Source organism: Streptomyces sp. NPDC093111 (assembly GCF_040683955.1).
In the GTDB taxonomy this organism is placed as follows: domain Bacteria; phylum Actinomycetota; class Actinomycetes; order Streptomycetales; family Streptomycetaceae; genus Streptomyces.
Map to the genome: position 1 here is coordinate 114,658 of NZ_JBFBNW010000002.1, position 419,039 is coordinate 533,696.

Sequence of the window (419,039 nt, forward strand, 5' to 3'; positions counted from 1 at the left end):
GAGCGCCCTGGAGTTCGAGCTGACCGTCCGCGAGCTGGTCGCCCTCGGCCGCTCCCCGCACAAGCGGTTCTGGGAGGGCGACACCGCGCGGGACCGGGAGCGGGCGGACGCGGCCCTGGACCGGGTCGGCATCCTGGACCTCGCCGACCGCCCGTACCCCGGGCTCTCCGGCGGCGAACGCCAGCGGGCCCTCGTCGCCCGGGCGCTCGTCCAGGACCCGGCGCTGCTCGTCCTCGACGAGCCCACCAACCACCTGGACATCCGCTACCAGCTGGAAGTCCTCTCCCTCGTGCGCCACTTGGGCACCACCAACCTCCTGGCCCTGCACGACCTGACCCTCGCCGCCGCCTACTGCGACCGGCTCTACGTCCTGGATCGGGGCAGGGTCGTCGCCGAGGGCCCTCCCGCCGAGGTCCTGACACCGGCCCTCCTCGCGGCGGTCTACGGGGTGGAAGCCGAGGTCATCCCGCATCCGGCCACCGGTACACCGCTCGTGGTCTACCTGCCCCGTCCGCCGGTTGGTCAGAATCTGTCCGTCATGTGAGATCACATTCCGGAACCCGGACCGGGAATCGATACGATGAGCGCATGGTTTCCCACGACGTGAGCGAAGAGACGCCGGGCACACCCCTGCTCGTCGCGCGCCTGCACGTCGACCTGTGCCGCCTCGCCAGCGCGATCTGTACGCCGCGCGCCGCGCTCTGAACGACCGGGCCGCGCGCACCTCACCCCTGCAAGACCCCCCGCGCGGGGGCCAGAGCCGCGCGCCAGTACGCCACCCCGCCCCTTCCGAGCTTGTTCCGACAGGAGCCCACCCCATGGCCATCGAGGTCCGCGTCCCGACCATCCTCCGCACCTACACCGACGGCGCCAAGGCCGTCGAGGGCAGCGGTGAGACCCTCGCCGAGCTCTTCACCGACCTGGAGTCCCGCCACACCGGGATCGAGGCCCGCATCGTGGACGGCGGCAAGCTGCGCCGCTTCGTCAACGTCTACCTGAACGACGAGGACGTCCGCTTCCTCGACGGCATCGACACCAAGCTCACCGACGGCGACAGCGTCACGATCCTGCCCGCGGTCGCGGGTGGCATGGTCTGATCCACATGCGCTACGACTCCCCGCTGGCGGCGGTCGGCAACACGCCCCTGGTCCGGCTGCCGCGCCTGTCCCCCTCGGACGACGTCCGCATCTGGGCCAAGCTGGAGGACCGCAACCCCACCGGCTCGGTCAAGGACCGCCCCGCGCTCCACATGGTCGAGCAGGCGGAGAAGGACGGCCGGCTCACCCCGGGCTGCACCATCCTGGAGCCCACCAGCGGCAACACCGGCATCTCGCTCGCCATGGCGGCCAAGCTCAAGGGCTACCGCATCGTCTGCGTCATGCCGGAGAACACCAGCGAGGAGCGCCGCCAACTGCTCGCCATGTGGGGAGCCGAGATCATCTCGTCCCCCGCGGCGGGCGGCTCCAACACGGCGGTCCGCGTCGCCAAGGAGCTCGCCGCCGAGAACCCGTCCTGGGTGATGCTCTACCAGTACGGCAACCCGGACAACGCGGGCGCGCACTACGCCGGCACCGGCCCCGAGATCCTGGCCGACCTGCCGTCGATCACCCACTTCGTGGCGGGCCTCGGCACCACCGGCACCCTCATGGGCGTCGGCCGCTACCTGCGCGAACACAAGCCCGACGTCAAGATCGTCGCCGCCGAGCCGCGCTACGACGACCTGGTCTACGGCCTGCGCAACCTCGACGAGGGCTTCGTCCCCGAGCTGTACGACGCCTCCGTCCTCACCACCCGTTTCTCGGTCGGCTCGGCCGACGCGGTCACCCGCACCCGCGACCTGCTCCAGCAGGAGGGCATCTTCGCGGGCGTCTCCACGGGCGCGGCCCTGCACGCGGCCATCGGCGTCGGCAACAAGGCGGTCAAGGCGGGCGAGAGCGCCGACATCGTCTTCGTCGTCGCGGACGGCGGCTGGAAGTACCTGTCGACCGGCCTCTACACCGCGGCGACCACGGAAGAGGCGATCGCGGCGGTGCAGGACCAGCTCTGGGCGTAGCCGCGTAGCCGCGTAGCCGCGCGGCCGTCCCGGCCGCTCAGTGCGCCAGATGGCGGACCTGGTCCCAGACCACCGGGTCCGCCGTTCCCACTCGGCGGCGGAAGTCCGCCACCGGCACGTCCCGCAGCTCGTCCGTCTCCAGGAAGCTGGGCCGGCCCTGCGCGTCGCCCACCGAGCCCGGCGGCAGCGCGATCACCCCGGGCCGCTCGTCGTGGTACTTGCTGGTGATCTTGGCGACCCGCGCGCAGTCCCCGCGCAGCCCCAGGACCAGGCACGGCCGGTCCTTCGCACCGGGGCCGTCCTCGAAGGGGACCTCCGCCCACCAGATCTCACCCGGCCGAGGCGCCGTGGCCGGGCCCGTCGCAGGCCCGCCCGCGGGGGCCGTGCCGCGCGGTGCCTTCCCGCGCGGTGTCCTCCCGCGCGGGGCCGGACGGGTCGGCCGGGCGGGCGGGCGGCTCCGGCCCGGGGGACGGCGGAGGCCGGAACGGCGCCGCCCGGCGAGCGCCACCACCAGCGCGATCACCACGACCGCGACCAGCGCGGGCCACCACGACGTGTCCATACCTCAAGACCGTACCGTCGAGGTCCCCGCCCCGCCCGGGCGCCCCGCCATCCATCCGAACCGGTGACAGAGCCCGTGAGTTCGCCCACAACGGGCCGCCACGGAGGAGCGACGGGCCGTAGCGAGCCGTACGCTCGACAGATCGCACGACCTCCCCTCTTCGCGCGCTTCCCCGCACCCGTCCACGGAGGTTCACGCTCCATGAAGCTCACCGTCGTCGGCTGCTCAGGGTCGTTCCCGTCCGCGGATTCGGCCTGTTCGAGCTACCTCGTAGAGGCCGACGGCTTCCGGCTGCTCCTCGACATGGGCAACGGTGCCCTGGGCGAGCTGCAGCGCCACATCGGTCTGTACGACCTGGACGCGATCTTCCTCAGTCATCTGCACGCCGACCACTGCATCGACATGTGCGGCTACTTCGTCGCGCGCTACTACCGCCACGAGGGCGGTCGCTGCGAGGCCCTGCCGGTGTACGCCCCGGAGGGCGCGGAGCAGCGGCTGACCACGGCGTACGCGGACACGCCGTCGCCGACCGCGATGAGCGAGGTCTTCGACTTCCACACGCTGAAGTCGGCCGCCTTCGAGATCGGCCCGTTCTCCGTGCGTACGGAGAAGGTGTGCCACCCGGTCGAGGCGTACGCCATCCGCGTCGAGCACGGCGGCCGTGCGCTCACCTACTCCGGCGACACCGGGGTGTGCGAGGCGCTGGACGAGCTGGCGCGCGGGGCGGACCTCTTCCTGTGCGAAGCCTCCTTCACCCACGGCAAGGAGGACATCCCGGCCCTCCACCTCAACGGCCGCGAGGCCGGCGCCCAGGCCGCCCGCGCCGACGTGGGACGTCTGGTGCTGACCCACATCCCCCCGTGGACGGACGGCGAGCGGAACCTGGCGGACGCCCGAGAGGTCTACGAGGGCCCGGCGGAGCTGGCGTACGCGGGCGCGGTGTACGAGGTCTGAGCCCGGCGCCGTACGCGGACGGGGAAGGCCCCGGAACCCTGAGGGTTCCGGGGCCTTCCGTCGCACGGGGTGCGGGAGGGGCTCACGCCTTGGTGAGGTCCTCGATCTCCTCCTCGGGCTCGCGGCCCGGGGTGGGGAGGTTGAACTTGGTGATGGCGAAGCGGAAGACCACGTAGTAGATGGCCGCGAAGACCAGGCCGATCGGGATGATCAGCCACGGCTTGGTCGCCAGGTTCCAGTTCAGCAGGTAGTCGATGCCGCCGGCGGAGAAGGTGAAGCCGGCGTGGACACCGAAGGCCCAGGTGACGGCCATCGAGATGGCGGTCAGCACGGCGTGGATCGCGTACAGGACCGGCGCGATGAACATGAACGTGAACTCGATCGGCTCGGTGATACCGGTGACGAAGGAGGTCAGCGCGAGGGAGACCATCATGCCCATCACGGCCTTGCGGCGCTCGGGGCGAGCGGCGTGGGCGATGGCGATGGCGGCGGCCGGGAGGCCGAACATCATGATCGGGAAGAAGCCCGACATGAAGATTCCGGCGCTCGGGTCACCGGCGAAGAAGCGGTTCAGGTCGCCGTGGACGACCTCGCCGGCGGCGTTGGTGAAGTCGCCGATCTGGAACCAGGAGACCGTGTTCACGAACTGGTGCATGCCGACCGGGATCAGCGCGCGGTTGATGAGACCGAAGAGGCCGGCGCCGCCGGCGCCGAGGCCGGTCATCCACTCGCCGAAGTTGGAGATGCCCTCACCGATCGGCTCCCAGACCAGGCCGAAGATCACGCCGACGGCGGTGCCGACGAAGGCCATGATGATCGGGACCAGGCGGCGGCCGTTGAAGAAGCCGAGCCAGTCGACCAGCTTGGTGCGGTGGAAGCGCTGCCACAGGACCGCGGAGAGCAGACCCATGAGGATGCCGCCGAGCACGCCCGGGTTGTTGTACGTCGCGGCGACGTCGACACCCTTGTTGGCGGTCGTGTTGATCACGGCCTCGGTGACCGGGAAGGCCTTGAGGACGTTGCTGTAGACCAGGAAGCCGACGAGGGCGGCGAGGGCGGTCGAGCCGTCGGCCTTCTTGGCGAAGCCGATGGCGACGCCGATGCAGAAGAGCAGCGGCAGGTTGTCGAAGACAGCACCGCCGGCCGTGGCGAACACGGAGGCGACCTTGTCCCATCCGAGCCCGTCCTTGCCGAACACGTCGGGCTGGCCGAGGCGGAGCAGAATACCCGCGGCCGGCAGTACGGCGATCGGCAGCTGCAGGCTGCGACCGACCTTCTGCAGGCCCTGGAACAGGCCGGATCCGCGCTTCTTCGCGGGAGCGGCGGCCTGGGCGGTGGCCGTACTCATCAACTTCCTCCAGTAGGCAAGGCGCCGCCAGAGGACAGTGAAAGGGGGGACGGCGACGTCTCGTGGAACGCGGTGGTCTGGACCGCGTGGTCTACACCAATTAATGGTGTAGACCAGTTTTAGCACGTGTGACTTAGATAAGGAACCTTCGAATTTTGTGTGCCCAGCCATAGCCGGACAACCGACGACATAAGGCCCCCGGACCGTGAGGTCCGAGGGCCTTATGGCCGGGCCGAAAGCCCCTGGGGAGCCTGGAGGGGCGGGCGTTACGCCTTCGTGTTGTCCCGCTCCAGCTCCTCCTCCAGCTCGTCCGGTTCGCGGCCCGGGGTCGGCAGGTTGAACTTGGTGATCGCGAAGCGGAAGATCGCGTAGTAGACGACGGCGAAGCACAGGCCGATCGGGATGATCAGCCACGGCTTGGTCGCGAGCCCCCAGTTGATGACGTAGTCGATCAGGCCGGCCGAGAAGCTGAAGCCGTCGTGGACGCCGAACGCCCACGTCACCGCCATCGACACACCGGTCAGCACCGCGTGGATCGCGTAGAGCACCGGGGCGATGAAGAGGAACGAGTACTCGAGCGGCTCCGTGATGCCCGTGACGAACGAGGTCAGACCGACCGAGAGCATCAGGCCGCCGACCTCCTTGCGCCGGTGCGGCTTGGCGCAGTGGGTCATGGCCAGCGCGGCGGCCGGCAGGGCGAACATCATGATGGGGAAGAAGCCGGAGGTGAACTGACCGGCCGCGGGGTCGCCCGCCAGGAACATGCTGATGTCACCGTGGACCACCGTGCCGTCCGGCTTGGTGTACGAGCCGAACTGGAACCAGACCGGCACGTTGAGGAACTGGTGCAGGCCGATGACCAGCAGCGCGCGGTTGGCCACGCCGAAGATGCCCGAGCCCCAGGAACCGAGCCCGACCAGCCAGTCGCTGAAGCTCTCCAGGGCGTCGCCGATCGGCGGCCAGATCCAGAGGCAGAGCGCGGCGAAGGCGATGCCGACGAAGGCCATGATGATCGGGACCAGCCGGCGGCCGTTGAAGAAGCCGAGCCAGTCGACCAGCTTCACGCGGTGGTAGCGCTGCCAGAGGTAGGCGGCCAGCAGGCCCATGATGATGCCGCCGAAGACGCCGGGGTTCTGGTACGTGTACCCGGCGAAGGTGTCGCCGGCGCCGAGGCAGCCGCCGTTGATGTCCTTGGTGCCGACCGGGCAGGCCTTGGGGAAGGCGTGCAGCACGCCCCGGTAGACGAGGAAACCGGCCACGGCGGCGAGGGCGGTGGAGCCGTCCGCCTTCTTCGCCATGCCGATCGCGACGCCGATGCAGAAGAGGAGGGGGAGACCGAGGTCGGCGTCGAGCAGCGCGCCACCGGCTCCCGCCATCACCTTGGCCACATCGGTCCAGCCCAGGCCCTCGTCGCCGAAGACGTCCGGCTGTCCGAGCCGGCCGATGATGCCGGCCGCGGGGAGGACGGCGATGGGCAGCTGAAGGCTGCGGCCCATCTTCTGCAGCCCTTGGAAGAAGCCGCCCCAATGCGACTTCTTCGGTGCGGCTGCGGCACTCGTACTGCTCATCGGCGTCCTCCCTGACCCGACGCGGTCCCGGAACAATCCGGATCCGGCTCTCGTTCACACTGGTGTAGACCAGTTGCGATAGGCTCCCCGGGGCCGATCGAGGGCAGGCCGCCGGTGATCGTCATCTTTCGGCAGAACGGCGGACTTCGCTCGCGAGACTGGTCCAACCGTGGGTTACCGTGACAAAGCGGACCACCGGTGCGCCGAGACTCACGTTCTTTGAACGGAACGGACAGGGAGAAACACATGGCCAGCAAGGCTGAGAAGATCGTCGCCGGGCTCGGCGGGATCGAGAACATCGAAGAGGTCGAGGGCTGCATCACCCGCCTCCGCACCGAGGTCATCGACCCGTCCAAGGTCGACGAGGTCGCCCTCAAGGCCGCCGGCGCCCACGGAGTCGTGAAGATGGGCACCGCCATCCAGGTCGTCATCGGCACCGACGCCGACCCGATCGCCGCGGACATCGAAGACATGATGTGAGCGGTCGCTCCCGCGACTGACACATCGACGAGGGCCCGTTCCGGCAGGGGAACGGGCCCTTCGTCGGCTACGGCTACGCTCGTCCCATGTCTCGTATCGACGGCCGTACCCCCGAACAGCTCCGCCCCGTCACCATCGAACGCGGATGGAGCAAGCACGCCGAGGGCTCCGTCCTCGTCTCCTTCGGCGACACCAAGGTCTTCTGCACCGCCTCCGTCACCGAGGGCGTTCCGCGCTGGCGCAAGGGCAGCGGCGAGGGCTGGGTGACCGGCGAGTACTCGATGCTGCCCCGCGCCACCAACACCCGAGGCGACCGCGAGTCCGTACGCGGCAAGATCGGCGGCCGCACCCACGAGATCTCCCGCCTCATCGGCCGCTCGCTGCGCGCCGTCATCGACTACAAGGCGCTCGGCGAGAACACCATCGTCCTCGACTGCGACGTCCTCCAGGCCGACGGCGGCACCCGCACCGCCGCCATCACCGGCGCCTACGTCGCCCTCGCCGACGCCGTCGCCTGGGCCCAGGGCAAGAAGCTCGTGAAGGCCGGCCGCAAGCCCCTCACCGGCACCGTCTCCGCCGTCTCCGTCGGCATCGTCGGCGGCGTCCCGCTCCTCGACCTCTGCTACGAGGAGGACGTCCGCGCCGACACCGACATGAACGTCGTCTGCACCGGCGACGGCCGCTTCGTCGAGGTCCAGGGCACCGCCGAGGCCGAGCCCTTCGACCGCAAGGAGCTCAACGCCCTCCTCGACCTCGCCTCCGACGGCTGCGCCGAACTCGCCGAGATCCAGCGCAAGGCGCTCGAAGGAACTCTCTGAGGGTCCCCGACGTCTGTCTGGATACGGGCGCACGGGTCGAACCGTGCGCCCCGTCCAGACATGCAGGTACGAGGGGGAGGACCCAACTCTTGAAGCGCCGCCGCTCCATAGCGCTCGCCGTCGCCACCGCCGCCGCACTCACCGGCCTGGTCGGCTGCGGTGCGCTCGACAAGGCCATGGACTGCGTCAAGACCGCCGACGCCATCGCCACCTCGGTCGACAAGCTGTCGCAGGCCGTCTCCAGCGCCTCCAACGACCCGACCCAGATCGAGGAGGCCCTGAACAGCATCGACACGGAGCTGGGCAACCTCAAGAACACGACGGACAACGCGGACCTGTCCAAGGCGGTCGACGACCTCACCAAGGGCGTCGACACCGTCCGCACGGCCGTCAAGAACGGCGACGCGACCCCCGACATCAAGCCGATCACCGACGCGGCCACCGAGGTCGGCAAGGTCTGCACACCGGGCTAGCCGGACCGGGGCCGCCGCGGACCACCACCGCGGCGGCCCCGATAATCGGAGCATGACCCGTCTGATCCTCGCCACCCGCAACGCGGGCAAGATCACCGAACTGCGCGCGATCCTCGCCGACGCCGGACTCGACCACGAACTCGTCGGCGCCGACGCGTACCCCGAGATCCCCGACGTCAAGGAAACCGGCGTCACCTTCGCCGAGAACGCGCTCCTCAAGGCCCACGCCCTGGCCCGGGCCACCGGCCTGCCCGCCGTCGCCGACGACTCCGGACTCTGCGTCGACGTCCTGAACGGCGCCCCCGGCATCTTCTCCGCCCGCTGGGCCGGCCGGCACGGCGACGACAAGGCCAACCTGGACCTGCTGCTCGCCCAGCTCGCCGACATCGACGCCCCCCACCGCGCCGCCCACTTCGCCTGCGCCGCCGCCCTCGCCCTGCCCGACGGCACCGAACGCGTCGTCGAGGGCCGCATGCCCGGCACCCTGCGCCACACCCCCGCCGGCACCAACGGCTTCGGCTACGACCCGATCCTCCAGCCGACCGGCCACGAGCTCACCTGCGCCGAACTGACCCCGGCCGAGAAGAACGCGATCAGCCACCGCGGCAAGGCCTTCCGGGCGTTGGCGCCGGTGGTGCGGGAACTGCTCGGGTGAGCACACATGCGAACGGCCCAGCGGCAACCTGCGCGCTGGGCCGTCGTACGGTACGCCCGGTCGGATTCGAACCGACAGACACGACCACCTAAAGATCGCCGCTCAGCCCTTGGCGTACGGGCGCGTACACGAACCCTTACTTTACCCGTCCTCCTCCCCGACACCAGGTGTCGGTCATCGCATGGCAGTTGGGGCACAACAGCCGAAGGTTCTCGCGCCGGTCGTCGCTCCAGTCCCCGTTGATGTGGTCGATCTCCAGCGTCATCGGCTTGCCGAGCCATTCGGGGCCGACGCCGCATTCGGCGCACTCCTCGTCGACGCCGACATCGAGGAGCGCGCGCCGGAGCAGGTGGGTTCTGGTCCGGCGTCTGCCGTCGTGGTGGACGAGAACCTCCGCAGCGGCCTTCACCGCGCCCGGCTTCCCGCGCTGGTGGGCCTGCCCCAGGAAATGCGAGGTGGCGATACCGTCCTCCGCCGTCCACTGGCGGAACAGTGCGCGCGTCTGGCCACTGTCAGCCCTGCCCAGGGCGCGCAGGGCTCCGGCGATGGAGATCGCCCCTTCGACTGCGCCCCGAAGCTCCTCCGGCTCCGGGCGTGAGGCAGGCCCGCCGCGCCGCCGGTGGAGAAAGTGAGCGATGTCGGTGCCGTAGTGGGCGAAGCGTTTCAGAAGGTAACGGCGGAGCTTGTCGTACGGCGGGGTGCCGAAGAAGGCCATGACCTCGTCCACGTCCGCGCATCGCGCCGCTGCCTCGGCCAGCCGCTCGCGGGTGTACCGGGTGCTGGTCGTCATCGGGCGCGCCCTTTCCCCCGGCCCCGATAGGTGTCCGTCGTCGAGTGGCAGTTCGGGCAGAGGAATCGCAAGTTCTCGATCCGATTGTTGCGCCAGTCTCCGTCGATATGGTCGACCTCCAGCGGAAGAGGCCGGCCTCGCCAGACAGCCTCGTTGCCGCACAGCGCGCACTGCCTCCGCACTCCGGACTCCGTCATCGCCCGGGTGAGGCGGTCACTTGGGATGCGCCGGGTCTGCGGGCCGGTCTGCTCGACGAGCAGGGCCTCGGGTGTCCGGGGGCGCCAGGGCTTGCCCCGCCGGGACGGCGCGCGGAAGTGCGAGGTGTCGATGCCGTACGCCTTGATCCGCCGACTGATGTGCGTGTGCTGCCCGCCGACGACCTCCACCCCGAGCCGCCGCAGTACGTCGCACATGCTCGTCGAGGTGGCCACGGCCTGTGCCAGGGTCTCACGGGTCCAGCGCGTTCCCTCCTGCTCGAAATGAGAGATGTCCACCCCCAGCTTCCGCATCCGGTCGCGGACGTACCGCCGGGACCCGCTCCTCGGATCCACCCCCAGCCGCTCCAGCGCCTCCGTCAGCGTCCGTGCCTCTCGCGCCGCAGACTCCAGCCGGTCCCTCGTATACACGCTCGTCCCCATCGAGCTCCCTCCCCAGTACGGATCTCGTACGGACCAACGACCCGAATTTCGGATGGTCGCGCCAAAACGCGTGCGTGTCGCGTACGAGAAACGGAACGGCCCGCACCGGATGGGTGCGGGCTGCTCGGGAAGGAGCGGGGTCAGATCCCCAGATCCTTGATGATCTTGGCGACATGGCCGGTCGCCTTCACGTTGTAGAAGGCGTGCTCGACCTTGCCCTCCTCGTCGACGACGATCGTGGAGCGGATGACGCCCGTCACGACCTTGCCGTACAGCTTCTTCTCGCCGAAGGCGCCGTACGCCTCCAGGATCTCCTTGGAGGGGTCGCCGACCAGGGTGACCTTCAGGTTCTCCTTCTCGCGGAACTTCGCCAGCTTCTCCGGCTTGTCCGGGGACACGCCGATGACGTCGTAGCCCGCACCGGCCAGCAGGTCCAGGTTGTCCGTGAAGTCGCAGGCCTGCTTGGTGCAGCCGGGGGTCAGGGCGGCCGGGTAGAAGTAGACGATGACCTTGCGGCCCTTGTGGTCCGCGAGGGAGACCTCGTTGCCGTCCGCGTCGGGAAGGGTGAAGGCGGGGGCGGTGTCGCCGGGCTGCAGTCGCTCGCTCATGGCTCTCCTCGGGAATGTTCGCGTACGCGTTCAGAGCCTAACGGGGGTCGGGGACGACCCGAGGGCAAGGAAGCTGACAGACTGTCCATCGACGACCGGAACACGCCGGTACTCGCCGGTACACGACTACGGAGGCAGCGCGGTGTCGGACGCCAGGACCCCTGCGCAGATCGAGGCGGACATCGTCCGCCGACGCGAGCAGCTCGCCGTCACTCTCGACGAGATCGGCATTCGGGTGCACCCGAAGACCATCATCGGCGACGCGAAGGCGAAGGTCGCCGCCACGGTCGACCACACGGCCGGGCGCGCCTTCGTCGCGGTCAACCGCGTCGTGTCCGACGTGAAGGCCCGCTTCACCCACGAGGACGGCGCGCCCCGCCTGGAGCGCGTGGTGCCGGTGGCGCTGGTGGCCGTCGCGGTCGTCGGGCTGATCGCCGCGTCCGCCCGCAAGGGCCGGGACTGAGGACGGGACCGCCCCGGCGGACCCGTCCCGGGTACGGGCGACACGCCGGGGCAGGTAGGTTCGAGTCGTGAGCGACAACACCCACGACAAGCTGCCCATCCGGATGCTCCACGACCGGGTCCTGGTCCGTACCGACAGCCCGGAAGGGGAACGGCGCTCGGGCGGCGGCATCCTGATCCCGGCGACCGCGGCCGTCGGCCGCCGGCTGGCCTGGGCCGAGGTCGTCGCGGTCGGGCAGAACGTCCGGACCGTCGAGATCGGCGACCGCGTCCTGTACGACCCCGAGGACCGGGCCGAGGTCGAGGTGCGGGGCGTCGCGTACGTCCTGATGCGCGAGCGCGACCTGCACGCCGTCGCCGCCGACCGCTTCCAGGGGCAGTCCGACTCGACGGGTCTCTACCTGTAGCCGCTCAGCGCCCGAGGGCCTGGTGACCGGTGTCACCAGGCCTTTTGCCTGCCCTTTGCTACGCTGGGGGTACCCGACGAGACGCGCCGTACCGGGCTTGACGACAAGACGACGCACCCCTGTTGTTCCGTTTCGCGGAGGTGTTCGTCATGGCCTGGGTCCTTCTCATCGTCGCCGGTCTGCTCGAGGTCGGCTGGTCGATCGGCATGAAGTACACCGAGGGCTTCACCCGTCTCTGGCCCAGCGTCTTCACGGGCGCCGGGATCGTCGCCTCGATGCTGCTGCTCTCGCAGGCCGCCAAGACCCTGCCGATCGGTACGGCGTACGGCGTCTGGGTCGGTATCGGCGCGGCCGGTGCGGCGGTGCTCGGCATGGTGGTGCTCGGTGAGCCGGCGACCGCCGCCCGTATCTTCTTCGTCTGTCTCCTGCTGGTGGCCGTGGTCGGCCTCAAGGCGACCTCGGGTCACTGACCCGCGGCATACCCGGTTCCGGCGCGGCCCCCGGGCCCGCCGGCGCCGGGGGAGCCTCCCGTACGGGCAGCGGCAGCGTCCCTGGCGCGGGCTCCCTCTCCCGTACGGGCAGCGGCAGCGTCCCCGGCGCGGGCTCCCTCTCCCGTACGGGCAGCGGCGCGGGCTCCGGTACCGGCGCCCGCGCGGGCTCCCGTGCCGCCTCGCGTCCCGGCTGTTCGCCCAGGGATTCCCGTACGGGCTCCCGGGCCGGCTCCCGTCCCTGCGCGGCCCCGCCCTTCGGCGCCGCCGGTCCGCGCGGCGGCCTGCGGTCGGCCGCGCCCGGTCCCTCCAGGCCCTGCGTCCCGTCCAGGAAGTCAGGCGTCGGCGGCACCACGGGCAGCTCCTCCGCGCCCTCCATGAGGCGCAGGTCGAACTCCTTCGGCGCGACGCCCGCGAGCGCCTCCCGGGTGAACTGGCCCCAGATCTCGGCCGGTGCCCCGCCCCCGTTGATCCGGGGTTGGCCCAGCGCCCCGTACAGCGGTTCCTGCCGGCCCGACTCCGGGTCCTGGCCCATCATCGCCACCACCGTCGCGAGCTCCGGGGTGTAGCCGGCGAACCAGGCCGCCTTGTCGTCCTCCGCCGTCCCCGTCTTGCCCGCCGAGGGGCGGCCGGCCGCGAGGGCCGCCGTGCCGGTGCCGCTCTGGACGACGCTCCGCAGCACGGACGTCGTCGTGTCGGCCGCCTCCCGGCCGAGCGCCACCCGCGCCCCGGCCGGACCCGCCGCGCCCGGAAGCTCCACCTCCTCGCCGTCCCTGGCGACCCGCTCGACCAGGGTGTACGTGCCGTGGGAGCCGTGGTTGGCGAGGGTCGCGTACGCCTGTGCCAGGTCCAGGACGCTCGCCGTGGCCGGGCCGAGGGCGATGGAGGGGGAGGAGGTGAGGTCCGGGGTGTTCCCGGGCAGGCCGAGCGCGACCGCGGCCTCGCGGACCCGCCCGGGGCCGACGTCCACGGCCATCTGGGTGTACACCGTGTTCACCGAACGGTCGGTGGCGAACCGCACGGTGATGTCGCCGTAGCTGGTGTCGTCCTCGTTGGCCGGGTCGTAGAAGGGTCCGTTCCACCCCTGCACGGGCCGCCGGTTGTCGCCGTCGTAGTAGGTGTTCGGTGTGATCCGTTCACCCTCCTGGGTCAACGCGCCGTGCTGGAGTGCCGCGGCGAGGACGAAGGGCTTGAAGGTGGAGCCGACCTGATAGTCGCGGCGGGTGGCGTTGTTGACGAACTGCCGGGTGTAGTCGATGCCCCCGTAGAGGGCGACCACCCGGCCGCTCGCCGGTTCGACGGCCGCGCCGCCGACCCGTACGAACCGGTCGGCGGGGTTGCGCGCCGGGTCCAGCCTGTCGTTCACGTGCGTGTCGACGGCCCGCACGAAGGCGTCCTGTTTGGCCCGGTCCAGGGTGGTGGTGATCCGGAAGCCGCCGGCGGCGAGGGTCTTCTCGTCGACGGTCCCGCTCTCGGTCAGGTACTGCTCCACCGCCTGCACCAGATAGCCGCGCTGTCCGGAGAGACCGGCCGAGGGCCGGGCCGGCTGCGGGGTGGGGAAGACGGCGGTGGCGCGGGCGGCGCGGGTCAGCCAGCCCTCCTTGACCATGCCGTCCAGGACGTACCGCCAGCGGGCGAGCGCCCGCGGCCGGTTCTCGGGGTGGGCGGCGACGTCGTACGCGTTGGGCGCGTTGAGCAGCGAGGCGAGGTACGCGCCCTCGGCGGTGTCCAGGTCCTTGGCGTCCTTGCCGTAGTAGGCGCGGGCGGCGGCCTGGATCCCGTACGCGTTGCGCCCGAAGTAACTGGTGTTCAGGTACCCCTCCAGGATCTCCCCCTTGCTCTTCTCGCGCCCCAGCTTGAGCGCGATGAAGAACTCCTTCGCCTTGCGGGTGAGGGTCTGCTCCTGGCCCAGGTAGTAGTTCTTGACGTACTGCTGGGTGATGGTCGAACCGGACTGGCGGCCCTTGCCGGTGAGGGTGTTCCAGGTGGCCCGGAGCATGGCCCGGGGGTCGACGGCGGGCGAGGTGTGGAAGTCGCGGTCCTCGGCGGCCAGCACGGCGTGCTGGACCCCGGCCGGGACCCGCGCCAGGCTCACGTTCTCCCGGTCGACCTCGCCGTCGCGGGCGATCGGGCTGCCGTCGCGGTACAGGAACAGGTTGGACTGGGCGACCGCCGTGGCGTTGGCGGGCGGGATGTCCACGAGGAGGTAGCCGGCGGCGAAGCAGCCGAGCAGCAGCAGGCCGCCGAGGACGACGAGCCCGAGCAGCCGCCGCAGGAGGCGGCGGGGGCGACCCCCGCGGGACGGGGGCGGGGCGGGGACGGTCGGGTCCCTGGGCTCCCAGGAGGACTCGGCGGACCTGCCGGATGAAGGGGACATAACAGCACATCCTGCCCGCATGTGCCGGAAAACCGGTCGCGACGGCACGGGAAGTCCCCCTAAGGTCGGGCCCTTTGCGCGGAGTGACCGACCGGAGGGAGCAGGAGACATGCTGCGGCTCTACGCGACCGTGGCCGCGGGTGGGTTCAGGCGCCATGCCACCTACCGGGTGGCCACGGCGGCGGGGGTGTTCACCAACACCGTCTTCGGCTTCATCCTGTCGTACACGTACATCGCCCTCTGGGACGTGCGTCCCACGCTCGGCGGGTACGACATGGCGGACGCCCTCGCCTATGTGTGGATCGGCCAGGGCCTCATCACCGTCTGCGGCCTGATGGGCGGCGGCTTCGAGGAGGAGCTGATCGAGCGGATCAGGACCGGCGACATCGCGGTCGACCTCTACCGCCCCGCCGACCTCCAGGCCTGGTGGTTCGCCGCGAACCTGGGCCGCGCGGCCTACCAGCTGCTCGGCCGCGGCATCGCCCCCATGCTCTTCGGCGCCCTCGTCTTCGACGTCACCGTGCCGAGCAGCCCCTGGACCTGGCTCGCCTTCCTCGGCTCGGTGGCCCTCGGCGCGATCGTCAGCTTCGCGATCTGGTACCTGGTGGCGATGAGCGCCTTCTGGCTGCTCGACGGCCAGGGCGTGGTCCAGATGGCCTGGTTGGGCGGCCTGTTCTTCTCCGGGATGCTGCTTCCGCTCAGCGTCTTCCCCGGCGCCCTGGGCGAGCTCGCGCGGGTCCTCCCCTGGGCGTCGATGCTCCAGGTGCCGGCCGACGTGTACCTGGGGCGGTACGAGGGCTGGGGAGTGCTGGGGGCGTACGCGTTCCAGGGCTGCTGGGCGGTCGTCCTCCTCGCGACGGGGCGCGCGGTGCAGGCGGCGGCGACGCGGAAGGTGGTGGTGCAGGGTGGATGAGCGGACGGTGCGGGTCGGGAGGGATGAGCGGGTCGAGGGGGTCGGGAGGGTCGATCGCGACGATCGCGACGATCGCGACGATCGCGACGATCGAGTCGAGCGGGCGGGCGCGCCGGAAGAGGCCGTACGGGTCGATCGGGCGGGCGCGCCGGAGTGGGACGGTGCGGCCGGATGGCCGGAGGAGGCCGAGCCCTGGTCCCGGGCCGGCCGGGCGGCCGACGCGTGGCGGACGTACCGCATGGTGGCGGGCATGTGGATCCGGTCCACCCTCACGTACCGCTCCTCCTTCGCCCTGACCCTCCTCTCCTCCCTCCTCGTCACGTTCTTCGACTTCGTCGTCATCCTCCTGATGTTCGGCCAGGTCAGGGGACTCGGCGGCTTCTCCTTCGCGGAGGTCGCGTTCCTGTACGGGACGGCGGGCACCTCGTTCGGCCTCGCCGACCTGGTGATGGGCTCGCTGCCGCGGATGGGCAAGCGGGTGCGCGACGGCTCCTTCGACACCTTCCTGCTGCGCCCCGCATCGGTCCTCGCGCAGGTCGCGGCCGACCGTTTCGCGCTGCGGCGGCTCGGGCGGATCCTCCAGGGGCTGATTGTCCTGGTCTGGGGCCTGGTGCTCCTGGACGGCGTGGAGTGGACGCCGCTGAAGGTGCTCCTGGTGCCGGTGATGCTGCTGAGCGGTGCGCTGATCTTCGCCGCGCTGATGGTGCTGGGCGCCTCCACCCTGTTCTGGCTCCAGGACGCGGCCGAGGTGACGAGCTCCTTCACGTACGGCGGCAACACGATGCTCCAGTACCCGCCGACGATCTTCGCCCAGGACCTGGTGCGGGGCGTCGTCTTCGTCGTACCGCTCGCGTTCGTCAACTGGCTGCCCGCCCTCTACGTCCTGGGGAGGACACCGCCGGCGGGGGTGCCGGGGTGGACGGCGTTCCTGTCGCCCCTGGTCGCGGTCGTGTGCTGCCTGGTGGCGGGAGTGGTGTGGCGGACGGGCCTGCGGAGCTACCGATCGACAGGAAGCTGAGCTATCCATATGGAGCAGGAACAGGAAATGGAGCAGGAAACGACGGAGGCGACGCCTCGGACGCCCGGCGGGACGCCCCACCGGGCGACCGCCCCGCCGCCGCCCCCGGCCACGGCCCCGGCGCCGCCGCCCTTCATCGAACTCGACTCCCTGGAGAAGGTCTTCACGGTCCGCCGCAGGGCAGGACTCCTCCGCCGCGAGAAGCGCGAGGTCAGGGCGGTCGACGGCATCTCCTTCACCGTCGGGAAGGGGGAGATGGTCGGCTACATCGGCCCCAACGGCGCCGGGAAGTCCACCACGATCAAGATGCTGACCGGCATCCTCACCCCGAGCGGCGGCCGGCTGCGGGTGGCCGGCATCGACCCGTCGCGGGAGCGCACCCGGCTCGCCCGCCGCATCGGCGTGGTCTTCGGGCAGCGCACCACCCTCTGGTGGGACCTCCCGCTGCGCGACTCGTACACCCTGGTCCACCGCATGTACCGGATCCCCGACGCCCGCTACGCCGAGAACCTCGCCCGCTGCGTCGAACTCCTCGACCTCGGCGACCTGCTCGACGTACCGGTGCGTCAGCTCTCCCTCGGCCAGCGGATGCGCGGGGACATCGCGGCGGCGCTGCTGCACGACCCGGACGTGCTGTACCTGGACGAGCCGACGATCGGCCTGGACGTGGTGTCGAAGGCCAAGGTCCGCGGCTTCCTGCGCGAGCTGAACACCACCCGCGGCACGACGGTCCTCCTCACCACCCACGACCTGACCGACATCGAACAGCTCTGCAGCCGGGTGATGGTCATCGACCACGGGCGCCTGATGTACGACGGGGAGCTCGCCGGCCTGCACGCCGCGGGCGACAGCGAGCGCCTGCTGGTGGTCGACCTGGCGCGGGAGTCGGCGCCGATCGAGGTGCCGGGCGCCCGCTTCGTACGGGCGGAGGGCCCCCGCCAGTGGCTGGCGATCCCGGCCACCTCGTCGGCGGCTCCGGTGGTGGCGGCGGTGGCCGCCGCGTACCCGCTGGTGGACCTCTCCGTGCGGGAGCCGGACATCGAGGCGGTGATCGCGAAGATGTACGGGGGAACTCCGGGTGCGCCCCAGGAGTCACTGAGGTAGGGAGAAAGGGAGGTGAGGTGATGGTGAGCTTCACGTACACGGCGGCGGACGAGGAGAAGAGCAAGGGCGTCCGGCGGATGAAGCTGCTGGCGACGGGCCTGCTCGCGTTCGTGGCGCTGGTGTTCGCGCTGGCCACGTGGGCGAAGAACGCGGGCGCCGGGGCCTGGGCGGGCTATGTGGCCGCGGCGGCGGAGGCGGGCATGGTCGGCGCGCTGGCCGACTGGTTCGCGGTGACGGCCCTGTTCCGCCGCCCGCTGGGCCTGCCCATCCCCCACACGGCGATCATCCCGACCAAGAAGGACCAGCTGGGCGCGTCGCTGGGCACCTTCGTCGGCGAGAACTTCCTCTCCGCCGACGTCGTACGGGGCAGGCTGCGCGGCTTCGGCATCGCCCGCCGCCTCGGCACCTGGCTGGCGGACCCGGCCCACGCGGAGCGCGTCACCTCCGAACTCGCGGCGGCGACGCGCGGCGCGCTCACGGTCCTGCGCGACGCGGACGTGCAGGCGGTCGTCGGAGAGGCGATCACCCGCCGGGCGGAGTCCGCCGAGATCGCCCCGGGCCTGGGCAAGACCCTGGAACGCATGGTCGCCGACGGCTCCCACCACCGGGCGGTGGACCTGGTGTGCACCCGGGCCCACGACTGGCTGGTGACGCACGGCGACTCGGTGATGGACGCGGTCCAGGGCGGCGCGCCGGGCTGGACCCCGCGCTTCGTGGACCGGCGCATCGGCGAGCGCGTCTACAAGGAGCTGCTCCGCTTCGTGACGGAGATGCGGGACATGCCGGGCCACCCGGCGCGCGGCGCGATCGACCGCTTCCTGACGGACTTCGCCGCCGACCTCCAGTCCGACACGGACACCCGGGCCCGCGTCGAACGCCTGAAGTCGGACCTGGTCTCCCGCCCCGAGGTCCAGGACCTCATCGCCTCGGCCTGGTCCTCGGTCCGCGCCCTGATCCTGGCCGCCGCCGAGGACGACCAGAGCCAGCTCCGCCGCCGCGCCCGCGCCTCCCTGATCTCCCTTGGCCAGCGCCTGGCCACCGACGACCGCCTCCAGGCCAAGATCGAGGGCTGGGCGGAGGACGCGGCGGCCTACGTCGTCACCACCTACCGCGCCGAGATCACCTCCCTGATCACCGACACGGTCGCCGGCTGGGACGCCACCCAGACCTCGAAGAAGATCGAGGCCAACATCGGCCGCGACCTCCAGTTCATCCGCATCAACGGCACGGTGGTGGGCGCGCTGGCCGGCCTCGTCATCTACACGCTCAGCCGTGCGGCGGGCGGCTGACACGACCCCAGCCCGCCCCCGACGAGCGTCACGCGACGAAGCGCGCCCGACCCCTCCCCGACGAGCGGCACTCGACGCATCTGGCCCTACCCCGACGTGCGGCACGCCCTCACACGGCCCCGCAGTCCTAGCCGGCCTTCCGCGTCACGACATACGAGACACCGGCCATCCCCGCGGCCACGGAGAACACCGCGGGCCAGGCCCCGACCTTCTTGGCCAGCGGATGCGACCCGGCGAACGCGGCCACATAAGCCGCCGAAAGCCCCCCGGCCACCTTCGCCCCACCCACCTGCCGCCACTCCCGAGCCGCCACCCCGCCGGCCACCGCCAGCACAACCCCACCGAGCGGCCGCTTCTTCGTCCACCGAGCGACGGCGTACCCACCGACGAGACCTGCGGCGGCTATGGCGGGGGAGGGGATGCGGGGCATGGTGGGGCCTTTCCGGTCGAGGTTTCGTTCTTCGAGCCTATGGCACGGCGTTCCGTCCCCGCGGCGTGCCTCCGTTGACTCAGGGCCGGTCAGAATGGCCGCTATGAGAGACCTGGAGACGACGCCGACGACGAGCTCCCGGATGAGCAGGCAGCGCAGCCGGGACACGGATGTGGAGATGGCGTTGCGGCGTTCCTTGCACGCCGTCGGGCTCCGGTACCGAGTTCACCGGCGTCCTCTGAAGGGCGTGCGTCGTGAGGCCGACATCGTCTTCGGTCCGGCGAAGGTGGCGGTGTTCGTCGACGGTTGCTTCTGGCACGGCTGTCCGGTGCATGCGACATGGCCGAAGCGGAATTCGCAGTTCTGGAGGGAGAAGATCGAGAAGAATCGAGCTCGGGATGCGAACACCGATGCCCGCTTGGCCGAGGCCGGATGGGTTTCCCTGCGTGTCTGGGAGCACGAGAGCGCCGGCGAAGCCGCTGCTCGAGTGGCGGCGGTCGTCTCGGAGAGGCGCATGGCGCTGGGGCGAGCAGCCGTGCGTGCCACTTCCGTCAAGCGTTCCGGGTAGGCATGCTTAGGGATTTTTGACATGCCTCTTTCTGTCAAATATCCGGTGCTAGCCTGGTCTCCGGTGCCAGTGGGACGGGTGTTCCTTGCGTGCCGAATCGCGTAGTGAGTGGCGACTCCCGGGGGTGGGACAAGCGTGACGGAAGCGCAGGGCGAGGAGTTCGGGGCCTGGCTGGAGCGTCAGCTTGCGAGGGCTGACATGAAACAGGTCGATCTCGCTCATCGGCTCGGGCTGACCCGAGCCGCCGTTTCGGCCTGGATCACCGGGCGGGCCGAGCCGCGTGAGGAGACCAAGCGGGCCATCGCGGCCGTCTTCCACGTCGATCCGGCGTCGGTGTACAACCGCACCGAGGATCTCGTGCCCACCCTTCCGAGGCAATGGCACCACCGGCGGGCCCATCGTGACGGCGGTCGGGAGTACGGAAACGCGGCGGCCTTCGCCTTCGACGCCGACCTCTCCGTCCTCGCGCGCGAGGCGACCCAGAACTCGCTCGACGAGCGTCTGGACCCCACGATGCCGGTTCGTGTCCGGTACGTCCTGCACGAGCTCACCGGCGAGCATCTCGATGCCTTTCTGGCTGCCCTGCGGTGGGACGAGCTGCGCCCGCACTACGCGGCGGCGGCGGCCGGCGGGCAGAAGGTCTCCCGCAGTCTTCAGGCCGCACTCGACGATCTGGAGGAGCAGCGATCCCTCCTGCTGCTCCGGGTCGACGACTACAACGCCGCAGGCCTCACCGGGCCGGAGTACGACGACGGTAGATACGCCGCAGTGGTGCGTCGCCAGCTCGACAGTCACAAGCAGGCAGGAGGCCGGGCAGGCGGCTCGTACGGTCTGGGCAAGGCCACGCTCTGGGCCACGAGCCGGTTGGGACTCGTCCTGGTCAACTCCACGCTCTCCGAGCCTCACGAGGGGCGCTCCCAGCGGCGTGTGGTCGGACGGCTCGATCTGCCCTGGCACGAGATCGGCAGTGAGGCGTACGCGGGTCCGGCCTGGTTCGGCGAGGCGGAATCCGCACCCGACCACAAGGGTGTCTCCCGGTCCTGGTGGGCGGACGAGGAGGAGACGCGCGCACTGCACCTGGACCGCCGGAACAGCGCTGCCGGAACGTCCTTCCTGATCGTCGGCGCCCATGACGCCTCCGGCGACGCGGAGACGCTGCAGGAGATGCACGACAAGATCGTCCGGTCGCTCGCCGAGGGGTTCTGGGCCTCGATGATCGGAGGCAAGTCGGCAGGCGCGCTCATGGAGGCGGGTGTCACCACCCTCCGGAACGGCGATGTGCTCATCCCGGAGGAGCGAGTCGACCCGCACGCCCACCAGCCCGCCCTCGGACGGGCCTTCCAGGCGTACCTGGACGGCGAGACCGTTCCGGAACTGACCGCCGGCGACCAGGTGGCCATGGTCGAGGTACCGCTCCGCGTCTCGCCGCTCAAGGGACGAGGCCGCGCCAGGGACAAGGGGCGTGAACACCTGGCCGTCCTGCTCCTCACCGCGGCCGGGGACAGCGACGAGCGTCACAGCCGGGTCGTCTGCATGCGGGGGAACCGGATGACCATCACGGAGCAGCGGCCTCGCGAGCTACCGCTGGGGACGGCTCCCTTCCAGGCCGTGCTGCTCGCCGGGTTCGCCACGGGGCGGGAAGGTGTCGACATCGAAGCCGCCGAGTCCTTCCTGCGCGCCTCCGAGCCGCCCGAACACGACCGTTGGGACCGTACGGAGGAGCTCACGACCCTTTACGAGCGCGGCGCGCTCACTCGGCTCAAGGAATTCCGGGCCGAGATCGACAAGGCCGTACGCGGTTTGGTCGCGCGTCGAGAGGTCGCCCGGAAGGGAGGCCCCGCCGCACTGCGGGAGTTGCTCAGACTGGACGGTGCCCCGGGCTCGGCCAAGGGCAAGCGGGTGCAGGCATTCCCCGTCGTCCGGAGTCTCCAGGCACGGGTCGGCGAGCGGGGCGCCTGGCACGTCACCGTGGGCCTCAAGCTCCCCGACGCAGAGGACCCTTGGGTGCTCACCCCGGTGGCAAAGTTCGATGTCCGGTCGGGTGGGCGCCCCGCCGTCGAGTGGGCACTGCTCGCCGCCTCGGACGACTGCCGTGTGGAGGGTGACAACCTCGTCGTCGATCCGGGAGTGCGGAGCGCCGTGTTCACCGGCGTGACCGACCCCACCACCCATCCGGTCGAAGGCGGCTTCGCTCGACTGGCCGTCGACATCCAGAAGGCTCGTGGAGGAGCGGCATGAAGTCCGTCTATCCGTACGCGACGCTGTTCGGCGACGTCGATCTCGACGTGACCTCGATCAGCGTCGACGGGGCATCGCCCCTTCCGTTCTCCCACGTCTCCAAGCCCGAACGAACGGTGGCACTGCACCAGTCCGGGCGCGGGAGCTGGGAGTACTGCACCGTACGACTCCAGGCCACGCTTCCCGACGCGGAGCTCGCCGATGGGGAATGGTCGGATCCGGTCTGCCTGGCGGCGCTCACGGAGAAGGCGACCAATGCCCGGACCACGACGCTCCTCCGGCGGACGGCGGACGGCGCCTGGAGCGGGAGCATCGACCTGCACCGAGATCGTCACCTCCACCGTGCCTCCCTGAGCCTGACCGTGGTCGCCACCGTCGACGGCGTCGCGGGCCGGGTGATCGGAACCACCGAGCAGGACTGGTACCTCGATCTCCAGGGCACCGCCCCGGTGCGCCAGCGAGAGATCGAAGTGGTCGAGGAGGACTTCCGCGAGGGAGCGCTCACATGGCTCCGGCCGTACAAGGATGCTCCGTGGGTCGTGGAGACGACCGGTGACATTCCCACGGTCTACCTCAACACCGCCTCCGCAGAAGGGTTCATCGAACTGCTCAACGGCAGCGGCGGCAGTGCTGCGGAGAAGGTGCTGCGGGACGTCACCACCGGCCAGATTGCCCAGGACGCGTGGACCGCGATGTTTCATACGGCGGTCGCAGACCTGGACGTGGACGAGGACGGCACCCCTGTCATGCCGACCGGCTGGCGCGAGGCCGTGCTCAGAATGATGCTTCCCGACGTGCTCCCGGGGCGCCCTCTCACCGATGCCCTGTACGACATCCAGGAACGCCGTTCGAAGGGCTTCGGCTGGTCCGAGCTGCAGACGAACATCCAGTACGCAGCGGGCAAGCGGAGCCGGACAGCCAAGAAGCTGACCGACTCGGTGCGCGCCGTCGACCGTGCCGTCAGGAGCGAAGTCCGATGAACCTTCCCGCCCCCGCCGACCTGCCCCCCGTGCTCGCGCTTCTACCCGATGCGGCCGTCACCAAGTACCTCGGTCGAGGAATCCAGTCGGGTCGGGAGCGTCCGCCGCAGGTGGCGCTCAGCCGGGCCGGAGTCGCGTACGACGGCCGGACCGCCGACCGGCGCAGGACTGCCCCTGTTCGTGAGCTCCTGGACGAGACGATGCGGCGCTTCGCCGATGACCGTTACGCGGCCGACGGCTGGCTTGCGCCCCGGCTCCACGCCACACTCCGGATGACCCGGGCCGAGGCCGCGGACAGCCGTCTCTGGAACCATCTCGCCATGATCGTGGCCCCCGACTACGTGGTCTGGCGGCACAAGGGAGCCGACAGTACGGAAGGGCCGGGCATCGCGCCGGCCGCCCGCTTCTGCGGCCCGCACTACACGCAGACGTTCTCGCGCCTCTGGTGGGCTGCCGAACTCTTTCGCGACGGCGACGACTACGGCCCCGTCGCCACCGCATGCCGGATCCAGGACGTTCTCAACACCACGATGCGCCTCGACGTCATCGATCACCGGCCCACGGCCCAGGCGATGATCCGAGTCATCGGCGGTCTTCTCGATGCGGGGGTGGCTCGCCCCGGTGACCGGGTCAACGCCTTCTCGTCCGCTGTGAACGCCGCCGGCAGCACGTTGATGTACGACGTGCTCGCGCCGGACGTGCCGCCTGACGTGGACGAACTCCACGACTGGATCGAGGCCGGTGCCAGCGAGGCAGTGGACTGGGACCGCCCGGAGGGCCCCCGCGACGGCCGCGCGGATGTCAGGGCCGTGGACGCGCTGCTTCCGCTCTTCGAGAGACTGTCTGCCGAGGCTCCGCTGCGGCGGAGGCACCAGGGCAAGGCCGGAGGCCAAACGGAAGTGTCCGTTCCGGCCCCCCGGCCTTCCGGGGTCACCCTTTCGAAACCGTCGGATTACGCCTGAACGGAGACCCGTCCCGCGTACTCGTCGGCCGAGCCGATGGCGGCCCCCAGGACCGCCCTGCCCAGCAGAGGGGGGATCGCGTTGCCGATCTGCTGGGCGATCGCTCGCCCGGACCAGGGGTACTCGGGAGGGAAGGTCTGCAGCCGGCCGGCCTCGTCATCCGAGAAACGACTCAGCTCGGTTCCGTCCATGGCGACGACACGGTTGCGGGAGACCTTTCCGGTGACCGTGAAGGCGGGTTCGGCGGACGAACGCCGACCGCGGGCCTTGGGGTCTCCGCCCGTGCCGTAGTTGGAGATCACTTCGAAGGGGGTCGCACGGTCGAGAACCTCGGACATGGGAACCCACGGCTTCAGCGTCGAGTCGCCGTCGCCCCGAGGTACCCCCTTGCGGTACAGGCGGTGGGTCGGCGCAGGCAGTTCGGCCATGGCACTGAGACGGGCCACGAGGATGGCACGGCGTCGGGTCTGGGGGACACCGAACTGTTCCGTGTGGAGAACCTTGGGCTCGGCCACCCAGTAGCCGTTCGTCGACAGAACCTTCGCGTACTCCCGCCAGACGGGGAGAACCGCGGGCACCTGCTCCAGCACGATCGCCTCGTAAGGCCGCCCGTCCCGCAGAGCCTCGAGGGCCCAACGCAACGGCTCCAGGACGAGCCCGGTGCGTTCGTCGTCGAGGACGGCCAGCTTGGATCGGACGTCCTCGCCGCCGGCCATCCGCCTGGTGAAGTCGATCACTTCGTCCAGCGCGCGGCGGCCGGCACCCCCACCTGCGACGGTGAACGTCTGGCACGGAGGGCCGCCTGCCAGAACGGTCGCGTTGGGAAACTTGTGCGGGCCGAAATCCCGGACGTCCCCTTGCAGTGTCTGCAGCCCGGCTTCGCTCCGGGTGTCGCAGGCGTCCTGGTCGAACTCGATCCCCGTCACTTCGTAGCCGAGATCCCGTGCCGCCACGTCGAGCCCACCCGGCCCTGCGAAAAGATCCACAATCTCGGGGCGTGGCACGTGGTCTCCAGAAGATCGTGAGGTCGTAGAGGGGGAACCGGGAGACCCCGGCAGCGGTCCAGGTTACCCGGATCGCTCTCCCCGGTAGGGCGGCTGTCGGTCGCCGCTCGTGATCGGTCGTTCATGGCGAGGTTCGTCTCGACCGGGTCAGGCCGTCAAGGCCGCTCTGATCGCTTCGCCCAGAGCGCGACCGACAGGGGGAGGAGTGGCATGGCCCACCTGCCTGTACTGTGCGGTCTTCCGGCCGACGAACGCCCAGTCGGGAGGGAAACCCTGCAGATCCGCGGCTTGGCGCACGGTGAGGGGCATCATGCCCGCGCGCCCGAGCGCTGGATCCCAGACGAAGTCGGGGCCAGGGACGTCGTCGGCCACCGTGCCGCCGTCCACGCCCATCCGCGCCCACGCCCGCTTGGTCCCGGTCGGCCCCAGGTCCGCGCCGCCGCGATTCCACGAACCCCCGACCAGTGTCGGGGCCGGCCGGTCGGCCTGAGCCGCCCATGAGGTGGCCCCGAGCCAACCGCGGGCGGCCATGGACGGGCCGAGCGCCTCCCCGACCGTCGCGTGACGCGTCACCGACGCCTCGGGAGGTGAGAAGGCATCGAGGCATCCGTCCCTGAAAGCGACGACGAGTCCTTCCTTCCGGTCCTGTGCCACGCCCAGGTCCGCCGCGTTGAGCACGAACCAGCGGATGTCGTAGCCGAGGTGGGTGAGCTCCTCGGTGATGAACTCCCGGATCGGACCGTATGCCGACTTGGTGACGAGATCGGGGACGTTCTCGATCAACAGCGCTCGGGGCCGCACGCCGTGCATGAGCATGATCGTGGCCCTGAGCGCTTCCAGCTCGCCGCCCGTTTCCGGGCGATGCACCGTGGCGGTGGCCTTGACGCGGGGGAGTCCGGCGGCGAGCAGGTCCACGTCGTAGGTCTGCTGGTGGTCCACGGGGTCGAAATCGACGAGGTCGATGTCCAGGACGTGCCAGGCCGGCCTGTTCATGCGCAGCGTGTCGCAGGCGACGGCTCTGTTGTCGAGAAGGAGTACGGGGTCGAAGCCCGCCTGCTCCAGTCCGAGGGCGAGGCCCCCGGCACCGGCGCAGACGCCGAGACTCCGCAATCGGGGCGCTTCGGCGCTCATCGCCCCCCCCGTCACCGGGTGGCCGCTGAAGAGGCGGCGTCGATGATGGCGACTCCCTCCTGGGACGAGTCGATGGTCGCGAACCGCAGCACGCTGCCGTCGTCGCTTCGCGCCGATGCGGGGGCGACGAAGCCGAAGGCCATCACGACCCGGCTCGGGTCGAGCGGCCCGCCCTCCACGAGGGTGGCTCGGTGTTCGGGCTCGACCACCGGATACAGGACGAGAGCACCTCGGCAGGGTGCGGTCAGGCTTTCCACCGCGGTGTCGCCGGGATCCGCGAGCGCACCCGCGATGCGCAGTGCCGCGGCGCGGTGCTTGAGGTCGCTGATCGCTCCGAAGAGCGGATCCCGTCGGCGATCACGGGCGAAGTAGGAGTATGTGCGGCCTGAGGTGCCGAGCCCGATCCGCTGTCCTGCCTGGGCGTGCTGGGGGGCGAGCACGATCCAGTCGTCCACCTGGGCCGGTGCGCGCGTGGTGATTTCCCGCAGATAGTCCAGGTGGGGCGCGAACTGCGAAGGAGCGCCCCACCGTACGGACGCCATCAGGTCGAGGAGTCGAGTCGCCTCGATCCGACCCGCGAGGGCTTCGTAACGGTGAGTGACGCCCTTCTCGGTCAGGTGGTACGAGAGTTGCACGGGTTCGGCGGACAAGGAGTCCAGGACGGGGGTCCACAGGTTCGTGTTGTGGCGCAGATCGGAGACCTTTGAGGGGTATGCCGTCGGCTCCTGCCACTGGCCGGGAGATCGGAGGGTGACCAGTCGGGAGTTGTACATCTTGTTCGGGCTGGTCGGCTTGAGCCACGGAACATGCTGCGAGACGAGTGGCGGCACCTTGTCCGGGGTGATCGGAGAGTGTCCGTCGACCGGCACCGAGTACTGGGCCAGTTCGGCGCGGAACGCCTCCTCGTCCCTGCAGATCGCCTCGAAGCCCTCGTAGAGGTCGATGTCCTTCTTCCCCATCGCCTCCTGGCGTCCCAGGTAGAGACGGACCAGGTCCCGGTAGCCCTTGCGGAAGCCGAACCATCGGCCCATCTGCATGAGCGTGGATGCATTGCCCGCTCGCCGCCGGAAGTAGGAGACGGTCAATCCCTCGACGGTGAAGCCTCGGGCCAGCTTCTGTCCGCCGATGAGGATCTTCCAGATGGACCTCTTGTCGAAGTCCGCCTCGCCTGTCTCGAGATCCTTGTCGCCGTTGACCACGATGATGGGCTTGTCGTCGCCACCGATGCGGATCGAAGCGGGGCCGACGTAGGGCGCGAGCTCGTCGAAGGAGGCAGGGACGGCCTGGCCATCGGCGCGGACGGCGGAGACCGGCGCGACGTCGGCCTCGAACAGCTCGCGCAGCCGGTCGCGACCGGAAGGTCCGAGGTAGCCGGCGTTCCACCACAGGCCGGTGACCCGCCCGAGTAGTTCCTTGTGGTCGTCCTGCCGGACGGATTCGTGGATCAGCATGGTGTGATGCTGGAAGTACCGATCGCCCAGGCCACCCTTGTCCTCGCGGTAGAGCTTCATGGCAGCGGTCAGCACGAACATGTCCATGGCGTGCTGGAGGCAGGTGTCGTCGTCGTCCTCCACCACGATGGAGCGGACGTGTGCCATCTCGTTCGAGTTCGCGTATGTCCTTTCACCGTCGGACGGATCCGAGTCGAGGTCGTGGAAGTCCCGGGCGCCCATGTACTCCGCGGGGCGGGGAAGCGAGAGGATGAAGTCCTTCGGGAAGATGTCCTCGGTGTCGCTCGGGTCGATGAAGACGTTCGCGAAGGGGGTCGCCGTGTAGCCCACGTACTGGGCGCGCGGCAGCATGCGCAGCAGGTCCGAGATCTTCTGGTTGATCGCGGTACGTTCGGCGTTCGGCTTGGCCAGGTCGGTGGTGTTCACCGAAGCCTCGTCGGATTCGTCGTCCACGATCAGGACCGGGATCTGGGAGAGCGGCGTCTTGATCTTCCGTAGGTCCTTGACCAGCTTGGTCAGCACCTGCTTGTTCTTCTTCACCACCATCAGGCGGGCCGCGGCCCGGTGCAGGTTGTGGGGGTCGTAGAGCGGCAGTCCCGGTTCCTGCTTCTCGTATTCGAGGGCGACGATTCCCTGGAGCAGGCTCTGGTAGTCGTCATCACGGGTGGTCATCCGATGGATGTCGAAGGCGCCGAGAGTGGAGGGCATCGCCCCGAAGGTGGCGAACTTCCCCTGGCTCCAGGCAGGGTCGTCGGCGTAGTCGGACTCGTACTCGCTCGCGCCCCGCATGATGTTCTCGCGGCCGACCAGTTCCATGTCCAGGCGTCGCTGGGTCTGGGCGCGCAGCATGTTGAGCGTTCCGCCGAGGACGATCACGAGACGGTAGCCGGCGTCGATCGCTTTGGCGATGACACCGGTGAAGTTGGCCGTCTTGCCGGATTGGACGTAGCCGACCACAAGGCCCTTCGACTGGTATGCCTCGAGTGCCGTCGGGTCGGCAAGCCGCTCCACCACGCGATCCGTTGCCTCGTCGAGCCCGGCGACGACGTCCTCGGGCCAGCCCTTGTCCACCAGCAGCCTGCGGTACTGCGGCCAGTACCAAGGGCGCCCTTGCAGGGACTGAGGGGTGTACCAGCGGGTGTGCTCCGTGCTGATGACGACCGTGCCCGCGGCCTTGGAGACGGGCACGAGGACGTCGAGTCGCTTGCCGGTCTCGTCGCCGATGCCGAGCAACGCGTGGATGTCGGCCCGCCGCTCGTCGGTACGGGGCGGGTGGACCGACCAGGGGACGTTCTCGCTGTAGTCCCACCGCGTGAGCTGCTTGCGCCACAGCTCGACCAACTGGTCGGTGGACCGCGCGTCGCGGAGCACGGACAGGAAGTCCGCTTCGGAGGCGTACTCCATGGCCTCGGGCGCGAGATCCTCGGCCTGGTACTCCAGGGCGCGGACCAGCCGCTTCGGCCTGCCGGAGCTCATGTCGCCGAGAGCCCGGGCATGCAGGTCGAGCCGGATGCCGGCGGCTGTGTCGAGACTGGTCATCGGCGGTTCCTCGGCGGTCGAGAGGTCATGTTCGGGAGAGCGGCGCGAATCACGGAAGGCGGAGTCCGGTCAGGTCCAAGGGGGCGCCCACGGTGGGCGGAAGCCCTGTGAGGTCCGTTTCGTACCGTATGGCCGAGATCCGGTCGAGTGCCGCGGCGGCCAGCAGCGCGGGGGTGAGTCGAGGTACGGCGTCGGCGGCCAGGAGCAGAGCCTCGTCCCGGGGCGTCCAACGCTCGTCGTCCTCCTGCTCCGAAGACCATCCCGATCGCTCCAACGCGGAGTCGAGACGAACCAAGGCCGCGGGAGCGCTCTCCGCGACGGCTCGGCGGACGGCCCGCGCCGACTCGGTGAGGGTGCGCCCCCCGATGCCGCCGCGGGTCAAGCGAAGGGAAGCGAGCCAGAGAGGGCGGCCCGGGGCGGCGTCGAGTTGTTCGATGCCGTGGACGACATGGCGCCGCCGTTCCGACGCAGTGGTCTTCACTTCGAGATCGAAGTCCCGAAGGGCGAAATCGTGCTCCTCGCCATACGGCCCCGTCCACGCCTCGACCGCGGATTCCCAGCCGTGTGTCTCGGCGAGCCGCGTGAGCATCGCAAGCTCACCCATCAGCCCGATCCGCCGCTCGACGCTCATCATCCGGGGGCGGTCGAGCAGCGAGCTCCAGCCGTCCACGGTCTCGGCGAAGGCCCTGTCCAAGGAACGGTTCTTCGTGACGATTCGGTCGGCCACGGCAAGGAGCAGGTCGTGGAAATCGCGCATCAGCGCCACCTGGGTGGTCCGGATCCGGGCCATGCGTAGCCCGTTCGCCACCGACACCTGGTCGATCCGGATGGCGGGCAGCGGGGACCGGGGCGGTTGCTGGTTCCGCCCGAGTTCCACGAACAGGGCGATGTCCCTGCCGCTGTCGCCGACCTCGTAGGAGACGACGGGGTGTGCGGCGTCGGCGGAAAGGGGGTAGCTCGTGGCGAGCCCTTCCCCGAGGTACTGCTCGACCGTCGACCAGCGGAGCGACGAAGCCGCGGTGGAATCAGTCATGGTCGGCCACGCGATTCAGCTCGGCTCGGGCGGCCGCGACGAGTACGGACTGCCACAACTGGAGGTTGTCCTTCTCGCGGCTGCCGCTGTACTCCTTCTCGAAGACCTGGTGAAGGAGCAGGTACATGAGCGATTTGACGACCGGGGCATCGTTGATCCCCCCTCGGCGACCACCGAGGAGCGCGCCACGGTAGTGCTGGTTGAGGACGATCGTCCGGGCCTCACGGTCGAGTTCGAAGAAGCTGCCGTTGTCGATCTTCTGCCAGCGGACGGCGATCGGCTCCTCTCCGGGGAGGAGCGGCAATTCGTCCTCGATCGTCTCCCGCACGCTTGCCTCGAAACCCTTGCCGGCCGGGATCACGGACTTGCGAGTGGTGGCGGTCCGCTTCCTCGCGGCGCGGTAGGTCGTATCGGCGTCCGCCACGTACTGCGCGAACGTGCGCCCGTCGCAGTCCGCCGCGGACTCCAAAGCCGTCACGAACGCCGGCGACGAGTCGACGCCGTCCTTCTTCACCGTGAGACGGAATACCTCGGACGCGACGGCATCGTCCGGGAGATCGATGGCGACCCGGGCGAGCGCGAGATGCTGCTCGGGCTGCCGGAAGTTGTTCCAGCCACCGGCCTGGACCAGGCGGTTGCGTCGGTAGAAGTAGAAGCCCTGCCGATCGATGCCCGTCCCGACCGCCTTGAACTCGTCCGTGGTCGACCTCGGCGGCCAGATGTGCGCGGTCAAGGAGACGGGGCCGACGGAGGGCACCGTGGCGATGAACTCGCGGGCGTAGTCGGGGTGCCCCGTGACCGGGTAGGCGAAGGGGTCGAGAGGCTGGACCCCGAAGTTCATGTACTCGACCCCGGTGGAGACGTCCTCGACCGCGATGGTGATGTTGAAGTCATCGAGCGCCAGGAAACGGTGCAGGTGGAGTCCGAGGTGGAGACCCAGCTTGTTGATCGTCCGGTGCAGGTACCGGTCGGTCTGGCCGCCATCGGTCGTCTGCGGAAAGTTCTTGACAGCGTCCCAGCGGACGATCGTCCCCTGCCAGACGATGGGGCAGTCGTAGTAGCGATCGATGAGTTGCTGGGCGTAGTCCGGCGCGACGATGTCGCAATGGTAGCCGGTCACGGCTCGCTCCATCGTCCAGCGCCGCCCGGCAGGGGCGGCGGCCCGCGTGCCGCGCACCTTGCTGACGACGGTGACGGAGCCGGCGTGACTGAGCGAAGCGGACTTGAGGCCCGTGCCGAACATGCCGAGAGCCTGCGCGTCGTAGTCGCGACGACCTCCGACGGTCATCGCCACGTCCAGCCCCTCCTCGTCCATGCCCTTGCCGTCGTCGACTATGAGCAGGCTGACGAGTCTGTCCCCGTCACGCAGGAAGTGGATCAGCACGTCTTTGGCGCCGGCGTCGATGGAGTTGTCCACCAGATCCGCGATCGCCGCTTCGAAGCCGTATCCCTGACTGCTGAGCGCCTCCATGTAGCGGGCATCCGGAGGCAGGCGCTTGCTGCCGGCTGTGGGTACCTCGAACTGCCAGTCGCTCGTCATGTCTCGCCTCGGGATACGCGCGCCACACCTGATCCGTAGACCCTAATGGACGGCACCGACACGGGGCGGTCGGTGTCGGGCCGACGGCTTCCGGTCGCCGCCCCCGGCTACGCCGTCGCACCCCCATGGCACTCCCCGTAATCCCGCCCCGACCCGCACCAGCACGGGGCCGTGCGCAGTGGCGGCCAGGCCGTCGCGCGGCCTCGGGCTGCCAGGGTTGTGGCGTATTGGGGGAGGAGGTCGGGGTTGGCGGGGGAGGAGGTTTCCGAGGCGGCGAAGGCTTCGTAGGAGGGGACCGTGGCGGGGACGATGCCCAGGTTCGGGGTGCCCGCGGCGGCGAGTTCGCGGAGGGATGCCTCGATGTCGGTGAGGTGTGCGCGGTAGGTCGGGTACTCCGCCTCCAGCTCCGGGTAGGCGGCCAGGAGCTCGTCCAGTTCCGCTTCCGGCCAGTGCAGGACCGCCACCGGGAAGGGGCGGGACAGGGCGGTGCGGTAGGAGCCCAGCTCTGAGCGGAGGCGGGTGATCTCGGCCTGGAGTTCGGCCGGGTCCGACGAGCCCAGGGACCACAGGCGCTTCGGGTCGTGCAGCTCGTCCAAGGGGACGTCGCCGGTGTGCAGGCGGTCCGCCAGGGCGTCGTGGGTGTCGTGCGGCAGCGCCAGGAGGCGGCGGACGCGGTGCCGGGCCGCCAGGAGGGACTGCAGGGGGTACGAGATGTCCGCGGCGGACGAGGCCGGCTGCGGCAGGAGCAGTCCGGCCGCCTCCGTGAACGTGGCCTCCGCCTCCTCCAGCTCGTCGTGGGACTCCAGCGTCTCCGCCGCGATCTCCCACGGCTCCGGGTCCGCCGGGCGGGCCCGGCGGACGCCCTCGATGATCGCGCGGGCCTCCGCCTCGTGGCCGTACTCCCACAGGTTCGCCGCCTTCAGCGACCTGATGAGGAGGGGCGAGGCGGGGGCGGGGGCCTCGGACAGCAGCGCGTCGTACAGGGACGTCGCCCGTTCGCGCTCGCCGGCCAGTTCCAGGTGGGCCGCCGCGCGCAGCAGCAGCGGCTCGCGGTCCTCCGGGTACTGCCCCGCGGTGCGGAGCAGGCGCTCGGCTTCGGTGGTGTGGTCGGCAGACATGTCGGGGCGCATGTCGACCACCGTACTGCTGTACGGCCCTGGAGAGTTGGTGCCTCAGCGCTTATCGTGCCCGCCGTGCAGGGTCGAATTCCGGTGGTCGTCCAAGGGCGCGCGCGGCGCGGCGGGGTCGGCCGTGCCCTCTGGGTGGGTGCCGAGGTCTTCGTCACCTGCGGCGTTGTTCTCGTACTTTTCGTCCTCCACCAGATGTGGTGGACGAACGAGCAGGCCCGCGCCCAGGCCGTCGACCAGGTGCGGGACCTGGAGCGGGAGTGGGCCAGGTCACCTGGGGAGCTCGGTGGGGGCACTCGGTCCGCCCAGCCCGCCCAACCCGGTGAGGCCGGTGAGTCTGGTGAGGCCGGTGGGTCCGATGCGGTTGCTGAGGGGTCTGGTGGTTCCTCGGGGGATGACGGGGGCGGTTCCGGGAACTCCCGTGGGGGGTCCTCCTCCGCCTATGCCGTTCTCCGCATTCCGCGGCTCGGGCTCACCGTCCCCATCGCCGACGGGGTCGGCAAGCGCAGCGTGCTGGACCGTGGCTTCGTCGGGCACTATCCCGGCACCGCCGGGCCCGGCCGGGCCGGGAACTTCGCGCTCGCCGGGCACCGGAACACCCACGGCGAGCCCTTCCGGTACGTCAACCGGCTGCGCGACGGCGACGTCATCGAGGTGCGGACGCGCTCGGGCTCGTACCGCTACCGCGTCGACCTCGTCCTCCCGCAGACCTCGCCCCGCGACGTCGGCGTCATCGCCCCCGTACCCCGGTCCCTCTACAAGCCGTCCTACGGGTACGACGCCCCCGGGTCCTATCTCACCCTCACCACCTGCACCCCCGAGTACACCTCCACCTACCGGCTGATCATCTGGGCGAAGCTGGTGACCCCCTAGGCTCGGAGGGTGATCAAGCGCCGTCCCCATCTGCTGTGGCTGCTCGTGCCGTACCTGCTCTTCGTCGTCGCCCTGCCCTTCGTCAACCGCGTCCCCATGCTGCTCTTCTGGCTGCTCGGGGCCACCGTCCTCACGCCCTTCTCCGTCGCCCTCGCCCGGCGCGGGGACCGGCGGGCCGCGGGACCGAAGTGAGCGCCGCGCTCTGGATCGTCGGCGGGTTCCTCGTGCTCACCGTCCTCCTCGGACTGCTCGCCGTGCGGCGTCAGGAGAGCGGCGGGCTCGCCGAGTGGTCCGTCGGCGGGCGCTCGCTCGGGCCCGTGTTCATCTGGGTGCTGATGGCGGGGGAGGGGTACACCAGCTTCAGCTATCTCGGCGCCGCGGGGTGGGGGTACAACTACGGGGCCCCGGTGCTGTACGTCGTGGCCTACATGTCCTGCGGCTACGCCCTCGGCTACGTCGTCGGGCCCATGCTCTGGGGGTACGCCCGCAAGCACGGGCTCGTCTCCCTCAGCGACATGGCCGCCCACCGCTACCGCCGGCCCTGGCTCGGCGCGGCCGTCGCCGTCCTCGCGACCGTCTTCCTCCTGCCGTACATCCAGCTGCAGATCACCGGCATGGGGGTCGTCCTCTCCACCGTCTCGTACGGGCGGATCGGGCTCGACCTCGCCTACTTCCTCGCCTTCGCCGTCACCACCGGCTTCGTCGTCGTCAGCGGGCTGCGCGGCAGCGCCTGGGTCTCCGTCCTCAAGGACGCCCTCGTCATCCTCACCCTCGGCTTCCTCGCCGTGTACGTGCCGCTGCACTACTTCGACGGGTACGGGGAGTTCCTCGGCCGGCTCGCCGACGAGAAGGCGGAGTGGCTCGCGCTGCCCGGGCACGGCGGCGAGCGGAGCGGGTACGGCGTCGGCTGGTTCGCCTCCACCACCCTGCTCAACTCCCTCACCGTCGTCATCTTCCCGACCACCGTCGCCGGCTACCTCGGCGCCCGCGACGCCGACACCCTGCGCCGCAACGCCGTCTGGCTGCCCGCCTACAACGTGCTGCTCTTCGTCCCCATGCTGCTCGGCATGGCCGCCCTGTTCGTCGTCCCCGGCCTCACCGGCGCCGGCTCCAACCTCGCCCTCTTCGAGCTCGTCACCGACTCCCTCCCGCCCTGGGCCGTCGGCCTCGTCGGCGTCGCCGCCGCGCTCTCCTCCATCGTGCCGATGGGCGTCTTCATGCTGGTCATCGGCACCATGTGGGGGCGCAGCGTGCTCTCCCTGCTGCCCCGGTTCCGGAACCGCGAGAAGGGCCTCTCCCAACTCGTCGTGGTCGTCGCCGGCGGGCTCGCCCTCCTCATGACGTACACCGCGCCCAACACCCTCGTCCGCCTCTCCCTCATCTCGTACGAGGGGATGGCGCAGCTCCTGCCGCTGCTCCTGCTGGGGCTCGTGTGGCGACGGATGTCCCTGTACGGCGGGGTCTGCGGGCTCGCCGTCGGCGTCGCCCTCGTCTGCTGCCTGGTCTTCACCGGCAACGACCCGGTGTGGGGCGTGAACGCCGGGCTCCTCGCCCTGCTCGTCAACCTCGCCGTCGCCGTCCTCGTCAGCCTGTACGGGCCCACCGGGCCCGCCGACCCGCGCGACGACGCGGACGTCCTCGCCCGCGAGGAGTTCACCGACGCCCGGCTGCCGGGGATCGATGACCGAGACCGAGACCGAGACGGGGACGGGGGCGGGGGTGGGGGTGGCGAGCGGGCCGGTTCCGTGCGGCGTCGGTAGTCGCGCGGTTCGCCCGGTTCGCCCGGGTGCCGGTCCTCGTCCTCGGCCTCGCCGTCCTCAGCCTCGCACCCGGCCCGCCCCCAGCGTCACCGCCGCCCCGGCCAGTCCCAGGACCGCCGACGTCAGCAGGGCCGTGTCCGGGCCCGTCGTCGACAGGGCGAGGGCCAGGGCCACGCCCGCCGAGGAGCCGATGTAGCGGGCCGTGTTGTTGGCGCCCGAGCCCATCGCCACCCGCTCGCGGGGCACCGAGTCCACCGCGAGCCTCGGCAGCGCGGCGTTCAGCAGGCCGCTGCCCGCGCCCGCCACGATCAGGCCGGGCAGGAGGCGGGGCCAGCTCGCGCCCTCCAGGGCGCCGTACAGGGCGAGCACGCCCGCCGTCGACAGCGCGAAGCCCAGGGCGAGCTGGTACGTGGCGGAGAGCCGGCCGGCGAGGCGGCGGGACTGGAGGGCGACGACGAACGCCGTGCCCGACCAGAGGAGGAAGAGCCACGCCGTCGTCAGCGCCGCCATCCCCGCGCCCCGCTGCAACAGCGCCGGCAGCACGCTGAAGAAGCCGATCACCGCCAGGCCCGTGAACAGCGCCCCCGCCGTCGCCGCCCGGAACGCGGGCGTGCGGAACAGGGCCAGGTCGATCATCGGGGCGGCGGCGCGCCGCTCGACCCGGACGAACAGCGCCCCCAGGGCGACGGCCGCGAGCGCGAGCAGGCCCACCGACGGGCGCAGCCAGCCGTCCCGGCCCAGGGTCAGCGCGGTGAGCAGCGCCGCCAGGGCCAGGCCGAGCGCGAGGGCCCCGGCGAGGTCCGTCCGGCCCTCGCGCGGGGCGCGGGACTCGGTGAGGGTACGGGTGCCCAGCGCGGCCACGAGGAGGGTCGCCGCGCCCAGCGCCAGGTACGTCCAGCGCCAGTCGGCCAGCGTGCTGAGGGTGCCCGCGAGCAGGGGGCCCAGGGCGATGCCCGCGCTGACGAACGCGCCCCACACGCCGGTCGCCCTGATCCGTTCCGCGCCCGTCGGGAACGCGTGGGCCAGCAGGCCGAGGCTGGCCGCGAGCACGGCCGCGCTCGCCGCGCCCTGGGCGACGCGGGCGAGGGTGAAGGTGAGCGTGGAGTTCGCGAAGCCGCCGAGCGCGGTGGTGAGGCCGAGGCCGAGGGTGCCGAGCAGGAAGACCCGGCGCCGCCCGTGGGCGTCGGCCAGGCTGCCGGCCACCAGGAGGAGGACGGCGAGGCCGAGCGGGGTGCCGTTGAGCAGCCAGGCCTGGGCGGCGGCGGGGGTGCCGAACGCTCGGGCCGTGCTGGGCAGGGTGAGCATCGGGGCCGTGTAGTTCATCAGCGTCAGCGCGGTGGCGGCGCTGGTGACGGCCAGGGTGGCGCGGCGGCCGGCGAGGCGCTGGGCCTGACCTCGGTCTCGACCCCGGTTCCGGTTCCGACGCTGACCTCGGTCTCGCTCTCGCCCCCGGCCCGTACGGCGTACGGATGCCGACGCGTCCGGGGTGACCGACGTGTCCGACGTATCCGATGTATCCGACGCGTCCGGGGTGACCGGAGCGGCTGGCTGGGGCATGGCAGGACCTCGGCTTCCGTCGGTTCGTTCACTGAACCTTGAGCGTCCTCGTACCGTACCAGTCAAGGTTCATTCACTGAACCCTTTCCCCTACACTCGTTCCCATGGCCCTCGGCAAGGACTACGCGACCCAGCAGTGCTCCATCGCCCGCGCCCTCGAAGTCGTCGGCGAGCGGTGGACCCTCCTCGTCGTGCGCGACGCCTTCTACGGCGTCCGCCGCTACAACGACTTCCTCGTCCACCTCGGCGCCCCCCGCGCCGTCCTCGCCGCCCGCCTCCAGGCCCTCGTCGAGGCCGGGGTCCTCGACCGGCACCGCTACCAGGAGGCGCCGCCGCGCGACGAGTACGTGCTCACCGAGCGCGGTGTCGCCCTCTGGCCCGTGCTGCGCTCCCTCGGACTGTGGGGCCGCGAGGCCCAGCCCGGCGCCGTACCCATGCGTCACTTCCATCACGTCGACTGCGGCACCGAGGTCGGGCCGTACGGCGAGTGCCCGGCCTGCCGGATCCCGGTCCACCCCGCCGACATCGAGATGCGGCCCGGCGCCGGACTCGACCCCGACCCCGCCGATCCGGTCGCCCGCGCCCTCCTCGTGCCCCGCCGGCTCCTCGTACCGCTGGAGACCGGTCGTGTATAACGGGAGGGCGAGCGACAGCGGGTCGTAGCGGGTGACAGGGCGGGAGGCCGGTATGCGCAACGGGTTGTTGCTGCGCGTCCTCGCGCCGCTCCTCTTCCTCCTCGCCCTCGCCGACCTGCTCCTCTCCGAGGGCTCCACCGGCGCCGGACTCTCCGCCGCCTTCGCCATGGCCGCGACCGCCTTCGTCTGTGCCCTGATCGGCGCCGGCGCGGTCCTGCCCGTGCCGCCCACCCGCGTCCGCACCGCCCTGCGCGAACGGGCCCTGCGCACCGCCTTCCTGCCCCAGCGCGACCCCGACGCCCCCGGGCGCCGCAGGCCCCGCGCACCCGGTCGTCCCGTCCCGACGGCCGCGTAGCGGGACCGGACCACCCCCCACCCCAGTTCTTCGGGTCCCCTTCGCGCGTTCCGTCCTGCCGAAAACGTCTCTCTCTTCCGGCACGACGAGACCCCTCGGAGGGCTCCCCATGTCCGTTTTCGCTTCCCTGGTCGACCACCTCGCCGACCTGCTCCAGCCGCTCTTCGGCCTGAGCGCCACCGCCGCCGCCATCGTCCTGTTCACGATGTGCGTACGCCTCGCCGTGCACCCGCTCTCGCGGGCCGCCGCCCGGGGGCAGAAGGCCCGCACCCGGCTCGCCCCGCGCCTCGCCGAGCTGCGCAAGAAGCACGCCAAGAACCCCGAGCGCCTACAGAAGGCGATCATGGAGCTGCACGCCGAGGAGAAGGTCTCGCCGTTCGCCGGCTGCCTGCCGAGCCTCCTCCAGGCGCCCGCCTTCTTCCTGATGTTCCACCTGTTCTCCAGCGGGAAGATGGCGGGCCACAGCCTCTTCGCCGCCCCGCTCGGCGACCACTACGCCGACGCCCTCGCGAACGGCGGCGTGTTCGGCCCGGCCGGCCTGGTCTACCTGGTGCTCTTCGCCATCGTCGCCACCGTCGCCACGTACAACTACCTGCGGGCCCGTCGCCAGCCGGCGCCCGTCCCGGCCGACCCCGGCCAGCCCGGCGCGGGCATGACGGCGGCCATGGGCCGCTACCTGCCGCTGCTCTCCTTCGCGACCCTGCTCTCGGTCGCCGCCGTGCCGCTGGCCGCCGCGCTCTACATCGTCACCAGCACCACCTGGGCCGCCGTCGAGCGGGCCTTCCTCTACCGGGACATGCCCGCCGCGGGCGCCCTGGTTACTCCCGCGTAAGGGTCCAGGGTGTGAACGGGGTCTTGCGGGGTGACCCGTTCCATTGGAGGATCGACCAATCCTCCGATGGCCGCACTCCATCGGCCGGGGTTCACGACGGCCCACCCCCCGGGCCACCTCGACCACAGGGAGAAGACCATGAAGCTGCTGCGTGTCGGCCCGGCAGGGGCCGAGCGGCCCGCCCTCCTCGACCAGAACGGGACGCTCCGCGACCTGTCCGCCCTGGTCGACGACGTCGACAGCGGTCTCCTCGGTGACGCCTCGGCGCTCGACCGGGTGCGGGCCGCGGCCGGCGCGGGCGTGCTGCCCGCGCTCGACGCGACGGGGCTGCGGATCGGCCCGCCGGTCGGCCGGATCGGCAAGGTCGTGTGCATCGGGCTGAACTACCACGGGCACGCGGCGGAGGTCGGCGCGGCGACTCCGGCGGAGCCGGTCGTCTTCCTCAAGGCCCCCGACACCGTCGTCGGCCCCGACGACACCGTCCTCGTGCCGCGCGGCTCGGTGAAGACCGACTGGGAGGTCGAGCTGGCCATCGTCATCGGCCGCACCGCCCGCTACCTGGAGACCGACGCGGAGGCCCTCTCCCACGTCGCCGGGTACGCGATCGCCCACGACGTCTCCGAGCGCGAGTTCCAGATCGAGCGCGGCGGCACCTGGGACAAGGGCAAGAACTGCGAGACCTTCAACCCGCTGGGCCCCTGGCTGGTCACCGCCGACGAGGTGCCGGACCCGCAGGCGCTCGGCCTGAGGCTGTGGGTCAACGGCGAGCTGAAGCAGGACGGCCACACCTCGGACCAGATCTTCCCGGTCGCCGAGGTGGTCCGGTACGTCAGCCGCTTCATGACCCTCTACCCCGGCGACATCATCAACACCGGCACCCCGGCGGGCGTCGCCATGGGCCGGCCCGAACCCAAGCCGTACCTGCGCGCCGGCGACGTCGTCGAGCTGGAGATCGACGGGCTGGGCCGCCAGCGCCAGGAGCTCAAGGGCGCCTGAGCGCGGGGCGGGGGTCCCGTCCCGACCCGCGGGTCGGTCCTGAGTCGTTCGGGCGACGACTCGGGTGCTCCTGCGCGTGGGGCGTCGCCTTCGGCCGCCGCATTCTGCATATTGGCCCATATGAGTGCACATGTGTCGAATCGTCGGATCCTGATGAGAGCGGCGGTGGCGGTGGCCGGCGCCGTCGCCCTCGTCGGCGGCCTCGCCACCGCGAGCCTCGCCGACCCGCTCCCGGGCGGGCTCGGCCCGTGCCTGCCGGGCAAGTGCCCCTCCCCGTACCCGGACATCAACAACGGGGCGATCGCCGGGCGCGACAACAACATCAACATCTTCGTCGGCGGCGACTTCCTCGTCCGCCAGGCGGCGGCCGAGGCCGAGGGCAAGGTGGTCGTCCTCGGCCGCTTCGACATGAACAAGCGCGCGGGCGTCTCGCAGATCTACAACGTCGGCGTCGCGGGCGTCGGTTCGCGCGTCCCCCCGGACGACGGCACCGACTTCCTCTCCACCGGGGGGAACATCACCATCGCCTCGGGCCAGCGCCTGCTCGCCGAGGAGGGGGCGGTGCGCGGCGTCGTCCGGTACGCGGGCACCCTCAGCGGTACGGTCTCCCCGACGTCGGTCCATGACACGGCCGCGGTCACCAAGTACACCCCCCTGCGCGAGAAGCTCACCGACGCGAGCCGCTGCTACGCGTACGTGGAGGGCAAGCACCGCAAGGCGACCGGGACCGCCGTCAACAGCGGCGGCGAGACCCTCTTCACCGGCGACGGGAAGTCGGCGCTCCAGATCTTCGACGTCGACTTCGACCTGGAGTCGACGAGCGGCGGATCCCAGGGCTTCCGCTTCACCGGCATCCCGGCCGGGGCGACGGTCCTCGTCAACCTCTACGGCGCGGACCGGACCATCGACACGTACAGCGGTGACGTCCCGGACTCCCTGCGGGACAAGCTGCTGTGGAACTTCCCCGACGCGACCAAGGCGACCTTCGAGGGCGGCGGACAGCTGGAGGGGAGCGTGCTCATCGCCCAGCCGTCGAGCATGGCGACGGTGACCCTGCCCGGCATGAACGGGCGGTTCTACACGAGCGGTTCGTTCACCCACACCTCGCTGACGAGCGGGGGCGGCGGGCAGGAGATGCACGCCTACCCGTTCGACGGCGACCTGCCGGACTGCGACGAGTACGGGCCGACCCCGACCCCGACCCCCACGCCGACCCCGACGCCGACCCCGACCCCTACGGAGTCGAACGGGACGGACGGCGGGTCCACTGACGGAGGTTCCACGAACGGCGGCTCGACCGACGGCGGATCGACGGACGGTGGGTCGACCGACGGAGGTTCCACGGACGGCGGCGCGACCGACGGCGGTGCGGACACCGGCGGAGCCACGGGCGGCGACACGGGCGGTCACACGGGCGGTCACGCCACCGGTGGGCACGGCACCAGCGGCACCAGCGGCACCACCGGCGGCGGTGAACTCCCCGACACCGGTGCCGGTTCCACCACCGGCAAGGTCGTCATGGGCGTGACCGCCGCCGGGCTCGCGCTCAGCGGCGGCGTGCTCGTCGCGGTCAGCCGGCGGCGGCGCCGTTCGACCGGTACGAGCTGAGCAAGCGCTCCAGGCCGAGGACGACCAGCGCGTGGTCCTCGGCCTGCGGCAGCCCCGAGACGGTGACCGCGCCGACGACGCCCGCGCCCTCGACCGCGAGCGGGAACGAGCCGCCGTGCGCGGCGAAGCGGTCCGGGTCGAGGCGCGAGGACTGTTCGAAGGTGGTCCCCTTCGCGCGGAACCTGGCGCCGACGAGCAAGGAGCTCACGCCGTACCGCTCCACCACCCGCCGCTTGCGCTCGATCCAGGCGTCGTTGTCGGCGCTCGATCCGGGCAGCGCGCAGTGGAACAGGCGCTGCGCGCCGCGCCGGATGTCGATCGCGACGGGCGCGCGCCGCTCCCGGGCCAGGCCGACCAGGATCGTGCCGAGCGTCCAGGCGTCCTCGTACGTGAAGTGGGGGAGGACCAGGGCGGTTTCCTGGGCCTCCAGCCCGGCGACGTCGTCGGGACGGGCCGTTCCAAGGGCTCCGGACGCCCCGGCCGTTCCGACGGCTCCGGCCGTTCCTGCCGCCCCTACCGTTCCCGCCGTTCCCGTCGTTCCCGTCGTCCAGGTACTCCCGGGCGTGGTCACAGCGTCACCGCCACGCCCTCGCGGGCGGAGCGCTTCGCCGCCTCCAGGACGGCGAGGGCGTCGGCCGCCTCGTACGCCGTGACCGGGTTCGGGCCGGTGCCGCGCAGGGCGGCGGCGACGGCCGCGTAGTAGGCGGGGTAGGCGCCCGGCAGGGTTTCGACGGGGGTGCCGCCGCCGGTCAGCGGCGACTCGCCCGAGCCGATCCGGCCCCACAGCCGCTCCGGTTCGACGCCCCAGGGGGCGCCGGGCTCCGGGCGCAGGCCCTCGCGCAGGGCGGCCTCCTGGGGGTCGAGCCCGTACTTCACGTAGCCGGCGCGCTGGCCGAGCACCCGGAAACGGGGCCCGAGCTGTGCGGTGGTGGCGCTCACCCAGAGGTGCGAGCGGACGCCGTCGGCGTGGGTGATCGCGAGGAAGGTGTCGTCGTCGGCCTCGGCGCCCGGGCGCCGCACGTCGGACTCGGCGTACACGCGGACGGCCGGCCCGAAGAGCACCAGGGCCTGGTCGACGACGTGGCTGCCGAGGTCGTAGAGCAGGCCGCCGATCTCCTCCGGGGCGCCGGACTCGCGCCAGCCGCCCTTGGGGCGCGGACGCCAGCGCTCGAACCGGGACTCGAAGCGCTGGACCTCGCCGAGTTCGCCCTCGGCGAGGAGGGTGCGGAGGGTCAGGAAGTCGTTGTCCCAGCGGCGGTTCTGGAACACGGAGAGCAGCAGTCCGCGCGCGTCGGCGAGGGCGGCGAGCTCGCGGGCCTCGGCGGCGGTACCGGCGAGCGGCTTGTCCACGACGACGGGCAGCCCGGCCTCCAGGGCGGCGGTGGCGACCGGGACGTGGGTCTTGTTGGGGGAGGCGACCACGACCAGGTCGAGCTCGTCCGCCCGCGCCCACAGCTCCTCGGGCGAGGCGGCGACCGTGACACCCGGGTGCTCGGCGCGGGCCTGCTCGGCGCGCTCCGGGTTGCCCGTGGTGACCGTGTCGAGGACGAGGTCGGGGGAGGCGGCGATCAGCGGGGCGTGGAAGACGGAGCCCGCGAGGCCGTAGCCGACGAGTCCGACGCGGAGGGGGGCGGAGGCGGTGCCAGTCATGCCCACCACTTTGGCAACGCTGTTGCCAAAGTGCAAGCAGGAGGGACAATGGGCAGGTGGCGAGGACGGAGAGGGGTACGGACGTGGGGACGGGGACGGGGACGGATGCCCGCAGGGGGCCGCGTGCGGGAGCCCGAACGGATCCCGCGGAGCCCGGTGCGGGTCCGCGTACGGGAGCCCGTACGGACTCCGGTGCGGGGGCGCGTACGGGGGCGGGCGGCGCGAACCTCCCCGCGCTGCGCAGCCACAACGCGGCGCTGGTCCTCGACCTGCTGCGGACGGCCGGGCGCGAGGGGATCAGCCGCCTGGAGCTGGCGGAACGGACGGGCCTGACCCCGCAGGCGGTCAGCAAGATCACCGCCCGGCTGCGGTCCGAGGGCCTGGCCGCCGACGCCGGACGCCGGGCGTCCACCGGCGGCAAACCGGCCACCGTCCTGCGGCTCGTGCCCGAGGCGGCCCACGCGATCGGCGTCCATCTCGACCGCGACGAGCTCACCACGGTCCTGCTCGACCTCGCCGGCGAACGCGTCGCCGAGCGCCGCGCCCCCCTGGACCTGGGCGCGGGCGCGGAACCGGTCCTGGCGGCGGTACGGGCGGAGGTGGCCGCGCTGCTGCCGGCCGGCGCGGGCGTGACCGCCGCCCGGCCGGGCGCCGGCGGCGAGGGCGGCTCGGTGGGCCGGGCCGGGGCTGGGGGCGAGCGTGGCTCGGCGGGCCGGGCTGGGACCGGGGTCGAGCGTGGCTCGGTGGGCCGGGCCGGCACCGGGGTCGAGCGTGGCTCCGGGGACCGGGCCGGGATCGGTGGCAAGGGCGGCTCCGGGGACCGAGCCGGCGCCGGGACCGAGGCCGGCTCGGCGGGCCGGGCCGGCGCCCCCGAGGGCACCGCATCGGCCCCCCGCGCCGGTGTCCTCGGCGTCGGAGTCGCCATGCCCGGGCCGCTGGACCACCGGGCCGGAACGCCCGGGCGGGTCACCGGCTTTCCGCAGTGGGACGGCTTCCCGCTGCGCGACGAGCTGGCGCGACGGCTCGGGCTGCCCGTCGTGCTCGACAAGGACACCAACGCGGCCGCCCTGGGCCTCGCCCTGCGCCCCGGCGCCCCCGGCTCCTTCGCGTACGTGCACCTCGGTACGGGTCTGGGCGCGGGCCTGGTCCTCGGCGGGGCGGTGCTGCGCGGGGGCAGGACCGGCGCGGGGGAGCTCGGGCACCAGACCGTCCAGCTCGACGGGCCGCCCTGCGACTGCGGCGGGCGCGGCTGTCTGGAGGTGCTGTGCCTGGCGGCCCTCGCGCGCGGCGACCTCGACGGCGCGGCCCGGGTGCTCGGTACCGGCGCGGCGAACCTGGTCCGGCTGCTGGACGTCGACCGCGTGCTGCTCGGCGGCCGAGCGGTCCTCGCGGCCCCGGAGATCTTCGCGCGCGGCACCCGCGAGGCCCTGACCGGCCTCGCCCTCCCGGCGGACGTGGCGGTGACGACCGCCCCGCACGCGGTGGCGGAGGGCGCGGCACAACTCGTCCTGGCGCCGGTCTTCGGCACCCAGCCCTCCGGCTTCGGGGTCGAGCCGCCGACGGTGGGGGCGTAGGGCGCGGGGCGATCGGCTAGGACGTCCGCCGGACGGAGGGGCAGCGCTCGACGAGGCCCCGCCCCACCGATCGACGGCCGGCCTTCGGCCGGGCCCCGGACGGCTCGGACCCATGCGCGGCGCACCGCTCACGCACACGCCGCGCAGGTTGCGACGCGACGGCCTGGTCACCCGGACCGCCTACGTGACACGGCAGGCACCAAGACGAGCATCTGATCCGACCGTCGGACAATGGGCTGATCGGGCGGGATCGGCGGGGCGTTCGAGGGGGCCGGTCGCGTCGGTCACGGCTTCGGCGGGGTGCGCGTGGCAGCGTCGCGGGCGACCCGTACGCCGCGAGCAGCAAAGGCACCCGCCCATGCGACTGCGCAACGCCCTGGCCCTCGCGACCCTCACCACGGCCGCCGCCGTCCCGGTCACCCACGCCCTGGCGCCCGTGCCCGTGGTGGCGGCGCCGCCCGAGTGCGGCGCGGAGGCCGCCCGGGACTTTCCCCTCGCGACCCGGATCCAGGACGCGCCCCCCACGTACACGGCCGGCGGGGACTTCCTCACCTGGAACCTCGACCTCACCAACACCACCACCGGCCCCTGCCGAGGCATCCACCCGGTGCTCGTCCTCACCGATCGCGAGCGGACCCTGCGGCCCGCCCAGATCCGGGCCGAGTTCTACGACGCCGGGGCGCGGCTGTGGCGCCCGGTGACGTTCGAGGGGACGGACCGCTCGGAGAGCGTGGGCGTCTTCGGCGGAACCGGGAACGCGCCGGACGCGCCGGACGCGACGGACACTCCGGATGCGGCGGGGACACCGGATACGACCGGCCCCGCCGCCCCGCCCCCCGCGTTCACCGGCTTCGTCGTCCCCGCGCGCCGTACCCTCACCGTCCCCGTACGGCTCGCCTTCCGGGCCGACACCGCTCCGGACGAGGTGGTCGTCAACGCCGCCGTCGTGCAGCGGCGGGGCGACGACGGCGACTGGGTCGGTGAGTCGGGCGACTATCCGCTGACCGTGCTTCCCGCGGATCCCGCAGATCCCGCGGATCCGGCGGACCCGGCGCGCCCGGCCGATCCGCCCGGCCGGTCCGCCACGGGGCGTCCCCCCGCCCCCGCCGACCCGGCGCGGCCCACCCCGCCCGGCACGCCCCCCGTCCCGGCCCGCCCCGAACTCGCCCGCACCGGGATCGAGTCCGGGATCGAGTCCGGGAACCGTGCGGCCCCCGGCTCGCCCCGGAGGTCCGGCGGCCACGCGGCCCCCGGCTCGCCCCATGAGTCCCGGCCGCACGCGATGTCCGTCTCGCGGCGCGAGTCCGCGCTCCGTACGGCGCCCGTCGCGGCGGCGCTGCTCGCGGCGGGCGTGGGACTGGTGCTGTTCGGGCGCCGTCGACGGCACGCCTAGGCCACCCCGCGTACACCGTCCCGTTCACTCGCATCTGCAACGATCACCAGGTGGAGAACCCGAACAGCCCCGATGACCCCGGCGCGCCCATCCGCTCCGGCATCCCCGAGCACGGCCGCATCCCCAAGTACTACGCCGTCAAGGCCAAAGTCGCCCTGCTCATCGCCGAGTTGGGCGAGGGTGGGCAGCTGCCCACCGAGCGGGACCTCGCCGTCCGGTACGAGGTGTCGCGCGAGACCGTCCGGCAGGCCCTGCGCGAGCTGCTCCTGGAGGGGCGGCTGCGCCGGCAGGGGCGCGGCACCGTGGTCGCCGGGCCCAAGCTGGAGCAGCCGCTCTCGCTGGCCAGCTACACCGAGGGCGTGCGCAGGCAGGGGCGGCGCCCGGGGCGTGCGCTGATCTCCCTGGAGCGCTTCCCGTGTCCGGAGGCGCTCGCCCCCGAGGTCGGGGTGGTGCGCGGCGAGCCCGTCTGGCACATGGAGCGGGTGCTGCTCGCCGACGACGAGCGGGTCGGCCTGGAGAGCACGTACGTCTCCGAGGCGCGCGCCCCCGACCTGGGTACGGAGTTCGATCCCGACTCCTCCTTCTACGCCTACCTCCACGACCGCCTCGGCATCTCCTTCGGGGACGCCGACGAGCGGATCGAGACCGTCCTGGCGACCCCGCGCGAGGCGCTGCTCGTCGGCACCCCGCCCGCGCTGCCGATGCTGTTGATCCACCGGGTCTCGCGGGACACGGCGGGTCTGCCCCTGGAGCGCGTGCGCACCCTCTACCGGGGCGACCGCTTCAGCTTCACGGCCCACCTGGGCCGCCAGGACTGAGCCCGCCCGGCCACCCGGACTGAGCCGGCCCGCCCGACCACCCCTCCCACTCAATGTCACGAACTAATAACGGGTCTAGTCCAAGTTTGGCGGCCCGTTCACCCTCCCGTCGCCCACCCGATCGGTCCGGGTCACCCGCCGCCGGGACCGTGAGCGGCATGAAGGTGATCGTCGTAGGAGCCGGCGTGGTGGGAACCATGCACGCCTGGCAGGCAGTCGAACGCGGCCATGAGGTCGTCCACATCGAGCGCGAGGCGGAGGCGCGTGGCGCCTCGCTCCGCAATTTCGGGCAGATATGGGTCAGTGGCCGGGCGGGCGGCGAGGAGCTCGACACCGCCCTGCGCGCCCGCGAACTCTGGGAGGGCGTCGGCGAACGGGTCCCCGGGCTCGGGTTCCGGGCGATCGGGTCCCTCACGCCCGTACGCAACGAGCTCGAACTCGGTGTCGCCGAGGCCGCCGTGGCCCGGCCCGACGCCGCCGCCCGCGGCTACAAGCTGCTAACCGCCGACGAGGCGCGGGCCGTGAACCCCGCCCTGCGCGGCGCGTTCCAGGCCGCCCTGTGGTGCGAGCGGGACGCCGCCGTCGAGCCCCGCACCGCCCAACTCGCCCTGCGCGAGGCCCTGCTGGCCACCGGGCGCTACACCTTCCTGCCGCACCGCGAGGTGCGGGAGGTCGTCGGCGAGAACGCGGTCCGCGACGACCACGGCGACACGCACACCGGCGACGTCGTCGTCCTGTGCACCGGCGCCTGGCTCTCCGGCCTGGTCCGCGAGGTCGCGGGCGAGGTCCCGGTCCGCCGGGTCCGGCTCCAGATGATGCAGACCGACCCGCTCGGCGAACCCCTCACCACCTCCGTCGCCGACGCCGACTCGTTCCGCTACTACCCGGCGTACGCCTCCCCGGAGCTCGACGCCCTCAACGCCGGCCAGGCGCAGGACCCGACCGCCGCCGCCCACAAGATGCAGCTGCTCATGGTGCAGCGCCTCGACGGCGGGCTGACCATCGGCGACACCCACGAGTACGAGCACCCCTTCGCCTTCGACACCCTCGAAGACCCCTACGAGCACCTGACCCGCGTCGTCGAGTCCTTCCTCGGCCGCCCGCTGCCGCGCGTCCGGCGCCGCTGGGCCGGCGTGTACGCGCAGTGCACCGACACCAGCCGCGTCGTCCACCGCCAGCGGGTGCGCGACGGCGTGTGGCTGGTGACCGGACCCGGCGGACGCGGCATGACCTGCTCGCCCGCCATCGCCGAGACCACCGCGAACGAACTGGGCTGGTAGCCACGATGACCGACACGACCGCACCTCAGCACCGCCTCGTCGTCCTCGACATGGCCGGCACCACCGTCGCCGACGGCGGCCTCGTCGAGCGGGCCTTCACGGCCGCCGCCGAACGCCTCGGCGAGGACCCCGCCACGATGATCGACTACGTCCGGGCCACCATGGGCGAGTCCAAGATCTCCGTCTTCCGCCACCTCTTCGGCGGCGACGAGCAGCGCGCCCGGCAGGCCAACCTCGCCTTCGAGGAGGCGTACGGAGAGCTCGTCGCCGACGGCCGGATCGCCCCCCTGCCCGGCGCCGCCGAGGCCGTCGCCGCCCTCCGCGAGCAGGGCAGGACCGTCGTCCTGACCACCGGTTTCGCCCGTGTCACGCAGGACGCCATCCTCGACGCCCTCGGCTGGCGCGAGCTCGTCTCCCTCACCCTCTGCCCCGCCGACGCGGGCGGCCGCGGCCGCCCCTACCCGGACATGGTGCTCGCCGCCTTCCTGCGCACCGGCGCCGTCGACGACGTCCGCCGGATCGTGGTCGCCGGCGACACCTCGTACGACATGCTCAGCGGCGTGCGCTCCGGCGCGGGGATCGTCGCGGGAGTGCTCACCGGGGCGCACGGCGAGGCCGCGCTCACGGAGCACGGCGCCACCCACGTCCTCGCCTCCGTCGCCGAACTCCCCGAGCTGCTGCGGGAGTACGAGGCATGACCAGCGGCATACGCTTCGACGGGGTCTCCGTGCGGTACGGCGACCACACCGTCCTCGACGAGCTCGACCTCACCGTCGAACCCGGCGAGGTGATGGCCCTGCTCGGGCCCTCCGGCTCCGGCAAGACCACCGCCCTGCGGGCCGTCGCGGGCTTCGTCCGGCCCGCCTCCGGGCGGGTGTTCATCGGCGACCGGGACGTCACCGCGCTGCCCCCGCACAAGCGCGGCATCGGCATGGTCGTCCAGCAGTACGCCCTCTTCCCACACCTGCGCGTCGAGGACAACGTGGCCTTCGGCCTGAAGGCGCGGAAGGCGCCCAAGGGCGAGATCCCCGGCCGGGTCGCCGAGGCCCTGGAGATGACCGGCATGGGGGCGTACGCCAAGCGCTACCCGCGCGAGCTCTCCGGCGGGCAGCAGCAGCGCGTCGCCATCGCCCGCGCCCTCGCCATCCGCCCCAACGTCCTCCTCCTCGACGAGCCGCTGTCCGCGCTCGACGCCCAGCTGCGCTCCGGCATGCTCGCCGAACTGGCCCGGCTGCACCGCGAGTTGCCGGACGTCTCCATCCTGTACGTCACCCACGACCAGGTCGAGGCGCTGACCCTCGCCGACCGGATCGCCGTCATGGACCGGGCCCGGCTGCGGGACTGCGGCACGCCGCAGGAGCTGTACCGGCGCCCTCGGACGGAGTTCACGGCCTCGTTCGTGGGGAACGCGAACCTGTTGCCGGTACGGGTCGGCACCGACGGGGTCGCCTTCGCCGGCGTCGACCTGCGGGTCCCGGTCTCCGACGCGGCCCCCGGCTCGGCCGCGACGCTCTGCGTCCGCCCCCACCTCGTCGGTCTCGGCGACGGTCCGAACGCGCTCCGGGGGCGGATCACCGAGGTCCAGTGGCGCGGTTCCACCCACCGGCTGTACGTCGACGTGGGCGGCGAACGGGTCAAGGCGGACGTGCGCGAGCTGCGCGAGACGCCGGCGCTCGGCACCGAGGTGACGCTGCACTTCGCCGCGGAGGACGCGGTGCTGCTGGCGGCGGGGGTGAACGATGGCTAGCCGGGGCGGGGGCGTCGTGGAGGAGCGGCGCGCGGCCGGCGTCGTGCCCACCGGTTCCGCCCCCGCGGAACGCATCCCCGCATCGGGTTCCGGACCGCGCGCCCCCCGCCGTACCCCACCCTCCTGGCTCTGGGCCGCACCCCCCGTCCTGGCCCTGGCCGTCGTCTTCCTCTACCCCCTCGCCCTCGTCGTCCGGGAGTCCCTGGCCCCCGGGGCGTACGCCCAGGTCTTCGCGTCCACGTCGTTCCAGGACGCGCTGGTCACCACCGTGTGGCTGGCCGTCGCCGCCACCGTGGGGTGTCTGGTCCTCGGGTTCGTGCTGGCGCTGGTCGTCGCGTTCGTGCCGTTCCCGGGCGGGCGGGCGGTGGCGCGGTTCATCGACGTGTTCCTGTCCTTCCCGTCCTTCCTGATCACCCTGGCCCTGCTGTTCCTCTACGGGACCGTCGGCATGGCGAACGGGGTGTGGACGGACGTCACCGGGGCCGCCACCGGGCCCTTCCACTTCCTGTTCACCCCGTGGGGCGTGCTGCTCGCCGAGATCACGTACTTCACGCCCTTCGTGATGCGCCCCCTGCTCGCCGCCTTCTCCCAACTGGACACCGCGCAGCTGGAGGTGGCCTCCTCGCTCGGGGCCCGGCCCCTGCGGATCGTGCGGCGGGTGATCCTGCCCGAGGCGCTTCCCGCGCTCGCCGCCGGCGGCAGCCTCGTCCTGGTGATGTGCCTCAACGAGTTCGGGATCGTGCTGTTCACCGGGGCCAAGGGCGTCACGACCCTCCCCATGCTGGTCTACGGCAAGGCCATCCTCGAATCCGACTACGCGGCGGCCTGCGTCGTCGCCGTCGTCAACGTGGCGATCTCCGTGGGTCTCTACGCCGTCTACCGGGTGGTGAGCCGTCGTGCTGGTGCATAGCCGAAGCGGGAGATGGGCGGTCTGGATCCTCTTCGCGGTCCTCTTCGTCCCGCTCTTCGCCCTGCCCCTCCTCGTCATCCTCGCGGCCTCCTTCTCCACCCACTGGTCCGGCGCCTTCCCCTCCGGGCCGACCACCGCGCACTACGACGCCGCCGTGCGCGGCGAGTCGCTGACGGCGCTCACCACCAGCCTGGTGACGGCCCTCGCGGCCAGTGCGTTCGCGCTGACCGCCGGCACCTGGGCCGCGCTCGCCGCCGCCGCGCTCCGCAAGCGCGGGCGCCGGATCGTCGACGCCCTGTTCGTGCTGCCGGTGGCCGTGCCGTCGGTGGTGGTCGGGCTCGCGGTCCTGGTCGCGTTCTCGCGGCCGCCGCTGCTCCTGAACGGCACGCGCTGGATCGTGATCCTCGCGCACACCGTTCTTGTCACGGCGTTCGCCTACCAGTCGGTTTCGGCTGCCATCCTGCGGCTCGACCCGATGTACGAGCAGGCGGCGGCCAGCCTCGGCGCCCGCCCCTCGTACGTGCTGCTCCGGGTCCGGCTGCCGCTCCTGCTGCCGTCGCTGACCGCGGCGGCGGGGCTCTGTTTCGCCCTCTCCATGGGCGAGCTGAGCGCCACGATGATGCTCTACCCGCCGGACTGGATGCCGCTCCCGGTGCTCATCTTCACGGCCACCGACCGCGGTTCGCTCTTCACGGGCTCCGCGCTCGCGGTGGTCCTCATGGCGGCGACCCTGCTGGTCCTGCTCGCCGTCTCCCGTATCCGCACCAAAGCCTCGTACCGCTAGGAGAGAACGACGTCATGCTTACCCCCTTCCCGTACGTCAAGCCGATCGCCGCCGTCACCGGCTGCCTGGCCCTCGCCGCCACCCTCACCGCCTGCGGCGGCTCGTCCGCCGCCGCCGACGAGAAGGTCGTCACCGTCTACAGCGCCGACGGCCTCAAGGGCGAGGCGGGCGACGGCTGGTACGACAAGGTCTTCAAGGACTTCGAGAAGCAGACCGGCATCAAGGTGAAGTACGTCGAGGGCGGCTCCGGCGAGATGGTGCAGCGCGCCGCCCGCGAGAAGAGCAACACCCAGGCCGACGTCCTCGTCACCCTCCCGCCCTTCATCCAGCAGGCCGACTCCAAGGGGCTGCTCGCGGCGTACGCGCCGAAGGGCTCCGACCAGGTCAGCGGCGCCGACAAGGCAGACGACGGCAAGTGGACCTCCGTCGTCAACAACTACTTCGGCTTCATCCGCAACAAGAAGCAGGCGAACCCCGCCCCGAAGACCTGGGAGGAGCTGCTGGACCCGAAGTTCAAGGACAAGGTCCAGTACTCGACCCCGGGCGTCGCGGGCGACGGCACCGCCGTGCTCATCAAGGCCCTGCACGACTTCGGCGGCCAGGAGCCCGCCATGGCGTACCTGAAGAAGCTGCAGGCCAACAACGTCGGCCCGTCCTCCTCCACCTCCAAGCTGGCGCCGAAGGTCGACAAGGGCGAGATCCTGGTCGCCAACGGCGACGTCCAGATGAACTTCGCCCAGGCCAGGACCATGCCGAACCTCGACATCTGGTTCCCCGCCAAGGCCGGCGGCAAGCCGACCACCTTCGCCCTGCCGTACGCCGCCGGCCTGGTCGCCAAGGGCCCGCACAGCGAGAACGGCAAGAAGCTGCTCGACTTCATGCTCGGCGAGCAGGCCCAGCGCGAGGTCAGCGCCATCGGCGGCGGCTTCCCGGCCCGCACCGACGTCAAGCCCACCGACGCCAACGCCATCGAACTGGCCAAGCTGATGAACGGCGTCGAGGTCTTCGAGCCGGACTGGGCCGACATCGACAAGAACCTCACCGCGTACGTGGACGCGTGGAAGACCGCCACGGGCAGCTGAGAGTTCACCGCACGTCTCTTCCGTCCCGTAGAAGTATCGCGGAAAGATAACGGGTACGGACCAAAGCCAGATCGCGCAACGCCCCTGAGGAATCAGGGGCGTTGGTGTGCCGCCAGTCACCCCCGACCATGGAGGACTCCCGACATGCCGATCACCGGCATCTCCCGCCCGTCCCGCCGCGCCGTGCTCGCCGCCGCCGGTGCCACCGCCGCCGTCGCCGCCACGGGCCTCGCCCTCGCCCCCGCCGCCCAGGCCGCGACCTCGGCCGCCCCCACGCTCCCGAACGGCACCAGCAAGGACAAGGTGCTGTTCGTCGGCATGGACGGCCTGCGGCACGACCGCATCGACGCCGCCAAGGCCCCGAACCTCAAGTCCCTGATGGCGAACGGCACCTACGGCCGTTCCCTGCTCTACGCCAACCCGATGGCCGCGACCTCCTCCGGCCCCGGCTGGTCGACCATCTCCACCGGCGTGTGGCCCGACAAGCACGGCGTGAAGGACAACACCTTCACCGGCCGCGACTACGGCGCCTACCCCGGCTTCCTCGCCCGGCTGCACCAGGTCCGCCCCGAGCTCTCGCTCTTCGCCGCCGTCGACTGGCCCGAGCTCGACACCTACGGCACGGTCACCCCCGGCGCCGACGCCAAGGTCGTGTACGACAACGACTACGCCGTCAACGACCTCGTGATCACCGACATCACCGAGGACGTGCTGCGCAACCAGAACCCCGACGTGCTCTTCGTCTACTTCGGCGAGACCGACGAGATCGGGCACAACCACGGCGCCGCCAGCCCCAGGTACACCGACGCCATCGACGTCCAGGACGCCTACCTCGGGCGCCTCCTCACCGCGATCCGGGCCCGCCCGTCGTACGCCACCGAACGCTGGACCGTCATCGTCGCCACCGACCACGGCCACACCGACGCCGGCGGCCACGGCGGCTCCAGCATCGAGGAGCGGCGCACCTTCGTCCTCGCCCAGGGCCCCGGCATCGCGGCCGGCGCCCGCCCCGTCGACACCCGGCTCGTCGACGTCGCCGCCACCGTCTTCCGTCAGCTCGGCATCGTCCCCGACCCCTCCTGGGGCCTCGACGGCAAGCCGGTCCAGGACCGCTCCGCCGACCCCTTCGACACCCTCTACCCGTCCCTCACCGGCCGCGTCGACGAGACCGGCATCCCCGCCGGCGTCCTCGGCTTCACCCGCACCGCGCCCAGCGGCTGGTCCGTCGTCAACAACGCCATGGGCACCGGCGGCGTCACCGAGTGGCGCGGCTGGTCCTTCGCCACCGACGAGTTCTGGTCCCGCTCCCAGCGTGACCAGTCCCGCGAGCTCAACGTGCGGGCCCGGGGCGTCTTCGCGGTCGCCGACTCCGACGAGTGGGCCGACAAGTCCTTCTCGGGGACGTACGACTCGACCCTGGTCACCCCGGCGTACCCGGTCTCCGGCGCGAGCCGGGCGACCCTGGACTTCACGACCCTCTACCGGCAGGAGGGCGCGCAGACCGCCCAGATCCTGGCCTCGTTCAACGGCGGCACGCCGACCGTCGTGAAGAGCTACACGGCGGACGTGATCTCGCAGCCCCAGTCGGTCACGGTCGCCGTGCCCGCCGGCGCGAGCAGCGTGAGCTTCCGCTTCCGCTACACCGGGTCCAACAACTGGTACTGGGTGATCGACGGGGTCAGGGTGACCACTTCCTGACCTAGGCTGGGGGCGTCGCCACAGCGCTGTCGCGTCGCCCCCAGTACACCGGAAAGTCTTGTACGGCAGGAGTACCGCACCCATGGCAGAACGCAAGCCGATCGAGTCCTGGCTCACCGACATGGACGGCGTCCTCATCCACGAGGGCGTGCCCATCCCCGGCGCCGACGCGTTCATCACGAAGCTGCGGGACACCGGCAAGCCCTTCCTGGTGCTCACCAACAACTCGATCTACACCGCCCGCGACCTGCACGCCCGCCTGGCCCGGATGGGCCTGGAGGTCCCGGTCGAGAACATCTGGACCTCGGCGCTCGCCACCGCGAAGTTCCTCGACGACCAGCGCCCCGGCGGCACCGCGTACGTCATCGGCGAGGCCGGCCTGACCACGGCGCTGCACGACATCGGCTACGTGCTCACCGACCACGACCCGGACTACGTGGTCCTCGGCGAGACCCGTACGTACTCCTTCGAGGCGATGACGAAGGCGGTCCGGCTGATCAACGCCGGCGCCCGCTTCATCTGCACCAACCCGGACGAGACCGGACCGTCCCTGGAGGGCCCGCTGCCCGCCACCGGCTCGGTCGCCGCGCTGATCACCAAGGCGACGGGCAAGGAGCCGTACTTCGCGGGCAAGCCGAACCCGCTGATGATGCGCACCGGCCTGAACGCCATCGGCGCCCACTCCGAGTCCAGCGCGATGATCGGCGACCGGATGGACACCGACATCCTGGCCGGTCTGGAGGCGGGCATGCAGACCTTCCTGGTGCTGACCGGTCTGACCACGCAGGCGGAGATCGACCGCTTCCCGTTCCGCCCGTCCAAGGTCGTCAAGTCGATCGCGGACCTCGTCGAGCGCATCTGACCGCCCGGTCCCGCGTCCCCCTGTCCGCCCCCTGCGGATGCGGAACGGCCCGAACCGGGTGACCCTGCCAGTATCAGGAGGTCACCATGCGTTCAGGTCCCATCGCTCTCCGTGCCGCAGGGGCGGCTCTGGTTCTGGTGCTCGCGCCCACGGCGGGCACCGCTCTGGCCCACGACGGGGTCAAGGCCACCGTCACCCCCTCCAGCGCGCGCCCCGGAGCCGACGTCGACATCCGCGTCACCGGCTGCAAGGGCACCACCGGCGCCGCCAGGTCCCAGGCGTTCGTCGCGGAGGCGGAGCTCACCGGCCGGGACGGCGGGAAGAACCCGCTGTTCGGCGACACCACCCTCAAGACGCGTCTCGACGAGGGCACGTACCAGGTCAGCGTGACCTGCGACGGCCACGAGCACCGCGACGTCGGCACCGTGCGGGTCAAGCCGCACGAGCAGCCGACCCACGAGCCGACCCGCGAGCCCACCCACCACCCGTCCCCGATCGCCCCGGTCCGGGCCGGCGGCGGTGGCGCGGCCGTCTTCGCCGCCCCCGCGGCACCCGGCGTGGCGCAGACCGTCACCGAGGAGGGCCTGGGGACCCCGTACACCCTCCTGGGCCTCGGCCTGGCCGCCGTCGCCGCCGTGTCCGTCGCCTTCCGCAGCGCCCGCCGCCGCGGCGCGGGCGCGGGCCCGGGCGCGGACTGACCGCGTGTCGTCCGGGCGGGCGCTGACCGGGGCGGCCTGGGCGCTGCTGCTGTGCGGCCTGTGGCTCTGGGGCCGGGACGCCGCCGACGGGCCCGCCGTCCCGGCGCCCGCCACCGGCGACATCGCCGCCGTCGGGCGCCCCCTCGGGCTGCCGCTGCCCCCGGCGCACACCCCGATGGAGCCCGCCGAGCCGCGCCGGGTCGAGATCCCCTCGGTCGGGATCACCGCCCCCGTCGTGGCCCGCGGGCTCGACGCCGCGGGGGCGATCGACCCGCCGCCGTTCGAGATGCCGCACACGGTCGGCTGGTACGGGGCGGGCACCCGGCCCGGCGCCTCGGGCGCCGCGCTCCTCGTCGGCCACGTCGACACCGAGACCCGCCCCGCCGTCTTCTACGGCCTGAGCGCCGCCCGCCCCGGCGCCGTCGTCGACGTGACCCGTTCGGACGGCAGCGTCGCGGAATTCACCGTCGAGGACGTCCAGGTCCTCGACCGGGAGGGCTTCGACCCCCGAAAGGCGTACGGGCAGCGCCGGGCGGACCGGGCCGAGCTGCGCCTGATCACCTGCGGCGGGACCTTCGACCGGGAGGCGGGCGCGTACACCGCGAACGTCGTCGTCTCGGCGTACCTGACGGCGGTACGGGACGCCCGTGGGTGACGCCGACCGGGCACCGGCCGGCGGACCAGGTCCCGCCGGCCGCCGGCCGGACCGGTCCTCGACCGCGGGCTCACGGGCCGCGGGAGGAGCCCGGCGCCACCGCGGGAGGTCGGAGGTCCGCTCACTGTAGGGGCCCGTCCGCCCGGAGCCCAGAGTCCGCACGGCCCGCACATACGACTGAGGCCCTTCACCATGCGGTGAAGGGCCTCAGTCTTCGCGTGCGCCGCCAGGGACTCGAACCCCGGACCCGCTGATTAAGAGTCAGCTGCTCTAACCAACTGAGCTAGCGGCGCCTGCTGACATCGAGAACTCTACAGGACCGCTGACCCTGCTCCTGACCACGAACGACCCCCGACCGGCCTGTCGGATGGTCGTATTCAGCCGTCGATCCGTCAAAATGCGATTTGTCCAGACAGTTGAGAAACTGGCGCCCGTGCAAGAGCGCCAAAAGATCTTGACGAGTGTGGAGGGGAACGCATGAGTGTGCCGGTCTTCGAAGAAATCGAACCCGCGTCGGACTGCGGCTGCGCGGGCTGCGCCCGGCAGCGGCGGGATCTCGCCCTGGGGCTCCCGGTACGGGCGGGCGGCCACCCGGCCGCGCACGGCGCCCGCCGCGCGCTGGTCCTGGTGACGGCGGCGGGGGTGGTCCTGGGCGGAGCGGGCACGGGCGTGGCGGACGCGATGACGGAGTCCTCCGACGCGTCCGGCGCCGGGACCGTGGCGGCGGACCCGGCCGTCCTCGACCGCGCGGCGGGCCCCGGCCCCGAGACCCCGCAGGGCGGCGCCGGGCCGCTGCACGGCGCCCCCGGCCCCGGCTCGGCGCCGTCCCCGGACGCGACCCCGACGACCAGTCAGATCTCCACCACCACCCTGCGGAAGACCACCAGGGCCGACATCATCAACCGCGCCAAGACCTGGGTGACGGCCCAGGTCCCGTACTCGATGGAGCGGTACTGGAGCGACGGCTACCGCCAGGACTGCTCCGGCTACATCTCCATGGCCTGGAACCTGCGCAGCAACGAGTGGACCGGCAGCCTCGACCGCTTCGCCGACCGCATCGACCGCACGGAACTCCAGCCCGGCGACATCCTCCTCTTCCACAATCCCGCCGACCCGACGCGCGGCTCGCACGTGACGATCTTCGGCGGGTGGACGGACTACACCCACACCTCCTACATCGCGTACGAGCAGACCAAGCCGCGCACCCGCAAGCAGGCCACCCCCCTCGCGTACTGGGAGAACTCCGACCGCTACCTCGCCTATCGCTACAAGGGTGTGGTCAGCGGCGGCAGCGGGAACGCCGGCTCCGGCGCCACGGCCACGCCCTACCCCGGCTCCGCCAGCTTCGGCCCGGGCGCGAACAACGCGTACGTCACGCAGCTCGGCAAGCTGCTCGTCGAGCGCGGCGGCAAGAAGTACTACGCCCAGGGCCCCGGCCCCCGCTGGGGCGAGGCCGACCGCCGGGCGACCCAGGCCTTCCAGCAGGCCCAGGGCTGGAAGGGCGGCGCGGCGGACGGCCTGCCGGGCCCGCAGACCTGGACGCTGCTCGTGTCCGGACTCGGCAAGGACATCGGCGGTTCGAGTGGTTCGGGCGGGTCGAGCGCAACTGCGAGCGGGTTCCCCGGGCGTGGCTACTTCCGTCCAGGCCAATCCAACGCATATGTGGAGAAGCTGGGCAAACAACTGATGAAGCGGGGCTACGGCAAGCACTACGCGTCGGGCCCCGGTCCGCGGTGGACGGAAGCCGACCGTCGCAATGTCGAGGCCTTCCAGAAGGCCCAGGGCTGGCGCGGCGGCGCGGCCGACGGCTACCCGGGCCCGGAGACCTGGCGGCGCTTGTTCCGATGACCCCGAGAGCATGAGGTGGACCGAATGACGGCATCGACCCCGACCCCCCCGGACTCCGGCCCGGCCGCCACCCGAGACGCGGCCCGCACGGCCCGCCGCCTCACCGACGGCCGCCTACGCCCCACGGGCCCGCCAGAAGCAGACGCCCCGCCGCCCGGCGAAGCCCCGACCGACCGAGCCACGGCCGGGCGGCCCGATGCCGGGCGGGTCAGCCTCGCCGCGGGCGCCGGACCGGTGCCGGGGGAGGGGGCCCGGCCGGGGCGCCCGGCGACGACGGAGACGGCGAGTACGGGGCCGGTCCGGGAGGGGCAGGTGGCGGGCGCGGCGACCGAGGCGGCGGGTGTCGCCCCGGTCCGGGAGGGTCAGTCGACGGGCGCGGGCACGGGCCCGGTGGCCGGGGACGGGGCTCGGTCTGCGGGCTCGGTGGGCGAGGTGGCGAGCCCTTCCTCCGGGCGGGACGGCCGGCCTGCGGGTGCGGGATCGGTGTTGGACGACCGGGTCGGGACGGCGGCCTCGTTTGTCGAGGGGGCTGGTGCCGCCCAGGTTCGGGACGGGGCCCGGTCTGCGGGCTCGGTTGTCGAGGCGGCGGGCCTTTCCTCCGGGCGGGACGGTCGGCCTGCGGGTGCGGGACCGGTGGTGGAGGACGGTTCCAGGCCGGCGGCCTCGTTTGTCGAGGGGGCCGGTGCCGCCCGGGTTCGGGACGGTTGGCCTGCGGGCCCGGTGCTGGAGGACCGGGCCGGGACGGCGGGCCCGGTGGTCGAGGCGGCGGGCGTCGCTCAGGTTCGGGACGCTCAGCCCGTGGGTGTGAGGCCGGTGGCACGCGATGAGGTGTCGAGGACGGGTGAGGAGCGGCAGGCCAGTCCCCTCGCCGAGCCGAAGCCCGTCCGGCTGGAGCGGGAGGCCGGCGGGCCCGGCCTCCCGCGCTCGGTGACCCCGGCTGTGGGTACCCCCGGGGGTGCCGCCTCCACGGCCGGTGCGGGCACGCCCGCCACGGCGGCCGGGGTCGCCGCTCCCGCGCCCGCGCAGTCGGCCGCCGGACCGGCGGCCCCGGGCCTCACCCGCCCGACGTCTCCGTCGGAGCCCCGGCCCGCCGCATCGAGCGCACCGGGTGCTCCGGGTGGCCCGGGCGGACCGGGCGTACCGGCCGCACCGGCCGCACCGGCCGCACCGGCCGCACCGGGCGTACCGGCCGCACCGGGCGTACCGGCCGCACCGGGCGTACCGGCCACCCCGGCCGCACCGGGTCTCACGCGCTCCACCGCTCCGGCGGCGTCCGCGCCCTACGGCTCCGGTTCGACGCAGTCGGTCAGGCAGGACCAGAGCGCCGGGACCGCCCGGGGGGCAGGGGTGCCCGCAACCCCGTCGACCCCGTCCGGCGCGGCGGGCACCCGCGGAAGCCTGCCCAGCATCGGACTCTCGGCGGCCCAGCCCGCCGCTCCGGCAAGCGCGGGTGCGCCACAGTCGGCACCGGCGGTGCCTGTCGCGGCAGCAGCGCCCCCGGCGGTCCGGCACGTTGAGGCGCCCTCGGCGGCGGAGCCCGCCGCTCTCGCGTCTGCCCGCTCGCCGCAGGCGCCGTCCGGGCCCGGCGCCGGGGCTTCGGCGGCGCAGTCCACGGCTCCCGCACTCGCCGACTCGCCGCAGGCGTCCCCGGCGCCCGCGCCTGGCGCCGGGCAGTCGGCAGCGCCGCAGCCCGCCGCTCCCGCCCGCTCGCCGCAGGCGTCCCCGGCGCCCGCGCCTGGCGCCGGGGACGCGACGGCGCCCACGTCAGCCGGGCCCAGGGCAGGTACTTCGGCGCCGCAGCCCGCCGCTCCGGCACCCGCCCGCTCGCCGCAGGCGGCCCCCGCTCCCGCACCCGCCCCCTCGCCGCAGGCGGCTCCCCCTCCCGCGCCCGGTGCCGGGTTCGCGACGGCGTCTCCGTCATCCGCGCCCGGCGCCGGGTCTTCGACGCCGCAGCCAGAGGCCCCCGAGCCCGCCCCCCGCGTCGGGCCGACGGAGGCGCCCCTCGCCCCCAGCCCCGCCGCTCCCGCAGGCTCCGCTTCGTCGCAGGCGGCCGCGTCCGCCCGGTCGACGCAGTCGGCCCCGGCACCCTCGTCCGCCCGGTCCGTCGCTCCCGCACCCGCTGCCCCGCCCGGTGACCGGAACGGCGCGCCGTCCTCCGTCGCGCCGCAGGCGCAGCCCGCGTCGGTGGCGGCCGTGGTGGCTGCCGACGCCGAGTCCGGTGGTGCGGCGGTGTCGGAGCGGCGGTCCGATGTGGGCAGTTCGGTGCTCGGGGTGTCTGCCGGGCCGGTGGTGGATCCGGTCGGCGCTCCTGACCCGTCCGTCAAGGACGGCGGCTCTCCCGTCAACAGCTCCGTGGACTTCGGCTGGATCGCCGGGGCGCGGGTGAAGTCCGTCGCCGTGCCGGTCGCCGCGTCCGTGGCGGCGGCTCCGGTGCAGGCCCCCGTCGTGGCGGACGCCGTTCCGGCCCGTGCGCCGGGTGCTCGGCGTCGCAACGTCATCGGGGCCGAGACGACCGGGTCCATCCCGGTGCATCTGCTGTTCCGGGAGGAGCCGGACGGGGCCGACGACGGCGGGCCCGCCACCGTGCCCGTACCGAAGACCGACGTGCCGGTGCGGAAGAAGCGGAGGGGCGCGGTCCCGGTTCCCGCCCGGACGTCCGCGCGGCCCGCGCCGACCGCCGATCCGAAGCTGGTGGAGCGGCCGGGTCCGGTGCTGCCGGGGTGGGTCGGTGTGGCCGGCGGGGTGCTGGCGCTGCTGGGGTGCGCGGCGGGCGTGTGGTGGGCCGGGGCCGTGCCCGAGGAGGCCGCGCGGATGCTGCGGCTGCCGCCGCGCCCGTACCACGGGATCCCGCTCGGCCAGTGGGCCCTGCTCGCGCTCGGGGTCCTCGCGGCCCTGTTCTTCCTGGGCGGTCTCGGCCGCGGCCGGGTCGGCTACGCCCTGGTCCTGACGCTGTTCGGCGACTACCGGGGGACCGTCCGCCGGACCGGCCTGCTCTGGGTGAGCCCGCTGCTCAAGCGCCGCCGCGTCGACGTGCGGCTGCGGCACTGGCGCAGCGAGCCGCTGCCCGCGGTCGACGCGAAGGGCACGGCGCTGGACGTCGTCGTCCTGGTCGTGTGGCGGATCCGGGACACGGTCCGCGCCGCGCTGGGCGTGGCCCGGCACGAGGAGTACCTGCGGGAGCAGGTGGAGGCGGCGATGGCCCGGGTGCTCAGCCAGCTCCCGGCGGACGCGTTCCACGAGGACGCGCCGACCCTGCGGGACGCGGAGGCGGTCGGCGAGGCGCTGACCCGGCTGCTGTCGGCGGAGTGCGCGCCGGTGGGCGTCGACGTGTTCTCGGCGCAGCCGACGCGGATCGAGTACGCCCCCGAGGTGGCCGCCGCGATGCGCCGCCGCCGGATCGCCGCGATCGACGCGAAGCACCGTGAGAGCGTGCTGAACTCGGTCGTGGACGCGGTGGACGACGTGGTCCACCGGCTGACCTCCCGTGGTCTCGTGGAGCTGGACGACTACGAGCGCAAGGCGCTGGTGAAGGACCTGACGGTGGCGTTCTACACGGGCCGGACGAGCTCCGGGGAGGGCGCGTGACCTTCTCCCATTGGTATGGACATGCTCAACTTCCGGCCATACCTTGGTGCTTGGTCTAGACCGGAATCAGTGTCACCACACGCGTGCAGCAGGACCCACAGAACTCCCCCACGTTCTCCTGGAGCGACAGCATGCGCAAAAAGACAGGAGTGGCGGCCGTGGCGCTCGGCGTCGCAGCCGCCTCCCTCCTCGCCACCACCAGTGCGAGCAGCCACGGCTACACCGACTCGCCGATCAGCCGCCAGAAGCTCTGTGCCAACGGCACCGTGAAGAACTGCGGCGACATCCAGTGGGAGCCGCAGTCGGTCGAGGGGCTCAAGGGCTTCCCGGCCGCGGGCCCCGCCGACGGGAAGATCTGCGCCGGCGGGAACTCCCGCTTCTCGCAGCTCGACGACCCCCGCGGCGGCGCCTGGCCCACCACCAAGGTCACCGCGGGCCAGAGCTACACCTTCCGCTGGCAGTTCACGGCCCGCCACGCGACCACGGACTTCCGCTACTACATCACCAAGAACGGCTGGACCGGGACCAAGGCCCTCACCAGGGCCGACCTCGACAGCCAGCCCTTCCTGGTCGTCCCCTACAACAACCAGCAGCCGCCGTCCACGCTCTCGCACTCCGGGACCTTCCCGGCGGGCAAGAGCGGCAAGGCCGTCGTCCTGGCCGTGTGGACGGTCGCCGACACCGGGAACGCCTTCTACGCGTGCTCGGACGTTCAGTTCTGACGTAACGTCAGTTAGCATCCGCGCCCATGGGGACCGTCGCGGAGCTCGTACGACGCCAATGGGGCGACCACCGGACCGGACTGAGGGACGAGCACACCACCCTCACCCACCACCAGGTCGCCGCGGGCGCCGCCGCGCGCGCCGCACTGCTCACGGAGCTGATGCCCGACCGGCCGGGGAGCGAGCCGCACCTCGGCCTCCTGCTCGACAACACACCGGAGTACCCGCTCTGGCTCGGCGCGGCGGCCCTCGCGGGGGCCGCCGTCGCCGGGATCAACCCCACCCGGCGCGGCGCCGAACTCGCCCGCGACATCCGGCACACCGACTGCCGGGTCCTGATCACCCAGCGCGCCCACCTCCCCCTCCTCGACGGCCTCCCGCTCCCCGGCCTGCGCATCCTGGTCACCGACACCGATGCCTACCGGGCCCTCCTCGCCCCGTACGCGGACACCGCCCCGGACGAACTCGTCCCCGTCCGACCCGTGGGCCCCGACAGCCGCCTCCTGCTCTCCTTCACCTCCGGCTCCACCGGGGCGCCCAAGGCCGCCGTCTGCTCCCAGGGCCGGCTCGCCGCCGCCGGCGCCTCGCTCGTCTCCCACTTCGGGATACGCGCCGAGGACACCCACTACATCTGCATGCCGATGTTCCACGGCAACGCCGTGATCGCCGACTGGGCCCCCGCCCTCGTCGCCGGCGCCGGGATCGCCCTGCGCGACCGCTTCTCGGCCTCCCGCTTCCTCCCCGACGTACGCGGCTTCGGCGCCACCTACTTCACCTACGTCGGCCGGGCCGTCCAGTACCTCCTCGCCACCCCCGAGACCCCGCACGACCGCGACCACAGCCTCCGGCTCGGCTTCGGCACCGAGGCCGGCACGGTGGACGCGGCCCGCTTCCAGGAACGGTTCGGGGCCCGGCTCGTCGAGGGGTACGGATCCTCCGAGGGCGGCGCCGCCATCCAGCGGAGCCCCGGCACCCCGCCCGGCGCGATCGGCCGCGCCGCCCCCGCCGACGACCTGGCCGTGGTCGACCGGACGACCCGCCGCGAATGCCCGCCGGCCCGGTTCTCCCCGACCGGGGTCCTGCTCAACGCCGACGAGGCCGTCGGCGAGCTCGTCAACCGGGGCCGCAGCCCCTTCGAGGGCTACTGGCGCAACCCCGAGGCGCAGGCCGCCCGGCTGCGTGACGGCTGGTACTGGACCGGCGACCTCTTCTACCGCGACGCGGACGGCTTCCTCTACTTCGCCGGCCGCACCGACGACCGGCTCCGCGTCGACAGCGAGAACCTCGCCGCGGCGATGATCGAGAACATCCTGGCCCGCTGGGAGCGCGCCGCCGGCGTCGCCGTGTACGCGGTCCCCGACCCCGCCGCCGGCGACCAGGTGATGGCCGCGCTGGCCCTGCGCCCCGGCGCCACCTTCGACCCGGCCGCCTTCGCCGCCTTCCTCGCCGCCCAGTCGGACCTGGGCACCAAGATGCCGCCCCGCTTCGTCCGCGTCATGCCCGAGCTCCCCCTCACCGCCACCAACAAGATCCACCGCGTGGCCCTCCGCCGCACCGCCCTCGCCTCCACCGACCCCACCTGGTGGCGCCCGACCCCCACCGCCCCCTACGAGCCCCTGACCCCGACCGCCCGCGCGACCTTGCGCGCGGCGTACGCGGAACGGGGGCGGGAGTTTCCCGGGTAGCCGGGGAGGGAGGGGGAGGCGGGGAGGGGAGGCGGTAGGGCTCGCCCCACCCCCCGCACACCCCCTGCACCCATGGCCCCGCCCCCGTACCCCCGCATAGCGTGATCGCCCATGGAGCCCCGTACCCCTTGGCAGGCGCTGGCCCGGCCCCGCCGCTTTCCGCGCACCGCCTGGCCCTGGCGGGCCGTCGTCTACCTGGTGTCCGGGGCGGCGGTCGGGGCGTTCGCCCTGCTCGTCCTCCTCGTGCTCGTCGGGTTCTCCGTCTTCCTGGTCGGCCTGCCGCTGTTGCCGCTCGCCGGTGTCGCCCTCGGCGGGCTGGAACGCCGGCGGCTCCGCCTCGTCGACCGGGACCCGGCCGCCGACCCGCACCGCGTTCCCGGAGCACCGGGCCTCGCCGCCTGGCTGCGGGTCCGCGTGCGGGAACAGGCCACCTGGCGGGAGCTCGGGTACGCCGTGCTGCTCGCCACGGTGCTGTGGCCGCTCGACCTGATCGTGCTCGCCGTCGGGCTCGGTCTGCCCGCCGCGCTGCTGAGCGCGCCCGTCCAGCTCGCGGCGTCCGGCGGCGAGGAGGCGAAGGTGGTGAAGGCGTACCTGGTCACCTCCTATCCGCAGGCCCTCGCCGCCGCCCTCCTCGGCCTGGCCCTGCTGCCGCTGCTGCTCTACCCCCTCACCGCGCTCGCCGGTGCCCGAGCCGCCCTCGCCCGGGCGCTGCTCGCCCCGCGCGAGGCCGAACTGCGGGACCGGATCGGCGAGGTCACCGCCTCCCGCGCCCGGCTCGCCGCCGCCTTCGAGGCCGAGCGGCGCCGGATCGAGCGGGACCTCCACGACGGGGCGCAGCAGCGCCTCGTGGCGCTCACGATGACCCTCGGCCTCGCCCGGTACGACGTCCCTCCGGGCCCGCTCGCCGACCAGCTGGCGAAGGCGCACGAGGAGGCCGGCCGGGTGCTGACCGAGCTGCGCGAACTGATCCACGGCATCCACCCGCAGGTCCTCGCCGACTACGGACTCACCGCGGCCCTGACCGACGCGGCGGACCGCTCGACGGTCCCGGTCGACGTGGACGTGGACGAGAGAGCGGGGGTGGACGCGGGTGAGGGTGGGCGTGGTGGCGGTGGCCTGCCCCGGCTGCCCGCCGCCGTGGAGAGCGCCGCCTACTTCGCCGCCCGCGAGGCGCTCGCCAACCTCGCCCGGCACAGTGGTGCCACCCGGGCCCGGGTGACCGCCCGCCATGCCGACGGGCTGCTCAGGCTCACGGTCGAGGACGACGGGCGGGGCGGGGCCGATCCGGCCCGGGGGAGCGGGCTGACCGGGCTCGCCGACCGGCTCGCCGTCCTCGATGGCACACTTTCGATCACCAGCCCGCCCGGCGGGCCGACCGCGCTACGAGTGGAGATCCCGTGCGGCGTTCGCTCCGTGTCGTCCTCGCCGAGGACAGCGTCCTCCTCCGCGAGGGACTGATCGGGCTCCTGGCGCGTTTCGGCCACGAGGTGGTCGCCGCGGTCGGCGACGCCGGGGCGCTGCCGGCGGCGGTCGCCGCGCACGCGCCGGACATCGTGGTCACGGACGTCCGGATGCCGCCGGACTTCCGGGACGAGGGGCTGCGCGCGGCCGTCGCGCTGCGGGCGGAGCACCCGGGGCTGCCGGTGCTGGTGCTCAGCCAGTACGTGCAGCGCAGCTACGCCGCCGATCTGCTGGACTCGGGCGACGGGTCGGGCGTCGGGTACCTGCTGAAGGACCGGGTGGGCCAGGTCGAGGAGTTCCTGGACGCGCTCGTCCGGGTCGCGGACGGCGGCACGGTCGTCGATCCGGAGGTCGTACGGCAGCTGCTCCGCCGGCACCGCGATCCGCTGGCGGCGCTGACGCCGAGGGAGCGGGAGGTCCTGGGGCTGGTCGCGGAGGGGCATTCCAACGGGGCCGTCGCGCGCCGGCTGGTCGTCACGGAGGCGGCGGTCGGGAAGCACATCGGCAACATCCTGGCCAAGCTGGACCTGCCGCCGGCGGAGGACACCCACCGCCGGGTCCTGGCGGTGCTGGCCTATCTGCGGGCGTAGGGCCCGCGACCGGGCGGGGGCCGGGGGGCCGGTCACGTAAAACAAGGAAGCCCCTCGCTTCCGCGAGGGGCTTCCTCTGTCTGTGCGCCGCCAGGGACTCGAACCCCGGACCCGCTGATTAAGAGTCAGCTGCTCTAACCAACTGAGCTAGCGGCGCTTGCTGACGAAGAAAATACTACCTGGTCCCGAGGGGTGCTTCCGACCACCCTCGGGACCCGCCCCGTCCGGCACCGGCCGGACCGCCTCAGATCGCCAGCGACAGCACCACCGGCGCGGCCCGCCGGTTCAGCGTGTCGGCCGCCGAGCGCAGCCGGTGCGCGTGTTCGATCGGCAGCGAGAGCGCGAGGCAGCCCACGGCGGAGCCCGCCGTCAGCGGTACGGCGGCGCAGACCGTGCCCACCGCGTACTCCTGGAGGTCGAGCACCGGGACGGTCGGCGGCTGGCTGTCCAGCTTGGAGAACAGCACCTTCTCGTTGGTGATCGTCCGGGAGGTCAGCCGGGCGATCTTGTGGCGGGAGAGGTGGTCGCGGCGCCCGTTCTGGTCGAGCTGGGTGAGCAGGCACTTGCCGACCGCGCTGGCGTGCGCGGCGGAGCGGAAGTCCACCCACTCGTTGACCTTGGGGGTGCGCGGGCCGTCGGCGAACTGGGTGATCTTCACCTCGCCGTCGATGTACCGGCTGATGTAGACCGCCGCGCCGACCGAGTCGCGCAGTTCGGTCAGGGTCTCCTGCAGCTTGAGCTCCAGGGCCTCGCGGCGGGTCATGCCGGAGCCGAGGAGGACGAGGGAGTCGCCGATCACATAGGCGCCGTCGGAGACCTGCTCCACGTATCCCTCGCGCCTGAGCATCAGGAGCATGGACGACAGATGGGCGACGGGCAGGCCGGTCTCCCGTGCGATCTGCACGTCCGTCACGCCGCCGCCGTGCCGTGAGACGGTCTCCAGCACGCGCAGCGCGTATTGCACCGAGTGGAACGGCGCGGTGGGCTCGGGCTTCAGCGCCACGGTTTCCCCCTACCAGGTTGTGACCGCTAGCTTCCGTACCACGATAGCCGCCAAGGGCCCGATACGGGGCGGCTGTTGGCGAGATTGATGCGGTCCTCAGGGGCCGTACGCTGGGGCGCGCCACTCTGGCATATGCCAGAGGCACAGCCCTGTGACAGAGGCTGAGGTCAGGGCCGTGCGGGAACCTTCCCGCACGGGCGTTCGGTGCCCTCCGGACGTGAAGATTTTTTCGGTCCGCGACCTCCGGCGGGCGCCGGCCGGCCGCCGGGCGCGGACGGAATAACCGGAGCCTGCCTCCTGTTGTCGCCCTTCGTACCCATGTCACTGCGCAGGAAGGCCGCCCACGGTGAGCGACGCGATTCGAGGAGAGGCGCGGGGGACCGCGCCCGTACCGCTGTCCGTACTGGATCTCGTGACCGTCGGCAGCGGGCGCACCGCGAGCCAGGCCCTGGCGACCAGCGTCGAGATCAGCCGGCTGGCCGAGCGGCGCGGCTACCACCGGCACTGGGTGGCCGAACACCACTCCATGCCCGGGGTCGCCTCCTCCTCGCCGGCCGTGATCCTGGCCCACCTGGCCGCCCACACCCGCCGCATCCGGCTCGGCTCCGGCGGCGTGATGCTGCCCAACCACGCGCCGCTGGTGATCGCCGAGCAGTTCGGCACCCTGGAGGCGCTGGCCCCGGGCCGGGTCGACCTCGGTCTGGGCCGCGCGCCCGGCACGGACGGCGCCACCGCCGCCGCCCTGCGCCGCAGCGACCGGCTGAACGAGGCGGCCGACGACTTCCCGCAGCAGCTGAGCGAGCTGACCCGGTTCCTGGACGACGACTTCCCCGACGGGCACCCGTACGCCCGCATCCACGCCGTGCCCGGGCCGGTGCAGGGGCCGAAGGGCCGGCCGCCGGTCTGGCTGCTGGGCTCCTCCGGCTTCAGCGCGCGACTGGCCGGAATGCTCGGTCTGCCCTTCGCCTTCGCCCACCACTTCTCCGCGCAGAACACGATCCCCGCGCTCGACCTCTACCGGGACTCCTTCCGGCCCTCGGCGGTGCTCGACGCGCCGTACGCGCTGATCGGCGTCGCCGCGCTGGCCGCCGACGACCCGAAGGAGGCCCGCCGGCAGGTGCTGACCGGCGCGCTGTCGATGCTGCGGCTGCGCACCGGCCGGGCCGGGCTCGTCCCGACGCCGGAGGAGGCCGAGGCGTACCCGTACAGCGCGGCCGAGCGGGAGTTCGTCGAGTCCTGGCTGGCGAACGTCGTGTACGGCTCGGCGGACGAGGTGCGGGAGGGGCTCGACGGGCTCCGGAAGCGGACCGGCGCGGACGAACTGATGATCACGGGCAACGCCCACGGCGGCGACGCGCGGCTCCGCAGCTACGAGCTGATCGCCGACGCGTACGGCCTCCCCGAGCTGCCCGGGGAGTAAAACCTGGATCTCGCCGGGCCGTTGGTTCACTCCCGAACGAACCGGCGGGCGTTCCCTAAGTGAACCTTAAACCGCTCGTCACTTGTGGTGGCGAGCGGTTCCGTTTTGTGCTGCGGCCGCTCCGGACGCTCCTGACGAGGGCTTTCTCGCGCCAATTGGTCTAGTCCTCAATCTGGTTCAGACCATTGACGCGCTGTTCGTGCGCCGGATATCACTGCTCCAACTTCCGTACCGCCACCCCTTCCGGAGGCCGCACGTGCACCCCCGCAAACCACTGATCGCCGCTCTTCTCAGCTCCGCCCTCGCCGCCGGCGCGCTCGCCGCCACCGTCGGCATCGGCTCCGCCCAGGCAGCCGACACCGCCGCCGCCCCGTCCACGGGCGGCGTCAAGATCGCCTACTACGACCAGTGGAGCGTGTACGGGAACGCCTTCTACCCCAAGCACCTCGACACCCGTGGTATCGCGGACAAACTGGACATCATCAACTACTCGTTCGGGAACATCCACCCGACCGAGCTCACCTGTTTCGAGGCCAACAAGGCCGCGGGCGACGACAACAACCCCAACGCCGGTGACGGCGCGGGCGACTCGTACGCCGACTACCAGAAGTCCTTCTCGGCCGCGGACAGCGTCGACGGCGTGGCCGACAAGTGGGACCAGCCGATCGTGGGCGTCTTCAACCAGTTCAAGGAACTGAAGGCGAAGCACCCCAAGCTGAAGATCAACATCTCGCTGGGCGGCTGGACCTACTCCAAGTACTTCTCGGACGCGGCCAAGACCGACGCCAGCCGCAAGAAGCTGGTCGCCTCCTGCATCAAGCAGTACATCCAGGGCGACCTCCCGGTGGAGGGCGGCTTCGGCGGCCCCGGCACCGCGGCCGGCATCTTCGACGGCATCGACATCGACTGGGAGTACCCGGGCTCGGCCGACGGGCACCTCGGCAACCACTACGCGCCCGAGGACAAGCAGAACTTCACCCTCCTGCTCGCCGAGTTCCGCAAGCAGCTCGACGAGTACGGCGCCGCCCACGGCGGCAAGAAGTACCTGCTGACCGCCGCCATGCCGGCCGGCCAGGACAAGATCAAGAACATCGAGACGGACAAGATCGGCGCGTACCTCGACTACGCGAACATCATGACGTACGACATGCACGGCGCCTGGGACGGCGACGGGCCGACGTACCACCAGTCCCCGCTCTACTCCGGCACCAACGACCCGACCGACGCGATCAAGCCGGGCACCGAGAAGTACTCGATCGACAACGCCATCGACTCCTGGATCGACGGCAAGCCCGCCTACGGCATCGCCGGCGGCTTCCCGGCCGGCAAGCTGACCCTCGGCTACGAGTTCTACTACCGCGGCTGGAAGGGCGTCCCCGCCGGCACCGCCAACGGCCTCGCCCAGCCCGCCACCGGCGCCTCCGGTGCCCGCCCGCTGAGCCAGCAGCCCGGCATCGCGCACTACAAGGAGCTCGGCGGCATCGTCGACAACCCGGCCACGACCTTCTGGGACGACCAGGCCAAGTCCGCCTACTTCTACAAGGACGGCGAGTTCTTCACCGGCCTCGACCAGCGCACCATCCAGGCCCGCGCCGACTACGCCCACCAGCGCGGTCTCGGCGGCGCGATGATGTACTCGCTGCTCGGCCTCGACGCCAACGCCACGCTCTTCAACCAGATCGTGACGGCTGTCGGCTCCTCGCCGACCGGCCCGACGACGCCGCCCACGACGCCGCCGACCACCCCGCCCACCACGCCTCCGACCACCCCGCCGACCACGCCGCCCACCACCACCCCGCCGACCGGCTGCACCGCCACGGCGTACGTGGCCGGCTCGGTCTACACCGGTGGCTCGGTCGTCTCCCACAAGGGCCGCAGCTGGAAGGCCCAGTGGTGGACGCAGAACGAGGAGCCGGGCACGACCGGCGACTGGGGCGTCTGGAAGGACCAGGGCGCCTGCTGACCGGGCCCCGCTGATCCAGCGGGACCCCTCACCGACCCCTCGCTCCACCGCATGAACCACTGCCCCCGCCCGGAATGTCCCTCCGGCCGGGGGCAGTTCCATGCCCGGACCCGGTAGGGGGGGGCGCCCGCGCCCCGGCGCGCGCCCGCTCAGACGGGCAGCGGCGCGACCCCGATCAGTTCGCCGATGCGGTCCGGGGCCACCGGCCGCGAGTACAGCCAGCCCTGCCCGGTGTCGCAGCCGATCCGGCGCAGCCGGGTGGCCTGCCCCGAGGTCTCCACGCACTCGGCGGTGACCGTGAGCCCCAGCCGGTGGGCGAGCTGGACCAGCGCCTCCACGATCAGCTCGTCCGCCGGGTTGGCGTGCTCCTCGTCCTGGAAGCCGCGGACGAACGAGCCGTCCAGCTTCAGCACCGAGACGGGCAGCCGGCTCAGATAGGCCAGGTTCGAGTAGCCGGTGCCGAAGTCGTCGATGGCGATCCGCACCCCCATGTCGCTCAGCGCCTGGAGCGCCTGGAGCGGCCGGCCCGCCGAGCCCATCACCGCGGACTCGGTGAGCTCCAGCTGGAGCAGATGGGGCGCGAGCCCGGTCTCGGCGAGGATGCCGGCGACGTCGGCGACCAGGTCCGAGTCCCACACCTGGCGCACCGCCACGTTGACGCTGACGAAGAGCGGCCGGTCGCCGGGGTGGTCCTTCTGCCACTGCCGGGCCTGGCGGCAGGCGGTGTGCAGCACCCAGCGCCCCAGCTCGACGATGGAGCCGTCCTCCTCGGCGATGCCGACGAACCGATTCGGCGCCAGCGTGCCGAACTGCGGGTGGTTCCAGCGCACCAGGGCCTCGACCCCGCGCACCGCCCCGTCGGAGAGGTCCACGAGCGGCTGGTACTCCAGCGCGAACTCCCCGCGTTCCACGGCCGGGCGCAGGGTGGAGCTGAGCGCCTGCCGGGTCATCCGGTGCGCGTTGCGCTCGGGGTCGAAGAGCGTCCAGCGGCTCTTGCCGTCGGCCTTGGCCCAGTACAGCGTGGTGTCGGCGGCCTGCATCAGGCAGGTCGCGGTCGAGCCGTGGGCGGCCCGCTCCACGACGCCGATGGACGCGGAGACCGAGAGGCGCTGCCCGGACAGGTCGAAGGGGCGCTGGAGCGAGGCCAGTACGGACTGCGCCAGGTCGGCCAGTTGCTCGGTGCCGGTGGACTCCTCCACCAGGATGGCGAACTCGTCGCCGCCGAGCCGGGCGACGAGATGGCCGCCGTTGCGGGTGTAGCCGTAGTGGTCGGCGCACTCGGTGAGCCGGGCGGCGACGGCGGCGAGCAGCCGGTCGCCGACCCGGTGCCCGAGGGTGTCGTTGACCGCCTTGAAGCCGTCCAGGTCCAGGTAGCAGATGCCGATCCGCCCTGTTCCGCCATGCCCGTACGACTGATGTGACCGGTACGCGGGGGGCGTCGCGTACGGGCGGTCCCGCGGGCCCTCCTCGTGGGCGTCCAGGGCGGCGGTCTCCAGCGCGGCGGTGAGGCGTTCGAAGAACAGGGCGCGGTTGGGCAGCCGGGTGACCGGGTCGTGCATCTGGAGGTGGCGCAGCCGTGCCTGGAGCTCGCGGCGGTCGCTGATGTCGGCGACCGAGAGGAGGACCCGCGGGCTGTCCGGGACCGGGGCGACGGTCACCTCGGCCCACAGGGAGCGCCCGTCGGGGTGCTTGAGCCTGCGGGTGCAGCGGAAGCGGGACCGGCCGCCGCGCAGCACCTCGCGGTACGCCTGCCAGGTGCGCCCGTCGGAGGAGAGGTCGACGAGGTCGGCGGCGGCCTGCTCGCGGAGCGCGGCGGGTTCGGTGCCGAGGAGGGTGCCGAGCGAGTCGTTGGCGGCGACGACGGTGCCGTCCTGGTCGACCAGGGCCATCGCGAGCCGGGCGGCGCGGAAGGCGGCGGAGCAGTCCCGGAGTTCGGACGCGTGACGCTCCGTGAGCGCGGCCTCGGCCGACGGGGGCACCGGTTCTTCGGGGGATCCGCTCACCGCTCGCTCCCGTAGTGCGTTCGGGCCGTTCAGATCTGGTCGCCATGGTCGGCCGAGGAAAGTGTGCCGATCATAGAGGCTGGCCGGGGCGCCGTTCCAGCTCCTGGGCCCGGCGCGGGGCCCGCGCGGCCGGTGAGTTCGCCCACCCGCTGTCCCCGCTCGATCGATTCTGCGCGGGTCTGACATGGCTCGACAGGACTCTGAACGAATGTGACTTTCCGTGAGTCGATGCGCGTCCGTGTCGCGTCGACCCGGCGGGCCCCGCTCACCCGACCGGGGCAGCGGAAAGGTGCGAAACCTTGCAAACCATCACAAGGTGGGTGAGGTGTCCCGCATTCCGGAGCCGGAGGTCCACGTGAGGGGTCAGCAGCCACCCGGGCGAGTACCCGACGGAGTGCCCGGAGGGCCGCCCCGCTCCCGCCTGCGGGCCGGTGCGGCGGCCTTCACCTCGCTGGCGGCGCTCGCCGCGACCGGCCTGGTGGCGGGTCCGGCCGTCGCCGCGCCCTCGGCCGGGCCGTGCGCCCTGCCCCGTACCGCCGCGCATCACTCGCTCGGCCTCGACTCCTGGAACGGGGCCTATCCGCGGCCCACCCGGACCCTCGACGCGGTCATGATCTTCCTGTCCTTCCCGGACTCCGAGCCGCTGACCCGGCCCGCCGAGCTGACCGCCGACCATTTCCCGGGCACGGCCGCGTTCTTCGAGCGGGCCTCGTACGGGCGCTTCAGGCTGCGCACCGACGCGCAGACGGCCTGGACCCGGATGCCGCGGGACTCGGCCGCGTACCGGATACGGCGGGACTGGGACGCCGAGCACCGCGCGGCCTATCTGCGCGACGCGATCAAGGCGGCGGACGCCTCCGTCGACTTCTCCCGCTACGACGTCGTCTACCTGGTCGCCGACCCCGACGCGCCGGGGGTGGACTCGGACGCCACCAAGGTGGTCAATCTGGAGCATCCGCTGGAGGCGGACGGCACGGAGATCAAGCGGGTCGTCACGGTCTTCGAGCGGCACCCGCCGGACCGGAACGTGCTCGCGCACGAGACGGGTCACGTCTTCGACCTGCCCGACCTGTACCACCGGCCGGTGGACGGCAAGGGCGACTGGGACACCTATGTGGGCGACTGGGACGTCATGGGCAGCCAGTTCGGCCTGGCCCCGGACCTCTTCGCCTGGCACAAGTGGAAGCTGGGCTGGCTGGACCGCTCCCAGGTGGTCTGCGTCACCGGTCCCGGCACCCGCACGGTGAGCCTGGAGCCGGTGGCCGCGGCGCCGGTGGCCGGCGGCACGGTCGGGACCCGGCTCGCGGTCGTCCGCACGGGCGAGGACAGCGTCCTGGCGATCGAGGCCCGCGCGGCGACCGGCAACGACCGGGACACCTGCACCGAGGGCGTGCTCGTCTACCGGGTCCGCAACGAGGCGGCCTCCGGCGACGGGCCGGTCGAGGTCGTCGACGCCCATCCGGGCACCGAGGCCTGCTGGGACCGCTCGGTCTACCCGCCGCTCGCGGACGCGCCGCTGGAGGAGGGGGAGTCGTACACGGTGCCGGGGACGGGGGTACGGGTGGAGGTCGCCGACCGGACGAAGGCGGGCGTGTGGACGGTCCGCGTCACGGGCCGCCAGGCCGGCCGCTAGCCGCCCACCGCACCCGCCGCGCCCGCCCACCGTGCACGACGAAGAAGCCCCCCGCTTGCGCGAGGGGCTTCTTCTGTCGGTGCGCCGCCAGGGACTCGAACCCCGGACCCGCTGATTAAGAGTCAGCTGCTCTAACCAACTGAGCTAGCGGCGCCTGCTGACGTCGTAGACATTAGCACCCGGATCCGTGGAAGGAAAAATCGATACGCGCACGTCGGCGGCGGAGGCCGCCCTGGCCGCCCGCACGCAGGCCCAGAGCAGCACCTCGGGCCCCGGCAGCCACGGGGAGCGGGTGTCGGGGGCGACCAGCCAGCGGGGGCCGGCGGTGTCGTGCGGGGTGAGCGGCGGGATGGTCACGGCGTCCCCGGTTCCGTGACAGAGCGGCCGGGGCACGGCCTGCCCCCACTCCTCCCAGTCGAGCAGCGACGGCAGCCGCTGGGCGGTGCCGGGCGCGGCGAAGAGCAGCATGCGGCCCCGGTGGATGGCGACCGGCCCGGAACCGGGCCCCTCGGCCCAGAGCCGGTCCAGCATCCGGCGCCCGAAGGTCGGCTCCACGTTCACCACGTCGAAGGCGGTGCCGCAGGGCAGGACGGCCGGGGTGGCGGGGCGCTCCTCCCAGAGCGCGAGCAGCGAGCGGGGCTCGGCGATGGCCGAGGCGAGCCAGTCGGCCCCCTCCTCGGTGACCCGCGCGGGCTGGTGCCGTCCCTCGTCCAGGCCCCGCAGGGCGTGGAGGATCTCGTAGGGGGTCGTCTCTTCGCGCAGCCAAGTGGTCATACGGAAGATGTACCGGGCGTGACGGACCGGTTTCAGCGGGTTGCCGAAAACCCGGACACGGTGGGGCCGAGGGGAGTATCTTGCGCTCCGGCATATGCCAGACGGCCAGGCCCGGGGCCGCGTTCACCCGTCCGGGCGACACCCCGCGGGCGGCTCACTCCTCCGGGTCGCGCCCGCTCGTCCGGAGCAGGCCCTCGCCGAACTCGATCATCTTCCGGGCGTAGTCCTCGGTCCACTCCGCGCGCTCCGCGACGGCCGCCGCCGTGAGCCGGTCGAACCGGCGCGGATCGGCCAGCTGCGCCGCCGCGATCGCCTGGAACTCGATCGCCCGGTCCGTCGCCGCCCGGAACGCCAGGGTCAGCTCCGTCGCCCGGGCGAGCAGCTCCCGAGGGTCCTCGATCGACTCCAGGTCGAAGAAGTGCTCCGGATCGGCGGTCGCCTCGGCAGGCTCGAAGATCAGCGCGGCCGGCCTGACCCTTCGCTGTCCGCTCCGTTCCGCGGGTTCCGCCATCGTCCGTCTCCTCCTCGCACACAGGCGGCCCGGACACCCGGGCCACCATCCATTCTCCCGCGCCTGGCAAGACCACCCCAGGGCGCACCCACCGGCGCGCGACGCGCGAACGCGCCCACCGCGCGAGCCGCGCACCACGCCACGGGACGCCGTCCCGGCTCAGGGCGCCCAGCTCACCCGGTGCTCCGCCAGATGGGACAGCACCGCGTGATTCGCCTCCCACCCGTCCGGGAACTTCACCGTCACGCCCAGCTGGACCGGCTCCGTCGACGGATGCTCGTCCAGGAGGTCGGTGACGCCCGCGCGGCAGACGACGATGCAGGCGTGGCGGTGCCGGGAGGCCAGGACGCACAGGCGGCCGGTCTCCAGGTGGAAGGCGGTCGCGTCGGGGCGGCCGGAGAGCGGGTGGAGGACGACCGTCACGTCGTACTCCCGGCCCTGGAGGCGGTTGGCCGTGTCCACCGTCACGCCCGTCACGCCGAGGCGCGCGAGCTCCGCCCGTACCGCCGCGGCCTGGTCGCGGTGGGCGGTGCCCACGGCGACGCGGTCGGGGGTGACGGGCGAGGGGGCCGGGGAGCGCTCCGAGACCGCGGTGCCGCCGCGCTCCAGGAGGCGGCGGACCACCGCGCCGATCGCGTGGACCGCCTCCGGGTCGGTGCGCGGGGTGTGCCGGGCCGGGAGTTCGAGCAGGCCCCAGCCGGACTCCGCCGCCTCGTCGAGGACCCGGTCCGGGCCGGAGCCGTCCGAGGGCACCCCGAAGGAGAGCCGCCGGTCCCCGTGGTCCGTGCCGCTGCGGAACCGCGTGTACGGGTAGAACGCGTCCGACACGAGGGGCGCCGCCGAGGCGGGCAGGCGCCAGGAGACCGGCAGGCGGTGCTGGGGGAGCTCGGGGTTGTGCGCGAGCAGGGTGGAGACCGCGCTCGCCGACGGGTCGTACGAGAGTCCCGCCCACTGCTCCGCGCCCACCACCGAGAACGGGTCCAGCTGCCCCGGGTCGCCCACGAACAGCGCCCGCTCGAACAGCCCCGCCACCGCGAGCAGCGCGTCCGAACGCATCTGGTACGCCTCGTCCACGATCGCGTGCGCCCACGGCTCGACGTTCTTCACGTGCGCCCACTTCGCGGCCGTCGACACGACCACCGGAAGCCCGACCAGGTCCCCGGCCTTCGCCGACTTCCGCACCTGTTCGAGCTCGTCGAGGGCCTTGTCGTACGGGTCGGTGTCGTTGGAGTGCAGCCGGCCCACGGCCAGCTCGGGCTGCTTCTCCGCGATCCGCAGGACCAGGTCGTCCACCTGCGCGTTGGTCTGCGCGACGACCATCAAGGGGCGCCCCGCCTCGGCCAGTTCGAGGGCGGCGCGCACCACGAGCGTCGACTTCCCCGCGCCCGGCGGGGAGTCCACGACGACGCCGCGGGACTGCCCGCTCAGCGTGTCGGCCAGGATCTCGCGGGTCGCTCGCGCGGCCTCCGCGGAGGGGTCGAAGCGCTCCGGGGCCACGGTCACAGCACATCCTCCGGCGTCACGGCATCGGGCAGTTCCACGGCGTCCGCGCGCGGGGGTCCGCCGTGCGTCCACGGGGTCTCCTCCGGGTCCGGCAGCGTGGCGCCCACCCGCGCCTCGTGCTCGAACAGCGTCCAGGCGATCCGCTCGCCCTTCTCCGGCACCGAACCCTCCGCGGGCTCCTTCGCCCGGCCCATCCGGTCCGTCACCCGCAGCACCACGGCGCCGTCGGGCTCCCGCCGGACGCACTCCGCCGTCTGCGGCCTGCCGTCGAGCGAGCGGTACACCTTCACGCCCTCGTCCAGCTGGGGCAGGTCCTCGGTGCGGACGGTGAGCAGCGGACGCGGCCGGCCCTTCTCCGTGCGCGTCATCGTCACCTCCACCACCTCCCCGACGAACGCCTCGCCCGCCAGCCGCCGCCCCGCCAGGACCAGCGGGTCGTCCAGCGCCTCCTGCGCCTCCAGCTGTCCCTGCGCCTGCTCGCGCGCCGCCAGCTTCCGCGCCGCGGTCACGGCGTCGTCCCGGCGCGGCTGCGGCGGCTCGCCCGCCGCGATCCGGTCCCGCTGGCCCGTGAACGACCAGCGGTCGCGGGTCCAGCGGTCGGCGACCCGCGCCCCCGCCGGAAGCTCCCGCAGCAGGCCGAGGGCCTGCCACACCGCGTCCCAGGTCGGCTTCAGGTGGCCGGCGAGCAGCCGGCGGATCTCCCGCTCGGCGCCGTGCAGTTCGCCCAGCCCCGCCTCGGCCGCCTCGCCGTCCTCGGCGGCGCCCAGCGCCTGCCGGGCCCGGTCGTAGCGCTCGATCGCGGGGGCGAGCAGCCGGTTGTCGAAGGCCGGGTCGGTCGCCGGACCGGCCGGCGGGCACAGCAACTGCCCCCGCGCGTCCCGCCCGAGCTCCGCCCGCAGCGCCGCCTCGGCCCCCGACGAGCCCTCCGGCGGATCGATCCACGCCAGCAGCGCGCCCAGATGCTGGTCCTCCAGGGAGGACTGGCCCGTCGCCCAGTGCCGGTTCAGCAGGTCCGTCGCCGCGACCAGCAGCGAGGAGCCCGGCACTCGGGCCCGCTCCCCGTAGTGCGTCAGCCAGCGGCCGAGCAGCGGCACCCGCGGCGGCGCCGGGAACGGCGTCTCCGGGTCCTGCTCGGCCGTCCGCCGGAACCGCGTCGAGCGCCCGAGCAGCCGTACGTACTCGACGGCCGCCCGGCCCGGCACCACCAGCTGCGGGGCGTCCGCGCACAGGTCGACCTCGACCTTGACCTTCCGGCCGGTCTCCGGATCGGTCTCGTTGCGCTCGACCGCCTCCACGAGGTCCGTGAACGAGTCGACGTACGGCAGGACGGCGTCGGCCAGCTCGGCCAGGAACGCGAAGCGCAGATCCCGGTCGCGCGGCTGCGGCACGACCAGCAGCCGCGGCTCCGCCGGGTCGGTGCCGACCAGGGCGCCGAGCGGCGCCCCCGCCTCACCGGCGGTCGTCAGCGGCACGAGGACGAGGGGCCGTCCGGACAGGTGCCGGTGGCGGACCGTGGCCAACGGGCGGGCCCGGCCCGACTCGACGGCCTCCATCCGGGCCAGCGTGGAGATCAGCGGCATGCCAGCGCCTCCGTCCGCAGCGCCTGCGCCCGCCGCAGCGCCGCCACCGCCGGATCGTCCGGGTCGCCCTGCTCGCCGCGCGCCGCCGCCAGGACCTCGCCGATCGTCGTCAGACCGCCCAGCTCGCCGCGCACGGAACGGCCCAGGGCCTCCACCACGTCCGCGGCCCGCGCCCGCTCCCGGCAGTGGAAGGCCAGCTCGCAGGCGGCCAGGCACTCCGGCGCGTACGCGTGCGGCACCGCCTCCACCGCGCCGGCCAGCTGCTCGGCCGAGCACTCCGCCACGTCGAAGGAGAGGCCCTCGGGCAGGGCCGCCACGATCTCCTCGATCCGGGTCAGCCGCTCCAACTGGCGCCGGGTCACCGACAGCTGCTTGCGCACGTCGACGGCGGAGGCCGTCGGCAGGTTGGAGAAGTCCTTCGGGCAGACCAGCAGCACCGAGTGCGCCACCCGCGCGCCCTCGGTGACGGCGGCGATCCGGCCCAGGGCCAGCACGTAGACCGCGGCCTGGCGGGCCGCGGCGCCCACCTTCGCGGCGTCGGCCGAACCGTCGATCATCGGGAAGGACTTGATCTCGACGACCGTCCACCGCCCGTCGGGGTGCACCACCACCACGTCCGGCTCCAGGTAGACGGGGGCGCCCGCCACCTCCACGGCCAGCATCGGGTGGTCGAGCAGGGCCCAGCGGCCCGCCCCGGTCGCCTCCCGCAGCGCGAGCGCGGTCCGCGCCGCCCGGCCCTGCGGCCCGGCCGCCGCCAGGTCCGGCAGGTCCACGGCCGCCGGGTCCTCGATGCCGAGCAGCCGCAGCAGCTCCCGCCCGCCGTCCGCCTTGACCTTCGCCTCGAACGCGTTGCCCCGCGCTATCGCGAACTGCGACTGGCCGAAGCCCGAGGGGGAGCCCAGCTTCTCGGCCAGCGCCGTCTTGTCGACCCCGGCGCCGTCGAGCAGCGCGCGCCGCCGGCAGCCCGGGTTGGCGGCCAGCGCCGCCAGCGCCCGCGCGTCGAGCGGGCGCGGCACGGTGGCCGGCCCGCGCAGCTCAGCGAGCTGATGTCGAACGGTCGTCTGCCCCGGTCGCTCCGGACCGTTGCCGAGGGAGGTGCTCACCCGCGGAAGTCTCCCATCCGCCACTGACACGCGGGGGGTTTCGGGAGGATTCGACCCCGATCACCCCACCCGGCGCCCGGCCCGCGGCCCGGCCCGGGACCCGCCGGCCGACCCGGTCCGCGACCCGGTCCGCGAGCCGCGTCGCGTACGGCGCGAGCAGCAGCCCCGCCCCCATCACCGCAGCCCCGGCGACCGCGTCCAGGAGGTAGTGGTTGGCCGTGCCCATGACGACCAGCGTCGTCAGCAGCGGGTAGGCCACGCCGAGCGCCTTGAACAGCGGCGTCCGCCCGTACCGCCACAGCATCACGCCGCACCACAGGGCCCACCCCACGTGCAGGCTGGGCATCGCCGCGTACTGGTTGGTGAGCGCGCCCATCCCGCGCGGCGCGCTCGCCTCCCCGCCCCACCAGCCGTACGCGCTGAACCGGGCCATGGTGTCGACGAAGCCGTGGCCCGCGTCCAGCAGCCGGGGCGGGCAGGTCGGCAGCAGGGTGAAGCCGACCAGACCGAGCAGGGTGGAGACCATCAGCCAGGTCCGGGCCGCCCGGTAGTGCGCGGGCCGGCGCCGGAACAGCCAGACCAGCACGGCCGGCGTGACCAGGTAGTGCAGCGAGGCGTAGGCGAAGTCGGCGGGGATGCCGAGCGCGGGCGTCGCCGTGAACAGCCGGTTGAGCGGATGCTCGGCGTCGATGCCCAGGCTCCGCTCGATCCGCAGGAGGGCGAGCCCGTGGGCGACGGCGGTGTCCACGTCGCCCCGGGCCAGCAGCCGCCCGCAGGAGTACGCGGCGTACACCGCGCCGATCAGCGCGAGCTCCGCCCACCACCGTGGTCTGCGCATCCGAGTCCCCGTTCCCCCGCGTTCCCCCGCTTGTGCTCCGATCGTGGGAGGACGCCCGGGGGCCGTGCGGGGTTGCCCGGAGGCCATCCGGAATTCACGTGGAGGATGATGGAGGGCGTCCCGTTCCGTGACACCACCGGAGAGAAACCCATGGCACCGCGCATCCTGCTCGCCCGGCACGGCCAGACCGAATGGTCGCTGCTGGGACGGCACACCGGCAGGACCGACATCCCCCTGCTCGACGAGGGCCGGCGCGGGGCGAAGCTGCTCGGCGAGCGGCTGGGCCGCGGCCCGTGGGCCGGGCTCGGCGGGGTCGAGGTGCGCACCAGCCCGCTGGTGCGGGCGCGGGAGACCTGCGAGCTCGCCGGGTTCGGCGAGCGCGCGGAGAACTGGGACGCGCTCATGGAGTGGGACTACGGCGCGTACGAGGGGATGACCCCGGCCGAGATCCAGGCGGTCCGGCCGGGCTGGTTCATCTGGCGCGACGGGGTCCCGGACGGCGAGACGCTGGCGCAGCTGTCCGCGCGGGCCGACCAGGTCGTGGAGTGGGCCCGTTCGGCCGACCGTGACGTGCTGGTCTTCGCGCACGGGCACATCCTGCGGTCGATCGGCGCGCGCTGGCTGGGCGAGGACGTCTCCTTCGCCTCGCGCATCCGCCTCGACCCGACCAGCCTGTCCGTCCTCGGCTGGGCGTACGGGGCACCCGCGGTCGAGCGCTGGAACGACACCGGGCACCTGGAGATGACGCCGGTGCCCACCGCGCCCGGCGGGGGTCAGTAGGCGGCGAGGACCCGGCGGGTCTCCGCGAGCAGCGTGCGGATCCGGGCGGAGTCGACGCCGTCCAGGGAGTCCATCACCCGCTGCACCTGGGCCGCGGCCTCCTCGGGGCGGCCCGCGCGGGCGAGGTTGCCGGCGAGCTGGGCCCGGTAGAGGGCGAGGTTGCGGGCGAAGTGCGGGTTCTGCAGCACGGTCGCCCGGTGGGCGTGCCGGGCCGCGCGCGCCCAGTCGCCCAGCATCGACCAGCACTGGGCCTCCAGGGCCTCCAGCTCGGGCTCGCCGAAGAAGGACATCCACTCGGGGTCGCTGTCGCCCGGGCCCCGCGCGAACAGGTCGTGGGCGCGGCCGAGGGCCTGGACGCAGGCGGCGCGCTCGCCGAGCCCGGCCCACGCCCCGGCCTCCCGCAGGGTCAGCAGGGTGAGCAGCCGGGCGGAGGCCAGCGGCTGCGCGGCCCGCATCCCGGCCTGGGCGGCCCGCACCGCCTCCCGGTACCGTCCGGCGTCCCTGGCCAGGAACGAGGTGTTGCAGAAGGCGTGCGCCTCCAGGGCGGAGTCCCCGGCGACCCGGGCGGTGGCGAGGGCCTCGGCGTAGTGGGAGCGGGCGTCGTCGAGCCGGCCGGAGTCGTGGGCGAGCCAGCCGACGGAGATGGCCAGCTCACCGGCGCCGTTGTGCAGCCGGTCGGCGGTGGAGCGGCGGGCGCTGACGCCCGCGTCGAGCAGGGCGTAGGCGGTACGGAGCGGCTGGGTGGCCCGCTGGTAGAGGCCGTCGGCGCCGTGCCGGTCGTCGAGCAGGCGGATCTGGCGTACGGCGTCCTCGACGGCGCGTACCTCGGCGTCGCCGACACGGTGGACGCCACGGGGGGCGGGGATGGCGACGGCGGAGCCGCCGAGTCCCAGCGAGGCGGCCGCCACGGTGGCGGTGCCGCCGGTCATGAATGCGCGACGCAGCACGTCGCTCTCCTCATCGTTCCGGGTGGTGATGGCGAGGGGCGGCGGTGCCCCGGCCGGGACGGCCGGCCGCCGGCCGCGAACGGCCTCCCTCGCCGAGAACCCCAGGTCCGCCAGGCTCAGACCGGGGAACATGTGCAGGAACACCCGCTCGTACGCGTAGTTGGGGCAGCGGATCTCGCCCGCCTCCACGCGCCCGATGTAGCGGGCGTCGCATGCGACCTGCTCGCCGATCTCCCGCGCGGCCCGGCGGACCGTCGCGGCGAACTCCCCCGGCGAGTGCCGGCCGCGGAGTCTGCGGAAGGCGAGATTGGGAACTGCCCGTGACAACGCCATGGCCGAGCCCTCTCCTGGAGCTGCCGGTGTTCCGGCGCGGCTAGAACGTACCGGCTGTCACCGGTCGCGCACGCAGGGTTTGCAAACAAATCGGATATCTCGCCTGCGATCTGCCATGAACTGCCACCCTTTGCGGCGGCGCGCCGCCGTAGCCGTTGACGCCCACGGGCGTTGAACCATGTGGAGAGACGGAACGTGTCTCCACATGGAGTGAGGAGGGGTCCCATGGCGGAGACCGCATCACAGTCCACGGCGATGCACGCGCCCACGCCCGACGCGAGCGCGTCCCCGGCCGAGCCCTGCGACCTGGTGACGGTGCCGGCCCGGCAGGGATTGGAGGCCGTGGACATCCTGCGCCGCGGCGGCGCCCCCGCCGTCGGGCCGGTGTTGCACGACGGCGCCTGCGACACGCTCGGCTTCCTGGTGCCGCCGGGGACGGCGGCGGGCTGGGACATGCCGGGCAGCGCCTGCACCGAGACCCTGGGCCGGGGGCTGCGCCTGCCGGAGCTGCCGGAGCTGCCCGGCCCGGACGGCGTCACCCCCCGCCCCGCGGACTGGCTGCTGCCGCCCGGCGACAGCGGGGTGGTCACCGACCCGGCGATGCTCCGCGAGGCGCTCGGCCAGGCGGCGCGGATGATCGAGGCGGCGGACGGCTGCCACTGAGGCACCGCGGGGCCTCGGGGCTCGTCGGGCGGTGCCCGGCCGGCTGCGTCGATAATGGGGCACGTGGCCAGGAACAAACAGCGGGAACGGGCGGCAGCGGCCGTCGCCGTCGTCGAGACCGTCGACGGCGGGCTCGCCGAACTCATACCCGACCGGGAGCGACCGCGCGGCTGGACGCTGCTGATAGACGGCGCCCCGCAGTCGCACGTCGACCTCGACGATCCCGCGCACCTCACCTTCGAGTACCAGCGGCGCCTCGGGCACATCGCCGACCTCGTCGCCCCGCCGGGCCGGCCGGTCCAGGTCGTGCACCTCGGCGGCGGCGCCTTCACCCTCGCCCGGTACGTCGCGGCCACCCGGCCCCGCTCCACCCAGCAGATAGTGGAGCTCGACGGGCCCCTCGTGCAGCTCGTCCGCCGTGAACTGCCGCTCGACACCACCGCCCGGATACGGGTCCGCTCCACCGACGCCCGGGCCGGGCTCGGCAAGGTGCAGGACGGCTGGGCGGACCTGATCATCGCCGACGTGTTCAGCGGGGCCCGTACGCCCGCGCATCTGACCAGTACGGAGTTCCTGGCCGAGGTACGGCGGGTGCTGCGGCCCGGCGGCTTCTACGCGGCCAACCTCGCCGACGGCCCGCCGCTGGCCCATCTGCGCGGCCAGGTCGCCACCGCCGCCACCGTCTTCCCGGAGCTGGCGCTCACCGCGGACCCGACCGTGCTGCGCGGCCGCCGCTTCGGCAACGCCGTGCTGCTGGCCTCCGACCGGGAGCTGCCGGTGGCCGAGCTGACCCGGCGGGTCGCGACCGACCCGCACGCCGGGCGGGTCGAACACGGGCGGGCGCTCGTCGACTTCGCGGGCGGCGCGGCACCGGTCACCGACGCGAGCGCCAAGCCCTCGCCCGTACCGCCCGCGTCCGTCTTCCGCTGATCCACCGGGCAGGCCCTAGACGGCGCGCTCGTCGATCTCCACGCGGGGCGCGGTGTCGTGCCACATGCAGAAGACCGAGATCTCCCGGCCGTCCTTGGTGAAGGTGACCCGGATCCACGTCGACTGCTTCCACACCTGCATCTGCCAGCCCGACTCGGGGGTCGCGTTGACCAGTTCGGCCGAGGACGCGCCGATGGTGAAGACGGCCCGGCCGCCGTCGGTGCCGTAGCTCTTCACGTTCCCCGTGCTTCCGGAGCCGCCGCCCGAGCCGGACGCGGTGCCCGTCCCGCCCGTGCCGCCGGGGGCGCTCGTCGCGGTCCTCGGGCTGCTGGGGCGGTGCGACGGGGGCGTGGCCGGGGCGGTCGGCGGCCGGGAGGTGGCCGGAGGTGTCGTCGGCGGCGGGGTGGGGGAGCCGGTGGCCTGGGGCGAGGAGGCGAGCGGGTCGGAGCCGCCGGCGCTGGTGACGCCGGTCGGGATCGGCAGCGCGCGCGGCGGGTCGTAGACCGTGCCGGCGAGCACCGTGTGCACACCCCACCAGGAAAGCGTGACCGCTCCGCCCGTGGCGAGCGACCACGCCAGCGCGTGAACCAGACCTCTTCGCATCCGGCTCATACTGCCATCCCCCGAATGGCGTACGGTGCGGGCCATGGCAAGTGTGCTCGTGGTCGAGGACGACCAGTTCGTGCGCTCCGCCCTCATCCGGCATCTGACCGAGGCGTCGCACCTGGTGCGCAGCGTCGGCACTGCCCTGGAGGCGCTGCGCGAGGTCGCCCATTTCCGTTTCGACGTGGTCATCCTCGACCTCGGACTGCCCGATCTGGACGGGTCCGAGGCGCTGAAGATGCTGCGCGGCATCACCGACGTACCGGTGATCATCGCGACCGCGCGCGACGACGAGGCGGAGATCGTCCGGCTGCTCAACGACGGCGCGGACGACTACCTGACCAAGCCCTTCTCCGTGGAGCACCTGTCCGCCCGGATGGCGGCGGTGCTGCGGCGGGCCCGGTCCTCGGCGGGCGAGGTGCCGCCGCCGCGGGAGATCCGGGTCGGCGGGCTCGCCATCGACCCGCTGCGCCGCCAGGCGGCCCTCGACGGCACCCCGCTCGACCTGACCCGGCGGGAGTTCGACCTGCTCGCCTTCCTGGCCGGCCGGCCGGGGGTGGTCGTGCCGCGCAAGGAACTACTCGCCGAGGTGTGGCAGCAGTCCTACGGGGACGATCAGACCATTGACGTACATTTGTCATGGCTGCGACGCAAACTGGGCGAAACGGCCGCCCGGCCCCGCTATCTGCACACCCTGCGCGGGGTGGGCGTGAAGCTGGAACCGCCACTGGAGCCGCTGCCGTGAGATGGGCACTGGTCAAGGTGTCGCTCGCCGTCACCGCCATGGTCGTCGTCGCGTTCGCCGTACCGCTCGGACTGGTCGTCAAGGAGATGGCCAGGGACCGGGCGTTCTCCAACGCCGAGCGCCGCGCCGCCGGACTCGCGCCGGTCCTCGCGATCACCGCCGACCGTGAACAGCTCGACCGGGCCGTCGCCACCACCGACGACGGGGCCGAGGGCCGGCTCGCCGTCCACCTCCCCCCGCTCGGCGCGCCCGGCACCGAGGGCGTCGAGATCGGCACCCGGCGCGCCACCGACGAGAGCCTGGCCACCACCCGGGCGCTGGGCCGGGCCACCATCGCCGAGGTGCCGGGCGGCTCCGTGCTGCTCCAGCCCACCGCGGTCAGCTCCGGACAGGTCGCCATCGTCGAACTCTTCGTCCCCGAGGGCGAGGTCACCAACGGCGTCGCCACCGCCTGGCTGGTCCTGGCCGTCGTCGGGGTCGCCCTCATCGTCGGCTCCGTCGCGGTCGCCGACCGGCTCGGCGTGCGCATGGTCGAGCCCGCCCAGCGTCTCGCGCGCGCCGCCCACCAGCTGGGCGAGGGCAGGCTGGGCGCCCGGGTCCCCGAGGAGGGGCCGCCGGAGCTCAAGTCCGCCGCCACCGCCTTCAACTCGATGGCCGACCAGGTCGTGCAACTCCTCGCCAACGAGCGCGAACTCGCCGCCGACCTGTCCCACCGACTGCGCACCCCGCTGACCGTGCTCCGGCTCAACGCGGCCTCGCTGGGCTCGGGCCCCGCCGCCGAGCAGACCCGGGCCGCCGTCGAACAGCTGGAGCGCGAGGTCGACACGATCATCCGCACCGCCCGCGAGGCCAAGCCGCAGACCCAGCCGAGCGCGCCCCTGGCCGGCTGCGACGCCTCCGAAGTGGTGCGCGAGCGCATGGACTTCTGGTCGGCGCTGGCCGAGGACGAGGACCGCAAGGTGCGGGTCGCGGGCATCGAGCGGCCCGTCCGCATCCCGGTCGCCCGGCCCGAACTCGTCGCCGCGCTCGACGCGCTGCTCGGCAACGTCTTCCGGCACACCGGGGTGGGCACCGCCTTCTCGGTCGATGTCCACAACGGCGACGACGCCGTCATCATCCTGGTCTCCGACGCCGGTTCCGGCATCGCCGACCCGGCCGCCGCGCTCGCCCGCGGCAACAGCGGTGGCCGGGACGGCTCCACCGGGCTCGGTCTCGACATCGTGCGCCGCATGGCGGAGTCCACCGGCGGCGACGTGCGCATCGGGCACTCGGTGCTCGGCGGCACCGAGGTGCGCATCTGGATCGCCCTCGACGGACGCCGCCCCGCCGGCGCCCGGGGCCGCCGCGGCCGCCGCGCCGAGTCGGGCGCGGGGCGCCGCGGACGGCGCCAGAAGGTCTGACGGAGGGCGTGCGGGACCCCAACCTTTCGGCGTCCCGATGCCTCCCTTAAGCGGAGCCTAAGAATCCCCAACCCTGGCCTCCTTGTGGCCCTTTGTCCGTTTCCCTGTCGCTAGCGTGCTGCCGCACCCCCCGCCACACCCCCACCCCCCGGCACACAGAGGCAGGCACGCGATGGGCACCAGTTCGCACCGGCGCAGGACGAGCGGCAGGACCCGGGCCGTCGGCGTGGTCGTCGCCGCCGCGGTGATCGGCGGTGCCGCCTTCGCGCTCACGGGAACCGCCCAGGCCGCCGCCGTCGGCGCCGCCTACACCAGGACCAGCGCCTGGACCGGCGGCTACACCGGCCAGTACGTCATCACCAACGAGACCGCCGCCCCGCAGTCCGACTGGACCCTGGAGTTCGACCTGCCCGCCGGGACCGTCATCGGCTCCCTCTGGAACGGCGAGCACACCGTCTCCGGCCGCCACGTCACCGTGAAGCCCGCGAGCTGGAACCGGCAGCTCGCCCCCGGCGGGTCCGTCACCGTCGGCTTCGTCACCTCCGCCGCCGGCACGGCCGGCGACCCGGTCGGCTGCCTCATCAACAAGGCCGCCTGCTCCGCCGGAGGAGCCACCCCCACCCCGAGCGGCCGCCCCACCGAGCAGCCCACCGCCACCGCCGCCCCCACGGCCACGGCGACCCCCACCAGGACCGCCACGCCCACTCAGAGCGCCACCCCCACGGCGCCGGCGACCGTCACCCCGACGCCCACCGCGACGGCCACCACCCCCGGCGGCCCGGGCGCCGCCCGGTTCGCCCCCTACGTCGACACCTCCCTCTACCCCTCGTACGACCTGCTCTCCACCGTCGCCCAGACCGGCGTCAAGGAGTTCAATCTCGCCTTCGTCACCTCGGGCGGCGCCTGCGCGCCGCTGTGGGGCGGGGTCACCGACCTGGCCTCCGACAAGGTCGCCGCCCAGATCGGCGCCCTGCGGGCCAAGGGCGGCGACGTCCGGGTCTCCTTCGGCGGCGCGGCCGGCCACGAACTCGCCCTGAACTGCTCCTCGTCCACCGCGCTGGCCGCCGCCTACGGCAAGGTCGTCGACCAGTACAAGCTCACCAAGGTCGACTTCGACATCGAGGGCGCGGCCCTCCCCGACACCGCCGCCAACACCCGCCGCTCGCAGGCGATCGCCCAGCTCCAGAAGTCCCACCCGGGCCTGAACGTCTCCTTCACGCTGCCCGTCATGCCCGAGGGCCTCACCCAGCCCGGCGTGGACCTGCTGGCCGACGCCAAGCGCAACGGGGTCCGCGTCGACGCCGTCAACATCATGGCGATGGACTACGGCCCGGCCTACAGCGGCGACATGGGCCAGTACGCGGTCTCGGCGGCCACCGCCACCCAGGCCCAGATCAAGGGCGTCCTCGGCCTGTCGGACGCGGCCGCCTGGAAGGCCGTCGCCGTCACCCCGATGATCGGCGTCAACGACGTCGCTTCCGAGGTGTTCCGGGTCGACGACGCCACCCAGCTGGTGGACTTCGCGAAGTCCAAGGGCATCGGCCGGCTGTCGATGTGGTCCGCGACCCGCGACAAGCAGTGCGCGTCCGGCGCCGTCGGCTACGCCGACCCCACCTGTTCCTCGATCCTCCAGCAGCCCTTCGCCTTCACGAAGGCCCTCGGCGCGTACAAGTAGCCCCGACCTCCCCGGCTCCCGAACCTCCGAGTCCCCCGAGCTCCAGAGTCCCCCCACACCCCCCACACCGCGCGCTCCGGCCGGTTCCCACCCCCACCACCGGCCGGGGCGCGCCCCCCTTCCCGGGGGACGTCGAAAAATCAGCCCTCCAGCGCCTCCAGGAACTCCACCGTCAGCTTCCCCCACGCCGCCGGGTTCTCCGCGAACGGTGCGTGGCCCGTGGCCAGTTCGACCAGGCGGGCGCCGGGGACGCCGGCGGCGACCGCGCGGTGCAGGGCGGGGGAGACGAGGCGGTCCTGGGTGGTGGATATGACGAGGGTCGGCACGCCCACCCGGGGCAGGTCCCCGCGCACGTCCGCCCGGGTCACCAGGTCGGCGTGGTCCGGTGTGCCCGCCGGGATGGAGTCGGCGGTGAGCCGCACGATGCCCTCGACCACCTCGGGGCTCATCGGGTCGAGCATGGCCGGGCTGAACACGAGCGGCACCAGCAGACGGGCCACCAGCTCGTGCTGACCGCTCTCGGCGAGGTCCCGCCACAGGTAGGAGGCCTGGCGCAGCGTGTGGTCGGCCCGGGCGAAGGGGGCGGTGAGCACCAGTCCGGTCACCCGCTCCGGGTGGCGCGTGGCGGCGCGCACGGCGAGGGTCGTGCCCAGCGAATACCCGGCGACGGCGAAGCGCTCGACGCCCGCCGCGTCCGCCTCCGCCACCAGGCCGTCGGCGAGCGCGTCCAGGTCGAGCGGGGCGGTGGCGCGCGGCGCGTCGCCGGTGCCGGGCAGGTCGAAGCCGACGACCCGGCGTCCGCCGGAGGCCAGGGCGGCGCGGATCGGGCCGAAGTGGGAGTCGATGCCGCTGCCGGATCCGTGGGCCAGGAGCAGCGCGTGCGTGGTCATGGAAGTCCCCCGTGGGTGAGCCGCGCGGGCCGGGTCGGGGCCCGCATATTTGTAGCGAACGCTATGGAATCAGCGACGACCTCACCGTATCAGATTCCCTAACGCCCGCTACAGAACCATCTTCACCCTGTGGACAACCGCCCTGTGGACAACCGGCCCCCGGGCAGCCGCCCCGCGGACAACCGCCCTCCGAACGACCGCCCCGCTTCCCGCCCCCTACCCCGCCCGCGAGGTCTTCCACTCCTCCGCGTAGTCGTTGAAGATGCCCCGCAGGTGGTGGCCGATCTTCAGGTAGTCGAGGTCGTCCAGGTTCGCCAGCGACACCCGCACCGACCACTCCGGCCCGTCGAAGCCGCCGCCGTTGAGGAGGACGACGCTGGTCTGCTCGGCGAGCCGGAACAGCGGGTCGACGGGCTCGTAGTTCTTCTCCAGGAAGTCGGCGAAGTCCTTGCCGTGGACCCGCTCGGCCTCGGCGAGGAGGTCGAGCTCGATGTAGTACGCCGCGCGCTTCGGATCGTCGGCGATCTTCATCTGGGCGCCTTCGAGGAGCAGGTCGAGCCGCTGGTTGACGATCGACCGCAGCCGCTCCTTGTACGCCTGGCCCTCCTCCAGCATGTCGAAGAGCGAGAAGAGGGTCATCATGACCTGCTGCGGCAGCGAGAGCCCGGCGGTGTGGTTGAGGGCGACCTGGCGGGAGTCGGCGACCAGGCGGTCGATGAAGCGGATCTTCTCCGGCTCCAGGGTCAGCGTCCCGTACCGCTTGTTCAGGCGGTCCTTCTCCGCGGCCGGCAGCTTCGCGATCATCTTGTCGATGACGTTGTCGTCGTTGAGGCCGATCACCCCGAGCCGCCAGCCCGTCGCCCCGTAGTGCTTGGAGTACGAGTAGACGAGCAGCGTGTTCTGCGGGAGGTCGGCGGCGATCGAGCGGAAGCCCGGCACGAAGGTGCCGTAGACGTCGTCGGTGACGATCACCAGGTTCGGGTTCTTCGTCGCGACGATGTCCTTGATCTGGTTCGCGACCCGCTGACTGAGCGCCAGCGACGGCGGGTTGGAGGGGTTGACCAGGCAGAGCATCTTGATCGAGGGGTCCGCCAGCTTGGCGACCTCCTCCTCCGGGTAGCGCCATTCGCGCACGCCCGTCTCCGCGAAGTTCGACGCCTCGACGTTGACGACGTCGAACTCGTACGTGTCGAGCTCGGGGATCTCGATGTACGGGGTGAAGACCGGCACCATGAGGGCGATCCGGTCGCCTTTCTTCAGGATCCCGTTCTTCATCAGGGAGTCGAAGACGTAGCACATGGCGGCCGTGCCGCCCTCGGTCGCGAAGTACGAGACGTTCCCCTTCGGCGGCTTCCCGCCGAACAGCTCGTCCTCGACGTAGCCGCGGACCACCTGCTCCGTGTGGGCGAGGATCCGGTCCGGCACGGGGTAGTTGTCGCCGATCGAGCTGTCGGTGAGCTCGTGGACGAACGCGTCCTTGTCGAAGCCGAAGCGCTCGACCGCGTACTCCACGCTCTTCTGGAGCAGCTCGATCCCCGGCAGGTCCGGGTGCTGGCGCACGAAGGTGTCGAAGCGGGTGCCGGACCCGGTGAGTTCGGGCATGCCGCCCAGGTCGTCGGCGGTCCACACCCGGCGCGACTCGGCGAGCGAGAAGTAGCCGAGCGCGTAGAACGCCTCGCGCGGGCTGGTCGCCGTCCAGTTCGGGTTGCCGCGGCCCGCGTTGAGCATCTGGACCTGGGACTTGCCCTTCTGGCCCGGCTTGTCCGCCTGGGCGGCCTTCGCGATGGTGATGAACTTGTCCTTCAGCTCGAACGGCGAGAGCTGCCCGAAGGACTTGATCTCCTCGCGGGTGAACGTGGTCTTGGGCACGGCGCTTCCTTCCGGGACGGGGTCAGTGGGGTCGGTGGGGTCAGTGGTTGAGGATGACGATCACGGCGCCCCAGATGGTGAGCAGCACGTTGCCCACCGCGTAGGGGATCGTGTAACCGAGCGTGGGGATCTGCGACTTGGACTGTTCGTTGATCGCGCCGATCGCGGCCGTGGTGGTCTGGCCGCCGGCCAGGACGCCCATGAGGATCGGGAAGCGGATCTTCTGGACGTAGTGGCCGACCAGGAAGCCCACGATCAGCGGGATCAGGGTGGCCACCGCGCCCCAGATGAGCAGCCCCCAGCCGGCCGTCGAGAGGCCGCTGGTGAAGCTGGGGCCGGCGTTGATGCCGACGACGGCGACGAACAGGCACAGGCCGAGGGTGTCCATGAACCACTGGGCGCCGGGCGGCACGTTGCCGTACGTCGGGTACTTGCCGCGGATCCAGCCGAAGACCAGACCCATGATCAGCGCGCCGCCGGACGTCGACAGCGAGATCGGGACGCCCGACACGGTCAGGGCCGGGATGCCGATGCAGCCGCCGAGGAAGATGCCGAGGCCGACCCAGAGCATGTCGGTCGCGAAGGAGGTCGGGACGGGCTTGCCGATCGCCTTGCCCGCCGGGTCGACCAGCCGCTTCGGACCGGTCAGGACCACGGTGTCGCCGCGCTCCAGCTGTGTGCCCAGCCGGTACGGGAACTCCGCCCCGGAGCGGTAGATCTTGTCGATGTAGACGCCGACCATGAACGGCTCGCGCCGCAGCTCCGCGACCGTCTTGCCCAGCTGCGCCTTGTCCGAGGCCACCACGTGCAGGCTCTCGGTCTGGTAGCCGAGCAGCTCCACGTCGTCCGTCTCGGGGCCGATGTGGGTGCGGGCGTCGAAGTCGATGAGGGAGCCGCGCAGGGCGCTGACGGCGACCACGTCGCCCGAGCGCAGCACGGTCTGCTGGTCGTGTTCGAGGATCTGTCCCTCGCGGCGGACCCGGGTGATGTAGATCCGGTGCCCGAGCTCCTTCTGCTGCTGTTCGAAGTCGTCGATGGTCCGCCCGACCAGCGGGGAGTGGTCCATCTCGTACGCGCGCAGGACGACCTCGTAGTAGCCCTCGGCCAGGTCGGGGTTGTCGCCGGGGGCGTCCAGCTCCTTGGCGAGCTGGGCCGACTCGGCGGCCAGGTCCCGCTTGTAGAGCTTGGGCAGGAAGTTGGCGAGGAGCATGGCGCAGAGGATCGTGCCGAGCGGGTAGGTGACCGCGTAGCCGATCGCGACCAGGTTCTCCTCGTTCTTCATCTGGGCGGCGGACAGGCCCGGCAGGTTGCCGATGGCGTCCTGGGCGACACCGATCACGGCGGACTGCGTCAGCGCGCCGCCGAGCAGACCGGCCGAGAGGCCGGGGCCGTAGCCGAGCATGACGGCGAAGCCCCAGGAGACCAGCAGGCCGGTGACGCAGACGACGACCGCGTTGAGCACCTGCGGCATGCCGTCCTTCTTCAGACCCCGGAAGAACTGGGGGCCGACCTTGTAGCCGAGGGCGAAGAGGAACATCGTGAAGAAGAGGTTCTTCACCGTGCCGTCGATGGTGATCTTGAACTGGGCGCCGAGCAGCAGTCCCGCCACCAGACAGCCCGTCACCGCGCCGAGCGCGATGGCCTTGTAGCGCAGTTTGCCGAAGAGGAAGCCGAGCGCCACGGTGATGAAGACGAGCAGCTCGGGGTGGGGCTGGAAGATGTTCCGGTTGAGGAAGTCGATCATCGGGAGGTGCGTCCTCCCGCCGGGCGAGGTGTCACCGTGTGTCCTCTCACGCGCCGAGAACGCCGACGAGCAGCGGGCCGGTCAGGGGGAGCAGGAAGTTCGAGAGCGTGTACGTGATCGTGTAGCCGAGCATCGGCACCGAGCTCTGGGCCACCTGGGTGATCGAGGTGATCGCCGGGGTCGAGCACTGCTGGCCCGCGATGGCGCCGATGAGCAGCGGCTTCTCGATGTTCAGCAGCTTGCGTCCGACGATCAGCGAGAGCGTCGCCGGAATCAGCACCATGGCGATGCCCGCGAACGGCAGCAGCGCCCCGTACTCCTTGAGCAGCGGCCCGGCCTGCGGGCCCGAGACCAGGCCGGTGCAGGCGATGAAGACCGCCAGGCCGAGGTCCTTGATGGTGGTGGCGGCCTGCGGGGGGAAGGCGCCGAAGGTCTGCTTGCGGGAGCGGAACCAGCCGAAGAGCAGCCCGGAGATCAGGCAGCCGCCGCCGGTGCCCAGCGACATGGGGACGTCGCCGAAGCGGACCACGATCTGGCCGATGAGCGAGCCGACGACGATGCCGAAGCCCAGGTAGATGAAGTCGGTGGCGTCGTTCTTGACGACCGCGCCGACCTTCGAGGCCAGCTTCCCCAGGCCCGAGCGGGAGCCCACCAGGGTGAGGACGTCACCGCGGTGCACGATGGTCTCCGGAGTGGCGGGCAGGTGCTGCTCGTTGCGCAGGACGTCGGTCACGTAGACCCCGCCGCCGGCGATCTCCGGGTGCTCCTTGGTGAGCGTGTCGAGGGACTTGCCGACCGCCGCCTTGTCGGTGAGGGAGACCTGGGTGGTGGCGAGCGGGGTGTCCAGGCCCGGGATGGCCGGGGTCTCGGGGCCGACGTGCCGCCCGGCGTCGATGATGTTGGACCGGCGGCCGACCATGAGCACCAGGTCGGACAGGGTCAGCTCGAAGTCGGGCGGGGGAGGGGTCAGGACCGTGCTGCCCCGCTTCACCGCCTCCACCGTGACCCGGCTGCCGTTCGACCGCTCCAGCTGCGAGATGAGGGTGCCGTCGGCGTGGGTGACCAGGAAGGTGCGCCCGACCATGCCGGGCAGCGCCTCGCGCTCGTCGGCCTCCAGGCCGCCCGAGCCGCCGCGCATCTTCTGCCACAGTTCGCGGGAGGCGTCGCGCAGGTTGATCCGCAGCAGCATCGGCATGATCTGGCTGGTGTAGATCACGATGGTGATGAGGCCGAAGAGGTAGCAGACCGTGTACGCGGTGGCCACGTGCCCCTGGTACTCGGTGATCTGTGCCTGCGTCAGGTTGCTCAGCTTGGCGATGGACTCGGTGGCCGTGCCGACGACGGCCGATTCGGTGGCGGCGCCGGCCAGGATGCCGGCGGCGGTGCCGACGTCCAGGTCGAAGGCCTTGGCCAGGCCGAGGGCGATGCCGACGACGCTCACGACCTCGATGGCGCAGAGGGCGAAGTAGCGCAGGCTCCTCTTGTTGAGGTTGGCGAAGAACTGCGGTCCGGCCATGTACCCGAGCGAGAAGATGAAGAGCGCGAAGAAGATCGTCTTCACGTCGTCGGAGATGGTGACCTTCGCCCAGGCGCCGATCAGCAGCGAGACGATCAGCGTGCCGCAGATGCCGCCGAGGGTGATGGGTCCGACGCGTAGCTTGCCGACGAGGTAGCCGAGGGCGAGGCAGAGGAAGAGGGCCAGTTCGGGATGGTCACGGAGGACTCCCATCCGGCCTCACCTCGCCCGCGGGTGAAGAAATGCGAAGATATCGGACATAAGGGGAAGCTAACAGTGGGGGTGGCGCGGGAGCTCGTCGCCTCGCCCGAAAGAGTGATCGACTTCCGGCCGGGCGTCGTACGCCGAGAAGGGCGCCCGCGCGGCCGCGAGGGGAGTGAGGGGGCGGGAACGCCGGGAGCGCCAGGAAGGCCGGGAACGCCGAAGGCCCCGGTTCTTTCGAACCGGGGCCTTCGCCATCAGGGTGAGTAACGGGACTCGAACCCGCGACATCCTGGACCACAACCAGGTGCTCTACCAGCTGAGCTATACCCACCATGACCGGCGGTTTTCCCGAAGGTTTCCCCGACCGGCCGAGAAGAAGTCTACAGGGTGTTTGAGGGTGCTCGCGCCCGCATTGTTCGAGGGGCGCGAGCGGGGCTCATTCCGCGGGGACGACGTGCTTGGCCGCGATCTGCTTCGCGGTCTCCGAGTCCGGGCCGGGCTGCGGGACGAAGACCGCCTCGCGGTAGTAGCGCAGCTCGGCGATGGACTCGCGGATGTCCGCGAGCGCCCGGTGGTTGCCGTTCTTCTCCGGGCTGTTGAAGTACGCCCTCGGGTACCAGCGGCGCGCCAGCTCCTTCACCGAGGAGACGTCGACGATCCGGTAGTGGAGGTGCTTCTCCAGGGCCGGCATGTCGCGGGCGAGGAAGCCGCGGTCGGTGGAGACCGAGTTCCCGCACAGCGGAGCCTTGCCGGGCTCCTTCACGTGCTCGCGGATGTAGGCGAGCACCTGGGCCTCGGCGTCGGCGAGGGTGGTGCCCCCGGCGAGCGCGTCGAGGAGGCCGGAGGACGTGTGCATCTCGCGCACGATGTCCGGCATCGTCTCCAGGGCGGCGTCCGGCGGGCGGATCACGATGTCCACACCTTCGCCGAGCACGTTCAGTTCCGAGTCGGTGACCAGTGCGGCCACCTCGATGAGTGCGTCGTCCGTCAGCGAGAGCCCGGTCATCTCGCAGTCGATCCACACCATGCGATCGTTCATGCGTCCTACCTTAGGGGGTGTCCTGGGGATCAGGGGGATGCCCGGGGGGCGGCCGGGGCATGCCCGACGGGCCCCCGGGGAGGTGTCCCGGGGGCCCGTCGGTTTCTCGGTGCGCGGCTTGTGGCGGCGCGGTACGGGGTGGCCTACGGCGCGGTGCGCTGACCCGGCAGGGCCGGGCGGCCGTGGGCGAAGGCGTCCGTCGGCAGCTTGCCCGGCTCCAGCGGGCTCACCGGGCGCCGCTGTCCGGCGGCGACCTGCGCCGGCACGACCGGGTCGAGGACCGAGGTCCCGCCGTCGCCCTGCGGACGCCTGGCCCGGTACGCGGCCCGGTAGGCGGCCGGCGAGGAGCCGAGCTGGCGCCGGAAGTGGCCGCGCAGCGCCACCGGGGAGCGGAAGCCGCAGCGGCCCGCGACCTCGTCGACGGAGTAGTCGGAGGTCTCCAGGAGCCGCTGTGCCTGGAGCACCCGCTGGGTGATCAGCCACTGCAGCGGGGCGGAGCCCGTCAGCGAGCGGAACCGGCGGTCGAAGGTCCGCCGTGACATGTACGCGCGGGCCGCCAGGGTCTCCACGTCGAACTGCTCGTGGAGGTGCTCCAGCGCCCAGGCGACGACCTCGGCCAGCGGGTCGGCGCCGATCTCCTCGGGTAAAGACCTGTCGAGGTAGCGCTCCTGACCGCCGCTGCGCCGCGGCGGGACGACCAGCCGGCGCGCCAGGGCGCCCGCGGCCTCCGTGCCGTGGTCGGTCCGCACGATGTGCAGGCAGAGGTCGATGCCGGCCGCCGTGCCCGCGGAGGTCAGCACGTCCCCGTCGTCGACGAAGAGCTCCCGCGGGTCCACGTGGACCGACGGGTAGCGCTTGGCGAGCGTCGGCGCGTACATCCAGTGCGTGGTCGCCGGGCGGCCGTCGAGCAGGCCGGCCGCGGCGAGGACGAACGCCCCCGTGCACAGGCCGACGATGCGCGCGCCCTCCTCGTGCGCCCGGCGGAGCGCTTCGAGCGCTTCCGGGGGCGGCGGCGAGGTGATCGAGCGCCAGGCCGGCACGACGACGGTGCCGGCGCGGCTGATGGCCTCCAGGCCGTACGGCGCGGTGAGTTCGAGTCCCCCTGTGGTCCGCAGGGGGCCGTCCTCGCCGGCGCACACGAGGAGCCGGTAGCGTGGCACCCCCGCGTCCTGGCGGTCGATGCCGAACACGGAGAGCGGGATGGAGCTCTCGAAGATGGGCCCACCGCTGAACAGCAGTACCGCGACGACTTCGCGACGGCGGCGCCCGGACAGCTTCCGTACCGCCTCCGGTGCGACGGAGTGGTCCTGGCTCATGACGCTAAGCCCCCCTCGGTGTTGGCGTCTCCCTGGTCGTGTCGCTGTGCCACGTTTCCCCTCGGTTTTGCACGAGACCCCAGTCTTCGGTACCCATGATCGAATCTACTGCGTCCCGTGGCGCCGGGGTGACAAGTTCTCCGCCCGGTGGATTGTCGACATGGGCACTTGGCGTGAAGCATTCGATCGGTCGACCCAGTCCAGAGCGGTGCAGCCAAGCACTACGCGGGTTGAGCGGTCTTCGGCCAGAGATTCACCGGTACTCGGAACTTGGCCGAAAACATATGGGAATCGCCGTACGACCCTGTCAACTCCGAGGGTGTCCAGGGTCAGTACGCGGGCTCACGCGCTCGGCGCGCAACCCATTTTCCGAGCGTCGGAGCAGCACCCGGCAGGCCGCCGTCACGGCGGCGAGCCCCAGGGCCGCGCCGGCGGCGCCGCCGAGCGAGCTCCCGTAGACCACCAGCACGACCGGGACGAGGGCGCAGCAGAAGACCGCCCAGCGCATCACGTCGCTCGCCGCGTCCGGCCCCGAGGTGCCCAGCTCCTCCGGCGCCCGCCGGGGCCCGCGCGGGGCGGGGGTCCGGGCGGCCCGGGAGGGGGGCTCGGCGGGGGTGTCGGCAGGGGTGTCGGCGGGGGTGTCGGTGAGGGCGGCTGAGGGTGCGGGCACGGGCGGACTCCCTGCGACGGTGGCGTGACCTGTGGGAACGAGGAACGGAACGTTCCGGTCACTGCGGGGGGCGTCCGTTTGGCCCCCGTGCCGACGCCTGTAGGGCACAAGCGGCATTGCGCTACGGCGCGGGGCTCGTGCATGCTCCCTGGAACGCCTGCGGGCGCCCGGTGGCACCCCTGTGCACAGGAGGAGTGCCGCCGTACCCTTGGGGGTATGGGCTTGGGAAGATGATTCCCGGACACAGCTCCGCCGCCAACCGTTGTTCCGCTCTCCCCTTCCGTCCCTCCCAAGAGGACTCTCTTCGCCGAGACACCGATGGCCGGTCACGAATTCCCCGAACCCGCGGACCGCAAGCGCGTCGCCGACTCCACGGTCGACCCCCTCGCGGTGGAACAGCCACGTCACGCCTGCGATCCGGCCTTCCGGCACGGCGTCGTCGTCGGCTTCGACGGCTCCACGTCCAGTGAGCGCGCCCTCGCCTACGCGATCGGCATGGCGCGCCGCTCGGCGTCGGGCCTGATCATCGTGCACGTGGCCAACCGGCTGCCCACCACCGTGTGGGCCGGCTGCGAACCGCCGGTCTTCGTCGACGTGCCGGACCATCGCACCGAGGTCCTCGGCCTGGAGCTGGCCTGCGCCGAGCACCTCTCCGAGGTGCCCTGGATCCTGGTCGAGCGCGGCGGGGACATCTGCCACGAGCTGGAGGAGGTCGGCCGGGAGTATTCGGCCGACGCGATCGTGGTCGGCTCGACGCACGGCATCGTCGGGCGGATCTTCGGCTCGGTCGCGGGGCGGCTCGCGCGCCGGGCCCAGCGCCCGGTCATCGTGATTCCGTAGGCGTCCCGTACCACCTGTCGCTCCCTCAACTCCCTTGATCCGGCCAATATTTCGGCCTTCCTCAGGTGAATTGTGCGCTTGTGAAGGGTAGATAAAGGTCACCGGAACAAAGTGGCCCAAGCAGTACAACTGCGCACTCGAAGGGAGCCCGCCGTGTCCAATGAAGCCGCCGCGGGAAACACCACCTCCACGCTCGGAAACCTCGCCCTCGGACTGACCCTGCTCGCCTTCGGCATCGGCTCCACCGGCGTGATCGACCACGTCGGCCCCGCCGACGCCGCCGGTCTCGCCACCTTCGTCGGCGGCGTCGCCCTGTTCCTCGTCGGCCTGCTCGCCCTGCGCGCCGGCGACAGCGGTACGGGCACGGCGTACGCGGCGCTCGGCGCCTTCTGGTTCACCTGGGGCACCGGTGTCGGCGGCGACGGCTCGTCCGAGGCCGCCGGGCTCTTCCTCCTGCTGTGGGCGCTGCTCGCGCTCACCCTGACCCTCGCCGCCGGCGGCAGCGGACTCTTCGGGCAGGGCGTGTACGGGCTCCTGTTCGTCGCCCTGCTGCTCCTCGGCATCGGCGCCCTCGCCGACAACGCGGGCCTCGGCAAGGCGGGCGGCTGGGTGGCCGCGGTCGCCGGACTCGCCGCCTGGTACGGCGCCACGGCCGCGGTCGCGGGCTGGCCGACCTCGGTGGCCCGCGCGGGCCGCGGGGCGGCCGCCGCGAGCTGAGCACCCGGCACGACGTACGCGAACAGGACGTACGAAAGCAGCGGTCCCCGTGCACCTGGGATGCACGGGGACCGCTGTGGTGTCCGGCCGAGCCTCGCGGGGGACAGGCCCACGAGGTGCGGGGCTCCGGGTGACAGGCCCGGGGCGCCGCTACTCGACCGTGACGGACTTGGCCAGGTTGCGCGGCTTGTCGATGTCGCGGCCCATGGCGAGCGCCGTGTGGTAGGCGAGGAGCTGGAGCGGGATGCCCATCAGGATGGGGTCGAGCTCGTCCTCGTTCTTCGGCACGACGATGGTGTGGTCGGCCTTCTCCTGGACCTGGTGCGCGACCGCGAGGATGCGGCCGCTGCGGGCCTTGATCTCCTCCAGGGCGGCGCGGTTCTTCTCCAGGAGGTCGTCGTCGGGGACGATGGCGACCGTCGGCAGGGCCGGCTCGATGAGGGCGAGCGGGCCGTGCTTCAGCTCGGAGGCGGGGTACGCCTCGGCGTGGATGTAGGAGATCTCCTTCAGCTTGAGGGAGGCCTCCAGGGCGACCGGGTAGCCCCGGACGCGGCCGATGAACATCATCGACTGGGCGCCGGCGTACACCTTGGCCAGCTTCTTGATCTCGTCCTCGGTCTTGAGGATCTCCTCGATCTGGCCGGGCAGCCTGCGCAGGCCCTCGATGATCCGCTTGCCGTCGGTGACGGACAGGTCGCGGATCCGGCCGAGGTGCAGGGCGAGCAGCGCGAAGGCGACCACCGTGTTGGTGAAGCACTTGGTGGAGACGACGCAGACCTCGGGGCCGGCGTGCACGTACACGCCGCCGTCGGCCTCGCGGGCGATGGCGGAGCCGACCACGTTGACGACGCCGAGGACGCGGGCGCCCTTGCGCTTGAGCTCCTGGACGGCGGCCAGCACGTCATAGGTCTCACCGGACTGGGAGACGGCGATGTACAGGGTGTCGGGGTCCACGACCGGGTTGCGGTAGCGGAACTCGGAGGCCGGCTCGGCGTCGGCGGGGATGCGGGCCATCGACTCGATGAGGCCCGCGCCGATCAGGCCGGCGTGGTACGAGGTGCCGCAGCCGAGGATCTTGATCCGGCGGATGGAGCGGGCCTCGCGGGCGTCCAGGTTGAGGCCGCCGAGGTGCACGGTGGAGAAGCGGTCGTCGATCCGGCCGCGCAGCACGCGGTCGACCGCGTCGGGCTGCTCGGAGATCTCCTTGTGCATGTACGTGTCGTGGCCGCCCATGTCGTACGAGGCGGCCTCCCACTCCACGGTCTCCGGGGTGGCGGTGGTGGACGCGCCCGTCGTCGTGTACGTGCGGAAGTCGTCGGCCTTGAGGGTGGCCATCTCGCCGTCGTCGAGGGTGACGACCTGGCGGGTGTGGGCGATCAGGGCGGCGACGTCGGAGGCGACGAACATCTCCTTCTCGCCGATGCCGAGGACGACCGGGGAGCCGTTGCGGGCCACCACGATGCGGTCGTTGAACTCGGCGTGCATCACGGCGATGCCGTAGGTGCCCTCGATGTGCTTGAGCGCCTCGCGGACCTTCTCCTCAAGCGTGTCGGCCTGGGAGCGGGCGATGAGGTGGGTGATGACCTCGGTGTCCGTCTCCGAGGCGAAGACGACGCCGTCGGCCTCCAGCTTGGCGCGGAGCTCCTGGGCGTTGTCGACGATGCCGTTGTGGACGACGGCGACCTTGTTCTCGGGGTCCAGGTGCGGGTGCGAGTTGATGTCGCTCGGCGCGCCGTGGGTGGCCCAGCGGGTGTGGGCGATGCCGGTGGTGCCGGTGAAGCGCTTGGGGACGCGGGCCTCCAGGTCACGGACCCGGCCCTTGGCCTTCACCATCTTCAGGCCGGCGGCCTTCGGGCTGGTGATGACGATGCCGGCGGAGTCGTAACCGCGGTACTCCAGGCGCTGGAGTCCTTCGAGCAGCAGCGGGGCGACGTCACGCTTGCCGATGTAACCGACGATTCCACACACGGGCGTTGATCCTCCAAGGTCAGTGGGGGTGCTCGGCCGACTCAGCCGTAGACGATGCGGCGCAGCTGCCGGAGGGAGAGCTCCGGGGGCGCCACCGCGCGGTGCGGGAGTTCGCCCGCGATCCGCTCGAAGATCTCGGCGTTGACGGAACCGCCGGACTGCAGCTCGCGGTGGCGGCGCCGGACGAAGTCCTCGGTCGACTCGTCGAAGTACGCGAGCACGTCGAGCACCACCCGGGCGGCCTCACCGCGCTGGAGCGCGGTGCTGCGGACCAGATGGTCGATGAGGTCGTCGTGCGACGGGCGGCGTTCGAGCACCCGTGAATACTGAGGGGTACCCGAGGGGCAATGCAAGAATCCTGCCCGATATCGGGCAGCGGGCGTCATGATCACGCCTCCAGATGGGCTAATTGGTCTACACCTTGACCGCTCCTGAGGTGTCGGGGTACGCATGGTGACTGTTCGGACACGCATCGCTCACCGCACGCCCTCATCGAACCCCCCGTCGAAAGGGACCCGCCCGTGAGACAGCGCCGCACGTTTCCGCGACTCCTCGGATCACTCCTCCTCGCCGCCGGCCTCGCCGGGCTCGGCCTGACCGGAGCCACCGGCGCGACCGGAGCCCCGCGCGCCGAGGCGTTACGCCCGCTCGGCGCGATCGTGCCCGCGCCCGCCTCCGTCACCCCCGGCGGAGCCCCGTACACCCTCACCCGCGCCACCGCCGTCCGCGTGGACGCCGACGGCACAGGCGACACCGACGGCCGCGCGACCCGCGACATCGGCCGCTACCTCGCCGACCTGCTCCGCCCCTCCACCGGCTACCCGCTGCCCGTCGTCGACGCCGACGAGGCCCGCGGCGGCATCCTGCTCCGCCTCTCCCCGGGCGCCACCGCGCTCGGCGAGGAGGGCTACGAGCTGCGCTCCGGCCGCACCGGCGTCACCCTCACCGCGTACCGCCCCGCCGGGCTCTTCCGCGCCGTCCAGACCCTCCGCCAGCAGCTCCCCGCCGCCGTCGAGAAGCGGACCGTCCAGCCCGGCCCCTGGCGGATCGCCGGCGGCACCGTCACCGACACCCCGCGCTACGCCTACCGGGGCGCCATGCTCGACGTCTCCCGCCACTTCTTCACCGTCGACCAGGTCAAGCGCTACATCGACCAGCTCGCCCTCTACAAGATCAACAAACTCCACCTGCACCTCAGCGACGACCAGGGCTGGCGCATCGCGATCGACTCCTGGCCCCGCCTCGCCACCTACGGCGGCTCCACCCAGGTCGGCGGCGGCCCCGGCGGCTTCTACACCAAGGACGACTACCGCGAGATCGTCCGCTACGCCGCCTCCCGCTACCAGGAGGTCGTCCCCGAGATCGACCTCCCCGGCCACACCAACGCGGCCCTCGCCTCCTACGCCGAACTCAACTGCGACGGCGTCGCCCCGCCCCTCTACACCGGCACCGCCGTCGGCTTCAGCTCCCTGTGCGTGCCGAAGGAGATCACGTACGACTTCGTCGACGACGTCATCCGCGAGCTCGCCGCGCTCACCCCGGGCCGCTACCTCCACATCGGCGGCGACGAGGCGCACTCCACCAGCCACGCCGACTACGTCGCCTTCATGGACCGGGTCCAGCCGATCGTCGCCAAGTACGGCAAGACCGTCATCGGCTGGCACCAGCTGACCGGCGCCCGGCCCGCCGAGGGCGCCCTCGCCCAGTACTGGGGCCTGGACCGCAGCTCGGCGGCGGAGAAGGAACAGGTCGCGGCTGCTGCGCGGGCCGGCACCGGCATCATCCTGTCGCCCGCCGACCGCGCCTACCTCGACATGAAGTACACCAAGGACACCGAACTCGGCCTGTCCTGGGCCGGCTACGTGGAGGCCCAGCGGTCCTACGACTGGGACCCGGCCACCCTCCTGCCCGGCCTGCCCGCGACCGCCGTAGCGGGCGTCGAGGCCCCGCTGTGGACCGAGACGATCTCCCAGAGCGTCCACATCGACCGCATGGCCTTCCCCCGCCTGCCCGGCATCGCCGAACTCGGCTGGTCCCCGGCCACCACCCACGACTGGGCCACGTACAGACTCCGGCTCGCCCAGCAGGGCCCCCGCCTGACCGCCCTCGGCATCGACTACTACCGCTCGCCGCAGGTGCCGTGGGCGGCTGAGTGACCCGCCGAAGATGACCACCGGGAACGCGCCCCGCAGGGGCGACGCGTGACGTGACGGATGTGGCCCCGCCGGAGGACCGTACTCCGGCGGGGCCACATCGGTTCAGGGGAAGGTCAGGCGAACCGCGCGATCGGGTTCACCAGGTCCCCGACCAGCTGGAGGGCCGCCGACGGGTCCGCCAGGTCGACCATCTGGCGGTTGTTGCGCAGCTGGAGGCGATTGAGGGCGGAGAGGGCGAAGGTCTCCGCGAACGCGTCGTACTGGGCGAAGCGGTCCGCGAGCGCCGGGTTGGCGGCCTGGTAGCGCTTCACGCAGTCGGCGACCGCGCGCCAGAACTCGTCCTCCGGCACCGTGCCCTCGGCGGCCAGCGTGGCGCCGAGGAAGCGGAAGAAGCAGTCGAAGACGTCGGTGAAGACCGAGAGGAGCTTCATGTCCTCGGGGACCTCCGCGCGCACGCGCTCCACGGCCGGCGGCAGGACCGCGTCCGGGTCCATGACGCAGATCTCCTCGGCGATGTCCTTGAAGATCGCGCGGGAGACCGCGCCCCGCTCGTCGAGGACGAGGATCACGTTCTCGCCGTGCGGCATGTAGACCAGGTCGTACGCGTAGAAGCAGTGCAGGACCGGGAGGAGGTACGCGTCGAGGTAGCCGCGCAGCCAGTCGGCCGGGGTGAGGCCCGACTCCTTGACCAGGGCGCCCGCGAAGGACGCGCCCGCGTGGTCGACGTGGAGGAGCGAGGCCATGGTCGCCAGGCGCTCGCCCTCGGCCAGGGTCGGCACCGGGGACTCGCGCCACAGCGCGGCGAGCATCTTGCGGTAGGGCGAGTAGCGGTCGGTGGCCGCCTCGTACTCCAGGTGCCGGTAGCCGACCGCCGCGCGCTCGCGGATGATCGAGAAGCGGGCGGCCTTCAGGACCGAGTCGGACTCGATGAGGCCGGCCAGCCAGTCGTTGATGGCCGGGGTGGCCTCCATGTAGGCGGCGGAGAGGCCGCGCATGAAGCCCATGTTGAGGACCGACAGGGCCGTCTTCACGTAGTGCTTGGCCGGGTCGGAGCTGTTGAAGAAGGTGCGGATGGACTGCTGGGCCAGGTAGGCGTCGTCGCCCTCGCCGAGGTACACGAGGCGCTGCTGGGCGACTTCGGCGGCGAAGGTGACGGACAGCTTGTTCCACCACTGCCAGGGGTGCACCGGCATCAGGAGGTAGTCGGCGAGGTCCAGGCCGCGGGCCGCGAGGGTGGCGGCGAAGGCGTCGACGGCCCGGTCGCCGAGCTCGGCCCGGACGAAGGAGTCGTAGTCGATGCCCGCGCCCGCGGTGAACGTGGTGCGGTCGCGGTGGGCGGCCAGCCACACCAGGTGGATCGGGGCCGCCGCCTCGGGGGCGTACGCGCGGTACTCGTCCACGCCGAAGCCGAGCCGCCCGTTGTTGGCGACGAAGCAGGGGTGACCCTCGGTCATCCCGGTCTCGATCGCCTGGAAGCCGGAGCGGGCCAGCTCCGAGGCCGTCACGCGCGGCTTGGTCGACTTGTACGCCGTGCCGGCCAGGGTGGAGGAGATCTCCTCCAGGTAGACCGGCAGGATCTCGTCGCTCAGGCCGAGGGAGCCGCGCAGCTCGGTGATGAACCGCAGCGCGTCGAGCGGGAGCTGCTCGCTGGCCCGGTGGCAGCTGAGCGAGTCCGGGTAGATCTGCCAGTGGTCGAGCGCGAAGCGGTCGGCGGTGAAGCGGTACTCGGTGCGCCCGTCGTCGCTGAGCACCCGGTAGCGGCCCTCGCCCAGCTCCTGCGGGTCGAGCAGCCGCTCGTGGGCGAACTCGGCGAGGCCCTTGCGGATCAGGGCCCGGTTGGCGTCGGCCCAGCGCTCGGGGGTGAGGTGGGCGACGGGGTCGGTGAAGGTGCTCATGCGGTGGCTCCCGTGGCGGCCGTGGCGGCCTCGAACTGGGCGCGGGTGCAGAAGCTGAGCAGCGCCGCCTTCTCGGGCTTCTGAATCTCCCGCTCCGGAACGAACCCGACGGCGGCGTTGAGCGCGTGCACGGCCGTGTTGCGCACGTCCGGCTCGACGACCACGCGGGCGGTCGCCGGGTCGGCGAACAGCTCGCGCATGACGGCGGTGATCACCAGGCGGGTGAAGCCGTGCACGGGGGTGTCGGTGGGCGCGACGAGGAAGTGCATGCCGACGTCACCGGGCTGCGCCTCGTAGAGCCCGACCAGCTCGGCCTCCGCCGGGTCGTAGCGCTCCATGAGGAAGGCGGGCGCGCCGTCCACGAGGCCGATGAAGGCGTCGTGGTGCGAGTGGGCGGCGATCTCCATGTAGGCGCGCTCGACGTCCTGGAGCTTCGCGTCCTGCATCATCCAGAAGGCGGCCTTGGGATGGGTGACCCAGGGATGGATCAGCTCCGCGTCCTTGAGCGGGTCGAGCGGGCGTATGCGGACGTCATCCGGGGACGTGTTCGTGCGGGACATGCGATCTTCCTTCGAGGGCAGGCGGGGTTCGGGCCTGGGTGAGGGCAGGGAGCCAAGGGGCGGACATGCGCCACGGGGATCGTGTCGCACATGCGTCCCATGGTGTCCGAGGCTTGAAGTCGGGCGGGCTGGGGAGTCAGCCTGGGACACATGGCACAGGGGGTGGTGAAGCGGGCGTTCAAGTACCGCTTCCGGCCGACCGACGAGCAGGCTGCGCAGCTCTCGCGCACCTTCGGTTGCGTCCGGAAGGTCTACAACCTCGGCCTGGCGGAACGCGCCCGCGTGTGGGGTGATGAGCAGCGGCGACTGACGTATGGAGACACCTCCGCCCTGCTGACGCGGTGGAAGCGCACCGAGGAGTACGCGTACCTCCGAGAGGTGTCCTGCGTTCCGTTGCAACAGGCGTTGCGCCACTTGCAGGCCGCGTTCACCGGCTTCTTCGCCAAGCGGTCGAAGCACCCGCGGTTCAAGTCGAGGAAGAGGTCGCGGGCCTCCGCCGAGTACACCCGCTCGGCGTTCGTGTACCGCGACGGCCGGCTGTCGTTGGCGAAGATGGCCGAGCCGCTGGACATCGTCTGGTCGCGTCCCCTGCCTGCCGGGGCGGAGCCCTCCACGGTGACCGTTTCCCAGGACGGAGCCGGTCGCTGGTTCGTGTCGTTGCTCTGTGAGGATGCCTCGGTGAGGGCGCTGCCCGCCGTGGGAACGGCGGTCGGCATCGATCTGGGAATCTCCTCGCTTCTCACCCTGACGCACCCCGTCCCGGGGCTGACCGACGCCCAGGGCAAGGTGCCCAACCCGAGGCATGGGGAGAGGGACCGGGACCGGCTGGCCAAGGTTCAGCGCCGGCTCGCCAAGAAGGCCGAGGGGTCGAAGAACCGTGCCAAGGCACGTCGTCGTGTCGCACGGGTGCATGCCCGGATCGCCGATCGGAGGCGTGACTTCCTGCACCGACTCACCACCCGACTCGTTCGTGACAACCAAACGATCGTGATCGAGGATCTGGCCGTACGGAACATGTCGCGGAATCACTCGCTCGCGCGGGCCGTCTTCGATGCGTCCTGGGCCGAGCTCCGCGCTCTGCTGGAGTACAAGTGCCAGTGGTACGGGCGCGTGCTCGTCGTTGTCGACCGATGGCATCCGAGCAGCAAGACCTGCTCGGCCTGCGGTTCGGTGAAAGCGCACCTCGCCCTGAACGAACGCACCTTTCGGTGTGACGACCCCGTGTGCGGCCTGGTCCTGGACCGGGACGTGAACGCGGCACGCAATATCCTGGCCGCCGGACTGGCGGTGACAGTCTGTGGAGACGGTGGAAGACCTCAACGGAACTCTCCGGGCGGGCTGCGGTCGACGAAACAGAAATCCCAGCCGGTGATGGCGGGAATCCCGGGCCCCGCGGGGCCCGGGGCAGGTCAAACCGCGAACTCCTGGAAAGCGATGGTCTTCTCGACGGGGTAGTACTCGGCACCCAGCATCTCGCCGATGATGAACGCGTTGCGGTACGCGCCCATGCCCAGGTCGGGCGAGGTGACGGAGTGGGCGTGCACGGCGGCGTTCTGGAGGAAGACGCCGTGGCCCGTCGTGTCGATCGAGTAGTTGCGGGCCACGTCGAAGCGGCCCTGGGAGTCCCAGCGGAGGCGGTCGTGGACCGGCTCCAGGAAGGCGGGGACGGCGTACTTGTAGCCGGTCGCGAGGATCAGGCCCTCGGTCTCGACGGTGAAGTCCTTCTCCTGCTCCTCCTGGCGGAAGCCGAGCGTGTAGCTGCCGGCGGTCTCGTCGTACGCGGCGGAGAGCAGCGCGGAGTTGGTGAGCAGGCGGGTGGGGACCGGGCCGGCCAGGTTCTTCTGGTAGAGCAGGTCGAAGATCGCGTCGACCAGTTCGCCGTCGATGCCCTTGAACAGGCCCTTCTGCGCGGTCTCCAGGCGGGAGCGGGTCGCCTCGGGGAGCGCGTGGAAGTAGTCCACGTACTCGGGGGAGGTCATCTCCAGGGTGAGCTTGGTGTACTCCAGCGGGAAGAAGCGCGGGGAGCGGGTCACCCAGTTCAGGCGGTAACCGTGGACGTCGATCTCCGAGAGCAGGTCGTAGTAGATCTCGGCGGCGCTCTGGCCGCTGCCGACCAGGGTGATCGACTTCTTCTTCTGGAGCGCCTCCTTGTGGGGGAGGTAGCGCGAGTTGTGGAGGAAGTCGCCGCCGAGGTCCGCGCAGGACTCGGGGATGTGCGGCGGGGTGCCGGTGCCGAGCACGAGCCGCCGCGAGCGGAACGTTTCTCCGGCCTCGGTGGTCACCACGTACTCCTCGGCCGCCTCGTCGAAGGCGACGGCCGTGACGGTGGTGGAGAAGCGGACGCTGGAGAGCTTCCCGGCGGCCCAGCGGCAGTAGTCGTTGTACTCCGTCCGCAGCGGATAGAAGTTCTCGCGGATGTAGAAGGAGTAGAGCCGGCCCTTCTCCTTCAGGTAGTTCAGGAAGGAGTACGGGGAGGTCGGGTCGGCCATCGTGACCAGGTCCGACATGAACGGGGTCTGGAGGTGGGCGCCTTCGAGGAACATCCCCGAGTGCCACTCGAAGTCCGGCTTGGACTCCAGGAAGACGCCGTTCAGTTCGGCGATCGGCTCGGTCAGGCAGGCGAGGCCCAGGTTGAACGGACCGAGCCCGATGCCGATGAAGTCGTGGGTCTCAGGCGTGGACAAGGTTCTCTCCCAGGTACTGCTCGGCGTGGCCGGCTATCAGGTCGAGGACGGCGGCGATGTCGGCCACGGTCGTCTCGGGGTTGAGCAGGGTGAACTTCAGGTACTGGCGCCCGTCGACCTTGGTGCCCGCGACCACGGCCTCGCCGGAGGCGAACAGGGCCTTGCGGGCGTAGAGGTTGGCGCGGTCGATCTCGGTCGGCGAGGTGACGGCCTCGGGGATGTAGCGGTAGACGAGGGTCGACAGCTGCGGCTCGACGACCACGTCGTAGCGGGGGTCGGCGGCGAGCAGCTCGAAGCCGGCCCGGGCCAGGTCGCAGACCTCGTCGAAGAGCTCGCCGACACCGTCGGCGCCCATGACGCGCAGGGTCATCCACAGCTTGAGCGCGTCGAAGCGGCGGGTGGTCTGGAGGGACTTGTCGACCTGGTTGGGGATCAGCTCGGTGACGGCGCGGCGCGGGTTCAGGTAGTCGGCGTGGTAGGTCGCGTGGCGCAGGGTGGCGCCGTCGCGGACCAGCAGGGCCGAGGAACTGACCGGCTGGAAGAAGGACTTGTGGAAGTCGACGGTGACCGAGTCGGCCAGCTCGATGCCGTCCAGGAGGTCCCGGCGGGTGCGCGAGGCGAGCAGTCCGCAGCCGTAGGCGGCGTCGACGTGCATCCAGGCGCCGTACTCGGCGGCCAGGGCGGCGACCTCGGGCAGCGGGTCGATGGAGCCGAAGTCGGTGGTGCCGGCGGTGGCGACGATCGCCATCGGGACCAGGCCCTCGGCGCGGCACGCCTCCAGCTCGGCGGCGAGGACGACGGACTGCATGCGCTTGTCGCGGTCGACCGGGATGGAGATGACGGCGTCGGCGCCGAGGCCGAGGAGGGTGGCCGACTTCTGGACGCTGAAGTGGCTGCACTCGGAGGAGAAGATGCGCAGTTTCGCCAGGTCGGCGGGGGCGGACGAGCCGCCAGGCGTCTTCGCCTCCTCGCGGGCGAGCAGCAGCGCCTGGAGGTTGGACTGGGTGCCGCCGCTGGTGAACACGCCGTCGGCGGAGGGGCCGAGGCCGATCCGGCCGGTGGTCCAGTCGATCAGCCTGCGTTCGATCAGGGTGCCGCCGGCGCTCTGGTCCCAGGTGTCGAGGGAGGAGTTGACGGCGGAGAGGACGGCCTCGCCGAGGACGGCGGGGATGACCACCGGGCAGTTGAGGTGCCCCAGGTAGCGCGGGTGGTGGAAGTAGACCGCGTCGCGCAGGTAGACGTCCTCCAGCTCGTCGAGGGCGGCGGAGGCGTCACCGAGCGGCCGGTCGAGGTCCACGGCGTCGACGACGGGGGCGAGTTCGGCGGGCGTGACCCCGGTGAACGGGCCGCGCGTCGTGGCGAGTTTCCTCGCCACCCGCTCCACTCCTTCGGTGACGGAGCGTCGGTACGACTCCGCCGTCGTGTCGTTGAGCAGGTGGGAACGCATGTGGGGGCCCTTCCGGGTGTGGGGGACGCGGTCGGTCAAGGCTCAGTAAGGTTAGCCTAACCTAATCTCCATGCACAACAACGGCCCCCCAACCCGGAAGGGTTGAGGGGCCGTCGGCCCTGTGGGGGGTCTGAGGGTCCGCGGGTCCGAGGGTGCGTGGGTCCGCGGGTCCGCAGGTCCGCGCTAGGCGACCGCCTGCGCGTCCTGGGAAGCGTCCTGGGAAGCGTCCTGGGTCGTCTCGTCCGGCACCTCGCGCAGGGCGTCCTCCGAGAGGCCCTTGCGCCAGTAGCCGACGAAGGTGACCCGGCGCCGGTCGAGACCGCGCTCGCGCACGAAGTGCCGGCGCAGCGCCTTCACCGCGCCGGACTCGCCCGCGATCCAGACGTACGGTGCCTCGCCCGGGAGTTCGGCGCCCGCGACGGCCTCGACGGCGGACGGCGCGCCCTCCTCCCGCACCAGCCAGGTGATGGTGGCGTCGGCCTGGGTCGGCAGCTCCATCCGGTCGCCGGAGTACGGGACTTCGAGGTAGACGTGGGCGCGGGTCTCGGCCGGCAGCCACTCCAGGATCGCGGAGGCGGCCGGCAGGGCCGTCTCGTCGCCCCAGATCAGCACGGAGTCGGCGTCCTCCGGGAGCCGGAAGCGCACCCCGGTGTTCTCCGCGACCGCCGGGCCGAGCACGACCACCCGGTCGCCGGGCCGGGCGTGCTGGGCCCAGCGGCAGGCGGGGCCGCCGTCCTCGTGCACCGCGAAGTCGATGTCCACCTCGGGCACGGGGGAGTGCCGCTGCTCGCGGACGGTGTACGAGCGCATCACGGCCCGCTCGTCGTCGGGCATGGCCCGCCAGGCGCCCAGGATCGCGTACATGTCCGGCTGGTCCAGCGGCGGCAGGACGGGGGCGGGCTGTCCCGGGTGCGGCAGGAAGAGGGAGAGCGACTGGTCGCGGCCCCCGGCGGCGAAGCCCTTCAGGTCCTCACCGGTGAAGGTGACGCGGACCAGGGTCGGGCCGAGCCGCCGCGTCCGGTCGACCTGGAGGCTGAAGAACTGGAACGGGGCGGTCTCGGCGTTCGTCATGGGTCAGGACACCTTCTTGGCGTTCTCGAGGGCCTTGGCCAGGTCCTCCAGGAGCGGGGCGCACTTGGCGTACGAGTAGATCGGCTCGGTCACGCGGGGGATGACCTGGCCGGCCTTGACGGCGGGCAGCGCCGCCCAGGTGGGCTTCGCCTTCAGGGCCTCGGGCTGGAGCGCCGAGGTGCGGTTGTCGAGCATGATGATGTCCGCCTTGTACTTGTCGGCGTTCTCCCAGCTCAGACCCTCGAACCAGCCGGCCTGGTCCAGCTTGGTGGGCGTCACGATGTTGACGCCGAGCTCCTTGAAGAAGAGCGTGTCGGTCGGGCGGGCCGGGGTGGAGGCGTAGAAGAGGTCCGGGGCGCCGGAGCCGATGAGGACCTTGATGTCCTTCTTGCTCTGGGCGGCCTTGCGGACGCGCTCGGCGGCGGCCTCGAAGCGGGCCTTGTCGGCCTTGATCTGCGGGGTGTTCACGTCGGCGCCGAGCGAGGCGGCGAGGTCGGCGTGGCGCTGGATGACGGCCGGCATGGACTGGTCGGCGGCCCACAGGGCGACGCTCGGCGCGATCTTGGTGATCTTGTCCTTCTGCTCCGCCGGCACGTACCAGAGGTCGTTCTTCTCCCACATGTCCGTGACGAGGAGCTCGGGCTGGAGCTTGAGGTACTCCTCGATCTTGAACTCGCCCCAGACGTTGCCGATGACCTCGACCTTGTTGATGTCCAGGTCGCCGGCCTGGACGTCGGCCGTCACGGCGCCGGTCTTCGGGTCCTTGACGGTGGTCGGGCCGAAGACGCCCTTGACCTCGACGCCGAAGTCCTTGAGGGCGGCGGCCGTTCCGGTGAAGGCCACGATGTTCTTCGGGGTGGTCTTCGCCTCGACGACGGTGCCGCGGTCGTCGGTGAACTTCCACGGGCCGGCCTTCTCGGCGGCCTTGGCGGGCGCGTCGCCGGCCTTGCCGTCGCCGCCGCCGCAGGCGGTGAGGGTGGCGACGAGCCCGAGGGCGCCGCCGGCGGCGAGGAGGCCCCGGCGGGTGAGGAAGGTGGCTCGGGCGGTGCTGGGCATGGCGAAGTCGCTTTCGGTACGAGCCGGGGTCGGCCTGGGCTAGTCGAAGGTAGGTTAGCCTAACCTCATCAGGATCAACAGGGGTGGGGTCAGGGGCGTACGCGGGTCCGGAGGGGGCCCGCAGGGGGCCCGCAGGAGCCCCGGGCGCACGAAGAAGCCCGCCGCCCCGCATGGGGACGACGGGCTTCGGGAATGCGGGCCCGGGTCAGCCGGACAGGCCCAACTCCCGCGCGATCAGCATGCGCTGGACCTCGCTGGTGCCCTCGCCGATCTCCAGGATCTTCGAGTCGCGCCACATCCGCGCCACCGGGTACTCGTTCATGAAGCCGTAGCCGCCGTGGATCTGGGTCGCCTCGCGCGCGTTGTCCACCGCGACCGTCGAGGAGTACAGCTTCGCCAGCGCCGCCTCCTTCTTGAACGGCTCGCCCAGGACCAGCCGGGAGGCCGCGTCCCGCCAGCCGACCCGGGCCATGTGCGCCCGCATCTCCATGTCGGCGATCTTGAACTGGATGGCCTGGTTGTCGCCGATCGGGCGGCCGAAGGCGTGACGTTCCTTCGCGTACTTCACCGACTCGTCGACACAGCCCTGCGCCAGACCCGTCGCCAGCGCCGAGATCGCCACCCGGCCCTCGTCCAGGATGCGCAGGAACTGCGCGTAGCCGCGGCCCTCCTCGCCCAGCAGGTTCGCCGCCGGCACCCGCACGTCCTGGAAGGACAGCTCACGGGTGTCCGAGGAGTTCCAGCCGACCTTCGAGTACGGCGCCGCGACCGTGAAGCCGGGCGTGCCCGAGGGCACGATGATCGAGGAGATCAGCGGGCGGCCGTCCGCCTTCCGGCCGGTCACCGCGGTGACCGTGACCAGACCCGTGATGTCCGTACCGGAGTTGGTGATGAAGCACTTCGAGCCGTTGATGACCCAGTCGTCGCCGTCCCGGACGGCCGTCGTGCGCGTGCCGCCCGCGTCCGAGCCGGCGCCCGGCTCGGTCAGGCCGAACGCGCCGAGCACCTCGCCGGAGCACAGCTTCGGCAGCCACTCCCGCTTCTGCTCCTCGGTGCCGAAACGGAAGACCGGCATCGCGCCCAGCGAGACGCCCGCCTCCAGGGTGATCGCCACCGAGGAGTCCACCCGGGCGAGCTCCTCCAGGGCGATGCCCAGCGCCAGGTAGTCGCCGCCCATCCCGCCGTACTCCTCGGGGAAGGGCAGCCCGAACAGGCCCATGCGGCCCATCTCGCGGACGATCTCGTAGGGGAACTCGTGACGCTCGTAGAGGTCGCCGATCTTCGGGGCGACGACGTCGTGGGCGAACTCCTCGACAGTGCGGCGGAGTTGCTCGTGCTCTTCGGAGAGCCGGTGGTCGAGGGACATGCTCAGGACTCCTTGTGGGAGAGCGCGCGGACGGTACGGGACGGGCTCGGCCGGCCCAGTTGTTCGGCCATCCACCCGCTGGTGGCGGTGAGGGCGGCCAGGTCGACCCCGGTCTCGATGCCGAGGCCGTCGAGCATCCACACGAGGTCCTCGGTGGCCAGGTTGCCGGTCGCGCTCTTCGCGTACGGGCAGCCGCCGAGGCCGCCCGCGGAGGCGTCGACCGTGGTCACGCCGTGCCGGAGCGCGGCGAGCGTGTTGGACAGGGCCTGCCCGTAGGTGTCGTGGAAGTGCACGGCGATACGGGAGGTGGGCACCCCGGCCTCGTTCAGCGCCGACAGCAGCGCCTGGACGTGCCCCGGGGTGGCCACGCCGATCGTGTCGCCGAGGCTCAGCTCGTCGCAGCCCATGTCGGCGAGCGCCTTGGTGACCCGGACGACCTGCTCGATCGGCACGGCGCCCTCCCACGGGTCGCCGAAGCACATCGACAGATAGCCGCGGATCGTCAGGCCCTGCTCTATCGCCCGGGTCACCACCGGCTCGAACATGGCGAGGGCCTCGTCCACGGTCCGGTTCAGGTTGGCCTTGGCGAAGGACTCGGTGGCCGAGGCGAACACGGCGACGTGCCGGGCGCCCAGCGCGAGCGCCCGGTCCAGGCCGCGCTCGTTCGGCACCAGCACCGGCAGCCGCGCCGGGAGACCGGCGACCAGGGGGAACAGCTCCTCGGCGTCCGCCAGTTGGGGGACCCACTTGGGGTGCACGAAACTGGTCGCCTCGACGGTCGACAGACCCGCCGCCGCCAGCCGCCGCACGAACTCGGCCTTCACGGCGGTCGGCACGACCGTCTTCTCGTTCTGCAGCCCGTCCCGGGGCCCCACCTCGTGGATCCTGACCCGCGCCGGGAGCGCCGGATCGGACACGGTCATCGGCAGACCGCTCATGCCTCCTCCTTCTCCTCGCGCGGGGCGACGACGGCCAGGACCTGGTCCATGGCGACGGTCGTGCCGGGGGTGACGTCCAGCTCGGTGACGGTGCCGGCGTGCGGGGCGGAGATGACGTGCTCCATCTTCATCGCCTCGACGACCAGCAGGCTCTGCCCGGCCTCCACCTCGTCCCCGACGGCCACCTTCACGACCGTCACGGTGCCGGGCATCGGCGCGGCCAGCGTGTCGGCCCCGGCGTGCCGGGCGCCGGCGAGCGCGGCGGCGACGGGGTCGTGGTCCAGGACGTGCCAGGAGTCGCCGTCGCGGCCGAGCCAGCGGCCGTCCGGCGAGTCGGCCAGGGTGAACCGGTGGGTGACGCCGTCGAGGTACACGACGAGCTCCCCCACCCCGTCCCGTCCCGAGACCCTGCCGGGGGCGGGGGAGTCGCCGCCGAGCAGCAGCTCGGCGCTCGCGGCCGTGCCGCGGACGCCCACGCTCACCGGCTCGTGGCCGGGGACGCGGAAGTGGTGCGGGGTCCAGGCCGGGCTGCCGCCCAGACGCCAGCCGTCGACGACGCCGAACGGATCGACCCAGCCCCCGGCGGGCCCGGCGTCCGGGAAGTGCCGCAGCAGCGCCGCCGCCGCGTACACCTCGGCCGGGACCGTCGCGTCGACCAGCGACTCCGCGTCCCGCTCCACCAGACCCGTGTCCAGGTCGCCCGCGACCACGTCCGGGTGGGCGAGGAGGCGGCGCAGGAAGCCCGCGTTGGTGGGGACGCCGAGGGTAACCGTCTGCGCGAGGGCCGCGCGGAGCCGGCGCAGGGCCGTCGGACGGTCCGGCGCGTGCACGATGACCTTCGACAGCATCGGGTCGTACAGGGACGAGACCTCCGAGCCCTCGCTCAGCCCCGAGTCCGTACGCGCCCCTCCGCCCTGCGGCTCGTGCAGCGCCAGGACCGTGCCGCCCGAGGGCAGGAAGCCGCGGGCCGGGTCCTCGGCGCAGATCCGCGCCTCGATCGCCCAGCCGTCCAGGCGCACGTCCTCCTGCGCGAAGCCCAGCGGCTCGCCCGCCGCGACCCGCAGCTGCCACTCCACCAGGTCCAGGCCGGTGATCAGCTCGGTCACCGGGTGCTCGACCTGGAGGCGGGTGTTCATCTCCATGAAGCAGTACGCGGACGGGTCGCCGCCCGGCACGATGAACTCGACCGTGCCCGCGCCCACGTACCCGCAGGAGCGCGCCGCCTCGACCGCCGCCGCGCCCATCGACGCCCGCAGCTCCGGGGTGAGGAGGACCGAAGGTGCCTCCTCGATGATCTTCTGGTGGCGCCGCTGGAGCGAGCACTCGCGCTCGCCCAGGTGCACGACGTTTCCGTGCGCGTCCGCGAGGACCTGGATCTCGATGTGCCGCGGCCGGTCGATCCAGCGCTCCACGAGGAGCGTGTCGTCGCCGAACGAGGACCGGGCCTCGCGCCGCGCCGCCGCGATCTCCTCCTCCAGGACCGTCAGGTCCCGCACCAGCCGCATGCCCTTGCCGCCGCCGCCCGCGCTCGGCTTCAGCAGCACGGGCGCGCCCAGCTCGCGGGCGGCCTCGACGATGTCGGGGTCGGCGGCGCCCGGCACCACCGGGACGCCCGCCGCCTTCACGGTCTCCTTCGCCCGGATCTTGTCGCCCATCAGGGAGATCGCCGAGGCGGACGGGCCGATGAAGACCAGGCCCGCGTCCGCGCACGCCTGCGCGAACCCGGCGTTCTCCGCGAGGAATCCGTAGCCGGGGTGCACGGCCTGCGCGCCGGTGCGCCGGGCGGCGTCGAGCAGCGCCGGCACGGACAGGTACGACTCGGCGGCCGGCGGCGGACCGATCCGTACCGCCGTGTCCGCCTCCCGTACGTGCCGGGCGTCGGCGTCCGCGTCGCTGTACACGGCCACCGAGCGGACGCCCATCTCCCGCAGGGTGCGGATGACGCGGACGGCGATCTCGCCCCGGTTGGCCACGAGGACGGTGTCGAACATGTGCTGCATCTCCTGGGGGCCCCTCACATCCGGAAGACGCCGAACTGGGGGTCACCCAGGGGCGCGTTGGCACAGGCGGTCAGGGCGAGGCCGAGGACCTGCCGGGTCTCCATGGGGTCGATGACCCCGTCGTCCCAGAGCCGGGCGCTCGCGTAGTAGGCGCTGCCCTGCGTCTCGTACTGCTCGCGGATGGGGGCCTTGAACGCCTCTTCCTCGTCCGCGCTCCACGCGTCGCCGAGCTGGTCGCGCTTGACCGTCGCCAGGACGGACGCGGCCTGCTCGCCGCCCATCACGGAGATCTTGGCGTTCGGCCACATCCACAGGAAGCGCGGCGAGTACGCCCGGCCGCACATCGAGTAGTTGCCCGCGCCGAAGGATCCGCCGACGACCACCGTCAGCTTCGGCACCCGGGTGGTCGCCACCGCCGTCACCATCTTGGCGCCGTGCTTGGCGATGCCGCCGTGCTCGTACGCCTTGCCGACCATGAAGCCGGTGATGTTCTGCAGGAAGACCAGCGGGATCCCGCGCTGGTCGCACAGCTCGATGAAGTGCGCGCCCTTCTGGGCGGACTCGGCGAACAGGATGCCGTTGTTGGCGACGATGCCGACCGGGTGCCCGTGGATCCGGGCGAAGCCGGTGATCAGCGTCTGCCCGTACTCCGCCTTGAACTCCTGGAAGCGGGAGGCGTCCACGACCCGGGCGATCACCTCGCGCACGTCGTACGGCGTCCGCGAGTCGACCGGCACCGCCCCGTACAGCCCCGCCGGGTCGACCTTCGGCTCCTCGGCCGGCTCCACCGACCAGGGCAGCGGGCCGCGCTCGGGGAGGGTCGCGACGATGTTCCGGACGATCCGCAGCGCGTGCGCGTCGTCCTCCGCCAGGTGGTCGGTGACGCCGGAGATCCGCGAGTGCGTCTCGCCGCCGCCCAGCTCCTCCGCCGTCACGACCTCGCCGGTCGCCGCCTTCACCAGCGGGGGGCCGCCGAGGAAGATCGTGCCCTGGTTCCGGACGATCACGGCCTCGTCGCTCATCGCCGGGACGTACGCCCCGCCGGCCGTGCACGAGCCCATGACCGCCGCGATCTGCGGGATGCCCGCGCCCGACATCCGGGCCTGGTTGTAGAAGATCCGCCCGAAGTGCTCGCGGTCCGGGAAGACCTCGTCCTGCATCGGCAGGAAGGCGCCGCCCGAGTCGACCAGGTAGAGGCAGGGGAGACGATTCTCCAGCGCCACCTCCTGCGCCCGCAGGTGCTTCTTCACCGTCATCGGGTAGTACGTGCCGCCCTTGACGGTCGCGTCGTTGGCGACGATCACGCACTCCCGGCCGCTCACCCGGCCGATGCCCGCGATCACGCCGGCCGCGGGGGCCTGGTCGCCGTACATCCCGTTCGCCGCGAGCGGGGCCAGCTCCAGGAACGGCGAGCCCGGGTCGAGCAGCGTGTCCACGCGGTCCCGTGGCAGCAGCTTGCCGCGCGCGACGTGCCGGGCGCGGGACTTCTCCCCGCCGCCGAGCGCGGCGGCGGCCAGCTTGGCGCGGAGGGTCGCGGCCAGCTCGTGGTGGGCCGCCTCGTTGGCCTGCCAGGCCGGCGAGGCGGGGTCCGCCGCGCTCGTCAGCACAGGTGCCTGCTGCATCCGTCGAGCTCCCTTGCTCGGTTCACTCGTCCACTCGGTTAATGAGCGTTAACGTATGGGCTTCAGGTTAACGACCGCTAACGGGGTTGTCTAGAATCGAATCCATGACCACGACGCCGACTCCGACCGGACGGACCGACGCCCCGACGCGACGCCAGCAGATCCTCAAGGAAGCCGCCCGCCTCTTCGCCGAGCGCGGCTTCCACGGGGTGGGGGTGGACGAGATAGGGGCCGCCGTCGGCATCAGCGGGCCCGGGCTCTACCGCCACTTCCCCGGCAAGGACGCGATGCTCGCCGAACTGCTCGTCGGCATCAGCGAACGGCTCCTCGACGGCGGCCGGCTACGGGTCGCCGAGGCCGACGGCGACCCGCGCGTCCTGCTCGGCTCCCTCATCGACGGGCACATCGACTTCGCCCTCGACGACCGGCCGCTCATCACCCTCCACGACCGCGAGCTCGACCGGCTCAAGGACGAGGACCGCAAGCGGGTCCGGCAGCTCCAGCGCCAATACGTCGAACTGTGGGTCACCGTCGTCCGCGACCTGTACCCCGCCGCCGCCGAACCCGAGGCCCGCGCCTCCGTCCACGCCGTCTTCGGCCTCCTCAACTCGACCCCGCACCTGGGGGCGCCGCTGGGGCGGACCGGCATGGAGAACCTGCTGCGCAGCCTGGCCCACGGGGCCTTCGGGGCACTGGGGTCGACCGGGGGCTGAGCCCCGGGGCGACACCGCCGGGGTCCGCCTCCGGGGTCCGGACCCAACGGGCAGAATGGCCCCCATGCCGATACTCAGCCGCCCCGCCCTCGTCGAGCACCTCGTCCGGACCCGTATCGCGGGTGACGTCGCCACCCCGCGCGACAACAACCTCGCGCACTACCGCCGGCTGGCCAACGGCGACCGGCACTACTGGTTCGGCCTGGAGTTCGGCGACCGGTGGACCGACGAGCAGGACGTGCTCGCGGTCATGGCCGAGCGGTGCGGGGTCGTCGACGACCCCGCGCACCGGGCCGGGCAGGACACCATCGACCCCGAGCTGACCGTCGGCGCCCTGGACCGCATGGCGGCCCGGCTCGCCAAGGCCGCCGCCGGCAAGGAGCGGGTGCTGTTCGCCACCGGGCACCCCGGCGCGCTGATCGACGCGCACAGCCGGGTCGCCGCCGCGCTGCGGGCCCGGGGCTGCGACATCGTGCGGATCCCCGGCGGGCTGACCGCCGACGAGGGGTACGTCGTGCAGTTCGCCGACGTCGCCGTCTTCGAGCGGGGCGCCAGCCTGTGGCACACGCACTCCCCGGAGCCCATGAACGCCATCCTGGACGGGCTGGCGGCGGCCGGCGAGGCCGCGCCCGATCTCGTCGTCGCCGACCACGGGTGGGCGGGGCGGGCGGCCCAGCGGGGCGTCGACTCGGTGGGGTACGCGGACTGCAACGACCCGGCGCTGTTCCTCGCGGAGGCGGAGGGGACCATGCAGGTCACCGTGCCGCTGGACGACCACGTGGTGGATCCCCGGTTCTACGAGCCGTTGACGGCGTATCTGCTGGACGCGGCCGGGTTGGGCGGCTGACCCGTCGTTCCACGGGGGCCGGAACCTCCGCGGGGGTAGGGGTGTCCGGACTGCGACCTTCACTTCGCTTCGCTCGTTACGGGCGCCGCCACGTCCGGACACCCCTACCCCCGCTCCGGCTCCGGCCCCCTCGCGTCCGCCTGCCGGGCGCGGCCCGGGGTCGGGTCCAGGTAGACGCGGCGGATGGCCGGGAAGCGGGTGCGGAGGCGGGCTTCTGCCGTTTCGCAGGCCTGTTCGACCTGTGCCGCCGTCGACATGTCCCTGAAGTCGACCTTCGCCGCCACCATCACCTCGTCCGGGCCCTGGATCAGCGTCGTCAGGTCCAGGACGCCGACCACGTGGTCCAGGGCGAGGAGTTCCTCGCGGACGGCCTGCCGCATGCTGTGGGGGAGCGGGCGGCCGATGAGGAGCTCCGCGTTGGAGCGGCCCAGGACCCAGGCCACGTAGACGAGGAGGAGGCCGATGAGGATCGACGCCACCCCGTCCCAGACGCTGTCCCCGGTGATCTCGACGCCCAGCAGGCCGCCGGCCGCCAGCATCAGGCCCGCCAGGGCCGCCGAGTCCTCCATCACCACCGCTTTGACCGTGGTGTCGGGGGTCAGGCGGAGGTAGCGGCTGAAGGGGGCCTTCATGCGGTCCGCCTCGGCGCGGACCTGCTTGACGGCCGTGCGGAGGCTGAAGCCCTCCAGGAGGAAGGCGACGCCCAGGACGATGTACGAGATCAGCGGGTCGCCCAGTTCCTCGCCCTCCACGAGGGTGTGGATGCCGTCGTAGAGGGAGAAGACCGCGCCGCCCACGAAGGTGGCCACCGCGGCCAGCATCGCCCAGACGTAGCGCTCGTTCGCGTAGCCCAGGGGGTGGTCCTCGTCGGCCGGCTTCTCGCTGCGCTTGAGGGCCGTGAGCAGCATGAACTCGGTGACCGTGTCGGCGAAGGAGTGGGCGGCCTCCGAGAGCATCGCGCTGGATCCGCTGATCACGCCCGCCACGGCCTTGGCGGCGGCGATGCCCAGGTTGGCCATCGCCGCCACGATCACTGTGAAGGTGCTCTCGCCGTTCTCCGCCATGATCGGACGGTATGTCCGGTCATCGGCGCGGGACGCGTACGACACCCTCCTGGATGACCGAGATCGCCAGCCGGCCGTCCTGGGTGAAGATCCGTGCCTGGCCGAGGCCGCGTCCGCCCGAGGCGGTCGGCGACTCCTGGTCGTACAGGAGCCACTCGTCGGCCCGGAAGGGGCGGTGGAACCACATGGCGTGGTCCAGCGACGCCCCGACCACGTCGCCCACCGCCCAGCCGCCCCGGCCGTGGGCCAGGAGGATCGAGTCCAGGAGCGTCATGTCCGAGACGTAGGTCGCCAGGGCGATGTGGAGGAGGGGGTCGTCCGCGAGTTTGCCGTTGGTGCGGAACCAGACCTGGGACCGGGGCTCGCGCGGCTGTCCCACGGTGCCCCACGGGGGGACCTCGGCGTAGCGGAGGTCCACGGCGGCGCGGGCCTCGACGAGGCGGTCCGCGACCTCACGGGGGAGGTGGCGGGGGAGCATCTCGGCCGGGGTCGGCAGGGACTCCGGGTCCGGGGCGGGCGGCATGTCCGCCTGGTGGTCCAGGCCCTCCTCGTACGTCTGGAACGACGCGGAGAGGTGGAAGATCGGCTGCCCGTGCTGGACGGCCACCACCCGGCGGGTGGTGAAGGAGCGCCCGTCGCGGATGCGGTCGACCGTGTAGACGATCGGGGCGCCCGGGTCACCGGCGCGCAGGAAGTACGCGTGGAGCGAGTGGGCGAGACGGTCCTCGGGGACCGTGCGCCCGGCCGCCACCAGCGCCTGGGCGGCCACCTGGCCGCCGAAGACGCGGGGGACGATGGAGGGGCGGGACTCGCCCCGGAAGATGTCCCGCTCGATCCGCTCCAGGTCGAGCAGATCGAGCAGGTCATCCAGTGCCGTGTGCGCTTCGGGCACTTACAGGCCCATCGACTTGGCGATGATCGACTTCATGATCTCGCTGGTGCCGCCGTAGATGCGGTTGACGCGGTTGTCGGCGTACAGGCGGGCGATCGGGTACTCGTTCATGTAGCCGTAGCCGCCGTGCAGCTGGAGGCAGCGGTCGATGACGCGGTGCGCGACCTCGGTGCAGAACAGCTTGGCGCTGGCGGCCTCGGCGGGGGACAGCTCGCCCGCGTCCAGGGCCTCCAGGGCGCGGTCGGCGACGGCCTCGGCGGCGTCGACCTCGGCCTGGCAGGCGGCCAGCTCGAACTTGGTGTTCTGGAAGGAGGCCACCGTCTTGCCGAAGACCGTGCGGTCCGTGACGTACTGCTGCGCGAAGCGGACCGCGGCCTTGGCCTGGGCGTAGGCGCCGAAGGCGATGCCCCAGCGCTCGGAGGCCAGGTTGTGGCCGAGGTAGTAGAAGCCCTTGCCCTCCTCGCCGAGCAGGTCCTCGACCGGGACCTTCACGTCGACGAAGGCCAGCTCGGCGGTGTCGGAGGTGCGCAGGCCCAGCTTGTCCAGCTTGCGGCCGATGGAGTAGCCCTCGGACTTGGTGTCGACGGCGAAGAGGGAGATACCGAAGCGGCGGTCCTCGGCCGACGGGGCGGAGGTGCGGGCGCAGACGATCACGCGGTCGGCGTGGACGCCGCCGGTGATGAAGGTCTTGGCGCCGTTGAGGACGTAGTGGGTGCCGTCCTCGGAGAGCTTGGCGGTGGTCTTCATGCCCGCGACGTCGGAGCCGGTGCCCGGCTCGGTCATGGCGAGCGCCCACATCTCCTCGCCGGTGACGAACTTCGGCAGGTAGCGCTTCTTCTGCTCGTCGGTGGAGAGCATCTTGATGTACGGGAGGGCGAGCAGCACGTGCACGCCGGAGCCGCCGAACTGCACGCCGGCGCGGGAGGTCTCCTCGTAGAGGACGGCCTCGAACTTGTGGGTGTCCAGGCCGGCGCCGCCGAACTCCTCGGGCACGTTGATGCCGAAGATGCCGAGCTCGCCCAGCTTGTCGTAGAAGTCGCGGGGTGCCTGGCCGGCCTGGAACCACTCGTCGTAGACCGGGACGACCTCGGCCTCGATGAAGGCGCGGATGGTCTCCCGGAACGCCTCGTGGTCCTCGTTGAATACGGTACGGCGCACGGTGCGTCTCCTCCGGTGTGCGGGCGGCCAGCTGTCTAAGCGCTTGCTCAGTCTGTCTCCCTCGAAGTTACCCAGCGGTCACCCGGCCTGTCCAGACTCTGGGTCTGTGATCCAGGCCCGGGCCGTGGAGTCGTACACGTGGAGCCGTCCCTTCGTTCCGCTGGTCCGGAAGGGGCGCCCGTTCTCGTCCCCGATCCGGACCGTGCCCCGGCGGCCCTCCGAGCTCCACTCCAGCTCCAGGTACCAGCGGCAGTCGCAGGCCGCCGCCCCCGCCGAGACCAGCAGCTCCTCCGGCTCCGTGGCGCTGACCGCGTACGGGAAGGAGACCGCCGGGATCGTCCTGCCCTCCTGCCCGGACGCGTCGTAGCCGGCCACCGGCCGCGCCACCGGTCGCGGCCGGTCCAGGTCGATCGTGAGGAGGCGTGGCGTGACCGCCCCGCCGCAGCCCCCGTCCATCCGGTACGCCGCCCACGGCAGCGCCGCGCCCCGCTCCACCACCCGCACGTGCAGCGCCTGGAGCACCACCGCCGCCGCGCCCTTGCCCTGCACCGACACCCGCACCAGCGTCTCCCCGCCGTCCACCGCCCGCCGCGCCGCCGCCCAGCCCCGCGCGTCGGCCGCCTCCGGCGGGGGAGGAGGCGTCCGCTCCACGAGATAGGTGTGCCCGCACCCGTTCTTCCAGAGGTGCGAGGCGGCCGTCCACGTCAGCGGCGCCGGGGGTTCGGCGGGCCGCTCCCTGGTCCTTCCGGGCAGGAGTACGGCTCCGAGGGTCACCGTCACGGCGACCGCCAGCGTCCCGGCGATCACGCCCGCCCGGCCCCATCGGCGCCTCCGCCGCTCGGACGGGAGGGTGGGGGCGGGGGTGGGCTCGGGGGTCGGCTCGGGCTCGGGGGTCGGCTCAGGCTCGGGGGTCGGTGGGCGGCGGGTGGTGTCCGCGTGGGTCCATGCCCGTTCCAGGGTCCGCCGTTCCTGCTCGTCCGCTCCGCACAGCACGGCGAGGCGGTCGACCACGGCGAACTCCTCCGGGACCGTCGCGCCCGAGCAGTAGCGGTGGAGGGTGGAAGCGCTGACGCTCAGGCGGCGGCCCAGCGCCTCGTAGCTCCTGCCGTCCCGCGCCTTCAGCGCGCGCACGAGCCGCGCGAACTCCTCGACGGCGGCGTCCTTCGGCATCCCATCCCCCTCGGCTCCTCGTCCCACCCCTCACGTTCTTGCACGTCAGCGGGGGTGGAATGGTTCCGGGACGGGGGACTGGGCCGGCGCCGTTGTGGGGTGGGGAGTGGCTGGTCGACGCTGGTGGAGCATCGAACGAAACGCCGAACGAACGACCCGACGGGGGACCCACCAGCATGAACAAGTTCCGTACCGCACTCGCTGCCGCCCTGGGCCTCGCGGCCCTCGCCTCGGCCCCGGCGCAGGCCGCCGCCCAGCCCGCTTTCCTCGCCGCCGCCCAGATGCCGGCCTCGTCGACGCCGTGGACCGCCACCCAGGTCTTCACCGGCGTCCCGGAGAACGGCGGCGCCCTCTGCGCCCCGTACAAGATCCCGGCGCAGAACAGCCGCTACCGCGAGTTCCGCACCGAGCTCGACACCAACGGCGTCCAGATCACCACCGTCGCCCGCACCGAGGCCGACGCCGTGAAGCTCGTCGACACCCTCCGTTCCTCGCTCGCGGGTTGCGGGCCGCTGCTTGAGCGGCAGAACCCCGGCCTGAAGGCCGTCAGCGCCTTCCACGGCAAGCTCGGCGTCGAGGAGGGCGCCTGGGTGTACAGCCTCGACACCGCCGACCCGCAGGTCGGCAACACCGACATCCACCTGTTCGCGGTGGGGCGTGACGGCAGGACGGTCACCTTCGTCCGGTGGGGGCAGATGGGCGACCTGAAGGATGCCCCGCTGGCCGCCTTCCGGAAGACGACCACGACGGCCGTCAACAAGCTCTGGTGAACCCCGGGCTCACCTGAGCGCGAACCACAGCTCCATCCGTACGTCTGGATCGTCCAGGTCCCTGCCGAGCAGGGTCGCGCAGCGGGCGATCCGCTGGCGGACCGTGTTGCGGTGGATGTCCGTCGCCGCCGCCGTCCGGTCCCAGCTGCCGTGCAGCGACAGCCAGGTGCGCAGGGTCTCGGCGAGGGGCTCGGTGAGCGGGGCGAGCAGTTCGCGGGCGTACGCGGCGGCCTCGTCCTCGTCGACCAGTCCGGCCAGGCCGGACGCCCGGTGGCGGACCAGGGGGGTCCTGGTGGCTTCCGCCCGGCGCAGGGCGCGGGCCGCCTGGGCGTCGGCGGCGGCGAGGGCGTCGGGCTCGGCGGGGGCGCTGGCGCCCAGGGTCCAGCCGGGCTGGGCGGTGAGGGGGGTGGAGGTGGGGAGGACCAGGCGGACGGGGGTCGCGTGGTCCGGCGGGGTCCGGGGGCTCCGCGGGGGTAGGGGTGTCCGGACTGCGACCTTCACTTCGCTGCGCTCGTTACGGGCGCCGCCACGTCCGGACACCCCTACCCCCGCTCCGCCCCCGGACCCCTCCCCGCCGTCGTCGGGTGCGGTGCCCGGGTCCAGCAGGGCCGTGCCCAGGGCGGCGGCCAGGCTCGCCGCCGCGAACGGGGTGCCGTCGCCGCCCCGCGCGTGGACCACAGTCCAGGGGCCCGGGCCGAGCGCGTCCGCCGGGGAGGCGCCCAGGAGCAGGCGGACCAGGGCCGTGTCGCGGGGCGTCACGTCGGCCGCCCGGTGCGGGGCCGTGAGGAGGGAGAGGAGGACGACCGCGACGCCCGCGATGGTGTGGTCGCCCGGTTCGCGGGTCTCCGTCGCCACGCCCAGGGTCAGGCCCTCGCCGCCGCCCAGCGCGTACGCCGCGAGGCGCAGCCCGCCCCCGTCGCCGCTCGCCGTGGCCGGGCCGCCGGGGCGGGGACCCAGCACACCGGCCAGCTCCGTGAGCGCCCGGGCCGCCTCGGCCGGGATCGCGCGGCCGGCCGCCGTCGGTTCCGTACCGTCCGGCCCGAAGAGCACCGCCCGCCCGCCGAGCCGCGCGGCGAGCGCGCCCAGCACCGCCGGGACCGGGGCCGGCCGGGCGGCGGCCGCGGCTAGCGACTGCTGGGCCTCGCTCACCCGGCGCAGCTCGTGCAGCCGGGCCTCCGCCATCAGACGCCACAGGGCCCGCGCGACCGCGGTGAACGGGGTCCGCGGCGGCACTTCGAGCAGCGGCAGGCCGTGCCGCTCGCATGCCTCGACGAGCGCCGCCGGCACCGTGTCGTACACCGGTGTCACGCCGAAGCCGAGCGCCGCCGCCCCCGCCGCCACGACCCGCGCCACGTAGTGGGCGGGGTCCGTCAGCTGCACGCCCGCCGTCATGAGCAGCTCGCCGCCCAGCAGGTACGGGTACGGGTCGGCCATCTCGGAGGTGTGCACCCAGTGCAGCGAGACGTCCCGGGGGCCCGCGAGCAGCCGCAGGCCGAGTTCGGTGCGGGCGAGCAGCGCGGCCAGCGGGACGGGCGGCGCGGGCGGGGTGGAGGCGGGCTCCGGTGCGGGCATGGGAGTGGACCCTTCGTACATCCGCCGGGTGAGCAGTGGAGGAAACGTACACTTCAGCGTCGCATTCCGGCCACCTACTGTCGTGCCATCCGGAGGCCGCGGGTACGGGCGGATGTCCCCGCGACCAGCCTCCGGTCACTTCCCCTGCACGACACGCCACCGAGGTGAACGAAGGAGGGCCCGCATGGCCGTCGACTACACAGTGATCGTCCTGTATCTGGCCGGCATGCTCGCGATGGGCTGGTGGGGCATGCGCCGCGCCAAGTCCAAGAGCGAGTTCCTGGTCGCGGGCCGTCGCCTCGGGCCCTGGATGTACTCCGGCACCATGGCCGCGATCGTCCTCGGCGGCGCCTCCACCATCGGTGGCGTCGGCCTCGGCTACAAGTACGGGCTCTCCGGCGCCTGGATGGTCTTCACCATCGGGCTCGGGCTGCTCGCCCTGTCCGTGTTCTTCTCCGCGCGGATCGCGCGCCTGAAGGTCTACACCGTCTCCGAGATGCTCGACCTGCGTTACGGCGGCAGGGCGGGTGTGATCTCGGGTGTGGTGATGTGGGCTTACACGTTGATGCTCGCCGTTACCTCGACCATCGCCTACGCGACCATCTTCGACGTTCTCTTCGATCTGCCCCGCACGCTCGCGATCGTCCTCGGCGGCACCATCGTCGTCGCCTACTCGACGCTCGGCGGCATGTGGTCCATCACCATCACCGACATGGTGCAGTTCGTCGTGAAGACCATCGGCGTGCTGCTCCTGCTGCTGCCGATCGCCGTCGTCAAGGCGGGCGGCTTCGCCGAGATGAAGGCCGCGCTGCCCACCTCGTACTTCGAGCCCCTCGGTATCGGCGGCGAGACGATCTTCACCTACGTGCTGATCTACACCTTCGGCATGCTGATCGGCCAGGACATCTGGCAGCGGGTCTTCACCGCCCGCACCGACAAGGTCGCCAAGTGGGGCGGCACCGTCGCCGGCACCTACTGTCTGGTGTACGCGCTGGCCGGCGCCGTCATCGGCACCGCCGCCAAGGTCATGTACCCCACGCTGCCCAGCGCCGACGACGCCTTCGCCACCATCGTCAAGGACGAGCTGCCGATGGGCGTGCGGGGCCTGGTCCTCGCCGCCGCGCTCGCCGCCGTGATGTCCACCTCCTCCGGCGCCCTCATCGCCTGCGCCACCGTCGCCAACAACGACATCTGGTCACGTCTGCGCGGCGCCGTGGCGAGGAAGGACGAGGGTGAGCACGACGAGGTGAAGGGGAACCGGTTCTTCATCCTGATCATGGGCGTCGCCGTCATCGGCATCGCCATCGCCCTCAACGACGTCGTCCAGGCCCTCACCGTCGCCTACAACCTGCTGGTCGCCGGGCTGCTCGTGCCGATCCTCGGCGGGCTCCTCTGGCGCCGCGGCACCGCCCAGGGCGCGCTCGCCGCGGTCGGCGTCGGCGGCCTGGCCGTGATCGGCCTGATGTGGACTTACGGAATCTTGGCAAATGAGCCTGTTTACTATGGTTTGTTGGCCTCGTTCGCTGTCTATGTGATCGTTTCCCTGGCGACCCGCCCGACGGACGCCGCCGTGCTCGCGAACTGGCGCGCCCGGCTGGCGGGCCAGGACACCCCCGCCGAGCCCGACCCCTCGGTCCCGGCACCCGCGACCGCCTGACGGCGGCCGCACCGCAGACGTCCGGGCGGCCCCGAGACCCGGGGCCGCCCGGAACCACCGATACACCCCAGGAGGACCCGACCATGAGCAGCAGCGACCAGAACGCCTTCCGCGGCCCGACCGACTCGTCCCGCATCCCGCGGTACGCCGGTCCCGCGACGTTCGCCCGGCTGCCGCGGCTCGACGAGGTCGGCACCACCGACGTCGCCGTGGTCGGCATCCCCTTCGACAGCGGCGTCTCCTACCGCCCCGGCGCCCGCTTCGGCGGCAACGCCATCCGCGAGGCCTCCCGCCTGCTGCGCCCCTACAACCCGGCGCAGGACGCCTCCCCGTTCGCGCTGGCCCAGGTCGCCGACGCCGGTGACATCGCGGCCAACCCGTTCAACATCAACGAGGCCGTCGAGACCATCGAGGCCGCCGCCGACGACCTGCTCGCCACCGGCGCCCGCATGATGACCCTGGGCGGCGACCACACCGTCGCGCTGCCGCTGCTGCGCTCGGTCGCCAAGAAGCACGGCCCCGTCGCCCTGCTCCACTTCGACGCCCACCTCGACACCTGGGACACCTACTTCGGCGCCGAGTACACCCACGGCACCCCGTTCCGCCGGGCCGTCGAGGAGGGCATCCTCGACACCTCCGCCCTCTCCCACGTCGGCACCCGCGGCCCGCTGTACGGCAAGCAGGACCTCACCGACGACGAGAAGATGGGCTTCGGCATCGTCACCTCGGCGGACATCTACCGCCGCGGCGCCGACGAGGTCGCCGACCAGCTCCGCCAGCGCATCGGCGACCGCCCGCTGTACATCTCCATCGACATCGACTGCCTCGACCCGGCCCACGCCCCCGGCACCGGCACCCCCGAGGCCGGCGGCATGACCTCCCGCGAGCTCCTGGAGATCCTGCGCGGCCTGTCCTCCTGCAACCTGGTCTCCGCCGACGTCGTCGAGGTCGCCCCCGCGTACGACCACGCCGAGATCACCGCCGTCGCCGCCTCCCACACGGCGTACGAGCTGACCACGATCATGTCCCGCCAGATCGCCGCGAGCCGGACCGCCCAGTAACCTCCGGAGCCGCCCCCGTCGGCGGGGGCGGGCCGCCGCCCCCGCCGGGCCGCCGACCGCCGCCGTCGCCGGGTTGTGCCCACCGGGCCGCACCCGACCACCGAGCCACGCCAAGGGACCTCCATGACCCACGACCACGACCTGGTCCTGCGCCCCACCGCCGCCCAGACCGAGGCCGCCCTCAACCCGCCCAAGGGCCGCAACGGCGGCGACCTCGTCGTCGAGACCCTGGCCGGCCTCGGCGCCACCACCGTCTTCGGCCTCCCCGGCCAGCACGCCCTCGGCATGTTCGACGCCCTGCGCCGCTCCTCGCTGCGCTACGTCGGCCTGCGCGTCGAGAACAACGCGGGCTTCGCCGCCGACGCGTACGGGCGGGTCACCGGCGAGGCGGCCCCGCTGCTGCTCTCCACCGGGCCCGGCGCCCTGATGTCGCTCGCCGCCCTCCAGGAGGCGGCGGCCGCCTCCGCGCCGGTGCTCGCCATCGGCAGCCAGGTCCCGGTGGCCGGGCTCGGCGGCGGCCGGCACGGCTACCTCCACGAGCTGCGCGACCAGCAGGCGTCCTTCCGGGACGTCGTGAAGTCCGTGCACACGGTCCGCACGCAGTCCCAGATCCCGTCCGCCCTCGCCGCCGCGTGGGAGTCGGCGCTCACCGCCCCGCACGGGCCGGTGTGGGTGGAGATCCCGCAGGACGTCCTCCTCGCGGAGACCACCCTGCCGGTCGTCACCGCGATGGACGCCACGCCCGAGGAGGTCGTCCCGCGCCCCGAGCTGACGGCGGTCGCGGCCGACCTGCTGGCCCGGGCCGAGCGGCCCGCCGTCATCGCGGGCGGCGGGGTCGTCCGCGCCGACGCCTCCGGCAAACTGCTCGCCCTCGCGGAGCGCCTGAACGCCCCCGTGGTCACCACCTTCGGCGGCAAGGGCGCCTTCCCCTGGGAACACCCGCTGTCGCTCCAGTCCTGGCTGGAGGACCGGCACACCACCGACTTCCTGGAGGACGCCGACGTCCTCCTCGTGGTCGGCTCCGGCCTCGGCGAGCTGTCCTCGAACTACCACACCTTCGCCCCGCGCGGCCGGGTGATCCAGATCGAGGCCGACCCCGGGAAGCTGGAGTCCAACCACCCGGCCCTCGGCATCCACGCCGACGCCCGGCTCGCCCTCCAGGCCCTCCTGGAGACGGTGCCCGAGCGGCCCGACCCGACGGCGCCCGAGCGGGTGCGCACGGTCCTCGCGAAGGTCCGCGACCGGCTCGACGCCCAGGACCTGGGCCTGGAGCGGCGCATCGTGGACGCCGTCCGGGCGGCGCTGCCGGACGCGGCGCCCAGCTTCTGGGACATGACGATCCTGGCCTACTGGGCCTGGTCCGCCTTCGACGCCCGCCGCCCCAACACCATGCACTCCGCCCAGGGCGCCGGCGGCCTCGGCTACGGCTTCCCGGCGGCGCTCGGCGCCGCCGCCGCCGACCCGACCCGGCCGGTGCTCGCGGTCTCGGGCGACGGCGGCGCGATGTACTCGATCGCGGAGCTGGCCACCGCGAAGCAGTACGGCTTCGACGTCACCTGGCTGATCGTCGACGACGGCGGCTACGGCATCCTGCGCGAGTACATGACGGACGCGTTCGGCGAGGCCACCGCGACCGAGCTGGCCCGCCCGGACTTCGTCGCCCTCGCCGGATCCTTCGGCGTCCCGGCCACGCTGACCTCCCCGGACACCCTCACCGAGGACCTCGCGGCGGCCCTGAGGACGCCGGGGCCCTCCGTGGTGGTCCTGCCGGCCCTGCTGCGCATGTTCGAGCCGACGCACCTGTAGGCGGCCCCGTCGCGGGCGGCGGCCCGGCCCGCCCGCTTTGTTGCGGCGGGATGAAATCGCACGTCGCCCGCGTTGGCCCTTCCGGTAGACCAGCACGGACGGGAGGCGCCACGTGGCGGCGGTGGGGCAGGAACAGGCGGGGAAACGGGGCTGGGCGCGCCGGCTCGCCGGGTACGCGTGGCGGTACAAGGCGAACGTCGTGCTCGCGCTGGGGTCCTCCCTGGCCGGCATGGCCGTGCTCGCGCTCGTCCCCCTGATCACCAAGGTGGTCATCGACGACGTCATCGGCGCGAAGACCGGATCCCTGGGCCTGTGGACCGGTCTGCTCGTCGCCTCGGCCGTGGTCGTCTACGGCCTCACCTACGTGCGCCGCTACTACGGCGGCCGGCTCGCGCTCGACGTCCAGCACGATCTGCGCACCGAGATGTTCGGGACCATCACCCGGCTCGACGGGCGCCGCCAGGACGAGCTGTCCACCGGGCAGGTCGTCGGCCGCGCCACCAGCGACCTCCAGCTCATCCAGGGCCTGCTCTTCATGCTCCCGATGACCATCGGGAACGTCCTGCTGTTCCTCATATCGCTCGCCGTGATGGCGGTGCTCTCGCTGCCCCTGACCCTGGTCGCCCTCGCCGTCGCCCCCGCCCTGTGGTGGATAGCCCGCCGCAGCCGCAGCCGCCTCCACCCCGCCACCTGGTACGCGCAGGCGCAGGCCGCGACGGTCGCCGGCGTCGTCGACGGGGCCGTCACCGGCGTCCGGGTCGTGAAGGGCTTCGGGCAGGAGGACCAGGAGACCGGCAAGATCCGCGAGGCCGGACGCAGGCTGTTCGCCGGCCGGCTCCGCACCGTCCGGCTCAACGCGAAGTACACCCCCGCCCTCCAGGCCGTCCCCGCCCTCGGCCAGGTCGCCGTGCTCGCCCTCGGCGGCTGGCTGGCCTACAAGGGCCAGATCACCCTCGGCACCTTCGTCGCCTTCTCCTCGTACCTCGCCTCGCTCGTCGGCCCGGTCCGCATGCTCGCCATGGTGCTCACCGTCGGCCAGCAGGCCCGCGCCGGCGTCGAGCGGGTCCTGGAGCTCATCGACACCGAGCCGAGCCTGCGGGACGGCACCAAGGAGCTCCCGGCCGACGCGCCCGCCAGCGTCGAGTTCGACGACGTCTCCTTCGCGTACGAAGGCGCCAACGGCAAGGTCAGCCCCGTCCTGGAGGGCTTCTCGCTGGAGATCCGGCCCGGCGAGACCGTCGCCGTCGTCGGCGCCTCCGGCTCCGGCAAGTCCACCGTCTCGCTGCTGCTGCCCCGCTTCTACGACGTGACGCACGGCGCCGTCCTCGTCGGCGGCCTCGACGTCCGCGAACTCACCCTCGACTCGCTGCGCGCCGCCGTCGGCCTGGTCCCCGAGGACAGCTTCCTGTTCTCCGACACGGTCCGCGCCAACATCGCGTACGGCGCGCCCGACGCCACCCAGGAGCAGATCGAGACGGCCGCCCGCGCCGCCCAGGCGGACCGTTTCATCGCCGAGCTGCCCAAGGGCTACGACACCAAGGTCGGCGAGCACGGCCTCACCCTCTCCGGCGGCCAGCGCCAGCGCCTCGCCCTGGCCCGCGCGATCCTCACCGACCCCCGGCTGCTCCTCCTCGACGACGCCACCTCCGCCGTCGACGCCAAGGTCGAGCACGAGATCCACGAGGCCCTGCGGTCCGTCATGGCGGGCCGCACCACCCTGCTCATCGCCCACCGCCGCTCCACCCTCGGCCTCGCCGACCGGATCGCCGTCCTCGACGAGGGCCGGCTCGCCGACATCGGCACCCACGAGGAGCTGGAGGAGCGCTCCGCGCTCTACCGGCGCCTGCTCACCGACCCCGACGAACTGGGCGCCGTCTCACCCGGGCACACCCTGCCCGCCGCCGTCCCGGAGGACCGCACGCTGCGGGCCGAGCTGGACGCCGAGTTCGACGCCGAGCGGGGCATCACGCCCACCCTGTGGGTGCGCGAGGAGACCGACGACCGGGAGAGCGCCGCCCCCGGCGCGACCCCCGAGCTGCTGGCCGCCGTCGAGGCCCTGCCGCCCGCCTCCGACACCCCCGACATCGACGAGGCCCGCGCCGTCTCCCCCGAGGAGTCGTACGGCCTGCGGCGCCTGCTGCGCGGTTTCGGCGCGCCCCTGATGATCAGCCTCGGCCTGGTCGCCCTCGACGCGGGCGCCGGCCTGCTGCTGCCGGTGCTCATCCGGCACGGCATCGACAAGGGCGTCAACGAGCTCGCCATCGGCGCCGTCTGGGCGGCCTCCGCGCTCGCCCTGCTGACCGTCCTCGTCCAGTGGGTCGCGCAGACCGCCGAGACCCGCATGACCGGCCGCACCGGCGAGCGGATCCTGTACGCGCTGCGGCTGAAGATCTTCGCCCAGCTCCAGCGGCTCGGCCTCGACTACTACGAGCGCGAGCTCACCGGCCGGATCATGACCCGGATGACCACGGACGTCGACGCCCTGTCGACCTTCCTCCAGACCGGCCTGGTCACCGCCTTCGTCTCCGTCGTCACCTTCTTCGGCATCATGGGCGCCCTGCTCGTCCTCGACGTCGAACTCGCGCTGGTCGTCTTCGCGACCCTGCCGGTGCTCGCCGTCGCCACCTACTACTTCCGCCGCGCCAGCGTGAAGGCGTACGAGCTGGCCCGCGAGCGGATCAGCGGGGTCAACGCCGACCTCCAGGAGTCGGTCGCCGGGCTGCGGATCGTGCAGGCCTTCCGGCGCGAGCGGGCCGGCGCCGAGCGCTTCGCGGCCCGCAGCGAGGAGTACCGCGAGGCCCGGGTGCACGGCCAGTGGCTGATCTCGGTCTACTTCCCGTTCGTCACCCTGCTCTCCTCGGTGGCCGCCGCCGCCGTCCTGATCGTCGGGGCGAACCGGATCGAGGCCGGGTCCCTGACCACCGGCGCCCTGGTCGCCTACCTGCTCTACATCGACCTGTTCTTCGCGCCCGTGCAGCAGCTCTCCCAGGTCTTCGACGGCTACCAGCAGGCCGCCGTCTCGCTGAAGCGGATGCAGGAACTGCTCCAGGAGCCGACCTCCACCGCCGCCGCGCCCGCCCCGCTCGACGTGCTGTCGCTGCGCGGGGAGATCGCCTTCGAGGACGTGTCCTTCGCCTACGGGGCGGAGGAGGAGGCCCTCACCGGCATCGACCTGCGGATACCGGCCGGCCAGACGGTCGCCTTCGTCGGCGAGACCGGCGCGGGCAAGTCCACGCTGGTCAAACTGGTCGCCCGCTTCTACGACCCGACGGGCGGCCGGGTCACCGCCGACGGCACCGACCTGCGCGAGCTCGACCTCACCGCGTACCGGCACCGGCTCGGTGTCGTGCCGCAGGAGGCGTACCTGTTCGCCGGAACGGTCCGCGACGCCATCGCGTACGGCCGCCCGGACGCCACCGACGCCCAGGTGGAGGCGGCGGCCCGCGCGGTCGGCGCCCACGACATGATCGCCACGCTCGACGGCGGCTACCTCCACGAGGTCGCCGAGCGTGGCCGCAACCTGTCGGCGGGCCAGCGCCAGCTGATCGCCCTGGCCCGCGCCGAGCTGGTCGACCCCGACGTGCTGCTCCTCGACGAGGCCACCGCCGCCCTGGACCTCGCCACCGAGGCGCAGGTCAACGCGGCCACCGACCGCCTGGCCGGCCGCCGGACCACCCTCGTGGTCGCCCACCGGCTCACCACGGCGGCCCGCGCCGACCGGGTGATCGTGATGGACCACGGCCGGGTCGCCGAGGACGGCACCCACGAGGAGCTGCTGGCCCTCGACGGGGTGTACGCCGCACTGTGGCGCACCTTCATCGGCGAGGACACCGAGCCCGCCGAGGGCACGGACGAGGCCGAGCCGGAGCGGGTGTAGGCGCGGGGGCGGGGGCGGCGGGGGCCGGGTCGCCGGTCGACCGCCGGCCCCGCCGTCCCCCGCGCCACCCGCGCCTCGCGCCCCGGGCTGGGTCCCCCCTCCGGGGGCCCAAGATGAGTACCCGCGCCCATGCGCCCGCACCCGGGACGCGGTGTGATGCGGGGTATGAGCAACTCCGTCCCCGCCGCTCCCGTCCCCGCCCCCGGCCGTCGCGTCCGCGTCTGGGCCCTGGTCTCGGCCGGCCTGCTGGTGCCCGCCACCGTGCTCGCCGGGATCCTCGCGCTCAGCTCGGACCAGGCCGGCCGTTGCGTCGGCTACGCCGAGGAGTGCGGCTCCCACCCCGGCTGGATGTACGCCGGAAGCCTCGGTCTCGCCGTCGTCGCCCTGGTCGTGGCGCTCGCCGCGTCCCGGGAGCGGGTCCGCCGGGCCGCCCTCGGCACCCAGGTCGTCGCCGAGCTGGTCTTCCTCCTGATGGTCGTCACCACCTTCGCGTAGGCAACCGAACGGGCGCCCGCCACGTCGTATGCACGTACGGCCGGAGCAGGGGAAGGGATGCGCATGCGCGGTGGGGTCCGGAAGACCGGGACGAGGGGGCGACCGTCCCCGCCTCCCAGGTACGTCGGGTACGTCCTCGCCCTGCTGCTCGCCACCGGCGGCCTGGTGTTCGCCGGGCCCGCCGCCAGTCCGGCGGACGCCGCCTCCGTCTGCCACGGGCGCGCCACCCGTACGGTCGCGTTCGCGACCGGCGAGCTCCGCCTCTACCGGACCCGGCAGTACGTCTGCGCCGTCGCGGTGGCGAAGCGGCCCGGCGGCCCGCGGACCATGACGGTGTCGCTCCGGCCGCGCGGCGGCCGGGCCGCGGTGAACTCGGGCCGCTTCACCCGGCAGGCCGGGCCGGTCACGGTGTACGCCCTCAACCGCTGCGTGCAGGCCGCCGCCACCATCGACGGCCGGTCCACCGCGACCGGCTGGATCCTGTGCTGAACCGCATGTAATGCCCAACCAGGTCTGGCGGTCCGCACGTTGACCCGGCTAGGTTCACGACACCGTTGTGAACCAAGGGGAGGGTGAATGCGTAAGTCGCTCAGATGGCTGGTGTCGCTTTCGGTGCTCATAGGCACCGTCGGATCCACGGGCGTGGCCACCGCCGCGGACACGGAGACCGGCCGCACCGCCGTCGCCGACGCGCAGAGCACGGACATCAAGGACCGCCTCCTGGCGATACCCGGGATGAGCCTGATCGAGGAGAAGCCGTACGCCGGCTACCGCTTCTTCGTCCTGAACTACGAGCAGCCGGTCGACCACCGGCGCCCCTGGGCGGGCACGTTCCAGCAGCGGATCTCGGTCCTGCACAAGGACACGGACCGCCCCACCGTCTTCCGCACCAGCGGTTACGGGCTGAGCACCACCCCGAGCCGGGCCGAGCCGACCCGGATCATCGACGGCAACCAGGTCTCCATGGAGTACCGGTTCTTCACGCCGTCCCGGCCGCAGCCCGCCGACTGGTCGAAGCTGGACATCTGGCAGGCCGCCAGCGACCAGCACCGCATCTTCAGTGCGCTGAAGTCGGTCTACGGCAAGAAGTGGCTCTCCACCGGCGCCTCCAAGGGCGGCATGACGGCCACCTACTACGAGCGCTTCTACCCGCGTGACATGGACGGCGTCGTGGCCTACGTGGCCCCGAACGACGTCGTCGACAGGGAGGACTCGGCGTACGACCGGTTCTTCGAGCGGGTCGGCACCAAGGACTGCCGCGACCGCCTCAACAACCTGCAGCGCGAGGCGCTGGTGCGCCGCGAGCCGCTGGAGAAGAAGTACGAGGCCTGGGCGAAGTCCGAGGGCGCCACCTTCAACACGATCGGCTCGCTCGACAAGGCCTACGAGGCCGTCGTCCTCGACTTCGTGTGGGGCTTCTGGCAGTACTACGGCCAGGACGTCTGCGACCAGATCCCGGACGCGGCGACCGCGAGCGACGACACCGTCTACGAGACGATCGACGCCTACTCCGGCTGGTCCGCCTACACCGACCAGGGCCTGGAGACGTACACCCCGTACTACTACCAGGCGGCGACCGAGCTCGGCTCGCCCAGCATCAAGCAGCCGCACCTGGCCGGTCTGAGCCGCTACGGCTACCAGCCCGCCCGCAACTTCGTGCCGCGCGAGATCCCGATGAAGTTCAAGCCGTGGGTCATGCGGGACGTGGACCAGTGGGTCCGCAAGAACGCGAACAAGATGCTGTTCGTCTACGGCGGCAACGACCCGTGGGGCTCCGAGCCCTTCCACCTCGGCAAGGGTGCGCGCGACAGCTACGTGTACGTCGCGCCGGGCGCCAACCACGGTGCCAACGTGGCCGGTCTGGTCGAGGCCGAGCGGACCAACGCGACCGCCCGCATCCTCGCCTGGGCCGGTGTCGACGCCCCGGCCGTGAAGGCGGCCAAGCCGCTGGCCCGCTTCGACGCCCGCATCGACCGGACGGTCGACGAGGACGCCACCCGCGAGCACGGTCTGCGCCCGTAGTCCCGTGCCGTACGGCCCGAGCCGGCACCCCGCCGTATGGAGGGGGTGCCGGCTCGGGGCCGTTCCGGGCCCGCGGGCGGGCGGTGTCCGCCGCCGCTAGTAGGTGAGCCCGTGGCCGATCGGGTAGAGCACCCGGGCCGGATCCTGGGCGCTCTGCACGGCGACGGGCAGCCGCCCGCGCGGCTTCGCCCGGCCCGTGATCACCCGTACCGCGGCGCGCAGTTCGACGTCCGTCCAGGAGTACGTGGCGAGGCTCGCCCGCTGCCCGGTGATCCGGGCGACGTCGTACGGGTTGCGGAGCGCGATCGTCACCACCGGCACCCCGGTCGCCGTGAGCCGCGCCAGCAGGGTGAGCTGGCTGGTGGTCGGGGTGAGGTTGTACGTGCCGACGACGATGACGTCCTGTCCGGCCGCCGCCGCCACCGCCTGCTCGATCAGCGCCGGGGTCGGCACGCTGCCGGTGGACAACGCCCGTGCCGTGAAGCCGAGTTCGGTGAAGGCGGCGGCGAGGACGGTGGTCGGCGGACCGGTGGTGGCGGACGGCGAGGCCGGGTCGGCCCCGACGACCAGCACCTTCGGATGGGTGCGCCGGCTCAGCGGGAGGAAGCCCTCCTCGTTGACCACCAGGGTCGTGGTGCGCTCCGCGATCCGGTCCGCGCGGGCCAGGTGGGCCCGGATGCCGACGGTGCGGTCCACCCCGGCGGAGGTGACGTACGGGTCGTCGAGCAGCCCCACCCGGGCCTTCAGCCGCAGGATCCGCAGGATCGATTCGTCGAGCCGCGCCTCGGTCAGCTCACCGTCCCGTACGGCCTTCAGGACCGCGTTCCAGGCCACGTCCAGCTTCGGCGGGTTGAGCAGCTGGTCGGCGCCCGCCTTGAGGGCGAGGACGGGGACGCGGTCGTCGCCGTACTTGGTGCGCACGCCCTCCATGCTGAGCGAGTCGGTGACCACCACGCCGTCGAAGCCGAGCCGCTCGCGCAGGATGCCGGTGAGGATCGGCCGGGACAGGGTCGCCGGGTCGCCGCTCGGGTCGAGCGCGGGGACCACGATGTGCGCGGTCATGATCGACTCGATGCCGGCGCGGATCGCGGCCCGGAACGGCGGTGCGTCTATGGCCGCCCACTGCTCGGCGGTGTGGGTGATGACGGGCAGCCCGTTGTGACTGTCGACGGCCGTGTCGCCGTGGCCCGGGAAGTGCTTGGAGGTCGCCGCGATCCCGGCCCGCTGGTAGCCCTTGACCTGGGCGGCGACCAGGCCCGCGACGGCCTCGGGGTCGGCGCCGAAGGAGCGGACGCCGATCACCGGGTTGGCCGGGTTGACGTTGACGTCGGCGACCGGCGCGTAGTCCTGCCGGATGCCGAGGGCGGCGAGTTCGGCGCCCGCGATCCGGCCGGCCGCGCCCGCGTCCTCGTGCGAGCCGCCCGCGCCGATCGCCATGGCGCCGGGCAGCAGGGTGGCGGGCTTGCCGATCCGGGCGACGACCCCGTGCTCCTGGTCGGTCGACAGGAGCAGCGGGACCGGGGTGGCCTGGGCGAGGGCGGCCCGCTGGATGCCGTTGGAGAGCTCGGCGATCTGGTGCGGGTCGCGGGTGTTGTGCGCCCAGGCGAAGTAGATGATGCCGCCGACGTGGTAGCGCTCGACGAGCTCGGCGGCGGTGCGGACGCCGATCTCCTTGAGGTTGGCGTCGACGTCGGCCTGGTCGGGTGCGGTGGCGGAGTGCCCGTACACCCGCATGACGAAGAGCTGGCCGACCTTCTCCTCCAGGGACATCCGGGAGATCAGGGCCTGGAGGGCGCGGTCGCCGTGGCGCCGTGGGCCGGCGTGGGCGACCGGGACCGTCACTCCCGTGACGGCGGCGGCCGCGGCCGCGGCGGTCACCGTGAGGAGGGTCCGGCGGGACGGGGTGGGGGAGGGCTCGGGCGAGGGGGCGCGGTGGTGCAACTGATGCTCCTTCCGGCCGTGCGGGGTGGTGGGAGGAAGAGTGAAGGAAACTTCCAAGGAGCCACGGATAGCCGGAAAGTAACTGCCAGGTCAAGGACCCGCACAAGAAACGCGTGGGGTTGTAGTGCTTATGCCACCCTTCGTGCCCCGGACCCGCCCCTCCCGACGTGCTCAGGCCACCGAGGCCACCTCGGGCCAGAGCTCCTGGAGCGTGCGGACGGTCTCGGTGATCGCGGGCCGCCGCGCCGCCCCGGTCCGCCACAGCGCCCGCAGCCGCCGCGTCGGCACCGGGTCGAGGCGCACCGGCGTCACCTCCGGCGGCAGCGCCCCGCGGCCCAGGCGCGGCACGAGGGCGACCCCGAGCCCGGCCGCGACCAGGGCGACCTGGGTGTGGTTCTCCTCCGCTTGATGCGCGATCAGGGGCTCGCAGCCGGTCGCCCGCAGCGTCCGCATCAGCCAGTCGTGGCACACCGTTCCCGGCGGCTGGGTGATCCACCGCTCCCGGGTCAGGTCCTCCCGCCGCACCGACTCCCGCGCCGCCAGCGGATGCTCCCGCGGTACGAGGACGTCGCACCGGTCGTCGCCGATCACCGCCTGCTCCACGCCGGGCGGTACGGGCAGCGGGGCGATGTCCCAGTCGTGCGCGACGGCCAGGTCGATCACGCCGCGCGCGACCAGGTCGACGGAGAGGTGCGGGTCCACCTCCGACAGGCGCGCGTCGAGCTCCGGGTGGCGGCGGGCCAGACCGGCCAGCGCCCGGGGCATCAGACCGCGCGCCGCGCTCGGGAAGCAGCCGATGGTGAGGCGCCCGGCGGGCAGCCCCCGGCGCTCCTCCAGGCGGACCTCGGCCTCCTCCACCAGGGACATCAACTGCTGTGCGGTGTCCGAGAGCTGCCGTGCCTCGTCGGTGAGCCGGACGCCCCGGCCGCTGCGTTCGAGCAGGGTCGTGCGGGTCTCCCGCTCCAGCTTGGCGATCTGCTGCGAGACGGCCGAGGGCGTGTAGCCGAGGGCCGTGGCGGCGGCGCCGACGCTGCCGTGGACCGCGACGGCGTGCAGGGCGCGCAGACGTCCGAGATCGAGCACGGGAGCCTCCCGGGGTGTGGGCGTGGGGCGGAACCCCGCATCCGGATGTAGCGATGCTTCATCCAACCATGAAGGAATCCGTGCTGGTGCTACACGGTCCGGCCGGGTGATCCTCGTCCGTATGCGCCCTGCCCACCTCGCCCTCGCCGCCCTGGTCGCCGCCGTCTGGGGAGTCAACTTCGTCGTCATCGAGATCGGCCTCGACCACTTCCCGCCGCTGCTCTTCTCCGCCCTCCGCTTCCTCGTCGCCGCCCTCCCCGCGGTCTTCTTCGTCGGGCGCCCCAAGGTGGCGTGGAAGTGGATCGTGGGCGTGGGACTGGTCCTCGGCGTGGCCAAGTTCGGACTGCTCTTCACCGGCATGGACCTCGGCGCGCCGGCCGGCCTGTCCTCCCTGGTCCTCCAGGTGCAGGCCGTCTTCACCGCCCTGTTCGCCTTCCTCGCGCTCGGCGAACGCCCGGGCCGGGTCAAGCTGCTGGGCATGGGCGTCGCCCTGGCCGGCATCGGCGTCGCCGCCGTCGACGAGGGCGCCTCGGGCGCCTCCCTCACCGGCTTCGCCCTGATCATCGTCGCCGCCGCGTGCTGGGGCGTCTCCAACGTCCTCACCCGCAGGGCCGCCCCGCCCGACGCCCTCAACTTCATGGTCTGGGTCAGCACCGTGCCCGTCCTGCCGCTGCTCGCCCTCTCCCTCCTCCTCGAAGGCCCGGACCGGGACCTGGCGGCCCTCCGCGCGCTGGACCCGGCCGGCGCGGGTGTGATCGTCTACGTCGCCTGGATCACGACCGTCTTCGGCTTCGGCGCCTGGGGCTGGCTCCTGCGCCGCTACCCGGCGTCCTCGGTGGCGCCCTTCTCGCTCCTGGTCCCGGTCTTCGGGATGAGCTCCGCCGCCCTCTTCCTGGGCGAGTCGGTGAGCCCGCTGCGGTGGTGCGCGGCGGCGCTCCTGGTCGGCGGGGTGGCCGTTGCCTCGCTGACCCCCGGGAAGCGCCCGGGCACGGAAACCGCTGGTGCGGCGGGGACTTCGGAACGTAACGTGCCCGTGGCCCCGGGCGAGTCCGTGGCCCCGGGAGTGCCCGTGCCCGTGGCCGTGCCCTCGGCCGAGTCCGTGGCCCCGGCCGAGAGCCTCGCCGTCTCCGTACCGAAAGAGCGTGCATGACCTTCGAGAACGTCACCGTCGACAGCCCCGTCCCCGCCCCCGGCGCCCTCCTCCTCGTCGGCATCCCGGGCAGCGGCAAGAGCACCGTCGCGGCGGCCCTCGCGGCCCGGTTCGAGCGGTCCGCGCACATCGAGGTCGACCACCTCCAGGAGCTGATCGTCCAGGGCTGCCACTGGCCCACCCCGGACGGCGACCCGGAGGCGGACCGGCAGATCCTGCTGCGCGCCCGCAACGGCTGCCTCCTGGCGGACAGTTTCGTCGCCGCGGGCTTCCTGCCCGTCCTGGACGACGTGGTCGTGCGCCGCTCCCACCTGGACTTCTACCGCGCCCACGTGACGGCCGGCCCGCTCCACGTGGTGGTCCTGGCCCCCGGCCCGGACAAGGCGTGGGAGCGCAACAACGCGCGCCACAAGAAGCTCACGACCAACTGGGCCTTCCTCGACGAGGCCATGCGCGAGGAGCTGACGGGCGAGGGCGTCTGGATCGACAACGCGGACCAGACGGTCGAGGAGACCGTGGACGCGGTCCTGGCGGCGACGGGGCTTCGGCGGTCGCCCCGGAGTTGACGAGGTCCGCGAGCGTGCGCCGGACGGGCGCCCCCGGCCGCCCCCGGCCTCACCCCCGCGGCGCCCCCGTCGACCCCCGCACCACCAGCTCCGCCGGGATCGTCGCGAGGCCGCCCGGCGGGGGTTCCTCCGCGCCGAGGGCCAGGCGGCCCGCGCGGAGGCCCGCCTCGTGCAGGGGGAGCCGGACGGTGGTGAGCGCGGGGACCGCGTCGATGGAGAAGGGCAGGTCGTCGAAGCCGGCGACGGAGACGTCGCCCGGGATGCTCAGGCCGCGGTCCCGCAGGGCCGCGCAGACGCCGAGGGCGACCGTGTCGTTGGCGGCGACCACGGCGGTCAGCCCCGGGTCCAGGCGCAGGAGTTCGCCGGTCGCCTCGTAGCCGGACGGGCGGTCGTAGCGGCCGTGCACGGCGGGGCCCTCGGGGACTCCCGCGGCGGCGAGCGCCGCGCGGTGGCCCTCCAGGCGGTGCCGGGTCGTCGTGCGGTCGGCCGGGCCCGCCACGTAGCCGATCCGCCGGTGGCCGAGGGCCAGCAGGTGTTCGGTGAGGCGGCGCGCACCCGTCCGGTTGTCGAAGGCGAGCGTGGCCGCCGTCGCGTCCCCGGGGACCGGGGGCCGCCCGCACAGCACCACCCGGGTGCCGCCGTCGGCGAGCCGGGTCAGTTTGGCCGCGGTCGCCGCGAGGTGCTCCGGGTCCTCCAGGGAGCCGCCGGTGAGGATCACGGCGGCGGCGCGCTGCCGCTGGAGCAGGGTGAGGTAGGTGAGTTCGCGCGCGGGCGAGCCGCCCGTGTTGCAGACGACGGCCAGTTTCTCGCCGCCCCCGGCGCGGCCCGGTCCGCCCTCGCCGATCGCGCTCTGCGCGGCCCCCGCCATGATCCCGAAGAAGGGGTCGGCGATGTCGTTGACGAGGATCCCGACCAGGTCGGACGTGGCGGCGGCGAGCGAGCTCGCGGGGCCGTTGGGGACGTAGTCGAGCTCGCCGACCGCGCGCAGCACCCGTTCCCGGGTGGCCGCGGCGACCGGGTAGTTGCCGTTGAGGACGCGCGAGACGGTCGCCGGGGAGACCCCCGCGCGCGTGGCCACGTCCGCCAGGGTGACGGTCATCGCGTACGTACCTCCAGGGCCTTGTCGGCGGTGATGTCGGCAGGCTAGCGTCACCGCCTGTAGAAAGCGCTTTCTATCGAGCGCTTTCCATCCCGCGCCGCCCCTCCCGTACCGAGGGCGCGGCACCGGCCGGTGAGAGGAAGAGCTTCGTGACACGCAGAACGGTCCGCATCGCCATGAACGGCGTCACCGGGCGCATGGGCTACCGCCAGCACCTCGTCCGCTCGATCCTCGCCCTGCGCGAGCAGGGCGGCCTCGACCTCGGCGACGGCGAGACCCTGTGGCCCGAGCCCGTCCTCGTCGGCCGCCGCGAGCCCGCCCTGCGCGCCCTCGCCGAGCGGCACGGCCTCACCGAGTGGTCCACCGACCTCGACGCGGTCCTCGCCGACCCCACCGTCGACGTCTACTTCGACGCCCAGGTCACCTCCGCCCGCGTCGAGGCGATCAAGAAGGCCATCGCCGCCGGCAAGCACGTCTACACCGAGAAGCCCACCGCCACCGGCCTCGACGGAGCCCTGGAACTCGCCCGCCTCGCCCGCGACGCCGGCATCCGCCACGGCGTCGTCCAGGACAAGCTGTTCCTCCCCGGACTGCGCAAGCTGAAGCGCCTGATCGACGGCGGCTTCTTCGGCGAGATCCTCTCCGTGCGCGGCGAGTTCGGCTACTGGGTCTTCGAGGGCGACTGGCAGGAGGCCCAGCGCCCCAGCTGGAACTACCGCGCCGAGGACGGCGGCGGCATCGTCGTCGACATGTTCCCGCACTGGGAGTACGTGCTCCACGAGCTCTTCGGCCGGGTCACCACCGTCACCGCCCACGTCGCCACCCACGTCCCGCGCCGCTGGGACGAGCGGGGCAAGCCGTACGAGGCCACCGCCGACGACGCCGCGTACGGCATCTTCCAGCTGGAGGGCGGCGCCGTCGCCCAGATCAACTCCTCCTGGGCGGTCCGCGTCCACCGCGACGAACTCGTCGAGTTCCAGGTCGACGGGACCCACGGCTCCGCCGTCGCCGGACTGCGCGGCTGCCGCGTCCAGCACCGCTCGGGCACCCCCAAGCCGGTCTGGAACCCCGACCTCCCGCTCGGCGCCGGGGACTCCTTCCGCTCGCAGTGGAGCGAGGTCCCCGACAACGCCGAGTTCGACAACGGCTTCAAGGCCCAGTGGGAGCTGTTCCTGCGCCATGTCGTCCTCGGCGAGCCCTACCGGTGGGACCTGCTCGCGGGCGCCCGAGGCGTCCAGCTCGCCGAACTCGGCCTGCGCTCGGCCGCCGAGGGCCGCCGCCTCGACGTCCCGGAGGTGACCCTGTGAGCCCGGCCCCGATCCGGCTGCCCCGGGCGGGCGGCGGCGTGGAGGAGTACCGGCCGCGCGCCGAGCCCGCGCGCCCGGGCACCACCGGCGGCGCCCTCGTCTCCCGTACCGTCCTGGCCGCCGCGCACGTCGTCGCCGACCCGTACGCCGACACCACCCCCGATTCCCCCGCCGCCGTCGACTGGGACGCCACCCTCGCCTTCCGCCGCCACCTGTGGGCGCACGGTCTCGGCGTCGCCGAGGCGATGGACACCGCCCAGCGCGGCATGGGCCTCGACTGGGCCGGCGCGGCCGAGCTGATCCGCCGCTCCGCCGCCGAGGCCAGGGCCGTCGGCGGTCGCATCGCCTGCGGCGTCGGCACCGACCAGCTCACCGGCCCCGCCGCCCTCCCCGCGGTCCGCGCGGCGTACGAGGAGCAGCTCGCCCTGGTCGAGGACGCCGGCGCGCGGGCCGTCCTCATGGCCTCCCGCGCGCTCGCCGGCGCCGCCCGGTCCGCCGAGGACTACCTCGACGTGTACGGGCAGCTGCTGCGGCAGGCGCGCGAGCCGGTGATCCTGCACTGGCTCGGCCCGATGTTCGACCCCGCCCTCGACGGGTACTGGGGCTCCGCCGACCTCGACACCGCCACCGAGACCTTCCTCGCGGTCATCGCGGCCCACCCCGACAAGGTCGACGGCATCAAGGTCTCCCTCCTCGACGCCCGCCGCGAGGTCGAGCTGCGCCGCCGCCTGCCGCGGGGCGTGCGCTGCTACACCGGGGACGACTTCCACTACCCGGAGCTCATCGAGGGCGACGCGCACGGCTTCAGCCACGCCCTGCTCGGCGTCTTCGACCCGCTGGGCCCGCTGGCCGCCGAGGCGGTCCGGATCCTCGACACCGGGGACCCCGAGGGCTTCCGCGCCCTCCTGGACCCCACCGTCGCGCTCTCCCGCCACCTCTTCGAGGCGCCGACCCGCTTCTACAAGACGGGCGTCGTCCTCCTCGCCTGGCTGGCCGGCCACCAGGACCACTTCGCGATGGTCGGCGGCCTCCAGTCGGCCCGCTCCCTGCCGCACCTCGCCCGCGCCTACGAACTCGCCGACGGCCTCGGCCTGTTCCCCGACCCGGAGCTCGCCGCCGACCGGATGCGCTCCCTGCTCACGGTGTACGGAGTCCCCCGATGAACCTCGACCGCCTCTCCGTCAACCAGATGACGGTCAAGCAGCTCCCACTGCCCGAACTCGTCGCCCACTGCGTCCGGCTGGGCATCCCGGGCGTCGGCCTGTGGCGCGAGCCGGTCCGGGAGTACGGCGTCGAGGACGCCGCCGCACTCGTACGGGACGCGGGGCTCGCCGTCACCACCCTGTGCCGGGGCGGCTTCTTCACCACCGACGGCTGGGAGGCGGACAACCGCGCGGCGATCGACGAGGCGGCGGCGCTCGGCACCGACACCCTCGTCCTCGTCTCGGGCGGCCTCCCCGAGGGCAGCCGCGACCTGCCCGGGGCCCGCGCGCGCATCGCCGACGCGATCGGCGCCCTCGTCCCGTACGCGGGGGAGCGGGGCGTACGCCTGGCCATCGAGCCGCTGCACCCGATGTTCGCCTCCGACCGCTGCGCCGTCTCCACCCTGGACCAGGCCCTGGAGATCGCCGAGCGTTTCCCCGCCGCACAGGTCGGCGTCACCGTCGACACCTACCACCTGTGGTGGGACGACCGTGCCCCGGCGGCGGTGGCCCGCGCGGGAGCGGCGGGCCGCGTCCACTCCTTCCAGCTCGCCGACTGGACCACCCCGCTGCCGGCCGGAGTGCTCCACGGACGGGGCCAGTTGGGCACCGGCGCGATCGACCTGCCCGGGTGGACCGCCCTCGTCGAGGAGGCCGGCTACACCGGACCGGTCGAGGTCGAACTCTTCAACGACGCACTGTGGGCGAGGGACGGGGCCGAGGTCCTGGAGGAGACCCTGGAGGCGTTCCTGGCGGTGTGAGGGGGCGGGGCCGGGGCTCTGCGGGCGGGCTCCCCGGCGTCCGCCCGCGCCCGCTACCTCTTCTGGGTGCCGCCCAGGATGTCCCCGAGCCCGCCGCCCTTCTTGGTGGCCGCCCGCTTGGTGATCACGGCCAGGACCACCGGCACCAGGAGCTCGACCGCGCGGTGCACGGTCGGGGCCGGGATGCCGGTCTTCCTGGCGACCGCGTCGGCCGCCGGCCTGGCCAGTTTGCCGAGGACGCCGGCCATCAGGCCGCCGCCCACCAGGCCGCCGAAGGCGGCGACGCCCTGGAGCGGCGGCTCGGCGGTGGACACCTCGGTGACGGCGGCCCGGACCTCGTCGGCGCTGGCCGGTTCCGCCGCGGCCGAGCGCAGCTCGCCGGAGAGCTCCGTCACCGAGCTGCCCACGAGCTGCCGCGCCTCGGCGGGGTCCGTGCCGAGCAGGCCGGCGATCTCCTGGAGCCGGTCGTCGCCGAGCTCGTTCAGGACATCGTCCTGGAATGATTCGTCGCTCATGCCGGAAACGCTACGGTTCCTCCCCCGGCCCGGCATCCCCGGAACCCCCTGCCGGGCGGGAGCCGTCCCCGCCGGCTCCCCCTCGGCCCCCGTCCTCCCTCGGCCCCCGTTGTCCACAGGCCCGGCGGGATGTCCGAGGTCTTCGCTACCTTCGGGTCATGTCCCATCTGGCAGTCCTCGAAGGGGTCCTGGAGCGGATCACCTACGCGAACGAGGAGAGCGGCTACACGGTCGCCCGGGTCGACACCGGCCGAGGCTCCGGCGACCTGCTCACCGTCGTCGGCGCGCTGCTCGGCGCCCAGCCGGGGGAGTCGCTGCGGATGGAGGGCCGCTGGGGCTCCCACCCGCAGTACGGACGCCAGTTCACCGTGGAGAACTACTCGACCGTCCTGCCGGCCACAGTCCAGGGCATCCGGCGCTATCTCGGCTCCGGCCTCGTCAAGGGCATCGGACCGGTCTTCGCCGACCGCATCACGACCCACTTCGGCCTGGACACCCTCCAGATCCTGGAAGAGGCGCCCAAGCGCCTGATCGAGGTCCCCGGCCTCGGCCCGAAGCGCACGAAGAACATCGCGGCGGCCTGGGAGGAGCAGAAGGCGATCAAGGAGGTGATGGTCTTCCTCCAGGGCGTCGGCGTCTCGACCTCCATCGCCGTGCGGATCTACAAGAAGTACGGCGACTCCTCGATCTCCGTCGTGCGGAACCTGCCCTACCGGCTCGCCGCCGACGTCTGGGGCATCGGCTTCCTCACCGCCGACCGCATCGCCCAGGCCGTCGGCATCCCGCACGACAGCCCCGACCGGGTCCGCGCCGGGCTCCAGTACGCGCTGTCGCAGTCCACCGACCAGGGCCACTGCTATCTGCCCGAGGAGCGGCTCATCGCCGACGCGGTGAAGCTGCTCCAGGTCGACACGGGCCTGGTCATCGAGTGCCTGGCCGAGCTCGCCGAGGACCCGGAGGGCGTCGTCCGCGAGACGGTGCCGGGGCCCGAGGGGCTGCCGGTGACCGCCGTGTTCCTGGTCCCGTTCCACCGCGCCGAGCTCTCCCTGGCCGGGCAGCTCCGGCGGCTGCTCGGGGCGGGCGAGGACCGGCTGCCGGCCTTCCGGGACGTGGCCTGGGACAAGGCGCTGGCCTGGCTCGCGGACCGTACGGGGGCGTCGCTGGCGCCCGAGCAGGAGGAGGCCGTGCGGCTCGCCCTGACCCGCAAGGTCGCCGTGCTCACCGGCGGCCCCGGCTGCGGCAAGTCCTTCACGGTCCGCTCGATCGTGGAGCTGGCCCGCGCCAAGCGGGCCAAGGTGGTGCTCGCCGCGCCCACCGGGCGGGCCGCCAAGCGGCTCGCCGAGCTGACCGGCGCCGAGGCGTCCACGGTCCACCGGCTCCTGGAGCTGAAGCCGGGCGGCGACGCGGCCTACGACCGGGACCGGCCGATCGACGCCGACCTGGTGGTGGTCGACGAGGCCTCCATGCTCGACCTCCTCCTGGCGAACAAGCTGGTCAAGGCGGTGGCACCGGGTGCCCATCTGCTCCTGGTCGGCGACGTGGACCAGCTGCCCTCGGTCGGCGCGGGCGAGGTCCTCGGCGATCTGCTCGCCCCGGGCAGCCCGGTCCCCTCCGTCCGGCTGACCCGGATCTTCCGCCAGGCCCAGCAGTCCGGCGTGGTCACCAACGCGCACCGGATCAACGAGGGCCTGCCGCCCGTGACGACCGGCCTGCCGGACTTCTTCCTGTTCGCCGAGGAGGATACCGAGGACGCCGCCCGGGTGGCCGTGGAGGTCGCGGCCCGCCGGATTCCCGCCAAGTTCGGCCTCGACCCGCGCCGGGACGTGCAGGTCCTCGCCCCCATGCACCGGGGCCCCGCCGGGGCCGGCTCGCTCAACGGGCTGCTCCAGCAGGCCCTCACCCCGGCCCGCCCCGATCTGGCCGAGAAGCGCTTCGGCGGCCGGGTGTTCCGGGTCGGCGACAAGGTCACCCAGATCCGCAACAACTACGAGAAGGGGGCCAACGGCGTCTTCAACGGCACGGTCGGCGTGGTGACCTCCCTCGACGCCGTGGAGCAGCGGCTCGTGGTGCGCACGGACGAGGACGAGGAGGTGCCGTACGACTTCGACGAGCTGGACGAGCTGGCCCATGCCTACGCTGTGACCATCCACCGTTCCCAGGGCAGCGAGTACCCGGCGGTGGTGATCCCGGTCACCATGAGCGCCTGGACCATGCTCCAGCGGAACCTGCTCTACACGGCCGTCACCCGCGCCCGGAAGCTGGTGGTGCTGGTCGGCTCGCGCCGGGCGATCGCCCAGGCGGTGCGTACGGTTTCGGCCGGACGGCGCTTTACCGCACTCGCACATCGGCTCACAGGGGGCAGTCTGGTGTGAAAGATCACGGAGGACTTCCGGAACCGGGGCGAAGGGGGCAGGATAAGCAGGTTGGCGGCACTGAGTGCCGCCGATTGGCCCAATGGTCGACCCCGAGTGCACTCTCCTGAGCCAAATGGGGGATGGTAGAGACAGTCAGGGCACCTCGAAGAAGAGGCACTACGTCGGTGAGGGATGACGTGAGCGACAACTCTGTAGTACTGCGGTACGCGGACGGTGAATACACCTACCCGGTGGTCGAGAGCACCGTCGGCGACAAGGGCTTCGACATCGGGAAGCTCCGAGCCCAGACCGGTCTGGTCACCCTCGACAGCGGATACGGCAACACCGCCGCCTATAAATCCGCCATCACCTATCTCGATGGTGAGCAGGGCATTCTGCGGTACCGCGGCTACCCCATCGAGCAGCTGGCCGAGCAGTCCACCTTCCTTGAGGTGGCCTCCCTGCTGATCAACGGCGAGCTTCCGAAGGCCGACGAGCTCGCGGCCTTCCAGAACGAGATCACCCAGCACACGCTGCTGCACGAGGACGTCAAGCGCTTCTTCCAGGGCTTCCCGCGTGACGCCCACCCGATGGCCATGCTGTCCTCCGTGGTCTCGGCGCTGTCCACCTTCTACCAGGACAGCCACAACCCGTTCGACGAGAAGCAGCGTCACCTCTCCACGATCCGGCTCCTCGCCAAGCTGCCGACGATCGCCGCGTACGCGTACAAGAAGTCGATCGGTCACCCGTTCGTCTACCCGCGTAACGACCTCGGGTACGTCGAGAACTTCCTGCGCATGACCTTCTCGGTCCCGGCGCAGGAGTACGAGCTCGACCCGGTCGTGGTCGCGGCGCTCGACAAGCTGCTGATCCTCCACGCGGACCACGAGCAGAACTGTTCGACCTCCACCGTCCGCCTGGTCGGCTCCTCGCAGGCGAACATGTTCGCCTCGATCTCCGCCGGCATCTCGGCCCTGTGGGGCCCGCTGCACGGTGGCGCCAACCAGTCGGTCCTGGAGATGCTGGAAGGCATCCAGGCCAACGGCGGCGATGTCGACGCCTTCATCCGCAAGGTGAAGAACAAGGAGGACGGCGTCCGCCTGATGGGCTTCGGCCACCGGGTGTACAAGTCCTTCGACCCCCGCGCGAAGATCATCAAGGCGGCGGCGCACGACGTCCTCTCCGCGCTCGGCAAGGACGACGCGCTCCTGGACATCGCGCTCAAGCTGGAGGAGCACGCGCTCTCCGACGAGTACTTCGTCTCGCGCAACCTCTACCCGAACGTGGACTTCTACACGGGCCTCATCTACCGCGCGATGGGCTTCCCGACCGAGATGTTCACCGTGCTCTTCGCGCTCGGCCGGCTCCCCGGCTGGATCGCCCAGTGGCACGAGATGATCAAGGAGCCGGGCTCCCGCATCGGCCGCCCGCGCCAGATCTACACGGGCGTCGTCGAGCGCGACTTCGTCCCGGTCGAGTCCCGCTGAGCGCGTCGACTCCGGCCCGCTGACGCGCGTCCTCGCGACGGCGCGTCCGGCGGAGCGAAAAGCGCCCCGCCGCCGATCCCCCCACGGGTCGGCGGTCGGGGCGCTTTCCATATCCCGGTGCGGATTCCCCCCACGGGATCCGGGCCGGGCGTCTGCTCGCGCGGTCTGCCGGGGTACGTACGGGAGGGCCGCTCAAAGCTCCCCGTGCACGTGCCCCGGCCGCGCTTGCCTGGGACGTCCCCCAAGACATCCCATGAACGTCCCCCAAGACGTTCTCGGCATCGCCCACTTAGACTCGCGAACAGCCCAGATGGTTACCCCCAAATATCTGTGATCTAGATCTCTTTGTGAAGGTCCTGTGCGTCACGTGTAGGTGAATTCACGTGAAGCGACGGAGCCGCAGACTGTTGCTCACGACGAAAACGGACGAAAATGCCATGGCCAGTCCGGCGATCATCGGGTTGAGCAGTCCGGCCGCGGCGAGCGGCAGCGCGGCCACGTTGTAGCCGAAGGCCCAGCCCAGGTTTCCCTTGATCGTCGCCAGCGTGCGCCGGGAGAGCCGGATGGCGTCCGCCGCGACCCGCAGGTCCCCTCGGACCAGCGTGAGGTCGCTCGCCTCGATCGCCGCGTCCGTGCCGGTGCCCATGGCCAGGCCCAGATCGGCCGTCGCCAGGGCGGCGGCGTCGTTCACCCCGTCGCCGACCATCGCCACCGTGCGGCCCCGCTCCTGGAGTGCGCGCACCACGTCGACCTTGTCCCGCGGCAGCACCTCGGCGATCACCTCGTCGATGCCGACCTCCGCCGCCACCCGCCGGGCCGCCTCCTCGCCGTCCCCGGTCAGCAGCACCGGCCGCAGCCCGAGCCCGCGCAGCAGCGCGACGGCCTCCGCGCTGGTCTCCTTGACCGTGTCGGCGACCGTCAGTGTCCCGCGGGCCCGCCCGTCCCAGGCGACGTGCGCGACCCCCGGCCCGCCCACCCCGTCCGGCACCTCGATCTCCTCGGCCGCCAGCAGGGCGGCGCGCCCGACGAGCACCAGGTGCCCGTCGACCGAGCCGCGCACGCCGAGGCCGGGCACGTTCTCGAAGGACTTCGGTACGGGGAGCTCACCCACCTTCTCGGCGGCGCCGGCCGCCACGGCGCGGGCCACCGGGTGCTCGGAGGAGTGCTCCAGGGCGCCCGCGAGCCGCAGCAACTCGGCCTCGTCGACGCCCTCGTACGCGTACACCCCGGTCAGGCGCATCACGCCGGTGGTGACGGTGCCGGTCTTGTCGAGGACGACGGTGTCGACCCGGCGGGTGGACTCCAGGACCTCGGGGCCCTTGATGAGGATGCCGAGCTGGGCGCCGCGGCCGGTGCCGACCATGAGGGCGGTCGGGGTCGCGAGGCCGAGGGCGCAGGGGCAGGCGATGATCAGGACGGCGACGGCGGCGGTGAAGGCGGCGGTCGTGTCGCTGGTGACGAGCAGCCAGCCGACCAGGGTGCCCAGGGCGATCAGGAGCACCACGGGGACGAAGACGGCGGAGATCCGGTCGGCGAGCCGCTGCACCTCCGCCTTGCCGTTCTGCGCGTCCTCGACCATCTTGGCCATCCGGGCGAGCCGGGTGTCGGCGCCGACCCGGGTGGCCTCGACGACCAGGCGGCCCGAGACGTTGACGCAGCCGCCGGTGACGGGGTCGCCGGCGGAGACGTCGACGGGCAGGGACTCGCCGGTGAGCATCGAGGCGTCGACGGCCGAGGCGCCCTCGGTGACGGTGCCGTCGGTGGCGATCTTCTCCCCGGGGCGCACGACGAAGCGGTCGCCGGTCCGCAGCGCGCCGACCGGGACCCGTACCTCCGTCCCGCCGCGCAGGACGCCGACGTCCTTGGCGCCGAGGCGCATCAGGGCGTGCAGCGCGGCGCCGGCCTTCCGCTTGGCGCGGGCCTCCAGGTAGCGGCCGAGCAGGATGAAGGTGACGACCCCGGCGGCGACCTCCAGGTAGATCGTGGAGGAGGCGTGGTCCCGGGTGACGGTGAGGTCGAAGCCGTGCCGCATGCCGGGCGTGCCGGCGTCGCCAAGGAAGAGCGCCCACAGCGACCAGCCGAAGGCGGCGAGGGTGCCGACCGAGACGAGGGTGTCCATGGTGGCGGCGCCGTGCCGGAGGTTGGTCCAGGCGGCGCGGTGGAAGGGCAGCCCGCCCCAGACGACGACGGGGGCGGCGAGGGTGAGCGAGAGCCACTGCCAGTTGTCGAACTGGAGGGCCGGGACCATCGCGAGCAGGACGACCGGCAGGGACAGCACCGCGGAGACGGTCAGCCGCTCGCGCAGCGCGTCGAGCGCGGGGCCCCAGGCCGCGGCGGGGGTCCCCGGCCCGGCGTCGGGTTCGGGCTCCGGCTCGGGCGGCGGGGGTTCCTCGGCGGTGTAGCCGGTCCTGACGACGGTGGCGATCAGCTCGTCGACCGTGACCTCGGCGGGATGCTCGACGCGCGCCTTCTCCGTGGCGTAGTTGACCGTGGCGGTCACGCCGTCCATCCGGTTGAGCTTCTTCTCGACGCGGGCCGCGCAGGAGGCGCAGGTCATCCCGCCGATCGTCAGCTCGGTGGTCGTGGAGGTCATGTGGGGTCCCGGGGCTTTTGTGGAACGAGTGCAGGGCCGTACCGCAACGGTACGGCCCTGCACGGTGGCGCGGGGGTCAGGCGGCGGGGCCCACCAGCTCGTAGCCGGCCTCGTCCACGGCGGCGCGGACGGCCTCCGGGTCGAGCGGGCCGGCGGAGGTCACGGTGACCTCGCCGGTGGCGGCGACGGCCTTGACGGAGGAGACCCCGGAGATCTCGGAGATCTCGCTGGAGACCGCGCCCTCGCAGTGCCCGCAGGTCATGCCCTTGACCTGGTAGACGGTGGTGAGTTCGGCCATGACGTTCTCCTCGTTCAGGGGTGGTGCGCTTCGGGGCGCCTGTGCCGTACTAGCACATATTATACCCCTAGGGGGTATGAATTGGCGAAGTGCCCCGCCCGGGTCTCGCGAGCGACCTCAGCCACACCAGTCCCACCGCCGTCACCAGCACCAGGCCGCCGACCGAGAAGAGGGTGAACAGGTGCTCCTGCTGGGTGCTCGGCTGGGGGATGTATCCCTGCGCGAAGAGCGAGCGGTCCAGGGACGTCGTCGTCAGCTGGAGCACCAGCCACAGCGCGATGCCGTGCATCGAGTCCCACAGGGCGTGCAGCACGGCCACCCCGAGGTACGCGCCGAGGACCGGCCCGGCGAACCGGAACCGCCCGTCCGGCCGCCGGTACGCGAGCAGCACCCCGCCCGCGATCGCCGTCCACAGGCCGTGCCCGAAGGGGGCGAGCACCCCGCGCAGGATCTCGGTCTCCAGGAGCGAGCGCAGGTCGATGCCGTCCATCGTCACGGCCGCGTTGAACGCGTACCCCGCGCTCTCGAACGCGGCGAAGCCGAAGCCGACCGTGCCGCCCAGCACCAGTCCGGCCCGCACCCCGCGCAGCCACGGCCGGTGGCGCACCACGAACATCAGCGCCGCCAGCTTCACCGCCTCCTCGATGAGCCCGACGCCGACGAACATCCACAGGGAGGGGTTCAGCAGGTAGTACTCCATGACGGAGGCGCCCAGCACCCCGAGTACCCCGCCGGTGACGAAGCAGCCGAGGATCACCGGCACCCCGAAGTCCTGCCCGTGCCGCTCGTAGGCCCACAGCGCGAAGACCGAGGGCGCCAGGAAGCTGCCCAGCAGGATCAGCGTCGGCAGCAGGGTCGTGTTCTCCGTCGTGTACGTGACGACCGCGGTCAGCGCCCACAGCGCGAGCCCGCCCCACAGGCAGCGCCGCCACAGCCCCGGGCGGGGTGTCTCGACGGGCGGGCGCGCGGGCGGGGGCGGTGTCCGCGTCCGGGGGTGCTGGTCGTGCACAGCGAGACCTCCAAGTCCCTCCGCCGACAGGCCGTCTGACCGGAGCTTATGGTAGATACCCGATATGTCGCATTCGGGGACCACGCTGATCCTGATCATGACGATCGCCGTCCTGGCGCCGTTGCTCGCCTACGGAGCCGGGCGCTGGCTCCCCGTGCCGCTCGTCATCTTCGAGATCCTGCTGGGCATCCTCATCGGCCCCGACGCCCTGGACTGGGCCCGGCCGGACGCGCTGATCAACGGCCTCTCCCAGCTCGGCCTCGCCATGCTGATCTTCCTGGCCGGGTACGAGATCGAGTTCGGCAAGGTCCGCGGTGACACCCTGAGGCGCTCGGTGTGGGCCTGGGCGGCCGCCCTCGCGCTCGGCCTCGGCGCCGGCGTCCTGCTCGGCGACGGCTACGACAAGGGCGTCTTCATCGGCGTCGCCCTGACCAGCACCGCACTCGGCACGGTGCTGCCGGTGCTGCGCGACGCGGGCGACCTGCACGGCCGGTTCGGGTCGGTGGTCATGGCCTTCGGCGCGGTCGGCGAGTTCGGGCCGATCATCGCCATGGCGCTGCTGCTGAGCGGCCGCAGCGCCGCCCAGTCGACCGCGCTGCTCGCCGCCTTCGCCGCGCTCACCGCGGGCGCCGTCTACTGGGCGCTGAAGCCGCGCCCGCCGTGGTTCTCCCGGATCATCGCCAAGACCCTGCACAGCAGCGGACAGTTCGCGGTCCGCTTCGTCTTCCTGCTGCTCGCGCTGATGCTGGGCGCCTCCACGGCGCTCGGACTCGACGTCCTGCTCGGCGCGTTCGCGGCCGGACTGATCACCCGTCTGGTCCTGACCGGGGCCGCCCCCGAATCCGGGCCGCAGATCCTGGAGAAGGTCGAGGCGGTCGGCTTCGGCTTCCTCGTCCCCGTCTTCTTCGTCGTCACCGGCATCGAGTTCGACCTGGACTCGCTGCTCGCCGGCGGCCGTACGCTGCTGCTCCTGCCGCTCTTCCTCGTGCTGTTCCTGGTGGTGCGGGGCGGTCCGGTGGCCCTCCTGGCCCCGCGCGACCTCGCCCGGCGCGACCGGGGCGCGCTGGTCCTCTACAGCTCCACGGCGCTGCCGCTCGTCGTCGCCATCACCACCATCGGCGTGGACGACGAGGCGCTGACGGCGGGCGAGGCGGCGGCCCTGGTCGGGGCCGGGATGCTCTCGGTCCTCGTCTTCCCGCTGCTCGCCCTGCGGCTGCGCGCCCGGGCGGGCGGGAAGGTGCTGCCCGCCGAACAGGTCACGGGCTCGGAATCGTGGTGAGCGCCTCCCCGACGACCGGGTCCAGGTAGCGCAGCACGGCCTTCTTCATCTCGACGATCACCGCGTCCCGCTCGGGGCCCTCGGGTGCCGCGAGCACCAGGGCGAGGCCCGCCTTGACGACGGCGAAGGTCATGTCGGCTATCCGGGCGCGCTCGGCGGGCCCGCTGTCCGGCAGGTAGTGGCCGAGCAGGTCGCCGACCCGCGCGAGCAGCGAGGCGTGCAGGGCGTCGTGCTCCTCGGCGATCCGGCCGGGGACGTCCGAGCCGTGCATGAGGGCGAGGAAGGCCGGGTTCTGGCAGTTGAACTCGATCATCGGGTCGAGCACGGCGTCGAGCATCAGCGGCAGCGGCAGCGCCAGGTTCTCCGGGGTGAAGGCCTGTCCGTGGGCCTCCCGCATCTCGGTGAGGAGCCGCTCGCCGAGCTCGATGGCGATGGCTTCCTTGTTGGGGAAGTACTGGTAGAGCGTGCCGGGGGAGACGCTGGCCTCGCGGGCGATCGCGTTGGTGCTGGCGGCCGTGTAGCCGTTGGCGCAGAAGACGTCGGCGGCGGCCTGGAGCAGCTGCGCGATGCGGCGCTCGCCGCGTGCCTGGCGGCGGCGCGGCTTCGGTGCGGACCCTTCTTCGGACATGACTGTCCCCAGCTCTCTCGACCCGTTTGACAAATACGAGAGGTCACTCGCATTCTTGTGAAACACGAGTGATCACTCGTGTTTGCCAGTCTATGGCAAGGGGCGACCCATGCGACCTGCCGGGAAGCGAGCGCCTGGGTCACGGTGAAGGGGACACCGCGTCATGGCCGAAGTCAAGAAACCGTCCACCGGCGGGGGGTGGACCCGGTTCGTGACGGCCCGGCCACGCCTCTCGCTCCTCGTAGCCCTCGTGATCACCGCGCTCGCCGTCCTCGCGGGCAGCGGCGTCGGCGACCGGATGGGCAGCGGCGGCTGGGAGGACCCGGACGCCGAGTCCACCTACGCGCTGGAGGTCCTGGAGCGCGAGTTCCCCGCCTCCCAGCCCAATCTGCTGCTGCTCGTCGACGCCGGCGCCGCCGGGGTCGACTCGCCGGCCGTCGCCGCCGAGGCCCGCCGCCTCGCCGAGCGGCTCGACGCCGAGCCCGGCGTCGGCGGGGTCGGCTCCTACTGGCAGACCGGCTCCCCGGCCCTGCGCTCCGAGGACGGGCGCCAGGCCGTGATCGCCGCCCGGATCGACGGCGAGGAGAAGGCCGCCGGCGAGATCCTGGAGCGTCTCGCCCCCGAGTTCCGGGGCACCCACGGACCCGTGAAGGTCTCCGTCGGCGGCCCGCTCGCCGTGCGCCACGAGATGCAGACGACCATCCAGGAGGACCTGCTCAGGGCCGAGATGATCGCCCTGCCGATCACCCTCGTCCTGCTCGTCATGGTCTTCGGCAGCGCCGTCGCCGCCCTGCTCCCGCTCGGCATCGGCATCGTCGCCATCCTCGGCACCAACGCCGTGCTGCGCGGCATCACCGAGCTCACCGACGTTTCCGTCTTCGCCCAGAACCTCACCACCGCCCTCGGGCTCGGCCTCGCCATCGACTACGCCCTGTTCGTGGTCCGCCGCTTCCGCGAGGAGCTGGCCGGCGGCGCCGACACCAGGACCGCCGTCGCCACCACCCTGCGCACCGCCGGGCGGACCGTGCTCTTCTCCGCTCTGACCGTCGCCGTCTCGCTCGCCGCGATGCTGGTCTTCCCGCAGTACTTCCTGCGCTCCTTCGCCTACGCGGGCATCGCGGTCGTCCTGCTCGCCGCCGCTGCCGCCCTGATCCTGCTGCCGGCCGCGCTCGTCCTCCTCGGCGACCGGGTCAACGCCCTGGACCTGCGGCGCCTCTTCCGCCGCCGGTCCGCGGCCGGGCCCGGGGACGGGGCCGGGGACGGGGCCGGGGCCGTCGAGCGGGAGACCGGGGCCGGCTGGGCGCGCACGGCGGCCCTGGTGATGCGGCGGGCGCCGCTCTTCGCCGTGGCCACCGCCACCGGGCTCGTGCTCCTCGGACTGCCCTTCCTCGGGGTGAGCTTCGGCACCGCCGACGACCGCCAGCTCCCGGCGAGCGCCGAGTCCCGTGTGGTCCAGGACCAGCTGCGGGACGCCTTCCCCGGCAACCCCGGCGGCGGGATCACCGTCCTCGCCGAGGGCGCCGCCACCCCCGGGCAGTACGCGGGGTACCGCGAGCGGATCGAGGTCCTCGACGGGGTCGCGCGGGTCGAGGGACCGGTGACCTCCCCGGCCGCCGGGCGCGGCCACGCCTACTACACCGTCGTCCCCGAGGGCGAGACCGTCGGCACCGACGCCCAGCGGGTCGTCGGCGAACTGCGCGCGCAGAAGGCCCCGTTCGACACCTCCGTGACCGGCGCCGCCGCCGTCCTCGTCGACTCCAAGGACGCCATAGGAGACCGCCTGCCCTGGGCCGCGGCCGTCATCGTCGTCGTCACCCTCCTCCTGGTCTTCCTGCTCACCGGCAGCCTGCTCATCCCGATCCAGGCCGTCGTGCTCAACGCGCTCAGCCTCACCGCCATGTTCGGCGCGGTCGTCTGGGTCTTCCAGGACGGGCACCTCTCCGGACTCCTCGGCTTCACCTCCACCGGGGACATCGAGACCACCCTGCCGGTGCTGATGTTCTGCGTGGCCTTCGGACTCTCCATGGACTACGGGGTGTTCCTGCTCTCCCGGATCAAGGAGGAGTACGACGCCACCGGCGACCACGAGCACGCGGTCCGGTTCGGGCTGCGGCGCACCGGCGGGCTGATCACCGCGGCCGCCGTCATCCTCGCGGTGGTGATGGTCGCCATCGGCACCTCCCGGGTCACCAACACCAAGATGCTGGGCCTCGGCGTCGCCCTGGCCGTCCTCATGGACGCCATGGTGGTGCGCAGCCTGCTCGTCCCCTCGGTGATGAAGCTGACCGGCCGCCTCACCTGGTGGGCGCCGGGACCGCTGCGCCGCTTCCACGACCGCTTCGGGATCAGCGAGGGCGGTGCCCCCGGGACGCCGGAGGCGGCGCCGGACGCCGCCCGGGAGAAGGAGCGCGTCGGATGAGCCAGGGCCCCGCACCACGGTTCGGGGGGTGCGGGGCCCGGGAGCACGGGGGAGAAGGGGCCCGAGGGGCCCCGGAGATCGGGGAGCGGGAGGTCAGTCCCGGCGGCTCCGGTTGCCGGGACGGTTCGCGACCCAGGCACGGATGGTGTCCGCGTACCAGTACGGCTTCCCCGACTCGACGTGGTCGGGGGCCGGGAGCAGTCCGTGCTTCCGGTAGGAGCGGACCGTGTCCGGCTGCACCTTGATGTGGGCGGCGATGTCCTTGTACGACCAGAGTCGTTTGTCCGTCATGCGTGGCACCTCCCTGCGTGCCCGGCAGCGGCGGCGGGGGTGCCGTCGGGTGAGCTGCCGGGTGTGTGCACTGGCGATCACTGAGCCTGTGCCCGGTGAACGACGCCTTCTGACGGGAGGGGATCGCCTGTCGACTGGCTGTGACGGAAAACCCGCGTAACGGTGACATGTGTGACGAAGGTGCGACGGATGTGACGTAAGTGACGCACAGGGGTCAGGCGCCGCAGGAGCGCAGAAAACGGCGCGTGCGCAGCGCGACGGGGTAGGGCCGGTCCGGCTCGCACGGGTACATGTCCTGCTCCACGATGGCGAACAGGTCCACGTCCAGCGCCTGCGCCGCCGCCAGGACCGGTTCGAGGGCCGGCACCCCGGTGGGCGGCTCGCACATCACGCCCCGGGCCACCGCCGGACCGAACGGCAGCTCCTCGGCGACCACCCGGGCCAGGACCGCGGGGTCGACCTGCTTCAGGTGCAGATAGCCGATCCGCTCGCCGTAGGTCTCGATCAGCTTGACGCTGTCACCGCCGCAGTAGGCGTAGTGGCCGGTGTCCAGACAGAGCGCGACCAGGTCCGGATCGGTGCCGTCGAGGAAGCGGGCGACGTTCTCCTCGGTGTCGACATGGGTGTCCGCGTGCGGATGGACCACCACCCGCAGCCCGTACCGCTCCCGGACCTCGTGGCCGAGCCGCTCGGTCAGCGAGGTCAGGTGCCGCCACTGGGCCGGGGTGAGCGTGCGGTCCTCCAGGACCTCGCCCGTCTTGTCGTCGCGCCAGAAGGAGGGGATGACCACCAGATGCCGGGCGCCCATCGCCTGGGCGAGGGCCGCGTTCTCGGCCACGTGCGCCCAGGTGCGCTCCCAGACCTCCGGGCCGTGGTGGAGCCCGGTGAAGACGGTCGCCGCGGACACCCTCAGCCCCCGGCGGGAGGTCTCCTCGGCGAGGACGGCCGGATCGGTCGGCAGATAGCCGTACGGGCCGAGCTCGATCCACTCGTAGCCGGCGCCCGCCACCTCGTCGAGGAAGCGCTGCCAGGGCACCTGCCGCGGATCGTCGGGGAACCAGACGCCCCAGGAGTCCGGGGCCGAGCCGACCCGGATGCGGGACAGCGGTGCCGGGCTCGGCGGACCGGACGGAGACGGACTCGACGGCTGCGACGGCTTCGTCATGACCGCCACGATGACACACGTCCGAATGTAAGGACATGCCGTTGACAGCCCTCCGGAGCGGCGACTAGACCTGGGTGCGGGCGGGGGCGCCGAGGCGAGAGGTGACGTGGCATGACGTCGGAGCCGTACGACCTGATCGCGATGGGCCGGATCGGAGTGGACCTCTATCCGCTGCAGAGCGGGGTGGAACTGGCCCGCGTCGAGAGCTTCGGCAAGTTCCTCGGCGGCTCCCCGGCGAACGTGGCCGTCGCCGCCGCCCGCCTGGGCAGCCGGACCGCGCTGGTCAGCCGTACCGGAGCGGACCCCTTCGGCACGTACCTCCACCGCGAGCTGCGGGCCTTCGGCGTGGACGACCGGTGGGTCACGGACGTCGCCGCGTACCCGACCCCGGTCACCTTCTGCGAGATCTTCCCGCCCGACCACTTCCCGATCCACTTCTACCGCCGCCCCCGGGCCCCCGACCTGGAGATCCACCCCCACGAGCTGGACCTGCCCGCGCTCCGCGCCGCCCGCGCGCTGTGGGTGACGGGGACCGGACTGAGCGCCGAGCCCAGCCGGACCGCCACCCTCGCCGCCCTGCGGGAGCGGTCCGGCCACCTCGACCCCGCCGACGCGCTCACCGTCCTCGACCTGGACTGGCGGCCCGCCCTGTGGGAGGCGCCCGACGAGGCGCCGCCGTACTACCGGGAGGCCCTGCGGCACGCCACGGTCGCCGTCGGGAACCTCGACGAGTGCGAGGTCGCCACCGGGGAGCGCGAACCGCACGCCGCCGCCCGCGCGCTGCTGGCCGCGGGCGTGCGGCTCGCCGTCGTCAAGCAGGGCCCCAAGGGCGTGCTGGCGCTGGCCGCCGACGGCACCGCCGCCGAGGTGCCGCCGCTGCCGGTGGAGGTGGTCAACGGCCTCGGCGCGGGCGACGCGTTCGGCGGGGCGCTCGCCCACGGGCTGCTCGCCGGCCGGGACCTGGAGGACGTCCTGCGCCGGGCCAACGCGGCGGGCGCCATCGTCGCCGGGCGGCTCGCCTGCTCGCCCGCGATGCCGTACGAGGACGAGATCGCCCTCGCCCTGGCCACCGGCACCGGCTCGGTCCCGGAGCGGACACCGTGACGCGCGGCGGCCCTTTCGGACAGTCCGCCGCCGGGCCGGGCGGGCCCGGTACCCGCCGTTCCGGCGCCCACCGTCCCGTACGGCGGCCCGGCCCGCCGCCCGTACGGCGCACCGACCGGGATCCCGGACCCGCGCGACGGGTAGGGAGCTGACCATGGAAACCACGCCCGGCCCGCGCTCCCTCCACCTGCCCGCGGGCACCGCCGCCCGCGGCCCGTACGCCGTCGACATCGACCCCGCGCGGGCCGGCTGGACCCACAGCGCGCTCCGCGTCCTCGACCTCCCGCCCGGCGGGACCCACCGGTTCGAGACAGGGAAAAGCGAATGGGTGGTGCTTCCGCTGTCCGGTGGCGGTACGGTGCGCGTCGACGGGGAAATCCTCGAACTCGTAGGCCGCGCCAGTGTGTTCGACGGGGTCTCGGACTTCGCCTATGTGCCCAGGGACGCCCACGTCCAGATCGCCTCCGGTGCGGGAGGCCGCTTCGCTTTGGCAGGAGCGAGGTGCGAGCGACGACTCCCCGCCCGCTACGGCCCCGCGCCGGAGGTTCCCGTCGAGACCCGCGGCAGCGGCAACCGCAGCCGCGAGGTGCGCAACTTCGCCGCCGCGGACGCCTTCGACTGCGACCGGCTGATCGCCGTCGAGGTGATCACCCCCGGCGGCAACTGGTCCTCCTACCCGCCCCACAAGCACGACGAGCACCGCCCGGGGGAGGAGTCCGTCCTGGAGGAGATCTACTACTACGAGGTCGACGAGGCGGACGAGGCCGACGGGGCGGACGATGTGGGCGAGGTCCACACGGCGGCGGAGCCCTCAGGCCGGACTCCCGGCCGGACTCCCGGCACTCCCGGCCGAGCCTCCGGCGCCCCCGGCCGGGCCTACGGCTACCAGCGGATCAGCCCCTCCCGGCCCGGCGGCGCCGCTCTCCTCGCCGAGGTCCGCGGCGGTGACGCCGTCCTCGTACCCGACGGATGGCACGGCCCGTCCATCGCCCAGCCCGGCCATCCGCTCTACTACCTGAACGTCATGGCGGGACCCGGCCCCGAACGGGAATGGAAGATCTGCTTCCACCCCGACCACACGGAGGGATACGCATGAGCGTCCGGCTCACCGTCGCCCAGGCCCTGGTGCGCTTCCTCGCCGCCCAGCACACCGCGCGCGACGGCGTGCGCCGGCGCCTGATCACCGCCACCTGGGGCATCTTCGGCCACGGCAACGTCGCCGGCGTCGGGCAGGCGCTCGTCGAGTACCCCGGGCTCATGCCGTTCCACCAGGGCCGCAACGAGCAGGCCATGGTGCACGCCGCCGTCGGCTACGCCCGTCAGTCCCGCCGGCTCCAGGCGCACGCGGTCACCACCTCCATCGGCCCCGGCGCCACCAACCTCGTCACCGGCGCCGCCCTCGCCACGGTCAACCGGCTGCCCGTGCTCCTGCTCCCGGGCGACACCTTCGCCACCCGCCCCGCCGACCCCGTCCTCCAGCAGCTCGAAGTCCCCTACGCGGGCGAGGTGTCCGTCAACGACTGCCTGCGCCCGGTGTCGAGGTACTTCGACCGGATCACCCGCCCCGAGGCGCTGATCCCGGCCGCCCTCGCCGCCGTACGGGTCCTCACCGACCCCGCCGAGACCGGCGCCGTCACCCTCGCCCTGCCCCAGGACGTACAGGCCGAGGCGTACGACTGGCCGGAGGAGTTCCTCGCCGAACGGACCTGGACCGTGCGCCGCCCACGCCCCGACCGGGACGAGCTCGACGCCGCCGTCCGGGCGGTCGCCGACGCCGAGCGGCCGCTGATCGTCGCGGGCGGCGGGGTGAAGTACAGCGGCGCCGAGGACGCCCTGCGCACCCTCGCCGAACGGGCCGGGCTGCCCGTCGCCACCACCCAGGCGGGCAAGGGCGTCCTGCCGTACAGCCACCCCTGCGAGGTCGGCGGCATCGGCCACACCGGCACCGCCACCGCCAACGAGCTGGCCCGGGCCAGCGACCTGATCATCGGCGTCGGCACCCGCCACACCGACTTCACCACCGCCTCCGGCACCCTCTTCCACCCCGAGGCCCGCTTCCTCAACCTCAACATCACCGGCTTCGACGCCCACAAGCAGGCCGCCCTGCCGCTCGTCGCCGACGCCCGCGAGGGCCTCACCGCCCTCACCGAGGCCCTCGCCGTCCGCCCCCGCCGCGACCCCGCCCCCTGGGCGGAGTCCAAGCGCGCCTGGCAGGCCCGCACCGACGCCGCGTACACCCCGGACAGCGAGGACGCCCGCCCCACCCAGGCGCAGGTCCTCGGCGCACTCGACACCTTGGTCACCGGGGACGACATCCTGATCAACGCCGCCGGCTCGCTCCCCGGCGACCTCCACAAGCTGTGGCGGGCCCGCTCGGCCGACCAGTACCACGTCGAATACGGCTACTCGTGCATGGGCTACGAGATCCCCGCCGCCCTCGGCGTCGCCCTCGCCGCGCCCGGCCGGCCCGTCTGGGCGCTCGTCGGAGACGGTACGTACCTGATGAATCCCACCGAGATCGTCACCGCCGTCCAGGAAGGACTGCCCATCAAGGTGGTCGTCCTGCAGAACCACGGCTACGCCTCGATCGGCGGCCTGTCGGAGGCCGTCGGAGCCGAGCGCTTCGGCACCGACTACCGGCTGCGGGCCCCCGACGGGCGCTTCACCGGGCCGCCCCTCCCGATCGACCTGGCGGCCAACGCCGCCTCCCTCGGCATGCGGGTCCTGCGCCCCCACACCATGCGTGACCTGCGAGAAGCCCTCGCGGACGCACGGGAGGCGACGGTTCCCACATGTGTCTACGTCGAGACCGAAACGGCAGACAGTGTGTCGGGCCCGCCCCCCGCCCAGGCGTGGTGGGATGTGCCCGTGGCCGAGACGTCGACCCGCCCGTCGGCGGCCTGGGCCCGCGAGGAGTACGACCGGCACGTCACCGCCCGACGCCGCCACCTGTAGCAGCCAGAAGGAGCATTCCGTCATGACGAAGACCGTCAACCACTGGATCGGTGGCAAGAGCGTCGAGGGCACGTCGGGCAACTGGGGCCCGGTCACCGACCCGGCCACCGGCGCCGTGACCACCCAGGTCGCCCTCGCCTCGGTGGAGGAGGTCGACGCGGCCGTCGCCGCCGCGAAGGACGCCTTCGCGACCTGGGGCACCTCCTCGCTCGCGCAGCGCACCACGATCCTCTTCCGCTTCCGCGCCCTGCTCGACGCCAACCGCGACGCGATCGCCGAGCGGATCGTCGCCGAGCACGGCAAGGTGCACTCCGACGCGCTCGGCGAGGTCGCCCGCGGCCTGGAGATCGTCGACCTGGCCTGCGGCATCACCACCCAGCTCAAGGGCGAGCTGTCCACCCAGGTCTCCAGCCGCGTGGACGTCGCCTCGATCCGCCAGGCCGTCGGCGTCGTGGCCGGCATCACCCCGTTCAACTTCCCGGCCATGGTGCCGATGTGGATGTTCCCGCTCGCCATCGCCTGCGGCAACACCTTCGTGCTCAAGCCGAGCGAGAAGGACCCGTCGGCGGCCATGAAGATCGCCGAGCTGCTCGCCGAGGCCGGCCTGCCGGACGGCGTCTTCAACGTCCTGCACGGTGACAAGGTCGCCGTGGACCGTCTCCTGGAGCACCCGGACGTCGCCGCGATCTCCTTCGTCGGCTCGACCCCGATCGCCCGCCACATCCACACCACCGCCGCCGCCAACGGCAAGCGCGTCCAGGCGCTCGGCGGCGCCAAGAACCACATGCTGGTGCTGCCCGACGCCGACCTCGACGCGGCGGCCGACGCGGCGGTCTCGGCGGCGTACGGCTCCGCCGGCGAGCGCTGCATGGCGATCTCCGCGGTCGTCGCGGTCGGCGCGGTCGGCGACGAGCTCGTGGAGAAGATCCGCGAGCGCGCCGAGAAGATCAAGATCGGCCCCGGCAACGACCCGGCCTCCGAGATGGGCCCGCTCATCACGGCCGTCCACCGCGACAAGGTCGCCTCCTACGTGCACGGCGCGGCGGCCGAGGGCTGCGAGGTCGTCCTCGACGGCACCGGCTACACCGTCGAGGGCTTCGAGGACGGCCACTGGATCGGCCTGTCCCTCCTGGACCACGTGCCGACCACGGCCAAGGCGTACCAGGACGAGATCTTCGGCCCGGTCCTGTGCGTGCTGCGCGCCGACACGTACGAGGAGGGCCTGGCCCTCATCAACGCCTCGCCGTTCGGCAACGGCACCGCGATCTTCACCCGCGACGGCGGCGCCGCCCGCCGCTTCCAGCTGGAGGTCGAGGCCGGCATGGTCGGCGTGAACGTGCCGATCCCGGTGCCGGTGGGCTACCACTCCTTCGGTGGCTGGAAGGACTCGCTCTTCGGCGACCACCACATCTACGGCAACGACGGCATCCACTTCTACACCCGCGGCAAGGTCGTCACGACCCGCTGGCCGGACCCGTCCGAGGGCCCGTCCGGCGTCGACCTGGGCTTCCCGCGCAACCACTGACGTACGCGGAAACCATTGGCCCCAGGGTGCGTTCCCACGCATCCTGGGGCCATGTCCGTTCCTCCCCCGCTTCCGCCGAAGCACCAGATCCGCGCCCTCCACACCGCCACCACGGTGACCGTCTACCAGGCCTACCGCCCGTCCCTCGGCCTGCCGGCCGCCCGTGACGGGCGCTTCCCCGCCGCCTGGAAGCGCGAGCGGATGACCTGGATCAAGCCCTCGTTCCTGTGGATGATGTACCGCTGCGGCTGGGGCCTGAAGGACAGCCAGGAGACCGTCCTCGCCGTCGAGATCACCCGCGAGGGCTTCGACTGGGCCCTGCGCCACGCCTGCCTCTCGCACTACGAGCGCGAGCTCCACCCCGACCACGACACCTGGCGGCGCGAGCTGAAGAGCTCTCCGGCCCGCGTCCAGTGGGACCCCGAACGCGACCTGCGGCTGGCGCCCCTCCCGTACCGCTCCCTCCAGCTCGGCCTCGCCGGGGAGGCATCCCGCCGGTACGCCGACGAGTGGACGGTCGGCATCCGCGACGTCACCCCGCTCGCCCACGAGATCCACGCGCTGGTCCGGGAAGGCCACCTGGAACAGGCGGAACGCCTGCTGCCCGAGGCCACGCCGTACCCGACGGAGGACGGGCTGCTCGCGCGCGTCGTCGTGTAGGGGGCGCCCGCGCCGGCGCGGGCGCCCCCGCATACCGCGGTTGGTGTACGAGGACGGCACCGTGTACGACCTGAGGAGGCGGCCGAGTTCCGCCCCGGGGCAGCCGAGCCGGAGTCGTCCGGCCGCCTAGGCTCGACACCATGCAGCTGCGACTTCCCCGGAGGGGCCTCCCTCGACCCGGTCTGCCGAGGTGGGCGGCGGTCGCCACCGTCCTCGCCGTGCTCGTGGGCGGCGCCGGCACCTGGACCGCCGTCGCCTCCGACGACCCGCCGCCCGTGCACCGCGCGGACCGGATGCTCGACCTCGACGGGGTACGGATCGACACCTCGTACTTCACCGGCGGCGGTTCCGGCCGGCGCCCCGCCGTCCTGCTCGGGCACGGCTTCGGCGGCTCCAAGGACGACGTCCGCGAGCAGGCCGAAGGGCTCGCCCGCGACGGGTACGCGGTGCTGACCTGGTCCGCGCGCGGCTTCGGCAGGTCCACCGGGCAGATCGGCCTGAACGACCCGGAGCGCGAGGTCAAGGACGTGCGGGGGCTGGTCGACTGGCTGGCCGGCCGCCCCGAGGTGCTGCTCGACAAGGCGGGCGACCCGCGCGTCGGCGTCACCGGCGCCTCCTACGGCGGGGCGATCTCGCTGCTGGCCGCCGGGTACGACCCGCGCGTGGACGCGATCGCACCGCAGATCACGTACTGGAACCTGGCGGACGCCCTCTTCCCGAACGGCGTGTTCAAGAAGCTGTGGGCCGGCATCTTCTTCGCCGGCGGAGCGGGGGAGAGTCCGGCAGGCGCTCCTGCGAACGGGAGCGCGAACGGGAGCCCGAACGCGACCGGGAACGGGAGCGCGAACGGGGACGGGAGCCCGAATGCGGCCGAGAGCGGGAAGGCGGGCGCGGCCGGGAACGGGAAGGCGGGCGCGCACGCGAAGGGGGACGCGAGCGGGCCAGGGGCTCCGGACGTGGCCTGCGGGCGGTTCAGCCCCGAGGTGTGCGCCCTGTACCAGCGCGTCGCCGTCGCCGGGAAGCCCGACGCGGCGGCCCGCGCCCTCCTGGAGGCGCGCAGCCCGTCCGCCGTCGGCGCCCGCATCAAGGTGCCCGCGCTGATCGTCCAGGGCCAGTCCGACTCCCTGTTCACCCTCGCCCAGTCCGACGCCATGGCCCGGACCATCGCCGCGAACGGCGCGCCGGTCGCGGTGGACTGGACGGCGGGCGGCCACGACGGCGGCGACCGGGAGACGGACCGCGTCGAGGCGCGGATCTCGGCCTGGTTCGACCGCCACCTCAAGCGGGACACGTCGGCCGCGACCGGCCCCGCGTTCCGGGTGAGCCGCACCGGGGGCGTCGACTCCACCGACGGGCGCGCGACCCTGCGCGGCGCGACGGCCGACACGTATCCGGGGCTCGCGGCGGGGCAGGTCCCGGTCGCGCTCTCGGGGCCGGCGCGGTCCTTCGCCAACCCGGCGGGCGCGAATCCGCCCGCGATCTCGGCGGTCCCGGGCCTCGGCGGGGGGCTCTCGCAGCTCTCCTCGCTCGGCGTGGGCCTGTCCCTGGACTTCCCGGGCCAGTTCGCGGCCTTCGACGCCCGGCCGCAGACCGCCCCGGTGCGGATCACGGGCTCGCCGACGGTCAGGGTACGGGTGACGTCGACCGCACCCGACGGCTCGGCGGTCCTCTTCGTCAAGGTGTACGACGTGGGGCCGGACGGGCGGCAGCAGGTGCTGCCCGCCCAGCTCGTGACCCCGGTACGGGTGGCGGACGCGGGGCGCGGGCGCACCGTCGACCTGACGCTGCCCGCCGTCGACCACGAGGTGGCGGCCGGCCACCGGCTGCGCCTGGTGCTCGCCGCGACGGACCTCGGCTACGCCTCGCCCGCCACCCCCGCCACGTACACGGTCGGGGTGGAGAGCGCCCTGACGGTGCCGACGGCGCCGGGCGTGACGACGCAGGCGGCGGGTCTGCCGTGGTGGGTGTGGGGCCTGCCGCCGGTGGGCGTCCTGGTCGCGGCGGCGCTGCTCCTGACGGCCCGCCGCAAGGTCGTGCCGCCCGCCCCGGACCCGGCGCTCGCCGAGGTCCCGCTCCAGATCACCGGCCTCTCCAAGAAGTACAAGGGCGGCGACCGGTACAGCGTCCGCGACCTGTCCTTCAGGGTGGAACAGGGCCAGGTCCTGGGCCTGCTGGGCCCCAACGGCGCGGGCAAGACGACGACCCTGCGCATGCTGATGGGCCTGATCACGCCCGACGAGGGCGAGATCCGGGTCTTCGGCCAGGCGATCCGGCCGGGCGCGCCGGTGCTCTCGCGGGTCGGCGCGTTCGTGGAGGGCGCGGGCTTCCTGCCGCACCTGTCGGGACGCGAGAACCTGGAGCTGTACTGGCAGGCCACCGGCCGTCCCGCCGAGGACGCGCACCTGGACGAGGCGCTGCGCATCGCCAACCTGGGCGGCGCCCTCGAACGCGCCGTCCGCACCTACTCGCAGGGCATGCGGCAGCGCCTCGCGATCGCGCAGGCCATGCTGGGCCTGCCCGACCTGCTGATCCTGGACGAGCCGACGAACGGCCTCGACCCGCCGCAGATCCGGGAGATGCGGGAGGTGATGATCCGGTACGCGGCCGGCGGCCGGACCGTGATCGTCTCCAGCCACCTCCTCGCCGAGGTCGAACAGTCCTGCACCCACCTCGTGGTGATGGACCGGGGCGGTCTGGTGCAGGCGGGCCCGGTGCGGGAGATCACCGGCTCCGACGACACGCTCCTGGTGACGCTGGGCGGCCCGGTGCCGGACGCGGTGGTGGAGAAGCTGGGCGCGGTACGCACCGACGCCGGCCTCCTGGTCCGCCTCGACGCCGCCACGACCGCCACCGCGCTGATCGCCGAACTCGTGCGCCTGGAGGTGCCGGTGACGGGCGTGGGGCCGCACCGGCGCCTGGAGGACGCGTTCCTGACCCTGATCGGAGAGACCGCATGACCGCCGCCGCTCTCGGCTACGCGCCCGGCCGCACCCTGCCCCTGCGCGTGGAGGCCCTGCGGCAGCTGAAGCGCCGCCGCACGCTGGTGATGGGGCTGATCCTGGCGGCCCTCCCGTTCATCCTGATCGCGGCGTTCGCGATCGGCGGCGGGCCGGACGGCTCGGAGAACAACCGGATCACCCTGATGGACACGGCGACGGCCTCGGGCGCCAACTTCGCCGCGACCTGCCTGTTCGTCTCGGCCGGCTTCCTCCTCGTCATCCCGGTCGCCCTGTTCTGCGGCGACACGGTCGCGTCGGAGGCGGGCTGGTCGTCCCTCCGCTACCTCCTGGCGGCCCCCGTTCCCCGGGCCCGTCTCCTCTGGTCGAAACTCACCGTCGCCCTGGCCTTCAGCGCGGCGGCCATGGTCCTGCTGCCGTTGGTGGCCCTGGTCGCCGGCACGGTCGCCTACGGCTGGGGCCCCCTGAAGCTCCCCACCGGCGGCGCCCTCCCCGCCGGCGACGCCCTCGTCCGCCTGGCCCTGGCGACGGCCTTCGTGTACGTCTCCCAACTGGTCACGGCCGCCCTCGCCTTCTGGCTCTCCACCCGCACCGACGCCCCCCTGGGCGCGGTCGGCGGCGCCGTCGGCCTCACCATCATCGGCAACGTCCTCGACGCCGTCACCGCCCTCGGCGACTGGCGCGCCTTCCTCCCGGCCCACTGGCAGTTCGCCTGGGCGGACGCCCTCCAGCCCCAACTGGAATGGTCGGGCATGCTGAAGGGCACCGCGATCTCGGTGACATACGCGGTGATCCTCTTCGCCCTGGCCTTCCGGGGGTTCGCGCGGAAGGACATCGTGTCCTAGGCGACTTGACATATTCGAGCGGCCCGAATTTCTTTTCGAAGTCCGTCAGGTAATGAGGCGGCCCTCGGAATTTGACATGACCGCGCAAAATATCGCCACGCGATGAGGTGGCGCTTCGGGGTGCCGTGCGGATGGCCGCGAAAGAAGCAAAGTTCCACGCCGGAGAGGATCGTGAGATGAATCACGTGACGGAATGTCCGGAACGGATGATTCCGGTGTATGTGGAAACTAAATCCCCTGTGTCGAATGTGTGTCCCGGAGGTAGCGTTCTCGGTCTGATTACGCAATCTTTGCGTTCATTTGAATGGCTGGGGGGCCAATGGGGTGGGCTAGACGTCGTTCCAAAACGACGCACGGAGCCGTCGTCGCGACACTGACGGCCATGCTGGCAGGGGGTGCGGCCGTCGTACCGGCCGCCGCCCAGAGCGCGAACACCGCGCTTCCCGGCAGTGCGGTAGCCACTGCCGCGGAATCGGGCGAAGCGCCCAACGAGGAACTGGCGAAGGCCGCCGCCAAGGAGAGCGGCCAGCCCGTCGAGGCGACCAACCTCCGGGCCGAGCGCCGTGACGTGTTCGCCAACGAGGACGGGTCCTTCACGGCCCGCGAGTACACCGAGCCGGTGCGGACCCGACAGGGTTCCGACTGGGTGCCGGTCGACGACACGCTCGTCAAGCGGAGCGACGGTACGTGGGCTCCCAAGGCGGCCACCGTGGAACTGGAGTTCTCCGACGGCGGGCAGGGCCCGTTCGCCCGGATGAGCCGGGTCGGCCGTGAGTATGCCCTGTCCTGGCCCGGCGGCGCGCTGTCGAAGCCCACGGTCGAGGGCAGCACCGCCCGCTACGCGGAGGTCCTTCCCGGCGTCGACCTGACGGTCCGCGCGGGCGTCGAGGGCTTCTCGCACTACTTCGTCGTCAAGACGGCCGAAGCCGCGGCCGACCCGCGGCTGGACTCGCTCGAGCTCGGCCTCTCGACCAAGGGCCTGACCGTCACGGAGACGCCCGGCGGCGCACTCAAGATCGTCGACTCCGCTGTCGGCGGCACCGTCTTCGAGTCGGGCGGCGCCTCCATGTGGGACTCGTCCGTCGCCGCTGGTACGGCCGGTACGGCCGCCGCGCGCACCGCGAAGGCCGTGACGTCGAACGCGGAGCTCCCGAAGCCGGCACTCGACGCGGCCGACGGCGGCCGCAAGGCTCCCGTCGACATCGACGTGGCGAAGGGCAAGCTCACCCTCAAGCCCGACCTGAAGCTGCTGCGGGGCCAGGGCACCACCTACCCGGTGGTCATCGACCCGACGCCGCGCACCCAGAACGTGAGTGCCTGGACCTCGGTCATGTCGGGCATGCCGGGCGAGCAGGACTGGAAGTTCGCGGACGACGCGGGCGTGGGTCGCTGCCCCTCCGACCAGACCCCGGCCTCGTGCTCGGGCATCGGTGTCCGGCGCACGCTGTTCAGCTTCCCGATGAGCTTCTACAAGGGCAAGCAGATCCTGAGCAGCACGTTCTCCGCGCGCCTCGTGAAGAACTACTGGAACGACAACAAGGCCGAGCCGATCGACCTGTACCGGGTCGGCGGCAAGGACTACGCGGTCACCTCGGCCGGCAACTGGTCCAACACCTCGGGCAGCTGGACCAACTACCTCCTGACGGTGGACAAGGCGATCACGCCGACCAGCTGCAAGAGCCAGGCCAACCTGCACTTCAGCAACGGCGACCTCCTGACGGACACGAGGGCCGCCGCGGCGGGTAGCTGGAACACCATGTCCTTCGGTCTGAAGGCCAAGGACGAGTCGGCCTACGCCGGCTGGAAGCGCATCTGCGGCAACGCCTACCTGTCCATCACGTACAACACGCCGCCGCTGCAGGTCGCGAACGCGTCCATGACCTCGGACCCCGGCGGCCAGTGCGTCACCGACCCGGCCAAGGCGCCTCTCGTGGACGGCCTGCCGATGCTGCGCGGCGAGGCCAGGGACCCCGATCACACGGCCGCCTCCAGCGACCCGGTGAAGATGCAGTACCAGGTGTTCTACCGGGACACCAAGGACATCGAGCAGAGCTACTTCGCCGAGACCGGCTACAAGTCGCCCAATCAAGGCACGCTCTTCAGCCACCAGGTGACGTCGCCGACGGCGAAGTCCGGCATCGGGATGTACTACCCGACGGCGACGCCGAGGGTCTACCAGCGCACCACGCCGGACGCGGGCCCGAACACGGCCGACATCCCGTTCGACGCCAAGGGGCGGAAGATCCTCGTCGGTGACTGGGACGCCGATGGCATCGACACGCTGGGGACCTACGACCCGACGTCGCGCGAGTTCGAGCTGTGGAACGACAACTCGTTCACCAAGCGGGTACCCCCGATCGCCTACGGAAGCGCCGGTGACGTCCCGGTCGTGGGGGACTGGAACGGCGACGGCCGTGACACGATCGGTGTCTGGCGCCCGAGCAACCACTACTTCTACTTGAACAACGAGACGAGCAACAACATCACGGACATCTCGTTCGTGTACGGCGCCAACGGCATGACCCCGCTCGTGGGCGACTGGAACGGCGACGGTGTCGACACCATCGGCATGTATTACCCGACCAACACCACGTTCTACATCCGCAACTTCAACAGCGCGGGTGGCAACAGCTACGAGATGCGCTACGGCAGCTCCGGCGACCAGCCCGTGATCGGTGACTGGAACGCCGACAAGACGGACAGCATCGGTGTGTGGCGGGAGAGTGACCACTCCTTCTACCTGAACAACGAGCACACGAACAACGTCGCGGACCTCTCCTTCGTGTACGGCGACGATGGAATGATCCCGCTCGCCGGCACCTGGACGCCGGGCATCCCCACGAACACGACGATCACGTGGCAGGCCCGCGCCTACGACGGCGAGGCCTGGGGACCGTGGAGCTCGGCCAACGGAGCGGGGCGCTGCGTCGTGCGGCGAGACTCCTCCGTTCCCTCGAAGCCGACGGTGAAGGCCGACCATTACACGGAGTCGGTCGACGAGATCTGGCACGACGGCATCGGCATCGAGGACACGTTCAGCTTCACGGCAGCGGACAGCACGGGGGCGAACAACGATGTGATCGGCTACCGGTACGCCATCGAAGGTGTTACCTACCCGACGGTCCCCACGAGCGGAGGCAAGACGGCGACGACCAAGTGGACCCCCACCCGGTCGGGACGCCATTACCTCTCGGTCGAGGCGTTCGACGGTGCCGGACACACCAGTGCTCAGGCGAACTACACCTTCCTGGTCGCGACCGGACGGGTCGCCCAGTGGGACCTCTCCGACCCGGCCGACACCAAGGAGGTCAGCGGGATCGGCTCGGCCATGGTGGCCCGCGCCGGCGTCACCTTCGGCAAGGAGGGGCGCGGTGGCATCGTAGACCCGGTCGCACGATTCGACGGGACGGATCAGGCATACATCTCCACCCCCGACGAGACGGTCGGCACTGCCGGCAAGGCGACCGTCGATACGCGGTCCAGCCTGTCCGTCAGCGCATGGGTGAAGCCATCGGACCTGACCAAGGACATGACCGTCGTCAGCCAGGACGGAACGGACGAGGCCGGCTTCGAACTCGGCTATGACGCCGCCATGAAGTCCTGGAGCTTCGCCACCCCCGACGCGGACGGCGAGAAGACCACCAGCTTCGCCGCTCAAGTGCCCGCGGGTGCCGACGCGGTCGGCAAGTGGGTCCACCTGACCGGCGTGTTCGACGCGAAGGCCACCGGCGGTCCGCAGCTGCGCCTCTACGTCGACGACGGCGACCCGGCCACGCCCACCGGCACGGCCACGGCCGCACGTACCACCTCCTGGGCGGCGACGGGCGCGTTCCAGATCGGGCGGGCGCTCCGCAAGGGTGAGTACAAGGCGATGTTCAACGGCGACATGTCCGAGGTCCGTGTCTACAACCGCCCCGTGACCACGGCCGAGATCGCCGAGTTCCAGACGGTCAGCCCGGTCCGCAAGGCCTACTGGCAGTTCGAGGCCGCACCGGTCGGCGGTGCCGTGAGCACGGTGGACGGAAAGGGCGGCCCGCTCGCGCTGAGCGGGGACGCGAAGGTCTTCGTGGGAACCACGAGCGTGGACCCCGTTCTGGCTGATCGCGGATTCCTGATGCTCGACGGCACCGGCGACTGGGCGGCCACCGCGACCCCGGTCGTGGGCGGTGACAAGAGCTTCACCGTGGCCGCACGTGTCCAGCTGTCGAACGTCGACTCGACCACGTCCCAGACCGTTCTGTCCCTCCCCGGACAGAACACCGACCGGCTCGCGGTCCGCTATGACGGTGCGGCCAAGCGCTGGAAGGTCGTCCTGGCGGACAGCGACAGCGCGACCGCCAAGACGACCGAGGTCGTCGACGTCAACACGCTGCCCGTGGCGGACGGTGGCGGCAACCACCTCGCGGTCGTCTACGACGCCGTGGTCCGTGAGATCCGGCTTTACGGGGACGCAGGGGACGCAGTGGTCGTGGCGCTCCAGAGCCCGGGCACCTGGGCTTCCACCGGCGGCCTCCAGGTGGGCCGCTCGATCAAGGCGGGCCAGTATCTCTCCGGAGCCGTGGACGAGGTCCGGGTGTACGACGGTGCGCTCAGCCCCGACGCCATCCGGCGGGCGAGCCTCCTGATCGGCGACTCGGGCATCTAGTCCCCATGAGACCGACTGGGCGGCCCGTACGTAGGTACGGGGCCGCCCAGTCGGTAGGGCCGCCGCATGGTGAGCCCGCACGACATTCCCTTTCTCCTTTCGACCCTGCATCGGAGTTCGTCATGCCCAAACGCGGCAGATTGCTGCACGCGCGCATGCCTAAAAGCCTGTTGGCCGGCGCGGCCATCGTCCTGACCCTGGCCGTATCCGGAGGCAACGCCCAGGCGGTGACCCCGCTCGAACCGGCGCCTCCCGGCCTTCCCGGGTTCTCGAAGAACCCCGACCCCGTCGACGGCAAGGACGCGGGCAAGGCCAAGCCGCGCCCCGCGGACGGCGCCAAGAAGGCCGCCGTCCGCAGCCTGGGCAAGGTGACCTGGCCGGCGGCCGGCAGCGCAGAGGTCGCCCTGCCCGCGGCTGCGGCTCCCGCCGCGCGCACGGCCAGGGCGGCCGGCACACCGGCCACCGCGGCGAAGACGCGAGTGGGCGGGCTTCCCGTCACCGTCGCACCGGCCCACGCGAAGAGCCGCACCGCCGGAGCCACCCCGGCCAAGGTGAAGATCAGCTCGCTCGGACACGAGAAGGCGGCCCGCTGGGGCGGCGCCGCGCTGTTCACCGTCGAGCGCGCGGACGCCGGGACCACAGCGTCCCCGGTGCACGTCTCGCTGGACTACTCGGCGTTCGCCGACGGTGCCGGCGGTGCCTACGGCGAGCGCCTCACCCTGGTCCAGCTGCCCGGCTGTGTCGTGACGAAGGCGCCCGGCAGCAAGGACTGCGCGGTCGTTCCCAAGACCCTCGCGTCCGTCAACGACCCGTCGGCCCGCACCGTCAGCTCCGACGTCACGGCGACCGCGGCGAACGCCCCCGCGGTCGTCTACGCGCTGACGTCCTCGCCGTCCTCGGCGAAGGGCAACTACACCGCCACCTCGCTCGCGCCCTCCGCGAGCTGGTCGGTGTCCAACTCCGCGGGCGGGTTCTCCTGGAACTACCCCCTGCGGACGGTGCCGACGCCGGGTGACATCGCGCCCAAGGTCGAGCTGGGCTACTCGTCCCAGTCCGCCGACGGCCGCACCGGCGCCACCAACAACCAGGGCTCCTGGATCGGCGAGGGCTTCAGCTACGAGCCGGACTACATCGAGCGCTCCTACAAGCCCTGTTCGGAGGACGGCCACGCCGGATCGACCGAGCAGTGCTGGGCGTTCGACAACGCCACGGTGATGCTCAACGGCCAGTCCTCCACGCTCCTCAAGGGCGACGCGGACGGCAAGTGGCGCTTCGCGTCGGACAACGGCGCCAAGATCGAGCAGCTCACCAACGCCGCGTACGTCACCGGCAACGGCGACAACGACGGTGAGCACTGGAAGATCACCACCACGGACGGCACGGAGTACTTCTTCGGCCTCAACCGGCTCCCCGGCTGGACCACGGGCAAGGAGGAGACCGCCTCCACCTGGACCGCTCCCGTCTTCGGCGACGACTCCGGCGAGCCCTGCTACAACGCGACCTTCGCCAGCGCGTACTGCAAGCAGGCATGGCGCTGGAACCTGGACTACGTCAAGGACCGGCACGGCAACGTGCGGGCGTACTACTACACGCCCGAGACGAACTACTACGCGCTGAACGCCAAGACGGACGTCAACGGCACCGCGTACCACCGCGCCGGCTACGTCAAGCGCATCGACTACGGTCAGCGCGACAACGCCGTCTACACGACCAAGGCCCCGGCGCGCGTCGTCTTCACCACCGCCGAGCGCTGCATCGCCGATGCCTCCTTCGACTGTGCTCCGGCGAAGTTCACCATGGCCAACTCGGCCAAGTGGCCGGACACCCCGGTCGACCGCAACTGCGCGGCCAACACCAAGTGCACGCTGAGCCAGAGCTCCCAGACGTTCTGGACGACGAAGCGGCTCGTCGGCATCACCACCCAGGTGAGCAAGAGCGGGACCGCGGGCGAGTACGACGACGTGGACGCGTGGACGCTCACGCACCTGTTCACCGACAACGGTGACGCCACGAAGTCCCTGTGGCTCTCCAAGATCGACCACGAGGGCCGCTACGGGGGCACCACCCCCAAGCAGACCGTCGAATTCGGCGGTGAGGCCCTCATGAACCGGGTCGACAGCGACACCGACAACACCGATCCGTTCTACCGCTACCGGCTGACCACGGTCATGAGTGAGACCGGCGCGCAGCTCGACATCACGTACGCTCCCCGCGAGTGCACGGCCGCTAGCCTGCCCCAGCCCGGTTCCTCGACCAAGCGGTGCTACCCGGTCGTCTGGACGCCGCCGGGCGAGGCGAACCCGAAGACGGACTGGTTCCACAAGTACGTCGTCCAGCAGGTCACGGACACCGACCGTACGGGCAAGAGCGAAGACCTCGTCACCCGCTACGACTACCAGGGCGACGCGGGCTGGCGGTACGGCGAGCCCAACGGCATCGCCGACCCGAAGTACCTGACCTGGAGCCAGTGGCAGGGTTACGGAAAGGTCAGCGTCACCGGCGGCAACGGCCAGACCCGTTCCTCCCGCATCGACTACACGTACCTGCAGGGTCTCGACGGCGACAAGCTGCCCGGCACCGGCACGGCCACCCGCACGGAGAAGGTGAAGGACTCGACGGGCGTCGAGTACACCGGCTCCAAGGAGTTCACCGGCTTCGAGATCGAGCAGCAGGCGTACGACACGGTCACCGGCGGCAAGGTGGTCTCCAAGACCATCACCGAGCCGTCGTTCGTGGAGACGGCGACGCAGAAGCGGACCTGGGGCATCACCAAGGCCACAGTCGTCCGGCCGCAGGCGAAGCGCGAGTACAACCTCCAGCACGACAATACCTGGAGCGCCACCAAGTCGGTCTCGAACTACGACGACACGGTTCCGGGCACCCGGCTGAAGAGCACGGAGGACCACGGCGACGTCTCCACGCCCGGCGACGACAAGTGCACCAGCATCGAGTACGCCGATGTCGCGGCGAAGAACGTCTACGACCAGGTCTCCCGCAAGGAGACCGTCAGCGTCCTCTGCGGCGCCACGCCGGACCGCAAGACGCAGGTGCTCAGCGACACCAAGGCGACGTACAACGCCGCTGGTGACATCACGCTGAACGAGCGTCTGGTGGCCCACGACGGGACCACCCCCGACTACGACCCCACCAGCACCACCACGTACGACGCGTACGGCCGTCCGACGTCGGTGAAGGACGGCCTCCAGAACGAGACGACGACCGAGTACACGGACGTCAACGGTCTGCTGTCCAAGACCAAGGTCACCAACGCGCTGACCCACGTCACCACCACCGACTACTCCCCGGCCTGGGGCGTGGCGACCGGCAGCCTCGACGCCAACAACAAGCGCACGGACCTGGCGTACGATCCGCTCGGCAGGCTGACCTCGGTGTGGCTCCCCAACCGGGCGAAGACCTCCACGCCGAACACCAAGTACTCCTACGACGTCCGCCGCGACAAGCCGTCCGTGGTCAAGACCGAGACGATCAAGAAGGACGGATCGTACGCGGCCTCCTACCAGCTCTACGACAGCCTGCTGCGCCTGCGGCAGACCCAGGCACCGGGAGGCGGCGGCACGCGGCTCGTCAGTGACGTCTTCTACGACGGCACCGGCAAGCAGAAGAAGACCAACGCCACCTACAACGCGGCGGGCGTGCCCACCGACGAGCTCATGACCGTGCTCAATGGACAGGTCGGCGCGCAGACCGCCTACGAGTACGACGGCCTCGGCCGGACCACCGAGGAGATCTCGCTCATCGCGGGCGTCGAGCAGTGGCGCACGAGCACCGTGTACGACGGCAGCCGGGTCCACGTCGACCCGCCGGCCGGCGGTGTCCCCACCACGACGATCTCCGATCCCGAGGGGCGGGTGACGGAGGTCCGTCACTACCGCACCGAGAGCCCGCAGCCGGCCGGTCCCGGCACGCAGTACGACAGCATCAAGTACACGTACAACAAGCGCGGCCAGTTGGAGACGGTCACCAACTCCAAGAACAACGTGTGGCGCTACGGGTATGACCAGCTGGGCCGCAAGACCTCGGTATCGGACCCCGACGCGGGCGACACGACGACCGCGTACGACGAGCTCGACCGGCCCAAGTGGACGATCAACGCCCGGAAGCAGAAGATCTCCATCACCTACGACGCCCTCGGCCGCGAGACCGGCACGTGGGACGGCGAGGCCCTCACCGACCCGAAGCTGACCGAGACCCGGTACGACCGGTCCGGATACCGCGGCTACCCGTGGTCCTCCATCCGGTACGTCGGAGGCGTCGAGACGTACTCCAGCAACATCGTGAGCCGTGACGCGCTCTACCGCCCGCAGCGCACCGACTACTACGTCTCCGCGGGCGTGGACGCCAAGCTCCAGGGTGCGTACTCGTTCACCACGGGTTACGCGCTCGACGGCACCGTCAACAGCTCCGGTATGCCGGCGGCGGGCAAGCTGCCCGTCGAGACGTTCTCCTACACCTACGACGAACTGCAGCGCCCCGAGACCATGAAGGGCACGGCGTCGACCTACGTCAACGACACCCTTTACAGCGGCACCGGCCAGCTCCGGGGCCTGATCATGGCCTCGGGCAGCGGACGCCAGGTGCAGCAGTCCTTCAACTACGAGAAGGGCACCGACCGGCTGCTCACCTCGACCGTGGACGTCGAGGGTGTCACCGGTCCGGCGAAGAAGTCGTCCTACTCCTACGACCAGTCCGGCAACGTCCTGTCCATCGCCGACGCGGCGGACGCGACCCCGGACGTGCAGTGCTTCGCCTACGACACCGGCAAGCGCCTCTCGGAGGCGTGGACCCCGGCGGCCACCCCCGAGGCGGCGACCGGATCCGGCACCATCGGCAGCACGCAGGACGCCACGTCCCCGACCGCCTGCGCCGCGGCTCCTGGCACCAGCCCGCTCGGCGGCCCGGCCGCCTACTGGAAGTCCTACACCACGGATTCCATCGGCAACCGGACGCAGGACGTCACCCACGACACGGGTCTCGACGCCACGAAGGACGTCACCCGCACCTTCACCTACGGTGAGAACGGCGCCGGCCCGCACGCCGTCACCAAGGTCGACGAGACCTCGGCGGCCGGCGACCGCACGTCCACGTACCACTACGACGCGAGCGGCAACACCGACAGCCGGACCTTCGGTACGGACACCCAGAAGCTGGAGTGGAACTCCGAGGGCAAGCTGGCGACGACCACGGAGGCCGACAACAAGGTCACGTCGAACGTGTACGACGCCGACGGCAACCGGATCGTACGCACCGACGCCTCGGGCACCACGGTCTACCTCCCCGGCATGGAGCTGAAGCTGGCGACCGGCGGCACCGCCGTCGAGGCCACCCGCTACTACAGCTTCTCGGGCCAGTCGATCGCCGTGCGCCAGGACACCAACGAGCTGTACTTCCTGGGCGCTGACCAGCAGGGCACCGGGCTCGTGGCCATCGCGGCCATGACCGGCGCCTTCACCCGCCGCCGCCAGGACCCCTACGGCAACAGCCGGGGCACGGCGACCGGCACCTGGCCGGGCGAGAAGGGCTTCGTCGGCGGCACGATCAACCCCCAGACGGGCCTGACCACGATCGGCGCCCGCGAGTACGACGCCTCACTGGGCAAGTTCATCTCGGTCGACCCGATCATGGACACCCAGGACCCGGGCCAGATGAACGCCTACAGCTACGCCCACAACTCCCCGGTCACCAAGTCCGACCCGACGGGCCTCCGCCCCGACGGCCCGGCCGGCGGCGCGTCGTACAACGACGAGCGCTGGGCGGACGACCGTGGCATGTCGATCCACTACGACTACGGCAAGGGCGACTTCGACATCAAGCCGAAGTCGGACCCGGAGTCGAAGAAGCGCTACAAGGCGTACCGCTCGAACCCGCGGCACTACAAGGTCTACCACTACGACCAGAAGAAGGTGGAGGCTCAGCGACGAGCTGCGGATGAGCGGGCCGCGAAGCGGCGGGCCGCGAGCGAAGCTCAGACACGTGAGGCGGAAAGGGGCTTCTGGGATAAGGCCGCCAGCTTTGCAGCTGATCAGATCGACAACACCCTCGGTAATATGGAGTCCGCAGCGGAGTGGGTCTGGGACAACCGTGGGCTCGTGGCCAGTGTGGTCGCGACCGTAACATGCTTTGTTCCTGCCGTAGGCTGGGCCGCCTGCGCCGGACTCCAGGCTGCGGCGTACGGGATTCGGGCCCAGCAGCGCGCGGCCGAGGGGGGTGGGTGGAAGGCCACATGGCGCGAAAACACCTACGATGGTGTCCTTACTGCGGCGACCTTCGGCGCCAGTAGCGCCCTGAGGTTCGCGAAGTTTGGCAAGCTCTCTGGCCTCCGGGAACCCGCACGTGCTCCCAGCTTCTATCAGAGGGGCGGGGGTAAGTGGCCCGCCTGGCGGGGCGGCGAGGCATATCATCCTCTCTATACAGTGGCGACTTCGGCTCCGAACATCGTCAATGCGACCGCTAACTTCTTTAATCGGTAATGGGGTAGTGTAATTCCTCATCTGCTCTGGGGCTCGGCTGAAGGTTTGCCGAGCCCCAGGAAGGGATTGTAAATGCTGCTTGGTACGTGGAATTGGGCGGCCTTTGCTGCAGGGTTGGCGTCTCTCTCAATCGGGGCTTCGGGACTGTTGCTTGGAGAGTTCCGTGGAAACGAGCTCACGGTAATCGGCACCTTGGTTGTAGGTATATGGGTGGCAGTCGCGGCTCCCTTCGCGGGGGTCCGGGTCGATGGTGTAGGAATTCGATATCGCGGCATCCTGAAATGGAAGCGTTTGCCCTGGAGCTCGGTTGCATCCGTAACGGTAGAATACGTGGGCGGAAATGGGGTTCTTGAGGCGGAAATGCCCGTGGTGAAGACTAAGGGTGGGCGAGACTTCCCCCTGCTTATTCTGGCTGGTTACACTAGCGGTCAGCCGCGGATCAATCGGCGAGTCCGTCATCAAGTCGACCTGATCCAGCAAGAATTGGCGAGGCCCAGGATGGGATGACGCAACACGCGAGGTGCCGCTCGGCTGGTCCGTGAGTCGGCACCGTCACACCCACCCCCTCCGAGCCGCTTCCGCCCCCGCGCGGAAGCGGCTCGTCGTGCCTAGTGCCGCCATCAGTTCGCCGACGCGGCGGCTGTACGTGCGGGGGGACATGCCGAGGCGGGTGGCGGCGGCTTCGTCGGTGAGGCCGGAGAGGAGGGCTTCGAGGACGGGGCGGAGTTGGGGGAGGAGGTCGTGGGTGGGGACGGTGAGGCCGTGGAGGTCCTGGCCGGTGTCCCAGGAGGTGTGGTGGGCGCGGACCAGGGCCTGGACGACGACGGGGTCGCGGATCAGGAGGAGGCCGTTGTAGTGGAGCTCCAGGTCCAGGGGGATGGCGGCGACGGTGCGGTCGACGACGATCATCTTGAAGGGGATCGCGTCGGTGACCCTGGCCCGGCCGGGCATCCGTAAGGTGCCCGCGAGTTGGGGGAGGGCGTGCCGGGGGACGATCCGCCGGACCTCGCCGGCCCGTTCGGCCGCCGCGCGCATGCACGCTCCCGCTAGTTCCAGGAACGGCTCGGGGATCGCACGCGAGGCGGAGGCGGCCGGGTCGTCGAAGGTCAGCAGCTCGTGCCGCGCCGAGGCGGCCAGACCCGCGAGGGCCGCGCTGACCCGTCGGGTGCCGCGGACGGGGCGCCCGGGAGGGCGTTGGAGCTCGGGGCCGGCCCGGCCCATCGCCGAGCGGGCGAGCATCACGGAGCCCGCAGTCTCTGTCACCGCTGACCACCCCCGCCCGTTCGGTGTGCCACTCCATGTACGCACGTGACTGCGTACGGTGACAACCCCTGTTGACAAAGGTGGCGAGTCCCTGCCACTGCGGTGTGCCTCAGGCGCCGTTGCCGCATTGAGGGTCATCCGCAACTCCCTCGTCTGCTCCCTTCCGACTGCTCGGGCGTCACATTCGGCAGGGTGTAAGGGAGTTGATCCGTCATCATGAGTGCATGGCCGCCCTGTTGCTCGCGCTCGCCGTCGTCTCCACCGGGCTCTACGCCGGATTCATGCTGATCTTCCAGACCGGCGTCATGCCCGCCCTCGCCCGGCTCCCCGACGAGGAGTTCGTCACGGCGATGCGGCGGATCAACGAGTACGTGCCGCGGCCGGTGTTCCTCCTCGTCTTCCTGGGCGTGGTGGTCTTTCCCGCGGCCGCCCTGTTCGTGCCCGTCGACGGGCGGACCGACGCCCAGAAGTGGCTGGTCCTGGCCGGGGTCGTGTGCGCGGTGGCCAATCACCTGGTCACCGTCGGCGGCAACGTCCCGCTCAACTCCGCCCTGGCGGCCTCCGAGTCGGGCGGCGCGCCGGCGGGTGAGGTGCGGGCGGCCTTCGAACAGCGCTGGAACGGGTTCCATCGGGTGCGCACGCTGCTCGTGCTCGGGGCCTTCGGGGCGCTCACCTGGTCCGCCGTCATCGGCTGAGGCCGGCGTAGGGGAGCCCTTCACGGACCGAAAGGTCTGTTTTTTCGTTGCCCTGAGTGACGGTGAGGGGGAGTCAGGGGCGGCGAACGGTGAGGAGGTTGGGGGGACCTGACGTTCTGTGTCCTGCGCTGGGCGGCGTTCCCGCAGGTCGGAGCGGTTTCCGTCCGATACGTGAGATGGTTGGGTTCACTGCGAACAAGGCTTCGGGTATCTTCCTGCTGCCGGAAAATTGGTACCCCCAGGTTTGTTTTCTCGGGCCACCGGGATGCCGGTTCGGGCGATGAGAGGGACGTGACTGCCATGGCGAAGCAGGATCGGGCGATCCGCACCCGTCAGGCGATCCTGGAAGCGGCCGCCGCCGTCTTCGACGAGCGGGGCTACGAGGCAGCCAAGCTCTCCGACATCCTTCAGCTCGCCCAGGTGACCAAGGGTGCGCTCTACTTCCACTTCGACTCCAAGGAAGACCTCGCGCACGCGGTGATCGACGCCCAGGTGTCGGTCGTGCCCACGGCGCCGCCGCAGATCTCCAAGGTGCAGGAGTTCGTCGACGTCGGCATGGTGTTCGCACACCGGCTGACCTGCGACCGCGTGCTGAGCGGCAGTGTGCGGCTCACCCTCGACCAGGGCGGCCACGAGCTCAACCGGAGCGGTCCCTACCGGGAGTGGACCGAGATCAACCTGCGGCTGCTCAACGCGGCGAAGGAGGGCGGCGAGCTGCTTCCGCACGCCGATCCCGAGGAGGTCGCCCCGCTGGTCGTCGGCTCCTACGCGGGGCTGAATCTGATGTCGCACGCGCTCGAAGGACACCGCTCGTCGATGGAGCGCTGGGCCTCGGCGCTCTACCACCACCTGCTTCCCAGCATCGTCGTCCCCTCCGTGCTGACCATGCTCGATCTGGAGCCCGGCAGGGGCGCGCGGGCACTCGGAGTGCCGGACGAGCGCTCCTAGGGGAGCCTTCAGCAGGTTAAATCAAACCGCCGTGGCGGTTTCTTTGGGATGCTGGCCGGATGACACCTGCACGACTGCCTGAAAACGATCCCCAAATCATACCCGTGGGTCCAGTATCTGGATTCGCGGGTACGTTTCGTTGCCCGTTCGCGCAGAGTCGATGAGGGTAGATGCGGACGAAAGGGATGAAAACACCTCATCGAGGAGTCGGCGATTCCGTACCGTCCGGTTTCTTATTGACATGCATCGCGGTCTCTTTTCTAATCATCGAGGGTCATCCCGTGCACAGACGCTGAGGGGGCAAAGTGGACGTCCGGATCCTGGGAGGGCTGTCGGTACGCGAGAACGGGGTGTCGATCACCCCGACCGCCGCCGCGCCACGACAACTGCTCGCCCTGCTCGCCGCCAGTGCCGATCAGGTCGTTCCCGTCACCGTCCTCATGGAGGAGGTGTGGCCGTCCGGCGCGCCGCGAGGCGCCCGGGTCGAGCTCCACTCGCACGTCCTCGGGCTGCGGGGGCTCATCGCCGCAGCGCTCACCGAGGGCCCGACCGCCGTCGGCGGCCGGGCGGTCGAGGAGGACGTCGACGGGCGCACCGCCGAGACCGTCCTCGCCGCCCAGTCCGGCGGCTACCGCCTCGACACCGGCGGCGGCTCCCACGACGTCTGGCAGTTCGAGCGCGCGGCGGGCGCCGGATACCGCGCCATGGAGGCCGGCGACCTCCCGCGCGCCGCGCTCCGCCTCGGCGAGGCCCTCGCCCTGTGGCGCGGCGAGCCGTACGCGGGCGTCGACGCGGGCCCCCGGCTCCGCGCGGAGACCGAACGGCTCGAAGCCTCCCGGCTCAGCGTGCTCGACCAGTGGGTCGAGGCGCAGCTCGGGCTCGGCCGGCACGTCGAGATGGTCCCCGAGCTCGCCGTCCTCGCCGCCCGGCACCCCGTCAACGAGTCGCTGCACGGCCAGTTCATGGTCGCCCTGCTGCGCTCCGGGCGCGCCGACGACGCCCTGGAAGCCTTCCGCAGGCTCTGCGTCGGCCTCCAGCGCGACGGCGGCCGGGAGCCCTCGGCACGCCTCCGCCGCCTGCACCGCTCGGTGCTGACCGTGCGGGACGCCGGGCTGCCCCGCATCCCGACCCAGGCGAGCGGTCTGTGGCTGCGGCCCGAACCGGCCGTGGCCGGCATGGCGGGTCTGGCGGCGAGTCTGGTCTGACGGTCCTCCGGAAGGGGCCGACGGGTGTCCGGCGCCTCTCCGAAGGAGTCGGGCAGATGTCCGACAGGTGTCCGGCGGGCCTGTGACGTGCGGTCGGACCCAAAGGGGAATGAAGTGGTCGATCTCACCGTTGACCGACGTCGACGACCGAATTATTTTCGGCCAGCGGAGGGAGTTGAGGCATGTCCTACGACAGCACGGACGGGGGCGGGGGCGCCGACGCGCTCACCGTGCTGGAGCTGCTGGCCCGACAGGCCCCACCGGGCCGGTTCGCCGAACTCCTCGACCAGGCAAGGGTGGCGGGCCTCCCGGAGAGCGAACTGGGTGCCCTGGAAAGGGCCGTTCATCTCGCCACCGGCGTCAGCTGCTCCCTCGCCCGCCGCGAGCAGCGCGAGGAAGGGCTCGCCGCCCTCCTCGACACCACGCGGGACCTGACCCTTCCGTACGACCTGGACGGCCTGCTGCGGGTCGTCACCCGCCGCGCCAAGCGCGTCCTCGGCCTCGACCTGGCCTGCGTCACTCTGCGTGGCCCGCACGGCGGGCGCCTCCTGCACAGCGCCGAAGGCGCCCTCACCGCACTCGACCCGGCCGGCTGCCCCACCCTCTTCGAGGGCGACGGCCTCGGCGGCCTGGTGCAGGCGCTCGGCGAGCCCGCCTGGACCGAGGACTACCTCGCCGACGCGCGGTTCGCGCACTCCGCCGCCATAGACGAACTCGTACGGGCCGAGGGCCTGCGGGGCGTCCTCGCCGTGCCGCTGCGCACCGGCGACAGCACCCTCGGCGTGCTCTACGGCGCCGACCGCAGCACCCGCAGGTACACCGCCGACGAGATCGCCCTGGTCGCCGCGCTCGCCGACCTGGCCGCCGTCGCCACCGAGAAGTCCGGGCTCCTCGACCAGACCAGGGCCGAGGTCACCGAGCTCGAACGGGACAGCTCCCGCGCCCGCACCCGGCTCACCCGCATGCGCTACATCGGCGAGGCGCACAGCCGGATCATGAACCTGATCCTGGCCGGCGGCGACCTGCGCAACGTCGCCACCGCCGCCGGCGACGCCCTCGACGGGGCCGTCCTCGTCCGCGACCCGGGTGGCCGCACCCTCGCCCAGGCCGGGGAGCTGCCCGGCCTCGACGAGGACGCCGTCGCCAAGGCCTCGCTCGACGCCCACGCGGGCCGCCGCCCCGTCCTCACCGCGGGCGAACCGGGGCGGCCGGGTGCGCCGGGGGACCGCGGCCACCTCGACGGCGCCGGCGACCAGACCTGGGTCGCGCCGGTCCTCGCTGGCTCCGAGGACCTGGGCGTCCTCGTCGTCCGCGCCGCGACCCCGCTCACCGGCGAGGACGAGCGCCTGCTCGAACTCGCGGCCCAGTCGGTCGCGTTCCTGCTCCTGATGCAGCGCTCCACCGCCGTCGCCGAGGGCCCCGTCCGTGACGAGCTCCTCGACGACCTGCTGTCCGAGCCGCAGCACGCCCCGCAGCAGATCGCCCAGCGGGCCCGCCGCCTCGGCCTCGACCTGCGCAAGCCGCACGTCGTCGTGGTGGCCCGTCCGGAGGGCGGCGAGCAGGGCCGGGCGGTCGTGTGGGCCTCCTCGTACGCGTACCGCATGTCCGGTCTGAAGACCGTGCACGGCGGCGCGATCGTGCTGCTGCTGCCCGGCGTGGACGCCTCGGCCGCCGCGAAGGCCGTCTCGGGCGAGCTCTCCCCGCTGCTCGGTCACCCCGTCTCGGTGGGCGCGGCCGGTCCCGGCTGGAGCCCGGACAGCGTGAGCCGGCTCTATCTGGAGGCCATGCGCTGCCTGGACGCGATGGGCGCGCTGGGGGGTTCGGGCGCGGCGGCGTCCGTGCAGGACCTGGGGTTCCTCGGGCTGCTGCTCTCGGACGACCACGACGTGGACGGGTTCATCGAGTCGGCGATCGGGCCCGTGCTCGACTACGACGCCGAACGGTTCACCGATCTGACCCGCACCCTGGAGGCGTACTTCGCCTCCGGCGGCAGCCCCACCAACGCGGCCGAGGCGCTGCACGTGCACCCCAACACCGTCTCGCGCCGCCTGGAGCGGATCGGCGAACTCCTCGGCGCGGAGTGGCAGAAGCCCGGCCACGTCCTGGAGGTCCAGCTGGCGCTGCGCCTCCAGCGCACCCGCGACGTCCTGGCCCGCCAGCGCGCCGACCTCCGCGACGTACGCGGCACACCCCCGTCCTGCGAGCGACCGGGGGCGTGAGGCCGGGGGCGTGAAGCGGGGGCATGAAGCCGGAGGCGTGAGGCCGGGGCCGTGAGGCCGGAGGCCCGCCCCCCCGTCCGGGAGGCGGGTGACCACCGGCCCTCAAGGCCCGGGCGGTCCGCCCGGGCCCCGTGCCGTCAGCCCGCCGAGCGGCCCTGCACCTGCCCGTACGCCGTCGGTGCCGCCGCCGTGTTCCAGCCGGGGGCGAGGACGGTCGCCGCGTGGGCGGCGGAGGCGAGGGTGATGTGGCGGTGCCAGCCGCGGAACGAGCGGCCCACGAAGTCCCGCAGGCCCGCGCCCTCGCCGACCGCGCGGAAGTCCCGCTCCACCCGCCGCGACAGCTTCGTCAGCCGCAGCAGCGGGCCGACCGCCGAACCGGTCAGGTCCGTGATCCACAGCCGGGCCGGGGCCCGCCGCGGGTCGTCCCACTCGCCGAGCAGCAGCAGCGGACGCTGCCGCTCCCCGGCCGGTACGGGCAGGGTGACCCGTACCGCCGTGGCGAGCGAGGTCCGCGAGGTGCGCACCCCGGCCGCCGAGTCCACCCAGCTCACCGGGCGCCGCAGCCCCTTGAGGGACTCCAGGATCTGCTGGGCCGTCAGCGGGCCCGCGCCGAAGCCGGGCAGCGAGCGGTCCGCGACGGTCAGCCGGCAGCCGGTGCCGATCCGGGCCACCACCGGCACGCCGGCGACGGCGAGCCGGTGCAGGGCCGCCCGGCCCGCGCCGCCGCGGATGTCGAGCAGCAGCGGCTTGCGGGTCACCTCCGGCCAGCGGGCGGTGTCGAGCGCCGCGTTGACGGCGCACTCCTCCAGCGTCTCCTCCGCCGCACCCTCGGGTACCTCCGCACGGTCGCGCCGCGTGCGGTCCTTGACCCAGGGGTCCGGCAGGAAGAGACGCCAGTTGACGGGGACGCTCAGCTCCTCGGAGGCGAACCACACCCCGAAGGCCTGCTGTCCGCGGAAGACCTGGCCGCGCTCCGGATCGAAGCGGCGGTCGACACCGACCGAGTGGTCGCCGGCCTTCGGTATCGGCATGGGGCGCACCACCCACGCCTGCGGCCCGTTGTTCTGCTGCAGGTACCGGGCCAGCTCGGCCCGCATCGGGCGCCAGTCCCACGTGGAGCTGGAGATGAAGTGGTGCAGGCTCTGCTCCGCGGCCGGCCCGCCGATCTGGGCGGCGATGTTGCGGATGGACTTGCGACCCTGCGCGGTCAGCAGACCGCGCAGATACTGCTCGGCCTTGATCCGCTGGTCGCGGCGCGGGAAGCCGGAGAAGAGCGCGGCGCACAACTCGCCGTAGACGTCCTCGTCCGCCGCGTCACGGGGCGCGGCGACGGTCCTGAACCTGGTTGCGACGGATGTACTCACGACACTCCTGACCGACGGTTGCGCAGCTCCCTCCAGCTGCACCTCAAAGGTCGCGGTTCGGCGCCGCCAGGACGAGGTGTACCCGGCACCCGTCTGAGCCGCCGGATGGTGGCCGGACCACCGCCATACCCCGCGGGGGGATCTGACAGACTCGCCGGACCGGCTTTGACCCGTGTGCGGCCTGGCCCGGAGCATCACTCCCGAGGCTGCACGGGCCGGGCTCCGGTTAATGCCCCAGGCCGGGGACCGTGCCTGTGCGCCTCGCTTCTCAGCTCACCCCGCGTACCCGCTGTGAGCTGCGGTGAGCTGTGGTGATCAGCGCTGATCTGCGGTGATCTGTACGGACGCGCCCGCGCGCGGGTCCGTGCGCCCCGAGCGCCTAACCTGGTTCCATGGGATTCCGCGCGCAGCTTCCGGTCGTCGGCGTGGTCGCCGCGGGCGGCGCGATCGGTGCCTGCGCCCGGTACGCGGCGACGCTCGCCTGGCCCACCCCGGCCGGTGCCTTCCCCTGGACGATCCTCACCGTCAACGCGGCCGGCTGCGCGCTGCTCGGCGTGATCATGGTGTTCGCCACCGAGACCCTCACCCCGCCGCACCCGCTCCTGCGCCCCTTCCTCGGCACCGGGATCTGCGGCGGCTTCACCACCTTCTCCACCTATTCCGTCGACACCCAGCGGCTGCTCGCCGCCGGGGACACCGTGCGCGGGCTGCTGTACATGGCGCTGACCGCGCTGACCGCGCTCGCCGCGGTGTGGGCGGGCGTCACGGCGGCCCGGGCCGTACCGGCAAGGAGGCAGCGATGACCCGGCTCGCGGGCCCCGCCCTGCGCCTGACCGTCCTCGTCGGCGAACGCGACACCTGGCACCACCGGCCGCTCTACACCGAGATCGTGCACCGCGCCCACGCGGCCGGTCTCGCGGGCGCCTCCGTCTTCCGCGGCATCGAGGGCTTCGGCGCCGCCTCCCTCGTCCACACCACCCGGCTCCTCTCGCTCGGCGACGACCTGCCGGTCGCGGTCCTGATCGTGGACACCGAGGAGCGGGTACGGGCCTTCCTGCCGCGGCTGGAGGAGCTGGTTTCGGACGACCTGGTCCTCCTGGAGGCCTGCGAGGTCGTCCACTACGCGGGCGGCGGGTCCCGTCCCTCGGCATCGCAGGAGCCGCCCGGGTGAACTGGCTGCTCGTCGTCCTGGGCGCCACGGTCGGCGCCCCCCTGCGCTACCTCACCGACCGCGCCGTCCAGGCCCGCCACGACTCGGTCTTCCCCTGGGGCACCTTCATCGTCAACGTGGTCGGCTCCTTCGTCCTCGGCCTCCTCACCGGCGTCGCGTCCGCCCGCCTGGGGCTGCTCCTCGGCGCGGGCCTGTGCGGGGCGCTCACGACGTACTCGACCTTCTCCTTCGAGACGCTGAAGCTGTACGAGTCGGGCGCCCGCTTCTACGCGGTGGCCAACGTCCTCGGGAGCATCGCCGCCGGGCTCGGCGCCGCCTGGCTGGGCGTGGAGCTCGTCGCGCGCTGACCGGAGTCGCGTAAGGCCCCGGGAGAGGCCCCCGGCGGGCCCCGGCGCCGCGTCCGGGGCGGAGGGCGCGTAGAGGATGCGTCAAGAGGATCCCCGGCGGCGTTAGGGGCCCGTCAACGGCGGCGGTGGCCTGTCCGAAAAGAGGTTTGCTCGGCAGGTCAGAAACATCCGCCCTCTCCGTCAGGAGCTCACGATGGCCGACCTGGCCTTCGTGGCCACCACGATCGCGGTCTTCGCGCTGGTGGCCTTCATCGCCAAGGGGGTGGCGAAGCTGTGACTGCCGAGAACATCGTCGGCCTCATCGTCGCCGTCGCCCTCCTGGGATATCTGGTCCTCGCCCTCGTCAAGCCGGAGAGGTTCTGAGCCGGATATGTCTCCTGTTCTGGCTGGGGTCCTCCAGCTCCTCGCCCTGGTCGTCGCGCTCGGTCTGTCGTACCGGCCGCTGGGCGACCACATGGCGCGTGTCTACTCCTCGGAGAAGCACTACCGGCCCGAGAAGTGGATCTACAAGGCGATCGGGGCCAACCCTGACACGGAGATGCGCTGGCCGGCGTATCTGCGCGGGGTGCTCGCCTTCTCCGCGGTGAGCGTCCTCTTCCTCTACCTGCTCCAGCGCGTCCAGGGCTCCCTGCCCGGCTCGCTCGGCTTCGTCTCCATCGACCCGGACCAGGCGTTCAACACGGCGGCGTCGTTCGTCGCGAACACCAACTGGCAGTCGTACTACGGCGAGCAGGCCATGGGGCACGTGGTGCAGACCGGCGGCCTGGCGGTGCAGAACTTCGTCTCGGCGGCGGTCGGCATCGCGGTGGCGGTCGCGCTGGTGCGCGGATTCGCCCGCTCCCGTACGGGTGAGCTGGGCAACTTCTGGGCCGATCTGGTGCGGGGCACCGTCCGGATCCTGCTGCCGATCTCGGTGATCGGCGCGCTCGTCCTGGTGGCGTGCGGCGCGATCCAGAACTTCGCCGGCATCCACGAGGTCGGCCAGTTCACGGGCGGCTCGCAGCAGTGGAACGGCGGGGCGGTGGCCTCGCAGGAGGTCATCAAGGAGCTGGGGACGAACGGCGGCGGCTACTTCAACGCCAACTCGGCCCACCCGTTCGAGAACCCCAACGGGCTGTCGAACCTCTTCGAGATCTACCTGATCCTCGTCATCCCCTTCGCGCTGACCCGCACCTTCGGCCGCATGGTCGGCTCGGTCAAGCAGGGGTACGCGATCCTGGCGACCATGGCCACCATCTGGGTCGGCTTCGTCGCGCTGATGATGTGGACCGAGTTCTCCCACCCGGGCCCCGCCTTCGACCTGGCGGGCGGCGCGATGGAGGGCAAGGAGACCCGGTTCGGGATCGCCGGCTCGTCGCTCTTCGCGGTCACCACCACGCTGACCTCGACCGGAGCGGTGAACTCCTTCCACTCCTCGTACACGGGCTTCGGCGGCGGCATCACCATGCTGGGGATGCAGCTGGGCGAGATCGCGCCCGGCGGCGTCGGCTCCGGCCTGTACGGCATGCTGATCATGGCGATCATCGCGGTGTTCCTCGCCGGCCTGATGGTCGGCCGCACCCCGGAGTACCTGGGCAAGAAGATCGGCACCCGCGAGATCAAGTACGCGGCCTGCTACATCCTCGTCACCCCGGCCCTCGTCCTGACCTTCACCGCGCTCGCGATGGCCCTGCCGACCCCCGCCGACTCGATGACCAACACCGGCGCGCACGGCTTCTCCGAGATCCTGTACGCCTACACCTCCGGCGCGAACAACAACGGTTCCGCGTTCGCGGGGCTGAACGCAGACACCCAGTGGTTCAACACGACGATCGGCATCGCGATGCTGCTCGGCCGCTTCCTGCCGATGGTGTTCGTCCTCGCACTGGCCGGATCCCTCGCCGAGCAGGCGCCCGTCCCTGAGACCGCGGGCACGCTGCGCACCGAGAAGCCGCTGTTCACGGGCCTGTTGGTCGGCACGATCATGATCATCACCGGTCTGACCTACTTCCCGGCCCTCGCGCTGGGCCCGCTCGCCGAAGGGCTCGCGGCATGAACACCGACGTAGAGAAGCAGCAGGACACCATGTCCCTCACCACGACACCCTCAGCGGCTCCGCACAGCGACGTCCCCACCGGCCACAAGCCGACGACGGGCCGGGTCGGCGGCGGGCTCTTCGACCCGGGGCAGCTGCTCAGGTCGCTGCCGGACGCGGTCAGGAAGCTCGACCCCCGGGTGATGGTCAAGTCGCCGGTCATGTTCGTGGTGCTGGTCGGGTCGGTGGTCACCACCGGGCTCGCGATCAAGAACCCGGGCGACTGGTTCGGCTGGGCGATCACGGCCTGGCTGTGGCTGACCACGATCTTCGCCAACCTCGCGGAGGCGGTGGCCGAGGGCCGGGGCAAGGCCCAGGCCGACACCCTGCGCAAGGCCAAGACCGACACGGTCGCCCGCCGGATCATCGGCACGAACGAGGAGCGGGTCCCGGGCACCGAGCTGCGCATCGGCGACCTGGTGGTCTGCGAGGCCGGCGACGTCATCCCCGGCGACGGTGACGTCGTCGAGGGCGTGGCGAGCGTCGACGAGTCCGCCATCACCGGTGAGTCCGCGCCCGTCATCCGTGAGTCGGGTGGCGACCGGTGCGCGGTGACGGGCGGCACCAAGGTGCTGTCGGACCGGATCGTCATCAAGATCACGACGAAGCCCGGCGAGACCTTCATCGACCGCATGATCAACCTGGTCGAGGGCGCGGCCAGGCAGAAGACGCCCAACGAGATCGCCCTCAACATCCTGCTGGCGTCCCTCACGATCGTCTTCCTGCTCGCGGTCGTCACGCTGAAGCCGTTCGCGATCTACGCGGGCGCCGACAAGCAGACCTCGATGATCGTCCTCACGGCGCTGCTCGTCTGCCTGATCCCGACGACGATCGGCGCCCTGCTGTCCGCGATCGGCATCGCCGGCATGGACCGGCTGGTCCAGCGCAACGTCCTCGCGATGTCCGGCCGCGCCGTCGAGGCCGCCGGCGACGTGTCGACGCTGCTGCTCGACAAGACCGGCACCATCACCCTCGGCAACCGCCAGGCCGCCGAGTTCGCCCCGGTGGCCGGGACGACGGAGGCCGAACTGGCCGACGCCGCCCAGCTCTCCTCCCTCGCCGACGAGACGCCCGAGGGGCGCTCGATCGTGGTCCTCGCGAAGGAGAAGTACGGGCTGCGCGAGCGGCACCAGGGCGAGCTGACCGGTGCGGAGTGGATCGAGTTCACCGCCCAGACCCGCATGTCGGGTGTGGACGTGGACGGCAGGAGGATCCGCAAGGGCGCGACCGGTTCGGTCCTGGCCTGGGTGAAGGAGAACGGCGGACATGTCGCCGAGGACGCGCAGGTGCTCACCGACGCCATTTCCCAGGCTGGTGGCACGCCGCTCCTGGTGGCTGCTCAGGACGGCGAGGGTGCGCGTGTCCTGGGGGTCATCCACCTGAAGGACGTGGTCAAGGAGGGCATGCGGGAGCGGTTCGACGAGCTGCGCCGGATGGGCATCAAGACCATCATGATCACGGGTGACAACCCGCTGACCGCGAAGGCGATCGCCGAGGAGGCGGGTGTCGACGACTTCCTCGCGGAGGCCACCCCCGAGGACAAGATGGCCCTCATCAAGCGGGAGCAGGCCGGCGGGAAGCTGGTCGCGATGACCGGTGACGGCACCAACGACGCCCCCGCCCTCGCGCAGGCCGACGTCGGCGTGGCGATGAACACGGGCACGTCGGCCGCGAAGGAGGCCGGCAACATGGTCGACCTCGACTCCAACCCGACCAAGCTCATCGAGATCGTCGAGATCGGCAAGCAACTCCTCATCACCCGAGGCGCATTGACGACCTTCTCGATCGCCAACGACGTGGCGAAGTACTTCGCCATCATCCCCGCGATGTTCGCCGTCGCCTACCCGGGCCTCGACAAGCTCAACATCATGGGCCTGGCCTCGCCCGAGTCCGCGATCCTGTCCGCGGTCATCTTCAACGCGCTGATCATCATCGCGCTCGTGCCGCTCGCCCTGAAGGGCGTGCGCTACCGGCCGACCAGCGCCGACCGGATGCTCCGCCGCAACCTCGGCCTCTACGGACTCGGCGGCCTGATCGCCCCGTTCGTCGGCATCAAGATCATCGACCTGCTCCTCTCCCTCATCCCCGGAATCGGCTGACGATCATGAACACCTCCGTAGGAAGCACGAGCCGCCTGCTCTGGGCGGGCCTGCGCGCCCTCCTCGTCCTGACCGTCGTCTGCGGCGTCCTCTACCCGCTGGCCGTCACCGGCATCGCCCAACTCGCCTTCCCCGGCAAGGCGAACGGCTCCGAGGTCAAGGACGCGAGCGGCAGGGTCGTCGGCTCCGAACTCATCGGCCAGACCTACAACCTCCCGCTCAAGGACGGCGAGGAGACCGCGAGCCCGGACCTCAAGTGGTTCCAGCCGCGCCCGTCGAACGGCCTCGGCTCCAACAGCGTCAACACCCAGTACAAGCTGATCCTGTCCGGCGCCACCAACCGCTCGGGCGACAACGCCGACCTGATCAAGTGGGTCACCGACGCCAAGGCCGCCGTGGTCAAGGACAACTCCACGGCCGGCTACCAGGTGAAGCCGTCCGACGTCCCCGCGGACGCCGTCACCTCCTCCGGCTCCGGCCTCGACCCGCACATCTCCCCGGAGTACGCGAAGCTCCAGGTCCACCGCGTCGCCGAACTCAACAAGCTGGACGTGGCGACGGTCGAGCGGCTGGTCGCCGACCACACCGACGGCCGCATCCTCGGCTTCGTCGGCGAACCCCGCGTCAACGTCCTCCAGCTCAACATCGCCCTCAAGGCGCTCGTGGCGGACAAGGGCTGACCCGGCGCCACGCACCGCGGGCTCCGCGGATCCGGGACGACTTCCCGGACCCGCGGAGCCGCGGTGTTTTGGGGGGATCCGCTATGGGGGGATCCGTCAGGGGGGATCCGTCCCCGCTCAAGGCGTACGTGTCGCCCGGCCCGGCAGCAGCAGGGCCGGCAGGGCCGCCGCCGCCAGCAGGGCCGCCGCCACGGCGAAGGCCGTGCGGAAGCCGGCCGGGTCGGTGCCGGCCGTGCTGAGCACGACCGAGCACAGGGCCGTCCCCACGGAGGCGCCGAGCTGCGAGTTGATGCCGAGGAAGGTGCTCGCGGCGGCCATGCGGTCCTTCGCGAGGGAGCGGCTCGCCGTGGTCATCGTGGGCATCAGGACCATGCCCGCGCCCACGCCCATCAGCATCGCCGCCGCGACGACCCGCCAGGGCGCCACGCCCGCCGTACCGGTCTGCAGGGCCGTCAGGCCCATGCCGAGGGCGGCGAGGACGACGCCGACGGGGATCAGGCGCCGGGGGGAGGCGCTGTCGATGCGGCGGGCGGCGATCTGCATGCTCACGCCGACGGTGAGCCCGACGGGGGCGACGAGCAGACCGGCGGCGGTCGAGCTGAAGCCGCGCACGCCCTGCCAGTACATGGGCGTCAGGAGCATGGAGCCGAAGTAGCCGCAGGTGAACAGGGCCAGGGTGCCGATGCCGACCGCGAACGTACGGTCGCGCAGCAGGCGCAGGTCGAGGAGCGGCTCCCGGGCCGTCAGGGCCCGCCGGACGAACAGGGCGATGAGCAGCGCGCCGGCGAGCGTGGGGGCCAGGGTCCCGAGGGCGGTGAGGTCGCCGGTCTCGGCGCCGCGGGCGAGCCCGTACAGGAGCAGGGCGAGGCCGGGGGAGAGGGTCAGCAGGCCGGGGACGTCCAGGCGGGGCGCCGGGGTTCCGGGGCGGGGGGCGTCGGGGCGGAGGAGCCGGGCGGCGAGGAACAGGGCGACGGCGCCGACGGGCAGGTTGACCAGGAAGATCCAGTGCCAGGAGGCGGCGTCGAGCAGCCAGCCGCCGAGCGCGGGACCGGCCACCGGGCCGACCAGGATGGGCAGTCCGAGCAGGGCCATCGCCCGCCCGAAGCGTTCGGGGTCGGCCGCCCGCATCACCATGGCCATGCCCACCGGCATCAGCAGCCCGCCGCCGAGCCCCTGCACCGCGCGAAAGGCGATCATGCTGCCCGCGTCCCAGGCGAACGCGGCGAGCAGGGACCCGAGGGTGAAGAGGGCGAGGGCGGTGAGGTACGTGCGCCGGGCGCCGATCCGGCCCATGGCCCAGGCGGCCGTCGGGATGACGGCGGCCAGGGCGAGCGAGTAGGCGGTCGCGGTCCACTGGATGGTGGCCAGCGGGGCGTCGAAGGCCGCTGACAGCTTGCGCAGGGCGACGTTGACGATGGTCACGTCGAGGACGGACATCACGGAGCCGATGACGACGACGGTGAGGACCCGCCCCAGCGGGGTGCCGGACGCCGGGGCGGACCCGCCGGCCGTGGCGGCCCGCTCGGCGCGGGGTGCGGTGGTGCTCATCGGGAGCCGCTCCCCTCAGGCCTGGTAGGGGAGGGCGGCGCGGGCGGTACGCAGGGCCCGGCCCCACCAGACGAGCTGGCCGAGCATGCCCTTCGCCGCGCCCTCGGCGACGGCCGGGTCGCGGGGCGTGCCGTCCGGGCCGAGCCCGGACCACGGGCCGTGCAGGCTGACGGAGTCGCGGACCGTGGTGGCGTGCAGCTCGGCGAAGACCGTCCGGAGCTGCTCGACGGCGCGCAGCCCGCCGCCGAGGCCGCCGTAGGAGACGAAGCCGACGGGCTTGGCGTGCCACTGCTCGTGGTGCCAGTCGATGAGGTTCTTCAGAGCGGCGGGGAAGCTGTGGTTGTACTCGGGCGTGACGACCACGAACGCGTCGGCGGCGGCCAGCCGCGGCGAGACCTCGGCGAGCGCGGCGGCGGCCCGCGCGTTCGGCTGCCCGCCCCAGCCGGGCATGACGAGCGGCAGGTCGACCTCGGCAAGGTCGACGACGTCCAGCTCCAGGCCGCCGTGGCGGCGGGCGACGCCGAGGAACCAGTCGGCGACGGCGCCGCCGTGGCGCCCCTCCCGGACGCTGCCGACGAGGACGGCGACGCGCAGCGGGGCGGTGGCGGCGGTGGCGGTGGAGTCAGCGGCCTCGGTGACAGCGGCCTCGACGGTGGCGGTGGGCTCGGTGGTGGTCTCAGGCATGGCGGGTCCCCTCCCGGAGCGGTGCGGACGCGGGGTGCGTCGGCGCGCTCCGGTAAAGTACAACGAGCGTTGTAGAAAGTGCAACGCACGTTGTACTTGGCTGTGGCGGTTACGCTGCGGTGTCGACGAGGAGGAGTGCATGGGCAGCGGCAACGAGGCCTGGATCGAGCGGGCCCGGCGCGAGATCCCGCCCCGCAAACTGGAGAAGCAGCTCGCGATGGTCCGTGCGGCCTGCGGCGTGTTCGGCCGCGACGGCTACGCCCGCGCCTCCGTCGACTCGCTCGCCGCCGCCGCGGGCGTCTCCACGCGCACGCTCTACAACCACTTCCCCGGCGGCAAGGCCGAGCTCTTCCGTACGGTCATCACCTGGACCGCCAACACCGTCCGGGACGCCCAGCTCACCCGGCTCCACGCCCTCCTGGACCCGGGCCGGCCTCCGCACCCCGACCTCCTGGAGCGCGATCTGGTCGCCCTGGCCTACGCCTTCACGGACCTGATCGCCGAGTACCCGGACCACTTCGCGCTCGTCCGGCACATCCACGCCGAGGCCGGCCACGTGCCCGCGGACGTCATGGGCGCCTGGCAGCAGGCCGGCCCCGCCCCCGTCACCGAGGCTCTCGCCGAGACCTTCGCGGCTCTGGCCGACGCCGGGCTGCTCGACGTGCACGGCGACGCCGCCCTCGCCGCCGTCCACTACGTGGCCCTCGGCTCGTCCACCATCGTCCAGCGCTCCCACTACGGCGTGGTGCCGCTCCCCAAGGAGGAGACCGACCGCCTCCTCACCGGCGGAGTGGCCGCCTTCCTGCGTGCCTACCGCGCCACCGGCACATAGGCGCGGGCCCGCGGCCGGGGTGCCGCCCCAGGGGCGAGGGACAGGGCGAAGCCGTGGTTGGCGGCGACCGAACGGATGTGGTCGGCCGACAGGGAGCCCTGGCGTTCCAGGGTGAGCGCGGGCAGTCCCGAACGGCCGCGGCCCGCCGGGCGGTGGAACGAGACCACACTCGTCGACACCGGCTCATGGTGCGGATAGCCACTCCGGGCCGCCGCGTCGTCCGCGTGCGCGAGCACCCGCATCGCCGGCTCGGGGCCGAAGTCCGCGACGACCCCCTCGGCGCGCCAGTGCGGCGGCTGCCGCGACCGGTTGGCCGAGGTGATGAACAGGAACTCCGCGCCCGTGCGCTCCAGGGCCGCGGCGAAGAACGCGTTCGACGGGCAGCCCCGGCCGGGCGCGATGACCTGCACGGTCGGCAACCCGTCCTGGACCGCCGTCAGATACTCCGGCACCCGCTCCGCCGCCGGCCCCCGGAAACCGAACGGGCCGAGCTCGAACAGCTCCTCCAGCAGCGACCGGACCTGCCGCCGGGGCAGCTCCGCGGGCAGCCGGGTCCAGTCGAACAGGCCCGGCACGGCGGACGGCACGGTGGTGACGCTGCCGGTCTGTCCGGCCGGGCGCCCCTTCAGCCGGTTGACCCGCTCCACGACGGCCCGGTCGGCGCGGGCGGTCACCGCGTAGAAGTTCGCGAAGCCGTGCACCACCGCGCGCCCCTCCGCCACCTCCTCGGCCGCCCGCCGCACATCCTCGGCATCCCCCAGGACCAGCGCCCTGACCGGCCCCCCGGCCGACTCCCTCGCCGGCTCTCCTGCCCGCTCCCCGGCCGACTCGCTCGCAGGCTCTCCCGCCCGCTCCCCGGCCGACTTTCCCGCCGGCTCCCCGGTCAGTTCCCCGGTCACCTCTCCGACCAGCACCGTCCGATCGTCACCCACTGTCGCGCCTCCACTGCCGCTCGCCTACGTGATCGTTTACGGCGTGCAACGACTCCACCGGCCTCCGGTCACGTGGCCGAAAAGGCCGCCGCCCGGAACGCGTCGCGCACCGCCGTCACCGGGCCGGTCTCCCGGGTGAAGTAGAGCTTGTTGGTGAGCAGCACCGCCCAGCGTCCCCGCGCGGGGCTGACCCACATCCCGGTGCCGGTGAAACCCGTGTGCGTCCAGATGTCCTCCCGTACCCCCGTACCCGGCGCGACGTGCCAGAACAGGCCACGCGGCGGAGCGAGTTCACCGGTGCGGATACGGAGGGACTCCGCGACCCAGCCGGGCCCGAAGGGGCCGGGGGCCTCGACGGACGCACCCAGCACATGCGCGAGGAAACGCCCCAGGTCCTCCGCGGTGGAGAAGGTGCCCGCTATCCCGCACGCACCTCCCAGCAGCCGGCTGGAGAAGTCGTGCACGGTGCCCTTCAGGCGAGTGCCGGTCTCCTCGTCGTACTCCGTCGGCGCACAGCGCGCGGCCACGGGCGCCGGCAGCGGCCCGTACCGCGTCTCCGTCATGCCGAGCGGCCCCCAGATCCGGTCGGCGGCCAGCTCCCGCAGCGGCCGGCCGGTCAGGTGCTCGGCGAGGTAGCCGAGCACGAGCGCCGCCCGGTCCGTGTACTCGACGGCCTCGCCGGGCCGCCGCCGCAGCTCCTCGCGCAGTACCCCGTCCCGTACGTCCTGGGGGTCGCTGCCGTACAGATGGCGCAGGTTGGCCCGCAGCGGCAGCCCCGCCGTGTGCGTGAGGAGCTGATGCGGGGTCACCGAGGCCAGCGGGTGCCCGGCGACCTCCGGCCAGAACGCCCCGAGCGGCGTGTGCAGGTGCAGCTTGCCGGCCTCGACCAGGGTGCCCACGACCGGCCACACGGCGATCACCTTCGTGAGACTGGCCAGGTCGAAGAGGGTGTCGGTCCGCGCCGGCTCGTCGGGCCCGGCGGGATCGAGCAGCCCGACGGCCCCGCCCGCCGTCGTCCCGCCGGCGTCACCGACGGCCCAGACGGCTCCGGGGAAGGCGAGGGAGCGGACCCCGTCCTGGAGGAGCCGCTCGATGAGGGAAGTCCCGGGAGTCGTGTTCACACCGGGTGTCTACCCCGTTCGGGGCGCCCGTCCGCGCTCCCCGGCCCGCCGTCACACGCCTGCCGTCACACGCCTGCCGTCACGCCCACCGGCAGGGTGCCGACCCAGATCCCGGTCACGGCGCTCACGTACCGGGCGCCGCAGCGGTCCGAGGGGACGACCAGTTGGGTGCCGGCCGTGTCGAGGTCCTCGCCGTCCATGCGGGTGGCGAGGAGCACCGGGGCGTCGCCGAAGTCGGCGTCTATCTCCGCCCAGGACAGCACCGTGTGGTGCCCGTCGCCGCCGCTCACCGTCAGCAGGAAGCGGGAGCGCTCCTTGCGCCGGGCCGGGTCGAACTCCGGGCGGGCCCGGCCCACGACCTCCCGCAGCAGCGGGCCCTCGAAGGTGTGGTGCTGCGGCCCGGCGGTGGCGCAGTCGAAGACGACCCGGGCCCGGTGCCCGGTCCACTCCCGCCGCAGGTCGGCGACGGTCAGCAGGGCGGGCCGGGCGAGCTCGCCCCACAGCGCGAAGGCTCCCGTGACGGCTCCGGTCATCGTCGATCCCCTTCGGACGGTCCTCGGACGGGCCGGGCGGCGGACGCCCCCGCTCACGCGACTGCATACCCGAACCCGGTCCGAGGAACCGCGACTGCGGTCTGAATCCCGCCATTCGCCCTGCATTTGTGTCCTTGCTACGAACGGCCCGGAGGTGCTGTCCGGTCCGAAGCGCCAACGCCCCGCTCCCGCCGGTCCAGCGCCAGCCACACCCGGTCGCGGGTGAACGGCGCCTCCGTGAAGCGGATGCCGGTCGCGTCGCGCAGGGCGTTGGCGAAGGCCGGGGGGACCGGGTTGAAGGGGCTCTCGCTCATGGACTTGGCGCCGAGCGGCCCGATGGCGTCGGTCGTCTCGGTGAAGTGGACCTCCGTCCGGGGGACGTCCGCGTACTGCGGGAGCCGGTAGCGCCGGAAGGCCGCCGTCGTCACCTCGCCCCGCTCGTCGAGCCGGACGTTCTCGAACAGGGTCGCGCCGAGGGCCTGGGCGACGCCGCCCTCGACCTGCCCGCGGCACTGCATCGGGTTCATGACCTTGCCGGCGTCGGCGGCGTGGACACTGCGCAGGATCCGGATCTCCCCGCTGCCGGGGTCCACCGCGAGCCGGAACCACTGCGCGTTGAAGGCCACCGAGCGCGGCGAGCCGCCCCAGTGCCCGTCCGCCGCGAGCTCCTCCGCCGCGCCGAGGGCGTGCGCCGCCTCGTACAGCTCCTTGAGGGGGACGGTCCGCCCGGCGCAGTCGACGCTCTCGGCGCCGAGCACGCACAGGTGCCGGGCGACGCCGGTGTGCCGGGCGGCGAAGGCGCGCAGCCGCTCGGCGAGCGAGGACGCGGCCAGCAGGACGGCCTTGCCCGCGACGACGGTGCCCGCGGAGCCGAAGGCGCCGGTGTCGTGGCGTACGACGTCGGTGTCGGACTGGCGGACCGTGAGCCGGTCCTCGGTGGTGTGCAGGGCGCCCGCGGTGATCTGCTGGTGGACGGTGGTGGTGCCGTTGCCGAACTCGGCGGTGCCGACGGCGATGTCGTACGTGCCGTCCGCGAGCAGCGAGACCCGCGCGTCGGCGTAGTGGCCGCCGGGCGGGCCGGTGGCGATCATCGCCAGGGCGGCGCCCTGGCCGACCAGCCACCCCTCGGGGGCGTCCTCGGCGCTGCGGTCCTCGGCGAGCGCCTGCCGCACGACCGCGAGGCACTGGTCGAGCCCGTACGAGGCGATGTGCAGGTCCTCCTCCTCGCCGATCGGGCTGTGCATGCCCTCGCCGGGCCCGATGACGTTCCGCTCGCGCAGCACGAGCGGGTCCATGTCCAGGCGGCGGGCCAGTTCGTCCATCGCGGACTCGACGGCGAAGGTGACCTGGCCCAGGCCGTAGCCGCGGAAGGCGCCGGCCGGGACGGCGTTCGTGTAGACGGAGTAGGCGTCGACCTTCTTGTGCGGGGCGCGGTAGACGGCGAAGGACTCGCCGACGCTGTGGAACATGACGGCCGGCCCGTGGTTGCCGTACGCGCCCGTGTTGGACACGACCCGCATCTGCACGGCCGTCAGCGTGCCGTCCGCGCGGGCGCCCACCTTGATGCCGATGGTGAAGGGGTGGCGGGTGGTGGCCCCGTAGAACTGCTCGGCGCGGGTGTACTCCAGCTTCACGGGCCGCCGCAGCTTCAGCGCGGCGAGCGTGACGACGTCCTCGGTGAGCATCTCCTGCTTGCCGCCGAAGCCGCCGCCGACGCGGCCCGCGACCACCCGCACCTCGTCCTCGCGCAGCCCGTACAGCGCGCACAGGGCACGCCGGGTGAGGAACGGCGTCTGGGTGGAGGAGCGCACGGTCAGGCGCTCGCCCGTGCCGTCCTCCCGGGGCTCGAAGAAGGCGACGCAGCCGTGGGTCTCCAGGCTGGCGTGCTGGACGCGCTGGGTGCGGAAGGTCTCCTCGTACACGACGTCCGCCTCGGCGAAACCGGCCTCTACGTCGCCGATCTCGCCGTGCACCTCGCCGGCCACGTTGTTCTCGACCCGGGCGATCCGCATCGCGGGCCCCTTGCCGGCGTGGACGACGGGCGCGCCGGGACGCATCGCGGCCTCCGGGTCGGTGACGTAAGGCAGTTCCTCGTACGTCACCTCGACCCGGCGGCAGCCCTCCTCGGCGGCCCGCTCGCTGTCGGCGACGACGGCGGCGACCCGCTGGCCCACGTACCGGACGACGTCGTCGAGCACCCGGGTGTCGTCGGGGTCCTCCGTCGGGTGCTCGTGCCGGGCGCTGGAGTACAGGGTGTCCGGCGCGTCCTCGTGGGTGAGGACGGCGACCACCCCGGGCACCCGGAGCGCGGCGGAGGTGTCGATCGCGACGATCCGGGCGTGCGGGTGCGGGGAGCGCAGCAGCTTCATGTGGAGCAGGCCGGGGACCTGGACGTCGAAGGTGTAGCGGGCGGTGCCGGTGACCACCTGCGGTCCGGCCGGGGCGCCGACGTTGCTCCCCACGGCCTTTCCGGCGCAGGGGCGTTCGGTGTGCGCGACGCCGCGGACGGCGTCCTCGATGGCCCGGTAGCCGGTGCAGCGGCAGATGTTGCCCTTGAAGGCGCGGGGCAGGTCGTCCAGCTTGCCGTCGTCGTGCCCGGTGCCCCGCTCGGCCTCCAGGGCCGCCGTGGTCATCAGGAACCCGGCGGTGCAGAACCCGCACTGGAAGCCCTGCGCGTCGAGGAACCTCCGCTGTACGGGATGGAGTTCGCCGTCCGGGGCGGCGAGCCCCTCGACCGTGGTGACGGCCCGGCCGGCCGCCCGGACCGCCGGGTACAGGCAGCTGTGCACGGGCTCCCCGTCGACATGGACGGTGCAGGCGCCGCAGTCCCCGGCGTCGCAGCCCTTCTTCACACCGAACCAGCCGCGCTCCCGCAGATAGGTGCGCAGGCACTGGCCAGCCCGCGGCTCGTCCTCGAAGGGGCGGTCGTTGACCTGGACGAGGAAGCTCATCGGGCACGCTCCTGAGGGCCGGCGGGGCCGGTGGTGAGGGCGCGGCGGACCTCCTCGGCGAGCCGGAGGCCCATGTGCCGCCGCCACGCGGGAAGTCCGTGGATGTCGTCGAACCAGTCGGCGTCCCGGACGGACGCCTCGATGGCGGCGCGCAGCCGCGCGGGCGAGGGCGGCAGCGGGAACCAGAACCGGAACGGGCGTACGGTCGCCGCGCTGACGGTCACCGCGAGGGAGCCGTCTACCGGGTCCAGGGTGCCGATGACCAGGGCGCCCGAGCGGCCGAGCCCGTACAGCGACGCCTGCCGGAACGCCGTACGGCACTCCAGCGCCCGGGCCGGGAGGGTGACGGACCGCAGCAGCTCGCCCTCCGCGAGGTCCTTGCGGCCGGCGCCGGTGACGAAGTCGACGACCTTCACCTCGCGCAGCGAGCCGTCCTGCGCCTGGAGGAGACAGGTGCCGTCGAGGGCGGCGGTCAGCGAGATCATCGGGCCGGCGGGCAGCCCGTTGCAGAGGTTCCCGCCGACCGTGGCCATGTTCCAGATCTTGAACGAGGCGAGGAAGGCCCGGCAGCACTGCTCGAACAACGGCGCCGCGACCGCGTCGAGACCGCGCCGCCCGAACCGCGAGAGCGTGGCGATGGTGCAGGTCGCGGCGATCTCCAGCGAACCGTCCGGGTGCCGGGTGAGCGGCTCCCAGCCCATCCGGCTCAGGTCGATCAGCCGCCGCAGCCGCGGCTGCGGTTCGGAGAAGAGGTACGTGCCGCCGCCGAGCCAGGCGTCCCCCGGGCGCCAAGGCCCGCGCAGCCGCGCGTCGCGCACGTCGGTCACCGTGTTCAGGTCCATGGCGCCAGTGAAGCCGGGCGGAGAGGGCGGAACGACTGGTGCCGGGCCCGGAATACGGGGGGCGGGGAGGGGGCGGGCCTGGAGGATCTACCAGTCTCGGCCATCCTTGGGCTGGCCGGCTGGTCGTGCATGGGCCGGTCACGCCTGTCGTGCATGGGTCGGCCAGCCGGCCGTGCATGGGCCGGTCACGCCTGTCGGGGCCGTCGGGCTGCGCCCTCCCGGGGGCTGTGGCCTCGTCCGTCCGGCGTGGGCCCCTCGGGCTCAGGTGGTGTAGTCGGCGTTGATCTTCACGTACCCCTCGGTGAGGTCGCAGCCGTAGACGGTGAACTCCGCGTCGCCGAGCCCCAGGTCGACGCCGAGGACCACCTCGTCGCCCGCGAGGTGCGCGGCGGCGGCGGCCAGGAGCTCCTGCGTCGCCTCGCCCGGGTAGAGGCCGACGTCCCCGAAGCGGAGGGAGACGCGCTCGGGGGAGAGGTCGGGGTCGTCCAGCTTGCCGACGGCCATGGCGACCCGTCCCCAGTTCGGGTCGGCGCCGTGCACGGCCGTCTTCACGAGGGGCGAGTTGACCACGCTCTTGCCGACGGCCTTGGCCTGCGCGGTGTCGCGGGCGCCGGTGACGCGCACCTCGATCAGCTTGGAGGCCCCCTCGCCGTCCGAGGCGATGTCGCGGACGAGCCGCAGCGCGCACGCGTGCAGCGCGGTCTCGAACGCGGCCGGGTCCACGGGCCCCGCGAGCCCGTTGGCGAAGACGGCGGCGGTGTCGCTGGTGGAGGTGTCGGTGTCGATGCTGAGCGCGTTGAACGTACGGTCCACGACCCGGCGGAACACGGCGTCGAGCTCCCCGGCCGGGAGCTCGGCGTCGGTGAAGAAGAAGGTGAGCAGGGTCGCCATGTCCGGCTCGATCATGCCGACGCCCTTGGCGATGCCGACGAGCACCGCGTCGCCGCAGCGCACGGCCACGTGCTTGGGGCGGGTGTCGGTGGTCATGACGGCGCGGGCCGCGGCCTCGAAGTCGGCGGCGGGGAAGGGCCGGGGGAGCCTCGCGAGCCCGGCGCGGACGAGGTCCATGGGGTAGCGGCGCCCGATCACCCCGGTGGAGGCGATGACGAGTTCGCCGACACCGATCCCGGCGGCCTCGGCGACCCGGGCCCGCACCTCGGTCGCGTCCCGGTCGCCGGCGGGGCCGTTGGCGACGTTGGCGTTCTTGGAGAGGACGACGACCCCGCGGCTCGTCCCGGCGCCCGCGTCGCCCCGGCTCAACAGGACGCTGGGCCCGGCGAATCGGGACCGGGTGAAGACGGCGGCGGAGACGCAGGGGACCTCGGAGACGAGGACGGCGAAGTCGTCGGCGTCGTCCTTGAGCCCGAGCCGGGCGGTGAGGCCGCGGAAGCCCTGGGGGACGAGGGGTGCGGTGGGTGAGGTGGGTGCGGGCATGGGAATGCTTCCTCCATCGATTCGGCGCGGGGGATGGCGATGCCGATGCCGACGATGATGCATGAATATTCCAGCCAGCGTAAATCTATTCCATCAAACGGTGAGGCGGTTGCCGGCGGCGTCGCAGGGCAGGTCGTCGGTCGGGTGGTTGGCCTCGAAGTCGCGTTCGGCCTGGCGTTCGGCCTCGGCGATGGCGGTCGGCCGCACCTCGATGATGCCGCCGTAGGGGCGGTCGACGTCCCGGATGATGCACAGCGTGGTCGTCAGCAGGGCCGTGATGACCGCGAGGGTGAGGATCTGCCCCCGGTTGTTCTTGCGCGGCAGGCAGATGCCCAGGGCCACGACCGTGATGGTCAGCGTGGCCAGCAGGAACCAGAAGATGGCGCTGGGGATGCTCGGACTCGCCTGGGTGAGGCGTTCCTCGCGCTCGTCGGACCGCTTGTTGTCGGCGGCGATCAGCATCCCGAAGGCGGGCTTGCCCTCCAGGGTCTTGAAGGCCACCCGGAAGTCCGTCGACCACACGCTGGGGGCGGCCGATCCGTTGCCGTCGGCCATCGCGGGCCACTCCTGGACCCGTACGGCACGGGCGTAACAGACCGCGTCGGCCTGGATCCTGGACCGCTGGAGCACCGGCGCGTACTCGGCGGTCTCCACGAGCTGGTCCAGGGCCCGGGCCTCACCCCGCGAGGCGACCTCGGCCTTCCCGTACGAGCCGTTCGCGGTGACGAGGACGAAGGCGAGCAGCAGCACCGTCAGCGTCAGCAGCGGGCCGACGAGGTCCTTGACCGCCATCCCCTCGTCGTCGTCGGCGGTGAGCAGCCGGGGCCGCAGCCAGCGGTTCGCGGCGAGCCCCGCGAGAAAGGCGACGACGGCGACGATGATGACGAGGGCCACGGGGGCCACCTCCGGGGACGGTGCGCGGAGCGCACGGCGGCGTGCGGGCGTTCCCCCGGGCGACCGGACCGGGGCGCGGCGATCATCCTGGGCCCGTCACCCCCGCCGTAAGGAAGGAAACGTTCCCTCGCCTTCGCACGGGGGACGGCTCTTGCGCCGGGCGGCCGAGCGGCGGCGGATGGGCCATGCCGGTCGGCTGAAAGCCCCACTCCGGCGCCGGGTTAATGTGCGGGGCTCGTTCGGGCAAGGGAAAAAGGAGGGGTGTCGCATGCCGATGCCGAGGTGGGGGCGTGGCGGTCGTGCCACGGGATATGTGACGGCGGCTCTGCTGATGGTGGCGGTGCTGCCGCAGCAGGCCGCGGCGGCGACCGTGCCGAACGGGGAGGTCGTCGCCGCGACGATCACGCCCAGGCCGGTCGACCCGACCTGGAAGATGGCCCTGACCGAATCGGCGGACGGCGTCCGGCCGGAGCGCCGGACGCGGTTCGCGCAGGACATCGCCGCCGTGGAGAACGCCGGAAGGGGCGTCCCGAAGGCCGGCATCGGCCAGGTCGTCGTGGGCATGCCGAGGGTCGCGCGCCCGCTGTGCCAGCCGGTCGGCGCGGCGGGGGCCAAGGGCTTCTGCTGGGAAGCCGGCGAGGACAGCGGCACCTTGGTCCACGTGCCGCAGGGCCTGACGGGTTCCGGCGAGGCGCCGGAGAACGCCCAACTCGTGGGCGGCCGGCGGATCGTGGTCTCGAGTTGGTACAAGTCCGGTGGGGGCCCGATCCGCGTCACCCTCGCCGATGTCACCGATCCGGCGGCGATGCGCTACCGGCACGTGCTCCTGGTCACCCCCACGACCGGGGCGGCGGGCTATACGGGGCTGACGGGCCACGCGGATTCCGTGACCTGGTACAAGAACCGCCTCTACGTGTCCACGGCCTCCGGCATGGCTCTGTTCGACCTCGAACGGTTCTGGCGTACGGACCCGAGCGGGACCGGCGTCGGCGCCTCGGGCGGCAAGTACTACGCGGCGGGGTACGAGTACGCCCTGCCGCAGGTCGACCAGCTCCAGTACCTGGAGGACGACCCGGGCGACTGCGGGACGTCCACTCCGGCGGACCGGGGCGGCCCCAAGCCGCCCTGCTTCGCGGGCGCTTCGCTCGACCTCAGCGGGGGCGAGCCCGCGCTGGTCACGACCGAGATCAACGGGGTGGGCAGCGGGCAGCAGCAGAAGTTCCTCGATCCGTCGGTGATCGTGCGCTGGCCGCTCGACCCCGCGACGGGCCTGCCCCGCACCACGGCCGAACCCGTCAAGGACGGCGACGGGAACGTGATCGGCACCGAGGTCGCCACCCGCCCGACCGCCGCGTTCACCTCCACGGTCAGCGGCGCGCAGGGCGTGGCCATGAACCGCGGCAGGTTCGTCGTCTCCGCGCCCTGCCCGGAGTTCGTCGAAGGGGGCACGAACATCCCCAGCTGCCTCTACCACGCGTGGCCGGGGGAGCCGGTGCGCCTGTGGACCCGTACGGGCGTCAACAACGAGAACGTCGCCTACTGGCCGGCCACCGACGAACTCTGGTCGCTCAACGAATCGACCTCGGACCGCGCCGTCTTCAGCATCCCGTGGCCCCGCCCCGAACTCCCGCTGCGCTCGCTCACGGGCCTCGGCGGCGACCTGACGGGCGACGGTCTCCCCGACGTGATCGCGGTCCGGCCCAAGGCCTCGCCGACGGCCGGCGAAGGCAACGGCAACCTCGCCCTGTACTCGGGGGCGGCCGGCGGTGTGGCCGGCCGGAAGTCCATCGGGACCGGCTGGGACTCGATCCGGCTGCTGGCCGGCGCGGGCGACCTGACCGGCGACACCCGGCCGGACGTCCTCGCCGTGGACGGCGCCGGAACGCTGTGGCTGTACCCGGGAACCACCGGTGGCCTGGGCGCCCGGAGTCAGCTCTCGACCGGCTGGGGCATCGTGCGCACGATGACAGGCGTCGGCGACCTCACCGGCGACGGCATCCCCGACCTCATGGCCGTATGGAACGACGGCACGGCCCACCTCTACGCGGGCCGGACCGGTGGCCTGGGCGCGAGCAAGCAGATCGGAACGTCCTGGGACTCGATGCGCCTCGTGACGGGCGCGGGCGACCTGACCGGCGACACCCGGCCGGACGTCCTCGCCGTGGACGGCGCCGGAACGCTGTGGCTGTACCCGGGAACCACCGGTGGCCTCGGCGCCCGGAGCCAGCTCTCGACCGGCTGGGGCATCGTGCGGACCATGACAGGCGTCGGCGACCTGACCGCCGACGGCCTCCCGGACACCCTCGCCCTCTGGGACAACGGCACAGCCCGCCTGTACCCGGGCCGCCCCGGCGGCCTGGGCACCGACATCCCGACGGACCTGGGCTGGGGCGCCCGCTAGAACCGCCCTCTGTCTCCCCTCCCGCCGCTGAGGGCACGGAGGGGGCACGTTCTTGCCCGATGCCTTGCCGATGTCGGGCGCCTGGTCAGGTCCTCCCGGGTGTCGGAGGTTTCCACGGCTAGCCTCCGCATCATGCTGCGTATCGTCGACACCCGTACCGGCCGTCCCGTGGAGATTCCTTCCGTACGCCGTCATCTGCTGAGCATCTGCGTCCACCTGCCGGCCGGCGACGTCGGGTTCGGTCTGGGGTACCTGCGGGCGGTCCTGGTCGGTGACGTGCTGGCGCGTACGGCGGAGCTGCACGGCCTGCAGTCCCGCACGTTTCGTACCGTGCCGGGCCTGCCGCCCGAGCAGGCCGAGGCGCTTGATCGCGCCCTGTCCGCTCTTGGCGTCCACCCGCCCGATACCGTCGGTGTTCACCATCCGAACGGAGCGCTCTGCGCCGCTGCCGACGTTCACGTCCACGCGTACGGGACCGCGGCACAGGACGCGGTCGGCGGGGTCCGTATCGACGTGGGCCAGGTCGGCCCGGCATCGGGGGAGGGGGGCGTCGCGGACCGTGCCCACCTCCCGTCCCCAGGGCTCTTGGAGGCCGTCGCTCCGGAGGGGACCGATCCGCTGGCTGTGCGGATGTTGATGCTGGGCCACGCCTACCGCACGCCGGTCGTCGTCACCAGTACGGCGCTCGAAGAGGCCCGGCGGACGCTGGGGGACTGGCGGCAGCTGGTGGCCGACTGGGCACAGGAGCCGTCCCGGCCGATCCCTGCCGATGTGCTGCGGCACGCCCGGGACGTGCTTGCCGATGATCTCGGCGTTCCCGCCGTCCTGGACATGCTGGCCACCGTGGTGACGCGCGCCGACGTACCGGCCGGTGCCAAGTTCGAGACGTTCGCCCTGCTCGACCGTGTCCTCGGACTGGACCTCGCGCGCGAGGTGGGTCACCAGCACCGGGCGGCGACATGACACCGCCCGCCGGGGACCTCATGGCGGCGGTCGTCACAACGGCCCCAGCGCATTCACTCCGCCGAGGCCGCCCTTCCGGATCGTCACACGTGAGCGTGCTCGATCCACTTCAATACGTCGCGACCGAACTGCCCGCCCTGGTCCGGGCGCTCACCACACACCTCGGCCCCCTCACGCGCGTCGGCCTGGACACGGATGCCTGGGAGGAGGTCCCGGCTCGTGTGGTCGTCGACGCCGATGTTGTGCGTCTCGGCTCCATACCCCGTCGGAGACGCCACCGTCCTCATCACCCCCGAAGCGGTGACCGACCGCAAGGAGTCGGCATGATCCGGATGGCGGACATCCGTGAGTGGCGAACCCGCGTGGTCGTGGACACGCGGGGCCACAGGATCGGTGGGCTGGAGGCGATCTGCGTCGACACCAGCACGGATGAGCCGGCCATGGCCACCGGCCCACCGGGTGAGCCGCGCTGGACGGTGACGAGCCCCAAGCGGCCGACCCGGGGCGCCGTTCAAGAGAGGACGGCAGGAACCCGTATCGAAGCAGGGCTGCGCGGTATCGACGGGCTCACTCGACTCACTCCGAGGCCGGCGGCGGGGATGATTCGGCGGCGCGGCGGTACTCGGCGTTGATGCGCTGGGCCTCTTCGAGCTGGTCTTCGAGGATGATGATGCGGCAGGCGGCCTCGATGGGGGTGCCCTGGTCGACCAGCTCCCGGGCGCGGGCGGCGATGCGCAGCTGGTAGCGGGAGTAGCGGCGGTGGCCGCCGCCGGAGCGGAGCGGAGTGATGAGGCGCGCTTCACCGAGGGCGCGCAGGAATCCCTGGGTGGTGCCGACCATCTCGGCGGCCCGGCCCATCGTGTAGGCGGGGTAGTCGTCGTCGTCGAGACGGTCGAAGGAGTCGTCTGCTGTCACTTGCACCTCTCTGGTGAACGCGTGGAGGGGCCCTGGCGCCGTACTGGCACCAGGGCCCCGAAGGAACTACTACACCATCTGCCGGTCCTGATACTGCACCGGCCTTCTGTTTCCGCCGACCCGACCGAGACGCTGTCGGGCACGCGGGGATCGCGATTGCTTGACCGGAGACCACCTCACTATCGATGTCCTGCGGTACCCGGGCTCAAGAGTTCCGCCCGGGCGATCCTGATGGCGCTCGGCCCCTCCGTTCTTCCCTCGGTGATCAACTGCTTCCCAACGGGGACTGCGTACTGCTGATACTGCGCATACGGGTACCACGACTGCTATGACAGCGGTCCCGTTCACGGCGGCCCCTGATCACTGCGGGCCACCCGGTGCGGTCGTCAGTCCCGTCGCCGTCCTGCTGACAATCCTGGCTTCGGAACTCCACCACCGCACCGCCCTGCCAACTGCACTTGCGGGTGCTACTGCCCGGCAGTTCATCTCTGCCAGGCCCTCTTGTCTCTCTGGGCTACGAGAGAAACCATAATCACGCCACCACTCAATGTCTACTCTGACCGAGATAGATTTTTGCGTGTCGGGAGGGGAGGTAGTCCTTTGTCGCAGCTCCGCCGGGGAAACCCGTCGGGACGCGGGAGGGCCCGACCGGCACGTGTGCAGGTCGGGCCCTCGCGGCTGTTTCGGTGGCGGCTCGCGCAGGTCCCGCCGGTCAGACGGCGACCGGGGTGCCGAGCAGCGCGGATGCCTGCTGGACCGGGCTGAGGCCGGGTGCGTCGGCGTCGGGAAGCCCGCGGCAGGTGAAGCCGATCCGGGTCATGGCACTCAGGGGCTCTTCATGGATTCCGGCCGCGGTCGCCAGGGATGTCGCGCAGCCGGATGCGGTCCGTGTATGTGCTGCTGTCACGGACGGCGCCGAGCTGGGCCCGGGTGACCAGCCGCGTACACACACCGTCGTCGTCACAGATGAGCAGATGCCCCGCGCGGGCGCTGATCACGACGGACAGGGCCACTTCCACGGTCATGTCGTCACCGACTCGCGGTGCGGCCGTTTCCGTGGCGTCGGCCACCTTCCCGTCCACGGGGGTGGCGTTCGCCGAGCGGGGCTGCGTCTGGGCCAGCGTCAAAATGCCTCCTGCGGAGATGGGTCGGATTCCTGTTCACGTGGCGTGCGGACCGCCGCGGGCTCACGCGCCGGACCGCCGCGGGCTCACGCGGCGGGCCGCCGCGGCGGCGCTACGTCGCCCGCGGGACACCGGGCCGCGCTTACGCTGCTCGGCCGCCGGCGCGGTGATGGTGACCGGGACGCCGGAGGGGGTCCGGGCGCCGGTGATCCGGTGGAGCACTTCCTCGCCGGAGCGGACCTGGGTGGTCCGGGGCACGATGCCGGCGGTGGCCATGAGGCGGGTCAGGCCGCGCCGCTGGTTGGCGGTGACCAGGGTGACGACGCTGCCGGACTCGCCCGCGCGGGCGGTGCGGCCGCCGCGGTGGAGGTAGTCCTTGTGGTCGGTCGGCGGGTCCACGTTGACGACGAGGTCGAGGTTGTCGATGTGGATGCCACGGGCGGCGACGTTCGTGGCCACCAGGACGGTGACGTGGCCCGTCTTGAACTGGGCGAGAGCGCGGGTGCGCTGGGGCTGGGACTTGCCGCCGTGGAGCCCCGCGGCGCGGACTCCGCTGTCGAGGAGGTCCTGGGTGAGCCGGTCCACGGCGTGCTTGGTGTCCAGGAACATGATCACCCTGCCCTCGCGCGCCGCGATCTCCGTCGTCACCCGGTGCTTGTCGGCGCCGTGCACGTGCAGGAGGTGGTGTTCCATCGTGGTGACCGCGCCCTGGGAGGGGTCGACGGAGTGGACGACGGGGTCGGTGAGGTAGCGGCGGACCAGGAGGTCGACGTTGCGGTCCAGGGTGGCGGAGAACAGCATCCGCTGGCCCTCGGGGCGTACCTGGTCCAGGAGGGCGGTGACCTGGGGCATGAAGCCCATGTCGGCCATCTGGTCGGCCTCGTCCAGGACCGTGATCGCGACCTGGTTCAGCCCGCAGTCGCCTCGGTCGATGAGGTCCTTGAGGCGCCCGGGGGTGGCGACGACGACCTCGGCACCGCCGCGCAGGGCGCCGGCCTGGCGCCCGATGGGCATGCCGCCGACCACGGTCGCCAGGCGCAGCCTGACGGCGCGGGCGTACGGCGTGAGGGCGTCGGTCACCTGCTGGGCCAACTCGCGGGTGGGGACGAGGACGAGGGCGATCGGCCGGCGGGGCTCGGCCCGCTGCCCGGCGGTGCGGGCCAGGAGGGCCAGGCCGAAGGCGAGGGTCTTGCCGGAGCCGGTCCGGCCGCGGCCCAGCACGTCACGGCCCACGAGGGAGTTCGGCAGGGTCGCGCCCTGGATCGGGAACGGCACGGACACGCCCTGCGCGGTGAGCGCGGCCAGGAGCTCCCTGGGCATGTCGAGTTCGCCGAACGCCTCGACGGCGGGCAGCGAGGGCGTGATCGTCTTGGGGAGGGCGAACTCTCCCTGCACCGCGGCGGGTCGACGGCCGCGGCCGCCCGAGCGGCTCGGGTCTCCCGCACGGCTGGGGGCGGACGAACCGAAGCGACCGGCCCGGACGGGAGCGGCAGCGGAGCCGAAAGCGGAGCCGCCGGTGCGGCGGCGGCTGTGGGAGGAACGGCCATTCGTACGTGTGGGGTTCATTCAGAACCTTCCTTGATGCGGCACGTCATCAAGGAATTCCCGCAGCGGTGGAGCGGCGCGGGGAACCGAAAGAACGGGCCGAAGGGAATGCGAAAGCGAATCTCGCCCGCATGGAATCTGTATCGGCGCAGGCGCAGGCGCTGAAATCTGAAACGGAGCGACGTCGAGCGAACGTCGAGATCCAGGGCGGCGGAGGGGGGAGCAGGTCCGAAGCGGCAGGCGTCCCTGGAGGGGTCCGTGGGCGGCGGAGGTCGGCGGTCGTCCCGCGGATGAAACCGCTGCCGAAAATGCCTGTAGCTGGGGCCCGCACCCCGAGGGATGCGGGCCCCAGCTACGAACTACGCGTCAGCTTCAGGCGGGAACGATGTTCTCGGCCGTCGGGCCCTTCTGGCCCTGCGCGATGTCGAAGGTGACCTTCTGGCCTTCCTGCAGCTCGCGGAAGCCCTGGGCGGCAATGTTCGAGTAGTGGGCGAACACGTCGGGGCCGCCACCGTCCTGCTCGATGAAGCCGAAGCCCTTTTCCGCGTTGAACCACTTCACGGTGCCAGCAGCCATGTCATATCTCCTTTGGGCAGTACACCGGCATCCGCACTTTACGGATGCCGTGTCGCCGCGATGATGCCCTGCCCGGAAAATGACCGGAAATAAAAAGCGCTCCTGTGCGGCGGAGGGCCGCCTGGAGACGCTTGAAGTCTTTGGGTACCAAAACTGCAACTGATATCGACAGTAGCAGGTCGCGGCGGCTTCTGCGTGCAGACCAATCGCTCTCTGTGCGTTGCGGTAAAAACTCTCCCTGCGGGGCTCGGTAAATTCTCGGCCCGCGGTCATAGATATCGACTCACCCTGAGTGCAGCATTTCGGAAGCACGGGCCCGATCCTCCGACACCGCCTGTCACCGTTCCGGGAACGAAGAAGCGTGAACGATCCCGGCGCCCGGGCGGTGCTCTCCGCGTCGGAGCACGATCCGATCGTCCCGCCAGCGCCGCATCGGACCGTGGTCCGACGGCCCCCGAGAGCTCTGGACAACGACGTGCTGATCGGGGATGTCGTGGTGAGGCGTCTCGGCGATGGCGATTCGGTCGAGCAGCTGACGACCTTGTTGCATCGCTCGTACGCCGACCACGCTGAGGCCGGTCGGGTCTTCTTTGCCTCGTACCAGTCGGTGCAAGACACGGCGCACCGTGTGGCTGGAGGCGAGTGCTGGCTCGCGCTCCGTGGTCCGGAGCTCGTGGGGTCAGTGACGGTGGCAGCTGAGACCCGGGTGCCGGAGGAGTGTCCCGCTCCGGTGGGTGCGGGGTTCTTCTGGCAGCTCGCGGTGGATCCGGCGTTGCGAGGCAGGGGGCTCGGGCGGCAATTGATGGCGTTGGCGGAGAAACGTATCGCTGCACTTGGGGCGCCGCAGGTGGTGATCGATACGTCGGTCGAGGCCGTGGAACTGGTCGCTTGGTACCGCAGGCGCGGCTATGCGCCGGTCGGATCCTGGCGGTGGGGCGTGACGAACTACGAGAGCGTGGGCTCGTGAAGGATCTGGCGCCGGGCGGACAGGGGCGGTGACCGGATGGCCGGTGCCACGTGTGGTGGCACCGGCCATCCGGGTGGTTACTCGCCGAGCACGCGTGCGGCGTCCCGGGTAGCGATGGTGAGGACTTCGTCGAGGGCCTGTACGCGCCGGCCGCCGGCTCTGGCGATGGGGCCCTTGCCGCCGGTTCCGCCGCCGACTGTGCGGCCGGCCGGGATGAGGATGTGGCTGGCTTCGGTGCCGGTGTCGTGGAGGCTGGGGGTGATGGCGGCGGCCAGGAGGGCCTTGCCGTCGTGCTCGGTGCCGAGGACGACCACGGCGTGGCCGGTGTCGAGGAGACCGGCGGTGTGCTGGGCGAGCGTGCGGAGTTGTCGGGGGTGAGGCCGGTCAGCTTCTTGGTGACGATTCGGCCGCCGGTGACGACGCGGGCGGTGGTGGCGAGCTGCTGGGCGCGGTCTCGTAGCTCGGTCTCGCGGGGGCGGATGAGTTCCCGTTCGGCGGAGGCGAGGGAGTCGAGGCGCTTGCGGAGGGTGGCGGGGGCGTCCTGGGGGCGGGTGCCGAGGAGGGTGGTGAGTTCTTCGAGGAGGCGGCGTTCGGTGTCGTGGTAGTCGAGGGCGTCGCGGCCGGTGAGGGCTTCGATGCGGCTGAGCATGGCGTGCAGCACGTGGGTGGTCATCTGGCCGGTGACGACGAGTCTCTCGCCGACCAGGTGGACGTGTTCCTCTCGTCCGCCGGCTGGCGGATGTGGCCGCCCGCCCGCGACGCTCTCCTCATGTACGAGCCCCAACAGGCTGTGCGGTGCCAAGTGTGGGTACGCGACATCGACCGCCCGCACCTCGCCGCTCTTGCCCCCGGGCTTTCCGCCGGCATCTCGCTGGAGGAGGTGCCGCCGCTCGTTCGCGATGCCGACCCGCGCCCCGGTCGCTTCGGCTGGCAGGCGTCGGCCGAACCTTTCGAAACTTCGGGAGGTTTCGGGAAATCCAGCCGCCAGAGGCCGCCTCTGACCGGATTCAGCCGGACGGATCCAGCCAGTGGGGTGCTCCTCCCGATCTCCTCGCCGCCGACCGAAAACCGCCCCCGACCAGCAAAAAGACCCTCCCGAAGGAGGGTCCTGAACTATGCGCCCCCGGCAGGACTCGAACCTGCGGCCAAGTGCTTAGAAGGCACCTGCTCTATCCGCTGAGCTACGGGGGCCGACGGCGGCCCGGTGGTGGGCCGGGGGCCGCGGGTGGGGCGGGTGTGGCCTGACGGGACAAGGATAGGGCTCCGATCCCCCTGGCCCGGTTGCTTCACCTGCGTGCCACGATGTGGAGGTTCGGTGAAGCGGTCCGATAATCGCAGGCAGGTGCGATTCGCGCAGCGCTTTTCGCGCCACTCGGGCCGGGTGTTGTGCACTCGTTATGCCTGAGGTCTCCCGGCTACATCCGTTCGGTCGGCGCGTAGGGTCCCCATACGCTTCAAAAAGACTCCAAAATTGGGCATTCTTCACATGTGGTGACCTTGGACGAACGGCCTCAGCTGATCGACGCACTCTCCGCCCTGCGCGACCGTGTCGCCGCCGTGCGTCTTCCCCTCCCCCTTCCGGGCGCACCCCGGGCCCGTCAGACCCGTGCCGAGCTGCTCGCCCAGCTCGACGACTATCTGGTGCCCCGTCTCAGAGATCCCGACGCCCCGCTGCTCGCCGTCGTCGGCGGCTCCACCGGGGCCGGCAAGTCCACGCTCGTCAACTCGCTGGTGGGGCGCCGCGTCAGCGAGGCCGGGGTGTTGCGGCCGACCACCCGTACGCCCGTCCTGGTCTGCCACCCCGAGGACCACCACTGGTTCGCCGGCATGCGCGTACTGCCCCAGCTGACCCGCGTCTGGCTGCCCCAGCAGGACGAGGAGCGCCCCATCGAGGAGCGCGAGGAACCCGAGGAGGAGAACTCCCTCCGCGTCGAGACCGCCGCCACCCTGCCCCGCGGCCTCGCCCTCCTCGACGCCCCCGACATCGACTCCCTCGTCGTCGAGAACCGGCTCCTGGCCGCCGAGTTGATGTGCGCCGCCGACATCTGGGTCATGGTCACCACCGCCTCCCGCTACGCCGACGCCGTCCCCTGGCACCTGCTCCGTACGGCGAAGGAGTACGACGCCACCCTCGTCACCGTCCTCGACCGCGTCCCCCACCAGGTCATCGGCGAGGTCGCCCGCCAGTACGGGGCCCTCCTCGACAAGGCCGGGCTGAGCGACCTGCCCCGGTTCACCATCCCCGAGCTCCCCGAGTCCACCGGCGGCGGCAGCGGCCTCCTCCCCGACACCGCCGTCGCCCCGCTGCGCGGCTGGCTCGCCCACTGCGCCCAGGACCCGGCCGCCCGCCAGCAGGCCGTCGCCCGAACCGCCGCCGGCGTCATCGACTCCCTCGACACCCGCATGCCCGAACTCGCCGGCGCCGTCGCCGCCCAGTACGCGGCGGCCGTACGCCTCGGCGGCGCCGTCGAGGGCGCCTACGGGGAGCAGGGGCAGCGGGTCCGCGAACAGGTGCGCCGCGGCGCCGTCCTGGCCGGCGACGCCCGCACCCGCTGGCGCGGCTACCCCCGCGACAGCACCGCCGAGGAACTCCTCGACGCCCTCGCCGAATCCCTCTCCGCCCTCGTCCAGTGCGCCGTCGCCGCCGCCGACGAACGGGTGCGCGACACCTGGCGCCGCGAACCCGCCGCCGGCGCACTCGCCCCCGGCGACCGGACCGGCCCCTGCGACCGGACGGGCCCCGGCAAGGACGCCGGCGAGCGGATCGCCATGACCGTACGGCGCTGGCGGCGCGTCCTGGAGGAGACGGTCGAGGAGGAGGTCCGCGGGATGGAGCGCCCGGCCACCGTCCGCGGCTCCGGACGGGGCTCGGGGCGCGGCTCCGGGCGCGGCTCGGGACGGGCCTTCGGCCGGGGGCGCGGCGCCACCGCCGCGGCGCCCGACAACGAGACCCTCACCGCCCTCCTCGCCGCCGTCCTCCTCGGCGGCCGCCGCACCCGCGCCGCCGGCGACCGCCTCGCCGAACTCCTCGGCGCCCAGGGCGCCCTGCTCCTCCGCGACAAGGGCGGCGAACTGCTCCGCACGTACCTCGACCGCGCCCTGCACACCGAACGCGACCGGCGCCTCGCACCCCTCGAAGCCCTCGACGTGACCCCCGAGCCGCAGGCCGAGCTGATCGCCGCGCTCTCCGTACTGCAGAAGGAGAAGTGACGCAGTGACCGATGCAGGGAGTGGAGCGGCGAGTGGAGTCGGTGATGGGGTGCCCGGCGGGGTGGGAGACAGCGGTGGAGGTGGAGGTAGAAGTGGAGACGTAGAGGTGGAAGGGGCGGGTGGTGGGCTCCGTGCCGCGGATGCGGATGCGGAAACGGAGGGGGAGCGCGCACCGGGGCGCTCCCGCTGGGACGACGGGCTCATCGCGCGCCGGGCCGCCGAACGGGCCGCCCCCAAGGGCGCGGAGAGCGCCGGCGCGATGCGCGGCAGCGCCGACGACGCCGACGACGCCGACGGGCTCCCGTCGCTCGGCGGGGTCTACGGCGGCACCCTGCGCACCCGGCTCGACGCCCTCCACGAACTCGTCGGCCTCTCCCGTACCCGGGTCGAGAACGAGGCCCTCGCCGAGGCCGGACGGGTGCTCGACGAGGCCGCCGCCCGGCAGCGGCTCTCCGCGCGCCATACCGTCGTCGCCATCGCCGGGGCCACCGGCAGCGGCAAGTCCACCCTCTTCAACGCGCTCGCCGGCGTACCCGTCTCCGACACCGGACTGCGCCGCCCCACCACCTCCGCGCCGATCGCCCTCAGCTGGTCCGAGGGCGCCGCGGGGCTGCTCGACCGCCTCGGCATCCCCGGGCGGTTGCGCCGCAGGCCGCTCGCGGGCGGTGCGGCCGACGCCGAACTCCAGGGCCTCGTCCTCATCGACCTGCCCGACCACGACTCGGCCGTCACCGCCCACCGCGACCAGGTCGACCGGCTGCTCGGGCTCGTGGACGCGGTGATCTGGGTCGTGGACCCCGAGAAGTACGCGGACGCCGCCCTGCACGAGCGCTATCTGCGGCCGCTCTCCGGGCACGCCGAGATCACCTTCGTCGTCCTCAACCAGACCGACCGGCTCGGCACCGAGGCCGCCGACCTCGTCCTCGACGACCTTCGCCGGCTCCTCGACGAGGACGGCATGGCCCTGGGGGAGCACGGCGAGCCCGGCGCGACCGTCCTCGCCCTGTCCGCGCTCACCGGGGACGGCGTACCGGAACTGCGCGAGCTCCTCGGGCGGTTCGTGCAGGACCGCACCGCGCCCGAACGGCGCCTGTCCGCCGACGTGGACGCCGCCGCGACCCGGCTGCGGCCGGTGTACGTGGCGGACGGCCGGCCCGGTCTGGGGGAGCGGGCCCGGGAGGAGTTCGCCGACCGCCTCGCGCTCGCCGTCGGCGCCCAGGCCGCGGGCGAGGCCGCCGAACGCGTCTGGCGGCGCGGCGCCATCCGGGCCTGCGGCACGCCGTGGCTGCGGCTGTACCGCTGGTACGAGCGGGTCCGCGCGCACGGCAGTACCGACCCGCGCCTGGAGAACCCGGTCGAGGACGAGCTGACCGCCCGCCAGCGCGTGGAGCAGGCGGTACGGGTCGTCTCCGACGAGGCATCGCGGGGACTACCCGGACCGTGGGCGCACGCCGTGCGCGAGGCGGCGCTGCGGGGCGCCGCCGGGCTGCCGGAGGCCCTGGACGAACTGACCGTCTCCATGGGCGACCCGGCGGCCCGGCCGCCGCGCCCGGCGTGGTGGCCGGCCGCGGTGTTCGCGCAGGTGGTGATGACGTTCCTGCAGATCTTCGGCGCGCTGTGGCTGGTGGCCCAGATCGTCGGCGTGGTGGAGCCGTTGCTGTGGCCGCCCGTACTGATCATGGTCGCCGGGATCGTCGGCGGCCCGCTGGTCGAGTGGGCCTGCGCGGCGGCGGTACGGGGCCCCGCCCGGCGCTACGGCCAGGACGCCGAACGCCGCCTGCGCGAGGCGGCGGCGGCGTGCGGCAGGGCCCGGGTCCTCGACCCCATCGCCGCGGAGCTGATGCGGTACCGGGAGGTGCGCGAGCAGTACGTGACGGCGTCGGGCGCGACACGGGTGGCGGCGCGGATCGGCGGGACGCGGATCGGGGCGACGCGGCTGGGACCGACGCGGAGCGCGGGCGTGGCGAGGGCGCGGTAGCACTGCCCGGGCTCGACCCGCGCCACCCTCGACGACCCGTCCCTTGCCCATTCCCACTCCCATCCCCACCCCCGTCCCCGTCCGCATCCATCCCCGCCCGTCCCCATCCGAGTGACGGAGTTATCCCCAACTCGCCCCTTATCCACAGGTCTCAGCGGGTTTCTTCGCCGGGAGCCACCATGGATCTCGTGGCCGGCGCACGGCCGGACGGTACGGGGGAGAGGTGCGGGACATGAACGAGACGACGGTGACGCTGGTCGGCAACGTGGCGACCAATGTGGAGTACCGGGAGACGGTGACGGGCGGGGTGGCCAGGTTCCGCTTCGCGGTGACGGCGCGTCGCTGGGACCGGGAGCGGGGGCTCTGGACGGACGGTCCGACCAGCTTCTATTCGGTCTCCGCGTGGCGCTCGCTGGGCATGAATGTGGCGGCTTCCGTCTCGGTGGGCGAACCATTGGTGGTACACGGCCGGCTGAAGGTGCGTGAGGAGGAGCGCGAGGGGCAACGGAAGACCTTCGTGGACATCGACGCGGTGTCCGTGGGCCACGATCTGACCCGCGGCACGGCGGCCTTCCGCCGGACAGTCCGCCAGAATCCCGACGCTTCCCTGGCGGAATCAAAGATTCCGCAAACAGCCCCGGTCGATCTGTGGCAGACCCCGGAGCCGGCCGTGGATCCGGCGCTGGAGCCCTCTCTGGAGGCCGTGGTTGAGGGGGTTTCGGCTGATCTCGTAACCGCGTCCTGACCTTGCGTTGTGGGGATATGTCGATACCGTGACCAGCGGTTTCCATGTCAACTTCCGGGGCCTGATAACGATTTCGAGTCGGTATGGTTATCAGATGGCACGAGTGGACACCGGGGGGTTCCGCTTACCTAGGATTCCCGAGTACTCATGAGGCGCTTGCTTTCAGTGGGTCAGTGAGTGTGCTGGCAGGTGCTCCCCCCACGCGTATCGCTCGATGACGCGGAGCCGCCTGCCCGGAGGGGAAATCCATGTTTTCTGTACAGAGGCGCGGCGTTGCCCGCCTTGCCGCCGCGACTCTGGTCTCCGGCCTCGTCGCGGCCGGGACCATAGCGATCGCCGGTCCGGCGATGGCCGACGGGGCTGATCTCGGCACCGGTGGTGCCACCGCGACGCTCGGCAACCTCACCGTCTGGGACCGCGTGACGGTCGAGGGCAAGGAAGGGACCTCCGCGGCCGGTCTCTTCCAGATGGACGTCAAGCCCGGTGGGTCCATCCAGACCTACTGCATCGACTTCCGCACGAACGCGATCAAGGGCGAGGAGTACAAGGAGGTCGGCTGGGACGCCTCCTCCCTGCACAACAACAAGGACGCCGGCAAGATCCGCTGGATCCTGCAGAACTCCTACCCGCAGGTCAACGACCTCACCGCGCTGGCCGCGAAGGTCGGCGCCAAGAGCCTGACCGCGAAGACGGCCGCCGCTGCGACGCAGGCCGCGATCTGGCACTTCTCCGACGCCGTCGAGGCCAAGCCCGTCGACGTCGAGGCCCGGAAGCTGACCGAGTACCTGGAGAAGGAGGCGCAGAACCTCGAGGAGCCCAAGGCTTCCCTGAGCCTGTCGCCGTCCTCCGTCGCCGGCAAGGTCGGCGAGCGCCTCGGTCCGATCACGGTCAGCACCAACGCCGAGAAGGCCGTCGTCTCCCTGACCCCGGGCGCCCCGGCCGGCGTGAAGATCGTCGACAAGGACGGCAAGGTCGTCTCCGACGTCGCCAACGGCAGCAAGGTCTTCTTCGACGTGCCCGCGGGTACCCCCGACGGCTCGGCCGAGCTGAGCGTCAAGGCTGACACCACGGTCCCGATCGGCCGTGCCTTCGTCTCGACCAAGATCAAGAGCCAGACCCTGATCCTGGCTGGCACCAGCACCTCGACGGTCGCCGCCAAGGCCACCGGCACCTGGGCCAAGAAGGGCGCGATCCCGGCCGTCTCGGCCGAGAAGAACTGCGCCAAGGGCGGCCTCGACATCACCGCGTCCAACGAGGGTGACGAGGACTGGACCTTCGACCTGAAGGGCGTGCAGTACAAGATCGCCCCGGGTGAGTCCAAGACCATCACCGTCCCGGTCGCCGAGGACACGGCGTACGACTTCACCATCACGGGCCCGAACGACTTCTCCAAGACGTTCAAGGGTGTTCTCGACTGCAAGACGGCCACCCCCGGCCCGACGCCGTCCGAGACCCCCTCCGGCACCCCGTCCCCCTCTGAGAGCCCGGCCACCGGCGGCGCCGGCACCACCGGCTCCACCACCGGTGGTGGCGACCTCGCCGAGACCGGTGGCTCCAGCGCCACCCCGATGATCGCCGGCGTTGCCGCCGCGCTCGTCGTGGTCGGCGGCGGCGCGGTGTTCTTCCTCCGCAAGAAGAAGGCCGCTGGTCAGTAGGACACGACGGTCACCCATCGGGTGACCTGACGGAAGGCCCCGCCGCGTACCGCGCGACGGGGCCTTCCTGTTGTGCGGGCTGTGCGGGCGCACCGGCCACCGGTGACCGTCGGCGACGGCCGGTGACGGAGCGGTCGCACGAGGGGGTGTTCGAAGGGCCAGGTCACGGCGGTGCGGCGGAACGGGTTTCCGTCAGAGGGTGGCGGTCAGGCAAGATGGGGTGTATCTGCCCACTCACTCCTTGCCGGACGGTTTCTCTTGGCTGAGTACATCTACACCATGCGCAAGACGCGCAAGGCGCACGGCGACAAGGTCATCCTCGATGACGTGACGCTGAGCTTCCTGCCCGGTGCGAAGATCGGTGTGGTCGGCCCGAACGGTGCCGGTAAGTCCACCGTGCTGAAGATCATGGCCGGTCTGGAGCAGCCCTCCAACGGTGACGCGTTCCTGGCCCCCGGCTACTCCGTCGGCATCCTCATGCAGGAGCCGAAGCTGGACGAGTCCAAGACGGTCCTGGAGAACGTCGAGGACGGCGTCGCCGAGGTCAAGGGCAAGCTCAACCGGTTCAACGAGATCGCCGAGCTCATGGCGACCGACTACTCCGACGCGCTGCTGGAGGAGATGGGCAAGCTCCAGGAGGACCTGGACCACGCCAACGCGTGGGACCTGGACGCCCAGCTGGAGCAGGCCATGGACGCGCTGGGCTGCCCGCCCGCCGACTGGCCGGTCAACAACCTCTCCGGTGGTGAGAAGCGCCGCGTCGCCCTCTGCAAGCTGCTCCTCGAGGCGCCCGACCTGCTGCTCCTCGACGAGCCCACCAACCACCTCGACGCCGAGTCCGTGAACTGGCTGGAGCAGCACCTGGCCCAGTACAAGGGCACCGTCGTGGCCATCACCCACGACCGGTACTTCCTCGACAACGTCGCCGAGTGGATCCTCGAGCTCGACCGCGGCCGCGCGATCCCCTACGAGGGCAACTACTCGACCTACCTCACCAAGAAGTCCGAGCGGCTCAAGGTCGAGGGCAAGAAGGACGAGAAGCGCGCCAAGCGCCTCAAGGAAGAGCTCGAGTGGGTGCGGTCCAACGCCAAGGGGCGTCAGGCCAAGTCCAAGGCGCGTCTGGCGCGCTACGAGGAGATGGCCGCCGAGGCCGACAAGATGCGGAAGCTGGACTTCGAGGAGATCCAGATCCCGCCGGGCCCGCGCCTGGGCTCCATCGTCGTCGAGGTCAACAACCTCTCCAAGGCCTTCGGCGAGAAGGTCCTCATCGACGACCTGAGCTTCACCCTGCCCCGTAACGGCATCGTCGGCATCATCGGCCCCAACGGCGCCGGCAAGACCACCCTCTTCAAGATGCTCCAGGGCCTGGAGACGCCGGACGCCGGTGAGATCAAGGTCGGCGAGACCGTCAAGATCTCGTACGTCGACCAGACCCGCGCCAACATCGACCCCAAGAAGACGCTGTGGGCCGTCGTCTCCGACGAGCTGGACTACATCAACGTCGGCCAGGTCGAGATGCCGTCCCGCGCCTACGTCTCCGCGTTCGGCTTCAAGGGCCCGGACCAGCAGAAGCCGGCCGGCGTGCTCTCCGGCGGTGAGCGCAACCGCCTCAACCTCGCGCTCACCCTCAAGCAGGGCGGCAACCTGCTGCTCCTCGACGAGCCGACCAACGACCTCGACGTCGAGACCCTGAGCAGCCTGGAGAACGCGCTGCTCGAGTTCCCCGGCTGCGCCGTGGTCGTCTCCCACGACCGCTGGTTCCTGGACCGGGTGGCCACCCACATCCTCGCCTACGAGGGCGACTCCAAGTGGTTCTGGTTCGAGGGCAACTTCGAGTCGTACGAGAAGAACAAGGTCGAGCGGCTCGGCCCGGACGCGACCCGTCCGCACCGCGCCACGTACAAGAAGCTCACCCGGGGCTGACGGACGCCATGGCGAGACACCTCTACCCCTGCCCCCTGCGCTGGTCGGACATGGACGCCTTCGGGCACGTCAACAACGTCGTCTTCCTGCGGTACCTGGAAGAGGCGCGGATCGACTTCATGTTCCGTCTGGCGCCGGGGGACGGGAGCCCGTCCTTCTCCGGCGGGTCCGTCGTGGCCCGGCACGAGATCGACTACCTGCGCCCGCTGGTCCACCGGCACACGCCGGTGACCATCGAGTCCTGGGTCACGAAGATCGGCGCGGCGTCGCTGACGATCGCGTACGAGATCAAGGATCCGGACGTCACGTACGTCCGGGCCTCGACCGTCGTCGTGCCCTTCGACCTGGAGGCCCAGCGGCCGCGCCGGATCACCGAGGAGGAGCGTTCGTTCCTCCAGGAGTACGTCGACGACGGGATGACGTCCGCCGCATGATCGCCCTCGCGCCCCTGCATTTCGCCGACGCCAGGGAGGCGGCGGGCCTCGCCGCCTTCCTGCGCCGGCTGCTGCACTACGACCGCGCCGCCGCCGTCCGCCTCCAGGCCGGCGCCGGCGCGCTCGCCGTTTTCGGGCGCCCGCCCTCCTTCGAGGTGCTCGCGATCCGTACGGCACGCCTGGTCGACGTCGTCGACCTGGACGTGACCGTCTCCGCGGGCGAACTCCTCGAAGGCATCGAGGAGTCGGCGGGCAAGGCGGTCGTCCCCGACGCCGTCACCGGCCCGCCGTGGGCCGGCGTCCTGCCGCCCCGCACCGGCTGGGCACCGGTCGCCGGTGTCCCGTCCGTCGCCGACTTGCGGGGCGCGGTCGCCGCCGCGATCGCCGAGTTCCGCTCCCGCGACGAGGCCCTCGACGAGGAGCGGCGCACCCGGGCCGAGCGCGACCGCATCGGCCGCGAGATCTGGTCCCGCACGCTCGCCCCCGCCGGGCTCCCGCTGCGCGCCGTCCACGCGGCCCAGTCGCTCGGCTTCCTGCCCGACCTGCCCGACCGGGACCTCCCGGTCACCCTGCTCGCCGCCGGCCCCTGGCTCCGGCTCCGCACCCCGTACGGCTCGGTCGCCCTGCGCACCGTCCCGATGTCGCTGAGCGTCACCCCGGGCGCGGGCGCAGGGGCGATGTGACCCCGCAGGCGGCGGGGACGGGGGATGTCGATCCCGTACGTGCGGGGGACGGGGATGCCGATCCGGTACGTGCAGGGGGCGTCGGTCCCGTACGCCTCGACGGTGCCGATTCCGTACGCGCCGACGGTGCCGCCGCCGGCCGCTCGGACGGGCCCGTCCTGGTCGTCGACGCCGAGCTTTCCGGCGCCGAGCTGAACACGCTCTTCCACGCCTCCTGGCCCGGCCACCACGACACCGACTTCGGGCCGATGTTCGCCCGGCGGCTGCTCCACGTCACCGCGCGGCGGGACGGGCGGCTCGTCGGGTACGTGAACGTGGTCGGTGACGGGGGCGCGCACGCCTTCGTGCTCGACACCACCGTCCATCCCGACGAGCGCCGCAAGGGGCTCGGCGTGGCGCTGGTGCGGGCCGCCGCCGACGCGGCGCGGGAGCGCGGCGCGCACTGGCTGCACGTGGACTTCGAGCCGCACCTCACGCGGTTCTACGAGGAGTGCGGCTTTCGGCCCACCGCCGCCGGCCTCATGGCGCTGACCGGCCAGGACGGCTAGACCGGCTCGTCCCGGTCCTCCGCCGCGAGCGCCAGGACCGACAGGGCCGCGCTGAGCAGCAGCAGGACCGACGGCAGCACCAGCGAGCCGTGCGCCACGTTGTCGCTCTCCAGGATCGGGTCCATCCGGTGCGCGGGGTCGTAGGCGAGGCGCACCGTCTTCCCTTGTTCCGCGACCGCGCGTTCGGCGGCGAACTCCGACGGGTAGCCGCCCGGGCAGCTCAGCGGGTGGTGGTACAGCGTCTTCTCGGCGGGGGCGCCCTCGCCGAAGGTCGGGTGGTGCGTGACCGTGGTCGGGCCCGACACCAGGCACTCGACGACCTCGGCGCGGATCCGGGAGTCCCGGGCCTCCACCCACACCGACCCCAGGCCCGCCAGGAGCAGCAGCGCCGCGACGATGGCGGCGGTGCCGCCCTCGCGGAAGAGGGCATTGTGCGCGAACAGGGCGCCGACGGCCAGGCCGAGCCCGGCGAGCAGCGCGAGCGCGGCCGGGAGGCGGACGGGGCTGTGCATGCTCCAGCCCGCCCACAGGTGCAGCAGGATCCCGGCGCCGACGGGTACGAGCACGGCGCCGAGGTACGACAGGGTCTTCCTCATCCGTCACCCCCGTAGGGGGACGCGTGCCACGGTCGGACGGTTTCCGCGGCGGCCTGGCGGCCTGGCGGATCGACCGGACCAGCGGACGGGCCGCCCCGCCGCACCGGACCGACGCACGGCCGGACTGCCGCCCGCCCGGACCGCAACGCCCGACCGCCCCGCCGCACGGCGGGAGCGCCGCACAGCCCGACCGTCCCGTGCCCAGCCCAGCCCCGCGGACCGCCCCGCCCCCAGCCCCCTCAGCCCTCCGCGTCGTCCGGCCAGACCCCGATGTGGTCCTGCTCCAGCTCCAGCGCCACCCGGTGTTCCATGCCCAGGGCCTCGGTGTACTCCGCGGGCAGCTGGAGCCGGCCGGCCCGGTCGAGCATCGCGTACTCGCGGGCCACCAGCGACTCCTGGCCCTCGGCGTCGATCTCCGTGCGCCGCAGCACCTCGGAGGAGGTGCGGCCGTCGCGGATGGCGACCGTGCGGCGGACCTCGGAGGCGACCGCCTGGTCGTGGGTGACGATCACGATCGTGGTGCCCAGTTCCTCGTTGGCCCGCCGGAAGGCGGCGAAGACCTGCTCGCCGGTGGCCGAGTCCAGCTCGCCGGTCGGCTCGTCGGCGAGCAGCACCGACGGGTTGTTGGCGAGGGCGACGGCGATGGCGACGCGCTGCTGCTGCCCGCCGGACAGCTGGTTGGGGCGCCGGTCGCGGATCTCGGAGATGCCGAGCATCGCGAGGAGTTCCTCGGCGCGCTGGGCCTTGCGCTGGGAGCGGCCCGCCAACTGCATGGGCAGCGCCACGTTCTGGGCGGCCGTCAGGTAGGGGAGCAGGTTGCGGGAGGTCTGCTGCCAGACGAAGCCGACGACCTCGCGGCGGTAGCGCAGCCGGGCCTTGCCGTCCATGGCGAGCAGGTCGCAGCCGGCGACCTTCGCGGCGCCCGCGGTGGGCACGTCGAGGCCGGCCAGGATGTTCATCAGGGTCGACTTGCCCGATCCGGAGGCCCCGACGAGGGCCATCAGTTCGCCCTCCTTCACCAGCAGGTCGAGGCCCTGGAGGGCCTGCACCTCCACCCCGTCGGTGGTGAAGATGCGGACCAGCCGGTCGCAGGCGATCAGTGAGTCGTGACCGTACGAGGGCCGGTCGCGCTGCGCCGTCGCCCGCCGCTCAAGCTCTTCCAGAGAGGTCTCGGCTGCTGTCGTCATCGTGCGTCTCCTGCCCTGAGTTCCTTGATCGAGCCCCTGCGCGAGGCCCACCAGGCCTGTACCGTCGCCGCCGCGCCCGCGAGGAGCACCACTCCGGCCGCCGGGAGTCCGAGCGACCAGGCGTCCGCCCGCAGCGTCGCGCCGAGGGCCAGTGTCTCCGCCGGGGCGTCGGCCAGCGCGAGCCGGGCCAGGTCGACGCCGGGCGCGAGCAGTTGGACCGTCGCCCAGCCCACCAGGGCGCCGCCGCCCGCGGCGAGCAGCGCCTGCGGGAGGGCCTCCAGGATCAGCAGCCGCCTGGCCTGCCCGCGGGTCAGGCCCATGGTGCGCAGCCTGGCCAGCAGCGTGGTGCGCTCGGGGGCGACCTGGAGCAGCGACAGCAGGACGGCCAGGACCGCGTAGCCGGCGCCCGCGGCGACGGCGGCGAGGTAGAGGTTCTCGGCGCCGGTCTGCATGGGCGAGTCGACGTACCGGGACCGCTCCTCCTGGCGCAGCCCCACGTGCAGCTTGCCGCCCTTGGCGGTCATCTCGCTCCGCAGCGCCTTGCCGTCGAGTGCCGCGCCCCCGGTTCCGCCGCCGGTGACGAGCAGCGTGGTGGGGGCCCGGTTGACCAGGTCGGCGGCGTTGACGATCAGGAAGTCCTCGTCGGGCAGCGCGGGGGTGATCGTGCGGACGGCGACCACCTTCACGTGGAAGCGGCCCGCGGCGGCGAGGATCTCGATGGGCTGGTCGCCGAGCCGCTCGGCGACGTCCGGGGAGGCGATCGCCGGGACGACCCGGGAGGTGTCGCCGACGCTGCCGGGGCCGCCCTTGCCGGTGGTCTTCAGCAGGTCCTCGGGGAAGGGGCCGAAGTCGGTGCGGGCCGCGAGCCGGGCGTACGTGGAGGGCTCGACGCCGACCAGCGGGGCGCTCATGGCGTTGTCGGTGGTCCCCTGGTGGGACGGCAGCTCCAGGCCGTACTCGATCTGCACCGGCGACACCTCGCGGACCCCGGGGAAGCCCCGTACCGTGTCGGCGAGTCCGGCGGGCAGCGGTGTCCAGCCCACGTCGTGGGTGATCCGGGCGTCCGCGCCGGTCGCCAGGTACGCGGCCCGGTCCCGGGCGTCGGCGACGCCGGCGAGGACGGAGCCGCCGAACGCGGCCGTGGTCAGCGCCATCAGCAGGGCGAGCAGCGAGAGGGTGCCGGAGGCCGAGGCGCGGCCCGCGCGGGCCAGCGACAGGAAGCCGATGGCACCGCGCAGCCGGCGGGTGGGCCGGGCGGCCCAGCGCAGCGGCACCGGGTAGATCCGGATGAGGACGAAGGCGGCGATCACGCCGACGAGCACGGGCGCGAAGCTCACCAGGTAGTCGCCGGCGCCGACGCCGGTGCCGCGCTGGCGCAGCGCGGTGACCGCGCCCACCGCGAGGACCAGCAGGGTGAGTTCGGCGATGGTGCGGCGGCGGGAGGGCCGTGCGGAGACCAGGTCCTCGCGTCCGCCGTGCAGCAGCGGGCGGCGGTGCAGGACCATCGCGCGCACCGGCAGCACGAGGGCGGCGAGCAGGGCGGCGACCCCGGCGGCGATGACGGCGGGCCACATCCGGGCGCCGCCGGCGTCGCCGACGAGGGGCACGGCGAGCAGCAGGCCGAGCGCTGCGGCGGGCAGGCAGACGGCGGTGGTCTCGCCGAGCAGCCGCAGGCCGATGCCGGTCAGGGAGGCGCCGCGGGCGCGCAGCAGGGCGAGTTCGGCGTGCCGGCGGGCGGTGAACAGGCCGCCGGTCATGCCGAGGACGACGGCGGCGACGGCGCCGACGCCGACGGCGGCGACGGTGACGACCGCGGCGATGGCTTCCCGCATCCCGGCGTACTCGCCGAGGACCTCGTCGAGGTCGGTGTCGAACTGTCCGTTCGGGCCGAGGGCCGACCGCAGCGCGACGAGGTCGGGGCCGGCGTCGGCGGAGTCGAGCGCGGCGCGCAGGGTGTCGCTGTCCTGGGCGGTGAGGTGGCCGACGGAGGGGGCGTAGCGCCAGTACTGCTCGGGCTCGCCGAGGGTGCGGGGCAGCGAGGTCCCGCTCTCGGGGCCCAGCAGCAGGGTGGCCACCCAGTACCACTTGACCTCAAGGGCGCTGCGGGCGGTGAAGAGCGGGGTGTGCGTGACCGGGTCGACGTTCCAGTACGGGCCGGAGGGCTCGCGCGGCTCGATGATCCCGGTGATCGTGACGGGGGTCTCGCCGCCGTCGCTGCCGGGCACGTGGACGACGGAACCGGGCTTGAAGCCCATGGCCTTGGCGGTCTTCGCGGTGACCGCCGCCTCCATCGCGCCGCCCGGCCCGATCCCGGGCATCCGCCCGGCGACCAGGCTGGAGTGGGCGGGCACGTCGGAGAGCGCGTCGAGGACGAACTCGGGCAGCAGCCCGTCGGGCTGCGGCAGCCAGCGGTCCAGGCCCTGGACCCGCTTGGTGGTGCGCGCGCCGTACGCGGAGTTCGCGAGGTCGGCCTGGAGCGGCTTGGGCAGCAGCGGGGTGAGCTGGTCGCGGGTGGCCTTCAGCCGGTCCGGGCGGTACGCGGTGGGCTGCTGCGCCGGGGGCAGGCTGCTGGCCACGGAGTTGGTGAGCTTGACGACGGTGCGGTGCGCCGGGGCCGAGTCGACCGCGTGCCGCATCCCCTCGGTCTCGTACGTGTCGACCGCGCGCGGCAGCGCCGCCGCGAGGAAGGCGGTGACCAGGACGAGCAGCCCGTAGGCGAGGGCCGTGCCCGGGGCGGTCCGCAGCCGGGTGCGGACCCAGGGGGCCACGGCGCGGGCGGGCTTGCGGGGCATGACGTCCGCCTTTGCGCGGGTCGGTGCGGTGGCGGCCATCAGTGGTCCTCCCGGGTCCGCGGGGCGGTCAGGGGCCGGGGACGGGCGGGGGTGCCCGCCCGGGGCGTCGGGGTGGACGGCGGCATCAGTGGGTCCCCTCGGTCCGCAGGGTCACGGCCGGGTCGGTGCGGCGCAGCGCGATGGCGGCGACGACGGCCAGGGGCAGGGCGGCCACTCCGGCGAGGAGCAGGGCCACGTGGCCGACGGGGAGCTCGACGAGGACCGCGGGCACGGGCCGTTCCGCCTGGCCGGTGAGGACGATGAGCGGGACGACGGCCCGGGTGAGGACGGTGCCGAGGGCGACGCCGACGAGGAGGCCGATGCCGACGAGCAGGCCCTGTTCGGCGGCGACCAGCCGGGCCAGCTGGCGGCGCGGCGCGCCGAGCGCGCGCAGCAGTCCGAACTCGGCCTGCCGTTCCCGCAGGGAGCCGGCCGAGCCGACCGCGAAGCCGACCGCGGCGAGCGCGGCGGCGGCCACCGCCACGGCCATCAGGGCCGAGTTGGGGCCCGCGCCGAGCGGGTCGCCGAGCAGGTCGGCGGTGGTCTCGTCGCGTACGAGCACCAGGGCGGGGTCGGCGTCGGGGCGGGCCCGCAGCGTCTTGGCGACCTCGGCGGTGCGGCCGGGCAGGGTGCTCAGCCACCACTCGGTGGGCGGCAGCGTCGCGGTGGGCGTGACGGACAGCGCCCGGTTCGCGGTGGACAGGTCGACCAGGATCGCGCCGCCGTCCTCGGGGGTGGCGGCGGGGGCGGTCGCGGAGACGGACCGGGCGCCCGGGCCGGTGGTCGGCAGTTCCCGGACGACCTCGGTGATGATCACGTTCAGGGTGGAGCCGCTGAAGGTGACGTCGAGGTGGTCGCCCCGCTTGGCCTTGGTGGCGGTGAGGAAGGCGTCGGTGACGACGGCCGGGACGGACTTCGGGGGCGCGGGGCGCGGGGCGGAGAGGGTGACGGTGTACGCCTTCGTGCCGCTGGTGTCCCCGTCGCGCTCGCCGTCGACGTGGAAGGCGACGGCGAGCAGGGCGTTCGCGGAGGGCCGGCCGCTCAGCGGGACGGACTTGGACTCGCCGTTGCCGAGTTCCGCCGCGTACTGGACGGCCCAGGGGGTGAGGGCGGAGCCGGAGCCGATGGGCTGCTCGGTGCCGTCGGCCCGTCGGATGGCGAGCCGTTCGACGGCGAAGGTGTGCGAACCGCCGCCCTCGCCCCACAGCGACTCCCCGCCGATCTCCAGGCCGGCCAGGCCGAAGTTCTCGGAGGCGCCGAGCTCGGCGAGGGACAGGTCGAGCCGGTGCGGGCGCCCGTCGGCCGGCAGCGAGCCGAGGAGCCGCCGGTACGGGACGCCGTAGCGGTCCTCCAGGACGGCGGTGACCCGGGAGTCGGGCCCGCCGGGCGGTGCCGTGTCCCGCAGGTCCAGGCTCAGCGAGCGGGCACCCGCGGGCAGCGGGATCCCGGGCCGGGGGCCGGCCTTGGGCATGAGGGGGGCGAGCCGCTCGGTGGCGGGCCCGTCGGTGAGGTCGGCGCGGAACAGCATGCCGTCGGCGGCCTGCCGGGTGTCCACGGCGAGCACGGTGGCGAGGTGTCCGGCGATGTCGGTGCCGCTGCGGTGCACGGACGCCGCCTTGCGGACGCCGGGCACGGCCGCGATCCGCTCGGTCTGCGCCGGGTCGCCGGGGCCGGAGCCGAGCACCCGGATCGCCGCGCCGGTGCGGAAGTCGGCCTGGTCGCGCTGCGAGCGGTCCCAGGAGTCGCTCTGGCCGATGGCGAGCATGCCCATCGCGACCGCGAGGACCAGCAGCAGCACGGGGCCGGCGCCGCGCAGCGGACGGCGGCTGAGCTGCCAGCCGGCGAGTGCGGCGGGCAGTCCGCGGCCACCGGCGGCGCGTCGTTCGGCGAGCTTGGCGGCGGGCGGCAGCAGCCGCAGGGTCAGCACGGTGCCGGCGAGCAGGGCGAGGGCGGGCGCGGCGACGAGCAGCGGGTCGATGCCGAGGCCGCCGCCCTGTTCGCCGGTGAGGGCGCCGCCGGTGCCCTCACCGGTCTGCCGGTCGAGCTGCCAGTAGGCGACGCCCGCGATGAGCAGCAGGCCGATGTCGGCGCCGGCCCGGACCGGGGCGGGCAGGGCGGCGGCCCGGCCCTTGCGCAGCGACACGGTGGCGCCGTCGCCGGCGGCGAGCGCGGGGGCCACGACGGCGGCGGCGCAGCAGAGGGCGACGAGGGCGGCGACCAGCCACACGGCGGGCGGGGCGGAGGAGTCGAGCCGCACGCCGAGCGCGTCGAGCGCGGACCGGTCGGCGAAGAGCCGGGTGAGCGGTCCGGCGAGCAGCGGGGCGGCGACGGCGGCGGGCACGGCGAGGAGCAGGGCCTCGATGGTGGCGAGCCCGGCGATCCGGCGCCGTGAGCCGCCGCGGGCGCGGAGCAGGTCCGTCTCGCCGGAGCGCTCGCTGCTGAGCAGCCGGGCCACCAGGAGCAGGGCGTACGCGGCGAGCAGGACGAGCTGGACGGCGACGATGCTGAGGGTGGAGCGGGAGACCAGCAGGGCGCGGTCGGTCTGCTCCAGGACGGTGGGCAGGGAGGTGTAGACGCTGACCGTGGTGCCGAAGCCGGTGGTGTCGGCGGCCAGCCGCTCGGGCGCCTTGGTCGCGGCGGCGTGCAGGGCGCTCATCCGGTCGGTGGTGATCCCGGTGAAGTCGGCGGCGCCGAGCCAGGAGGCGCCGCCGGTGGTGACGCGTCCGGAGGTGAGCACGGACGGGTCGGTGGCCAGCGGGCCGTAGGTGGTGAAGACGAGCGTCTTGACGCCCCGGCCGAGGGCGGGGTCGAGCTGCCAGTAGAGGTCGGCGGCGTCGACGGGCCGGTAGAGGCCGGTGATCCGGGCCTTGAGCGGCTTGCCGCCGAGCCGGTCGGTGAGGTCGAGGACCGTGCCGGGGCCGACCTTGAGGATCTTGGCGGCCTCTTCGGGGAGCGCGGTCTCGACGGCGTCCCGGGGGCCGGTGGGCTTCGGCCAGGCGCCGCGGACCAGGGAGACGCGGGTGCGGTCGAGGGCGGCGAAGTGGGTGAGGTCCGGGTCGCCGGAGCGGGCGGCGGGCGGCTGGAGCGAGCGGGGCAGCGCGTACGGGCCGGAGCGCTCCAGTTTCCGTACGGTCACCGGGAGCCCGTCGAAGGTGGCGCGGGCCCCGGCCCGGACGGCCGCGTCGGCGCTCGCCCGTTTGTCGGCGGGGACCTGGCCGGTGACGATCAGCGCGGCGGCGGGGGCGGAGCGGCCCTGGAGGGTGCCCTGGAGGGCGGCGTCCCCGATGGAGCCGGAGAAGGCGGCGAGCGTGGCCAGGACCGAGGTGGTCAACAGGACCGCGAGCAGGGCCGCCGCCAGTAGCAGTCGGTGTGCCCTGACGCGCAGAAGTACGAAGCCCGTCACCCATCCCCCTGAAAACAACGTGATCGTTCAGTTTCGAACGTTCACAGGATGCTTTCAGAGGGATATCGATCTGGAAAACGCTTTCGACGCCACCTTGATGCGATCGTGACCGTTATCCGGGACTCCGTCACCGGAATGTGTCACTCCGCGGTGTCGATCACCCGGCGGTGCCGATTACTCGCCGGTATTCACCATCGAGGCGGCCGCGTACGTCAGGTACCGCCACAGCTGCGCCTCGTGCTCCGGCTCCAGCCCCAGCTCGTCCACCGCGTCCCGCATGTGCCGCAGCCACGCGTCGTGCGCCGCCCGGTCGACCGTGAACGGCGCGTGCCGCATCCGCAGCCGGGGGTGGCCGCGGTGGTCGCTGTAGGTACGGGGGCCGCCCCAGTACTGGATGAGGAAGAGCACCAGGCGCTCCTCCGCCGGACCGAGGTCCTCCTCCGGGTACATCGGCCGCAGCAGCGGGTCCTCCGCGACCCCCTGGTAGAAGCGGCGGACCAGGCGCCGGAAGGTCTCCTCGCCACCCACCTGCTCGTAGAAGGTCTGCTCCTGAAGCGTGCCGCGCGGAATCTCGTTCACCGTTCCATCGTCTCAGATGCCCCGGCGGAGGACCCGAGGCTTAGGACCTCCGGTCCCCGCGACCCGCGAGCGGTGGCCGGAAGGGGGCGGGTCGCAGCACAGTGGACCCATGCCCGAGATGTTCGCCGAGGAGGCCGCACGGGCGCGGCGGGCGCTCGTGCGCGAGATCGAGGCGTACGGCGACCTGCGCGACCCCGCCTGGCGGGACGCGTTCGGCCGGGTCCCGCGCCACCTCTTCGTGCCCTTCTACTACGTGCCCGGCGCCGGCGGCTACGAACGCCTCTGGTCCGGCGACCCCGACCCCGCCCGCCGCACCCGCTGGCTGCGCGGCGCCTACCGCGACACCGCCCTCGCCACCCGGGTCAGGGACGGCGAACTGGTCTCCTCCGCGAGCCAGCCCTCCCTCATGGCGCGGATGCTGGAGGCGCTCGACGTCCGCGACGGCCACGACGTCCTGGAGATCGGCGCGGGCACCGGCTACCACGCGGCGCTGCTCTGCGAGCGCCTCGGCGACCGGCACGTCACCACCGTCGACCTGGACGAGGAGATCGCCGAGTCCGCCCGCAGCCACCTCGCCGCCGCCGGGTACCGGCCCGCCGTGGTCACCGGCGACGGAGCCCGCGGCTGCCCCGAGCACGCCCCCTACGACCGGGTCGTGGCCACTTGCGCGGTGCCCTCCGTCCCGTACTCCTGGCTCGTCCAGTGCCGGCCGGACGCCCTCGTCGTCACGCCGCTGTCCACCGGACTGGTGCTGCTGCGGGTGACCGGCCCCGACCACGCGGAGGGGCGCTTCCTGCCGACCGCCGCGTACTTCGTGGCCCTGCGCGGCGGCGGCGCCCGCACCCTGCGCCCGCGCGTGGGAGGGGTGCCGAGGCGTCTGTACGAGGACGAGTCCTTCCGCTTCCTGGCGACCCTGGCGACCGGGGGCCTCGACACGCGCGAAGCGCTCTCGCTCTGGCAGCGCGAACGGCGGCCGGAGCGGGAGCGCTTCGGGGTGACGGTGAGCGGCGGACGGCAGTGGGCCTGGCTGGACGACCCCGAGGGGCCGTACGCCTGGCCCCTGCCGGACCTGTAGGGGTGATCCCTCAGCCGTACCGGACGGTGATCGTCGTCCAGGCGCCGACGTGCACCCGGTCGCCGTCCTGGAGCTGCACCGGCACATACGGCTGGATCGGGTCGGCGGAGCCGTTGATCGTGGTGCCGTTGGTGGAGTTCTGGTCCACCACCGCCCACGAACCGTCCGGCTGCTGCACGAGCACCGCGTGCTGGTGCGAGACGCCCGGGTCCTCCGGCGGCACCGACAGGTCGATGTCGGGCGACTCGCCGGTGGAGTGCCGGCGGCGGCCGATGCCGATCTGGTTGCCCTGGAGCCGGATGTGCTGCTCGGGCGAGTACGCGGGCAGGTTGAGCCCGGTCGCCTCCGGGCCGCTGCGCTGCATCATCGCCATGAAGTAGTCACGGTCCGGGCCGATCGTCGCCGTCCACCCCGCGGGCGGACCCGGCTGCCGGAACTGCGGCGGCGGACCCTGCGGGGCCGGACCCGTCGGCGGCACGGGCGCCGGAGGCATCGGGGCCGGGGGCATCGGGGCCGGGGGCTGCTGCTGCGACGGCGGGGAGATCATCCAGTCGTCGTCCGCGCGCGGCGGCACCGGCTGCGGCTGCTGCGGCGCGGGCGGCGGCGGAGGCGCCTGGTGGAAGCCCTGCGGGGCCTGCGGCGCACGCTGCGGCGGCGCCTGGTGGTGGGTCGGGTCGGCGCCCAGCGGCTCCGCCGGACGGTTCACCTGCGAGGGGCGCGAGCCCTGGTACTCGTAGGGGTCCGGATGCGAGGGCTGCGGCTGCGGGTGCTGCGGCTGCGGCGCGGGCGGCGGCGACTGGAAGCCCGGCGGCAGGTTCAGCGCGGGCGGCGGGCCCTGCTGCGGCTGCGGGGCGATCGGCGTGTACGAGGTCGCCGTGTTCGTGAGGAAGTTCCAGCGGCACTCCTCGCAGAACGGCGCCATGTGCTCGCGCGGCGTGCGGCACTGCGGGCACAGCTCGGCCTGAGCGGTCGCGTTCGGGTCGTAACCCCCGGGACCCCCGTGACCTGCCTGGCCCCCGTGACCGCCGTGACCTGCCTGGCCCCCGTGACCCCCGTGACCTGCCTGGCCCCCGTGACCGCCGGGACCCGCCTGGCCGTCGTAACCGCCCTGGCCGTCGTAGCCTCGGGGACCGTCGAAGCCTCCGGGGCCCCCGTAACCGCCGGGACCGTCGAAGCCCCCCGGTCCTTGGGGAGCGGGCGGCGGCGGCACGGGGCCGCCGGGGCCGGGATATCCGTACGCGGGCGGCGGCGGGGGAGGCGGCGGGACGGCACCCGTCGGCGCACCCGCTGCGGCCATGCGATGGCCGCAGACCTCGCACCAGTCGTCGGAGACCGACTGGTGTCCGTTCGGGCAGGTCGGCATGTCGGTGCTTCCCCCTCTCGTCGTCCGTCGAGCTTCGTTCTCTGGGTGTTGCCGGGTGTCTCTGGGTGGTGCTCGGCGTGCTACTTCTTCACGCGCACGGTCTTGGTGGAGCGCGTCTCGAGAGTCATCTCGTCCGCTTCCGCGACCTTCGCCTTCAACCGCACAGTACCCGTCGCCGCGTCGACCACGTCCACTACCTTCGAAAGGAGTTTCGCCGTATCGGCGTTGCCGGAGACCGCCGCGAGCTGCACCGCACGGCCCAGCTTGGCCGTCGCCCCGTCCCGATCGCCCGATTTGCGCGCGTCCAGGCCCTCCTGGATCGCGTCGGCGAGCTCGGCCTGCCCGGTGTAGTGGGCGACCTGCGGGTTGATGGACGTGGACATCACCATGTCGTCGGTCCACACCGCCCGTACCAGCCCCTGGGACAGCGTCGTCGGCGCGCCGCCCGCCGGGTCGGGGACGACCAGCGAGACCCGGGCGGCCAGCATCTCCTGCCCGATCGCGGCCTGCGGGACCCGGACGGAGACGTGGTAGTCGCGGGACTCGTCGCCCCACGAGCCGGTCGGGTAGTCCCCGGCGCGCGGGCCCGCCTCGGTACGCCGGCCGGTCAGGTCGTCGACCGTCGGCGCCACCTGCTTCACGAAGCCGATCTCCACGCCGACCGGGGTCCACAGGCGCAGCGCGACGTCCGCGACCTCCTTGCCCATGGCGTGCTCCATCATCGTCGTGAAGTCCGTGGCGAGCCCGGCCGGATCGGCGACGATGTCGGCCGTGCCGAGCAGCGCCGAGGCGATGCCGGTGACCTCCTTGACCTCCCAGTCGGTGCCCACCCCGCGCGCGTCGCAGGTGAAGCGGCCCGCGCAGGAGTCGAGGGCGTCCCGCAGGTCCTCCGGCGACTCGTGCTCGTTGCGCCCGTCGGTGAGCAGGATGCCGTGCCGGATCGCCACGTCGGCCGAGTCGAGCAGCCCGGCGGCGAGCCGCAGCCAGGTGCCGATGGCGGTGCCGCCGCCGGCGCTCAGGCCGCGCAGCGCGTCCTTGGCCTCGGCGCGGGTGCGGGCGTCCGCGACGGCGAGCCGCCGCCCGCCCGGGTACACCTCCCTGGCGAGGTGGGTGCCGGCGACGACGGCGAACGAGGTGCCGTCGCGCAGGGTGTCGATCGCGGCGGCGGCGGCCTCGCGGGCCCCGCGCATCTTGGACGCCGGGTAGTCCATCGACCCGGAGCAGTCGAGCATCAGGACGACGGCGGCGGAACCGCCGCCCGGCGTGAGCGGCGCCGCGGCGGTGCCGCCCCCGGTGGAGGTGACGGTGACGATCGCGTTGACGTCCCGGCCGCCCTCGGGCAGGTACTCGTTCTGGTAGACGTCCACCGAGAACTGCGGCCCGGTCGGCTTGGAGAAGTTGGCCATGGTGATGCGGCTCCTCGGCTCACGTGCGACGTGAGATGAAGGGAAGGTCGGGTCTCGGGTCTCGGGCTCGGGAACGGGACGGGCGCGGCCTCAGGCCGATCCTGCCCCCGTGGACGGCAGGGTGAACGGCAGCAGCGCGACCGTGACGTTGTCGTGGCCTCCGCCGTCGAGGGCGTGGCCCACCAGCACCTGCGCGCCGTGCAGCGGGCGCCCGGCGGCGTCCGGGGGGACCACCCGGGCCATGTCCTCGGCGCCCTCCGCGTAGTTCCACAGGCCGTCGGTGCAGACCACGACCACGCCGGGCCGGTCCGGCTTGAACGAGGCGGTGTGCGGCTCCAGTTCGTACGCGTCGGCGCCGAGCCAGCCGGTGATGGCGTGGGCGCGCTCGTCGGCGTACGCCTCCGCCTCGTTCATCAGGCCGGCGGCGACCATCTGCGCGGCCCACGAGTCGTCCTCGGTGAGCCGGGCGGGCGGCGAGGTGCGGTCGTCCGGCACCCAGTACGCCCGGCTGTCGCCGACCCAGCCGACGACGAGCAGGCCGCCCGCCACGATCGAGCCGACGATGGTGCAGGCCGGGGAGTTCTGGTGCTCGCGCTCCTTGACGGTCTCCTTGGCCAGGGAGTTGACGGCCTCGGCGGCGGCCACGATCGCCTCGTGCATGGCCTGCTGCGGGTGCGTCCCGCGGGGCAGCGCGGCGAGCAGGGCGGCGTCGGCTGCGGCCGCGGCGGCGGCGGACGCCTCGTCGGGGCGGGTCGCCGAGGACACCCCGTCGCAGACGATGGCGAGCGTGGCGGGGGAGCCGTCGGGCAGGGCGGTCGAGGACACGGCGAAGGCGTCCTCGTTGCGGTGGTGGCGCAGTCCGCGGTCGCTGACGGCGGCCACCGAGGACAGCTCCTCCTCCATGTGGTCGCGCTCGCGCGGCTGGGCGTGCCCGCAGTGCTCGCAGTACCCGTCCCGGTCCACCCGGCCGGTCCGGCACGCCACGCACAGCTTCCGGCCGTCGGAGCCGCCCTGGAGCGCGGCGCGCGGGTCGGGCGCGGCGAGGGTGAAGTCGCCGTCCTGGGCGGGCGGTTCGGCGGGGTTCGCGGCGGGGCCCGTGGCGTTCCCGGCGGGCGCGGCGGCCGGTTTCGGCAGTCCGTCGGTGCGGACCGGGACGGTCGGCAGGTCCCGGCCGCCCGAGTCGGTGCCCGGCAGCTCGCCGGGGTGCTGGGTGGCCGTGGTCAGCGACCCGGGGTCCCGGGGCGGCGCCTCGGGCCAGTCCACCGGCAGGCTGATCGGTACCGTCGGACGGTCCGGCGCGGCCTCCGGCTCGGGAGCCGCCGACAGGTCGTATCCGCAGGCCCCGCAGAAGCGGTCGCCCGACTCGAGCGGCTCCGCGCACTCGGGGCAGGTCCCCATGGGGTGCGGCTGCTTGGGCTTCAGGGACATACTCACACCCACGTCCTGGGGCGGAAACGGTTGGCCCGCTCCACCAGTTCGATCCTCTCCTCGCCCTGCTGGGCGAGCCGGGCGAGCACCCGGTACGAGCGTTCGAGGCCGAAGCGCAGTCCGCGCTCGTCCAGTGCGCTGCCGAGCAGCACCGTGCCGGCCGGACCCGCGCCGGGGCTGCCGGACAGCACCCAGTCCAGGGCCGTGCCCAGCACCTCCGTGGAGAGGCGCTCGCGGCGCACCGCGTCCAGGCCGAAGCCCTGCAGCGCGGAGACCTGCGCGGCGGCGGCCGTCAGGTCGGCGCCCAGCGGCTCGTTCGCGGGACGGCGGCGGAGCCGGGCCCGCACCGCGGCGACCCGGGCGGCCGTGTAGTGGATGGACGACTCCGGCACCGACTCCAGGGTGCGCACCGCGGCGGCCCGGTCGCCGGCCGCCAGCTGCACCCGGGCCAGGCCGAACGCGGCGCTGACGTAGCTCGGGTCGGTCGCCCACACCAGGCGGTAGTACTCCGCCGCGTTGTCCAGCTGGCCCAGGAACTCGGCGCAGATGCCGAGCGCCAGCTTGGGCGCCGGCTCGCCGGGGAAGGCGTCGTAGATCGCGTCGAAGGAGAGCGCGGCGCCCGTCTGGTCGCCGGTGACCAGGGAGGTGACGCCCCGGTACCAGACCACCCGCCAGTCGTCCGGGTGGCGCTCCTCCAGGGCGGCCAGCGCCTGTCCGGCGGCCGTGACGTCGCCCATCTCCAGCCGGGCCCGCAGCTCGCGCAGCCGCAGTTCGAGCGAGGCGACGGGCGCGGCGTGCAGGGCGGTGATCAGCTCGGCGGGCGCGGCGGCCAGCAGGCCGGCGAGGAAGCCGGCGTTGGGGTCGCCGGGGTCGACCCGCGGCACCGGCAGCGCCAGCGCGGTCGCGGGCACGGCGAGCGGGCGCAGGAAGCTGCCGCCCCGCCCGGGGACGGAGGCCGGCAGCGCCTTGCGGGACCGCCGGGTGGCGCGCGCCCCGAGCACCGACACGTCGTCCGTGTGCTCCTCGAACAGCTCGGTGTCGGTGACCCGGGTCTCCGCGCCGAAGAGGGTCGACAGGGCCGGGCGGGGGCGGCCGGACTGGACGGCGACGACCTCCCGCAGCACGCCGGTCAGCTGCTCGGCCATCTCCTGCGCGGAGGCGAACCGGCGCCCCGGGTCGGGGTCGGTGGCGCGCACGAGCAGGCGGTAGAAGGACTCGTAGGTGCGCAGCACCTCGATGCCGTCGGGCTCGGGCAGCGAGTCCACGAAGACGTTCGTGTAGCCCTGGAAGTCGAAGGTCAGCACGGCCAGGGTGCGCGCGACGGTGTACAGGTCGCTCGCGACCGACGGGCCGAGCTCGGCGACCTCGGGCGCCTGGTAGCCGACCGTGCCGTAGATGGCCGACTCGTCGTCGTCCATCCGCCGGACCGCGCCCATGTCGATCAGCTTCAGCTGGTCCTCGGTCTGGATCGCGTTGTCGACCTTGAAGTCGCAGTAGAGCAGGTTGCGGCTGTGCAGGTGGCCGAGGGCCTCCAGGGCCTCGATGCCGTACGCGCAGGCCTGCTCGACCGGCAGCGGGTCGCGGCGTCCGTCGGGGGTGCGCCGGTCGTTGGCGATCTCCTTGAGGGACTTGCCGCCCACGTACTCCATGACGATGTAGCCGTCCATGGAGCCGGTGCGCTGGTCGAGGTGCTCGACGAAGTTGTAGATGCGGACGATGTTGGAGTGCTCGATCTCGGCGAGGAAGCGGCGTTCGGAGATCGCCGCCGCCATGGCGTCCTGGTCGCCGGTGTCGAGCAGGCCCTTGAGGACCACCCAGCGGTCGGAGACCGCCTTGTCGACCGCGAGGTAGATCCAGCCGAGGCCGCCGTGCGCGAGGCAGCCCGCGACCTCGTACTGCCCGTGCACCACGTCCCCGCCGCGCAGCTTCGGCACGAAGGAGTACGGGTGCCCGCACTTGGTGCAGAAGCCCTCGGTGCGGCCGGCCCGGTCGCCGCGCGAACGGCCCACCGGCGCCCCGCAGTCGGAGCGGGAGCAGAATCGCTTCCGCTCGGGCACCTCGGGGTTCGCCATCACGGCGGCCCGCGGGTCGGGCCGGGGCACCTCGGGGACCGTCACCAGGCCCGCGCCGAGCCGGCCCCGGCCGGACTGGCCGCCGGTCGCGCCGGAGCTGCGCACGGACACGGAGCGGGCCGTGCTCTGCCCGGACAGCGCGCGCGAGAGGCGCCCGGAGACGGAACGCCGGGACGTAGAGGAACGCGAGGAGCGCGAGGAGCTGCGGGAGGACGCGCGTGAGCCCGACCGGGACGACTCGGACCGGTCGGCTCCCCGCCCGGCCGCCGCGAGTCCGGTGGGGGTGGAGGCGAGCAGGCCGCCGGGCGCGACGACGGGGGCGAGACCGCAGGTGTCGCAGTACAGCTCGCCGCCGCCCATGTCCTCGTACGAGCCCTCGCACGACGGACGCTGACAGCTGCTCACTCCGGTCTCCCCGCTCATCACTCGTTCCCCCTGTCGTCCCTCGGCCCGGACAGTGTCTCCGTCGCCGCCCGCTGGTAGCGCAGGACCGCCTGTTCGGCGACCCGCAGGTCGCACGGGGCGCTCCACAGCATCCGGCGGGCCGCGTCGTACCGCTCGATCAGCAGCGGGTCCTCGGCGGCGCCGAGCCGGGCCACCTTCGCCTTGTACGCGTCGAGCCTGCCGCGCAGTTCCGCGCGGACGGCCAGTGGCGCGGTCACCGCGGTCAGGGACTCGCGGGCGCGCAGCAGTTCGTCCTCCGCCTCCCGTTCGAGGGAGTCCAGGAGCGGGGAGAGCCGGTGCCACTGGGCGTGCCTGCGGTACTCGGCGGCGGCGACCAGCCGCTCGTGCAGGGCGGTCGGCGGGCCGCTGACGGCCGGCACCTCGGAGGCGGCGATCTTCGCGAGGACCTCGCCGCGGGCGGACCGGGCCTCCGCGAGGGTGCGGTCCGCCCGGGACAGCACGTCCCGCAGCCGCAGCAGCCGGTCCTCCGAGTCCTGCCGGACCTGGAGCACGGCCTCGATCTCCCGCCGGATGTCCTCCAGGGCGAGGGCCGCCCGGTCGTACCGCGCGGTGTCGGGGCGTCCGCCGCCGGGGGCCGAACTGCCCGCCGCGGACTGCCAGAAGGCGAGCGGGTCGGACACCACCTGGGAGCGCAGCGCGGTCAGCTCGGCCGTGATGGCCTCCAGCTCGTCCCCGGCCGGGTGCTCCCCGGGCCGCACGCCGACGGAGTGCGCGAGGGAGCGGGTCCGGCCCAGCTCGGCGGCGAGCAGGTCTATCCGGGCGGGCAGCGCGGACCAGACGGCGTCGGCGGTGACGACCACGTCGAGCGAGGCCGCGTACAGCTCGTTCATCCGCCGCACCAGCTGTTCGAGGCTGAAGCGCTCGGTCAGCGCGGCCTGTTCGAGCGCGGCGCCCGGGACGTGCACGCTGTCGCCGCGCAGCCGGTCGGTGAGCTCGGCGAGCTCCTCGCGGCCGGGCCAGCGGCGTCGCGCGCGCAGCTCACGGGCGGCGTGCAGGGCGGCGGTGTACGCGTCGAAGTACGCCCAGAGCAGGGTGATGGTCCGCTCGGTGGTCTGCCAGCGGTCCCGGGTCGTCCCGGTCAGCCCGGCGCCTTCGAGCAGTCTGCGGCCGGCGTGGTCCTGGAGCGCGAGGAGCGAGTCCTCGACGGCCTTGTGCTCCGCGCCGAGCCGCGCCAGCGCACGGTCCACCTCGTCCCGGTCCATCACCGGCCCAGGGGGTCCCGTGACGCCCATCGATCACCTCTCGCTCTACTTGTACTTGGGTGCGGGGGGCCCGGCTATCCCGGGCAGGTCCGCCTTCAGCCAGGTGTCGTACGCCTTCTGCCAGGGGCCCTGCCGGTAGTCCACGAGGACCTTGTTGACCCGGCGGACCAGGTCGTCGTCGCCCAGTTTGGCGGCCACTCCGTAGTACTCGGTGGTGAAGGGCCTTCCCTTGAGCTCGACGGCCGGGTCCTGGGCGGCCTGGCCGGCGGCCAGCGCGTTGTCCGTGAGGACCGCGTCGACCTCGCCCATCTGCAGCCGGGCCAGGCAGTCCAGCTGGTTGGGGACGGTCAGCTGGTCCGGGTCGTCCTTGGTGCCGTCGCCGACGTCCTTGAAGACCGCGCCGAACGACTTCTCCTCCAGGGCCTCGTAGGCCGTGGAGCCCTCGGCGGTGCAGACCCGCTTGCCGCTGAGGGAGGCGTCGTAGCCGGTGATCTCCGAGTCCTTGGGGGCGAGGATCTGCTGCCCGACCTGGAAGTAGGCGGTGGAGAAGGCGACCTGCTGGATGCGCTTGCAGTTGATCGTCATCGTGCGGACCACGAGGTCGACCTTGCGGCTCTCCAGGGCGGCGATCCGCTGGTTGGTCGGGATGGTGCGGAAGACGATGGCGTCCTCGTCGCCGAGGATGTCCTTGGCGATGGCGCGGGCCAGGTCGATGTCGAAGCCCACGAGCCGGCCGGGGGTGGTCTCCTTGCGCCCGTCGGGCAGCACCGTGGTCGTGGCGGGCGTGCGATAGCCCCAGCGGTAGCTGTTCTGGTCCACGCCCACGATCAGCTTGCCGCGCTTCTTGACGGCCGCCACCGCGGGGCCGTCGACCCCGGACGGGGGCAGTGATGCCTCGGGGCTCTCGCAGCTCTCGGCCCGCACCTGCAGGCCGGTGCCCACGCCGGGGCCCGTGATGCCGGCCGACGGGGCGCCGGGGGCGGTGTGCGGGAGCGCGAACAGGGTCAGCGAGGCGGTCAGCGCGCAGACCGTGGCCATGCCGGCGACGCCGCCCCAGCCGCGCAGGCGTCCGGCGATCCGGCGCGCGGCGGCGCGGGCCGCCGCCGGGCCCGCGGGCGCGGTGCGGTCCGGCACCCGGCCCGCCGGGCTCGTGTGCTCGACGCCGTCCGGCATTCCGCCCCCTCTCACCGGTACTCCGACAGTCTGCGGTTGATGCCCGTGACGGCGCAGGCCGCGCCGAGGACGCCGAGCACGGCCGCGCCGAGCGGCAGACCGGTCAGCGCGTCCCGGCCGCCCTCGGCGGCCCGGGTGAACTCGTCCTGCTCGTGGGCGAGGGCCCGGCCGAGGGCCGCGTCGACCTGGTCGAAGGACCGGCCGGTCGAGTCCGTCGGGCCGATGATCCGCCGCATCGCGCCGTCGAAGTCGCCGGCGTCGTCCTTCTCCCGTGCCTGGGCGTGCCGTTCGCGCCACTCGCCGGCCCGGGCGGCGGCCTCGGCGAGCGGGGCGCGGCCCTCCTCGTCGTCGGCGAGCCGGGTCGCCGAGTCGAGGGCGGCGGTGAGGGCGGACACGCTCGTCGCGTAGTCCGCCTCGTACTTGTCGCGCTTGCCGTCCTCGGTGAGCACGGCGCCGCGGGCGACGACGGTCAGGTTCTCGCTGGCGCGGGCCTTCAGGGAGCTGATCCGGGCCTCGTTGAGCACCTGGAGGGAGTCCTGGCCGTGGGTGCGGGCGTCGTCGAGGCCCGCGCGGGCCAGGCCCTGTCCGGCGAGCAGCCACATCAGGCCGACCACGCAGGCGGCGGTCGCGCCGAGCAGCCCGCGGTTGAACACCCGGTTGGTCCGCTCGTAGCCCCGGCGCTGGGCCCAGACCAGGGCGGCGAGGGCGAGGACGCCGAGGGCGAGGGAGAGGAACGGCCAGACGCGGGCCTCGTCGTCGTCCTGGTGCAGCCGCAGGGTCTCCGCCGCGTACAGCCGCTCGGCGGCGGGCAGCAGCTCCTGGGCCATCGTCTGGTTGGCGTAGCGCAGGTAGGCGCCGCCGAGGGGCAGGCCCTGCCGGTTGGCGGCGCGGGCCCGCTCCACCAGGCCGGTGTAGCGGGGCAGGTGCTCGCTGAGCGTGGCCAGTTCGCGGGCCGAGTCGCCGGCGGCGTCGGTGCTGGCGGCGGCCTTCACCAGGAGCCGGGAGGCGGTGGTGACGTCGTCCGCGTACCGCTCGCGTATCTGCGGGGACTCCTGCGGGCCGGCCAGGAACCCGCTCGCGGCGGTGGCGTCGGCGTCGGCGAGCGAGCGGTAGATGTCGGCGGCGTCGGCGCTCAGCGGCTGGCTGCGGCCGACCACGTCGTCCGCGTACGAGGCGCGGTCGGCGACCTCGAAGGCCGTGACGGCCCCGAAGGCGACGACGAGCAGGGCCAGCACGGCGCCCAGGACGCGCAGCCGGCCCGGTTCGGTCGTGGCGGCCCGGCGCAGCAGTTCACGGCCCTGTGTCCAGGCGCTCGGCGCGGCGGGCGGCGGCACCTCGGCCGGGACCCTCGCGCCGGTCTGCGCGGGCACACCGGAACCCGGTCGCGCGCTCGCGCCGGTGGCGCTGGGCGCTGCCGAGGCGGCGGGCGCGTTCGGCGGGTGTGTCACGTGACCTCCCCCTCGGTCCTTGACGTCGACCTGTCCTTCCGGCGGAGCGGCGGACGCCTCCCGGCCAGCAGTATGGCCGCAGGGACCCGCCCGCACACCGGGATTGACTCGATCTTGTTCCTATCGTGCCGCATGGCCGCGGAGCTTCCGCGGGCGAACCCCCCTTCACACATCCCTCACTTCGAACACGTCGTGGGGCCGGAATCGGTTCCCTCTCGAACGTCGCTCGTACGAGTGAACGCGCGTGCGGGGCGCCCCGTGAGGGAACGCCCCGCATCCGCACCGCACCCGCACCCGCGCCGGTCAGGCCCCGTAGTGCTCCCGGAGCCGTGCCGCCGCGGCGGGGGCCGCGCCCCAGGCGTCCAGGGCCAGCAGCCCCGCGCCCAGCACCGGCGGGGCGGTCACCACGCCGATCACCGCCTTCGGGGCCTTCGCCGCGAGGAGCTCCGCGATCCGCGCGTCCAGCCGCGGATGGCGGGCGGCCAGCACGCTGCCGCCCAGCATCACCGGGGCCGCCTCGTCGAGCAGCCCGAGCCGCCCGAGGGCGACCGAGGCCAGCGCGACGACCTCGTCGGCCAGCCGGTCCACCAGCGCCCCGGCGACCGGGTCGCCCGCCGCGCTCGTACGGAACAGCACCGGGGTCAGCTCGTGCCGGCGCTCCACCGGTATCCGCCCCAGGTGCAGCGCCTCGATCAGCGCGTACATCGTCGGCAGTCCGAAGTGCTCCGGCAGGGTGCGGGCGAGCTCCGTGGGCTCGCCCCGCCCGTCCTCGGCGCGCGCCGCGAACCACAGGGCCTCGTCGGCGAGTCCGCCGCCCCCGCCCCAGTCGCCGGAGATCTTCCCTATCGCGGGGAACCGGGCGGTCCGCCCGTCCGGCAGCATGCCGACGCAGTTGATGCCCGCCCCGCACACCACGGCCACCCCCCGCGGCTCGTCGATGCCGGCCCGCAGGATCGCGAAGGTGTCGTTGTGGACGTGGACCGAGCGGCTCCAGCCGCGCGCCTCCAGGGCCGCCTGGAGCTCCGCCTCCTCCACCGGGAGGTCGGCGTTGGCGAGGCAGGCGGCGACCACCTCGAACTCCGCCGGCGTCCCGGCCGAGGCACAGGCCCGGCCGACGATCTCGGCGAGCGCGTCGACGGCCGTCCCCACCCCCACCACGGGCGGCTGGAACCCGCCGCCGCGCGCCGCGCCGAGGACGGTGCCGTCCTCGGCGACGACGGCGACGTCGGTCTTGCTGTTGCCGGCGTCGACGGCCAGGGCCACCCGTCTCACGCCCACGCGAGGTGCTCCCGGTTGTGCGCGACCAGCCGGTCGGTGAGCGCCTCGGCGTACTCGAACTGCCCCACCAGCGGGTGCGCGAGCAGCGCCTTGAACACCCGGTCCCGGCCGCCCTTGAGCGCCGCCTCCAGCGCCAGGTCCTCGTAGGCGGTGACGTGGGCGACCAGGCCCGCGTACAGCGGGTCGAGCCGCGGCACCGCCAGCGGGGTGGCACCGTTCGCGCCCACCGCGGCCTGCACCTCGATCACGGCGTCGTCCGGCAGGAACGGCAGCGTGCCGTTGTTGTACGTGTTCACCACCTGGTACGGGGAACCGCCCCCGCCGAGGAGGGAGGCGGCCAGGTCGACGGCGGCCTCCGAGTAGAAGGCGCCGCCGCGCTTGCCGAGCAGCGCCGGCTTCTCGTCGAGCGCGGGGTCCCCGTACATCTCCAGGAGCTGCTTCTCCATCGCGGCGACCTCGGCGGCCCGCGAGGGCTTGGAGCCGAGCTCCCGCACGACGGCGTCGTGCGCGTAGAAGTAGCGCAGGTAGTACGAGGGGACGACGCCGAGCCGGTCCACGAGCTCCCGGTCCATGCGCAGGTCGGCCGCGACGGCGTCGCCGTGCTCGGCGAGCAGCCGGGGCAGCACGTCCTCGCCCTCGGGGCCGCCGAGCCGTACCCCGGTCTCCCAGGTCAGGTGGTTGAGGCCGACGTGGTCGAGGTGCACCTCGCCGGGGGAGACGTCGAGGAGCGCGGCGAACTTGCGCTGGAAGCCGATCGCCACGTTGCACAGGCCGACCGCCTTGTGCCCGGCCTGGAGCAGCGCCCGGGTGACGATGCCGACCGGGTTGGTGAAGTCGATGATCCAGGCGTCCGGGTTGGCCCGGCGCACCCGTTCGGCGATGTCCAGGACCACGGGGACCGTGCGCAGCGCCTTGGCGAGGCCGCCGGCGCCGGTGGTCTCCTGGCCGACGCAGCCGCACTCCAGCGGCCAGGTCTCGTCCTGTTCGCGGGCGGCCTGCCCGCCGACGCGCAGCTGGAGCAGGACGGCGTCCGCGCCCTCCACCCCCGCGTCGAGGTCCGAGGTGGTGACGATCCGGCCCTCGTGCCCCTGCTTGGCGAAGATCCGCCGGGCGAGGCCGCCGACCAGGTCGAGCCGGTCGGCGGCCGGGTCGACGAGGACGAGTTCGGTGATGGGCAGGGTGTCGCGCAGACGCGCGAACCCGTCGATCAGTTCGGGGGTGTAGGTGGAGCCGCCCCCTACGACAGCGAGCTTCATGACAGTGGGCTAGCCCTTCACTCCGGTCAGCGTGACACCCTCGACGAACGCCTTCTGGGCGAAGAAGAAGACGAGGATCACGGGGGCCATGACCAGGACGGTCGCGGCCATGGTCAGATTCCAGTCGGTGTGGTGCGCGCCCTTGAAGGACTCCAGGCCGTAGCTCAGGGTCCACGCCTTCGGGTTCTCCGAGGCGTAGATCTGCGGTCCGAAGTAGTCGTTCCACGCGGCGAAGAACTGGAAGAGCGCGACGGCCGCGATCCCCGGCTTCGCCATCGGCAGCACGACCCTGACGAGGGTGCGCAGTTCGCCGCAGCCGTCCACACGGGCCGCGTCGAGGTATTCGTTCGGGATGGTCAGCAGGAACTGGCGCAGCAGGAAGATGGAGAACGCGTCGCCGAAGGCCATCGGGATGATCAGCGGCCACAGCGTGCCGGACAGGTCCAGCTCCTTGGCCCAGAACAGGTACATCGGGATGATCACGACCTGCGGCGGCAGCATCATCATCGAGATCACCAGGATCAGCGAGAGGTTGCGCCCGCGGAAGCGGAACTTGGCGAGCGCGTACGCCACCGGGATCGAGGACGCCACCGTCAGGACGGTGCCGAGCCCCGCGTACAGCAGGGTGTTGCGCCACCAGATGAGGAAGTTCGGGGTCTCGAAGACGCGGACGTAGTTGCCCCACTCCCAGGTGTCCGGGGTGAGGTCGCGGGTGAGCGCCTGCTGGTCGCTCATCAGCGAGGTGAACAGGACGAAGACGAACGGCAGCACGAAGAACAGCGCGGCGGCGACGCCGAGCGAGTGCACCGCGATCCAGTGCAGCAGTGCCTTGCGGCGGGCGGTCCGGGCGGCGGGGGTGACCCCGTCGGTCCGCCGCTCCCGGGTCTTCGGGGCGTCGAGCACCTGGCTCACGGGTCAGTCACCTGCCTGGATCAGGCCGCCGCGGCGGCGCATGAGGAGGCCGGTGAAGAGCATGGCCAGGGCGAAGAGGACGAGGGCGATGGCGCAGGCCGCTCCGTAGTCGAAACGCTGGAAGCCGAGGTTGTAGACGAGCTGCGGCAGGGTCAGCGTGGACTTGTCCGGGTAGCCGGGCTCGAACGGCTGGCCGGAGCCGCCGATGACGCCGGAGGCGACCTTCCCGGCCACCAGTGGCTGGGTGTAGTACTGCATCGCCTGGATGACGCCGGTGACCACGGCGAACATCACGATCGGCGAGATGTTCGGCAGCGTCACGAACCGGAACCGCTGGAGGGCCGAGGCCCCGTCCAGCTCGGCCGCCTCGTACTGCTCCTTCGGTACGTCGAGCAGCGCGGCCATGAAGATGACCATGAGGTCGCCGACGCCCCACACCGCGAGCATGGTGAGCGCGGGCTTGGACCAGGCGGCGTCGGTGAACCAGCCGGGGCCGGTCACGCCGACCCCGTCGAGCAGCGAGTTCACCGGTCCGGTGCCGGGGTTGAGCAGGAAGACGAAGGCGAGCGTGGCCGCGACCGGCGGGGCCAGGTACGGCAGGTAGAACAGGGTGCGGAAGACCCCGGCGCCGGTCTTGATCTTGGTGATGAGGAGGCCGACGCCGAGTCCGAAGACGACCCGGCAGGCGACCATCACCACGACCAGCCACAGGGTGTTGCGCAGCGCCGGCCAGAACATGGGGTAGTCCCGGAAGATGTACGTCCAGTTGTCCAGGCCGTTGAAGGACGGGGCGCCGAAGCCGTCGTAGTGCATGAAGGAGAAGTAGACGGTGGAGACCATCGGGTAGGCGAAGAAGACGCCGAACCCGATCAGCCACGGCGACATGAAGGCCGCGGTCCGAAGCGCCGACCTGCGGCGCCTCGCGCGAAGGGTGTGGGTGGTCATCGGCGGGCTACTTCGCCTTGGCGATGTCGGTGTCGATCTGCTCGGCGGTCTTCGCCAGGCCGGCCTTGAGGTCGGGCACCGAGCCCTTCTCGTACTGGAGGGCGAAGTCCTGGAGGGTGTTGAGGTAGCTCGCGCCGTTGATCGCGCCGGCCGGGGTGTTGGACTTCTCGTGCTTGGCGATGTCGAGGAAGGTCTTGAAGCGCGGGTCGAACGTCAGCTTCGGCGAGTTCAGCGCCCCGAAGGTGGAGGGCACGTTGCGGATGTCGTTGGCGAAGGCGACGACGGCGTCGGTGTCCGTGGTCATGAACTTGATCAGTTCCCAGGCGGCGTTCTGCTTCTTGCTCTGCGGGGCGATGCCCATGACCGTGCCGGAGAGGAAGCCCTTGCCGTAGTCGGCGGCCTGGCCGTCCGGTACGGGCATGGGGGCGACGCCGATGTCGAAGGGCACCTTGGCGTCGGTGGCCATGCCGAGCCGCCACTCGCCGTCCATCTGCATGGCGACCTGGCCGGTGTGGAAGGGGTGCGTGGAGCCCCACTCGTCGCCGAAGGTGGTGCGGTACTTCGCCAGCTTCTCGTAGCCGCCGAGTTCGTCGACCATCTTCTTCTGGACGGTCATCATCTCGGCGATGCCGGGCTCGGTGCCGACGGTCGACTTGCCGTTCGCGTCGAAGTAGGCGGGGCCCCAGCTGCCCAGGTAGTGCTCGCTGGTGGTCTCGTAGCCGTGGTAGTTCGGCATGAAGCCGAGCTGCTCGTACGAGTCGCCCTTGGGCTTCGTCAGCGCCTTGGCGGTGGTCAGCAGCTCGGAGTAGGTCCGCGGCGGCTTCTCGGGGTCCAGGCCGGCCTTCTTGAAGGCGGTCTTGTTGTAGTAGAGGCCGTAGGCGTCGGTGAGCAGCGGCATCGCGCAGCGCTTGCCCTCGAACTGGGTGTACCCGAGCAGCGTCTTGGGGATGATCTTGTCGAGGTCCAGCTTCGACTTCTCGATGAACGGCTTCAGGTCGGCGAGGGCGCCGGAGGAGCAGAACTTGCCCACGTTGGACGTCGTGAAGGACGAGACGACGTCGGGGCCCTTCGAACCGCCCGTGCGCAGCGCCTGGTTCAGTTTGTCGTCGTCGATGCCGCCGATGACGTCCACCGTGATGTTCGGGTGCGCCTTCTCGAAGCGGGCGATGTTGTTGTTGATCGCCTTCACCTCGGACGGGGTGTTCCAGCCGTGCCAGAAGGAGATCGTCGTCTTCGCGTTCGGGTCGTCGGCGGAGCCGTTGTCCGCCGAGCCGGTACAGGCGGAGGCGAAGAGGGCTATGGAGGCGGTGGCGGCGAGCGAGGCGGCGAGCCGGCGCTGGCGTGCGGGCATGGCGGGTCTCCCTGGAACGGGCGGGGCGGGGGCGGGGGCGGTTCGGGGACTAGCGGGAGGTGTCGAAGACCTCGTCCCGGGTGGCGGCCAGGGCGCATTCGAGCGCGCCCCGCAGGACGGGGGTGGGTTCCACGGTGGCGAGGACGAGCCGTGGCCGGGAGGCGGCCAGGTCGGTGAGCTGGGTCTGGACGCGGGCCCGCAGCGGTTCGCCGCCGGCGGTGATGGCGAGTCCGGCGAGCACGAGGACCTCCGGGTCGAGCACGGCGACGAGGGAGGCGAGTCCGGTGGCGAGGCGTTCGGCGTAGCTGTCGAGGAGTCGGGCGTACCGCTCGTCCTCGGTGTGCGCGGAGGCGGCGTGCGTGAGGAGCGCGGCCGCGGTCTCCACGTACGGCTGCTCGCGGGTGTCGATGCCGAGGGACTTGGCGATCCGGGGGATGGCCTGGACGCCGGCCAGCTCCTGGAAGCCGCCGGAGTTGGCCTTGGTGACCTGGCGGACCAGCGGGGTGCCGGGCACCGGCAGGAAGCCGACCTCGCCGGCGCCGCCGGTGAAGCCGCGGTGCAGCCGCCCGCCGAGCACGAGGGCCGCGCCGACGCCGGTCTCGCTCCACAGCAGCACGAAGTCCTGGTGGCCGAGGGCGGCTCCCAGGCGCTGCTCGGCGATGGCGACGAGGTTGACGTCGTTCTCGTACTCGAAGGGCATGGGCAGGGCGACGGCCAGCTCGTCCAGGAGGGTGGGGGAGTGCCAGCCGGGCAGGTGGGAGGCGTACCGCAGGCGCCCGGTGGCGGGGTCGAAGGCGCCGGGGGTGCCGATGACGAGTCGGTGCACGTCCGCGAGCCCGCCGAGCCCGGCGGCGGCGACGGCCCCGGCGAGGGCGTCGACGACCTGCCGGACCACGCCGCCCTCCGCCGTACGGCCGGGCGTCGGCAGCTCGAACTCGCCGACCACCTCGCCGGTGACGTCGGCGACGGCCGCGCGGATCCGGCGCGGCGTGACGTCGAGCCCCGCCGCGTGGGCGGCCCGCGGGTTCACCGCGTACAGCTGCGCGTTGGGTCCGGGGCGCCCGGCGGTGGTGCCGGTCTCGACCACGAGTCCGGCGGCTTCGAGGCGGGCGAGCAGCTGCGAGGCGGTCGGCTTGGAGAGGCCGGTCAGCTTGCCGATCCGGGTCCGCGACAGGGGGCCGTGGGCCAGCAGCAGTTCGAGTGCGGCGCGGTCGTTCATGGCGCGCAGGACGCGCGGGGTTCCGGGGGTTCCCGGGGTCGTACCTGCCATGTCGGATCCGCCTCGTCCCGCCGCACTGTTAGGAAAGTTTCCTATTGGGTTGGGAGGAAGGTAAGACGCCCGTCACCGGGGCGTCAAGAGGCCCGCCACGACCGGACACGCGAAAGGGGCGCCCCGCCATCATCGGCGGGACGCCCCTGCGCGCGTACCGGGAACCGCTACTTGGTCAGGTCCGGCCTCGGCAGCGGCGTGGCCGCCGCCGACTGGGGGGAGGTCGGGGAGGCGAAGGCGGACGGGGCCGCCACCCCCGCCGACGGGTCGGCCGGCGACTCCTCGGCCTGCGCCGGGAGCACCCCGCCGACGATCCGGATGCCCGCCGCGTCCAGGGCGCGCTTGACCCGCCAGCGCAGCTCGCGCTCCACACCCAGCTTCTTGCCCGGCATCGTCTTCGCCGAGAGACGGATCGTCATCGAGTCGAGCAGCACCTCGCTCAGGCCCAGGATCTCCACCGGGCCCCACAGGCGCTCGTTCCAGGGCTCTTCCTTCGACATGGCCTCGGTGGCCTCGGCGATGACCGCCGACACCCGGTCCAGGTCCTCGGTCGGGCGGACCGTCACGTCCACCCCGGCGGTCGCCCAGCCCTGGCTGAGGTTGCCGATCCGCTTGATCTCGCCGTTGCGGACGTACCAGATCTCGCCGTCGACCCCGCGCAGCTTCGTCACCCGCAGGCCCACCTCGACCACCTCGCCGGAGGCGACCCCCGCGTCGATCGAGTCGCCCACCCCGTACTGGTCCTCCATGATCATGAACACCCCGGAGAGGAAGTCCGTCACCAGGTTGCGCGCGCCGAAACCGATCGCCACACCGGCCACACCGGCCGAGGCCAGCAACGGCGCCAGGTCGATCTGGAAGGCGCCCAGGACCATCAGACCGGCGGTGCCGAGGATGAGGAACGAGGCGACCGAGCGCAGCACCGAGCCGATGGCCTCCGAGCGCTGCCTGCGCCGCTCGGCGTTGACCAGGAGACCGCCGAGGGCCGTCCCCTCCACCGCCTGCGCCGAGCGGTTCATCCGCTCTATCAGCTTCGTCAGGGCCCGGCGTATCAGCATCCGCAGGGTCAGGGCCACGACCAGGATCAGCACGATCCGCAGACCCGTGTTCAACCAGGTGGACCAGTTCTGCTCCACCCACCCGGCGGCGTTCGTCGCCGTCTCGGCGGCCTCGTCCAGCGTCACCGGAACGGTGGGCGGCGCGTCGGCGGTCGGCAGGGCGGACCAGAGCACGGGGGGCACGGGGGGACCTCCAGGGCAGGGGCGGGGCAATCCGTCCACAGTAACGGGGACACGGCACGCCCCGGTCGGTGTGTGCACAGGGGAAGACGGGCCAAGCCGGGCGAAGACTCCCGGATGTCCGCCGATGTGGTCGAGAACACCTCGGGGCCGTTACCCGTACGTGGTGGCGCACGGACCAGGCATGAGGAGAGACTGAGAGCAGTTTCGTCCCGGCGCGAGCCACGCGCCGCCGGCGTCATAGGAGGCATCCGTGCCGCATGTCCTGGTCCTCAACGCGTCGTACGAGCCACTCGGCGTCGTACCGCTCCGCCGCGCGCTCGTCCTCGTCCTGGAGAACAAGGCACTCTGCCTCGAGGAGTCCGGCGCCTTCCTGCACAGCGAGAGCCGTGTCCTGGCCGCACCCAGTGTGGTGCGCCTCAAGCGGTTCGTGCGGGTCCCCTACCGGGGGCCCGTTCCCTTGACCCGCAGAGCACTGTTCGCCCGGGACGGCGGGCGCTGCATGTACTGCGGTGGCGTCGCAACCAGCGTCGACCACGTCATTCCGCGCAGCCGCGGGGGGACGCACGCCTGGGAGAACGTCGTGGCGGCCTGCCGCCGCTGCAACCACGTCAAAGCCGACCGGCACCTGCGCGAACTGGGCTGGCGGCTGCGGCACCAACCCGCCCCGCCGACCGGACTGGCCTGGCGGATCATCGGGACCGGCCACCGCGACCCGCGGTGGCTTCCCTACCTCCAGCCGTACGGCGCGGACGACGCGCTGGCCCGGATCGACGCGGTCGTCACCACCCCCCAGGGGGTCGTGACGACGAGTTGAGCCGGGCCTTTCGCGTTCCGGGCGCACCGCGCGTCCCCCCGTACCGGAGCCTTCCCTTACGGGAAGCTCAGGGGGAGACGGGCGGGGCGCCCCGCTCCCCTTCCGGGGCGTCCGACGCCGGTGCGTCCGGGCCCGGCGCGTCCGGCGCCGGGGCGTCCGCCGGGGTGCCGGACGGCGTGCCCGGAGCCTTCCCCGGCGGCTCCGCCACCGCGTAGACCTCCACGGACCAGAGCGAATAGCCGTACTCCGTCGCCCGCGCCTCGCCCCGCACCCGTACGAAGCGGGTGTCCGGCGCGTCCATCCGCACCGACTCCCGCCCGCCGCGCCCGTCGCCGACCGTGGCGGCCGTACGCCAGCTCCGCCCGTCCGGGGAGACCTCCACCCGATAGCGGCTCGCGTAGGCGTCCTGCCAGTGCAGCACCACCCGCCCCACCCGGGCCGGCTCCGCCAGCTCCAGCCGCCACCAGGCGTCGTCCTCGGCGGGCGAGGACCAGCGGGTCGCCGGATCGGCGTCCACGGCCAGCGCGGCCGGGAAGTCGGGCGTCTCGTCGCCCGAGGACGAGGCCGTGCCCGTCGGCGCCAGGTCCGGGCCCGCCGTCCGGGGGAACGCCCGCACCGTCAGGACCCGCTCCTCGCCCGCGAACGCCACCGGGACCGCGTACGCGCCGGCCGGCGTGCCCGCGGCCACCGACACCTCCAGCGGCACCGCCGTCCGGGTGCCGCGCGGCACCAGCGCCTCCTTGGGCAGCCGCACCGTGATCCCCTTCGGCGCCCGCGCGGTCAGCGCCCCGCGCACCTCGGCCGCCCGCCGCCCCTCCAGGGTCGCGGCCACCCGCACCGGCGGGCCGCCGATCTCCGCGTCGGTCCGCGCGCGCTCCAGTTCCAGGGCGGCCCGCGGCTCGTCCGCGAACCACGGCACCAGCGACCGCACTCGCCCCGCCGGCCCGCTCCACGCGACCCGCACCGCGTCCGCGCGCAGCCCCGCCAGGTCCGCCTGCGTCCACCCCGAGGCCGCCAGCGGGCCGACCGCCCGCCAGCCCTCGCCGGGCACCAGAGCCTCCAGGGTGCCGGCGGACCCGGTGCCGGGCTCCGTCATCACGGTGACCGTCTCCACCGGCCGGGCCCGGTCGATCCGGACCGTGTACGCGTCCTCGGCCGCGTCCGACTTCAGCCCCGGACCGCGCTCCCGGTCGGCGCCCGTCCAGGCCGCCGACTCCGTCGCCGCGCGCGCGAGGAACGGGTCGAGCACGCCCTTGCCGACGGTCACCCCTCCCGACCCCAGCGCCTCCCGCCGCCGCTCCAGTTCCAGCTGGGCCCGCCACGCCCCGGCGCCGTCGCCGCGCGCCTGCGCGAGCAGCATGTCGACGGCCGTCTCGCCCGCCCGCCCGTACCGCGCCAGCTCGTCGAGCCAGGGGCCGGCCTCCGCGCCCAGGGCACCGCCCGCCGTCCCGGCCAGCCGCCGGGGCGCCTCGCGCATCACGGTGAACGCGGCCCGCAGTTCCCGCGCGGCCTTCTCCCGGGCGGCCTTGCCCCCGGCACCGGTGCGGCTCGCCCAGAAGGCGTCCGTCAGCGGCTTCAGATAGGCCGACTCGGCGTCCGGGGCGAGCAGCGAGGAGGCGCCGTTCCCGGCGAGCGCCGCCAGCGCCGCGCGCGCGGCCGGGTCCGGCCCCGCCAGGTCGTCCACCGCGGCCCGCCAGGACTCCTGCGGCCGGTAGCCCTTCGGGTTCCACGCGAAGTCGGCGGCCGTGAACAGCGGCACGCGCGAGGCCGTGGCCTGCTCCATGGCGTTGGCCAGGAACGCGGCGCTGCCGACGGCGACGGCCGGCTCCCGGCCCGTGGCGGGACCGAGGAAGAGCCGGTCCTGGGCGTAGTCGTTGACCGGGTAGTCGTCCATGGTGACCAGCGGGTGCCGCAGCACGTCGCGGGCCTCGGCCAGCTGACGCCCGGTGATGGTCCGCGGCACCGCCCCGACGCCCGTCCACGCCACCTGCACCCGCGGGTCGAGGGCCTCCGCCAGCGCCTTCCGGTACTCCGTCGCGCCGTCCTGGTAGTACTCCGTCGGCATCAGCGACAGCGGCTCCGCCCCCGGGTGCCGCTCGGCCAGGTGCCGGGCGACCGCCCCCGCCACGCGCGCCTGCGCCCGGGCCGCGGCCTCGGGGCCGCGCCCGAAGACCTCGGCGTCCGCCGAGCAGCGCCACTCGCTGTAGCTGACGTCCTGGAACTGGAGCTGGAAGGCGCGCACCCCCAGCGCCCACATGGCGTCCAGCTTCCCGGTGAGCGCCGCCAGGTCCCGGTCCGAGGACAGGCACATGGCCTGGCCGGGGGAGACCGCCCAGGCCAGCGTCACGTGCTGGGTGCGGGCCCGGTCGGCGAGCTCGCGGAACGCGGCCCGCTCGGCGGCCGGATAGGCATCCCGCCACAGCGCCCGGCGGTACGGATCGTCCCCCGGCGCGTACAGATAGCGGTTCTGCTTGGTGCGGCCCAGGAAGTCCATCTGCGCCAGCCGCCGCTCACGGCTCCAGGGGCGCCCGTAGAAGCCCTCGGTGATCCCGCGCACGGCGGTGCCGGGCCAGTCCCGCACCCGGACGCCCGGCAGGCTCCCGTCGGCGCGGACCAGCTGACGCAGCGTCTGCACCGCGTGGAACAGGCCGTCCTCGCCGGCCCCGTCGAGCACGACCGTGTCCCGGCCCTGGAAGCGGCCCGTCGCGAGCCGGTAGCCGCCGTCCGGCAGATCGCCCCGCCCGGCCACCCCCAGGGCGCCCAGCGCCTCACGGGCCCCGCTCGCCCCCTCGCCCACCCGGACCACCGCGCCCCGCCCGGGCAGCGCCTCGTGGACGGTGCGCGCCCCGGCGGCCCGCAGCAGCGCGCGCAGCGCGGCCACGGCGTGCGGGTCGGCGTCCGGGGCGGCCAGCAGCGTCACCTCGGGCCCGAGCGCCACGGCCGCGCCCACGGCGGTCAGGGACTGGGGCCGCGGCCAGACCGACGGGGGCCCGGCGGGCGTCGCCCACGGGCCGGCCGGCCGTGCCTCCGGGGCGGTGGCGGGAGGGGCCGGTACGACGGGTGCGTCCGGCGCCGCCACGGCCGGGACCGGCGCGCCGAGGCCGAGCAGGCCGCCGACGACCGCGAGGGCCACCGCGGTCGCCGCCCGCCTCCTGTGTCCGAAGTGCACGGGGGCTCCCTCCGGTCCCGTGGGTCACGATTCGATGACGAGCCCACCATCCGGGCCGACGGAGTGTCAATGCGCCTGGTCGAACTGCCCGGTTTGCCCCTCGGGCTTTCGGCGAGGTGGCGTCGATTCGTCAAGTTCCGCCGGTAAAACGGGGAGCGATGGGTAAGGCTTCCCGTGCTGTCCCCCTTGTCTTACCTGTCGAGACCGTCGAGACGACCCGGGAGATCCCGTGAACGCGACCGACCACTCCGCCCCCCGGATACGCGAGCAGACCCCCGCACCGATCCGGATCCCGAGGCAGGGGCCGCTCACCAGCGAACCGCCCCTCGCCGACGCGGCCCCCCTCACCAGCGAGCCGCCGCTGATCGAGGCGGCCCCCCTCACCAGCGAACCCACCGCCCGGGGTACCGCCGGCGGTACGGAGTCACCCGGAGTGTGAAGTGACCCTGGCCCGACTCGCCGCCCTGCACGGCGTCGCCACCGAGTACGCCCCCTCCGAAGGCGTCACGGTCACCGTGCCCGAGGCCACGGTGGTGGCCGTCCTGCGCGCCCTGGACGTCGACGCGTCCACCCCCGAGGCGGTCGCCGCCGCGCTCGACGCGGCGGACCGGTCCGGCCGCGCCCGGCTCCTGCCGCCCACCGTCGTCCACTGGCGGGACGGGCCGCCGCGCCCGGCGCTCGGACTGCCGCCCGGCACCCGCCTGACCGTGACCACCGAGGACGGCACCACCGTCATCGGCGAGAGCGCCGCCGCCGGCAAGGGGCCCGACTGGACCGGCCTCCCGCTCGGCGTGCACCGGCTCGCCGCCGAGGCCCCCGATGGGCGCCGCTGCGCTGGCACCCTGATCGTCGCGCCCGCCTACGCGCCGGGGCCCGAAGCGCGCGCCCACGGGCTGCTCGTGCAGCTCTACTCGCTGCTCTCCACCCGCTCCTGGGGCATGGGCGACCTCGGCGACCTGCGCGAGCTCGCCGACTGGGCGGGCCGGACCCACGGTGCCGGGTTCGTCCAGGTCAACCCGCTGCACGCGGCCGTGCCCGGGGCGCCCACCGACCCCTCCCCGTACCGCCCCTCGTCCCGCCGCTTCCCCGACCCGGTGCACCTGCGGATCGAGGACGTCCCCGAGTACGCGCACGTCGACCCGGCCCGCCGCGAGGAGCTCGACCGGGTCCTCGCCGACGCCGCCGAGCTGCGCGAACGGGTGCTCGGCAAGGGCGCGCTGATCGACCGGGACGCCGTGTGGGAGGCCAAGCGGCGGGCGCTGGAGCTGATCCACACCGTGGAGCTCGGCCCCGGCCGCCGCGCCGCCTACCGCGACTTCCTCGCCGAGCGCGGGCGCGCCCTGGAGGACCACGCCACCTACCAGGCGCTCGCCGAACGCCACGGGCACCACTGGCGCCGCTGGCCCGAGGAGCTGCGCGACCCGCGGACGGCCGAGGCGGCGGTCCGGGCCGACGCCGAGCTCACCGCCAGGGTCGACTTCCACTGCCGGCTCGCCTGGCTGACGGACGGCCAGCTCGCCGCCGCCTCGCACACCGCCCGGCGGGCCGGGATGGCGGTCGGGATCGTCCACGACCTGGCCGTCGGCGTCCACCCGGACGGCTCCGACGCCTGGGCCCAGCAGCACGTCTTCGCCGCCGGCATGTCGGTGGGCGCCCCGCCCGACGCCTTCAACGCGCGCGGCCAGGACTGGGGCCTGCCGCCCTGGCGCCCCGACGCGCTCGCCGCCGAGGGCTACGCCCCGTACCGGGGTCTGCTGCGCGAACTGCTGCGGCACGCGGGCGCCCTGCGGATCGACCACGTCATGGGTCTGTTCCGGCTCTGGTGGGTGCCCGAGGGCGGCGAGCCGACCGAGGGGACGTACGTCCGCCACGACGCCGAGGCCATGCTCGCCGTCCTCGTCCTGGAGACCCACCGCGCCGGGGCCTCGGTCATCGGCGAGGACCTCGGCACGGTCGAGCCGGGGGTACGGGAGGCGCTCGCCCGGCGCGGGGTGCTCGGCACCTCCGTGCTCTGGTTCGAACGGGACTGGGCCGGCACCGGCCGCCCGCTGCCCCCGGAGCGGTGGCGGGCCGACTGCGTGGCCACCGCCACCACCCACGACCTGCCCTCCACCGCCGCCCGGCTCTCCGGCGCCCATGTGACGCTGCGCCACCGGCTCGGGCTGCTCACCGGCGACCTGGGGCGCGAGCGGACCAGGGACGCGGCCGAGACCGCGGAGTGGCTGGGGCTCCTCCAGCGGCGCGGGATGCTGCCGGAGGGCCCGGGCGACGAGGCGGCGGAGATCAGGGCCCTCCACCGGTTCCTGGCCGCCACCCCGGCGCGGATGGTCGGGGTGTGGCTGCCGGACGCGGTGGGGGACCGCCGGCCGCAGAACCTGCCCGGCACCTGGGACCAGTACCCCAACTGGCGGCTGCCGCTCGCGGGTCCCGACGGGCAGCCGACGACCCTGGAGGAGCTGGCCGCGTCGCCGCGCGCGCACGACCTGTTCCGGGTGCTCGCGGAGGAGGTCGGGGCCCGTACGGCACCCCCGGGCGCGCGGTCCGTTTAGGTGTTCGCTACTTTTGCACCGTGGACAAGAAGAACGCCCTGCGCGCCGGTGCTGTCGCGGCCGGTACGACGCTGATGATGCTGCTCATGTCGTCCCCCGCGCTCGCGCTCACCCGCGACGACGGTGACGACCCGGCCCCCAAGCTGAGTGTCGCGGAGACCCTCGGCCTCTACGTCGCCGCACCGCTGGTGCTCTTCCTGGTGATCATCGGCCTGGTGGCCGTGCTCGACAAGTCCCGGAAGAAGGCGTAAGCCCCACCCGTTCCTCACGAGGGCGTCGCACGGTACCCGGTACCGCGCGGCGCCCTCGCCTTTTCGCACCGTGGTGGCGCGTCACACCGTCGTGGCGAGCAGCCTGCGCAGGAGCGCCGAGAGCTGCTCCGACTCCTCCGGGCTGAGCGCCGCCTCCAGGGCCGCGGCCTGCTGGGCGAGCCCGGCGCCGACGGCCTGGTCCACGAGGGTGCGGCCCTCCTCGGTGAGGGTGACCCGCAGCCCGCGCCGGTCGTTCGGGTCGGGGCTCCGGGTGATCAGACCGGCCCGCTCCAGCTTGTCCAGACGGCCCGTCATCCCGCCGGTCGTGATCATCAGCGTGGCGGTCAGCTGACGCGGTGAGAGCGTGTACGGCTCCCCGGAGCGCCGCAGCGTCGCGAGGACGTCGAACTCGCCCAGCGACATCCCCCCGTACGGCGCGTACGCCTTGTCCACCTTGCCGCGCATCGCGCCGGCCAGCCGGTAGATCCGCCCGAAGACGGCCATCGGCAGGGTGTCCAGGTCCGGGCGGACGGCGGCCCACTGGTCGGTGATGGCGTCGACGGCGTCGTGGCCGGGCCCGGTGGCGGGCGTGTGCTTCTCCATGAACCCAGTCTCCTCTCTCTGCTGACTCGATGGCAAGAAAGCCACTTGCAAGTAAGTAGCTTAGTGGTAAGTTAATTACCAGCAAGCCACCCGGCGAGCTGCCAGCCACCTCAGGGGGGAACCTGCCATGTCCCGCAAGGCCGCAACCGTCGCACTGACCGCGATCGCCCCCATCTCCTGGGGCTCCACCTACTTCGTGACCACCGAGTTCCTGCCGCCCGACCGGCCGCTCCTCACCGGTCTGCTGCGCGCCCTGCCCGCCGGTCTCCTCCTCCTGGCCCTCACCCGCAAGCTGCCGCAGGGGGCCTGGTGGTGGAAGTCCGCGGTCCTCGGCGCCCTGAACATCGGAGCCTTCTTCCCGCTCCTCTTCCTCGCCGCCTACCGCCTGCCCGGCGGAGTGGCCGCCGTCGTCGGCTCGGTCGGCCCGCTCTTCGTCGTCGGCCTCGCCGCCCTCCTCCTGGGCGACAAGCCCACCGTGAAGGCCCTGCTCACCGCCATCGCCGCCGCCTTCGGCGTCAGCCTCGTGGTCCTCAAGGCCGGAGCCGCGCTCGACACGATCGGCGTCGTCGCCGGACTGCTCTCCGCGCTCTCGATGTCCGCGGGCACCGTCTTCACCAAGCGCTGGGGCCGCCCCGAAGGCGTCGGCGCGCTCGCCCTCACCGGCTGGCAGCTCACCGCGGGCGGCCTGATCATCCTGCCCGTCGCCTTCCTGATCGAGGGCGCCCCGCCCGCCCTGACCGGCGCCAACCTGGCCGGCTACGCCTACCTCGCCTTCGGCAACACCGCGATCTCCTACTTCCTCTGGTTCCGCGGCATCGAGCGGCTGAGCGCCTCCTCCGTCACCCTCCTCGGCCCGCTCTCGCCGATCACCGCCGCCGTCATCGGCTGGGCCGCGCTCGGCCAGGCGCTCGGTCCGGTGCAGCTGCTCGGCATGGTGGTCGCCTTCGGCGCCACCCTGATCGCCCAGATGGGGCCGCGCACTCCGAAGGCGCAGAAGAAGCCCGCGGAGGCCGCGGAGGCCGCCGGGATCGCTGAGACCGCCGGGGTCGCCAGGACCACCGGGACCGCCCCCGAATCGTTCAGTTCTACTGAAGAGAACGGTCAGGAAGTTTCGATGGACCTGGAGAGTTCGGCGGTGCGACGGTAGGGCGCATGACGCAGACCCGGATCACCACCCGCCACCCCACCGAGAGGCCGGCGCCCGCGAGAAGACTCGCGAAGGGCGCCGGCCTCGGCGTGCTGTTCGCCCTGCTCGCCACCGTCGTCTGGTCCGGCAGCTTCGTCGCCACCCGGGACATGGCCGACAGCGTCCCGCCCGTCCAGGCCGTCTTCTGGCGCTGGGTCATCGCGCTCGCCGCCGTCGCCCCGTTCGCCGCCCGTCCGTTCTGGCGGCAGCGCGCGGTCCTCCGCCGGCACCTCGGCTTCGTCGCCCTCGCCTCGCTGTTCGGCGTCGCCCTCTACAACACCCTGGTGCACCAGGCCGGGCTGACCACCTCCGCCTCCAACATGGGCATGATCATGGCCGCCTCGCCGGTGCTCATGGCCGTCTACGCCCGCCTCGGCGGCGAACGGCTCGGGGTCCGCCGCGTCGTCGGCATGCTGGTCGCCGCCCTCGGCGTGCTCCTGCTCGTCGGCAAGGGCTCCCTCGCCGTCGACTTCACCACCGGCGACCTGTGGATGTTCGCCGCGGCCCTGTCCTTCGCGTCGTACAGCGCCCTGCTCAAGCGCAAGCCCGCCGAGATCGACCAGCTCGCGTTCCTCTTCACCACCTTCCTGCTCGGCGCCCTGATGCTCGCCCCCGCGTACGCGGTCTCCCTCACCGTCCAGGGCGGCTTCACCGCCGGCGTCGGCACCGTCGGCCCCCTCCTCTACGTCGGCGTCCTCTCCTCCGCCGTCGCCTTCTTCGCCTGGAACCGGGCGATCTCCCTCATCGGCGCGGCCCGCGCCGGCGTCGTCTACTACCTCCAGCCCGTCTGCGTCGCCCTCCTGTCGTACCTCCTCCTCGGCGAACGGCTCGGCCTCGCCGGGGGCGCGGCCATGGCGCTCATCCTCGGCGGGGTTGCGCTGAGTTCGTCCCCCAAGCTCTAGGCTCCGCCCGAGCAGGGGGGACCCCCGGGTAGGTTGCGGCCCATGACCGAGTGGGACATCAAGAAGCTCCAGATCCTCCGCACCCTCCGTGACCGCGGCACCGTCACCGCGAGCGCGGAGGCGCTGCTCATGACCCCCTCGGCCGTCTCCCAGCAGCTCACCAATCTGTCGAAGCAGCTCGGCGTGCAGCTCCTGGAGGCGCACGGGCGCCGGGTCCGCCTCACCGACGCCGCGCACCTGGTGCTGCGGCACGCCGAGGCGGTCTTCGCCCAGCTGGAGCGGGCCGAGGCCGAACTCGACGCCCATCTGCGGGGCGAGGCGGGACGGGTCAGGGTCGCCGCGTTCTCCACCGCCGTGCCCGCGCTCGTCGTCCCCGCCGTACAGGCGCTGCGCACCGCCCACCCCGGGCTCGACGTGCGCGTCCGGGAGGCCGAGGCGGCCGAGGCGTACGAGCTGCTCACCGCGGGCGAGGTCGACCTGGCCCTCTCGCTCGCCGCCCACGCGCCCACCGCCCGCGACCCCAAGTACAGCCGCGTCCCGCTGCTCGCCGACCCGCTCGACGTGGCCCTGCCCGAAGGGCACCCGCTCGCCGAGGCCCCCGGGCTGCGGCTCGCCGACCTCTCCGCCGAGCCCTGGATCTACGGCGGTTCGGGCCCCTGGTCGGAGATCACCACCGCGGCCTGCGAGGCGGCCGGCTTCGTCCCCGAGCAGGCGCACAGCGCGGCCGGCTGGACCGCGATCCTCGCCATGGTCGAGGCCGGCATGGGCGTGGCCCTGGTCCCGCGGATGGCCGCCGCCGAACGCCGCACCGGGGTCGTGATGCGGGTGCTCTCCGCCGACCAGCCGCGCCGCCATGTCGTCGCCGCGGTGCGCAGCGGGGCGGAGGAGCGCCCGGCCGTGGCCCGGGTCCTGGCGGCGCTGCGGCGGGCCGCCGTGCAGCGGGAGACGCCGGAGGTCTTCCCGTAGGCCGACGGCGGGGCGGCGGACCGCCCGGCGACCGTTCAGTCCGGCTGAACGACGACCTCGAAAACATTCGATGGACCCGGGAGTCGGCCCGGCGGCACAGTCGAGGACATGAGCCTCGACCACGACACCGCCCAGGACCCGCACGCCAACGACGCCGCCCCCTACGCCGGCGGCGACCCGTACGCCGACTACCGGACCGGTGACTTCCCGTACACCGAGCTCGTCGACCTCGCCGACCGCCGCCTCGGTGCCGGAGTGGTCGCCGCCGACGACGAGTTCTTCGCCGAGCGCGAGAACCTGCTCGTCCGCGAGCGGGCCGTCTTCGACCCCGAGCACTTCGGGCACAAGGGCAAGATCATGGACGGCTGGGAGACCCGCCGCCGCCGGGGCGCCGACGCCGACCACCCCTTCCCGGCCCCCGAGGACCACGACTGGGCGATCGTCCGCCTCGGCGCGCCCGGCGTCATCCGCGGCATCATCGTCGACACCGCCCACTTCCGCGGCAACTACCCGCAGCGGGTGAGCGTCCAGGCCGCCGCCGTCGAGGGCTCGCCGAGCCCCGAGGAGCTGCTGGACGCGACGTGGGAGGAGCTCGTCCCGCCCACCCCCGTCCGGGGCCACGCCGCCAACGGCTTCGAGATCACCGCCGAGCGCCGCTACACCCACCTGCGGCTCTGCCAGCACCCCGACGGCGGCATCGCCCGCCTGCGCGTGCACGGCGAGGTCGTCCCCGACCCCGAGTGGCTGGACGTCCTCGGCACCCTCGACCTGGCCTCCGTGCTCAACGGCGGTGTGTACGAGGACGCCTCCGACCGCTTCTACTCCTCGCCCACCCAGATCATCCTGCCCGGCACCTCCCGCAAGATGGACGACGGCTGGGAGAACCGGCGCCGCCGGGTGCGCGGCACCAACGACTGGGTGCGCTTCCGGCTCGCCGCCCAGGGCGCCGTACGGGCCGTCGAGATCGACACCGCCTACCTCAAGGGCAACTCGGCGGGCTGGATCGCCCTCCAGGGCTGCAACGGCGACCCCTCGGGCGGCGCCGAGTGGTTCGAGATCATCCCCCGCACCCGTCTCCAGCCCGACACCCTCCACCGCTTCACGCTCCCCGCGCGGGCGGTCGTCACCCACGTCCGGCTCGACGCCTTCCCCGACGGCGGCGTCGCCCGGATGCGGCTGCACGGCGCCCTCACCGACCAGGGCGCGGCGGAACTCCGCGCCCGGTACGCGCGGCTGACCGCCTGACGGACCTCCTGTCAGGTACACGAAAAGGATCATTAGGCTCTCGGGTCATGAGACTTCTCCAGAGAGCGATGGTCGCGCTCGCGCTGCTGGTCACCGCGGTCCTCACGACCGCGGGGCCGGCCGCCGCCGACACCGTCGACCCCGCCACCGCACCGCCGACGCGCGTCATCTCGTACAACGTCTGCGGCGCCTCCACCTGTCAGAGCCCGCTCGACCTGGCCACCTGGACCGCCAGGATCAAGGCGCAGACGCTCGCCTGGGACGCCGACGCCCTGATGCTCCAGGAACTCTGCTTCACCCAGTGGACGGCGGTGCGCGACGCGCTGGCCGACGCCGGCTACACCGCCGTCTGGGGCTTCGCCACGAAGACCTCCGGCTGCGGCCACTGGGGCGGCACCGACAACGGCTTCGGTCTCGGCGTCTTCGTCAAGGCCCCCGCGATCGACCGCTACACGGCCAATCTGACCACCCCCGGCACCGAGCCCCGCCCGGTGCTCTGCGCCCGCGGCCCGGTCGACGGCCGGCCCACCCTCGTCTGCAACGTCCACCTCGACCAGAAGATCACCCCCGACAACGGCTCCGCCGAGGCCCTCGCCCACGCGGAGACCTGGGCGGCCGGACTCCCGGTGATCTTCGGCGGTGACTTCAACGCCGGTACGGAACCGGTGTACGACCCGATGCTCGACCCGGTCCGCCAGGGCCGCCCCGGCACCGGCCCGTTCATCGAGGCCGACGAGAACGACCGCGACTTCTTCACCCCGGACTGCCTCGCGGCCGGCGCCACCACCTGCCGCTCCGGCGAGCCCACCGTCGCCTCCGGCAAGAAGTTCGACCACGTCTTCCTGAACACCCGCGACTTCCGCACCGTCCGCGCCGACGCCCTCGAACCCGAGCCCGAGGGCACCACCGCGCTCTCCGACCACAAGCTGCTGCGCGCCGCCGCGTACCCCAGGTCCCAGCCCGGCGACCTGACCGGCGACGGGCGGCCCGACCTCGTCGCCGTCAAGGACGACGGCGCCCTGCGCCTCTACCCCGGCACCGGCACCGGCGCCGTCTCCGGCATGCGCCAGATCGGCACCGGCTGGGCCGGCGCCGCCGTCAGCCACCGCGGCGACTGGACCGGCGACGGCCGCGAGGACGTCCTCGCCCGCATCGGCGACGACCTGTGGGTCTACCCGAACATCGGCAACGGCGAGCTCGGCACCCGCGTCGCCATGGGCGGCCGCCCCACCGGCTGGTCCAACGCCGGCGCCCTCCCGCTGGCCGCCGGCGACGTGGACGGCGACGGCCTGCCCGACGTCCTCGTCCGCAGCACCACCGGCCTCTGGCTGCACCGCGGCGGACCGGCCGTCGACGGGAAGCCCACCTTCGCGCCCCGCGCCGCCGTCAAGGTCGGCGGCCCCGAATGGGCCGGCTACGACGTGATCCTGCCCGGCGACGTCACCGGCGACGACAAGGCCGACGTCTGGAGCCGCGACCGCGCCACCGGCGAGATCAGGCGGCACGTGAGCAAGGGAGCGGCGCTGCTCGCCGCCGACCCGGCCCCGCTGACCGGCGGCCCCGCGACCGTCGCCGAACGACGCCTCGCCGTCTCGGCCGGCGACGTGACCGGCGACGGCCTGCCGGACCTGTGGACCACCCGTACCAACGGCACGGCCGAGAACCTGGAGGTCCTCCCCGGCACCGCCACCGGCCTCGGCACCCCGGTCACCATCGGGACCGGCGGCTGGCAGTGGCTCACCGCCCTGGGCTGACCCGCCAGAACGAGGAGTGCCCCGAACCGAGGAACGGTCCGGGGCACTCCCGTGTCTGCCGGAGGATCAGACGGCCGCGGCGTCCGCCGCCTGCGCCTTCAGCGCGCGCTCGACACCCGCGCGGGACTCCGTCACCATGCGGCGGAGCGCCGGCGCCGGGTCGTTCGCGGCGATCCACGCGTCCGTGGCGTCCAGGGTCTCCTGCGAGACCTGGAGCGACGGGTAGAGACCGACCACGATCTGCTGCACGATCTCGTGGCTGCGGGTCTCCGAGATGCCCTTGATCGCGGCGAAGTACTTCGCCGTGTACGGGGCGATCAGCTCGCGCTGGTCGGCCTGCACGAAGCCGCCGATCACGGCCTCCTGCACCGCGTTGCCCAGCGTGTCGCCCTCGACGACCTGGGCCCACGCCTCGGCCTTGGCGGCCTCGGTCGGACGGGCCGCGCGGGCCGTCGCCGCGTGGCGCTCGCCCGCGGCGGTCCGGTCGCGCTCCAGCTCCGCAGCGATCTCCGGCTCGTCGAACCGGCCGGTCGCCGCGAGCCGCTGCACGAACGCCCAGCGCAGCTCGGTGTCGACGGCGAGACCGTCGACCGTCACGTCACCCGCCAGCAGCCCGGCGAGCACGTCGAGCTCGGCGTCCTCGCGGGCGGTGGCCGCGAAGGCCCGCGCCCAGGCCAGCTGGTGGTCGCTGCCCGGCGCCGCCGCCCGCAGCTGCTCCTGCGCGAAGGCGCCCCAGCGGGACAGGCCCTCGGCCCGCCACTCCGGCGCCGCGTACAGGTCGAGGGCCGCCTTGACCTGGCCCTGGAGCGACTGGACCACGCCGATGTCGGTCTCCTTGGCGATGCCGGAGAGCACCAGGTCCAGGTAGTCGCGGGTGGCCAGCTCGCCGTCGCGGGTCATGTCCCAGGCCGAGGCCCAGCACAGCGCCCGCGGCAGGGACTCGGTGAAGTCGCCCAGGTGCGCCGTGACGTTCTTGAGGGACACCTCGTCGAGGCGGACCTTGGCGTACGACAGGTCGTCGTCGTTGAGCAGCACGACCGCCGGACGGCTCTTGCCGACGAGCTGCGGCACCGAGGTCAGCTCGGCCGCCTCGATGTCCAGCTCGACCCGCTCGGTGCGGACCAGCTTGCCGGCCGCGTCCAGGTCGTAGAAGCCGATGGCGATGCGGTGCGGGCGCAGGACGGCCTCGCCCTTGGCGCCGGCCGGCAGCGCCGGGGCGGTCTGGCGGACGGCGAAGGCGGTGATGGAGCCGTTCTCGTCGGTCTCGATCTCGGGCCGCAGCACGTTGATGCCCGCGGTCTCCAGCCACGCCTTCGACCAGGCCTTCAGGTCACGGCCGGAGGTCTCCTCCAGCGCGCCCAGCAGGTCCGTCAGACGCGTGTTGCCGAAGGCGTGGGCCTTGAAGTACGCCTGCACGCCCTTGAAGAACTCGTCCTGGCCGACGTAGGCGACGAGCTGCTTCAGGACGGAGGCGCCCTTGGCGTACGTGATCCCGTCGAAGTTGACGAGCACGTCCTCCAGGTCGTTGATCTCCGCCATGATCGGGTGCGTCGACGGCAGCTGGTCCTGGCGGTAGGCCCAGGTCTTCTCCGCGTTGGCGAAGGTCGTCCAGGCGTTCGGCCAGCGGGTGCCCTCGACGGAGGCCTGGCAGGCGACCGAGGTGTAGGTGGCGAACGACTCGTTCAGCCACAGGTCGTTCCACCACTCCATGGTGACGAGGTCGCCGAACCACATGTGGGCGAGCTCGTGCAGGATGGTCTCGGCGCGCCGCTCGTACGCGGCGTCCGTGACCTTCGAGCGGAAGACGTACTGGTCGCGGATGGTGACCGCGCCCGCGTTCTCCATCGCGCCCGCGTTGAACTCGGGCACGAACAGCTGGTCGTACTTCGCGAACGGGTAGTCGTACGCGAACTTCTCCTGGAACCAGCCGAAGCCCTGGCGGGTCACGTCGAAGATGTGGTCCGCGTCGAGGAACTCCGCGAGCGACGGGCGGCAGTAGATGCCCAGCGGCACGACCTGGCCGTCGGGGCCCTCGTACGAGGAGTGCACCGCGTGGTACGGGCCGACGATCAGCGCGGTGATGTACGTGGAGATGCGCGGGGTCGGCTCGAACACCCACACGTCGTCCTTGGGCTCCGGCGTGGGGGAGTTGGAGATGACCGACCAGCCGGCCGGGGCCTTCACGGTGAACTGGAAGGTCGCCTTGAGGTCGGGCTGCTCGAAGGAGGCGAAGACGCGACGCGCGTCCGGCACCTCGAACTGGGTGTAGAGATAGGCCTGGCCGTCGACCGGGTCGACGAACCGGTGCAGACCCTCACCGGTGTTGGTGTACGCGCAGTCGGCGACGACCTTCAGCTCGTTCCGCCCCTGCGCGAGGTGCGGGAGCGCGATCCGGGAGTCCCGGAAGACGGCGGCGACGTCGAGGGCGTGCCCGTTGAGCACGACCTCGTGGACGGCGGGGGCGACGAGATCGATGAAGGTCTCGGCCCCGGCCTCGGCGGAATCGAAGCGGACGGTGGTGACGGACCGGTAGGTGCCGCCCTCCTGCGCACCGGTGAGGTCGAGGTCGACCTCATACGCGTCCACGGACAGCAGCTTCGCCCGCTGCGCCGCCTCTTCACGGGTCAGGTTTGTGCCAGGCACCCGGTCAACTCCTCGGTTTCGTGACGTTTGGGCCATCCTTCCACGGGGTGTGTCAGCGGCGCACCGCACATTTCCCAGGGCGAACAAGCGAAGGGCGGCCATCCCACGGATGGCCGCCCTTCGTCACTGTTCGTCAGGATTCGTCCCGCCGGTGTCCCGGTCCTCAGCCCTTGAGCTCGGCCGCGACCAGCTCCGCGATCTGCACCGCGTTCAGGGCGGCGCCCTTGCGCAGGTTGTCGTTGGAGACGAAGAGCGCCAGGCCGTGGTCGACGGTCTCGTCGACGCGGATGCGGCCCACGAAGGAGGCGTCCTTGCCGGCCGCCTGGAGCGGGGTGGGGATCTCGGAGAGCTCGACGCCCTCGGCGTCCTTCAGCAGCTCGTGGGCGCGCTCGACGCTGATCGGACGCTCGAAGCGCACGTTGACCTGGAGCGAGTGGCCGGAGAAGACCGGGACGCGCACGCAGGTGCCGGAGACCTTGAGCTCCGGGATCTCCAGGATCTTGCGGGACTCGTTGCGGAGCTTCTGCTCCTCGTCGGTCTCGAAGGAGCCGTCGTCGACGATCGCGCCGGCCAGCGGCAGCACGTTGAAGGCGATCGGACGCTTGTAGACGCCCGGCTCGGGGAAGTCGACGGCCCCGCCGTCGTGGGTCAGCGCGGCGGCACCCTCGACGACGGCCTTGACCTGCCCGTCCAGCTCGGCGACACCGGCCACGCCGGAGCCGGACACGGCCTGGTACGTGGTGGCGACCAGCGCGACCAGGCCGGCCTCCTGGTGCAGCGGCTTGAGGACCGGCATGGCGGCCATCGTGGTGCAGTTCGGGTTGGCGATGATGCCCTTGGGGCGGTCCTTGATCGCGTGCGGGTTGACCTCGGACACGACCAGCGGGACCTCGGGGTCCTTGCGCCAGGCGGAGGAGTTGTCGATCACGACGGCGCCCTGGGAGGCGACCTTCTCGGCGAGGGCCTTGGAGGTGGCGCCGCCCGCGGAGAAGAGCACGATGTCCAGGCCGGTGTAGTCGGCGGTGGCGGCGTCCTCGACGGTCACGCCGTCCAGGACGGTGCCGGCGGAGCGGGCCGAGGCGAAGAGTCGCAGCTCGTCGATGGGGAAGTTCCGCTCGGCCAGGATCCTGCGCATGACTGTGCCGACCTGACCGGTGGCTCCGACGATTCCGACCTTCACGGGGACTCCTCCATACATCTGTGCAGGGTGCGCTGCCGGTTCCATCATGCGGGTCTGCGGGCCCGGCTTGTCCAATCGATTGTCCAAGGGACGGGACGGAACCCGAGACGCCGAAGGGGCGGGCGCCGGTTCCGGCGCCCGCCCCCCACGGGTGGTACGTCGTTACGGGACGACGTTCCCGATCACCACGCTGCCGGTGCCGGCGGCGGTGCCGCGGGCGTTCAGCAGGCGGACCTCGCCGAAGAACTGCCGGCCCTCGGGAGCCGCGGCGTTGACCACGACCTCGGCGGCGACCTGGGCGGTCCCGCCGTTGGCCAGCGTGACCGGCTTCGACTCGTCGACCTTCACGGAGCCGAGCGCGGACGAGTAGTACACGTCCTTGTAGTCGTAGCTGGTGCCGCCGGCCGCCTGCACCGAGTAGCCGTCGATGATGACGGTGTAGGTGCCGGGGGCGGGCTTGACCAGGCTGACGGACTCCTCGGAGTCGCCGTCGGCGGACTGGCCGACCTGGGTGTCGCCCAGCTTGACCGTGAGGTCGAGGTCGGCCGACAGGTCGGAGGTGTTGCCGATGGCGATGTCGAGACGCTCGACGCCCTCACCGATGGTGACGGTCTTGATCTGCTGCTCGTGGTGCTGGATGGTCGTCTTCTCGGACTTCTGCGAGCCGAGCGAGCCGCCCTTCAGACGCCCGTCGAGGGCCGCGAACTCGTTCGAGACCTTCCACGACACGGCGGCCGGGGTGCCGATCTTCGCCTCGGGGACCGTCTGCACGGCCGGGTCGAAGGTGGCGCCGAGCACCGAGACGTTCAGCTTGAACGGGTTGTCCAGGTCCGGCGAGGTGCGGCGGGACTCGACGATGATCTCCCACACGCCCGGCAGCGGGTTGGCGTAGGAGCGCAGGTCCGGACGGCAGGTGTTCGCCGGGTTGTAGTGCGGGTAGCACTGGTTCGTCGCGTTGTCCTCAAGGGCGACGCCGTACGGGTGCTGGGTGATGAACCGGGTCTGGCTCTTCTCCTTCAGCCCGCTCAGCGAGACCTCGAGGGTCTTGGCGCCCTTCGGCACGGTCACGAAGTACGACTTGCTGCTGTTGCGCTGCGTCGTGCTGGTGGCCGAGAAGCCGTAGCCCGGGCCGACCAGGTCGTCGGAGACGATCGAGGTCGCGAGGATCTGCTTGTCGACGCCCTCGGTGCGCTCGTCGTCGGCCTCCAGGATGACGCTGTGCACGCCGGCGGAGGTCGGACGGGCCTGGAGCTTGACGGTGACCGGCTTGTTCAGCGGGAGGCGGACCTCGTCGTCGCCGAGGATCCGGAAGGTGCCGTCGTTGTACTTCAGGTCCAGCTCGTGCTCGATCGGCCGGTCCGGGCCGCTCGTGCGCGTGATGGTGACGTCGTAGACCTTCTTCTGGCCGACCTTGAGGCCGCCCTGGCGGTCGTACACACCGGTGCCGGTGTGCGGGGCCGGGAAGATCGCGGTGTCGACCGGGGCCTCGACCTTGTAGTCGTGGGCGGTCGCGCCGTCCTTGATCGACTCCCAGGCGTCCTCGATGTCGATGAGGCCGGCGCCCTGCTCGTGGGCCGCGACACCCGGGATCCGCTTCGCGGTCGAGGTGAGCGCGGTGCGCAGGGTGAGCGGGGAGAGCGCGATCTTCTTCTGCTTGGCCGCGGAGATCAGCAGCGCGCTCGCGCCCGCCGCCTGCGGCGAGGACATCGAGGTGCCGTTGAGCATGCCGTAGCCGGCGGGCAGCGCGTAACCGGACTCGGGAACGCCCGCGCCGGCCTGCCAGGTCGGGATGGTGTTCACGGCCGAGCCGGGGGCGGTGATGGTCGGGGTGAAGCCGCCGTCCTCACGCGGGCCGCGCGAGGAGAAGGGGAACATGGCGTACTTCTTCTCGACGGCGGAGCCGTAGTTCGCGGCCCAGGTCTCCTTGGAGACGGCCGCGCCGACCGACAGGACCTTGTCGGCCAGGCCGGGGTCGCCGATCGTGTTGATGCCGGGGCCCTCGTTGCCGGCCGAGATGACCAGCTGCACGCCGTACGTGTCGATGAGACGCGTGTAGAGGCGGGCGCGGACGTTGTCGCCGTCGTTCTGCAGCGGCAGGCCGCCGATCGACATGTTGACGATGTCGACGCCGCGGTTGGCGACGAGGTCGATCATGCCCTCGGTCAGCGCGGTGTTGGTGCAGCCGCCGGTCCAGGTGCAGGCACGGGCGGAGACGATCTTCGCGCCGGGGGCGGCGCCGTTCATCCTGCCGCCGAAGAGGCCGTTGGCGGCGGTGATGCCGGCGACGTGGGTGCCGTGCGAGGACTCGACGAGACCGACGTTGACGAAGTCGGCCTTCTTGCCGACCCACGTGCCGCCCAGCGGGTCCATCGGCACGTCCTTGCGGATCTGCACGACGAACGGGGTCTTCTCGACGACCTCGGTGGCGGGGTTGTCGGTGCCGAAGTAGCCGATCTGGTTGCCGTCCTTGTACGGCTTCATCGGCTCGTTGTTCGTGAAGTCACCGTCCTGGTCGGTGTCCACGCGCACGGTGCCGGCGACCGGGTCGTACAGCAGACCGAAGCGGTCGGTGGTGTCGCCGTCCCGGTTGATGTCGCCCGCCGGGTCGCCGCCCGCGGTGACCGACTCGCTGAAGCGGCTCCACTGGTACGAGCCCTCGGGGGCCTTCCAGCTCTGGCCGCCGGCGCTGAAGACGGCGCCCGTGACCGGGGTGATCTGGGCGCGCCAGGTGCCGTCGCTCTCGGTGAGCGGGTCGGTGGCGGTGACCCAGTCGACGATCTTGCGCTCGCCGGTGGTGGTCTTCTGCAGGGCCGGGTGGCCGAGGTCGACACCGGAGTCGAGGATGCCGATGGTCACGCCGCGGCCGTCGGCCTTGGGGTGCTCCTTGACGAAGTCCACCGCACCGGTCTCGTGGGACGGGTTGTACGGGTTCTTCGCCGGGGTGTCCTTGCCCGGGGCCGGGTAGGTGCGCGTGACGGTGGTGCCGTCGACGGCGCCCGTGGTGCCGGCGTCCGGGGTCGGGTCGTCCTGCTTGATCTCCGCCTGGAGATCGACGGACTGCACCGAGGACAGCTTGGTGGCGGCCTTGATGGCGGCGTCGGCCTTGGCGGTCGGCAGGGTGGCGCGGACGTAGCCCAGCTTGTCGTCCTGCTTGCCGACCGAGGCGCCGGGGACGGCGTCGAGCTGACCCGCGACCTGCTCGGTGGCGCCGGGGGCGGTGGCGACGAGGACGGTGACGTTGGCCTGACCGGATGCCTCGGCCTCGGAGAGGCGCTGGGCGTCGGTGGCGCCCAGCTTGTCGGCGGGGTCGGCGATCTTCACCGGGGTGGTGCCGGCCGCCGGGTCGTCGGCGGCCAGGACGGGCGCGGCACCGGCCGCGACCAGTGCGGTCACGAGGCCGGCGGCGGCCGCGATGCGGGCCGCTCGCCCGGTCCCGGAGCGGGAGCGCCCGGGTATGGAGCTCTGGGTTTCGGGGGTGGTCATCTACATCCCTGTTTGTGAAAGAAGAGGCTCCGGATTCCGGTACCGGATGACCGCTCAGCCTTTCGCAAATGTGCGGGGTTTGGGGAGAGTTACCGGGTGACGGAATGCGCGCGTGGCACACATCCGCCACTGCGGAAGATGCGCCACGGGGGACGAAGGATGACCAACGGGGACGATATGAATTCCCTGTGAGGGGGGACTAGTTGTCCTTTGTGCGGGCATAGTGGCGCGAGGCCTTGGCCCGGTTGCCGCAGGCGGCCATCGAGCACCAGCGGCGGGTGCCGTTCCGCGAGGTGTCGAAGAAGTGCAGGATGCACGCCTCGTGGGCGCACTTGCGGATGCGTTCCGGATTCGCGCGCAGCAGATCGAGGTAATCGCGGGCGGCGGTCCATCCCGGGCCCCAGGCGGGATCGGCGAATTCCGCTTTCTCGCCCGGTCCTTCGGGGCCGAGCGTGGCCCGGATCCGGCCATGCCCCAGGACCGCGTCGACCCGGGCGGTGGCGTCCGGGTCGCCGGGCCGGTCGACCAGACTCCCGAGGGCGTCCCGCGCGGCCAGGGTGTGCCGCAGGGTGGTGTCGTCGGCGCGGAACCGGGCGTCGAGCCCGTTCGTGCGCAGCCAGACGCCGAGTCCCTCGACGCCGGTGAGCAGGTCCTGCCGGACGCCGTCCGCCATCCAGCGGGTGTTGAGCAGGTCGAGGGAGACGGGCTCGCCGACGAGTGGCCGCGGGTCGGAAACGGTCATGGCGGACGCCCTCCTCGGCGACGAATTCCGGACTAACCCCTCAAGGTTACGTGACTGGTTGCGCGCCGCGCGCTCTAACCTCTAAAGTGATAATCAAAGGTTAGTCCACGGGCGGCCCCGCCCGTGCTCCCGGCACTCCCCGCAGTGAACGACGCGTACGACTCGCACCCGAGGAGGTCCCCATGCGCACCTACCACCCCGGCTCCCTCGCGGTTCAGACCCGTGTCGGCGTCCGCGACCTCGCCGAGCACGTCGGCCGGTCCATCGCGCCCGGCATCCGCCCGGTCGCCGCCGCCTTCCTGGCGGCCCAGCCGATGCTCGTGCTCGGCGCCGCCGCCCCCGACGGCCGGGTCTGGGCGAGCCTGCTCACCGGCCGCCCCGGCTTCGTCCGCGCCACCGGCCCGCACACCGTCTCCGTCGCGGACGGCGTCCCCGCCCACGACCCCCTCGCGGCGGCGGTCACGGAGGCCGGCACCCCCGTCGGCACCCTCGCCCTCGACCCCCGCACCCGCCGCCGGATGCGCCTCAACGGCATCGCGCGCCCCAGCGCCCGCGGGCTGCTCGTCGAGGCGGAGCAGGTCTTCACCAACTGCCCCAAGTACCTCCAGCAGCGCGAGCTGTACGGGAGCGCGCGGGACGCCCTCCCCGGCGCCCCGCGCCACACCCCCTTCCTCACCCCCGCCCAGGAACACCTGATCCGCATCGCCGACACCTTCTTCGTCGCCACCGCGGCCCCCGACGGCGTCGACGCCAGCCACCGCGGCGGCGACCCCGGCTTCGTCGAACTCGTCTCGCCCACCGAACTCCGCTGGGCCGACTACCCCGGCAACGCCATGTTCCTCACCCTCGGCAACCTGGAGGCGGACGGCCGCGCCGGCCTGCTCTTCCTCGACTGGTACACCGGCACCACCCTCCAGCTCTCCGGCGTCGCCCACACCGAGTACGGCCCCGGGGGCCGCGCGGTCCGCTTCCGCCTGGACGCGGTGGCGGAGACCAGGGACGCCAGCCCGCTGCGCTGGTCCGCCCCCGCGTACTCCCCGTCCAACCCGCCCGTCACGAAGGACCGCCCATGACCACCGCCCCGCCCGCCCCCGCCACCCCCGCGGCCCCCGCCCGCGCCGCCGCCCCGGCCCGCCCGAGGCCCCGCGTCCTGCTGGCCTCCACCGCCGTCAGCGTCACCGCGCTGCTCCTGCTCGTCGCCCTCGGCACCGCGCTCCACCAGCCGCTGCTCATCCCGCCGCTGGCCGCGAGCATGGCCCTCGTCGCGGGCGCCCCCGACCTGCCGCTCGCCCAGCCCCGCTCCGTCGTCGGCGGCCAACTCCTCTCCGCCCTCACCGGATTCGCCGTCCTCGCCCTCACCGGCCCGGGCCTGTGGGGCGCCGCCCTCGCCGGCGGCCTCGCCCTCGGCGTGATGTCGGCCGCCCGCACCCCGCACTCCCCGGCCGCGGCGACCGCGGTGATCGTCGCCCTCCAGAACCCGCCGTTCTGGACCTTCCTCGCCCTCCTCGCCCTCGCCACCCTCGTCCTCGTCGCCACCGGCCTCGCGGGCGCCCGGCTCACCGGGCGGCGGTATCCCGCGTACTGGATCTGAAAGCCTCTAACCTCGGCCCATGCAGACCGAGTTGCGAGTGGCGGCCTACGCCGTGTGCGTACGTGACGGGCGGATACTCCTGGCCCGCTGGGTGGACCGGGCCGGGGTGAAGCGGTGGACGCTGCCCGGCGGCGGGGCGGAGCACGGGGAGCTGCCCGTGGAGGCCGTCGTGCGGGAGGTCGAGGAGGAGACGGGGTACCTCGCCGAGGCGACCGCGCTGCTCGGGATCGACTCCATCCGGAGGCAGCGGACCCGGCCGCTCGGCGGGTCCTACGACTGGCAGGGGCTGCGGATCCTCTACGAGGCGCGGGTCACCGGCGGCGAACTGCGGAACGAGCGGGACGGGTCCACCGACCTCGCCGCCTGGCATCCGCTGGAGTCCGTACCCGCGCTCACCCGGGTCGAACTCGTCGACATCGGGCTCCAGCTCTGGCGCGACCGGCCGCCCCTGGGCCACTCGCCGCTGCACGATCCGGCGAACGGCTGAAAACGGCTCAACCGTCCCGGACCCGCTCAACCCCGCACCCGTGCCCCGTGGTCCCCTCCCGTGACCGAAGCAGTACGCAGTCGTACGTACGTCAGGGGAGCCCACCGTCATGTCAGCCGCACGCACCGCCCGTACCGTCCTGGCCGCCGCCCTCGTGGCCGGCCTCGCCACCACCGCGCTCGCCGCGCCCGCCCTCGCCGCCGCGCCGCCGAAGCCCTCGCACGCCGCCACCCAGCAGGCCCTGGGCGCGGCGGTGGCGGCCGGCGTGCCCGGGGCCGTCGCCCAGGCCCGCGACGGCAAGGGCCGCTGGACCGGCACGGCCGGCGAGCGCGCGGGGAACGACCGCTTCCGGGTCGGCTCCATCACCAAGACCTTCACCGCCACCGTCCTGCTCCAGCTCCAGGCCGAGGGCCGGATCGACCTCGACGACCCCGTGGACACGTGGCTGCCCGGCGTCGTCAGCGGCCACGGGCACGACGGCCGGAAGATCAGCGTCCGCCAGCTGCTCAACCACACCAGCGGCATCTACAGCTACACCAGCGACCCCGCCTTCCAGCAGCGCGTCTTCGGGGCCGACTTCCTCCAGCACCGCTACGACACCTGGACCGCCCGGCAGCTCGTCGACGTCGCGATGGCCCACGAGCCGGACTTCGCGCCCGGCACCTCCTGGAACTACTCCAACACCAACTTCGTCCTGGCCGGCATGGTGATCGAGAAGGTCACCGGCCGTCCCTACGCCAAGGCCGTCGAGAACCGGATCGTCAAGCCGCTCAAGCTGCGCGCCACCAGCGTCCCCGGCACCGACTCCCGGATGCCGCGGCCGCACTCCGGCGCCTACTCGAAGCTGTCCCGCGAGACGACCGGACCGACCTACGACGTGACCGCGCTGAACCCGAGCATCGCCGGCGCGGCGGGGGAGATGATCTCCGACTCGAACGACCTGCAGACCTTCTACCGGGCGCTGCTCAAGGGGCGGCTGCTGCCGGCGGCCGAACTGAGGGAGATGACGGACACCGTCCAGGTCTCGCCCGAACTGGGCTACGGCCTCGGGCTCATGCGGCAGAAGCTGAGCTGCGGCAAGGAGGTCTGGGGCCACGGCGGCGGCATCCACGGTTCCAGCTCCGAGGCCGTCGTCACCCGGGACGGAGAGCACTCGCTCGCCGGGAACTTCAACGCCGACTGGACGGGCGACAGCCAGGCGCTCGTCGAGGCCGAGTTCTGCGGGACGGCCCCGAAGAAGTAGTCCCCGCGGCGACGGCCTCGCGGGTACGGGGGTCCGGCAAGGCCGTTCAGCGGGGCAGGACGACGACGTAGGCGGGCGGCTGCCGGTCGGACGCGGCCATCAGCGCCGTCCGCACCACGGCCGCCTGCTGTTCCCCCGCCTCGCGCAGCTTGCGCGGGGTGAGGTGGACGACGGTGATGCCCAGCCGCTCCAGGTGCTCGCGCTTGCGCGTGTACTCGGACCGGAGCGCGTCGTCGTCCTGCCGCGGCGCCCGGGTGTCCAGCTCCACGGCGACCGCCTGGTCCGGCCAGTAGGCGTCCAGGCCGCCGAGGTGCGGGCCGCCCGGCAGCCGCAGGTCCACGTTCCACAGCGGGTCCGGCAGCGCGAACTCGCGCACCATCGCGTACAGCCGGTCCTCGGCGAGCGAGCGCCCCTCGGCGAGGAGCGCGTCCACCGCGTCCACCACGTGCGGCCGGTTGAGCAGCCGGGCGCGGTTCAGCTCGCGGACCACGGCGCCCGGTTCGCAGTGCCCGCCGCTCACCGCTTCGGTGAGCAGCCGGCGTACCGTGCCCGGGTCGGCCAGCGCGGCGACGGCGTCGGCCAGCGCCCGGGGGACCGGGGCGACGGGGAAGCCCTCGATCTCGGCCCACCGCGGCGACTCGGCGGCGCGCACCACCCGGACCTGCGCGGTGGACCGCATCCGTCGGCCGCGCGGTACCAGGACGTCGGTCCGGTTCACCGTCCCGGCCGGCGGGGTGGAGGCGAAGCCGTGCAGGGTGAGCGCGGCGAGCCCGGTGAGCATCGCGCCCTCGCCGGCGAAGCGCAGGGCGTCCCGGAAGCGGTCGCCGCCGCTGCGGGGGAGGGGGGAGAGCGGGGCCTTGGGGGTGTTGTGGTTCATGTCGACGGTCTTCCGCCGGACGGGCCGCCCCTAACCGCTGTTACGAAGCGGTCGCACAATCCGGACAACTCCGCACTAAAGTACGCGCGTTCGAGTGCCGATGAACAACGGCCGCCCCGGCCCCGGCGGCGGACCACCGAGGGCCCCGCCCCCGCCCGCCCGGCACGCCGCGGCCCCCGGCGGACGCACCACCGGGGGCCGCGGGACCGGCCGTCGTTACGCGGCGCGCCCGTCGCACTCCTGCGCCCGCAGCGCGCGGGCCAGGTCGTCACGCGACTCCAGCACGAGCCGGCGCAGCGCCGGGGCGGCCGAGGCGTGCGCGGCGAGCCACGCGTCCGTCGCGGCGAGGGTCTCCGCGCGGTCCTGGAGCGCCGGGAACAGGCCCCGCACCACGTCCATGCCGATCTGGATGGAGCGCTCCGCCCAGATCCGCTCGATCACCGCGAAGTACTTCTCCGCGTACGGGGCGATCAGCTCGCGCTGCGAGGACTGGCCGAAGCCCGAGATGGTGGCCTCCACCAGGGCGTTGGACAGCGTGTCCGACTCGACGACCTGCGCCCAGGCCTGCGCCTTGACCGCGGCGGAGGGCCGGCCGGCCAGGCAGCGCACCTGGTGGCGCTTGCCGGTCGCGGTGTCGTCCCGGGTCAGCTCCTCGCCGATCCGGGTCTCGTCGGCGCGGCCGTGCACGGTGAGCGACTCCAGCAGGCACCAGCGCAGCTCCTGGTCGACGGCGAGCCCGTCGATCACGGCGCCGCCGTCGAGCAGGCCCTCCAGGAGCTGGAGGTCGGCGTCGGAGGAGGCGACCGCGGCGAAGAAGCGCGCCCAGGTCAGCTGGTGCTCGCTGGCCGGCTCGGCCTGCCGCAGCTCGCGCAGACCGCCCTCGGCGAGCAGCCGCCCGCCCTCGGCCCGCCAGTCGTGCGCCGCGTAGTCGGTGACGGCGGTCCGGGCCCAGGCGTGCACCATCTGGAGGACACCGATGTCGGTCTCGCGGCCCGCGAACTCGAGCGCGATGCGGACGAAGTCCCGGGCCGGCATCAGGCCGTCGCGGGTCAGGTTCCACAGCGCGGACCAGCACAGGGCGCGGGCCAGCGGGTCGCTGATGTCGCCGAGGTGCGCGCGCAGGGTGGCGAGCGAGCCCTCGTCGAAGCGGACCTTGCAGTAGGTGAGGTCGTCGTCGTTGACGAGCACCAGGTCCGGCTTCTCGGCACCGGCGAGCTCCGCCACGACGGTGGAGGCGCCGGTGATGTCGGCCTCGGCCCGCGCGTACCGGACGAGCTCCCCGCCGGAGAGGCGGTAGAGGCCCACGGCGGCGCGGTGCGGGCGCGGCTCGTCGCCCTCCTGGAGGACGGCGAGCTCGGTGATCCGGCCCTCGGCGTCGTAGGTGACGGCCGGGGTGAGGGTGTTGACGCCGGAGGTCTGGAGCCAGGACTTGGCCCAGCCCTTCATGTCCCGGCCGGAGGTCTCCTCCAGGACGGTCAGCAGGTCCACGAGGCGCGTGTTGCCGTAGGCGTGGCGCTTGAAGTAGCGGCGCGCGCCCTCCAGGAACGCGTCCCGGCCCGCGTACGCGACGAGCTGCTTCAGGACGGACGCGCCCTTGGCGTAGGTGATGCCGTCGAAGTTCAGCTTGGCGTCCTCCAGGTCACGGATGTCGGCCGTGATCGGGTGGGTGGACGGCAGCTGGTCGGCGCGGTACGCCCAGGCCTTGCGGTTGTTGGCGAAGGTGACCCAGCTGTTGGTGAAGCGGGTCGCCTCGGCCAGCGAGAACGCGCCCATGAAGTCCGCGAAGGACTCCTTCAGCCACAGGTCGTCCCACCACACCATGGTGACCAGGTCGCCGAACCACATGTGGGCCATCTCGTGCAGGATCACGTTGGCCCGGCGCTCGTACGCCGCCTGGGTCACCTTGCCGCGGTAGATGTACTCCTCGCGGAAGGTCACCATGCCCGGGTTCTCCATCGCGCCGAGGTTGTACTCGGGGACGAAGGCCTGGTCGTACTTGCCGAAGGGGTACGGGAAGTCGAAGTTGTCGTGGAAGAAGTCGAGGCCCTGCTTGGTGATCAGGAAGACGTCGTCCACGTCGAAGTGCTTCGCGAGGCCCTTGCGGCACATCGCGCCGAGCGGGATCTCCAGCTCGGTGCCGTCGGCGAACACGCGCGTGTAGCTGTCCGTGACGTAGTGGTACGGGCCGGCCACGACGCAGGTGATGTACGTGGAGATGGACGCCGTCTCGGCGAACCGCCACACGCCGTCGGCGTCCTGCCGTCCGGCCCCGTTGGACCACACGGTCCAGCCCTCGGGCGCGGACACCTCGAAGCGGAACGGCGCCTTGAGGTCCGGCTGCTCGAAGGTGGCGAAGACCCGGCGGGCGTCGGCCGGCTCGTACTGCGTGTAGAGGTAGACCTCGCCGTCCTCGGGGTCGACGAAGCGGTGCATGCCCTCGCTGGTGCGGCTGTAGGCGCACTGGGCGTCGACCACGAGCTCGTTCTCGTCGGCCAGGCCGTCCAGCGCGATCCGGGCCCCGTCGAAGACGACGGCCGGGTCGAGCGCGCGCCCGTTGAGGGTGACCGCGTTCACCGAGGGGGCGATCAGGTCGACGAACGTGGCGTCGCCCGCGCCCGTGCGGCGGAAGCGGAGCGTCGTCACGGAGCGGAAGGTGCGCACGTCCTCCGTGGACTCGCCGACCGCGGACCGCAGGTCGAGGTAGACCTCGTACCCGTCGACGGACAGCAGCTCCGCCCGCTCATGGGCCTCGTCGCGGGACAGGTTCTCACCGGGCACGGTCACTCCTTCGTGGCTCGTTCGAAACAGCACCGATCCTCCCATGTGCAGCTGACCGGGAGCACCACGGGAATGCCCGGTGGGCCGGTGGTGTTGCCGCCAGGCGCACCGCACACCGTTTTCGAGCACACGTTGAGTGACCTTCCGAGGAGAGACATGTCCGAGAGCAGGACCACCGCAGACTTCTTCTTCGACCCGCTGTGCCCGTGGGCCTGGATGACCTCCCGCTGGATGGTGGAGGTCGAGAAGGTGCGCCCGGTCGACGTGCGCTGGAAGGTCATGAGCCTGGCGGTCCTCAACGAGAACCGGCTGGACGAGGTGCCGCCGGAGTACCGCGAGATGCTGGAGACCCAGGCCTGGGGCCCGGTCCGCGTGGTGATCGCCGCCCAGCAGCTGCACGGCGACGAGGTCGTCGGCAAGCTCTACACGGCTCTCGGCACCCGCTTCCACAACAACGGCGAGGGCCCGACCCGCGAGGCGATCGTCGGCGCGCTGACCGATGTCGGCCTGCCGGAGGAGCTGGCGGACTACGCCGGCCGGGACACCTACGACACCGAGCTGCGCGCCTCCCACAAGGAGGGCATAGAGAAGGTCGGCCAGGACGTCGGCACCCCGGTGATCGCGGTCCCCGGCGCGGACGGCGACGAGGTCGCCTTCTTCGGTCCGGTCGTCACCCCGACCCCGCGCGGCGAGGCCGCCGCCCGCCTGTGGGACGGCACGCTGCTGGTGGCGGCGACCCCCGGCTTCTACGAGATCAAGCGCACCCGCACGGCGGCGCCCAGCTTCGAGTAGCCCTCGCGGGCCCGGCCCGGTACGGAAGAACCCCCGCGATTCACGTCATCGCGGGGGTTCTTCTTCATTCCGCCCGCAGGTGAAGGTTGAGAAGACGATCACGAGCAGGACGAACAGGGGGGTGTCAGAACGAGATCAGCGGGACGCTCGCCTTGGCGGCCTGGTAGCGCTTGTTCACGTCCTGCCAGTTGACGACCTGCCACATGGCCTCGATGAAGTCGACCTTCTGGTTCTTGTACTGCAGGTAGAAGGCGTGCTCCCAGGCGTCGAAGACGAGGACCGGGACGGAGCCCTGGCCGACGTTGCCCTGGTGGTCGTAGACCTGCTCGACGATCAGCCGGCCGCTGATCGGCTCGTAGGCGAGGACGCCCCAGCCGGAGCCCTGCGTGGTCGCGGCGGCCTTGGTGAGCTGGGCCTTGAACTTGGCGAAGGAGCCGAAGGACTCGGTGAGCGCGTCGGCGAGCTCGCCGACCCCGTCGGCGGCCAGCGGCTCGCCGCCGCCGTCGCCGGCCTTCGGGCTCGCCATGTTGTTCCAGTAGATGGAGTGCAGGATGTGGCCGGAGAGGTGGAAGGCCAGGCTCTTCTCCAGGCCGTTGATGGCGCCCCAGGCGTCCTTCTCCCGAGCCTCTTCCAGCTGCTCCAGGGTGTCGTTCGCACCCTTGACGTACGCGGCGTGGTGCTTGTCGTGGTGCAGCTCGATGATCTGCGGGTTGATCACCGGCTCCAGGGCCGCGTAGTCGTACGGCAGTTCCGGAAGGGTGTAGATGGCCATGAGCCGAGCCTCTCGCCGACATCTTCTAATTGCAACCTACTTGCAGGTGCAGGCTAACAGCAGATGCGGTCCCGGTTGATCAGCCCTTGGGCCTAGGTCCGGATGGCCCAAACCGTCTTGAAGCGGATGAATGATGATCAATAACCTGCGCGCGTGAATCTCCCACTCAAGCTCGCAGCGATGGCCACGCTCCTGACGCTGCTCGCCGCCGCGCCGGCCGGCGCGGCCGACGACTGGCAGCAGGTCGGCGCCGACTCCCGCACCGGTGTCAGCGGCCTCGCGGCCGAGGCCGGCGGCACCGCCCTGGTCGCGCACGACAACAAGCGCCCCGGGCAGGCCCGGCTGTCCCGGCTCACCTACGCGGACGGCGCCGCCGCCCTCTCCCCGGTCGCCTGGGACGGGGCCTACGCCGAGGACCTCGAAGCCGTCGAGGCGGTCCCCGGGATGCCGGGCGAGTACCTGGCCCTGGCCGGCCGCGGCATCGTCTACCGGCTGCGGGTCGCCGGGGACACGGCGACCGTCGTCGACTACGCGCCGCTGCCGATGATCGGCGAGGGCGCCGACTTCGAGAGCTTCGCCCTCGTGGCCCGCGGTGGGAAACTGGCCGCCCTGTGGGCGGACCGCGGCGACGGTCCGGGCCGCCCCGCGACGCTGTACGCGGCGCCGTTCTCCTTCTCGTCGTGGGGGCAGCCGCTGTTCGGGGCGGTGAGCCGCCGGTCGTACGTCTCGACCTACCCGCCCGGCGACGGCACCCGGCACATCTCCGACATCACGGTGACCCCCTCCGGCCGGATCCTGGTGGGCTCCGCCGCGGACGCCGGCGACGACGGCCCGTTCGACTCCGCGGTGAGCGAGGCCGGCCGGGTGACCGTCTCGGCGGCCGGCTCGGTGCGGGTCACGCTCGCCGCGAGCCCCACCGTGCTCGGCACCTTCCCCGGCTACAAGATCGAGGCGGTCGAGTGCCTGCCCGGCACCGGTGACGCCCTCCTCGGCACCGACGACGAGAACGCGGGCGGCTTCGTGCGCACCGCGCCGTACTGCGGGAACTGACCCCGGACACGGCACCGCGCCCCGCCGGGCGGGAGCTCGACGGGGCGCGGGTGACGGTGTGACGGGATCCGGGTGACCGGGGGTGGTGCTCAGCTCTCCTCGGTGACCGCCGCGCGCTTCTTCTGGAGCGCGTAGCCGCCCGCCGCGAGCAGCAGCGTCAGGGCGCCGGTCGCGTAGAGCTGCACCCGGGTGCCCTCCTCGCGGGCCATCAGGAAGAAGATGCCGGCCATCCCGGCCAGCGCCACCCAGGTCAGCACGGGGAAGCCCCACATCCGCACGACCAGCTTCTCCGGCGCCTCGCGCTCGGTGCGGCGGCGCAGCACCAGCTGGGAGGCGGCGATGAAGAACCAGACGACCAGGATGATCGCGCCGATGGTGTTGATCAGCCAGATGAAGACGTCGTCCGGGCGCCAGTAGCTCAGCAGCACGCAGGCGAAGCCGAAGACGGAGGAGACCAGCACCGCCGGGCGCGGCACCCCGCCGAAGGTGCGGCCGAGCGCCTTCGGGCCCTGGCCGCGGGCGACCAGCGAGCCGGCCATGCGGGAGGCGCCGTAGATGTTGGCGTTCATGGCGGAGAGCAGGGCGATCAGGACGACCACGTTCATGATCTGGCCGGCCGCCGGGATGTCCAGGTGGTCGAGGGTGGCGACGTACGGGCCCTTCTCGACGACCGCCTTGTCGCCCCACGGGACGAGGGTGACGATGACGGCCATGGAGCCGATGTAGAAGAGCGCGATGCGCCACATCGCCGTACGGACGGCCTTGGCGACGCCCTGCACCGGGTGCTCCGACTCGGCCGCGGCGATCGTGACGGTCTCCAGACCGCCGTACGCGAAGACGGAGGCGAGCAGGCCGACGATCAGGCCCTCGGAGCCGTTCGGGAAGAAGCCGCCGTCGCCGGTGAGGTTGGCGGTGCCCGGGGCGTCGCTGCCCGGCAGGACGCCGACGATGGCGAGGACGCCGATGCCGAGGAAGAGGACGATCGCACCGACCTTGAGGGCGGCGAACCAGAACTCGAACTCGCCGAAGTTCTTCACGGCCGCCAGGTTGGTGCCGCAGAACACCAGCATGAACAGCGCCACCCAGGCCCACTCCGGGGTGCCCGGGAGCCAGCCGGTCATGATCTTCGCGGCGCCGATGCCCTCCAGGCCGACGGCCACGCAGAGCAGGAACCAGAAGGCCCAGCCCGCGGTGAAGCCGGCCCAGGGGCCGAAGGCCCGCTCCGCGTGGACCGAGAAGGAGCCGGAGGCCGGGTTCGCCGCCGACATCTCGCCCAGCATGCGCATCACCAGCATGACCAGCACGCCGGAGATCGCGTACGCGAGGACGATCGAGGGACCGGCGGCGGCGATGCCGGCACCGGAGCCGACGAAGAGGCCGGCGCCGATGACACCACCGAGGGCGATCATCGACAGATGGCGCTGCTTGAGGCCGTGGGTGAGGCCCCCGGCGGGGGCGTCCGCGCTGGTGGCGGTGGGTTTACGGTCGGCCGGCGCGGGCGCGGGAGTCCGAGGCATGGGCGGGCCCTGTTCACTAGCTGAGACGGGGAGGGTGGGCCACAGTCTGTGGGCCCGCACCGCTCACAGGGAACCGATGTCCGCTATACGGGCACGACCTTCACACAAGGTGAAGATTCACTTCCGCTTCGTGCGCAGTTCGCGGACCCAGGCCACCACCAGCACCGAAGCCGTCGCCCCGGCCGACCACAGCACCTGCGGCCTGGCCCCGTCGTCGGCCAGCATCAGCACCAGCACCACGCCCATCGCGGCCAGTGCCACCCAGGTCAGCCAGGGGAAGCCCCACATCCGCAGCGTCAGCGTCTCCGGCGCCTCCCGCTCGATCCGGCGCCGCAGCCGCAGCTGCGAGACGGCGATCAGCGCCCACACGAAGAGCAGCACCGCGCCGACCGCGTTGAGCATGTAGAGGAAGACGGAATCCGGCCACTTCAGATTGAGCAGGACGGAGACGAAGCCGAAGGCCACCGAGGCCAGCACCGCCCGCCGCGGCACCCCGCCGGACACCCGCAGCAGCCCCTTCGGCGCCTCCCCGCGCTCGGCCAGCGAGAACACCATCCGCGAGGAGCCGTACAGGTTGGCGTTGAGCGCCGACAGCAGCGCCACGAACACCACCACGTTCATGATCTGCCCGGCCCCCGGCACCCCGATCGAGTCCAGCACCGCCACGTACGGCGACTCGCCCGGCTCCAGCGCGGTCCACGGCAGCAGGGTCACGATCACCAGCATCGAACCCACGTAGAAGAGCAGGATCCGCCACACCGCGCTGCGCACCGCCCGCGCCACGTTGCGCGCCGGGTCGTCGGACTCGGCCGCCGCGATCGTCACGACCTCCAGACCGCCGAAGGCGAAGACCACGGCGAGCACCCCGGAGACCACCCCCGCCCAGCCGTTGGGCAGGAAGCCGCCCTGGCCGGTCAGGTTCGCCAGGCCCACCGGGTCGGTGTCCGGCAGCCAGCCGACGATCGCCAGCGTGCCGAGGACCAGGAAGAGCACGATCGCGCCGACCTTGAGCGCGGCGAACCAGAACTCGAACTCGCCGAAGTTCTTCACCGACGCCAGGTTCGTGGCGGTGAACACCACCATGAAGACCAGCACCCAGCCCCACTGCGGGACCCCCGGCACCCAGCCGTGCGCGATCCGCGCCGCGCCGGTCGCCTCCACGGCGAGCACCACCACCAGCAGGAACCAGTACAGCCAGCCCACCGAGAAGCCCGCCCAGCGGCCCAGCGCCCGCTCCGCGTGCACCGAGAAGGCGCCCGAGGCGGGCATCGCCGCCGACATCTCGCCCAGCATCCGCATGATCAGCATCGCGAGCGCGCCCGCGATCAGGTACGACACGACGATGCCGGGGCCGGCGACCGCGATGCCCGCGCCGGAGCCCACGAACAGCCCCGCGCCGATCACCCCGCCGAGCCCCAGCATCGTCAGGTGACGCTGCTTCAGCGCGTGGGAGAGGGGCTCCGGCGCGGGTGCGAGGGGCTCCGGTCCGGGGGTGGGGACGTCGTGCATGCGGGGGGCTCGCGCTCTGGGAGGGTTTATGGAGACCCCACAGTCTCTCCGTTGGGAGTCCTTTGGCGCAAAAGGGACCTCCGGGTGCGAGTTCCCAGTGACGAGCGTCACGTGGCGCCGGGCATGATCCACCGGGTTTGTTCGATCTCCACGAACGGCCCGCACCCCGGTTTGTGGGCGGCTGACGGTGATCGGTCGTTCACCGCTGGCATACGGTCGAGCCTGTCCCCGCTGTCCCCCTGTCGTCTCACCCCCGCGGAGTACCGATGAGCACCGCCGTCGCCCCCGTTCGTTCCCTCCGCTCCGGAACGGTCCTCGCCGACCTGATCCCGGCCAGCCGTGCCCGCGACATCGCGCTGGTCGTCGGCGGTGCCGCGCTGACCGGCCTGGCCGCCCAGCTCACCGTCCCGGTGCCCGGCTCCCCGGTCCCGGTCTCCGGCCAGACCTTCGCCGCCCTGCTCGTCGGCACCGCCCTCGGTGCCCGCCGCGGCTTCCTCTCCCTCGGCGTGTACGCCGTCGCCGGCATGGCGGGCCTGCCCTGGTTCGCCGAGGCGAGCTCCGGCTGGTCGATGCCGTCCTTCGGCTACATCCTCGGCATGCTGCTGGCCGCGACCGTCGTCGGCGCCCTCGCCCGGCGCGGCGCCGACCGCTCGGTGCTGCGGACGGCGGGCACGATGGTGCTGGGCTCCGCGATCATCTACGCCGTCGGCGTGCCGTACCTGGCCCTGGCCACCGGCATGACCTTCGGCCAGGCCGTCGCCGCGGGGCTCGTCCCCTTCCTCGTCGGTGACGCCCTCAAGGCCGCCCTCGCGATGGGCGCGCTGCCGGCCGCGTGGAAGCTGGTCGGCCGCAAGGGCTGACGCCCACCCCGTACGCACGCGAGAGAGGCCCCGCCGGACCGGCGGGGCCTCTCTCGCGTAGCGGTGCGAACGGGGCTCAGACCCGGTCGAGCTCCGGCTTCGCGCGCTTCACGAGCCGCTCCTTGACGAGCCCGATCGCCAGCACGAGCGCGGCCACCAGCAGCGAGAGCACGACCTGCTCCCGGTTGCTGCCGCCGTCGTAGACCATGTAGCCGAGCACGCCGACGATCATGGCGATGGTCGCCCAGGTCAGGTACGGGAAGAGCCACATCCGCACGACCAGCTTGTCGGGCGTCTCGCGCAGGATGATCCCGCGCATCCGCAGCTGGGTCACGCAGATGACCAGCCAGACGAAGAGGGCGACGGCGCCGGAGGAGTTCAGCAGGAAGGCGAAGACGGTGTCGGGCCACTTGTAGTTGAAGAAGACCGCGACGAAGCCGAAGACCACCGAGGAGAGGATCGCCACCTGCGGCACGCCCCGCTTGTTGGTCCTGGCGAAGGACCGCGGCGCGTCACCGCGCTGGCCGAGCGAGAAGGCCATCCGGGAGGCCGTGTAGAGGCCCGAGTTCAGGCAGGACAGGACGGCGGTCAGGACGATCACGTTCATGACCTGGCCGGCGTGCGGGATGCCGATGGAGTCGAGGGCGGCGACGTACGAGCCCTTCTCGACGATCGACTTGTCGTTCCACGGCAGCAGGGTGAGCACGACGAAGATCGAGCCCAGGTAGAAGACGCCGATCCGCCAGATCACGCTGTTGGTGGCCTTGGTGACGGCCCGCTGCGGGTCCTCCGACTCGCCGGCGGCCAGGGTGACGATCTCGCTGCCCATGAAGGAGAAGACGACCATCAGCACACCGGTGAGCACGGCGCCCGCGCCCATCGGGAAGAAGCCGCCGGTGTCGGTGAGGTGCGCGAAGCCCGCGCCCGGGTTGTCCGAGCCCGGCAGCACGCCGAAGACGGCGAGCAGGCCGACCACGACGAAGGCGCCGATGGCGACGACCTTGATGCCCGCGAACCAGAACTCGAACTCTCCGTACGAGGCGACGGAGGCCAGGTTCGTGGCGGTGAGCACCACCATCACGATGAGCGCCCAGCCCCACTGCGGGACGGCCGGGATCCAGCCCTCCAGGATCTTGGCGCCGGCGGTCGCCTCGACCGCGAGCACGACCACCCAGAAGAACCAGTACAGCCAGCCGATGGTGAATCCGGCCCAGCGGCCGAGCGCCCGGTCCGCGTAGGCGGAGAAGGAGCCGGAGGAGGGGCGGGCGGCGGCCATCTCGCCCAGCATCCGCATCACGAACACGACCATCGCGCCGACCAGCGCGTACGACAGGAGGATGGCGGGGCCGGCGGCGGCGATGCCGGAGCCGGAGCCGACGAAGAGGCCGGCGCCGATCACGCCACCGATGGCGATCATCGAGAGGTGGCGGTTCTTGAGGCCGGCCTTGAGACCGTTGGAACCGTCGGACTGCTGGGAATCACCGGTGGATCCGGTGTCCTCGCCTTCCTTCGCCAGGGTCGGTTGCGTGTTCATGAACGCTTCCTTCGGTGTGGGGGGTCTGCTCGGGTCGCGAGCTGGAGACATGTAACCCGGAGACCGGTGAGTACGGAAGGGCTGACTCCGGATCGTGATTCAGGACATAAGGTCCGGACCAGACGGGACCAAGGTCCCGACCCCGCTGACCGCTACCCCGTCCCCGCCGTGCCACACTCGGGACCATGCGCGTCTACCTCGGCTCCGACCATGCCGGTTACGAACTCAAGAACCACCTCGTCGAGTGGCTGAAGGCCCACGGCCACGAGCCCGTCGACTGTGGTCCCCACATCTACGACGCCCTCGACGACTACCCGCCGTTCTGCCTGCGCGCCGCCGAGCGGACGGCCGCGGACGAGGACAGCCTGGGCATCGTGATCGGCGGCTCCGGCAACGGCGAGCAGATCGCCGCCAACAAGGTCAAGGGAGTGCGCGCCGCCCTCGCCTGGAGCGAGCAGACCGCCGCCCTCGGCCGCGAGCACAACAACGCCAACGTGGTCTCCATCGGCGGCCGGATGCACACCCAGGAAGAGGCGACCAAGTTCGTCGAGATCTTCCTCTCCACCCCGTACTCGGGCGACGAGCGCCACACCCGCCGCATCGACATGCTCTCCCGCTACGAGGAGACCGGCGAGCTCCCGGCGATCCCGGCGCACCACCCGCAGAACGAGGCCTGATCAGCGCCCATGCCTGAAGGGCACACGATCCACCGGCTGGCCGCCGACTACCGGGAACGGTTCGGCGGCCGGCCCGTGCGTGCCTCCAGCCCGCAGGGCAAGTTCGCCGACTCGGCGGCCCTGCTCGACGGCGCGGTCCTCACCGGCACCGAGGCCCACGGCAAGCACCTCTTCCTCGGCTTCCCGGGCGAGGAGTGGGTCCACATCCACCTGGGCCTCTTCGGCAAGGTCACCTTCGGGGACGCGCCCGCGCCGCCGCCCACCGACACCGTCCGGCTGCGCCTGGCCGGCCGGGAGGCGTACGTCGACCTGCGCGGCCCGACCACCTGCGCGCTGATCACCGACGCCGAGAAGACGGCGATACACGAGCGGCTCGGCCCCGACCCGCTGCGCCCGGCCGATGACCCCGGCAGGGCCTGGCGCCGGATCGCGAAGTCCCGCACCACGATCGCCGCCCTGCTCATGGACCAGAAGATCATCGCGGGCGTCGGCAACGTCTACCGGGCCGAGGTCCTCTTCCGCCACGGCATCGACCCGTACCGCGCGGGCAAGGACCTGACCGCGGGGGAGTGGACCGCGATCTGGGACGACCTGGTCCTCCTCATGCGCGAGGGCGTCCGCCTCAACCGCATCGACACGGTCCGCCCCGAGCACACCCCCGAGGCCATGGGCCGTCCGCCCCGCGTCGACGACCACGGCGGCGAGGTCTACGTCTACCGCCGCGCGAACCTCCCGTGCCACATCTGCCACACGGAGATCCGCACGGCGGACCTGGCGAACCGCAACCTCTTCTGGTGCCCGCGCTGCCAGTCCCACTGACGCACGCGCCCGGCACCGCGAGCCGGGCGGGACTTCCGGGCCCGGCCCTGGAACCGTGCGGGGCTTCCGGACCCGGTTTAGAACCCGGGCGGGACTTCCGGACCCGGCCTGGAACCGTGCGGGACTTCCGGACCCGCCCTGGAACCGTGCCGGGGCTTCCGGACCGGGCCTAGAACCCGGGCGGGGCTTCCGGACCGGGCCTAGAACCGGGCGCGACTTCGCAACCCCGCCCAGAACCCGGGCGGGACTTCCCGACCCCGCCTAGAACCCGTGCGGCAGCCACGGCGCCACCGGCGACCCGAACGCCACCGACGCCTCGACCAGCGCCCCCTCGCGCAACTCCCGGACCCGCCCCGCCGCCGCGAGTGACACGAGCGAGTTCCCGCCGAGGTAGGCGGAGCCCAACTCCCTTACGGACAAGGCCAGATCGGCGGCCTCCTCGGTGCGCGCGCACACCGCGCCCTTCGCGTCCCCGGTCAGCCGCCACCGCCCCTCGTTCCACGGGCAGAACGCGTCCTCGACCTCGAACACCACGTCCACCGGCGCCTGGTACGTCCGCGCCTCCAGCGCCGCGCCCACGTCCACCAGCCGTACGTGCAGCCCGTCCCGCAGCGTCGTCTCGCAGCGGCGCACGTCGCTCACCAGGTGCAGCCACGCGTCGTCCGCCGGACGGCTGTGGATCTGCACCCGCGAGGTCAGGTCCACCGAGCACAGGAACCGCCACAGCGCCGCCTCCGCCGCCGGATCCAGCCCCGCCAGCTGGTGCAGGATCACCGACCCGTTGGCCCCGTTGAACGACCACTCGGGCTTGATCGCGTACAGCGCGAACCCCACGACCTCGCCCCCGCGCTCCGCCAGCACGCACAGCCGCGGCGAGGCGCCCTCCCGGTCGCCCGCCGGGTCGATCAGCGCGAGCCGCTCCCAGCCGGGCCGCCGCTCCAGCATCCCGGGCCGGCCGGCGACCAGCCGCGCGTACACCCCCTCGCAGGCGTCCAGCGCCTCCGCCGGGGACGCGAGCCGCAGGCCCACCTCGTCCGTGCCCTCCGGCACCGCGAGCCGCACCCGGGTCGTGTCGATCGTCGCGCGCGCCGAGTACGCCGCGACCGCGTACCCGAACCGCCCGTAGATCTCCGGCTCCGAGGCCGTCAGGACCGCGAGCGGCTCGCCCCACGCCCGTACGTCGTCCAGCTGGCGCCGCATCATCGAGGTGAGGATGCCGCGCCGCCGGTGCGTGCCGGCCACGCTCACCATCGTCACGCCCGCCGCCGGGACCACGGCCCCGCCCGGCACCGCGAGCCGGAAGGTGAACGCCCCCGCCGTACCGACGCAGCGGTCCCCGTCCCACGCGCCGATCGAGCGTTCGTACTCGGTGAGGTCCTGCCAGAGCTTCCGCTCCTCGTCCGCCTCCGGAACCCCGCCGAAGGCGAGCTCCAGCACCCCGTACCAGTCGTCCCACTCGGCCGGGTCGAGAACCCGCAGTTCAGTCGTCATATGCCATCGATATCAGCGCCCCCTCGTCCGACGCGACCCGATTTCGAATGCAATGTCACCTGGGTCCCCCTGCACGAGCGCCGATCGGGTGGATAGGGTCCAGGCCAATGGGACGTCGCGGCGCAGTGGACTCGTACGCGGCCCGGATGCGCAAGAGCGCCCTCCGGGCCCGCGTCGCGCTGCGCCGGTCCGGCGTCGACTACTTCCGCGGCGACGGCTCCGACTGGATCGCCCTCGCCGGACTCCTGCTCACCGTCCCCGCCATCATGTGCGGCACCCTCCTCGACCCGGTCTGGTGCTCGCCCTCCGCCCTCGCCCTGCCGATCGTCGCCGGCGGCCTGCTGCTGCGCCCCGCCAGCCTGCTCGGCCTGTACGCGGCCGCCGCCGGCGCGCTCATCGTCGAGTCGCTGGTCCTCGGCCCGTACACCGAGGGCCCCGCCCGGGTCACCCCCGGCACCGTCCTGGTGGTCGCCGCCTGCGGACTCTTCGGCCTGCTCATCGCCCAGTTCCGGGCCCGCGTCGGCGTGCCCTGGCGGCGCGGCGGCACCATGCTCTTCGACCTGCGCGAACGCATCCGGGTGCAGAGCGCCCTGCCCCGCCTGCCCCAGGGCTGGCACCGCGAGATGGCCCTGCGCCCGGCCGGCGGCCAGTCCTTCTCCGGCGACTTCGTCGTCGCCGCCCGCACCCACGGCGGCCGCACCCTGGAGGTCCTGCTCACCGACGTCTCCGGCAAGGGCATGGACGCGGGCTCCCGCGCCCTGCTGCTCTCCGGCGCCTTCGGCGGCCTCCTCGGCTCGCTGCCCCCGCACGGCTTCCTGCCCGCCGCCAACGGCTACCTCCTGCGCCAGGACTGGGACGAGGGCTTCGCCACCTCCATCCACCTCGTCCTCGACCTGGAGTCCGGCGACTACGAACTCCTCTCCGCCGGACACCTGCCCGCCCTCCAACTGCACGCGGGCACCGGCCGCTGGGAGGAGAAGGCGGGCGAAGGACCCCTCCTCGGCGTCTACGACGGCGCCGAGTTCCACCCGGCCAAGGGCTCCCTGCGCCCCGGCGACGTCCTCATGCTCTTCACCGACGGCCTCGTCGAGTCCGCCGACCGCGACATCGCCGAGGGCATCGACCGGCTCACCGGCGAGGCCGACCGCTACGTCGCCGCCGGATTCGAGGGCGCCGCCTGGCACCTCATCGAGGCCTGCGCCAAGGACGTCAACGACGACCGCGCACTGCTCCTGATCAGCCGCACGGGCTGACCACCCCCGGCCGGGGGTAGGGCCACCCCCACCCCAGGGAGACCGGCCGCCTCCATCGCCCCGACCTGCGGCGATCCGTACGTTCGAAGTGACGATCACGCACGTCACGCACGTCACGCACCTGACGTCACGCACCTGACGTCACCCACGTCACGTCACGTCACGAACGCACGGAGGACACTCATGGCAGCCCGGGACACCGCCCTCGGCACGGCAGCCGTCGAACTCGCCGGGGTACGGCGCCAGTACGGCAAGGGGGCCGGCGCCGTCCACGCGCTCCGCGGCATCGACCTGCGCCTCCCGCACGGCAGCTTCACCGCCGTCATGGGCCCCTCCGGCTCCGGCAAGTCCACCTTCCTCCAGTGCGCCGCCGGACTCGACCGCCCCACCGCCGGCTCCGTCCGCCTCGGCGGCACCGAGATCACCGGCCTCGACGAGAACCGGCTCACCGAACTGCGCCGCGCCCGCCTCGGCTTCGTCTTCCAGGCCTTCAACCTGCTGCCCTCGCTCACCGTCGAGCAGAACGTCCTGCTGCCCCTGCGGCTCGCGGGCGAGCGCCCCGACCGGCACCGCGCCGCCGAGGCCCTCGGCCAGGTCGGCCTCGCGGACAAGGGCGCCCGCCGCCCCGCCGAGCTCTCCGGCGGCCAGCAGCAGCGCGTCGCCATCGCCCGCGCCCTCATCACCCGGCCCGACGTGATCTTCGGCGACGAACCGACCGGCGCCCTCGACACCACGACCGCCACCGAGGTCCTCACCCTGCTCCGCGGCGCCGTCGACGGCCTCGGCGCCACCGTCGTCATGGTCACCCACGACCCCGTCGCCGCCGCCTACGCCGACCGCGTCCTCTTCCTCGCCGACGGCGCCCTCACCGACACCCTCCCGCGCAGCACCCCGGACCGCATCGCCGCCCGGATGACCGCGCTCACCGCCGCCACCCGCGCCGGCGCGGCCGCCTGATGCCCCGCCCCAACGGCCTCGCCCGCGCCGCCGTCCGCTTCAAGCCCTCCGCCTTCGCCGGCACCTTCGTCGCCCTGCTGCTCGCCGCCGCCGTGATCTCCGGCTGCGGCCTGCTCCTCCAGACCGGCGTCACCGCCGCCGTCCCGCCCGCGCGCTACGCGGGCGCGCCCGTGGTCGCCGCCGCCGACCAGCGGCTGCACGCCACGATCGGACACGGCGAGGAGCGCACCACGGTCTCCGCCGCCGTACCCGACCGGGCCCGCCTCGACGCCTCCCTCGTCCGCGCCGCCGCCGGCGTCCCGGGCGCCGCGCACGCCGTCGGGGACGTCTCCTACCCGGTACGCGCGGCCTCCGGCGCCCCGCTCACCGCCTCCGGCTGGGGCTCCGCCGCCTTCACCGGCACCCGCCTCGCCACCGGCACGGCCCCGGACGGCCCGGACCAGGTGGTCGTCGCCACCGGCCACGGACGGCCGGGCGAACGGATCACCCTGCACACCCCGGCGGGGGAGCGGACCTTCACCGTGACGGGAGCGGCCGCGCCGTCCCGGACCGCGCCGCCCGCCGCCGTCTGGCTCTCCGACGCCCGGGCCCTCGCCCTGTCCGGCCACCCCCGCACCGTCGACGCCATCGCCGTCCTGCCCACCAGCGGCACCGACCCCGCGACCCTCGCCGCCCAGGTCGAGCGCGCCCTGCACGGCAGGGCCCAGGTGCACACCGGCGACGACCGCAGCCTCGCCGAAGGCGCCGCGCTGCCGGCCGCCAAGGAACTGCTGATCGCCCTCGGCGGCTCCTTCGGCGGCACCGCCACCCTCGTCGCCGTGTTCACCGCCGCCGGCACCGTCGCCCTCTCCGTCGGGCAGCGCTCCCGCGAGTTCGCCCTGCTGCGGGCCATCGGCGCCACCCCGCGCCAGCTGCGCCGCTCCGTCGCCACCGAGTCCCTGCTCGTCGCCCCGCTCGCCGGCGCCCTCGGCTGCCTGCCCGGCCTCGCCCTCGCGAGCTGGTGGTTCGGGCAGCTGAAGGAGAAGGGCGCGATCCCCGCCGGGGTGCGCCTCGACACCGGTCCGATCCCGTTCGCCGCGGCCGTCGCCGCCGCCCTGCTGACCGCCCTGCTCGCCGGCCTCGCCGCCGCCCGCCGCCCCTCCCGCGTCGAACCCGGCCGCGCGCTCACCGAGTCCCAGGTCGAACGGCGCGCGACCGGCCGGATCCGCACCCCGCTCGGCATCCTCGCCCTCGCCGGCGGCGTCGCCCTCACGGGCGTGGCCGCCCAGGCGTCCGGCGAGGTCGCCGCCAACACGGCCCTCGGCGTCGTCATGCTCTTCATGCTGGCCGTCGCCCTGCTCGGCCCGCTGCTCGCCAGGGCCTGCGCGGCCCTCGCCGGACTGCCCCTGCGCGCCGCCGGGGCCGCCGGCCACCTCGCCGCGGCGAACGCGCGCGGCAACGCACGCCGGCTCGCCTCCGCGCTCACCCCGATCGTCCTCGCGCTTTCCTTCTCCTCCACCCTCGTCTTCCTGCACACCAGCACCGACCGGGCCGCCGAGCACCAGCAGCGCGCCGGACTGGTCGCCGACCACGTCGTCACCGCCCCCGCCGGGCTCCCCGCCGACGCGGCGGCCCGCGCCGCACGCGCCCCCGGGGTCACCGCCGCCGTGGCCGTCCAGCACACCGGCGTCCTGCTCCCCGACGGCGACGCGGGCTTCCGCGGCGCCACCGCCCAGGGCGTCTCCGCCGACCCCACCCCGGTCCTCGACCTCGACGTGCGCACCGGCACGCTCGCCGCGCTGCGCCCCGGCACGGTCGCCCTCGACGCGAACCTCGCCGCCGCCCAGCAGGTACGGACCGGGGACCGCCTGGAGCTCCGGCTGCCCGACGGCACCCGGACGGAGCCGCTCGTCGTCGCCACCTACGGCCGCGGCCTCGGCCTGTCCGAGGTGACCCTCCCGGCCGCCGCCCTCGCCGGGCACGTCACCGCCCCGTACGCCACCGAGCTCCTGGTCCGCGGCGGCCAGCCCGCCGCCCTGGCCCCGCTCGGCGCCGTCACGGACGCCGCCGGCTGGTCCACCGCCCAGAGCCGGGACCGCGCGCTCAACGCCTGGGCCAACACCACCATGGCCGCCGTCCTCGGCGGGTTCGCGGCGGTCGCCGCCGTCAACACGCTGGTGATGACCGTCCTCGACCGGCGCCGCGAACTGCGCACCCTGCGCCTGGTGGGCACCACCCGCCGCCAGGTGCTGCGGATGATCCGCTGGGAGTCGCTGCTGGTCACCGGCGCGGGCGTGGCCCTCGGCACCGGCATCGCGCTCGCCACCCTGGTCCCCATGGTGAACGGCCTGACCGGCGAGGGCCCGTACATCCCGCCGCTGCTGTACGGCTCGTTCGTCGCGGCCACGGTCGGCCTCGGCCTCGCCGCCACCGCCCTGCCCGCGCGGGCCGCACTACGCTGACCGCCATGACCGGCACCCCGTACCTCACCCTCGCCGAGATCGAGACCCTCGCCGTCGCCGCCCACGCGGGCCAGACCGACAAGGCCGGGCGACCCTACGCGGAGCACCTGAGGGCGGTCGCCGAAGGGGTACGGACCCGGGGCGGCGACGAGGGGCAGATCGCGGCGGCCTGGCTGCACGACGCCGTCGAGGACGCCGCCCTGTCCCCCGAGTGGCTGGCGGGCGCGGCCCTGCCGCCGGAGGTCAAGGAGATGGTGCGGGCGCTCACCAAGCGCCCGGGGGAGGACCTGGAGGGCTACACCCGGCGGATTCTGGCCACGCCGGGTGCCCTGCTGGTCAAGGAGGCCGACCTCGCGCACAACGCGGATCCGGCCCGCCTCGCCGTCCTCGAACCGCCGACCCGGGACCGTCTGACCGCCAAGTACGCCCGGGTACGGGGCCTGTTGGGACTCACTCCGCCGAACTGATCAAGACGAATTTCGTCATGTTGGCCGGATTTCTACGGCGATGATTCGTCACCCACCCCTGCGGGGCAGGTAGTTGGTGGCACGATAGGTGCGGCGGGGGTGTTCTGTGACGTGCGCTCCCGGGCGGCAAGGCGGGGACCGACCGAGGGTGTGTGATCAGTTGTGGCCATTTCACTATCTGTGGTGCTGCTGTTGGCGATCATCCTGGTGGTGCTGATCCGTGGCGGAAACCTGAAGGCCGGTCCGGCCGTCGTCGCGGTCCTGTTCGGCTTCTTCCTCGCCTCGACGGGCATGGCCGACGACATCCAGCGCTTCCTGGACTCGATAACGAACACGGTCGGCTCCATCAAGTTCTGACCCGGACCGGCGTCAGGCCGCCTTCGCGGCGGATTTGGCCGACTTGACGGACTTGGCCGCCTTCTTGGCGGGCTTCGCCGACTTCCCGGCCGGCTTGGCGGCCGATTTCGTGACCGCCTTCTTGGCCGGCGCCTTGGCCGGCGTCTTCGTCGACGCCTTGGTCGAGGGCTTGTCCGACGGCTTGGCGGTCTTCGTCGCCGACTTCTTGGCGGTCGGCTTCTTCGCCGACGCCTTCTTCGCCGACGCCTTCGGGACCGTCTTGGTGACCGTCTTCTTGACCAGCTTCTTGACGGCGGGCTTCACGGCCGGCTTCTTGGCCCCCGGCTTCGCCGCGCCCTTCTCCGCCTTCGCGGTCTTCTCGGCTTTCCCGGTCTTCTCGGCCTTGGGCTTGGCCGCCGGCTGAGCGGCGGGCTTCCCGGGCGCCGTCTTCGCCCCCGCCTTCGCGTCCGGCTTCGCCCCCGCCTTCGCGGCCGGCTTCGTTTCCGCCTTCGTCTCCGACTTCACCGCCGGCTTCCGGGGCTTGCCCGTCGCCCACTTGAGTTCGATCTCCAGCTCGATCTCCCCCTCTTCGACCTCGACCTCCACCTCGGCCGCGAGCTCGTCGGGGATCCGCAGGCTCAACGTCCCCGCCCCCAGCTTCAGCTCGGCCTCACCGCCCTTGCGCAGCGCCTCGGCGAGCGCCGTCAGCTGGGCGGCGGCTTCGAGACGGGACAGCGAGCGCTTCTGCTCGAACTTCAGATCCTTCATGACGGCCTCCGACCCCACACGGGGACAAGCGGGAATAAAGCGGACAGCGTCATTCTCTTGCCCCGCACCGGACCCGGCATCCCAACGAAACGGCAGAGGCCCCTCCGGAACGCTGTCCGGAGGGGCCTCTGCCGCTGTGGAGCGGGTGACGGGAATCGAACCCGCGTAGCTAGTTTGGAAGACTAGTGCTCTACCATTGAGCTACACCCGCACAAGGTGCATCGCGAGGCCATCGGCCCCGGCGACGGACGCCATCGTAGCGGGTTCTCGCAGGTCCCCGCACACCCCTTGAAAACAGGGGGCGTCGCACCGTCCCCGTCCATGTACCCTACGTGTCGCACCGACGGGGTGTGGCGCAGCTTGGTAGCGCGTCCGCTTTGGGAGCGGAAGGCCGTGGGTTCAAATCCCGCCACCCCGACCAGCCAAGATCACATTGTGGGCCGTGAGGCGCTTGCGGTTACTATGCAAGCTGCGTGCCCGTGTGTCTCTCTGACCGGGCCGATCGGCCGGAACCGCCCCCTGGTGGTACCGGCGAAACCAGGAATCAGCCACCAAGGAGACCGAACCGTGAAGAGCGCCGTGGAGACCCTGAACCCGACCCGGGTTCGGCTCACTGTCGAGGTGCCCTTCGAGGAGCTCAAGGACAGCCTCGACGCGGCGTACAAGAAGATCAACCAGCAGGTCACGGTCAAGGGCTTCCGTAAGGGCAAGATCCCGGCTCGCGTGATCGACCAGCGGTTCGGCCGTGGTGCGGTGCTGGAGGAGGCCGTCAACGACGCGCTCCCGAAGTTCTACACCGAGGCCGTGAACGAGGCCGAGGTCAACCCGCTGGGTCAGCCCGAGGTCGACATCACGGAGCTGAAGGACGGCGAACTGCTGGCCTTCACCGCCGAGGTCGACATCCGCCCGGCCATCGAGATCCCGGACTTCTCCGGTATCGAGGTCGAGGTCGACGCCGTCGAGGTCACCGACGAGGACATCGAGAAGTCCGTGGAGCAGCTCCGCGACCGCTTCGCGTCCACCAACCCGGTCGAGCGCGCCGCCGCCGAGGGCGACGTCATCACCATCGACCTGGAGGCCAAGGTCGACGGCGAGGTCCTGCCCGACGGTGTCGCCAGCGGTGTCTCGTACACCATCGGCTCCGGCGAGCTCCTCGACGGCATCGACGAGGCCGTCACCGGCCTGGAGGCCGGCGGCGAGGCCACCTTCACCTCGCAGCTGAAGGGCGGCTCCGCCGAGGGCAAGGACGCCGAGGTCACCGTCAAGGTCCTCACCGTCGCCGCCCGTGAGCTCCCCGAGCTGGACGACGAGTTCGCGCAGCTGGCGTCGGAGTTCGACACCCTCGACGAGCTCAAGGCCGACAGCCGCAAGCGCCTTGAGAACATGAAGCAGTTCGACCAGGCCACCCAGGCCCAGGAGCGCGTCCTGGAGAAGCTCCTGGAGCTGGCGGAGATCCCCGTCCCCGAGAAGCTGCTCGAGGACGAGGTCAACACCCGCAAGCACAACCTGGAGCACCACCAGCTCGGCCAGATGGGCCTGAGCCTGGAGAAGTACCTGGAGTTCCAGGGCAAGACGGTCGAGGAGTTCGAGACCGAGACCAAGGACCAGGCCGTCAAGGGCATCAAGACCCAGTTCATCCTCGACGAGCTGGTCAACAAGGAGAAGCTGAACGTGGAGCAGGAGGAGCTCACCGAGCACCTCATGCGCCGCGCCGCCTCCTCCGGCATGTCCCCCGACCAGTTCGCCCAGGCCGTCGTCCAGGGCGGCCAGGTGCCGATGCTGGTCGGCGAGGTCGCCCGCGGCAAGGCGCTCGCGCTGGTCGTCGAGGCCGCCAAGGTCGTCGACACCAACGGTGTCGAGGTCGACCTGTCCGACGAGGACGAGGAGCAGGCCACCGAGACGGTCGAGGCCGTCACCGGTGAGGCCGAGGTCTCCGAGGACAAGTAAGCCCCCCCGGGGCGACGCGTGAGGCTCCGGCCTCGCGCCGAACCCCGCCCCACGGGCCCGGACGCACAGGTGTGCGCCCGGGCCCGTGGACGTACCGGGCCCGTTCATGCGCCCCCAACTACCTTGCGCTCCCAGCGAACAGTTCGGGAAGCGGGATGGCGTTGTCCTACCTGCGCGTTAGGGTCCATGAATACGAGGGCAATGCCCTCCGAACGAGACGCTGAGACGGCCCGGTGCCGTCGGAGACGAGCAGGTGGATACGTGACGAATCTGAAGCCTTACGCCGCGGGTGAGCCGTCCATCGGTGGTGGCCTCGGCGACCATGTCTACAACCGGCTGCTCGGCGAGCGCATCATCTTCCTCGGCCAGCAGGTCGACGACGAGATCGCCAACAAGATCACCGCCCAGATGCTCCTCCTCGCGGCCGACCCGTCGAAGGACATCTACCTGTACATCAACAGCCCCGGTGGCTCCGTGACGGCCGGCATGGCCGTCTACGACACCATGCAGTACATCCCCAACGACGTCGTGACCATCGGTATGGGCATGGCGGCCTCGATGGGCCAGTTCCTGCTCACCGGCGGCACCCCCGGCAAGCGCTTCGCGCTGCCGAACACCGACATCCTGATGCACCAGGGCTCCGCCGGCATCGGTGGCACCGCCTCCGACATCAAGATCCAGGCCGAGTACCTTCTCCGTACGAAGCAGCGCATGGCCGAGATCACCGCGCACCACTCCGGTCAGACCGTCGACGCGATCATCCGCGACGGCGACCGTGACCGCTGGTTCACCGCGGAGGAGGCCAAGTCGTACGGCCTCATCGACGACATCATCACGCACGCCGCGGGTGTTCCGGGCGGCGGCGGCACGGGCGCCTGAGCGCCGGCCGCCCGCCCAAGAGCCCCAGCCCCCCCGCCGAACGCCACCAGGACGGTGAACCCCCAGATGCAGAACAACCTCTCCGCGAGCGGCCTCTACACCGGCGCGCCGATGGACAACCGCTACGTCGTGCCGCGCTTCGTGGAGCGCACCTCGCAGGGCGTGCGCGAGTACGACCCGTACGCGAAGCTGTTCGAGGAGCGCGTGATCTTCCTCGGCGTGCAGATCGACGACGCCTCCGCCAACGACGTCATGGCACAGCTGCTGTGCCTGGAGTCGATGGACCCGGACCGCGACATCTCGATCTACATCAACAGCCCGGGCGGCTCCTTCACCGCGCTCACGGCCATCTACGACACGATGCAGTTCGTGAAGCCGGACATCCAGACGGTCTGCATGGGCCAGGCGGCCTCCGCCGCGGCCGTGCTGCTCGCCGCCGGCACCCCCGGCAAGCGGATGGCCCTGCCCAACGCCCGCGTGCTGATCCACCAGCCGTCCGGCGGCACCGGCCGTGAGCAGCTCTCCGACCTGGAGATCGCGGCCCGCGAGATCCTGCGCATGCGCACCCAGCTGGAGGAGATGCTGGCCAAGCACTCCTCCACGCCGATCGAGAAGATCCGCGACGACATCGAGCGCGACAAGATCCTGACCGCCGAGGACGCCCTCGCGTACGGCCTGGTGGACCAGATCGTCTCGACCCGCAAGAGCACGGCCGCCGCGGCACACTGACGCTCGACCTTCCCTCGCCGTGGTTGGTGTGGCCGAATCCCGTCCATGCCAACCGCGCCAAGGGGGGCCCGAACGAGGGGCCCGGCAAGGTACCGTCGAATATGAGGCACCAGGAGTCGCTGAACCAAGCACTCCCAGGCGAAGGGGAAGCACCTCGTGGCACGCATCGGTGATGGCGGCGACCTGCTCAAGTGCTCGTTCTGCGGAAAGAGCCAGAAGCAGGTGAAGAAGCTCATCGCGGGTCCCGGTGTGTACATCTGCGACGAGTGCATCGACCTCTGCAACGAGATCATCGAAGAGGAGCTCGCGGAGACGAGCGAGGTGCGCTGGGAGGAGCTTCCCAAGCCTCGCGAGATCTACGAGTTCCTGGAGGGGTACGTCGTCGGCCAGGAGCCGGCGAAGAAGGCCCTCTCCGTCGCGGTGTACAACCACTACAAGCGCGTCCAGGCCGGCGAGAACGGCGGCGCGCAGGGCCGGGACGACGCCATCGAACTGGCGAAGTCCAACATCCTGCTGCTCGGCCCGACCGGCTCCGGCAAGACGCTCCTGGCGCAGACACTGGCCCGGATGCTGAACGTCCCGTTCGCCATCGCGGACGCGACGGCGCTCACGGAGGCCGGCTACGTCGGCGAGGACGTCGAGAACATCCTGCTCAAGCTGATCCAGGCGGCGGACTACGACGTCAAGAAGGCCGAGACCGGGATCATCTACATCGACGAGATCGACAAGGTCGCCCGTAAGAGCGAAAACCCGTCGATCACGCGTGACGTCTCGGGCGAGGGCGTGCAGCAGGCCCTCCTCAAGATCCTGGAGGGCACCACCGCCTCCGTCCCGCCGCAGGGCGGCCGGAAGCACCCGCACCAGGAGTTCATCCAGATCGACACGACGAACGTGCTCTTCATCGTGGGCGGCGCCTTCGCCGGCCTGGAGAAGCTCATCGAGTCGCGTGCGGGCGCCAAGGGCATCGGTTTCGGGGCGACCATCCGCTCCAAGCGGGAGATCGAGGCGAGCGACCAGTTCCAGGAGGTCATGCCGGAGGACCTGGTGAAGTTCGGGATGATCCCGGAGTTCATCGGCCGTCTCCCCGTCATCACCTCGGTCCACAACCTGGACCGCGAAGCCCTCCTGAAGATCCTCGTCGAGCCGCGCAACGCGCTGGTCAAGCAGTACCAGCGCCTCTTCGAACTCGACGGCGTGGAGCTGGACTTCGACCGTCCGGCCCTGGAGGCCATCGCCGACCAGGCGATCCTCCGCGGCACCGGCGCGCGCGGCCTGCGCGCCATCATGGAGGAGGTCCTCCAGTCGGTGATGTACGAGGTCCCGTCCCGCAAGGACGTGGCCCGCGTGGTCATCACCGCCGACGTGGTCCGCAACAACGTCAACCCGACGCTGGTCCCGCGGATCGTGAAGAACGACGGCAGGCACGAGAAGTCCGCCTGACCCGAAGCGACGACGAAGGGGCGCCCCGCCGACCGGCGGAGCGCCCCTTCGTCGTATCCGCCGGATCAGACCTTGCTGCGCGAGGCCTTGTACTGCTGGCCCGCCAGCTCCGCGACCTGGTCCAGGGTGAGGCCCTGGCCGCCGGTCATCATCGTCGACAGGTCGATGACGTTCACGACGCCCACGGTGCTGTAGTCGGACCAGATGCAGGTGGGCACCTGGAAGGACTTCGGGCCGGGCGAGGTCGAGGTGCCGGTGTTCTCCAGCTTGAGGTACTGGCACTTCATCAGCGCGCCGTCGAAGCCCGCCGGGGTCTTCGCCTCCGGGCTGCCGACCGGCGTCACCTTGACGTCGTCGGCCTTGCCGGTCTGCTTCTTCTCGTAGTTCCCGAACGCGGTGTCGAGCGCCTTCGCCGGGTCGGCGATCTCGCCCCACATCCCGTTCAGGCTCATGCTCTTGCCCTTGAGCGGGTCGGAGCCGTCACCCGACTTGTACGAGGCCACGACCGAGTGGGGGTCCTTGATCCCCATCGCGGCGGCGCTGACCTTCTGCTCCTCCGTCAGGGCGCCGGCCCGGTCGGCGCCCTCCTTCTTGTACTCGCCGACCGTGGCCGCCGGGGTGATCTTGTAACCCTTGGTGGAGTCGGCGACATCGCTGTTGCCGGCGCCGCCGCCCCCGCCGATCACGAAGTACGCGCCCACGGCCAGCGCCGCGACCACGGCCACGCCGGCGATGATCCAGCCGGCCTTGCTCTTCTTCGGGGCCGGCGGCGGGGGCAGGTAACCGCCGGGGCCCTGCGGGGCGCCGTACGGGGGCTGCTGGCCGTACGGGCCGGGCTGGGGCTGGCCCTGCGGCGGGTAGCCGTACGGCTGCTGCGGCGGGACACCCTGCGGCGCCTGCTGCGGGTAGCCGTAGCCGGGCTGCGGGGCCTGCGGGGGCTGCCCGTAGGGGCCGGGCTGCTGCGGCTGCTGCCCGTAAGGCCCCGGCTGGCCGTACGGCCCGGGCTGCTGGGGCTGGCCGCCGTACGGGCCCGGCTGGTTGTAGCTCATGGACAGGTTCCCCTCACAAGATGTTTATGCCTGGCGAACATCCTGTCGGAAGCCCCGTGCCACCGGGGCAGTGGGGGCCACACCGTTACGGAACAATCGAGTTTCAGGACCACCCCCGGATCCCCCTAAACTGGCCCGGTGACCGAGAACACTCAGCAGCAGACGACAGCCACCCCCGAACTGCCGACCGCGTACGCGCCGGCCGAGGTAGAGGGGCCGCTGTACGAGCGCTGGGTAGACCGGGGGTACTTCACGGCGGACGCGAAGAGCGAGAAGCCGCCGTACACCATCGTCATCCCGCCGCCGAACGTCACGGGCGCGCTCCACCTGGGCCACGCCTTCCAGGTCACGCTCATGGACGCACTGACCCGCCGCAAGCGCATGCAGGGCTTCGAGACGCTCTGGCTGCCCGGCATGGACCACGCCGGCATCGCCACCCAGAACAAGGTCGAGCAGCAGCTCGCCGAGGAGGGCAAGTCCCGCCACGACCTGGGCCGCGAGGCGTTCGTCGAGCGCGTCTGGCAGTGGAAGGACGAGTACGGCGGCCGGATCCTCGGCCAGCTGCGCCGCCTCGGCGCCGGTCTCGACTGGTCGCGCGAGCGCTTCACGATGGACGAGGGCCTGTCCAAGGCCGTCCAGCGCATCTTCAAGGACCTGTACGAGGACGGTCTGATCTACCGCGCCGAGCGCATCATCAACTGGTGCCCGCGCTGTCTGACCGCCATCTCGGACATCGAGGTCGAGTACCAGGAGGACGCCGGCGAGCTGGTCTCGATCCGGTACGGCGAGGGTGACGAGTCCCTGGTCGTCGCCACCACCCGGGCCGAGACGATGCTGGGTGACACCGCGGTCGCCGTCCACCCGGACGACGAGCGCTACAAGCACCTGGTCGGCAAGCAGATCAAGCTGCCGCTGACCGACCGCACCATCCCGGTCGTCGCCGACGAGCACGTCGACCCGGAGTTCGGCACCGGCGCCGTCAAGGTGACCCCGGCGCACGACCCGAACGACTTCGCGATCGGCCAGCGCCACGACCTGCCGTCGCTGACCGTCATGGACGAGCACGGCATCATCACCGTCCACGGCCCCTTCCTCGGTCTGGACCGCTTCGAGGCCCGCTCGACGATCGTCGGCGCGCTCAAGGAGCAGGGCCGGATCGTCGCCGAGAAGCGCCCGTACATGCACTCGGTGGGCCACTGCTCGCGCTGCAAGACGACCGTCGAGCCGCGTCTGTCGATGCAGTGGTGGGTCAAGGTCGGCCCGCTGGCGCAGGCCGCCGGTGACGCCGTCCGTGACGGCTCGGTCGAGATTCACCCGAAGGAGCTCTCCAAGCGCTACTTCGACTGGGTCGACAACATGCACGACTGGTGCATCTCGCGCCAGCTGTGGTGGGGTCACCGCATCCCGATCTGGTACGGCCCGGACGGCGAGGTCGTCTGCGTCGGACCCGACGACGAGGTTCCGACCGGTGAGGGCTGGACGCAGGACTCCGACGTCCTCGACACCTGGTTCTCCTCCGGCCTGTGGCCGTTCTCCACGCTCGGCTGGCCGGAGGAGACTCCGGACCTGGCGAAGTTCTACTCGACCGATGTCCTGCTCACCGGCCACGACATCATCTTCTTCTGGGTCGCCCGGATGATGATGTTCGGTCTGTACGCGATGGACGGCGAGGCCCCGTTCAAGACGGTCGCCCTCACCGGTCTGGTCCGCGACGAGTTCGGCAAGAAGATGTCGAAGTCGAACCCGAACGCGGTCGACCCGCTGGACTGGATGAACGCGTACGGCTCCGACGCCGTCCGCTTCACCCTGGCCAAGGGCGCCAACCCGGGCGCCGACGTCCCGATCGGCGAGGACTGGGTCCAGGCGTCCAGCAAGTTCGCCAACAAGATCTGGAACGCCACGCGCTTCGCGCTGATGAACGGCGCGACGATCGAGGGCGAGCTGCCGGCCGCCGACCAGATGTCGGCGACCGACCGCTGGATCCTCTCCCGGCTGAACGAGACCGTCGCCCAGGTCGACGCGTACTACGAGGACTTCCAGTTCGCCAAGCTCAGCGAGGCGCTCTACCACTTCGCGTGGGACGAGGTCTTCGACTGGTACGTCGAGCTGTCGAAGACGACGTTCTTCGCCGGCGGCGAGGGCGCGCGGGTCTCCGGCCGGGTCCTCGGCGAGGTCCTCGACGTCATGCTGCGGCTGCTGCACCCGGTGGTCCCCTTCGTCACCGAGACCCTGTGGACCACGCTGACCGGCGGCGAGTCCCTCGTGATCGCCGACTGGCCGAAGGACAGCGGCTTCCGCGACACCGCCGCCGAGCAGGAGATCGCGCTGGTCCAGCGGGTCATCACCGAGGTCCGCCGGTTCCGCAAGGAGCAGGGCCTCCAGGACGCCCAGAAGGTGCCCGCGCGCCTCACGCTGACCGGCACCGCGCTCGCCGCGCACGAGGCCGCCATCCGCCAGATCCTGCGCCTCCAGCCGGAGGGCGAGGGCTTCTCGGCCACCGCCACCCTGCCGGTGGCCGGCGCCGAGGTCGCGCTGGACCTGTCCGGCACGATCGACGTCGCCGCCGAGCGCAAGCGTCTCGCCAAGGACCTCGCCGCCGCCGAGAAGGAGAAGGCGCAGGCCCAGGGCAAGCTCGGCAACGAGGCGTTCCTGGCCAAGGCGCCGGACAACGTGGTCGACAAGATCCGTGGCCGCCTCGCCAAGGCGGACGAGGACATCGCCCGCATCCAGGCGCAGCTGGAGAAGCTGCCGCAGGCGTAGCCGTAGCCGTACGCGGAAGGGCCCGGAACCACTCGTGGTTCCGGGCCCTTCCGCGTACCCCCGGGTACCTCCGCCTCAGGACTCCGTGGCGATCGGGCCGACCCCGGTCGTCTCGGCGTTGCGGCGGGTCTTGGCCCAGCCGGTGCGCCCGCGCAGCAGCCGGACGAAGCCGCGCGCCGAGACGATGAACAGGTGGTACGCGTACAGCCACAGCGCGAGGCCCCACAGCAGGCCCTTGAGCCGGGAGCGGTCCGGGGCGAACTCGCGCCGGTAGACCGGGCCCCACAGCAGGAACGGGAGGATCGAGGCGATGCCGAGCGCCAGGGCGAGCGGCCAGGCGGCGAGGAGGACCTCGGCCGTGCCGCCGCCGGTCACGAGGGCGACCAGCATGAAGGCGGTCAGCAGGAGCGTCGCGAGGTGGGCGATCGGCTGGAAGAAGGTGTAGAGCGATTCCAGGACGCCGGACGCCTTGTAGTGGCGGGAGCCGACGATGCGGCCGGAGTAGCGCACGCACTGGATGTTGCCCTGCGCCCAGCGGGTGCGCTGGGTGAGGAACCGGCGCGTGTAGGGCAGCGCCTCCTGGCTGACCCAGGTGTCGGCGACGTGGGTGACCCGGTAGCCGGCGAGCCGCATGTGCAGGCCGAGTTCGTAGTCCTCCAGGAGGGCGTCCCGCTGCCAGGGGCGGCGTTCGGCGGCGGCGATGCGGTCGAGGGCGGTGAGCCGGGTGAACTGCCCGTTGCCGCCCAGGCCGACGGAGCCGGTGCGGCGGCGCAGGAGCTGCATGCCGGTGTTGGAGACGGCGAACTCGGCGTCCTGCATGCGGATCAGCAGCCGCGCGTACGCGTTGGCGGCCCGGCCCCGGTCGGGCAGCGGGCGCTCGTCGTCGACGTTGCGCATCCGGACGCCGATCTGCACCCCGCCCATGTCGGGGTCGCCGAACGCGTCGGGGCCGCTGACGTGCGCGAGGGCGTCGGGGGAGACCTGGCCGTCGGCGTCGACGACGCAGACGATCACACGGGCCCGGTCGGCGCTCCCGCCGAGGTACGCGTTCAGCGCCTCGTACGCGGAGTTGAGCGCGGCGCCCTTGCCGACGCGGGCGTCGGGGCGGCGCCGGGAGACCAGGTGGACGTGGGGGTCCCGGTCGGCGAGCGCGGTGACGAGGGGGCCGGTGAGGTCGTCGCTGGCGTCGTCGATGACCCACACGTGGGAGCCGGTGAAGTCGGCCCGCAGCCGGGCGACGGTGGTGGCGACGACGGCCTCCTCGTCGCGGCAGGGCACGAAGAAGTGCCAGTCGAACGCGGCCGGGTCACCGGTCTCGGCGGGCCCGCGGCGCGCGTAGGCGTGCCGGGCGCCGGCCCAGTAGACCAGGAAGCCGCCGAGGAGCAGGAAGGGGAAGACGTAGAGCAGGAGGTGGAGGCTCATGAGGGGTCTCCGGTGGGACGGGAGGGCGTACGGGACGGGCGGGGCGCGGCGCTCAGGCCGCCATCGCGTGGGCGTCCGACGGCGCCGTGCGCGCGGCGGCCAGGTCCGCGACGAGGCCCGCGATGCGACGGGAGGCGGTGCCGTCGCCGTACGGGCTGGGGAGCTTCGCCAGACGGTGCAGGCCCTGGGCGCCCTCGGAGAGGCGGCGGCGGGCGGCGGTGCCGATCTGCGGGCCGGGGTCGACCAGCTCGGCGAAGTCGGCGAGCGACTCCGGGCGTTCGGTGGAGTTGCGGACGACGACCAGCGGCCGGCCGAGGACGGTGGTCTCCTCCTGGACGCCGCCGGAGTCGGAGACGATCAGCGCCGCGTGCCGGGCCAGGGCCAGGAAGGTGCCGTAGCCGGCCGGCGGCAGCACCGTCACGCCGTCGAGCAGCGGCAGCAGTCCGGCGGCCTCGACGCGGGCCCGGGTGCGGGGGTGCAGCGGCAGCACGACGGGCAGTTCGCGGGCGAGCCCGGCGAGCTCGTGGAGGACGGCGGTGAGCGCGGGCTCGTCGTCGGTGTTCTCCGGGCGGTGCACGGTCGCCAGGACGTAGCCGTCGGCGTCGAGCCCGTGCGCGGCGAGCAGCCGGGCGCGGACCTCGGCCGCCGGGAGGTGGTCCCGGACGGCCTCGACGACGGGGTTGCCGGTCACGGCGATCCGCTCGTCCGCGACGCCCTCGGCGAGCAGCAGCTCCCGGTTGTCGGGGGTGGCCGCGCACAGCACGTCGGCGAGCCGGTCGATGAGGACCCGGTTGTGCTCCTCGGGCATGGCCCGGTCGTGGCTGCGCAGCCCCGCCTCGACGTGGACCAGCGGCAGGTCGCGCGCGTTGGCGGCGAGCGCGCCGGCGAGGGCCGCGTTGGTGTCGCCCTGGACGACGACGGCGAGCGGCGGCTCGGCGGCGAACAGCGCGTCGAGACCCTGGAGCGCGGCGGCGATCTGCACGGCCCGCGGCTGCCCGCCGACGCCGGTCAGGTACGCCGGTTCGGGCAGGCCGAGCTCGGTGAGGAAGCCGCCGGAGAGCTCCTCGTCGTAGTGCTGGCCGGTGTGCACGACACGGGCCGAGGGCCCGAGCAGCCGGATGAGCTCGGCCAGCTTGACCAGCTCGGGGCGGGTGCCGAGGACGACGACGACACTGCGGGCGGGAAGGGGCTGCATGCCTCCAGGCTGCGGGCCCATGGTCGCGCGTTGCGGTGGTGCTCGGTTGCCGGACGGTTGCGATGGGCGCGCGGCGGGCACTTCGGGACGTACGGCCGGGACTTCCGTCCCGGGTGCGGCTCCGGCGGTCCCGGCGTGCGCGCGGGCGGCCGGCGGCGCTTCCCGGACGCGACCCGGACCGACGTGTTCCGCGTCACCCGGAGCTCTCGTAGCGGTAGCCCAGCCCCCGGATCGCCTCGATCGGGTCGGGGGTCTGCGGGCCGCCGGTGGCCCGCAGCTTGCGGCGCAGGCGGAGCACGGCGAACTTCACGCGTTCGCGGCCGATCGCCGTGGTGTCGTCCCAGACCTGGTCGAGGAGCTGCTCGGTGGTGACCACCCGGCCCCGGTTGCGGACCAGGAGCTGGAGCAGCCGGTACTCGATGTCGCTGAGCCGGATCTCGGCGCCGTGCCAGAGCGCGGAGCGGCGCTCGGGGACCAGCCGCAGGTCCTCCTCGACCGCTTCGCCGGCCCAGCGGCCGGGGCCCGCGCGGCGCAGCAGGGCCTCGACGCGGGCCAGCAGCTCGGCCTGCGCGAAGGGTTTCACCAGGTAGTCGTCGGCGCCGGAGCGCAGCCCGCGCACCCGGTCGTCGACGGTGCCGAGCCCGGACAGGACGAGGACCGGCAGGTCGCTCATGTCGCGGGTCCGGTCGAGCACCTGCCAGCCGTCGAGCTCCGGCAGCAGCAGGTCGAGGACCATGAGCGCGGGCCGCTCGGCGAAGAGCAGCCGCAGGCCCTCGCGGCCGTCGGCGGCGAGCGAGACCTCGTAGCCGCGCCGGGTGAGCAGGACGCGCAGGGCGAGCGAGAGGTCGGGGTCGTCCTCGACGAGCAGCACCCGGGTCATCCGGCGGCCCCGTGCTCCGGCGCGCCCCCGCCCCCCGACGGCAGCCGGACCGTGAACACCGCGCCCGGCCGGTTCTCCCGGTCGCGGACGGTGAGGGTGCCGCCGTGCAGGCGGACGGTGTCGAGGGCGCCCGCCAGGCCGAGGCCGGTGCCGGGGAAGCCGCCGCGGCGCGCGTTGGGGGCGCGGACGAAGGGGGTGAAGATCTCCTCCTGGTACTCCAGCGGGACGCCGATGCCGGTGTCCCGGACCTGGATGGTCCAGTGGTCGCCGTCCGGCCGGCCGACGATGTCGACCTGCCCGTCCTCTGGGGTGAACCGCAGCGCGTTGGCCACCAGCTCCTCCAGCGCCCCGGTCAGCATGTACGCGTCGGCGATCAGCGGCGGCCCGTCGGCCGGGCAGTCGGCGGTCAGGTAGGGGCCGGAGCCGGCGGAGCGCTGGAGCGCCTCCAGGGTGACCCGCTCGACCAGTTCGTGGACCCGGAGCGGGGCGGGGTGCGGCTGGCCCGGGGGCCGGCCGGCGGCGGCGTTCGGCAGGCTCTCGGCGACGACCTGCATCCGGCGCGCGTTGCGGCGGATGGCGTCGACGAAGGCGACCTGCTCCGGGTCGAGGGGGCCGCCCGCCGGTTCCAGCAGCAGTTCGGCGAAGCTCAGCACGGTCGCGAGCGGGGTGCGCAGCTCGTGCAGGACCCGGCCGGCGAACGCGGCCCGTTCGTCCGAGAGCGCGGCCAGCTTCCGCACCTGCTCGTACAGGTCCTCCTCGGCCTCGTGCTGCCGCGTGACGTCCTCGATCAGCCACAGATGCCCGAAGAACGCGTCGCCGTGCCCGACCGGAGCACGGCGGCGGCGCAGGGTCCGCCCGTCGCGCAGGTGGTAGTCGGCGGTCCGGGTGACGGCGGCGCGGGTCCGCGCGTCCTCCAGGAAGCGACGCCGCTCGTCCGGCCGGTCGAGCATCCCGGCGACGTACTCGATCAGCGGGTCCCCCGGCGCGCCGGGGGAGAGGTCGAGCCCGTCGGGCAGCGGCAGCAGTCCGGCGAGGCGGCGGTTCACCCGGACGACCCGCAGGTCGCGGTCGACGAGCAGGGCCGCCTGGGGGAGGGCGTCGAGCACGTCGCCGGTGAGAGGCCCGTGCTCCTGGGATGCTTCGTACACATTTCAGAGTCAAACAGCAATCTGGGCGAAGTGCCCGATCTCACACCAGACGGGACTTCGGGTCCTCGGTGACGGGACCAAGGACCCTGGATGATGGGGGGCATGCTCCGACTCCCCGCCTTCCCCGCGCTGCGCCGTTGTGCGGACCGGTGGGCCGTGTCGCCCCGCGCCATGGACGTCGTCGCCGCCGGCAGCGCCTTCGGCCTGATGGTCCTGGACGTGCCGGGCCTCGCCCGCGCCGACAACTCGCTCACCGGCGTCACCGCGACCCTGGTCCTCGCGGCCGGCGCCGCCACGCTGGTGCTGCGCCGGAACGCGCCGTGGGTGCCGTTCGTGGTGGCGCTCTTCCTGATGGGCTGGCTGCACGAGCTGACGATGGTCCAGTTCGCGCTGTACTCGCTCGGCCGCTTCCGCGGCCGGCGGGCCGCGGTCACCGCCACCCTGCTGTACGTCGCCACCGCCTACGCCCTGTTCAACCTGCCCGGCTGGCCCGCCAAGCACGGCGAGACCCTCAGCGAGTTCCTGGGCCTGGTGATCCCGATCGGCGCGCTGGCCGCGGGCGTCGGCATCGCCGCGTACCGCCAGGACCTCGTCCTCGCCCTCCAGATCCAGCGCAACGAGGCCGCCGCCCGGCAGGCCGTCCAGGAGGAGCGGATCTCGGTCGGCCGTGACGTCCACGACCTGGTGGGCCGGGAGCTGACCGTGCTCGCCGTACGGGCCGAGGTGCTGGCCGTACGCGCCCGGGGCGACGCGCACCAGCAGGACTTCGAGGAGCTCGCCGACACCGCCCGGCGCGCCCACCACATGCTCAACGAGACCCTCGTGCGGCGCACCGACGGGGTCGCCACGCCCGGTCTCGAAGGGCTGGCCGCGCTCGCCGAGGAGAGCGAGCGGATGGGCAGTCCGGTGGACCTGGAGGTCGCCGACGCGGCGAAGGCGCTGTCGCCGCTGCGGCAGACGGCCGTGCACCGGGTGGTGCAGGAGTGCCTGACGAACGCGGCCAAGCACGCCCCCGGCCTGCCGGTGACCGTCTCGATCACGGTCGAGGGCGAGGGCCGGAACGTCCGCGTCGAGGTCCGCAACCCGCTCCCCGGGACCCCGCCGGACCGCGCCCCCGTCTCGACCGGCACGGGCCTGTTCTCCATGGAGGAGCGCGTCACCAGCATGGGCGGCTCCCTCCGGGCCCGCAGGGAGCACGGCGCGTACCTGGTGACGGCCCTGCTGCCGACGGGCTTCCCGCACTAGGGCGTGCCCCCGGGGCGTCCCGGCTACCGGACGACCTCCGCCTTCCCCAGCACCCGCTGCAAGCCGTCGAAGTCCTCCACGCACCGCCCCGAGCCCAGCGCCACGCAGTCCAGCGGGGCGTCGGCGACGAAGACCGGGATGCCGGTCGCCGAGGCCATGCGCAGGTCGAGGCCGGGCAGCAGGGCGCCGCCGCCGGTGAGGACGATGCCGTGCTCCATGACGTCGCCCGACAGCTCCGGCGGGCACTCCTCCAGGGTGACCCGCACCGCCGCGATGATCGCCTCCACCGGCTCGTCGAGCGCCTTCCGCACCTCCGCCACGGTCAGCTGGACCGTGCGCGGCAGGCCGCTGACCTTCTCGCGGCCCCGCACGGTGAACGTGGTGCGCTCGAACTCCTCGCCGCCCGGCACCGGCCAGGCCGAGCCGATGGCGATCTTGACGTCCTCGGAGGTCCGCTCGCCGACGAGCAGCGAGTGCTCCTTGCGCACGAAGTCCGCGATGGCGCTGTCCATGCGGTCGCCGCCCACCCGCAGGGACTGGGCGGTGACGATCCCGCCGAGCGAGATGACGGCCACCTCCGTCGTGCCGCCGCCGATGTCGACGACCATCGAGCCGCGCGGGTCCGACACCGGAAGGCCCGCCCCGATCGCCGCCGCCATCGGCTCCTCGATGAGGTGGACCGCCCGCGCGCCCGCCGAGCGCGTGGCGTGCACGATGGCCCGCCGCTCGACCGGGGTCACCCCGCTCGGCACGCACACCACCATCCGGGTGCGCGGGCGGCGGCGCCCGGGGACGGCCTTGCGGACGAAGTGCCGGATCATCTCCTCGGCCGCCTCGTAGTCGCTGATCACGCCGTCCCGCAGCGGGCGGATCGCGGTGATCGAACCGGGCGTGCGGCCGATGGTCTCCTTCGCCTCCGCGCCGACCGCGAGCGCCGCCCGCGAGCCGGCCTGGACCGCCACCACGGACGGTTCGTTGAGGACGATGCCCTGGCCGCGGGCGTAGAGGAGGGTGTTGGCCGTGCCGAGGTCGATGCCTATGTCCATGATCGCCAAGTTTGCCCGGCGGTCCCGGCGGGCGGCGGGCCGAAGGTCCCGAATGGGGTGGGTCCAACGTCCTGTCGGCCCCCCTCCGTAGACTGAGGGGCGTGAGTGAGCCGAGCGACCGCAGCGACCAGTTCGACGAGATCGTCGACACCGAATCCGATCGGGATCCCGACCTGGCGGTGATCGAGGCCGGCAGCCGCACCCTGCGCGCGATGGCCGGCCCGCCGCAGGGCGATCCCGTCCCCTCCCGCCCGCTCGACCCCGAGGTCGACAAGGCGTTGCGCGAGGTGGAGACCGAGCTCTCGACCCGCTGGGGCGAGACCAAGCTGGAGCCGTCGGTCACCCGGATCGCGGCCCTGATGGACGTGCTCGGCGACCCGCAGCGCGCCTACCCCTCGATCCACATCACCGGCACCAACGGCAAGACCTCCACCGCCCGCATGATCGAGGCCCTGCTCGGCGCCTTCGACCTGCGCACCGGGCGCTACACCTCGCCGCACGTGCAGAGCATCACCGAGCGGATCAGCCTGGACGGCGCCCCGATCGAGGCCGAGCGCTTCGTCGAGACGTACCAGGACATCAAGCCGTACGTGGAGCTGGTCGACGCCCGCGAGGAGTACCGGCTCTCCTTCTTCGAGGTCCTCACCGGAATGGCGTACGCGGCCTTCGCCGACGCCCCGGTCGACGTGGCCGTCGTCGAGGTCGGCATGGGCGGCACCTGGGACGCCACCAACGTGATCGACGGCTCCGTCGCCGTCGTCACCCCCATCGACCTGGACCACACCGACCGGCTGGGCGACACCACGGGCGCGATCGCCGGCGAGAAGTCCGGGATCATCAAGCAGGACGCCACGGTCATCCTGGCCCAGCAGCCGGTCGACGCGGCCCAGGTGCTCCTGAAGAAGGCCGTCGAGGTCGACGCGACCGTGGCGCGCGAGGGCATGGAGTTCGGCATCGCCTCCCGCGAGGTGGCGGTCGGCGGCCAGCTGCTGACCCTGCGCGGCCTGGGCGGCGAGTACGACGAGGTCTTCCTGCCGCTGTACGGCGCGCACCAGGCGCACAACGCGGCCGTGGCGCTCGCCGCGGTCGAGGCGTTCTTCGGCATCGGCTCGGAGCACGCCCGCACCCTGGACCTCGACACGGTCCGCCGGGCCTTCGCCCAGGTCGCCTCGCCGGGCCGCCTGGAGGTCGTGCGCTCCTCGCCGACGGTCATCCTGGACGCCGCGCACAACCCGCACGGCGCGCGGGCCACCGCCGACGGCATCACGGAGTCCTTCGGCTTCTCCCGGCTGATCGGCGTCGTCTCCACCAGCGGGGACAAGGACGCCCGCGGTCTCCTGGAGGCGTTCGAGCCGATCTTCGCCGAGATCGTGGTCACGGCGAACTCCAACCCCCGGGCCACCGACGTCGACGAGCTGGCCGCCGTCGCGGTCGAGGTCTTCGGCGAGGACCGGGTGGTCGTCGAGCCGCGGCTGGACGACGCCCTGGAGGCGGCGATCACCCTCGCCGAGGAGCACGACGAGTACGCGGGCGCGGGCGTCCTCGTGACCGGTTCGATCTTCACGGTCGGCGACGCCCGACTGCTGCTGAAGCGGGGCTGACCGATGCGCGTGCTCTGTTCCTCGACGCTGATCGGCGAGTTCTTCGTGATCGGGTTCGCCGGTCTGGTCGCCATGAAGGACGACTCCCTGGAGATGTCCACGGTCTGGACGGTCTGCGGGATCGCGATGGTCCTCTCGGTGCTGCTGTGCGGCATGGTCACCCGTCCGGGCGGCGTGCAGCTGGGCTGGGTCCTCCAGCTGGGCCTGGTCGCCGCGGGTTTCTTCGTGCCGGTCATGTTCTTCCTCGGCGCGGTCTTCGCCGTGCTGTGGTGGGCGTCGGTGCACTACGGCCGGAAGATCGACGAGATCAAGGCGGGCTGGGCCGCCCGCGAAGGCTCCGCAGGGCCTGACGCTGCGTGACGGCGGCCAGTGCGGGCCCTGTAATCTCAAGGCCCGCACACCGTTTTTCCGAAGGAGTTCCCCCGTGAGCCAGCGCACGCTCGTCCTGCTGAAGCCCGACGCCGTCCGCCGTGGCCTGGTCGGCGAGATCATCGGCCGCATCGAGCGGAAGGCCGGCTGGACCCTCGCGGCCCTGGAGATGCGCGAGCTGGACCAGGACACGCTGGAGCTGCACTACGGCGAGCACAAGGGCAAGCCCTTCTACGAGCCGCTGATGGGCTTCATGTCCTCCGGCCCGGTCGTCGCGCTGGTCGTCGAGGGCGAGCGGGTCATCGAGGGCGTGCGCACCCTGGCCGGCCCGACCGACCCGATCGCCGCCGCCCCCGGCTCCATCCGCGGCGACTTCGGCACCATCGTGCGCGAGAACCTGATCCACGCCTCGGACTCCGAGGAGTCCGCCGACCGCGAGCTGAAGATCTTCTTCCCGGGTCTCGTCTGACCTGCGGCTGAGCATGCGTCAGCCGATCAGCGCCACACCCTGGGGCGACCGAAGGAATTTCGGTCGCCCCCAGGCATATGAACGCCGATCCCGGGAACGGATCGCCGCGTCCTACCGTCACCTATACAGAGGTGGGCAGAGGCGGTCCGCCGCGCGGTATCCGGGCGGGCGGCACTACGATGGAAAACTCCACGCCGTACCCTCCTCCGTCACCACCTCGCCGACCTGAGAAGCCGTCAACGCTCCGCTAGGGAAGGCCCGACGCATCCTCATGGGAAACAAGGGGAACTCAATGTCGTTCATCGGCCGTGACATGGCTGTCGACCTCGGGACCGCCAACACGCTGGTGTACGTCAGGGGTCGCGGCATCGTTCTGAACGAGCCGTCCGTCGTCGCGATCAACACCAACACCGGCGGCATCCTCGCGGTGGGCGCCGAGGCGAAGAAGATGATCGGCCGGACGCCCGGCAACATCGTCGCCGTGCGCCCGCTGAAGGACGGCGTGATCGCCGACTTCGAGATCACGGAGCGGATGCTCCGCTACTTCATCCTCAAGATCCACAAGCGCCGCTACCTGGCCCGCCCCCGCGTCGTCGTCTGCGTGCCCTCCGGCATCACCGGAGTCGAGCGCCGCGCCGTCATCGAGGCCTCCACCCAGGCCGGCGCCCGCCAGGTGCACATCATCGAGGAGCCCATGGCCGCCGCCATCGGAGCGGGCCTCCCGGTCCACGAGGCCACCGGCAACATGGTCGTCGACATCGGCGGCGGCACCACCGAGGTCGCCGTCATCTCCCTCGGCGGAATCGTCACGGCACAGTCCATCAGGGTGGCCGGCGACGAGCTCGACAACGCGATCATCCAGCACATCAAGAAGGAGTACTCGCTCCTCCTCGGTGAGCGCACCGCCGAGCAGATCAAGATCACCATCGGCTCCGCCTACGACCTCGACCAGGACGAGCACACCGAGATCCGCGGCCGTGACCTCGTCTCGGGCCTCCCCAAGACCGTGGTCATCTCCGCCGCCGAGGTCCGCAAGGCCATCGAGGAGCCGGTCAACGCGATCGTCGACGCCGTGAAGACCACGCTCGACAAGTGCCCGCCGGAGCTCTCCGGTGACGTCATGGACCGCGGCATCGTTCTCACCGGAGGCGGCGCCCTGCTGCGCGGCCTCGACGAGCGGCTGCGCCGCGAGACCGGCATGCCGATCCACATCGCCGAGGACCCGCTGGACTCGGTGGCGCTCGGCTCCGGCAAGTGCGTCGAGGAGTTCGAGGCCCTCCAGCAGGTCCTGGACGCCCAGCCGCGCCGCTGACCCGGCACCGTACGACGTGCCCGTGAGGGCCCGTCACCGACAACTCCATCCACCCCCGGGCCCCCGGGCCCGGGGCGCGTCACCCCCCGTAACCATCGAGGAAGGGCACGGCCGCCGCACGTGAGGGACACACGAGAGAGCCGGCTGCTCCTGGTGCTGCTGATCGCCATCGCGTTCGCATTGATCACGGTGGACATCAGAGGAGGCGAGGAGTCGCCGGTCGACGGTGCCCGGCAGGCCGCGGCCGCGGTCTTCGGTCCCGTCGAGAACGGCGTCGCCTCGGCGGTCGACCCGATCGGCAACGCCATAGGAGCGGTCCGCGACTCCGGGGAGCGGCACAACAGGATCGCCGCCCTGGAGCAGGAGAACGCCGCCCTCAAGGCCAAGCTGGGCAGCGACGACCGCAACCGCAACCGGCTGCGCGAGCTCGACGCCATGCTGAAGACCGCCGGCGCCGGCCAGTACGGCATCAAGGGCGCCGAGGTCATCGCCATAGGAGCGGCCCAGGGCTTCTCCTGGACCGTCACCCTCGACGTCGGCGCCCGCGACGGCATCCGCCGCGACATGACCGTCCTCAACGGCTCCGGTCTCGTCGGCCGCGTCACCACCGTCGGCCCCTCCACCTCCACGGTGCTGCTGGCCAACGACCCCGACTTCACCGTCGGCACCCGCATGGAGAAGTCCGACGAACTCGGCTTCGCCACCGGCCAGGGCGACCGCCCGCTCCTCGTCCAGCTGCTCAACGGCAAGGCCAAGGTCAAGCAGGGCGACCGGCTCGTCACCTTCGGCTCCCAGGCCGACAAGCCCTTCGTGCCCGGCGTGCCCGTCGGCGAGGTCGTCCGCGTCGACCCGGCGGGCGGCGGCCTCACCCGCAACGTCTACGTCCGCCCGTACGTCGGCTTCACCAAGCTGGACATCGTCGGCGTCGTCGTCCAGGCCCCGCGCAGCGACCCGCGCGACATGGTCCTGCCGCAGAAGCCCAAGCCCGCCCCGACCGTCACCGTCACGGTCACCCCGCCGCCACCGGACGGACAGCAGGCCGGCCGGCAGCAGGGCGACGCCCAGCAGAACCCCGCCGACCAGCAGAAGCCCGACGGGCAGGCCGCCGGCCGGCCGACCGGGACCGCCGATCCGAACCAGCAGCCGCAGGACCAGGGGGACGCCACGCCGTGAAGCTCAACCGGATCCTCCTCTCGGCCGCGCTCGTCGTCGTCGCGCTCGTCGTCCAGGTCTCCGTCCTCGCCCGGCTCCAGCTCCCCGGCGCCGTCCCGGACCTCGTCCTGCTCACCGTCGTCGCCCTCGCCCTCGCGTACGGGCACGTCACCGGCGCCCTCGTCGGCTTCACCGCCGGCCTGCTCGCCGACCTCGCCCCGCCCGCCGACCACGCCGCCGGACGCTACGCCCTCGTGCTCTGCGTCGTCGGCTACCTCTGCGGCCTCGCCCGCCCCGAGAACGGGCGCCTGAAGTCCGCCACCGGACCGATGGCCGTGGTCGTCGTCGCCGCCGTCGGCTCCACGCTGCTGTACGCCGGCGTCGGCGCCCTCGTCGGCGACACCGCCGCCCGCCATGTGGGCCTCGGCTTCCTGCTGTTCACCGCGGCCCTCTACGACCTGCTCCTCGCGCCCTTCACCGTGCCGCTGATCATGGCGCTGGCCCGGCGCGCCGAGAACGACCCGCTCGCCGACGCCACCGGCGCCAACGGAGCCGACGTCTCCTCCGGCTGGCTCTCCTCCGGCACCGGCCTGCGGATCGGCAACCAGCGCGGCGGCCTGCGCGTCAAGGCCGCCCGGACCCGCGCCTCACGCGCCGGACGCATCAAGGGAGTCAAGCGACTGTGACCCAGGGGGCAGCGGCAGCATGAGCAACATCCCCGAGACCGGGCGGACCCCCCGGGTCCAGATCCGGCTCGTCGTCATCCAGGTCCTCGTCTTCTCCCTGCTCTTCACCCTCGGCGGACGCCTCTGGTACCTCCAGATCCGCAACGGCAAGGAGTACACGGACGAGGCGAAGAACAACCACGTCCAGCAGGTCGTCCAGCCCGCCGTCCGCGGCTCCATCCTCGACGCCCGGGGCGTCCCGCTCGCCGACAACGAGACCCGCCTCGTGGTCTCCGCCTCGCGCACCGAGCTGATGAAGATGAAGGACGACGGCAAGGCCGTCCTCACCCGGCTGGCCGGCGTCCTCGGCATGAAGTCCGACGAGGTCGTCAACAAGATCCGGCTCTGCGACTCCAAGACCCCCAAGCCCTGCTGGAACGGCTCGCCCTACCAGCCGATCCCCGTCACCGACGAGGCCACCACCCAGCAGGCCCTCCAGATCCGCGAGCGCGCCGAGGACTTCCCCGGCATCACCGCCGAACCCGCCGCCGTCCGCCGCTACCCGGCCCCCGGCAAGTCCCGCACCTCCCAGGTCCTCGGCTACCTCTCGCCCGTCACCGACGGCGAGATCGAGAAGGCCAAGGACGGCGACTCCCCGTACCTGCGCTCCGACCAGGTCGGCCGCTCCGGCCTGGAGCGCACCTACGACAAGGCGCTGCGCGGCAAGGCCGGCGTCACCCGCTACGAGGTCGACAACCTCGGCCGGGTCATCGGCCAGGCCAAGAGCGACGCCGCCGTGCCCGGCGCCAACGTGGTCACCTCCATCGACGCCCGCGTCCAGGCGGTCGCCGAGTGGGAGCTGCACAACGCGATGGTCGAGGCCCGCAAGACCTACGACAAGAACACCAGCGAGAACTACAAGGCCGACGCCGGCGCCGTCGTCGTCATGGAGGCGAAGACCGGCCGGATCGTCGCCATGGCCTCGCAGCCCGACTACGACCCCAACGCCTGGGTCGGCGGCATCTCCGCCAAGGACTACGCCGCCCTCACCGGCAAGGACTCCAACTTCCCGCTGCTGAACCGGGCCATCCAGGGCCAGGCCGCCCCCGGCTCCATCTTCAAGGTGGTCTCCAGCACCGCCGCCGTCAACGCCGGATACGACTTCAACGGGCGCTACCCGTGCCCCTCCTCGTACTCCATCGGCAACCAGGTCTTCAAGAACTTCGAGTCCCAGGGCCACGGCTCCATCACCATCGGCCAGGCCCTGGAGGTGTCCTGCGACACCGTCTACTACGCCCTCGCCCACCAGCAGTGGCAGCGGGACGGCGGGATGAAGCCGAAGAAGAACCCGGGGGACTGGTTCTACAAGACCGCCCACCAGTTCGGCCTCGGCGCCGAGACCGGCATCGACCTCCCCAACGAGGTCACCGGCCGCGTCCCCGACCGCCAGTGGAAGCAGAGCTTCTGGGAGGCCAACAAGGACTGGTGGTGCAAGAACGGCAAGAAGGGCGGCAGCTACGTCCAGCAGCTCTCCTACGAGAACTGCCTCGAAGGCAACCTGATGCGCGCCGGTGACTCGGTCAACTACTCCATCGGCCAGGGCGACACGCTCGTCACCCCCATCCAGATGGCCACCATCTACGCCGCCATCTCCAACGGCGGCACGCTGTGGAACCCCAGCGTCGGCAAGGCCGTCATCAGCGCCGACGGCAAGAAGGTCAGCGAGATCGCGCCCAAGTCGCACGGCCGGCTGCCGTTCGACGCGGACACCCGCGACTTGATAGACGAAGCCCTCGCGGGAGTCGCCACCCGCGGCACCGCCGCCTGGCGTTTCGGCGGCTGGCCGCAGGACAAGATCCCGATGCACGCCAAGACGGGCACCGCGGAGGTCTACGGCAAGCAGACGACCTCCTGGTTCGCCACGTACACCAAGGACTACGCGATCGTCATGACGATCGCCCAGGGCGGCACCGGCTCCGGCGCCTCCGGCCCCGCCGTGCGCAACATCTACGACGCGCTCTACGGACTCGACGACGCCGGGAAGCAGGACCTCAAGCGGGCCCTGCTGCCGCAGCCGCAGAAGGCCCTGCCGAGGATCGAGACCGACGGCTCCATCGACGCCCCGCCCATCAAGCCGTACGACCCCGACGCCGGGAAGATCAACCCCGACGACCCGCTGAAGCAGGTCGCCGACCAGCCCGGCGGCACCCCGCCGGCCGACCCCGCCGACCCCGCCGTGCCCGCGAAGAAACCGGACGATCCCCTCGCCGGACCGCCCGCCACCCGAGGGAGGCTCTGAACCGATGACCACACCCCACGGCTTCTCCGTCTCCCGCTACGCGCCCGAACGCGGCACGCTGTCCCGGCTGACCGCCCGCGACTCGGTGCTGCGCCGGCTCGACTGGCCGATCCTGCTCTCCGCGCTCGGCCTGTCCCTGATGGGCGCGCTGCTCGTCTGGTCCGCCACCCGCGGGCGCACCTCGCTGAACAACGGCGACCCGTACTACTTCCTGTTCCGGCACGTCCTGAACACCGGGATCGGCCTCGCCCTGATGGTCGGCACGATCTGGCTCGGCCACCGCACCCTGCGCGGGGCCGTGCCGGTCCTCTACGGCCTGTCCGTCCTGCTGATCCTCGCCGTCCTCACCCCGCTCGGCGCGACCATCAACGGCGCGCACGCGTGGATCGTCGTCGGCGGCGGCTTCTCGCTCCAGCCCAGCGAGTTCGTGAAGATCACGATCATCCTGGTGATGGCGATGCTGCTCGCCGCGAAGGTCGACGCGGGCGACCAGCTCCACCCCGACCACGGCACCGTCGCCAAGGCACTGGCGCTCGCCGCGCTCCCCATGGGCATCGTCATGCTGATGCCCGACCTCGGCTCCGTCATGGTCATGGCCGTCATCGTGCTCGGCGTGCTGCTCGCCTCCGGCGCCTCCAACCGCTGGGTCCTCGGCCTCATCGGCGCGGGCGTCCTCGGCGCGGTCCTCGTCACCGCGCTCGGCATGCTCGACGAGTACCAGATCAACCGCTTCGCCGCCTTCGCCAACCCCGACCTCGACCCGTCCGGCGTCGGCTACAACACCAACCAGGCCCGGATCGCCATCGGCTCCGGCGGACTGCTCGGAGCGGGCCTCTTCAAGGGCTCCCAGACCACCGGCCAGTTCGTGCCCGAACAGCAGACCGACTTCGTCTTCACCGTCGCCGGCGAGGAACTCGGCTTCGTCGGCGCCGGACTGATCCTCGTCCTGCTCGGCGTCATCCTGTGGCGGGCCTGCCGGATCGCCCGCGAGACCACCGAGCTGTACGGCACGATCGTCGCCGCCGGCATCATCGCCTGGTTCGCCTTCCAGGCCTTCGAGAACATCGGCATGACCCTCGGCATCATGCCGGTGGCCGGACTGCCGCTGCCCTTCGTCTCGTACGGCGGCTCGTCGATGTTCGCGGTGTGGGTGGCGATCGGACTGCTCCAGTCGATCCGGGTCCAGCCGAAGATAACGGCCTGAGCCGAACCGCCCCCGCGTCCGTTCCGCGGCTAGATTCGAGGTATGGCGGAGACGAAACGCGAGATCGAGCGTAAGTACGAGGCCACGGAACGGACGGCGGTCCCCGACCTCACCGGCACCGGGGGAGTCGCCGCCGTCCGGGACGAGGGCGTCACCGAGCTGGACGCCGTCTACTACGACACCCCGGACCTGCGGCTGGCCGCCGACGCCCTCACCCTGCGCCGCCGCACCGGCGGCGCCGACGAGGGCTGGCACCTCAAGTTCCCCGTCGCCGCCGGCGTCCGCGACGAGATCGGAGCCCCGCTCACGGAGACCCTTCCGGACTCCCTGGCGGGGCTTCTGCGTTCCCGTACCCGGCACACCCGGGTCGTGCCCGTCGTCCGCCTGCGCTCCTCCCGCGACGTGCGCGTGCTGCTCGACGCCGACGGCCGTCCGCTCGCCGAACTCTCCGTCGACACCGTCCGGGCCGACCGCCTCACCGGAACGGGCGAGACGGCCGCCTGGACCGAGATCGAGGTCGAACTCGCCGACGGCGCCGACGAGACCCTCCTCGACGCCGTCGGCAAACGCCTCGGGAAGGCGGGCATCCGCCCCTCGGCCGCACCGTCGAAGCTGGCCAGGGCACTGGCGGAGACCGGCCCGCCCGCACCCCGGCGCGCGGACGGCACCGGAGCCCCCGGCAGCGCCGGGCACGCCGTCCTCGCCTACGTACGGGAGCAGGCCGACGCCGTCGTCGCCCTCGACCCCGCCGTCCGGCGCGAGCTGCCCGACGCGGTGCACCGGATGCGGGTCGCCTGCCGCCGGCTGCGCAGCACCTTCGCGACGTACCGCACGGTGCTCGACCGCGACGTCACCGACCGCCTCGGCGAGGAGCTGAAGTGGCTCGCCGGCGCCCTCGGCACCGCCCGGGACGAGGAGGTGCTGACCGCCCGCCTGACCGCCCGGCTCGACGAGCTGCCCAGCGCCCTCCGCCTCGGCCGGGTCCGCGCCCGGCTGCGCGCCCGCGCGGTGCGGCGCGCCGAGGACGCCCGGCGCACGGTCCTCGCCGCCCTGGACTCCCCGCGCCACCTCGCGCTCCTGGACGCCCTCGACGCGCTCCTCGCCGACCCGCCGCTGCGCGCCGCCGCCGCCCACGACGCCCCCGAGGTCCTCGCCCGCGCCGTCCGCAAGGACTTCGACCGGCTCGCCGGCCGGGTCGAGCACGCCCTCGCGCTCGACCCCGGCGTGCGGCGCGACCTCGCCCTGCACGCCGCCCGCAAGGCCGCCAAACGCACCCGCTACGCCGCCGAGGCCGCCGCCCCCGTCCTCGGGAAGCCCGCGAAGCGCCTGGCCAAGCGCGTGAAGGCCGTCCAGTCCGTCCTCGGCGAGCACCAGGACAGCGTCGTCGCCCGCGCCGCGCTGCGCGAGATCGCCGTCCAGGCCCACACGGCCGGCGAGACCGCTTTCACCTGGGGACTCCTGTACGGACGGGAGGAGGCGGACGCCGCCGCGCGGGAGCGTGAGCTGCCCGGAGTGTGGGAGCGGGCCGCCGCACCCGCGGTCCGGGCGGCCCTGGGCCGCTGAGCACCGGGGTACGCTTGTGAGTCGCCCCCTGCCAGCTCACGAAGGTTCGAGATGTCTGCTGCCGAGTCTGTCTTCCCGCAGCTCGAAGCTCTGCTCCCGCACGTGCAGAAGCCGATTCAGTACGTCGGTGGAGAGCTGAACTCCACGGTCAAGACCTGGGACGAGTGTGACGTCCGCTGGGCTCTGATGTACCCGGACGCGTACGAGGTCGGTCTGCCCAACCAGGGCGTCATGATCCTCTACGAGGTACTGAACGAGCGGGAGGGCGTCCTCGCCGAGCGCACCTACAGCGTGTGGCCGGACCTCGAAGAGCTGATGCGCGAGCACAAGGTGCCGCAGTTCACCGTGGACAGCCACCGCCCCGTCGGCGCCTTCGACGTGTTCGGCCTGAGCTTCTCCACGGAGCTCGGCTACACCAACATGCTCACCGCCCTCGACCTGGCCGGCATCCCGCTGGAGTCGAAGGACCGGACGGTCGACCACCCGATCGTGCTCGCCGGCGGCCACGCGGCCTTCAACCCCGAGCCGATCGCGGACTTCATCGACGCGGCGATCATCGGCGACGGCGAGCAGGCCGTGCTCGACATGACCGAGATCATCCGCCAGTGGAAGGCCGAGGGCCGTCCCGGCGGACGCGAGGAGGTCCTGTTCCGCCTCGCGAAGACCGGCTCGGTGTACATCCCGGCGTTCTACGACGTCGAGTACCTGCCGGACGGGCGCATCGGCCGGGTCGTCCCCAACAAGTCCGGTGTGCCGTGGCGCGTCTCCAAGCACACCGTCATGGACCTCGACGAGTGGCCCTACCCCAAGCAGCCGCTCGTCCCGCTCGCGGAGACCGTCCACGAGCGCATGTCCGTCGAGATCTTCCGCGGCTGCACCCGCGGCTGCCGCTTCTGCCAGGCCGGCATGATCACGCGCCCCGTGCGGGAGCGAAGCATCACCGGCATCGGCGAGATGGTGGACCGCGGTCTGAAGGCGACCGGCTTCGAGGAGGTCGGCCTGCTCTCGCTGTCCTCCGCGGACCACACGGAGATCGGTGAGATCGCCAAGGGCCTCGCCGACCGCTACACCGAGGACAAGATCGGCCTCTCGCTGCCGTCGACCCGCGTGGACGCGTTCAACGTCGACCTCGCCAACGAGCTGACCCGCAACGGGCGCCGCTCCGGCCTCACCTTCGCCCCCGAGGGCGGCTCCGAGCGCATGCGCAAGGTCATCAACAAGATGGTCTCGGAGGAGGACCTGATCCGGACCGTCTCCACCGCGTACGGCAACGGCTGGCGCCAGGTGAAGCTGTACTTCATGTGCGGCCTGCCGACGGAGACCGACGAGGACGTCCTGCAGATCGCCGACATGGCGATCAACGTGATCGCCGAGGGCCGCAAGGTCTCCGGCCAGAACGACATCCGCTGCACCGTCTCCATCGGCGGCTTCGTGCCCAAGCCGCACACCCCCTTCCAGTGGGCCCCGCAGCTCTCCGCCGAGGAGACCGACGCGCGCCTGCTGAAGCTGCGCGACAAGATCCGCGGCGACAAGAAGTACGGCCGCTCGATCGGCTTCCGCTACCACGACGGCAAGCCCGGCATCGTCGAGGGCCTGCTCTCCCGCGGCGACCGCCGCATCGGCTCCGTCATCCGCGCGGTGTACGAGGACGGCGGCCGCTTCGACGGCTGGCGCGAGCACTTCTCGTACGACCGCTGGATGGCCTGCGCCGACAAGACCCTGCCCGACTTCGGGGTCGACGTCGCCTGGTACACCACCCGCGAGCGCACCTACGAGGAGGTCCTGCCCTGGGACCACCTCGACTCCGGTCTCGACAAGGACTGGCTCTGGGAGGACTGGCAGGACTCGCTCGACGAGACCGAGGTCGAGGACTGCCGCTGGACCCCGTGCTTCGACTGCGGCGTCTGCCCGCAGATGGACACGCACATCCAGATCGGCCCGACCGGCAAGACGATGCTGCCGCTGACGGTCGTGAACAAGTAGCACCCGCACGGCGAGCGCCATAACGCTCTGGTGACGGCCCGGCGAAGGGGAAACCCTCCGCCGGGCCGTCGCGTCGTTCCGGTCATGAACACGGAAAACCCGGGCTGTCTCACGGCGGTGGCGCGAGGCATCGCCCTCGTGGTCGTCGTCCCCCTCCGGCTGCTCTGGGACGCCGTCGCCTTCTGCCTGCGACACCTGTGGCGCCGGGTCCTCGCCCCGGTCGGCCGCGCCCTCGGACGGCTGATCGACGTGCTGATCCTCACCCCGCTGGCCTGGCTGTGGCGCCGGGTCGTCGTCCCGGTCGCCAAGGCCCTGTGGTGGCTGGTCGACACCCTGCTCCTGACCCCGCTGGGCTGGCTGTGGCGCCAGGTCGTCGTCCCCGTCGCCCGCGCCCTGTGGTGGCTGGTCGACCTGCTGCTCGTCACCCCGTCGGGCTGGCTCTGGAGGTACGTGCTCGCGCCCGTCGGCCGGGTGCTGGGCGCCGCCCTCCGGGTGGTGGGCAGCGTCCTCGCCTGGGCCTGGGGGATCGCCGGCGAGGTCTCCCGGGCCGTCGGCCGCGCCCTCTCCTGGGTCCTGTGGCACGCGGTCGGCCGCCCCCTCGCCTGGACCTACCGCGTCGTCCTGACCCCCGTCGGCCACTGGCTGCGCACCTACGCGCTGCACCCGGCCGCCGAGGTCGCGCGGGCCGTCCGCACCGCCACCCGCGAGGTGTGGCGGGCCCTGTTCGGCGGGCCCGTCTGACCGTCCCGGGGAACCACAGGTGGTCTTGGCGCGTACTCTGGGTAGTGCAACGAACGTCCCCGGCGCGGCGCCCGCACCCGAGATCTCCCCGTCCCCACGGGGGTGAGCCGGGCGGGCCCCCCAGGACACCCACCGCATTTCGTGGGCGGCGCCACACCGCGCCCGCCCCGCACCGAGGAGAAGAACCACTGGGCAAGCGACAGCCCGAAGGCCCGCCGCCCGCACCCGCGGTGCAGCGCATCCGACTGCGCTACACCAAGCGCGGCCGCCTCCGGTTCACCAGCCACCGTGACTTCCAGCGCGCCTTCGAGCGGGCCCTGCGCCGTGCCGAGGTGCCGATGGCGTACTCGGCTGGCTTCACCCCGCACCCCAAGGTGTCGTACGCCAACGCCGCCCCCACGGGCACGGGCTCCGAGGCCGAGTACCTGGAGATCGCCCTCGCCGAGACGCGCGACCCGCAGACGCTCCGCCGCCTGCTCGACGAGTCGCTGCCGGACGGTCTCGACATCACCGACGCCGTCGAGGCCCGCACCTCCGGCCTCGCCGACCGCCTGACCGCCTCCGTGTGGGAGCTGCGGCTGGACGGCGCCGACCCCGAGGACGTGCGGCAGGCCGTCGAGACGTTTCTCGCGGCCGAGACCGTGGAAGTACAGCGCAAGACCAAGAACGGCATCCGCACCTTCGACACCCGCGCCGCCGTCGTCGAGCTGACCTCGGCCGCAGCCCCGGGCGATCCCCAGGGTGATAGGCCGCTGGACAGCGCCTGTGCGATACTGCGGCTGGTAGTTCGGCACGTGACACCTGCCGTACGACCCGACGACGTCCTGTCCGGTCTCCGAGCTGTGGCCGACCTGGCGCCGCCGGTCCCCGCAGCGGTGACCAGGCTGGCGCAGGGGCTCTTCGACGAGGAGTCCGGCACGGTGACCGACCCGCTCGCGCCCGACCGCGAGGCAGTCACGGCCGCCCCATCCACGGCCGCCGAGACCGCCTCAGCGACGGCGCCGGGTGCGGGCACCGCGTAAGGAGCGGTCGTCGTAGCGCAGCCCTCGTACTCGGGAGCCACCTGGGTCGGGCAGCGCTTTGACCACAAGACTTTCGCCAGGCCGTACGCAGAAGGCGTACGGAACCGGTGAGCCAGACATACAGCTCCCGTGCGGCGCCCGCGCCCCGGACGGCGGCACCGTGCACCTCGCGCGTTCGTGCCGCCGGACCGGAACCAGACGCGGCGCCCGGGGGCGTGACGGGAGAACCGCCCGCATGCTCGAACAGCACGAAGAAAACACCGCCAACACCACAGGTGGCGCCGACAGCGACGCGCCCGGTGACAAGCTGCCGCCGCGCCGACGGCGCCGTGCGGCGTCCCGCCCGGCCGGCCCGCCGGTGACGGCCGGGACCGCCGAGACCACCGAGGCACCCGCCGCCCCGGCCGCCGAGACCCCGGCCGCGCCGGCCGTCGAGGAGGCCGCCCCGGCCCCCCGTACCCGCCGCCGCGCCACCCGCAAGGCCACCGCGCCGGAGCCCGTCGCCGAGGCCGCCCCGGTCGCCGAGGCCGCTCCGGTCGTCGAGACCCCGGCCGCGCCGGCCACGCCGGTCGTCGAGGAGGCCGCTCCGGCCCCCCGCACCCGCCGCCGCGCCACCCGCGCCGCCACGTCCGCCGAGACCCCGGCCGCTCCGGCAGCCGAGGCCGCTCCGGTCGTCGAGACCCCGGCCGCTCCGGCAGCCGAGGCCGCTCCGGCCCCCCGTGCCCGCCGCCGTGCCACCCGCAAGGCCACCGCGCCGGAGCCCGTCGTCGAGGCCGCCCCGGTCGCCGAGGCCGCTCCGGTAGCCGAGACCCCGGCCGCCCCGGTCGTCGAGGAGGCCGCTCCGGCCCCGCGCGCCCGTCGCCGTGCCACCCGTAAGGCCACCGCGCCCGCGGTGACCCCGGACGCCGCCGCGGAGATCGCCGCCGAGACCTCCGGCGAGGCGCTGCCCGAGGACACCGTCGAGGAGATCGCCTCGCACGCCGTCGAGGTCGCCGCCGCCGAGCAGGCCGCCACCCGTGGCCGCACCCGCCGTCGCGCCTCCTCGCCGCAGTTCACCGCCGAGCCCTCCACCGAGGCCGAGGCCCCCCGCAGCCGCCGCGCCGCGCGCCCCGCCGTCGCCGTGTTCCAGCCGCCGGTCTTCACCGAGCCGATGTTCCAGACGCCGGAGACGGCCGCGTACATCGCCGCCACCGAGGCCGTCGAGGAGGAGCCGGAGGAAGAGACCGCCGAGGTCGCCGAGGTCGCCGAGACCGCCGAGGTCGCCGGGGCGCCCCTGACCATCGAGACGGTCGAGGCCGAGCGCGCCGAGACCGGCTCGCGCCGTCGCCGTCGCCGCCGTGGCGAGCCCGTCGCCGTCGAGCCCGTCCCGGCCACCGTCGCCGACGAGCCCGAGGTCGAGTCCACCCCCGAGGCCGAGACCGAGGCCGTCGAGACCGACGAGGACGACTACGAGGACCGCCCGTCCCGCCGTCGCCGCCGGGGCGGCCGTCGCCGTCGCCGTGGCGAGCTCACCGAGACCGAGGAGTCGGACGAGGGCGAGGACGGCGAGGAGACCGACGAGCTCCACGCCGAGGACGAGGCCGACGAGGCCGACGAGGACGCCGCCGCGTCGGGCAGCAGCAGCTCCCGCCGTCGCCGCCGTCGCCGTCGCCGCAGCGGTGACGCGTCCGGCGAGGCCGAGGGCACCGACGAGGACGGCGTCCGCACGGTCGTCAAGGTCCGCGAGCCCCGCCCGGCCCGCGAGAAGGGCGAGCCGTCCGACGAGGTCCAGTCCATCAAGGGCTCGACCCGCCTGGAGGCCAAGAAGCAGCGCCGCCGCGAGGGCCGCGAGCAGGGCCGCCGCCGCGTCCCGATCATCACCGAGGCCGAGTTCCTCGCCCGCCGCGAGGCCGTCGAGCGCGTGATGGTCGTCCGCCAGAACGGCGAGCGCACCCAGATCGGCGTCCTCGAGGACAACGTGCTCGTCGAGCACTACGTCAACAAGGAGCAGGCCACCTCGTACGTCGGCAACGTCTACCTGGGCAAGGTCCAGAACGTGCTGCCGTCGATGGAGGCCGCCTTCGTCGACATCGGCAAGGGCCGCAACGCCGTCCTGTACGCCGGCGAGGTCAACTTCGAGGCGCTCGGCATGGGCAACGGCCCGCGCCGCATCGAGGCCGCCCTCAAGTCCGGCCAGTCGGTCCTGGTGCAGGTCACCAAGGACCCGATCGGCCACAAGGGCGCCCGCCTGACCAGCCAGGTCTCGCTGCCCGGCCGCTACCTGGTGTACGTGCCCGAGGGCTCGATGACCGGTATCAGCCGCAAGCTGCCCGACACCGAGCGCGCCCGTCTGAAGACCATCCTCAAGAAGATCGTCCCCGAGGACGCGGGCGTCATCGTGCGCACCGCCGCCGAGGGCGCGAGCGAGGACGAGCTGCGTCGTGACGTCGAGCGCCTCCAGGCGCAGTGGGCCGACATCCAGAAGAAGGCCGCGCAGATCTCGACGTCCGCGCCGAGCCTGCTCTACGGCGAGCCGGACATGACCGTCCGGGTCGTCCGCGACATCTTCAACGAGGACTTCTCCAAGGTCATCGTCAGCGGCGACGACGCGTGGGAGACCATCCACGGCTACGTGAACCACGTCGCCCCGGACCTGGCCGACCGCCTGTCCCGGTGGACCAGCGAGGTCGACGTCTTCGCGACGTACCGGATCGACGAGCAGCTGATGAAGGCGCTGGACCGCAAGGTCTGGCTGCCCTCCGGCGGCTCGCTGGTGATCGACAAGACCGAGGCGATGATCGTCGTCGACGTCAACACCGGCAAGTTCACCGGCCAGGGCGGCAACCTCGAAGAGACCGTGACGAGGAACAACCTCGAAGCGGCCGAGGAGATCGTGCGCCAGCTGCGGCTGCGCGACCTGGGCGGCATCGTCGTCATCGACTTCATCGACATGGTCCTGGAGTCCAACCGCGACCTGGTGCTGCGCCGCCTCCTGGAGTGCCTGGGCCGTGACCGGACCAAGCACCAGGTGGCCGAGGTCACCTCGCTCGGCCTGGTGCAGATGACCCGCAAGCGGGTCGGCCAGGGCCTCCTGGAGTCCTTCTCGGAGACCTGCGTCCACTGCAACGGGCGCGGTGTCATCGTCCACATGGAGCAGCCGCCCACCCACGGTGGCGGTGGCGGCGGCAAGCGCTCGAAGAAGCGCGGCCGCGGTGGCGAGGGCCACGGACACGAGCACGAGCACGAGACCGAGGTCCACGAGACCCCGGCCGAGACCGAGGCCGAGCTCGCCGCCGAGCTCGCCGCCCCGGTGGCGCTGCCCGAGCCGATCGCCGCGGACGAGGAGCTGTACGGCAGCGCCGCGGAGGCGGAGGCCGCCGCCACGCGCGGCCGTGGCCGTCGCCGGGCGACCCGCCGGGTGTCGGCGCCGTCGGTCGCGACGCCCGTCGTGACCGAGACGGAGACCTTCGAGGTCGTCGTCCCGGAGACGAAGCCCGAGCCGAAGCCCGAGCCGAAGCCCGAGCCCGTCGTCGAGGCCCCCGTGGCCGAGGCCCCGGTCGTCGAGGCCGCCCCGGTCGTCGAGGAGCAGGCCCCCGAGGCGCCCGCGCCCCGGACCCGCCGCCGGGCCACCCGCAAGGTGTCCGCCCCGGTGGTCTCCACCCCGGAGCCGGTCGCCGAGACGGTGGTCGAGCCGGTCGCCGAGCCGGTCGCCGTCGAGGAGGCCCCGGCGCCCGTAGTCGAGCCCGCCCCGGTCGTCGAGGAGGCCCCCGTGGCCGCCCCGCCGAAGGCCCGCCGCCGGGTGGTCCGCAAGGCCACCGCCCCGGCCGGCGCGCCCGCGGGCGCCGAGGAGGCCGCCGTGCTCGTGGTGGCTTCGGCCCCCGCGGCCGAGGCGCCCGCCGAGGCCCCGGCCGACGAGGCCGCTCCGGAGGCCGCTCCTGCGGCCAAGAAGACGGCCCGCAAGACGGCCGCCAAGAAGGCCACCGCCAAGAAGGCCGCCACCAAGAAGACGGCGGCGGTCAAGAAGACGGCGGCGAAGAAGACGACGACCGCAAAGAAGGCCGTGAAGAAGACCGCGGCCCCCGCGCAGGACTGACCCAGTCCCCGACGCAGTCCGTGTGGACCGTCCTCCTCCCGAGGACGGTCCACACGGTTTTGAACCCGATCGGAAACCAGGAACCAGCCCGATGAACAACACCCCCGCCCCCCAGGTGCGCAAGGCCGTCATCCCCGCCGCCGGTCTCGGCACGCGCTTCCTTCCCGCCACGAAGGCGACGCCCAAGGAGATGCTGCCGGTCGTCGACAAGCCGGCGATCCAGTACGTGGTGGAGGAGGCGGTCTCGGCGGGTCTGTCGGACGTCCTGATGATCACCGGCCGCAACAAGCGTCCGCTCGAGGACCACTTCGACCGCAACTACGAGCTGGAGGAGGCGCTCACCCGCAAGGGTGACGACGAGCGCCTCGCGCGGGTCCAGGAGTCCAGCGAGCTCGCCACCATGCACTACGTGCGCCAGGGCGACCCGCGGGGCCTCGGCCACGCCGTGCTGTGCGCGCAGCCGCACGTCGGCGACGAGCCCTTCGCGGTCCTCCTCGGCGACGACCTGATCGACCCGCGCGACCCGCTGCTCGCCCGGATGCTGGAGGTCCTCGCGGCCGGCGGCGGCAGCGTCGTCGCGCTGATGGAGGTCGACCCGGCGCAGATCCACCTGTACGGCTGCGCGGCCGTCGAGCCGACCGCCGACGCCGACGTCGTACGGATCACCGGCCTGGTCGAGAAGCCGGACGCGGCGGACGCGCCGAGCAACTACGCGATCATCGGCCGCTACGTCCTCGACCCGGCCGTCTTCGGCGTCCTCGGCGAGACCGAGCCGGGCCGCGGCGGCGAGATCCAGCTCACCGACGCGCTGCAGAAGATGGCGGCCGACGAGACGCTGGGCGGCCCCGTGCACGGTGTCGTCTTCAAGGGCCGCCGGTACGACACGGGCGACCGCGGCGACTACCTGCGGGCCATCGTGCGGCTCGCCTGCGAGCGCGAGGACCTGGGCCCGGACTTCCGCGCCTGGCTCAAGGGCTTCGTCGCGGAGACCGCCGCGGGCGACCCGTCGGTCGACGCGGCCGGGATTTGACCCCCTGCGGGAGCCGCCCGTAACCTAGACCGTCGGCGTGTCTGATTGCGCCACACCTCTGAGCACCTCCCTCCCGGTCCTCCGGGAGAGGCCGCTCGTCCGATTCCGGATCGCCGCGGGCCCCCGGGCCCGCGCGTGGGCGGCTGGCATCAGAGGACCCGTTCCCCGAGTGAGAGAGAGTCCGCGTGTACGCCATCGTGCGCAGCGGTGGTCGCCAGCACAAGGTTGCTGTCGGCGACATCGTTGAGGTTGACAAGATTTCCACCGCCAAGGTCGGCGACACGGTCGAGCTCTCGACCCTGCTCGTGGTCGACGGCGACGCCGTGACCAGCGACCCGTGGGTCCTGGCGGGCATCAAGGTCGAGGCCCAGGTCGTGGACCACCACAAGGGTGCCAAGATCGACATCCTGCGCTACAAGAACAAGACGGGCTACCGTCGTCGCCAGGGTCACCGTCAGCAGTACACGGCGATCAAGGTCACGTCCATCCCGACGGCCGCGAAGTAAAGAGGGACTGAGCAATGGCACACAAGAAGGGCGCATCGTCCACCCGGAACGGGCGCGATTCCAACGCCCAGCGGCTCGGCGTGAAGCGCTTCGGCGGTCAGGTCGTCAACGCGGGTGAGATCCTGGTCCGCCAGCGTGGCACCCACTTCCACCCGGGTTCGGGTGTGGGCCGTGGCGGCGACGACACGCTGTTCGCCCTGCAGGCCGGTTCGGTGCAGTTCGGCACCTTCCGTGGCCGCAAGGTCGTGAACATCGTTCCGGTCGCCTGATCGGAAGCTTTGCGGAGGCGGACCTCACTTCCCGTTAGGGAAGCGGGTCCGCCTTTCGCGTGTTACTAGATAGACATTCCACCTGTTTTACGTATCTGGAGGCACAGAACCATGACCACCTTCGTGGACCGCGTCGAGCTGCACGTCGCCGCGGGTAACGGGGGCCACGGCTGCGCCTCCGTGCATCGGGAGAAGTTCAAGCCGCTCGGCGGCCCCGACGGCGGCAACGGCGGCCGTGGCGGCGACGTGATCCTGGTCGTCGACCAGGCGATCACCACCCTCCTGGACTACCACCACTCGCCGCACCGCAAGGCCACCAACGGCCAGCCCGGCGCCGGCGACAACCGCTCCGGCAAGGACGGCCAGGACCTGGTCCTGCCCGTGCCCGACGGCACCGTCGTCCTCGACAAGGCGGGCAACGTCCTCGCCGACCTGGTCGGACAGGGCACCACCTACGTCGCGGGCCAGGGCGGCCGCGGCGGCCTCGGCAACGCGGCGCTGTCCTCGGCCCGCCGCAAGGCCCCCGGCTTCGCGCTCCTCGGCGAGCCCGGCGAGGCGGGGGACGTCGTCCTGGAGCTGAAGACGGTCGCCGACGTGGCGCTCGTCGGCTACCCGAGCGCGGGCAAGTCCTCGCTCATCTCCGTGCTCTCGGCCGCCAAGCCGAAGATCGCCGACTACCCCTTCACGACCCTCGTCCCGAACCTGGGCGTGGTCACCGCCGGCTCGACCGTCTACACGATCGCCGACGTCCCCGGCCTGATCCCCGGCGCGAGCCAGGGCCGTGGCCTGGGCCTGGAGTTCCTGCGCCACGTCGAGCGCTGCTCGGTCCTCGTCCACGTCCTCGACACGGCGACGCTGGAGTCCGACCGCGACCCGGTCTCCGACCTCGACATCATCGAGGAGGAGCTGCGGCAGTACGGTGGCCTTGAGGACCGCCCGCGCCTCGTCGTCCTCAACAAGATCGACATCCCGGACGGCCAGGACCTCGCGGACATGATCCGCCCGGAGCTCGAAGAGCGCGGCTACCAGGTGTACGAGGTCTCCGCCGTGGCCCGTACGGGTCTCAAGGAGCTCTCCTACGCCCTCGCCGGCATCGTCGGCGAGGCCCGCGCGGCCAAGCCCGTGGAGGAGGCGACCCGCATCGTCATCCGCCCGAAGGCGGTCGACGACGCCGGCTTCACCGTCACCTACGACGAGGCCGAGGACGTGTACCGGGTGCGCGGCGAGAAGCCCGAGCGCTGGGTCCGCCAGACCGACTTCAACAACGACGAGGCCGTCGGCTACCTGGCCGACCGCCTCAACCGCCTCGGCGTCGAGGACCAGCTGATGAAGGCCGGCGCCCGCGCCGGCGACGGCGTGGCGATCGGTGCCGAGGACAACGCGGTCGTCTTCGACTGGGAGCCCACGATGATGGCCGGCGCCGAGATGCTCGGCCGCCGAGGCGAGGACCACCGCCTGGAGGCCCCCCGCCCGGCCGCCCAGCGCCGCCGCGACCGCGACGCCGAGCGCGTCGACCCGCAGCGGGAGTTCGACGACTTCAACCCGTTCTAGGCAGCGGCCGGAACACCTCTGCGGCCCCCGTCGGATCTGCTCCGGCGGGGGCCGGGTCGTTCTCCCGGGAGCCACGCACACGAAAGGGGCCCGCCTCCTCGACCGAGGAGGCGGGCCCCTTTCGTACCGTCAGGCGACCGGTTCGGGCTCCGGTTCGGGGTCCGGCGTGGTGTTCCGCTTCGCTTCCCGCTGCTCCGGCTCCGGCTTGGAGCGCTTGCTCCAGTTCGGCCTCGCGCCGATCAGGGGCAGCGTGAGGATGCCCAGGAACATCGGGGCGAACATGTAGCGGGCCAGCGGCGCCGGGTTGGCGGCGACCACCGTGAGCTGGAGCGCCAGCGGGAGGGCGAGCAGCGCCACCGGGGCCCAGGTGCGGTTCCTCCGGGAGAAGGCGAGCACCACGGCGTACGCCGCGTAGCACCAGATCGCGCCGCGGAACAGCAGCCACTGCAGCTGCGGCGTCTTGCTGGCCTTCCAGACGAAGAACGCGGCGTCGTGCAGGGTGTCGTTGAGCGGGCGGACCTTCAGGATCGGGCGGTACGGGCTGTCCGCCATCTCCGGGTTCCAGTCCGCCCAGCCGAACAGGTTCTTCGGCACGGACGGCGGGCTGATCAGCGTGTGGCCCATCTTGTCGACCGGGCCGGGGAACGGCGACCACGCGATGTGCGAGCGGCACACGCGGGCCGAGATCATCTGGTCCGGGGTCCGCTTCAGGACGCGGAACCACAGGTCGATCAGCTGGTCGTTGTACTGGTCCGCCAGCTTGCGGTTCATGGGCTTCTTCATCGCCCAGTCGGCGTTGTAGCAGTTCGCCGCGCGCCCGCCCCAGTGGGACAGCGGGGCGACCTTCGCCATGAGCTCCTTGTCGGCCTCGGTGAAGGTCTGCGGGACCTTGCCGTAGACCACCGCGATGTCCGCGTAGTTCATCGCGTACACCTGGTCCTTGGTCGGCGTGATGACGCCGATGGCCGGGTAGATCACCGTCTGGAGCAGCGCCGCGATGGTCACCGGGACGACCGTCGCGAACAGCAGCCACTTGCGCATCTTCGGCAGCGTCAGCAGCAGCACCGGCACCGCGATGACGGCGACGAGCAGACCGTTGTTGCGGAACAGGCCCATCGCCAGGAAGCCGAGGAACAGCATGGCGATCTCGTTGCGGAAGACCTTGTCCCGGAGCTGGGACTCGCCCCTCAGCCGCCGCGCCGCGAGCCGGCCCGTCGCGCCGAAGGCGAGGACCGCGCCGATCGCGAACGGCACGTCCTTCCACACGTAGATGACGAAGGTGCCGATCGACGGCAGCACCGCGCAGGCGACCGCCGCCGTGAAGCCCCACTTCCCCTTCACGCCGAACATGCGCAGCGTGACGACGACGTAGGCCAGCGCCGCGGCCATCGCCACGGACTGGGCGAACGTCAGCAGCGCCAGGTCACCGGTGATCTGGAGCGAGAGCCAGACCAGACCGTCGTACGCCACCGAGTGGTTGGACATCCAGTGCCCGGTGGTGACGTGCCACACGTACGAGATCGAGTCGTAGCTCATCCCGCCCGGATAGAACGCGGCCCACCACACCAGGAAGATCAGCTGCGTCGCGGCGTACACGGCCACCGGCAGCCGCCGCTGGGCCGGGATCCGCTCGACTATCCGGTTCACAAACGGGATGGATGGCCTCTTCAACGCTGCTCCGCGGGCTCGGTGGACGGGCTGTCGGGGTGGGCGAGCTCCAGCATCCGCGTGATCACGCGCCCGGCGGCGTGGCCGTCGTCGAGGTCGCAGAACACGTCCCGGAACTCCTGGTACGCGTCGGTGTAGCCGGCGCTGATGCTGTCGATGTCGCCGAGCGCGTCGATGAGCTCGTCGGACGTCTGCAGCAGCGGACCGGGGGCCCGCTTCTCGAAGTCGAAGTAGAAGCCGCGCAGCTGGTCGCGGTAGTACTCCAGGTCGTACGTGAAGAACAGCATCGGCCGGCCCGTGTTCGCGAAGTCGAACATGAGGGACGAGTAGTCCGTGACCAGCACGTCGGTGATGAGGAAGAGCTCGGCGATGTCCGGGTAGGACGAGACGTCGAAGACGAAGCCGTCACCCGCGCCGGGCACCGCGTCCACGATGTTCGAGTGCTTGCGCACGAGGAGGACGTGGTCCTCGCCGAGCCGCTCGGCGGCCTTCTCGACGTCGACGCGGAGATCGAACTTGTAGTTGCCCGCCTGGTAGAACTGGTCGTCCCGCCAGGTCGGCGCGTACAGCACGACCTTCTTGCCCTCGGGCAGTCCGATCCGCTCCCGCACGATCCGCGCCAGGTCGTCCGTCTTCTCCGACAGCAGCACGTCGTTGCGCGGGTAGCCGGACTCCAGGATCTCCCCGTCGTACTGGAACGCCCGCTTCATGATCGGGGTCGAGAACCGGTTCGGGGAGACGAGGAAGCTCCAGCTCGGGGTCTCCTCCGCCACCTTCGACAGGTACTTGCGGTCCGCGAACTGCACGCTGTCGATGTCGTGGCCGATCCGCTTGAGCGGGGTGCCGTGCCAGGTCTGGACGATGACCTGGCCCTCACGGCGCCGGATCCAGAACGGCAGGTGGGTGTTGGTCACGATGTACCGGCTGTTGCCGAGCGCCTCGTACCACTCGCGGCTCCAGCGGCGGATGACCTTCACGCCCTCCGGGATCTCCGCCCGGCGGTCCTCCACGACCCACACGTGCTCCAGCTCGGAGCCCTGGCGCAGCAGCTCCTCGTAGACCGCGCGCGGCGAGTCGGAGAACTGGCGGCCCGAGAAGGAGGCGTACAGAACGGTGTCCTTCAGGGCGGCCGTACGGGCCTCCTGGTACACCGTGTTGCGCAGCTCGCGCTGGCGGAACCAGCCGACCTCCTCCGCGTTCAGGTCGGGGGAGGCGTCGACGAGGAGCCGGTCGTAGAAGCGGTGGGTCAGCGCGTAGTCGCGGCCCCGTACCGAGAAGGAGACCGGCAGGGTGCCGAGGGCCGTCGGGACGGCCCGGACCGGCACCTCGACGCGGCTGTCGACGGTGCGGACGAAGAGGTACCAGCGGCCCTGGCGCAGCGGCACCTTGGTGAGGCCGCCGGGCACCGGCAGGAAGTCGGCGTGGAAGACGCCGTCCTCGACGCCGACCGGGTGGGTGTGCTCCTCGGCGTGCCGGCTGTGCCGCAGCACGAGCTCCAGGGGCTCGTCGACGGCGGCGGGCAGGGCGCCCTCCAGGACGATGCGGCCCTCGGGGCTCACCGTCGCCTTGGCGATCATGGGCTGGACCGGCTGGGTCCGCAGCACGAGGCGTCCGACGCCGTCGTTGGCGACCGCGACGGTCCTGGCCCCCCACGCGGCGGTGGCGGTGCCGTCGACGGGGTGCTGGCGGCCCAGGTCGCCCTGGCGGTCGTTGACCGCGACGGGGTGGGCCCGCTTGCCGAGCGTGAGCTCGGCCGTCCACTTGTCGGTGACCTCCAGGTCCGCGGAGTCGCGGCCCTCGACGTCCAGGTCGGCCAGCGGGACGCGCGCGGAGAACTCGGCGCCGTTCCGGGTGACGGGGAACTCCAGGGTGGCCTCGGAGCCGGCGTGGGTGAGGCGCAGCGCGGGCTTGGCGCCGTCGGCGGCGGCCTCGTGGCCGAGGACGCCGGAGAGCTCGACGACACCGTCGGCGACCCGGTGACCGGTCAGCCGGGCGCGGATCAGCTCGACGCGCAGGTACAGGTGGCTGTCGGTGACGAACGGGACGACCCGGACGTCCTTCTCCGCCCAGTGCGGGGCCGGGCTCTCGGCGTTGCCGCTCTCGCCGGCCTTCAGCCGGGTGCGGCGGGCCACGCCCTCCTGGACGGTGGCGAAGGTGAGCCGCCACACGCCGTCCCGCCAGCCGCCGCGGCCCTTGAGCTTGGCCGGGTTGACGTCGAGCGAGAAGCCGGACCAGTCGTAGTTGTGCAGCGACTGCCCGGAGGTCTGGGTGGCCGTCGGGGCCTTGGTCCGGCTGGGGCGGACCAGGACGGTGCGCCGGCTGCCGCTCTCGCGCAGCATCAGCACGCGCAGCGAGGACTTGGGCGTGGCGGTCGCCAGGTTGCGGATGTAGGCGTGGCCGTCGATGTGCAGCCGGCCGTTCTGCCACAGGATCTGCTCGGCGCGGGCGCGGGCGGAGAACTCGGCGCCGACCTTCAGGACCTCGCGCGGAACGGCGCCGTTGGCCTTGTCGAGCACCGGGTAGTCGGCGAAGTGCCGCAGGCCCTGGCGGGTGACCGGGACGGCCCGGCCGGTCTCGCGCTCGAAGGCCAGCAGGTCGAGGAGCTCGGCGAGCCGGCCCTCGGTGATCAGGTGGCACTTGAGCCGCAGCGACACGTCGACGCGGGGCAGCACCTGGGGGTCGACCCGGCTGAGGTAGTCGGAGGCGCCCGTCATGAACAGCTCGCGGAACTCCTCACCGGCCTCGTCGAGCACGCCCATGAACAGCGGCAGCTCGTCGCTGATGAAGATCTCGTCGTACCAGCGCTTGTGCTCCGCGAACTCCTCGCCCGGCTGCGTGCCGAGGAAGCGGCTCACGGAGTCGCACGACCTTATGCGGTCGCGCACGTTGACCGGCTCGGTGCGGCGCTGGGTGATCGACGGGGCGCCGCCGGTCCGCTGCCGCCACAGGTAGACCGGGTCGCCGAGGACGTCGACGGACTCGGCCCGGAAGTGCGCCGGCAGGGTCACCGGGGCGTCCTCGTACAGGATGCCCGGGAACTCGAAGGCGTGCCGCTCCCAGAAGGAGCGCCGGAAGACCTTGTTCCACGCGGTGCGGTCGTAGACCAGCGCCTTGTCGCGGGAGATGTGGGTGCGGTCGCGGTCCTTGTTGAGGCGCTTCTCGTGCAGCGGGGAGATCAGGATCTCGCCGGCCTTGAGCAGGTTCACGTTGCCGCTGGCGAAGTCCGAACCGGTCTCGTCCAGCTTGGCGACGAACCGCTCGTAGGCGTCCGGCAGCACGATGTCGTCGCTGTCGACGAACGCGAGGTACTCGGTGCCGTCCGTGAGGTGCGCGACACCGGTGTTACGGGCGGGTCCCAGCCCCTGGTTCTCCTGCGCGACCACCCGGATCCGCGCGTCCTTCGCCGCCCAGCTCTCGGCGATCGCGAGGCTGCCGTCCTTGGAGCCGTCGTCGACGACGATCGCCTCCCAGTCGGTGAAGGTCTGGTCGGCAAGGGACTGCAGGCACTCGTCGAGGAAGAGCTCCACGTTGTACACGGGAACGATTACTGACAGGCGGGGAGGCATTGGGTACTGCGCCTTTCCTCAAGGTGTTTCGTGCGTGACGGCGATGTACGGCTCGCCGGACACGGTAGCTCTAGCCGCGGGTGCGAGGGCTCGGGCGCTCCGGAGGGAGCACCACCGGCGGTACATTCTCCTCGTTCAGGAACACCCTGCGTACCACGCGCTCGGCCGCGGAACCGTCGTCGAACTCACAGAACCGCCTCCGGAACTCGGTGCGCAGCGCCGCGGACTCCTCGTCCGACCAGCGCCCCGAGAGGAAGACGTCGAGCAGCTCGGGCTCGGTTGCCACGACGTGGCCGGGCTTCTCGACGTGGATGTCGAAGTAGGTGCCGCGGGTCGCGCGGTAGACGTCCCAGTCGTTGGCGTAGACGACGACGGGCCGGTCGAGCAGCGCGTAGTCGAACATCAGCGAGGAGTAGTCCGTCAGCAGGCAGTCGGCGGCGAGGAACAACTCCTCGACCGAGGGGTGGCGGCTGACGTCCACGACGCCGGAGCCGTCCTTCGGGCCGGTGCCGCCGGGACCGTCCAGGAGGAAGTAGTGCGCCCGGGACAGCACGGTGAAGCCCTCGCCGAGGCGGGCCGCCAGGTGCTCCAGGTCGAGCAGCGGCTGCGGCACGTTCTGGTAGTCGCGGTGGGTCGGCGCGTACAGCACGACCGTGGTGTCCGCGGGCAGCCCGAGCGCCGCGCGGGCGCGCAGCCGCTCGTCCTCGCCGGCCCGGACGAGCACGTCGTTGCGCGGGTAGCCGTAGTCCAGCTTGGTGTACTCGGCCGGGTAGGCGCGGTCCCAGATTGCCGTGGTGAAGCTGTTGGCGGAGACGCTGTAGTCCCAGCGGTCCACCCGCTCCATCAGCGACGGCATGTCCAGGTCGCCCTGGGCGACGGGGAACTCGGCCAGGTCGACGCCCATCCGCTTCAGCGGGGTGCCGTGGTGCGTCTGGACGTGGACCTGTCCGGGCCGCTTGACCACCCGGGTGGGGAAGTTGACGTTGTTGACGAAGTACTTCCCCCGGGCCATCGCGCGCCAGAAGCCGAACGAGCCGGGGTGCACGACCGTGGTGCCGGGCGGCGGGGTGTTGCGCGAGCCGGGCTTCAGCACCCAGGTCGTCTTCACCTTCGGCGCGAGCTCCATCAGCTTCTGGTGCACGGCGGCCGGGTTGCAGGCGTAGTCGGTGTTCCAGTACGCGGCGAACACGGCCGTGTCGTTCTGCACGGGCAGCAGGCGCTGCGCCCGGTAGTAGCCGGCCAGCACCGCGGTGCGCAGCGGCTTGCGCAGCCGGCGCGGGGCCGCCTTGACCTTGCGGGCGGTGCGGTACGCGCGCCGGGCGGCGCCGCGCACGGGGGCCGGCAGCTTGCCGACGGCCTTGCGTCGGGCGGAGGCGGAGCCCTGCGGGGTGACGTGTCCGGCCGGACGGTACTGCTTCTCGTACCGGAGGAAGGTCGCGCGGAACTCGGCGCGGGCCTCGTCGGGGAGGCGGCCGGGGGAGTTCTCGACCACCCGGAAGTGGGTGATCATGCGGTCGAAGAGCGGGCCGCGCCAGGCGTCGAACTCGGGGTGCGCGTCGAGGAACGCGAAGACCAGGGCGTACTGGTCGAAGACGTCGAAGTGCTTGCGGCTGGTGCTGTGCAGGATGCTGCCCTGGCGGCGCTGCCGGTAGTGCACGCAGATCCGGGGGAGCACCGCGATGGACTCGGCGGCGATGAGCACCGGGTACGTCCAGGGGGTGTCCTCGTAGTAGCCGGTGGGGTACTCGAAGCCCCAGCGCTCCACGAAGTCCCGGCGGTACGCCTTGTTCCAGGCGACCTGGAGCAGCCCGAGCAGGCCCGGGTTGGCGTCCAGGGCGACGGCCTCGCGCGGGCTGTCGGCGAGCACCTTGGCCTTGGCGTTCGGGGTGATCCGGCCGTCCCAGTGCGTGCGCGCGTAGTCGAAGACCAGCAGCTCCGGGTCGCCGGTCTCGTCGAGCCGCTGGGCGATCGCCGCGAGCGAGCCGGGCAGCAGCGTGTCGTCGCTGTCCAGGAAGAGCAGGTAGGTGCCCTTGGCCCGGGTCATGCCGGCGTTGCGGGCCCGGCCCAGGCCCACGTTCTGGGCCAGCTGCAGGGCTTCCACGCGCGGGTCGAGCGCCGCGTACTCGTCCATGATCGCGCCGCAGGCGTCCGGCGATGCGTCGTTGACCGCGATCAGCTCGAAGTCCTGGAAGGACTGGCTCAGCACCGAGTCGAGACAGTCGCGCAGGTACGCCTCCACCCCGTACGCCGGAACGATGATGCTGAACCGGGGGGCGTCGGACCGCTGCGCTGCTTGCATGGGAGTCATGGGGGCTTAGGGCTTCCGGACGAACGGCGTACTGGACACGGGATACGGGATACGGGCGGACCACGTCCGAGCGGGGCGGCGGGAACGTTCCCGCCGCCCCGCTCGGACGGTCACTGCGAGCTGGTCAGGGCATAACCCAGCAGTTTGCGCACGGCGGCCGACTGCCGGTGGCGCAGGGCCCCCGGCACCATGGTCAGCGCGTGCAGCCGCATCGACAGATGGCGGCGGGCCGCCCTCGCGGCCTTCGGCCACCCGTGCCGGTCGAGCTCGTCGGCGACCTCGTTGAAGAACCGCACGGCCTCGCCGAAGCGGGCTCCGGAGACGGCCTCGGAGGACGACAGGCTGCCCGAGTGGCGCCGGTAGCGGAACGCGGTGGCCGGCTCGACCACCAGCTTCTCGCCGCGCCGGATCAGCTCGATGATCAGCGCCAGGTCCTGGATGACCGACAGGTCCTCCCGGAAGCTGACCGCCTTCACGGCGTCGGCCCGCCACACGATCGACGGGAAGTAGAGCCAGTTGCCGCCGAGCAGGTTCGCGGCCAGCGGCTCGCCCGACAGGACCAGCCGGCGCCCGTCGTCCTTCGGCGCGTACAGCCGCTTCTTGACCTCGTCGCCCAGGGTGCTCGACGGGGCGCCGTTCTCGTCGATGACCTCGACGCCCGGCTGGTAGATCGCCGCACCGGGCTCGGCCTCGATCGCGGCGCGCATCGTCTCGACGTACGTCGGCAGCAGCAGGTCGTCACTGCCCAGCATCGAGAAGTACGTGGACTCGACGAGGTCGACGCACTTGCGGAAGTTCTTGGTGATGCCCAGGTTCTGCTCGTTGCGCTGGTACCGGACGCGGCTGTCGCCGAGGGAGGCGAACCACTCGGGCACGCCCTCCTCCTTGCCGTCGTCCACGACGGTCAGGCGCCAGTCCCCGTCCGTCTGGTCGAGCACACTGCGGACGGCGGCCTGCATCAGACCGGTGTCGCCGTAGTGCGGCAGCATGATGTCCAGGGTGCCGAGCGCCGTCACTTGGCCTTCCCCTTGGGGCCGAGGGCGGAGCGGCGGCTCATCGCGAGCAGCAGGATCATGCCGATGCGGCCCAGGTACAGGGTGGCCTTCCACGGCGACTGGCTCGGGGTGCCGGTCGCGCGCGGGCGCATCGCGACGGGCACCTGCTCGATCCGGTAGCCGGCCCGGACCACGGCGATGGAGGACTCCACCGTGTCGCCCAGGTACTCCACCGGGTACCAGTGCGCGAAGACGTCGATCAGGTCGCGGTTGGAGGCGCGGAAGCCCGAGGTGACGTCGGTCAGCTTGGTCTTGGCCATGCGCGAGAGCCAGAAGGCGAGCACGAGCATCGCCCACTTGCGCGGGCCGCGGGTCTCGTAGTCGCCGGTGCCCGCGAAGCGCGCGCCCATGACGAGGTCCGCGCCGCCCTCCAGACGGGCCAGCAGCTCCGGCACGTTGCGCGGGTCGTGCTGACCGTCCGCGTCGACCTGGATGGCCACGTCGTAGCCGCGGTCGTGCGCGTAGCGGTAGCCGGCGCGCATCGCGCCGCCGACGCCGAGGTTGTACGGGAGGGTCATCACGGTCGCGCCGGCACCGCGCGCCACGGCGCTGGTGTCGTCGGCGGAGCCGTCGTCGACGACGAGGACGTCGACGCCGGGGAGGGTCGTGTAGACCTCCTTGACGACGTCGGCGACGCCCTCGGCCTCGTTCCACGCCGGCATGATGATCAGTACGCGCTTGCCGTCGATCACTTGCCGCTCCCCTGACCCGCCGTGTCGGCCTTCTCCGCCAGCTCCTTGCGCAACTCCGTGACGTCGATGCGCAGCAGGGCCACCTCCTCCGAGAGGGTGCGGCCCTCCTCTTCCAGGTGGCCCACCTCCCAGCTCAGCTGGAGGGAGACGATGAAGAGGAACGCGACGCTGAGGAAGAGCAGGAGGCTCACGCCGGAGGCGACGCCCACCGCGCGGGCGACCGAGTCCAGACCGCTGGGGAAGAAGCCGAGCGGGATGATCACCAGACCGGTGAGCACCCACAGGAACGCGTACTTCTCCTTGAGCTTGCGGCGGCGCAGCAGCTCCACGATGCACGCGACGAGAAAGACTCCGGTGACCGAAGTCAGCATCCACAGCTTCATGCGTGGCTCCGGTGTATGGGACGACTCATGGAAAGGGCCTGTCTACTCTTCCAGGGGTGGGCGGCTGGAGAAGGAGCCACCGGATTGCAGTCCACTGTCCGTCGCGATGGTCACGGAGAGTGAGGGAATGGTGATCATTCCTATGAGTGCACCGAACGGTAGCCTACACGAGCGCGAAGGACGAGAGTCATATAGGTGACGACCGCGAGAGACCCCAGCGCATAGGCCACTTCGACCCTCGTCCGCAGCTCCAGGGGACTGAGAGTGACCGCCATCAGGACGCCCGTCCCCACCACCCACGCGAGCAGCTGCTGACGCGCCGCACCACTCGTGAGCAGCGCCTGGCCGAGCACCATCGCCAGCATGTAGAGCAGCGTCCCGAGCGACAGCCACGCGAAGTCCACCGGCCCCAGCACGTCCGGCGAACCGAACAGCACCGGCAGCAGCACCGGCCCCAGCGCGACCACGCCGATGCCGAACGCCGCCCCGAGACCCGCCGTCAGACCGCAGGCCCGCAGCAGCAGCCGCCGGTACGCCGGAGCGTTCCCCTCGGCCTGCGCCGTCGAAAGACCCGCGAGCAGCGAGGCCTGGAAGGCCCCGAACGCGAACAGCGGCACCCGCACCAGGACCAGTGCCGAGAGCAGCGCGGCCACCAGGGCACTGTCGTCCGTCGCGATCAGCTTGGTGCTGATCACCGCGATGTTCACGAGCACCTGGGCGAGCAGCGTCGAACCCACGAGCAGCCCCAGGTGCTCGATCAGCTCCCGCCACTGCGCCGTCGAACCCGCCTTGGCCCCGCGGAACACCGGCGGCAGCGTCACGGCCACCGCGATCAGCGGCGCCACCGTCATCACCGCGGCGAACGCGAAGGCCGAGGTCACCCCGGCCAGCGCCAGAGCCACCGACAGCACGATCCGCAGCAGACCGTCGAGACCGAGCTGCAGCCCGTACGCCTCGAAACGGCCGAGCCCCGCCAGCACACCCCGGGTCACATAGGCGACGGCCAGCGCCGCGAAGGCGCCGCCGACCGCGAGGACCAGACTCTCGTCCCCGTGGAAGAAGAGGTCCGCGAGCGGTGCGGAGAACAGCGCCAGCGGCAGCAGCACCGCCACCAGCAGCCCGAACGAGAGCGCCGCGCCGCGCCGCAGCACGGGCAGCGCCCCGTCGCCGGCCACCACCCGGGCGGCCACCACCCGGGTGATCTCCTGCTCGACCGGGAAGAACAGTCCCAGACCGATGGAGGCCACCGCCGTCCACAGGACCGAGAAGCTGGCCATGTCGTCGACGGAGAGCGAGTGGCCCGCCGCCGCGAGATGCACGTAGTTGGCCCCGCCCAGCACCACGGTGCCGATACCGACGAAGGCGGTGCCGCGGGGCAGTGCCGTGCCGATCCGGTCGAGCAGACTCACGCGCCGGACCGTCCCGGAGCCATGACCCGCAGGGCCTCGGTGAGCTGCTCGCGCCAGTGCGGCTGCGCCGCGACGCCCGCCTCGGCCCAGCGCTCGTGCGCGAGGACGCTGAAGGACGGCCGGCGCGCCGGGCGCACGAACTTCTCCGAGGTCGTCGGCCGCACCCGCTCCGGGTCCAGACCGGTCAGCTCGAAGGCCGCCCGCGCCAGGTCGAACCAGGTCGCCGTCTCGGAGGCCGTGCCGTGGTAGACGCCCGCCGGGGCCCTGCCCGCCACGGCCGCCTCGCCCAGCTCCCGCAGCTGGCGGGCCAGCGCACGGGTCCAGGTCGGCTGGCCGCGCTGGTCGTCGACCACGTCCACGGTGTCGAGACGCTCGGCCAGGCCCAGCATCGTCGCCACGAAGTTGCGGCCGTGCGCCCCGTACAGCCACGCGGTGCGCACCACGTAGCCGCGCTCGGGCAGCAGCTCGGTGACGGCCAGCTCGCCCGCCAGCTTGCTGCGGCCGTAGGCGTTCACCGGGGCGGTGGGCGCGTCGTGCCGGTACGGCTCGGTGGCGTCGCCCGGGAAGACGTAGTCCGTGGAGACCTGGATCAGCACGGCGCCGGTCTCGGCGCAGGCCGCCGCCAGGGCGCGCGGTCCGTCGCCGTTGATCCGGGTGGCCGCGGCCTCCTCGGTCTCGGCGCCGTCGACGTCGGTCCACGCGGCGGCGTTGACCACCACGTCATGACCGGCCACCGCCGCGCGGACCGCGGCGGCGTCGGTGATGTCCAGCTCCTGGCGGGTCAGCGCGGTGTACTCCACGCCGCCCTCCGCGAGCACCTCGGCGAGGTCGCGGCCGAGCATCCCGGCCGCACCGGTGATCAGCCAGCGGCTCATGCGGACAGCGCCGCCTTCGCCTTCAGCGGCTCCCACCAGGCGCGGTTGTCGCGGTACCACTGCACGGTGCTCGCGAGGCCCTGCTCGAAGGTGACCTGCGGCGCGTAGCCGAGCTCCTCCTGGATCTTGGCGATCGACAGGGAGTAGCGCAGGTCGTGGCCCTTGCGGTCCTCGACGTGCTCGACCATGTCCCAGCCGGCGCCGCAGGCGTCCAGCAGGAGACCGGTGAGCTCCTTGTTGGTGACCTCGGTGCCGCCGCCGATGTGGTAGACCTCACCGGCGCGGCCGCCGCGCAGCACCATCTCGATGCCACGGCAGTGGTCGGAGACGTGCAGCCAGTCGCGGATGTTGAGGCCCTCGCCGTAGAGCGGCACCTTCTTCCCGTCCAGCAGGTTCGTGGTGAACAGCGGGATCATCTTCTCGGGGAAGTGGTACTGCCCGTAGTTGTTGGAGCAGCGCGTCACGACGACGTCCATGCCGTGCGTGCGGTGGTACGACAGGGCCAGCAGGTCGGAGCCCGCCTTGGAGGCCGAGTACGGGGAGTTCGGCGCGAGCGGCCAGTCCTCGGTCCAGGTGCCCTCGGCGATCGAGCCGTAGACCTCGTCCGTGGAGACGTGGACGAAGCGGCCGACGCCGTGGCGCTTGGCGGAGTCCAGCAGGACCTGGGTGCCCAGCACGTTCGTCGTGACGAACGGCGAGGCGTCCAGGATCGAGCGGTCCACGTGGGACTCGGCCGCGAAGTGCACGACCGCGTCCTGGCCGCGCATCGCGTCGTCGACGGTCGCGTAGTCGCGGATGTCGCCGTGGACGAAGGTGTAGCCGGGCTTGTCCGCCACCGGGGCGAGGTTCGCCTCGTTGCCGGAGTAGGTCAGGTTGTCCAGGACGGTGACCTGGGCGCCCTTGCCCGAGGGCAGCTCTTCGGAGAGCAGTGCCCGCACGAACTGTGAACCGATGAACCCGGCGCCGCCGGTGACGAGAATCTTCATAAGGGCCACCATTCTATGGGGTGGGCTTCGCGCAGCGTTCCGTGGCCGTTCTCACGGACGGGATGGTGAACGGCCCCGTGGGGCTGCCGTAGGCTGCGTGCCCATGCGTGGAATTTTGCTTGCCGGTGGTACCGGCTCCCGACTGTGGCCGATCACCCGAGCCGTGTCGAAGCAGCTGATGCCGGTCTTCGACAAGCCGATGATCTATTACCCCCTGACCACCCTCGTGATGGCGGGGATCAAGGACATTCTGATCATCACCGGTCCGGAGGAGCGCCCGCAGTTCGAGCGCCTGCTGGGCGACGGGTCCGATTTCGGACTCGACATCCAGTTCGCCACCCAGGAGCACCCCAACGGAATTGCCGAGGCATTCGTCATCGGCGAGGAATTCATCGGTGACGAGCCCGTCGCCCTGATCCTCGGCGACAACATCTTCCACGGCACGGGCCTCGGCCGGCAGCTCGCGGACTACCGCGAGCCCGAGGGCGGTGTGGTCTTCGCCCACGCCGTCTCCGACCCCACCGCCTACGGTGTCGTCGACTTCGACGAGAACGGCGTCGCCCGTTCCATCGAGGAGAAGCCGAAGAACCCGAAGTCCCGCTACGCGGTGCCGGGCCTCTACTTCTACGACAGCCGGGTCGTCGAGATCGCCAAGAACCTGGAGCCCAGCGCCCGGGGCGAGCTGGAGATCACCGACGTCAACAAGCACTACCTCGACCGCGGCGAGCTCCAGGTCTCGGTCCTCGACCGCGGCACCGTCTGGCTCGACACCGGCACCTTCCAGTCGCTCGTCCAGGCCTCCGAGTTCGTCCGCGTGGTCGAGGAGCGCCAGGGCATGAAGATCGGCTGCCTCGAAGAGGCCGCCTGGCACGCCGGGTTCATCGACGACGAGCAGCTGCGCGCCCTCGCCCAGCCGCTGACCAAGAGCGGCTACGGCGACTACCTGATCGACCTGCTGGCCTACAAGGCCGAGAAGGCCTGAGAGGACCGAACGTTTCCATGAAGGTCAACCCCCTCGGCATCGAAGGCGCCTGGGAGTTCATCCCGCAGCAGTTCGGGGACGCCCGCGGGCTCTTCCTGGAGTGGTACAAGGCCGAGCGCATGGCCGAGGCCGTCGGCCACCCGCTGAACCTGAAGCAGGGCAACCTCTCCGTCTCCGCCGCCGGTGTCGTGCGCGGCATTCACTTCGCCGACGTCCCGCCCGGCCAGGCCAAGTACGTGACCTGCGTCCGCGGCGCGGTCCTCGACATCATCGTCGACGTACGGGTCGGCTCGCCGACCTTCGGCAAGTGGGAGGCCGTGCGCCTCGACGACCAGGACCGCAAGGCCGTCTACCTCTCCGAGGGCCTCGGCCACGGCTTCTGCGCGCTCACCGACGACGCGACCGTCACCTACCTCTGCTCCGAGGGCTACGCCCCCGGGCGCGAGCACACGGTGTACCCGCTCGACCCGGAGATCGGCATCGAGTGGCCGGTCGAGGGCGTGCCCGAGCTGTCCGCCAAGGACGCCGAGGGCCCGACCCTCGCCCAGGCGCGCGAGGCCGGCATCCTGCCCGTGTACGAGGAGTGCGTGGCCTTCCGCGCCTCGCTCGCCGAGCGCGGCTGAGCCCTCCGCCCCCGCCCGATCCGCTCATGACGACGGCCCGCCGGTTCCCCTCGGGGAAACCGCCGGGCCGCCGTCGTTCCGTACCGCTTCGCGTTAGGCTGCCCGAATGACGTGGCTCATCACCGGCGGCGCCGGCTACATCGGTTCCCATGTCGTCAAGTCCATGACCGAGGCCGGTGAGCGGGTGGTCGTCCTGGACGACCTCTCCTCCGGCGACCCGGCCAGAGTCCCCGCGGGGGTGCCGCTGGAGCGCGGCACCGTCCTCGACCGGGCCTTCCTCGACCGGGTCCTCGCCGCGCACGGGATCCGCGGCATCGTCCACCTCGCCGCGAAGAAGGCCGTCGGTGAATCCGTCGAACGCCCGCTCCACTACTACCGCGAGAACGTGTCGGGCCTCCAGGTCCTGCTCGAAGCCGCCGCCGCGGCCGGCGTCGACTCCTTCCTCTTCTCCTCCTCCGCCTCGGTCTACGGGACCCCCGACACCGACCTGGTCACCGAGGACACCCCCTGCGCGCCGCTCAGCCCGTACGGCGAGACCAAGGTCGCCGGCGAGTGGATGGTCCGCTCCGTCGGCCGGGCCCACTCCATGGCCACCGCCTGCCTGCGCTACTTCAACGTCGCGGGCACCGCCACCGCGGAACTCGCCGACACCGGCTTCTTCAACCTCGTCCCCATGGTCTTCCAGCGCCTCGACGCCGGGCGGCCGCCGCTGGTCTTCGGCGACGACTACGCCACCCCCGACGGCACCTGCGTCCGCGACTACATCCACGTCTCCGACCTCGCCGAGGCCCATCTGGCCGCCGCCCGCCGGCTCGCCGAGCTGGCCGCGGCCGGGGAGCACCGGGACCTCACGCTCAACATCGGGCGCGGGGAGGGCGTCTCGGTGCGGGAGATGATCGACCTGATCCTCGAGGTCACCGGCAGCACCGTCGCACCCGAGGTCGTCGCCCGCCGCCCCGGAGACCCGGCGAAGGTGGTCGCCTCCGCCGAACGGATCTCCGCCGAGCTCGGCTGGAAGGCCCGCCACGACGTCCGCTCCATGATCGCCTCGGCCTGGGCGGCGCACACCGGCGACGCCGCACCGGCCCCCGGCCCGCGCACGGCCGTCCAGCACCCGGAATAGAGGGGCGCCGCGGAAACGCGGTCGCGTAGATTGCGCGACGGACAGCCGAGGCGAGCAGGACAGGCACGATGGGGTCGACGCAGGTGACAGTGGCAAGGCAGTACGTGACGGAAGCCCGCAGGATCGTCGTGAAGGTCGGCTCCTCCTCGCTGACCACCGCTACCGGCGGCCTCGACGCCGACCGGGTCGACGCCCTCGTCGACGTGCTCGCCAAGGTCCGCAGCGGCGGCGAGAAGGAGATCGTCCTGGTCTCCTCCGGCGCCATCGCCGCCGGCCTCGCCCCGCTCGGCCTGACCCGCCGCCCCAAGGACCTCGCCCGGCAGCAGGCCGCCGCCAGCGTCGGCCAGGGACTGCTCGTCGCCCGCTACACCGCCTCCTTCGCGCGCTACGGCGTACGCGTCGGGCAGGTCCTGCTCACCACCGACGACACCAGCCGCCGCGCGCACTACCGCAACGCCTACCGGACCCTCGACCAGCTGCTCGCCATGGGCGCCCTGCCGGTCGTCAACGAGAACGACACCGTCGCCACCGACGAGATCCGCTTCGGTGACAACGACCGGCTCGCCGCCCTCGTCGCCCACCTCGTCCGCGCCGACCTGCTGGTCCTCCTCTCCGACGTGGACGGCCTCTACGACGGCGACCCGGCCAAGCCCGGCACCGCGAGGATCGCCGAGGTCACCGGGCCCGCCGACATCGCCCACGTCGAGATCGGCTCGGCCGGCAAGGCGGGCGTCGGCACCGGCGGCATGGTCACCAAGGTCGAGGCCGCCCGGATCGCCGCCGCCGCCGGCATCCCCGTCGTCCTGACCTCCGCGAGCCGCGCCGCCGACGCCCTCGCCGGCCGCGACACCGGCACCTACTTCCACCGCACCGGCCGCCGCTCCGCCGACCGGCTCCTGTGGCTCGCGCACGCCTCCACCCCGAGGGGCGCGCTGACCCTCGACGACGGCGCCGTCCGGGCCGTGGTCGAGGGCAAGAAGTCGCTCCTGGCGGCCGGGATCGCCGCCGTCGAGGGCGAGTTCACCGCCGGCGACCCGGTCGAGCTCCGCGACCCCGCGGGCCGCGCGGTCGCCCGCGGCCTGGTCAACTTCGACGCCAAGGAACTGCCGAGGCTCCTCGGCCGCTCCACCCACGACCTGGCCAGGGAACTCGGCCCGGAGTACGAGCGCGAGATCGTCCACCGCGACGACCTCGTCGTGATGTGAACGGGGCCCCGCGGACCGGCGCCCGTCAACCCGACGCCCCTGAACGGCGTCCTGTGGAACGGCGTCCTGTGAACCGAAACGGCTGAAAGTCTGGTCATCCGGTAGGGACCTTTACCAAAACCGCCCCACGCACCGCCCCGGGCTGGTCAACTTTGACTCGGGGGCACGGAGAGGGCGGGGAACACCAGCACGCGCACACGCAGCTGCACGCAGCACAGGCATCACACAGGAGGCCGCCGGTGAGACGAGCGCGCCCAGGGGCACAGCCCCGCGGGTCGGCCGAACGCGCCCTGACGAGCGTCGAGGCGGGAGCCGACTTCGACGACTTCGACGGGTCCGACGGGACCGACGAGTCCGACACCACGGACGAGACGACGAGAGCCCGGGTCCCGGAGCGGGAACTGTCCAAGCTCTGGCACATCACCCTCTGCGTCTCCGGCGCGGAGGCCCCGCTGAAGGAGGTGCGCCGTGCCCTGGAACAGCTGGCCCACGACCACCCCTTCCTGCTGACCAGCCGCTACGCCAACGACCACGCCGAGATCCGGTACTGGGAGGAGGCCCGCGACCTCCACGACGCCGCGGCCGTCGCCCTGCGCCTGTGGGGCGAGCACCGGCAGAGCGCCAAGCTGCCGCCCTGGGAGATCGTCGGCCTGGAGGTCATCGACCGGGAGACCTACCACCAGCGGATCGCCGAGGGCTACGGCCCGCCGCCGGCCGCCCCGGTGGGCGTCCACCCGTACTGACGGGCCGACCACCCGGCGCGCGTCTCGCGGTACGGGACGGGCGAGCCGGACGTGAGGGATGTCCGCAGAGGTGCCAGTACCCTGCGGGCATGACCTCGCTCACGCCCTTCGACAACATGTCCCCGGTCACCCAGGCCGCCTACCGGGCCCGCGGCGCCGCCGCCGAGATCGCGCCACTCCCGCGCGCGACCAAGGACGACGCCCTGCTCGCCGTCGCGGACGCCCTGGAGGTCCGCACGGCCGAGATCGTCGAGGCCAACGCCGAGGACATCGCCCGCGCCCGCGAGGCCGGCACCAGCGAGGCCATCATCGACCGGCTCACCCTCACCCCCGAGCGGGTGCGGGCCATCGCCGAGGACGTCCGGCACGTGGCCGCCCTGCCCGACCCGGTCGGCGAGGTCGTCCGCGGCTCCACCCTCCCCAACGGCATCGACCTGCGCCAGGTCCGCGTCCCGCTCGGCGTCGTCGGCATCATCTACGAGGCCCGGCCCAACGTCACCGTCGACGCCGCCGCCCTCTGCCTCAAGTCCGGCAACGCCGTCCTGCTCCGCGGCTCCTCCTCCGCGTACTCCTCCAACAGCGCCCTGGTGAAGGTCCTGCGCGACGCCGTCGGCGGCGCCGGACTGCCCGCCGACGCCATCCAGCTCGTGCCCGGCGAGTCCCGCGAGTCCGTGCGCGAGCTGATGCGCGCCCGCGGCCTCGTCGACGTCCTGATCCCGCGCGGCGGCGCCTCCCTGATCCGCACGGTCGTCGAGGAGTCCACCGTCCCGGTCATCGAGACCGGCACCGGCAACTGCCACGTCTACGTCGACGCCCAGACCGACCTGGACATGGCCGTCGAGATCCTGGTCAACTCCAAGGCCCACCGGGTCAGCGTCTGCAACGCCGCCGAGACCCTCCTGGTCCACCAGGACATCGCCGACGCCTTCCTGCCCCGCGCCCTGGACGCCCTCGCCGAGGCCGGCGTCACCGTCCACGCCGACGAGCGGGTCCTCGCCCACGCCGAGGGCACCAAGGCCACCGTCGTCCCGGCCACCCCCGAGGACTGGGAGACCGAATACCTCTCCTACGACATCGCCGCCGCCGTCGTCGACTCCCTCGACAAGGCCGTCGAGCACATCCGGCTCTGGTCCTCCGGCCACACCGAGGCCATCGTCACCACCTCCCAGGCCGCGGCCCGCCGCTTCACCCAGCTGGTCGACTCGACCACGGTCGCCGTGAACGCCTCCACCCGCTTCACGGACGGCGGACAGTTCGGCTTCGGCGCCGAGATCGGCATCTCCACCCAGAAGCTGCACGCCCGGGGCCCCATGGGCCTTCCGGAGCTCACCTCCACCAAGTACATCGTGACCGGCGACGGTCACGTCCGGTAGCCGGCCGCCCGGATCCGGGCGGGGACAGTTCGCGCTCTCCCTGCCCAAAACCCCCTCTCAGGTCTACTCTGAATCCGTGCCGGACGACGTGGGGGGCACGCCGTCCCAGAACGGCGGAGACCCCGAGGACTCTGTCGACCGCGGAGGCGCGGACGACTTCGCCGCCGTGGTCTTCGACGAGGACTTCGTCCGGGCCGCGACCGTCCACGAGCCGACCGCCGTCGAGCGCCTGCTCGCCGCCGCCCAGGCCCGCGCCGAGGCGGAGGCGGCCCGCGCCCGGGCCGTCGCGGGACTCCCCGACGACGAGCTCTACGAGGACGGCTACGGCCTGGAACCGCGCCGCTACGCGGACGGCTACGACCCGGACACCGCCGAGGATGACTTCGGCCCCTACGGCCCCCACGGCGGCGCCCTGCGCCCCTACCGGGGCAGCGCCCGCTGGCACCGGCCGGTCGCCTGGGTGCTCGCCCTGGTGATGGGCGTCGGCATGGTCGCCCTCGCCTTCAGCGCGGTCTACCGAGGCGCCTCCGCGAACCGCCAGGACCGCATCCCGCCGCCGGCCACCAGCGGCGTGGACAAGCCCCGCGCCGTTCCCTCCGCCGCCACCCCGCCCTCCGCGCCCGCCGTTCCGGCCGCGCCCGGCGCCCACTGACCCCGGTCCGTCGGACTTCGTCGGAAGTTGTCGCGCAGCTCGGCGTTTACCGGGGCTTCCGCAGACCTACCCTGAAGGTATGGCAGGGCGTGGCGACCCGCCTGAGGGGACCCCCGAGGGGCTCCCCGGCGGTGAGGACGAGTACCGTGCCGTCGTCTTCGACGATGCGTTCGTCCGCGCTGCCCGGCTCCAGGAGTTCTCCGCCCAGGAACGGATGGGGGAGCACGCCCAGGCCGTCAGGTCCCGCCCCTCCTGGGAGGGCCGGAGCGGCTCCCGGCAGGCCCTGCTGCTGGTGCTGCTGATCCTGCTGGCCTTCGGCACCGCCGTCTACCTCGGCGTCCGCAACCCCTACCAGCCCCCCGTCGACCAGCGGGCCGAACCCCTGCGGACCACCGTCGTCCCGCTCGCCCCGCAGGGCTCCGTGACGGGCGGCGAACCCGACCGGCTCTTCGCCCACAGTCCCGCCGCCGAGTACCCCAGCGGCGCGGCGGGGATCAACTTCCCGCTGACCGACCGCACCCCCCACTTCTCCGAGAGCCAGGTCCTGTCCGCCCTCGGCATCGCCAAGGAGTACCTGGTCGCCTCCTCCCTCGAACCCGGCGTCCTCACCGGCGCGACCGTCCGCCCGGCCCGGCTCCTGATCGACCCGGACCAGCTGGAGCAGTTCGACCGGAGCGTCGAGCAGCCCCAGGACGACGGCCGGCACGCCGTCGCCGGCTGGCTCGTGCGCTTCGACCCCCACCAGGTGACCCTCGCCGCCCCCACCGCCCGGGTCCACGGCACCCTGCGCGTCCAGGAGCTCGACACCGACCTCCTGGAGGTCACGGCGGACCACACCTTCACCTACGCCGTCCGGCCCGCCACCAGCGGCACCGGCCCGGCGCCCCAGGCCTCGCTGTTCACGGTCCACCGCGAGCTGCACTTCCGCTTCGACCGCGAGGACCTGCGGATGCACCGCGCGGAGCTGCTCAGCAGCACCGTCCAGGCCGGCCCGCAGTCCTGCGGCGCCGACGCCACCGGCTCCCTGCACCCGCTGCTCGCGGGCCAGCGCGCCGACCGGTCCCGCCAGGGTGTCACCGACCCGTACGCCACGGGCCGGCCCACCACCTCGGCGCTCTGCGGGACGCTGGCCCCGAGCGCTCAGCCCTCGCTCTGACCGCCCCGCTCGTCCTTCCCCGGCCGCTCGCCGCCCCGACCGCCCTTGGCCCCCGGGGCTCCCTTGCCGCCGTCCTCGGTGCCGTCGGTGCTTTCGGTGCCGTCGGTGCCGTCGGTGCCGTCGGTGTTCGTGGTTCCCCCGGTGCCGCCACCGCCGCCGCCGAAGCGCCCGAACAGCTTGCCGCCGAGGTCGCCCGCGAGGTCCCCGGCGCCGCCGGCTATGTCGTTGACCAGCTTCATCAGCGGATCCTTGCTGCCGCGCACCGTGTCGGCGTAGTGCCGCCCGGACTCGCGGAAGGAGTCGGTCACCGAGGTGTCCTTGTCCTCGGACCGCTTCGGGTAGTGCCCGTCCATGATCCGCTGGTAGTCCCGGGTCTCGGACCACTTCTTCAGCTCGGCCGCCCGGACCGTGGTGAACGGGTGCGAGCGCGGCAGCACGTTGAGGATCTTCAGCACGGAGTCGCGCAGGTCGCCGCCCTTCTCGTACTCGTCGGCCTGGGCGAGGAAGGCGTCCACGTTCATCTCGTGGAGGTGGTTGCCGCCGGCGATCTTCATCAGGCCGCGCATGGAGGACTGGACGTCCTGTCCCACGAGCAGCCCCGCCCGGTCCGCCGAGAGCTCCGACTTGCGGAACCACTCGCGCAGTGCCGTCACGATCGCCATGATCGCCACGTTGCCCAGCGGGATCCAGGCGACCTTCACGGCCAGGCTGGTGAGGAAGAGCAGGATCGTCCGGTAGACCGCGTGGCCCGACAGCGCGTGGCCCACCTCGTGCCCGACGACGGCCCGCATCTCCTCCTCGTCGAGCAGCTCCACCAGGCCGGTGGTGACCACGATGATCGGCTCGTCCAGACCGATGCACATCGCGTTGGGCTTGGGGTCCTGCGTGACGTACATCGGCGGGACCTTCTCCAGGTCCAGGATGTAACACGCGTCCCGCAGCATGTCGTTGAGGTGGGAGAACTGCGCGTCGCTCACCCGCACGGAGTCGGAGAGGAACAGCAGTCGCAGGCTCCGCTCGGGCAGCAGCCCGCTGAGCGCCTTGAAGACGGTGTCGAAGCCGCTCAGCTTGCGCAGCGCGACCAGGGCCGAGCGGTCGGCCGGGTGCTCGTAGGCCCGCGAGGAGATACCGGCGAAGCGCTTGCGCCGGCGCCCGGGAAGGTTCTCGTGCCCGTTGTTGGTCTGCTCGGTCATGGATGCCCCCATTTCGTACGAGTCGGTGCTCGTCCCCCTGACGCAACCCAGACTAGGCGAGGGGGCTACCGTGTGCCGGAGCCTGTGGATAACTCGGGCACTGCGGACAACCGAGGAGCACGACCGCCATGACGGATCACGCGACCACCGCCGTCACCACCCTGCTCGCCGCGACGGAGCAGCAGGGTCCCGGCAACACCCTCCGCATCGTCCTGCTCGTCTCGATCGTGGGCGGTGCCCTGCTGGCCTGGTTCCTCCTGCGGGGTTACGGGGACAAGGGGGACGACGCCGAGCGGGACGCGCCCGTCGAGAGCGCGGAGAGCGCCGGAAGCACCGGAAGCGCGGTGAGCGCCGGGCGCACCGAGGGCGCCAAGATCGGGGAGAACCGGGTGACCGATTCGGACGCCCGTGACGCCAACGCCTGAGTCGGCGTGAGCGCGCCGCGACGTCCCGCATACGATGTGCGCGAAGTCTCCGCTCCCATCCCCGATCGAAGGTCCTGCCGAAGATGAGCCTCCACGCCACCGCCGCCAACCTGGTCACGCTCGCCGAGGGTGCCGAGCACGGCGGCAACCACGAAAGCCTCAGCCCGTACGTCACGGGTGGCGGCGCCTTCCTCGCGCTGCTGCTTCTGCTCTGGATCACCACCCGCTTCAACCGCGACCGCTGAGCCGAGAGGCCGCTGATCCGGCGTCCGACGCCGTGCCAGTAGGCTCTGCACGCATGGGAGAGCAGGAAGTGCCTACTGGCGGCCGCGGTAAGCGCCGACTCGGCGTGATGGGCGGAACGTTCGATCCGATCCATCACGGACACCTGGTGGCCGCCAGTGAGGTGGCCGCCCTGTTCCACCTCGACGAGGTGGTGTTCGTGCCGACCGGGCAGCCGTGGCAGAAGAGCCACAAGGCCGTCTCGGCCGCCGAGGACCGCTACCTGATGACGGTCATCGCGACCGCCTCCAACCCGCAGTTCTCGGTCAGCCGCATCGACATCGACCGCGGCGGTCCGACGTACACCATCGACACGCTGCGGGACCTGCGCTCTCTCAACAGCGACTCGGACCTCTTCTTCATCACCGGCGCCGACGCGTTGTCGCAGATCCTCACCTGGCGTGACGCCGAGGAGCTGTTCGCGCTCGCCCACTTCATCGGCGTCACCCGCCCGGGCCACGACCTCACCGACGACGGCCTGCCCAAGGGCGGGGTCTCGCTGGTCGAGGTCCCCGCGCTCGCCATCTCCTCCACCGACTGCCGGGTGAGGGTGGCTCAGGGCGACCCGGTCTGGTACTTGGTTCCGGACGGCGTGGTGCGCTACATCGACAAGCGCCAGCTGTACCGCGGCGAGTGAGTCTCGGGGAGGGGCACCGGTGAACGATCAGCAGAACCCGTACGACCCGTACTATCCGCAGCCGCAGATCATCGGCTACGACGAGTACGGGCAGCCGGTGTACCAGCAGCAGGTACCGCAGCAGCACTACGACCCGTACGCCCAGCAGCAGCCGCAGGACCAGCAGCAGGGCCAGCAGCACTACGGCTACGACGCGTACGGGCAGCCCGTACAGCAGCCGGTCCAGCCGCAGCAGCCCGCCCAGCAGCCGCAGTACGACCCGTACGCCCAGCAGACCTCGTACGACTACCAGCAGTACGACACCGGTCAGCAGGGGCAGACCTACCAGCCGGTCCAGCCGCAGCAGCAGCCGGTCGCGCCGGCCCACCCCGTCCAGGCGGACCGCACCGGGCAGCAGTGGGCCGTCCGCACCGAGGCCGCCCCCGTCGTGCCGCCGCCCGCCGCGGCGCCGCAGACCGCGGCGCCCCGGACCGCGCCGCCCGCGCCGCAGGCCGGTGTGCCCGGGCAGCGCCCGGCGCCGGACGAGGACGACCGGGCGTACCGCACCGAGCAGTTCTCGTTCATCGAGGAGCCCGACGAGGACTCCGAGGACGTCATCGACTGGCTCGCGTTCACCGAGAGCCGGTCCGAGCGGCGCGAGGAGGCCCGGCGTCGCGGCCGCAACCGTGTCGTCGCCCTCGTGGTGGCCCTCGTCCTCGCCGTCACCGGCGGCGTCGGCTACCTCTGGTACGCCGGCCTGCTGCCCGGCACGTCCGGCGACGAGCAGAAGCAGAACGTCGCCACCGGGCCGCAGAAGCGCGACACGATCATCGTCCACCTGCACAACACCACCGGCGGGGGCACGTCCACCGCCCTCCTCGTGGACAACGCCACCACCAAGCAGGGCACCACCGTGCTGCTGCCGAACTCCCTCGCCGTCGCCGACGACGAGGGAGCCACCACCACGCTCGCCAAGTCCGTCGAGGACGACGGCTCCAGCGGCACCCGCGAGGCGGTCGGCAACCTCCTCGGCGCGAAGATCACCGGTACCTGGCGGCTCGACACCCCGTACCTGGAGAGTCTCGTCGAGCTCGTCAGCAACATCGACATCACCACCGACACCGACGTGCCCGGCGCCAAGCCCGGTGCCGAGCCGCTGGTCAAGAAGGGTGAGAACCAGACCCTCAACGGCCGCGCCGCCGTCGCCTACGCCACCTACCGGGCGCCCGGCGAGGCCGAGGCCAAGCAGCTCCAGCGCTTCGGCCAGGTCATGTACGGGGTGCTCCGGAAGATCTCCGACGACCCGCAGGCCGCCACGGTCACCGTCGAGACCCTCGCCCAGATCCTCGACCCGTCGCTGCCGGAGAAGGACCTCGGCGCCTCCCTCGCGAAGCTGGCCGAGCACGCCAAGGTCGGCGACTACAAGACGGCCGTCCTGCCGGTCGAGTCCGACGGCTCGCTGAGCGAGGCCACCGGCGACAGCGTCGTCAAGGACATCCTCGGCGGCAAGGTCACCGCCCCGGAACAGGGCGCGGCGACCCGCGTCGCGATCCGGGACGCCAGCGGCTCCAACGTCACCGAGGCCGCCCGGGTGGTCCTCAACAACGGCGGCTACGCCGTGGTCGGCGGCACCAAGGCCGAGACCCAGGAGAAGTCCCAGGTGATCTACGGGGACGACGCGCAGAAGGAGAACGCGATCGAGGTCGCGAAGTCCCTGGGCCTGCCCACCGGATCCGTCACCAAGGGCAAGGCCGCCGGAAACGCCGAGGTCACAGCGGTGCTGGGGCAGGACTACAAGCCTCGCGGTGCGAAACGGTGACCCTCGGTTAATCCTTTTCGGGCCCGTCGGCGGTACATGAGACCCTTGAGGTGTCTCAGACCGCCGACGAAAGCCTCCTTGTGACCGCCACGGACCGCTCCATCGAACTCGTCACCCTCGCCGCCCAGGCGGCGGCCGACCGGCTCGCGCACGACATCATCGCGTACGACGTCAGCGATGTGCTGTCGATCACCGACGCATTCCTGCTCGCCTCCGCCCCCAACGACCGCCAGGTCAAGTCGATCGTCGACGAGATCGAGGAGCGCCTGAACAAGGAGCTCGGCGCCAAGCCGGTGCGCCGGGAGGGCGACCGCGACGCCCGCTGGATCCTCCTCGACTACGTCGACATCGTCGTCCACGTCCAGCACAGCGAGGAGCGCGTCTTCTACGCGCTCGAGCGCCTCTGGAAGGACTGCCCCGAGATCGCGCTCCCCGAAGACGCGGTGAAGACCCGCGGCAAGGCCGACGAGCACGCTCGCCTCACGGGCGCCGAGGTGGCGGACGGTGAGCTGAGCTGACCAGTGGCAAGGGCGGCAGCGGCCGCCGCATCGTCCTCTGGCGCCACGGCCAGACCTCATGGAACCTGGAGCGCCGCTTCCAGGGGTCCACGGACATCGAGCTGACCGAGACCGGCGTCGCCCAGGCGCGCCGGGCCGCAAGGCTGCTCGCGGCCCTGGAGCCCGATGCCGTCGTCGCCTCCGACCTGAAGCGGGCGGCGGCCACGGCCGCCGAGCTCGCCGCGATCACCGGTCACGCGGTCGCCCATGACGCCGCCCTGCGGGAGACCTACGCGGGGGAGTGGCAGGGACTGACCCACGACGAGATCACCTCGCGCTACGGCGAGCAGTACGCCGCGTGGAAGCGCGGCGAGCCGGTGCGCCGCGGTGGCGGCGAGCTGGAGACCGAGGTGGCCGACCGGGCCGCCCCGGTGGTCCTGGAGCACGCCGAGAAGCTGCCGCGGGACGGCACGCTCGTCGTCGTCAGCCACGGCGGCACCATCCGCACCACCATCGGCCGCCTGCTCGGCCTGGAGGCCCGGCACTGGGAGAGCCTTGGCGGGCTCTCGAACTGCTGCTGGTCCGTCCTCGGCGAGGGCGCGCGCGGCTGGCGCCTCATGGAGCACAACGCCGGCACGCTGCCCGAGCCCGTACTCGGCGACGACGCCTGAGCCGAGCGCCCGGCCCCACCACCCCGGATTTCACTTTCCGGCCGGTCACAGGCTAGAGTTCTTCTTGTTCGCAGCGCAGAGCGCGAAGAACACGAGGGGCTATAGCTCAGTTGGTAGAGCACTTGCATGGCATGCAAGGGGTCAGGAGTTCAAATCTCCTTAGCTCCACAATCCTCGAATCCCGTCCCCAACAGGGGGCGGGATTCGTCGTTTCCGCCTCACCCCGTCCGGCGACGGCGCTGACCCCCTTGCGGGGCCATGGCAGAATCGGACCGCCGGAGGGGGACGTGGGTCCGGGCGGGAGGGAGCGCGCATGGCCGTGGACGGTGCCGAGGTGACCGAAGCCGATGCCGTCGCGGAACCAGCCGCGTCCTGTCCGTGTACGCCCTGCCGCCACATCCGGAGCTGAGTGATGGGTGCACACAGGCGGAAGTGCGACTGGTGCGGCAGCGGTACGCCCATCGTCCGGGACATGGACCCGGTCAACCCCGAGTTCCAGTACTGGTGCGAGGAATGTGCGCGGGCGCTGATCATAAAAGGCGACCCGATCGAGACCTACCGTGAACTCGAAGGGGAGCCGATCTACGGCCGGCTCCTCGACGAACACTGCACCCTGAAGCGGTTCTACTCCTTCGCGACGGCCTGAGCCGTCGCCCGCGGAGCCTCGCGGGGCCCGGGGGTTTCGACGCTCGCGCGCACAGAAGCGTCCGGTCCGGCCGGGTCCGCGCCGGCGGCCGCGCGGCGGCGCGCGAGCAGGTAGCCGGCGAACACCGCCGTCGCCGTCAGCGGGTAGACCGCCGAGAGCAGCATCTGGCCCGCGTTCTGGTCCAGTTCGGGACGGCCCGGGTCGTGCGGGACCCACCACAGCGCGAACGACGCGAAGGCCAGCGCGACAACGCCCGTCACGGGCCAGAACCGCGTGGTCCGGTCGTACAGCAGGATCAGCAGCGGCACGCACCACACCCAGTGGTGGGACCAGGAGATCGGGCTGATCATCAGCGCGGTGAACGCGGTGACGATCACGGCCACCGCCCGGTCGCCGCGCACCGCGGCCCGCACCGCGACCACCATCGCGGCGCCGCCCAGCAGAGCCGCCGCCGCCACCCACCACAGACCCGGGGCGTCGGTGTGCATCAGGCGGGCCAGGACCCCGCTGATGGACTGGTTGGCGGTCTCCTCCGCGTGACCTACCCGGCCCGTCTCGAACAGGGTCTGGGTCCAGAACTTCTTCGAGTCGGCGGGCAGGAACAGCGCCATCGCGAGCGTCGTCCCCAGGAAGACCCCGGTCGCCGTGAACGCCGTCCGCAACCACTGGTTCATCGTCCGGTCCCGGCGCCACAGGAACAGCCCGGCGGCGAGCAGCAGCACGACGAAGAGACCCGGGGTCAGCTTCACCGCGGTCGCCAGGCCGATGCCCAGGCCGGCCCAGCGGCTGCCCTCGCGGCGTGTCAGATCCCACAGCACCGCCACCGCGATGAGCAGGTTGATCTGGCCGTACCGCAGGGTCGTCCACACCGGCTCGCACCAGACCGCGATCGCGGCGACCCACAGTGTCGTACGCCACAGGTCGGCGCGGGCCCCGGGCCGGGACAGCGCCGGGCGGACCAGCTGGAGCGACAACTGGACCAGCGCCACCACCAGGAGTAGGTTCCCCGCGGTGGCGAGCGTCCGCATCAGCGGGACGCCCACCAGGGTCAGCGGCGCGAAGAGCACGGCCGCGAACGGCGGATACGTCATGGCGAGGTTCGCCGACGTGGCACGCATCGCGTAGAGGTCGCCGCCGGCCCGCAGCGTCTCGCCCTCGGCCCGGTAGACCATCACGTCGAGCATGTTCACGTGGGCGAGGCGTTGCGCCACCCAGAAGGCCGCGAACGAGAGCAGGCAGACGGTCGCGGCGGTGGCCAGGGGCCACCGGCGGGCGGGGGATCGGGCAAGCACGGACTCGGTCACAGGGGGCGACCCTACCCGCAGCGTCCGGACCGGCCAGGAAGCGATTTGGCGATCCGGCGAGAAGCCGGTTAATGTTCTGTCTGTCGCCGCGAGGGAAACGGAAACGGAAACCGAAGCGGAGATGAACGACAAGGGGCTATAGCTCAGTTGGTAGAGCACTTGCATGGCATGCAAGGGGTCAGGAGTTCAAATCTCCTTAGCTCCACAGAAGGGAAGCGGGTCATCCGGATCGGATGGCCCGCTTCTTTTGTGTCCGCCGTGCCCGCTCGCTTTCGCGCGCTCCTCTTTTGCGTCCGCCGCGCACCGTGCGGCTGCGCGGCCGTGTCGCCCACTGGAACGTCGATGCGGCCCGTACAGGCCCTGCGGTACCCTGGCGCCATGCGTGCCGTACGCCTTCTGCTTAGCGAGCCGCGCTGATCAGTCCCGACGGATGAAGATCCGGTCGGCATCGGCGCGGCGCCCCCTCCTGTGCGAGGGGTTTTTTCGTTTCGTGGCAGTTGCTGGCAGTGGGCAGAGACGATCGATGGAGCTTCAAGGATCATGACCGAGATCAACACGGCTGCCGAGACGGCGGCCCAGCATCGCTACACGGCGGCCATGGCCGCCGACATCGAGGCACGCTGGCAGGACGCCTGGGACGCCGAGGGAACCTACGAGGCCCCGAACCCCACCGGCGACCTCGCCGGAGACGCGGCCGTGGTGGCCCGCCCCAAGAAGTTCATCATGGACATGTTCCCGTACCCCTCCGGTGCGGGCCTGCACGTCGGCCACCCCCTGGGCTACATCGCGACCGACGTCTTCGCCCGTCACGCGCGCATGACCGGGCACAACGTCCTGCACACCCTGGGCTTCGACGCCTTCGGCCTGCCGGCCGAGCAGTACGCCGTGCAGACCGGCACGCACCCGCGCGTGTCGACCGAGGCCAACATGCAGAACATGAAGGTCCAGCTGCGCCGGCTGGGCCTGGGCCACGACAAGCGCCGGTCGTTCGCCACGATCGACCCGGAGTACTACCGCTGGACCCAGTGGATCTTCCTGCAGATCTTCAACTCCTGGTACGACACGGACGCCGCGAAGGCCCGCCCGATCGCCGAGCTGGTCGAGCAGTTCGAGAACGGCACCCGCGAGGTCCCCGGCGGCCGCGACTGGAACGCCCTGAGCGCCGTCGAGCGCGCCGACGTCCTGGGCGAGTACCGCCTGGCGTACGCCTCCGACGCCCCGGTCAACTGGTGCCCCGGCCTGGGCACCGTCCTGGCCAACGAGGAGGTCACCGCCGACGGGCGCTCCGAGCGCGGCAACTTCCCCGTCTTCAAGGCCAAGCTGCGCCAGTGGAACATGCGCATCACCGCCTACGCGGACCGCCTGCTGGACGACCTGGACGCGCTGGACTGGCCCGAGGCCATCAAGCTGCAGCAGCGCAACTGGATCGGCCGCTCCGAGGGCGCGCGCGTCGACTTCCAGGTCGGCGACGCCGGTGCCATCACCGTCTTCACCACCCGCCAGGACACCCTGTTCGGCGCCACCTACATGGTGCTGGCCCCCGAGCACGAGCTGGTCGAGAAGATCGTCCCGGCCGCCTGGCCCGAGGGCACCCACGCCGTGTGGACCGGCGGTCACGCCACCCCGGCCGAGGCCGTCGACGCCTACCGCAAGCAGGCCGCCTCCAAGTCCGACGTCGAACGGCAGGCCGACGCCAAGGAGAAGACCGGCGTCTTCACCGGCGCGTACGCGACCAACCCGGTCAGCGGCGAGCAGGTCCCCGTCTTCATCGCCGACTACGTCCTGATGGGCTACGGCACCGGCGCGATCATGGCCGTCCCGGCGCACGACAGCCGCGACTTCGCCTTCGCGCGCGCTTTCGAGCTGCCGATGCGCTGCGTCGTGGAGCCCTCCGACGACCGTGGCACCGACCCGTCCACCTGGGACGAGGCCTTCTCCTCCTACGAGGCGAAGCTGGTCAACTCCTCCAACGAGGACATCGCCCTGGACGGCCTGGGCGTCGTCGACGCCAAGGAGAAGATCACCGCCTGGCTGGCCGACCGCGGCATCGGCGAGGGCACCGTCAACTTCCGTCTGCGCGACTGGCTGTTCAGCCGCCAGCGCTACTGGGGCGAGCCCTTCCCGATCGTCTACGACGAGGACGGCGTCGCCCACCCGCTGCCCGAGTCCATGCTGCCGCTGGAGCTGCCGGAGGTCGAGGACTACTCGCCGCGCACCTTCGACCCGGACGACGCGGACACCCAGCCGGAGACCCCGCTGTCGCGCAACGAGGACTGGGTCCACGTGACCCTGGACCTGGGCGACGGCGCCGGCCCGAAGAAGTACCGCCGCGAGACCAACACCATGCCCAACTGGGCCGGTTCCTGCTGGTACGAGCTGCGCTACCTGGACCCGCACAACGACCAGAAGCTGGTCGACCCCGCCGTCGAGCAGTACTGGATGGGCCCGCGCGAGGGCATGCCCACCGGTGGCGTCGACCTGTACGTCGGCGGCGCCGAGCACGCCGTGCTGCACCTGCTGTACGCGCGCTTCTGGTCCAAGATGCTGTTCGACCTGGGCCACGTCTCCTCGGCCGAGCCGTTCCACAAGCTGTACAACCAGGGCATGATCCAGGCCTTCGTCTACCGGGACGCCCGCGGCATCGCGGTCCCGGCCGCCGAGGTCGAGGAGCGCGACGGCGCGTTCTGGTACGAGGGCGAGAAGGTCAGCCGCGTCCTGGGCAAGATGGGCAAGTCCCTGAAGAACGCCGTCACCCCCGACGAGATCTGCGGCGAGTACGGCGCCGACACCCTGCGCCTGTACGAGATGGCCATGGGCCCCCTGGACGTCTCCCGCCCGTGGGACACCCGCGCCGTGGTCGGCCAGTACCGGCTGCTGCAGCGGCTGTGGCGCAACATCGTCGACGAGGCGACCGGCGAGGCCACCGTCGTGGACGCGCCGGCCGACGAGGACACCCTGCGCGCCCTGCACAAGGCCATCGACGGGGTCTCCCAGGACATGGTCGCGATGCGCTTCAACACCGCCATCGCGAAGATCACCGAGCTGAACAACCACCTGACCAAGTCCGGTGGCGCGCTGTCCCGCCCGGTCGCCGAGCAGCTGGTCCTGCTGGTCGCCCCGCTGGCCCCGCACATCGCCGAGGAGCTGTGGCACCGCCTGGGCCACGGCGAGTCGGTCGTCCACCAGGACTTCCCGGTCGCCGACCCGGCGTACGTCGTGGACGAGACCGTGACCTGCGTCGTGCAGATCAAGGGCAAGGTCAAGGCGCGCCTGGAGGTCTCCCCGTCGATCACCGACGCGGAGCTGGAGGCGCTGGCGCTGGGCGACGCGAACGTGGTCGCCGCGCTGGGCGGGGCCGAGATCCGCAAGGTGATCGTCCGCGCGCCGAAGCTGGTCAACATCGTCGCCTGACGCCCGACGTCCCCTAGGGGGATGGTGGGGGCAGGTTGGGGGTTCCGCTGGAACCCTCGGCCTGCCCCTTCCGTTTACCGTGGAAGAACCACAACCGCAGCCGGAGGGGCGAGGCACATGGAAGCCGCGATCACGATCATGGCGCTGCTCTTCGTCGCCCTCGTGGCGCTCGGGGTCTACGCCACGGTGAAGGTGGCCAAGGCGGCCAAGCGCGGTGTCGACCGCACGATCGACCAGGCCAGACGCACGGTCGAGGACACCACCCTGCGGGCCAAGAGCTTCGGCCAGACCGGCGCCGCCGGCGAGCTGGCACAGCTGCGCCTCTCGCTGCGGACCTCGATGCGCGCCACTCAGGACGCGCTGCAGGCGGGCGTCGCCGACGACGCCTCCCTCAAGGAGTCCCTGGATCTGTTCCAGCGGCTGAGCGCCCACGGGCACGAGCTGGACGGGGACCTCAAGCGGCTCGAACGGGAGCCGGACAAGGCGCGCGTCCGCGAGCAGCTGGGCGAGCTCCGCCGGCGCACGGAGCAGATCACCCACTCCGCCGACTCGCTGCGCTGGGCGGCCAGGGACCGGGCCCACCGGTTCGCCGAGGACGAGCTGTCCTCGCTGAGCGCCCAGATCGACGTCGAGGCCGGCGCCCTGCGCCACTGGACGGGCGCCGACGGCACGGGCACGAGCGGGCGGGCGGCGGGCGCCGCCGGATCCCCGTGGCCCGGCACGGCGGCTCCCGCGCCCGGCGCCGGGCCGGCGCAGCCCGCGGCGGCCGAGCAGCCGCAGGCGATCACCGGCCCCGACCCCCTGCGGACGCCCTATCCGTGGGAGAAGTCGGCCCGGCCGGAGACCACCACCTGAGAGCGGTGGGGGCCGGGCTGCCGCGCCACGGCCCCTGCGGGTAACCTCCCGCTCATGTCCCGGCATGTCGCGATCGTCACCGATTCCACGGCCTACCTGCCACCCCAGACGATGGAGCGGCACGCCATCACCTCCGTCTCGCTCACCGTCGTCATCGGCGACCGCGCGCTGGAGGAGGGCACCGAGATCTCGGCCCGCTCCCTCGCCGAGGCGCTGCAGAAGCGCCGCTCGGTGACCACCTCGCGGCCCGGCCCCGAGGTCTTCGCCGCCGCCTACCGCGCGGCCGCCGAGGCGGGCGCCCGCGGCATCGTCTCGCTGCACCTGTCCGCCGAGTTCTCCGGCACCTACGACGCCGCCGTGGTGGCCGCCAAGGACGCCCCCGTGCCGGTACGGGTCGTCGACACCCGGATGGTGGGGATGGCGCTCGGCTTCTGCGCCCTGGCCGCCGCCGAGGTCGCCGACACGGGCGGCTCCCTCGACGAGGCCGTCGCGGCGGCCGAGAAGCGGGCCGAGGGGACCTCCGCCTTCTTCTACGTCGACACCCTCGACTACCTGCGCCGGGGCGGGCGCATCGGGGCGGCGCAGGCCCTCCTCGGTTCCGCGCTGGCCGTGAAGCCGCTGCTCGAACTCGACGGCGGCCGGATCGAGCTGCGCGAGAAGGTGCGCACCGCCTCCAAGGCCATCGCACGGCTGGAGGAGATCGCGGTCGAACGGGCCGGCGCCGGGCCCGTCGACATCGCCGTGCACCACCTCGCCGCCCCCGACCGCGCCGCCGCGCTGGCCGAACGCCTGCGCGGCCGGCTGCCGGCCGTCGAGGAGCTCCAGGTCACCGAGGTGGGCGCGGTGATCGGCGCGCACACGGGACCGGGCCTGCTCGCGGTGGTCGTCTCCCCGCGCTGAGGATCGCGGCCCGACGGCCCTTCGCGCCATCCCTCGTCCGGGTGGTGAAGTTATCCACAACTAGGTGGTTCTCCACCGTAATTGGGGCGTCCCGGCGGGTTCCGCGCAATCCGCCTACCGTCTCGACCATGACTCTTCGCACGCACATCGCAACGACCCGTCGGCGCACCCGCGGCGCCGCACGCACCAGCGGACCGGGCCGGGCCCCGGGCTCGGACGGGAGGGCCGGGCGGCGGACCCGGGCGAGGCACGCGGCCGGTGTGGTCCCGGGAGGGGTACGGCACCGGGCCGACGCCCTGTTCCCGGCGGCGGCACCCCCTCTCGCCCCCACACCGAATCCACTGCTCCCCCCGCCGACACCACCACCCGCTCCTCCACCGCCTCCGGAACCGGGGCAGCGGCCTCCGTCGCCGCTGCCGTCGCGCAGGGAGCGTCTGTGGCTCGCGGTGCGGGAGCGGCTGCCGCTGTGGGTGCAGTCGCGGTGCGGGCTCGAACGGCGGTCGCTGGCCGCACTCGCGATGGTCCTCGTGGTGGCCGCAGGGGTCGCGGGCGCGTACTTCTGGACGGGACGGCCCCAGCAGGTCAGGGCGCCGGAGGTGGTGGGCGCAGCCCGGCCGCTGCCCGAGACCGGACCCTCGCCCGAGGAGCCAGGAAGCGGGGCGCCCCCGGCCCCGTCGTCGCTCTCGTCCCCGGCCCTGTCCCCGGCCTCGGCGGCGCCCGTGGTCGTCGTGGACGTCGGTGGCAAGGTGCGCAGGCCGGGAGTGCTCACTTTGCCCGCGGGCTCCCGGGTCGCCGACGCCCTGCGTGCGGCGGGCGGTGCCCGTCCGGGCGCGGACCTCACGGGCCTCAACCGGGCCCGGGTCCTCATGGACGGCGAGCAGGTCCTGGTCGGACTGCAGGCCGCCGGGGCCGGCCCGGCGGGCCCGGGGACGGTGGCGGGACCGTCCGGAGCGTCGGGCCCCGCCCAGCCGTTGAGCCTCAACGCGGCGACCGTGGACCAGCTCGACACGCTGCCGGGAGTGGGCCCGGTGCTGGCCCGGCACATCGTGGAGCACCGCGTCGAGCACGGCGGCTTCCGGTCGGTCGCCGAACTGCGCGAGGTCGACGGGATCGGCGAGCGCCGGTTCGCGGACCTCGAACCGCTGGTGCGCCCATGAGCCCCGGCCTTCCGGCGGATGACGGCCGGCCCGTCGGCTGGGACGAGGGACCGGCGGATCTGCGGCTCGTGCCACCGGCTCTCGCCGCGTGGGGCGGGGCGGCCGTGGCCGTCGGCGTGGTCGGCTGGTGGAGCGTGGCGGGCGTGCTGCTCTGTCTGGCCGGGGCCGCCCTGCTCGTCCGCCCGGCCGCGCGGCACGGGCTGCGGGCGACCGCCTGCGCCGGAGTGCTCCTCTGCGCCGCCGCCGGAGCCGCGTCCGGCGGACTGCACGCGGCCGACCTGCGGCGCGGACCGGTCCCCGGGCTGGCCCGGGACGGCGGGCGGGTGACGGCCGAGGTGGCCGTCACCTCCGATCCACGGCTCACCCGGCCGCGGGCGAGCGGGAGCCGGGCGCTGCCGGTCTCCGTGGTCCTGGAGGGCGAGGTGCTGCGGGTCGAGGACCGGGACGGCGCCGTCCACCGCACCCGGGCACCGGTCCTGCTCGTGGTGGTCGCGGGCGAGGCGCGCGGGGAGTGGCTGCGGCTGCTGCCGTCGACCCGGCTGCGGGTGACGGGGCGGCTCGCGCTGCCGGCCCGGGCGGGCGACCCGTTCGCCGGGGTGCTGCGGGCGGACGGCACGGGACCACCCCGTGTCACGGGCCCGCCGAGCGCGCTCCAGCGCACCGCCGGGGAGCTGCGGGCCGGCCTGCGGCGGGCGACGGAGGGCCTCGACCCGGACGCGCGGGCGCTGCTCCCGGGGCTCGTGGTCGGCGACACCGCTCGGATCGGGCCGGACCTGGAGGCCGCGTTCGAGGCGACCGACCTCACCCACTTGCTGGCGGTCTCCGGATCCAACCTCACCCTCGTCCTGCTCCTCCTGATCGGCAGGCCCGGTACCGCGCAGCTGACCGAGCGCGGTGGCCTCGCGCCACGGCTGGGCATCCCGCTGCGGGCCACCGCGCTCGCCGGGGGCGGTCTCACGCTCGCCTTCGTGGTGGTGTGCCGTCCCGACCCGAGCGTGCTGCGGGCGGCGGCCTGCGGACTCGTCACGCTGCTGGCCATCGCGACCGGTCGGCGCCGGTCGCTGATCCCGGCGCTCGCGGCGGCGGTGCTCGTCCTGGTGCTGTACGACCCGTGGCTGGCCCGGAGCTACGGCTTCCTGCTGTCGGTCCTGGCCACCGGGGCGCTGCTGACGGTCGCCCCGCGGTGGAGCGACGCCCTGCGGCGGCGACGGGTGCCGGGCAGGATCGCGGAGGCGCTGGCGGCGACGCTGGCCGCGCAGGCGGTGTGCGCGCCCGTGGTGGCGGTGTTCGCGGCCCGGGTGAGTCTGGTCGCGGTCCCCGCCAACGTGCTCGCGGAGCCCGCGGTGGCCCCGGCCACGGTGCTCGGGTTCGCCGCGCTGGGGCTCGCCCCGGTGTGGCCGTGGGCCGCCGAGGGCGTGGCGTGGGCGGCCGGGTGGCCGGCCGGCTGGATCGCCGGGGTGGCCCGTGCCGGGGCGGGGCTGCCGGGGGCCGAGACGGAGTGGCCGGACGGCTGGTGGGGCGGCCTGCTGCTCGCGCTGCTCTCCGCGCTCGTGGTGCTCGGAGCGCGGAGACTGCCGCACCGGAGCTGGATCGGGGCGGGGTGCGTGGTGCTGCTGTTCCTGGCGGTGGTCAGGCCGCCGCCGCTGGTCCGGCTGGTCGGCGGATGGCCGCCGCCGGGCTGGGTGTTCGCGATGTGCCAGGTCGGCCAGGGCGACGCGACCGTGCTGGCGGCCGGCGGGGACACCGCCGTCGTGGTGGACGCCGGACCCGAGCCGGCGCCGGTCGACCGCTGCCTGCGGGAGCTCGGGGTCCGAAGGATCCCGCTGCTCGTCCTGACCCACTTCCACGCGGACCATGTCGCGGGGCTGCCCGGGGTGCTGCGGGGCCGGGCGGTGGGCGCGATCCAGACGACCGGGCTCGCGGAGCCGCCGGAGCAGGCGGAGTTCGTGCGGCGGACGGCCTCGGCGGCGGGGGTCCCGCTGGTGACGGCGCGGGCGGGGGAGCGGCGCCGGGTGGGCCCGCTGGAGTGGCGGGTGCTGTGGCCGGGGGGCACCCCCGGTGAGGTGGGGGCCGGAGGGCGGCGTGGGGCAGGGCGGCCGGTTGAGGGCGGAGGGTCCGAGGGCTCGGAGCGCTCGGGGGAGTCGGGGGAGTCGGGGGCCAATGACGCCAGTGTCACGTTGTTCGTCCGCGCCGCGGGCGGAGTGAGCCTGTTGCTGCTCGGGGATCTCGAACCGCCCGCCCAGCGCGGTCTGCTGCGGGCCTACCCGGCGCTTCTTCCCGTCGACGTGCTGAAGGTGGCCCATCACGGTTCGGCCCACCAGGACCCGGGGCTGATACGGGCGGTGCGGCCTCGGCTCGCGTTGGTGTCGGCGGGCCGGGACAACCCGTACGGGCATCCCTCGCCGCTGACCGTCGAAGCCCTGCTGGCCGGTGGGGCGCGGGTGCTGCGGACGGACCGGGACGGGGCTGTCGCGGTGGCCGGGACCGGTCAGGCACTGGTGGCCTACAGATCCTTGTAAAGGAGTCTTTCTAAAGATATCTTTTCATCATGACGGAGCAGTCGCACAGCATCGAGCTCACCGACCCGCGCGCCCTTCGCGCCTACGCCCACCCCACCCGGATGACCCTCGTGGGTCTGCTGCGCAAGAGCGGCCCGTTCACCGCCACCAAGGCGGCCGAGCTGACCGGCGAATCCGTGGCCAGCTGCTCGTACCACCTGCGGATGCTCGCCAAGTACGGGCTGGTCGAGCAGGCGCCCGGCGGCAAGGGGCGGGAGAAGCCCTGGCGGGCGACGGCCCGGTTCACCGAGTGGCCGGACCGCAGCGAGGACGCCGCGGTCGCCCAGGCGGCGGACGCGCTCAGCGCCGCCGTGACCGAGCACTACTTCCAACGGGTCCTGAAGTCCATCGAGAACCGGCGCACCCTGCCGGAGGAGTGGCGCGAGGCCGAGCAGTTCGGCGACACGCTGCTCCACCTCACCCCAGAGGAGCTGACCGGCCTCGGGCAGCGGATCGAGGAGCTGCTGCGCCCCTACGAGGAGCGGGAGGAAGACTCCTCCCTCCGGCCCGAAGGCGCCCGCCCCGTGGGCATCCTGCGGATCGCCTTTGTGGACCGGGATGTGGACGACCCCGGCCCCGGCTCCGGCGCTGACTCCGGCTCCGGCCTCGGCGCCGGCTCCGACTCGGGCTCCGGTTCGGGGGAGAAGTGAGAAAGGTGGCCATCACCGCACGCATACCCGAGCTGTTGCGCGAGCGGCCGTTCCGGCGGTACTGGACCGGACAGACGGTCTCCTTCGTCGGCGACCAGATCTCGCTCATGGCGCTCCCGCTCGCCGCCGTCCTGATCCTGGGGGCCGACGCCGCCGAGATGGGCTGGCTCAAGACGGCCGAGCTGCTGCCCGCGCTGCTGTTCAACCTGCCGCTCGGCGCCTGGGCCGACCGGCAGGCCCGGCGGCGGCGCGCCATGATCGCGGCGGACTTCGGCCGGGCGGCGCTGCTCCTCACCCTCCCCGTCGCCTACCTGCTGGACGCGCTGACCCTCGGCCAGCTGTACGCGGTGGCCTTCGGGGTGGGGGCGCTCACGGTGCTCTTCGAGGTGTGCAACACCACGCTGTTCGTGGCGATGGTCCCCACCGAGCGCTACGTGCAGGCCAACTCGCTCGTCAACGGCAGCCGTTCGATGGCGTGGCTGGCCGGCCCGGGCATCGGCGGCGTGCTGGTGCAGGTGCTCACCGCGCCCGTCGCGCTGATCGCGGACGCGCTCACGTACCTCGTCTCGGCCGGCTACCTGGCCCGGATCCGGCCGGTCGAGCCGCCGCCCGCCCCCGTGGAGAAGGGGCACTTCGTCCAGGGGCTGCGCTGGGTGGTGCGGAACCCGTCGATGCGCGCGCTGTTCGCCGCCTCCGGGACGGTCCAGTTCTTCAACTACATGTTCCACACCCTCTTCGTGCTCTACGCGACGGCCGAACTCGGCCTGAGCGCCGGCGTGCTGGGCGCGGTGCTGGCGGCCGGGGCCGTGGGCGGTCTGATCGGGGCGGCGTGCAGCGGCGCGGTGGTCCGGGCGATCGGGATCGGCCCGTCGCTCGTGGCCGGATTCGTCGGCTTCACCCTGCCACTGGTGCTCATACCGCTCGCCGGAGGGCCGCTGCCGCTGGTGCTCGGAGTGCTGTTCGTCGCCGAGTTCCTGTCCTGTGCCGGGGTGATGGTGGCGGACATCGCCGCGGGCTCGTTCCAGATGGCGCTGATACCCGACGCGATCCGGGCCCGCGTGATGGGCGCCTTCCGGACGCTCAACCACGGCTTCCGCCCGCTCGGAGCGCTCGCCGGCGGTGTGCTCGGCACGGCCCTGGGGCTGAGGCCCACGCTCTGGGTGGCCACCGCCGGGGCCGTCCTGGCCGTGCTGTGGGTGCTGCCCTCGCCGCTGGCGCGCCTGCGGGACCTGCCGGAGCGGGAGCCGGTTCCGGCGGAGGTCTGAGCGGAACATTCGGACTCTGGGTAACACTTGCGCCGTTTGCCTCGAACGTCGCAACAGTGATCGAATGTGTATTTGTTGAAGAGGACGTGCCGGTGGTTGCCGGTGGTGTGTGCGGGGGTTCGTGGAATGTTCGGTGGTCTGTTCGGCAAGCGCGGCTCCGCGGCCGCCCGAGGCGGCCCGCTCGCGGGGCTCACGGTCCCGCCGTCGGCGGGCGTCCTGAGCTGCCGGGTCCTGGACCTCGTCAACGAGCCGGTCCGGCAGGCCGAGTTCGTGGTCAGCGACACGGCGGGCCGCAAGGTCCTCGCGGGGGAGACCGACCCGTACGGCAGCGTGCTCGCGACGGTGCCGGCGGGCGAGTACCGGCTCGCGGTCACGGCCGAGGGCTACACCCCGTACCACGGCGCCGCCGTCGTCGCCGAGCACGGGCACGCGAGCCTGGGCGACCTGACGCTCCAGATCGCGCCGCAGCCACAGCTCCCCGAGCCCGGCGACTGGGAGATCGACCCCTCGCACTCCCAGATCGGCTTCACCGCACGGCACATCGGCCTGGCCCGGATCCACGGCAGGTTCAACGGCTTCGCCGGTGCCCTCCGGGTCGGCGAGCGCATGGAGGAGTCGGCCATGCACGTCGTGATCGACGCCGCCTCCATCGACACCGGCGTGCAGATGCGCGACGACCACCTGCGGTCGAGCGACTTCCTCGACGTGGGCGCGTACCCGACGATGGAGTTCTACAGCGAGCGCTTCGTCCACCGGGGCGGCAGCCGCTGGGGCGTCACGGGTGCGCTGACCCTGCACGGCGTCAGCCGCACGGTGACCCTCGACACCCAGTACCTGGGCATCGGCAGCGGCCTGGAGGGGGAGACCCGGTCCGCCTGCCGCGCGAGCACGGAACTGCACCGCGAGGACTTCACCCTGACCTGGCAGACGCTGCTCGCGCGGGGCATCGCCGCGGTCGGCTCCAGCATCACGATCGACCTGGACATCCAGATCGTCCCCAAGAAGGGCTAGGGCTCGCCCCCCCCGGGAGGGGCTAGGGCGCGTCCTCAAGAGGGGCGGGGGTGCAGCCCCCGGGCCGCCCCGGGGTCCCGCTCCTACTCGGCCTCCAGCCAGCCGTCGTGTTCGGCGGCCAGGGCGTCGAGGGCCTTCGGGTCGAGCAGGCCCCGCGGGTCCTCCACGACCACCAGCCACTGGGCGTCCTCGGCGTCGTCCTCGCCGGCCAGGGCGTCCCGGACCAGCTGCGGCTCCTCGGCCAGGCCGAAGCGGTCGGGCAGGGCCTCGGCGACCTCCTCGGCGGCGTCGCGGTCGGGAAGTACCAGTACGTGTCTCACATCGCTCACGTGCACATTCTCGACGATGGCCCGGCTGTCGGTGGCCCGTGGGATGCTGGATCGCGATGGCCACCAGAAAGACTTCCACCGAAGACCTCCTCGCCCCCGTCACGCTCGCCGTGGGCCAGGAGGACCTGCTGCTCGACCGCGCGGTCCGCGAGGTGGTGGCGGCGGCCCGCGCCGCCGACGCCGACACGGACGTCCGGGACCTCGCGCCCGAGCAGCTCCAGCCCGGCGCCCTCGCGGAGCTGACCAGCCCCTCGCTCTTCGCCGAGCGCAAGGTCCTGATCATGCGGAACGCGCAGGACCTCCCGGCGGAGACGATCAAGGAGATCAAGGCGTATCTCGACGCGCCGTTCGAGGAGATCACCCTCGTGGTGCTCCACCCGGGCGGTGCGAAGGGCAAGGGGCTGCTCGACGCGGCCCGCAAGGCGGGCGCCCGCGAGGTGGCCTGCCCGAAGACGACCAAGCCGGCGGAGCGGCTGACCTTCGTGCGGCAGGAGTTCCGGGCGCTCGGGCGTTCGGCCACGCCCGAGGCGTGCCAGGTGCTGGTCGACGCGATCGGCAGCGACCTGCGCGAGCTCGCCGCGGCGGTCGCGCAGCTGACGGCGGACGTGGACGGCACGATCGACGAGGCGGTCGTCGGGCGCTACTACACGGGCCGCGCCGAGGCCTCCTCCTTCACGGTCGCGGACCGCGCCGTCGAGGGGCGGGCGGCGGAGGCCCTGGAGGCCCTGCGCTGGTCCCTGTCCACCGGGGTCGCACCCGTCCTGATCACCAGCGCCCTGGCCCAGGGCGTCCGGGCCATCGGCAAGCTCTCCTCGGCCCGCGGCGGACGCCCCGCGGACCTCGCGCGCGAGCTGGGGATGCCCCCGTGGAAGATCGACCGCGTGCGGCAGCAGATGCGCGGCTGGACCCCCGACGGGGTCTCCATGGCGCTGCGGGCGGTCGCGGAGGCGGACGCGGGCGTCAAGGGCGGCGGCGACGATCCCGAGTACGCGCTGGAGAAGGCCGTGGTGACCATCGCCCGCGCCGCCCGCATGCGCCGCACCTGACACCCGGGGGCGCCGACCCGCCCCCGGCTCGCCGGGCCCCTCCCGCGCACCACGCCGAGCCGCACCCGCGCACCGCGCCGGGGCCCCTCCCGCGCACCACGCCGAGCCGCACCCGCGCACCACGCCGAGCCCTTCCCATGCGCCACGCCGGGCCCCCGCGCGCCACGCCGAGCACGACGAAGGCCCCGCCGCCTCCTGGGGAAGGAGGGCGGCGGGGCCTTCGCGTACAGCTTGCTGGCCCGTACACGCGTGGCGAACGCGTCTCGCGTACGTGGCCGGGATGGCCGGGCGGGAGCGGTTAGAGGGCCCGCTGGATTCCCGTGCGGCCGTTCACATCAGAGCTCAGCCCTGGAGGGTGCCGACCTTGGTGGCCAGCGCCGACTTCTTGTTGGCGGCGGCGTTCTTGTGGATGACACCCTTCGAGACAGCCTTGTCGAGCTGACGCGAGGCGGCACGAGCGGCAACGGTGGCCTTCTCGAGGTCGCCGGCGGCGACAGCCTCACGGGCCTTGCGGATCGCGGTCTTGAGCGACGACTTGACGGCCTTGTTACGCAGGCGCGCCTTCTCGTTGGTCTTGTTCCGCTTGATCTGGGACTTGATGTTCGCCACGAAAAGAGCCTTTACAGGTTCGATGTTTCTTCAGGATGCGCCACGAGGCTGAGAGGGCACACGAGGCACAGCTGTCCACTTTATCAGCCGCACTCCACCCCGCCCAAACCGAGCGCCGGACCGCAGTCATGGGACCATGGAGCCTACGTATCCGTTCTGAACATCGCCCGAGACGAGAACCCTGCGTGCCCGCGACTCCTACCAACGTGCCCGAGCCGAGCCGAACCGACCCGGCTCTGATCCGCAATTTCTGCATCATCGCGCACATCGACCACGGCAAGTCCACGCTCGCCGACCGGATGCTCCAGCTGACCGGTGTGGTCGACCAGCGGCAGATGCGCGCCCAGTACCTCGACCGGATGGACATCGAGCGCGAGCGCGGCATCACGATCAAGTCCCAGGCGGTCCGGCTGCCCTGGGCGCCCACGGACGGGCAGGGTGAGGGCCGCACGCACATCCTGAACATGATCGACACCCCCGGGCACGTCGACTTCACGTACGAGGTCTCCCGGTCGCTCGCCGCCTGTGAGGGCACGATCCTGCTGGTGGACGCGGCGCAGGGCATCGAGGCGCAGACTCTCGCCAACCTGTACCTGGCGATGGAGAACGACCTCACCATCGTCCCGGTCCTGAACAAGATCGACCTGCCGGCCGCCCAGCCGGAGAAGTTCTCCGAGGAGCTGGCCAACCTCATCGGCTGCCAGCCGGAGGACGTCCTGAAGGTCTCGGCGAAGACCGGCATGGGTGTCGAGGCGCTGCTCGACCGCGTGGTCCGGGACGTCCCGGCCCCCGTCGGTGTCGCCGACGCGCCCGCCCGCGCGATGATCTTCGACTCCGTGTACGACTCGTACCGGGGCGTCGTGACGTACGTCCGTGTCGTCGACGGACAGCTCAACAAGCGCGAGCGCATCAAGATGATGTCGACCGGCGCCACCCACGAGCTGCTGGAGATCGGTGTCTCGTCGCCGGAGATGACGGCGTCCGACGGCCTCGGTGTCGGCGAGGTCGGCTACCTCATCACCGGTGTGAAGGACGTCCGCCAGTCCAAGGTCGGTGACACGATCACCTCCCTGCACAAGGGTGCGACCGAGGCCCTCGGCGGCTACAAGGACCCCAAGCCGATGGTGTTCTCGGGTCTCTACCCGCTGGACGGCTCGGAGTACCCGGACCTCCGCGAGGCCCTCGACAAGCTGCAGCTGAACGACGCCGCGCTGGTCTACGAGCCGGAGACCTCCGCCGCGCTCGGCTTCGGCTTCCGCGTCGGCTTCCTCGGCCTGCTCCACCTCGACGTGATCCGCGAGCGCCTGGAGCGCGAGTTCGGCCTCGACCTGATCGCCACCGCCCCCAACGTGGTCTACCGCGTGGTCATGGAGGACGGCAGCGAGCACACGGTCACCAACCCGAGCGAGTTCCCCGAGGGCAAGATCAGCGACGTGTACGAGCCCGTCGTACGCGCCACGATCCTGGCCCCCAGCGAGTTCATCGGCGCGATCATGGAGCTGTGCCAGACCCGCCGCGGCACGCTGATCGGCATGGACTACCTCTCCGAGGACCGGGTCGAGATCCGCTACACCCTGCCCCTGGCCGAGATCGTCTTCGACTTCTTCGACCAGCTGAAGTCCAAGACGCGCGGTTACGCGTCGCTCGACTACGAGCCCACCGGCGAGCAGGCGTCCAGCCTGGTCAAGGTCGACATCCTGCTGCACGGCGACAAGGTGGACGCGTTCTCCGCCGTCACCCACAAGGACGCCGCGTACGCCTACGGCGTCCGGCTGGTCGCCAAGCTGCGCGAGCTGATCCCGCGGCAGGCCTTCGAGGTGCCGATCCAGGCCGCGATCGGCTCCCGGGTCATCGCCCGGGAGACCATCCGCGCCATCCGCAAGGACGTCCTCGCCAAGTGCTACGGCGGTGACATCTCCCGAAAGCGGAAGCTGCTGGAGAAGCAGAAGGAAGGCAAGAAGCGCATGAAGATGGTCGGCTCCGTGGAGGTCCCGCAGGAGGCCTTCATCGCCGTCCTGTCGAGCGACGACGCGGCGGGCGGCAAGGGCAAGAAGTAGCTCCTGCCGACGGCCACGCGATAGCTGTCCTATGCAACGAACGGGTCTGGGCGCCAAGTGCGCTCAGACCCGTTCGTTATATGCAAGCCCTTACGCGCCAGTCCCCGGCGCTCTACTCTGAAGCCGCTCGAAGGTTACTCGCCAGTTAGTTACGCACCGCCTGACCGCACCGCCGCCGCCCGGAGGACGTCGTGAGCGACACACAGACCCTGATCGAGAACCGGCCGCCGTCCGTGGCGACCCTTTTCCTTGAGCGCGTCGAGCGGACCCCGGACGCGGAGGCCTACCGCTACCCGGTCCCCGCCGCCTCCGGACAGGGCCCCGACGAGTGGAAGTCGCTCAGCTGGGCGCAGGCCGCCGAGCGCGTCTACGGGATCGCCGCCGGCCTCATCGACCTCGGCGTCCAGCCCGAGGAGCGGATCGCCCTCGCCTCCTCGACCCGGGTCGAGTGGATCCTCGCCGACCTCGGCGTGATGTGCGCGGGCGCCGCCGTGACCACGGTCTACCCGCAGACCAACGCCGAGGAGTCGGCGTTCATCCTCTCCGACTCCGACTCGCGCGTCCTCATCGCGGAGAACGCCGACCAGCTCGCCAAGGCCGTCGAGCGGCGCGCCGAACTGCCCCACCTCCACCACGTGGTCGTCATCGACCCCGAGGGCGCCGACATCGACGACGAGTGGGTGCTGACCCTCGCCGACCTGGAGGCCCGCGGCAAGGCGTACCTGGAGAAGAACCCGGAGGCCGTCAAGGAGCGGGTCGGGGCGATCACCGCCGAGCAGCTCGCCACCCTCATCTACACCTCGGGCACCACCGGCCGCCCCAAGGGCGTCCGCCTCCCGCACGACAACTGGTCGTACATGGCCAAGGCCATCGCCGCCACCGGCCTGGTCACCCAGGACGACGTGCAGTACCTGTGGCTGCCGCTCGCCCACGTCTTCGGCAAGGTGCTCACCTCGGGCCAGATCGAGGTCGGCCACGTCACCGCCGTCGACGGCCGCATCGACAAGATCATCGTGAACCTGCCGGTCGTGCAGCCCACCTACATGGCGGCCGTCCCGCGCATCTTCGAGAAGGTCTACAACGGGGTGGCCGCCAAGGCCCGCGAGGGCGGCGGCGCCAAGTACAAGATCTTCCAGTGGGCGGCCGGGGTCGCCCGCGAGTACGCCAAGGTCACCCAGGACAACTTCCGCCGCACCGGCACCGCCTCCGCGCCTTTCGGCCTCGCCGCCAAGCACAAGGTCGCCGACGCGCTGGTCTACAAGAAGCTCCGCGAGGCCTTCGGTGGGCGGCTGCGCGCCGCCGTCTCCGGCTCGGTCGCGCTGGCCCCCGAGATCGGCTACTTCTTCTCCGGCGCCGGCATCCACATCCTGGAGGGCTACGGCCTGACGGAGTCCTCGGCCGCCTCCTTCGTCAACCCGGGCGAGGCCTACCGCACCGGCACGGTCGGCAAGCCGCTGCCCGGCACCGAGGTCCGCATCGCCGACGACGGCGAGATCCTGCTCCGCAGCCCCGGCGTCATGGAGGGCTACCACGGCCTGCCGGAGAAGACGGCGGAGGTCCTGGAGGCGGACGGCTGGTTCCACACCGGCGACATCGGCGAGCTGTCCGCCGACGGCTACCTGCGGATCACCGACCGCAAGAAGGACCTGTTCAAGACCTCCGGCGGCAAGTACATCGCGCCGACCGAGGTCGAGGGCCAGTTCAAGGCCGTCTGCCCGTTCGTCTCCAACATCGTGGTGCTCGGCGCCGACCGGAACTACTGCAGCGCGCTCATCGCGCTCGACGAGCCGGCCATCCTCGGCTGGGCGGCCGAGCACGGGCTCGGCGGCAAGTCCTACGCGGAGGTCGTCGCCGCCCCGCAGACCCAGAAGCTCATCGAGGGCTATGTCACCCGCCTCAACGAGGGCCTGCAGCGCTGGCAGACGATCAAGAAGTTCCGCCTGCTGCCGCGCGACCTCGACGTCGAGCACGGTGAGCTCACGCCCAGCCTGAAGATGAAGCGCCCCGTCGTCGAGCGGACCTACCAGCACCTGATCGAGGAGATGTACGAGGGAGCGCGCGAGGCCTGAGCGGGCCCCGACCGGTCTGAACTGGGGTTTCCCGGGTTATCCACAGGGGAGGCGGTCACGTCGGGCGGTACGGGACAATGGCTGCATGCCTTCCGTACTGCCCGATGGTGAGCCCATGCCCGAGGACGGGGCGCTGCCCGCCCACGCCCTGGAAGGGGCCGGCGAGCGGCCGCTCGGGTTCTATCTGCACGTGCCGTATTGCGCGACCCGCTGCGGCTACTGCGACTTCAACACGTACACCGCGAGCGAGCTGCGCGGTGCCGGGGGCGTGCTCGCCTCCCGGGAGAACTACGCGGGCCAGGTCGCCCAGGAGATACGCCTGGCCCGCAAGGTCCTCGGCGACGACCCGCGTCCCGTCCGGACCGTCTTCGTCGGCGGCGGCACGCCCACGCTGCTCGACGCGGGCGACCTGGTCGCGATGCTCGCGGCGATCCGCGAGGAGTTCGGGCTCGCCGACGACGCCGAGGTGACGACCGAGGCGAATCCGGAGTCCGTCGACCCCGCGTATCTGGCGACGCTGCGCGAGGGCGGCTTCAACCGGATCTCCTTCGGCATGCAGAGCGCCCGGCAGCACGTGCTGAAGATCCTCGACCGCACCCACACCCCCGGGCGCCCCGAGGCGTGCGTCGCCGAGGCGCGGGCGGCCGGCTTCGACCACGTCAACCTCGACCTCATCTACGGCACCCCCGGCGAGTCCGACGACGACTGGCGGGCCTCCCTCGACGCCGTGATCGGCGCCGGACCCGACCACGTCAGCGCCTACGCGCTCATCGTGGAGGAGGGCACCCAGCTGGCCCGGCGCATCCGCCGCGGCGAGATACCGATGACCGACGACGACGTCCACGCCGACCGGTACCTGATGGCCGACGAGGTGCTCTCCGGGGCGGGCTTCGAGTGGTACGAGGTCTCCAACTGGGCCACCTCGGAGGCCGGGCGCTGCCTCCACAACGAGCTGTACTGGCGCGGCGCCGACTGGTGGGGCGCCGGGCCCGGCGCCCACAGCCACGTGGGCGGCGTGCGCTGGTGGAACGTGAAGCATCCGGGCGCGTACGCGGCGGCCCTCGGCTCCGGCACGTCGCCCGGCGCCGGGCGCGAGGTGCTGTCGGAGGAGGACCGGCGGGTGGAGCGCGTCCTGCTGGAGCTCCGGCTGCGCGAGGGCGTCGCCCTGTCCCTCCTGAAGCCCGCGGGCCTGGCGGCCTCCCGCAAGGCCCTGGACGACGGCCTCCTCGCCCCCGAGCCGTACGCCCAGGGGCAGGCGGTCCTGACCCTCCGCGGCCGGCTGCTCGCCGACGCGGTGGTGCGGGACCTGGTGGACTGACCGGGAGGGTCGCGGAGGGTCGCGGAGGCCGGCGCCGGGTCCGGTCCTGCCCGGGTCCGGTCCGGCGCTGGGCCGGACACGGGGCCGGTCCGGTCCGGGCCATGCCATGCCATGGTCCGGTCCGGGCCATGCCATGCCATGCACCGGGGCCCCGTCACCCGTCGTCGGCCTGGCGCGCCCCGCCCCGCCCCTCACCCGCCCTCGGGTGCCGTCACGTGGTCGATCAGGTGCTCCACGGCGCCCAGGAGCTCCGGCTCCAGGTCCTTGTACGACGTCACCTTGGACAGGATGTGCTGCCAGACCGCGCCCGTGTTCTCCGGCCAGCGCAGGGCGCGGCAGACGCCGGTCTTCCAGTCCTGGCCGCGGGGGACCGAGGGCCAGGCCGGGATGCCCACCGAGGAGGGCTTCACGGCCTCCCAGACGTCGATGTACGGGTGCCCGACGATCAGGACGTCCGGGGACGAGACCTGGGCGGCGATGCGGGACTCCTTGGAGCCCGGCACCAGGTGGTCGACGAGGATGCCGAGGCGGGCGTCGGGGGCCGGGGCGAACTCGGCGACGATCGCCGGCAGGTCGTCGATGCCCTCCAGGTACTCGACGACGACGCCCTCGATGCGCAGGTCGTCGCCCCAGACCCGCTCGACCAGCTCGGCGTCGTGGCGGCCCTCCACGTAGATCCGGCCGGCCCGGGCGACGCGCGCCCGGGCGCCGGGGACGGCGATCGAGCCGGAGGCGGTGCGGGTGGGGCGGGCCGGGGCGGCGCGGGTGGGGCGGACCAGGGTGACGACCCGGCCCTCCAGGAGGAAGCCGCGCGGCTCCATCGGGAAGACCCGGTGCTTGCCGAAGCGGTCCTCCAGCGTCACCGTGTCCGCCTCGCAGCGGATCACGGCCCCGCAGAAGCCGGTCGCGACCTCCTCCACGACGAGATCGCGGTCCGCCGGGACCTCGGGGACGGGCGCCGAGCGCTTCCAAGGGGGAGTCAGGTCCGGGTTGTAACTGCGCATGGGCTCGATTCTGCCCTGGGCGGGCCGCGTCCGCCGTGCACGGACGAGGGAGCGTCAGGTCCCGTCCCGTAGGCGCGCGTTCGACTCCGCTACGCCACCCCGAAGCGCCGCGCCGGCTCCTCTCGCCACGCCACTCCGAAGCGCCGCGCCGGCTCCTCCCGCTACGCCACCCCGAAGCGCCGCGCCAGCTCCTCCCGCTGGCGGCGGACGAACGCGGCGTCCACCACCGCCCCGTGGCCCGGTACGTACACCGCGTCCGGGCCGCCCAGGGACAGCAGCCGGTCCAGCGCCGCCGGCCAGCGGCCGGGGATCGCGTCCGGGCCCGCCTGCGGTTCGCCGGACTCCTCGACCAGGTCGCCGCAGAAGACGACCTCCGGCGCGCCCGGCACGAACAGGGCCAGGTCGTGGCCGCTGTGGCCGGGCCCGATGTTCGCGAGCAGCACCTGCCGGCCGCCCAGGTCCAGGGTCCACTCGCCCGAGACGGTGTGGCGGGGCGCGACCAGGATCTCGGCCGCCTCCGCCGCGGCCCGGGCGTCCACCCCGTGCCGTACCGCGTCCGTGCACAGCTCCTCCCGCTCGCGCGGCAGCAGCGTGTCCAGGCCGGCCGCCCCGAAGACCTCGGCCCCGGAGAAGACCGCCGTGCCCATGACGTGGTCGAAGTGCGGATGGCTCAGTGCGATATGCGTCACCCGGCGGCAGCCCGTCAGCGCCCCCACCTGGGTCCGCAGCTCCGCGCCCTGCGCGAGGGTCGCCCCCGTGTCGTACAACAGCACCGCGTCCCGGCCGATGACCAGGCCCACCGTGGCGTCCCAGCCCGGCAGCCGGCGCCTGCCGACGCCCTCCCCGAGGCGCTCCCAGCCGTACTCTTCCCATTCCACGTCCATGCGGCGACGCTAACCGCTGCGACCCCGCCGACGCCGCCTCCTTGCCAGGAGCGATGTCCGCCGCCGTACACTGGCCGGGGGATTCCTGGCACTCGGGCAGGGCGAGTGCCAAAAAGGGAAGAACCGGAACCCGATCGACAGCTGGAGGTGTGCGCGGTGCTCAGCGAACGCAGACTCGAGGTGCTGCGCGCCATCGTCCAGGACTACGTCGGGACGGAGGAGCCCGTGGGCTCCAAGGCGCTGACCGAGCGCCACAAGCTGGGTGTGTCGCCCGCCACCGTGCGCAACGACATGGCGGTGCTGGAGGAGGAGGGCTTCATCGCCCAGCCCCACACCAGCGCCGGGCGCATCCCCACCGACAAGGGCTACCGCCTGTTCGTGGACCGGCTGGCCGGCGTCAAGCCGCTGTCGACCCCCGAGCGGCGGGCGATCCACAACTTCCTCGACGGAGCCGTCGACCTCGACGACGTCGTCGGCCGCACGGTACGGCTGCTCGCGCAGCTCACCCGGCAGGTCGCCGTCGTGCAGTACCCCTCGCTGACCCGTTCGACGGTCCGGCACGTGGAACTGCTGTCGCTGGCCCCCGCCCGCCTCATGCTGGTGCTCATCACCGACACCGGCCGGGTCGAGCAGCGGGTCATCGACTGCCCGGCGCCCTTCGGCGAGACCTCCCTGGCCGACCTGCGGGCCCGGCTCAACAGCCGGGTCGTCGGCCGCCGGTTCGCGGACGTGCCGCAGCTGGTGCAGGACCTCCCCGAGTCCTTCGAGGAGATCGAGGACCGCGGCACCGTCACGACGGTGCTCGCCACCCTCCTCGAAACGCTCGTGGAGGAGCAGGAGGAGCGGCTCATGATCGGCGGCACCGCCAATCTGACCCGCTTCGGACACGACTTCCCCCTGACGATCAGGCCCGTCCTGGAAGCCCTGGAGGAGCAGGTCGTGCTCCTCAAGCTGCTCGGCGAGGCCAAGGAATCAGGCATGACCGTACGCATCGGGCACGAGATCGCCCACGAGGGGCTGACGTCCACGTCGGTCGTCTCGGTCGGCTACGGTTCCGGCGGCGAGGCAGTCGCCAAACTCGGCGTGGTCGGACCGACCCGCATGGATTACCCCGGAACGATGGGAGCGGTACGCGCAGTGGCACGTTACGTCGGACAGATCCTGGCGGAGTCGTAAGTGGCCACGGACTACTACGCCGTGCTCGGCGTACGCCGCGACGCGTCGGCAGACGAGATCAAGAAGGCCTTCCGCCGACTCGCCCGCGAGCTTCACCCGGACGTCAACCCGGACCCGAAGACGCAGGAGCGGTTCAAGGAGATCAACGCCGCCTACGAGGTGTTGTCCGACCCGCAGAAGAAGCAGGTCTACGACCTCGGCGGCGACCCGCTGTCGGCCTCCGGCGGCGGTGGCGCGGGCGGCTTCGGCGCGGGCGGCTTCGGGAACTTCTCGGACATCATGGACGCCTTCTTCGGTACGGCGTCCCAGCGCGGCCCGCGCTCGCGCACCCGGCGCGGCCAGGACGCGATGATCCGCCTGGAGATCACCCTCGACGAGGCGGCCTTCGGCACCACGAAGGACATCCAGGTCGACACGGCCGTCGTGTGCACCACCTGCTCCGGAGAGGGCGCCGCGCCCGGCACCTCCGCGCAGACCTGCGACATGTGCCGCGGCCGAGGTGAGGTCTCCCAGGTCACCCGGTCCTTCCTCGGCCAGGTCATGACCTCCCGCCCCTGCCCGCAGTGCCAGGGCTTCGGCACCGTGGTCCCGACCCCGTGCCCCGAGTGCGCGGGCGACGGCCGGGTCCGTTCCCGCCGCACGCTCACGGTCAAGATCCCGGCCGGTGTCGACAACGGCACCCGGATCCAGCTGGCGGGCGAGGGCGAGGTCGGCCCCGGCGGCGGCCCCGCCGGCGACCTGTACGTCGAGATCCACGAGACCCCGCACGAGGTCTTCCAGCGGCGCGGCGACGACCTGCACTGCACGGTCACCCTCCCGATGACGGCCGCCTCCCTCGGCACGAAGGTGCAGCTCCAGACCTTGGACGGGCTGGAGGACGTCGACATCCGCCCGGGCACCCAGTCCGGCCAGTCGATCCCGCTGCACGGCCGGGGCGTCACGCACCTGCGCGGCAACGGCCGCGGCGACCTGATCGTCCACGTCGAGGTGCAGACCCCGTCCAAGCTGGACCCGGAGCAGGAGCGCCTGCTCCGCGAGCTGGCCAAGCTGCGCGGCGAGGAGCGGCCCACGGGGCAGTTCCAGCCGGGGCAGCAGGGGCTGTTCTCGCGGTTGAAGGACGCGTTCAACGGGCGCTGAGTCAGGCCCGGCATATGCCCAGGGGTGGTTCCGCACGGCGCGGGGCCACCCCTTCGCGTACCCCACGGTCACGGGCCCGCCCGCCCCCTTCCGCACCCCTCCCGTACCGATTCGGCCGGGCCGTCCAGGCATGGCACGATGCCTGCATGTCCACCGCACTGAACGATCTCTCTCGTCATCCGATCGTGCAGGCCCCCATGGCGGGTGGCGCCTCCTCCCCCGAGCTCGTCGGTGCCGTGTGCGAGGCGGGGGCCCTCGGGTTCCTGGCCGGCGGGTACAAGACCGCGGGCGGGCTCTACCAGGAGATCAAGCGGGTCCGCGGACTCACCGGACAGCCCTTCGGGGTCAACCTCTTCATGCCGCAGAGCGGCCAGCCCGCCGACCCCGCCGCCGTCGAGGTCTACCGGCACCAGCTCGCCGGGGAGGCCGGCTGGTACGAGACGGAGCTCGGCGATCCCGACCAGGGCCGCGACGACGGGTACGAGTCCAAGCTGGCGATCCTCCTCGACGACCCGGTGCCGGTCGTCTCCTTCACCTTCGGCTGCCCCGACCGCGACGCGCTCGACGCGTTCGCCCGGGCCGGCACGTTCACCATCGTCACGGTCACCTCCGTCGAGGAGGCCCGCACCGCCGAGCGCGCCGGGGCCGACGCCCTGTGCGTCCAGGGCACCGAAGCGGGCGGACACCAGGGCACCCACCGCGACGACCCGGCCGACGGGCCGTCCGCCGGCAGCGGCGGCGGGCTGCTCGCGCTGCTCACCGAGGTGCGCGAGAACGTCCGGCTGCCGATCGTCGCCACCGGCGGCATCATGCGCGGCCGGCAGATCGCCGCCGTCCTCGCCGCCGGCGCCGACGCGGCCCAGCTCGGCACCGCGTTCCTGGTCTGCCCCGAGTCCGGCGCGGACCCGCTGCACAAGCGGGCCCTGACCGACCCGCTGTACACCCGGACCGAGCTCACCCGGGCCTTCTCGGGCCGCCCGGCCCGCGGCCTGGTCAACCGGTTCATGCGCGAACACGGGCCGTACGCCCCCGCCGCCTACCCCGAGGTCCACCACCTCACCGCCCCGCTGCGCAAGGCCGCCGCGACCGCCGGCGACCCGCAGGGCATGGCCCTGTGGGCCGGACAGGGCCACCGGCTGGCCCGCGACCTCCCGGCGGGCCGCCTGGTCGAGGTCCTCGCAGAAGAACTCCACACCGCCCTAGCCAGCTCCAGGAGCGCATCGTGACCGCACCCGTCTTCGTCGTCGACACCGTCCCCCCGGTGGGCGGCTTCCTCCTCGACGGACCCGAGGGGCGCCACGCGGTGTCCGTGAAGCGGCTGCGCGCGGGCGAGGAGCTGGTGCTGACCGACGGGAACGGGGCCTGGGCCGCGTGCGCGGTCACCGCCGCCGAGGGCAAGGACCAGCTGACCGTCGAGGTCACCGCCGTCCACCAGGACCCGGCGCCCGCGCCCCGGATCACCGTCGTCCAGGCCCTGCCCAAGGGCGACCGCGGCGAACTGGCCGTCGAGACCATGACGGAGACCGGCGTGGACGCGATCGTGCCGTGGGCCGCGTCCCGCTGCATCACCCAGTGGAAGGGCGAGCGCGGACTGAAGGCGCTCGCCAAGTGGCGGGCGACGGCCCGCGAGGCCGGCAAGCAGTCCCGCCGCACCCGCTTCCCCGAGGTCGCCGACGCGATGACCGGCAAGCAGGTCGCCGCCCTCCTCGCGACCGCCGACTTCGCGGCTGTGCTCCACGAGGACCGCGACCACCCGAGCGGGGCGCTCGCCACCGCCGAACTCCCCGACTCCGGCGAGATCGTGCTCGTCGTCGGCCCCGAAGGCGGCGTGTCCCCGGACGAGTTGGCGCTCTTCGAGGCCGCCGGGGCGAAGCCGTACCGCCTCGGGCACAGCGTGCTCCGCACCTCCACGGCGGGCACGGCGGCGGGCGCGCTCGTGCTCGGGCGGACCGGGCGCTGGGCGTAGGCGGGCGGGCGGCTGGCGGGGGACGGCGGACGACGGACGGCGGGCGCTGGGCGGCGGACGGTAGACGGTAAGGGTTCGCGGCCGGGCGGCGGGCGGTGGACGGCGGGCGGCAAGGGTTCGTGGCCGGGCGGCCCCCGGGATTCCCGGGGCCCCTCCCGGCCCGTCGCCCTCCCGATAGCATGCGCGTGTACTGATCAACGGAGCCGAGGAGGATCGGGTCATGGCCGGAGAGCCGCAGAGCGACTGCCTGTTCTGCAAGATCGTGGCAGGGGAGGTCCCGGCGACGATCGTGCGCGAGACGGACACGACCGTCGCGTTCCGCGACATCAACCCGCAGGCGCCCACGCACGTCCTGGTCATCCCGCGCCTGCACTACCCGGACGCCGCCTCCCTCGCCGCCGCCGCTCCGGCGGTCGCCGCCGACGTGCTGCGCGAGGCCGGTGAGGTCGCCGCGGAGGAGAAGGTCGACGGGCACGGTTTCCGGATCGTGTTCAACACCGGCGCCGGCGCCGGGCAGACCGTCTTCCACGCCCACGCGCACGTCCTCGGCGGCCGCGGCCTCAACTGGCCCCCCGGATAGGCCCGGACGTCACCGTGTCCGTACGTGAACTGGTCGTCCTCGGCACCGCGAGCCAGGTGCCGACCCGGCATCGCAACCACAACGGCTACCTGCTGCGCTGGGACGGCCAGGGCATCCTCTTCGATCCCGGCGAGGGCACTCAGCGGCAGATGCTCAGGGCCGGGGTCGCGGCGCACGACCTGAACCGGATCTGCGTCACGCACTTCCACGGCGACCACTCGCTCGGCCTGGCCGGGGTGATCCAGCGGATCAACCTCGACCAGGTCCCGCACCCGGTCACCGCGCACTACCCGGCGAGCGGGCAGCGCTTCTTCGAGCGGCTGCGGTACGCCACGGCCTACCGCGAGACCGTGCGGCTGACCGAGGCGCCGGTCGACGCCGACGGGCCGCTCGCGGTCACCGGGGCGTACACCCTCGACGCCCGCCTGCTCTCCCACCCCGTCGAGTCCTACGGCTACCGGCTCACCGAGCCCGACGGGCGCCGCATCCTGCCCGAGCGGCTCGCCGCGCACGGCATCAAGGGCCCCGACGTGGGCCGGATCCAGCGCGACGGCGTGCTCGGCGGCGTGACCCTCGACGAGGTGAGCGAGGTCCGGCGCGGCCAGCGGTTCGCCTTCGTGATGGACACCCGGCTGTGCGACGGGGTGCACGCGCTCGCCGAGGGCGCCGACATGCTCGTCATCGAGTCGACCTTCCTCGACGAGGACGTCCGGCTCGCCACCGACCACGGCCACCTGACGGCCGGCCAGGCCGCGGCCGTCGCCCGCGACGCGGGCGTGCGGCACCTGGTCCTGACCCACTTCTCGCAGCGGTACTCCGATCCGGCGGAGTTCGAGCGGCAGGCGCGGGCGGCCGGGTTCGAGGGCGAGCTGAGCGTCGCCCGGGACCTCATGCGGATCCCCGTACCGAAGCGCTAGGCGGCGACACCGGCCGGGCCAGGCCCCGGACGGACCGCCGCGCACCGAGACACGCGCACCGAAACACTCCAGGAAAGCACCAGCACCATGCCCGTACCCAAGGCCGAACTGCACCTCCACATCGAGGGCACCCTCGAACCCGAGCTGGCCTTCGCCCTCGCCGCCCGCAACGGCGTCACCCTCCCGTACGCGGACACCGAGGCCCTGCGCGACGCGTACCGCTTCAGCGACCTCCAGTCCTTCCTGGACCTGTACTACGGCCTCATGGGCGTCCTGCGCACCGCCGAGGACTTCACCGAACTCGCCGACGCCTACCTCGCGCGGGCCGCCGAGCAGGGCGTGCGGCACGCCGAGATCTTCTTCGACCCGCAGGCGCACACCGCCCGCGGGGTCCCGTTCGGCGTCGTCGTGGAGGGGCTCGGCGTCGCCCTCGACCGTGCGGAGGAGCGGTACGGGATCTCCACCCGGCTGATCATGTGCTTCCTGCGCGACGAGTCCGCCGAGTCGGCGATGGCGACCCTGGAGACCGCGAAGCCGTACCTCCACCGGATCACCGGCGTCGGCCTCGACTCGGCCGAGGTCGGCCACCCGCCGGCGAAGTTCCGCGAGGTGTACGAGGAGGCCGCCCGGCTCGGTCTGCGCCGGGTCGCGCACGCGGGCGAGGAGGGTCCCGCCGCGTACGTCCGCGAGGCCCTGGACGTCCTCGGCGTCGAGCGGATCGACCACGGCCTGCGCTGCCTGGAGGACCCCTCGCTCGTCGAGCGGCTCGCGCGGGAACGGGTGCCGCTGACGCTCTGCCCGCTGTCCAACGTGCGGCTGCGGACCATCGACACCATCGAGGACCACCCGCTGCGGACCATGCTGGCGGCCGGGCTCGTGGCGACCGTCAACTCCGACGACCCGGCGTACTTCGGGGGCTACGCGGGCGACAACTTCGACGCGGTGCGGGATGCGTTGGGGCTGGGGGAGGAGGAGCTGCGGACCTTGGCGCGGAACTCGTTCCTGGCGGCGTTCCTGGAGGACGCGGAGGGGTTGCGGGAGCGGTATCTGGCGGAGGTCGAGGCGTACGAGTTCGGGGGCGGCGGGGCGTAGTCGCTTCGCGTTGAGTTGCGGGGTGGGGGCGGGCGGGGGCGCCTGCGGCGGGCCGTTCCCCACCCCGCCCCTTCCCGAAACCGGGGCTCCGCCCCGGACCCCGCGCCTCAAACGCCGGCGGGGCTGGAATGGGCGCTCACCGAGTGGGAACGGGTACCGACCGCGCGGAAGCGGCCCCGCAGGACCGGGCGGCCCGCCGCTTGTCTCGCCACCGCCGTCATCGGGGCCGCCACCAGCAGCAGCAGGGCGCACAGCGCCACGCCCATGCCCGGGTAGCCGGTCGTCTGTGCCAGCGTGCTGCCGGTGAACGGGCCGCAGGCGACTCCCAGGGAGGAGGCCGCGCCGACGAGGACGGCCCAGCGGCCGCTTGGGTCGAGGGAGGCGGCCAGGCCGAGGAGGTGGGACAGGACGACGGGGTACACCGCGTTCCACAGGATCTCGCCGGTCGCGAAGGAGTAGGGGCCTTCGGCGGACGAGCTGAGCAGGACGCAGAGGGCGATGAGGGGCGTGCCGGCGGCGATGGGGGCGACGCGGCCGAGGCGGTGGCCCAGGGCTCCGGCGGCGGTCACGCCGGCGAGGCCGGCGCCCAGGGCGACGGCGAAGACCAGGCCGAGGGTGACCTCGGTGAGGCCCGCCCGGGTGAGGCCGATCCGGCCGCTGACGCCCCACAGCGCGTTCTGGGCCATCGACCAGCACAGGATCGAGGCGGCCAGGACGAGTCCCGCGCGGCGGTGGGGGAGCGGGGCCGCCCGGTGCTCGCGCGGGGCGTCGGGGTGGTGGTCGGTGGGGACGGGGAGGCGGGACGTCGCCGGGTAGGTGAGGAGCGCCGCCGCCGCTATCGCCGCGAACGGCAGGGCGTGGCCGCCGCCGAGGTGCGGCAGGCTCAGGTAGAGGACGCCCGCCGTCGCGGAGACGCCGAGGAGGCCCAGGGTGGCCGCGCGGTGGGGGTCGGGGCGGCCGGCGATGCCCGCCGCGGCGACGGCGGTGGCGGTGCCGGAGCCGAAGCCGCCGAGGACCGCGCCCGCCACGACCGGCGTCACCGTGCCGCTCGCGGCGGCCGTCCCGTAGCCGAGGGCCATGGCGAGCAGCCCGAGCCGGGCGGCCCGGCGGGGGTCGACGCGCCGGCCTCGGGAGGCGAGGACGAAGCCGGCGCCGGCCGAGCCGAGCAGCAGGATCGAGCCGATCAGACCGGCTTGGGCGGTACTGAGGGCGAGTCCCGTGGAGAGCCTGCCGACGAGGGTCGGCAGCAGGTACGGGGCGAGGTAACCGGCCGTGAACAGGGCGACGAGGGCCCCGAGGGCACGCGGGCGCGCGGGCATGGGCGTTCCAGGGAATGAACGGGGAAATGAGATGACGCCCGGTGATCCACACGGTCGCGGCACCATGTGTATCAAGCATCCGAGTGGGCGGAGAAGGCGTTATCCCCCGATTGGAACCGTGATACGAGTCACAATCGGTTTGGGATGGGGTTCTGTGGGTATCAAGCGACGACCTCGTTGCGTCACCCCTGTCCCGCCACCCCCTTCGGGCACACTGTCCGGATCAGCACCAGGGTGCCGATCCGCCGCACCACGACCGGGGAGCCTGCCGTGACCGAACGCGACACCGACGTCGACCCGCTGGTCCGGCTGCGCGAGCCGACCGACCCCGACTGCGACGTCTTCCTCACCGGCACCGTCTTCCTCGACATCATCTTCACGGGCCTCGACAGCGCCCCCGTGCGCGGCACCGAGTCCTGGGCCCGGGGGATGGGATCCAGTCCGGGCGGGGTCGCCAACATGGCGACGGCGCTGGCCCGTCTCGGGCTGCGCACCTCGCTGGCCGCCGCCTTCGGTGACGACCACTACGGCGAGTACTGCTGGGACGCCCTGGAGCAGGGCGAGGGCATCGACCTCTCGCTGTCGCGGACCGTGCCCGGCTGGCACTCGCCCGTCACCGTCTCCATGGCGTACGAGGGTGAGCGGACCATGGTGTCCCACGGGCACGCCGCCCCGCCGCTCGACGGCTCCCTGCCCGCCTACCCGTCGCACGCCTACCCGCCGCACGCCCGCGCCGCCGTCGCCTCCCTGGTGCCCGGCCGCAGCGAGGAGTGGGTGGCCAGGGCCGCCCGGGGCGGCGCCAAGGTCTTCGCCGACGTCGGCTGGGACGACACCGGCCGCTGGGACCTGGCCGGTCTCGGCGACCTGGAGCACTGCGAGGCCTTCCTGCCCAACGCGGCCGAGGCCATGCGCTACACCCGCACCGACTGCCCGCGCGCCGCCGCCCGCGCCCTCGCCGACAAGGTGCGCTACGCCGTCGTCACGCTCGGCTCCGAGGGGGCCTACGCCGTGGACGGGGCCACCGGCGAGACCGCCGAGGTGCCCGCGATCCAGGTGGCCGCGCTCGACCCGACCGGCGCCGGGGACGTCTTCGTCGCCGGTTTCGTCACCGGCACCCTGGCCGGCTGGCCGCTCGCCGACCGGCTCGCCTTCGCCGGGCTGACCGCCGCGCTGTCCGTGCAGGAGTTCGGCGGCTCGCTCTCCGCGCCCACCTGGGGCGAGATCGCCGCCTGGTGGCAGACGGTCCAGGGCCACGAGGGCCAGGACCCGGAGGCGCTGCGCAGCCGCTACGCCTTCCTGGAGCGGCTGCTGCCGGTCCCCGACCGCGCCTGGCCGCCGCGCCGCGCCGTCCCCACCATCGGCTTCCGCTCGGCGCCCGCCTCCTGAACGGGCGCCCCGGCCCGTCTCCCGTAAACCGCTTCGGGGTTGTCCGTACCGAGTCGTAGGCTTGGTATCCGAGAGGTTGTCGAGCAGCGAGAACCCTGCAACGGGAGGTATGTGCAGGCCCCAGTGCCGGCCCATGACTCAGACACCCACAGCCCACGACGGCGCGCCCCTCGACGGGACGCACGCACAGGCCCGCGCGCTCTTCACCGTCCCCGCCAAGCACCCCATGGTGACCGTCCTGGGATCCGGTGACAGCCTGCTGCGCGTGATCGAGGACTCGTTCCCCGACGCGGACATCCACGTCCGGGGCAACCAGGTCACCGCGGTCGGGGACGCCGCGGAAGTCGCGCTGATCCAGCGCCTGTTCGACCAGATGATGCTGGTGCTCCGCACCGGTCAGCCGATGACGGAGGACGCAGTGGAACGCTCGATCGCCATGCTCAGGGCGAGCGAGAACGGTGAGGGGGAGGGCGGCCAGGAGACCCCGGCCGAGGTGCTCACGCAGAACATCCTCTCCAGCCGCGGTCGCACGATCCGCCCCAAGACCCTCAACCAGAAGCGCTACGTCGACGCCATCGACAAGCACACCATCGTCTTCGGCATCGGCCCCGCCGGTACCGGAAAGACCTATCTGGCCATGGCCAAGGCGGTCCAGGCCCTGCAGTCCAAGCAGGTCACCCGGATCATCCTGACCCGGCCGGCGGTCGAGGCGGGCGAGCGGCTCGGCTTCCTGCCCGGCACGCTCTTCGAGAAGATCGACCCGTATCTGCGCCCGCTCTACGACGCGCTGCACGACATGCTCGACCCCGACTCGATCCCCAAGCTGATGGCGAGCGGGACGATCGAGGTCGCGCCGCTGGCGTACATGCGGGGCCGGACGCTCAACGACGCGTTCATCATCCTCGACGAGGCGCAGAACACGAGCCCCGAGCAGATGAAGATGTTCCTCACCCGCCTCGGCTTCGACTCGAAGATCGTCATCACGGGTGACATCACCCAGGTCGACCTGCCGGGCGGCACGAAGAGCGGTCTGCGGCAGGTCCGGGAGATCCTGGAGGGCGTCCCGGACGTGCACTTCTCGACGCTCACGTCGCAGGATGTCGTACGGCACAAGCTGGTCGGCCGTATCGTCGACGCGTACGAGCAGTACGACATCCGCAACGAGGGCCGCAAAGCGGGCCGTGGCGACAGCCGCGGCGGCGGCCGCAACGGGAAGTAGAAACAGCAGCACATGTCGATCGACGTCAACAACGAGTCCGGAACCGAGGTCGACGAGCAGGCGATCCTCGACATCGCCCGCTACGCGCTCGCCCGGATGCGCATCCACCCGCTCTCCGAGCTCTCGGTGATCGTCGTGGACGCCGACGCGATGGAGCAGCTCCACATCCAGTGGATGGACCTCCCGGGCCCGACGGACGTCATGTCCTTCCCCATGGACGAGCTCCGTCCGCCGGCGAAGGACGACGAGGAGCCGCCGCAGGGCCTCCTCGGCGACATCGTGCTCTGCCCCGAGGTCGCCACCCAGCAGGGCAAGGACGCCCCGACGCAGCACTCCATGGACGAGGAGCTCCAGCTCCTCACCGTCCACGGGGTGCTGCACCTGCTCGGCTACGACCACGAGGAGCCGGACGAGAAGGCCGAGATGTTCGGTCTCCAGGCCGCCATCGTGGACGGCTGGCGCGCGGAGAAGGGCCTGACCGGCCCGTCCCCGGCCCCCACCGTCTCCTGAGCGGGCGGCCATGAGTGCTCAGCTGATCCTGGGCGCGGTCGCCCTGGTCGTCGTCGCCTGGCTCGCCGCCTGCGCCGAGGCCGGACTCGCCCGCGTCTCCAGCTTCCGCGCCGCCGAGGCCGTGCGGTCGGGGCGGCGCGGCGCCGAGAAACTGGCGCAGGTCGCCGCCGACCCGACCCGCTACCTCAACGTGGCGCTGCTCGTCCGGGTCTCCTGCGAGATGGCGGCCGGCGTCCTCGTCACGTACGCCTGCCTGGAGGAGTTCCCGGAGACCTGGGAGGCGCTGCTCGTCGCCATCGCCGTCATGGTGCTGGTGTCGTACGTCGCCGTCGGCGTCTCCCCCCGCACCATCGGGCGCCAGCACCCGCTGAACACGGCGACCGCCGCCGCGTACGTGCTGCTGCCGCTGGCCCGGATCATGGGCCCGATCCCGCAGCTCCTCATCCTCATCGGCAACGCCCTCACGCCCGGCAAGGGCTTCCGCAAGGGCCCGTTCGCCTCCGAGGCCGAGCTGCGGGCGATGGTCGACCTCGCCGAGCAGGAGTCGCTCATCGAGGACGACGAGCGCCGCATGGTGCACTCCGTCTTCGAACTGGGCGACACCCTGGTGCGCGAGGTGATGGTGCCGCGCACCGACCTGGTCTGCATCGAGCGGTACAAGACCGTCCGTCAGGCCCTCACCCTCGCCCTGCGCTCCGGCTTCTCGCGCATCCCGGTGACCGGTGAGAACGAGGACGACATCGTCGGCATCGTGTATCTGAAGGACCTGGTCCGCAAGACGCACATCAACCGGGACGCCGAGGCGGACCTGGTGTCCACGGCGATGCGCCCGGCGGCCTTCGTGCCCGACACCAAGAACGCGGGCGACCTGTTGCGCGAGATGCAGCAGGAGCGCAACCACGTCGCCGTCGTCATCGACGAGTACGGCGGCACGGCCGGCATCGTCACCATCGAGGACATCCTGGAGGAGATCGTCGGTGAGATCACCGACGAGTACGACCGGGAGCTGCCGCCCGTCGAGGAGCTCGGCGACGACCGCTACCGGGTCACCGCCCGCCTCGACATCGGCGACCTCGGCGAGCTGTACGGCTTCGGGCCGGACGAGTACGACGACGAGGACGTGGAGACCGTCGGCGGACTGCTCGCCAAGGCCCTCGGCCGGGTCCCGATCGCCGGGGCCAACGCCGTCGTGGAGCTGCCCGACGGGCGGCGGCTGCGGCTGACCGCCGAGTCCCCGGCCGGCCGCCGGAACAAGATCGTGACCGTGCTCGCCGAACCGGTCGCGCCGGCCGGCACCGAGGAGGATCCGGAGTCGTGACCCCCGACCAGCTGCGTGCCTTCTGCCTGGACTTCAACGACGCCACGGAGGAGTTCCCGTTCACGCCGGAGACCTCCGTCTTCAAGGTCGCCGGGAAGATGTTCGCGCTGTCGGCGCTGGACTCCGAGCCGCTGCGGATCAACCTCAAGTGCGATCCGGACGAGGCCGTACGGCTCCGCGAGGAGCACCCGGCGATCGCCCCCGGCTACCACATGAACAAGCGGCACTGGAACACCGTGACCGTCGGCGAACTCCCGGACCGGATGGTCCGGGAGCTCGTCGAGGACTCGTACGACCTCGTGGTCGCCGGTCTGCCGAAGGCGGTACGGCTCCGGCTCGACCGCCCCTGAGTCACCGCCGGCGCAGCCCGAGCGCGACCACCACGGCCGCGCCGAGCACGATCGCCGCGTCCAGGGCGAGGACCGTGCGGACACCCCCGTACAGGTTCTCGCCCGTGGTGGCGAGCACACCGAGCAGCGGGATGCCGACGGTGATGCCGACCTGCTGGGTGGTGGTCACCAGACCGGTGGCCAGGCCCTGCTCCTCGTCGGGCACGCCCGAGGTGACGGTCACGCCGTACGCGATGATCGCGCCCAGGTGGAACATCGAGGCCAGCGAGACGAAGACGGTCGCGAGGAGGGCGCCCGAGGAGGTGCCGATGCCCAGGATCGCCGCCGTGAACAGGCCCTGCGCGAGCAGCGAGACCACCAGGGTGCGGCGGGCGCCGAAGCGGCCGATCACCTTCGGGGCCAGCGAGCCGGCGAACACCGACAGGACGCCCTGGACGCCGAAGACCAGACCGGTGCGGAAGCCCGACAGGCCCAGCGTCTCCTGGAGGTACAGGGTCAGCGCGAACACCACCGTCGACATCATCGAGAAGGTGACGAGCCCGCCCAGGTTGCCGAAGGCGACCGTGCGCCGCCTCAGCATCGGCAGCGACACCAGCGGTGCGGAGCTGCGGGACTCGACGACCGCGAACGCCGTCAGCAGGCCGACGCCCGCGATCAGGGTGACCAGCACGTCCGCGCCGCCGAAGCCGCGCTCGGCCGCCGTCGACAGGGCGTAGATCAGCGCGAGCAGACCACCGGTGACGGTCACCGCGCCCGGCACGTCCAGCTTCGGCCGCTCCGGGGTGCGGGACTCGGGCAGCAGGCCCGGCGCCAGCGGCAGCACGAGCACGCTGAACAGGGTGAGCAGGGCCATCGTGGAGCGCCAGCCCAGGGCGTCGGTCATGACGCCGCCGAGGACCATGCCGACGGTGAAGCCCAGCGACAGCAGGGTGCCGGAGATGCCGAGCGCCCGGTCGCGCTGCGGGCCCTCGGGGAAGGTGGTGGTCAGCAGCGACATGCCGGTCGGCACGATCATCGCCGCGCCGACGCCCTGCAGGGCGCGCCCGGTGAGGAAGGAGGCCGGGTCCCAGGCGAGGGTGGCGAGCAGCGAGGCCGCGCCGAACAGCGCGAGGCCGGTCAGGAACAGCTTCTTGCGTCCGTACAGGTCGCCGAGCCGGCCGGACAGCAGCAGGAAGCCGCCCGACGGCAGGGCGAAGGCGGTGACCGCCCACTGGAGCGCGGCGGGGCTGAGGCCGAGGTCGGCGCCGAGCACCGGCAGCGCCACGTTCAGCACGGAGAAGTCCAGGGCCACCATGAACTGGGCGGCGCACAGCACGATCAGGATGAGCCGGCCGCGGCCGGAGAGCGCCGGGGGAGCGGGCGCCGGGGCGGGAGCGGACGGGGTCCGCCGGGTCGGGGGAGAGTCGGGAGAGGTCACGGTTGCCATGCCCACGACTCTGGTGGCTCGGGAACAACGGTGGGGAGCGGGAACTTATCCTGTTGGTCGCACCACCAGGCAGCCAGGGGGAGGAAGCACACGTGGCCACGCCACTGGAGAGCGTCGACGCGAAGTCGCACCGACTGGCCGAGCTCCGCGAGTTCCTGAGGAGCCGTCGTGCCCGGGTCAGCCCCGCCGAGGCGGGCCTGCCGGACGGCGGTGCGCGGCGTCGCACGCCGGGGCTGCGCCGCGAGGAGGTCGCCGTCCTCGCCGGGGTCGGGGTGTCCTGGTACCAGTGGTTGGAGCAGGGCCGGGACATCACGGTGTCGGCGCAGGTCCTCGACTCGGTGGCGCGGGTGCTGCGGCTGAGCCCGACCGAGCGGCGCCATCTGTACGTACTGGCGGCGCTGAACCCGCCGGCCCCGGAGCTCGCCCCCGAGGACCGGGACATGTGCCACGGGCTGCGGCGGCTGATCGACACGTGGATGCCGTTCCCGGCGCACATCATGGACCAGTACTGGAACACCGTGATGTACAACGACGCGGCGTCGATCGTGCTCGGCATGCGCCCGGAGATCGTGCAGAACTGCCTGATCGCCTTCTTCACGGACCCGCTCTACCGGGTGCGTTCGCCCCGCTGGCAGGAGCTCGCGCCGAAGGTCGTCGCCCAGTTCCGCTCGGCCTGCTCGGAGTGCCCGGACGACGAGGGCTTCCGGCAGGTGGTCGAGGAGGCCAAGGCGGCGAGCGAGGAGTTCGCGGAGCTGTGGCAGCGCCGGGACATCCTGCCCGGCGGCCAGAACCGCAAGGAGATGGAGCACCCGCTGGTCGGCCCGCTGGTCGTGGAGGCCACCCAGCTCCGCGTCCCGGCCCGCCCCGACCTGGTGATCGTCCTGCACACCCCCCTCCAGGAGGCGGACACCGCCGCCAAGCTGGAGTGGCTGGTCTCCCCGGAGGGGCGGCGCGGGGCGATGTATCCGGTGGCGGGCTGAGGCGGGCGTTCCCGGGCGGGGCGACGGGCCGGTGTCCGGGCTTCGGTAAGCCGGTGTCCGTTGGGCGGGCGTCCGCTCGTGGCCGGGGTGGGCCGTCCTATCCTCGGATCATGACACTCAACCGCGAGCACGACGACCTCGGAGCCGAGGACCTCAAGATCATCACGCTGGCGCGCAGCGCCCGCGCCCGCAACGGGGTGCCCGAGGGTGCGGCGGTACGTGACGAGACCGGGCGGACGTACGTCGCCGGCACCGTCGCGCTGGAGTCGCTCAAGCTCAGCGCGCTGCAGACCGCGGTCGCCATGGCGGTGGCCAGCGGTGCCCAGTCGCTGGAGGCCGCGGCCGTCGTCTCCACCGCCGAGGCCGCCTCCGACGCGGACCGCGCGGCGGTGCGGGACCTGGGCGGGCCCGGGACCCCGGTGCTGCTGGCCGGTACGGACGGGCGCCTCAAGGCGGCGGTCTCCGCGGGCTGAGCCCCGGATCCACCCGCGAGGGCCCGGCACGCACCCCGTGCCGGGCCTCTTGTGTGTTTGTGAAGGATCAACGGAACTTCTCTTGCCTTCCCCGCTCCGGTGCGCATCAATAACAGCGACCGGCCCGACGGGCCGTCAGATCTCATCTCAGACGCAGTGTCCGCACCCCTGCGTTCGTCATCGGAAGGGGTACGACCTCGTGATGAGAAGCAGAAGCACCTTAGGAGCCGTCGCGGTGCTCACCGGAGCGCTCGCCGCCACCGGCCTCGCCCTCGCGCCGGGTGCCTACGCCGTGTCGCCCGGCACGGCCACCGCCACCTACGACTGCGGGTCCTGGGGCGGCGGCAGCGCCACCCTGACGGCCACGCAGACCGGCACGGCGGCGACGATCACCATCACCTCCGCGGTGAAGACGCCGATCTCGGTCGGCAAGGACACCATCAGCTCCACCCTGACCCTGGCCAAGGCCGGCGGCGGTACCCGGGTGTTCACCGGGACCAAGAACCCGGCGATCCCCGCGAACACCTCGGTCACCATGGGCCCGCTCAGTGGGACCGTCGCCTCCGGTGACAGTCTCAACTCGTACTTCGCGGGCACCGCGCTCAAGATGGTGATCTTCGGCGTCACCGTGAACTGCGACGCCCTCACCTCGCAGACGCCAGGACCCTTCGTGTTCAGCTGAGCCCCACCCGCACGGCCGACCGGTACCGCCGAGGGCGGTGCCGGTCGTTGCTGTGTCCGCTCCCGTTCCGGTCCTCCCCGCCACCTCTCTGACCTGCGGAAACCCGGGAGTGCGGTGATCTTGACAGTATCTGATGGGTCATCAGTCGCTGGGTCCGGATTCCATTGACTTCTCTCGGCCCGCAGCCGTCAATGGCGCCCTCTCATCCCTCAGGAGGGGACCCACATGGCACTCGAACGAAGCCGCGCGGCGGCTCGAAGACGGCGTCGCTGGACGGCCGTCCTCGGCGCCACCGCGCTCGCGCTCACCGCCGGCGGCGCGCTCGCCGCACCGGCCGGAGCCACCACGACCTCCCAGCCCGTCGACTTCGCCACGCACTGCGTGCCGCCGCCGATCGCGGGCATCCCGCCGATCGACGGCACCACCACGGCGCAGATCACCGTCGACAACGCCGCGCCCAAGGTCGGCGACACGGTCAAGGTCACCTACACGGTCACCAAGCCCGCCGCCTCCAACCCGGTGGACCTCGCCCTCCCGGCCGACATCATGACCCCGAGCGGCAAGGTCGCCGTCGGCGGCGCCCAGTCCGGCGCGGTCACCGTCACCGGACAGAAGAAGAACCCGCCCATCCCGGGCAAGGGCACCTTCCCCGCGTTCTCCATGACCGGCACCTTCACGGTCACCACGCCCGGCTCGATCACCCTCTCGCCCGGCGACTACAACATCCACACCAGCTACATCATGGAGCTGGACACCCCCTGCACCGTCGCCAACGCACCCGTCTCCGAGACGGTCACGGCGACCGCGCAGCCCGGCGCCAACGAGCGCGCGCTCCAGCTCGACAACGCCTCCGGCGCGCCCGGCGTCCGGGTCACCGTCTCCGGCGCCAAGTTCACCCCGCTCGCCGAGGTCACCGTCGTCGGCCGGGCCGGAGGGGCCGAGACCGCCGACCGGATGACCGTCACGACCGACAGCGAGGGCGGCTTCGCGGCCCGCCTGAAGGTCAACGACAAGGCGACCACCGGGATCGTGGCCTACGAGGGCGCGGCCTGGGACCCCGACAAGGGCGCGGGCCCCGTCGCGTACCAGGTCATCGACGACACCCCGACCCCGCCGAACAGCCAGAAGATCACGGCCTCGGTCACGGCGGGCCAGCTGTCGATGACCCAGGCCGGCGACGCCGTGCAGCTCTCGGCCGTCGACTTCGGCCAGGGCGGCGCCGCCACCGGACCCCTGCAGACGGTGACGGTCAAGGACTTCCGCGGCGGCCCCGCGGGCTGGTCCCTGACCGGCAAGGTCACCGACTTCACCGGGCCCGGCGGGGCGATCGGCGCCGACCGGCTCAGCTGGACGCCGTCCTGCACCACCAAGGCGGGCAGCCCCAGCACCTGTGTCCCCGGCACCGCGGGCCCCGTCGGCGGCACCGGCGCCACCCTCGCCTCCACGCCCAACGGCGCCCTCACCGGCGGCGAGTTCACCATCGACGCGGGGCTCTCCCTCGACGTCCCGGCGTTCACGGCGCCCGGCGGTTACGCGGGCGTGCTCACGCTGACGCTGTCCTGACCGCCCGACGGGCCGGCCGCGCACCCGGCCGGCCCGTCACCCACTCCAAGGGGTCCGCACCCGTGCGCAAGCCGTACGTCCTCCTCCTGAGCGTCCTTCGCGCCCTGAGCGTGTTCGGCGCCGTGCTGCTGCTCGGCGGTCCCGCCGCCGCGCCCGCCTCCGCCGCCGACAACGGCGAGTGGGCCGTCTACCCGGCGGCCTCGCGGCTCGGCAGCCGCCCGTACTTCTACCTCTCCGCGGACCCCGGCGGCACGGTCACCGACCGGGTCACCGTCGCCAACAAGACCGCCGCCCCGCTCAGCTTCCTGCTGTACGGGGCCGACGCCTACAACACCGAACGCGACGGCGGCTTCGCCGTCCGCACCCGGCAGGAGAAGCAGACCGGCGCCGGCGCCTGGATCCGGCCCGAGCGCGACCGGGTCACCGTGCCGCCGCACTCCTCCGTCACCGTCCCCTACACCCTCACCGTCCCCGCCGACGCCGCGCCCGGCGACCACCCCGGCGCCGTCGTCGCCCTCGACGAACGCGTCGCCAAGGGCTCCGGCGGCTCCGTCGCGCTCGGCGTGCAGCGCGCCGTCGGCGCCCGCGTCTACCTGCGGGTCGGCGGGCCCACCGTGCCCGCCCTCGGCGTCGAGGACGTCACCCTCGAACAGGACCGGCCGCTCGTCCCCGGCACCGGCACGAGCACCGCCGTCGTCTCGTACACCCTCTACAACCGGGGGAACGTCACCCTCAGCCCCAAGGTCGCCCTCAAGGCCCAGGGCCTCTTCGGCCGCACCCTGCTCACCCGCGACCTCGACCGGCTCCCCGCCGAACTGCTGCCCCGGCAGAAGATCCGGCTCAGCGAGCGGTGGACCGGATCGCCGCAGCTCGACTGGGGCGAGCTGACCCTGACGGCGACCGCCAAGGACGTCCGCGAGTCGGGCCGGGTGTCCTTCCTCGCCCTGCCGTGGCTGCCCCTCGCGGTGCTCGTCGCCGGGGCCGCGGCCGGGCTCTTCGGCCTGCGGATACGGCGTCGCAGGGCGCTGAGTACGTGAGGCGGCCGTCCATCGGGGAGAATGACCCCCATGAGCGCTCGTACTGATGAGAACACCGCCCCCCACCGGGCCGGCTTCGCCTGCTTCGTCGGCCGCCCCAACGCGGGCAAGTCCACCCTCACGAACGCTCTGGTCGGACAGAAGGTGGCCATCACCTCCAACCGGCCGCAGACCACCCGGCACACCGTCCGCGGCATCGTGCACCGCCCCGACGCCCAGCTGATCCTGGTCGACACCCCCGGGCTCCACAAGCCGCGCACCCTGCTCGGCGAGCGCCTCAACGACGTCGTGCGCACCACCTGGGCCGAGGTCGACGTGATCGGCTTCTGCCTGCCCGCCGACCAGAAGCTGGGCCCCGGCGACCGCTTCATCGCCAAGGAACTCGCCGAGATCAAGAAGACGCCCAAGGTCGCGATCATCACCAAGACCGACCTGGTCGACTCAAAGACCCTCGCCGAGCAGCTGATCGCCATCGACCAGCTCGGCAAGGAGCTCGGCTTCGAGTGGGCGCAGATCGTCCCCGTCTCGGCCGTGGGCAACAAGCAGGTCCAGCTCGTCGCCGACCTGCTCATCCCGCTGCTGCCGGAGTCCCCGCCGCTCTACCCGGAGGGAGACCTCACCGACGAGCCCGAGATGGTCATGGTCGCGGAGCTGATCCGCGAGGCCGCGCTCGAAGGCGTACGGGACGAGCTGCCGCACTCCATCGCGGTGGTCGTCGAGGAGATGATCCCGCGCGAGAACCGCCCGGCGGACCGGCCGCTGCTCGACATCCACGCCAACGTGTACATCGAGCGCCCCAGCCAGAAGGGCATCATCATCGGCCCCAAGGGCAGCCGCCTCAAGGAGGTCGGCATGAAGTCCCGCAAGCACATCGAGGCGCTGCTCGGGACCCCGGTCTTCCTCGATCTGCACGTGAAGGTGGCCAAGGACTGGCAGCGGGACCCGAAGCAGCTCAGGAAGCTGGGCTTCTAGGTCCCGCGGCCGTCACGCGCCTTTCTCACGCGCCTTCCTTCAGGACGAGCTGGATCAGCTCGCGCTGTTCCTCGGTGAGGTGGGGGTCCGCCCACTTCACTGTCTTGCCGTCGATCGTGATCTCGTAGCCGAAGCCGTCCGGGACCCCGCGGGTCTCCGGCGGCGGCGGCGCGGCGAGGGCCTCGCGGGCCAAGGCCTGGAGCCGCTCGTGGTCGGGTCTGCCGACGGTCTCCACCTCCGCCGACTTCTCGATGCCCGCGAAGCCCCCTGTGCGTACGACGCGAATTTTCATGGGGCCTGTCTACCGCACCCTCAGCGGGTCGGCACGCCGACCGTCGTCCAGGCGTCGGTGACGGCCTTGGTCTCGTCGCCGTCGCCGTAGCGGGCCTTCGCCGCCGCGACGGTGGCCTTCGCGAACTCCGCGAACGTGGCCTCCTGGTCCAGCGTGCCGCCGGTCAGGGTGTCGTACCAGATCTGCCCGGCCCGCTCCCAGGCATTGCCGCCGAGGGCGGTGGCGACCAGGTAGAAGGCGTGGTTGGGGATGCCCGAGTTGATGTGGACGCCGCCGTTGTCCGCGTGCGTACGGACGTAGTCGGCCATCGTCGCGGGCTGCGGGTCCTTGCCGAGGACGTCGTCGTCGTACGCCGTGCCCGGCTCCTTCATGGAGCGCAGGGCCACGCCCCGGTCGATGGCGGGACCGAGCAGACCGGCGCCGATGAGCCAGTCGGCCTGGTCGGCCGACTGGCCGAGCGCGTACTGCTTCACGAGCGAGCCGAAGACGTCGGAGACCGACTCGTTGAGCGCGCCCGACTGGCCGTAGTAGGCGAGGTTCGCGAAGTGCTGGGTGACGCCGTGGGTCAGCTCGTGGCCGATGACGTCGACCGGGATGGTGAAGTCGAGGAAGAGCTCCCCGTCACCGTCGCCGAACACCATCTGCTCGCCGTTCCAGAACGCGTTGTCGTACTTCTCGTCGTAGTGGACGGTGGCCAGCAGCGGCATGCCGGCGCCGTCGATCGAGTCGTGGCCGTAGACCTTCTCGAACAGGTCGTAGGTGGCGCCGAGGCCGGCGTACGCCCGGTTGGCGGTGGCGTCGGAGGTCGCGGGGCCGCCCTCGTCGCGGATCTTGGTGCCGGGCAGCGTGGTGCTGTTGCCCGTGTCGTAGATGGTCCGCTGGACGGTGCCGGTGGTCCCGGCGCGGTCGGCGGGCGGGGCCAGCCGGCGGGTGGTGCGCTGCGCGGCGTCGACCGCGAGGGTCCGCCGGGCCGCCGCGGCGACGGCCGGGTTCTCGGACCGGGCCAGGCGCTCCAGGATGTGCGGCGGGACGATCGTGCAGAAGTGGGGAGTCATGGCAGCAATGTGGCACTGAGTGGTGCCCGTGTCACGGCTTGCGACCATGATTGGTGAAATGGAGTGATGGGTCACCTTTCCGTATTGACGCCGACCCCGTCCCGCATACTGAAACGGGACGTCCGCCTCCGCCGGTGCTGGGCTATGGTGACGCACATCATGCGTTTCGGGCTGCTTCTCCTTAGCTGCCGCGGCGAGGGCCTGTAGTCGTAGGCCGACCCCCTCCCCGCGGGTTTCGGTGTTGCGTTCGACAGTCGGCCGTCCCTCTCTCAGGACCTCCGAGGAGCCCTACGCAATGTCCCAGTCTCCGTTCGTCAGCCGTCCGACGCCCGTCACCACCGCGACGCACCTGCAGAAGCCGTCCGGGATGCCCGTCCACAAGTACGGACGGTACGAGGCCGTCGAGATCCCCGACCGCACCTGGCCCGAGCGGCGCATCACCAAGGCTCCCCGCTGGCTCTCCACGGACCTGCGCGACGGCAACCAGGCCCTGATCGACCCGATGAGCCCGGCCCGCAAGCGCGAGATGTTCGACCTGCTGGTCCGCATGGGCTACAAGGAGATCGAGGTCGGCTTCCCGTCCTCCGGCGAGACGGACTTCGCCTTCGTCCGCTCGATCATCGAAGAGGGCGCGATCCCGGACGACGTCACCATCTCCGTACTGACCCAGGCCCGCGAGGACCTGATCGAGCGGACCGTGGAGTCCCTGAAGGGCGCCAAGCGCGCCACCGTCCACCTGTACAACGCCACCGCGCCCACCTTCCGCCGGGTCGTCTTCCGCGGCTCCAAGGAGGACATCAAGCAGATCGCCGTCGACGGCACCCGCCTGGTGATGGAGTACGCCGAGAAGCTGCTGGGCCCGGAGACCACCTTCGGCTACCAGTACAGCCCGGAGATCTTCACCGACACCGAGCTGGACTTCGCCCTGGACGTCTGCGAGGCCGTCTGCGACGTCTGGCAGCCCGGCCCGGGCCGCGAGATCATCCTCAACCTGCCCGCCACCGTGGAGCGTTCGACGCCCTCCACGCACGCGGACCGCTTCGAGTGGATGTCCCGCAACCTGACCCGCCGCGAGCACGTCTGCCTGTCCGTGCACCCGCACAACGACCGCGGTACGGCGGTGGCCGCGGCCGAGCTGGCGATCATGGCCGGCGCCGACCGCATCGAGGGCTGCCTGTTCGGCCAGGGCGAGCGCACCGGCAACGTCGACCTGGTCACCCTGGGCATGAACCTGTTCAGCCAGGGCGTCGACCCGCAGATCGACTTCTCGCAGATCGACGAGGTCCGCCGGACCTCCGAGTACTGCAACCAGATGGAGGTCCACCCGCGCCACCCCTACGCGGGCGACCTGGTCTACACCGCCTTCTCCGGCTCCCACCAGGACGCCATCAAGAAGGGCTTCGACGCCATGGAGGCCGACGCGGCCGCGAAGGGCGTCACCGTCGACGACATCGAGTGGGCGGTCCCGTACCTGCCCATCGACCCCAAGGACGTCGGCCGCTCCTACGAGGCCGTGATCCGGGTCAACTCGCAGTCAGGCAAGGGCGGCATCGCGTACGTTCTGAAGAACGACCACAAGCTGGACCTGCCCCGCCGCATGCAGATCGAGTTCTCGCGGATCATCCAGGCGAAGACCGACGCCGAGGGCGGCGAGGTCACCCCGGCGCAGATCTGGTCCGTCTTCCAGGACGAGTACCTGCCCAGCCCGGACGACACCGCGGCTCGCTGGGGCCGCATCCAGCTGCGTTCCGGCCAGTCGACCTCCGACACGGACGGCACCGACACCCTGAAGGTCGAAGCGGTCGTCGACGGCACCGAGACGGTCCTGACCGGCTCCGGCAACGGCCCGATCTCCGCCTTCTTCGCCGCGCTGCAGGCCGTCGGCGTGGACGCCCGCCTGCTGGACTACCAGGAGCACACGATGAGCGAGGGCGCCTCCGCGCAGGCCGCCTCGTACATCGAGTGCGCCATCGACGGCAAGGTCCTGTGGGGCATCGGCATCGACGCCAACACCACCCGCGCCTCGCTGAAGGCGGTCGTCTCGGCGGTCAACCGCTCGGCCCGCTGACCCGGCACCCGGGCCGCTGCCCCGCACCCCTCCGGGGGCGCGGGGCAGCGGCGTTCCACGGCCCGTGAACCCCCGTCGGCTGTGATCTGCGTCACCGTTTCAGGTTCACTTAAGGAAGATCCTCACGACATGCCGGAATCGGCGGGATATCAGATGAGTTGACGCCACATCAGCGCATGGCGGAAGGTCGGCTCGTCCCCACGGATCAGCCCCTCGGCATCCCCCTCGGGACCCTTCCTCCCCGCACTCCTCGACCTGGAGCCCGCATGCGCACGTCCGCCGCCGTGGCCGCCGTCCTCGCCGTGACCGGTGCCGCCCTCACCTGGGCCCCCGCCGCCTCCGCCAGCACCGCGTGCGACACGAATCCGCTCGGCACCGCCGGCCGCTACGCCGAGTTCGTCGAGAAGGACTCCGTACGCCACTCCGACTCCGAGGGCGCCGTCGCGGTCGGCGGCGACGCCACCTTCGGCGACCCCAAGCGCCCCTCCGGCTTCTCCATCGGCAACCGCCTCACCTCCGGTGACCTCGCGGCGCTCCCCGGCGGCCACAGCCTCGTCGTCGGCGGCACCCTGTACGCCAACCAGGTCGTCCTCGACAAGGGCACCGGCATCGCCGGCAAGGTCGTCGACCGCTCCACCAAGGGCTCCGGCTTCGGCGTCGACGGCGACAAGGTGAAGGAAGGCCCCTCGCCGATCGACTTCGGCAAGGAGTTCACCTCCCTGCGCACCCTCTCCGCCGGCTGGGCCGCCGTCGAGCCCAACGGCACCGTCGGCCGCTCCACCGACTACCAGGGCCTCATGCTCACCGGCACCGACGCCAAGCTGAACGTCTTCGCCGTCGCCGCCGCCGACCTCCAGAAGGCCGGCGCGATATCCCTCAAGGTCCCGGCCGGCTCCTCCACCCTCGTCAACGTCCTCGGCGGCTCGTACGACATGAGCACCGCCCCCACCTACGGCGTCTACCTCTGGGACGAGGCCAAGGGCGCGCTGGTCATGGACGACTACAACGCGGGCAGCGACGCCTTCAAGAGCGTCCGCTCCAAGCTGCTGTGGAACTTCCCGCAGGCCGAGAGCGTCAAGAAGAACTACACCTCCTGGCCCGGCACGATCTTCGCGCCGAACGCCACCGTCGAGATGGGCGGCCCCGGCGTCGGCCCGGGCCACGTCAACGGCTCCGTCGTCGCCGAGAAGCTGCTCACCGTGCCCGGCGCCGAGACCCACCAGATGAACTTCACCGGCTGCCTGCCCACCGGCACCACCCCCGGAAAGCCCCCGGTCACCCCCGAGCAGCCCAAGCCCACCCCGACGGACGTCCCCAGCAAGCCGCCGGTCCCGACCACCCCGGCCACCACCCCGCCCGGCACGGCCACCCCCACCCCGTCGGAGTCGAACCCGTCCGCCCCGGCCTCCCCGACCCCCTCCTCCACCGAGTCCGAGGGCGCCCCCGCGCCGTCCCCCTCGTCCACCCCGGAGGGTGATCTCGCCACCACCGGCTCGGCCTTCGGGCCGGCCGCGATGGGTGTCGCCGGAGCGGTCGTCCTCCTCGGCGGCGGCCTCCTGGCCTTCGCGAAGCTGCGCAAGCGCGCTTCCTGACCCCCTGAACGAGACCCGCCGGGCCCCCGTGGAGCCCGGCGGGTCTCGGCCATCTCCGTTGCGTTCTGCTGACGAGGTGCTGACGCCGCATCATCGATGTGGCTAACATCACGCCAACGCCGGCAATGTTGCCGGGACGTGAAGGAGGTGCGGCGTGCGGTCAGCGCGGAACTCATCGGACCGGAGCAGGGTTCTCTGCGGCATCCGCACCTCGTGGAACACGGTCGGCGACGGCGAGTTCTTCTGCGAGGAGTGCGGCGGAGACCGCAACTACCGCCGTCGCACCGGGCGCCGCCGCTTCGCCCTCCTGGGCGTGCCGCTGCTGCCCCGGGGCAGCGCGGGACCCGTCGTCGAGTGCGCCGCCTGCCACACCCACTTCGGTACGGACGCGCTCACCCACCCGACCACCGGCCGCTTCTCGGCGATGCTCCGCGACGCCGTCCACACCGTCGCCCTCGCCGTCCTCGCCGCCGGCGGCACCACCTCCCGCACCGCCGTCGACACCGCCGCCGCGGGCGTCCGGGCGGCCGGGTTCACGGACTGTACGGCCCTCCAGCTCGTCGACCTCGTCGAGGCCCTCGCCGCCGACACCGGGCGCTTCCTCCCCGACATCAGCAGCGGAGGAGCGGCCCTCGCCATCGAACTCCACGAAGCCCTCGAACCCCTCGCCCCGCACCTGGCCGCAGCGGGCCGCGAATCGATCCTGCTCCAGGGCGCCCGCATCGCCCTCGCGGACGGCCCGTACACCCCGGCCGAGCGCGAGGTCCTGGGCACGGTGGGCAACGCGCTCGCACTGTGCGCGGACGACACGGCACGCTTGCTGGCTACGGCGCGGACTACGCCGTTGTAGGGCGGACCACGGTGCGCGCTGCTGGCCGGGGCGGGTGGCTGATTCCGCTCGGTGGGCCCGGGATGGCTCGCTGGGGACGGCTGCCTGGGGTGGCTCGCTGGGGATGGATGCCTGGGGACGGCTCCCTAGGGGGTAGCTCTCAGGGGCGTGCGGTGTTCGAGGGGCGTGCGGGGGAGTTCCGTGCGCGCCGTCGGTCGGCTTGGGCGGCCTGTTGCGCCTTCTGGGCCTCCGGGGCGGCCCCGAGGCGCTGGAAGGCTGTGTGGGCGGCGGTGAGGGCGCGCCGGGCGGACTCCGGGTCGCCGGCGGCCCGTTCCGCCGCCGCGAGCAGCATCAGCGTCCGTGCCGCCTCGTACGGGATCCTCAGCCCCCGCCAGAGCGTGAGCCCCCGGCGCAGCGGCTCCCGCGCCGCCGCGCCCCGCGCGAGCGCCCCGCGCGCGGTGGCGGCCATCGCGGCGAGCAGGGGCACGCCCCGCGCGCGGGCCAGCTCCTCCAGCTCCCTCACCGCCCCCTCGGCGGCGGCACCGGGCCCGCCGGCCGCGAGGCGCACCTCGACGAGGGCGGTGAGCAGGCGGGCCCGGCCGAGGACGGCGTGCCCGGGGTCGCTCTGGCAGTCCAGGGCGAGCCGCAGCCCCGCCAGCGCCGCGTCGGCACGGCCCTGGGCGAGCCGGAGCAGGGCCAGCCCCGGCTGAGGGACCCGGCCCAGTGCGTGGGCGCGGGCGTACGAGCGGGCCGCCTCCTCCAGGCGGCCCTGCCGGCGCTGGACCTCGCCCACGGCGTACGAGGCGGCCGCCGCGGTGCCGAGCCCGTCCTCCAGGACCTCCTGGCAGACCAGCAGCGCCTCCTCCTCGGCGCGCGCCCAGTCGCCGAGCAGGTCGAGCACCTCGACGTGATGGAGCCGGCAGGGCGCGCGGAAGGGGTTGGGCGCCGGGGGACACCAGCTCATCGCGGCGCCCGTCCACCGCGCCAGGCGCCCGAACTCGGCCGCGCCGGCGCACGTGTCGAGGGCCAGGCAGTACAGCAGGCCGGTGGTCGTCCCGCCCAGCTCACCGCGCGTGGCGGCGCCCATCGCGGCGTCCAGCAGCGCGAGTCCCTCGGCCCGGTGGCCCTGGGCCAGGAGCAGGGCGCCCTGGGCCCGGCGGCTCAGGGCGAGGAGCTCGGGGCTGCCGGAACGGGCGGCGAGCCGGTGCGTGCGCCGGGCCGCGGCGAGCGCGGCCGCCGGGTCGTGGTGCGCCTGGGCCTCGTCGATGTCGGTGAGGGCGAGGAGGCACTGCTCGGGGCAGTCGGGCCGCCCCTCCAGGTGATGCCGGGCCCGGTGCAGCCAGCCCGCCGCGGCGACGGGCCGCCCGAGCCGCCCGTACGCGTGGTGGAGCCACCAGGCCGAGAGCCCGGCGCCCCGCCAGTCACCCTCGGCGAGGTGCGCGGAGTGGGCACGCAGGCGCACGGAGACCGACTCGTCGACGCGGCCGGACCACCAGGCGGAGTCGGCGAGGGCGTCGAGATCGCGGGGGTGGAGGGGGCCGAGGGGCCCGGTGGGGTGACGGTCGGCGGAGTGGAGGCGTTCGTAGACCGCACGCGGGTCGGCTCCGGGGGCGCCCGATGCTCCCGCGACACTTGTGCCGCTTACGGCGCCGGTGCCACCCGCGACGCCTGTGCCACCCACGAGGCCGGTGCCGCCCGTGCCAGCCACGCCGCTCATGACGTCCACGCCGCCGGTGCCGCTCACGCCGCCGATGACGCCCATCGCGTCACTTCCCTTCGGGCCTTCCCGGTCCTCTCAGCGTAGGACCGGGAAGGCCCGAAGGGGTGGGCGAGAAGGGATCAGCCCAGGTCGACGCCGCTGGCGCGCAGCATCTCGTCCCGCTCGACGATCTTCACGCGCTCGCGGCCCTGCGGCTCGCCGAGGGCCTTCTCGGCGGCGTCGAGCGCGTACCAGCCCTCCCAGGTGGTGTACGCGATGCCCTTGCCCTCCAGGAAGGACACGACGGCGTCCTCCTGCGGGGACTCGGGCGCGAGGAGCCGGCCGTTGGCGTGGTCGTCCAGGAGGTTGGCGACGGTCTCGTTGGCGTCGCCCTTGGTGTGGCCGATGAGGCCGACGGGGCCGCGCCGGATCCAGCCGGTGACGTAGGTGGAGGGCAGGTGGGCGCCGCTCTCCTCGACGACCCGGCCGCCCGCGTCCGGGACGGTGCCGCTGGCGGCGTCCCAGGGCAGCTTGGGCAGCTCGTCGGAGAGGTAGCCGACGGCGCGGTAGACGGCCTGGACGTCCCAGTCGGTGGTCTGGCCGGTGCCCTTCACGTTGCCGGTGCCGTCGAGCTCGGTGCGCTCGGTGCGGAGGCCGACGACCTTGCCGTCCTCGCCGAGGATCTCGGAGGGCGACTCGAAGAAGTGCAGGAACAGCTTGTGCGGGCGGTCGCCGATGTCGCGGATGGCCCAGTTCTCGAGGGTCTTGGCGACCATGTCGGTCTGCTTGTTCTTGCGCCGCTCGGCGATGGAGCCCTCGTCGTAGTCGATGTCCTCGGGGTTGACGATGACCTCGATGGTGGGCGAGTGGTCCAGCTCGCGCAGCTCCATGGGGCTGAACTTGGCCTGGGCGGGGCCGCGACGGCCGAAGACGTGGATCTCCAGCGCCTTGTTGGCCTTGAGGCCCTCGTAGACGTTCGCGGGGATCTCGGTGGGCAGCAGCTCGTCGGCGGTCTTGGCGAGGACCCGGGCCACGTCGAGGGCGACGTTGCCGACGCCGAGGACGGCGACCTTCTCGGCCTCCAGGGGCCAGGTGCGGGGGACGTCCGGGTGCCCGTCGTACCAGGAGACGAAGTCGGCGGCGCCGTACGAACCGTCGAGCTCGATGCCCGGGATGTTCATGGCGCGGTCGGCGGTGGCGCCGGTGGAGAAGATCACGGCGTCGTAGAAGGCGTGCAGGTCGTCCAGGTGCACGTCGGTGCCGTAGTCGACGTTGCCGAAGAGGCGGATCTGCGGCTTGTCGAGGACCTGGTGGAGGGCGGTGATGATGCCCTTGATGCGGGGGTGGTCGGGCGCGACGCCGTAGCGGATCAGGCCGAAGGGGGCGGGCATCCGCTCGAAGAGGTCGATGGACACACCCGGCTCGGTGGCGGCCTCGGACTTCAGCAGCGCGTCAGCGGCGTAGATCCCGGCGGGGCCGGCGCCGACGATCGCGACACGGAGGGGGCGGGGCATGACGGGTTTCCCTTCGCAAGCGACGTGTCGGCAGGGGCCCGCCGCACTTAGGTCACCCTAAATAATGCGCCAAACGAATGAGTACCCGCCCCCGGTCTATGGCCTCATAAGGCGGACTTATGGGTTCCATAAGTGAATGAGGGGTGAGGGGTGAGGGGGGATGAGGGGTGGGAGGGGTGCGGTCAGAAGTCCGTGTACTCACCCAGGAAGTTGCCGACGGCCATGATCGCGGTGCCGGTGTCGACGGCGAGGCCGAAGAGGAGGATGGCCAGGGAGAAGAGGGAGTCGAAGACCAGCTTGCCGGGGGAGAGCCTGACCACCGCGTTCCTCGGGTTACGGGGATGGTAGGCGACCTCGATCTCGGGCTCCTCGCTGCGGCCGTACAGGGTGCGGGCCACGCCGTCCGTGTCCGTGTAGATGTACGTGCGGTACTGCTCGGGGTGCTTCCGCGCGATGACGGTGATGCCGTACCGGGGCAGACGCCACCGCTCGAACTGCACCCAGAGACCTCCGATGCCGAACAGCGTGATCGCCGCGCCGACGGAACCGGAGAGGAACACGAGGACGGCGATGCCGACGGATCCGCCGAAGACGCCGTTGGCGACGGAGGCGAGGAGGAGCGCCAGGAAGAGGCCGATGACCAGCCGCTTGAGGTCCCGTTGGCTAAGGCCGCGGCCTGGCTCCTCGGAGTCGGAGAGCGTGCGGACCGTGACGAGGGCCGAGCCGTCGAACAGGGCCGCGCCCTCCGCGCGCTCGGGCAGGGTGCGGTTCACGGCCTCGGCGAAGACGGTGGCGGCGGCTCCGCTCACGCCGTCGACCCGGTGCACGGCCGCCTCGGCCCCGTCCGCCGCTACGAGAACGACCTCGACGGCGCGCCCCTCGGCCCGCACTCGCCCGATGGCGGCCAGCGGTATCCGCGCTTCCTCGTCGGCGCGCCGCAACAGCAGCGCGTCGCCGTCGGATTGGAGCACCGAGTCCCCGGAACCACGGAGGACGGGGATGGGCGAGGTGATCGACATGAGCGTGATCGTAGGACGGGGTGGGCGAGTTGCCTATGGGGGAGTTCGGGCCGAGGTCGGACGGGTTCTAGGGGTGGGGGTGGTGGGTTGGCTTCTGGTGCGGCCGCCCTTTTTCCGAGTGTGGCCCCCGTGGCCGGGCCGTCAAGGGCGCTCCCTGCGGTCGCGTCGCTTCGCGATTCCGCTG

Annotated in this window: 343 protein-coding genes, 10 tRNA genes, 3 pseudogenes and 1 riboswitch (1 of these 357 running past the window's edge); of the genes and pseudogenes, 211 read left to right on the forward strand and 145 right to left on the reverse strand. The window is 72.4% G+C overall.

Features of this window, described 5'->3' with window-relative positions; translation table 11 throughout:
- From AB0Q96_RS02995 to AB0Q96_RS03010, 4 genes are all read left to right on the forward strand, one after another.
- Positions 1-544: the 3' portion of an ABC transporter ATP-binding protein gene (locus AB0Q96_RS02995; RefSeq protein WP_365321656.1), read on the forward strand. The gene continues 200 nt to the left of window position 1, outside the view; only the last 544 of its 744 coding nucleotides appear in the window; its start codon lies off the left edge, out of view; the stop codon is at positions 542-544.
- Positions 545-588: 44 nt separating this feature from the next.
- Positions 589-705, forward strand: coding sequence for a putative leader peptide (locus tag AB0Q96_RS03000; protein ID WP_338058663.1), 117 nt, complete (start codon positions 589-591; stop codon positions 703-705).
- Positions 706-818: 113 nt separating this feature from the next.
- Positions 819-1,097 (forward strand): MoaD/ThiS family protein, encoded by a 279-nt coding sequence (locus AB0Q96_RS03005; protein ID WP_365321269.1) that lies wholly within the window; start codon positions 819-821, stop codon positions 1,095-1,097.
- 5 nt (positions 1,098-1,102) lie between these two features.
- Positions 1,103-2,053 (forward strand): cysteine synthase, encoded by a 951-nt coding sequence (locus tag AB0Q96_RS03010; protein ID WP_365321270.1) that lies wholly within the window; start codon positions 1,103-1,105, stop codon positions 2,051-2,053.
- 37 nt (positions 2,054-2,090) lie between these two features.
- Here AB0Q96_RS03010 and AB0Q96_RS03015 read toward each other — a convergent pair whose 3' ends face one another.
- A complete protein-coding gene (locus AB0Q96_RS03015; RefSeq protein WP_365321271.1) occupies positions 2,091-2,615 on the reverse strand; it encodes a type II toxin-antitoxin system PemK/MazF family toxin in 525 nt (174 codons plus the stop codon).
- A 201-nt stretch (positions 2,616-2,816) separates the two neighbouring features.
- Here AB0Q96_RS03015 and AB0Q96_RS03020 point away from each other — a divergent pair, with 201 nt between their 5' ends.
- Positions 2,817-3,569, forward strand: coding sequence for an MBL fold metallo-hydrolase (locus AB0Q96_RS03020; protein ID WP_365321272.1), 753 nt, complete (start codon positions 2,817-2,819; stop codon positions 3,567-3,569).
- Between the two features lie 82 nt (positions 3,570-3,651).
- On the opposite strand, the gene AB0Q96_RS03025 is transcribed toward AB0Q96_RS03020, so the two are convergent.
- A complete protein-coding gene (locus AB0Q96_RS03025; RefSeq protein ID WP_365321273.1) occupies positions 3,652-4,917 on the reverse strand; it encodes a PTS transporter subunit EIIC in 1,266 nt (421 codons plus the stop codon).
- Positions 4,918-5,183: 266 nt separating this feature from the next.
- Entirely contained in the window at positions 5,184-6,485 is a 1,302-nt protein-coding gene (locus AB0Q96_RS03030) for a PTS transporter subunit EIIC (RefSeq protein WP_365321274.1), read from the reverse strand.
- Between the two features lie 246 nt (positions 6,486-6,731).
- Here AB0Q96_RS03030 and AB0Q96_RS03035 point away from each other — a divergent pair, with 246 nt between their 5' ends.
- From AB0Q96_RS03035 to rdgB, 4 genes are all read left to right on the forward strand, one after another.
- The gene (locus AB0Q96_RS03035; protein ID WP_365321275.1) at positions 6,732-6,965 is read left to right on the forward strand and encodes a PTS glucose/sucrose transporter subunit IIB; all 234 of its coding nucleotides are present in this window, start codon (positions 6,732-6,734) and stop codon (positions 6,963-6,965) included.
- A gap of 86 nt (positions 6,966-7,051) precedes the next feature.
- Complete coding sequence (gene rph, locus AB0Q96_RS03040; protein WP_365321276.1) at positions 7,052-7,783, forward strand: ribonuclease PH; 732 nt, start codon at positions 7,052-7,054, stop codon at positions 7,781-7,783.
- An 89-nt stretch (positions 7,784-7,872) separates the two neighbouring features.
- Entirely contained in the window at positions 7,873-8,256 is a 384-nt protein-coding gene (locus AB0Q96_RS03045; RefSeq protein WP_365321277.1) for a hypothetical protein, read from the forward strand.
- A 52-nt stretch (positions 8,257-8,308) separates the two neighbouring features.
- Entirely contained in the window at positions 8,309-8,911 is a 603-nt protein-coding gene (gene rdgB, locus AB0Q96_RS03050) for an RdgB/HAM1 family non-canonical purine NTP pyrophosphatase (RefSeq protein ID WP_365321278.1), read from the forward strand.
- Positions 8,912-8,962: 51 nt separating this feature from the next.
- On the opposite strand, the gene AB0Q96_RS03055 is transcribed toward rdgB, so the two are convergent.
- The 4 genes from AB0Q96_RS03055 to bcp form a co-directional block, all read right to left on the reverse strand.
- Positions 8,963-9,035: transfer RNA gene (locus AB0Q96_RS03055), tRNA-Leu, on the reverse strand.
- A 12-nt stretch (positions 9,036-9,047) separates the two neighbouring features.
- On the reverse strand, positions 9,048-9,701 hold the full coding sequence (locus tag AB0Q96_RS03060) for an HNH endonuclease (RefSeq protein WP_365321279.1): 654 nt from the start codon (positions 9,699-9,701) through the stop codon (positions 9,048-9,050).
- Positions 9,698-10,339 carry an HNH endonuclease signature motif containing protein gene (locus AB0Q96_RS03065; RefSeq protein WP_365321280.1) on the reverse strand — a complete coding sequence of 214 codons (642 nt, stop codon included), beginning with the start codon at positions 10,337-10,339 and terminating at the stop codon, positions 9,698-9,700. The genes AB0Q96_RS03060 and AB0Q96_RS03065 overlap by 4 nt, the downstream gene beginning before the upstream one ends.
- A gap of 140 nt (positions 10,340-10,479) precedes the next feature.
- Positions 10,480-10,947 (reverse strand): thioredoxin-dependent thiol peroxidase, encoded by a 468-nt coding sequence (gene bcp, locus AB0Q96_RS03070; RefSeq protein ID WP_365321281.1) that lies wholly within the window; start codon positions 10,945-10,947, stop codon positions 10,480-10,482.
- 142 nt (positions 10,948-11,089) lie between these two features.
- Between bcp and AB0Q96_RS03075 the strand changes: the two genes are divergently transcribed.
- From AB0Q96_RS03075 to AB0Q96_RS03085, 3 genes are all read left to right on the forward strand, one after another.
- Positions 11,090-11,410, forward strand: a complete 321-nt coding sequence (locus tag AB0Q96_RS03075) for a DUF3618 domain-containing protein (protein ID WP_046911985.1) — start codon at positions 11,090-11,092, stop codon at positions 11,408-11,410.
- A gap of 67 nt (positions 11,411-11,477) precedes the next feature.
- Positions 11,478-11,816 (forward strand): co-chaperone GroES, encoded by a 339-nt coding sequence (locus AB0Q96_RS03080; protein ID WP_351662752.1) that lies wholly within the window; start codon positions 11,478-11,480, stop codon positions 11,814-11,816.
- Between the two features lie 46 nt (positions 11,817-11,862).
- Positions 11,863-11,934, forward strand: a riboswitch (guanidine-III (ykkC-III) riboswitch).
- A gap of 31 nt (positions 11,935-11,965) precedes the next feature.
- On the forward strand, positions 11,966-12,286 hold the full coding sequence (locus AB0Q96_RS03085) for a multidrug efflux SMR transporter (protein WP_043228159.1): 321 nt from the start codon (positions 11,966-11,968) through the stop codon (positions 12,284-12,286).
- Here AB0Q96_RS03085 and AB0Q96_RS03090 read toward each other — a convergent pair.
- Positions 12,264-14,681, reverse strand: coding sequence for a transglycosylase domain-containing protein (locus AB0Q96_RS03090; protein ID WP_365321282.1), 2,418 nt, complete (start codon positions 14,679-14,681; stop codon positions 12,264-12,266). The genes AB0Q96_RS03085 and AB0Q96_RS03090 overlap by 23 nt on opposite strands.
- A 112-nt stretch (positions 14,682-14,793) precedes the next feature.
- Between AB0Q96_RS03090 and AB0Q96_RS03095 the strand changes: the two genes are divergently transcribed.
- The 4 genes from AB0Q96_RS03095 to AB0Q96_RS03110 all read left to right on the forward strand — a co-directional run bounded on the left by AB0Q96_RS03095 (position 14,794) and on the right by AB0Q96_RS03110 (position 19,005).
- Positions 14,794-15,594, forward strand: coding sequence for an ABC-2 family transporter protein (locus tag AB0Q96_RS03095; RefSeq protein ID WP_365321658.1), 801 nt, complete (start codon positions 14,794-14,796; stop codon positions 15,592-15,594).
- Between the two features lie 238 nt (positions 15,595-15,832).
- Complete coding sequence (locus AB0Q96_RS03100; RefSeq protein WP_365321283.1) at positions 15,833-16,612, forward strand: ABC transporter permease; 780 nt, start codon at positions 15,833-15,835, stop codon at positions 16,610-16,612.
- Positions 16,613-16,639: 27 nt separating this feature from the next.
- On the forward strand, positions 16,640-17,716 hold the full coding sequence (locus AB0Q96_RS03105; RefSeq protein WP_365321284.1) for an ATP-binding cassette domain-containing protein: 1,077 nt from the start codon (positions 16,640-16,642) through the stop codon (positions 17,714-17,716).
- A 20-nt stretch (positions 17,717-17,736) separates the two neighbouring features.
- Positions 17,737-19,005 carry a DUF445 domain-containing protein gene (locus tag AB0Q96_RS03110; RefSeq protein WP_365321285.1) on the forward strand — a complete coding sequence of 423 codons (1,269 nt, stop codon included), beginning with the start codon at positions 17,737-17,739 and terminating at the stop codon, positions 19,003-19,005.
- Between the two features lie 127 nt (positions 19,006-19,132).
- On the opposite strand, the gene AB0Q96_RS03115 is transcribed toward AB0Q96_RS03110, so the two are convergent.
- On the reverse strand, positions 19,133-19,435 hold the full coding sequence (locus AB0Q96_RS03115; RefSeq protein WP_365321660.1) for a hypothetical protein: 303 nt from the start codon (positions 19,433-19,435) through the stop codon (positions 19,133-19,135).
- Positions 19,436-19,577: 142 nt separating this feature from the next.
- Between AB0Q96_RS03115 and AB0Q96_RS03120 the strand changes: the two genes are divergently transcribed.
- The 4 genes from AB0Q96_RS03120 (at position 19,578) to AB0Q96_RS03135 (ending at position 24,183) form a co-directional block, all read left to right on the forward strand.
- Positions 19,578-20,003: a very short patch repair endonuclease gene (locus AB0Q96_RS03120; protein WP_365321286.1), complete on the forward strand. Its 426-nt coding sequence runs from the start codon at positions 19,578-19,580 to the stop codon at positions 20,001-20,003.
- Positions 20,004-20,138: 135 nt separating this feature from the next.
- The gene (locus AB0Q96_RS03125; RefSeq protein ID WP_365321287.1) at positions 20,139-22,241 is read left to right on the forward strand and encodes a helix-turn-helix transcriptional regulator; all 2,103 of its coding nucleotides are present in this window, start codon (positions 20,139-20,141) and stop codon (positions 22,239-22,241) included.
- Complete coding sequence (locus AB0Q96_RS03130) at positions 22,238-23,221, forward strand: hypothetical protein (protein WP_365321288.1); 984 nt, start codon at positions 22,238-22,240, stop codon at positions 23,219-23,221. The genes AB0Q96_RS03125 and AB0Q96_RS03130 overlap by 4 nt, the downstream gene beginning before the upstream one ends.
- Positions 23,218-24,183: a DUF6339 family protein gene (locus AB0Q96_RS03135; protein WP_365321289.1), complete on the forward strand. Its 966-nt coding sequence runs from the start codon at positions 23,218-23,220 to the stop codon at positions 24,181-24,183. Before AB0Q96_RS03130 ends, AB0Q96_RS03135 begins: the two co-directional genes overlap by 4 nt.
- Here AB0Q96_RS03135 and AB0Q96_RS03140 read toward each other — a convergent pair.
- From AB0Q96_RS03140 to AB0Q96_RS03165, 6 genes are all read right to left on the reverse strand, one after another.
- On the reverse strand, positions 24,174-25,187 hold the full coding sequence (locus tag AB0Q96_RS03140; RefSeq protein WP_365321290.1) for a DNA cytosine methyltransferase: 1,014 nt from the start codon (positions 25,185-25,187) through the stop codon (positions 24,174-24,176). The genes AB0Q96_RS03135 and AB0Q96_RS03140 overlap by 10 nt on opposite strands.
- A gap of 147 nt (positions 25,188-25,334) precedes the next feature.
- On the reverse strand, positions 25,335-26,318 hold the full coding sequence (locus AB0Q96_RS03145; RefSeq protein ID WP_365321291.1) for a DNA cytosine methyltransferase: 984 nt from the start codon (positions 26,316-26,318) through the stop codon (positions 25,335-25,337).
- An 11-nt stretch (positions 26,319-26,329) separates the two neighbouring features.
- Positions 26,330-29,308: a Z1 domain-containing protein gene (locus AB0Q96_RS03150; RefSeq protein WP_365321292.1), complete on the reverse strand. Its 2,979-nt coding sequence runs from the start codon at positions 29,306-29,308 to the stop codon at positions 26,330-26,332.
- Between the two features lie 49 nt (positions 29,309-29,357).
- Positions 29,358-30,341, reverse strand: coding sequence for a PD-(D/E)XK motif protein (locus AB0Q96_RS03155; RefSeq protein WP_365321293.1), 984 nt, complete (start codon positions 30,339-30,341; stop codon positions 29,358-29,360).
- Positions 30,334-31,881: an ATP-binding protein gene (locus tag AB0Q96_RS03160; RefSeq protein WP_365321294.1), complete on the reverse strand. Its 1,548-nt coding sequence runs from the start codon at positions 31,879-31,881 to the stop codon at positions 30,334-30,336. The genes AB0Q96_RS03155 and AB0Q96_RS03160 overlap by 8 nt, the downstream gene beginning before the upstream one ends.
- A 107-nt stretch (positions 31,882-31,988) precedes the next feature.
- Positions 31,989-33,011 carry an SEC-C domain-containing protein gene (locus AB0Q96_RS03165; RefSeq protein WP_365321295.1) on the reverse strand — a complete coding sequence of 341 codons (1,023 nt, stop codon included), beginning with the start codon at positions 33,009-33,011 and terminating at the stop codon, positions 31,989-31,991.
- Between the two features lie 132 nt (positions 33,012-33,143).
- Between AB0Q96_RS03165 and AB0Q96_RS03170 the strand changes: the two genes are divergently transcribed.
- The 3 genes from AB0Q96_RS03170 to AB0Q96_RS03180 are packed head-to-tail and all read left to right on the forward strand — an operon-like array spanning position 33,144 to position 35,641.
- Positions 33,144-33,881 carry a class E sortase gene (locus AB0Q96_RS03170; RefSeq protein ID WP_365321662.1) on the forward strand — a complete coding sequence of 246 codons (738 nt, stop codon included), beginning with the start codon at positions 33,144-33,146 and terminating at the stop codon, positions 33,879-33,881.
- A gap of 9 nt (positions 33,882-33,890) precedes the next feature.
- Positions 33,891-34,073, forward strand: coding sequence for a hypothetical protein (locus tag AB0Q96_RS03175; RefSeq protein WP_365321296.1), 183 nt, complete (start codon positions 33,891-33,893; stop codon positions 34,071-34,073).
- On the forward strand, positions 34,070-35,641 hold the full coding sequence (locus AB0Q96_RS03180) for a sodium:solute symporter family protein (protein ID WP_365321297.1): 1,572 nt from the start codon (positions 34,070-34,072) through the stop codon (positions 35,639-35,641). The genes AB0Q96_RS03175 and AB0Q96_RS03180 overlap by 4 nt, the downstream gene beginning before the upstream one ends.
- A gap of 57 nt (positions 35,642-35,698) precedes the next feature.
- Here AB0Q96_RS03180 and AB0Q96_RS03185 read toward each other — a convergent pair whose 3' ends face one another.
- Positions 35,699-36,964 (reverse strand): MFS transporter, encoded by a 1,266-nt coding sequence (locus AB0Q96_RS03185; RefSeq protein WP_365321298.1) that lies wholly within the window; start codon positions 36,962-36,964, stop codon positions 35,699-35,701.
- A gap of 338 nt (positions 36,965-37,302) precedes the next feature.
- Here AB0Q96_RS03185 and AB0Q96_RS03190 point away from each other — a divergent pair, with 338 nt between their 5' ends.
- The 5 genes from AB0Q96_RS03190 to AB0Q96_RS03210 all read left to right on the forward strand — a co-directional run bounded on the left by AB0Q96_RS03190 (position 37,303) and on the right by AB0Q96_RS03210 (position 41,624).
- Positions 37,303-37,833: a helix-turn-helix domain-containing protein gene (locus tag AB0Q96_RS03190; RefSeq protein WP_365321299.1), complete on the forward strand. Its 531-nt coding sequence runs from the start codon at positions 37,303-37,305 to the stop codon at positions 37,831-37,833.
- Between the two features lie 52 nt (positions 37,834-37,885).
- Positions 37,886-38,188 (forward strand): DUF6412 domain-containing protein, encoded by a 303-nt coding sequence (locus AB0Q96_RS03195; RefSeq protein WP_365321300.1) that lies wholly within the window; start codon positions 37,886-37,888, stop codon positions 38,186-38,188.
- A 109-nt stretch (positions 38,189-38,297) separates the two neighbouring features.
- Positions 38,298-39,020: a membrane protein insertase YidC gene (yidC, locus tag AB0Q96_RS03200; protein ID WP_365321301.1), complete on the forward strand. Its 723-nt coding sequence runs from the start codon at positions 38,298-38,300 to the stop codon at positions 39,018-39,020.
- 138 nt (positions 39,021-39,158) lie between these two features.
- On the forward strand, positions 39,159-40,016 hold the full coding sequence (locus AB0Q96_RS03205) for a fumarylacetoacetate hydrolase family protein (protein ID WP_365321302.1): 858 nt from the start codon (positions 39,159-39,161) through the stop codon (positions 40,014-40,016).
- A gap of 120 nt (positions 40,017-40,136) precedes the next feature.
- Positions 40,137-41,624, forward strand: a complete 1,488-nt coding sequence (locus tag AB0Q96_RS03210) for a choice-of-anchor A family protein (RefSeq protein ID WP_365321303.1) — start codon at positions 40,137-40,139, stop codon at positions 41,622-41,624.
- Here the strand turns inward: AB0Q96_RS03210 and AB0Q96_RS03215 are convergent.
- A complete protein-coding gene (locus AB0Q96_RS03215) occupies positions 41,587-42,054 on the reverse strand; it encodes a heme-degrading domain-containing protein (RefSeq protein ID WP_365321664.1) in 468 nt (155 codons plus the stop codon). The two genes, AB0Q96_RS03210 and AB0Q96_RS03215, sit on opposite strands and share 38 nt — an antisense overlap.
- Positions 42,055-42,191: 137 nt before the next feature.
- Entirely contained in the window at positions 42,192-43,274 is a 1,083-nt protein-coding gene (locus tag AB0Q96_RS03220) for a Gfo/Idh/MocA family oxidoreductase (RefSeq protein ID WP_365321304.1), read from the reverse strand.
- Positions 43,275-43,510: 236 nt separating this feature from the next.
- Here AB0Q96_RS03220 and AB0Q96_RS03225 point away from each other — a divergent pair, with 236 nt between their 5' ends.
- The 13 genes from AB0Q96_RS03225 (at position 43,511) to AB0Q96_RS03285 (ending at position 56,775) form a co-directional block, all read left to right on the forward strand.
- Positions 43,511-44,848 carry an ROK family transcriptional regulator gene (locus AB0Q96_RS03225; RefSeq protein WP_365321666.1) on the forward strand — a complete coding sequence of 446 codons (1,338 nt, stop codon included), beginning with the start codon at positions 43,511-43,513 and terminating at the stop codon, positions 44,846-44,848.
- Between the two features lie 358 nt (positions 44,849-45,206).
- Entirely contained in the window at positions 45,207-46,241 is a 1,035-nt protein-coding gene (locus AB0Q96_RS03230; RefSeq protein WP_365321305.1) for a hypothetical protein, read from the forward strand.
- Positions 46,242-46,291: 50 nt separating this feature from the next.
- A complete protein-coding gene (locus tag AB0Q96_RS03235; protein ID WP_365321306.1) occupies positions 46,292-47,059 on the forward strand; it encodes a GntR family transcriptional regulator in 768 nt (255 codons plus the stop codon).
- A gap of 158 nt (positions 47,060-47,217) precedes the next feature.
- Entirely contained in the window at positions 47,218-48,339 is a 1,122-nt protein-coding gene (locus tag AB0Q96_RS03240) for a TIGR03364 family FAD-dependent oxidoreductase (RefSeq protein ID WP_365321307.1), read from the forward strand.
- Between the two features lie 5 nt (positions 48,340-48,344).
- Positions 48,345-49,037, forward strand: a complete 693-nt coding sequence (locus AB0Q96_RS03245; protein WP_365321308.1) for a phosphonatase-like hydrolase — start codon at positions 48,345-48,347, stop codon at positions 49,035-49,037.
- Positions 49,034-50,086: an ABC transporter ATP-binding protein gene (locus AB0Q96_RS03250; protein WP_365321309.1), complete on the forward strand. Its 1,053-nt coding sequence runs from the start codon at positions 49,034-49,036 to the stop codon at positions 50,084-50,086. Before AB0Q96_RS03245 ends, AB0Q96_RS03250 begins: the two co-directional genes overlap by 4 nt.
- Positions 50,079-50,996 carry a 2-aminoethylphosphonate ABC transporter permease subunit gene (locus AB0Q96_RS03255; RefSeq protein ID WP_365321310.1) on the forward strand — a complete coding sequence of 306 codons (918 nt, stop codon included), beginning with the start codon at positions 50,079-50,081 and terminating at the stop codon, positions 50,994-50,996. Before AB0Q96_RS03250 ends, AB0Q96_RS03255 begins: the two co-directional genes overlap by 8 nt.
- Positions 50,983-51,780, forward strand: a complete 798-nt coding sequence (locus AB0Q96_RS03260) for an ABC transporter permease subunit (RefSeq protein WP_365321311.1) — start codon at positions 50,983-50,985, stop codon at positions 51,778-51,780. Before AB0Q96_RS03255 ends, AB0Q96_RS03260 begins: the two co-directional genes overlap by 14 nt.
- 14 nt (positions 51,781-51,794) lie before the next feature.
- The gene (locus tag AB0Q96_RS03265) at positions 51,795-52,862 is read left to right on the forward strand and encodes a 2-aminoethylphosphonate ABC transporter substrate-binding protein (RefSeq protein WP_365321312.1); all 1,068 of its coding nucleotides are present in this window, start codon (positions 51,795-51,797) and stop codon (positions 52,860-52,862) included.
- A 144-nt stretch (positions 52,863-53,006) separates the two neighbouring features.
- Positions 53,007-54,560: an alkaline phosphatase family protein gene (locus AB0Q96_RS03270; protein ID WP_365321313.1), complete on the forward strand. Its 1,554-nt coding sequence runs from the start codon at positions 53,007-53,009 to the stop codon at positions 54,558-54,560.
- A gap of 82 nt (positions 54,561-54,642) precedes the next feature.
- Positions 54,643-55,422, forward strand: coding sequence for an HAD-IIA family hydrolase (locus AB0Q96_RS03275; protein ID WP_329420844.1), 780 nt, complete (start codon positions 54,643-54,645; stop codon positions 55,420-55,422).
- A gap of 86 nt (positions 55,423-55,508) precedes the next feature.
- Positions 55,509-56,120, forward strand: a complete 612-nt coding sequence (locus AB0Q96_RS03280) for a hypothetical protein (RefSeq protein ID WP_365321314.1) — start codon at positions 55,509-55,511, stop codon at positions 56,118-56,120.
- 4 nt (positions 56,121-56,124) lie between these two features.
- Positions 56,125-56,775 (forward strand): class F sortase, encoded by a 651-nt coding sequence (locus AB0Q96_RS03285; protein WP_365321315.1) that lies wholly within the window; start codon positions 56,125-56,127, stop codon positions 56,773-56,775.
- A gap of 219 nt (positions 56,776-56,994) precedes the next feature.
- Here the strand turns inward: AB0Q96_RS03285 and AB0Q96_RS03290 are convergent.
- Positions 56,995-57,068 (reverse strand) — tRNA-Lys (locus AB0Q96_RS03290).
- A 184-nt stretch (positions 57,069-57,252) separates the two neighbouring features.
- Here AB0Q96_RS03290 and AB0Q96_RS03295 point away from each other — a divergent pair.
- The 6 genes from AB0Q96_RS03295 to AB0Q96_RS03320 all read left to right on the forward strand — a co-directional run bounded on the left by AB0Q96_RS03295 (position 57,253) and on the right by AB0Q96_RS03320 (position 66,666).
- Positions 57,253-58,623, forward strand: a complete 1,371-nt coding sequence (locus AB0Q96_RS03295) for a peptidoglycan-binding protein (RefSeq protein WP_365321316.1) — start codon at positions 57,253-57,255, stop codon at positions 58,621-58,623.
- A gap of 2,193 nt (positions 58,624-60,816) precedes the next feature.
- Positions 60,817-62,208 (forward strand): SPFH domain-containing protein, encoded by a 1,392-nt coding sequence (locus AB0Q96_RS03300; protein ID WP_365321317.1) that lies wholly within the window; start codon positions 60,817-60,819, stop codon positions 62,206-62,208.
- 131 nt (positions 62,209-62,339) lie between these two features.
- Positions 62,340-62,930, forward strand: coding sequence for a lytic polysaccharide monooxygenase auxiliary activity family 9 protein (locus AB0Q96_RS03305; RefSeq protein WP_365321318.1), 591 nt, complete (start codon positions 62,340-62,342; stop codon positions 62,928-62,930).
- A 26-nt stretch (positions 62,931-62,956) separates the two neighbouring features.
- Positions 62,957-64,615, forward strand: a complete 1,659-nt coding sequence (locus tag AB0Q96_RS03310) for an AMP-binding protein (protein ID WP_365321319.1) — start codon at positions 62,957-62,959, stop codon at positions 64,613-64,615.
- A gap of 111 nt (positions 64,616-64,726) precedes the next feature.
- Positions 64,727-66,073, forward strand: a complete 1,347-nt coding sequence (locus tag AB0Q96_RS03315) for a sensor domain-containing protein (RefSeq protein ID WP_365321320.1) — start codon at positions 64,727-64,729, stop codon at positions 66,071-66,073.
- The gene (locus tag AB0Q96_RS03320) at positions 66,013-66,666 is read left to right on the forward strand and encodes a response regulator transcription factor (protein WP_365321321.1); all 654 of its coding nucleotides are present in this window, start codon (positions 66,013-66,015) and stop codon (positions 66,664-66,666) included. The genes AB0Q96_RS03315 and AB0Q96_RS03320 overlap by 61 nt, the downstream gene beginning before the upstream one ends.
- 83 nt (positions 66,667-66,749) lie before the next feature.
- Here AB0Q96_RS03320 and AB0Q96_RS03325 read toward each other — a convergent pair.
- Together AB0Q96_RS03325 and AB0Q96_RS03330 are read right to left on the reverse strand one after the other, a co-directional pair.
- Positions 66,750-66,823, reverse strand: a tRNA-Lys gene (locus AB0Q96_RS03325).
- Between the two features lie 87 nt (positions 66,824-66,910).
- Positions 66,911-67,669 carry an IclR family transcriptional regulator C-terminal domain-containing protein gene (locus AB0Q96_RS03330; protein WP_365321322.1) on the reverse strand — a complete coding sequence of 253 codons (759 nt, stop codon included), beginning with the start codon at positions 67,667-67,669 and terminating at the stop codon, positions 66,911-66,913.
- Positions 67,670-68,015: 346 nt separating this feature from the next.
- On the opposite strand from AB0Q96_RS03330, the gene AB0Q96_RS03335 reads away from it, so the two are divergent.
- Positions 68,016-69,089, forward strand: coding sequence for an LLM class flavin-dependent oxidoreductase (locus AB0Q96_RS03335; protein ID WP_365321323.1), 1,074 nt, complete (start codon positions 68,016-68,018; stop codon positions 69,087-69,089).
- Between the two features lie 256 nt (positions 69,090-69,345).
- Complete coding sequence (locus tag AB0Q96_RS03340) at positions 69,346-71,052, forward strand: glycosyl hydrolase family 18 protein (RefSeq protein ID WP_365321324.1); 1,707 nt, start codon at positions 69,346-69,348, stop codon at positions 71,050-71,052.
- 149 nt (positions 71,053-71,201) lie between these two features.
- Here AB0Q96_RS03340 and AB0Q96_RS03345 read toward each other — a convergent pair whose 3' ends face one another.
- The gene (locus AB0Q96_RS03345; protein ID WP_365321668.1) at positions 71,202-72,941 is read right to left on the reverse strand and encodes an EAL domain-containing protein; all 1,740 of its coding nucleotides are present in this window, start codon (positions 72,939-72,941) and stop codon (positions 71,202-71,204) included.
- A gap of 469 nt (positions 72,942-73,410) precedes the next feature.
- On the opposite strand from AB0Q96_RS03345, the gene AB0Q96_RS03350 reads away from it, so the two are divergent.
- Positions 73,411-74,688, forward strand: coding sequence for a M6 family metalloprotease domain-containing protein (locus AB0Q96_RS03350; protein ID WP_365321670.1), 1,278 nt, complete (start codon positions 73,411-73,413; stop codon positions 74,686-74,688).
- An 80-nt stretch (positions 74,689-74,768) separates the two neighbouring features.
- On the opposite strand, the gene AB0Q96_RS03355 is transcribed toward AB0Q96_RS03350, so the two are convergent.
- The 7 genes from AB0Q96_RS03355 to AB0Q96_RS03385 all read right to left on the reverse strand — a co-directional run bounded on the left by AB0Q96_RS03355 (position 74,769) and on the right by AB0Q96_RS03385 (position 80,997).
- Positions 74,769-74,842 (reverse strand) — tRNA-Lys (locus tag AB0Q96_RS03355).
- The gene (locus AB0Q96_RS03360) at positions 74,833-75,462 is read right to left on the reverse strand and encodes a bifunctional DNA primase/polymerase (protein WP_365321325.1); all 630 of its coding nucleotides are present in this window, start codon (positions 75,460-75,462) and stop codon (positions 74,833-74,835) included. Before AB0Q96_RS03360 ends, AB0Q96_RS03355 begins: the two co-directional genes overlap by 10 nt.
- Positions 75,463-75,616: 154 nt before the next feature.
- Entirely contained in the window at positions 75,617-75,973 is a 357-nt protein-coding gene (locus tag AB0Q96_RS03365) for a hypothetical protein (RefSeq protein ID WP_365321326.1), read from the reverse strand.
- 159 nt (positions 75,974-76,132) lie between these two features.
- Positions 76,133-77,476 (reverse strand): AAA domain-containing protein, encoded by a 1,344-nt coding sequence (locus AB0Q96_RS03370; RefSeq protein ID WP_365321327.1) that lies wholly within the window; start codon positions 77,474-77,476, stop codon positions 76,133-76,135.
- The gene (locus AB0Q96_RS03375) at positions 77,473-79,056 is read right to left on the reverse strand and encodes a hypothetical protein (RefSeq protein WP_365321328.1); all 1,584 of its coding nucleotides are present in this window, start codon (positions 79,054-79,056) and stop codon (positions 77,473-77,475) included. The genes AB0Q96_RS03370 and AB0Q96_RS03375 overlap by 4 nt, the downstream gene beginning before the upstream one ends.
- Complete coding sequence (locus tag AB0Q96_RS03380; protein ID WP_365321329.1) at positions 79,047-80,159, reverse strand: hypothetical protein; 1,113 nt, start codon at positions 80,157-80,159, stop codon at positions 79,047-79,049. Before AB0Q96_RS03380 ends, AB0Q96_RS03375 begins: the two co-directional genes overlap by 10 nt.
- Positions 80,092-80,997, reverse strand: a complete 906-nt coding sequence (locus AB0Q96_RS03385; protein ID WP_365321330.1) for a phosphatase PAP2 family protein — start codon at positions 80,995-80,997, stop codon at positions 80,092-80,094. Before AB0Q96_RS03385 ends, AB0Q96_RS03380 begins: the two co-directional genes overlap by 68 nt.
- A 150-nt stretch (positions 80,998-81,147) precedes the next feature.
- Between AB0Q96_RS03385 and AB0Q96_RS03390 the strand changes: the two genes are divergently transcribed.
- Positions 81,148-81,777 carry a histidine phosphatase family protein gene (locus tag AB0Q96_RS03390; RefSeq protein ID WP_365321331.1) on the forward strand — a complete coding sequence of 210 codons (630 nt, stop codon included), beginning with the start codon at positions 81,148-81,150 and terminating at the stop codon, positions 81,775-81,777.
- On the opposite strand, the gene AB0Q96_RS03395 is transcribed toward AB0Q96_RS03390, so the two are convergent.
- Entirely contained in the window at positions 81,771-83,057 is a 1,287-nt protein-coding gene (locus AB0Q96_RS03395) for a tetratricopeptide repeat protein (RefSeq protein ID WP_365321332.1), read from the reverse strand. The genes AB0Q96_RS03390 and AB0Q96_RS03395 overlap by 7 nt on opposite strands.
- Positions 83,058-83,282: 225 nt before the next feature.
- Between AB0Q96_RS03395 and AB0Q96_RS03400 the strand changes: the two genes are divergently transcribed.
- Both AB0Q96_RS03400 and AB0Q96_RS03405 read left to right on the forward strand, forming a co-directional pair.
- Complete coding sequence (locus tag AB0Q96_RS03400; protein WP_365321333.1) at positions 83,283-83,720, forward strand: hypothetical protein; 438 nt, start codon at positions 83,283-83,285, stop codon at positions 83,718-83,720.
- A 54-nt stretch (positions 83,721-83,774) separates the two neighbouring features.
- Positions 83,775-84,650 (forward strand): fused MFS/spermidine synthase, encoded by an 876-nt coding sequence (locus tag AB0Q96_RS03405; RefSeq protein WP_365321334.1) that lies wholly within the window; start codon positions 83,775-83,777, stop codon positions 84,648-84,650.
- A gap of 15 nt (positions 84,651-84,665) precedes the next feature.
- Here the strand turns inward: AB0Q96_RS03405 and AB0Q96_RS03410 are convergent, their stop codons facing one another.
- Positions 84,666-85,262, reverse strand: a complete 597-nt coding sequence (locus AB0Q96_RS03410; protein ID WP_365321335.1) for a hypothetical protein — start codon at positions 85,260-85,262, stop codon at positions 84,666-84,668.
- Between the two features lie 34 nt (positions 85,263-85,296).
- Between AB0Q96_RS03410 and AB0Q96_RS03415 the strand changes: the two genes are divergently transcribed.
- The 3 genes from AB0Q96_RS03415 (at position 85,297) to AB0Q96_RS03425 (ending at position 89,073) form a co-directional block, all read left to right on the forward strand.
- A complete protein-coding gene (locus AB0Q96_RS03415; RefSeq protein ID WP_329420816.1) occupies positions 85,297-85,998 on the forward strand; it encodes a response regulator transcription factor in 702 nt (233 codons plus the stop codon).
- The gene (locus AB0Q96_RS03420; protein ID WP_365321336.1) at positions 85,995-87,398 is read left to right on the forward strand and encodes a HAMP domain-containing sensor histidine kinase; all 1,404 of its coding nucleotides are present in this window, start codon (positions 85,995-85,997) and stop codon (positions 87,396-87,398) included. Before AB0Q96_RS03415 ends, AB0Q96_RS03420 begins: the two co-directional genes overlap by 4 nt.
- Positions 87,399-87,570: 172 nt before the next feature.
- The gene (locus AB0Q96_RS03425) at positions 87,571-89,073 is read left to right on the forward strand and encodes a cellulose binding domain-containing protein (RefSeq protein WP_365321337.1); all 1,503 of its coding nucleotides are present in this window, start codon (positions 87,571-87,573) and stop codon (positions 89,071-89,073) included.
- Positions 89,074-89,213: 140 nt separating this feature from the next.
- Here the strand turns inward: AB0Q96_RS03425 and AB0Q96_RS03430 are convergent, their stop codons facing one another.
- From AB0Q96_RS03430 to AB0Q96_RS03465, 8 genes are all read right to left on the reverse strand, one after another.
- Positions 89,214-89,963: an alpha/beta fold hydrolase gene (locus AB0Q96_RS03430; RefSeq protein ID WP_365321338.1), complete on the reverse strand. Its 750-nt coding sequence runs from the start codon at positions 89,961-89,963 to the stop codon at positions 89,214-89,216.
- Between the two features lie 216 nt (positions 89,964-90,179).
- Positions 90,180-91,832 (reverse strand): bifunctional aspartate transaminase/aspartate 4-decarboxylase, encoded by a 1,653-nt coding sequence (locus AB0Q96_RS03435; protein ID WP_365321339.1) that lies wholly within the window; start codon positions 91,830-91,832, stop codon positions 90,180-90,182.
- Between the two features lie 40 nt (positions 91,833-91,872).
- Positions 91,873-93,576, reverse strand: a complete 1,704-nt coding sequence (aspT, locus tag AB0Q96_RS03440) for an aspartate-alanine antiporter (protein WP_365321340.1) — start codon at positions 93,574-93,576, stop codon at positions 91,873-91,875.
- Positions 93,577-93,622: 46 nt separating this feature from the next.
- Positions 93,623-95,305 carry an aspartate-alanine antiporter gene (gene aspT, locus AB0Q96_RS03445; RefSeq protein WP_365321341.1) on the reverse strand — a complete coding sequence of 561 codons (1,683 nt, stop codon included), beginning with the start codon at positions 95,303-95,305 and terminating at the stop codon, positions 93,623-93,625.
- Between the two features lie 249 nt (positions 95,306-95,554).
- A tRNA-His gene (locus AB0Q96_RS03450) sits at positions 95,555-95,627 on the reverse strand.
- A gap of 105 nt (positions 95,628-95,732) precedes the next feature.
- Positions 95,733-96,335, reverse strand: coding sequence for an oligoribonuclease (gene orn / locus AB0Q96_RS03455; RefSeq protein ID WP_365321342.1), 603 nt, complete (start codon positions 96,333-96,335; stop codon positions 95,733-95,735).
- Between the two features lie 143 nt (positions 96,336-96,478).
- Positions 96,479-97,651: a helix-turn-helix domain-containing protein gene (locus tag AB0Q96_RS03460; RefSeq protein ID WP_365321343.1), complete on the reverse strand. Its 1,173-nt coding sequence runs from the start codon at positions 97,649-97,651 to the stop codon at positions 96,479-96,481.
- A 307-nt stretch (positions 97,652-97,958) separates the two neighbouring features.
- Positions 97,959-98,159: a hypothetical protein gene (locus AB0Q96_RS03465; RefSeq protein WP_365321672.1), complete on the reverse strand. Its 201-nt coding sequence runs from the start codon at positions 98,157-98,159 to the stop codon at positions 97,959-97,961.
- Positions 98,160-98,639: 480 nt separating this feature from the next.
- Here AB0Q96_RS03465 and AB0Q96_RS03470 point away from each other — a divergent pair, with 480 nt between their 5' ends.
- Both AB0Q96_RS03470 and AB0Q96_RS03475 read left to right on the forward strand, forming a co-directional pair.
- Positions 98,640-99,161: a universal stress protein gene (locus tag AB0Q96_RS03470; RefSeq protein WP_329420805.1), complete on the forward strand. Its 522-nt coding sequence runs from the start codon at positions 98,640-98,642 to the stop codon at positions 99,159-99,161.
- 153 nt (positions 99,162-99,314) lie between these two features.
- Positions 99,315-99,878 (forward strand): GPR1/FUN34/YaaH family transporter, encoded by a 564-nt coding sequence (locus AB0Q96_RS03475; protein WP_365321344.1) that lies wholly within the window; start codon positions 99,315-99,317, stop codon positions 99,876-99,878.
- Positions 99,879-100,028: 150 nt separating this feature from the next.
- Here the strand turns inward: AB0Q96_RS03475 and glmS are convergent, their stop codons facing one another.
- Positions 100,029-101,846 (reverse strand): glutamine--fructose-6-phosphate transaminase (isomerizing), encoded by a 1,818-nt coding sequence (glmS, locus tag AB0Q96_RS03480; protein ID WP_365321345.1) that lies wholly within the window; start codon positions 101,844-101,846, stop codon positions 100,029-100,031.
- A gap of 41 nt (positions 101,847-101,887) precedes the next feature.
- Positions 101,888-102,163, reverse strand: a complete 276-nt coding sequence (locus tag AB0Q96_RS03485) for a hypothetical protein (protein ID WP_351662955.1) — start codon at positions 102,161-102,163, stop codon at positions 101,888-101,890.
- Positions 102,164-102,367: 204 nt separating this feature from the next.
- On the opposite strand from AB0Q96_RS03485, the gene AB0Q96_RS03490 reads away from it, so the two are divergent.
- The gene (locus AB0Q96_RS03490) at positions 102,368-104,002 is read left to right on the forward strand and encodes a beta-N-acetylhexosaminidase (protein ID WP_365321346.1); all 1,635 of its coding nucleotides are present in this window, start codon (positions 102,368-102,370) and stop codon (positions 104,000-104,002) included.
- Positions 104,003-104,115: 113 nt separating this feature from the next.
- Here the strand turns inward: AB0Q96_RS03490 and AB0Q96_RS03495 are convergent, their stop codons facing one another.
- Together AB0Q96_RS03495 and AB0Q96_RS03500 are read right to left on the reverse strand one after the other, a co-directional pair.
- Positions 104,116-105,897 carry an IucA/IucC family siderophore biosynthesis protein gene (locus AB0Q96_RS03495; protein ID WP_365321347.1) on the reverse strand — a complete coding sequence of 594 codons (1,782 nt, stop codon included), beginning with the start codon at positions 105,895-105,897 and terminating at the stop codon, positions 104,116-104,118.
- Positions 105,894-106,457: a GNAT family N-acetyltransferase gene (locus tag AB0Q96_RS03500; RefSeq protein WP_365321348.1), complete on the reverse strand. Its 564-nt coding sequence runs from the start codon at positions 106,455-106,457 to the stop codon at positions 105,894-105,896. The genes AB0Q96_RS03495 and AB0Q96_RS03500 overlap by 4 nt, the downstream gene beginning before the upstream one ends.
- A gap of 150 nt (positions 106,458-106,607) precedes the next feature.
- Here AB0Q96_RS03500 and AB0Q96_RS03505 point away from each other — a divergent pair, with 150 nt between their 5' ends.
- Complete coding sequence (locus tag AB0Q96_RS03505; RefSeq protein WP_365321349.1) at positions 106,608-107,912, forward strand: RNA-guided endonuclease TnpB family protein; 1,305 nt, start codon at positions 106,608-106,610, stop codon at positions 107,910-107,912.
- On the opposite strand, the gene AB0Q96_RS03510 is transcribed toward AB0Q96_RS03505, so the two are convergent.
- The 8 genes from AB0Q96_RS03510 to AB0Q96_RS03545 all read right to left on the reverse strand — a co-directional run bounded on the left by AB0Q96_RS03510 (position 107,867) and on the right by AB0Q96_RS03545 (position 118,641).
- Positions 107,867-109,141, reverse strand: coding sequence for a lysine N(6)-hydroxylase/L-ornithine N(5)-oxygenase family protein (locus tag AB0Q96_RS03510; RefSeq protein WP_365321350.1), 1,275 nt, complete (start codon positions 109,139-109,141; stop codon positions 107,867-107,869). The genes AB0Q96_RS03505 and AB0Q96_RS03510 overlap by 46 nt on opposite strands.
- A complete protein-coding gene (locus tag AB0Q96_RS03515) occupies positions 109,128-110,588 on the reverse strand; it encodes an aspartate aminotransferase family protein (protein WP_365321351.1) in 1,461 nt (486 codons plus the stop codon). The genes AB0Q96_RS03510 and AB0Q96_RS03515 overlap by 14 nt, the downstream gene beginning before the upstream one ends.
- Before the next feature lie 183 nt (positions 110,589-110,771).
- Positions 110,772-111,659 carry a siderophore-interacting protein gene (locus tag AB0Q96_RS03520; protein WP_365321352.1) on the reverse strand — a complete coding sequence of 296 codons (888 nt, stop codon included), beginning with the start codon at positions 111,657-111,659 and terminating at the stop codon, positions 110,772-110,774.
- Between the two features lie 3 nt (positions 111,660-111,662).
- On the reverse strand, positions 111,663-112,715 hold the full coding sequence (locus AB0Q96_RS03525; protein WP_365321353.1) for an ABC transporter substrate-binding protein: 1,053 nt from the start codon (positions 112,713-112,715) through the stop codon (positions 111,663-111,665).
- Between the two features lie 205 nt (positions 112,716-112,920).
- Positions 112,921-114,081, reverse strand: a complete 1,161-nt coding sequence (locus AB0Q96_RS03530) for an acyl-CoA dehydrogenase family protein (protein ID WP_361162892.1) — start codon at positions 114,079-114,081, stop codon at positions 112,921-112,923.
- A 2-nt stretch (positions 114,082-114,083) separates the two neighbouring features.
- Positions 114,084-115,019: a hydroxymethylglutaryl-CoA lyase gene (locus tag AB0Q96_RS03535; RefSeq protein WP_365321354.1), complete on the reverse strand. Its 936-nt coding sequence runs from the start codon at positions 115,017-115,019 to the stop codon at positions 114,084-114,086.
- Complete coding sequence (locus AB0Q96_RS03540) at positions 115,016-117,010, reverse strand: acetyl/propionyl/methylcrotonyl-CoA carboxylase subunit alpha (protein ID WP_365321355.1); 1,995 nt, start codon at positions 117,008-117,010, stop codon at positions 115,016-115,018. Before AB0Q96_RS03540 ends, AB0Q96_RS03535 begins: the two co-directional genes overlap by 4 nt.
- A 23-nt stretch (positions 117,011-117,033) precedes the next feature.
- A complete protein-coding gene (locus AB0Q96_RS03545) occupies positions 117,034-118,641 on the reverse strand; it encodes a carboxyl transferase domain-containing protein (RefSeq protein WP_365321356.1) in 1,608 nt (535 codons plus the stop codon).
- Between the two features lie 104 nt (positions 118,642-118,745).
- On the opposite strand from AB0Q96_RS03545, the gene AB0Q96_RS03550 reads away from it, so the two are divergent.
- Both AB0Q96_RS03550 and AB0Q96_RS03555 read left to right on the forward strand, forming a co-directional pair.
- Complete coding sequence (locus tag AB0Q96_RS03550) at positions 118,746-119,354, forward strand: TetR/AcrR family transcriptional regulator (protein ID WP_365321357.1); 609 nt, start codon at positions 118,746-118,748, stop codon at positions 119,352-119,354.
- 64 nt (positions 119,355-119,418) lie between these two features.
- Positions 119,419-120,201: a phosphatase gene (locus AB0Q96_RS03555; protein ID WP_365321358.1), complete on the forward strand. Its 783-nt coding sequence runs from the start codon at positions 119,419-119,421 to the stop codon at positions 120,199-120,201.
- 104 nt (positions 120,202-120,305) lie between these two features.
- Here AB0Q96_RS03555 and AB0Q96_RS03560 read toward each other — a convergent pair whose 3' ends face one another.
- The 4 genes from AB0Q96_RS03560 to AB0Q96_RS03575 all read right to left on the reverse strand — a co-directional run bounded on the left by AB0Q96_RS03560 (position 120,306) and on the right by AB0Q96_RS03575 (position 124,485).
- Complete coding sequence (locus tag AB0Q96_RS03560; protein WP_365321359.1) at positions 120,306-121,265, reverse strand: cation diffusion facilitator family transporter; 960 nt, start codon at positions 121,263-121,265, stop codon at positions 120,306-120,308.
- A 19-nt stretch (positions 121,266-121,284) separates the two neighbouring features.
- A complete protein-coding gene (locus AB0Q96_RS03565) occupies positions 121,285-122,157 on the reverse strand; it encodes an acyl-CoA thioesterase II (RefSeq protein ID WP_365321360.1) in 873 nt (290 codons plus the stop codon).
- Positions 122,158-123,315, reverse strand: coding sequence for an acyl-CoA dehydrogenase family protein (locus AB0Q96_RS03570; RefSeq protein ID WP_365321361.1), 1,158 nt, complete (start codon positions 123,313-123,315; stop codon positions 122,158-122,160).
- 78 nt (positions 123,316-123,393) lie between these two features.
- On the reverse strand, positions 123,394-124,485 hold the full coding sequence (locus AB0Q96_RS03575; protein ID WP_365321362.1) for a helix-turn-helix transcriptional regulator: 1,092 nt from the start codon (positions 124,483-124,485) through the stop codon (positions 123,394-123,396).
- Positions 124,486-124,661: 176 nt separating this feature from the next.
- Here AB0Q96_RS03575 and AB0Q96_RS03580 point away from each other — a divergent pair, with 176 nt between their 5' ends.
- Complete coding sequence (locus AB0Q96_RS03580) at positions 124,662-125,255, forward strand: hypothetical protein (protein WP_365321363.1); 594 nt, start codon at positions 124,662-124,664, stop codon at positions 125,253-125,255.
- A 9-nt stretch (positions 125,256-125,264) separates the two neighbouring features.
- Here the strand turns inward: AB0Q96_RS03580 and AB0Q96_RS03585 are convergent, their stop codons facing one another.
- Positions 125,265-126,848, reverse strand: a complete 1,584-nt coding sequence (locus AB0Q96_RS03585) for a PucR family transcriptional regulator ligand-binding domain-containing protein (protein ID WP_365321364.1) — start codon at positions 126,846-126,848, stop codon at positions 125,265-125,267.
- A gap of 163 nt (positions 126,849-127,011) precedes the next feature.
- Here AB0Q96_RS03585 and AB0Q96_RS03590 point away from each other — a divergent pair, with 163 nt between their 5' ends.
- The 7 genes from AB0Q96_RS03590 (at position 127,012) to AB0Q96_RS03620 (ending at position 137,745) form a co-directional block, all read left to right on the forward strand.
- Positions 127,012-128,484, forward strand: a complete 1,473-nt coding sequence (locus AB0Q96_RS03590) for a sodium:solute symporter (RefSeq protein ID WP_365321365.1) — start codon at positions 127,012-127,014, stop codon at positions 128,482-128,484.
- Between the two features lie 83 nt (positions 128,485-128,567).
- Positions 128,568-129,545 carry an agmatinase gene (gene speB / locus AB0Q96_RS03595; RefSeq protein WP_365321366.1) on the forward strand — a complete coding sequence of 326 codons (978 nt, stop codon included), beginning with the start codon at positions 128,568-128,570 and terminating at the stop codon, positions 129,543-129,545.
- 123 nt (positions 129,546-129,668) lie between these two features.
- Positions 129,669-131,351 (forward strand): thiamine pyrophosphate-binding protein, encoded by a 1,683-nt coding sequence (locus tag AB0Q96_RS03600; protein ID WP_365321367.1) that lies wholly within the window; start codon positions 129,669-129,671, stop codon positions 131,349-131,351.
- Between the two features lie 112 nt (positions 131,352-131,463).
- Entirely contained in the window at positions 131,464-135,228 is a 3,765-nt protein-coding gene (locus AB0Q96_RS03605; protein ID WP_365321368.1) for an ABC transporter ATP-binding protein, read from the forward strand.
- A gap of 165 nt (positions 135,229-135,393) precedes the next feature.
- A complete protein-coding gene (locus AB0Q96_RS03610) occupies positions 135,394-135,723 on the forward strand; it encodes a hypothetical protein (protein ID WP_365321369.1) in 330 nt (109 codons plus the stop codon).
- A 63-nt stretch (positions 135,724-135,786) separates the two neighbouring features.
- The gene (locus tag AB0Q96_RS03615; RefSeq protein ID WP_365321370.1) at positions 135,787-136,212 is read left to right on the forward strand and encodes a hypothetical protein; all 426 of its coding nucleotides are present in this window, start codon (positions 135,787-135,789) and stop codon (positions 136,210-136,212) included.
- Positions 136,213-136,299: 87 nt separating this feature from the next.
- Complete coding sequence (locus tag AB0Q96_RS03620; protein WP_365321371.1) at positions 136,300-137,745, forward strand: aminopeptidase; 1,446 nt, start codon at positions 136,300-136,302, stop codon at positions 137,743-137,745.
- 96 nt (positions 137,746-137,841) lie between these two features.
- Here AB0Q96_RS03620 and AB0Q96_RS03625 read toward each other — a convergent pair whose 3' ends face one another.
- Both AB0Q96_RS03625 and AB0Q96_RS03630 read right to left on the reverse strand, forming a co-directional pair.
- Positions 137,842-139,686: a glycoside hydrolase family 3 protein gene (locus tag AB0Q96_RS03625; RefSeq protein WP_365321372.1), complete on the reverse strand. Its 1,845-nt coding sequence runs from the start codon at positions 139,684-139,686 to the stop codon at positions 137,842-137,844.
- A 171-nt stretch (positions 139,687-139,857) separates the two neighbouring features.
- A complete protein-coding gene (locus AB0Q96_RS03630) occupies positions 139,858-140,769 on the reverse strand; it encodes a LysR family transcriptional regulator (RefSeq protein ID WP_365321373.1) in 912 nt (303 codons plus the stop codon).
- Positions 140,770-140,890: 121 nt separating this feature from the next.
- On the opposite strand from AB0Q96_RS03630, the gene AB0Q96_RS03635 reads away from it, so the two are divergent.
- Positions 140,891-141,919: an EamA family transporter gene (locus tag AB0Q96_RS03635; protein ID WP_365321374.1), complete on the forward strand. Its 1,029-nt coding sequence runs from the start codon at positions 140,891-140,893 to the stop codon at positions 141,917-141,919.
- Complete coding sequence (locus tag AB0Q96_RS03640) at positions 141,916-142,485, forward strand: AAA family ATPase (RefSeq protein ID WP_365321375.1); 570 nt, start codon at positions 141,916-141,918, stop codon at positions 142,483-142,485. Before AB0Q96_RS03635 ends, AB0Q96_RS03640 begins: the two co-directional genes overlap by 4 nt.
- A 49-nt stretch (positions 142,486-142,534) precedes the next feature.
- Here the strand turns inward: AB0Q96_RS03640 and AB0Q96_RS03645 are convergent, their stop codons facing one another.
- Positions 142,535-143,584: a LacI family DNA-binding transcriptional regulator gene (locus AB0Q96_RS03645; protein ID WP_365321376.1), complete on the reverse strand. Its 1,050-nt coding sequence runs from the start codon at positions 143,582-143,584 to the stop codon at positions 142,535-142,537.
- 149 nt (positions 143,585-143,733) lie between these two features.
- On the opposite strand from AB0Q96_RS03645, the gene AB0Q96_RS03650 reads away from it, so the two are divergent.
- Genes AB0Q96_RS03650 through AB0Q96_RS03660 form a run of 3 tightly spaced genes read left to right on the forward strand, consistent with a single transcriptional unit; the run spans position 143,734 to position 146,854 of the window.
- Positions 143,734-144,891: a Gfo/Idh/MocA family oxidoreductase gene (locus AB0Q96_RS03650; RefSeq protein ID WP_365321377.1), complete on the forward strand. Its 1,158-nt coding sequence runs from the start codon at positions 143,734-143,736 to the stop codon at positions 144,889-144,891.
- A complete protein-coding gene (locus AB0Q96_RS03655; RefSeq protein WP_365321378.1) occupies positions 144,888-146,054 on the forward strand; it encodes a dihydrodipicolinate synthase family protein in 1,167 nt (388 codons plus the stop codon). The genes AB0Q96_RS03650 and AB0Q96_RS03655 overlap by 4 nt, the downstream gene beginning before the upstream one ends.
- On the forward strand, positions 146,051-146,854 hold the full coding sequence (locus AB0Q96_RS03660) for a sugar phosphate isomerase/epimerase family protein (RefSeq protein ID WP_365321379.1): 804 nt from the start codon (positions 146,051-146,053) through the stop codon (positions 146,852-146,854). Before AB0Q96_RS03655 ends, AB0Q96_RS03660 begins: the two co-directional genes overlap by 4 nt.
- 53 nt (positions 146,855-146,907) lie before the next feature.
- Here AB0Q96_RS03660 and AB0Q96_RS03665 read toward each other — a convergent pair whose 3' ends face one another.
- Complete coding sequence (locus AB0Q96_RS03665) at positions 146,908-147,369, reverse strand: DUF937 domain-containing protein (protein WP_365321380.1); 462 nt, start codon at positions 147,367-147,369, stop codon at positions 146,908-146,910.
- 158 nt (positions 147,370-147,527) lie between these two features.
- Here AB0Q96_RS03665 and AB0Q96_RS03670 point away from each other — a divergent pair, with 158 nt between their 5' ends.
- Positions 147,528-149,741 (forward strand): ATP-dependent RecD-like DNA helicase, encoded by a 2,214-nt coding sequence (locus AB0Q96_RS03670; protein WP_365321381.1) that lies wholly within the window; start codon positions 147,528-147,530, stop codon positions 149,739-149,741.
- Between the two features lie 179 nt (positions 149,742-149,920).
- The gene (locus AB0Q96_RS03675; protein ID WP_365321382.1) at positions 149,921-151,210 is read left to right on the forward strand and encodes a citrate synthase; all 1,290 of its coding nucleotides are present in this window, start codon (positions 149,921-149,923) and stop codon (positions 151,208-151,210) included.
- A 379-nt stretch (positions 151,211-151,589) separates the two neighbouring features.
- On the opposite strand, the gene AB0Q96_RS03680 is transcribed toward AB0Q96_RS03675, so the two are convergent.
- The 3 genes from AB0Q96_RS03680 to AB0Q96_RS03690 form a co-directional block, all read right to left on the reverse strand.
- A complete protein-coding gene (locus AB0Q96_RS03680) occupies positions 151,590-153,803 on the reverse strand; it encodes a heavy metal translocating P-type ATPase (protein WP_365321383.1) in 2,214 nt (737 codons plus the stop codon).
- A gap of 76 nt (positions 153,804-153,879) precedes the next feature.
- On the reverse strand, positions 153,880-154,101 hold the full coding sequence (locus tag AB0Q96_RS03685; RefSeq protein WP_365321384.1) for a cation transporter: 222 nt from the start codon (positions 154,099-154,101) through the stop codon (positions 153,880-153,882).
- A 67-nt stretch (positions 154,102-154,168) separates the two neighbouring features.
- On the reverse strand, positions 154,169-155,035 hold the full coding sequence (locus AB0Q96_RS03690) for a PrsW family intramembrane metalloprotease (protein ID WP_365321673.1): 867 nt from the start codon (positions 155,033-155,035) through the stop codon (positions 154,169-154,171).
- A gap of 139 nt (positions 155,036-155,174) precedes the next feature.
- Here AB0Q96_RS03690 and AB0Q96_RS03695 point away from each other — a divergent pair, with 139 nt between their 5' ends.
- Complete coding sequence (locus tag AB0Q96_RS03695; RefSeq protein ID WP_365321385.1) at positions 155,175-156,389, forward strand: cation:proton antiporter; 1,215 nt, start codon at positions 155,175-155,177, stop codon at positions 156,387-156,389.
- Here the strand turns inward: AB0Q96_RS03695 and AB0Q96_RS03700 are convergent.
- On the reverse strand, positions 156,367-157,017 hold the full coding sequence (locus AB0Q96_RS03700; protein ID WP_365321386.1) for a TetR/AcrR family transcriptional regulator: 651 nt from the start codon (positions 157,015-157,017) through the stop codon (positions 156,367-156,369). The two genes, AB0Q96_RS03695 and AB0Q96_RS03700, sit on opposite strands and share 23 nt — an antisense overlap.
- Before the next feature lie 163 nt (positions 157,018-157,180).
- On the opposite strand from AB0Q96_RS03700, the gene AB0Q96_RS03705 reads away from it, so the two are divergent.
- On the forward strand, positions 157,181-159,436 hold the full coding sequence (locus tag AB0Q96_RS03705) for an MMPL family transporter (RefSeq protein ID WP_365321387.1): 2,256 nt from the start codon (positions 157,181-157,183) through the stop codon (positions 159,434-159,436).
- A gap of 93 nt (positions 159,437-159,529) precedes the next feature.
- Here the strand turns inward: AB0Q96_RS03705 and AB0Q96_RS03710 are convergent, their stop codons facing one another.
- Together AB0Q96_RS03710 and AB0Q96_RS03715 are read right to left on the reverse strand one after the other, a co-directional pair.
- Positions 159,530-159,727: an AlpA family transcriptional regulator gene (locus tag AB0Q96_RS03710; RefSeq protein WP_046907180.1), complete on the reverse strand. Its 198-nt coding sequence runs from the start codon at positions 159,725-159,727 to the stop codon at positions 159,530-159,532.
- A gap of 214 nt (positions 159,728-159,941) precedes the next feature.
- Positions 159,942-160,892 carry a sugar phosphate isomerase/epimerase gene (locus tag AB0Q96_RS03715; protein ID WP_365321388.1) on the reverse strand — a complete coding sequence of 317 codons (951 nt, stop codon included), beginning with the start codon at positions 160,890-160,892 and terminating at the stop codon, positions 159,942-159,944.
- Between the two features lie 111 nt (positions 160,893-161,003).
- Between AB0Q96_RS03715 and iolC the strand changes: the two genes are divergently transcribed.
- The 9 genes from iolC (at position 161,004) to AB0Q96_RS03760 (ending at position 182,071) form a co-directional block, all read left to right on the forward strand.
- Positions 161,004-161,996, forward strand: a complete 993-nt coding sequence (iolC, locus tag AB0Q96_RS03720) for a 5-dehydro-2-deoxygluconokinase (RefSeq protein ID WP_365321389.1) — start codon at positions 161,004-161,006, stop codon at positions 161,994-161,996.
- Between the two features lie 154 nt (positions 161,997-162,150).
- Positions 162,151-163,092 carry a 5-deoxy-glucuronate isomerase gene (locus tag AB0Q96_RS03725; protein WP_365321390.1) on the forward strand — a complete coding sequence of 314 codons (942 nt, stop codon included), beginning with the start codon at positions 162,151-162,153 and terminating at the stop codon, positions 163,090-163,092.
- Positions 163,089-164,951 carry a 3D-(3,5/4)-trihydroxycyclohexane-1,2-dione acylhydrolase (decyclizing) gene (iolD, locus tag AB0Q96_RS03730; RefSeq protein WP_365321391.1) on the forward strand — a complete coding sequence of 621 codons (1,863 nt, stop codon included), beginning with the start codon at positions 163,089-163,091 and terminating at the stop codon, positions 164,949-164,951. Before AB0Q96_RS03725 ends, iolD begins: the two co-directional genes overlap by 4 nt.
- 22 nt (positions 164,952-164,973) lie before the next feature.
- Complete coding sequence (gene mmsA / locus AB0Q96_RS03735) at positions 164,974-166,476, forward strand: CoA-acylating methylmalonate-semialdehyde dehydrogenase (RefSeq protein ID WP_365321392.1); 1,503 nt, start codon at positions 164,974-164,976, stop codon at positions 166,474-166,476.
- A 51-nt stretch (positions 166,477-166,527) separates the two neighbouring features.
- A complete protein-coding gene (locus AB0Q96_RS03740; protein WP_365321393.1) occupies positions 166,528-167,136 on the forward strand; it encodes a DUF4291 domain-containing protein in 609 nt (202 codons plus the stop codon).
- 140 nt (positions 167,137-167,276) lie between these two features.
- Positions 167,277-170,093, forward strand: a complete 2,817-nt coding sequence (locus AB0Q96_RS03745; protein WP_365321394.1) for an alpha/beta fold hydrolase — start codon at positions 167,277-167,279, stop codon at positions 170,091-170,093.
- Positions 170,090-170,938 carry an ABC transporter permease gene (locus AB0Q96_RS03750; protein ID WP_365321395.1) on the forward strand — a complete coding sequence of 283 codons (849 nt, stop codon included), beginning with the start codon at positions 170,090-170,092 and terminating at the stop codon, positions 170,936-170,938. The genes AB0Q96_RS03745 and AB0Q96_RS03750 overlap by 4 nt, the downstream gene beginning before the upstream one ends.
- 382 nt (positions 170,939-171,320) lie before the next feature.
- Positions 171,321-175,583 (forward strand): LamG-like jellyroll fold domain-containing protein, encoded by a 4,263-nt coding sequence (locus tag AB0Q96_RS03755; RefSeq protein WP_365321396.1) that lies wholly within the window; start codon positions 171,321-171,323, stop codon positions 175,581-175,583.
- A gap of 155 nt (positions 175,584-175,738) precedes the next feature.
- The gene (locus AB0Q96_RS03760; RefSeq protein ID WP_365321397.1) at positions 175,739-182,071 is read left to right on the forward strand and encodes an RHS repeat-associated core domain-containing protein; all 6,333 of its coding nucleotides are present in this window, start codon (positions 175,739-175,741) and stop codon (positions 182,069-182,071) included.
- Positions 182,072-182,623: 552 nt separating this feature from the next.
- Here the strand turns inward: AB0Q96_RS03760 and AB0Q96_RS03765 are convergent.
- A complete protein-coding gene (locus AB0Q96_RS03765; RefSeq protein ID WP_365321398.1) occupies positions 182,624-183,334 on the reverse strand; it encodes a DNA-binding response regulator in 711 nt (236 codons plus the stop codon).
- A gap of 224 nt (positions 183,335-183,558) precedes the next feature.
- Here AB0Q96_RS03765 and AB0Q96_RS03770 point away from each other — a divergent pair, with 224 nt between their 5' ends.
- The 4 genes from AB0Q96_RS03770 to AB0Q96_RS03785 all read left to right on the forward strand — a co-directional run bounded on the left by AB0Q96_RS03770 (position 183,559) and on the right by AB0Q96_RS03785 (position 188,401).
- Positions 183,559-184,029: an anthrone oxygenase family protein gene (locus AB0Q96_RS03770; protein WP_365321399.1), complete on the forward strand. Its 471-nt coding sequence runs from the start codon at positions 183,559-183,561 to the stop codon at positions 184,027-184,029.
- A gap of 300 nt (positions 184,030-184,329) precedes the next feature.
- Positions 184,330-184,977, forward strand: coding sequence for a ScbR family autoregulator-binding transcription factor (locus AB0Q96_RS03775; RefSeq protein ID WP_365321400.1), 648 nt, complete (start codon positions 184,330-184,332; stop codon positions 184,975-184,977).
- 305 nt (positions 184,978-185,282) lie between these two features.
- Entirely contained in the window at positions 185,283-186,182 is a 900-nt protein-coding gene (locus AB0Q96_RS03780; RefSeq protein ID WP_365321401.1) for an AfsR/SARP family transcriptional regulator, read from the forward strand.
- 182 nt (positions 186,183-186,364) lie between these two features.
- Positions 186,365-188,401 (forward strand): helix-turn-helix domain-containing protein, encoded by a 2,037-nt coding sequence (locus AB0Q96_RS03785; RefSeq protein WP_365321402.1) that lies wholly within the window; start codon positions 186,365-186,367, stop codon positions 188,399-188,401.
- 137 nt (positions 188,402-188,538) lie between these two features.
- On the opposite strand, the gene AB0Q96_RS03790 is transcribed toward AB0Q96_RS03785, so the two are convergent.
- Positions 188,539-189,765, reverse strand: coding sequence for a transposase (locus AB0Q96_RS03790; RefSeq protein ID WP_365321403.1), 1,227 nt, complete (start codon positions 189,763-189,765; stop codon positions 188,539-188,541).
- Positions 189,766-190,157: 392 nt separating this feature from the next.
- Here AB0Q96_RS03790 and crcB (AB0Q96_RS03795) point away from each other — a divergent pair, with 392 nt between their 5' ends.
- The 7 genes from crcB (AB0Q96_RS03795) (at position 190,158) to AB0Q96_RS03825 (ending at position 196,136) form a co-directional block, all read left to right on the forward strand.
- A complete protein-coding gene (crcB, locus tag AB0Q96_RS03795) occupies positions 190,158-190,568 on the forward strand; it encodes a fluoride efflux transporter CrcB (protein ID WP_365321404.1) in 411 nt (136 codons plus the stop codon).
- Positions 190,565-190,936 carry a DUF190 domain-containing protein gene (locus AB0Q96_RS03800; protein WP_365321405.1) on the forward strand — a complete coding sequence of 124 codons (372 nt, stop codon included), beginning with the start codon at positions 190,565-190,567 and terminating at the stop codon, positions 190,934-190,936. The genes crcB (AB0Q96_RS03795) and AB0Q96_RS03800 overlap by 4 nt, the downstream gene beginning before the upstream one ends.
- Positions 190,933-191,283: a fluoride efflux transporter CrcB gene (crcB, locus tag AB0Q96_RS03805; protein WP_365321406.1), complete on the forward strand. Its 351-nt coding sequence runs from the start codon at positions 190,933-190,935 to the stop codon at positions 191,281-191,283. The genes AB0Q96_RS03800 and crcB (AB0Q96_RS03805) overlap by 4 nt, the downstream gene beginning before the upstream one ends.
- Before the next feature lie 273 nt (positions 191,284-191,556).
- A complete protein-coding gene (gene kdpF / locus AB0Q96_RS03810) occupies positions 191,557-191,646 on the forward strand; it encodes a K(+)-transporting ATPase subunit F (protein ID WP_242330691.1) in 90 nt (29 codons plus the stop codon).
- A gap of 7 nt (positions 191,647-191,653) precedes the next feature.
- Complete coding sequence (kdpA, locus tag AB0Q96_RS03815; protein ID WP_365321407.1) at positions 191,654-193,318, forward strand: potassium-transporting ATPase subunit KdpA; 1,665 nt, start codon at positions 191,654-191,656, stop codon at positions 193,316-193,318.
- Positions 193,315-195,456, forward strand: coding sequence for a potassium-transporting ATPase subunit KdpB (gene kdpB / locus AB0Q96_RS03820; protein WP_365321408.1), 2,142 nt, complete (start codon positions 193,315-193,317; stop codon positions 195,454-195,456). Before kdpA ends, kdpB begins: the two co-directional genes overlap by 4 nt.
- A gap of 5 nt (positions 195,457-195,461) precedes the next feature.
- Entirely contained in the window at positions 195,462-196,136 is a 675-nt protein-coding gene (locus tag AB0Q96_RS03825; protein ID WP_365321409.1) for a potassium-transporting ATPase subunit C, read from the forward strand.
- 117 nt (positions 196,137-196,253) lie between these two features.
- Here AB0Q96_RS03825 and AB0Q96_RS03830 read toward each other — a convergent pair whose 3' ends face one another.
- Together AB0Q96_RS03830 and AB0Q96_RS03835 are read right to left on the reverse strand one after the other, a co-directional pair.
- Positions 196,254-197,684, reverse strand: a complete 1,431-nt coding sequence (locus AB0Q96_RS03830; RefSeq protein WP_365321410.1) for a DHA2 family efflux MFS transporter permease subunit — start codon at positions 197,682-197,684, stop codon at positions 196,254-196,256.
- Between the two features lie 15 nt (positions 197,685-197,699).
- Positions 197,700-198,368, reverse strand: coding sequence for an NAD(P)H-dependent oxidoreductase (locus AB0Q96_RS03835; RefSeq protein WP_365321411.1), 669 nt, complete (start codon positions 198,366-198,368; stop codon positions 197,700-197,702).
- Between the two features lie 139 nt (positions 198,369-198,507).
- On the opposite strand from AB0Q96_RS03835, the gene AB0Q96_RS03840 reads away from it, so the two are divergent.
- Complete coding sequence (locus AB0Q96_RS03840; RefSeq protein ID WP_365321412.1) at positions 198,508-199,200, forward strand: TetR/AcrR family transcriptional regulator; 693 nt, start codon at positions 198,508-198,510, stop codon at positions 199,198-199,200.
- On the opposite strand, the gene AB0Q96_RS03845 is transcribed toward AB0Q96_RS03840, so the two are convergent.
- The 7 genes from AB0Q96_RS03845 to AB0Q96_RS03875 all read right to left on the reverse strand — a co-directional run bounded on the left by AB0Q96_RS03845 (position 199,179) and on the right by AB0Q96_RS03875 (position 207,907).
- Complete coding sequence (locus AB0Q96_RS03845) at positions 199,179-200,114, reverse strand: hypothetical protein (RefSeq protein WP_365321413.1); 936 nt, start codon at positions 200,112-200,114, stop codon at positions 199,179-199,181. The two genes, AB0Q96_RS03840 and AB0Q96_RS03845, sit on opposite strands and share 22 nt — an antisense overlap.
- Before the next feature lie 86 nt (positions 200,115-200,200).
- Positions 200,201-201,253, reverse strand: a complete 1,053-nt coding sequence (locus AB0Q96_RS03850) for a serine hydrolase domain-containing protein (RefSeq protein ID WP_365321414.1) — start codon at positions 201,251-201,253, stop codon at positions 200,201-200,203.
- 65 nt (positions 201,254-201,318) lie between these two features.
- Positions 201,319-201,786, reverse strand: a complete 468-nt coding sequence (locus AB0Q96_RS03855; RefSeq protein WP_365321415.1) for a molybdopterin-dependent oxidoreductase — start codon at positions 201,784-201,786, stop codon at positions 201,319-201,321.
- Positions 201,787-201,923: 137 nt separating this feature from the next.
- Entirely contained in the window at positions 201,924-204,737 is a 2,814-nt protein-coding gene (locus AB0Q96_RS03860; RefSeq protein ID WP_365321416.1) for a molybdopterin-dependent oxidoreductase, read from the reverse strand.
- Positions 204,734-205,579 carry an FAD binding domain-containing protein gene (locus AB0Q96_RS03865; RefSeq protein WP_365321417.1) on the reverse strand — a complete coding sequence of 282 codons (846 nt, stop codon included), beginning with the start codon at positions 205,577-205,579 and terminating at the stop codon, positions 204,734-204,736. Before AB0Q96_RS03865 ends, AB0Q96_RS03860 begins: the two co-directional genes overlap by 4 nt.
- 261 nt (positions 205,580-205,840) lie before the next feature.
- Complete coding sequence (argJ, locus tag AB0Q96_RS03870) at positions 205,841-207,013, reverse strand: bifunctional glutamate N-acetyltransferase/amino-acid acetyltransferase ArgJ (protein WP_365321418.1); 1,173 nt, start codon at positions 207,011-207,013, stop codon at positions 205,841-205,843.
- A 93-nt stretch (positions 207,014-207,106) separates the two neighbouring features.
- Complete coding sequence (locus AB0Q96_RS03875) at positions 207,107-207,907, reverse strand: hypothetical protein (protein ID WP_365321419.1); 801 nt, start codon at positions 207,905-207,907, stop codon at positions 207,107-207,109.
- A 268-nt stretch (positions 207,908-208,175) separates the two neighbouring features.
- Here AB0Q96_RS03875 and AB0Q96_RS03880 point away from each other — a divergent pair, with 268 nt between their 5' ends.
- The 4 genes and pseudogenes from AB0Q96_RS03880 to AB0Q96_RS03895 form a co-directional block, all read left to right on the forward strand.
- Positions 208,176-210,308 (forward strand): VCBS repeat-containing protein, encoded by a 2,133-nt coding sequence (locus AB0Q96_RS03880; protein WP_365321420.1) that lies wholly within the window; start codon positions 208,176-208,178, stop codon positions 210,306-210,308.
- 132 nt (positions 210,309-210,440) lie between these two features.
- Complete coding sequence (locus AB0Q96_RS03885) at positions 210,441-211,271, forward strand: hypothetical protein (protein WP_365321421.1); 831 nt, start codon at positions 210,441-210,443, stop codon at positions 211,269-211,271.
- A 116-nt stretch (positions 211,272-211,387) separates the two neighbouring features.
- Positions 211,388-211,562: pseudogene (locus tag AB0Q96_RS03890) on the forward strand (DUF5994 family protein); the annotation flags it as partial.
- A 32-nt stretch (positions 211,563-211,594) separates the two neighbouring features.
- Positions 211,595-211,720: pseudogene (locus AB0Q96_RS03895) on the forward strand (PRC-barrel domain containing protein); the annotation flags it as partial.
- Between the two features lie 127 nt (positions 211,721-211,847).
- Here AB0Q96_RS03895 and AB0Q96_RS03900 read toward each other — a convergent pair.
- From AB0Q96_RS03900 to AB0Q96_RS03915, 4 genes and pseudogenes are all read right to left on the reverse strand, one after another.
- The gene (locus tag AB0Q96_RS03900) at positions 211,848-212,186 is read right to left on the reverse strand and encodes a MerR family transcriptional regulator (RefSeq protein WP_055642605.1); all 339 of its coding nucleotides are present in this window, start codon (positions 212,184-212,186) and stop codon (positions 211,848-211,850) included.
- Between the two features lie 848 nt (positions 212,187-213,034).
- Positions 213,035-213,313 (reverse strand): annotated as a pseudogene (locus tag AB0Q96_RS03905) (hypothetical protein); the annotation flags it as partial.
- A gap of 60 nt (positions 213,314-213,373) precedes the next feature.
- Positions 213,374-214,876, reverse strand: coding sequence for a DEAD/DEAH box helicase (locus AB0Q96_RS03910; protein ID WP_365321422.1), 1,503 nt, complete (start codon positions 214,874-214,876; stop codon positions 213,374-213,376).
- A 351-nt stretch (positions 214,877-215,227) separates the two neighbouring features.
- Positions 215,228-215,431, reverse strand: a complete 204-nt coding sequence (locus tag AB0Q96_RS03915) for a cold-shock protein (protein WP_020133169.1) — start codon at positions 215,429-215,431, stop codon at positions 215,228-215,230.
- Between the two features lie 361 nt (positions 215,432-215,792).
- On the opposite strand from AB0Q96_RS03915, the gene AB0Q96_RS03920 reads away from it, so the two are divergent.
- A complete protein-coding gene (locus AB0Q96_RS03920) occupies positions 215,793-216,398 on the forward strand; it encodes an N-acetyltransferase (protein WP_365321423.1) in 606 nt (201 codons plus the stop codon).
- Positions 216,399-216,475: 77 nt separating this feature from the next.
- Here AB0Q96_RS03920 and AB0Q96_RS03925 read toward each other — a convergent pair whose 3' ends face one another.
- Both AB0Q96_RS03925 and AB0Q96_RS03930 read right to left on the reverse strand, forming a co-directional pair.
- Positions 216,476-216,712 (reverse strand): hypothetical protein, encoded by a 237-nt coding sequence (locus AB0Q96_RS03925; RefSeq protein ID WP_365321424.1) that lies wholly within the window; start codon positions 216,710-216,712, stop codon positions 216,476-216,478.
- Between the two features lie 804 nt (positions 216,713-217,516).
- Positions 217,517-217,589 (reverse strand) — tRNA-Arg (locus tag AB0Q96_RS03930).
- Between the two features lie 306 nt (positions 217,590-217,895).
- On the opposite strand from AB0Q96_RS03930, the gene AB0Q96_RS03935 reads away from it, so the two are divergent.
- The 8 genes from AB0Q96_RS03935 to AB0Q96_RS03970 all read left to right on the forward strand — a co-directional run bounded on the left by AB0Q96_RS03935 (position 217,896) and on the right by AB0Q96_RS03970 (position 227,574).
- Complete coding sequence (locus tag AB0Q96_RS03935) at positions 217,896-219,608, forward strand: dynamin family protein (protein WP_365321425.1); 1,713 nt, start codon at positions 217,896-217,898, stop codon at positions 219,606-219,608.
- Positions 219,609-219,810: 202 nt separating this feature from the next.
- Complete coding sequence (locus AB0Q96_RS03940) at positions 219,811-221,586, forward strand: GTPase (protein ID WP_365321676.1); 1,776 nt, start codon at positions 219,811-219,813, stop codon at positions 221,584-221,586.
- 232 nt (positions 221,587-221,818) lie between these two features.
- Entirely contained in the window at positions 221,819-222,331 is a 513-nt protein-coding gene (locus AB0Q96_RS03945) for a single-stranded DNA-binding protein (protein WP_365321426.1), read from the forward strand.
- Positions 222,332-222,579: 248 nt separating this feature from the next.
- Positions 222,580-223,986, forward strand: a complete 1,407-nt coding sequence (locus AB0Q96_RS03950) for an LAETG motif-containing sortase-dependent surface protein (protein ID WP_365321427.1) — start codon at positions 222,580-222,582, stop codon at positions 223,984-223,986.
- 258 nt (positions 223,987-224,244) lie between these two features.
- Positions 224,245-225,909, forward strand: coding sequence for an energy-dependent translational throttle protein EttA (ettA, locus tag AB0Q96_RS03955; RefSeq protein ID WP_365321428.1), 1,665 nt, complete (start codon positions 224,245-224,247; stop codon positions 225,907-225,909).
- Positions 225,910-225,917: 8 nt separating this feature from the next.
- The gene (locus tag AB0Q96_RS03960) at positions 225,918-226,343 is read left to right on the forward strand and encodes a thioesterase family protein (RefSeq protein WP_365321429.1); all 426 of its coding nucleotides are present in this window, start codon (positions 225,918-225,920) and stop codon (positions 226,341-226,343) included.
- Positions 226,340-227,026, forward strand: a complete 687-nt coding sequence (locus AB0Q96_RS03965; RefSeq protein WP_365321431.1) for a hypothetical protein — start codon at positions 226,340-226,342, stop codon at positions 227,024-227,026. The genes AB0Q96_RS03960 and AB0Q96_RS03965 overlap by 4 nt, the downstream gene beginning before the upstream one ends.
- A gap of 158 nt (positions 227,027-227,184) precedes the next feature.
- Positions 227,185-227,574: a GNAT family N-acetyltransferase gene (locus AB0Q96_RS03970; RefSeq protein ID WP_365321678.1), complete on the forward strand. Its 390-nt coding sequence runs from the start codon at positions 227,185-227,187 to the stop codon at positions 227,572-227,574.
- Here AB0Q96_RS03970 and AB0Q96_RS03975 read toward each other — a convergent pair.
- The 5 genes from AB0Q96_RS03975 to AB0Q96_RS03995 form a co-directional block, all read right to left on the reverse strand.
- Complete coding sequence (locus AB0Q96_RS03975) at positions 227,571-228,170, reverse strand: hypothetical protein (RefSeq protein ID WP_365321432.1); 600 nt, start codon at positions 228,168-228,170, stop codon at positions 227,571-227,573. The genes AB0Q96_RS03970 and AB0Q96_RS03975 overlap by 4 nt on opposite strands.
- 239 nt (positions 228,171-228,409) lie before the next feature.
- Positions 228,410-229,357 (reverse strand): ABC transporter ATP-binding protein, encoded by a 948-nt coding sequence (locus tag AB0Q96_RS03980; protein ID WP_365321433.1) that lies wholly within the window; start codon positions 229,355-229,357, stop codon positions 228,410-228,412.
- Entirely contained in the window at positions 229,354-232,188 is a 2,835-nt protein-coding gene (locus AB0Q96_RS03985) for an FtsX-like permease family protein (protein WP_365321434.1), read from the reverse strand. Before AB0Q96_RS03985 ends, AB0Q96_RS03980 begins: the two co-directional genes overlap by 4 nt.
- Positions 232,189-232,273: 85 nt before the next feature.
- A complete protein-coding gene (locus AB0Q96_RS03990; protein WP_365321435.1) occupies positions 232,274-235,591 on the reverse strand; it encodes an ABC transporter permease in 3,318 nt (1,105 codons plus the stop codon).
- A gap of 174 nt (positions 235,592-235,765) precedes the next feature.
- Positions 235,766-236,170, reverse strand: coding sequence for a globin (locus AB0Q96_RS03995; RefSeq protein WP_365321436.1), 405 nt, complete (start codon positions 236,168-236,170; stop codon positions 235,766-235,768).
- A 109-nt stretch (positions 236,171-236,279) separates the two neighbouring features.
- On the opposite strand from AB0Q96_RS03995, the gene AB0Q96_RS04000 reads away from it, so the two are divergent.
- Positions 236,280-237,245 carry a methyltransferase domain-containing protein gene (locus AB0Q96_RS04000; RefSeq protein ID WP_365321438.1) on the forward strand — a complete coding sequence of 322 codons (966 nt, stop codon included), beginning with the start codon at positions 236,280-236,282 and terminating at the stop codon, positions 237,243-237,245.
- Between the two features lie 10 nt (positions 237,246-237,255).
- On the opposite strand, the gene AB0Q96_RS04005 is transcribed toward AB0Q96_RS04000, so the two are convergent.
- From AB0Q96_RS04005 to AB0Q96_RS04070, 14 genes are all read right to left on the reverse strand, one after another.
- Positions 237,256-238,608, reverse strand: coding sequence for an FHA domain-containing protein (locus AB0Q96_RS04005; RefSeq protein ID WP_365321439.1), 1,353 nt, complete (start codon positions 238,606-238,608; stop codon positions 237,256-237,258).
- An 80-nt stretch (positions 238,609-238,688) separates the two neighbouring features.
- The gene (locus AB0Q96_RS04010) at positions 238,689-240,014 is read right to left on the reverse strand and encodes a VWA domain-containing protein (RefSeq protein ID WP_365321440.1); all 1,326 of its coding nucleotides are present in this window, start codon (positions 240,012-240,014) and stop codon (positions 238,689-238,691) included.
- 90 nt (positions 240,015-240,104) lie between these two features.
- On the reverse strand, positions 240,105-241,442 hold the full coding sequence (locus tag AB0Q96_RS04015; RefSeq protein ID WP_365321680.1) for a PP2C family serine/threonine-protein phosphatase: 1,338 nt from the start codon (positions 241,440-241,442) through the stop codon (positions 240,105-240,107).
- A gap of 2 nt (positions 241,443-241,444) precedes the next feature.
- Positions 241,445-243,937 carry a tetratricopeptide repeat protein gene (locus tag AB0Q96_RS04020; protein ID WP_365321441.1) on the reverse strand — a complete coding sequence of 831 codons (2,493 nt, stop codon included), beginning with the start codon at positions 243,935-243,937 and terminating at the stop codon, positions 241,445-241,447.
- Complete coding sequence (locus AB0Q96_RS04025; RefSeq protein WP_365321442.1) at positions 243,937-245,211, reverse strand: hypothetical protein; 1,275 nt, start codon at positions 245,209-245,211, stop codon at positions 243,937-243,939. Before AB0Q96_RS04025 ends, AB0Q96_RS04020 begins: the two co-directional genes overlap by 1 nt.
- A gap of 15 nt (positions 245,212-245,226) precedes the next feature.
- On the reverse strand, positions 245,227-246,354 hold the full coding sequence (locus tag AB0Q96_RS04030; RefSeq protein WP_365321443.1) for a glutamate ABC transporter substrate-binding protein: 1,128 nt from the start codon (positions 246,352-246,354) through the stop codon (positions 245,227-245,229).
- Between the two features lie 11 nt (positions 246,355-246,365).
- Positions 246,366-247,640 (reverse strand): hypothetical protein, encoded by a 1,275-nt coding sequence (locus tag AB0Q96_RS04035; RefSeq protein WP_365321681.1) that lies wholly within the window; start codon positions 247,638-247,640, stop codon positions 246,366-246,368.
- Positions 247,641-248,105: 465 nt separating this feature from the next.
- Positions 248,106-249,080 carry a BadF/BadG/BcrA/BcrD ATPase family protein gene (locus tag AB0Q96_RS04040; protein WP_365321444.1) on the reverse strand — a complete coding sequence of 325 codons (975 nt, stop codon included), beginning with the start codon at positions 249,078-249,080 and terminating at the stop codon, positions 248,106-248,108.
- Complete coding sequence (locus AB0Q96_RS04045) at positions 249,071-250,336, reverse strand: 6-phospho-beta-glucosidase (protein ID WP_365321445.1); 1,266 nt, start codon at positions 250,334-250,336, stop codon at positions 249,071-249,073. The genes AB0Q96_RS04040 and AB0Q96_RS04045 overlap by 10 nt, the downstream gene beginning before the upstream one ends.
- A 9-nt stretch (positions 250,337-250,345) precedes the next feature.
- Positions 250,346-251,248 (reverse strand): carbohydrate ABC transporter permease, encoded by a 903-nt coding sequence (locus AB0Q96_RS04050; protein ID WP_365321446.1) that lies wholly within the window; start codon positions 251,246-251,248, stop codon positions 250,346-250,348.
- A gap of 3 nt (positions 251,249-251,251) precedes the next feature.
- Positions 251,252-252,193 carry a sugar ABC transporter permease gene (locus AB0Q96_RS04055; RefSeq protein ID WP_365321447.1) on the reverse strand — a complete coding sequence of 314 codons (942 nt, stop codon included), beginning with the start codon at positions 252,191-252,193 and terminating at the stop codon, positions 251,252-251,254.
- A gap of 7 nt (positions 252,194-252,200) precedes the next feature.
- Positions 252,201-253,544: an ABC transporter substrate-binding protein gene (locus AB0Q96_RS04060; protein ID WP_365321448.1), complete on the reverse strand. Its 1,344-nt coding sequence runs from the start codon at positions 253,542-253,544 to the stop codon at positions 252,201-252,203.
- Between the two features lie 49 nt (positions 253,545-253,593).
- Positions 253,594-254,814 (reverse strand): ROK family transcriptional regulator, encoded by a 1,221-nt coding sequence (locus tag AB0Q96_RS04065; protein WP_365321449.1) that lies wholly within the window; start codon positions 254,812-254,814, stop codon positions 253,594-253,596.
- A gap of 167 nt (positions 254,815-254,981) precedes the next feature.
- Positions 254,982-256,046, reverse strand: a complete 1,065-nt coding sequence (locus AB0Q96_RS04070) for a mechanosensitive ion channel family protein (RefSeq protein WP_365321683.1) — start codon at positions 256,044-256,046, stop codon at positions 254,982-254,984.
- Between the two features lie 259 nt (positions 256,047-256,305).
- Between AB0Q96_RS04070 and AB0Q96_RS04075 the strand changes: the two genes are divergently transcribed.
- On the forward strand, positions 256,306-256,869 hold the full coding sequence (locus tag AB0Q96_RS04075; RefSeq protein ID WP_365321450.1) for an HNH endonuclease: 564 nt from the start codon (positions 256,306-256,308) through the stop codon (positions 256,867-256,869).
- Positions 256,870-256,936: 67 nt separating this feature from the next.
- Here AB0Q96_RS04075 and AB0Q96_RS04080 read toward each other — a convergent pair whose 3' ends face one another.
- The gene (locus AB0Q96_RS04080; protein ID WP_365321451.1) at positions 256,937-260,038 is read right to left on the reverse strand and encodes a beta-N-acetylglucosaminidase domain-containing protein; all 3,102 of its coding nucleotides are present in this window, start codon (positions 260,036-260,038) and stop codon (positions 256,937-256,939) included.
- A gap of 259 nt (positions 260,039-260,297) precedes the next feature.
- Between AB0Q96_RS04080 and AB0Q96_RS04085 the strand changes: the two genes are divergently transcribed.
- From AB0Q96_RS04085 to AB0Q96_RS04095, 3 genes are read left to right on the forward strand one after another with little or no spacing between them, the layout of a single operon-like run.
- Positions 260,298-260,477, forward strand: a complete 180-nt coding sequence (locus AB0Q96_RS04085; RefSeq protein WP_046907263.1) for a hypothetical protein — start codon at positions 260,298-260,300, stop codon at positions 260,475-260,477.
- Between the two features lies 1 nt (position 260,478).
- The gene (malQ, locus tag AB0Q96_RS04090; protein WP_365321452.1) at positions 260,479-262,587 is read left to right on the forward strand and encodes a 4-alpha-glucanotransferase; all 2,109 of its coding nucleotides are present in this window, start codon (positions 260,479-260,481) and stop codon (positions 262,585-262,587) included.
- Positions 262,588-262,607: 20 nt separating this feature from the next.
- Positions 262,608-262,838: a hypothetical protein gene (locus AB0Q96_RS04095; RefSeq protein ID WP_132914142.1), complete on the forward strand. Its 231-nt coding sequence runs from the start codon at positions 262,608-262,610 to the stop codon at positions 262,836-262,838.
- Between the two features lie 81 nt (positions 262,839-262,919).
- Here AB0Q96_RS04095 and AB0Q96_RS04100 read toward each other — a convergent pair whose 3' ends face one another.
- Positions 262,920-263,441, reverse strand: a complete 522-nt coding sequence (locus AB0Q96_RS04100) for a MarR family transcriptional regulator (protein ID WP_365321453.1) — start codon at positions 263,439-263,441, stop codon at positions 262,920-262,922.
- 127 nt (positions 263,442-263,568) lie between these two features.
- Here AB0Q96_RS04100 and AB0Q96_RS04105 point away from each other — a divergent pair, with 127 nt between their 5' ends.
- The 5 genes from AB0Q96_RS04105 (at position 263,569) to AB0Q96_RS04125 (ending at position 269,494) form a co-directional block, all read left to right on the forward strand.
- Positions 263,569-264,588, forward strand: a complete 1,020-nt coding sequence (locus AB0Q96_RS04105) for an EamA family transporter (RefSeq protein WP_365321454.1) — start codon at positions 263,569-263,571, stop codon at positions 264,586-264,588.
- Positions 264,589-264,593: 5 nt separating this feature from the next.
- Positions 264,594-265,529, forward strand: a complete 936-nt coding sequence (locus tag AB0Q96_RS04110) for a DMT family transporter (protein WP_365321455.1) — start codon at positions 264,594-264,596, stop codon at positions 265,527-265,529.
- 42 nt (positions 265,530-265,571) lie between these two features.
- Positions 265,572-266,495: a LysR family transcriptional regulator gene (locus AB0Q96_RS04115; RefSeq protein WP_365321456.1), complete on the forward strand. Its 924-nt coding sequence runs from the start codon at positions 265,572-265,574 to the stop codon at positions 266,493-266,495.
- Between the two features lie 108 nt (positions 266,496-266,603).
- Positions 266,604-267,740: an allantoicase gene (alc, locus tag AB0Q96_RS04120; protein WP_365321457.1), complete on the forward strand. Its 1,137-nt coding sequence runs from the start codon at positions 266,604-266,606 to the stop codon at positions 267,738-267,740.
- 47 nt (positions 267,741-267,787) lie between these two features.
- Complete coding sequence (locus AB0Q96_RS04125; protein ID WP_365321458.1) at positions 267,788-269,494, forward strand: FG-GAP-like repeat-containing protein; 1,707 nt, start codon at positions 267,788-267,790, stop codon at positions 269,492-269,494.
- A 66-nt stretch (positions 269,495-269,560) separates the two neighbouring features.
- Here AB0Q96_RS04125 and pepN (AB0Q96_RS04130) read toward each other — a convergent pair whose 3' ends face one another.
- From pepN (AB0Q96_RS04130) to AB0Q96_RS04145, 4 genes are all read right to left on the reverse strand, one after another.
- On the reverse strand, positions 269,561-272,137 hold the full coding sequence (gene pepN / locus AB0Q96_RS04130) for an aminopeptidase N (protein ID WP_365321459.1): 2,577 nt from the start codon (positions 272,135-272,137) through the stop codon (positions 269,561-269,563).
- Positions 272,138-272,300: 163 nt separating this feature from the next.
- The gene (locus AB0Q96_RS04135; RefSeq protein WP_365321460.1) at positions 272,301-273,317 is read right to left on the reverse strand and encodes an aspartate-semialdehyde dehydrogenase; all 1,017 of its coding nucleotides are present in this window, start codon (positions 273,315-273,317) and stop codon (positions 272,301-272,303) included.
- Between the two features lie 162 nt (positions 273,318-273,479).
- Complete coding sequence (locus AB0Q96_RS04140; protein ID WP_365321461.1) at positions 273,480-276,800, reverse strand: S8 family serine peptidase; 3,321 nt, start codon at positions 276,798-276,800, stop codon at positions 273,480-273,482.
- A gap of 199 nt (positions 276,801-276,999) precedes the next feature.
- The gene (locus AB0Q96_RS04145) at positions 277,000-277,542 is read right to left on the reverse strand and encodes a CGNR zinc finger domain-containing protein (RefSeq protein WP_365321462.1); all 543 of its coding nucleotides are present in this window, start codon (positions 277,540-277,542) and stop codon (positions 277,000-277,002) included.
- Between the two features lie 182 nt (positions 277,543-277,724).
- Between AB0Q96_RS04145 and AB0Q96_RS04150 the strand changes: the two genes are divergently transcribed.
- From AB0Q96_RS04150 to AB0Q96_RS04165, 4 genes are all read left to right on the forward strand, one after another.
- On the forward strand, positions 277,725-278,615 hold the full coding sequence (locus tag AB0Q96_RS04150; RefSeq protein WP_365321463.1) for a pyridoxamine 5'-phosphate oxidase family protein: 891 nt from the start codon (positions 277,725-277,727) through the stop codon (positions 278,613-278,615).
- A complete protein-coding gene (locus AB0Q96_RS04155; protein WP_365321464.1) occupies positions 278,612-279,133 on the forward strand; it encodes an HPP family protein in 522 nt (173 codons plus the stop codon). The genes AB0Q96_RS04150 and AB0Q96_RS04155 overlap by 4 nt, the downstream gene beginning before the upstream one ends.
- Before the next feature lie 19 nt (positions 279,134-279,152).
- Positions 279,153-279,620, forward strand: coding sequence for an NUDIX domain-containing protein (locus tag AB0Q96_RS04160; protein ID WP_365321465.1), 468 nt, complete (start codon positions 279,153-279,155; stop codon positions 279,618-279,620).
- A 109-nt stretch (positions 279,621-279,729) separates the two neighbouring features.
- Positions 279,730-280,863 carry a serine hydrolase domain-containing protein gene (locus tag AB0Q96_RS04165; protein ID WP_365321466.1) on the forward strand — a complete coding sequence of 378 codons (1,134 nt, stop codon included), beginning with the start codon at positions 279,730-279,732 and terminating at the stop codon, positions 280,861-280,863.
- A gap of 46 nt (positions 280,864-280,909) precedes the next feature.
- Here AB0Q96_RS04165 and AB0Q96_RS04170 read toward each other — a convergent pair whose 3' ends face one another.
- A complete protein-coding gene (locus AB0Q96_RS04170) occupies positions 280,910-281,740 on the reverse strand; it encodes a hypothetical protein (protein ID WP_365321467.1) in 831 nt (276 codons plus the stop codon).
- A 216-nt stretch (positions 281,741-281,956) separates the two neighbouring features.
- Entirely contained in the window at positions 281,957-284,518 is a 2,562-nt protein-coding gene (gene pepN, locus AB0Q96_RS04175; protein WP_365321468.1) for an aminopeptidase N, read from the reverse strand.
- Positions 284,519-284,674: 156 nt separating this feature from the next.
- Between pepN (AB0Q96_RS04175) and AB0Q96_RS04180 the strand changes: the two genes are divergently transcribed.
- Entirely contained in the window at positions 284,675-285,310 is a 636-nt protein-coding gene (locus tag AB0Q96_RS04180) for a DsbA family protein (protein WP_365321469.1), read from the forward strand.
- 124 nt (positions 285,311-285,434) lie between these two features.
- Here AB0Q96_RS04180 and AB0Q96_RS04185 read toward each other — a convergent pair whose 3' ends face one another.
- Entirely contained in the window at positions 285,435-286,082 is a 648-nt protein-coding gene (locus tag AB0Q96_RS04185) for a superoxide dismutase (RefSeq protein WP_365321470.1), read from the reverse strand.
- Between the two features lie 153 nt (positions 286,083-286,235).
- Here AB0Q96_RS04185 and AB0Q96_RS04190 point away from each other — a divergent pair, with 153 nt between their 5' ends.
- The gene (locus AB0Q96_RS04190) at positions 286,236-287,132 is read left to right on the forward strand and encodes a hypothetical protein (protein WP_365321471.1); all 897 of its coding nucleotides are present in this window, start codon (positions 286,236-286,238) and stop codon (positions 287,130-287,132) included.
- Between the two features lie 89 nt (positions 287,133-287,221).
- Here AB0Q96_RS04190 and AB0Q96_RS04195 read toward each other — a convergent pair whose 3' ends face one another.
- Together AB0Q96_RS04195 and AB0Q96_RS04200 are read right to left on the reverse strand one after the other, a co-directional pair.
- On the reverse strand, positions 287,222-288,649 hold the full coding sequence (locus tag AB0Q96_RS04195; RefSeq protein ID WP_365321472.1) for an amino acid permease: 1,428 nt from the start codon (positions 288,647-288,649) through the stop codon (positions 287,222-287,224).
- Between the two features lie 117 nt (positions 288,650-288,766).
- Entirely contained in the window at positions 288,767-290,158 is a 1,392-nt protein-coding gene (locus tag AB0Q96_RS04200; RefSeq protein ID WP_365321473.1) for an amino acid permease, read from the reverse strand.
- A gap of 266 nt (positions 290,159-290,424) precedes the next feature.
- Between AB0Q96_RS04200 and AB0Q96_RS04205 the strand changes: the two genes are divergently transcribed.
- Positions 290,425-291,018: a biotin transporter BioY gene (locus AB0Q96_RS04205; protein WP_365321474.1), complete on the forward strand. Its 594-nt coding sequence runs from the start codon at positions 290,425-290,427 to the stop codon at positions 291,016-291,018.
- 76 nt (positions 291,019-291,094) lie between these two features.
- Here the strand turns inward: AB0Q96_RS04205 and AB0Q96_RS04210 are convergent, their stop codons facing one another.
- Positions 291,095-292,552 (reverse strand): amino acid permease, encoded by a 1,458-nt coding sequence (locus AB0Q96_RS04210; protein ID WP_365321475.1) that lies wholly within the window; start codon positions 292,550-292,552, stop codon positions 291,095-291,097.
- Positions 292,553-292,737: 185 nt separating this feature from the next.
- Here AB0Q96_RS04210 and AB0Q96_RS04215 point away from each other — a divergent pair, with 185 nt between their 5' ends.
- Both AB0Q96_RS04215 and AB0Q96_RS04220 read left to right on the forward strand, forming a co-directional pair.
- Entirely contained in the window at positions 292,738-293,229 is a 492-nt protein-coding gene (locus tag AB0Q96_RS04215) for a ribose-5-phosphate isomerase (protein ID WP_365321476.1), read from the forward strand.
- A gap of 9 nt (positions 293,230-293,238) precedes the next feature.
- Positions 293,239-294,048, forward strand: coding sequence for a DNA-formamidopyrimidine glycosylase family protein (locus tag AB0Q96_RS04220; protein WP_365321477.1), 810 nt, complete (start codon positions 293,239-293,241; stop codon positions 294,046-294,048).
- Between the two features lie 261 nt (positions 294,049-294,309).
- On the opposite strand, the gene AB0Q96_RS04225 is transcribed toward AB0Q96_RS04220, so the two are convergent.
- Complete coding sequence (locus AB0Q96_RS04225) at positions 294,310-295,539, reverse strand: GNAT family N-acetyltransferase (protein WP_365321478.1); 1,230 nt, start codon at positions 295,537-295,539, stop codon at positions 294,310-294,312.
- A gap of 107 nt (positions 295,540-295,646) precedes the next feature.
- Between AB0Q96_RS04225 and AB0Q96_RS04230 the strand changes: the two genes are divergently transcribed.
- The 5 genes from AB0Q96_RS04230 to AB0Q96_RS04250 all read left to right on the forward strand — a co-directional run bounded on the left by AB0Q96_RS04230 (position 295,647) and on the right by AB0Q96_RS04250 (position 301,014).
- Positions 295,647-296,792 carry a PP2C family protein-serine/threonine phosphatase gene (locus AB0Q96_RS04230; protein ID WP_365321479.1) on the forward strand — a complete coding sequence of 382 codons (1,146 nt, stop codon included), beginning with the start codon at positions 295,647-295,649 and terminating at the stop codon, positions 296,790-296,792.
- Between the two features lie 183 nt (positions 296,793-296,975).
- Complete coding sequence (locus AB0Q96_RS04235; protein ID WP_365321480.1) at positions 296,976-297,749, forward strand: ABC transporter ATP-binding protein; 774 nt, start codon at positions 296,976-296,978, stop codon at positions 297,747-297,749.
- Positions 297,749-300,190, forward strand: coding sequence for an ABC transporter permease (locus AB0Q96_RS04240; RefSeq protein ID WP_365321481.1), 2,442 nt, complete (start codon positions 297,749-297,751; stop codon positions 300,188-300,190). The genes AB0Q96_RS04235 and AB0Q96_RS04240 overlap by 1 nt, the downstream gene beginning before the upstream one ends.
- 5 nt (positions 300,191-300,195) lie before the next feature.
- The gene (locus tag AB0Q96_RS04245) at positions 300,196-300,657 is read left to right on the forward strand and encodes an HD domain-containing protein (protein WP_365321482.1); all 462 of its coding nucleotides are present in this window, start codon (positions 300,196-300,198) and stop codon (positions 300,655-300,657) included.
- Positions 300,658-300,819: 162 nt separating this feature from the next.
- Positions 300,820-301,014, forward strand: a complete 195-nt coding sequence (locus AB0Q96_RS04250; protein ID WP_365321483.1) for a hypothetical protein — start codon at positions 300,820-300,822, stop codon at positions 301,012-301,014.
- A 12-nt stretch (positions 301,015-301,026) separates the two neighbouring features.
- Here the strand turns inward: AB0Q96_RS04250 and AB0Q96_RS04255 are convergent, their stop codons facing one another.
- Positions 301,027-301,761, reverse strand: coding sequence for an amphi-Trp domain-containing protein (locus AB0Q96_RS04255; protein WP_365321484.1), 735 nt, complete (start codon positions 301,759-301,761; stop codon positions 301,027-301,029).
- Positions 301,762-301,898: 137 nt separating this feature from the next.
- Positions 301,899-301,972, reverse strand: a tRNA-Gly gene (locus AB0Q96_RS04260).
- Positions 301,973-302,105: 133 nt separating this feature from the next.
- Between AB0Q96_RS04260 and AB0Q96_RS04265 the strand changes: the two genes are divergently transcribed.
- From AB0Q96_RS04265 to clpX, 5 genes are all read left to right on the forward strand, one after another.
- Positions 302,106-302,182, forward strand: a tRNA-Pro gene (locus AB0Q96_RS04265).
- A 146-nt stretch (positions 302,183-302,328) separates the two neighbouring features.
- The gene (tig, locus tag AB0Q96_RS04270; protein ID WP_365321486.1) at positions 302,329-303,708 is read left to right on the forward strand and encodes a trigger factor; all 1,380 of its coding nucleotides are present in this window, start codon (positions 302,329-302,331) and stop codon (positions 303,706-303,708) included.
- A gap of 261 nt (positions 303,709-303,969) precedes the next feature.
- Positions 303,970-304,587 (forward strand): ATP-dependent Clp protease proteolytic subunit, encoded by a 618-nt coding sequence (locus tag AB0Q96_RS04275; protein ID WP_365321488.1) that lies wholly within the window; start codon positions 303,970-303,972, stop codon positions 304,585-304,587.
- Between the two features lie 66 nt (positions 304,588-304,653).
- Positions 304,654-305,316 (forward strand): ATP-dependent Clp protease proteolytic subunit, encoded by a 663-nt coding sequence (locus AB0Q96_RS04280; RefSeq protein WP_365321490.1) that lies wholly within the window; start codon positions 304,654-304,656, stop codon positions 305,314-305,316.
- 156 nt (positions 305,317-305,472) lie between these two features.
- Complete coding sequence (gene clpX / locus AB0Q96_RS04285) at positions 305,473-306,756, forward strand: ATP-dependent Clp protease ATP-binding subunit ClpX (protein ID WP_150228190.1); 1,284 nt, start codon at positions 305,473-305,475, stop codon at positions 306,754-306,756.
- Between the two features lie 65 nt (positions 306,757-306,821).
- On the opposite strand, the gene AB0Q96_RS04290 is transcribed toward clpX, so the two are convergent.
- Entirely contained in the window at positions 306,822-307,805 is a 984-nt protein-coding gene (locus tag AB0Q96_RS04290) for a hypothetical protein (protein ID WP_365321492.1), read from the reverse strand.
- 138 nt (positions 307,806-307,943) lie between these two features.
- Here AB0Q96_RS04290 and AB0Q96_RS04295 point away from each other — a divergent pair, with 138 nt between their 5' ends.
- Entirely contained in the window at positions 307,944-310,565 is a 2,622-nt protein-coding gene (locus tag AB0Q96_RS04295) for a valine--tRNA ligase (protein ID WP_365321494.1), read from the forward strand.
- Between the two features lie 75 nt (positions 310,566-310,640).
- Here the strand turns inward: AB0Q96_RS04295 and AB0Q96_RS04300 are convergent, their stop codons facing one another.
- The 4 genes from AB0Q96_RS04300 to AB0Q96_RS04315 all read right to left on the reverse strand — a co-directional run bounded on the left by AB0Q96_RS04300 (position 310,641) and on the right by AB0Q96_RS04315 (position 315,210).
- Entirely contained in the window at positions 310,641-311,987 is a 1,347-nt protein-coding gene (locus AB0Q96_RS04300) for a glycosyltransferase (RefSeq protein WP_365321496.1), read from the reverse strand.
- A 52-nt stretch (positions 311,988-312,039) separates the two neighbouring features.
- Positions 312,040-313,182 carry a UDP-N-acetylglucosamine 2-epimerase (non-hydrolyzing) gene (gene wecB, locus AB0Q96_RS04305; protein ID WP_365321498.1) on the reverse strand — a complete coding sequence of 381 codons (1,143 nt, stop codon included), beginning with the start codon at positions 313,180-313,182 and terminating at the stop codon, positions 312,040-312,042.
- 193 nt (positions 313,183-313,375) lie between these two features.
- Entirely contained in the window at positions 313,376-314,062 is a 687-nt protein-coding gene (locus AB0Q96_RS04310) for a response regulator transcription factor (RefSeq protein WP_365321500.1), read from the reverse strand.
- Positions 314,059-315,210: a HAMP domain-containing sensor histidine kinase gene (locus AB0Q96_RS04315; RefSeq protein ID WP_365321501.1), complete on the reverse strand. Its 1,152-nt coding sequence runs from the start codon at positions 315,208-315,210 to the stop codon at positions 314,059-314,061. Before AB0Q96_RS04315 ends, AB0Q96_RS04310 begins: the two co-directional genes overlap by 4 nt.
- 102 nt (positions 315,211-315,312) lie before the next feature.
- On the opposite strand from AB0Q96_RS04315, the gene AB0Q96_RS04320 reads away from it, so the two are divergent.
- Entirely contained in the window at positions 315,313-316,455 is a 1,143-nt protein-coding gene (locus AB0Q96_RS04320) for an ATP-binding protein (protein ID WP_365321503.1), read from the forward strand.
- Positions 316,456-316,478: 23 nt separating this feature from the next.
- Here the strand turns inward: AB0Q96_RS04320 and AB0Q96_RS04325 are convergent, their stop codons facing one another.
- Complete coding sequence (locus AB0Q96_RS04325) at positions 316,479-317,501, reverse strand: rod shape-determining protein (RefSeq protein WP_365321505.1); 1,023 nt, start codon at positions 317,499-317,501, stop codon at positions 316,479-316,481.
- Between the two features lie 101 nt (positions 317,502-317,602).
- On the opposite strand from AB0Q96_RS04325, the gene AB0Q96_RS04330 reads away from it, so the two are divergent.
- The 17 genes from AB0Q96_RS04330 (at position 317,603) to obgE (ending at position 339,309) form a co-directional block, all read left to right on the forward strand.
- Positions 317,603-319,102: a folylpolyglutamate synthase/dihydrofolate synthase family protein gene (locus tag AB0Q96_RS04330; protein ID WP_365321507.1), complete on the forward strand. Its 1,500-nt coding sequence runs from the start codon at positions 317,603-317,605 to the stop codon at positions 319,100-319,102.
- 3 nt (positions 319,103-319,105) lie between these two features.
- A complete protein-coding gene (locus AB0Q96_RS04335) occupies positions 319,106-319,462 on the forward strand; it encodes a DUF4233 domain-containing protein (protein ID WP_365321509.1) in 357 nt (118 codons plus the stop codon).
- A 64-nt stretch (positions 319,463-319,526) separates the two neighbouring features.
- Positions 319,527-319,940 carry a nucleoside-diphosphate kinase gene (gene ndk, locus AB0Q96_RS04340; protein WP_365321510.1) on the forward strand — a complete coding sequence of 138 codons (414 nt, stop codon included), beginning with the start codon at positions 319,527-319,529 and terminating at the stop codon, positions 319,938-319,940.
- 292 nt (positions 319,941-320,232) lie between these two features.
- Positions 320,233-321,252 (forward strand): rod shape-determining protein, encoded by a 1,020-nt coding sequence (locus tag AB0Q96_RS04345; protein ID WP_329420584.1) that lies wholly within the window; start codon positions 320,233-320,235, stop codon positions 321,250-321,252.
- Between the two features lie 120 nt (positions 321,253-321,372).
- A complete protein-coding gene (mreC, locus tag AB0Q96_RS04350; protein WP_365321512.1) occupies positions 321,373-322,425 on the forward strand; it encodes a rod shape-determining protein MreC in 1,053 nt (350 codons plus the stop codon).
- Positions 322,422-323,090 carry a rod shape-determining protein MreD gene (mreD, locus tag AB0Q96_RS04355; RefSeq protein ID WP_365321514.1) on the forward strand — a complete coding sequence of 223 codons (669 nt, stop codon included), beginning with the start codon at positions 322,422-322,424 and terminating at the stop codon, positions 323,088-323,090. Before mreC ends, mreD begins: the two co-directional genes overlap by 4 nt.
- Before the next feature lie 19 nt (positions 323,091-323,109).
- Complete coding sequence (gene mrdA, locus AB0Q96_RS04360; RefSeq protein ID WP_365321516.1) at positions 323,110-325,368, forward strand: penicillin-binding protein 2; 2,259 nt, start codon at positions 323,110-323,112, stop codon at positions 325,366-325,368.
- 4 nt (positions 325,369-325,372) lie between these two features.
- Entirely contained in the window at positions 325,373-326,572 is a 1,200-nt protein-coding gene (gene rodA / locus AB0Q96_RS04365) for a rod shape-determining protein RodA (RefSeq protein WP_365321518.1), read from the forward strand.
- Between the two features lie 42 nt (positions 326,573-326,614).
- The gene (locus tag AB0Q96_RS04370; RefSeq protein WP_365321520.1) at positions 326,615-328,135 is read left to right on the forward strand and encodes a CYTH and CHAD domain-containing protein; all 1,521 of its coding nucleotides are present in this window, start codon (positions 326,615-326,617) and stop codon (positions 328,133-328,135) included.
- 51 nt (positions 328,136-328,186) lie between these two features.
- The gene (locus tag AB0Q96_RS04375; protein ID WP_365321522.1) at positions 328,187-330,118 is read left to right on the forward strand and encodes a TIGR03960 family B12-binding radical SAM protein; all 1,932 of its coding nucleotides are present in this window, start codon (positions 328,187-328,189) and stop codon (positions 330,116-330,118) included.
- 84 nt (positions 330,119-330,202) lie between these two features.
- Positions 330,203-330,859, forward strand: a complete 657-nt coding sequence (locus tag AB0Q96_RS04380) for a hypothetical protein (protein WP_365321524.1) — start codon at positions 330,203-330,205, stop codon at positions 330,857-330,859.
- A gap of 230 nt (positions 330,860-331,089) precedes the next feature.
- Complete coding sequence (locus tag AB0Q96_RS04385) at positions 331,090-331,881, forward strand: TIGR03936 family radical SAM-associated protein (protein ID WP_365321526.1); 792 nt, start codon at positions 331,090-331,092, stop codon at positions 331,879-331,881.
- A gap of 235 nt (positions 331,882-332,116) precedes the next feature.
- Positions 332,117-335,953, forward strand: a complete 3,837-nt coding sequence (locus tag AB0Q96_RS04390; RefSeq protein WP_365321527.1) for an Rne/Rng family ribonuclease — start codon at positions 332,117-332,119, stop codon at positions 335,951-335,953.
- Positions 335,954-336,044: 91 nt separating this feature from the next.
- Positions 336,045-336,983 carry a UTP--glucose-1-phosphate uridylyltransferase GalU gene (galU, locus tag AB0Q96_RS04395; protein ID WP_365321529.1) on the forward strand — a complete coding sequence of 313 codons (939 nt, stop codon included), beginning with the start codon at positions 336,045-336,047 and terminating at the stop codon, positions 336,981-336,983.
- Positions 336,984-337,168: 185 nt separating this feature from the next.
- Positions 337,169-337,489: a 50S ribosomal protein L21 gene (rplU, locus tag AB0Q96_RS04400; RefSeq protein ID WP_329420562.1), complete on the forward strand. Its 321-nt coding sequence runs from the start codon at positions 337,169-337,171 to the stop codon at positions 337,487-337,489.
- A 14-nt stretch (positions 337,490-337,503) separates the two neighbouring features.
- Complete coding sequence (gene rpmA, locus AB0Q96_RS04405) at positions 337,504-337,758, forward strand: 50S ribosomal protein L27 (RefSeq protein ID WP_030494090.1); 255 nt, start codon at positions 337,504-337,506, stop codon at positions 337,756-337,758.
- A gap of 111 nt (positions 337,759-337,869) precedes the next feature.
- Positions 337,870-339,309: a GTPase ObgE gene (obgE, locus tag AB0Q96_RS04410; RefSeq protein ID WP_365321531.1), complete on the forward strand. Its 1,440-nt coding sequence runs from the start codon at positions 337,870-337,872 to the stop codon at positions 339,307-339,309.
- Between the two features lie 129 nt (positions 339,310-339,438).
- On the opposite strand, the gene AB0Q96_RS04415 is transcribed toward obgE, so the two are convergent.
- The 9 genes from AB0Q96_RS04415 to rfbB form a co-directional block, all read right to left on the reverse strand.
- Entirely contained in the window at positions 339,439-340,956 is a 1,518-nt protein-coding gene (locus AB0Q96_RS04415) for a DUF6020 family protein (protein WP_365321533.1), read from the reverse strand.
- A 20-nt stretch (positions 340,957-340,976) separates the two neighbouring features.
- Positions 340,977-344,543, reverse strand: coding sequence for a CDP-glycerol glycerophosphotransferase family protein (locus AB0Q96_RS04420; RefSeq protein ID WP_365321535.1), 3,567 nt, complete (start codon positions 344,541-344,543; stop codon positions 340,977-340,979).
- 70 nt (positions 344,544-344,613) lie between these two features.
- On the reverse strand, positions 344,614-346,842 hold the full coding sequence (locus AB0Q96_RS04425; protein WP_365321536.1) for a bifunctional glycosyltransferase family 2 protein/CDP-glycerol:glycerophosphate glycerophosphotransferase: 2,229 nt from the start codon (positions 346,840-346,842) through the stop codon (positions 344,614-344,616).
- Between the two features lie 119 nt (positions 346,843-346,961).
- Entirely contained in the window at positions 346,962-347,867 is a 906-nt protein-coding gene (locus tag AB0Q96_RS04430; protein WP_365321538.1) for a glycosyltransferase, read from the reverse strand.
- Positions 347,864-348,598, reverse strand: coding sequence for a glycosyltransferase family 2 protein (locus AB0Q96_RS04435; RefSeq protein WP_365321540.1), 735 nt, complete (start codon positions 348,596-348,598; stop codon positions 347,864-347,866). The genes AB0Q96_RS04430 and AB0Q96_RS04435 overlap by 4 nt, the downstream gene beginning before the upstream one ends.
- Entirely contained in the window at positions 348,595-348,969 is a 375-nt protein-coding gene (locus AB0Q96_RS04440) for a DUF2304 domain-containing protein (protein ID WP_365321542.1), read from the reverse strand. The genes AB0Q96_RS04435 and AB0Q96_RS04440 overlap by 4 nt, the downstream gene beginning before the upstream one ends.
- Positions 348,970-349,121: 152 nt before the next feature.
- Positions 349,122-350,390, reverse strand: a complete 1,269-nt coding sequence (locus AB0Q96_RS04445; protein WP_365321544.1) for a hypothetical protein — start codon at positions 350,388-350,390, stop codon at positions 349,122-349,124.
- Positions 350,387-351,265, reverse strand: coding sequence for a dTDP-4-dehydrorhamnose reductase (gene rfbD / locus AB0Q96_RS04450; protein ID WP_365321545.1), 879 nt, complete (start codon positions 351,263-351,265; stop codon positions 350,387-350,389). Before rfbD ends, AB0Q96_RS04445 begins: the two co-directional genes overlap by 4 nt.
- Entirely contained in the window at positions 351,262-352,251 is a 990-nt protein-coding gene (gene rfbB / locus AB0Q96_RS04455) for a dTDP-glucose 4,6-dehydratase (protein WP_365321547.1), read from the reverse strand. The genes rfbD and rfbB overlap by 4 nt, the downstream gene beginning before the upstream one ends.
- 103 nt (positions 352,252-352,354) lie before the next feature.
- Between rfbB and rfbA the strand changes: the two genes are divergently transcribed.
- The 8 genes from rfbA to AB0Q96_RS04495 all read left to right on the forward strand — a co-directional run bounded on the left by rfbA (position 352,355) and on the right by AB0Q96_RS04495 (position 360,108).
- A complete protein-coding gene (gene rfbA, locus AB0Q96_RS04460) occupies positions 352,355-353,233 on the forward strand; it encodes a glucose-1-phosphate thymidylyltransferase RfbA (protein ID WP_365321549.1) in 879 nt (292 codons plus the stop codon).
- 17 nt (positions 353,234-353,250) lie between these two features.
- The gene (rfbC, locus tag AB0Q96_RS04465; protein WP_365321551.1) at positions 353,251-353,856 is read left to right on the forward strand and encodes a dTDP-4-dehydrorhamnose 3,5-epimerase; all 606 of its coding nucleotides are present in this window, start codon (positions 353,251-353,253) and stop codon (positions 353,854-353,856) included.
- 106 nt (positions 353,857-353,962) lie between these two features.
- A complete protein-coding gene (gene galE, locus AB0Q96_RS04470) occupies positions 353,963-354,979 on the forward strand; it encodes a UDP-glucose 4-epimerase GalE (RefSeq protein WP_365321553.1) in 1,017 nt (338 codons plus the stop codon).
- Positions 354,980-355,083: 104 nt separating this feature from the next.
- On the forward strand, positions 355,084-356,184 hold the full coding sequence (proB, locus tag AB0Q96_RS04475; protein WP_365321555.1) for a glutamate 5-kinase: 1,101 nt from the start codon (positions 355,084-355,086) through the stop codon (positions 356,182-356,184).
- Positions 356,185-356,423: 239 nt separating this feature from the next.
- A complete protein-coding gene (locus AB0Q96_RS04480) occupies positions 356,424-356,927 on the forward strand; it encodes a hypothetical protein (RefSeq protein ID WP_365321556.1) in 504 nt (167 codons plus the stop codon).
- Between the two features lie 89 nt (positions 356,928-357,016).
- Positions 357,017-358,300: a glutamate-5-semialdehyde dehydrogenase gene (locus tag AB0Q96_RS04485; protein ID WP_365321557.1), complete on the forward strand. Its 1,284-nt coding sequence runs from the start codon at positions 357,017-357,019 to the stop codon at positions 358,298-358,300.
- Between the two features lie 76 nt (positions 358,301-358,376).
- Positions 358,377-358,952, forward strand: a complete 576-nt coding sequence (locus AB0Q96_RS04490) for a hypothetical protein (RefSeq protein ID WP_365321559.1) — start codon at positions 358,377-358,379, stop codon at positions 358,950-358,952.
- A 79-nt stretch (positions 358,953-359,031) separates the two neighbouring features.
- Complete coding sequence (locus AB0Q96_RS04495; protein ID WP_365321560.1) at positions 359,032-360,108, forward strand: hypothetical protein; 1,077 nt, start codon at positions 359,032-359,034, stop codon at positions 360,106-360,108.
- Here the strand turns inward: AB0Q96_RS04495 and AB0Q96_RS04500 are convergent.
- Positions 360,093-361,301: a M48 family metallopeptidase gene (locus AB0Q96_RS04500; RefSeq protein ID WP_365321562.1), complete on the reverse strand. Its 1,209-nt coding sequence runs from the start codon at positions 361,299-361,301 to the stop codon at positions 360,093-360,095. The two genes, AB0Q96_RS04495 and AB0Q96_RS04500, sit on opposite strands and share 16 nt — an antisense overlap.
- A gap of 128 nt (positions 361,302-361,429) precedes the next feature.
- On the opposite strand from AB0Q96_RS04500, the gene AB0Q96_RS04505 reads away from it, so the two are divergent.
- The 8 genes from AB0Q96_RS04505 (at position 361,430) to AB0Q96_RS04540 (ending at position 366,257) form a co-directional block, all read left to right on the forward strand.
- A complete protein-coding gene (locus tag AB0Q96_RS04505) occupies positions 361,430-361,726 on the forward strand; it encodes a hypothetical protein (RefSeq protein WP_365321687.1) in 297 nt (98 codons plus the stop codon).
- A gap of 83 nt (positions 361,727-361,809) precedes the next feature.
- Positions 361,810-361,971 (forward strand): hypothetical protein, encoded by a 162-nt coding sequence (locus AB0Q96_RS04510; RefSeq protein WP_165961838.1) that lies wholly within the window; start codon positions 361,810-361,812, stop codon positions 361,969-361,971.
- A 53-nt stretch (positions 361,972-362,024) separates the two neighbouring features.
- Positions 362,025-362,645: a nicotinate-nucleotide adenylyltransferase gene (gene nadD / locus AB0Q96_RS04515; protein ID WP_329420533.1), complete on the forward strand. Its 621-nt coding sequence runs from the start codon at positions 362,025-362,027 to the stop codon at positions 362,643-362,645.
- Between the two features lie 19 nt (positions 362,646-362,664).
- Positions 362,665-364,443: an LCP family protein gene (locus AB0Q96_RS04520; protein WP_365321564.1), complete on the forward strand. Its 1,779-nt coding sequence runs from the start codon at positions 362,665-362,667 to the stop codon at positions 364,441-364,443.
- Positions 364,444-364,523: 80 nt separating this feature from the next.
- Positions 364,524-364,961 carry a ribosome silencing factor gene (gene rsfS / locus AB0Q96_RS04525; RefSeq protein ID WP_365321566.1) on the forward strand — a complete coding sequence of 146 codons (438 nt, stop codon included), beginning with the start codon at positions 364,524-364,526 and terminating at the stop codon, positions 364,959-364,961.
- On the forward strand, positions 364,958-365,611 hold the full coding sequence (locus AB0Q96_RS04530; RefSeq protein WP_365321685.1) for a histidine phosphatase family protein: 654 nt from the start codon (positions 364,958-364,960) through the stop codon (positions 365,609-365,611). Before rsfS ends, AB0Q96_RS04530 begins: the two co-directional genes overlap by 4 nt.
- A 95-nt stretch (positions 365,612-365,706) precedes the next feature.
- A tRNA-Ala gene (locus AB0Q96_RS04535) sits at positions 365,707-365,779 on the forward strand.
- Positions 365,780-366,023: 244 nt separating this feature from the next.
- On the forward strand, positions 366,024-366,257 hold the full coding sequence (locus AB0Q96_RS04540) for a hypothetical protein (RefSeq protein WP_005317760.1): 234 nt from the start codon (positions 366,024-366,026) through the stop codon (positions 366,255-366,257).
- Here the strand turns inward: AB0Q96_RS04540 and AB0Q96_RS04545 are convergent.
- The gene (locus AB0Q96_RS04545; RefSeq protein WP_365321568.1) at positions 366,236-367,561 is read right to left on the reverse strand and encodes a glycosyltransferase 87 family protein; all 1,326 of its coding nucleotides are present in this window, start codon (positions 367,559-367,561) and stop codon (positions 366,236-366,238) included. The two genes, AB0Q96_RS04540 and AB0Q96_RS04545, sit on opposite strands and share 22 nt — an antisense overlap.
- Positions 367,562-367,693: 132 nt before the next feature.
- Between AB0Q96_RS04545 and AB0Q96_RS04550 the strand changes: the two genes are divergently transcribed.
- The 9 genes from AB0Q96_RS04550 (at position 367,694) to AB0Q96_RS04590 (ending at position 379,368) form a co-directional block, all read left to right on the forward strand.
- Positions 367,694-367,766, forward strand: a tRNA-Ala gene (locus AB0Q96_RS04550).
- A gap of 335 nt (positions 367,767-368,101) precedes the next feature.
- Complete coding sequence (leuS, locus tag AB0Q96_RS04555; RefSeq protein ID WP_365321570.1) at positions 368,102-370,972, forward strand: leucine--tRNA ligase; 2,871 nt, start codon at positions 368,102-368,104, stop codon at positions 370,970-370,972.
- 117 nt (positions 370,973-371,089) lie between these two features.
- A complete protein-coding gene (locus AB0Q96_RS04560) occupies positions 371,090-371,827 on the forward strand; it encodes a hypothetical protein (RefSeq protein WP_365321572.1) in 738 nt (245 codons plus the stop codon).
- A gap of 54 nt (positions 371,828-371,881) precedes the next feature.
- The gene (locus AB0Q96_RS04565; protein WP_365321573.1) at positions 371,882-372,727 is read left to right on the forward strand and encodes a DegV family protein; all 846 of its coding nucleotides are present in this window, start codon (positions 371,882-371,884) and stop codon (positions 372,725-372,727) included.
- A 128-nt stretch (positions 372,728-372,855) separates the two neighbouring features.
- Positions 372,856-373,884 (forward strand): ComEA family DNA-binding protein, encoded by a 1,029-nt coding sequence (locus AB0Q96_RS04570; RefSeq protein ID WP_365321575.1) that lies wholly within the window; start codon positions 372,856-372,858, stop codon positions 373,882-373,884.
- On the forward strand, positions 373,881-376,403 hold the full coding sequence (locus tag AB0Q96_RS04575; protein WP_365321577.1) for a ComEC/Rec2 family competence protein: 2,523 nt from the start codon (positions 373,881-373,883) through the stop codon (positions 376,401-376,403). The genes AB0Q96_RS04570 and AB0Q96_RS04575 overlap by 4 nt, the downstream gene beginning before the upstream one ends.
- Positions 376,404-376,432: 29 nt before the next feature.
- Positions 376,433-377,092, forward strand: coding sequence for a helix-turn-helix domain-containing protein (locus AB0Q96_RS04580; protein ID WP_365321579.1), 660 nt, complete (start codon positions 376,433-376,435; stop codon positions 377,090-377,092).
- 5 nt (positions 377,093-377,097) lie between these two features.
- Positions 377,098-378,357 carry an MFS transporter gene (locus AB0Q96_RS04585; protein WP_365321581.1) on the forward strand — a complete coding sequence of 420 codons (1,260 nt, stop codon included), beginning with the start codon at positions 377,098-377,100 and terminating at the stop codon, positions 378,355-378,357.
- A gap of 126 nt (positions 378,358-378,483) precedes the next feature.
- Positions 378,484-379,368, forward strand: coding sequence for a YceI family protein (locus AB0Q96_RS04590; RefSeq protein WP_365321583.1), 885 nt, complete (start codon positions 378,484-378,486; stop codon positions 379,366-379,368).
- A gap of 83 nt (positions 379,369-379,451) precedes the next feature.
- Here the strand turns inward: AB0Q96_RS04590 and AB0Q96_RS04595 are convergent, their stop codons facing one another.
- Positions 379,452-379,697 carry a hypothetical protein gene (locus AB0Q96_RS04595; RefSeq protein ID WP_365321585.1) on the reverse strand — a complete coding sequence of 82 codons (246 nt, stop codon included), beginning with the start codon at positions 379,695-379,697 and terminating at the stop codon, positions 379,452-379,454.
- Positions 379,698-379,753: 56 nt separating this feature from the next.
- Here AB0Q96_RS04595 and holA point away from each other — a divergent pair, with 56 nt between their 5' ends.
- Positions 379,754-380,743: a DNA polymerase III subunit delta gene (gene holA, locus AB0Q96_RS04600; protein ID WP_365321587.1), complete on the forward strand. Its 990-nt coding sequence runs from the start codon at positions 379,754-379,756 to the stop codon at positions 380,741-380,743.
- Positions 380,744-381,085: 342 nt separating this feature from the next.
- Here holA and rpsT read toward each other — a convergent pair whose 3' ends face one another.
- Positions 381,086-381,352, reverse strand: coding sequence for a 30S ribosomal protein S20 (gene rpsT / locus AB0Q96_RS04605; RefSeq protein WP_365321588.1), 267 nt, complete (start codon positions 381,350-381,352; stop codon positions 381,086-381,088).
- A 185-nt stretch (positions 381,353-381,537) separates the two neighbouring features.
- Between rpsT and lepA the strand changes: the two genes are divergently transcribed.
- The 3 genes from lepA (at position 381,538) to hemW (ending at position 386,796) form a co-directional block, all read left to right on the forward strand.
- Complete coding sequence (gene lepA, locus AB0Q96_RS04610) at positions 381,538-383,409, forward strand: translation elongation factor 4 (protein ID WP_365321590.1); 1,872 nt, start codon at positions 381,538-381,540, stop codon at positions 383,407-383,409.
- Between the two features lie 191 nt (positions 383,410-383,600).
- The gene (locus AB0Q96_RS04615; protein ID WP_365321591.1) at positions 383,601-385,478 is read left to right on the forward strand and encodes a long-chain fatty acid--CoA ligase; all 1,878 of its coding nucleotides are present in this window, start codon (positions 383,601-383,603) and stop codon (positions 385,476-385,478) included.
- Between the two features lie 85 nt (positions 385,479-385,563).
- Positions 385,564-386,796, forward strand: coding sequence for a radical SAM family heme chaperone HemW (hemW, locus tag AB0Q96_RS04620; protein ID WP_365321593.1), 1,233 nt, complete (start codon positions 385,564-385,566; stop codon positions 386,794-386,796).
- A gap of 191 nt (positions 386,797-386,987) precedes the next feature.
- Here the strand turns inward: hemW and AB0Q96_RS04625 are convergent, their stop codons facing one another.
- Positions 386,988-387,800 carry a DUF3097 domain-containing protein gene (locus tag AB0Q96_RS04625; protein WP_365321595.1) on the reverse strand — a complete coding sequence of 271 codons (813 nt, stop codon included), beginning with the start codon at positions 387,798-387,800 and terminating at the stop codon, positions 386,988-386,990.
- 161 nt (positions 387,801-387,961) lie between these two features.
- Complete coding sequence (locus tag AB0Q96_RS04630; protein ID WP_365321597.1) at positions 387,962-388,684, reverse strand: MBL fold metallo-hydrolase; 723 nt, start codon at positions 388,682-388,684, stop codon at positions 387,962-387,964.
- A gap of 156 nt (positions 388,685-388,840) precedes the next feature.
- Here AB0Q96_RS04630 and hrcA point away from each other — a divergent pair, with 156 nt between their 5' ends.
- The 7 genes from hrcA to AB0Q96_RS04665 all read left to right on the forward strand — a co-directional run bounded on the left by hrcA (position 388,841) and on the right by AB0Q96_RS04665 (position 395,552).
- A complete protein-coding gene (hrcA, locus tag AB0Q96_RS04635) occupies positions 388,841-389,860 on the forward strand; it encodes a heat-inducible transcriptional repressor HrcA (protein ID WP_361163251.1) in 1,020 nt (339 codons plus the stop codon).
- Positions 389,861-390,997, forward strand: coding sequence for a molecular chaperone DnaJ (dnaJ, locus tag AB0Q96_RS04640; RefSeq protein WP_365321599.1), 1,137 nt, complete (start codon positions 389,861-389,863; stop codon positions 390,995-390,997).
- 146 nt (positions 390,998-391,143) lie between these two features.
- Positions 391,144-392,223: a nitronate monooxygenase gene (locus AB0Q96_RS04645; RefSeq protein WP_365321601.1), complete on the forward strand. Its 1,080-nt coding sequence runs from the start codon at positions 391,144-391,146 to the stop codon at positions 392,221-392,223.
- Entirely contained in the window at positions 392,220-392,963 is a 744-nt protein-coding gene (locus AB0Q96_RS04650; RefSeq protein WP_365321603.1) for a 16S rRNA (uracil(1498)-N(3))-methyltransferase, read from the forward strand. The genes AB0Q96_RS04645 and AB0Q96_RS04650 overlap by 4 nt, the downstream gene beginning before the upstream one ends.
- 220 nt (positions 392,964-393,183) lie before the next feature.
- Entirely contained in the window at positions 393,184-393,543 is a 360-nt protein-coding gene (locus AB0Q96_RS04655; RefSeq protein WP_365321605.1) for a histidine triad nucleotide-binding protein, read from the forward strand.
- A 14-nt stretch (positions 393,544-393,557) separates the two neighbouring features.
- The gene (locus AB0Q96_RS04660; RefSeq protein ID WP_365321607.1) at positions 393,558-394,460 is read left to right on the forward strand and encodes a ribonuclease Z; all 903 of its coding nucleotides are present in this window, start codon (positions 393,558-393,560) and stop codon (positions 394,458-394,460) included.
- An 87-nt stretch (positions 394,461-394,547) separates the two neighbouring features.
- Positions 394,548-395,552, forward strand: coding sequence for an adenosine deaminase (locus AB0Q96_RS04665; RefSeq protein WP_365321609.1), 1,005 nt, complete (start codon positions 394,548-394,550; stop codon positions 395,550-395,552).
- Between the two features lie 107 nt (positions 395,553-395,659).
- Here AB0Q96_RS04665 and AB0Q96_RS04670 read toward each other — a convergent pair whose 3' ends face one another.
- Positions 395,660-396,871: an MFS transporter gene (locus AB0Q96_RS04670; RefSeq protein WP_365321611.1), complete on the reverse strand. Its 1,212-nt coding sequence runs from the start codon at positions 396,869-396,871 to the stop codon at positions 395,660-395,662.
- Positions 396,872-397,141: 270 nt separating this feature from the next.
- On the opposite strand from AB0Q96_RS04670, the gene AB0Q96_RS04675 reads away from it, so the two are divergent.
- The 5 genes from AB0Q96_RS04675 (at position 397,142) to AB0Q96_RS04695 (ending at position 401,654) form a co-directional block, all read left to right on the forward strand.
- The gene (locus tag AB0Q96_RS04675; RefSeq protein WP_365321613.1) at positions 397,142-398,257 is read left to right on the forward strand and encodes a PfkB family carbohydrate kinase; all 1,116 of its coding nucleotides are present in this window, start codon (positions 397,142-397,144) and stop codon (positions 398,255-398,257) included.
- A gap of 133 nt (positions 398,258-398,390) precedes the next feature.
- Positions 398,391-399,476: a PhoH family protein gene (locus tag AB0Q96_RS04680; RefSeq protein ID WP_365321615.1), complete on the forward strand. Its 1,086-nt coding sequence runs from the start codon at positions 398,391-398,393 to the stop codon at positions 399,474-399,476.
- Positions 399,477-399,488: 12 nt separating this feature from the next.
- Positions 399,489-399,986: an rRNA maturation RNase YbeY gene (gene ybeY / locus AB0Q96_RS04685; protein ID WP_329420475.1), complete on the forward strand. Its 498-nt coding sequence runs from the start codon at positions 399,489-399,491 to the stop codon at positions 399,984-399,986.
- Positions 399,987-399,996: 10 nt separating this feature from the next.
- Positions 399,997-401,304 (forward strand): hemolysin family protein, encoded by a 1,308-nt coding sequence (locus tag AB0Q96_RS04690; RefSeq protein ID WP_365321617.1) that lies wholly within the window; start codon positions 399,997-399,999, stop codon positions 401,302-401,304.
- On the forward strand, positions 401,301-401,654 hold the full coding sequence (locus tag AB0Q96_RS04695) for an MmcQ/YjbR family DNA-binding protein (RefSeq protein WP_365321619.1): 354 nt from the start codon (positions 401,301-401,303) through the stop codon (positions 401,652-401,654). Before AB0Q96_RS04690 ends, AB0Q96_RS04695 begins: the two co-directional genes overlap by 4 nt.
- Before the next feature lies 1 nt (position 401,655).
- On the opposite strand, the gene AB0Q96_RS04700 is transcribed toward AB0Q96_RS04695, so the two are convergent.
- Positions 401,656-403,080 carry an MFS transporter gene (locus AB0Q96_RS04700; protein WP_365321621.1) on the reverse strand — a complete coding sequence of 475 codons (1,425 nt, stop codon included), beginning with the start codon at positions 403,078-403,080 and terminating at the stop codon, positions 401,656-401,658.
- A 92-nt stretch (positions 403,081-403,172) separates the two neighbouring features.
- On the opposite strand from AB0Q96_RS04700, the gene AB0Q96_RS04705 reads away from it, so the two are divergent.
- The 6 genes from AB0Q96_RS04705 (at position 403,173) to era (ending at position 408,787) form a co-directional block, all read left to right on the forward strand.
- Complete coding sequence (locus AB0Q96_RS04705) at positions 403,173-404,060, forward strand: helix-turn-helix transcriptional regulator (RefSeq protein WP_365321623.1); 888 nt, start codon at positions 403,173-403,175, stop codon at positions 404,058-404,060.
- A 110-nt stretch (positions 404,061-404,170) separates the two neighbouring features.
- The gene (locus AB0Q96_RS04710) at positions 404,171-404,533 is read left to right on the forward strand and encodes a cytidine deaminase (RefSeq protein WP_365321624.1); all 363 of its coding nucleotides are present in this window, start codon (positions 404,171-404,173) and stop codon (positions 404,531-404,533) included.
- 202 nt (positions 404,534-404,735) lie between these two features.
- Complete coding sequence (locus AB0Q96_RS04715) at positions 404,736-405,215, forward strand: hypothetical protein (protein ID WP_365321626.1); 480 nt, start codon at positions 404,736-404,738, stop codon at positions 405,213-405,215.
- 225 nt (positions 405,216-405,440) lie between these two features.
- Positions 405,441-406,778: a beta-xylosidase gene (locus AB0Q96_RS04720; protein WP_365321628.1), complete on the forward strand. Its 1,338-nt coding sequence runs from the start codon at positions 405,441-405,443 to the stop codon at positions 406,776-406,778.
- A gap of 62 nt (positions 406,779-406,840) precedes the next feature.
- Positions 406,841-407,815: a DUF916 domain-containing protein gene (locus tag AB0Q96_RS04725; protein ID WP_365321630.1), complete on the forward strand. Its 975-nt coding sequence runs from the start codon at positions 406,841-406,843 to the stop codon at positions 407,813-407,815.
- 30 nt (positions 407,816-407,845) lie between these two features.
- Positions 407,846-408,787 carry a GTPase Era gene (gene era, locus AB0Q96_RS04730; protein WP_046905659.1) on the forward strand — a complete coding sequence of 314 codons (942 nt, stop codon included), beginning with the start codon at positions 407,846-407,848 and terminating at the stop codon, positions 408,785-408,787.
- Positions 408,788-408,812: 25 nt separating this feature from the next.
- Here the strand turns inward: era and AB0Q96_RS04735 are convergent, their stop codons facing one another.
- Positions 408,813-409,079 carry a protealysin inhibitor emfourin gene (locus tag AB0Q96_RS04735; protein ID WP_365321632.1) on the reverse strand — a complete coding sequence of 89 codons (267 nt, stop codon included), beginning with the start codon at positions 409,077-409,079 and terminating at the stop codon, positions 408,813-408,815.
- Between the two features lie 20 nt (positions 409,080-409,099).
- Positions 409,100-410,134: a M4 family metallopeptidase gene (locus AB0Q96_RS04740; RefSeq protein WP_365321633.1), complete on the reverse strand. Its 1,035-nt coding sequence runs from the start codon at positions 410,132-410,134 to the stop codon at positions 409,100-409,102.
- Positions 410,135-410,429: 295 nt separating this feature from the next.
- Between AB0Q96_RS04740 and leuA the strand changes: the two genes are divergently transcribed.
- From leuA to AB0Q96_RS04755, 3 genes are all read left to right on the forward strand, one after another.
- On the forward strand, positions 410,430-412,202 hold the full coding sequence (gene leuA / locus AB0Q96_RS04745; protein ID WP_365321635.1) for a 2-isopropylmalate synthase: 1,773 nt from the start codon (positions 410,430-410,432) through the stop codon (positions 412,200-412,202).
- 266 nt (positions 412,203-412,468) lie between these two features.
- Positions 412,469-413,794: a choice-of-anchor A family protein gene (locus tag AB0Q96_RS04750; RefSeq protein ID WP_365321637.1), complete on the forward strand. Its 1,326-nt coding sequence runs from the start codon at positions 412,469-412,471 to the stop codon at positions 413,792-413,794.
- Between the two features lie 154 nt (positions 413,795-413,948).
- Positions 413,949-414,644 carry a TerB family tellurite resistance protein gene (locus AB0Q96_RS04755; protein WP_365321639.1) on the forward strand — a complete coding sequence of 232 codons (696 nt, stop codon included), beginning with the start codon at positions 413,949-413,951 and terminating at the stop codon, positions 414,642-414,644.
- Between the two features lie 139 nt (positions 414,645-414,783).
- On the opposite strand, the gene AB0Q96_RS04760 is transcribed toward AB0Q96_RS04755, so the two are convergent.
- The 3 genes from AB0Q96_RS04760 to AB0Q96_RS04770 form a co-directional block, all read right to left on the reverse strand.
- Positions 414,784-416,385 (reverse strand): tetratricopeptide repeat protein, encoded by a 1,602-nt coding sequence (locus AB0Q96_RS04760; protein WP_365321641.1) that lies wholly within the window; start codon positions 416,383-416,385, stop codon positions 414,784-414,786.
- 77 nt (positions 416,386-416,462) lie between these two features.
- Complete coding sequence (locus AB0Q96_RS04765) at positions 416,463-417,836, reverse strand: FAD-dependent oxidoreductase (RefSeq protein WP_365321642.1); 1,374 nt, start codon at positions 417,834-417,836, stop codon at positions 416,463-416,465.
- A gap of 182 nt (positions 417,837-418,018) precedes the next feature.
- Complete coding sequence (locus AB0Q96_RS04770) at positions 418,019-418,855, reverse strand: hypothetical protein (RefSeq protein ID WP_365321644.1); 837 nt, start codon at positions 418,853-418,855, stop codon at positions 418,019-418,021.
- Positions 418,856-419,039 lie beyond the last annotated feature (184 nt).

Bases quoted from the DNA above. Each gene is read 5' to 3' on its own strand.
- AB0Q96_RS03000 (WP_338058663.1), top strand. From the start codon at position 589: ATGGTTTCCCACGACGTGAGCGAAGAGACGCCGGGCACACCCCTGCTC.
- AB0Q96_RS03005 (WP_365321269.1), top strand. From the start codon at position 819: ATGGCCATCGAGGTCCGCGTCCCGACCATCCTCCGCACCTACACCGAC.
- AB0Q96_RS03010 (WP_365321270.1), top strand. From the start codon at position 1,103: ATGCGCTACGACTCCCCGCTGGCGGCGGTCGGCAACACGCCCCTGGTC.
- AB0Q96_RS03015 (WP_365321271.1), bottom strand. From the start codon at position 2,615: ATGGACACGTCGTGGTGGCCCGCGCTGGTCGCGGTCGTGGTGATCGCG.
- AB0Q96_RS03020 (WP_365321272.1), top strand. From the start codon at position 2,817: ATGAAGCTCACCGTCGTCGGCTGCTCAGGGTCGTTCCCGTCCGCGGAT.
- AB0Q96_RS03025 (WP_365321273.1), bottom strand. From the start codon at position 4,917: ATGAGTACGGCCACCGCCCAGGCCGCCGCTCCCGCGAAGAAGCGCGGA.
- AB0Q96_RS03030 (WP_365321274.1), bottom strand. From the start codon at position 6,485: ATGAGCAGTACGAGTGCCGCAGCCGCACCGAAGAAGTCGCATTGGGGC.
- AB0Q96_RS03035 (WP_365321275.1), top strand. From the start codon at position 6,732: ATGGCCAGCAAGGCTGAGAAGATCGTCGCCGGGCTCGGCGGGATCGAG.
- rph (WP_365321276.1), top strand. From the start codon at position 7,052: ATGTCTCGTATCGACGGCCGTACCCCCGAACAGCTCCGCCCCGTCACC.
- rdgB (WP_365321278.1), top strand. From the start codon at position 8,309: ATGACCCGTCTGATCCTCGCCACCCGCAACGCGGGCAAGATCACCGAA.
- AB0Q96_RS03060 (WP_365321279.1), bottom strand. From the start codon at position 9,701: ATGACGACCAGCACCCGGTACACCCGCGAGCGGCTGGCCGAGGCAGCG.
- AB0Q96_RS03065 (WP_365321280.1), bottom strand. From the start codon at position 10,339: ATGGGGACGAGCGTGTATACGAGGGACCGGCTGGAGTCTGCGGCGCGA.
- bcp (WP_365321281.1), bottom strand. From the start codon at position 10,947: ATGAGCGAGCGACTGCAGCCCGGCGACACCGCCCCCGCCTTCACCCTT.
- AB0Q96_RS03085 (WP_043228159.1), top strand. From the start codon at position 11,966: ATGGCCTGGGTCCTTCTCATCGTCGCCGGTCTGCTCGAGGTCGGCTGG.
- AB0Q96_RS03090 (WP_365321282.1), bottom strand. From the start codon at position 14,681: ATGTCCCCTTCATCCGGCAGGTCCGCCGAGTCCTCCTGGGAGCCCAGG.
- AB0Q96_RS03100 (WP_365321283.1), top strand. From the start codon at position 15,833: ATGGTGGCGGGCATGTGGATCCGGTCCACCCTCACGTACCGCTCCTCC.
- AB0Q96_RS03105 (WP_365321284.1), top strand. From the start codon at position 16,640: ATGGAGCAGGAAACGACGGAGGCGACGCCTCGGACGCCCGGCGGGACG.
- AB0Q96_RS03110 (WP_365321285.1), top strand. From the start codon at position 17,737: ATGGTGAGCTTCACGTACACGGCGGCGGACGAGGAGAAGAGCAAGGGC.
- AB0Q96_RS03115 (WP_365321660.1), bottom strand. From the start codon at position 19,435: ATGCCCCGCATCCCCTCCCCCGCCATAGCCGCCGCAGGTCTCGTCGGT.
- AB0Q96_RS03120 (WP_365321286.1), top strand. From the start codon at position 19,578: ATGAGCAGGCAGCGCAGCCGGGACACGGATGTGGAGATGGCGTTGCGG.
- AB0Q96_RS03130 (WP_365321288.1), top strand. From the start codon at position 22,238: ATGAAGTCCGTCTATCCGTACGCGACGCTGTTCGGCGACGTCGATCTC.
- AB0Q96_RS03135 (WP_365321289.1), top strand. From the start codon at position 23,218: ATGAACCTTCCCGCCCCCGCCGACCTGCCCCCCGTGCTCGCGCTTCTA.
- AB0Q96_RS03145 (WP_365321291.1), bottom strand. From the start codon at position 26,318: ATGAGCGCCGAAGCGCCCCGATTGCGGAGTCTCGGCGTCTGCGCCGGT.
- AB0Q96_RS03150 (WP_365321292.1), bottom strand. From the start codon at position 29,308: ATGACCAGTCTCGACACAGCCGCCGGCATCCGGCTCGACCTGCATGCC.
- AB0Q96_RS03155 (WP_365321293.1), bottom strand. From the start codon at position 30,341: ATGACTGATTCCACCGCGGCTTCGTCGCTCCGCTGGTCGACGGTCGAG.
- AB0Q96_RS03160 (WP_365321294.1), bottom strand. From the start codon at position 31,881: ATGACGAGCGACTGGCAGTTCGAGGTACCCACAGCCGGCAGCAAGCGC.
- AB0Q96_RS03165 (WP_365321295.1), bottom strand. From the start codon at position 33,011: ATGCGCCCCGACATGTCTGCCGACCACACCACCGAAGCCGAGCGCCTG.
- AB0Q96_RS03185 (WP_365321298.1), bottom strand. From the start codon at position 36,964: ATGAACTACACGGCCCCGATGCTCACCCTGCCCAGCACGGCCCGAGCG.
- AB0Q96_RS03190 (WP_365321299.1), top strand. From the start codon at position 37,303: ATGGCCCTCGGCAAGGACTACGCGACCCAGCAGTGCTCCATCGCCCGC.
- AB0Q96_RS03195 (WP_365321300.1), top strand. From the start codon at position 37,886: ATGCGCAACGGGTTGTTGCTGCGCGTCCTCGCGCCGCTCCTCTTCCTC.
- yidC (WP_365321301.1), top strand. From the start codon at position 38,298: ATGTCCGTTTTCGCTTCCCTGGTCGACCACCTCGCCGACCTGCTCCAG.
- AB0Q96_RS03205 (WP_365321302.1), top strand. From the start codon at position 39,159: ATGAAGCTGCTGCGTGTCGGCCCGGCAGGGGCCGAGCGGCCCGCCCTC.
- AB0Q96_RS03210 (WP_365321303.1), top strand. From the start codon at position 40,137: ATGAGTGCACATGTGTCGAATCGTCGGATCCTGATGAGAGCGGCGGTG.
- AB0Q96_RS03220 (WP_365321304.1), bottom strand. From the start codon at position 43,274: ATGACTGGCACCGCCTCCGCCCCCCTCCGCGTCGGACTCGTCGGCTAC.
- AB0Q96_RS03230 (WP_365321305.1), top strand. From the start codon at position 45,207: ATGCGACTGCGCAACGCCCTGGCCCTCGCGACCCTCACCACGGCCGCC.
- AB0Q96_RS03240 (WP_365321307.1), top strand. From the start codon at position 47,218: ATGAAGGTGATCGTCGTAGGAGCCGGCGTGGTGGGAACCATGCACGCC.
- AB0Q96_RS03245 (WP_365321308.1), top strand. From the start codon at position 48,345: ATGACCGACACGACCGCACCTCAGCACCGCCTCGTCGTCCTCGACATG.
- AB0Q96_RS03250 (WP_365321309.1), top strand. From the start codon at position 49,034: ATGACCAGCGGCATACGCTTCGACGGGGTCTCCGTGCGGTACGGCGAC.
- AB0Q96_RS03255 (WP_365321310.1), top strand. From the start codon at position 50,079: ATGGCTAGCCGGGGCGGGGGCGTCGTGGAGGAGCGGCGCGCGGCCGGC.
- AB0Q96_RS03265 (WP_365321312.1), top strand. From the start codon at position 51,795: ATGCTTACCCCCTTCCCGTACGTCAAGCCGATCGCCGCCGTCACCGGC.
- AB0Q96_RS03270 (WP_365321313.1), top strand. From the start codon at position 53,007: ATGCCGATCACCGGCATCTCCCGCCCGTCCCGCCGCGCCGTGCTCGCC.
- AB0Q96_RS03275 (WP_329420844.1), top strand. From the start codon at position 54,643: ATGGCAGAACGCAAGCCGATCGAGTCCTGGCTCACCGACATGGACGGC.
- AB0Q96_RS03280 (WP_365321314.1), top strand. From the start codon at position 55,509: ATGCGTTCAGGTCCCATCGCTCTCCGTGCCGCAGGGGCGGCTCTGGTT.
- AB0Q96_RS03295 (WP_365321316.1), top strand. From the start codon at position 57,253: ATGAGTGTGCCGGTCTTCGAAGAAATCGAACCCGCGTCGGACTGCGGC.
- AB0Q96_RS03305 (WP_365321318.1), top strand. From the start codon at position 62,340: ATGCGCAAAAAGACAGGAGTGGCGGCCGTGGCGCTCGGCGTCGCAGCC.
- AB0Q96_RS03310 (WP_365321319.1), top strand. From the start codon at position 62,957: ATGGGGACCGTCGCGGAGCTCGTACGACGCCAATGGGGCGACCACCGG.
- AB0Q96_RS03315 (WP_365321320.1), top strand. From the start codon at position 64,727: ATGGAGCCCCGTACCCCTTGGCAGGCGCTGGCCCGGCCCCGCCGCTTT.
- AB0Q96_RS03345 (WP_365321668.1), bottom strand. From the start codon at position 72,941: ATGGCCCTGGTCGACCAGGACGGCACCGTCGTCGCCGCCAACGACTCG.
- AB0Q96_RS03360 (WP_365321325.1), bottom strand. From the start codon at position 75,462: ATGACCACTTGGCTGCGCGAAGAGACGACCCCCTACGAGATCCTCCAC.
- AB0Q96_RS03365 (WP_365321326.1), bottom strand. From the start codon at position 75,973: ATGGCGGAACCCGCGGAACGGAGCGGACAGCGAAGGGTCAGGCCGGCC.
- AB0Q96_RS03375 (WP_365321328.1), bottom strand. From the start codon at position 79,056: ATGCCGCTGATCTCCACGCTGGCCCGGATGGAGGCCGTCGAGTCGGGC.
- AB0Q96_RS03385 (WP_365321330.1), bottom strand. From the start codon at position 80,997: ATGCGCAGACCACGGTGGTGGGCGGAGCTCGCGCTGATCGGCGCGGTG.
- AB0Q96_RS03390 (WP_365321331.1), top strand. From the start codon at position 81,148: ATGGCACCGCGCATCCTGCTCGCCCGGCACGGCCAGACCGAATGGTCG.
- AB0Q96_RS03395 (WP_365321332.1), bottom strand. From the start codon at position 83,057: ATGGCGTTGTCACGGGCAGTTCCCAATCTCGCCTTCCGCAGACTCCGC.
- AB0Q96_RS03400 (WP_365321333.1), top strand. From the start codon at position 83,283: ATGGCGGAGACCGCATCACAGTCCACGGCGATGCACGCGCCCACGCCC.
- AB0Q96_RS03405 (WP_365321334.1), top strand. From the start codon at position 83,775: ATGGGGCACGTGGCCAGGAACAAACAGCGGGAACGGGCGGCAGCGGCC.
- AB0Q96_RS03410 (WP_365321335.1), bottom strand. From the start codon at position 85,262: ATGAGCCGGATGCGAAGAGGTCTGGTTCACGCGCTGGCGTGGTCGCTC.
- AB0Q96_RS03415 (WP_329420816.1), top strand. From the start codon at position 85,297: ATGGCAAGTGTGCTCGTGGTCGAGGACGACCAGTTCGTGCGCTCCGCC.
- AB0Q96_RS03425 (WP_365321337.1), top strand. From the start codon at position 87,571: ATGGGCACCAGTTCGCACCGGCGCAGGACGAGCGGCAGGACCCGGGCC.
- AB0Q96_RS03430 (WP_365321338.1), bottom strand. From the start codon at position 89,963: ATGACCACGCACGCGCTGCTCCTGGCCCACGGATCCGGCAGCGGCATC.
- aspT (WP_365321340.1), bottom strand. From the start codon at position 93,576: ATGATCGACTTCCTCAACCGGAACATCTTCCAGCCCCACCCCGAGCTG.
- aspT (WP_365321341.1), bottom strand. From the start codon at position 95,305: ATGGGAGTCCTCCGTGACCATCCCGAACTGGCCCTCTTCCTCTGCCTC.
- orn (WP_365321342.1), bottom strand. From the start codon at position 96,335: ATGAACGATCGCATGGTGTGGATCGACTGCGAGATGACCGGGCTCTCG.
- AB0Q96_RS03460 (WP_365321343.1), bottom strand. From the start codon at position 97,651: ATGAGCCAGGACCACTCCGTCGCACCGGAGGCGGTACGGAAGCTGTCC.
- AB0Q96_RS03465 (WP_365321672.1), bottom strand. From the start codon at position 98,159: ATGCGCTGGGCGGTCTTCTGCTGCGCCCTCGTCCCGGTCGTGCTGGTG.
- AB0Q96_RS03470 (WP_329420805.1), top strand. From the start codon at position 98,640: ATGGCCGGTCACGAATTCCCCGAACCCGCGGACCGCAAGCGCGTCGCC.
- AB0Q96_RS03495 (WP_365321347.1), bottom strand. From the start codon at position 105,897: ATGAGCACCTTCACCGACCCCGTCGCCCACCTCACCCCCGAGCGCTGG.
- AB0Q96_RS03500 (WP_365321348.1), bottom strand. From the start codon at position 106,457: ATGTCCCGCACGAACACGTCCCCGGATGACGTCCGCATACGCCCGCTC.
- AB0Q96_RS03505 (WP_365321349.1), top strand. From the start codon at position 106,608: ATGGCACAGGGGGTGGTGAAGCGGGCGTTCAAGTACCGCTTCCGGCCG.
- AB0Q96_RS03515 (WP_365321351.1), bottom strand. From the start codon at position 110,588: ATGCGTTCCCACCTGCTCAACGACACGACGGCGGAGTCGTACCGACGC.
- AB0Q96_RS03520 (WP_365321352.1), bottom strand. From the start codon at position 111,659: ATGACGAACGCCGAGACCGCCCCGTTCCAGTTCTTCAGCCTCCAGGTC.
- AB0Q96_RS03525 (WP_365321353.1), bottom strand. From the start codon at position 112,715: ATGCCCAGCACCGCCCGAGCCACCTTCCTCACCCGCCGGGGCCTCCTC.
- AB0Q96_RS03530 (WP_361162892.1), bottom strand. From the start codon at position 114,081: ATGTCCCTCGACCACCGGCTCTCCGAAGAGCACGAGCAACTCCGCCGC.
- AB0Q96_RS03535 (WP_365321354.1), bottom strand. From the start codon at position 115,019: ATGAGCGGTCTGCCGATGACCGTGTCCGATCCGGCGCTCCCGGCGCGG.
- AB0Q96_RS03540 (WP_365321355.1), bottom strand. From the start codon at position 117,010: ATGTTCGACACCGTCCTCGTGGCCAACCGGGGCGAGATCGCCGTCCGC.
- AB0Q96_RS03545 (WP_365321356.1), bottom strand. From the start codon at position 118,641: ATGCAGCAGGCACCTGTGCTGACGAGCGCGGCGGACCCCGCCTCGCCG.
- AB0Q96_RS03550 (WP_365321357.1), top strand. From the start codon at position 118,746: ATGACCACGACGCCGACTCCGACCGGACGGACCGACGCCCCGACGCGA.
- AB0Q96_RS03555 (WP_365321358.1), top strand. From the start codon at position 119,419: ATGCCGATACTCAGCCGCCCCGCCCTCGTCGAGCACCTCGTCCGGACC.
- AB0Q96_RS03560 (WP_365321359.1), bottom strand. From the start codon at position 121,265: ATGGCGGAGAACGGCGAGAGCACCTTCACAGTGATCGTGGCGGCGATG.
- AB0Q96_RS03575 (WP_365321362.1), bottom strand. From the start codon at position 124,485: ATGCCGAAGGACGCCGCCGTCGAGGAGTTCGCGCGGCTCGTGCGCGCG.
- AB0Q96_RS03580 (WP_365321363.1), top strand. From the start codon at position 124,662: ATGAACAAGTTCCGTACCGCACTCGCTGCCGCCCTGGGCCTCGCGGCC.
- AB0Q96_RS03585 (WP_365321364.1), bottom strand. From the start codon at position 126,848: ATGTACGAAGGGTCCACTCCCATGCCCGCACCGGAGCCCGCCTCCACC.
- AB0Q96_RS03590 (WP_365321365.1), top strand. From the start codon at position 127,012: ATGGCCGTCGACTACACAGTGATCGTCCTGTATCTGGCCGGCATGCTC.
- speB (WP_365321366.1), top strand. From the start codon at position 128,568: ATGAGCAGCAGCGACCAGAACGCCTTCCGCGGCCCGACCGACTCGTCC.
- AB0Q96_RS03600 (WP_365321367.1), top strand. From the start codon at position 129,669: ATGACCCACGACCACGACCTGGTCCTGCGCCCCACCGCCGCCCAGACC.
- AB0Q96_RS03610 (WP_365321369.1), top strand. From the start codon at position 135,394: ATGAGCAACTCCGTCCCCGCCGCTCCCGTCCCCGCCCCCGGCCGTCGC.
- AB0Q96_RS03615 (WP_365321370.1), top strand. From the start codon at position 135,787: ATGCGCGGTGGGGTCCGGAAGACCGGGACGAGGGGGCGACCGTCCCCG.
- AB0Q96_RS03620 (WP_365321371.1), top strand. From the start codon at position 136,300: ATGCGTAAGTCGCTCAGATGGCTGGTGTCGCTTTCGGTGCTCATAGGC.
- AB0Q96_RS03635 (WP_365321374.1), top strand. From the start codon at position 140,891: ATGCGCCCTGCCCACCTCGCCCTCGCCGCCCTGGTCGCCGCCGTCTGG.
- AB0Q96_RS03640 (WP_365321375.1), top strand. From the start codon at position 141,916: ATGACCTTCGAGAACGTCACCGTCGACAGCCCCGTCCCCGCCCCCGGC.
- AB0Q96_RS03645 (WP_365321376.1), bottom strand. From the start codon at position 143,584: ATGACCGTCACCCTGGCGGACGTGGCCACGCGCGCGGGGGTCTCCCCG.
- AB0Q96_RS03660 (WP_365321379.1), top strand. From the start codon at position 146,051: ATGAACCTCGACCGCCTCTCCGTCAACCAGATGACGGTCAAGCAGCTC.
- AB0Q96_RS03665 (WP_365321380.1), bottom strand. From the start codon at position 147,369: ATGAGCGACGAATCATTCCAGGACGATGTCCTGAACGAGCTCGGCGAC.
- AB0Q96_RS03670 (WP_365321381.1), top strand. From the start codon at position 147,528: ATGTCCCATCTGGCAGTCCTCGAAGGGGTCCTGGAGCGGATCACCTAC.
- AB0Q96_RS03680 (WP_365321383.1), bottom strand. From the start codon at position 153,803: ATGACCTCCACGACCACCGAGCTGACGATCGGCGGGATGACCTGCGCC.
- AB0Q96_RS03685 (WP_365321384.1), bottom strand. From the start codon at position 154,101: ATGGCCGAACTCACCACCGTCTACCAGGTCAAGGGCATGACCTGCGGG.
- AB0Q96_RS03695 (WP_365321385.1), top strand. From the start codon at position 155,175: ATGTCGCATTCGGGGACCACGCTGATCCTGATCATGACGATCGCCGTC.
- AB0Q96_RS03700 (WP_365321386.1), bottom strand. From the start codon at position 157,017: ATGTCCGAAGAAGGGTCCGCACCGAAGCCGCGCCGCCGCCAGGCACGC.
- AB0Q96_RS03705 (WP_365321387.1), top strand. From the start codon at position 157,181: ATGGCCGAAGTCAAGAAACCGTCCACCGGCGGGGGGTGGACCCGGTTC.
- AB0Q96_RS03710 (WP_046907180.1), bottom strand. From the start codon at position 159,727: ATGACGGACAAACGACTCTGGTCGTACAAGGACATCGCCGCCCACATC.
- AB0Q96_RS03715 (WP_365321388.1), bottom strand. From the start codon at position 160,892: ATGACGAAGCCGTCGCAGCCGTCGAGTCCGTCTCCGTCCGGTCCGCCG.
- iolC (WP_365321389.1), top strand. From the start codon at position 161,004: ATGACGTCGGAGCCGTACGACCTGATCGCGATGGGCCGGATCGGAGTG.
- AB0Q96_RS03725 (WP_365321390.1), top strand. From the start codon at position 162,151: ATGGAAACCACGCCCGGCCCGCGCTCCCTCCACCTGCCCGCGGGCACC.
- iolD (WP_365321391.1), top strand. From the start codon at position 163,089: ATGAGCGTCCGGCTCACCGTCGCCCAGGCCCTGGTGCGCTTCCTCGCC.
- mmsA (WP_365321392.1), top strand. From the start codon at position 164,974: ATGACGAAGACCGTCAACCACTGGATCGGTGGCAAGAGCGTCGAGGGC.
- AB0Q96_RS03740 (WP_365321393.1), top strand. From the start codon at position 166,528: ATGTCCGTTCCTCCCCCGCTTCCGCCGAAGCACCAGATCCGCGCCCTC.
- AB0Q96_RS03745 (WP_365321394.1), top strand. From the start codon at position 167,277: ATGCAGCTGCGACTTCCCCGGAGGGGCCTCCCTCGACCCGGTCTGCCG.
- AB0Q96_RS03750 (WP_365321395.1), top strand. From the start codon at position 170,090: ATGACCGCCGCCGCTCTCGGCTACGCGCCCGGCCGCACCCTGCCCCTG.
- AB0Q96_RS03755 (WP_365321396.1), top strand. From the start codon at position 171,321: ATGCTGGCAGGGGGTGCGGCCGTCGTACCGGCCGCCGCCCAGAGCGCG.
- AB0Q96_RS03760 (WP_365321397.1), top strand. From the start codon at position 175,739: ATGCCTAAAAGCCTGTTGGCCGGCGCGGCCATCGTCCTGACCCTGGCC.
- AB0Q96_RS03770 (WP_365321399.1), top strand. From the start codon at position 183,559: ATGGCCGCCCTGTTGCTCGCGCTCGCCGTCGTCTCCACCGGGCTCTAC.
- AB0Q96_RS03775 (WP_365321400.1), top strand. From the start codon at position 184,330: ATGGCGAAGCAGGATCGGGCGATCCGCACCCGTCAGGCGATCCTGGAA.
- AB0Q96_RS03785 (WP_365321402.1), top strand. From the start codon at position 186,365: ATGTCCTACGACAGCACGGACGGGGGCGGGGGCGCCGACGCGCTCACC.
- crcB (WP_365321404.1), top strand. From the start codon at position 190,158: ATGGGATTCCGCGCGCAGCTTCCGGTCGTCGGCGTGGTCGCCGCGGGC.
- AB0Q96_RS03800 (WP_365321405.1), top strand. From the start codon at position 190,565: ATGACCCGGCTCGCGGGCCCCGCCCTGCGCCTGACCGTCCTCGTCGGC.
- kdpA (WP_365321407.1), top strand. From the start codon at position 191,654: ATGTCTCCTGTTCTGGCTGGGGTCCTCCAGCTCCTCGCCCTGGTCGTC.
- kdpB (WP_365321408.1), top strand. From the start codon at position 193,315: ATGAACACCGACGTAGAGAAGCAGCAGGACACCATGTCCCTCACCACG.
- AB0Q96_RS03825 (WP_365321409.1), top strand. From the start codon at position 195,462: ATGAACACCTCCGTAGGAAGCACGAGCCGCCTGCTCTGGGCGGGCCTG.
- AB0Q96_RS03830 (WP_365321410.1), bottom strand. From the start codon at position 197,684: ATGAGCACCACCGCACCCCGCGCCGAGCGGGCCGCCACGGCCGGCGGG.
- AB0Q96_RS03835 (WP_365321411.1), bottom strand. From the start codon at position 198,368: ATGCCTGAGACCACCACCGAGCCCACCGCCACCGTCGAGGCCGCTGTC.
- AB0Q96_RS03840 (WP_365321412.1), top strand. From the start codon at position 198,508: ATGGGCAGCGGCAACGAGGCCTGGATCGAGCGGGCCCGGCGCGAGATC.
- AB0Q96_RS03855 (WP_365321415.1), bottom strand. From the start codon at position 201,786: ATGACCGGAGCCGTCACGGGAGCCTTCGCGCTGTGGGGCGAGCTCGCC.
- AB0Q96_RS03860 (WP_365321416.1), bottom strand. From the start codon at position 204,737: ATGAGCTTCCTCGTCCAGGTCAACGACCGCCCCTTCGAGGACGAGCCG.
- AB0Q96_RS03865 (WP_365321417.1), bottom strand. From the start codon at position 205,579: ATGGACCTGAACACGGTGACCGACGTGCGCGACGCGCGGCTGCGCGGG.
- argJ (WP_365321418.1), bottom strand. From the start codon at position 207,013: ATGCCCGCACCCACCTCACCCACCGCACCCCTCGTCCCCCAGGGCTTC.
- AB0Q96_RS03880 (WP_365321420.1), top strand. From the start codon at position 208,176: ATGCCGATGCCGAGGTGGGGGCGTGGCGGTCGTGCCACGGGATATGTG.
- AB0Q96_RS03885 (WP_365321421.1), top strand. From the start codon at position 210,441: ATGCTGCGTATCGTCGACACCCGTACCGGCCGTCCCGTGGAGATTCCT.
- AB0Q96_RS03910 (WP_365321422.1), bottom strand. From the start codon at position 214,876: ATGAACCCCACACGTACGAATGGCCGTTCCTCCCACAGCCGCCGCCGC.
- AB0Q96_RS03915 (WP_020133169.1), bottom strand. From the start codon at position 215,431: ATGGCTGCTGGCACCGTGAAGTGGTTCAACGCGGAAAAGGGCTTCGGC.
- AB0Q96_RS03945 (WP_365321426.1), top strand. From the start codon at position 221,819: ATGAACGAGACGACGGTGACGCTGGTCGGCAACGTGGCGACCAATGTG.
- AB0Q96_RS03950 (WP_365321427.1), top strand. From the start codon at position 222,580: ATGTTTTCTGTACAGAGGCGCGGCGTTGCCCGCCTTGCCGCCGCGACT.
- AB0Q96_RS03960 (WP_365321429.1), top strand. From the start codon at position 225,918: ATGGCGAGACACCTCTACCCCTGCCCCCTGCGCTGGTCGGACATGGAC.
- AB0Q96_RS03965 (WP_365321431.1), top strand. From the start codon at position 226,340: ATGATCGCCCTCGCGCCCCTGCATTTCGCCGACGCCAGGGAGGCGGCG.
- AB0Q96_RS03975 (WP_365321432.1), bottom strand. From the start codon at position 228,170: ATGAGGAAGACCCTGTCGTACCTCGGCGCCGTGCTCGTACCCGTCGGC.
- AB0Q96_RS03980 (WP_365321433.1), bottom strand. From the start codon at position 229,357: ATGACGACAGCAGCCGAGACCTCTCTGGAAGAGCTTGAGCGGCGGGCG.
- AB0Q96_RS03985 (WP_365321434.1), bottom strand. From the start codon at position 232,188: ATGGCCGCCACCGCACCGACCCGCGCAAAGGCGGACGTCATGCCCCGC.
- AB0Q96_RS04000 (WP_365321438.1), top strand. From the start codon at position 236,280: ATGCCCGAGATGTTCGCCGAGGAGGCCGCACGGGCGCGGCGGGCGCTC.
- AB0Q96_RS04005 (WP_365321439.1), bottom strand. From the start codon at position 238,608: ATGCCGACCTGCCCGAACGGACACCAGTCGGTCTCCGACGACTGGTGC.
- AB0Q96_RS04010 (WP_365321440.1), bottom strand. From the start codon at position 240,014: ATGGCCAACTTCTCCAAGCCGACCGGGCCGCAGTTCTCGGTGGACGTC.
- AB0Q96_RS04015 (WP_365321680.1), bottom strand. From the start codon at position 241,442: ATGTCCCTGAAGCCCAAGCAGCCGCACCCCATGGGGACCTGCCCCGAG.
- AB0Q96_RS04020 (WP_365321441.1), bottom strand. From the start codon at position 243,937: ATGAGCGGGGAGACCGGAGTGAGCAGCTGTCAGCGTCCGTCGTGCGAG.
- AB0Q96_RS04025 (WP_365321442.1), bottom strand. From the start codon at position 245,211: ATGGGCGTCACGGGACCCCCTGGGCCGGTGATGGACCGGGACGAGGTG.
- AB0Q96_RS04030 (WP_365321443.1), bottom strand. From the start codon at position 246,354: ATGCCGGACGGCGTCGAGCACACGAGCCCGGCGGGCCGGGTGCCGGAC.
- AB0Q96_RS04045 (WP_365321445.1), bottom strand. From the start codon at position 250,336: ATGAAGCTCGCTGTCGTAGGGGGCGGCTCCACCTACACCCCCGAACTG.
- AB0Q96_RS04055 (WP_365321447.1), bottom strand. From the start codon at position 252,193: ATGACCACCCACACCCTTCGCGCGAGGCGCCGCAGGTCGGCGCTTCGG.
- AB0Q96_RS04060 (WP_365321448.1), bottom strand. From the start codon at position 253,544: ATGCCCGCACGCCAGCGCCGGCTCGCCGCCTCGCTCGCCGCCACCGCC.
- AB0Q96_RS04065 (WP_365321449.1), bottom strand. From the start codon at position 254,814: ATGGCAGGTACGACCCCGGGAACCCCCGGAACCCCGCGCGTCCTGCGC.
- AB0Q96_RS04100 (WP_365321453.1), bottom strand. From the start codon at position 263,441: ATGGAGAAGCACACGCCCGCCACCGGGCCCGGCCACGACGCCGTCGAC.
- AB0Q96_RS04105 (WP_365321454.1), top strand. From the start codon at position 263,569: ATGTCCCGCAAGGCCGCAACCGTCGCACTGACCGCGATCGCCCCCATC.
- AB0Q96_RS04110 (WP_365321455.1), top strand. From the start codon at position 264,594: ATGACGCAGACCCGGATCACCACCCGCCACCCCACCGAGAGGCCGGCG.
- AB0Q96_RS04115 (WP_365321456.1), top strand. From the start codon at position 265,572: ATGACCGAGTGGGACATCAAGAAGCTCCAGATCCTCCGCACCCTCCGT.
- alc (WP_365321457.1), top strand. From the start codon at position 266,604: ATGAGCCTCGACCACGACACCGCCCAGGACCCGCACGCCAACGACGCC.
- AB0Q96_RS04125 (WP_365321458.1), top strand. From the start codon at position 267,788: ATGAGACTTCTCCAGAGAGCGATGGTCGCGCTCGCGCTGCTGGTCACC.
- AB0Q96_RS04140 (WP_365321461.1), bottom strand. From the start codon at position 276,800: ATGACCACCCCCGAAACCCAGAGCTCCATACCCGGGCGCTCCCGCTCC.
- AB0Q96_RS04145 (WP_365321462.1), bottom strand. From the start codon at position 277,542: ATGACCGTTTCCGACCCGCGGCCACTCGTCGGCGAGCCCGTCTCCCTC.
- AB0Q96_RS04150 (WP_365321463.1), top strand. From the start codon at position 277,725: ATGCGCACCTACCACCCCGGCTCCCTCGCGGTTCAGACCCGTGTCGGC.
- AB0Q96_RS04155 (WP_365321464.1), top strand. From the start codon at position 278,612: ATGACCACCGCCCCGCCCGCCCCCGCCACCCCCGCGGCCCCCGCCCGC.
- AB0Q96_RS04160 (WP_365321465.1), top strand. From the start codon at position 279,153: ATGCAGACCGAGTTGCGAGTGGCGGCCTACGCCGTGTGCGTACGTGAC.
- AB0Q96_RS04165 (WP_365321466.1), top strand. From the start codon at position 279,730: ATGTCAGCCGCACGCACCGCCCGTACCGTCCTGGCCGCCGCCCTCGTG.
- AB0Q96_RS04170 (WP_365321467.1), bottom strand. From the start codon at position 281,740: ATGAACCACAACACCCCCAAGGCCCCGCTCTCCCCCCTCCCCCGCAGC.
- AB0Q96_RS04180 (WP_365321469.1), top strand. From the start codon at position 284,675: ATGTCCGAGAGCAGGACCACCGCAGACTTCTTCTTCGACCCGCTGTGC.
- AB0Q96_RS04185 (WP_365321470.1), bottom strand. From the start codon at position 286,082: ATGGCCATCTACACCCTTCCGGAACTGCCGTACGACTACGCGGCCCTG.
- AB0Q96_RS04195 (WP_365321472.1), bottom strand. From the start codon at position 288,649: ATGCCTCGGACTCCCGCGCCCGCGCCGGCCGACCGTAAACCCACCGCC.
- AB0Q96_RS04200 (WP_365321473.1), bottom strand. From the start codon at position 290,158: ATGCACGACGTCCCCACCCCCGGACCGGAGCCCCTCGCACCCGCGCCG.
- AB0Q96_RS04205 (WP_365321474.1), top strand. From the start codon at position 290,425: ATGAGCACCGCCGTCGCCCCCGTTCGTTCCCTCCGCTCCGGAACGGTC.
- AB0Q96_RS04210 (WP_365321475.1), bottom strand. From the start codon at position 292,552: ATGAACACGCAACCGACCCTGGCGAAGGAAGGCGAGGACACCGGATCC.
- AB0Q96_RS04215 (WP_365321476.1), top strand. From the start codon at position 292,738: ATGCGCGTCTACCTCGGCTCCGACCATGCCGGTTACGAACTCAAGAAC.
- AB0Q96_RS04220 (WP_365321477.1), top strand. From the start codon at position 293,239: ATGCCTGAAGGGCACACGATCCACCGGCTGGCCGCCGACTACCGGGAA.
- AB0Q96_RS04225 (WP_365321478.1), bottom strand. From the start codon at position 295,539: ATGACGACTGAACTGCGGGTTCTCGACCCGGCCGAGTGGGACGACTGG.
- AB0Q96_RS04230 (WP_365321479.1), top strand. From the start codon at position 295,647: ATGGGACGTCGCGGCGCAGTGGACTCGTACGCGGCCCGGATGCGCAAG.
- AB0Q96_RS04235 (WP_365321480.1), top strand. From the start codon at position 296,976: ATGGCAGCCCGGGACACCGCCCTCGGCACGGCAGCCGTCGAACTCGCC.
- AB0Q96_RS04240 (WP_365321481.1), top strand. From the start codon at position 297,749: ATGCCCCGCCCCAACGGCCTCGCCCGCGCCGCCGTCCGCTTCAAGCCC.
- AB0Q96_RS04245 (WP_365321482.1), top strand. From the start codon at position 300,196: ATGACCGGCACCCCGTACCTCACCCTCGCCGAGATCGAGACCCTCGCC.
- AB0Q96_RS04255 (WP_365321484.1), bottom strand. From the start codon at position 301,761: ATGAAGGATCTGAAGTTCGAGCAGAAGCGCTCGCTGTCCCGTCTCGAA.
- AB0Q96_RS04280 (WP_365321490.1), top strand. From the start codon at position 304,654: ATGCAGAACAACCTCTCCGCGAGCGGCCTCTACACCGGCGCGCCGATG.
- AB0Q96_RS04290 (WP_365321492.1), bottom strand. From the start codon at position 307,805: ATGAGCTACAACCAGCCGGGCCCGTACGGCGGCCAGCCCCAGCAGCCC.
- AB0Q96_RS04300 (WP_365321496.1), bottom strand. From the start codon at position 311,987: ATGAGCCTCCACCTCCTGCTCTACGTCTTCCCCTTCCTGCTCCTCGGC.
- wecB (WP_365321498.1), bottom strand. From the start codon at position 313,182: ATGCAGCCCCTTCCCGCCCGCAGTGTCGTCGTCGTCCTCGGCACCCGC.
- AB0Q96_RS04310 (WP_365321500.1), bottom strand. From the start codon at position 314,062: ATGACCCGGGTGCTGCTCGTCGAGGACGACCCCGACCTCTCGCTCGCC.
- AB0Q96_RS04320 (WP_365321503.1), top strand. From the start codon at position 315,313: ATGCTCCGACTCCCCGCCTTCCCCGCGCTGCGCCGTTGTGCGGACCGG.
- AB0Q96_RS04325 (WP_365321505.1), bottom strand. From the start codon at position 317,501: ATGGACATAGGCATCGACCTCGGCACGGCCAACACCCTCCTCTACGCC.
- AB0Q96_RS04335 (WP_365321509.1), top strand. From the start codon at position 319,106: ATGCGCGTGCTCTGTTCCTCGACGCTGATCGGCGAGTTCTTCGTGATC.
- AB0Q96_RS04345 (WP_329420584.1), top strand. From the start codon at position 320,233: ATGTCGTTCATCGGCCGTGACATGGCTGTCGACCTCGGGACCGCCAAC.
- mrdA (WP_365321516.1), top strand. From the start codon at position 323,110: ATGAGCAACATCCCCGAGACCGGGCGGACCCCCCGGGTCCAGATCCGG.
- rodA (WP_365321518.1), top strand. From the start codon at position 325,373: ATGACCACACCCCACGGCTTCTCCGTCTCCCGCTACGCGCCCGAACGC.
- AB0Q96_RS04370 (WP_365321520.1), top strand. From the start codon at position 326,615: ATGGCGGAGACGAAACGCGAGATCGAGCGTAAGTACGAGGCCACGGAA.
- AB0Q96_RS04375 (WP_365321522.1), top strand. From the start codon at position 328,187: ATGTCTGCTGCCGAGTCTGTCTTCCCGCAGCTCGAAGCTCTGCTCCCG.
- AB0Q96_RS04380 (WP_365321524.1), top strand. From the start codon at position 330,203: ATGAACACGGAAAACCCGGGCTGTCTCACGGCGGTGGCGCGAGGCATC.
- AB0Q96_RS04390 (WP_365321527.1), top strand. From the start codon at position 332,117: ATGCTCGAACAGCACGAAGAAAACACCGCCAACACCACAGGTGGCGCC.
- galU (WP_365321529.1), top strand. From the start codon at position 336,045: ATGAACAACACCCCCGCCCCCCAGGTGCGCAAGGCCGTCATCCCCGCC.
- rpmA (WP_030494090.1), top strand. From the start codon at position 337,504: ATGGCACACAAGAAGGGCGCATCGTCCACCCGGAACGGGCGCGATTCC.
- obgE (WP_365321531.1), top strand. From the start codon at position 337,870: ATGACCACCTTCGTGGACCGCGTCGAGCTGCACGTCGCCGCGGGTAAC.
- AB0Q96_RS04420 (WP_365321535.1), bottom strand. From the start codon at position 344,543: ATGCCTCCCCGCCTGTCAGTAATCGTTCCCGTGTACAACGTGGAGCTC.
- AB0Q96_RS04425 (WP_365321536.1), bottom strand. From the start codon at position 346,842: ATGCAAGCAGCGCAGCGGTCCGACGCCCCCCGGTTCAGCATCATCGTT.
- AB0Q96_RS04440 (WP_365321542.1), bottom strand. From the start codon at position 348,969: ATGCTGACTTCGGTCACCGGAGTCTTTCTCGTCGCGTGCATCGTGGAG.
- rfbD (WP_365321545.1), bottom strand. From the start codon at position 351,265: ATGAGCCGCTGGCTGATCACCGGTGCGGCCGGGATGCTCGGCCGCGAC.
- rfbB (WP_365321547.1), bottom strand. From the start codon at position 352,251: ATGAAGATTCTCGTCACCGGCGGCGCCGGGTTCATCGGTTCACAGTTC.
- rfbA (WP_365321549.1), top strand. From the start codon at position 352,355: ATGCGTGGAATTTTGCTTGCCGGTGGTACCGGCTCCCGACTGTGGCCG.
- rfbC (WP_365321551.1), top strand. From the start codon at position 353,251: ATGAAGGTCAACCCCCTCGGCATCGAAGGCGCCTGGGAGTTCATCCCG.
- galE (WP_365321553.1), top strand. From the start codon at position 353,963: ATGACGTGGCTCATCACCGGCGGCGCCGGCTACATCGGTTCCCATGTC.
- AB0Q96_RS04485 (WP_365321557.1), top strand. From the start codon at position 357,017: ATGACCTCGCTCACGCCCTTCGACAACATGTCCCCGGTCACCCAGGCC.
- AB0Q96_RS04495 (WP_365321560.1), top strand. From the start codon at position 359,032: ATGGCAGGGCGTGGCGACCCGCCTGAGGGGACCCCCGAGGGGCTCCCC.
- AB0Q96_RS04500 (WP_365321562.1), bottom strand. From the start codon at position 361,301: ATGACCGAGCAGACCAACAACGGGCACGAGAACCTTCCCGGGCGCCGG.
- AB0Q96_RS04505 (WP_365321687.1), top strand. From the start codon at position 361,430: ATGACGGATCACGCGACCACCGCCGTCACCACCCTGCTCGCCGCGACG.
- AB0Q96_RS04510 (WP_165961838.1), top strand. From the start codon at position 361,810: ATGAGCCTCCACGCCACCGCCGCCAACCTGGTCACGCTCGCCGAGGGT.
- nadD (WP_329420533.1), top strand. From the start codon at position 362,025: ATGGGAGAGCAGGAAGTGCCTACTGGCGGCCGCGGTAAGCGCCGACTC.
- AB0Q96_RS04540 (WP_005317760.1), top strand. From the start codon at position 366,024: ATGGGTGCACACAGGCGGAAGTGCGACTGGTGCGGCAGCGGTACGCCC.
- leuS (WP_365321570.1), top strand. From the start codon at position 368,102: ATGACCGAGATCAACACGGCTGCCGAGACGGCGGCCCAGCATCGCTAC.
- AB0Q96_RS04560 (WP_365321572.1), top strand. From the start codon at position 371,090: ATGGAAGCCGCGATCACGATCATGGCGCTGCTCTTCGTCGCCCTCGTG.
- AB0Q96_RS04565 (WP_365321573.1), top strand. From the start codon at position 371,882: ATGTCCCGGCATGTCGCGATCGTCACCGATTCCACGGCCTACCTGCCA.
- AB0Q96_RS04570 (WP_365321575.1), top strand. From the start codon at position 372,856: ATGACTCTTCGCACGCACATCGCAACGACCCGTCGGCGCACCCGCGGC.
- AB0Q96_RS04575 (WP_365321577.1), top strand. From the start codon at position 373,881: ATGAGCCCCGGCCTTCCGGCGGATGACGGCCGGCCCGTCGGCTGGGAC.
- AB0Q96_RS04580 (WP_365321579.1), top strand. From the start codon at position 376,433: ATGACGGAGCAGTCGCACAGCATCGAGCTCACCGACCCGCGCGCCCTT.
- AB0Q96_RS04590 (WP_365321583.1), top strand. From the start codon at position 378,484: ATGTTCGGTGGTCTGTTCGGCAAGCGCGGCTCCGCGGCCGCCCGAGGC.
- holA (WP_365321587.1), top strand. From the start codon at position 379,754: ATGGCCACCAGAAAGACTTCCACCGAAGACCTCCTCGCCCCCGTCACG.
- hemW (WP_365321593.1), top strand. From the start codon at position 385,564: ATGCCTTCCGTACTGCCCGATGGTGAGCCCATGCCCGAGGACGGGGCG.
- AB0Q96_RS04625 (WP_365321595.1), bottom strand. From the start codon at position 387,800: ATGCGCAGTTACAACCCGGACCTGACTCCCCCTTGGAAGCGCTCGGCG.
- AB0Q96_RS04630 (WP_365321597.1), bottom strand. From the start codon at position 388,684: ATGGACGTGGAATGGGAAGAGTACGGCTGGGAGCGCCTCGGGGAGGGC.
- AB0Q96_RS04645 (WP_365321601.1), top strand. From the start codon at position 391,144: ATGTCCACCGCACTGAACGATCTCTCTCGTCATCCGATCGTGCAGGCC.
- AB0Q96_RS04655 (WP_365321605.1), top strand. From the start codon at position 393,184: ATGGCCGGAGAGCCGCAGAGCGACTGCCTGTTCTGCAAGATCGTGGCA.
- AB0Q96_RS04665 (WP_365321609.1), top strand. From the start codon at position 394,548: ATGCCCGTACCCAAGGCCGAACTGCACCTCCACATCGAGGGCACCCTC.
- AB0Q96_RS04670 (WP_365321611.1), bottom strand. From the start codon at position 396,871: ATGCCCGCGCGCCCGCGTGCCCTCGGGGCCCTCGTCGCCCTGTTCACG.
- AB0Q96_RS04680 (WP_365321615.1), top strand. From the start codon at position 398,391: ATGACTCAGACACCCACAGCCCACGACGGCGCGCCCCTCGACGGGACG.
- ybeY (WP_329420475.1), top strand. From the start codon at position 399,489: ATGTCGATCGACGTCAACAACGAGTCCGGAACCGAGGTCGACGAGCAG.
- AB0Q96_RS04690 (WP_365321617.1), top strand. From the start codon at position 399,997: ATGAGTGCTCAGCTGATCCTGGGCGCGGTCGCCCTGGTCGTCGTCGCC.
- AB0Q96_RS04700 (WP_365321621.1), bottom strand. From the start codon at position 403,080: ATGGCAACCGTGACCTCTCCCGACTCTCCCCCGACCCGGCGGACCCCG.
- AB0Q96_RS04710 (WP_365321624.1), top strand. From the start codon at position 404,171: ATGACACTCAACCGCGAGCACGACGACCTCGGAGCCGAGGACCTCAAG.
- AB0Q96_RS04715 (WP_365321626.1), top strand. From the start codon at position 404,736: ATGAGAAGCAGAAGCACCTTAGGAGCCGTCGCGGTGCTCACCGGAGCG.
- AB0Q96_RS04720 (WP_365321628.1), top strand. From the start codon at position 405,441: ATGGCACTCGAACGAAGCCGCGCGGCGGCTCGAAGACGGCGTCGCTGG.
- era (WP_046905659.1), top strand. From the start codon at position 407,846: ATGAGCGCTCGTACTGATGAGAACACCGCCCCCCACCGGGCCGGCTTC.
- AB0Q96_RS04735 (WP_365321632.1), bottom strand. From the start codon at position 409,079: ATGAAAATTCGCGTCGTACGCACAGGGGGCTTCGCGGGCATCGAGAAG.
- AB0Q96_RS04740 (WP_365321633.1), bottom strand. From the start codon at position 410,134: ATGACTCCCCACTTCTGCACGATCGTCCCGCCGCACATCCTGGAGCGC.
- leuA (WP_365321635.1), top strand. From the start codon at position 410,430: ATGTCCCAGTCTCCGTTCGTCAGCCGTCCGACGCCCGTCACCACCGCG.
- AB0Q96_RS04750 (WP_365321637.1), top strand. From the start codon at position 412,469: ATGCGCACGTCCGCCGCCGTGGCCGCCGTCCTCGCCGTGACCGGTGCC.
- AB0Q96_RS04760 (WP_365321641.1), bottom strand. From the start codon at position 416,385: ATGGGCGTCATCGGCGGCGTGAGCGGCACCGGCGGCGTGGACGTCATG.
- AB0Q96_RS04765 (WP_365321642.1), bottom strand. From the start codon at position 417,836: ATGCCCCGCCCCCTCCGTGTCGCGATCGTCGGCGCCGGCCCCGCCGGG.
- AB0Q96_RS04770 (WP_365321644.1), bottom strand. From the start codon at position 418,855: ATGTCGATCACCTCGCCCATCCCCGTCCTCCGTGGTTCCGGGGACTCG.